Annotated in this window: 428 protein-coding genes, 14 tRNA genes, 4 rRNA genes, 14 pseudogenes, 2 riboswitches and 1 other annotated feature (2 of these 463 cut by a window edge); of the genes and pseudogenes, 309 read left to right on the plus strand and 151 right to left on the minus strand. The window is 44.2% G+C overall.

Going from position 1 to position 461,373, the window contains the following annotated elements:
- From NYE53_RS01000 to rrf, 3 genes are all read left to right on the plus strand, one after another.
- Window positions 1-100, plus strand: a 16S ribosomal RNA gene (locus NYE53_RS01000); it begins 1,450 nt to the left of the window's first position.
- A 170-nt stretch (window positions 101-270) separates the two neighbouring features.
- Window positions 271-3,198: ribosomal RNA gene (locus NYE53_RS01005) — 23S ribosomal RNA — on the plus strand.
- A gap of 55 nt (window positions 3,199-3,253) precedes the next feature.
- Window positions 3,254-3,369, plus strand: a 5S ribosomal RNA gene (gene rrf / locus NYE53_RS01010).
- The 16S, 23S and 5S rRNA genes sit together here, the layout of an rRNA operon.
- Window positions 3,370-3,519: 150 nt before the next feature.
- On the opposite strand, the gene NYE53_RS01015 is transcribed toward rrf, so the two are convergent.
- Complete coding sequence (locus NYE53_RS01015) at window positions 3,520-3,687, minus strand: hypothetical protein (protein WP_339246748.1); 168 nt, start codon at window positions 3,685-3,687, stop codon at window positions 3,520-3,522.
- A gap of 450 nt (window positions 3,688-4,137) precedes the next feature.
- Here NYE53_RS01015 and NYE53_RS01020 point away from each other — a divergent pair, with 450 nt between their 5' ends.
- The gene (locus NYE53_RS01020) at window positions 4,138-5,574 is read left to right on the plus strand and encodes a SulP family inorganic anion transporter (protein ID WP_080528835.1); all 1,437 of its coding nucleotides are present in this window, start codon (window positions 4,138-4,140) and stop codon (window positions 5,572-5,574) included.
- Window positions 5,575-5,719: 145 nt separating this feature from the next.
- Window positions 5,720-6,640 (plus strand): bile acid:sodium symporter family protein, encoded by a 921-nt coding sequence (locus tag NYE53_RS01025; RefSeq protein ID WP_251187370.1) that lies wholly within the window; start codon window positions 5,720-5,722, stop codon window positions 6,638-6,640.
- Between the two features lie 9 nt (window positions 6,641-6,649).
- Here the strand turns inward: NYE53_RS01025 and NYE53_RS01030 are convergent, their stop codons facing one another.
- The 13 genes from NYE53_RS01030 to NYE53_RS01090 form a co-directional block, all read right to left on the minus strand.
- Window positions 6,650-7,402 (minus strand): alpha/beta hydrolase, encoded by a 753-nt coding sequence (locus NYE53_RS01030; RefSeq protein WP_251187357.1) that lies wholly within the window; start codon window positions 7,400-7,402, stop codon window positions 6,650-6,652.
- Window positions 7,399-8,409 carry an iron ABC transporter permease FeuC gene (feuC, locus tag NYE53_RS01035; protein ID WP_003234980.1) on the minus strand — a complete coding sequence of 337 codons (1,011 nt, stop codon included), beginning with the start codon at window positions 8,407-8,409 and terminating at the stop codon, window positions 7,399-7,401. Before feuC ends, NYE53_RS01030 begins: the two co-directional genes overlap by 4 nt.
- Window positions 8,402-9,406, minus strand: coding sequence for an iron ABC transporter permease (locus NYE53_RS01040; RefSeq protein WP_327829099.1), 1,005 nt, complete (start codon window positions 9,404-9,406; stop codon window positions 8,402-8,404). The genes feuC and NYE53_RS01040 overlap by 8 nt, the downstream gene beginning before the upstream one ends.
- Window positions 9,407-9,424: 18 nt before the next feature.
- A complete protein-coding gene (gene feuA / locus NYE53_RS01045; protein WP_327829098.1) occupies window positions 9,425-10,378 on the minus strand; it encodes an iron ABC transporter substrate-binding protein FeuA in 954 nt (317 codons plus the stop codon).
- 90 nt (window positions 10,379-10,468) lie between these two features.
- Window positions 10,469-12,058 (minus strand): bacillibactin transport transcriptional regulator Btr, encoded by a 1,590-nt coding sequence (btr, locus tag NYE53_RS01050; RefSeq protein WP_339246754.1) that lies wholly within the window; start codon window positions 12,056-12,058, stop codon window positions 10,469-10,471.
- Window positions 12,059-12,248: 190 nt separating this feature from the next.
- Window positions 12,249-13,493 (minus strand): exo-beta-N-acetylmuramidase NamZ domain-containing protein, encoded by a 1,245-nt coding sequence (locus tag NYE53_RS01055; protein WP_339246756.1) that lies wholly within the window; start codon window positions 13,491-13,493, stop codon window positions 12,249-12,251.
- Between the two features lie 13 nt (window positions 13,494-13,506).
- Complete coding sequence (gene nagZ, locus NYE53_RS01060; protein ID WP_339246760.1) at window positions 13,507-15,435, minus strand: beta-N-acetylhexosaminidase; 1,929 nt, start codon at window positions 15,433-15,435, stop codon at window positions 13,507-13,509.
- A 27-nt stretch (window positions 15,436-15,462) separates the two neighbouring features.
- Window positions 15,463-16,788 carry an N-acetylmuramoyl-L-alanine amidase gene (gene amiE, locus NYE53_RS01065; protein ID WP_339246761.1) on the minus strand — a complete coding sequence of 442 codons (1,326 nt, stop codon included), beginning with the start codon at window positions 16,786-16,788 and terminating at the stop codon, window positions 15,463-15,465.
- 56 nt (window positions 16,789-16,844) lie between these two features.
- Window positions 16,845-18,212, minus strand: coding sequence for a PTS transporter subunit EIIC (locus NYE53_RS01070; RefSeq protein ID WP_339246764.1), 1,368 nt, complete (start codon window positions 18,210-18,212; stop codon window positions 16,845-16,847).
- 25 nt (window positions 18,213-18,237) lie between these two features.
- On the minus strand, window positions 18,238-19,089 hold the full coding sequence (locus NYE53_RS01075; RefSeq protein ID WP_251187350.1) for a MurR/RpiR family transcriptional regulator: 852 nt from the start codon (window positions 19,087-19,089) through the stop codon (window positions 18,238-18,240).
- A gap of 16 nt (window positions 19,090-19,105) precedes the next feature.
- The gene (gene murQ / locus NYE53_RS01080) at window positions 19,106-20,020 is read right to left on the minus strand and encodes an N-acetylmuramic acid 6-phosphate etherase (protein WP_327829093.1); all 915 of its coding nucleotides are present in this window, start codon (window positions 20,018-20,020) and stop codon (window positions 19,106-19,108) included.
- 109 nt (window positions 20,021-20,129) lie between these two features.
- Window positions 20,130-20,612 carry a GNAT family protein gene (locus NYE53_RS01085; RefSeq protein ID WP_014475628.1) on the minus strand — a complete coding sequence of 161 codons (483 nt, stop codon included), beginning with the start codon at window positions 20,610-20,612 and terminating at the stop codon, window positions 20,130-20,132.
- Between the two features lie 12 nt (window positions 20,613-20,624).
- Window positions 20,625-21,080 (minus strand): DUF523 domain-containing protein, encoded by a 456-nt coding sequence (locus NYE53_RS01090; protein WP_327829092.1) that lies wholly within the window; start codon window positions 21,078-21,080, stop codon window positions 20,625-20,627.
- A 179-nt stretch (window positions 21,081-21,259) separates the two neighbouring features.
- Here NYE53_RS01090 and NYE53_RS01095 point away from each other — a divergent pair.
- From NYE53_RS01095 to NYE53_RS01245, 31 genes and pseudogenes are all read left to right on the plus strand, one after another.
- A tRNA-Glu gene (locus NYE53_RS01095) sits at window positions 21,260-21,334 on the plus strand.
- A 3-nt stretch (window positions 21,335-21,337) separates the two neighbouring features.
- Window positions 21,338-21,413: transfer RNA gene (locus NYE53_RS01100), tRNA-Val, on the plus strand.
- 4 nt (window positions 21,414-21,417) lie between these two features.
- Window positions 21,418-21,490 (plus strand) — tRNA-Thr (locus tag NYE53_RS01105).
- A gap of 22 nt (window positions 21,491-21,512) precedes the next feature.
- A tRNA-Tyr gene (locus NYE53_RS01110) sits at window positions 21,513-21,597 on the plus strand.
- Window positions 21,598-21,601: 4 nt separating this feature from the next.
- Window positions 21,602-21,673: transfer RNA gene (locus NYE53_RS01115), tRNA-Gln, on the plus strand.
- 230 nt (window positions 21,674-21,903) lie between these two features.
- Window positions 21,904-22,467, plus strand: coding sequence for an RNA polymerase sigma factor SigW (gene sigW / locus NYE53_RS01120; protein ID WP_014478649.1), 564 nt, complete (start codon window positions 21,904-21,906; stop codon window positions 22,465-22,467).
- A 13-nt stretch (window positions 22,468-22,480) separates the two neighbouring features.
- Window positions 22,481-23,107 (plus strand): anti-sigma-W factor RsiW, encoded by a 627-nt coding sequence (gene rsiW, locus NYE53_RS01125; RefSeq protein WP_015252964.1) that lies wholly within the window; start codon window positions 22,481-22,483, stop codon window positions 23,105-23,107.
- Between the two features lie 160 nt (window positions 23,108-23,267).
- On the plus strand, window positions 23,268-24,089 hold the full coding sequence (cdaA, locus tag NYE53_RS01130) for a diadenylate cyclase CdaA (protein WP_003223651.1): 822 nt from the start codon (window positions 23,268-23,270) through the stop codon (window positions 24,087-24,089).
- Window positions 24,082-25,536 (plus strand): CdaA regulatory protein CdaR, encoded by a 1,455-nt coding sequence (gene cdaR, locus NYE53_RS01135; protein ID WP_327829091.1) that lies wholly within the window; start codon window positions 24,082-24,084, stop codon window positions 25,534-25,536. Before cdaA ends, cdaR begins: the two co-directional genes overlap by 8 nt.
- Before the next feature lie 18 nt (window positions 25,537-25,554).
- Entirely contained in the window at window positions 25,555-26,901 is a 1,347-nt protein-coding gene (gene glmM, locus NYE53_RS01140) for a phosphoglucosamine mutase (protein ID WP_014478651.1), read from the plus strand.
- A 433-nt stretch (window positions 26,902-27,334) separates the two neighbouring features.
- Window positions 27,335-29,137 (plus strand): glutamine--fructose-6-phosphate transaminase (isomerizing), encoded by a 1,803-nt coding sequence (glmS, locus tag NYE53_RS01145; protein ID WP_339246767.1) that lies wholly within the window; start codon window positions 27,335-27,337, stop codon window positions 29,135-29,137.
- A 289-nt stretch (window positions 29,138-29,426) separates the two neighbouring features.
- Window positions 29,427-30,050, plus strand: coding sequence for an undecaprenyl-diphosphatase (locus NYE53_RS01150; protein ID WP_339248468.1), 624 nt, complete (start codon window positions 29,427-29,429; stop codon window positions 30,048-30,050).
- A gap of 1,071 nt (window positions 30,051-31,121) precedes the next feature.
- Window positions 31,122-32,639 carry an NADH dehydrogenase subunit 5 gene (locus tag NYE53_RS01155; RefSeq protein ID WP_339246768.1) on the plus strand — a complete coding sequence of 506 codons (1,518 nt, stop codon included), beginning with the start codon at window positions 31,122-31,124 and terminating at the stop codon, window positions 32,637-32,639.
- A gap of 14 nt (window positions 32,640-32,653) precedes the next feature.
- On the plus strand, window positions 32,654-35,269 hold the full coding sequence (locus NYE53_RS01160) for a YbcC family protein (protein WP_339246771.1): 2,616 nt from the start codon (window positions 32,654-32,656) through the stop codon (window positions 35,267-35,269).
- 76 nt (window positions 35,270-35,345) lie between these two features.
- On the plus strand, window positions 35,346-35,873 hold the full coding sequence (locus NYE53_RS01165) for a carbonic anhydrase (protein ID WP_339246773.1): 528 nt from the start codon (window positions 35,346-35,348) through the stop codon (window positions 35,871-35,873).
- A gap of 62 nt (window positions 35,874-35,935) precedes the next feature.
- Window positions 35,936-36,226 carry a DUF6407 family protein gene (locus tag NYE53_RS01170; RefSeq protein WP_014475635.1) on the plus strand — a complete coding sequence of 97 codons (291 nt, stop codon included), beginning with the start codon at window positions 35,936-35,938 and terminating at the stop codon, window positions 36,224-36,226.
- Between the two features lie 57 nt (window positions 36,227-36,283).
- Entirely contained in the window at window positions 36,284-36,658 is a 375-nt protein-coding gene (locus NYE53_RS01175) for a DUF2294 domain-containing protein (protein ID WP_339246776.1), read from the plus strand.
- A gap of 482 nt (window positions 36,659-37,140) precedes the next feature.
- Window positions 37,141-37,443: a metalloregulator ArsR/SmtB family transcription factor gene (locus NYE53_RS01180; RefSeq protein ID WP_003234907.1), complete on the plus strand. Its 303-nt coding sequence runs from the start codon at window positions 37,141-37,143 to the stop codon at window positions 37,441-37,443.
- Window positions 37,444-37,569: 126 nt separating this feature from the next.
- Window positions 37,570-38,742: an MFS transporter gene (locus NYE53_RS01185; protein ID WP_339246778.1), complete on the plus strand. Its 1,173-nt coding sequence runs from the start codon at window positions 37,570-37,572 to the stop codon at window positions 38,740-38,742.
- 101 nt (window positions 38,743-38,843) lie between these two features.
- Window positions 38,844-39,108 (plus strand): annotated as a pseudogene (locus tag NYE53_RS01190) (glutamine--fructose-6-phosphate aminotransferase); the annotation flags it as partial.
- A gap of 542 nt (window positions 39,109-39,650) precedes the next feature.
- Window positions 39,651-39,818: a sporulation killing factor gene (skfA, locus tag NYE53_RS01195; RefSeq protein WP_009966416.1), complete on the plus strand. Its 168-nt coding sequence runs from the start codon at window positions 39,651-39,653 to the stop codon at window positions 39,816-39,818.
- 66 nt (window positions 39,819-39,884) lie between these two features.
- Entirely contained in the window at window positions 39,885-41,117 is a 1,233-nt protein-coding gene (gene skfB, locus NYE53_RS01200; RefSeq protein ID WP_003234902.1) for a sporulation killing factor system radical SAM maturase, read from the plus strand.
- Window positions 41,114-42,604, plus strand: coding sequence for a sporulation killing factor biosynthesis protein SkfC (gene skfC / locus NYE53_RS01205; protein WP_123374014.1), 1,491 nt, complete (start codon window positions 41,114-41,116; stop codon window positions 42,602-42,604). Before skfB ends, skfC begins: the two co-directional genes overlap by 4 nt.
- 18 nt (window positions 42,605-42,622) lie before the next feature.
- On the plus strand, window positions 42,623-43,345 hold the full coding sequence (gene skfE / locus NYE53_RS01210) for a sporulation killing factor ABC transporter ATP-binding protein SkfE (RefSeq protein WP_123374013.1): 723 nt from the start codon (window positions 42,623-42,625) through the stop codon (window positions 43,343-43,345).
- Window positions 43,338-44,753, plus strand: coding sequence for a sporulation killing factor system integral membrane protein (skfF, locus tag NYE53_RS01215; RefSeq protein WP_339246782.1), 1,416 nt, complete (start codon window positions 43,338-43,340; stop codon window positions 44,751-44,753). Before skfE ends, skfF begins: the two co-directional genes overlap by 8 nt.
- A gap of 46 nt (window positions 44,754-44,799) precedes the next feature.
- Complete coding sequence (skfG, locus tag NYE53_RS01220; protein WP_339246785.1) at window positions 44,800-45,315, plus strand: sporulation killing factor biosynthesis/export protein SkfG; 516 nt, start codon at window positions 44,800-44,802, stop codon at window positions 45,313-45,315.
- Window positions 45,316-45,319: 4 nt separating this feature from the next.
- Window positions 45,320-45,745, plus strand: coding sequence for a sporulation killing factor biosynthesis/export protein SkfH (gene skfH, locus NYE53_RS01225; RefSeq protein ID WP_339246788.1), 426 nt, complete (start codon window positions 45,320-45,322; stop codon window positions 45,743-45,745).
- A 248-nt stretch (window positions 45,746-45,993) separates the two neighbouring features.
- A complete protein-coding gene (locus NYE53_RS01230; RefSeq protein WP_339246791.1) occupies window positions 45,994-46,971 on the plus strand; it encodes an alpha/beta hydrolase in 978 nt (325 codons plus the stop codon).
- A 1-nt stretch (window position 46,972) separates the two neighbouring features.
- Window positions 46,973-47,644: a two-component system response regulator YbdJ gene (gene ybdJ / locus NYE53_RS01235; RefSeq protein WP_015382624.1), complete on the plus strand. Its 672-nt coding sequence runs from the start codon at window positions 46,973-46,975 to the stop codon at window positions 47,642-47,644.
- Window positions 47,641-48,627 carry a two-component system sensor histidine kinase YbdK gene (ybdK, locus tag NYE53_RS01240; protein ID WP_339246793.1) on the plus strand — a complete coding sequence of 329 codons (987 nt, stop codon included), beginning with the start codon at window positions 47,641-47,643 and terminating at the stop codon, window positions 48,625-48,627. The genes ybdJ and ybdK overlap by 4 nt, the downstream gene beginning before the upstream one ends.
- A 58-nt stretch (window positions 48,628-48,685) precedes the next feature.
- Window positions 48,686-48,949: a hypothetical protein gene (locus NYE53_RS01245; RefSeq protein ID WP_339246795.1), complete on the plus strand. Its 264-nt coding sequence runs from the start codon at window positions 48,686-48,688 to the stop codon at window positions 48,947-48,949.
- Here NYE53_RS01245 and NYE53_RS01250 read toward each other — a convergent pair.
- Window positions 48,934-49,704, minus strand: a complete 771-nt coding sequence (locus NYE53_RS01250; protein ID WP_077671182.1) for a protein kinase — start codon at window positions 49,702-49,704, stop codon at window positions 48,934-48,936. The two genes, NYE53_RS01245 and NYE53_RS01250, sit on opposite strands and share 16 nt — an antisense overlap.
- 85 nt (window positions 49,705-49,789) lie before the next feature.
- Window positions 49,790-50,647 (minus strand): hypothetical protein, encoded by an 858-nt coding sequence (locus NYE53_RS01255; RefSeq protein ID WP_123374006.1) that lies wholly within the window; start codon window positions 50,645-50,647, stop codon window positions 49,790-49,792.
- Window positions 50,648-50,778: 131 nt separating this feature from the next.
- On the opposite strand from NYE53_RS01255, the gene NYE53_RS01260 reads away from it, so the two are divergent.
- From NYE53_RS01260 to NYE53_RS01275, 4 genes are all read left to right on the plus strand, one after another.
- Window positions 50,779-51,963, plus strand: a complete 1,185-nt coding sequence (locus NYE53_RS01260; RefSeq protein ID WP_336154881.1) for a DUF4885 domain-containing protein — start codon at window positions 50,779-50,781, stop codon at window positions 51,961-51,963.
- Window positions 51,964-52,280: 317 nt separating this feature from the next.
- A complete protein-coding gene (locus NYE53_RS01265; RefSeq protein ID WP_029726943.1) occupies window positions 52,281-53,669 on the plus strand; it encodes an amino acid permease in 1,389 nt (462 codons plus the stop codon).
- 111 nt (window positions 53,670-53,780) lie between these two features.
- The gene (gene csgA, locus NYE53_RS01270; protein WP_336154884.1) at window positions 53,781-54,029 is read left to right on the plus strand and encodes a sigma-G-dependent sporulation-specific acid-soluble spore protein CsgA; all 249 of its coding nucleotides are present in this window, start codon (window positions 53,781-53,783) and stop codon (window positions 54,027-54,029) included.
- 16 nt (window positions 54,030-54,045) lie between these two features.
- The gene (locus tag NYE53_RS01275; RefSeq protein ID WP_003234886.1) at window positions 54,046-54,237 is read left to right on the plus strand and encodes a DUF5370 family protein; all 192 of its coding nucleotides are present in this window, start codon (window positions 54,046-54,048) and stop codon (window positions 54,235-54,237) included.
- 26 nt (window positions 54,238-54,263) lie between these two features.
- Here NYE53_RS01275 and blaOXA read toward each other — a convergent pair whose 3' ends face one another.
- Window positions 54,264-55,067, minus strand: a complete 804-nt coding sequence (blaOXA, locus tag NYE53_RS01280) for a class D beta-lactamase (RefSeq protein WP_256683172.1) — start codon at window positions 55,065-55,067, stop codon at window positions 54,264-54,266.
- A 172-nt stretch (window positions 55,068-55,239) separates the two neighbouring features.
- Between blaOXA and cypC the strand changes: the two genes are divergently transcribed.
- Window positions 55,240-56,493: a fatty-acid peroxygenase gene (gene cypC, locus NYE53_RS01285; RefSeq protein ID WP_339246799.1), complete on the plus strand. Its 1,254-nt coding sequence runs from the start codon at window positions 55,240-55,242 to the stop codon at window positions 56,491-56,493.
- Window positions 56,494-56,533: 40 nt separating this feature from the next.
- Here the strand turns inward: cypC and NYE53_RS01290 are convergent, their stop codons facing one another.
- On the minus strand, window positions 56,534-56,794 hold the full coding sequence (locus tag NYE53_RS01290; RefSeq protein ID WP_003234883.1) for a hypothetical protein: 261 nt from the start codon (window positions 56,792-56,794) through the stop codon (window positions 56,534-56,536).
- A 268-nt stretch (window positions 56,795-57,062) separates the two neighbouring features.
- On the opposite strand from NYE53_RS01290, the gene NYE53_RS01295 reads away from it, so the two are divergent.
- A complete protein-coding gene (locus NYE53_RS01295) occupies window positions 57,063-58,682 on the plus strand; it encodes an APC family permease (protein ID WP_003246447.1) in 1,620 nt (539 codons plus the stop codon).
- Between the two features lie 45 nt (window positions 58,683-58,727).
- Here NYE53_RS01295 and NYE53_RS01300 read toward each other — a convergent pair whose 3' ends face one another.
- A complete protein-coding gene (locus NYE53_RS01300) occupies window positions 58,728-59,609 on the minus strand; it encodes a glycerophosphodiester phosphodiesterase (RefSeq protein WP_339246801.1) in 882 nt (293 codons plus the stop codon).
- Between the two features lie 98 nt (window positions 59,610-59,707).
- Window positions 59,708-61,042 carry a glycerol-3-phosphate transporter gene (gene glpT, locus NYE53_RS01305; RefSeq protein WP_003246460.1) on the minus strand — a complete coding sequence of 445 codons (1,335 nt, stop codon included), beginning with the start codon at window positions 61,040-61,042 and terminating at the stop codon, window positions 59,708-59,710.
- Between the two features lie 296 nt (window positions 61,043-61,338).
- Between glpT and NYE53_RS01310 the strand changes: the two genes are divergently transcribed.
- The 3 genes from NYE53_RS01310 to NYE53_RS01320 all read left to right on the plus strand — a co-directional run bounded on the left by NYE53_RS01310 (window position 61,339) and on the right by NYE53_RS01320 (window position 63,843).
- The gene (locus NYE53_RS01310; RefSeq protein WP_123374001.1) at window positions 61,339-61,587 is read left to right on the plus strand and encodes a YbeF family protein; all 249 of its coding nucleotides are present in this window, start codon (window positions 61,339-61,341) and stop codon (window positions 61,585-61,587) included.
- A gap of 91 nt (window positions 61,588-61,678) precedes the next feature.
- Window positions 61,679-62,596, plus strand: coding sequence for a helix-turn-helix domain-containing GNAT family N-acetyltransferase (locus NYE53_RS01315; protein ID WP_339246804.1), 918 nt, complete (start codon window positions 61,679-61,681; stop codon window positions 62,594-62,596).
- Window positions 62,593-63,843 carry an MFS transporter gene (locus NYE53_RS01320; protein WP_339248470.1) on the plus strand — a complete coding sequence of 417 codons (1,251 nt, stop codon included), beginning with the start codon at window positions 62,593-62,595 and terminating at the stop codon, window positions 63,841-63,843. Before NYE53_RS01315 ends, NYE53_RS01320 begins: the two co-directional genes overlap by 4 nt.
- Window positions 63,844-63,876: 33 nt before the next feature.
- On the opposite strand, the gene NYE53_RS01325 is transcribed toward NYE53_RS01320, so the two are convergent.
- The 3 genes from NYE53_RS01325 to NYE53_RS01335 form a co-directional block, all read right to left on the minus strand.
- Window positions 63,877-64,305 (minus strand): hypothetical protein, encoded by a 429-nt coding sequence (locus tag NYE53_RS01325; protein WP_339246807.1) that lies wholly within the window; start codon window positions 64,303-64,305, stop codon window positions 63,877-63,879.
- A 324-nt stretch (window positions 64,306-64,629) separates the two neighbouring features.
- Complete coding sequence (locus NYE53_RS01330; RefSeq protein WP_047182008.1) at window positions 64,630-65,550, minus strand: DMT family transporter; 921 nt, start codon at window positions 65,548-65,550, stop codon at window positions 64,630-64,632.
- The gene (locus NYE53_RS01335; RefSeq protein ID WP_339246810.1) at window positions 65,547-66,374 is read right to left on the minus strand and encodes an AraC family transcriptional regulator; all 828 of its coding nucleotides are present in this window, start codon (window positions 66,372-66,374) and stop codon (window positions 65,547-65,549) included. Before NYE53_RS01335 ends, NYE53_RS01330 begins: the two co-directional genes overlap by 4 nt.
- 215 nt (window positions 66,375-66,589) lie before the next feature.
- Here NYE53_RS01335 and purT point away from each other — a divergent pair, with 215 nt between their 5' ends.
- The 11 genes from purT to NYE53_RS01390 all read left to right on the plus strand — a co-directional run bounded on the left by purT (window position 66,590) and on the right by NYE53_RS01390 (window position 76,199).
- Complete coding sequence (gene purT, locus NYE53_RS01340; protein WP_284690819.1) at window positions 66,590-67,759, plus strand: phosphoribosylglycinamide formyltransferase 2; 1,170 nt, start codon at window positions 66,590-66,592, stop codon at window positions 67,757-67,759.
- A 143-nt stretch (window positions 67,760-67,902) separates the two neighbouring features.
- On the plus strand, window positions 67,903-68,844 hold the full coding sequence (mpr, locus tag NYE53_RS01345; RefSeq protein ID WP_015252930.1) for an extracellular metalloprotease Mpr: 942 nt from the start codon (window positions 67,903-67,905) through the stop codon (window positions 68,842-68,844).
- Entirely contained in the window at window positions 68,807-69,205 is a 399-nt protein-coding gene (locus tag NYE53_RS01350; protein WP_133953762.1) for a YbfJ family protein, read from the plus strand. Before mpr ends, NYE53_RS01350 begins: the two co-directional genes overlap by 38 nt.
- A gap of 170 nt (window positions 69,206-69,375) precedes the next feature.
- Window positions 69,376-70,260 carry an enantioselective carboxylesterase CesB gene (gene cesB / locus NYE53_RS01355; RefSeq protein WP_339246815.1) on the plus strand — a complete coding sequence of 295 codons (885 nt, stop codon included), beginning with the start codon at window positions 69,376-69,378 and terminating at the stop codon, window positions 70,258-70,260.
- A gap of 200 nt (window positions 70,261-70,460) precedes the next feature.
- Window positions 70,461-70,994, plus strand: a complete 534-nt coding sequence (gene pssA, locus NYE53_RS01360; RefSeq protein ID WP_009966430.1) for a CDP-diacylglycerol--serine O-phosphatidyltransferase — start codon at window positions 70,461-70,463, stop codon at window positions 70,992-70,994.
- Window positions 70,985-71,473, plus strand: coding sequence for a DedA family protein (locus NYE53_RS01365; RefSeq protein ID WP_003234861.1), 489 nt, complete (start codon window positions 70,985-70,987; stop codon window positions 71,471-71,473). The genes pssA and NYE53_RS01365 overlap by 10 nt, the downstream gene beginning before the upstream one ends.
- Entirely contained in the window at window positions 71,466-72,257 is a 792-nt protein-coding gene (locus NYE53_RS01370) for a phosphatidylserine decarboxylase (RefSeq protein WP_003234858.1), read from the plus strand. The genes NYE53_RS01365 and NYE53_RS01370 overlap by 8 nt, the downstream gene beginning before the upstream one ends.
- A 54-nt stretch (window positions 72,258-72,311) precedes the next feature.
- The gene (locus NYE53_RS01375) at window positions 72,312-72,590 is read left to right on the plus strand and encodes a hypothetical protein (protein WP_339246818.1); all 279 of its coding nucleotides are present in this window, start codon (window positions 72,312-72,314) and stop codon (window positions 72,588-72,590) included.
- Between the two features lie 104 nt (window positions 72,591-72,694).
- Window positions 72,695-74,035: an erythromycin esterase family protein gene (locus tag NYE53_RS01380; protein WP_339246821.1), complete on the plus strand. Its 1,341-nt coding sequence runs from the start codon at window positions 72,695-72,697 to the stop codon at window positions 74,033-74,035.
- Between the two features lie 107 nt (window positions 74,036-74,142).
- On the plus strand, window positions 74,143-75,063 hold the full coding sequence (locus NYE53_RS01385) for an AraC family transcriptional regulator (protein WP_339246823.1): 921 nt from the start codon (window positions 74,143-74,145) through the stop codon (window positions 75,061-75,063).
- Between the two features lie 167 nt (window positions 75,064-75,230).
- The gene (locus NYE53_RS01390) at window positions 75,231-76,199 is read left to right on the plus strand and encodes a rhodanese-related sulfurtransferase (protein ID WP_003246287.1); all 969 of its coding nucleotides are present in this window, start codon (window positions 75,231-75,233) and stop codon (window positions 76,197-76,199) included.
- A gap of 35 nt (window positions 76,200-76,234) precedes the next feature.
- Here NYE53_RS01390 and gltP read toward each other — a convergent pair whose 3' ends face one another.
- The 3 genes from gltP to nagB form a co-directional block, all read right to left on the minus strand.
- The gene (gene gltP / locus NYE53_RS01395; protein WP_014478694.1) at window positions 76,235-77,479 is read right to left on the minus strand and encodes a glutamate-aspartate/proton symporter GltP; all 1,245 of its coding nucleotides are present in this window, start codon (window positions 77,477-77,479) and stop codon (window positions 76,235-76,237) included.
- Between the two features lie 144 nt (window positions 77,480-77,623).
- The gene (gene ptsG / locus NYE53_RS01400) at window positions 77,624-79,519 is read right to left on the minus strand and encodes a glucose-specific PTS transporter subunit IIBC (RefSeq protein ID WP_339246826.1); all 1,896 of its coding nucleotides are present in this window, start codon (window positions 79,517-79,519) and stop codon (window positions 77,624-77,626) included.
- 20 nt (window positions 79,520-79,539) lie between these two features.
- A complete protein-coding gene (nagB, locus tag NYE53_RS01405) occupies window positions 79,540-80,289 on the minus strand; it encodes a glucosamine-6-phosphate deaminase (RefSeq protein WP_251233390.1) in 750 nt (249 codons plus the stop codon).
- A gap of 220 nt (window positions 80,290-80,509) precedes the next feature.
- On the opposite strand from nagB, the gene gamR reads away from it, so the two are divergent.
- The 3 genes from gamR (at window position 80,510) to NYE53_RS01420 (ending at window position 82,806) form a co-directional block, all read left to right on the plus strand.
- Window positions 80,510-81,217 carry a transcriptional regulator GamR gene (gamR, locus tag NYE53_RS01410; RefSeq protein WP_003234841.1) on the plus strand — a complete coding sequence of 236 codons (708 nt, stop codon included), beginning with the start codon at window positions 80,510-80,512 and terminating at the stop codon, window positions 81,215-81,217.
- Between the two features lie 33 nt (window positions 81,218-81,250).
- Window positions 81,251-81,526: a DUF1648 domain-containing protein gene (locus NYE53_RS01415; protein WP_032724827.1), complete on the plus strand. Its 276-nt coding sequence runs from the start codon at window positions 81,251-81,253 to the stop codon at window positions 81,524-81,526.
- 209 nt (window positions 81,527-81,735) lie between these two features.
- Entirely contained in the window at window positions 81,736-82,806 is a 1,071-nt protein-coding gene (locus NYE53_RS01420) for a branched-chain amino acid aminotransferase (RefSeq protein ID WP_339246829.1), read from the plus strand.
- Between the two features lie 36 nt (window positions 82,807-82,842).
- Here the strand turns inward: NYE53_RS01420 and mmuP are convergent, their stop codons facing one another.
- From mmuP to NYE53_RS01440, 4 genes are all read right to left on the minus strand, one after another.
- Window positions 82,843-84,255, minus strand: coding sequence for an S-methylmethionine permease (gene mmuP / locus NYE53_RS01425; protein ID WP_339246833.1), 1,413 nt, complete (start codon window positions 84,253-84,255; stop codon window positions 82,843-82,845).
- A 119-nt stretch (window positions 84,256-84,374) separates the two neighbouring features.
- Window positions 84,375-85,322 carry a homocysteine S-methyltransferase gene (gene mmuM, locus NYE53_RS01430; protein WP_339246836.1) on the minus strand — a complete coding sequence of 316 codons (948 nt, stop codon included), beginning with the start codon at window positions 85,320-85,322 and terminating at the stop codon, window positions 84,375-84,377.
- Window positions 85,323-85,450: 128 nt separating this feature from the next.
- Window positions 85,451-86,887, minus strand: coding sequence for an alanine/glycine:cation symporter family protein (locus NYE53_RS01435; protein WP_021481887.1), 1,437 nt, complete (start codon window positions 86,885-86,887; stop codon window positions 85,451-85,453).
- A 22-nt stretch (window positions 86,888-86,909) separates the two neighbouring features.
- On the minus strand, window positions 86,910-87,893 hold the full coding sequence (locus NYE53_RS01440; RefSeq protein WP_014475676.1) for a glutaminase: 984 nt from the start codon (window positions 87,891-87,893) through the stop codon (window positions 86,910-86,912).
- 301 nt (window positions 87,894-88,194) lie between these two features.
- Here NYE53_RS01440 and glnK point away from each other — a divergent pair, with 301 nt between their 5' ends.
- From glnK to NYE53_RS01515, 15 genes are all read left to right on the plus strand, one after another.
- Window positions 88,195-89,427 carry a two-component system sensor histidine kinase GlnK gene (gene glnK, locus NYE53_RS01445; RefSeq protein WP_072692859.1) on the plus strand — a complete coding sequence of 411 codons (1,233 nt, stop codon included), beginning with the start codon at window positions 88,195-88,197 and terminating at the stop codon, window positions 89,425-89,427.
- A gap of 10 nt (window positions 89,428-89,437) precedes the next feature.
- Window positions 89,438-90,382, plus strand: a complete 945-nt coding sequence (glnL, locus tag NYE53_RS01450) for a glutamine utilization two-component system response regulator GlnL (protein ID WP_041850656.1) — start codon at window positions 89,438-89,440, stop codon at window positions 90,380-90,382.
- 227 nt (window positions 90,383-90,609) lie between these two features.
- The gene (gene kdgD, locus NYE53_RS01455; RefSeq protein WP_014475678.1) at window positions 90,610-91,536 is read left to right on the plus strand and encodes a 5-dehydro-4-deoxyglucarate dehydratase; all 927 of its coding nucleotides are present in this window, start codon (window positions 90,610-90,612) and stop codon (window positions 91,534-91,536) included.
- A 29-nt stretch (window positions 91,537-91,565) separates the two neighbouring features.
- Entirely contained in the window at window positions 91,566-93,032 is a 1,467-nt protein-coding gene (gene gucD, locus NYE53_RS01460; RefSeq protein ID WP_339246839.1) for an alpha-ketoglutaric semialdehyde dehydrogenase GucD, read from the plus strand.
- Window positions 93,033-93,116: 84 nt separating this feature from the next.
- Window positions 93,117-94,484 (plus strand): glucarate transporter GudP, encoded by a 1,368-nt coding sequence (gene gudP / locus NYE53_RS01465; RefSeq protein WP_014475680.1) that lies wholly within the window; start codon window positions 93,117-93,119, stop codon window positions 94,482-94,484.
- A 36-nt stretch (window positions 94,485-94,520) separates the two neighbouring features.
- A complete protein-coding gene (gene gudD / locus NYE53_RS01470) occupies window positions 94,521-95,888 on the plus strand; it encodes a glucarate dehydratase (RefSeq protein WP_339246842.1) in 1,368 nt (455 codons plus the stop codon).
- A gap of 69 nt (window positions 95,889-95,957) precedes the next feature.
- Window positions 95,958-96,659, plus strand: coding sequence for a FadR/GntR family transcriptional regulator (locus NYE53_RS01475; protein WP_014475682.1), 702 nt, complete (start codon window positions 95,958-95,960; stop codon window positions 96,657-96,659).
- Between the two features lie 91 nt (window positions 96,660-96,750).
- Window positions 96,751-98,283 carry a galactarate dehydratase gene (gene garD / locus NYE53_RS01480; protein ID WP_339246844.1) on the plus strand — a complete coding sequence of 511 codons (1,533 nt, stop codon included), beginning with the start codon at window positions 96,751-96,753 and terminating at the stop codon, window positions 98,281-98,283.
- Window positions 98,284-98,560: 277 nt separating this feature from the next.
- Complete coding sequence (mphK, locus tag NYE53_RS01485) at window positions 98,561-99,481, plus strand: macrolide 2'-phosphotransferase MphK (protein WP_339246846.1); 921 nt, start codon at window positions 98,561-98,563, stop codon at window positions 99,479-99,481.
- A gap of 56 nt (window positions 99,482-99,537) precedes the next feature.
- Window positions 99,538-99,785, plus strand: a binding site (T-box leader).
- A 96-nt stretch (window positions 99,786-99,881) separates the two neighbouring features.
- Window positions 99,882-100,043, plus strand: a complete 162-nt coding sequence (rtpA, locus tag NYE53_RS01490) for an anti-TRAP regulator (protein WP_003234807.1) — start codon at window positions 99,882-99,884, stop codon at window positions 100,041-100,043.
- A 20-nt stretch (window positions 100,044-100,063) separates the two neighbouring features.
- Window positions 100,064-101,002: a DMT family transporter gene (locus tag NYE53_RS01495; protein ID WP_339246849.1), complete on the plus strand. Its 939-nt coding sequence runs from the start codon at window positions 100,064-100,066 to the stop codon at window positions 101,000-101,002.
- 96 nt (window positions 101,003-101,098) lie between these two features.
- Window positions 101,099-101,779: a two-component system response regulator YcbL gene (ycbL, locus tag NYE53_RS01500; protein ID WP_339248472.1), complete on the plus strand. Its 681-nt coding sequence runs from the start codon at window positions 101,099-101,101 to the stop codon at window positions 101,777-101,779.
- 1 nt (window position 101,780) lies between these two features.
- Window positions 101,781-102,716, plus strand: a complete 936-nt coding sequence (gene ycbM, locus NYE53_RS01505) for a two-component system sensor histidine kinase YcbM (RefSeq protein WP_339246852.1) — start codon at window positions 101,781-101,783, stop codon at window positions 102,714-102,716.
- A 91-nt stretch (window positions 102,717-102,807) separates the two neighbouring features.
- Window positions 102,808-103,731, plus strand: a complete 924-nt coding sequence (locus tag NYE53_RS01510) for an ABC transporter ATP-binding protein (RefSeq protein WP_339246854.1) — start codon at window positions 102,808-102,810, stop codon at window positions 103,729-103,731.
- Between the two features lie 18 nt (window positions 103,732-103,749).
- Window positions 103,750-104,436 (plus strand): ABC transporter permease, encoded by a 687-nt coding sequence (locus tag NYE53_RS01515; protein WP_080121049.1) that lies wholly within the window; start codon window positions 103,750-103,752, stop codon window positions 104,434-104,436.
- Here the strand turns inward: NYE53_RS01515 and NYE53_RS01520 are convergent.
- Together NYE53_RS01520 and NYE53_RS01525 are read right to left on the minus strand one after the other, a co-directional pair.
- A pseudogene (locus NYE53_RS01520) lies at window positions 104,397-104,532 on the minus strand (hypothetical protein). The gene NYE53_RS01515 and the pseudogene NYE53_RS01520 overlap by 40 nt on opposite strands.
- On the minus strand, window positions 104,492-104,878 hold the full coding sequence (locus NYE53_RS01525) for a YndM family protein (protein ID WP_003246313.1): 387 nt from the start codon (window positions 104,876-104,878) through the stop codon (window positions 104,492-104,494). The pseudogene NYE53_RS01520 and the gene NYE53_RS01525 overlap by 41 nt, the downstream one beginning before the upstream one ends.
- A 313-nt stretch (window positions 104,879-105,191) precedes the next feature.
- Between NYE53_RS01525 and cwlJ the strand changes: the two genes are divergently transcribed.
- The 6 genes from cwlJ (at window position 105,192) to tatC (ending at window position 109,497) form a co-directional block, all read left to right on the plus strand.
- Window positions 105,192-105,620, plus strand: a complete 429-nt coding sequence (gene cwlJ / locus NYE53_RS01530; RefSeq protein ID WP_015715185.1) for a cell wall hydrolase CwlJ — start codon at window positions 105,192-105,194, stop codon at window positions 105,618-105,620.
- Between the two features lie 105 nt (window positions 105,621-105,725).
- Window positions 105,726-106,457, plus strand: a complete 732-nt coding sequence (locus tag NYE53_RS01535; RefSeq protein WP_339246856.1) for a VWA domain-containing protein — start codon at window positions 105,726-105,728, stop codon at window positions 106,455-106,457.
- 79 nt (window positions 106,458-106,536) lie between these two features.
- On the plus strand, window positions 106,537-106,713 hold the full coding sequence (locus NYE53_RS01540) for a hypothetical protein (RefSeq protein ID WP_282373940.1): 177 nt from the start codon (window positions 106,537-106,539) through the stop codon (window positions 106,711-106,713).
- 18 nt (window positions 106,714-106,731) lie between these two features.
- Window positions 106,732-108,483, plus strand: coding sequence for an alkaline phosphatase PhoD (gene phoD / locus NYE53_RS01545; protein WP_339246859.1), 1,752 nt, complete (start codon window positions 106,732-106,734; stop codon window positions 108,481-108,483).
- Window positions 108,484-108,495: 12 nt separating this feature from the next.
- Complete coding sequence (gene tatAD, locus NYE53_RS01550; RefSeq protein ID WP_003223835.1) at window positions 108,496-108,708, plus strand: sec-independent protein translocase protein TatAD; 213 nt, start codon at window positions 108,496-108,498, stop codon at window positions 108,706-108,708.
- 60 nt (window positions 108,709-108,768) lie between these two features.
- The gene (gene tatC / locus NYE53_RS01555) at window positions 108,769-109,497 is read left to right on the plus strand and encodes a twin-arginine translocase subunit TatC (protein ID WP_339246863.1); all 729 of its coding nucleotides are present in this window, start codon (window positions 108,769-108,771) and stop codon (window positions 109,495-109,497) included.
- On the opposite strand, the gene pcp is transcribed toward tatC, so the two are convergent.
- Complete coding sequence (gene pcp / locus NYE53_RS01560) at window positions 109,494-110,141, minus strand: pyroglutamyl-peptidase I (RefSeq protein ID WP_339246866.1); 648 nt, start codon at window positions 110,139-110,141, stop codon at window positions 109,494-109,496. The two genes, tatC and pcp, sit on opposite strands and share 4 nt — an antisense overlap.
- 78 nt (window positions 110,142-110,219) lie before the next feature.
- On the opposite strand from pcp, the gene NYE53_RS01565 reads away from it, so the two are divergent.
- Entirely contained in the window at window positions 110,220-111,332 is a 1,113-nt protein-coding gene (locus NYE53_RS01565; protein ID WP_339246868.1) for an aminotransferase class V-fold PLP-dependent enzyme, read from the plus strand.
- A gap of 43 nt (window positions 111,333-111,375) precedes the next feature.
- Here the strand turns inward: NYE53_RS01565 and lmr(B) are convergent, their stop codons facing one another.
- Together lmr(B) and lmrA are read right to left on the minus strand one after the other, a co-directional pair.
- On the minus strand, window positions 111,376-112,815 hold the full coding sequence (lmr(B), locus tag NYE53_RS01570) for a lincomycin efflux MFS transporter Lmr(B) (RefSeq protein ID WP_032728901.1): 1,440 nt from the start codon (window positions 112,813-112,815) through the stop codon (window positions 111,376-111,378).
- A gap of 38 nt (window positions 112,816-112,853) precedes the next feature.
- On the minus strand, window positions 112,854-113,420 hold the full coding sequence (lmrA, locus tag NYE53_RS01575; RefSeq protein ID WP_122894980.1) for a transcriptional regulator LmrA: 567 nt from the start codon (window positions 113,418-113,420) through the stop codon (window positions 112,854-112,856).
- 217 nt (window positions 113,421-113,637) lie between these two features.
- On the opposite strand from lmrA, the gene ansZ reads away from it, so the two are divergent.
- Both ansZ and lipA read left to right on the plus strand, forming a co-directional pair.
- A complete protein-coding gene (gene ansZ / locus NYE53_RS01580; protein ID WP_339246871.1) occupies window positions 113,638-114,765 on the plus strand; it encodes an asparaginase AnsZ in 1,128 nt (375 codons plus the stop codon).
- Between the two features lie 162 nt (window positions 114,766-114,927).
- Window positions 114,928-115,566 carry a lipase LipA gene (gene lipA / locus NYE53_RS01585; protein WP_015715191.1) on the plus strand — a complete coding sequence of 213 codons (639 nt, stop codon included), beginning with the start codon at window positions 114,928-114,930 and terminating at the stop codon, window positions 115,564-115,566.
- 37 nt (window positions 115,567-115,603) lie between these two features.
- Here the strand turns inward: lipA and NYE53_RS01590 are convergent, their stop codons facing one another.
- A complete protein-coding gene (locus NYE53_RS01590) occupies window positions 115,604-115,987 on the minus strand; it encodes an RDD family protein (RefSeq protein ID WP_339246874.1) in 384 nt (127 codons plus the stop codon).
- Window positions 115,988-116,221: 234 nt separating this feature from the next.
- Here NYE53_RS01590 and NYE53_RS01595 point away from each other — a divergent pair, with 234 nt between their 5' ends.
- Window positions 116,222-117,298: an SEC-C metal-binding domain-containing protein gene (locus NYE53_RS01595; protein ID WP_339246877.1), complete on the plus strand. Its 1,077-nt coding sequence runs from the start codon at window positions 116,222-116,224 to the stop codon at window positions 117,296-117,298.
- 39 nt (window positions 117,299-117,337) lie between these two features.
- On the opposite strand, the gene natK is transcribed toward NYE53_RS01595, so the two are convergent.
- Window positions 117,338-118,294 carry a two-component system sensor histidine kinase NatK gene (gene natK / locus NYE53_RS01600; protein WP_339246880.1) on the minus strand — a complete coding sequence of 319 codons (957 nt, stop codon included), beginning with the start codon at window positions 118,292-118,294 and terminating at the stop codon, window positions 117,338-117,340.
- A 12-nt stretch (window positions 118,295-118,306) separates the two neighbouring features.
- Window positions 118,307-119,008: a two-component system response regulator NatR gene (gene natR, locus NYE53_RS01605; protein ID WP_003234759.1), complete on the minus strand. Its 702-nt coding sequence runs from the start codon at window positions 119,006-119,008 to the stop codon at window positions 118,307-118,309.
- A gap of 143 nt (window positions 119,009-119,151) precedes the next feature.
- Between natR and natA the strand changes: the two genes are divergently transcribed.
- The 3 genes from natA (at window position 119,152) to NYE53_RS01620 (ending at window position 122,121) form a co-directional block, all read left to right on the plus strand.
- Complete coding sequence (natA, locus tag NYE53_RS01610) at window positions 119,152-119,892, plus strand: sodium ABC transporter ATP-binding protein NatA (RefSeq protein ID WP_015252894.1); 741 nt, start codon at window positions 119,152-119,154, stop codon at window positions 119,890-119,892.
- Complete coding sequence (gene natB, locus NYE53_RS01615) at window positions 119,893-121,053, plus strand: sodium ABC transporter permease NatB (protein WP_021481867.1); 1,161 nt, start codon at window positions 119,893-119,895, stop codon at window positions 121,051-121,053.
- A gap of 135 nt (window positions 121,054-121,188) precedes the next feature.
- The gene (locus NYE53_RS01620; protein ID WP_003234752.1) at window positions 121,189-122,121 is read left to right on the plus strand and encodes an aldo/keto reductase; all 933 of its coding nucleotides are present in this window, start codon (window positions 121,189-121,191) and stop codon (window positions 122,119-122,121) included.
- Window positions 122,122-122,159: 38 nt separating this feature from the next.
- On the opposite strand, the gene NYE53_RS01625 is transcribed toward NYE53_RS01620, so the two are convergent.
- On the minus strand, window positions 122,160-123,224 hold the full coding sequence (locus tag NYE53_RS01625; RefSeq protein WP_003234750.1) for a DUF4352 domain-containing protein: 1,065 nt from the start codon (window positions 123,222-123,224) through the stop codon (window positions 122,160-122,162).
- Window positions 123,225-123,377: a hypothetical protein gene (locus tag NYE53_RS01630; protein ID WP_021481864.1), complete on the minus strand. Its 153-nt coding sequence runs from the start codon at window positions 123,375-123,377 to the stop codon at window positions 123,225-123,227.
- Between the two features lie 173 nt (window positions 123,378-123,550).
- On the opposite strand from NYE53_RS01630, the gene NYE53_RS01635 reads away from it, so the two are divergent.
- Together NYE53_RS01635 and NYE53_RS01640 are read left to right on the plus strand one after the other, a co-directional pair.
- Window positions 123,551-124,972: a YcdB/YcdC domain-containing protein gene (locus NYE53_RS01635; protein ID WP_339246884.1), complete on the plus strand. Its 1,422-nt coding sequence runs from the start codon at window positions 123,551-123,553 to the stop codon at window positions 124,970-124,972.
- A gap of 186 nt (window positions 124,973-125,158) precedes the next feature.
- Complete coding sequence (locus NYE53_RS01640; RefSeq protein ID WP_339246886.1) at window positions 125,159-126,520, plus strand: YcdB/YcdC domain-containing protein; 1,362 nt, start codon at window positions 125,159-125,161, stop codon at window positions 126,518-126,520.
- Between the two features lie 7 nt (window positions 126,521-126,527).
- Here NYE53_RS01640 and cwlK read toward each other — a convergent pair whose 3' ends face one another.
- Window positions 126,528-127,031, minus strand: coding sequence for a peptidoglycan L-alanyl-D-glutamate endopeptidase CwlK (gene cwlK / locus NYE53_RS01645; RefSeq protein ID WP_339246890.1), 504 nt, complete (start codon window positions 127,029-127,031; stop codon window positions 126,528-126,530).
- Between the two features lie 122 nt (window positions 127,032-127,153).
- On the opposite strand from cwlK, the gene rapJ reads away from it, so the two are divergent.
- The 6 genes from rapJ (at window position 127,154) to znuB (ending at window position 133,553) form a co-directional block, all read left to right on the plus strand.
- On the plus strand, window positions 127,154-128,275 hold the full coding sequence (gene rapJ, locus NYE53_RS01650) for a response regulator aspartate phosphatase RapJ (RefSeq protein ID WP_015715201.1): 1,122 nt from the start codon (window positions 127,154-127,156) through the stop codon (window positions 128,273-128,275).
- Between the two features lie 106 nt (window positions 128,276-128,381).
- Window positions 128,382-129,158, plus strand: a complete 777-nt coding sequence (locus tag NYE53_RS01655; RefSeq protein WP_339246894.1) for an SDR family oxidoreductase — start codon at window positions 128,382-128,384, stop codon at window positions 129,156-129,158.
- Between the two features lie 24 nt (window positions 129,159-129,182).
- Complete coding sequence (locus NYE53_RS01660; protein WP_339246895.1) at window positions 129,183-130,868, plus strand: alpha-glucosidase; 1,686 nt, start codon at window positions 129,183-129,185, stop codon at window positions 130,866-130,868.
- 175 nt (window positions 130,869-131,043) lie between these two features.
- A complete protein-coding gene (locus NYE53_RS01665; protein ID WP_134991943.1) occupies window positions 131,044-132,003 on the plus strand; it encodes a metal ABC transporter substrate-binding protein in 960 nt (319 codons plus the stop codon).
- Between the two features lie 54 nt (window positions 132,004-132,057).
- A complete protein-coding gene (gene znuC, locus NYE53_RS01670; protein WP_014475714.1) occupies window positions 132,058-132,753 on the plus strand; it encodes a zinc ABC transporter ATP-binding protein ZnuC in 696 nt (231 codons plus the stop codon).
- A complete protein-coding gene (gene znuB / locus NYE53_RS01675) occupies window positions 132,711-133,553 on the plus strand; it encodes a zinc ABC transporter permease ZnuB (protein WP_003246340.1) in 843 nt (280 codons plus the stop codon). The genes znuC and znuB overlap by 43 nt, the downstream gene beginning before the upstream one ends.
- A 37-nt stretch (window positions 133,554-133,590) precedes the next feature.
- Here znuB and NYE53_RS01680 read toward each other — a convergent pair whose 3' ends face one another.
- Window positions 133,591-134,586, minus strand: coding sequence for an LLM class flavin-dependent oxidoreductase (locus NYE53_RS01680; protein ID WP_339246897.1), 996 nt, complete (start codon window positions 134,584-134,586; stop codon window positions 133,591-133,593).
- A 283-nt stretch (window positions 134,587-134,869) separates the two neighbouring features.
- On the opposite strand from NYE53_RS01680, the gene NYE53_RS01685 reads away from it, so the two are divergent.
- The 7 genes from NYE53_RS01685 (at window position 134,870) to niaP (ending at window position 141,638) form a co-directional block, all read left to right on the plus strand.
- On the plus strand, window positions 134,870-135,469 hold the full coding sequence (locus NYE53_RS01685; RefSeq protein WP_003246350.1) for a TerD family protein: 600 nt from the start codon (window positions 134,870-134,872) through the stop codon (window positions 135,467-135,469).
- A 21-nt stretch (window positions 135,470-135,490) separates the two neighbouring features.
- The gene (locus NYE53_RS01690) at window positions 135,491-136,072 is read left to right on the plus strand and encodes a TerD family protein (protein ID WP_003234723.1); all 582 of its coding nucleotides are present in this window, start codon (window positions 135,491-135,493) and stop codon (window positions 136,070-136,072) included.
- Between the two features lie 34 nt (window positions 136,073-136,106).
- Window positions 136,107-136,685 (plus strand): TerD family protein, encoded by a 579-nt coding sequence (locus tag NYE53_RS01695; RefSeq protein ID WP_003241242.1) that lies wholly within the window; start codon window positions 136,107-136,109, stop codon window positions 136,683-136,685.
- Between the two features lie 51 nt (window positions 136,686-136,736).
- A complete protein-coding gene (locus NYE53_RS01700) occupies window positions 136,737-137,510 on the plus strand; it encodes a TerC family protein (protein WP_003234719.1) in 774 nt (257 codons plus the stop codon).
- Between the two features lie 83 nt (window positions 137,511-137,593).
- Window positions 137,594-139,207 (plus strand): YceG family protein, encoded by a 1,614-nt coding sequence (locus NYE53_RS01705; RefSeq protein WP_339246900.1) that lies wholly within the window; start codon window positions 137,594-137,596, stop codon window positions 139,205-139,207.
- A gap of 15 nt (window positions 139,208-139,222) precedes the next feature.
- Window positions 139,223-140,314, plus strand: coding sequence for a toxic anion resistance protein (locus NYE53_RS01710; protein WP_339246902.1), 1,092 nt, complete (start codon window positions 139,223-139,225; stop codon window positions 140,312-140,314).
- Between the two features lie 121 nt (window positions 140,315-140,435).
- Entirely contained in the window at window positions 140,436-141,638 is a 1,203-nt protein-coding gene (niaP, locus tag NYE53_RS01715; RefSeq protein ID WP_339246904.1) for a niacin permease NiaP, read from the plus strand.
- A gap of 285 nt (window positions 141,639-141,923) precedes the next feature.
- On the opposite strand, the gene NYE53_RS01720 is transcribed toward niaP, so the two are convergent.
- Both NYE53_RS01720 and NYE53_RS01725 read right to left on the minus strand, forming a co-directional pair.
- Window positions 141,924-143,096 (minus strand): MFS transporter, encoded by a 1,173-nt coding sequence (locus NYE53_RS01720; protein WP_339246906.1) that lies wholly within the window; start codon window positions 143,094-143,096, stop codon window positions 141,924-141,926.
- A gap of 68 nt (window positions 143,097-143,164) precedes the next feature.
- The gene (locus NYE53_RS01725) at window positions 143,165-143,467 is read right to left on the minus strand and encodes a metalloregulator ArsR/SmtB family transcription factor (RefSeq protein WP_076458377.1); all 303 of its coding nucleotides are present in this window, start codon (window positions 143,465-143,467) and stop codon (window positions 143,165-143,167) included.
- 289 nt (window positions 143,468-143,756) lie between these two features.
- Between NYE53_RS01725 and opuAA the strand changes: the two genes are divergently transcribed.
- The 3 genes from opuAA to opuAC are packed head-to-tail and all read left to right on the plus strand — an operon-like array spanning window position 143,757 to window position 146,744.
- Window positions 143,757-145,013, plus strand: a complete 1,257-nt coding sequence (gene opuAA / locus NYE53_RS01730; protein WP_003246301.1) for a glycine/proline betaine ABC transporter ATP-binding protein OpuAA — start codon at window positions 143,757-143,759, stop codon at window positions 145,011-145,013.
- 1 nt (window position 145,014) lies between these two features.
- Window positions 145,015-145,863, plus strand: coding sequence for a glycine/proline betaine ABC transporter permease subunit OpuAB (gene opuAB / locus NYE53_RS01735; RefSeq protein ID WP_003234703.1), 849 nt, complete (start codon window positions 145,015-145,017; stop codon window positions 145,861-145,863).
- On the plus strand, window positions 145,863-146,744 hold the full coding sequence (opuAC, locus tag NYE53_RS01740) for a glycine/proline betaine ABC transporter substrate-binding protein OpuAC (protein WP_003246462.1): 882 nt from the start codon (window positions 145,863-145,865) through the stop codon (window positions 146,742-146,744). Before opuAB ends, opuAC begins: the two co-directional genes overlap by 1 nt.
- Before the next feature lie 37 nt (window positions 146,745-146,781).
- Here the strand turns inward: opuAC and NYE53_RS01745 are convergent, their stop codons facing one another.
- Window positions 146,782-147,933: a M20 peptidase aminoacylase family protein gene (locus NYE53_RS01745; protein ID WP_336154963.1), complete on the minus strand. Its 1,152-nt coding sequence runs from the start codon at window positions 147,931-147,933 to the stop codon at window positions 146,782-146,784.
- 149 nt (window positions 147,934-148,082) lie between these two features.
- On the opposite strand from NYE53_RS01745, the gene NYE53_RS01750 reads away from it, so the two are divergent.
- The 5 genes and pseudogenes from NYE53_RS01750 to NYE53_RS01770 all read left to right on the plus strand — a co-directional run bounded on the left by NYE53_RS01750 (window position 148,083) and on the right by NYE53_RS01770 (window position 155,171).
- Window positions 148,083-149,516, plus strand: a complete 1,434-nt coding sequence (locus NYE53_RS01750; protein WP_339246910.1) for a YfcC family protein — start codon at window positions 148,083-148,085, stop codon at window positions 149,514-149,516.
- A 115-nt stretch (window positions 149,517-149,631) separates the two neighbouring features.
- Window positions 149,632-150,244 (plus strand): annotated as a pseudogene (locus tag NYE53_RS01755) (DUF6773 family protein).
- Between the two features lie 148 nt (window positions 150,245-150,392).
- Window positions 150,393-152,372, plus strand: coding sequence for an alpha-amylase (gene amyE, locus NYE53_RS01760; protein WP_339246913.1), 1,980 nt, complete (start codon window positions 150,393-150,395; stop codon window positions 152,370-152,372).
- A 176-nt stretch (window positions 152,373-152,548) separates the two neighbouring features.
- On the plus strand, window positions 152,549-153,514 hold the full coding sequence (locus tag NYE53_RS01765; protein WP_047182046.1) for an L-lactate dehydrogenase: 966 nt from the start codon (window positions 152,549-152,551) through the stop codon (window positions 153,512-153,514).
- 31 nt (window positions 153,515-153,545) lie between these two features.
- On the plus strand, window positions 153,546-155,171 hold the full coding sequence (locus tag NYE53_RS01770; RefSeq protein ID WP_339246916.1) for an L-lactate permease: 1,626 nt from the start codon (window positions 153,546-153,548) through the stop codon (window positions 155,169-155,171).
- Between the two features lie 44 nt (window positions 155,172-155,215).
- Here the strand turns inward: NYE53_RS01770 and bmr3 are convergent, their stop codons facing one another.
- Window positions 155,216-156,754, minus strand: a complete 1,539-nt coding sequence (gene bmr3, locus NYE53_RS01775; protein ID WP_063336020.1) for a multidrug efflux MFS transporter Bmr3 — start codon at window positions 156,752-156,754, stop codon at window positions 155,216-155,218.
- Window positions 156,755-156,866: 112 nt separating this feature from the next.
- On the opposite strand from bmr3, the gene NYE53_RS01780 reads away from it, so the two are divergent.
- The 3 genes from NYE53_RS01780 to NYE53_RS01790 all read left to right on the plus strand — a co-directional run bounded on the left by NYE53_RS01780 (window position 156,867) and on the right by NYE53_RS01790 (window position 158,865).
- Window positions 156,867-157,331 (plus strand): MarR family transcriptional regulator, encoded by a 465-nt coding sequence (locus NYE53_RS01780; protein WP_014475735.1) that lies wholly within the window; start codon window positions 156,867-156,869, stop codon window positions 157,329-157,331.
- A gap of 73 nt (window positions 157,332-157,404) precedes the next feature.
- Window positions 157,405-158,034, plus strand: coding sequence for a LysE family translocator (locus NYE53_RS01785; protein WP_003246469.1), 630 nt, complete (start codon window positions 157,405-157,407; stop codon window positions 158,032-158,034).
- Window positions 158,035-158,103: 69 nt separating this feature from the next.
- Window positions 158,104-158,865, plus strand: a complete 762-nt coding sequence (locus NYE53_RS01790; protein WP_015382704.1) for a YqcI/YcgG family protein — start codon at window positions 158,104-158,106, stop codon at window positions 158,863-158,865.
- A 1-nt stretch (window position 158,866) separates the two neighbouring features.
- Here the strand turns inward: NYE53_RS01790 and NYE53_RS01795 are convergent, their stop codons facing one another.
- Complete coding sequence (locus tag NYE53_RS01795) at window positions 158,867-160,207, minus strand: amino acid permease (RefSeq protein ID WP_339246921.1); 1,341 nt, start codon at window positions 160,205-160,207, stop codon at window positions 158,867-158,869.
- Between the two features lie 129 nt (window positions 160,208-160,336).
- On the opposite strand from NYE53_RS01795, the gene NYE53_RS01800 reads away from it, so the two are divergent.
- Window positions 160,337-160,933 (plus strand): DUF1989 domain-containing protein, encoded by a 597-nt coding sequence (locus NYE53_RS01800; protein ID WP_003246345.1) that lies wholly within the window; start codon window positions 160,337-160,339, stop codon window positions 160,931-160,933.
- A 129-nt stretch (window positions 160,934-161,062) separates the two neighbouring features.
- Window positions 161,063-161,881 (plus strand): ammonia-dependent NAD(+) synthetase, encoded by an 819-nt coding sequence (nadE, locus tag NYE53_RS01805; RefSeq protein ID WP_003246440.1) that lies wholly within the window; start codon window positions 161,063-161,065, stop codon window positions 161,879-161,881.
- Window positions 161,882-161,930: 49 nt separating this feature from the next.
- Here nadE and tmrB read toward each other — a convergent pair whose 3' ends face one another.
- A complete protein-coding gene (gene tmrB / locus NYE53_RS01810) occupies window positions 161,931-162,524 on the minus strand; it encodes a tunicamycin resistance ATP-binding TmrB (RefSeq protein WP_339248474.1) in 594 nt (197 codons plus the stop codon).
- A gap of 277 nt (window positions 162,525-162,801) precedes the next feature.
- On the opposite strand from tmrB, the gene NYE53_RS01815 reads away from it, so the two are divergent.
- Complete coding sequence (locus tag NYE53_RS01815) at window positions 162,802-163,362, plus strand: shikimate kinase (protein ID WP_003246473.1); 561 nt, start codon at window positions 162,802-162,804, stop codon at window positions 163,360-163,362.
- A 27-nt stretch (window positions 163,363-163,389) separates the two neighbouring features.
- Here NYE53_RS01815 and NYE53_RS01820 read toward each other — a convergent pair whose 3' ends face one another.
- Window positions 163,390-164,151 (minus strand): class I SAM-dependent methyltransferase, encoded by a 762-nt coding sequence (locus NYE53_RS01820; RefSeq protein ID WP_339246924.1) that lies wholly within the window; start codon window positions 164,149-164,151, stop codon window positions 163,390-163,392.
- A gap of 116 nt (window positions 164,152-164,267) precedes the next feature.
- On the opposite strand from NYE53_RS01820, the gene NYE53_RS01825 reads away from it, so the two are divergent.
- From NYE53_RS01825 to putR, 7 genes are all read left to right on the plus strand, one after another.
- Window positions 164,268-165,242 carry a LysR family transcriptional regulator gene (locus NYE53_RS01825; protein ID WP_339246926.1) on the plus strand — a complete coding sequence of 325 codons (975 nt, stop codon included), beginning with the start codon at window positions 164,268-164,270 and terminating at the stop codon, window positions 165,240-165,242.
- A 71-nt stretch (window positions 165,243-165,313) separates the two neighbouring features.
- Window positions 165,314-166,270: a cephalosporin C deacetylase gene (gene cah / locus NYE53_RS01830; RefSeq protein ID WP_015382711.1), complete on the plus strand. Its 957-nt coding sequence runs from the start codon at window positions 165,314-165,316 to the stop codon at window positions 166,268-166,270.
- Window positions 166,271-166,353: 83 nt separating this feature from the next.
- The gene (locus NYE53_RS01835) at window positions 166,354-167,136 is read left to right on the plus strand and encodes a nucleotidyltransferase domain-containing protein (protein WP_339246929.1); all 783 of its coding nucleotides are present in this window, start codon (window positions 166,354-166,356) and stop codon (window positions 167,134-167,136) included.
- 188 nt (window positions 167,137-167,324) lie between these two features.
- The gene (gene putB / locus NYE53_RS01840) at window positions 167,325-168,236 is read left to right on the plus strand and encodes a proline dehydrogenase PutB (RefSeq protein ID WP_339248476.1); all 912 of its coding nucleotides are present in this window, start codon (window positions 167,325-167,327) and stop codon (window positions 168,234-168,236) included.
- 16 nt (window positions 168,237-168,252) lie between these two features.
- Window positions 168,253-169,800 (plus strand): L-glutamate gamma-semialdehyde dehydrogenase, encoded by a 1,548-nt coding sequence (gene pruA / locus NYE53_RS01845; protein WP_003234655.1) that lies wholly within the window; start codon window positions 168,253-168,255, stop codon window positions 169,798-169,800.
- 123 nt (window positions 169,801-169,923) lie between these two features.
- The gene (gene putP, locus NYE53_RS01850; RefSeq protein ID WP_252383848.1) at window positions 169,924-171,345 is read left to right on the plus strand and encodes a sodium/proline symporter PutP; all 1,422 of its coding nucleotides are present in this window, start codon (window positions 169,924-169,926) and stop codon (window positions 171,343-171,345) included.
- Window positions 171,346-171,497: 152 nt separating this feature from the next.
- The gene (gene putR / locus NYE53_RS01855; RefSeq protein WP_003234651.1) at window positions 171,498-172,733 is read left to right on the plus strand and encodes a proline utilization transcriptional regulator PutR; all 1,236 of its coding nucleotides are present in this window, start codon (window positions 171,498-171,500) and stop codon (window positions 172,731-172,733) included.
- 36 nt (window positions 172,734-172,769) lie between these two features.
- On the opposite strand, the gene NYE53_RS01860 is transcribed toward putR, so the two are convergent.
- The 3 genes from NYE53_RS01860 to NYE53_RS01870 form a co-directional block, all read right to left on the minus strand.
- Window positions 172,770-173,627 carry a TIGR03943 family protein gene (locus NYE53_RS01860; RefSeq protein WP_339246933.1) on the minus strand — a complete coding sequence of 286 codons (858 nt, stop codon included), beginning with the start codon at window positions 173,625-173,627 and terminating at the stop codon, window positions 172,770-172,772.
- 4 nt (window positions 173,628-173,631) lie between these two features.
- Window positions 173,632-174,516, minus strand: coding sequence for a permease (locus NYE53_RS01865; RefSeq protein WP_339246936.1), 885 nt, complete (start codon window positions 174,514-174,516; stop codon window positions 173,632-173,634).
- A 99-nt stretch (window positions 174,517-174,615) separates the two neighbouring features.
- Window positions 174,616-175,470, minus strand: coding sequence for an alpha/beta hydrolase (locus NYE53_RS01870; protein ID WP_339246938.1), 855 nt, complete (start codon window positions 175,468-175,470; stop codon window positions 174,616-174,618).
- A gap of 160 nt (window positions 175,471-175,630) precedes the next feature.
- Here NYE53_RS01870 and ffoR point away from each other — a divergent pair, with 160 nt between their 5' ends.
- Window positions 175,631-176,641 carry a ferredoxin--NADP(+) reductase gene (ffoR, locus tag NYE53_RS01875; RefSeq protein WP_339246941.1) on the plus strand — a complete coding sequence of 337 codons (1,011 nt, stop codon included), beginning with the start codon at window positions 175,631-175,633 and terminating at the stop codon, window positions 176,639-176,641.
- A gap of 31 nt (window positions 176,642-176,672) precedes the next feature.
- On the opposite strand, the gene cobA is transcribed toward ffoR, so the two are convergent.
- The 5 genes from cobA to nasB all read right to left on the minus strand — a co-directional run bounded on the left by cobA (window position 176,673) and on the right by nasB (window position 185,529).
- The gene (gene cobA, locus NYE53_RS01880) at window positions 176,673-178,124 is read right to left on the minus strand and encodes a uroporphyrinogen-III C-methyltransferase (protein WP_339246944.1); all 1,452 of its coding nucleotides are present in this window, start codon (window positions 178,122-178,124) and stop codon (window positions 176,673-176,675) included.
- Between the two features lie 60 nt (window positions 178,125-178,184).
- A complete protein-coding gene (gene nirD / locus NYE53_RS01885) occupies window positions 178,185-178,505 on the minus strand; it encodes a nitrite reductase small subunit NirD (RefSeq protein WP_003246252.1) in 321 nt (106 codons plus the stop codon).
- A gap of 31 nt (window positions 178,506-178,536) precedes the next feature.
- Window positions 178,537-180,954 carry an NADPH-nitrite reductase gene (gene nasD / locus NYE53_RS01890; RefSeq protein ID WP_339246947.1) on the minus strand — a complete coding sequence of 806 codons (2,418 nt, stop codon included), beginning with the start codon at window positions 180,952-180,954 and terminating at the stop codon, window positions 178,537-178,539.
- 120 nt (window positions 180,955-181,074) lie between these two features.
- Window positions 181,075-183,207, minus strand: a complete 2,133-nt coding sequence (nasC, locus tag NYE53_RS01895) for an assimilatory nitrate reductase catalytic subunit (RefSeq protein ID WP_339246949.1) — start codon at window positions 183,205-183,207, stop codon at window positions 181,075-181,077.
- A gap of 6 nt (window positions 183,208-183,213) precedes the next feature.
- A complete protein-coding gene (gene nasB / locus NYE53_RS01900; protein WP_339246952.1) occupies window positions 183,214-185,529 on the minus strand; it encodes an assimilatory nitrate reductase electron transfer subunit NasB in 2,316 nt (771 codons plus the stop codon).
- A gap of 179 nt (window positions 185,530-185,708) precedes the next feature.
- Between nasB and NYE53_RS01905 the strand changes: the two genes are divergently transcribed.
- The 5 genes from NYE53_RS01905 (at window position 185,709) to zinU (ending at window position 190,164) form a co-directional block, all read left to right on the plus strand.
- On the plus strand, window positions 185,709-186,914 hold the full coding sequence (locus NYE53_RS01905) for a nitrate/nitrite transporter (RefSeq protein ID WP_327829681.1): 1,206 nt from the start codon (window positions 185,709-185,711) through the stop codon (window positions 186,912-186,914).
- Between the two features lie 116 nt (window positions 186,915-187,030).
- On the plus strand, window positions 187,031-187,945 hold the full coding sequence (gene folE2, locus NYE53_RS01910; protein ID WP_335388861.1) for a GTP cyclohydrolase FolE2: 915 nt from the start codon (window positions 187,031-187,033) through the stop codon (window positions 187,943-187,945).
- Window positions 187,942-188,526, plus strand: a complete 585-nt coding sequence (locus NYE53_RS01915; RefSeq protein WP_015382728.1) for a L,D-transpeptidase — start codon at window positions 187,942-187,944, stop codon at window positions 188,524-188,526. The genes folE2 and NYE53_RS01915 overlap by 4 nt, the downstream gene beginning before the upstream one ends.
- A 237-nt stretch (window positions 188,527-188,763) precedes the next feature.
- Complete coding sequence (locus tag NYE53_RS01920; RefSeq protein WP_327829679.1) at window positions 188,764-188,943, plus strand: hypothetical protein; 180 nt, start codon at window positions 188,764-188,766, stop codon at window positions 188,941-188,943.
- A 27-nt stretch (window positions 188,944-188,970) separates the two neighbouring features.
- Window positions 188,971-190,164 carry a zinc metallochaperone ZinU gene (gene zinU, locus NYE53_RS01925; protein ID WP_327829678.1) on the plus strand — a complete coding sequence of 398 codons (1,194 nt, stop codon included), beginning with the start codon at window positions 188,971-188,973 and terminating at the stop codon, window positions 190,162-190,164.
- Window positions 190,165-190,212: 48 nt separating this feature from the next.
- On the opposite strand, the gene NYE53_RS01930 is transcribed toward zinU, so the two are convergent.
- Both NYE53_RS01930 and NYE53_RS01935 read right to left on the minus strand, forming a co-directional pair.
- The gene (locus NYE53_RS01930; RefSeq protein ID WP_003234624.1) at window positions 190,213-190,893 is read right to left on the minus strand and encodes an amino acid ABC transporter permease; all 681 of its coding nucleotides are present in this window, start codon (window positions 190,891-190,893) and stop codon (window positions 190,213-190,215) included.
- A 9-nt stretch (window positions 190,894-190,902) separates the two neighbouring features.
- The gene (locus NYE53_RS01935; protein WP_339246957.1) at window positions 190,903-191,766 is read right to left on the minus strand and encodes a transporter substrate-binding domain-containing protein; all 864 of its coding nucleotides are present in this window, start codon (window positions 191,764-191,766) and stop codon (window positions 190,903-190,905) included.
- A 161-nt stretch (window positions 191,767-191,927) separates the two neighbouring features.
- Here NYE53_RS01935 and NYE53_RS01940 point away from each other — a divergent pair.
- From NYE53_RS01940 to bglC, 7 genes and pseudogenes are all read left to right on the plus strand, one after another.
- A pseudogene (locus NYE53_RS01940) lies at window positions 191,928-192,124 on the plus strand (hypothetical protein).
- Between the two features lie 35 nt (window positions 192,125-192,159).
- A pseudogene (locus tag NYE53_RS01945) lies at window positions 192,160-192,481 on the plus strand (RDD family protein); the annotation flags it as partial.
- Between the two features lie 81 nt (window positions 192,482-192,562).
- Entirely contained in the window at window positions 192,563-192,895 is a 333-nt protein-coding gene (locus NYE53_RS01950; protein ID WP_021481829.1) for a YckD family protein, read from the plus strand.
- Between the two features lie 127 nt (window positions 192,896-193,022).
- Window positions 193,023-193,445, plus strand: a complete 423-nt coding sequence (locus tag NYE53_RS01955; protein ID WP_174223465.1) for a MarR family transcriptional regulator — start codon at window positions 193,023-193,025, stop codon at window positions 193,443-193,445.
- On the plus strand, window positions 193,433-193,774 hold the full coding sequence (locus NYE53_RS01960) for a DUF3147 family protein (protein WP_339246961.1): 342 nt from the start codon (window positions 193,433-193,435) through the stop codon (window positions 193,772-193,774). The genes NYE53_RS01955 and NYE53_RS01960 overlap by 13 nt, the downstream gene beginning before the upstream one ends.
- Window positions 193,775-193,792: 18 nt before the next feature.
- A complete protein-coding gene (locus NYE53_RS01965; protein ID WP_336155004.1) occupies window positions 193,793-194,521 on the plus strand; it encodes an AAA family ATPase in 729 nt (242 codons plus the stop codon).
- Window positions 194,522-194,592: 71 nt separating this feature from the next.
- Window positions 194,593-196,026: a 6-phospho-beta-glucosidase gene (gene bglC, locus NYE53_RS01970; protein WP_336155006.1), complete on the plus strand. Its 1,434-nt coding sequence runs from the start codon at window positions 194,593-194,595 to the stop codon at window positions 196,024-196,026.
- 36 nt (window positions 196,027-196,062) lie between these two features.
- Here the strand turns inward: bglC and nin are convergent, their stop codons facing one another.
- From nin to hxlA, 5 genes are all read right to left on the minus strand, one after another.
- Entirely contained in the window at window positions 196,063-196,461 is a 399-nt protein-coding gene (gene nin / locus NYE53_RS01975; protein ID WP_015715226.1) for a DNA-entry nuclease inhibitor, read from the minus strand.
- 26 nt (window positions 196,462-196,487) lie between these two features.
- Entirely contained in the window at window positions 196,488-196,937 is a 450-nt protein-coding gene (gene nucA, locus NYE53_RS01980) for a DNA-entry nuclease (RefSeq protein ID WP_014475770.1), read from the minus strand.
- Between the two features lie 167 nt (window positions 196,938-197,104).
- Window positions 197,105-198,826 (minus strand): methyl-accepting chemotaxis protein TlpC, encoded by a 1,722-nt coding sequence (gene tlpC, locus NYE53_RS01985; protein WP_339246965.1) that lies wholly within the window; start codon window positions 198,824-198,826, stop codon window positions 197,105-197,107.
- A 109-nt stretch (window positions 198,827-198,935) separates the two neighbouring features.
- Window positions 198,936-199,493, minus strand: a complete 558-nt coding sequence (gene hxlB / locus NYE53_RS01990; protein WP_339246967.1) for a 6-phospho-3-hexuloisomerase — start codon at window positions 199,491-199,493, stop codon at window positions 198,936-198,938.
- Between the two features lie 5 nt (window positions 199,494-199,498).
- Entirely contained in the window at window positions 199,499-200,131 is a 633-nt protein-coding gene (hxlA, locus tag NYE53_RS01995; RefSeq protein WP_251187267.1) for a 3-hexulose-6-phosphate synthase, read from the minus strand.
- A 231-nt stretch (window positions 200,132-200,362) separates the two neighbouring features.
- Between hxlA and hxlR the strand changes: the two genes are divergently transcribed.
- The 8 genes and pseudogenes from hxlR (at window position 200,363) to NYE53_RS02035 (ending at window position 228,775) form a co-directional block, all read left to right on the plus strand.
- Window positions 200,363-200,725: a transcriptional activator HxlR gene (gene hxlR / locus NYE53_RS02000; protein WP_003246265.1), complete on the plus strand. Its 363-nt coding sequence runs from the start codon at window positions 200,363-200,365 to the stop codon at window positions 200,723-200,725.
- Window positions 200,726-201,300: 575 nt separating this feature from the next.
- On the plus strand, window positions 201,301-212,064 hold the full coding sequence (gene srfAA / locus NYE53_RS02005) for a surfactin non-ribosomal peptide synthetase SrfAA (RefSeq protein WP_339246970.1): 10,764 nt from the start codon (window positions 201,301-201,303) through the stop codon (window positions 212,062-212,064).
- A gap of 12 nt (window positions 212,065-212,076) precedes the next feature.
- Window positions 212,077-215,169, plus strand: a pseudogene (gene srfAB / locus NYE53_RS02010) (surfactin non-ribosomal peptide synthetase SrfAB); the annotation flags it as partial.
- A 43-nt stretch (window positions 215,170-215,212) separates the two neighbouring features.
- Window positions 215,213-215,353 carry a competence protein ComS gene (comS, locus tag NYE53_RS02015; RefSeq protein ID WP_010886404.1) on the plus strand — a complete coding sequence of 47 codons (141 nt, stop codon included), beginning with the start codon at window positions 215,213-215,215 and terminating at the stop codon, window positions 215,351-215,353.
- Window positions 215,299-222,828, plus strand: a pseudogene (srfAB, locus tag NYE53_RS02020) (surfactin non-ribosomal peptide synthetase SrfAB); the annotation flags it as partial. The gene comS and the pseudogene srfAB (NYE53_RS02020), both read left to right, overlap by 55 nt.
- Window positions 222,829-222,864: 36 nt before the next feature.
- Complete coding sequence (srfAC, locus tag NYE53_RS02025) at window positions 222,865-226,692, plus strand: surfactin non-ribosomal peptide synthetase SrfAC (RefSeq protein ID WP_339246972.1); 3,828 nt, start codon at window positions 222,865-222,867, stop codon at window positions 226,690-226,692.
- Between the two features lie 28 nt (window positions 226,693-226,720).
- On the plus strand, window positions 226,721-227,449 hold the full coding sequence (srfAD, locus tag NYE53_RS02030; RefSeq protein ID WP_327829633.1) for a surfactin biosynthesis thioesterase SrfAD: 729 nt from the start codon (window positions 226,721-226,723) through the stop codon (window positions 227,447-227,449).
- Between the two features lie 99 nt (window positions 227,450-227,548).
- Window positions 227,549-228,775 carry an MFS transporter gene (locus NYE53_RS02035; RefSeq protein WP_336155015.1) on the plus strand — a complete coding sequence of 409 codons (1,227 nt, stop codon included), beginning with the start codon at window positions 227,549-227,551 and terminating at the stop codon, window positions 228,773-228,775.
- 14 nt (window positions 228,776-228,789) lie between these two features.
- On the opposite strand, the gene NYE53_RS02040 is transcribed toward NYE53_RS02035, so the two are convergent.
- Together NYE53_RS02040 and NYE53_RS02045 are read right to left on the minus strand one after the other, a co-directional pair.
- On the minus strand, window positions 228,790-229,347 hold the full coding sequence (locus tag NYE53_RS02040; RefSeq protein WP_133953699.1) for a YcxB family protein: 558 nt from the start codon (window positions 229,345-229,347) through the stop codon (window positions 228,790-228,792).
- A 53-nt stretch (window positions 229,348-229,400) separates the two neighbouring features.
- Complete coding sequence (locus NYE53_RS02045; protein WP_015382749.1) at window positions 229,401-230,339, minus strand: DMT family transporter; 939 nt, start codon at window positions 230,337-230,339, stop codon at window positions 229,401-229,403.
- Window positions 230,340-230,462: 123 nt separating this feature from the next.
- Between NYE53_RS02045 and NYE53_RS02050 the strand changes: the two genes are divergently transcribed.
- Window positions 230,463-231,797, plus strand: a complete 1,335-nt coding sequence (locus NYE53_RS02050) for a PLP-dependent aminotransferase family protein (protein WP_327829636.1) — start codon at window positions 230,463-230,465, stop codon at window positions 231,795-231,797.
- Here the strand turns inward: NYE53_RS02050 and NYE53_RS02055 are convergent.
- The 6 genes from NYE53_RS02055 to bsdA form a co-directional block, all read right to left on the minus strand.
- A complete protein-coding gene (locus NYE53_RS02055) occupies window positions 231,792-232,466 on the minus strand; it encodes a 4'-phosphopantetheinyl transferase (RefSeq protein ID WP_339246978.1) in 675 nt (224 codons plus the stop codon). The genes NYE53_RS02050 and NYE53_RS02055 overlap by 6 nt on opposite strands.
- Window positions 232,467-232,570: 104 nt before the next feature.
- A complete protein-coding gene (locus tag NYE53_RS02060) occupies window positions 232,571-233,218 on the minus strand; it encodes a YitT family protein (protein ID WP_339246981.1) in 648 nt (215 codons plus the stop codon).
- 320 nt (window positions 233,219-233,538) lie between these two features.
- On the minus strand, window positions 233,539-234,282 hold the full coding sequence (gene tcyC / locus NYE53_RS02065) for a cystine ABC transporter ATP-binding protein TcyC (RefSeq protein ID WP_003234543.1): 744 nt from the start codon (window positions 234,280-234,282) through the stop codon (window positions 233,539-233,541).
- Between the two features lie 13 nt (window positions 234,283-234,295).
- Window positions 234,296-235,000 carry a cystine ABC transporter permease TcyB gene (tcyB, locus tag NYE53_RS02070; RefSeq protein ID WP_003234541.1) on the minus strand — a complete coding sequence of 235 codons (705 nt, stop codon included), beginning with the start codon at window positions 234,998-235,000 and terminating at the stop codon, window positions 234,296-234,298.
- Complete coding sequence (tcyA, locus tag NYE53_RS02075) at window positions 234,987-235,793, minus strand: cystine ABC transporter substrate-binding lipoprotein TcyA (RefSeq protein WP_339246983.1); 807 nt, start codon at window positions 235,791-235,793, stop codon at window positions 234,987-234,989. Before tcyA ends, tcyB begins: the two co-directional genes overlap by 14 nt.
- Before the next feature lie 115 nt (window positions 235,794-235,908).
- Window positions 235,909-236,781 carry a transcriptional regulator BsdA gene (gene bsdA / locus NYE53_RS02080; RefSeq protein WP_339246986.1) on the minus strand — a complete coding sequence of 291 codons (873 nt, stop codon included), beginning with the start codon at window positions 236,779-236,781 and terminating at the stop codon, window positions 235,909-235,911.
- A gap of 89 nt (window positions 236,782-236,870) precedes the next feature.
- Here bsdA and NYE53_RS02085 point away from each other — a divergent pair, with 89 nt between their 5' ends.
- The 5 genes from NYE53_RS02085 to NYE53_RS02105 all read left to right on the plus strand — a co-directional run bounded on the left by NYE53_RS02085 (window position 236,871) and on the right by NYE53_RS02105 (window position 240,525).
- Window positions 236,871-237,485 (plus strand): non-oxidative hydroxyarylic acid decarboxylases subunit B, encoded by a 615-nt coding sequence (locus NYE53_RS02085; protein ID WP_014478815.1) that lies wholly within the window; start codon window positions 236,871-236,873, stop codon window positions 237,483-237,485.
- 2 nt (window positions 237,486-237,487) lie between these two features.
- Window positions 237,488-238,909 (plus strand): phenolic acid decarboxylase BsdC, encoded by a 1,422-nt coding sequence (bsdC, locus tag NYE53_RS02090; protein WP_003234529.1) that lies wholly within the window; start codon window positions 237,488-237,490, stop codon window positions 238,907-238,909.
- Between the two features lie 16 nt (window positions 238,910-238,925).
- Window positions 238,926-239,153: a phenolic acid decarboxylase subunit BsdD gene (gene bsdD / locus NYE53_RS02095; protein WP_010886405.1), complete on the plus strand. Its 228-nt coding sequence runs from the start codon at window positions 238,926-238,928 to the stop codon at window positions 239,151-239,153.
- Window positions 239,150-239,614: a pyridoxamine 5'-phosphate oxidase family protein gene (locus tag NYE53_RS02100; protein ID WP_128471712.1), complete on the plus strand. Its 465-nt coding sequence runs from the start codon at window positions 239,150-239,152 to the stop codon at window positions 239,612-239,614. Before bsdD ends, NYE53_RS02100 begins: the two co-directional genes overlap by 4 nt.
- A 65-nt stretch (window positions 239,615-239,679) precedes the next feature.
- Window positions 239,680-240,525 (plus strand): alpha/beta hydrolase, encoded by an 846-nt coding sequence (locus tag NYE53_RS02105; RefSeq protein WP_339246990.1) that lies wholly within the window; start codon window positions 239,680-239,682, stop codon window positions 240,523-240,525.
- 40 nt (window positions 240,526-240,565) lie between these two features.
- Here the strand turns inward: NYE53_RS02105 and NYE53_RS02110 are convergent, their stop codons facing one another.
- Window positions 240,566-242,044: a peptide MFS transporter gene (locus tag NYE53_RS02110; RefSeq protein WP_339246992.1), complete on the minus strand. Its 1,479-nt coding sequence runs from the start codon at window positions 242,042-242,044 to the stop codon at window positions 240,566-240,568.
- 279 nt (window positions 242,045-242,323) lie between these two features.
- Here NYE53_RS02110 and NYE53_RS02115 point away from each other — a divergent pair, with 279 nt between their 5' ends.
- Window positions 242,324-244,078: a right-handed parallel beta-helix repeat-containing protein gene (locus tag NYE53_RS02115; RefSeq protein ID WP_339246995.1), complete on the plus strand. Its 1,755-nt coding sequence runs from the start codon at window positions 242,324-242,326 to the stop codon at window positions 244,076-244,078.
- 14 nt (window positions 244,079-244,092) lie between these two features.
- Here NYE53_RS02115 and NYE53_RS02120 read toward each other — a convergent pair whose 3' ends face one another.
- Window positions 244,093-244,314, minus strand: a complete 222-nt coding sequence (locus tag NYE53_RS02120) for a hypothetical protein (RefSeq protein WP_015252828.1) — start codon at window positions 244,312-244,314, stop codon at window positions 244,093-244,095.
- Between the two features lie 125 nt (window positions 244,315-244,439).
- On the opposite strand from NYE53_RS02120, the gene gerKA reads away from it, so the two are divergent.
- Genes gerKA through gerKB form a run of 3 tightly spaced genes read left to right on the plus strand, consistent with a single transcriptional unit; the run spans window position 244,440 to window position 248,433 of the window.
- Complete coding sequence (gene gerKA / locus NYE53_RS02125; RefSeq protein WP_339246996.1) at window positions 244,440-246,074, plus strand: spore germination protein GerKA; 1,635 nt, start codon at window positions 244,440-244,442, stop codon at window positions 246,072-246,074.
- Window positions 246,064-247,287, plus strand: a complete 1,224-nt coding sequence (gerKC, locus tag NYE53_RS02130) for a spore germination protein GerKC (protein ID WP_339246999.1) — start codon at window positions 246,064-246,066, stop codon at window positions 247,285-247,287. Before gerKA ends, gerKC begins: the two co-directional genes overlap by 11 nt.
- A gap of 24 nt (window positions 247,288-247,311) precedes the next feature.
- Window positions 247,312-248,433: a spore germination protein GerKB gene (gene gerKB / locus NYE53_RS02135; RefSeq protein ID WP_063336055.1), complete on the plus strand. Its 1,122-nt coding sequence runs from the start codon at window positions 247,312-247,314 to the stop codon at window positions 248,431-248,433.
- 104 nt (window positions 248,434-248,537) lie between these two features.
- Here gerKB and NYE53_RS02140 read toward each other — a convergent pair whose 3' ends face one another.
- Together NYE53_RS02140 and NYE53_RS02145 are read right to left on the minus strand one after the other, a co-directional pair.
- Entirely contained in the window at window positions 248,538-249,218 is a 681-nt protein-coding gene (locus NYE53_RS02140) for an ABC transporter ATP-binding protein (RefSeq protein ID WP_339247002.1), read from the minus strand.
- Window positions 249,219-249,233: 15 nt separating this feature from the next.
- The gene (locus NYE53_RS02145; protein ID WP_339247005.1) at window positions 249,234-250,697 is read right to left on the minus strand and encodes an ABC transporter permease; all 1,464 of its coding nucleotides are present in this window, start codon (window positions 250,695-250,697) and stop codon (window positions 249,234-249,236) included.
- Between the two features lie 213 nt (window positions 250,698-250,910).
- Here NYE53_RS02145 and yclJ point away from each other — a divergent pair, with 213 nt between their 5' ends.
- The 4 genes from yclJ (at window position 250,911) to phrC (ending at window position 254,418) form a co-directional block, all read left to right on the plus strand.
- Window positions 250,911-251,594 carry a two-component system response regulator YclJ gene (gene yclJ, locus NYE53_RS02150; RefSeq protein WP_015482792.1) on the plus strand — a complete coding sequence of 228 codons (684 nt, stop codon included), beginning with the start codon at window positions 250,911-250,913 and terminating at the stop codon, window positions 251,592-251,594.
- Complete coding sequence (yclK, locus tag NYE53_RS02155) at window positions 251,581-253,002, plus strand: two-component system sensor histidine kinase YclK (RefSeq protein WP_339247008.1); 1,422 nt, start codon at window positions 251,581-251,583, stop codon at window positions 253,000-253,002. Before yclJ ends, yclK begins: the two co-directional genes overlap by 14 nt.
- A gap of 161 nt (window positions 253,003-253,163) precedes the next feature.
- A complete protein-coding gene (gene rapC / locus NYE53_RS02160; RefSeq protein ID WP_015252823.1) occupies window positions 253,164-254,312 on the plus strand; it encodes a response regulator aspartate phosphatase RapC in 1,149 nt (382 codons plus the stop codon).
- A complete protein-coding gene (gene phrC, locus NYE53_RS02165) occupies window positions 254,296-254,418 on the plus strand; it encodes a phosphatase RapC inhibitor PhrC (protein ID WP_003224994.1) in 123 nt (40 codons plus the stop codon). The genes rapC and phrC overlap by 17 nt, the downstream gene beginning before the upstream one ends.
- A gap of 99 nt (window positions 254,419-254,517) precedes the next feature.
- Here the strand turns inward: phrC and NYE53_RS02170 are convergent, their stop codons facing one another.
- From NYE53_RS02170 to NYE53_RS02180, 3 genes are all read right to left on the minus strand, one after another.
- A complete protein-coding gene (locus tag NYE53_RS02170; protein ID WP_015482794.1) occupies window positions 254,518-254,607 on the minus strand; it encodes a YjcZ family sporulation protein in 90 nt (29 codons plus the stop codon).
- A gap of 80 nt (window positions 254,608-254,687) precedes the next feature.
- Window positions 254,688-254,801, minus strand: a complete 114-nt coding sequence (locus NYE53_RS02175) for a YjcZ family sporulation protein (protein ID WP_003234495.1) — start codon at window positions 254,799-254,801, stop codon at window positions 254,688-254,690.
- A 152-nt stretch (window positions 254,802-254,953) separates the two neighbouring features.
- Window positions 254,954-256,318 (minus strand): aspartate kinase, encoded by a 1,365-nt coding sequence (locus NYE53_RS02180; protein ID WP_339247010.1) that lies wholly within the window; start codon window positions 256,316-256,318, stop codon window positions 254,954-254,956.
- A gap of 384 nt (window positions 256,319-256,702) precedes the next feature.
- On the opposite strand from NYE53_RS02180, the gene yclN reads away from it, so the two are divergent.
- Genes yclN through yclQ form a run of 4 tightly spaced genes read left to right on the plus strand, consistent with a single transcriptional unit; the run spans window position 256,703 to window position 260,320 of the window.
- Window positions 256,703-257,653 (plus strand): petrobactin ABC transporter permease YclN, encoded by a 951-nt coding sequence (gene yclN, locus NYE53_RS02185; RefSeq protein ID WP_088325307.1) that lies wholly within the window; start codon window positions 256,703-256,705, stop codon window positions 257,651-257,653.
- Window positions 257,646-258,593, plus strand: coding sequence for a petrobactin ABC transporter permease YclO (gene yclO / locus NYE53_RS02190; protein WP_014475805.1), 948 nt, complete (start codon window positions 257,646-257,648; stop codon window positions 258,591-258,593). Before yclN ends, yclO begins: the two co-directional genes overlap by 8 nt.
- Window positions 258,587-259,345: a petrobactin ABC transporter ATP-binding protein YclP gene (yclP, locus tag NYE53_RS02195; protein ID WP_014475806.1), complete on the plus strand. Its 759-nt coding sequence runs from the start codon at window positions 258,587-258,589 to the stop codon at window positions 259,343-259,345. Before yclO ends, yclP begins: the two co-directional genes overlap by 7 nt.
- Window positions 259,346-259,366: 21 nt before the next feature.
- Window positions 259,367-260,320: a petrobactin ABC transporter substrate-binding protein YclQ gene (gene yclQ, locus NYE53_RS02200; protein WP_014478834.1), complete on the plus strand. Its 954-nt coding sequence runs from the start codon at window positions 259,367-259,369 to the stop codon at window positions 260,318-260,320.
- 46 nt (window positions 260,321-260,366) lie between these two features.
- Here the strand turns inward: yclQ and NYE53_RS02205 are convergent, their stop codons facing one another.
- From NYE53_RS02205 to NYE53_RS02220, 4 genes are all read right to left on the minus strand, one after another.
- Window positions 260,367-261,785, minus strand: a complete 1,419-nt coding sequence (locus NYE53_RS02205) for an MDR family MFS transporter (RefSeq protein ID WP_014478836.1) — start codon at window positions 261,783-261,785, stop codon at window positions 260,367-260,369.
- Window positions 261,786-261,804: 19 nt separating this feature from the next.
- The gene (locus tag NYE53_RS02210) at window positions 261,805-262,683 is read right to left on the minus strand and encodes a TetR/AcrR family transcriptional regulator (RefSeq protein ID WP_003246592.1); all 879 of its coding nucleotides are present in this window, start codon (window positions 262,681-262,683) and stop codon (window positions 261,805-261,807) included.
- A 163-nt stretch (window positions 262,684-262,846) separates the two neighbouring features.
- Window positions 262,847-263,596 (minus strand): oxygen-insensitive NADPH nitroreductase, encoded by a 750-nt coding sequence (gene nfsA / locus NYE53_RS02215; RefSeq protein ID WP_003234479.1) that lies wholly within the window; start codon window positions 263,594-263,596, stop codon window positions 262,847-262,849.
- A gap of 16 nt (window positions 263,597-263,612) precedes the next feature.
- On the minus strand, window positions 263,613-263,900 hold the full coding sequence (locus NYE53_RS02220; RefSeq protein ID WP_339247013.1) for a putative quinol monooxygenase: 288 nt from the start codon (window positions 263,898-263,900) through the stop codon (window positions 263,613-263,615).
- Between the two features lie 139 nt (window positions 263,901-264,039).
- Here NYE53_RS02220 and NYE53_RS02225 point away from each other — a divergent pair, with 139 nt between their 5' ends.
- On the plus strand, window positions 264,040-264,354 hold the full coding sequence (locus NYE53_RS02225) for a metalloregulator ArsR/SmtB family transcription factor (RefSeq protein ID WP_003234476.1): 315 nt from the start codon (window positions 264,040-264,042) through the stop codon (window positions 264,352-264,354).
- A 1-nt stretch (window position 264,355) separates the two neighbouring features.
- On the opposite strand, the gene gabR is transcribed toward NYE53_RS02225, so the two are convergent.
- Window positions 264,356-265,795 carry a transcriptional regulator GabR gene (gabR, locus tag NYE53_RS02230; protein WP_339247016.1) on the minus strand — a complete coding sequence of 480 codons (1,440 nt, stop codon included), beginning with the start codon at window positions 265,793-265,795 and terminating at the stop codon, window positions 264,356-264,358.
- 106 nt (window positions 265,796-265,901) lie between these two features.
- Between gabR and gabT the strand changes: the two genes are divergently transcribed.
- The 4 genes from gabT (at window position 265,902) to gdh (ending at window position 270,460) form a co-directional block, all read left to right on the plus strand.
- Window positions 265,902-267,212, plus strand: a complete 1,311-nt coding sequence (gene gabT, locus NYE53_RS02235) for a 4-aminobutyrate--2-oxoglutarate transaminase (protein WP_339247019.1) — start codon at window positions 265,902-265,904, stop codon at window positions 267,210-267,212.
- A 68-nt stretch (window positions 267,213-267,280) separates the two neighbouring features.
- On the plus strand, window positions 267,281-268,669 hold the full coding sequence (gabD, locus tag NYE53_RS02240; RefSeq protein ID WP_336155044.1) for a succinate-semialdehyde dehydrogenase: 1,389 nt from the start codon (window positions 267,281-267,283) through the stop codon (window positions 268,667-268,669).
- Between the two features lie 122 nt (window positions 268,670-268,791).
- A complete protein-coding gene (glcU, locus tag NYE53_RS02245) occupies window positions 268,792-269,655 on the plus strand; it encodes a glucose uptake protein GlcU (RefSeq protein ID WP_003234455.1) in 864 nt (287 codons plus the stop codon).
- A gap of 19 nt (window positions 269,656-269,674) precedes the next feature.
- Entirely contained in the window at window positions 269,675-270,460 is a 786-nt protein-coding gene (gene gdh, locus NYE53_RS02250) for a glucose 1-dehydrogenase (RefSeq protein WP_327829653.1), read from the plus strand.
- A gap of 44 nt (window positions 270,461-270,504) precedes the next feature.
- On the opposite strand, the gene NYE53_RS02255 is transcribed toward gdh, so the two are convergent.
- Genes NYE53_RS02255 through ycnK form a run of 3 tightly spaced genes read right to left on the minus strand, consistent with a single transcriptional unit; the run spans window position 270,505 to window position 273,364 of the window.
- Window positions 270,505-271,119 carry a DUF1775 domain-containing protein gene (locus NYE53_RS02255; RefSeq protein WP_339247021.1) on the minus strand — a complete coding sequence of 205 codons (615 nt, stop codon included), beginning with the start codon at window positions 271,117-271,119 and terminating at the stop codon, window positions 270,505-270,507.
- A gap of 12 nt (window positions 271,120-271,131) precedes the next feature.
- Window positions 271,132-272,757, minus strand: coding sequence for a copper transporter YcnJ (ycnJ, locus tag NYE53_RS02260; RefSeq protein WP_339248478.1), 1,626 nt, complete (start codon window positions 272,755-272,757; stop codon window positions 271,132-271,134).
- Between the two features lie 34 nt (window positions 272,758-272,791).
- The gene (ycnK, locus tag NYE53_RS02265) at window positions 272,792-273,364 is read right to left on the minus strand and encodes a copper uptake transcriptional regulator YcnK (protein ID WP_339247024.1); all 573 of its coding nucleotides are present in this window, start codon (window positions 273,362-273,364) and stop codon (window positions 272,792-272,794) included.
- Between the two features lie 164 nt (window positions 273,365-273,528).
- On the opposite strand from ycnK, the gene NYE53_RS02270 reads away from it, so the two are divergent.
- The 6 genes from NYE53_RS02270 to lepB all read left to right on the plus strand — a co-directional run bounded on the left by NYE53_RS02270 (window position 273,529) and on the right by lepB (window position 278,922).
- Entirely contained in the window at window positions 273,529-273,882 is a 354-nt protein-coding gene (locus tag NYE53_RS02270; protein ID WP_015382782.1) for a hypothetical protein, read from the plus strand.
- A 172-nt stretch (window positions 273,883-274,054) separates the two neighbouring features.
- Entirely contained in the window at window positions 274,055-275,491 is a 1,437-nt protein-coding gene (locus tag NYE53_RS02275) for a PTS mannitol transporter subunit IICB (RefSeq protein ID WP_010886406.1), read from the plus strand.
- 24 nt (window positions 275,492-275,515) lie between these two features.
- On the plus strand, window positions 275,516-275,947 hold the full coding sequence (locus tag NYE53_RS02280) for a PTS sugar transporter subunit IIA (protein WP_327829655.1): 432 nt from the start codon (window positions 275,516-275,518) through the stop codon (window positions 275,945-275,947).
- A 1-nt stretch (window position 275,948) separates the two neighbouring features.
- Window positions 275,949-277,070, plus strand: a complete 1,122-nt coding sequence (locus NYE53_RS02285; protein WP_038829066.1) for a mannitol-1-phosphate 5-dehydrogenase — start codon at window positions 275,949-275,951, stop codon at window positions 277,068-277,070.
- Between the two features lie 90 nt (window positions 277,071-277,160).
- Entirely contained in the window at window positions 277,161-278,225 is a 1,065-nt protein-coding gene (locus NYE53_RS02290) for a tartrate dehydrogenase (RefSeq protein WP_003234436.1), read from the plus strand.
- Window positions 278,226-278,358: 133 nt separating this feature from the next.
- Entirely contained in the window at window positions 278,359-278,922 is a 564-nt protein-coding gene (lepB, locus tag NYE53_RS02295; RefSeq protein WP_339247027.1) for a signal peptidase I, read from the plus strand.
- Window positions 278,923-278,990: 68 nt separating this feature from the next.
- Here the strand turns inward: lepB and NYE53_RS02300 are convergent, their stop codons facing one another.
- The gene (locus NYE53_RS02300) at window positions 278,991-279,599 is read right to left on the minus strand and encodes a dienelactone hydrolase family protein (RefSeq protein ID WP_339247029.1); all 609 of its coding nucleotides are present in this window, start codon (window positions 279,597-279,599) and stop codon (window positions 278,991-278,993) included.
- 85 nt (window positions 279,600-279,684) lie between these two features.
- Here NYE53_RS02300 and NYE53_RS02305 point away from each other — a divergent pair, with 85 nt between their 5' ends.
- Window positions 279,685-280,077, plus strand: a complete 393-nt coding sequence (locus NYE53_RS02305) for a 3-hydroxyacyl-ACP dehydratase FabZ family protein (protein WP_339247032.1) — start codon at window positions 279,685-279,687, stop codon at window positions 280,075-280,077.
- 32 nt (window positions 280,078-280,109) lie between these two features.
- Here NYE53_RS02305 and NYE53_RS02310 read toward each other — a convergent pair whose 3' ends face one another.
- Window positions 280,110-280,274 carry a hypothetical protein gene (locus tag NYE53_RS02310; protein ID WP_003234425.1) on the minus strand — a complete coding sequence of 55 codons (165 nt, stop codon included), beginning with the start codon at window positions 280,272-280,274 and terminating at the stop codon, window positions 280,110-280,112.
- A 132-nt stretch (window positions 280,275-280,406) separates the two neighbouring features.
- On the opposite strand from NYE53_RS02310, the gene NYE53_RS02315 reads away from it, so the two are divergent.
- The 9 genes from NYE53_RS02315 to NYE53_RS02355 all read left to right on the plus strand — a co-directional run bounded on the left by NYE53_RS02315 (window position 280,407) and on the right by NYE53_RS02355 (window position 287,829).
- Window positions 280,407-281,156 (plus strand): phosphoglycolate phosphatase, encoded by a 750-nt coding sequence (locus NYE53_RS02315; protein ID WP_003234424.1) that lies wholly within the window; start codon window positions 280,407-280,409, stop codon window positions 281,154-281,156.
- A gap of 205 nt (window positions 281,157-281,361) precedes the next feature.
- The gene (pxpA, locus tag NYE53_RS02320; RefSeq protein ID WP_339247035.1) at window positions 281,362-282,135 is read left to right on the plus strand and encodes a 5-oxoprolinase subunit PpxA; all 774 of its coding nucleotides are present in this window, start codon (window positions 281,362-281,364) and stop codon (window positions 282,133-282,135) included.
- 14 nt (window positions 282,136-282,149) lie between these two features.
- Window positions 282,150-283,364 carry an NRAMP family divalent metal transporter gene (locus NYE53_RS02325; RefSeq protein WP_251187237.1) on the plus strand — a complete coding sequence of 405 codons (1,215 nt, stop codon included), beginning with the start codon at window positions 282,150-282,152 and terminating at the stop codon, window positions 283,362-283,364.
- Between the two features lie 23 nt (window positions 283,365-283,387).
- Window positions 283,388-284,161: a putative hydro-lyase gene (locus NYE53_RS02330; protein ID WP_010886407.1), complete on the plus strand. Its 774-nt coding sequence runs from the start codon at window positions 283,388-283,390 to the stop codon at window positions 284,159-284,161.
- 44 nt (window positions 284,162-284,205) lie between these two features.
- On the plus strand, window positions 284,206-284,928 hold the full coding sequence (gene pxpB, locus NYE53_RS02335; protein ID WP_339247038.1) for a 5-oxoprolinase subunit B: 723 nt from the start codon (window positions 284,206-284,208) through the stop codon (window positions 284,926-284,928).
- A 2-nt stretch (window positions 284,929-284,930) separates the two neighbouring features.
- Window positions 284,931-285,938, plus strand: coding sequence for a 5-oxoprolinase subunit PxpC (gene pxpC, locus NYE53_RS02340; RefSeq protein WP_339248480.1), 1,008 nt, complete (start codon window positions 284,931-284,933; stop codon window positions 285,936-285,938).
- Window positions 285,939-285,953: 15 nt separating this feature from the next.
- On the plus strand, window positions 285,954-286,706 hold the full coding sequence (locus tag NYE53_RS02345) for an IclR family transcriptional regulator (RefSeq protein ID WP_014478857.1): 753 nt from the start codon (window positions 285,954-285,956) through the stop codon (window positions 286,704-286,706).
- A gap of 63 nt (window positions 286,707-286,769) precedes the next feature.
- Window positions 286,770-287,411 (plus strand): spore germination lipase LipC, encoded by a 642-nt coding sequence (gene lipC, locus NYE53_RS02350; RefSeq protein ID WP_339247041.1) that lies wholly within the window; start codon window positions 286,770-286,772, stop codon window positions 287,409-287,411.
- A 172-nt stretch (window positions 287,412-287,583) separates the two neighbouring features.
- On the plus strand, window positions 287,584-287,829 hold the full coding sequence (locus NYE53_RS02355; RefSeq protein WP_003240256.1) for a YczI family protein: 246 nt from the start codon (window positions 287,584-287,586) through the stop codon (window positions 287,827-287,829).
- Window positions 287,830-287,834: 5 nt separating this feature from the next.
- On the opposite strand, the gene NYE53_RS02360 is transcribed toward NYE53_RS02355, so the two are convergent.
- Window positions 287,835-288,122 carry an antibiotic biosynthesis monooxygenase gene (locus NYE53_RS02360; RefSeq protein WP_014478859.1) on the minus strand — a complete coding sequence of 96 codons (288 nt, stop codon included), beginning with the start codon at window positions 288,120-288,122 and terminating at the stop codon, window positions 287,835-287,837.
- Between the two features lie 150 nt (window positions 288,123-288,272).
- Here NYE53_RS02360 and pbpC point away from each other — a divergent pair, with 150 nt between their 5' ends.
- From pbpC to NYE53_RS02385, 5 genes are all read left to right on the plus strand, one after another.
- The gene (pbpC, locus tag NYE53_RS02365; protein ID WP_339247044.1) at window positions 288,273-290,279 is read left to right on the plus strand and encodes a penicillin-binding protein 3; all 2,007 of its coding nucleotides are present in this window, start codon (window positions 288,273-288,275) and stop codon (window positions 290,277-290,279) included.
- Between the two features lie 100 nt (window positions 290,280-290,379).
- Window positions 290,380-291,282 (plus strand): aldo/keto reductase family oxidoreductase, encoded by a 903-nt coding sequence (locus tag NYE53_RS02370; protein ID WP_339247046.1) that lies wholly within the window; start codon window positions 290,380-290,382, stop codon window positions 291,280-291,282.
- Between the two features lie 127 nt (window positions 291,283-291,409).
- On the plus strand, window positions 291,410-292,762 hold the full coding sequence (locus NYE53_RS02375; RefSeq protein WP_024713943.1) for an IS1182 family transposase: 1,353 nt from the start codon (window positions 291,410-291,412) through the stop codon (window positions 292,760-292,762).
- A 288-nt stretch (window positions 292,763-293,050) separates the two neighbouring features.
- Window positions 293,051-295,135, plus strand: coding sequence for a mannitol operon transcriptional activator MtlR (mtlR, locus tag NYE53_RS02380; protein ID WP_339247048.1), 2,085 nt, complete (start codon window positions 293,051-293,053; stop codon window positions 295,133-295,135).
- A 211-nt stretch (window positions 295,136-295,346) separates the two neighbouring features.
- The gene (locus NYE53_RS02385) at window positions 295,347-296,858 is read left to right on the plus strand and encodes a class I adenylate-forming enzyme family protein (protein WP_128473604.1); all 1,512 of its coding nucleotides are present in this window, start codon (window positions 295,347-295,349) and stop codon (window positions 296,856-296,858) included.
- A gap of 19 nt (window positions 296,859-296,877) precedes the next feature.
- Here NYE53_RS02385 and NYE53_RS02390 read toward each other — a convergent pair whose 3' ends face one another.
- Window positions 296,878-297,474 carry a class I SAM-dependent methyltransferase gene (locus NYE53_RS02390; RefSeq protein WP_336155069.1) on the minus strand — a complete coding sequence of 199 codons (597 nt, stop codon included), beginning with the start codon at window positions 297,472-297,474 and terminating at the stop codon, window positions 296,878-296,880.
- Between the two features lie 155 nt (window positions 297,475-297,629).
- On the opposite strand from NYE53_RS02390, the gene NYE53_RS02395 reads away from it, so the two are divergent.
- The 5 genes from NYE53_RS02395 (at window position 297,630) to amj (ending at window position 301,463) form a co-directional block, all read left to right on the plus strand.
- Window positions 297,630-298,490, plus strand: coding sequence for an SDR family oxidoreductase (locus NYE53_RS02395; protein ID WP_336155070.1), 861 nt, complete (start codon window positions 297,630-297,632; stop codon window positions 298,488-298,490).
- Between the two features lie 15 nt (window positions 298,491-298,505).
- Window positions 298,506-299,009, plus strand: a complete 504-nt coding sequence (gene lyxE, locus NYE53_RS02400; RefSeq protein WP_339247051.1) for a D-lyxose ketol-isomerase — start codon at window positions 298,506-298,508, stop codon at window positions 299,007-299,009.
- An 88-nt stretch (window positions 299,010-299,097) separates the two neighbouring features.
- A complete protein-coding gene (locus NYE53_RS02405; RefSeq protein WP_133953667.1) occupies window positions 299,098-299,694 on the plus strand; it encodes a GNAT family protein in 597 nt (198 codons plus the stop codon).
- A gap of 31 nt (window positions 299,695-299,725) precedes the next feature.
- Entirely contained in the window at window positions 299,726-300,148 is a 423-nt protein-coding gene (locus NYE53_RS02410) for a pyridoxamine 5'-phosphate oxidase family protein (RefSeq protein WP_003234396.1), read from the plus strand.
- Window positions 300,149-300,653: 505 nt separating this feature from the next.
- Window positions 300,654-301,463, plus strand: coding sequence for a lipid II flippase Amj (amj, locus tag NYE53_RS02415; protein WP_123372821.1), 810 nt, complete (start codon window positions 300,654-300,656; stop codon window positions 301,461-301,463).
- 44 nt (window positions 301,464-301,507) lie between these two features.
- Here amj and NYE53_RS02420 read toward each other — a convergent pair whose 3' ends face one another.
- Window positions 301,508-301,798: a DUF3817 domain-containing protein gene (locus NYE53_RS02420; RefSeq protein ID WP_014475846.1), complete on the minus strand. Its 291-nt coding sequence runs from the start codon at window positions 301,796-301,798 to the stop codon at window positions 301,508-301,510.
- Window positions 301,799-301,982: 184 nt separating this feature from the next.
- Here NYE53_RS02420 and lrpC point away from each other — a divergent pair, with 184 nt between their 5' ends.
- The 10 genes from lrpC (at window position 301,983) to NYE53_RS02470 (ending at window position 316,474) form a co-directional block, all read left to right on the plus strand.
- The gene (gene lrpC, locus NYE53_RS02425; RefSeq protein ID WP_003246585.1) at window positions 301,983-302,417 is read left to right on the plus strand and encodes a transcriptional regulator LrpC; all 435 of its coding nucleotides are present in this window, start codon (window positions 301,983-301,985) and stop codon (window positions 302,415-302,417) included.
- 64 nt (window positions 302,418-302,481) lie between these two features.
- The gene (locus tag NYE53_RS02430) at window positions 302,482-304,665 is read left to right on the plus strand and encodes a DNA topoisomerase III (protein WP_339247055.1); all 2,184 of its coding nucleotides are present in this window, start codon (window positions 302,482-302,484) and stop codon (window positions 304,663-304,665) included.
- A gap of 202 nt (window positions 304,666-304,867) precedes the next feature.
- Window positions 304,868-305,956 (plus strand): lipoprotein YdaJ, encoded by a 1,089-nt coding sequence (locus tag NYE53_RS02435; protein WP_339247056.1) that lies wholly within the window; start codon window positions 304,868-304,870, stop codon window positions 305,954-305,956.
- Window positions 305,937-306,788, plus strand: coding sequence for a cyclic-di-GMP receptor EpsK (gene epsK, locus NYE53_RS02440; protein ID WP_133953664.1), 852 nt, complete (start codon window positions 305,937-305,939; stop codon window positions 306,786-306,788). Before NYE53_RS02435 ends, epsK begins: the two co-directional genes overlap by 20 nt.
- Window positions 306,789-306,798: 10 nt before the next feature.
- A complete protein-coding gene (locus NYE53_RS02445; protein ID WP_339248483.1) occupies window positions 306,799-308,508 on the plus strand; it encodes a DUF2334 domain-containing protein in 1,710 nt (569 codons plus the stop codon).
- A complete protein-coding gene (locus NYE53_RS02450; protein ID WP_003246697.1) occupies window positions 308,501-309,763 on the plus strand; it encodes a glycosyltransferase family 2 protein in 1,263 nt (420 codons plus the stop codon). Before NYE53_RS02445 ends, NYE53_RS02450 begins: the two co-directional genes overlap by 8 nt.
- Window positions 309,764-309,768: 5 nt before the next feature.
- Window positions 309,769-311,880, plus strand: a complete 2,112-nt coding sequence (locus NYE53_RS02455) for a cellulose biosynthesis cyclic di-GMP-binding regulatory protein BcsB (RefSeq protein ID WP_339247058.1) — start codon at window positions 309,769-309,771, stop codon at window positions 311,878-311,880.
- Between the two features lie 135 nt (window positions 311,881-312,015).
- Window positions 312,016-312,159, plus strand: a riboswitch (cyclic di-AMP (ydaO/yuaA leader).
- A 192-nt stretch (window positions 312,160-312,351) separates the two neighbouring features.
- Entirely contained in the window at window positions 312,352-314,175 is a 1,824-nt protein-coding gene (gene kimA, locus NYE53_RS02460) for a potassium transporter KimA (protein WP_021481720.1), read from the plus strand.
- 58 nt (window positions 314,176-314,233) lie between these two features.
- Window positions 314,234-314,683, plus strand: a complete 450-nt coding sequence (mutT, locus tag NYE53_RS02465) for an 8-oxo-dGTP diphosphatase MutT (protein WP_029726552.1) — start codon at window positions 314,234-314,236, stop codon at window positions 314,681-314,683.
- Between the two features lie 66 nt (window positions 314,684-314,749).
- Window positions 314,750-316,474 carry a pyruvate oxidase gene (locus tag NYE53_RS02470; protein WP_339247059.1) on the plus strand — a complete coding sequence of 575 codons (1,725 nt, stop codon included), beginning with the start codon at window positions 314,750-314,752 and terminating at the stop codon, window positions 316,472-316,474.
- Between the two features lie 56 nt (window positions 316,475-316,530).
- Here NYE53_RS02470 and NYE53_RS02475 read toward each other — a convergent pair whose 3' ends face one another.
- The 5 genes from NYE53_RS02475 to NYE53_RS02495 all read right to left on the minus strand — a co-directional run bounded on the left by NYE53_RS02475 (window position 316,531) and on the right by NYE53_RS02495 (window position 319,361).
- Entirely contained in the window at window positions 316,531-316,668 is a 138-nt protein-coding gene (locus NYE53_RS02475; RefSeq protein WP_050496044.1) for a hypothetical protein, read from the minus strand.
- 28 nt (window positions 316,669-316,696) lie between these two features.
- Window positions 316,697-316,963, minus strand: coding sequence for a hypothetical protein (locus NYE53_RS02480; protein ID WP_009966591.1), 267 nt, complete (start codon window positions 316,961-316,963; stop codon window positions 316,697-316,699).
- Window positions 316,964-317,066: 103 nt separating this feature from the next.
- On the minus strand, window positions 317,067-318,344 hold the full coding sequence (locus NYE53_RS02485) for an Nramp family divalent metal transporter (protein ID WP_046340208.1): 1,278 nt from the start codon (window positions 318,342-318,344) through the stop codon (window positions 317,067-317,069).
- 229 nt (window positions 318,345-318,573) lie between these two features.
- The gene (locus NYE53_RS02490) at window positions 318,574-318,831 is read right to left on the minus strand and encodes a GlsB/YeaQ/YmgE family stress response membrane protein (RefSeq protein ID WP_003246519.1); all 258 of its coding nucleotides are present in this window, start codon (window positions 318,829-318,831) and stop codon (window positions 318,574-318,576) included.
- A gap of 77 nt (window positions 318,832-318,908) precedes the next feature.
- Window positions 318,909-319,361 (minus strand): DUF2188 domain-containing protein, encoded by a 453-nt coding sequence (locus NYE53_RS02495; protein ID WP_339247063.1) that lies wholly within the window; start codon window positions 319,359-319,361, stop codon window positions 318,909-318,911.
- A gap of 117 nt (window positions 319,362-319,478) precedes the next feature.
- On the opposite strand from NYE53_RS02495, the gene NYE53_RS02500 reads away from it, so the two are divergent.
- The 4 genes from NYE53_RS02500 to NYE53_RS02515 all read left to right on the plus strand — a co-directional run bounded on the left by NYE53_RS02500 (window position 319,479) and on the right by NYE53_RS02515 (window position 321,623).
- Window positions 319,479-320,297: an EcsC family protein gene (locus NYE53_RS02500; RefSeq protein ID WP_339247065.1), complete on the plus strand. Its 819-nt coding sequence runs from the start codon at window positions 319,479-319,481 to the stop codon at window positions 320,295-320,297.
- A 128-nt stretch (window positions 320,298-320,425) separates the two neighbouring features.
- Window positions 320,426-320,797, plus strand: coding sequence for a glucose starvation-inducible protein GsiB (gsiB, locus tag NYE53_RS02505; protein ID WP_003234357.1), 372 nt, complete (start codon window positions 320,426-320,428; stop codon window positions 320,795-320,797).
- Window positions 320,798-320,928: 131 nt separating this feature from the next.
- Window positions 320,929-321,261: a cupin domain-containing protein gene (locus NYE53_RS02510; RefSeq protein ID WP_339247067.1), complete on the plus strand. Its 333-nt coding sequence runs from the start codon at window positions 320,929-320,931 to the stop codon at window positions 321,259-321,261.
- Between the two features lie 2 nt (window positions 321,262-321,263).
- Window positions 321,264-321,623, plus strand: coding sequence for a YdbC family protein (locus NYE53_RS02515; protein ID WP_339247070.1), 360 nt, complete (start codon window positions 321,264-321,266; stop codon window positions 321,621-321,623).
- Window positions 321,624-321,659: 36 nt separating this feature from the next.
- On the opposite strand, the gene NYE53_RS02520 is transcribed toward NYE53_RS02515, so the two are convergent.
- Together NYE53_RS02520 and dctB are read right to left on the minus strand one after the other, a co-directional pair.
- Entirely contained in the window at window positions 321,660-322,481 is an 822-nt protein-coding gene (locus tag NYE53_RS02520; protein ID WP_015382816.1) for a manganese catalase family protein, read from the minus strand.
- An 84-nt stretch (window positions 322,482-322,565) separates the two neighbouring features.
- Window positions 322,566-323,618 carry a C4-dicarboxylate TRAP transporter substrate-binding protein DctB gene (dctB, locus tag NYE53_RS02525; protein WP_339247074.1) on the minus strand — a complete coding sequence of 351 codons (1,053 nt, stop codon included), beginning with the start codon at window positions 323,616-323,618 and terminating at the stop codon, window positions 322,566-322,568.
- Window positions 323,619-323,687: 69 nt separating this feature from the next.
- On the opposite strand from dctB, the gene dctS reads away from it, so the two are divergent.
- The 8 genes from dctS to NYE53_RS02565 all read left to right on the plus strand — a co-directional run bounded on the left by dctS (window position 323,688) and on the right by NYE53_RS02565 (window position 332,220).
- Window positions 323,688-325,295 (plus strand): two-component system sensor histidine kinase DctS, encoded by a 1,608-nt coding sequence (dctS, locus tag NYE53_RS02530; RefSeq protein ID WP_033883548.1) that lies wholly within the window; start codon window positions 323,688-323,690, stop codon window positions 325,293-325,295.
- Window positions 325,285-325,965, plus strand: coding sequence for a two-component system response regulator DctR (gene dctR, locus NYE53_RS02535; protein ID WP_003234347.1), 681 nt, complete (start codon window positions 325,285-325,287; stop codon window positions 325,963-325,965). The genes dctS and dctR overlap by 11 nt, the downstream gene beginning before the upstream one ends.
- A gap of 120 nt (window positions 325,966-326,085) precedes the next feature.
- Window positions 326,086-327,351: a C4-dicarboxylate transporter DctP gene (dctP, locus tag NYE53_RS02540; RefSeq protein WP_014475862.1), complete on the plus strand. Its 1,266-nt coding sequence runs from the start codon at window positions 326,086-326,088 to the stop codon at window positions 327,349-327,351.
- Window positions 327,352-327,499: 148 nt separating this feature from the next.
- The gene (locus tag NYE53_RS02545; protein ID WP_015252777.1) at window positions 327,500-328,552 is read left to right on the plus strand and encodes an AI-2E family transporter; all 1,053 of its coding nucleotides are present in this window, start codon (window positions 327,500-327,502) and stop codon (window positions 328,550-328,552) included.
- Between the two features lie 276 nt (window positions 328,553-328,828).
- A complete protein-coding gene (locus NYE53_RS02550) occupies window positions 328,829-329,755 on the plus strand; it encodes an ABC transporter ATP-binding protein (RefSeq protein WP_100506710.1) in 927 nt (308 codons plus the stop codon).
- Window positions 329,748-330,515, plus strand: coding sequence for an ABC transporter permease (locus NYE53_RS02555; RefSeq protein WP_015715273.1), 768 nt, complete (start codon window positions 329,748-329,750; stop codon window positions 330,513-330,515). Before NYE53_RS02550 ends, NYE53_RS02555 begins: the two co-directional genes overlap by 8 nt.
- A gap of 94 nt (window positions 330,516-330,609) precedes the next feature.
- Entirely contained in the window at window positions 330,610-330,945 is a 336-nt protein-coding gene (locus tag NYE53_RS02560; protein WP_003225151.1) for a hypothetical protein, read from the plus strand.
- Window positions 330,946-331,074: 129 nt separating this feature from the next.
- Window positions 331,075-332,220 carry an acyl-CoA dehydrogenase family protein gene (locus tag NYE53_RS02565; RefSeq protein WP_339247079.1) on the plus strand — a complete coding sequence of 382 codons (1,146 nt, stop codon included), beginning with the start codon at window positions 331,075-331,077 and terminating at the stop codon, window positions 332,218-332,220.
- 24 nt (window positions 332,221-332,244) lie between these two features.
- Here the strand turns inward: NYE53_RS02565 and fbpB are convergent, their stop codons facing one another.
- Entirely contained in the window at window positions 332,245-332,424 is a 180-nt protein-coding gene (gene fbpB / locus NYE53_RS02570) for a Fur-regulated basic protein FbpB (protein ID WP_072592579.1), read from the minus strand.
- Window positions 332,378-332,542 (minus strand): Fur-regulated basic protein FbpA, encoded by a 165-nt coding sequence (locus tag NYE53_RS02575; RefSeq protein ID WP_014478893.1) that lies wholly within the window; start codon window positions 332,540-332,542, stop codon window positions 332,378-332,380. The genes fbpB and NYE53_RS02575 overlap by 47 nt, the downstream gene beginning before the upstream one ends.
- A 246-nt stretch (window positions 332,543-332,788) precedes the next feature.
- Between NYE53_RS02575 and NYE53_RS02580 the strand changes: the two genes are divergently transcribed.
- Window positions 332,789-333,661, plus strand: coding sequence for a cation diffusion facilitator family transporter (locus tag NYE53_RS02580; RefSeq protein ID WP_339247081.1), 873 nt, complete (start codon window positions 332,789-332,791; stop codon window positions 333,659-333,661).
- A gap of 14 nt (window positions 333,662-333,675) precedes the next feature.
- Here the strand turns inward: NYE53_RS02580 and NYE53_RS02585 are convergent, their stop codons facing one another.
- A complete protein-coding gene (locus NYE53_RS02585; protein WP_339247084.1) occupies window positions 333,676-333,996 on the minus strand; it encodes a thioredoxin family protein in 321 nt (106 codons plus the stop codon).
- 153 nt (window positions 333,997-334,149) lie between these two features.
- Here NYE53_RS02585 and NYE53_RS02590 point away from each other — a divergent pair, with 153 nt between their 5' ends.
- The 5 genes from NYE53_RS02590 to NYE53_RS02610 all read left to right on the plus strand — a co-directional run bounded on the left by NYE53_RS02590 (window position 334,150) and on the right by NYE53_RS02610 (window position 340,686).
- A complete protein-coding gene (locus NYE53_RS02590; protein ID WP_042977094.1) occupies window positions 334,150-335,235 on the plus strand; it encodes a D-alanine--D-alanine ligase in 1,086 nt (361 codons plus the stop codon).
- Window positions 335,236-335,306: 71 nt separating this feature from the next.
- Window positions 335,307-336,680, plus strand: a complete 1,374-nt coding sequence (murF, locus tag NYE53_RS02595; RefSeq protein WP_339247088.1) for a UDP-N-acetylmuramoyl-tripeptide--D-alanyl-D-alanine ligase — start codon at window positions 335,307-335,309, stop codon at window positions 336,678-336,680.
- 399 nt (window positions 336,681-337,079) lie between these two features.
- Window positions 337,080-338,564, plus strand: coding sequence for an ATP-dependent RNA helicase CshA (gene cshA / locus NYE53_RS02600; RefSeq protein ID WP_003246685.1), 1,485 nt, complete (start codon window positions 337,080-337,082; stop codon window positions 338,562-338,564).
- A 171-nt stretch (window positions 338,565-338,735) separates the two neighbouring features.
- A complete protein-coding gene (locus NYE53_RS02605) occupies window positions 338,736-339,215 on the plus strand; it encodes a PH domain-containing protein (RefSeq protein WP_251187211.1) in 480 nt (159 codons plus the stop codon).
- The gene (locus NYE53_RS02610; RefSeq protein ID WP_339247091.1) at window positions 339,205-340,686 is read left to right on the plus strand and encodes a PH domain-containing protein; all 1,482 of its coding nucleotides are present in this window, start codon (window positions 339,205-339,207) and stop codon (window positions 340,684-340,686) included. The genes NYE53_RS02605 and NYE53_RS02610 overlap by 11 nt, the downstream gene beginning before the upstream one ends.
- On the opposite strand, the gene NYE53_RS02615 is transcribed toward NYE53_RS02610, so the two are convergent.
- Window positions 340,683-341,282 carry a rhomboid family intramembrane serine protease gene (locus NYE53_RS02615; RefSeq protein WP_339247093.1) on the minus strand — a complete coding sequence of 200 codons (600 nt, stop codon included), beginning with the start codon at window positions 341,280-341,282 and terminating at the stop codon, window positions 340,683-340,685. The two genes, NYE53_RS02610 and NYE53_RS02615, sit on opposite strands and share 4 nt — an antisense overlap.
- A gap of 94 nt (window positions 341,283-341,376) precedes the next feature.
- Between NYE53_RS02615 and acpS the strand changes: the two genes are divergently transcribed.
- From acpS to NYE53_RS02685, 14 genes are all read left to right on the plus strand, one after another.
- Window positions 341,377-341,742, plus strand: coding sequence for a holo-ACP synthase (gene acpS, locus NYE53_RS02620; protein ID WP_015252768.1), 366 nt, complete (start codon window positions 341,377-341,379; stop codon window positions 341,740-341,742).
- A 165-nt stretch (window positions 341,743-341,907) separates the two neighbouring features.
- A complete protein-coding gene (locus NYE53_RS02625) occupies window positions 341,908-342,924 on the plus strand; it encodes an outer membrane lipoprotein carrier protein LolA (RefSeq protein WP_080030712.1) in 1,017 nt (338 codons plus the stop codon).
- A gap of 114 nt (window positions 342,925-343,038) precedes the next feature.
- Window positions 343,039-344,208 carry an alanine racemase gene (gene alr, locus NYE53_RS02630; protein WP_339247096.1) on the plus strand — a complete coding sequence of 390 codons (1,170 nt, stop codon included), beginning with the start codon at window positions 343,039-343,041 and terminating at the stop codon, window positions 344,206-344,208.
- A 115-nt stretch (window positions 344,209-344,323) separates the two neighbouring features.
- Window positions 344,324-344,605 (plus strand): type II toxin-antitoxin system antitoxin EndoAI, encoded by a 282-nt coding sequence (gene endB, locus NYE53_RS02635; RefSeq protein WP_003225183.1) that lies wholly within the window; start codon window positions 344,324-344,326, stop codon window positions 344,603-344,605.
- Between the two features lie 4 nt (window positions 344,606-344,609).
- Window positions 344,610-344,960: a type II toxin-antitoxin system endoribonuclease NdoA gene (ndoA, locus tag NYE53_RS02640; RefSeq protein WP_003156187.1), complete on the plus strand. Its 351-nt coding sequence runs from the start codon at window positions 344,610-344,612 to the stop codon at window positions 344,958-344,960.
- Window positions 344,961-345,075: 115 nt separating this feature from the next.
- The gene (gene rsbRA / locus NYE53_RS02645) at window positions 345,076-345,900 is read left to right on the plus strand and encodes an RsbT co-antagonist protein RsbRA (protein WP_327828084.1); all 825 of its coding nucleotides are present in this window, start codon (window positions 345,076-345,078) and stop codon (window positions 345,898-345,900) included.
- Window positions 345,901-345,904: 4 nt separating this feature from the next.
- Entirely contained in the window at window positions 345,905-346,270 is a 366-nt protein-coding gene (rsbS, locus tag NYE53_RS02650) for an RsbT antagonist protein RsbS (protein ID WP_003225190.1), read from the plus strand.
- A gap of 3 nt (window positions 346,271-346,273) precedes the next feature.
- The gene (gene rsbT / locus NYE53_RS02655; protein WP_003246640.1) at window positions 346,274-346,675 is read left to right on the plus strand and encodes a serine/threonine-protein kinase RsbT; all 402 of its coding nucleotides are present in this window, start codon (window positions 346,274-346,276) and stop codon (window positions 346,673-346,675) included.
- A gap of 11 nt (window positions 346,676-346,686) precedes the next feature.
- Window positions 346,687-347,694 carry a phosphoserine phosphatase RsbU gene (gene rsbU / locus NYE53_RS02660; RefSeq protein ID WP_251187208.1) on the plus strand — a complete coding sequence of 336 codons (1,008 nt, stop codon included), beginning with the start codon at window positions 346,687-346,689 and terminating at the stop codon, window positions 347,692-347,694.
- Window positions 347,695-347,755: 61 nt separating this feature from the next.
- Window positions 347,756-348,085, plus strand: a complete 330-nt coding sequence (gene rsbV / locus NYE53_RS02665) for an anti-sigma factor antagonist RsbV (RefSeq protein WP_014662855.1) — start codon at window positions 347,756-347,758, stop codon at window positions 348,083-348,085.
- Entirely contained in the window at window positions 348,082-348,564 is a 483-nt protein-coding gene (gene rsbW / locus NYE53_RS02670; RefSeq protein WP_014662856.1) for an anti-sigma B factor RsbW, read from the plus strand. Before rsbV ends, rsbW begins: the two co-directional genes overlap by 4 nt.
- Window positions 348,530-349,318 (plus strand): RNA polymerase sigma factor SigB, encoded by a 789-nt coding sequence (sigB, locus tag NYE53_RS02675; protein WP_251187207.1) that lies wholly within the window; start codon window positions 348,530-348,532, stop codon window positions 349,316-349,318. The genes rsbW and sigB overlap by 35 nt, the downstream gene beginning before the upstream one ends.
- Window positions 349,318-349,917: a phosphoserine phosphatase RsbX gene (gene rsbX, locus NYE53_RS02680; RefSeq protein ID WP_339247099.1), complete on the plus strand. Its 600-nt coding sequence runs from the start codon at window positions 349,318-349,320 to the stop codon at window positions 349,915-349,917. The genes sigB and rsbX overlap by 1 nt, the downstream gene beginning before the upstream one ends.
- Window positions 349,918-350,023: 106 nt before the next feature.
- Complete coding sequence (locus tag NYE53_RS02685) at window positions 350,024-352,183, plus strand: Tex family protein (protein ID WP_339247102.1); 2,160 nt, start codon at window positions 350,024-350,026, stop codon at window positions 352,181-352,183.
- 9 nt (window positions 352,184-352,192) lie between these two features.
- Here NYE53_RS02685 and cmpA read toward each other — a convergent pair whose 3' ends face one another.
- Entirely contained in the window at window positions 352,193-352,306 is a 114-nt protein-coding gene (gene cmpA, locus NYE53_RS02690) for a cortex morphogenetic protein CmpA (RefSeq protein WP_003225207.1), read from the minus strand.
- 103 nt (window positions 352,307-352,409) lie between these two features.
- Between cmpA and NYE53_RS02695 the strand changes: the two genes are divergently transcribed.
- The 8 genes from NYE53_RS02695 to NYE53_RS02730 all read left to right on the plus strand — a co-directional run bounded on the left by NYE53_RS02695 (window position 352,410) and on the right by NYE53_RS02730 (window position 353,701).
- Complete coding sequence (locus NYE53_RS02695; protein ID WP_339247105.1) at window positions 352,410-352,862, plus strand: SprT family protein; 453 nt, start codon at window positions 352,410-352,412, stop codon at window positions 352,860-352,862.
- Between the two features lie 122 nt (window positions 352,863-352,984).
- Window positions 352,985-353,059: transfer RNA gene (locus tag NYE53_RS02700), tRNA-Asn, on the plus strand.
- Window positions 353,060-353,063: 4 nt separating this feature from the next.
- Window positions 353,064-353,154: transfer RNA gene (locus NYE53_RS02705), tRNA-Ser, on the plus strand.
- 29 nt (window positions 353,155-353,183) lie between these two features.
- Window positions 353,184-353,255 (plus strand) — tRNA-Glu (locus NYE53_RS02710).
- A gap of 11 nt (window positions 353,256-353,266) precedes the next feature.
- Window positions 353,267-353,341 (plus strand) — tRNA-Gln (locus NYE53_RS02715).
- A gap of 26 nt (window positions 353,342-353,367) precedes the next feature.
- Window positions 353,368-353,443 (plus strand) — tRNA-Lys (locus NYE53_RS02720).
- Window positions 353,444-353,454: 11 nt separating this feature from the next.
- Window positions 353,455-353,536: transfer RNA gene (locus NYE53_RS02725), tRNA-Leu, on the plus strand.
- A gap of 81 nt (window positions 353,537-353,617) precedes the next feature.
- A tRNA-Leu gene (locus NYE53_RS02730) sits at window positions 353,618-353,701 on the plus strand.
- Window positions 353,702-353,763: 62 nt separating this feature from the next.
- Here the strand turns inward: NYE53_RS02730 and NYE53_RS02735 are convergent.
- Window positions 353,764-353,901 (minus strand): annotated as a pseudogene (locus tag NYE53_RS02735) (hypothetical protein); the annotation flags it as partial.
- Between the two features lie 55 nt (window positions 353,902-353,956).
- Here NYE53_RS02735 and nicK point away from each other — a divergent pair.
- Window positions 353,957-355,015: pseudogene (gene nicK / locus NYE53_RS02740) on the plus strand (DNA relaxase NicK).
- A 260-nt stretch (window positions 355,016-355,275) separates the two neighbouring features.
- On the opposite strand, the gene NYE53_RS02745 reads toward nicK, so the two are convergent.
- Window positions 355,276-355,578 (minus strand): hypothetical protein, encoded by a 303-nt coding sequence (locus NYE53_RS02745; protein WP_041904602.1) that lies wholly within the window; start codon window positions 355,576-355,578, stop codon window positions 355,276-355,278.
- A gap of 134 nt (window positions 355,579-355,712) precedes the next feature.
- Here NYE53_RS02745 and NYE53_RS02750 point away from each other — a divergent pair, with 134 nt between their 5' ends.
- The gene (locus tag NYE53_RS02750; protein ID WP_336155115.1) at window positions 355,713-355,988 is read left to right on the plus strand and encodes a hypothetical protein; all 276 of its coding nucleotides are present in this window, start codon (window positions 355,713-355,715) and stop codon (window positions 355,986-355,988) included.
- A 13-nt stretch (window positions 355,989-356,001) separates the two neighbouring features.
- On the plus strand, window positions 356,002-356,268 hold the full coding sequence (locus NYE53_RS02755) for a hypothetical protein (RefSeq protein ID WP_327828075.1): 267 nt from the start codon (window positions 356,002-356,004) through the stop codon (window positions 356,266-356,268).
- Between the two features lie 313 nt (window positions 356,269-356,581).
- Here NYE53_RS02755 and NYE53_RS02760 read toward each other — a convergent pair whose 3' ends face one another.
- Window positions 356,582-357,592 carry a ketoacyl-ACP synthase III gene (locus NYE53_RS02760; protein WP_335388965.1) on the minus strand — a complete coding sequence of 337 codons (1,011 nt, stop codon included), beginning with the start codon at window positions 357,590-357,592 and terminating at the stop codon, window positions 356,582-356,584.
- Between the two features lie 779 nt (window positions 357,593-358,371).
- On the opposite strand from NYE53_RS02760, the gene NYE53_RS02765 reads away from it, so the two are divergent.
- Together NYE53_RS02765 and NYE53_RS02770 are read left to right on the plus strand one after the other, a co-directional pair.
- A complete protein-coding gene (locus tag NYE53_RS02765) occupies window positions 358,372-363,054 on the plus strand; it encodes an isopeptide-forming domain-containing fimbrial protein (RefSeq protein WP_339247110.1) in 4,683 nt (1,560 codons plus the stop codon).
- A gap of 6 nt (window positions 363,055-363,060) precedes the next feature.
- On the plus strand, window positions 363,061-363,633 hold the full coding sequence (locus NYE53_RS02770; protein WP_327828069.1) for a class D sortase: 573 nt from the start codon (window positions 363,061-363,063) through the stop codon (window positions 363,631-363,633).
- Window positions 363,634-364,135: 502 nt separating this feature from the next.
- On the opposite strand, the gene NYE53_RS02775 is transcribed toward NYE53_RS02770, so the two are convergent.
- From NYE53_RS02775 to NYE53_RS02785, 3 genes are all read right to left on the minus strand, one after another.
- Window positions 364,136-364,699 (minus strand): GNAT family protein, encoded by a 564-nt coding sequence (locus NYE53_RS02775; RefSeq protein WP_339247113.1) that lies wholly within the window; start codon window positions 364,697-364,699, stop codon window positions 364,136-364,138.
- Window positions 364,700-364,897: 198 nt separating this feature from the next.
- Window positions 364,898-365,416 (minus strand): hypothetical protein, encoded by a 519-nt coding sequence (locus tag NYE53_RS02780; RefSeq protein ID WP_326229864.1) that lies wholly within the window; start codon window positions 365,414-365,416, stop codon window positions 364,898-364,900.
- Window positions 365,417-365,426: 10 nt separating this feature from the next.
- Complete coding sequence (locus NYE53_RS02785; RefSeq protein ID WP_339247118.1) at window positions 365,427-367,148, minus strand: T7SS effector LXG polymorphic toxin; 1,722 nt, start codon at window positions 367,146-367,148, stop codon at window positions 365,427-365,429.
- 163 nt (window positions 367,149-367,311) lie between these two features.
- On the opposite strand from NYE53_RS02785, the gene NYE53_RS02790 reads away from it, so the two are divergent.
- The gene (locus tag NYE53_RS02790; protein ID WP_339247121.1) at window positions 367,312-367,785 is read left to right on the plus strand and encodes a hypothetical protein; all 474 of its coding nucleotides are present in this window, start codon (window positions 367,312-367,314) and stop codon (window positions 367,783-367,785) included.
- Between the two features lie 411 nt (window positions 367,786-368,196).
- On the opposite strand, the gene NYE53_RS02795 is transcribed toward NYE53_RS02790, so the two are convergent.
- On the minus strand, window positions 368,197-368,376 hold the full coding sequence (locus NYE53_RS02795; protein WP_339247124.1) for a hypothetical protein: 180 nt from the start codon (window positions 368,374-368,376) through the stop codon (window positions 368,197-368,199).
- 206 nt (window positions 368,377-368,582) lie between these two features.
- Between NYE53_RS02795 and NYE53_RS02800 the strand changes: the two genes are divergently transcribed.
- From NYE53_RS02800 to NYE53_RS02825, 6 genes and pseudogenes are all read left to right on the plus strand, one after another.
- Complete coding sequence (locus tag NYE53_RS02800) at window positions 368,583-368,816, plus strand: helix-turn-helix transcriptional regulator (protein ID WP_003240464.1); 234 nt, start codon at window positions 368,583-368,585, stop codon at window positions 368,814-368,816.
- Entirely contained in the window at window positions 368,813-369,166 is a 354-nt protein-coding gene (locus tag NYE53_RS02805; RefSeq protein WP_049140443.1) for a hypothetical protein, read from the plus strand. Before NYE53_RS02800 ends, NYE53_RS02805 begins: the two co-directional genes overlap by 4 nt.
- Window positions 369,167-370,074: 908 nt before the next feature.
- Complete coding sequence (locus tag NYE53_RS02810) at window positions 370,075-370,251, plus strand: hypothetical protein (RefSeq protein WP_009966645.1); 177 nt, start codon at window positions 370,075-370,077, stop codon at window positions 370,249-370,251.
- Window positions 370,252-370,275: 24 nt separating this feature from the next.
- Entirely contained in the window at window positions 370,276-370,962 is a 687-nt protein-coding gene (locus NYE53_RS02815; RefSeq protein WP_339247126.1) for a hypothetical protein, read from the plus strand.
- A gap of 413 nt (window positions 370,963-371,375) precedes the next feature.
- Entirely contained in the window at window positions 371,376-371,561 is a 186-nt protein-coding gene (locus NYE53_RS02820) for a hypothetical protein (RefSeq protein WP_339247129.1), read from the plus strand.
- Window positions 371,562-371,908: 347 nt separating this feature from the next.
- Window positions 371,909-372,528 (plus strand): annotated as a pseudogene (locus NYE53_RS02825) (type 1 glutamine amidotransferase family protein).
- 512 nt (window positions 372,529-373,040) lie between these two features.
- Here NYE53_RS02825 and NYE53_RS02830 read toward each other — a convergent pair.
- The gene (locus NYE53_RS02830; RefSeq protein ID WP_251187199.1) at window positions 373,041-374,069 is read right to left on the minus strand and encodes a fatty acid desaturase; all 1,029 of its coding nucleotides are present in this window, start codon (window positions 374,067-374,069) and stop codon (window positions 373,041-373,043) included.
- Window positions 374,070-374,591: 522 nt separating this feature from the next.
- On the opposite strand from NYE53_RS02830, the gene cspC reads away from it, so the two are divergent.
- Window positions 374,592-374,792 carry a cold shock protein CspC gene (cspC, locus tag NYE53_RS02835; RefSeq protein WP_013351108.1) on the plus strand — a complete coding sequence of 67 codons (201 nt, stop codon included), beginning with the start codon at window positions 374,592-374,594 and terminating at the stop codon, window positions 374,790-374,792.
- Window positions 374,793-375,483: 691 nt separating this feature from the next.
- Here cspC and NYE53_RS02840 read toward each other — a convergent pair.
- Window positions 375,484-375,945 (minus strand): CarD family transcriptional regulator, encoded by a 462-nt coding sequence (locus NYE53_RS02840; protein WP_029317377.1) that lies wholly within the window; start codon window positions 375,943-375,945, stop codon window positions 375,484-375,486.
- Between the two features lie 448 nt (window positions 375,946-376,393).
- On the opposite strand from NYE53_RS02840, the gene NYE53_RS02845 reads away from it, so the two are divergent.
- Window positions 376,394-377,086: a FadR/GntR family transcriptional regulator gene (locus NYE53_RS02845; protein ID WP_339247134.1), complete on the plus strand. Its 693-nt coding sequence runs from the start codon at window positions 376,394-376,396 to the stop codon at window positions 377,084-377,086.
- Window positions 377,083-378,285, plus strand: coding sequence for an MFS transporter (locus NYE53_RS02850; protein WP_339247136.1), 1,203 nt, complete (start codon window positions 377,083-377,085; stop codon window positions 378,283-378,285). The genes NYE53_RS02845 and NYE53_RS02850 overlap by 4 nt, the downstream gene beginning before the upstream one ends.
- 405 nt (window positions 378,286-378,690) lie before the next feature.
- Here the strand turns inward: NYE53_RS02850 and NYE53_RS02855 are convergent, their stop codons facing one another.
- Window positions 378,691-379,572: a helix-turn-helix domain-containing protein gene (locus NYE53_RS02855; RefSeq protein WP_336155125.1), complete on the minus strand. Its 882-nt coding sequence runs from the start codon at window positions 379,570-379,572 to the stop codon at window positions 378,691-378,693.
- 112 nt (window positions 379,573-379,684) lie between these two features.
- Here NYE53_RS02855 and NYE53_RS02860 point away from each other — a divergent pair, with 112 nt between their 5' ends.
- Complete coding sequence (locus tag NYE53_RS02860) at window positions 379,685-380,644, plus strand: DMT family transporter (protein ID WP_015252746.1); 960 nt, start codon at window positions 379,685-379,687, stop codon at window positions 380,642-380,644.
- 122 nt (window positions 380,645-380,766) lie between these two features.
- On the opposite strand, the pseudogene NYE53_RS02865 reads toward NYE53_RS02860, so the two are convergent.
- Window positions 380,767-381,645: pseudogene (locus NYE53_RS02865) on the minus strand (AraC family transcriptional regulator).
- 226 nt (window positions 381,646-381,871) lie between these two features.
- Between NYE53_RS02865 and NYE53_RS02870 the strand changes: the two are divergent.
- The 4 genes from NYE53_RS02870 to NYE53_RS02885 all read left to right on the plus strand — a co-directional run bounded on the left by NYE53_RS02870 (window position 381,872) and on the right by NYE53_RS02885 (window position 386,098).
- Window positions 381,872-383,260, plus strand: coding sequence for a PLP-dependent aminotransferase family protein (locus NYE53_RS02870; protein WP_336155128.1), 1,389 nt, complete (start codon window positions 381,872-381,874; stop codon window positions 383,258-383,260).
- A gap of 109 nt (window positions 383,261-383,369) precedes the next feature.
- Window positions 383,370-384,668, plus strand: a complete 1,299-nt coding sequence (locus NYE53_RS02875) for an MFS transporter (protein WP_339248485.1) — start codon at window positions 383,370-383,372, stop codon at window positions 384,666-384,668.
- 223 nt (window positions 384,669-384,891) lie between these two features.
- On the plus strand, window positions 384,892-385,266 hold the full coding sequence (locus tag NYE53_RS02880) for a hypothetical protein (RefSeq protein ID WP_339247140.1): 375 nt from the start codon (window positions 384,892-384,894) through the stop codon (window positions 385,264-385,266).
- A 238-nt stretch (window positions 385,267-385,504) separates the two neighbouring features.
- Window positions 385,505-386,098 (plus strand): YdeI family protein, encoded by a 594-nt coding sequence (locus NYE53_RS02885; protein WP_339247143.1) that lies wholly within the window; start codon window positions 385,505-385,507, stop codon window positions 386,096-386,098.
- Between the two features lie 350 nt (window positions 386,099-386,448).
- On the opposite strand, the gene NYE53_RS02890 is transcribed toward NYE53_RS02885, so the two are convergent.
- A complete protein-coding gene (locus NYE53_RS02890; protein WP_339247146.1) occupies window positions 386,449-387,108 on the minus strand; it encodes a hypothetical protein in 660 nt (219 codons plus the stop codon).
- A 224-nt stretch (window positions 387,109-387,332) separates the two neighbouring features.
- On the opposite strand from NYE53_RS02890, the gene NYE53_RS02895 reads away from it, so the two are divergent.
- Together NYE53_RS02895 and NYE53_RS02900 are read left to right on the plus strand one after the other, a co-directional pair.
- Window positions 387,333-387,938: an rRNA adenine N-6-methyltransferase family protein gene (locus NYE53_RS02895; RefSeq protein WP_339247147.1), complete on the plus strand. Its 606-nt coding sequence runs from the start codon at window positions 387,333-387,335 to the stop codon at window positions 387,936-387,938.
- Window positions 387,913-388,376: pseudogene (locus tag NYE53_RS02900) on the plus strand (response regulator transcription factor); the annotation flags it as partial. The gene NYE53_RS02895 and the pseudogene NYE53_RS02900, both read left to right, overlap by 26 nt.
- Window positions 388,377-388,710: 334 nt before the next feature.
- On the opposite strand, the gene NYE53_RS02905 reads toward NYE53_RS02900, so the two are convergent.
- Window positions 388,711-389,601, minus strand: a complete 891-nt coding sequence (locus tag NYE53_RS02905; RefSeq protein ID WP_339247149.1) for a LysR family transcriptional regulator — start codon at window positions 389,599-389,601, stop codon at window positions 388,711-388,713.
- Between the two features lie 168 nt (window positions 389,602-389,769).
- On the opposite strand from NYE53_RS02905, the gene fumC reads away from it, so the two are divergent.
- Complete coding sequence (gene fumC, locus NYE53_RS02910) at window positions 389,770-391,158, plus strand: class II fumarate hydratase (RefSeq protein WP_339247150.1); 1,389 nt, start codon at window positions 389,770-389,772, stop codon at window positions 391,156-391,158.
- A gap of 574 nt (window positions 391,159-391,732) precedes the next feature.
- Here the strand turns inward: fumC and NYE53_RS02915 are convergent.
- A complete protein-coding gene (locus tag NYE53_RS02915; protein ID WP_339247153.1) occupies window positions 391,733-392,494 on the minus strand; it encodes an MBL fold metallo-hydrolase in 762 nt (253 codons plus the stop codon).
- A gap of 239 nt (window positions 392,495-392,733) precedes the next feature.
- Here NYE53_RS02915 and NYE53_RS02920 point away from each other — a divergent pair, with 239 nt between their 5' ends.
- The gene (locus NYE53_RS02920; protein WP_133953623.1) at window positions 392,734-393,144 is read left to right on the plus strand and encodes an Lrp/AsnC family transcriptional regulator; all 411 of its coding nucleotides are present in this window, start codon (window positions 392,734-392,736) and stop codon (window positions 393,142-393,144) included.
- Window positions 393,145-393,268: 124 nt separating this feature from the next.
- Here NYE53_RS02920 and NYE53_RS02925 read toward each other — a convergent pair whose 3' ends face one another.
- Window positions 393,269-394,132 carry a DMT family transporter gene (locus tag NYE53_RS02925; protein ID WP_021481672.1) on the minus strand — a complete coding sequence of 288 codons (864 nt, stop codon included), beginning with the start codon at window positions 394,130-394,132 and terminating at the stop codon, window positions 393,269-393,271.
- 154 nt (window positions 394,133-394,286) lie between these two features.
- Here NYE53_RS02925 and NYE53_RS02930 point away from each other — a divergent pair, with 154 nt between their 5' ends.
- The gene (locus NYE53_RS02930) at window positions 394,287-395,678 is read left to right on the plus strand and encodes a PLP-dependent aminotransferase family protein (RefSeq protein ID WP_339247155.1); all 1,392 of its coding nucleotides are present in this window, start codon (window positions 394,287-394,289) and stop codon (window positions 395,676-395,678) included.
- Between the two features lie 195 nt (window positions 395,679-395,873).
- Complete coding sequence (locus NYE53_RS02935) at window positions 395,874-396,299, plus strand: MaoC family dehydratase (RefSeq protein ID WP_339247157.1); 426 nt, start codon at window positions 395,874-395,876, stop codon at window positions 396,297-396,299.
- A 52-nt stretch (window positions 396,300-396,351) separates the two neighbouring features.
- Here the strand turns inward: NYE53_RS02935 and NYE53_RS02940 are convergent, their stop codons facing one another.
- Together NYE53_RS02940 and NYE53_RS02945 are read right to left on the minus strand one after the other, a co-directional pair.
- On the minus strand, window positions 396,352-396,924 hold the full coding sequence (locus tag NYE53_RS02940; protein WP_339247158.1) for an alpha/beta hydrolase: 573 nt from the start codon (window positions 396,922-396,924) through the stop codon (window positions 396,352-396,354).
- An 82-nt stretch (window positions 396,925-397,006) separates the two neighbouring features.
- Entirely contained in the window at window positions 397,007-397,336 is a 330-nt protein-coding gene (locus NYE53_RS02945; RefSeq protein WP_339247161.1) for a winged helix-turn-helix transcriptional regulator, read from the minus strand.
- Between the two features lie 254 nt (window positions 397,337-397,590).
- On the opposite strand from NYE53_RS02945, the gene NYE53_RS02950 reads away from it, so the two are divergent.
- Complete coding sequence (locus NYE53_RS02950; RefSeq protein ID WP_021481667.1) at window positions 397,591-398,463, plus strand: YitT family protein; 873 nt, start codon at window positions 397,591-397,593, stop codon at window positions 398,461-398,463.
- Window positions 398,464-398,634: 171 nt separating this feature from the next.
- On the opposite strand, the gene NYE53_RS02955 is transcribed toward NYE53_RS02950, so the two are convergent.
- A complete protein-coding gene (locus NYE53_RS02955; protein WP_339247162.1) occupies window positions 398,635-399,822 on the minus strand; it encodes an MFS transporter in 1,188 nt (395 codons plus the stop codon).
- A 206-nt stretch (window positions 399,823-400,028) separates the two neighbouring features.
- On the opposite strand from NYE53_RS02955, the gene NYE53_RS02960 reads away from it, so the two are divergent.
- From NYE53_RS02960 to NYE53_RS02980, 5 genes and pseudogenes are all read left to right on the plus strand, one after another.
- Window positions 400,029-400,625: a TetR/AcrR family transcriptional regulator gene (locus NYE53_RS02960; RefSeq protein ID WP_015715300.1), complete on the plus strand. Its 597-nt coding sequence runs from the start codon at window positions 400,029-400,031 to the stop codon at window positions 400,623-400,625.
- A 761-nt stretch (window positions 400,626-401,386) separates the two neighbouring features.
- Entirely contained in the window at window positions 401,387-401,722 is a 336-nt protein-coding gene (gene aseR, locus NYE53_RS02965) for a metal-responsive transcriptional regulator AseR (protein WP_015482851.1), read from the plus strand.
- Window positions 401,723-401,734: 12 nt separating this feature from the next.
- On the plus strand, window positions 401,735-403,042 hold the full coding sequence (locus NYE53_RS02970; RefSeq protein WP_339247165.1) for an arsenic transporter: 1,308 nt from the start codon (window positions 401,735-401,737) through the stop codon (window positions 403,040-403,042).
- A 58-nt stretch (window positions 403,043-403,100) separates the two neighbouring features.
- A pseudogene (locus NYE53_RS02975) lies at window positions 403,101-403,347 on the plus strand (hypothetical protein).
- A gap of 188 nt (window positions 403,348-403,535) precedes the next feature.
- Window positions 403,536-404,327, plus strand: a complete 792-nt coding sequence (locus tag NYE53_RS02980) for a GNAT family N-acetyltransferase (RefSeq protein WP_339247167.1) — start codon at window positions 403,536-403,538, stop codon at window positions 404,325-404,327.
- Between the two features lie 50 nt (window positions 404,328-404,377).
- On the opposite strand, the gene NYE53_RS02985 is transcribed toward NYE53_RS02980, so the two are convergent.
- The gene (locus NYE53_RS02985) at window positions 404,378-405,298 is read right to left on the minus strand and encodes an EamA family transporter (protein WP_339247170.1); all 921 of its coding nucleotides are present in this window, start codon (window positions 405,296-405,298) and stop codon (window positions 404,378-404,380) included.
- A 132-nt stretch (window positions 405,299-405,430) separates the two neighbouring features.
- Here NYE53_RS02985 and NYE53_RS02990 point away from each other — a divergent pair, with 132 nt between their 5' ends.
- A complete protein-coding gene (locus NYE53_RS02990; RefSeq protein WP_339247173.1) occupies window positions 405,431-406,879 on the plus strand; it encodes a PLP-dependent aminotransferase family protein in 1,449 nt (482 codons plus the stop codon).
- Window positions 406,880-406,996: 117 nt separating this feature from the next.
- Here the strand turns inward: NYE53_RS02990 and NYE53_RS02995 are convergent, their stop codons facing one another.
- On the minus strand, window positions 406,997-407,620 hold the full coding sequence (locus tag NYE53_RS02995) for a flavin reductase family protein (RefSeq protein WP_339247175.1): 624 nt from the start codon (window positions 407,618-407,620) through the stop codon (window positions 406,997-406,999).
- Window positions 407,621-407,709: 89 nt separating this feature from the next.
- On the opposite strand from NYE53_RS02995, the gene NYE53_RS03000 reads away from it, so the two are divergent.
- Entirely contained in the window at window positions 407,710-408,390 is a 681-nt protein-coding gene (locus NYE53_RS03000; protein ID WP_339247177.1) for a winged helix-turn-helix domain-containing protein, read from the plus strand.
- 67 nt (window positions 408,391-408,457) lie between these two features.
- Here the strand turns inward: NYE53_RS03000 and NYE53_RS03005 are convergent, their stop codons facing one another.
- The 3 genes from NYE53_RS03005 to NYE53_RS03015 form a co-directional block, all read right to left on the minus strand.
- Window positions 408,458-408,901, minus strand: coding sequence for a carboxymuconolactone decarboxylase family protein (locus tag NYE53_RS03005; RefSeq protein WP_339247179.1), 444 nt, complete (start codon window positions 408,899-408,901; stop codon window positions 408,458-408,460).
- 85 nt (window positions 408,902-408,986) lie between these two features.
- Window positions 408,987-409,166 carry a hypothetical protein gene (locus NYE53_RS03010; RefSeq protein WP_339247181.1) on the minus strand — a complete coding sequence of 60 codons (180 nt, stop codon included), beginning with the start codon at window positions 409,164-409,166 and terminating at the stop codon, window positions 408,987-408,989.
- Window positions 409,163-409,312, minus strand: coding sequence for a hypothetical protein (locus tag NYE53_RS03015; protein ID WP_015382874.1), 150 nt, complete (start codon window positions 409,310-409,312; stop codon window positions 409,163-409,165). The genes NYE53_RS03010 and NYE53_RS03015 overlap by 4 nt, the downstream gene beginning before the upstream one ends.
- Window positions 409,313-409,554: 242 nt before the next feature.
- On the opposite strand from NYE53_RS03015, the gene NYE53_RS03020 reads away from it, so the two are divergent.
- The 3 genes from NYE53_RS03020 to NYE53_RS03030 all read left to right on the plus strand — a co-directional run bounded on the left by NYE53_RS03020 (window position 409,555) and on the right by NYE53_RS03030 (window position 413,699).
- Complete coding sequence (locus NYE53_RS03020; RefSeq protein ID WP_251187181.1) at window positions 409,555-410,778, plus strand: sensor histidine kinase; 1,224 nt, start codon at window positions 409,555-409,557, stop codon at window positions 410,776-410,778.
- The gene (ydfI, locus tag NYE53_RS03025; protein WP_003244318.1) at window positions 410,771-411,412 is read left to right on the plus strand and encodes a two-component system response regulator YdfI; all 642 of its coding nucleotides are present in this window, start codon (window positions 410,771-410,773) and stop codon (window positions 411,410-411,412) included. The genes NYE53_RS03020 and ydfI overlap by 8 nt, the downstream gene beginning before the upstream one ends.
- Window positions 411,413-411,524: 112 nt before the next feature.
- Complete coding sequence (locus NYE53_RS03030) at window positions 411,525-413,699, plus strand: MMPL family transporter (protein ID WP_339247186.1); 2,175 nt, start codon at window positions 411,525-411,527, stop codon at window positions 413,697-413,699.
- A 412-nt stretch (window positions 413,700-414,111) separates the two neighbouring features.
- Here NYE53_RS03030 and NYE53_RS03035 read toward each other — a convergent pair whose 3' ends face one another.
- The 4 genes from NYE53_RS03035 to mneP form a co-directional block, all read right to left on the minus strand.
- Window positions 414,112-415,014 carry a carboxylesterase gene (locus NYE53_RS03035; protein WP_339247189.1) on the minus strand — a complete coding sequence of 301 codons (903 nt, stop codon included), beginning with the start codon at window positions 415,012-415,014 and terminating at the stop codon, window positions 414,112-414,114.
- Between the two features lie 202 nt (window positions 415,015-415,216).
- The gene (locus tag NYE53_RS03040; protein ID WP_015252719.1) at window positions 415,217-415,906 is read right to left on the minus strand and encodes a DUF554 domain-containing protein; all 690 of its coding nucleotides are present in this window, start codon (window positions 415,904-415,906) and stop codon (window positions 415,217-415,219) included.
- 89 nt (window positions 415,907-415,995) lie between these two features.
- Window positions 415,996-416,808, minus strand: a complete 813-nt coding sequence (locus tag NYE53_RS03045) for a MerR family transcriptional regulator (protein ID WP_339247191.1) — start codon at window positions 416,806-416,808, stop codon at window positions 415,996-415,998.
- A 111-nt stretch (window positions 416,809-416,919) separates the two neighbouring features.
- On the minus strand, window positions 416,920-417,813 hold the full coding sequence (mneP, locus tag NYE53_RS03050) for a manganese transporter MneP (protein ID WP_029317351.1): 894 nt from the start codon (window positions 417,811-417,813) through the stop codon (window positions 416,920-416,922).
- Window positions 417,814-418,288: 475 nt separating this feature from the next.
- Here mneP and NYE53_RS03055 point away from each other — a divergent pair, with 475 nt between their 5' ends.
- From NYE53_RS03055 to NYE53_RS03070, 4 genes are all read left to right on the plus strand, one after another.
- On the plus strand, window positions 418,289-418,909 hold the full coding sequence (locus tag NYE53_RS03055) for a nitroreductase family protein (RefSeq protein WP_268749573.1): 621 nt from the start codon (window positions 418,289-418,291) through the stop codon (window positions 418,907-418,909).
- A gap of 15 nt (window positions 418,910-418,924) precedes the next feature.
- Window positions 418,925-419,863 carry a ring-cleaving dioxygenase gene (locus NYE53_RS03060; RefSeq protein WP_014478981.1) on the plus strand — a complete coding sequence of 313 codons (939 nt, stop codon included), beginning with the start codon at window positions 418,925-418,927 and terminating at the stop codon, window positions 419,861-419,863.
- Window positions 419,864-419,961: 98 nt separating this feature from the next.
- Entirely contained in the window at window positions 419,962-420,351 is a 390-nt protein-coding gene (locus NYE53_RS03065) for a DoxX family protein (RefSeq protein WP_251187173.1), read from the plus strand.
- 185 nt (window positions 420,352-420,536) lie between these two features.
- Window positions 420,537-420,875, plus strand: coding sequence for a thioredoxin family protein (locus tag NYE53_RS03070; protein ID WP_070548620.1), 339 nt, complete (start codon window positions 420,537-420,539; stop codon window positions 420,873-420,875).
- A gap of 129 nt (window positions 420,876-421,004) precedes the next feature.
- On the opposite strand, the gene NYE53_RS03075 is transcribed toward NYE53_RS03070, so the two are convergent.
- From NYE53_RS03075 to NYE53_RS03095, 5 genes are all read right to left on the minus strand, one after another.
- The gene (locus tag NYE53_RS03075) at window positions 421,005-422,357 is read right to left on the minus strand and encodes an IS1182 family transposase (protein WP_327830730.1); all 1,353 of its coding nucleotides are present in this window, start codon (window positions 422,355-422,357) and stop codon (window positions 421,005-421,007) included.
- Between the two features lie 123 nt (window positions 422,358-422,480).
- Entirely contained in the window at window positions 422,481-422,717 is a 237-nt protein-coding gene (locus tag NYE53_RS03080; RefSeq protein WP_003244342.1) for a spore germination protein, read from the minus strand.
- 218 nt (window positions 422,718-422,935) lie between these two features.
- Window positions 422,936-423,229, minus strand: coding sequence for a hypothetical protein (locus tag NYE53_RS03085; RefSeq protein ID WP_041517676.1), 294 nt, complete (start codon window positions 423,227-423,229; stop codon window positions 422,936-422,938).
- 32 nt (window positions 423,230-423,261) lie between these two features.
- On the minus strand, window positions 423,262-423,492 hold the full coding sequence (locus NYE53_RS03090) for a spore germination protein (protein ID WP_038827548.1): 231 nt from the start codon (window positions 423,490-423,492) through the stop codon (window positions 423,262-423,264).
- A 123-nt stretch (window positions 423,493-423,615) separates the two neighbouring features.
- Window positions 423,616-424,200, minus strand: a complete 585-nt coding sequence (locus tag NYE53_RS03095; RefSeq protein ID WP_339247197.1) for a DUF421 domain-containing protein — start codon at window positions 424,198-424,200, stop codon at window positions 423,616-423,618.
- Window positions 424,201-424,406: 206 nt separating this feature from the next.
- On the opposite strand from NYE53_RS03095, the gene NYE53_RS03100 reads away from it, so the two are divergent.
- Entirely contained in the window at window positions 424,407-425,114 is a 708-nt protein-coding gene (locus tag NYE53_RS03100) for a DUF421 domain-containing protein (RefSeq protein ID WP_014478990.1), read from the plus strand.
- A gap of 12 nt (window positions 425,115-425,126) precedes the next feature.
- Here the strand turns inward: NYE53_RS03100 and cotP are convergent, their stop codons facing one another.
- From cotP to NYE53_RS03115, 3 genes are read right to left on the minus strand one after another with little or no spacing between them, the layout of a single operon-like run.
- Window positions 425,127-425,558, minus strand: a complete 432-nt coding sequence (gene cotP / locus NYE53_RS03105; RefSeq protein WP_339247201.1) for a spore coat protein CotP — start codon at window positions 425,556-425,558, stop codon at window positions 425,127-425,129.
- 12 nt (window positions 425,559-425,570) lie between these two features.
- Window positions 425,571-425,813, minus strand: coding sequence for a spore germination protein (locus NYE53_RS03110; protein WP_003234151.1), 243 nt, complete (start codon window positions 425,811-425,813; stop codon window positions 425,571-425,573).
- A gap of 13 nt (window positions 425,814-425,826) precedes the next feature.
- Window positions 425,827-426,099 (minus strand): spore germination protein, encoded by a 273-nt coding sequence (locus tag NYE53_RS03115; RefSeq protein WP_003243854.1) that lies wholly within the window; start codon window positions 426,097-426,099, stop codon window positions 425,827-425,829.
- Between the two features lie 356 nt (window positions 426,100-426,455).
- Here NYE53_RS03115 and NYE53_RS03120 point away from each other — a divergent pair, with 356 nt between their 5' ends.
- From NYE53_RS03120 to NYE53_RS03130, 3 genes are all read left to right on the plus strand, one after another.
- Window positions 426,456-427,055: a TetR/AcrR family transcriptional regulator gene (locus NYE53_RS03120; RefSeq protein ID WP_095252681.1), complete on the plus strand. Its 600-nt coding sequence runs from the start codon at window positions 426,456-426,458 to the stop codon at window positions 427,053-427,055.
- Window positions 427,052-427,396 (plus strand): DoxX family protein, encoded by a 345-nt coding sequence (locus NYE53_RS03125; protein WP_014475960.1) that lies wholly within the window; start codon window positions 427,052-427,054, stop codon window positions 427,394-427,396. The genes NYE53_RS03120 and NYE53_RS03125 overlap by 4 nt, the downstream gene beginning before the upstream one ends.
- Window positions 427,397-427,558: 162 nt before the next feature.
- Window positions 427,559-428,032 (plus strand): GNAT family N-acetyltransferase, encoded by a 474-nt coding sequence (locus tag NYE53_RS03130; RefSeq protein ID WP_339247203.1) that lies wholly within the window; start codon window positions 427,559-427,561, stop codon window positions 428,030-428,032.
- Between the two features lie 161 nt (window positions 428,033-428,193).
- Here the strand turns inward: NYE53_RS03130 and vmlR are convergent, their stop codons facing one another.
- The 3 genes from vmlR to dinB all read right to left on the minus strand — a co-directional run bounded on the left by vmlR (window position 428,194) and on the right by dinB (window position 432,226).
- Complete coding sequence (gene vmlR / locus NYE53_RS03135; protein WP_339247205.1) at window positions 428,194-429,837, minus strand: ABC-F type ribosomal protection protein VmlR; 1,644 nt, start codon at window positions 429,835-429,837, stop codon at window positions 428,194-428,196.
- A gap of 322 nt (window positions 429,838-430,159) precedes the next feature.
- The gene (locus tag NYE53_RS03140; RefSeq protein ID WP_014475969.1) at window positions 430,160-431,536 is read right to left on the minus strand and encodes an amino acid permease; all 1,377 of its coding nucleotides are present in this window, start codon (window positions 431,534-431,536) and stop codon (window positions 430,160-430,162) included.
- A gap of 171 nt (window positions 431,537-431,707) precedes the next feature.
- On the minus strand, window positions 431,708-432,226 hold the full coding sequence (gene dinB, locus NYE53_RS03145; protein WP_339247207.1) for a damage-inducible protein DinB: 519 nt from the start codon (window positions 432,224-432,226) through the stop codon (window positions 431,708-431,710).
- 167 nt (window positions 432,227-432,393) lie between these two features.
- On the opposite strand from dinB, the gene NYE53_RS03150 reads away from it, so the two are divergent.
- Window positions 432,394-432,852: a MarR family transcriptional regulator gene (locus tag NYE53_RS03150; protein ID WP_003242874.1), complete on the plus strand. Its 459-nt coding sequence runs from the start codon at window positions 432,394-432,396 to the stop codon at window positions 432,850-432,852.
- Window positions 432,849-435,509 carry an MMPL family transporter gene (locus NYE53_RS03155; RefSeq protein ID WP_339247209.1) on the plus strand — a complete coding sequence of 887 codons (2,661 nt, stop codon included), beginning with the start codon at window positions 432,849-432,851 and terminating at the stop codon, window positions 435,507-435,509. Before NYE53_RS03150 ends, NYE53_RS03155 begins: the two co-directional genes overlap by 4 nt.
- Before the next feature lie 147 nt (window positions 435,510-435,656).
- On the opposite strand, the gene NYE53_RS03160 is transcribed toward NYE53_RS03155, so the two are convergent.
- Window positions 435,657-436,286 (minus strand): nitroreductase family protein, encoded by a 630-nt coding sequence (locus NYE53_RS03160; protein WP_014112842.1) that lies wholly within the window; start codon window positions 436,284-436,286, stop codon window positions 435,657-435,659.
- A 15-nt stretch (window positions 436,287-436,301) separates the two neighbouring features.
- Window positions 436,302-436,796 carry a MarR family transcriptional regulator gene (locus NYE53_RS03165; protein ID WP_015252703.1) on the minus strand — a complete coding sequence of 165 codons (495 nt, stop codon included), beginning with the start codon at window positions 436,794-436,796 and terminating at the stop codon, window positions 436,302-436,304.
- A gap of 208 nt (window positions 436,797-437,004) precedes the next feature.
- On the opposite strand from NYE53_RS03165, the gene NYE53_RS03170 reads away from it, so the two are divergent.
- Window positions 437,005-438,213, plus strand: a complete 1,209-nt coding sequence (locus NYE53_RS03170; protein WP_123374418.1) for a Bcr/CflA family efflux MFS transporter — start codon at window positions 437,005-437,007, stop codon at window positions 438,211-438,213.
- Between the two features lie 35 nt (window positions 438,214-438,248).
- Here NYE53_RS03170 and NYE53_RS03175 read toward each other — a convergent pair whose 3' ends face one another.
- Entirely contained in the window at window positions 438,249-438,986 is a 738-nt protein-coding gene (locus tag NYE53_RS03175; protein WP_015252701.1) for a sulfite exporter TauE/SafE family protein, read from the minus strand.
- A gap of 247 nt (window positions 438,987-439,233) precedes the next feature.
- On the opposite strand from NYE53_RS03175, the gene NYE53_RS03180 reads away from it, so the two are divergent.
- From NYE53_RS03180 to NYE53_RS03195, 4 genes are all read left to right on the plus strand, one after another.
- Window positions 439,234-439,908 (plus strand): GntR family transcriptional regulator, encoded by a 675-nt coding sequence (locus tag NYE53_RS03180; protein WP_003234129.1) that lies wholly within the window; start codon window positions 439,234-439,236, stop codon window positions 439,906-439,908.
- 126 nt (window positions 439,909-440,034) lie between these two features.
- On the plus strand, window positions 440,035-441,297 hold the full coding sequence (locus NYE53_RS03185; RefSeq protein ID WP_339247211.1) for a glycoside hydrolase family 18 protein: 1,263 nt from the start codon (window positions 440,035-440,037) through the stop codon (window positions 441,295-441,297).
- Between the two features lie 160 nt (window positions 441,298-441,457).
- Window positions 441,458-442,642, plus strand: a complete 1,185-nt coding sequence (locus NYE53_RS03190; RefSeq protein ID WP_123374420.1) for a glycosyltransferase — start codon at window positions 441,458-441,460, stop codon at window positions 442,640-442,642.
- Between the two features lie 380 nt (window positions 442,643-443,022).
- Window positions 443,023-444,423: a collagen-like protein gene (locus tag NYE53_RS03195; RefSeq protein ID WP_339247213.1), complete on the plus strand. Its 1,401-nt coding sequence runs from the start codon at window positions 443,023-443,025 to the stop codon at window positions 444,421-444,423.
- Between the two features lie 580 nt (window positions 444,424-445,003).
- On the opposite strand, the gene NYE53_RS03200 is transcribed toward NYE53_RS03195, so the two are convergent.
- Both NYE53_RS03200 and phoB read right to left on the minus strand, forming a co-directional pair.
- Window positions 445,004-445,711, minus strand: coding sequence for a DUF4352 domain-containing protein (locus NYE53_RS03200; protein ID WP_339247216.1), 708 nt, complete (start codon window positions 445,709-445,711; stop codon window positions 445,004-445,006).
- Between the two features lie 65 nt (window positions 445,712-445,776).
- The gene (phoB, locus tag NYE53_RS03205) at window positions 445,777-447,165 is read right to left on the minus strand and encodes an alkaline phosphatase PhoB (protein ID WP_339247219.1); all 1,389 of its coding nucleotides are present in this window, start codon (window positions 447,163-447,165) and stop codon (window positions 445,777-445,779) included.
- Window positions 447,166-447,496: 331 nt separating this feature from the next.
- Here phoB and fra point away from each other — a divergent pair, with 331 nt between their 5' ends.
- The gene (fra, locus tag NYE53_RS03210; protein ID WP_021481630.1) at window positions 447,497-447,868 is read left to right on the plus strand and encodes an iron chaperone frataxin; all 372 of its coding nucleotides are present in this window, start codon (window positions 447,497-447,499) and stop codon (window positions 447,866-447,868) included.
- Between the two features lie 75 nt (window positions 447,869-447,943).
- Here the strand turns inward: fra and NYE53_RS03215 are convergent, their stop codons facing one another.
- Window positions 447,944-448,441 (minus strand): YdhH/YoaO family protein, encoded by a 498-nt coding sequence (locus NYE53_RS03215; RefSeq protein WP_021481629.1) that lies wholly within the window; start codon window positions 448,439-448,441, stop codon window positions 447,944-447,946.
- A gap of 18 nt (window positions 448,442-448,459) precedes the next feature.
- Window positions 448,460-448,942: a GNAT family N-acetyltransferase gene (locus NYE53_RS03220; protein WP_080481243.1), complete on the minus strand. Its 483-nt coding sequence runs from the start codon at window positions 448,940-448,942 to the stop codon at window positions 448,460-448,462.
- Window positions 448,943-449,024: 82 nt separating this feature from the next.
- On the opposite strand from NYE53_RS03220, the gene NYE53_RS03225 reads away from it, so the two are divergent.
- Both NYE53_RS03225 and NYE53_RS03230 read left to right on the plus strand, forming a co-directional pair.
- Window positions 449,025-450,002 (plus strand): HD domain-containing protein, encoded by a 978-nt coding sequence (locus NYE53_RS03225; RefSeq protein WP_339247223.1) that lies wholly within the window; start codon window positions 449,025-449,027, stop codon window positions 450,000-450,002.
- 142 nt (window positions 450,003-450,144) lie between these two features.
- Entirely contained in the window at window positions 450,145-450,762 is a 618-nt protein-coding gene (locus NYE53_RS03230) for a YdhK family protein (RefSeq protein WP_339247225.1), read from the plus strand.
- A gap of 15 nt (window positions 450,763-450,777) precedes the next feature.
- Here NYE53_RS03230 and pbuE read toward each other — a convergent pair whose 3' ends face one another.
- On the minus strand, window positions 450,778-451,944 hold the full coding sequence (gene pbuE, locus NYE53_RS03235) for a purine transporter PbuE (protein ID WP_072175214.1): 1,167 nt from the start codon (window positions 451,942-451,944) through the stop codon (window positions 450,778-450,780).
- A 55-nt stretch (window positions 451,945-451,999) separates the two neighbouring features.
- A riboswitch (purine riboswitch) is annotated at window positions 452,000-452,099 on the minus strand.
- A gap of 176 nt (window positions 452,100-452,275) precedes the next feature.
- Between pbuE and NYE53_RS03240 the strand changes: the two genes are divergently transcribed.
- From NYE53_RS03240 to gmuG, 8 genes and pseudogenes are all read left to right on the plus strand, one after another.
- On the plus strand, window positions 452,276-452,587 hold the full coding sequence (locus tag NYE53_RS03240; RefSeq protein WP_339247229.1) for a PTS sugar transporter subunit IIB: 312 nt from the start codon (window positions 452,276-452,278) through the stop codon (window positions 452,585-452,587).
- The gene (locus NYE53_RS03245; protein ID WP_339247231.1) at window positions 452,587-452,919 is read left to right on the plus strand and encodes a PTS lactose/cellobiose transporter subunit IIA; all 333 of its coding nucleotides are present in this window, start codon (window positions 452,587-452,589) and stop codon (window positions 452,917-452,919) included. The genes NYE53_RS03240 and NYE53_RS03245 overlap by 1 nt, the downstream gene beginning before the upstream one ends.
- A gap of 18 nt (window positions 452,920-452,937) precedes the next feature.
- Window positions 452,938-454,266, plus strand: coding sequence for a PTS cellobiose transporter subunit IIC (gene celB / locus NYE53_RS03250; protein ID WP_339247234.1), 1,329 nt, complete (start codon window positions 452,938-452,940; stop codon window positions 454,264-454,266).
- A 17-nt stretch (window positions 454,267-454,283) separates the two neighbouring features.
- Window positions 454,284-455,681: a 6-phospho-beta-glucosidase GmuD gene (gmuD, locus tag NYE53_RS03255; protein WP_339247236.1), complete on the plus strand. Its 1,398-nt coding sequence runs from the start codon at window positions 454,284-454,286 to the stop codon at window positions 455,679-455,681.
- A gap of 148 nt (window positions 455,682-455,829) precedes the next feature.
- Window positions 455,830-456,543 carry a transcriptional regulator GmuR gene (gene gmuR / locus NYE53_RS03260; protein ID WP_015715336.1) on the plus strand — a complete coding sequence of 238 codons (714 nt, stop codon included), beginning with the start codon at window positions 455,830-455,832 and terminating at the stop codon, window positions 456,541-456,543.
- A gap of 28 nt (window positions 456,544-456,571) precedes the next feature.
- On the plus strand, window positions 456,572-457,471 hold the full coding sequence (gene gmuE / locus NYE53_RS03265; protein WP_064672007.1) for a fructokinase GmuE: 900 nt from the start codon (window positions 456,572-456,574) through the stop codon (window positions 457,469-457,471).
- Window positions 457,468-458,415, plus strand: coding sequence for a mannose-6-phosphate isomerase, class I (gene manA / locus NYE53_RS03270; RefSeq protein WP_327827975.1), 948 nt, complete (start codon window positions 457,468-457,470; stop codon window positions 458,413-458,415). Before gmuE ends, manA begins: the two co-directional genes overlap by 4 nt.
- Window positions 458,416-458,433: 18 nt before the next feature.
- Window positions 458,434-459,511 (plus strand): annotated as a pseudogene (gene gmuG, locus NYE53_RS03275) (mannan endo-1,4-beta-mannosidase).
- 58 nt (window positions 459,512-459,569) lie between these two features.
- Here the strand turns inward: gmuG and NYE53_RS03280 are convergent.
- The gene (locus NYE53_RS03280) at window positions 459,570-460,424 is read right to left on the minus strand and encodes a manganese catalase family protein (protein WP_042976998.1); all 855 of its coding nucleotides are present in this window, start codon (window positions 460,422-460,424) and stop codon (window positions 459,570-459,572) included.
- Between the two features lie 335 nt (window positions 460,425-460,759).
- On the opposite strand from NYE53_RS03280, the gene NYE53_RS03285 reads away from it, so the two are divergent.
- The 3 genes from NYE53_RS03285 to NYE53_RS03295 all read left to right on the plus strand — a co-directional run.
- Window positions 460,760-460,836, plus strand: a tRNA-Arg gene (locus tag NYE53_RS03285).
- Window positions 460,837-460,849: 13 nt separating this feature from the next.
- Window positions 460,850-460,923, plus strand: a tRNA-Gly gene (locus NYE53_RS03290).
- Window positions 460,924-461,084: 161 nt separating this feature from the next.
- Window positions 461,085-461,373 (plus strand): 16S ribosomal RNA (locus tag NYE53_RS03295); it runs 1,261 nt beyond the window's last position.

Here is a 461,373-nt window from a genome sequence, read left to right on the forward strand (position 1 = left end):
GTAACCTTTTAGGAGCCAGCCGCCGAAGGTGGGACAGATGATTGGGGTGAAGTCGTAACAAGGTAGCCGTATCGGAAGGTGCGGCTGGATCACCTCCTTTCTAAGGATATTATACGGAATATAAGACCTTGGGTCTTATAAACAGAACGTTCCCTGTCTTGTTTAGTTTTGAAGGATCATTCCTTCGAAACGTGTTCTTTGAAAACTAGATAACAGTAGACATCACATTCAATTAGTAACACAAGATATCACATAGTGATTCTTTTTAACGGTTAAGTTAGAAAGGGCGCACGGTGGATGCCTTGGCACTAGGAGCCGATGAAGGACGGGACGAACACCGATATGCTTCGGGGAGCTGTAAGCAAGCTTTGATCCGGAGATTTCCGAATGGGGAAACCCACCACTCGTAATGGAGTGGTATCCATATCTGAATTCATAGGATATGAGAAGGCAGACCCGGGGAACTGAAACATCTAAGTACCCGGAGGAAGAGAAAGCAAATGCGATTCCCTGAGTAGCGGCGAGCGAAACGGGATCAGCCCAAACCAAGAGGCTTGCCTCTTGGGGTTGTAGGACACTCTGTACGGAGTTACAAAGGAACGAGGTAGATGAAGAGGTCTGGAAAGGCCCGCCATAGGAGGTAACAGCCCTGTAGTCAAAACTTCGTTCTCTCCTGAGTGGATCCTGAGTACGGCGGAACACGTGAAATTCCGTCGGAATCCGGGAGGACCATCTCCCAAGGCTAAATACTCCCTAGTGACCGATAGTGAACCAGTACCGTGAGGGAAAGGTGAAAAGCACCCCGGAAGGGGAGTGAAAGAGATCCTGAAACCGTGTGCCTACAAGTAGTCAGAGCCCGTTAACGGGTGATGGCGTGCCTTTTGTAGAATGAACCGGCGAGTTACGATCCCGTGCAAGGTTAAGCAGAAGATGCGGAGCCGCAGCGAAAGCGAGTCTGAATAGGGCGCATGAGTACGTGGTCGTAGACCCGAAACCAGGTGATCTACCCATGTCCAGGGTGAAGTTCAGGTAACACTGAATGGAGGCCCGAACCCACGCACGTTGAAAAGTGCGGGGATGAGGTGTGGGTAGGGGTGAAATGCCAATCGAACCTGGAGATAGCTGGTTCTCTCCGAAATAGCTTTAGGGCTAGCCTCAAGGTAAGAGTCTTGGAGGTAGAGCACTGATTGGACTAGGGGCCCCTACCGGGTTACCGAATTCAGTCAAACTCCGAATGCCAATGACTTATCCTTGGGAGTCAGACTGCGAGTGATAAGATCCGTAGTCGAAAGGGAAACAGCCCAGACCGCCAGCTAAGGTCCCAAAGTATACGTTAAGTGGAAAAGGATGTGGAGTTGCTTAGACAACCAGGATGTTGGCTTAGAAGCAGCCACCATTTAAAGAGTGCGTAATAGCTCACTGGTCGAGTGACTCTGCGCCGAAAATGTACCGGGGCTAAACGTATCACCGAAGCTGCGGACTGTTCTTCGAACAGTGGTAGGAGAGCGTTCTAAGGGCTGTGAAGCCAGACCGGAAGGACTGGTGGAGCGCTTAGAAGTGAGAATGCCGGTATGAGTAGCGAAAGAGGGGTGAGAATCCCCTCCACCGAATGCCTAAGGTTTCCTGAGGAAGGCTCGTCCGCTCAGGGTTAGTCGGGACCTAAGCCGAGGCCGAAAGGCGTAGGCGATGGACAACAGGTTGATATTCCTGTACCACCTCCTCACCATTTGAGCAATGGGGGGACGCAGGAGGATAGGGTAAGCGCGGTATTGGATATCCGCGTCCAAGCAGTTAGGCTGGGAAATAGGCAAATCCGTTTCTCATAAGGCTGAGCTGTGATGGCGAGCGAAATATAGTAGCGAAGTTCCTGATTCCACACTGCCAAGAAAAGCCTCTAGCGAGGTGAGAGGTGCCCGTACCGCAAACCGACACAGGTAGGCGAGGAGAGAATCCTAAGGTGATCGAGAGAACTCTCGTTAAGGAACTCGGCAAAATGACCCCGTAACTTCGGGAGAAGGGGTGCTCTGTTAGGGTGCAAGCCCGAGAGAGCCGCAGTGAATAGGCCCAGGCGACTGTTTAGCAAAAACACAGGTCTCTGCGAAGCCGTAAGGCGAAGTATAGGGGCTGACGCCTGCCCGGTGCTGGAAGGTTAAGAGGAGCGCTTAGCGTAAGCGAAGGTGCGAATTGAAGCCCCAGTAAACGGCGGCCGTAACTATAACGGTCCTAAGGTAGCGAAATTCCTTGTCGGGTAAGTTCCGACCCGCACGAAAGGCGCAACGATCTGGGCACTGTCTCAACGAGAGACTCGGTGAAATTATAGTACCTGTGAAGATGCAGGTTACCCGCGACAGGACGGAAAGACCCCGTGGAGCTTTACTGCAGCCTGATATTGAATGTTGGTACAGCTTGTACAGGATAGGTAGGAGCCTTGGAAACCGGAGCGCCAGCTTCGGTGGAGGCATCGGTGGGATACTACCCTGGCTGTATTGACCTTCTAACCCGCCGCCCTTATCGGGCGGGGAGACAGTGTCAGGTGGGCAGTTTGACTGGGGCGGTCGCCTCCTAAAAGGTAACGGAGGCGCCCAAAGGTTCCCTCAGAATGGTTGGAAATCATTCGCAGAGTGTAAAGGCACAAGGGAGCTTGACTGCGAGACCTACAAGTCGAGCAGGGACGAAAGTCGGGCTTAGTGATCCGGTGGTTCCGCATGGAAGGGCCATCGCTCAACGGATAAAAGCTACCCCGGGGATAACAGGCTTATCTCCCCCAAGAGTCCACATCGACGGGGAGGTTTGGCACCTCGATGTCGGCTCATCGCATCCTGGGGCTGTAGTCGGTCCCAAGGGTTGGGCTGTTCGCCCATTAAAGCGGTACGCGAGCTGGGTTCAGAACGTCGTGAGACAGTTCGGTCCCTATCCGTCGCGGGCGCAGGAAATTTGAGAGGAGCTGTCCTTAGTACGAGAGGACCGGGATGGACGCACCGCTGGTGTACCAGTTGTTCTGCCAAGGGCATCGCTGGGTAGCTATGTGCGGACGGGATAAGTGCTGAAAGCATCTAAGCATGAAGCCCCCCTCAAGATGAGATTTCCCATTCCGCAAGGAAGTAAGATCCCTGAAAGATGATCAGGTTGATAGGTCTGAGGTGGAAGTGTGGCGACACATGGAGCTGACAGATACTAATCGATCGAGGACTTAACCATATTTTTGAATGATGTCACACCTGTTATCTAGTTTTGAGAGAACACTCTCAATTTGTTTGGTGGCGATAGCGAAGAGGTCACACCCGTTCCCATACCGAACACGGAAGTTAAGCTCTTCAGCGCCGATGGTAGTCGGGGGTTTCCCCCTGTGAGAGTAGGACGCCGCCAAGCAAGCTTAAACTCAGCTCATTGAGCTGGGTTTTTTATTTTATATCTGTGCAGATTTGCTTTCATCAGTATCCATTTTATCAAGCTTCTGCTTTTTAAGTTTTCTAATACTTTTGAATCCCAATACAATCACCAGCATGATCAACATGAGAGTCATAAATAATCAAAATGCAGGTTGTACGGGAGACTCATCCAGACTCCATCCGACTGCAATTGGCAGGATAGAGCCGCCAATCCATTGGCAGCGAGCAGCATGCCTGTCATATGTTCTGTTTTTCCATGATAAAATTGATTGGTGACATTTAAGATAATGGTGAACATGCCGGCTATAAATAAGTCCTAAGAAAAAATAAAGAATAATCCCTGCAAAAGCTATTTTATTGATTGCCAAACAGAGTTAAATGAGGCCCGCTCATATTTATCAGCCTGAGATAATGATGATAGGTTATTTTTTCGGAAACCGGCTCGGGTTGCCAAATGGGAGAAAAGATATTACTGTCATTAAAACGATTCTTGGTTTCATCCGGATATGATAAAATGTCTCAGACTATATTTGAGCCATTTTTTTCTTCAGCATTCATCTTGCGTAATTGATAAAAATTTATTATGATACTCTTTGTATGACAACTCCTTGCCTCAATACAATATACTCAACGTTTCCCCGTTTTCTCCGGTCGTTTTTCTTTTCATTTTCTCCCGTAAAATAAAAAAAGCTTCCAATACAATAGATATGGTGCGGATTTATTTTTTACTAAAAAGGAGTCGTTATATTTGAATAATAGTTTTACATTAAAACAGCAATGGTTCGGGAATATCCGAAAAGACATTCTTGCTGGCATTTTAGTTGCGTTAGCGTTAATACCTGAAGCGATTGGCTTTTCTATTATAGCCGGTGTGGATCCAATGGTCGGTCTTTATGCGTCATTTTGTATAGCCATTATTATTTCTATTTTTGGCGGCAGACCTGGCATGATTTCAGCTGCGACAGGCTCAATGGCAGTCGTTATGGTGTCGCTGGTTGCTGATCATGGGCTTCAGTATTTATTTGCGGCTACGATTTTAACAGGCATTATTCAGGTGATTTTAGGTATCAGTAAAATTGCAAGATTAATGAAATTCATCCCGCGTTCTGTGATGATCGGTTTTGTGAATGCGCTGGCGATTCTTATCTTCTCTGCGCAGCTTCCCCAGTTTGAAGGTGCTTCTTGGAGCATGTATGCGATGCTTGCCGGGTCGTTGGTTATTATTTATGTGCTGCCAAGGTTTACGACTGCTGTTCCGTCTCCGCTTGTGGCGATTATTGTGATGACAATTATTGCGGTCACTTTCCATGTGGATGTGCGGACAGTTGGTGATATGGGCAATATTTCTAGTTCATTGCCTCATTTCTTAATCCCTGATGTTCCGTTTACCTTTGAAACACTGCAAATTATTTTTCCTTATTCAATTGCTTTAGCGTTTGTCGGGTTGCTTGAATCTTTGCTGACAGCACAGATTATTGATGAAATGACGGATACGGACAGTGATAAAAATAAAGAGAGCCGCGGACAGGGAATTGCGAATATCGTGACTGGATTCTTTGGCGGAATGGCAGGCTGCGCTATGATCGGACAATCTGTCATTAATACAAAAGCGGGTGGTCGCGGACGTTTGTCAGCATTTGTTGCCGGTGCTTTTCTGATGTTTTTAATTGCGGTGTTAAGTCATGTCGTGGTGAAAATCCCAATGGCGGCGTTAGTGGCTGTAATGGTTATGGTGTCTGTCGGCACATTTGATTGGTCTTCCTTAAAAGGTCTCAAAAAAGCGCCGCTCACGGACTCGATTGTCATGGTTGTGACTGTGGTTACGGTTGTTGTGACGGATGACTTATCTAAGGGTGTATTTGTCGGCGTTCTTTTAAGTGCCGTGTTCTTTGTGGCAAAAATCTCGAAGCTGAAAATCGTTTCTCATGCAGAGGATCAAAAGCTTAGAACGTATCAAGTGAAGGGGCAAATCTTTTTTGCGTCAGTGACGGATCTTGCAAATGCGTTTATTTATCAAGAGGATATTGAGCGGGTCGTGATTGACTTAACTGAAGCTCACGTATGGGACGATTCTGGAGCGGCCGCACTTGATAAGATTGTTGCGAAGTTTAAGGAACAAGGTATTGAAGCTGAGTTAAAAGGTTTGAATAAAGCGAGTAAATCTCTAATGAAACAGATGGCATAACATAGAGAAGTCCAGATGAATGAGATCTGGGCTTTTTTATATAACATACACTTAAGCAGCATTGATATAATAGAGAGAAGAGAAATTTTAAATAGGGGACTTGCATATGATGCTTCAGAAGCTGAACCGTGTATTGGGGAGAGTGATGCCGCTGTTGACGCCGACTAGTGTGGTGCTGGGCGTGCTGCTGTCTCAGTTTTTAAATGGGTATGAATGGGCTGTGCCTTGGATCTTTGCTTTTATTACGTTTGCAGGCAGTTTAAGCGCGAACTTTCAATCTTTGAGACATGCATTGTCTCACCCTCTCCCTATGATTCTTGCACTATTCGTTCTTCATATTTTCATGCCGCTTTTTGCTTGGGGCAGCGGCCATCTTATATTTAAAGGTGATCCTTTGACGATTACCGGTTTAACATTGGCTGTTGTGATTCCTACGGGGATTACAAGCTTGATTTGGGCAGCGATGTACAAAGGGAATGTCGGTTTGACACTTTCGATTATTTTAATTGATACTGTGCTGTCACCGCTAATCGTACCGCTGAGTCTTTCATTGCTGGCCGGCGCTCAGGTTCATATGGATGTGTGGGGAATGATGAAAGGTCTGATTGTAATGGTCGTGATTCCTTCTTTTCTGGGCATGCTGTTTAATCAGATGTCATCTCCAGATAGAACTGCGTCTTTGAGCAGTGCGCTGTCGCCTTTTTCAAAGCTTTGCTTGATGGCAGTGATTGCGATCAACAGTTCAGCGATTGCTCCTTATTTCAAATCCATTGATTTGAGATTTGCAGGAATAGCTGTAACGGTATTCTTTATCGCGTTAACAGGCTATGCCGCTGCTTGGCTGATCGGAAAAATGATGAAAAGGCGGCAAGAGGAAATAGTCTCTCTTATATTTACGGGAGGCATGAGGAATATTAGTGCCGGCGCAGTTCTTGCCGTTACGTTCTTCCCGTCTCAGGTTGCCGTTCCTGTTGTGATCGGCATGCTGTTTCAGCAGATATTGGCTGCTTTGTTTGGCTATATGCTGAATCGTTTTGAATTAAAACCAATGTTGCAGAAAGCATAAAAAAACCGCTCATAGGGTTGAGCGGTTTTTTCCGTATAGCCATTCGAGCGCGTTGATGAACTGTTTGCAGAAATACTTGCGGTGGTGCACCGCTCCTTTTTCAATTGAAAGACACAACTGGTCTTCAGTGAAGCCTTTTTCTTTTAGACTTTGATGAACTTGCTTTGTTTTTTTCAGCATATTTCGCTGAATGGATTGTTTTTCACGGCCTTCTTCACTCCCGACAGACATGAAAACACGTACAGTGCCTGGCTTTAAAGAAGATATATGAATGGTTTCCGCTGCGTTCTCGTACCAGTATGAACCTGATATAGAGCCTATTTTCCCGAACATTGACGGATATTTTAATAAGGCGAACATTGAGATGAGGCCGCCTAATGAGGCACCGATCATTCCTCTTGACTGCGGTTCCCTGGTGACGTTCCAGTTTTCTTCGATTAGCGGAATGAACTGGTTCGTTATATCAGACAGATAGTGATATCCCATTCCGCCGAAGTCCGTGAACCGATCACTGAGTGATGCAGCCGGCCAAGGTGTGTATTCATTTAGCCGGTTTTCGGGTTCGATACCGATCAGCACGAGTTCAGGGAGCCTTTGCTGTTGAAACATGCTTTCTAAAAATTCAATTTCGTCGTGAAACAAAGAACTGCCATCTTGCACATAAACAGCAGGAAATCCCCCGCTGTCTGTGCTGTAGGAAGGAGGGAGGTACAGCGTGAACCTCCTGTTGCCGGCTTTGTGTTCTGAAAGAGATCCTTTCAAGCATTCTCCCCCTTTTTTTGCTTGAAAAGCAGATATAAGAAATAAGGAACTCCGAGGATCGCCAAAATGATGCCTGCGGGCACTTCTGCGGGCTGAAAAAACAGTTTTCCGGCAAAGTCTGCGCTTATCACAAGCAGCATCCCGATTAAACCGCTCAGTGGCAGGATATAGCGATGTTCGACGCCAGCCAGTCTCCGTGAGATATGGGGAGCAATTAAGCCGACAAACGCCATGCTTCCCGCTACGGAGACACAGGCGCTGATGATTGCTACACAGGCTACGAGCAGGATGGTTTTTTCTTTATTTGATGAAATGCCGAGGCTTCTGACTGTGTCTTCATCAAAACGAATGGTGTCGAGCAGGCGGGATTTGCCGATAAGAATCGGTATAAACAGCAGCATCCATGGGAGTACGGCTGTGATATACGTCCAGTTGGCAGACCAGATGCTTCCGTTTTTCCACACCATGGCCATTTGATAGTCTTGCGGGTCCATTTTTAAAGATAAAAACAAAGACAGGGCGCTGAATCCTGAATTGATGGCAATCCCTACCAGAATAATTCTTCCTGAATCTAAATTTCCTCTGTGCCATGCAAATATGTAAATCAGGATCGCCGCGATGAGCCCGCCTATCAATCCAAAGAGCGGCATTCCCATCGCTGCAGCTATGGATGTCACTTCCTTCTGGCCTTGGAATAAGAGCATAAACGCTACAATGCCGGCTCCTGCCCCTGCGTTGATTCCGAGAATTCCAGGATCAGCAAGCCCGTTTCTCGTGATGGCTTGGATAACAGCGCCTGCAATGCCAAGACCGAGTCCAATAATAGCAGCCATGACAACCCGCGGCAGTCTTAAATCGAACAGTAAAATTTCATACTGCGGATTCGGGTCGATTTGAAAAAGAGTGGAGAGCAGCTCAGCAGGACGAACAGAAAATGATCCGCTCGTTAAGCTGAAATAGCTGACAACAAGAATCAAAGCGATGAACAATGCATATTTTTTAGCCATTTTGCTCCCCTCCTTTTCGTTTAATTAAATAAAGGAAGAAAGGTACGCCGATAATGGATGTTACGACCTCAATCGGTGTTTCAAACGGATAGTTGATAAATCTGCTTGCGAGATCACACAGGGTTAAAAAGATTCCGCCCAAAATACAGGAGCACGGAATCAGCCTGCTGTAATCAGAGCCGACGAGAAATCTCGTGATATGCGGAACAACCAACCCGACAAACGCAATTTTTCCGGCCAGCGCTACGGCACTGCCGGTTAAAATGATGACGGAAAGCATCGCCATGATTTTAATGGTTTTTTTCTTTTGCCCCAGGCTTTTAGAAATGTCGTCCCCTAATGATACAGCGGTTACCTTTTTGCTGAGAGAAATGGCCATTATGATGCCAATCAGGAAAAACGGAGCGGCAAGCTTCAGGAAATCCGGACTCATTTGATGAAGTCTGGCACTGTACCAGAAACTGAGATCCTGAGAAATTTGAAAATAAATCGACATGGCCGCTGATAAGCTGCTGAGCAGCATGCTTGTGACTGTGCCGATGATGGCGAGCTGCACGGGGGTAAATCCGTTTGGCATCACGGCGGCAAGGCCGAATACTAACACCGCTCCTAACGCTGAGCCGATAAAAGAGTATATCATCATTTCAATCGAAGATGATTGCGGGAGCAGAACCATGCAAAGCGTAATGATAAACGCTGAACCATCTGAAACACCCATAATGGATGGCGAAGCTAAATAATTGCGCGTAATGCCCTGCATAAGCGCTCCAGAAACAGCAAGGGCTGCCCCTATGAGCAGAGCGCCGGCAGCCCTTGGAATCCGGGAGTGCCATATAATTTGATGGTCTGTGTTTCCCGGATCGAAATGAATAAGAGATGTAAAAACAATATCTGTGCTAAGATGCTTTGCCCCATAAAGGATTGAAAGCAAAAGCGACAGCGTTATAGCAAATGGAGAAGTAATCAATATGATACGTGTCCACTGTTTTGAATACATACAAAAACCTACTCTGAATTAGTTTTGTGTCAATTTTTCAGCAGCCGCTTTCAGGAAACGGACTTTACTCCAAGCTGTGCCGCCTTGTGCGAGAGGGTCCACTGAGTTGACATACACATGGTCGTCTTTGACTGCTTTAAGGCTTTTCCAGATTGGATTTTTCTCTAAATCTTTTAAGGCATCAGGTTTGTCTGCATTTTCATCATCAGAAAATTGGACGAAAATATGGTCCGGGTTCATTTCACTTAATTTTTCTAATGAAATCAGCTCTTGCGCTTTTGCAGCTTTTACTTCGTTCGGCGCCTTAAGGCCTAAATCACCGTATAGTGTGGAGTTGAAATACACTTGTTCAGGGTAAATGTAAATGTTGCCTTGTCTGATTCTGATGACAAGCGCTTTTGAATCTTTCGCTTTATCGTTGATTTTTGTTTTTGTTTCTTTTAGATCCTGTTCATAGTCAGCAATAATTTTCTTTGCTTTTTTCTCTTTTCCAGTCAGCTGGGCAAGCAGCATCATGTTTTCCTTCCAGTTTGAAGAGATATGAGAAACTGGGATCGTCGTGCCTGCTGTGCTGATTTTTTGAAGCGTTTTTTCCGGAAACTTTGTTGAAGCAAGGATAACATCTGGCTTCATTTCAAGAATCTTTTCAATATTTGGCTCCATTTTTTCTCCGGTTGGTTTGGCTTTATCAGTGATGTCTTTGAACATATCAGGGAATTTGCCGGAGAATGAAATTGCGCCTTGCGGATGAACGTCAAGCAATTTCGCGTCTTCCATTGATTCAACGCTTCCCGTAATGGCGATTTTGTCTGTCGGTACAGTTACTTCATATGTTTTATCAAGGTATTCAATTTTCTTCTTCTCAGATGCTGTGCCGCTTGCCTTGCTGGCAGTTGATTCATTTTTGCTGCCGCAAGCTGCCGCCGTCAGCGCGAGAAGCAAGATTAATAAGGTAAGAGATATCTTTTTCATCTATAGAGCCTCCTGTTCAATTGATAACTATTATCAATTGGAATTATAGAGAATGAACAGATATAACACCATGGACAAATTCCTGATTTATCATGGACAATCTCCGGATAGTAAAGAAACAGTTTGCTGAACGATGCGTTCGTGCCCGCAAGCTGAGTATTCATTCCACGGGTCAAGGGATAGAAGATAAACACGGTTATTCCGTACCGCGCTTAGGTTTTGCCATGCTTCTGTCTGCTGTAATTGCTGGTAGTAAGCTATGGTCTCCGGCTCTTTAAAAAGAAAAAGCATCATACTGTCAGCTTGGTAATTTGCGATATTTTCTAACGAAATCGCTTGTTCTGAAGGTGTGTCAGCCGTTGTTGCCGAGCTGAATCCTAAATCCCCAAAGAAAACTTCGCGGACACTTCGGTTATGAGCCAGATAGAAGTTTTGCTTATGCAGCCTCAAAAAGAGAAAACGCAACCCTTGGACGTGCTGAAGTGTTTTTTTGGCGGCTGTTGTCTGCTGGTCATAATCCGCTAGCCACTTTTCTGCTTCGGACTCCTCCTTTAAAAATGAGGCAGTTTGGAGAAAGTGGGTTCTCCAGCTTTCTCCTGAAGGAAGGTACATGACTTCTGCGATGCGATTCAGGCGATCTTGTTCTTCTGGGGAAATAGAATCCATGCTGACAATCACATCTGGTTCTGCCTGTGATAACGTGTACAGGTTTTCTTCCCACTTTTCATTAAACCGGTATGCACTGAGCTGGACGGGTATATCTGTCGAATAATGCTGATAGTAGTAAGACGTCCATTTCGGATGCAGAGCGGCCGCAAAAGGTATGTGGTGAAGAGGGATGAGATGGCCCATTGTGCCCCTTCCGTATGCGGCGATTTTCTTTCGGCGTTTTTTCATATAGCTTGTAGGTGAACAGCCTGTATATTTTTTAAAGATTCTGCTGAAATAAAATTCATCTTGATAACCGGTTTGGTGTGCGATTTCTTTCAATTTGCAGTTTGATTTTGCCATGAGCCGTTTTGCCTTTGTGATTCGTGTTTTCGTAATAAATTCTGTTACGCTCTGTCCTGTCCATTTTTTAAAACTTTCACTGTAGTGTTTGGCACTGATTCCTGCCATTTGCGACAGCTGGGCAAGCGTGATTTTTGTATCGGCATGGGTTTCGATATAGTGTTTTGTTTTTTCGATTGCTGAATGTGTATTCGTTTGATCAGATAAACTGGCAGTAAAAAGGTCATAAATCAGGCTTTGTACTTCAATCACACATTTTAGCTGAGAAAGCTGAGACGATTCATTCCATAGTGCGGCAAGCTCTTGAAGCCGGACTGCAAGATTCTCGATATGTGAAACATTCATAAGCTTCAGGTTAGCTAATTCCGATTCTGTGCACGGTGTGAAAATATCTTGTCCGGATTCCTTGATATAGCTTTGAAGCCTGATCAGACAGGCATCTATATGTCCATCGGCTGCTGGCGTAAAGCCAAAGGTATCGTTAGGCGGACAAACATAAAGTGTCTTTTTTTGCAGAGGATTGGTGTTTGTTCCGATCGAAATATAGCCGTTTCCTTTTAAATGAAAAATCAGCACGAATGAATCGGCTAATTGCTGTTCTGAGAAGAGATCACTTGTCTTTTTTAGATATTCAATTTGTATCGGTTGATAAATCACTGCATTTTGCACGAGTAGACCACCTTTTCAGAAGCTTTCAATTGATAATCATTTTCAATAAAAATTGTACCAAATAAATGAAAGTTTTCCTATATAAAGCGGGTGGGTTTTTAGCATGAAAAAAACCCTTACTTATGTGTAAAAGTAAGGGTCTTTCGTTCGGTAAGAGTATGTTACACGTGTAACATACGATGCTTACGTTCTAATAAATGAGATATTTTTTTCTTGTTTTGCTGAATTGTTGGAGTGTTTTTTCATAGCTGTTTATGATGTTCTCAATCGAAGTTCCATTTTCAATTTTTGTCCTGATCCAGCCGTTGCCTGCCAGTTTATCGAATGAACCTGTTGACAGGAACTCAAAATCCTCAGGATAGAGATCGTGTATGGTTTTAATGACTGAAAGACCCGTTTTAACGGCTTCAAACTTATCTCTGTCTGTCACATAGAGCTGCACACCGTGGCAAAGCGTTCCTTGATGTTTAGAAAACGTCGGTGTGAAGGATGCTGCCCTAAATGTTACGCCCGGCAAATGGAGGCTGTTTAATGTTTCTTCAAGTTCTGTGCTTTTGATAAAGGGAGCTCCGATCAATTCGAATGGCTTTGTTGTCCCTCGCCCTTCGGATATATTTGTTCCTTCAATCAGCCCGGTTGCAGGATAAACAAATGTGCTTTCCACCGTCGGCATGTTAGGCGAAGGGAGGACGAAAGGCAATCGGGTATCGTCAAAATCCATTTTTCGTTTCCAGTGTTTCATTTTTACCACTGTAAGATCGGCATCAATATCAAATTCTTTGTTGAACAGTAAAGCCAATTCGCCTATCGTCATCCCATGCTTCAATGGAATGGGATACAATCCGACAAATGAGGCGTATTCAGGTTCTAAGATTGGCCCTTCAATATGATTCCCGCCTTGAGGATTCGGACGGTCCAGCACCATAAATGGAATGCCGTTTTCTTTAGCGGCTTCCATTGCGTATGCCATTGTATAAATGTACGTGTAGAAACGGGTCCCGACATCCTGAATGTCAAACATTAGAATATCGACATTTTTTAGCATTTCTGGAGTCGGTTTTTTCGTTTTTCCGTAGAGGCTGTATACGGGAACCCCGGTTTTTTCGTCAATGTAAGAGCCTACTTCGTCTCCAGCCTGGGCGTCACCGCGGACGCCGTGTTCAGGGCCGAATAAAGCTGTCAGTTTGATATCCGGGTTCTCGTAAAGAATATCGACACTGCTTTTCAGAGATGCGTTTACTCCGGTTGGATTGGTGATCAGTCCGATGCGTTTTCCCTTGAGCTGTTTTTTATAGTCTGGCAAGAGCGTGTCTATACCAGTCTGGACTTTAGGTTTTTTAGCTGTTTGATTCTTGTCATCGGGTGAAGCAGAGGCAGCGGTTATCGTTCCGAACATCATGAGCCCTGTCAGAAAAGCGAATATTGTTTTTCTCATGTGTCCCTCCTTATTAAAGCGGTTTTCCCGTTTTGATATTTAATCCGTAGCCATATGGGTAAAGGGTGTTCCCTGGTTTCGTGACTGACGGAATGTCAACTGGAAGTGTGCCTTTAGGTTTTGCCTGACCGAATATCGCCATCACTCCGGCCGGAATATTAGGTTGAAGATAACGGCCATTTGCGTATCCTTTAAAGCCATAGACTGCAATCAGTGCCTTTGCTTCTTCGAAATTGGCTGCATCATAGGGGTTGCGCAGGCTCATTAAGACAAATGGTTTGTTGTGCTGCAGTGCGGCTTTCATGACAGCTCTCGGAAACACGGTGGCCCATTTGCTCGAATCTGATATTGTGTCGTCGATGACACCGTCGTTGACGACAGGGTCATTTTTGACGACATAGGAGCCGGTTATGATATAATCAGCCTTTTTTACTTGTTTTGCATGCTCGGCCTTAAATACTTGGTTGGCAAAATTCATTTTGTCGACAGACACGGGTTTGATTTTCTTTCGCTTGATGAGATCGTGAATGGTTTGTTCGATTGAAGCAGTTTGTTCTTCGTAAGGTGCCACAATTAAGATGTGGCTGCCTTTTTTAGGCTTGAACGGCAAAGTGTGCTGTTCATTTTTTAATACAGTTACTGCTTTTTCAGCTATTTTTTTCTCTGCTTTCAGGTGCTGCTTGCTTCCTACGATTTTTTGGGCTTTGGCTATTTTTTCTTTTGTACTGTCGTCGTTTCGTGCTGGATACATACCGCGTTTTATTTTTAGGGAAATGATTCTTTCAACTGATTTGTTGATTTGTTGTTCAGGAATATCCCCGTTTTTTATGGCCTCTTTTAAAGCTTGAATGACACGTGCGAATTTCTGTTCTTCTTTCATTGAAGTGACTGAGACTGGCATTAATGCAATATCGACACCAGCTTTTACGGCCATGACCACAGCCTCTTCCTGTCCGAAATGATCTGCGATTGCCTTCATATTGAGTGCATCGGTAACGATCACACCATTAAAGCCCATTTCCTGACGAAGAAGACCTGTCATCACTTTTTTTGAAAGTGTAGCTGGAACCAGAATGTCCGATCCATCGAGTTTGCTTTTGTATGTGGTGTCGTCGAAGGCAGGGAATTGAACATGGGCTGTCATCACCATATCAGCACCAGCATCAATTGCTTTTTGGAAAGGATAAAGCTCGACCTCACGAAGCCGTTCTTGGCCATGGGAAACGAGCGGCAGTCCATAATGGCTGTCAACGTCCGTGTCTCCATGTCCCGGGAAATGTTTGAGGGCAGACGCGATATCCTGCCGCTGCAACCCTTTCATCGTGTATAGACCGAGTCGTGATGTCAGTTCTCGATTGGAGCTGAATGACCGTACGCCGATTACAGGATTATCAGGATTATTGTTAATGTCCACGACAGGGCTGAAATCTGTATTGATGCCTAAGGCAGAGAGCTCTTTCCCGATGATGCTGCCGGTCTGATACGCATTGATTCTGCTTCTGGCTGCGCCCAGTGCCATATTCCCTGGGAAATTAGTGCCCTCCCCTAACCTCGTTACAATGCCACCTTCCTGATCAATACTCAGCATGAGCGGGATTTTTGGACTTGCCTTTTGGTAATCGTCTGTCAGTTGGACAGTTTGCTTTGTTGTTTTTACATTTTCTGCAAAAAGGATGATGCCTCCGAATTGATATTTCTTGACGAGGCTGGCGACTTCATCATTCATTTCTGTAAGGGCTTGCAGAGAGGACTCGCCTTCCTTTTGCCAATTTCTAAAATCAGGCATCAGCATCTGGCCGAGTTTTTCATCTAACGACATACGATTGACAATCTGATTGGCATCAATTGAACGTTTGGATGCAGAGGCTTCTGTTTGTCTGGCCCCGAAAAAGCATGAAAGAAAGAGAACGGCTGAAAGGATAAGCGGAAAGACAGGTCTCATAGAAACTTCCTCCTATCGTCTAATCATTCACTCCATCGCTTCATAAATCGTGGTTATGACACTTCCATAACTGCCTGTTGCAAATTGATCACCCTCAAAGACGTTTGGATTTTCTTCCGGATCAATAACTGGTGTATGCTTTTTATTTGTTAACAATGCGATGCCTAAATTGTATGCTGGATCAATAATTGTAACTGTCCCCGTCCAGCCGGTATGCCCGTAAGCATTTTCGCTGGCATAAGGGCCAAACATCCATTCCATGCTTTTACTTCCGTTCCGCCTCCAGCCAAGAGCGAATGTCGGATCTGTTGCTGAAGGTGCTGTAAACAGGTCGGCTGTTTTCTGATCAAATAAAGAAATGTTTCGGTATGAACCTTTGTTTAACATAACTTGCAGCAGTATGGCCATATCATCTGCATTTGAGAACAATCCGGCATGCCCAGACACGCCATCCATTGAGTAAAACGCTTTTTCGTCATGCACCTCTCCTTGCAGCGTGTTTGTGCGGATGTTAGGGAATTGAATAACGCCGTCACGTGTATTGCCCATGCGTTCAGTAGCTGCGAACTGTTTCGGTTTAAAGCCCTTTTGCAGCGGATTGTATAAGGTATGCTTCAGCCTGAGCGGTTTGTAGAGCTCTTGCTCCGTGTAGACATCAAGCGGTTTACCGGTGAGTTTTTCGACAATACATCCGAGTAGCATATATCCAATGTCACTGTATACGTGCTTTGTCCCAGTTTGATAATCGAGCGGAATTTTCGTCAAATATTCAATCGTTTTGTCCCGTTCCTGGGAATAGTACTTGCCGGCTTTTTCAGGCGTGTAAAAGTAAAAGCTTGATGGGAGCCCTGATTGGTGCTGGAGGACATCGATGACACGTATCTTGTTTTTTCCTTTTATGAGGTCAACCGGCTGATCCTTGAAACCCGGCAAATATGCAGAAACTTTTTCATAGACGTCAAGTTTTCCTTGGCTGACTAAGCGCTGCAATGCAAAATTTGTTGCGTACATTTTTGTATTTGAGGCTAAGTCAAACATCGTGCGGGTTTTCATTTTGGCCGGACGGCGCAGCAGTTCTGCTCCTTCGTACTTTTTACTGTAGCCGTATGCTGCTTTTTTTATGATGCGTCCATCCTTCACCACCACAAGAACGGCGCCTGGAAATCCTGCTGCAATATCCCGTTCTATCATCTGATCTACCTTCCTTAGCTTCTTCGTCGAGAATTGTGCAGTTTCTGCATTTATGGTTTTCGGCTCAACCAAGTTGTCTGCTGTTTGTGCGAAGGTTTCATTTGGCGCAAATATCGATAGGGTTAAAATGGCACTGAATATGAACAGTGTCTTTGTTTTCACAGGCTAGCCCCTTTCTGTGCTTCTATCCCGTTTACTATCCCTAATACAGAAACAATTTAATCGAACTGAGAAGCCATTTCATCTTTATATCCGAATGCATAGGTTAATAAAAAGCCGGCCGCGTAGGAAATAAAGAGCCCAATGATATACAAAATGATTTGCGAAGGCAGGACTAGAAAGGAAAGCGGCAGTCCGGAGACACCAATCGCAATGGTGGCTACTTGAAAATAAGCTTGAAAGGCGCCGCCGATTCCAGCTCCTAAACATGCTGTTAAAAACGGACGGCCAAGCGGCAGCGTGACTCCGAAAATAAGCGGTTCACCAATGCCGAGCAGTCCCGATGGAAGCCCGCCGGCGATTGCTTTCCTCAGTGTTGTTTTTTTCGTCTTCACGAAAACGGCAAAGGCCGCGCCTACCTGTCCTGCACCTCCCATAGCCAAAATAGGGAGCAGAGGATCATTGCCAATTGAATTGATCAGTTCCATGTGCACAGGCGTCAAGCCTTGATGCAGTCCGGTTACGACGAGAGGAAGGAAGGTTGCGCCCAGAATAAAGCCCGCAGCGATGCCGCCGATGTCCAGGATGGACAGTAGGCCGGATGTAATGGCATCAGAAATGAATCCGCCTAAAGGCATAAATACGACATACGTTACGATTCCGGTGATTAACAGTGAAACGGTGGGTGTGACAATGATATCGAGTGATTGAGGAATAAAACGGCGAATAAATTGTTCGGTGTAAGCAATGAATATGGCTGCGAAAAGGACGCCGATCAGACCTCCCCTGCCCGGGAGAAGCTCTTCTCCAAATAAACTGATTTTTGCGATCTCCGGATTGATAATCAAGATCCCGGCCAAAGCCCCAAGTGCGGGTGTCCCGCCAAATTCTTTCGAAGCGTTAATACCGACGAGAATGCCGAGATAAGTGAACAGCCCTGATCCGATGACTGTCAGGATAACCGCAATTTGTGAGTCTGCAGAGAGCCAGCCTGCTTGAATAATTGCTTTGGTAATCCCAGTAATTAAACCGGAAGCGACTAGAGCGGGAATAAGAGGGATAAAAATGCTGGCAATTTTACGTAAGAAAAGTTTAAAAGGAGTGGCGTTTTTTCGATTGATATCGGCTTTCTTTTTGGCGGCTGCTTCTTTGACATCGGCACCTTCTTCTGCTGACACGAGCTTTGAGAAAGCAGCTGTAACATGATTGACGACTCCTGTGCCGAGGATAATTTGTAACGTTTCAGCTTCAACGACCCCCAATACGCCGTCAAGCTTTCTTAAACCCTGAGCATCTGCTTTGCTTTCATCGTAAGGCGTAATGCGCAGGCGTGTCATGCAATGCGTATATGAAGAAATATTGGATTTTCCTCCGCATAGCTCAAGGATTTTCTGTGCGAGATGATGGTAGTTATTTTCTTTGCTCATTAAAACCCCTCCCCTTCAAGATGCCTTATTTTTTTCTCATAGATTGGATGGCTGCTCTCGTTTTATCGATATAACCGATTGTCGTTTCATACTGCTCAGCCGCCATGCCTAAAAACAAAACATCAATTATAAAAAGCTGGGCGAGGCGGGAGGAAGTGGCCGCACTTCGAATCAAGGCTTCATTGGAATGGGCTGTATACAATGGGACATCAGCCAGTGCGGAGACAGATGTCTGACTGAATTGTGTGAGGCTGATCGTTGTGATGCCTTTTTCCTTGGCCATGGCGAACAGTTCAATGATTTCCTGTGTCTCTCCTGAAAACGAAATGGCGAATACGATGTCGTCTTTATCTGCATTTGCGATTAAAGATGCCACAAGATGAGTGTCTGTAAACGCGGTTGCTTGTTTATGAATGCGAAGCCACTTTTGCTGGGCGTCCTTGGCGACAATGCCGGAAGCCCCGAGGCCGATAAAATGCACGGTATGAGCTTTGAGAAGCAGAGAAACCGCTCGTTCAAGCTCTTTGTAGTCCATCAGGTCTGAAGTATCCTGAATGGCTTGAATGGCATTGCCGGCCGTTTTTTCGGAAATGGAGGGCAGCGGCTCGTGGGGAACAATATCCCGGTAGCCCTGAAAAGTAGGCTTTGCCAGATCGCCCGCTACTCTCATTTTTAAATCTTGAAATCCTTTTAAACCGAGTGATTTGCAGAGCCTGATGACGGCAGCGTCACTTGAATTGGCTAAGGCGCTGATTTCGTTGACCGTGCTTTCGATTGCTTTGTGGGGATGGGCTAGGATATAATCTGCAAGTTTGCGCTCGGATGGAGGGAGCTTATGCTTCATTGATTGGATGATCGCTAAACCGCCTGTGGCCATTCTAGTTCTCTCCTTATCATGGATGGTAATGTTCGATTGCTTTGTCAATGAAACCGTTTGCTTCATCGAGTAATGTCTTTGCTTGTTTCTGATCTGTGCTTGTTTTGAGCATGACGATTGCTGTTTTGACGTGATGATCGGCTTGTTCCAGAGTGTATCTTGCTGTGTCGTATGAAGCGTTTGTAAGGCTTTGGATGATGCTGATGGCGCGTTCTTTTAGTTTTTTGTTGCTGACGTTGACGTCTACCATCAAGTTTTCGTAAACCTTGCCGATTTTGACCATTACAGCGGTAGATATCATGTTTAGAATCATTTTATGAGCGGTTGCGGCTTTCATACGTGTTGATCCTGTAATGGCCTCAGGTCCGACGACAACCTCAATGCTGTGATCCGCATCCTTGCTGATGACGGAATTTTCATTGCAAGTAAGGGCGATGGTGTGTGCTCCGACTTTGCGGGCGTATCTTAGGGCGCCTGCGGCGTACGGTGTGCGGCCGCTTGCTGCGATGGCAATGACGGTGTCATTTGAAGTGAGCTGTATGTTTCTTAAATCTTCAGCTCCTGCTTCTTCACTGTCTTCAATGCCCTCTGCTGCCTGTAAAAAGGCTTTGGGGCCTCCAGCCATGATTCCGATGACTTGTTCAGGGCTTACGCTGTAGGTGGGAGGACATTCAACAGCATCCATGACGCCGAGTCTGCCGCTTGTGCCGGCGCCTGTATATATGAGCCGGCCTCCATTTTGAAACGATTCATATGCGCAGTCTACAGCTGTTTTGATGTCGGGGAGAACCTCCTGAACGGCTGCAGCGATTTTCATATCTTCGTTGTTGATCATTTTGAGGATGCCGAGAGTGTTTGCTTTGTGGATTTCAACTGTTTGGCTATTGCGTGATTCCGTTGTAAGACGGTGAAGGTTTAATGATTCTGACATGAGGATGCCCCCTGTTTTAAAATGATATATCTCAATATTCAGTATATTCATTTCTGTTATGATATTTCAACTATGATTTTAAATTTTTGAAATTTTATTTCACTCAAGACTATAAGAAATGATGAAGGATCAACTGTTCTCCAAGCGGGCCGATTCTTCGCCGTCCTTTATCAAGGAACCCGCTTTTCATATAAAGGTGTTTTGCGCGTATGTTCAGATGATTGACGGCCAAGATGATTTCGTCGCACCATGGAAAATATCCGCTCACAAAAGCGGGAAGCAAAAGCATGGCTTTTTTCGCATAGCCTTTTCCGTGATGCACAGCGTTTAAAGACAGGGAGCTGAGCAGTAAAGCAAATGGATTGTTAGAATAAGAAGCAAGCGTTTCTTTTGATGCATGTAAAATGAAAAAACCGACTGGAAGGTCGTCTTTTAAGATGACAACCGGGTATCGGTCCTGTATGCCCAGAGCCTGAGACAGCACCTCTTTCGGGAGGGAGGTAAAGCGTTTGTCATCGTTGGTGAGCGTGAATGATTGAAGCTCGGGCAAGTGTTCAGGCTTATAGAAGGATAAAGAAATGTCTTGAGTCATGTGGTGGCCTCCTTACAATATGTCGTCAAGCTCGTTTTCCGAAATGACGCGGTAGCCCGCTTGTTTTAACAGTTCGGCGGTTACTCCGCTGCCGGTGATTTTTTTGCCAGAGAATGTGCCGTTATAGATAAAACCGCTTCCGCAAGATGGACTGTTTTCTTTTAATATGACGGCAGAAGCGTTGATTTCTTTTGCGTAAGCCAATGTTTTCGCGGCGCCTTCCATATATAGTTCTGTGACGTCTTCTCCTGAAGCTGTCACGATTTTCGCTGTTCCATTGAGGACATCCTCGCCGGTGCCTCCTATAATTTCTGCGGGTTCGCGTGGGGTAGAGAAGCCGCCGAGAAGTTCAGGGCAAGCCATGACTGCTTTCTTTTCATCGACGAGTTTTCTGATTTTCTCCGACGCTGCGTGAGAGCCGTTATATCTGCATTCAATGCCTCCAAGGCAAGAACTGACTAGAATCATATTAGGTTCTCCTCTCTTGCTTTGCTTGTCTCTATCATAAAATAAATGGCTTTAGTTGGGAGGCTTTTTCAGTTAAAAAAGGAGTTAAAAAGTTTGAAAATAAAAAATTTAATTTTTCTCTTTACAAACAGGGGGTGACCTGTATATAATAACTTTTGTCAGCTCGACGAGAACACAACGGCCCGTTGGTCAAGCGGTTAAGACACCGCCCTTTCACGGCGGTAACACGGGTTCGAATCCCGTACGGGTCACCATTTGGAGGATTAGCTCAGCTGGGAGAGCATCTGCCTTACAAGCAGAGGGTCGGCGGTTCGAGCCCGTCATCCTCCACCATCTTGCCGGTGTAGCTCAATTGGTAGAGCAACTGACTTGTAATCAGTAGGTTGGGGGTTCAAGTCCTCTTGCCGGCACTGTTTTTTCAAAATTTTATGTGGAGGGGTAGCGAAGTGGCTAAACGCGGCGGACTGTAAATCCGCTCCCTCAGGGTTCGGCAGTTCGAATCTGCCCCCCTCCACCATTATTGGGCTATAGCCAAGCGGTAAGGCAACGGACTTTGACTCCGTCATGCGTTGGTTCGAATCCAGCTAGCCCAGTCACAGACACCTTTGATCAAAAGGTGTCTTTTTTCTTTTCGGAAAAATCATTCCAACTTCTAACTGTTCAGTCTGTATAATAATTTTAAAAATATGTTAAGGTAGTTTATTCACGAATTACCATCTACACCCTGCCAAAAATTTGATAAACTAATTTTATAAAAAAATTGAAACCTTTTGAAACGAAGCTCGTATACATACAGACCGGTGAAGGCAGAGGTTAGATAAATATGGAAATGATGATTAAAAAAAGAATTAAACAAGTCAAAAAAGGCGACCAGAATGCATTTGCGGACATCGTAGATATTTACAAAGATAAAATTTATCAGCTTTGCTACCGTATGCTTGGCAATGTGCATGAGGCGGAGGATATTGCACAGGAAGCTTTCATCAGAGCGTACGTTAATATCGACAGTTTTGATATTAACCGGAAATTTTCAACTTGGCTTTATCGAATCGCGACCAATTTGACCATTGACCGCATTCGCAAAAAGAAGCCGGATTATTACCTCGATGCAGAAGTGGCTGGTACGGAAGGCTTGACCATGTATTCTCAAATCGCCGCAGATGGTGTTTTGCCTGAAGATGCAGTTGTGTCGCTGGAACTCTCAAACACGATACAGCAGAAAATTTTAAAGCTTCCTGACAAATACAGAACAGTCATCGTATTAAAGTATATTGACGAACTCTCATTAATTGAAATCGGGGAGATTCTAAACATTCCTGTGGGGACTGTGAAAACCCGGATTCACAGAGGCAGAGAGGCTCTTAGAAAACAATTAAGGGATCTTTAAGTGGGGTGATGAAATGAGCTGTCCTGAACAAATTGTGCAGCTTATGCATATGCATCTTGATGGAGATATCCTTCCAAAAGATGAACACGTATTAAATGAACATCTGGAGACATGCGAGAAATGCAGAAAGCATTTTTACGAGATGGAGAAATCCATAGCGCTCGTACGGAGCACATCGCATGTCGAAGCCCCCGCGGATTTTACCGCTAATGTCATGGCAAAATTGCCTAAGGAGAAGAAAAGAGCTTCTGTAAAAAGATGGTTCAGAACCCATCCCGTTATCGCAGCTGCTGCGGTATTCATCATTTTGATGGGCGGAGGTTTTTTTAACAGCTGGCATAATGACCACAATTTCAGCGTGTCCAAGCAGCCGAATCTTGTGGTTCATAACCATACTGTGACCGTGCCAGAAGGTGAGACGGTCAAAGGTGATGTCACTGTTAAAAACGGCAAGCTGATTATTAAAGGCAAAATAGACGGGGATGTAACCGTCGTAAACGGCGAAAAGTATATGGCCTCTGCTGGACAAGTCACCGGTCAGATTGAAGAAATCAATCAATTATTCGACTGGACATGGTACAAGATGAAGTCTGCGGGGAAAAGTGTACTCGATGCATTCAGTCCGAACGGAGAAGAGTAAAGCGCGTTAGCCGCTTTGCTCTTTTTTTGCAGGCTGAGAGGGCTGGCACATTTCACTTGCTAAATCGAAATGTGGTATAATGGGCTCGCTATGTAAAGTACATATGCGTAACACGTAAAACACAAAATACGAAATGACTGAAATCTTGGAGGACGAGGAAATGGCTTTTGAGGATATCCCTTTTTTGCAGTACCTCGGCAATGCCGTTGATATTCTCCTTGTTTGGTATGTGATATATAAATTGATTATGGTGATACGCGGCACGAAAGCGGTTCAGCTGTTAAAAGGAATTGTAGTCATCGTGCTTGTTCGTATGGCCAGCCAATATTTGGGCCTCAGCACACTTCAATGGCTGATGGACCAAGCGATAACATGGGGATTTTTAGCAATTATTATTATTTTTCAGCCTGAGCTGAGAAGAGCGCTTGAACAGCTAGGCCGCGGCCGCTTTTTTTCGAGGAGCGGCACGCCTGTTGAAGAAGCGCAGCAGAAAACGATTGAGGCCATTACAAAAGCGATCAATTATATGGCGAAACGCCGTATAGGCGCCCTGCTGACCATTGAGCGGGATACTGGAATGGGGGATTATATTGAGACCGGCATACCACTGAATGCCAAAGTCAGCTCTGAGCTGCTGATCAATATTTTTATCCCAAACACCCCGCTTCATGACGGTGCGGTGATTATGAAAAATAATGAAATTGCCGCGGCCGCCTGTTATCTGCCGCTTTCTGAGAGCCCGTTTATTTCAAAAGAACTGGGCACGCGGCACAGAGCAGCTGTCGGTATCAGTGAAGTAACAGACAGTTTGACGATTATTGTGTCTGAAGAGACCGGCGGCGTCAGTGTGGCAAAGAACGGCGACCTTCACAGAGAGCTTACAGAAGAAGCGCTGAAAGAAATGCTTGAAGCCGAGTTTAAGAAAAACACCAGAGACACTTCTTCTAACCGCTGGTATTGGAGGGGCAAGAAAAATGGATAAATTCTTAAACAACCGCTGGGCTGTGAAAATCATTGCTCTGCTTTTCGCGCTCTTGCTTTATGTGGCGGTTAACAGCAACCAAGCACCGACTCCGAAAAAACCGGGTGAATCTTTCTTTCCGACATCAACAACTGATGAAGCAACTCTGACTGATATTCCGGTTAAAGCGTATTATGATGATGAAAATTACGTCGTGACGGGTGTTCCGCAAACGGTTAATGTCACGATAAAAGGCTCGACAAGCGCCGTGAAAAAGGCTCGGCAGACCAAAAACTTTGAAATATATGCTGATATGGAACATTTGAAAACCGGCACACATAAGGTTGAGCTTAAGGCCAAAAACGTGTCGGATGGGCTGACAATCTCAATTAATCCGTCTGTTACGACAGTGACCATTCAGGAACGGACGACCAAAAGTTTTCCCGTAGAAGTGGAGTACTACAACAAAAGCAAGATGAAAAAAGGCTATTCTCCGGAGCAGCCGATTGTCAGTCCGAAAAATGTGCAGATTACCGGATCGAAAAATGTGATCGATAATATTTCTCTTGTAAAAGCTTCAGTGAATTTGGAAAACGCAGATGAAACGATTGAAAAGGAAGCGAAAGTGACTGTCTATGATAAAGACGGAAACGCGCTTCCTGTCGACGTGGAGCCCTCGGTCATCAAGATTACCGTTCCGGTGACAAGCCCGAGTAAAAAAGTGCCCTTTAAAATTGAACGGACAGGAAGCCTTCCTGACGGTGTCAGCATAGCGAATATTGAATCCAGCCCCAGTGAGGTAACGGTTTACGGCTCACAGGATGTGTTGGATTCTCTTGAATTTATTGACGGCGTCAGCTTAGATTTAAGTAAAATTAACAAGGATTCCGATATCGAGGCAGATATTCCGCTTCCTGACGGTGTCAAAAAAATCTCACCGTCAAAGGTGACTTTGCATATAGAAGTCGATAGTGAAGCGGATCAGAAGTTCGAGAATGTCCCTATCAAGACTGTAGGGCTGAGCAGCTCACAAAACATTGAATTTCTTGATCCTGAATCACAAGCGATAGATGTAACGGCTAAAGGCTCTCCCACGAATATAAAAAAACTGAAAAAATCAGATATTGAATTGTATGTGAATGTTTCAGATTTAGAGGACGGGGAGCATAGCGTGAAGCTTGAAGTGAACGGGCCACAGAATGTAACTTGGTCCTTGGGGCGGAAAAACGCCAAAATCAAGCTGACGTCTAAGAAAAGCAATACATCAACGAATGATAACAGCAGCAATACATCTGGGACCCAGGATGACACAGATAAACAAACAAATGATCAAAAGAACAATCAGCAAGAAGATACAAAGAACACTGATAAAAACAAAAACGATCAAAACCAAGACGAAAATAAAGATCAAAACCAAGATCAGGATGAGGATGAATCCACTGCGAATTCACAATCCTCATCGGAATAAAAAAGGAGCGATTATAAAATGGGCAAGTATTTTGGAACAGACGGTGTAAGAGGTGTCGCCAATAGTGAGCTTACACCTGAGCTGGCCTTTAAAGTCGGACGTTTCGGCGGTTATGTGCTGACAAAAGACAAACAACGTCCAAAAGTGCTGATAGGCCGCGATACACGCATCTCCGGCCATATGCTGGAGGGAGCCCTTGTCGCCGGACTTTTATCCATTGGCGCAGAAGTCATGCGCCTGGGTGTCATTTCTACACCAGGTGTATCTTATTTGACAAAAGCGATGGATGCAGAGGCGGGCGTCATGATTTCCGCTTCTCATAACCCAGTGCAGGATAACGGCATCAAATTCTTCGGGGGAGATGGATTTAAGCTTTCTGATGAACAGGAGGCTGAAATTGAGCGCCTGATGGACGAACCTGAGGATAAGCTGCCAAGACCTGTCGGAGCAGACCTTGGACTTGTAAACGATTATTTTGAAGGCGGACAAAAATATCTGCAATTCTTAAAACAGACAGCTGATGAAGATTTCACAGGCATTCATGTGGCATTGGACTGTGCCCATGGCGCAACGTCATCCTTGGCTACACACCTGTTTGCTGATTTAGATGCAGATGTTTCTACAATGGGGACTTCCCCGAACGGATTAAACATTAATGACGGCGTCGGTTCGACTCATCCCGAAGCGCTCAGCGCGTTTGTCAAAGAGAAAAACGCGGATCTCGGTCTTGCGTTCGACGGTGACGGCGACCGCCTGATTGCTGTAGATGAAAAAGGAAATATTGTAGACGGCGACCAAATCATGTACATATGCTCAAAACACCTGAAATCAGAGGGCCGTTTAAAGGATGATACTTTGGTTTCAACCGTGATGAGCAACCTCGGCTTCTATAAGGCGCTCGAAAAAGAAGGCATCAAAAGCGTGCAGACAGCTGTCGGCGACCGCTACGTAGTAGAAGCAATGAAAAAAGACGGCTACAACGTCGGCGGAGAGCAGTCAGGACATCTTATTTTCCTTGATTACAACACGACAGGGGACGGATTATTGTCTGCTATTATGCTGATGAACACTTTGAAAGCAACAGGCAAGCCGCTGTCAGAGCTTGCAGCTGAAATGCAGAAGTTCCCGCAGCTGTTAGTCAATGTGAGAGTGACTGATAAATATAAAGTTGAAGAAAATGAAAAAGTAAAAGCAGTTATTTCTGAAGTTGAAAAAGAAATGAACGGCGACGGCCGGATTTTGGTGCGCCCTTCTGGAACTGAACCGCTCGTCCGTGTCATGGCTGAAGCGAAGACGAAAGAGCTGTGCGATGAGTATGTCAATCGCATTGTTGAAGTCGTCCGGTCAGAAATGGGATTAGAGTAACGAAGTCTATTATCAGAGAGTGAACAAGACAAGCGAGGTTTACATAAGATAATTGTGAGACATACGGCAAAGTTGTTTAAAAAACAATTGACCGTTTATGCCACATGTTGTAAAATCAAGCTTGTCTTGTTCTTATTTTCTCAATAGGAAAAGAAGACGGAATTATTGCTTTACCTATAATTATAGCGCCCGAACTAAGCGCCCGGAAAAAGGCTTAGTTGACGAGGATGGAGGTTATCGAATTTTCGGCGGATGCCTCCCGGCTGAGTATGCAGATCACAGCCGTAAGGATTTCTTCAAACCAAGGGGGTGACTCCTTGAACAAAGAGAAATCACATGATCTTCCAAAAAACATGTAGGAGGGGACGATTGAAAGTCCCCTTGAAATTTGACTTTCTTCGTCTCCTTTTACAATCTTAGGAGGAAGAAAAATATGTGTGGAATCGTAGGTTATATCGGTCAGCTTGATGCGAAGGAAATTTTATTAAAAGGGTTAGAAAAGCTTGAGTATCGCGGTTATGACTCTGCTGGTATTGCTGTTGCCAACGAACAGGGAATCCATGTGTTCAAAGAAAAAGGACGCATTGCAGATCTTCGTGAAGTTGTGGATGCCAATGTAGAAGCGAAAGCCGGAATTGGGCATACTCGCTGGGCTACACACGGCGAACCAAGCTATCTGAACGCTCACCCGCATCAAAGCGCACTGGGCCGCTTTACACTTGTTCACAACGGCGTGATCGAGAACTATGTTCAGCTGAAGCAAGAGTATTTGCAAGATGTAGAGCTCAAAAGTGACACCGATACAGAAATAGTCGTTCAAGTAATCGAGCAATTCGTCAATGGAGGACTTGAGACAGAAGAAGCGTTCCGCAAAACACTTACACTGTTAAAAGGCTCTTATGCAATTGCTTTATTCGATAACGACAACAGAGAAACGATTTTTGTAGCGAAAAACAAAAGCCCTCTATTAGTAGGTCTTGGAGATACATTCAACGTCGTAGCATCTGATGCAATGGCGATGCTTCAAGTAACCAACGAATATGTTGAGCTGATGGATAAAGAAATGGTTATTGTCACTGATGATCAAGTCGTCATCAAAAACCTTGATGGTGACGTGATTACACGTGCGTCTTATATTGCTGAGCTTGATGCCAGTGATATCGAAAAAGGCACGTACCCTCACTACATGTTGAAAGAAACGGATGAGCAGCCTGTTGTCATGCGCAAAATCATCCAAACGTATCAAGATGAAAACGGCAAGCTGTCTGTGCCTGGCGATATCGCTGCCGCTGTAGCGGAAGCGGACCGCATCTATATCATTGGCTGCGGAACAAGCTACCATGCAGGACTTGTCGGTAAACAATATATTGAAATGTGGGCAAACGTGCCGGTTGAAGTGCATGTAGCGAGTGAATTCTCCTACAACATGCCGCTTCTGTCTAAGAAACCGCTCTTCATTTTCCTTTCTCAAAGCGGAGAAACAGCAGACAGCCGCGCGGTTCTCGTTCAAGTCAAAGCGCTCGGACACAAAGCCCTGACAATCACAAACGTACCTGGATCAACGCTTTCTCGTGAAGCTGACTATACATTGCTGCTTCATGCAGGTCCTGAGATCGCTGTTGCGTCAACGAAAGCATACACTGCACAAATCGCAGTTCTTGCGGTTCTTGCTTCTGTGGCTGCTGACAAAAACGGCATCGATATCGGATTTGACCTCGTCAAAGAACTCGGTATTGCTGCAAACGCAATGGAAGCTCTATGCGACCAGAAAGACGAAATGGAAATGATCGCTCGTGAATACCTGACTGTATCCAGAAATGCTTTCTTCATCGGACGCGGCCTTGACTACTTCGTATGTGTCGAAGGCGCACTGAAGCTGAAAGAGATTTCTTACATCCAGGCAGAAGGTTTTGCCGGCGGTGAGCTAAAGCACGGAACGATTGCCTTGATCGAACAAGGAACACCAGTATTCGCACTGGCAACTCAAGAGCACGTAAACCTAAGCATCCGCGGAAACGTCAAAGAAGTTGCTGCTCGCGGAGCAAACACATGCATCATCTCACTGAAAGGCCTAGACGATGCGGATGACAGATTCGTACTGCCGGAAGTAAACCCAGCGCTTGCTCCGTTGGTATCTGTTGTTCCATTGCAGCTGATCGCTTACTATGCTGCACTGCATCGCGGCTGTGATGTTGATAAACCGCGTAACCTTGCGAAAAGTGTTACTGTGGAGTAAAAATGTTAACCCCTTTGGTTATTTTTGCGGCTTTAAAATAAAGTTACGACGTTTATAAAAATGTTGTTTTTCCCCTTAGATAATTTATGTCTAAGGGTATTTTTCTATTTTAACTAAAGAGGCAGGTAACTAAAAATTATAAGGGGATTCCAATTGATTTTTGGTCCCCTTTTTACATAAATGATGTGACACCAATCTTACAAAAATGTAACTTTAATCTCAAATAATGTAATTTGGTTCGATGGCAGGTCATCTAATTTTCTTTTATTATGTTCTAAAAAGAGATTGGATGGTGTTGGGTTTGGATATTTCAGAAGTTAATATATCACTGTTTAGACTAGTTAATGACTTAGGAAAAGAACATCCCTTTTTGAATCCTGTATTTAGTTTTATTGCTGAATATATGGTTTTTTTACTTGCACTAAGTATTCTTTTCATTTGGTTTACAAGAGATACGGATAATAGAATTATGATTCTTTGTGCATCTATCGCTTTCATTTGTGCCTTTACGATAGGGAAGGTTTCAGGGATATTTCACTCGAATTATCAACCTTTTGTTGAATTGGGAGAGGTTAATAAACTGATACATAAAGAAAAAGACAATTCTTTTCCAAGTGACCATACAATTTTATTCTTCTCATATTGTATTTCATTCTGGCTCTTTAAGAGAGGCTGGTCAATTTTATGGGTATTGTTAGCTGTTCTTGTGGGAGTCTCCCGTATATGGGTTGGGGTTCATTATCCTTTTGATGTTTTAGCAGGAGTATTAATAAGCCTAGCAGTTTCAACTTTTATATATTTAACATTCCCTAAACTAAATATTACTCAAACTGCCATGAAAATTTATGAAAAATGTGAAAACATACTTCTTTATCGCTTCAAAAGAAAGGAAAACAAGTCAAAAAACCTTTAGATTTATTCAACAATCGGGTGCTAATGTTCAAAAAATCGTAACCTAAAATGATAAACTCTTTTATAAAGATTCCATCTGTATTCAAAGCTGTAGAATCCATTTTGATCTATCTTTTTTTCTATGGATTCTTCAAATTTGCCGTAAACTGAAGGTTCATGTGTTATTTTTGATCAACCTTTATTTTAAAGCTACAGTTTTAGCCAAAGGGGTTTTTTGTTTTAAAGATGGCTATGTTTAATTTTACTGATATTTAGGATTGCCATAAGAATATGAAAATATTATAGAAGGTATTTTTAAGGAAAGTGATATCTACGGAGAAATTGGGGAATTCTAGCTATAACACTATCCACACAGCTAGTTCAATTTCTTGGTCGTTAAGGCTGTTGAAAATAAAGTAGGAACCAGTATTTATTTATAGTTCCTAATTGAACCCAGTTATTTACTAATCAAGAAAATAGAAAAATGATTATAAAATTCTTCTTGTATTTCTACAAAAAATTAAAGTGATAGATATCATAAGCCTTGGATAAAGATTCAGGATGTATATTTAAAGGGAAAGAAGGATTTGATACTTCATTCTCTGTATTCCAACATCTTGACAATGTTTAAAATTTAGCATATCTTATATTTATCTTAATAATCGCGACCAGATGTTTATTTTCGTTTGTTACATTATTAGGTCTTTAGCATTCTTTCAACTAATCTTGACAGGATGAAAAAGTATCCTAATTTAAGCGAAAGAGAAGCATAAGTCGATTTATTTATAATCAAGCACTATATTAAAGTGTAGCGGTGATTTCATTCCTTTAGAATGAACTTAAAATATTGTATAAAGTAAAATGATAAATAATAAGGCAGCACTTCAAAAAACTTCGCAGGAAGTTAGTTGAAGTGAAGCCGACAATTTTCAGGATTCAATGATCTAACATAATCATTGAAATTTTGAAGTTGTCGGCTTTTTTGTTGGAAAAAAATAGAGATAAATAAAAATTGAAATAAATAATAAACAAATATGATCTGATTGAAAGGTCTTTTGACCAATAATGAGTTTTAAAAAAGGGAGAATTTAGAATGTTAGTTTCGCTGAGTTTGTCATCATTATTAACATTATTTTTTATTATGCTTATGGCTTCTGGGATTAGTGGACTATTGTTTTTACATCCGCGTGTACCCTTGAGTTTTGTTCGCATTCATATTGGGATCTTGGCTTTACCACTTTTGGTTTCCTTACTGATTCTTGCCAATAGTGGTGTGAGTGGAAATGTTGGCCCTTGGCACTTAGATTCCTTAGCTTGTTTAATGACTTTCTTTGTTCTTGCAATTGGATTCATCATTCAGCGTTTTTCTGTACGTTACTTAATGGGGGATCGATCTTATCGAAAATATTTTACGCTTTTTACTTTCACAACAGGAGCTGCTTCAATGACATGGTTAAGTGGTGATCTCCGCTTGATGGTTCTATTTTGGGGAGCGACTCTTGTTGGATTAACCTTACTTATTAGGTTAAACAGTGCTTGGCAAGTGGCTAGTGAAGCAGCCAAAATTTCTGGCCGGTTATTTTTGTTAAGTTGGTTTTCTTTGTTTTTTGCGATGATGTGGCTTTTTCATGCCACAGGTCAATGGCAGCTATCATTGGTTGTAACAAATGAAAGTTTAGCTGGGCTGGGAGAATGGGAGAGAACAGGGATTCAGCTATTGATTGTACTAGCGGTGATCATTCCTGCAGGTCAATGGCCATTCCAAAGATGGTTGGTTGAGTCTATTGTTGCTCCAACCCCTGTTTCTGCAATTATGCATGCAGGTTTAGTAAATGCAGGAGGAATAATACTAACTCGATTTTCACCTCTATTTCATGGTGGTATCGCTTCGATTATTTTACTTCTGCTTGCTGGCCTTTCTGTATTGATTGGAACTGGAATTAGTTTAGTCCAGGTTGATTATAAACGCCAGTTAGTAGGCTCCACGATTGGACAAATGGGGTTTATGCTCATTCAGTGTGCATTAGGCGCCTATATAGCAGCCATTATTCATCTTATTTTACATGGTTTATTCAAAGCTACGTTGTTTCTACAAGCTGGTTCAGCAGTAGGGCGTCATGAAGTGTCGGTTCGTGTTAAGGAGAGATCATCCTATTTATGGCTCGTGGCTGGTCGTGCGTTAGCCTTAGTGATAGGTGTTGCTTTTTGGCTCACTGCTCCTGGAGACGGGTATCAATTCATTAGTGCGCTGATCTTAGGGTGGTCATTGTCCGTTTCTTGGACTCAGCTTGTCGCTTTTGGAGAGGGCCGAATTGGCCGAATTGTCGGCTTAACTGTTTTAGGAGGAGCAGCCCTCGTATATTTTATCATTCATAACCTTTTCTATAAGTGGCTGCATACAACCATTTTTCAAAGTGTTCAACCTCCAATGTCAGCTGTCATGATTGTCGTATGTCTCTTATTATTTGGCAGTGCTTTAGGTACATGGGTTGCTCGTTATCGTTCTTCCTTTTTTTTCGCGGTGCTCTATCTTTGGTTAGTTCGATTAGGTGAAGCAAAACCAAAGTCAGTAGAGAGTCACCCAGACTACCTTAAACAATATATTTCATAAGGAGCTAATCTGAGATGGGCATTACATCCGTATTAACGAAAGATAATGTAAAAAAGATAGATACAGATATTGATGTTCAAGAAAGGGATCTTAACGTTTTCATTACATCTGCCAGCCGAGTGATTGCGCCACTTTGGCCTATTTCTACATTTGCTGCACGTAATCCGTGGATGGGACTTGAAAACCAACCTTTTGATCAGGTTGCAAGTTGGTTGAAAAACACTCGCGATGTTGATATATACCCTAGTGCGTCTATGATCCGTTCAGCAAAGAATAAAGGTGAGATTGATGAAGATTTTGTGGAAATGGGGCTGCAGCGTTGGCTTGATTCACATTCTTATCACATCCCACGGGACGTGGCAGAGCGATTTTGTCATGCTGCATTAAAGTTAGATCCCCTGCCTTCCGACCTTTTATCATCACACGAGCTGGAGAAATTAGTAGGTGAATGTAGTGGATTGGATCATATCGAGAATGTGTTTATGCAACCACTAAGTTCGTATATAGAGAATCAAGATGGTGAAAGGCTAGTCAATATACTAGATCATCATGTCATTAAGTGGAGTAAATTATATCTTGATGACTCTCAAGCAGGCTGGACAATGCCTAATCGTGAGGAAGGTTTCTATCGTGCTTGGCAGCATCTTATTCAATATGATCCAGCACTTAGCAAAAAGCAGCGAGAAAGGGTAAAGGGTTGGCCGAAAGAGGCACATTTGGCTTTACAGAAAGCTTTATTCGCACTAGAAATCCCAGAGTCAGAAATCCAGACTTATCTTGAAGGTCATTTACTTTCATTACCTGGATGGGCAGGGATGATGCTTTGGCGCTCCCAACAATCGAGCCACGAACATGCACTCCTAACAGAATATTTAGCGGTTCGAATATCCATGGAGTTGGCTCTTATAAAGCCATATTTACCTTTGACTAATGAACGATCTAAGAAAACAATTTCAATTGCTCCCCTTATAGCAGCTTGGATTCATTGGGGTGGGCTTACATTAGAAGAATGGTCACAGATGACGGCCATTGAACAAAACGAATATTTATCATTTGCCTACAGCTTTGATGAGAAACTTCGCAAGAAACTTTGGTTAGAAGCTTGGGAACAAACGTACACTGATCGATTAAGCCAGAAGATCATCTCGAAACAACGTGAAACCGGCCGTAAAAAATCTGCATTAGCTCAATTAGCATTCTGCATCGATGTACGATCAGAACCTTTTCGTCGTCAACTAGAAAAAGAAGGCCCGTTTGAAACGATTGGTATTGCTGGTTTCTTCGGGGTGCCGATTGCAACTTGTGAACTTGGCAGTAAACACAGTCATGCTTCCTTGCCGATCATACAAAAACCGCAAAATAAAATAAAAGAGTTTGCAGATGAGGATGTATTCAAAAAATACAATCAACGGAAGCAAGCAATTCATTCTTTAAGCCATACCTTTAAAACGATGAAGCAGAATGCGCTCTCGAGCTTACTACTGCCTGAGCTAAGCGGACCTTGGCTTACTCTGCAAATGGCAGCCCGTAGCTTTATGCCAAGAAAGGCGGGTCATTTCATTCGTAATCTGCGTGAGGCTTGGTTACGCAAACCTGATACAAAACTCTCGCTTCATCATGATGCTACAGAGGCAGAAATACCTGTGGGTTTTACTGATGAAGAAAAAGTGAACTATGCTCGCCAAGCATTAAAAATGATGGGGTTAACAGAGAACATCGCACCATTGGTCGTGATTTGCGGGCATGGCAGTCAAAGTACTAATAATCCTTATTCTGCAGCCCTTGATTGTGGTGCCTGCGGTGGAGCGGCCGGTGGATTCAATGCAAGAGTTTTAGCTGCTTTATGTAATCTATCAGAGGTACGAGAAGCTCTTTTAGCTGAAGGAATTAAAATTCCTGAGGATACGGTTTTTGCGGCAGCTGAACATAATACAACAGTAGATGAATTACATTGGCTTTATGTACCAGAGCTTTCCGAAGCTGCACAAGAAGCATTTGAACAAATTGAAGCCGTTATGCCGAAAGTGAGACATCATGTAAACGCAGAACGTCTAGCCCAATTACCGAATTTCCAATCGAAGCTAAAAAATCCGAAGGCTGAGGCAAACCGATTTGCGGAAGATTGGAGTGAGATACGTCCGGAATGGGGACTGGCTCGTAATGCCGCCTTTATTATCGGTAAACGTGAACTAACTCAGGATTGTGATTTGGAAGGCAGAGCCTTTCTCCATAATTATGATTGGAAGCAGGATGAAAGCGGTGAACTCCTAGCAAATATTATTGCAGGACCTGGAACTGTAGCCCAATGGATTAATTTACAATATTACGCATCAACGGTAGCACCTCATTATTATGGCAGCGGAAATAAAGCAACTCAAACCGTTACTGCAGGTCTCGGCGTTATGCAGGGGAATGCAAGCGACTTGTTAGCCGGACTGCCTTGGCAATCGGTCATGGAATCAGATCACGAGGCCTATCATTCTCCTCTTCGTTTATTGATACTCATCCAAGCACCTAGAGAATATGTAGAACGGTTATTAAATCATGACTCAGCATTTCTGCAAAAAGTTCAAAATGGATGGGTCCGACTGGCTAATATTGATCCAGAAGGATGTTGGGAAAGCTGGTAATGATGAATCTAAGCATTTATCAAATGGATTTGTTATTCAAAATAAAAATAATAAACATAAGGAAGAGGTGTGCTGTATGAATGTAAACCAAAATAAAAAAGTATTATTTTTGACGGATATTGAAAACGGTTTGGAGCCTATTTTACAAGAAGCGACTAACACTTCTGCAGAGAATATGTTGACTATACAAAGCTATGGTGCCAGTATTTCACATCCTTATGGAGAAATCATGAGGTCTATTATTTTTGCGATTTACCAGGAAGATGTTGAGGAGATTTTTGTAGTAGGAACAAAAGATAAGAAGACTTCCGCAGGTAATGGACTAACTCAACTTGAAACAATGAAAGATAAAATACAAACATTGGATTATCTCTTTCAAAATTGCAAGCCTGAATTTTTTGGTGGTACGGTCGATGAATGGCTAAATGAAAATAGCAGTGACACCATTGAAAAAAGTGTTGATATGATTCGACATCATCCCCTAGTGCCGTCATATGTTAAAGTTAGAGGTTTATTCGTTCATCATAAGGATGGAGAACCCTCAATTGTGGAGGATCCAGCTATTAAAACAGGTCAAGCCTTACCTGATCATTGCTTGTCATGATGAAATGCAGGTTCAACTTCTAACGCACCCATATATGGAGAAAGCAGTTCTAAGGAGATTGTATGAGCGCTAATTTAACTGATTTTGTCACGAAAACAATAGAGGAAATGAACTCGTTTGATCGTGAAAATATGGAATGTATGAAAAAACTAATTAGAAAAGCAATTGATTTTTATCATCTAAAATCTTATGAAGAAGTTGAGGAAACCCATTCAGGAAACGTTCGATTTTTGCATGTCCACTCTATGATGGAAGAAAATATGTTATCCAAAATGATAGTGGTCACAAGAAACGGTAAAACTGATTTGGATATTGAAGGTGTATATGAAGGATATGTTGTAAGAGAATATTAATGAGACGAAATCACAAATAGAATATGCCAATTTTTTTGCTCAGGAGATGTATTAGATATGAAAAAGTCGAAGGGTTCTATTGAATCAGAGATCAGTAAGTCCATTACTCAATGGGAGAAGGATTATCTTGGGCGGGGGTCTGTATCTGTTAAGACTGATATATTGCGGGACATGATCATCGTCAATTTAAAAGGGATTTTAACACCAGCCGAATATGTAGTTTGTGGATCAAAAGAGGGAATGTTATCTATCAAACAAACTCGTTCGGAGTTAGTCGAATCAGGTATAGAAGGCCTTAAGGATATTATCTTAAAAATAACCGGAGAAAAAGTGAAAAGTTTTCATACTGATTTAAGCTCCCGGACAGGTGAACGAGTGATGGTGTTTAAATTATATAATGATCTAGAGAAAAATTTGGAAAAGCTCTTATAATCTAAAGAAAATAAATGTTTTGACGGTATGGAATTTGTTGTGAATTGAACATAATGAACTGCCGATTCTTTTGTTTTACAATTATGGCATCATTGATAACTTTTATTCATATCCTAAGCGGACATAAAGAGATGTCAATTCATAGTACACTGTCTTGTTATTCCTGTCGAAAGATCTAACATCCGCTGTTGTTATGTGCGGATGTTTTTTTACATCTATTTTAAATACATAAATTTGATGCTGGTGATTAGTCACTTGAACAATATTTGAAAACATCCTTGTCACCTGCCGGGTTCCCCCAAGTGTTTAGTGACATGATTATGAGACCAATTTCGTAAAGCTTGATGATAAATTTAAGCGGTGAACAAAATTGATATGCTGTCTTCAGTTTCATTTCACGGAATTAGTCAGAGATAAACCTTCAATTAAATATATCCAAAAAACGGATTGACATATCGGAATATAACGATATAATAATCGATATGGAACCAATTGAAGTATTCAAAGCCTTATCAAATGAATCAAGGCTGCAAATTTTACAATGGCTGAAGGAGCCCGATCGTCATTTTGCACCCCATGAAGGGATTGATATGAACACAATCGGGGTATGTGTCAGTCAAATAACAGACAAATTGAAAATGACGCAATCGACAGCTTCTCAATATCTTACCATCCTTTTAAGAGCCGGCTTGATTAAGGCGGAGCGTATTGGAAAGTACACATATTACAAAAGAGATGAAGAAGCCATTGGGAAACTTGCTGACTTTCTTAAAACAGAGATATAAAAATAAACATCAAAAGATGTTTATTTTTACACCATACATATCGACATATTACGATGTGTTTATTTTTTATAATAACATATCGATAATTCGTGATATGTTTATTAATGATTAAGGAGTGAATGTTTTATGTCTAACACTTGGAAAATTTATATTTTAGCCATTGTCAGCTTTTTAGTTGGAACCTCAGAGTACATCATTTCCGGAATTTTGGATCAAATTGCTCATACTCTCGGGATCACTTTAGCTGCCGCGGGCCAGCTTATTACCATTTTCTCACTTGTATATGCTCTTTCTACACCCATACTTATGGCGTTGACAGCAAGTATGGATAGACGCAAATTGATGATGTATGCCCTAGGTTTGTTTGTGTTCGGTAATGTCCTGGCTTTTGTATTGCCTGGTTATGGATGGTTTATTGCAGCGCGGATCATTATGGCGATGGGAGCAGGTGTGGTTGTTGTCACCGCATTAACGATTGCGGCTAAGATTGCATCGGAAGGGAAGCAGGGCAGTGCCATCGCTACGGTCGTGATGGGATTTACCGCTTCTTTAATCATAGGTGTTCCGCTTGGAAGAATGATAGCAGTAGCATTAGGCTGGAAGTCTGTATTTGGTGCCATTGCTTTGTTGGGATTGATCGCGATGGTCGTTATTTTCTTTACTCTTCCGCATACTGAAGGGGATAAGCCTGTGCCTTTACTTCAACAGCTTGCTCTTTTTAAAAAACGGAAAGTGGCTATGGGATTATCAATCACTTTCTTTTGGCTCGGGGGATATTCTGTTGCTTACACTTATTTATCGCCGTATCTCTTGAACATCTCAGGTATAAACGGCAAGCTGCTTAGCGGTGTTTTGCTTATATTTGGAATTGCCAGTTTGGTTGGATCGAAGTTTGGGGGATATAGCACCGACAAATGGGGAGTGTCCTTTACACTTGTTGGCGGGATGACATTGCATATCGTCACACTGATTCTGCTGTCACTTGTTACTCATTCCTATATCGGCGTGTTGGTGATTCTCATATTATGGTCGTTTGCCGCATGGTCCACCGGTCCGACACAGCAATTTCACCTGGCTACAATAGAACCGGAAATGTCAGGTGTTTTACTTAGCATGAATCAGTCAATGATGCAATTCGCCATGGCGGTCGGCGCAGGAATAGGAGGGGTTTTTGTGGAAAACGTATCATTGGCCTCGATTACCTGGGTTGGTGCGTTAGGGGTTATGATTGCCATTATTGCATCATTGAGGATTTTTCATTCACAACCGAAACAGACGTTAAAAGATATCAATCAATAATTTCGAAAGATCTAACATCCGCTCGTTATATAAGCGGGTGTTTTTTTATAAGCGTTCAAAGTCAGTCCATGCATGAGCCTTCCAAGGGCCGACATCGTTCTGTATGTGTCGAAGGCGCACTGAAGCTGAAAGAGATTTCTTAAGGCTTTGCCGCGGCGATCTGAAGTACGGTACGATTGCCTTGATCGAACACTGGAAACACAAGAGAACGTAAACCTGAACATCCGCGTAAACGTCAAGGAAGTTGCCACTTAGGGAGTAAACACTTGCATCATCTCGCTGAAAGGCCTAGACAATGCGGATGACATATTTGTATTGCCGGAAGTAAACACAGCGCTTGCTCTGTTTCCCGTTGTCGATTGCAGCTGATTGCTTACTAATGCTGCCCTGCATCTCGGTTGTGATGTAACCTTGTGAAGATTGTTACTGTGGAGTAAGATGTTTAACCCCTTTGGATATTTTAGCCGAAGGGGTTTTTAGTATAGATATTTGATTTAAATTACTGGAGACTTCATTCATTTAACCAAAGTCATTGCTTTCTTAATCACTAAAGTTTATTTGAAAATAATCTCTTGATTTAATTTCCTTGAAGAGATTGTTTGTCAATCTATTAGGCATCAGAATTTTTATAACAGAATGGATCGTCTTTTTGACGTTTTGTTTATAGAACAAGAAAATATTCAAAACATAAGTGGAAAATTAGGGGTGAGCTCCTATTATTCTCGAGAGGATAGCTTGTCAGCTTTTCTATTTTCAAAGGGTTAAAATATTCTATTTATACTAATTAATGTATTTTTTAGGATAATATACAAAATCCCCCTTACTTCGACAATTGCAATCTGGTATTATCGTATCGCATGGGAGCTATGTCAATAGACTCTATGCAAAAATTGAGAGGAGGTTTTCTTATGAAAAGAAACCAAAAAGAATGGGAATCTGTGAGTAAAAAAGGACTTATGAAGCCGGGAGGTACTTCGATTGTGAAAGCTGCTGGCTGTATGGGCTGTTGGGCCTCGAAGAGTATTGCTATGACACGTGTTTGTGCACTTCCGCATCCTGCTATGAGAGCTATTTAACATTTGAGAATAGGGAGTTGAGCGTATTTGCTTATACTCCTTATTTTCTCTTAAGGGGGATTTTATATGTCATATGATCGTGTTAAAGATTTTGATTTGCCAGAGTTAGCGGTTCATTTACAGCCTCATGGTGCTGTAATGATTGATAGAAAAAGTATGTTTTATTTCAGACTCAGTGGACGTGGAGCACAGTTGGCGTTTCTGTTATCAAAAAACAAAAACCTTCATAAAACGGCACGTATTTGGGAGATTATGAAAAAAGAAGAGATGAGTGCTGACCAATTAAAAGAAGAGCTTAGTGCCCATCCATTTACGGAGGCTTGGACGGAAGGGCTGTTAGATCAGCCTTTACACGTTTCGGGTTCGCTAGATTCATATTTACCTATTAGTTGTACCTTGCAGTTGACAAATGCTTGTAATTTAAGCTGTTCGTTTTGCTATGCCAGCTCAGGTAAACCATATCCTGAGGAATTATCTAGTGAACAATGGATATTGGTTATGCAAAAGCTAGCAGCCCATGGAGTTGCTGATATTACGCTGACCGGGGGTGAAGCAAAGCTGATCAAAGGGTTTAAAGAATTAGTCGTTGTTGCAAGTTCGTTGTTTACCAATGTGAATGTATTTAGTAATGGATTGAACTGGCGAGATGAAGAAGTTGAATTACTTAGTCACTTAGGCAATGTTTCTGTACAGATTAGTATTGATGGTATGGATAATACACATGACCAATTAAGAGGCAGAAAAGGCGGCTTTAAAGAAAGTATGAATACCATTAAAAAATTATCAGAAGCAAACATTCCAGTGATTGTCGCTATGACCATTAATGAGTCCAATGCTGATGAAGTATCAGATGTGGTGGAGCAATGTGCCAATGCGGGTGCTTTTATCTTTCGTGCAGGAAAAACGTTATCTGTTGGACGTGCGACAGAAGGCTTTAAGGCTTTGGATATTGATTTTGAAGAAATGGTTCAAATACAGCTTAGGGAAGCACGTCATAAATGGGGAGATCGCCTGAACATAATTGATTGGGAGCACGAAGAGAGTTCGTTCACAACAGATTTTTGTACACCAGGATATCTTGCTTGGTATATAAGAGCAGATGGATACGTAACTCCTTGCCAATTAGAAGATTTGCCGCTAGGGCATATTTTAGAAGATAGCATGGCTGACATTGGTTCACCTGCTCGTTTGCTTCAGTTAAAATGTGAAGCTAAAAATTGCAAATGTATAGGGAAAATTGAGCTATCTGAACCGGACTTGCCTTTTCAAAAAGAAGTCAAGGCAGGGATTCAGGAATGAATAGTCTATCATTGGTGTTCTGGAGTATTTTAGCAGTTGTTGGATTACTGTTATTTATTAAATTCAAACCCCCAACAATTGCTTCACTACTCTTAAGCAAAGATGAGGCAAAAGAAATAAGCATTCAATTTATAAAAGAGTTTGTTGGGATAGATGTAGAGAACTGGGATTTTTATTCGGTATATTGGTATGACCACGATACAGTAAATAAACTTCATCATTTAGGCATACTTAAGAAAAATAGAAAGGTTTTATATGATGTTGGGTTGGTCGAATCATGGAGAGTCCGTTTCGTTCACAAGAATCAATCATTTGTAGTTGGTGTCAATGCCAATCGAGAAATCACTTTTTTTTATGCGGACGTTCCGAAAAAGTCCCTTTCGGGGAAGTTCGAACAAGTTTCTCCAGAGACACTCAAGCAGAGGTTAATGGCTTCACCTGATGGACTTTGGTCTAGAGCAAATATGACTGGTACTGGTAAAAAAGAGGAGGATTTTCGCGAGGTCAGTACTTATTGGTACATAGCGGAAGCGGGAGATATTCGGCTCAAGGTGACTGTTGAATTACAGGGCGGCCGAATTTCTTATATTGGTACTGAGCAAGAAATACTAACAGATCAAATGAGTAAAGTCATTCGAGATGAACAAGTGGAATCGACATTCGGAGTATCTGGTATGCTGGGTTCAGCTTTAGCGATGATCCTTGCGATTCTCATCCTTGTATTTATGGATGTGCAAACAAGCATAATCTTCAGTCTTGTTCTGGGTTTGTTGATTATAATATGCCAGTCATTGACGCTGAAAGAAGATATTCAATTAACAATTGTAAATGCTTATGATGCAAGAATGAGTGTCAAAACTGTCAGTTTATTAGGTATTTTGTCTACACTTCTTACAGGATTATTAACAGGATTTGTAGTATTTATATGTTCATTGGCAGGAAATGCGCTTTCTGGTGATTTTGGATGGAAAACGTTTGAACAACCAATAGTTCAGATTTTCTATGGAATAGGAGCAGGGCTCATTAGTTTAGGAGTGACTTCTCTGCTGTTTAACTTATTGGAGAAAAAGCAATATTTACGAATTTCACCTGAGCTTTCTAACCGAACTGTCTTTCTATCAGGTTTTACCTTTAGGCAAGGATTGAATATGAGCATACAAAGTTCAATTGGAGAAGAGGTCATCTATCGGCTATTAATGATTCCAGTCATTTGGTGGATGAGTGGAAATATCCTCATCTCCATTATTGTATCTTCCTTTTTATGGGCGGTGATGCACCAAGTAACTGGATATGACCCAAGGTGGATACGTTGGCTGCATCTATTTATATTCGGTTGCTTTCTGGGAGTTCTCTTCATCAAATTTGGTTTTATTTGTGTATTAGTAGCTCATTTCATTCATAATTTAGTACTCGTCTGTATGCCGCTGTGGCAGTTCAAGCTTCAGAAACATATGCATCATGATCAGCCAAAGCATACTTCACTCTAATGATTAGGAGAAGATTTGATGCAATTGATGCAAGTGCAAAATTTAAGCAAATACTATCGAAATGGTGATGGGGTAGAACATTTGTCTTTCTCAATTCAACGAGGAGAAATCGTGGCGCTATTGGGGCCAAATGGAGCTGGGAAAACAACGACAATTCGGTGTTTGACAGGTCTCTATAAGCCGGATAAAGGAGATATCCTCATTGAGGGTTCTCCTCCAGGACATATAAATGTTCAAAAAAAAGTCGCGCTTATTCCTGATCAGCCATATCTGTATCCCGCTTTAACCGCTGCTGAACATATTCAGTTTAGGGCAAGAGGATATCATCCAGGTAAAAAAGATGTAAAAGAAAGGGTTTATCATGCATTGAAGGAAGTGCACTTGGAGGAGAAAGCAAACCAATTGTGTGGTCAGCTGTCAAGAGGCCAAAAGCAGCGGGTTGTCCTGGCGGGGGCGATTGTTCAAGACGCTTTGCTGTATATATTAGACGAACCGACTGTGGGCCTTGATATCCCATCAAAACAGTGGCTCTCTAACTGGTTAAAAACTAAAACCGATCAGGGGTGTTCAGCATTTGTATCAACTCATAGTCTAGAGTTTGTTTTAGAGACAGCAGACAGGGTGATATTAATTAGAGACGGCAAACTCATGCAGGATTTGTATGTTCCTGAATTCGAAGAAGAACAAGCGGAATGGAGAAAAGAAGTGATTCGTCTTCTGGGGGAATGGTCAGATGAATAATATCATTTCTTTTTTATGGCTTCAGTCAAAAAGGCGTTTTGTCAGTCAAGGTCAGGAAAAAAAAATGCCTTTTTTGATCATGCTCCTTTTTGTTGGGGCCATCGGATTTCAAGTAAGTTTTGTTTCTAGATCTACGACATGGGATATGAGTATTGCTGGTTGGGTACTTACAGGTGTTTTTATCCTTTATACGGCATTTGGACTTTTTTCAAATCGATTACCAAGTCAAATGGCAGATATTATATGGCTTTATGGCACTGCCACATCTTTTTCAAAAGTTGTGTATAGTGTTTTATTTTTCAGCGTCACTTGGAAGGTGTTGCTTTGGATCATCTCAGCCATATTCGGTGATGTATTAATTGTGCTTCTGTCTAGTGATCATATCAATTTATTAGGCCGATCCATAATTTTTGTAGGGCTCTTTTTTATCGCTGAAGTGTGGTTGATGTCGGTCTCTTGTGCCAGAACAGTGAAGAAAATGAAAAGGGTATACGTTTTAGTCTTTCTTCTAATGTTAGGCATTTACTCCATATGTCTTTATCGCTTCTTCTTTCTCCAACATTCATCTGGGATATGGGAGAGCATTGCCCGTTTTATTAGTGGCGTTGGATTAGTGTTTGATACATTGTCACCGTTGTATGTGGTTGTATTTATTGGGATTATCGCAGTCTCTTTTATGACAATTGCTTTTACGAGCCGTCAGGTAGAAATGAAGGAATCGTTGGTGAAAGAAGCTGAATTCTGGGAGGAATTTCAAGAACGTCAATTTGGTTCAGGTCAAATTATACAGAAACCAAAAACGACTTGGTGGGGCTTGCAAGGTTTAAATGGCATTTGGTCTTTTCTGTGGTTGGAACTGTTGCTTTTTAAAAAATATTTATTTTTTCATAGCATTCATACGGTCATGCTCAGTGGCGTCTTTTATTTCGTCATTTTCATGTATCCAGAATGGTTTTATCTTCTTTTCTTTCTTATCGTCTCGGCAGTCATGTTAAGTTCCTATTATTCAGGAATTGTCAGACATTCTCAATCAGGCACCCTTCATTTATTCCCCGGTGCCCTTTGGAAAAAAATCATTATTCTAGAGCTGACGAATACAGTCTGGTTGTATATTCTTTACTGTGTCTCTATTACTTTTATGGCAGTTGGGAATTTAGTTTATTGGTATATATATGGCTTAGGGATATATATATGGTTCATGACAATAAGGCTTTTTGCTTTTACCCATACAAACCGAAACGATATTAAGCTTTCATTGCCTCAATACTATAAGTCATTTTTTATGGCATTAGGCCTGAGCGGCATTTGTTTGTATGTCATTCATTTATTGACTGCTGACTGGTATACATTAGTGGTGGTTGTCTGTATAGGGAGCCTAAGTTGGTGCCTGTTTTATCGTTTCAGATAGTGGTTATATAGAGTTATTGTTTTAAAACGAGGAGAGGGGCTCTTTTATGAATTCAAATGGTGATAAATTGTCGTTATCTGTTCAGAATTTAGCGAACACAAATGAGATCACAATTGTTCAAGCGATAGGTGAGCTAAAGAAATCGGGAAAAGATGCAATACCAGTTTTGGTTGAGGCCTTAAAAGAGGAAGGCTCTTTGTGTAATATTGCTGCAGCTGTTTTAGGTGAGTTTGGAGAAGACGCGAGTGAAGCAGCGGAGGAGCTATCATGTTTATTAAAAAGTCATGCCGAAGATACAAGAATGGCAGCGGCGATTTCACTAATGAGAATCGGGAAGCCCAGTCTGCCCTTTGTCATCAAAATCGCTCAAGAAAGTGAAGGGCAATCGTGCTTTTGGGCATCCTGGTGTATTGCATGGATTGATCCGTCTTGCATTGAACCTAAGATGTATAAATGTCTAAAATACGAGCAAGAACATCCTTCAGGAATAGTTGCTCCGTTTGCGGCTGAAGAGGCATTAGGAAAGCTGATTGCTTTTCAGCTGAAAGATAAGGAGGACTGAAAGGATGAAAGATGAACAAATGTTGACTGAATGGCCAAGTCATTTACCATGGTTGAATCAATCACATAATGATTTTACATTTCCAAGTGACACATATCTTCTTCTTTATTTTTGGTCAATGAGCTGTCCACACTGTCACCAATTAACAGACAAAGTCCTTCAAGATATAAAGGATATGAATGTGAAAGTAATCGGAGTACATGTCCCTTATATAGAAGAAGAGAAATCTATGGAGGTTGTCTTGACGTATGCTCTTGATAGGGGACTAGCTATTCCGATTGTATTAGACCAAAACTATGAAATCGTCACAACTTGTCACGTACAAGGCATCCCCAGCTTTTGTCTATTAAGTCAATACGGTCAGATCATTACTAAAACGATGGGAGATGTTGGTTGGGATAAGATGTTAAAAAAAATTGCAGGCTTGTGAAATTTTCCGTCTTGTATGTGCGACAAACGGATGAATATTATGATGAAACGGTCCTTCCTATAAGCAGGAAGGTTTTTTAATGAAATATTTTTTTATTAGTAGGTAAATTCATCAAATGTTCTGCTATGCTCCAAATGTACACCTTTCCGTAAGGGCAAAGTCAAATGTGAAAATAAAACTGTGCCAAAGTTAATCAGAAATTTATTTTCATATTGTATCCTTTCAGTATCAAGTGAAAGGAGCATCATATGAAAACATTATGGAAAGTCCTAAAAATTGTTTTTGTCAGCTTGGCTGCTTTGGTTTTGCTTGTATCCGTCTCGGTATTTATTTATCACCATTTCCAGCTAAATAAGGAGGCGGCACTGCTGAAAGGTAAAGGCACAGTAGTCGATGTTGACGGTAAAAAGATGAATGTGTATCAAGAGGGAAGCGGGAAGGATACGTTTGTGTTTATGTCCGGTTCGGGGATTGCTGCGCCTGCTTATGAAATGAAGGGGCTGTACAGCAAGTTTTCAAAAGAAAATAAGATTGCTGTTGTAGATCGGGCAGGTTATGGATACAGTGAAGTGTCTCACGATGACAGAGATATTGATACGGTATTGGAACAGACGAGGAAAGCGCTTATGAAAAGCGGAAATAAGCCTCCTTATATTTTAATGCCTCATTCGATATCCGGGATTGAAGCGATGTATTGGGCACAGAAATATCCTAAGGAAATCAAGGCCATTATTGCGATGGATATTGGATTGCCCCAGCAGTACATCACGTATAAATTGAGCGGAGTTGACAGATTGAAAGTGAGAGGGTTCCACCTGTTAACCTCGATTGGTTTTCATCGGTTTATGCCTTCCGCTGTATATAATCCTGAGGTGATTCGGCAGTCGTTTTTAACTGATGAAGAAAAAGAAATCTATAAAGCCATTAACTTTAAGCAATTTTTTAATGCAGATATGGAGCATGAGCTTTTACAGTCTTACCAAAACGGCAGCAAATCTGTGAATCTGCCGGCACCAAAGGAGACTCCCGTCTTGATTTTAGATGCGGTCTCTGACCAAAATAGACATTCAAAGTATGCTATACAAAACCGAAAAGACTATGAAGCGTTTGCGGCTCAATTCAATACTGCCGATATAAAGGAACTGAGGGGAACACACAGTATTTATTTATATCAGCCTGATCAAATATATAAACTTTCCATGGAGTTTATGAGAAAGGTTCGCTAGGATGAAGGGTTATCATATTTTAATCGTTGAAGACGATGTGATGATTGGTGATTTGCTGCAAAAGATTTTGCAGCGTGAGGGATATCGTGTGATATGGAAAACAGATGGAGCGGATGTGCTTTCGGTGATTCAGAAGGTGGATTTGGTCATTATGGATGTGATGCTGCCGGGTGAAGACGGGTATCAAATGTCTGCAAAAATCAAAGAGCTGGGGCTGGGCATTCCGGTTATTTTTCTTTCGGCCCGTAATGATATGGACAGCAAGCTTCAAGGTTTGCAGATCGGCGAGGATTATATGGTAAAGCCCTTTGATCCGAGAGAGCTGCTATTAAGAATGCGGAATATGCTTGAGCATCATTATGGCACCTTTACGCAAATCAAACATTTGTATATTGATGCGGTAACGAAAAAAGTGTTCAATGAAAGCCTGCATGATGAGGTATTGTTTACTGCGATTGAGCGGAAAATTTTCTTTTATTTATATGAAAATAGAGACAGTATCCTGACAAAGGAACATTTCTTTGAATATCTATGGCAGCTCGAAGATAGAAACCCGAATATTGTCAATGTGCATATTAAAAAAATCAGAGCTAAAATCAATGATCAAGCGGGTGAGATGATTGAAAATATATATGGAGAAGGGTATCGGCTGAATACCGTTGTGAAGAAATGAAGCTCAAGACAAAATATCAGTTGTTATTGTTTACGGCCGTCATTAGTGTTCCGATGCTATTGCTGGCGGTCAGTGTTTTGATGTCGGTGATTTATGACAGCATGTTTAAACCGATGAATCATGGTATGCCCTTTCACAGGTCGTTTGCGTACCCGGCAATGATCGTTGTATTTTTGATATCACTCTTATTGTTAGCTTTTTTATTTTCAAAGTCGATTCATTCTCTTTTGCATAAAATCAATCTATTAAATCAAACCATTCGGCATTTGGCGAGTGATCAAAGGGTGCCCGATAAAATTGAAGTGAAGCGTGCTGATGAAATCGGGGAACTGATCAAGTCGGTCAATTTGTTAATTGAACGGACGACATATCGTGAACTGGAGCTGAGACAGCAGGAGGAAATCAAAAAGGAGCTTTTGCAAAAACTGCGGCATGACATTAATACACCTTTAACGGCTCTCAGGCTGCAGTTATTTTATTTGGAAGACCAATGTCATGGTCAGGCTGTATTCGAATCATTGTATCAGCAAATCGAATATATCTCGGAATTAACCAATGAATTCAATCTATATTCCGCTGAGACGCTGGAAAGCTCTTATATTGTAAATGAAGAAGTGCGTCTAAACGAGCTATTAGAAACAGCGGTGAAAAAGTGGGATTATTTATACAGTATGAGTGGGATTGAGCTGCACTATAAGCCGGCAGATCAAGATGTGATATGGATGAGCAACGCGTTATGGATGCAAAGGCTGTTTGATAATATTTTTCAAAATACGTTAAAGCATTCAAAAGCTGAAAAGATGGAAGTCACGATTGAACATGGCAATGTTTTTATTCGTGATAACGGTATTGGATTTGATCGGAATGAGAGCAGTGAGGGACTTGGGTTAAATATTATTGAGGATACATGCAGGCTGCTTGCGATTACTTATGAGCTGCATACAAATGATAACGGAACGGGGTTCTTGTTTTCAAAAGAGTGACCCTGCTGATGTTTTTCTTTCTCCTATAAAATTTATATAATAGGGAGAAAGAAATGGGGTGAACATCATATGTTTAAAAAAATCATCAAAACGATTAAGTACCTCTCAAGCAGTTCTAGTGACCGATATCGCAGACATCGGCATTACAGCAGCAGCCGGCGCAGACATTATCGCAGCTACAGCAGCAGCTCAGGCAAAAGAAGACACTACGACCGTTATGGCGGCAGTCATCGTTATAAACGCCGGAGCTACAGCAGCAGTTAATCCAAAAAAAGTTCTTGTTCCGCTTTTGGGACAAGGGTTTTTTTATGTGACCGATTGAATGGCCCGGTTTAGATCCTCGCGAATGGAAGCGGTGTGCTGATACTCTTCCTCAATGCCCAATAATCTTTTCAGCAGCAAGGTTACTTCCTTTGTCAGTGTTAATTCCTCCAGCCAAGTGCCGTTTTTCTTCTTTTTTCCTTTATATTGAGAGTACAGCAGGAATAATAGCGTTTCTCCGAGATCGAAGAAGTCATCCTGTTTTCGTACCTTTATTTCCTCCATTTCTTCAAGAGTCAATTGTTTGGCAAGGCCGAAATCGATGAGGCAGAGCCTGCCGTCATTGATGATGATATTAGGCGTTCTGATGTCGCTGTGGAAGATAAGGCGATCATGCAGGTATTCTATAATCTCAAGCAGCTGCGAAATCAGTTGTAACGCCATAAGCTCTGTGAACGGCTGTTTTCGAAAAAATAATAATTCTTCTATATTCTCTCCCTCAATGAACTGCATGACATAATAAGCCTGTCCGTCTATGATGAACTCATCTATGAAGCCCGGAATTTGCGGGTGGTGAATGCTTTTGAGCAGTTTTATTTCCTGTTGGAATCGGACTTTCTCTTTTTCCTTTTTGGCTTTTGTCGGCCGAAGCTGTTTTAAGACATAAGGTGTTTGAGTTAGGATATCGGTGCACAAATAAACCAAACCGTAGCCTCCCATACCGAGGCACTCTTCGATTTTGTATTGATGATTTAAGATAACGCCGTTCTTTAGAGGGCGGTCAAAAAGCAGTTTTTTTAGAAGTTTTAATGCCATGTCTGCACTTCCCTTGGTTGTACTGACTATAGTTTACCTTCTAGACGGAGAATAAAAAAGAGCCGGATAACCGGCTCGGTATAAGTTAAAACTGCTTTGTTACGTCGTATTCATAATCTATTTTTGCTTTAACATTGCTCATCGTCGATCTGGCTGTCGCTAATGTATTATATTTAAAACTCCATACCTTTGCCACACTGAGTTGATCTGACAAAGAGATATCATAAGACCCTGAAGTCGAGCTGTTTACAAGAGCACGGCGCCATTCGTTGTTTTCGCTCGTCATGATCAGGTGGCGTGTATTTCCCTGGCTTGGTGTTTGAGTGGCGGTTGTTTGAACTCTGGTTACAATGGCATCACGCGGTATCCCGGATTGGTTTGTTAAATCAACCTTGATCACGCTGGAATCAGAACCTGAGGGGCTAAGGCTTGTATTTCCTTTATTTTCAGCAACGCCGCTGAATTGGAATGTTCCGCTGCCTGATTTGATTCGGTCTTCAATTGAAAGTGTAAAATACATGTTTCCGGTATAGGTGCCTCGTGACACTTTCACATAAAAGGTATCTGTCGTGTTTTGGGCGTCTGCATTTGCATAAATAAAAGAAGAAAACGTATTAGGGTTAATGACTTCTGTCCCTTGAGAAACAGGTATTCTATTCTTATCATAAATTTCAATTTTCATCCCTGTATACGCGCTCTGGTATGTACTCCTCACGTATACTTTTTCTCCCTTATTAGCCGTAAAAGTGAAATAGGCTTCATCTTGACCAGCTTCCAGTATTGTTGTATCGATATTTTTATATTTCCAATAACCGATCGGCATTGCGGTATCAAATGAATTGTTTCCTGTGATAGCAGTGACTCCGACAGCTGATGCCGAATACGTAAAGGTGAATAAGACAGACAGCATAACAGCGAATGGAATAAGCCATTTTTTCACCATGTAAACAACCTCCTTTTATTTCCATCATACATAATAACGATTTAGGTGTAAATAAATGTTTTTTGAGGTTAATATATACATTATCTTTGCCGATAAAAAAGAATAAGAGAGAATACTCGGGAGGGAATTTAATGCGTCTGAATCGGCAATTTATCCGCACTCAGCTGATGGCACAGAACATATTGAGCAAGAATGCGCCTGCCAAACGGGAGAATGCGACTGAAAATCCAGCGGCAGTTCTGGAAAAGGCATACAGCAGGCTTAAGACACAATCTTCAACTAGGGGAATCAATCAGTTCAATTATTCTAAAACCAGCGTGTCGGGAAACAGCGGGACGTTCAGCAAAGTGTATCAATCAGCGAATGATCGAACAGTGACAGACACAGGGGAAGAAACAGTGATTCAATCCCAAAACCCCTATGAATCTGAGAGTGATATCAGAATCAAAATACTAGATGAAAAATACAGCAGGATGAATGCGATTAATAAAACAAAGTCTGATCCATTAGGCTATATTAAGGATAAGTACCAAAATTCAAAGTCTCCTTATTTCAGAAGTGATCTGTCAGCTGCAGAAAGACAGGCCGCTTACGATAATGAAACAGAATGGTTATTCAAAGGGAAGGCGCAAAACTATAACCTTCAGGATGCTGCGTTTCGGAATGTCACATTTCATGGGGAAGTGGAAGCTGAGAATGAAAAGGTGTATCAGCGGGGACAGGTTAACCAGCAGCTGCAAGTGCTGTTGAATCGAAACCATATTCATATTCCAGAGGGGACAGAGCTGACGTTTACAATCACACCGATTGACTATCAGGTGCGGGTAAGCGGGACAGACGATCAGGATCTGATCAAGCAAATTGAGCAAGTGCTGCAATCTGGAGACAACAGCAAAGAACTATTTTTGCACATCATGAAAAGCCAAAGCAGTGATTCAGCACAATTTTCCGAAGAGGCCTATCAAAAGTATCAGGCTGCTCGTGAGATGTATGAAGTTACAGGCTACCATTTGAAGGATTTAGAAGTGATTGATGGGCGGTACGTCACGCCTGAGGGACGTGACTTAATGGATGTATATAAGGAAGAGCTTGAAAAAGATCCAGTGCAGAAACAAACGGCTTCTTATGCTATATCTTACTATCGTTCAGAGCTCAGTAAAATCGCGGAAGCCGGGTATAATGCCATTCCGGATTTCATCCTATCAATTGATTACAGCAATGGATCTCTGAGAGATGTGGGACAAAGCAAGAGCTATGGGACCGGAGATACCGGGTGGCTTGAAGCATTAAAGCGTCAAACGGGTGTGAATTATTAGGTAAGCTGTTCATGTAGAACAGCTTATTTTTTATGAGAATCTAAGGGAGGTATTAATTTCAATATTCAAACAATTTTATTATTTTTATATAAAAGATTTTAAAAGAAGTGAACGATTCAAAACTCTGAACAAAGGTGTTTACCTGAAAAAAACAATTGTATTTTCCAGAGAAATTTATTATGATGAAATAAGTAATTTAGGAGATTATATAACAATTTTAAGTTTGAATTTTCTGATTGTTATCACTGATTCATGTGAAGGCAAGCAGGTCTGCTGTTTTCTCATTTATGAGTATTTTGTTAGGAGGAGGAAGAGGAGTGGCAAATAAAGAATTAAAGAGGGGCCTGGGCGCGCGCCATATTCAGATGATCGCCTTGGGCGGTACAATCGGTGTTGGCTTGTTTATGGGTTCTGCCAGCACGATTTCATGGACTGGCCCATCTGTCCTTCTGGCTTATGCAATATGCGGAATTTTTATCTTTTTTATTATGCGTGCGATGGGTGAAATGCTGTATGTCGAGCCGAGCACAGGCTCTTTTGCGACGTTCGGCCATCAATATATTCATCCGATGGCAGGTTATATAACAGCATGGAGCAACTGGTTCCAGTGGATTATCGTCGGCATGTCAGAAATTATCGCTGTCGGTTCTTATATGAAGTATTGGTTCCCGGATTTGCCTGCTTGGATACCTGGTATCGTGGCAATGGTGATTCTTGGTGCGGCGAATTTAATTTCTGTTAAGTCGTTTGGGGAATTTGAGTTTTGGTTTGCGATGATTAAAATCGTGACGATTATCTTGATGATTATTGCGGGAATCGGAATTATTTTCTTCGGTTTTGGCAACGGCGGAGATGCGATCGGTTTGTCGAACCTGTGGTCTCACGGGGGCTTCTTTGCAGGAGGTTTCTCAGGTTTCTTCTTTGCACTGTCTCTTGTCATTGCAGCCTATCAAGGAGTTGAGCTGATCGGGATTACAGCGGGTGAAGCGAAGGACCCGCAAAACACGCTAAGAAATGCGATTCAAAGTATTATCTGGCGTATTTTGATTTTCTACATTGGTGCTATTTTTGTGATCGTGACGGTGTATCCTTGGGATGAGCTCAACTCACTCGGAAGTCCGTTTGTGTCTACGTTCTCGAAAATTGGAATTACGGCAGCGGCCGGCATTATTAACTTTGTCGTGATTACTGCTGCAATGTCCGGCTGTAACAGCGGTATTTTCAGCGCGGGCCGCATGCTGTATACACTGGGTGTCAATGGACAAGCACCGAAATTCTTTAAGAAGATTTCACGCAATGGTGTGCCGCTGTATGGCACAATTGCGGTGCTGATCGGTTTGGCTGTCGGCGTTGTACTGAACTATATCGCGCCGCCGAAGATCTTTGTCTATGTATACAGCGCAAGCGTGCTCCCAGGGATGATTCCTTGGTTTATCATTTTGATCAGCCATATCGGATTCAGAAAAGTGAAGGGTGCTGCATTAGATAAACATCCATTCAAAATGCCGTTTGCTCCTTTTACAAACTATTTGACGATTGCTTTCTTGCTGATGGTTCTGGTTGGCATGTGGTTTAACGATGATACTCGTATCTCCCTGATTGTAGGCGTGATTTTCTTAGCGCTTGTGGTCATTAGTTATTATGTGTTTGGGATTGGCAAACGCACGCAGGCCAATTTGACAAAAAGCGAACAAGCAGCTGAATAACGATAAAAAAGAGACATTCACGGATGTCTCTTTTTTTATTTTTCGCGTATGGATTTTCCCTATTTTAGCAAGCTATAGGGTAAAGATAGCAGAAGGAAAGGTGTTCATGAAATGGATGTTACACTCGGTTATTTGCGCGAATCACTTTCGAATCATCTAGAAAATGAAGTCTGCCAGCGTATTTGCAAGAAGATGCTGGTGAAGCATTATGCAAATGAAGAGGAATTTGTAAAAGACTTAGATGGTAATGAAATGTCTTTTTTGAACCATGTATTAGAAAAAGAAATTAAGTATGCCCAGAATGAACAGGATCAAAAACGGGCCAAGGAATTAAACGAGGTGTATGAATTACTGCTTTGAGAAAGGCGGGTAAGAAATGGGAGCAATTGAACGAAGCGGATATACATTTCAGCCGGAGTTTAGCGTTGTCCGTCAAAACGGAGCCATCCATGTGTACCATCAAGGAGAGTTTGTGGAAGAAATCGAATTTGAATTTAACGGGGAATATCCCGATCATGATTTGATTGAAGAGCTTGTGAATCATTACTGTTTTGAGCATGAGATTTAGAGCCCTGCCGTGCAGGGCTCTTTTATTTAGGATGTGATCAGGCCATACTTTTTCAGGATATCCACGGTGATGTTTTTGGCTTTTGTGCCGGAATCATCGACATTGGTGACAAAGACATAAGAGCCATGCTCTGTTTTGATGAATCCGACAAACCATCCTAATCCCATATCAGTCAGGCGGGTTCCGGTTTTCCCGTAGAGCGTGTAATGATCGCCTTCCTCTTGAATCATCATGCGCTTGACGGTTTTCATTACCGGCTTGTCAAATGGAAGCTCCTCTTTAGCCAGTTTCTCCAAAAAAGTTTCTTGTTCCAGCGGAGATATTGTAAGCGAGCTTTGCAGCCAAAACTGGTCGATTCCCCCGCTGATATCCTCGTTGCCGTAAGATAGTGTATGAAGCCATGATTTCATCCTTTCCTCGCCGATATCTCTCGCTAATTCCTGATAATACCAGATTGCGGATTCGCGCATGGCCGAGCCAAGCGTATGGTCGCGGTTCCATGATTCGAATTCACGCTTGACCCCGTCCCATCGTTTAACATCGTATTCATCTCTTACAGCTTTGACCTGCAAACCGATTAAAGCGTTCACGACTTTAAAGGTGGATTGCGGAGTTTGTCTTTGATTTGCCCGTTTTCTGTTATAGACAAATGTCTGATCCTTTTGTAAATCGTGAAGAATGAAGGTTCCATCCGTATCCTTGAATTCATCATCGACATTCATTCTGCTGACATTCAAGTGTTTTTCATGAGCAGATGACGCTGCGTGGACGGAGAAGCCGCCGATCCCTGCAATACTCAGCACAAGCACAACATATATCCATTTTTTCATTTTGTTCACCCCTTCGTTTTGATTAACTACCTTTTCTCTCTTTCGTTTGTTCTTCCTTTAAAAAATAATCAAAAAGCGCTTAAATTTGGATTTGCAAACAAATACTGTTACTGGGTTTATAGTCGGAAGATAACGTGAAAATAGAGGGTAAAAAGGAAGGCAGGGTAAGCGGATGAATGAGCAGATTCCACATGACAAAAGTCTCGATAACAGTCTGACACTGCTGAAGGAAGGGTATTTATTTATTAAAAACAGAACAGAGCGCTACAATTCAGATCTGTTTCAGGCCCGTTTGTTGGGAAAAAACTTTATTTGCATGACTGGCGCTGAGGCGGCGAAGGTGTTTTATGATACGGATCGATTCCAGCGGCGGAACGCTTTGCCTAAGCGGGTGCAGAAATCGCTGTTTGGTGTTAATGCGATTCAGGGAATGGATGGCAGCGCGCATATCCATCGGAAGATGCTTTTTCTGTCATTGATGACACCGCCGCATCAAAAACGTTTGGCTGAGTTGATGACAGAGGAGTGGAAAGCAGCAGTCACAAGATGGGAGAAGGCAGATGAGGTTGTGTTATTTGAAGAAGCAAAAGAAATCCTGTGCCGGGTAGCGTGCTATTGGGCAGGTGTTCCGTTGAAGGAAACGGAAGTCAAAGAGAGAGCGGATGACTTCATTGACATGGTCGACGCGTTCGGTGCTGTGGGACCGCGGCATTGGAAGGGAAGAAGAGCAAGGCCGCGTGCGGAAGAGTGGATTGAAGTCATGATTGAAGATGCTCGTGCCGGCTTGCTGAAAACGACTCCCGGAACAGCGCTGCATGAAATGGCTTTTCACACACAAGAAGATGGAAGCCAGCTGGATTCCCGCATGGCAGCCATTGAGCTGATTAATGTACTCCGGCCTATTGTCGCCATTTCTTACTTTCTTGTGTTTTCAGCTTTGGCGCTTCATGAGCATCCGAAGTACAAGGAATGGCTGCGGTCTGGAAACAGCCGGGAAAGAGAAATGTTTGTGCAGGAGGTCCGCAGATATTATCCGTTCGGCCCGTTTTTAGGGGCGCTTGTCAAAAAAGATTTTGTATGGAATAATTGTGAGTTTAAGAAGGGCACATCGGTGCTGCTTGATGTATATGGAACGAACCACGACCCTCGTCTATGGGATCATCCCGATGAATTCCGGCCGGAACGATTTGCGGAGCGGGAAGAAAATCCGTTTGATATGATTCCTCAAGGCGGGGGACACGCCGAAAAAGGCCACCGCTGTCCAGGGGAAGGCATTACAATTGAAGTCATGAAAGCGAGCCTGGATTTCCTCGTCCATCAGATTGAATACGATGTTCCGGAACAATCACTGCATTACAGTCTCGCCAGAATGCCGTCATTGCCTGAAAGCGGCTTCGTAATGAGCGGAATCAGACGAAAAAGTTAAATTAAAAAGCTCTCTTCCTTTATCGAAGAGAGCTTTTTGATTACTTCTTTTTTTCATCGTAGTATTGGACGGGATACATGGAGCCTTCTGATACCATTTTGTTATCCTCGATATCTTGCGGGTCCGGGTGGCCGGCTTTATCAACTGGGAACGTTTCCATATCGGGCTGTTTTGTTATTTTCATCTTCATGCTGTGAATGAATTCTCTTGCCTTTTGGCGATTTGACGGGTCTTTTAATAGATAAGAAGTGATGCCGACAGTTGAAACAGCGAGACCTGAAAGTAACAGCTTTTGTTTCATGGTGATACTCCTTTCTATTTTAAGAATAGTGTTTCCTGTATCATTCCCGTTTTGGAAATTGCTAAACCTATTGTGTTTTTATCATTGGGATTAACAGTAAATTCCATTTAAGAAGAAACTAGTGACTTCATTCCTGCATTGGAAGGTAATATACATTGACTTATTATAGATTTCAGTCAAAATTCGATAAATATTGACAAAGTAAAGTAATCAGAATAATAATATAATTAGCAAGAGAATGTCATCATACATGAAAGGTGTTTACGATATGAATCAATTACATCGAAGAATGGGAACGTTTTCCCTCATGATGGTCGGGCTCGGGTCGATGATCGGTTCAGGCTGGCTGTTCGGGGCTTGGCGTGCGGCTCAAATAGCAGGACCAGCTGCTATTATTTCATGGGTTATTGGAATGGTCGTCATTTTATTTATTGCTCTTTCTTATAGTGAACTAGGTTCTATGTTCCCTGAAGCGGGGGGAATGGTAAAATATACGCAATATTCACACGGTTCGTTTATCGGTTTTATTGCGGGCTGGGCCAACTGGATTGCGATTGTGTCCGTCATTCCGGTTGAAGCGGTGGCCTCCGTTCAATATATGAGTTCTTGGCCTTGGGAATGGGCGAAATGGACAAGCGGTTTGGTGAAGAATGGAACGCTGACTGGGGAAGGACTAGCATTTGCCTCTGTATTGCTTCTCATTTATTTTCTGCTGAACTATTGGACAGTCAATCTATTTTCGAAAGCGAATTCATTAATTACGATTTTTAAAATTATTATTCCGGGTCTTACGATTGGAGCTTTGCTGTTTGTCGGATTCCACGGAGAAAACTTTACTGGCGGTCAAAGCATTGCGCCGAATGGCTGGGCAAGTGTGCTGACGGCGGTTGCCACTTCAGGTATCGTTTTTGCGTTTAATGGTTTCCAAAGCCCGATTAATATGGCGGGTGAAGCAAAAAATCCGGGGAAATCAATCCCGATTGCGGTTGTTGGCTCTCTTTTCGTTGCGACAGTGATTTATGTCCTGCTGCAGATCGCCTTCATTGGAGCTGTGAATCCTTCTGATATTGCTCACGGCTGGAGCCATCTGAATTTTAATTCTCCTTTTGCTGATCTGGCGATTGCGCTGAATATTAACTGGCTAGTTATTGTGTTATATGCGGATGCATTTGTATCACCGTCTGGAACGGGGATTACGTATACGGCGACAACGTCCCGAATGATTTACGGAATGGAAAAAAACAAATACATGCCGAGTATATTCGGGAAGCTTCATCCGATTTACGGCGTTCCGCGACAAGCAATGTTCTTTAACTTGATTGTGTCGTTCATCTTTTTGTTCCTGTTCAGAGGGTGGGGCGTATTAGCGGAAATTATTTCCGTTGCTACGTTAATTTCTTATATCACCGGCCCGATCACAGTCATGACATTGAGACGGACGGGGAAAGACCTGTACAGGCCTCTTCGTTTAAAAGGCTTAAACGTGATTGCGCCGCTTGGATTTATCTTTGCGTCACTGGTGCTGTATTGGGCGCGCTGGCCGTTAACAGGACAGGTTCTGTTTATTATCCTGATCGGTCTTCCGATTTATTTCTATTATCAGGCGAAGGCGAAATGGAAAGGGTTTGGCCGGAACTTTAAAGCCGGCGTCTGGATGGTGTTTTATCTGCTGGCCATGATGGTCATTTCTTATTTGGGCAGTGATAAATTCGGCGGCCTGAATGTCATTCATTATGGCTGGGATATGGTTCTGATTGCGATGGTATCACTTGTATTCTATGTGTGGGCGCTGAAGAGCGGCTACCAGACAGAATACTTAAAGGATGCGAAAGAGATAAATTCTCAGCTGCTTAATGGACAGTCAGAAGCTGCTGCCGGAAAAGAATAAAATATGAAGAAAACCTTGCGATAGTTGTCGCAAGGTTTTTTGCTTTTAATAACCCTTCTTTACTTTGTGGAAAAGATCAGGATAGTTGGTGAACACTCCTGTTACGCCCCAATCAAGCAGGCGATGCATATCAGCTTCATTATTGACTGTATAAGGGTGAAGCAGGAGGCCGTGGCTGCGTACCATACGGACGTTTTCTCGATTTAAAGCTTTATAATCCGGGCCCGCACCGACAGCGTATGTTTTGATTTCTTCCAGGGCAGCATCTGTCATTGACGCCATTTGTTTGGCTTCCAACAATTGAACGGTCGGCAGGTTTGGCTGTAATTGATGGACTTTTACCAGACTTTCTTTGCTGAACGATTGAATGATCACCTGGCCTGGCTTAGAATGCTTCCCCAGTAATTTATGTTTCTGCAAAGAAGCGATCAGTTTTTCTTCCATACCTGGGTAGGTGTCAGGCGATTTTGTTTCAATGTAGTAGTTCGCGTGCTTTCCGAAACGGTCTAATACTTCTTCTAATGTAGGAACTTTAAGGCCGACGTACTGCGGCTTTGCTTTTTCCGGATAGGCTTCATTAAACCAAGAACCGGCATCAAGCTTCTTAATGTCTGCGAGCGTATGGTCTTTCACCCAGCCCGTTCCGTTTGTGGTACGGTCCAGTTTTTCGTCATGCATGACAATCAATTTCCCGTCTTTTGTCATTTGCAGATCCAATTCAATATAATCTGCTTTCATTTTCTGAGCGGTTTCGTAAGACAGAATCGTGTGCTCAGGCACATATCCAGAAGCCCCTCTGTGCGCGACGGTCAGGATACGGTCAGGTGACAGCAGGTTTCCTTTTGACGCTGCCGACACTGGCGTTGTCATAAATGCGAGTAAGCCCAGCGACAGAACAACTAAGGCTAGTATTCTATTTTTTTTCATGATTTCTCCTCCTTGTTAATAAAGACTACCTGTCTTTCATATTAAAAAACGGATGTAAACGGCGTGTTGGAAAACGATTAATCTTTTATGTGTCTTTCTTAAACATGCTCTGCCCGTTTTCCTGTATTCCACGTCAAAGCCAAGAAGACGATGGCAAGAATGCAGGAAGAGATCAGCATGATAAAGCCGCCGTTCCAGTTAAAGCGGTCAACGACAAAGCCCATAATGGCGTTTGCGAAAGCGGATCCGCCGATGTATCCGAAAAATCCGGTTAAACCGGCTGCAGTTCCGGCTGCTTTTTTCGGTGCTAGATCGATCGCTTGCAGGCCGATCAGCATAACAGGTCCGTAGATTAAGAAGCCAATGCTGATCAGGGCGATATTGTCTACGAGCGGATTGCCGGCCGGATTCAGCCAGTACACCAATACGGCAATGAAAACACCCGCCATAAACAAAACGCCTGCCGGTGCCCGGCGGCTTTTGAAGAATCGGTCACTGATCCAGCCGCACAAGATTGTCCCCGGTATGCCTGCGTATTCGTAAAGAAAATACGACCAGCGTGAGTCTTCAGGAGAAAAGCCTTTGGCTTCTGTTAAGTAAGTAGGCGCCCAGTCAACCACGCCGTATCGCACGAAATAAACAAATACATTGGCAAAAGCGATGTACCAAAGAAATTTGTTGTTCAGCACATATTGAAAAAGAATTTCTTTTGTTGTTAATTCTTTTTCCTGATTTTTAAAAGCGTGTTTTGGATAGTCATTCCGATACTCTTCAATTGGCGGGAGTCCGCAGGATTGAGGCGTATCACGAACCAATAAAACAATTAAAAATGAAATGATAATGGCGATGATGGCAGGGAAGAAAAACACGCTTTTCCAAGTGACGAACATCGCGATCCCAAGAGTGACAAGCGGAGCAAGAATACCGCCGCCTATGTTATGGGCGACATTCCAGATCGACATTTTTGTGCCGCGTTCACTTATGGAGAACCAATGGGCCATCGTCCTGCCGCATGGCGGCCAGCCCATTCCTTGAAACCATCCGTTGATAAACATAAAAATAAACATGATGGTGACGCTCGAAGTCACCCAAGGCATTGAAACGAATAGAATATTAACGATTGCTGATAAAAATAGGCCTGTCGCCAGAAAATATCTCGGATTACAGCGGTCAGACACCATTCCCATGATGAATTTGCTGAAGCCGTACGCAATGGACACAGCGGCCAGCACCAAACCCAGTTCGGTTTTCGAAAATCCCTGTTCCTGCAGATAAGGAATGGCAAAGGCAAAGTTTTTCCGCAGCAGGTAGTAGCCTGCGTAGCCAATGAAAATACCAATGAATACTTGCAGTCTGAGCCGTTTGTATGCCGCATCCATCTTTGAATCATCCAGTCTCTCAATATGAGGAGCCGGTTTAAATATATTAAGCATTAACAATTATCCCCCTTTGCTGTTTGTGCTGGATGTGTGGCGTGCCTCCTTTCCCGAAAAACAAAAAGAGCCAGAAAACACCCCTTGTCAAAAGGGGTTGGATTCCTGGCTCTCCTCATCTCCATCCAAGCTATTAACTTATCATGATAGCGCTTTCTTAAATTATCATAGTCCGGAGCGAATGTAAACGGGTAATTTTTAAATTGAGCCTTAGGGAAGTAAATATTATCCTTTTACTAAATGCAGTTATGTTTTTTTACTAGTAACATAAAAATCTGGAGGGAGGCTGTTTAAAGGTGGATGAATTAGATATCGCATTCTTTATTTTACCGTTAGGAATTATGCTGCTATCGATTGTCGGGACCTGTATTTGTAAAAACCCGTATCTGATGCCAATGCTTAGTTTGGTGATTTCTCTTGTGCTCACCTTTACCATTTTTAATGAATCATTTTTGGGATGGGCTGTTGTCTATAGCTTGGTTTCTCTGGCTTTATCCTATATCACATTGATTGTGGTAAGGAAAAGGAAGGAACCAGGAAATTAAAAAGACCTCACTTTCTAACATATCGTTGACTAAAGCAACTATATGTGATTATAATTGGCTTAGTCAACAATATTAGAAAGTGGGGATTGATTTGAAAACAAGAGAATCATCTGTCGGGTTAAAATTCAGAAAGTTCAATCGATTTTACACAAACGTCCTTGGTTTCCTTAATGAGCACATTTACGACAGCCCGTTTTCCTTAACAGAAACACGGATTTTATTTGAGATTTATAATACGCCTAATTGTACGGCAAAAGCTCTTCAGGATAAGCTGGGGCTTGACCGGGGATATGTCAGCAGGATTGTGAAGCAGTTTGAAAAAGAAGATTTGATTTATAAACAGAGGAGCAAAGATGACGCTCGCCACCATTATATTTTTGTCACAGAAACAGGAAAAACGATTTATAAAAAGCTGGAGGAGAAAGCCAATGAACAAGTGGAACTGATGCTGAAGGAAATCAACCAAAAGGAGCAGCAGAAGCTTGCCGAGGCGATGGCAGAGATTGAAGCGATCCTTTCACAGTCGCTTTCTGCCAGAACGTCAGAGATATCGATTAGAGATTATTTTCTTTCGGAGGATCTTCAACTCCTTATTGAGAAACAAAGACAATTTTACACGGAGGCTCACGGTTGGGATGACACGTTTTTAGCTTATCTTCAGGAGACATTTGACGCTGACATCGAAAAAATATGGGTTGCGGAAAGCGGCGGGAAATTTGCCGGCTCTGTCGGGTTGGTCAAGCATGATGAAAAGACAGTCCAGCTCAGATGGTTTCTGGTTGATGCGGATTTTCGGGGCAGGGGGCTCGGCACGCAATTGCTGGAGCATCTGGTTGCATACTGCCAAGACATGAAGTTTGACCGCATTTTCCTTTGGACGGTGAGCACCATGGCTGAGGCTCGTCCGCTCTATGAAAAATTTGGATTCAGGATAAGTGAAGTAAAACAAGAAGCGCCATTATGGGGACAGCAGCTGACAGAAGAACGGTGGGATTTGGAGCTGTCATGAAAAGACTGCATTATGCGTGGATCATCGTCTCCGTCACCTTTTTGATCTTATTGGCGGTTCAGGGGGTGCGGCTGTCGTTTGGTGCGTTTGTGGAGCCGTGGGAACGGCAATTTTCAATGGATAGAAGCACCATCTCGCTGATTTCGACGATGAGTTTTATTGTTTATGGCATATCACAGCCTGTGATCGGTCGGCTTGTGGACAAATGGGGTGCCCGGGCTGTTTTGGCATGGAGTGCGTTACTGACAGGAGTCAGCATTTTCTTAACATACCTAGTGACTTCGCCTTGGCAGCTGTTTCTGCTTTATGGGCTGGGTGTCTCGCTTGGAGTGGGCGGAGCATCGAATGTGGCGGCAAGTGTATTGGTCGTCAATTGGTTCAGCAAAAAGCGGGGACTAGCCTTTGGGATCATGGAAGCAGGCTTTGGCGCGGGGCAAATGCTTCTCGTTCCCGGCTCACTCATGTTGATCCATTGGTTTAGCTGGAAGCTGACGGTTGTGGTGTTGGGAATGCTGTTAATCTTGATTGTCTTTCCGGCTGCCCTGCTGATGCTGCGGAACAATCCTTCAGAAAAGAATACAGAGCCGATAGGCGGACTGGCTGCATCAGAAAAAGAAACAGCACCCAAAACAACAGCTCTTTCAGTGGCCGGGATGTTTCGTATGAGGCAATTCTGGTTCTTGATTTTTCCGTTTTTGATCTGTGGTTTTACGACCGTGGGGCTGATGGATACCCATTTGATTCCGTTTTCTCATGATCATGGCTTTTCAACGACAGTCACGAGTGCTGCTGTCAGTCTTCTGGCAGGCTTTAATATTGCTGGCATCTTGCTGTCCGGAATTGTAGCGGACCGGTGGAGCAGCCGGAAAATCCTGTGCTTTTTATATGCGGTGCGGGCGCTGTCGATCGTGATTCTTATTTACAGCCACGAGCCCTACTTGCTTTTAGCCTTTGCGATTCTGTTTGGATTAGTGGACTTTGCAACGGTAGCACCGACTCAAATGCTCGCCACCCAGTACTTTCAAAACTACTCGATTGGCCTCATGATTGGCTGGCTGTCACTCGCCCATCAGATCGGATCGGCACTAGGTGCGTATGTGCCCGGCGTCATCTATACGGTAACGGGTGAGTATACACTGGCTTTTTATTTGTCGATTGGAATGCTCGTGCTTGCGAGCGTAATGAATGTGATGCTGAGGGAGCCAGCTGCGGTTACGCGTGACAGTGCGGCTGTGGTAGAGAAGTGATGAGAGCAGAGGATAAGCATCTCTGATTTGGGATTATTCAGAGATGCTTTTTTTGTATTTTTGTTCTAATACGAAGTCGATCATACCGACTATGCGGGCGTTTTCGGATTTTTGTTTGAAGCGTTCAGAAATTTGAACTTTTCTTGAAAATGGGGAAACACCAAATACCCATATTAGGCCAATTAACACAAAAAACATTTGTACACCCATTTCTATTAAATCACTATAATGAGAACTGAAAAAATAAATATATAACGTTATTAATGTTACTGTAAATACGATTTTGACAGTGTGTTTGAATGTGAGCTGTGGTTCAATTAAACACACTTTCATTTGGTTGAGTGTGAAAGAGTCTTGTTTCATTAGGTACAAAAGTAAATCATTATCGTTTTGACTGATAGGGTACAAGTCAGTTTCTATTTTTTTTGTGATCTCCTGATATTTATGTATATTACTTTTCATATAGAATCCTCCCATAAGAATAACTCCATGAGTCCTCTAAAAGGACCCATGGAGATCAAGACTATTAATAATGTACGGTAGAGTACTGCAACTGCTCCTGCTTCAGGGCCTTTTTTAAATGTAATCGAAGTTTTAAGTCCAGAAGTAGCGTTGTTATATATTGTAACGTCAAAAAGGTACAAATAAAGTATTCAATGTTTGAGTTATTGAATTACATAAAGTTCAGTCGGTAAGCAAAGACTGTTAGATAGATTTTGATAAACTCGATTTGGAACACAGTGAGCGCCGTTTGTGTCTGCCCATACACCCCGTGTATAGATGCCGTTAAGCATCCATTTTACATCCATTCTCCATCAGCTTCGCTTTCGGTTTCATCTCCGAGATGTAGAGGCCTAAAAGCGTAAGGGCGCCTCCTAGAAGAGCGATCCATGTCATGTTTTCATGCAGGATCAGGACGGAAGCAGCGATTGTGATAACCGGGACCATGTATATATACGCACTGGATTTGACGGCTCCGAGCACACCAACTGAATAATTCCAAGTGGCGAAGCACAGGGCAGAAGCGCCAATCCCTAAGAAAAGCATGTTGAGTATATTTGAAGCAGATGAAAATCGGCTTAGGTCAAAATGGAAGTCGAACAAAAATAAAGCGGGAACCATAAATAATAGGCCATACAAAAATACTCTCTGTGTCAGCTCGATAATGTGGTGTTCGTAAGCGCTTAATTTTTTCATGAATATCGAGTAGCCGCCAAACACGAGAGCAGCCCCAGCTGCCATGATGTCTCCGAGTGGATTTAGACGCAGTACGATATTGCCGTTGAACGTAATCAATAAAAGCCCGATCAGTGCCGAGCCAAATCCAATGAAAAAAGTCAGCCGCAGTTTTTCGCCTTCAAGCAGAAAATGGGCCAGCACCGCAGTGATCATCGGAATAATGGACACGATCATGCCGACATTGGATGCGTATGTATAGGTGAGAGCTATATTTTCTAATAGAAAGTATAAGGTTACGCCAAATAAACCAGCCCCGGCAAACAACAGCTCCTGCCGCCAATTTCTGAACGGAATCATGTTGGGACGGACGAGGATAAGAGCGATAAAGCCCATCAAAAACCGATAAAATAATATTTCCATTGGAGAGAAGTCAGCCAGCAGAACTTTTGTCGAAATAAAGGTCGTCCCCCAAATCAGAATGGTCACAATGGCTGCGATATGCCCCGAAGTTTCTCTTTGTATGTTCATCTGTGAAGCTCCTTTTCAAAAATCTTCATGTATTGCTTCGGCGTCAGCCCCACCTGCCGTTTAAAAAACTTCGTCATATGGCTCTGATCGCTGAATCCTGTCTGAAATGCCGCATCAATCGGCCTTACCCCTTGTTCAAGAAGTTTTTTGGCTTGATTAATCCGGATTGTTTCCATGTAGCTATTAGGGGTAATGCCTTTTTGTTTTGTAAATGAACGCAATAAATGATACTTGCTCCAGCCTGTTAATTCACTCAAATCATTGAGTGTGACATTTTCGGCATAATGCTCTTCTAAAAATTCACAAACCATTTTGACTTCGTCTGATGGTTCTGGAACGCTGCTAAGGAACGTGACATCTGAATAATGGCGGATCAGCTCCTCTAATAGATGAAGAAACAGCTCCTCCTTACGCAAAGCTTGTTTTTCCTCGGATATTAAAATATGCAATTCCTGCAGGCTGGCTGTCAGCTCATGGCGGAATAACACATGCTGGGAGAAATAAGGGAGATGCCCGGCGCCAGTAATCTCTTTCACCGCCTTCTCCATGATATCCGGCATGACATTGATACACCGATAATCAAGCGTCCGGCCGTCAATCTGTTTACAGCTATGCGTGTCACGGGGGTTAAAGAGGAGAAGATCACCTGGATTGATGATATATTCTTGATCCTGACAGGCCAGATACCGTTGCCCTTTTTCAATAAATCCAATCACATAATAATCGTGAAAGTGGTTCGGGAACTTTTGCATAATTCCCTTGAAGCGGTAGGCTTCTATATGAAGGTGTGGGTCAAGCTGCAGTGTGCGGGTTTCGTTTTGCATGGGATGCCTCCTGTCGGTGTGGTGGTCTTGGATTAAGTGTAGCATGATTTAGGGGGATTTCTTGTATGATGTTGCTGTTTAGGAATAGAGAAAGCAGACCGTTATTGGTCTGCTTTCGTTTAAGAATTTAAAAGATTTCATTCCTCAATAATAATTATCCCTTTTTTAATAAAAATTTATTTTTCAAATATTTCAGTTATAATGGTTTGGAACAGATAGGAGGGGCAAAGATGTATCAATCAAAGAAGGTTTTATTGTTAGGTTCAGGTGAGTTAGGTAAAGAGGTAGTGATTGAAGCCCAGCGTCTTGGGGTACAGACGGTGGCAGTTGACAGTTACGAGCATGCTCCGGCGATGCAGGTCGCGCATAACAGTTATGTTGTTGATATGCTGGACCCAGAGCAGATCAGAACCATTATTGAGAAAGAAAAGCCGGATTTGATTGTGCCTGAGGTGGAGGCGATCGCGACGGATGAATTGCTGAAGCTTGAAGAGGAAGGATTTCACGTCATCCCGAATGCCCGTGCGGCCAAGCTGACGATGGATCGGGAAGGCATCAGACGGCTTGCGGCGGAAACGCTTGGACTTGCGACGGCTGGCTATGAATTTGCGAATACATATGATGAATTTATACAAGCGGCAGCACAGATCGGTTTTCCTTGTGTCGTTAAACCATTGATGAGTTCTTCTGGAAAAGGCCAAAGTATCTGCCGCTCTGAAGCGGATTTAGAGAGCTGCTGGGAGACGGCGATGGAAGGCGGACGGGTGAAAAACGGCCGCGTGATCGTTGAGGAGTTTATCCCATTCGAATCAGAAATCACACTCTTAACCGTCCGTGCGGTTAACGGTACGGCATTTTGCGAGCCAATCGGTCATGTGCAAAAGGACGGGGATTATATCGAATCATGGCAGCCGCATGATATGACAGAGCAGCAAATAGAAGAAGCGAAGCATATTGCAAAAACGATCACGGATGAGCTTGGCGGATACGGTCTGTTTGGTGTTGAGCTGTTCCTTGCGAAAGATAGGGTATATTTCAGTGAGGTATCTCCTCGTCCGCATGATACGGGTCTTGTCACGCTGGTGACGCAAAATTTGTCAGAATTTGCGCTGCATGTCCGGGCGATTCTCGGCTTTCCGATTACAGAAATCACACAGCTTTCTCCTGGCGCCAGCAGGCCCCTCAAAGCGCCGGAAGAATTAGCGGATTACACTGTTGAAGGATTGGAAAACGCACTGGCAGTCCCAAAGACTCAAGTGCGCGTCTTTGGAAAGCCGATAACGAAAGCCGGACGTCGTATGGCAGTTGCGCTTTCTGCTGCTGATACAGTTGAAACGGCAAGAGAGAATGCTAAGAAAGCGTTGGACCAGCTAACGATAAAATAGAGTTTGAGCAGGCCTTGTCATGGTACAAGGCCTGTTTTTTTCTTCCTCCATAAAAGTTTTATCATAAGAATCAGAAACCTGATTATAATGTAAAAGTCTTCCATCGATACGGGTGGTTGACACTAAAGGAGGGAGATGACAAAATGAAATTAGTTCCAAGATTCAGAAAACAATGGTTCGCTTACTTAACGGTTTTGTGTTTGGCTTTGGCAGCAGCGGTTTCTTTTGGCGTACCGGCAAAAGCGGCAGAGAACCCGCAAACTTCTGTATCGAATACCGGTAAAGAAGCTGATGCTACGAAAAACCAAACGTCAAAAGCAGAACAGGTTTCCGCCCCTTATGAGGGAACCGGAAAAACAAGTAAATCGTTATACGGCGGCCAAACGGAACTGGAGAAAAATATTCAAACCTTACAGCCTTCGAGCATTATCGGAACTGATGAACGCACCAGAATCTCCAGCACGACATCTTTTCCATATAGAGCAACCGTTCAATTGTCAATCAAGTATCCCAACACTTCAAGCACTTATGGATGTACCGGATTTTTAGTCAATCCAAATACAGTCGTCACGGCTGGACATTGTGTGTACAGCCAGGATCATGGATGGGCTTCGACGATAACCGCCGCGCCGGGCCGCAATGGTTCGTCATATCCGTACGGTACTTATTCAGGCACGATGTTTTACTCCGTCAAAGGATGGACGGAAAGCAAAGACACCAATTATGATTACGGAGCTATTAAATTAAACGGTTCTCCTGGAAACACGGTTGGCTGGTACGGCTACCGGACTACAAACAGCAGCAGTCCCGTGGGCCTTTCCTCGTCAGTGACAGGATTCCCGTGTGACAAAACCTTTGGCACGATGTGGTCTGATACAAAGCCGATTCGCTCCGCTGAAACGTATAAGCTGACCTATACAACCGATACGTACGGCTGCCAAAGCGGCTCGCCTGTTTATCGAAACTACAGTGATACAGGGCAGACAGCTATTGCCATTCACACGAACGGAGGATCGTCATATAACTTGGGAACAAGGGTGACGAACGATGTATTCAACAATATTCAATATTGGGCAAATCAATAAATACAGCAAACTAGCCATATTCATGTCTATTTTGTTTTTATGCGGGTGCAGTTCGCAGACGCATTCTTCTCAAAAAGAAACGACTATTCCTGTCACTCTTCATGTGGAGGATGCTAAGGGGTTGCCGGTCGAAGGGGTTCAAGTGACGATTGTCAAAGCGCCCTCTTCAGATGAGGAGCCGAGTACAGAGATTGGCGAGATACTCGGTAAAACAGACAAAAACGGAGATATCAAATGGGATACCGGCAGAAAAGGCGATTACTCAGTCGCGTTGACGAAGGGTGAAACATCAGTAACCCATCACATCTCGTTAACAGAGGATAAAAACGATCATGCCATTCCATTAGTCTTCAAAGAATAGCAGTTTCCTTGATTTTAAGGGAACTGCCTTTTTTATTTATTGCAGGAAACCAAACTATATACTGGAAATTTATTATGTGAGATAATAAGAAATAGGTATTTTTTCTTACGAGACAAAAGGGGCGTTATCCTTTATTTTATATTAATCATACCCGGAGGAAAAAGAAGAAGATGATACAAGATTCAATGCAGTTTGCCGCGGTTGAAAGTGGTCTGCGCTTTTACCAGGCATATGATCAAAGCCTTTCTTTGTGGCCGATTGAGTCGGAAGCATTCTATGTTTCTACTCGTTTTGGAAAAACACATATCATTGCAAGTGGGCCAAAGGACGCACCTTCGCTCATTTTGCTTCACGGAGGCCTTTTCAGCTCTGCGATGTGGTATCCGAATATCGCAGCGTGGAGCAGTCAATTTCGTACATATGCGGTCGATATAATAGGAGACAAAAATAAAAGTATACCATCAGCAGCCATGGAAACGAGAGCTGATTTTGCAGAATGGATGAAAGATGTCTTTGATTCTCTTGGACTTGAGACGGCACACCTGGCCGGCCTTTCGCTTGGCGGGTCCCATATCGTGAATTTCTTACTCCGCGCGCCTGAAAGAGTAGAGCGAGCGGTTGTTATGAGTCCCGCTGAAGCGTTTATTTCATTTCATCCGGATGTCTATAAATACGCTGCAGAGCTTACAGGGGCAAGAGGAGCTGAATCATATATCAAGTGGATCACAGATAACAGATATGATCTGCATCCTTTACTGCAAAGACAAATTGTGGCGGGCGTGGAATGGCAGGATGAGCAAAGGAGCCTGAAGCCGACAGAAAACGGCTTTCCGTACGTGTTCACAGACCAGGAATTGAAATCAATACAAGTCCCGGTACTTCTGATGTTCGGTGAGCACGAGGTCATGTACCATCAGCAAATGGCCTTTGAGCGGGCATCGGTATTGGTGCCGGGAATTCAGGCTGAAATCGTAAAGAACGCCGGACATCTGTTATCTCTGGAGCAGCCAGAGTACGTCAATCAACGCGTCTTGTCCTTTTTATGCGGGGGATAAAATAGTAAGGAACATGAAAAGATTGGCATTCATTTTTCAAAAGGTAACAAATGTTGTATAATAATAGAATTTGAATGCTGCTTTTTTTGGGAGCATTCTATGTTATCATGCTTATTGGAGAAAAATTTTTCCTGTAACGCTATTCGATCACTATCGTCAAATAATATAGATGGTTTTACAATTGGAGGTTTGGTTACACTGTGAATTACATCCCCTGTATGATTACGATAGGAAACTTCATTTGCGGATTGCTGGCGATTCATTCCTTGCTATATCACAACATTCATTCAGCAGTGCTTTTTATTTTTACAGGCATGTTCCTTGATTTCTTTGACGGGATGGCTGCTCGTAAGCTGAATGCCGTTTCTGATATGGGGAGAGAACTGGATTCGTTTGCCGATCTGGTTACGTTTGGGGTGGCTCCTTCTATGCTTGCTTACAGTGTCGCGTTGTATACCCTGCCATTTATCGGGATCTTATGCGCATTGACGTACAGCATTTGCGGAATGCTTCGCCTCTCTAAATTTAACATTGAACAAAGCAAGCTCCCGACATTTATCGGTATGCCGATTCCGTTTGCGGGCATGTGTCTCGTTATTCTAAGCTTCACCTATAACCCGATCCTTCTGGCAATCGGCACTTGCGGACTTTCATATTTGATGGTGAGTAAAATAAAATTCCCTCATTTTAAAAAACATGCGGCAGAAAATCTGGAGTCCGGGAGATGGAATTAGTTCAGCAGCTCATAGCGGATTACGGTTATCTCGCTATTTTTTTGATGCTGGTATTAGGGATTGTAGGATTGCCGATTCCAGATGAAGTGATGATGACCGTTGTTGGCTATTTCACGCATACCGATGTATTGAATTATGAGCTTTCGATATTGATCAGTTTTGTCGGGGCTTTGTTAGGTATGCTGATCAGCTACATGATTGGCAGAAAAGCCGGACGCCCGTTTATCGACAAGTACGGCAAGTGGGTCGGCTTAAAAGAAAAAAGAATGATGAAAGTGGAGAAGTGGATGAAGAAATACGGTCCATATTCTCTTATTTTAGGTTATTTTATTCCCGGCGTCAGACATGTGACGTGCTACTTTTCGGGGATCGGCAAAATGGATCTGAAAACGTATGTTGCGTTTGCGGCAATCGGCGCTTTTTTATGGTGCTTTGTTTTTATTACAATCGGAAGGGTTATAGGGATTATTCATGTTTAATACGGCTGTAAAGATTCTGTATCGATCATTGATAGAGCTGACGAATCATCGTCTGTCATCCTATCTGATTAAAGGATTTTGCGAGTCAAAAATCAGCAAACCGGTCATTCCGCTTTTCTCAAAACATTTTCGGCTGAATTGGGATGATGTGGACGGTACGGCTGCTGATTACGGATCGCTGTCCGAATTGTTCATTCGACAAATAAATCTGGAGCGGCGCCCTGTATCAAAAGAGGCGCATGCGGTGGTCAGCCCTGTTGACGGTGTGGTTCAGACGGTAGGAATCATCAACCCGAATCAAACCTTTACGGTGAAGGGGAAAGATTACTCATTCGCTGAGCTGACCGGCTGTAAAAGCGCAGACCATCAATACAATGGCGGTTACTTCGTCGTGCTGTATCTAAGCCCGAGGCATTATCACCGTTTCCATTCTCCGATCAGCTGCAGGTATCAAAAGCTGGCCGAGCTCGGAAATCGCTCATACCCGGTAAATCAATTAGGCTTAAAATACGGGAAGGATGTGCTGTCGAAAAATTACCGGTTTGTGTACGAGCTGAATAGCGGCAGCCGAAATGTCCTGATGATTCCTGTCGGCGCGATGAATATTAATTCTATCGTGCAGACGAGCACCCGTGCTGAATTGGAGATCGGCGAAGAGCTGGGATACTTTTCATTCGGGTCAACCGTCATTTTGATTTTTGAAAAAGACGCGTTCCAGCCGTCCGCCCATTTAGCAGAAGGCCAAGAAGTCCAAGTCGGAGAACTGATAGGTTACGAAGAGTAAAAAGAGGAGCTTGCATAAACGCAGCGCCTCTTTTTTTGAAGAAAGGTGAGATTCATGGAGAAACAAATCATCAGCTGGATTACAGATTATCAGAACAACGGAGATGAAGCCATCCTTCGGCAAGTGCGAGAAGTGTGCTGGCCGATCGTTGAAGCGGTTTTGCATGAGAAGGCAATAGATGATGAACAAGCGAACAATTTACGCGACAAAGGAATCGAGCGGTTTCCATTCATCATCAGCAAATACCAAGCGGATGTGCAGCTTCCGGTTGAGACATTTTTACGAAATACGTATCGGTTTTACTTTCATCAGGTGATGAGAGAATCCAGCTAAAGCTTCTTTCAACAGAGAAGCTTTTTTTGTTGGCAGTAAAAGGAAACTTTTTCTATATCTATCTCGTAATGACTAGAGAACCTAGCAGAAAAGGAGAGATAGAATTGAAACGAATGATAGTGAGAATGACCCTGCCGCTGCTGATCGTTTGTCTGGCGTTTTCTTCTTTTTCAGCCTCTGCCCGTGCTGCTTCTGAAGAAAAATACTGGGATTCATGGATTAAACGACATGCACAGCCACTGGATACTTCCGATGCTTCAAACAAAGACCTTCGCTTTCTGAAGAAGGTGCTGAAAGGGAAACGAATCGTTCAGTTAGGAGAAACGACACATGGCGCTGGCGAAATGAATGCCACAAAGGTCAGAATGATCAAATACCTCCACGAAGAGCTGGGATACGATGTATTGGCATTTGAGTCTGGCTTTCCTGATACAAATGCATCTTACCTTAATATGGACCAATTAACCCCTAAAAGCACGATGAAAAACTCCATTTACGCTGTATGGCACACAGAAGATGTCGTTGAATTGTTTGATTACATGAAAGAGCAAAAAGAGAAAGGCGATCCGCTGATCCTTACCGGTTTTGATATTCAAAGCATGAAGAATTCATTCAAGGATGCTGCGACTCAATGGGTAAAAGCGGTGGACCCTGAGAAAGCAGAGTTGCTCTCCCAATCAGAAAATAATTTTTCAACATTAGTGACAGACAGCAATACGTTTGATGAATTTTCGCAAAAGAAGGAAAAGCTTGTGAAAAACTATCAGAAGCTGATCAAGTTCGCTGAAACACATGCTTCAGAGCTAAAAGAAAACCTTCCAAAAGAGCCGAAAGCTTATGAGATGTTTATGCGGTCTCTTCAGCTAAGAATTGACGTAATGGAAACGTATATGCTGGAAGAAATGAAAGAAAAACTAGAGGAGTATCCGGAGAATATTGAGGATTTTTCATTCTTTATGAGAGACCGCATGATGGCTGAACAATTTCAGTGGGTAGCTGACACCCTTTATCCGAAAAAGAAAATCATTGTCTGGGGCCACAATTACCATCTACGCAAACAGAATACGAAGATGATAAAGGACTGGGTACAGCTAAACGGCCCTAACATGGGTGATTATTTGCCGGAGCGGCTGAAAAAACAAACATATACGATTGGCATTTATGCTTACTCAGGTGCAAGTCTGGATAGTTCTGATAATAAGACGGTTATGCCGGTTACAAGCCCGCCGCCGTCTGGAAGTCTTGAAGCTTTGCTGAAAGCTGCGGATCATCCAGTTGTTTTTGTTGATTTTCTCCATACAAAAAACAAGAAAGGCACTTCGTGGATGTATACCCCGCGGACTGCGCTCTATTGGGGGTACATGGAAGAGCAGATGATCCTTAAGGAACAATATGACGGTGTCATTTGGCTGGAGCATATCACGCCGTCAGTCATTATCAAGTGAGCGATGTCCCCTGTGGTAAACAGGGGATTTTTACATATCGCAAAAATAATCAAAACATATAATCCGTGATCCATTATTCTAAAACAGAAAGGAGATTGGAGCGTGCAATGTATTATGAAAAAGCTGTCCAGAAAACAATCAATTGGATTGAATCACATTTACATGAGCAAATATCAAACGAGGATATTGTTAACGTTTCAAGCTTTTCAAAATTCCATTTTCATCGGATTTTTCAAAAAGAAGTCGGCATGTCGGTTGCTTCTTATATTCGGTTAAGACGTCTTGCGAATGCGGCGGCAGCTTTGCTTTATACAGATCATCGTATTATCGATATTGCTTTGTATTATCAGTTTGAATCTCAAGAAGCATTTACGAGGACGTTCAAAAAGATGTATCACATGCCGCCAGGAGCATACCGAACATTTATGAAACGCTTTACTTCAAAAAAGGAGGAATCTTACATGGAGAAAAAAATGAAAGGCTGGGTATTGAGCGGGAGCCATCCGTTCCAATTTGAAATGGGGATTGACCGGGAAAATGTACATCAGGGAAAAGCTTCAGGGTATTTAAAGTCAACGATGGTGCAGGATATCGGTGAATTTGCGACGATGATGCAGCAATTCAAAGCAGATCGCTATCTAGGAAAAAGGCTTCGTCTATCAAGTTTTATCAAAACAAAGGGGGTGCAGCATTTTGCCTCACTTTGGATGCGGGTTGACAGTGCTGCTGATGATGTTCTCCAATTTGATAATATGAGCAACAGACCTATTACCGGAACAACCAATTGGAATCATTATGCTATCGTTTTAGATGTCCCAGAAAATAGCGCTGTGATATCTTTTGGCGTTCAATTATCTGGGCCGGGTCAGGTGTGGATGGATCATGTTGTTTTTGAAGAGGTAGATGAGAGCGTTCCTTCAACAAACCTTGAAATGCCGGGAGAACTTTTAGATGAACCGGTAAATTTATCTTTTGAAGAGGAACTACAAAAAATAGTTTTCAGACAACTACTTTTATTAGTAAGTTAATGGAAAATACTATTTGTTATTAATAAACCCTTGTGCCGCTTAGGTTTGTAAGAGCTTGGATATTTTTATCAGTCTGGGCGGATCTGTTCATCTTTGCGGCATTTTCCTGTATGATATAGTAAGAGTGTGCATAGCAACTAACTATAATTGAACAGGGTGTTTAAAACATGGAAAAACAATACAGAGTATTACTTTACTATAAATATGTTCCGATTGAAGATCCAGAGGCGTTTAGAGAGCAGCATCTGGCTTTTTGTAAGGAGCTTGGTTTGTTAGGCCGTATCCTTGTTTCTTCTGAAGGAATTAACGGTACGGTATCAGGTACGGTTGAACAGACTGAAAAATATATGGAAACAATGAAAGCTGATCCTCGTTTTGCGGACATGGTATTTAAAATTGATGAAGCAGAAGGCCATGCCTTCAAAAAAATCTTCGTCCGCCATAAAAAAGAGCTTGTAACGCTTCGTCTTGAAGATGATGTCGATCCGAACGAAACAACAGGTCAGCATTTGAAGCCTGCAGAATTTTATGAGAAGATGCAGGATCCAAACACAATTGTCATCGACGCGCGTAACGATTACGAGTATGACCTTGGCCATTTCAGAGGTGCGGTCCGTCCTGACATCGAAGCCTTCCGTGAATTACCTGAATGGATCGAAGAACACAAAGATATGCTTGAAGGCAAAAAGATTTTAACGTACTGTACAGGCGGCGTGCGCTGTGAAAAGTTTTCAGGATGGCTGGTGAAGCAAGGCTTTGAAGATGTAGCACAGCTTGACGGCGGAATCGTGACATACGGAAAAGATCCTGAAGTGCAAGGCAAGCTTTGGGACGGCCAGTGCTACGTATTTGATGAAAGAATCAGCGTGCCTGTCAACCGTGTCGAGCATGTGATTGTCGGCAAGGACTACTTTACAGGAGAACCGTGTGAGCGTTATGTGAACTGCGCAAATCCATCTTGCAATAAAAAAATGATATGCACACCGGAAAATGAGTATAAATATATGCGCAGCTGCAGCCACGAATGCCGCACGAACCCAAGAAACCTGTATGTGAAAGAGCATAATATGACAGAAGAAGAAGTAAACGCAAGACTGGCAGCGATTGAAACAGAAGATCACGCTGCTGCTGAATAATAAAAAGAACACCTCGGATTGAGGTGTTCTTTTTTCTATATGCTTTCGGTTTGGCTGTTTGCGGAAACCCATTCTTTTTGGCGGAAGGCCTTTTCCCATTTTGATACCACGATACAGGCGATCGCATGTCCCGGTACGTTCACGCCTGTTCTCGCCATGTCCATGACGCGGTCAACACCCGCGATAATGGCAACGCCTTCAGCCGGCAGTCCTACAGCATTGGCAGTCGCCAGAAGAACTACAAGCGATCCTGAGGGTACAGCTGCAATGCCTTTACTGGTCATCACAAGCACAAGCATCATGAGCAGCTGCTGGGACAATGTCATGTCTACTTGAAAGGCCTGTGCGAGAAAGATACAAGAAACCGATAAATATAAGCTGGAGCCGTCACAGTTCAATGACAAGCCGGAGGGAACGACAAATGATACCACTCGTTTGGGACAGCCGTATTTCTCCATTCTATCCATCAGCTGAGGGAGAATGGTTTCAGTGCTTGTGGTGGAAAATGCAATTAAAAACAGATCCCATATCATTTTCAATACTTCGAAATACTTAATCTGAAAGATGAGACCGACAAGCGGAAAGAGGACAAAGAGGATCAGGAACAGGCCAAGGAATACGGTGCCAACCAGCTTAAACATAGGGAGGAGGAGTTCAATGCCATATTGGCCTACAGAAGCAGCCATCAGGGCTAACACGCCGATAGGAGCAGTGACCATGACGATTTGTGTGAGCTTGAACATAATCTGAGCTGTAGATTCAAAGAACTTCATCACTGGTTCAGAAGCTTTGCCGATACCAGCCGCGGCGACACCAAATAAAATGGCGAAGAAAATAACAGCAAGCAAATCATTTCTGGCCATGACATCAATAATGTTTGTAGGGATAATATCCAGGACCATTTGCTTGAAATCAACAACTTTGTCTGTGTAGCCGGAAAGTTCATGAATATCTTTTTTTGCCAAATGGGAGAGGTCAAGCCCGACACCTGGTTTTAAGACATTCGCTAATAAAAGTCCAAGCCCTAATACCAACGTTGTAATCACTTCGAACCAAATGATCGTCTTGATGCCGAGACTGCCCATTTTTTTCATGCTTCCGCTTCCTGCGGCTCCAATGACAATGGTAGAAAACACAATCGGCACAACAATCATTTTAATCAGGCGGATAAATCCATCTCCGACAGGTCTCAGTGCCATCCCGAAATCAGGAAAAAAGTGGCCGATCACCGCGCCGACAGCCAAAGCGATTAAAATTTGAAACGCGATTAATTTTTTCAAATGAATCCCCCTTTAGAATGATAGAATGTAGGCATATTCATATCATTCGTGATTCAAATGCAAACACCTTTTTTCAAGTTATTTTATTTTGATAGCGCTTTCATTATGTTGGCGAAAAAGTCCCCCGCAGCAGGGGGGACTTTTTTACTTCATTTGAATGTGCTTTAGATCTTCTTCAGAGGTATTTGTGAAAATAACCGGTGTTATGGCTGAAGCGGCATGCTGCTTGATGTAATTGAGATCAAAGGTGAGAAGCAGTTCGCCTTGTTTGACGGCTTGTCCGCTTGTGACATGTGCTTTAAAGCCTTCCCCATTCAGTTTGACGGTATCGATGCCGACATGAATCAGGATTTCAGTGCCGCCGGCGCTCATAAAACCGATGGCGTGTTTTGTCGGAAAAATCGAGACGATCTCGCCGTCCGCAGGTGCAACAACTTTTCCTTCTGATGGAATAATCGCAAATCCCTCGCCCATCATTTTTTCTGAAAAGACTTGATCAGGCACATCCCCTAAAGAGACTGTTTCTCCTTTAATCGGATAAATAAAGGTCTCACCGGAATCGGGCTTCAGCGGTTTGTCAGTTACCGTGTCCAGCGCGGCGGCGGTGGAAGGGACGCCACCGGCCATGATTGTTTTGATGTCGTCTTTTAAGGCATCGGACTTGGTTCCGAATATTGCCTGGAAGTTGTTGTTGACCTCCAGCACACCTACTGCACCAAGCCGTTTTAATTCATCCTTGCTGACTTGGCTTGGCTGATGAACGGTCACACGAAGCCTTGTGATACATGCATCCAGGTTAGCGATATTTTGCTGTCCGCCCAAGGCCTGCAGCACGTGAAATGCAAGCTGGTCTTTTGCAACTGGAGCTTTCTCCTCATTCTGACCGTCTTCATCTGTCTCACGGCCGGGTGTTTTCAAATTCCATTTCAGAATCGCAAATCGGAACAAATAATAATAAATGAAAGCAAACACGATCCCGACAGGAATGACAACCCAGCCGTTTGTAGACAGTCCGTAGTTCAAGACGTAGTCAATTCCCCCGCCTGAGAACGTATAGCCGTGGCGGACATGGAATAAATCACAAACGACAAAGATGACGCCGGCAAGAATAGAATTAATCAAATAGAGCACGGGCGCAACGAACAAGAAAGAAAACTCAACCGGCTCTGTAATTCCGGTCAGCATAGATGTGAGCGCCGCAGAAATCATCACGCCGGAGATCATTTTTTTCTTTTCCGGACGCGCGGTATGGATAATGGCAAGAGCAACTGCCGGCAGACAGAAAATCATGTAAGGGAAATCCCCCATCATAAAGCGCCCGGCTGTCGGGTCTCCCGCGAAAAACCTTGTCAGGTCGCCGGTTACGGTGTTGCCTGTTGATGGGTCTGTGTATTCTCCCATCATAAAATAGAAAGGTGTATAAAAAATATGATGCAGGCCAAAAGGAATCAGCAAACGATAGATCGTTGCATAAAAGAACAGTCCGACTGTTGAATCGGCAATTAAACTGCTGGCTGCGTTAATTCCATTTTGGATCAGCGGCCAAACGAATGAGAAAATGACACCGATCACCAATGAACTGACGGAAGTAATAATCGGGACAAAGCGTTTTCCAGAGAAAAATCCAAGGACCGGATGCAGCTCGATTGATGAAAATCGCTTATATAAATAGGCGGCGAGAAGCCCGATGATGATTCCTCCGAAAACCCCCATATCAATCAGGTGCTCGGCTCCTTCATACGGAGGCTGAAGGCCGAGTAATTTTCCCATATTGTCGAGGGTGACGGTTAAAATTAAGTATCCGATGACAGCGGCAAGTCCGGCTACACCTTCTCCGCCGGCTAATCCGATCGCGACCCCCACGGCGAAAATCAGCGGGAGATTATCGAATACAACGCCGCCCGCGTCCTTTATAATAGGGATGTTCAGTAAATCCTTGTCTCCGAAACGGAGCAAAAGACCTGCTGCCGGCAGGACGGCAACCGGAGTCATCAACGCGCGGCCAAGCTGCTGCAGAATTTGAAATGCCTTTTTAAACATGACAGTCTCCTTTTATTGTTTTATGAGCATGGTGCACTCTTTAATTTTTGAGCTGCTTTATAATCGGCGATAACGGTTACATGATTGTGTTTTTGAAGAATGGAGGCTGGTACTTCTGTCGTGACAGGACCTTCAGCCATCTTTTGAATAGCGTCTGCTTTTTCCTCGCCGCTTGCTAAAAGCACAATATGTTTGCTGAATTCCATGATGGTTTTAATGCCCATTGAAATCGCGAGTCTCGGCACCAGCACCGGATCACCGCCGAAGAATCTGGCATTTGCCTGTATCGTGCTTTCCGAGAGCTTCACAACACGTGTCCGGTCCTCAAAATCAGATCCCGGTTCATTGAAACCGATATGGCCATTGGCGCCGATGCCGAGAATTTGGACATCAATGCCTCCCGCTTGGCGGATGAGATCCTCGTATACTTTGCATTCCGCCTCAAGCTGCGGGTTGTCTCCTTGCGGGATATGAATATGATCAGGCTGCATATTGATATGCTGAAATAGATGCTCATGCATAAAGTGGTTATAACTTTGCGGATGAGATGGAGAGAGACCAGCGTATTCATCCAAATTAAATGTAGTAACCTTTGAAAAATCAATTTTGCCTGCCTGATAGTCTGAAATCAACTGCTTATACAAGCCGACCGGTGTGCTTCCTGTTGCCAGACCGAGAACGGCATCTTTCTTAGCTTGTATTTGTTCTTTAATAATGGCAGCGCTTAACTTACAGAGTTCTTCGTAGTGCTCGGCGATCAGAATCTTCATGTGACACCCCCTCAAAGAGATAGACAAGCACCATATTTGTTATGACCAATTTATGAGACTTGTCATTACGAATTTAGCACCGCCCTTATCAAACTGTCAATATTAATTTCTGAAAATTTGTTATAAAAGAAGGATACAAATCTTTCATATTGGGATGGCAAATGGTATTATGATCTCAATGAAAAAGAACGGATTGCATACACAGAATGGGGAGAATGAAATGACAGCTTTATATTCTGTTATCAAGTTTAAAATCATTGAGTTAATTAAATCGGGCAAATATCAGGCGAATGATCAGCTGCCGACAGAGAGTGAGTTTTGCGAACAATATGATGTCAGCAGAACAACTGTGAGACTGGCTCTGCAGCAGCTGGAGCTTGAGGGATATATTAAAAGAATTCAAGGAAAAGGGACATTTGTATCGGCGGCAAAAATACAAACGCCGATTCCGCATAAGATTACGAGCTTTGCAGAACAAATGAGAGGCCTTCGTTCTGAATCAAAAGTGCTTGAGCTTGTGGTGATTCCTGCCGATCACTCCATTGCCGAGCTTTTGAAAATGAAAGAGAATGAACCTGTCAACAAGCTTGTCAGAGTCAGATACGCCGAGGGGGAACCTTTGCAGTATCATACCTCATATATTCCCTGGAAGGCGGCACCGGGGCTGGCGCAGGAGGAATGCACCGGCTCGCTGTTTGAATTGTTAAGGACAAAATACAATATTGAAATCAGCAGGGGCACGGAATCGATCGAACCGATTTTAACGGATGAAACGATCAGCGGCCACTTATTAACCAATGTCGGAGCGCCTGCGTTTTTATCAGAATCCCTTACCTATGATAAAAATGAAGAAGTGGTGGAATATGCGCAAATTATTACCCGGGGAGACCGAACGAAATTCACCGTAGAACAGTCATATCATTCATAAAGCAATGTGTTTTAAGAAGGGAATGGTGGTTCTATGTTTTTATTTACGAATGGAAAAGTGCTGTGGGGAGCAGTGATTGCTGCATTCATCTTTTCAATTGTATTTTACCCTTTTCTGCCGACGCAGATGCCGATTCATTATGATGTTGCGAACAGTCCGGATCTGACGGTTAACAAGCTGGCGGGGACTGTGATGCTGCCTGTTTTGATGGTGGTGTTTGCATGGGCGCGGAAGATCAATTGGCAATTTGTATTCGCAGTGTATATTTTGCTGATTTGCCACATTGTCGTCCTTTGTTTAGCGGTCTAAATCAAACAGCCAGAATAAAACTGGCTGTTTTTCTTTAATTTCAGCTTCATCTGACAATGAATGTGGTGTATAATAGCTGATGATCCTAAAGAATATTCTGAAATTTATAGGTGTGAAGCGGCGTATCATGAAAGGAAGGGCTGTATGTTTTTTGCAGCCTTAAAAAGACTGAATATTTAAACAATTATATGAAAGGTGTGCTGATCAGATTGAATAAGCTTATCGAACGAGAAAAAACTGTATATTATAAGGAAAAGCCCGACCCGTCTTCCTTGGGGTTTGGACAATATTTTACAGATTATATGTTTGTGATGGACTACGAAGAGGGAATTGGATGGCATCATCCAAGAATTGCACCGTACGCACCGCTTACGCTCGATCCGTCTTCATCTGTTTTTCATTACGGCCAGGCTGTTTTTGAAGGATTAAAAGCATACAGAACAGAGGATGGCAGGGTGCTCCTGTTCCGTCCGGATCAAAATATCAAACGGCTGAACAGATCGTGTGAGCGCATGAGCATGCCCCCTTTAGACGAAGAGCTGGTGCTTGAGGCATTGACACAATTAGTTGAGCTGGAGAAAGATTGGGTTCCAAAGAAAAAAGGAACGTCACTGTATATTCGTCCTTTTGTCATTGCCACAGAACCGAGTCTCGGTGTGAAGGCATCCAGGAGCTATACATTTATGATCGTGCTTTCGCCTGTCGGCTCCTATTATGGCGACGATCAGCTGAAGCCGGTTAGAATCTATGTCGAAGATGAGTATGTGCGGGCGGTCAACGGCGGAGTCGGATTTGCAAAAACGGCTGGGAACTATGCCGCCAGTCTTCAGGCACAGCGGAAAGCGAATGAGCTGGGCTATGACCAGGTGCTGTGGCTGGACGCCATTGAAAAGAAATATGTGGAAGAAGTAGGGAGCATGAACATCTTTTTCGTCATAAACGGGGAAACTGTCACACCTGCTTTAAGCGGAAGCATTTTAAGCGGGGTGACACGTGCGTCTGCTATTGAACTGATTCGAAGCTGGGGCATTCCGGTTCGTGAAGAGAGAATATCGATTGATGAGGTGTATGCGGCCTCTGCACGCGGAGAATTGACAGAGGTCTTCGGCACAGGCACGGCAGCCGTCGTTACGCCTGTCGGTGAACTCAACATTCATGGAAAAACGGTGATTGTAGGCGACGGGCAAATCGGGGAGCTATCAAAAAAGCTGTATGAAACGATAACAGATATTCAGCTTGGAAAGGTGAAAGGCCCGTTTAACTGGACAGTGGAAGTGTGAAAATCGAAAAAGAACCTGCCCGAAGGCAGGTTCTTTTTATTTTGAATGAGTCATATCAGCATTCGGCTGGCTTTTGCGGTTCTTTACATAATACATTGCATAGCAAATGGCCATAAACGGAACACCGCAATAGAGTGCGATTCTTTGATTCGGATCAAAGGCAATGCCAACAACGGAAGCCAGGCATAACAGGAACGCGGCAATCGGCACGAACGGATACAAAGGGGTTCTGTATTTCAAATCAGTAACCTTGTTTCCCGCTTCGATATAACGTTTTCTGAACATGAATTGAGAAGCAGCGATACCCATCCACACGACAACTACAGCAAAACCGGAAATCGACACGAGCACAACGTATACAGTGTCTGGCGCAAATACGCTGGACAGCAACGACAGAATGCCGCCGATCATGCTGAACACCAGCGCGTTAAACGGGGTTCCTTTTGATGTCAGCTTTGCAAATGTCGGATGAAGCGTTTTTTCTTTTGATAAAGACCACAGCATCCGGGAAGAAGCGTAGAGTCCGGAATTAGCCGCTGACAGGATCGCTGTCAGGATAACAAAGTTCATGATATCGGCTGCGTATGGTACACCGACTCTGTCAAAGACAGCGACAAACGGGCTTTTGATGACACCTGCATCTTGAATCGGAATCAGCCCTGACAGCACAAAAATTGTTCCGACAAAGAAGAGTGAGAGACGCCAGACCGTTGTTTTAATCGCTTTTGGTATTGTCTTGTCAGGATCAACGCTTTCACCGGCTGCGATTCCGATCAGTTCCGTTCCCGAAAAGGCAAAATTGACGGACAGCATCGTCATCAAAATCGGGACAAATCCATTTGGAAAAAGCCCGCCTTCCGCCATGAAGTTGGACAGCATCGGAGCGGCTTCTCCGCCTTTGATCGGAATGATGCCAAACATGGCAGAGCCGCCTAAAAGAATAAATAATACAATGGCTAATACTTTGATGCTGGAAAACCAAAATTCTGATTCAGCGAAAAACTTAACCGAAAATGCGTTAAGCAAGAAAATGAACAGCGCAAAGACGGCACTCCACATCCAAACCGATGTATGAGGGAACCAGCGCTGCATTAACAGGCCGGCTGCTGTGAATTCTGATCCCAATGCCACGGTCCATGTCAGCCAGTACAGCCAAGCGACCGTAAATCCGGTGCCCGGCCCTATGTATCTGGCTGCATAGGTGTGAAAGGCGCCGGTCACAGGCATGGCGACTGACAGCTCACCGAGGCATAGCATGACCAGATAGACGATGCCGGCCCCGACTAAGTAGGCGAGTATCGTTCCGGCCGGGCCTGCTTGCTGAATGGTATAACCTGAGCTTAAAAACAGCCCGGTTCCGATGACACCTCCCAAGGAAAGCATAAAGAGGTGCCGGCTTTTCATACTTCTCTGAAAGGTTGTCTCATTCTTGTTGTGGGCAGAGTTCATCTTTTTCCAACTTTCTATCAGCGATTTATTTCCTCCTAATAAAAAATCTCATGTCAGAAAGTGACACGAGACGCCGACGAACCGGCTTTAAGTTAGAATATACAAACTATTCCGATAAGTCAAGTTGTTTTTAAAGAGCGGGCCCAAGCCGCAATTTCTTGAATATCTTCGGGTTTTGTCCGGCAGCAGCCGCCAATCAGCCTCGCCCCTTTTTCATGCCAGGTGCGGGCGCTCGTCCCGTAAGATTCTGCGCATGCTGCGCCGTTCCACGTTTTTGTTTCCGGATCATATTGCTCACCTGAATTCGGGTAGACAATGATCGGTTTTGACGTGTTCTTTTTTAACTCCTCTATCAAGGAAGGGATATGCTGAATCGGCGTACAGTTGATGCCGAGCGCTGCAATTTGGCGGTGTCCATCAAGCCACGATGCGCAGTCAGCTGCAGGTGTTCCGTCACTGATATGCAGGCCGTCTTTAGCACTGAAGCTGATCCATGCATACGTTTCAGGAAATTCCTTCAACAGCCGAACAATCGCTTTGGCTTCAGTCAGACACGGAATCGTTTCGCATGCCAAAACATCAACTCCGGCTTCAATCAGCGCCTTCATCCGGGGACGATGAAATTCAATCAGTTCATCTTCTGATATTGCGTAGTTGCCGCGATACTCAGACCCGTCTGCAAGATAAGCGCCATAAGGGCCTACAGAAGCCGCAATGATCGGTTTTGGCCGATTCAAACGGTTCTCTTCAAGCGACCAAAATTCATCACGTGCTTCAGCTGCGATGCTGACGGACAACTCGATGAGCCGGCGTGCTTCCGCTTCGCTCAGCCCGCGTGCGGCAAAGCCTTCAAATGTAGACTGATAGCTGGCAGTGATTGCACAATCGGCGCCTGCCGCGAAATAATCAGTATGTACTTGTTTAATCAGATTTGGCTCTTCCATCAGGATTTTTGCCGACCACAGACTGTCATTCAAATTACAGCCCTTGCGTTCAAGCTCGGTCGCCATGGCGCCGTCTAGCACAATAAGCGGGTATGTATCTAGTATGTGTTGGATAGGATTCATAGAATGTACCGATGCCTTCTTTCAGATTTTTTTGAAAAATATATGAAAATCGTAATGGAGGCTTACGTGTTTGTCAATAAACGCAAAAAGAGAAAGGTGTTCAGCCCATATGTCTGAACACCCTTTTCTTATGATATTTGTTTGTTGTGCGTGTCAGTCTTTGTGTCTGAAACTGGCCAGCACTCAATGCCATTATGGTTTTTGAGCACATCTTTATAAAAGACCGGATCCTTGCCTGCTTTTTTCTGGCGTGTATAGTCTTTCAGCGCTGTAAAAACGACCTTTGATAGTAAGAAAATCGCGATTAAATTCACGACGACCATCAAACCCATGAACAAATCAGCAAGATCCCAGACGAGCTGGACTTTGGCAACACAGCCAAACACGATCATTGCCAGCACGCCGATACGGTAGACAAAAATCAGTTTTTTGCTTTTGTTCAAAAAGCCGATATTGGTTTCGCCATAATAATAGTTTCCAATTAGAGCACAGAATCCGAATAACAAAATCAGAATGGCGAGAAAGCCTGATGCCCATGATCCGACATGGGAGCTGAGGGAGGCTTGTGTCAAGGCGATTCCGCTCAGACCCGGAGTATGATAGGCATCCGAAAACAGGATGATAAAGGCGGTGCTTGTACAAATGACCAGTGTATCTGTCAGTACACCAAAAGCTTGGATCAGCCCCTGTTTGACGGGATGGCTTGTTGTGGCGGTGGCAGCGGCATTCGGTGCGCTTCCCATTCCCGCTTCGTTTGAAAAGATTCCCCGTCTGACGCCTTGCATGAGTGCCGCGCCCAAAGCCCCGCCGGCGGCCTGGTCAAAACCAAACGCATTTTTCACGATTAGCGCAAGCACACCTGGCAGCTGCGTAATGTTGGAGAAAATGACGAAAAACGCAACTCCGATATACAGGACAGCCAATACGACGACAATGGATTCAGCCAGCTTTGCAATGCGCTTGACTCCGCCAAAAATAATCGTGCCGAATACAGCAATTAAAATGAGTCCCAATGTCAGGCGGTTTGTGCCAAACGCGTTTTCAAAGGCAAGGCTGACTGTATTGGATTGAACCGAGTTGAAGACGATACCGAACGATAAGGTGATTAACACAGCGAACAGCGCGCCCATCCACCTTTTGTTCAGCCCTTTTTCCATGTAATACGCAGGCCCGCCGCGGAAGCCGTTTACATCTTTTACTTTATAAATCTGAGCCAGTGTGCTTTCCACAAAGCTGGATGCTGATCCAATAATGGCGATAATCCACATCCAGAAGATTGCACCGGGCCCGCCGAGTGCAATGGCGATAGCAATGCCCGTAATATTTCCCGTTCCGACACGGGCTGCCATGCTGATGCAAAAGGCTTGAAACGGAGAAATGCTGTTTTTCGACCGGGAAGCAGCACCTTCTCTTAATACCCTGACCATTTCTTTCAGCATGCGAACCTGTAAAAACTTAAGCCTGAACGTAAAATAGATTCCCAGAGAAAGGAGCAAAACAATTAATAGCTTTGACCACAAAAGATCATTTGCAATACCGACGATATGTTCCAGGATTTGCTGCATACAATCACCTCTTTTTTCATGTTTAAAAAATGCTGAGCTCCCACTCCTGCGCCATATGCTTCAGCAGCATACCGCCAGTGAGGCTGTTGCCGTATTCATCAATGGCAGGCCCGTAAATGCCGATGCCGCATCCGGATTGAAAAGGCTGTTCTCTTCTGGCGCTTGGAGGCACCAGCGCCATGATGCCGCCGGAGACGCCGCTTTTGGCCGGCACGCCGACAAACGCCGCATATTTGCCTGAAGCGTTGTACATGCCGCACGTCAGCATTAATGCCTTGGCCAATTTTGCCACATCTTTTGGAATCACCTGCTCGCGTCGAATCGGATGATACCCGTCATGAGCAAGGATCAGGCCGATCAACGCAATGTCTTCTGTGGTGCTCTCCATAGCGCATTGCTTCAAGTACACCTCAAGTGTTTCTTCTACTTCAGCTTCTAAAAAGTTTGTTTCTTTTAAATAGTAGGCCAGCGCTCTGTTGCGGTGGGCGGTTTCCCATTCAGAACGGAATACTTCCTCATGAATTCTCGGCCGTTTTCCTATCAAAGTTTCCATCACCGAGTAAAGAAACTCGAGCTTTTCGTATGCCGATTCTCCGGGAAGGATTGAAGCGATGGTGAGGGCACCCGCGTTGATCATGGGATTGAACGGCTTTCCCGGCTTGTTGATTTCGAGCCGAATAATTGAATTAAAGGCGTCACCTGTCGGCTCGACATCTACGCGGTCCAGCACATAGGGAATGCCGCGGCTCATGCAGGCGGCAATAAAGCTAATCACTTTTGAAATGCTTTGCAGGGTAAAAGAGACGTTCCAGTCGCCGGCGTGTATCATCGTTCCATCAGGCTCCAATACACAGATGCCGAGCTGTGAATCATTGACTTTTCCTAAAGCGGGGATATAGTTTGCGCTTTGTCCATTGGCGGCAAAAGGGCGATAGTATTCAACCCAATCATGAAGCTGTAACGCCGGGTTTATGTCTTTCTGGTGCTCTTTTATCAATTCTTTCATCGAATTCCTCCTCACTGATTTTTTTCTTAAAGGACTGAGGTGTATCAAAACGAAGGCTAATGGGGCGTTAAACGCTTTCATAATAGCGGAAGGTATAATTACTGTATAATGGAGACTACGGAATCATACAAAATACGACAAAAACATTTTGAAAATAAGCAGTAAGATTTATAAAAACCTCATGTTCTGGGTCAAAAGCAATTTGCAGGTTTTCTCCCGATTCCCCAAAATTAAAAGCGAGGATGTGATCAACATAAAACTGGAACGGTTTATTGAAAAAGACGGATATATATTGGCCCTCATGCTGATTACGGTGCCGCTGGCCGGTGAACTGAAATTTTATCCCCTCAATGAAGAATTCCGGGTCAGCTTTGGGGCACCGGTTTTTTTCTTCTTTTTATCATTGTTGCGGCATGTGCCCGCTGTGCTGCCGGGTTTTCTGACTGGAGCGGCTGTTTTCATCTTTCGCGTCTTTCTGGAATTATGGGGCGGAGGACACAATGGACTGACTCCGATTCTGTATGATCAAGCGTCTGGCTTTTTCTTTTATATGACTTACGCCTGTCTGTTTTCCATATTAAAGGCCAATCGTTTCCGTGAACGGCCAATTATGCTCGGTTTCATTGGGTTTATGATTGAAGTTGTGTCAGATTGTGTCGAGCTGGCTGTGCAATTTCTCATTTTTCATACGGTTGTCACGCCTGAGAAAATCACTGACATTGCGGTGATTGCGATTTCCCACACATTTATTGTGATGAGCTTTTATAGTGTGCTGAAGCTGTATGAAACACAATCGAGAGAAAAACAGACAAGGCAGCAGCACGAGCACATGCTGATGATCGTTTCCAATTTATATGAAGAAACGGTGCACCTAAAAAAGACATTGAAAACGACAGAGAAAGTGACAAACGATTCGTATCAGCTCTATCGGGAAATGAAGGGCAAGGATGTTCAGCTGAGCGGCAGGATCCTGAGACTGGCCGGAGAGATTCATGAAGTGAAAAAGGACAACCAGCGGATATTCGCAGGGCTTTCAAAACTGATTTCGAATGAGAGTTTGAGAGATTATATGAGGGCTTCTGATTTGCTGCAGCTCGTGATTCGAATGAATGAAAAGTACGCTGAAGCACTAGGGAAGCAGATTGATTTTTACTGCTCGATCGAGGGAGAGCATGACGAATATCACGTATTTATCGTGCTTTCGATCATTAATAATCTAACAGCAAATGCGGTAGAGGCTATGGATGAAGAGGGAATGGTCAGCCTGAGGCTCCGTAAGCCAAATGAGAGTATGGTAGAATTCCAGGTGGAAGACAATGGCCCAGGGATTTCCGAGAAAATCGGAGACATTGTGTTTGACCCGGGCTTTACTTCAAAATATGACGAATTTGGCACGCCTTCTACAGGTATCGGACTTTCCTACGTAAAGGAAATCGTGACAGAGCTAGAAGGGGATATCACGTTTGATAATCAGCAGCGGGGAGTGGTGTTTGCCATCAGGCTGCCTGTCCGGCATTTGATTCAGAAAGGGTGAACCGAAAGCTATGCGTTTTTTTATTGCAGATGATGACCGTGCGGTGCGGTCAATTTTAAGGCAGATCATTGAGGACGAAGATCTCGGGGAAGCTGCTGGTGAAGCAGACGACGGAAGCCAAGTGGAAGGGCATATGCTGCAATTTAAGCAGATTGATATTTTATTAATCGATCTGTTAATGCCCGGACGAGACGGCATTGAGACGATTCGTCAGATCCAGAATACGTACTCCGGCAAAATCGTAATGATCTCTCAAGTGGAGGCGAAGGAAATGGTCGGGGAAGCGTACTCGCTCGGCATCGAATATTTTATCCATAAGCCGATTAACCGCATTGAAATTGTTACGGTTCTCCAAAAGGTGAAGGAGCGGATCGAGCTTGAACACTCGATTGGAGCCATTCAGCATTCTCTAAGCCGGCTTGTCAATCGGACTGAACGGAAAGCGCGTCCCCAGCAGAAGAGTGACAGCGGTTTAAAAGAGGCAGGAACATTCCTGTTGTCCGAGCTGGGTATGATGGGAGAAGGCGGCGCACATGATCTCATGGCGGTCCTGCAGTATTTAGCAGAACACGAGCAATCCGAGCCGCACGAAAAACAAAGCCCTTCGCTAAAACAAATATTCACCCAAGTAGCGGTACGGAAGCTGGGGACAGGGGCCTCACAGACGGATGTCAATCGCGAAATGAAAGCCTCGGAGCAGCGTATCCGCAGAGCGATTATTCATTCGCTGCACCATTTTGCTTCATTGGGCACAACTGATTTTTCGAATCCAAAATTTGAAACCTATGCATCGAAATTCTTTGATTTTCCGGTTGTCAGCCAGAAAATGAAAGAACTCCAATCCAAGGATGCAAAACCCCTTGCACCTGCTAGAATAAATATGAAAAAATTCATCCACGTGTTTTTTTTGGAAGCAAAGCTTTTGCATGAGACGATGAAACAAAGAAGGATATAAACCAAACAGCCGGCTGACCAGGCTGTTTTTTTGCTGCGCAGAATCCCGGCCGGACAGTGATTTACCGCTTTTTTATAAAATATCAGAAAATAAAGATATTGACTTATTGTTTATTTGTCTTACAATTAAACAAAAGGATATATGGGGAAGGAGCGGATGTGAAAGAAAAATTAATAAAAGCGCTTACAGATAGAGGCTGTATACACAAATAACAGGAGGTTATGTTGATGAGCCGTATCAGAAAAGCACCCGCTGGAATTTTAGGTTTTCCGGTTGCTCCTTTTAACACACAAGGAAAACTGGAGGAAGAAGCTCTTTTTCAAAACATTGAGTTTTTGCTGAATGAGGGCTTGGAAGCGATATTTATTGCTTGCGGGTCTGGTGAATTCCAATCTCTCAGCCAGAAGGAATATGAGCAAATGGTGGAAGTCGCAGTCTCGGCAGCCGGAGGAAAGGTGCCGGTCTACACGGGGGTGGGCGGCAACCTTAGCACAGCGCTTGAATGGGCGCAGCTGTCGGAGAAAAAAGGCGCCGACGGCTACTTGATTCTGCCTCCGTATTTGGTGCATGGCGAACAGGAGGGGCTGTACCAGTATGCGAAAACGATTATTGAAAGCACTGACTTGAACGCGATTCTTTATCAGCGCGATAACGCAGTTCTCTCTGTTGAACAGATCAAACGTCTGACCGAATGTGAACAGCTTGTCGGTGTCAAAGACGGGGTAGGAAATATGGATTTGAATATCAACCTCGTCTATACGATCGGCGACCGCTTGGGATGGCTCAACGGAATGCCGATGGCTGAAGTGACGATGCCGGCATATCTGCCGATCGGGTTCCACTCTTACTCTTCAGCGATTTCAAATTATATCCCACATATTTCGCGAATGTTCTATGATGCATTGAAAAACGGAAATGACGAGCTGGTGAAGGAACTCTATCGGCATGTGATTCTGCCGATCAACGACATTCGCAAACAACGAAAAGGCTACGCCGTATCCTTGATTAAAGCCGGTATGGAAATCATGGGTTTGAATGTAAGGAATACAGCCAGACCGCCTGTCGGCCCGGTTGAAAAAGATCATTATCAGCAATTGGAAGCAATTTTGAAGCAGGCGGCTGACCGTTTTCCGAAAAAAGCCGCGACGGTTTGACCAGAAAAAACACGAAAGGGGCAATGGGCATGTCTGTGATCACGGAACAAAACACGTACCTCAACTTTATTAACGGAGAGTGGGTTAAGTCTCAATCAGGCGATATGGTCAAGGTCGAAAACCCTGCCGATGTGAATGATATTGTCGGATATGTACAGAATTCAACGGCTGAAGATGTGGAACGTGCCGTCACCGCCGCCAATGAAGCCAAAACGGCTTGGAGAAAGCTGACGGGTGCCGAGCGCGGCCAATACTTATACAAAACAGCGGATATCATGGAGCAGCGCTTGGAGGAAATCGCCGCCTGTGCAACGCGTGAAATGGGTAAAACATTGCCGGAAGCGAAGGGAGAAACAGCCCGGGGGATTGCCATTCTGCGCTATTACGCTGGAGAGGGCATGCGAAAAACGGGTGACGTCATTCCGTCTACTGACAAAGACGCGCTCATGTTTACCACCCGTGTTCCGCTCGGTGTGGTCGGCGTGATTTCTCCGTGGAACTTCCCAGTGGCGATTCCGATTTGGAAAATGGCGCCGGCATTGGTATACGGCAATACCGTTGTCATCAAACCGGCGACAGAAACAGCTGTGACATGCGCGAAGATCATTGCCTGCTTTGAGGAAGCGGGGCTCCCGGCAGGAGTCATCAATTTGGTGACAGGCCCGGGTTCTGTTGTCGGGCAGGGGCTTGCTGAGCATGACGGTGTAAACGCTGTTACGTTTACCGGTTCGAATCAAGTCGGAAAAATCATCGGGCAAGCCGCTTTAGCGAGGGGAGCCAAGTACCAGCTTGAGATGGGCGGCAAAAACCCTGTTATCGTAGCTGATGACGCTGACCTTGAAGCTGCGGCAGAAGCAGTCATAACAGGGGCCTTCCGTTCAACCGGCCAGAAATGCACCGCGACAAGCCGTGTCATCGTACAAAGCGGAATTTATGAGCGCTTTAAAGAAAAACTGCTCCAGCGCACAAAAGATATTACAATCGGAGACAGCTTAAAAGAGGATGTCTGGATGGGACCGATAGCCAGCAAGAATCAGCTTGATAACTGCCTGTCATACATTGAGAAAGGCAAACAGGAGGGCGCTTCCCTTTTAATAGGAGGAGAAAAACTGGAGAACGGAAAGTATCAAAACGGCTATTATGTTCAGCCTGCCATCTTTGACAATGTGACATCTGAGATGACAATTGCCCAGGAGGAAATTTTCGGTCCGGTGATCGCCTTGATCAAGGTGGACTCGATGGAGGAGGCGCTGAACATCGCCAATGATGTGAAGTTCGGTTTAAGTGCATCCATCTTCACGGAAAACATCGGTCGAATGCTTTCTTTCATTGATGAAATCGATGCCGGACTGGTTCGGATCAATGCAGAAAGCGCAGGTGTTGAGCTGCAGGCGCCTTTTGGCGGCATGAAGCAGTCGAGCTCCCACTCCCGAGAACAGGGTGAGGCAGCGAAGGACTTTTTCACAGCGATCAAAACCGTTTTTGTGAAGCCGTAATGGTGCTGGAAAGAGGCGTGCGTCTCTTTCCCGGCTTTATCACAGCCAGCATATGATTCTCTACTTTGAAAAGGAGAAGATACTATGAAAAAAGACTTTGCGAATGTTACACCGGCGGGCAAAAAAACGTCCGTGCGCTGGTTCATCGTGTTTATGCTGTTTCTTGTGACCTCTATTAACTACGCGGATCGAGCGACGCTTTCCATCACCGGAGATTCCGTCCAGCACGATTTGGGATTGGACTCGGTCGCCATGGGATATGTCTTTTCTGCCTTTGGCTGGGCCTATGTCATCGGACAGCTTCCGGGCGGCTGGCTGCTGGACCGTTTTGGTTCAAAGACTATCATTGCGTTAAGCATCTTTTTCTGGTCGTTTTTTACGCTGCTGCAAGGGGCGATTGGCTTTTTCTCCGCCGGCACAGCGATTATCCTGCTGTTTGCACTGCGTTTTCTGGTTGGTTTATCAGAAGCGCCTTCATTTCCCGGAAACGGCAGAGTTGTTGCCTCATGGTTTCCAAGCTCCGAGCGCGGGACAGCTTCAGCCTTTTTTAATTCAGCACAATACTTCGCAATCGTCATTTTTTCTCCTTTAATGGGCTGGCTTACCCACTCTTTCGGCTGGCATTCCGTTTTCGTTGTCATGGGTATTGCAGGCATTCTTCTGGCTGTCATCTGGCTAAAAACGGTGTATGAACCGAAAAAACATCCGAAGGTTAATGAAGCTGAACTTGCGTACATCGAACAGGGCGGCGGGCTGATTTCCATGGATGACAGTAAAAGCAAACAAGAAACAGAATCGAAATGGCCGTATATCAAACAGCTGTTAACGAACCGCATGCTGATTGGCGTGTACATCGCGCAATACTGTATTACGACTCTCACCTATTTCTTTCTCACATGGTTTCCGGTATATTTGGTTCAGGCCCGCGGCATGTCTATTCTTGAAGCTGGGTTTGTCGCTTCCCTGCCGGCGCTGTGCGGATTTGCCGGCGGCGTCCTTGGGGGCATTGTTTCAGACATCTTACTAAAAAAAGGCCGTTCACTGACCTTTGCAAGAAAAGTGCCAATCATTGCCGGCATGCTGCTGTCTTGCAGTATGATTGTCTGCAACTATACAGATTCAGCGTGGCTTGTCGTTGTTATTATGTCGCTCGCGTTTTTCGGAAAAGGCTTCGGCGCATTGGGTTGGGCTGTCGTGTCGGACACGTCTCCGAAAGAATGTGCAGGATTAAGCGGCGGTTTGTTCAACACTTTCGGCAATATTGCCTCGATTACAACACCGATTATTATCGGATACATTGTTAATGCCACTGGATCTTTTAATGGCGCGCTTGTGTTTGTCGGCGCTAACGCGATTGCGGCGATCCTAAGCTATTTGCTGCTGGTCGGGCCGATCAAACGGGTCGTGTTAAAGAAACAAGAACAAGACCCCGATCAATCGTTGCCTGTCTAATACTTATGAAAGCGCTTTATAAAGGGAGGAAAATGCATGAGTTCACCGATACAAGAGCAGGTTCAAAAAGAGAAAAGATCGAATATTCCCTCAATTTATGAAATGAAGGTGATTCCTGTTGCGGGACACGACAGCATGCTGCTGAATCTAAGCGGAGCACACAGCCCGTTTTTTACCAGGAATATCGTAATCTTAACGGACAGCAGCGGAAATCAGGGAGTCGGCGAGGTGCCTGGCGGAGAGCATATTCGCCGCACACTGGAGCTGGCAGAGCCGCTTGTTGTCGGAAAATCTATCGGTGCGTACCAGGCGATATTGCAAACGGTCAGAAAGCAGTTTGGCGACCAGGACAGGGGAGGGCGAGGAAACCAGACGTTTGATTTGCGCACCACTGTGCACGCCGTCACCGCACTGGAAGCGGCTTTGTTAGATTTGCTTGGAAAGTTTCTTCAGGAACCGGTCGCAGCTTTGCTGGGCGAAGGGAAGCAGCGTGATGAAGTAAAAATGCTCGGTTACCTCTTTTACATCGGCGACCGAAAGCGGACGACCTTGCCGTATCAAAGCGATGAGCAGTCAGATTGTGCGTGGTTCCGTCTGCGCCATGAGGAAGCGCTGACGCCGGAGGCCATTGTGCGTCTTGCCGAATCCGCACAGGAGCGCTATGGCTTTCAGGATTTCAAGTTGAAAGGCGGGGTGCTGCGGGGAGAAGAGGAAATCGAAGCTGTTACCGCATTATCGAAACGTTTTCCAGAGGCAAGGATCACTCTTGATCCGAACGGGGCATGGTCATTAGAGGAAGCTATTGCATTATGCAAAGGAAAGCAAGATGTGCTCGCGTATGCGGAAGATCCGTGCGGGGATGAGAATGGCTACTCCGCTCGTGAAGTAATGGCTGAATTCCGCCGCGCGACAGGGCTTCCGACTGCGACAAATATGATTGCGACTGACTGGCGGGAAATGGGTCACGCGATTCAGCTCCATGCGGTCGATATACCGCTGGCTGATCCGCATTTTTGGACGATGCAAGGGTCGGTGCGGGTTGCGCAAATGTGCCATGATTGGGGTTTGACATGGGGCTCGCACTCCAACAACCACTTTGATATTTCCCTTGCGATGTTTACCCATGTGGCAGCAGCGGCTCCGGGGCGGATCACGGCGATTGATACCCATTGGATCTGGCAGGACGGGCAGCAATTAACGAAACAGCCTTTTGAGATTTCTTCTGGCTGTGTCAAGGTGCCGGATAAGCCTGGACTAGGCGTCGATATTGATATGGAACAAGTGGAAAAAGCGCATAAGATCTACCGGAAAATGAATTTAGGCGCACGGAATGACGCGATCCCAATGCAGTTCCTGATCCGCAACTGGGAATTTGACCGGAAGCGCCCGTGTCTTGTGCGATAAGTTTGTTTGTAAATATTGTCATATCCGCTATTTTGTCTTACAATTGAACAACTGAAGGGAGAGTTGTTCGTGTACGAAGGTTTAGAGGATTTGAAAGTCGATACAGTCAATCGGAAAACATTAGCCAAGCAGGTCATCGAACGGATTGTCTATTTATTATCGAGCGGACAGTTGAGGGCCGGAGACAAATTGCCGACAGAAATGGAACTGATGGACATTTTGCATGTCAGCAGGCCGGTGCTTCGGGAGGCACTCAGTTCACTTGAAACGCTGGGCGTCATTACGAGAAAAACACGAGGGGGCACATATTTCAACGATAAAATCGGCATGCAGCCGTTTTCCGTCATGCTTGCCTTGGCCACTGATAATCTTCCGGCTATCATTGAAGCACGGATGGCGCTAGAACTCGGACTCGTGACAATTGCCGCGGAAAAAATCAATGAGGAAGAGCTTCAGCGTTTGCAGAAGACGATCGACGATATTGCCAACAGCACTGACAATCTTTATGGTGAAGCGGATAAAGAGTTCCATCGAATTATTGCGTTAAGCGCCAATAACCCCGTCGTTGAAGGGATGATTCAGTCCCTGCTGATCACCCATGCGAAAATTGACAGCCAAATTCCGTACAGGGAGAGAGATGTAACGGTCGAATATCACAAAAAAATCTACGACGCCCTTGCTAAAAGAGATCCGTACAAAGCGCATTACCACATGTATGAGCATCTGAAATTTGTCCGTGACAAAATTCTAAAAGGAATGGATGAAAAATAATGGTGAACAACCGCAGTTGAAACGTAAGAGCTGCGGTTTTTTTAAAACCAATTTAGAAAACGCTTACTAAGATATGAGGAGTGATTTTCATATGGCGATGAACCTCAGGAAGAACCAAGCGCCCCTTTACATCAAAGTGCATGAAATAGATAACACCGCGATTATTGTAAATGATGGAGGACTGCCAAAGGGCACTGTTTTCTCATGCGGGCTCGTACTTGAAGAGGATGTTCCTCAAGGCCATAAGGTGGCCCTCACCGATCTCAATCAAGGGGACGAGATCGTGCGTTACGGAGAGGTGATCGGATTTGCTGATGAGACGATCAAACGCGGGAGCTGGATACGGGAAGCCCTCGTGAGGATGCCCGCTCCTCCGGCGTTAGACGATCTTCCTCTCGCAAACAGGGTGCCGCAGCCGCGACCCCCTCTTGAAGGCTACACGTTTGAAGGATACCGAAATGCGGATGGCAGTGCGGGGACAAAAAATATCCTCGGCATCACGACAAGTGTTCAATGTGTTGTTGGCGTTTTGGATTATGCAGTCAAACGAATAAAAGAAGAGCTGCTGCCGAAATACCCAAATGTCGATGACGTTGTGCCGCTGCATCATCAATACGGATGCGGCGTGGCGATCAATGCGCCCGAGGCTGTTATTCCGATCCGCACGATTCAAAATCTCGCGAAGCATCCGAACTTCGGCGGAGAAGTAATGGTAATCGGATTGGGATGTGAAAAGCTCCTCCCGGAAAGAATTGCCTCCGAAAATGATGATGACATTCTATCGCTCCAGGATCACCGGGGTTTTGCGGCGATGATCCAATCCATTTTGGAAATGGCGGAGGAACGGTTAATCAGGCTGAACAGCAGAACCCGGGTGTCATGCCCTGTTTCGGATCTGGTTATCGGCCTGCAATGCGGCGGCAGTGATGCGTTTTCCGGCGTGACGGCGAACCCTGCCGTGGGGTATGCGGCTGATTTATTGGTTCGCGCAGGTGCAACGGTTTTGTTTTCTGAAGTGACAGAGGTGCGGGATGCCATTCATTTGTTAACGCCGCGGGCTGTCAGTGAAGAGGTCGGACAATCGCTGATCGAAGAGATGAAGTGGTATGACAGCTATCTCCGGCGGGGAGACGCAGACCGAAGCGCAAACCCGTCACCAGGCAATAAAAAAGGCGGATTATCCAATGTGGTGGAAAAAGCGTTAGGCTCGGTAGCGAAATCAGGCACAAGCCCCATCTCCGGCGTGCTTGGCCCTGGTGAAAGAGCGGAGCAAAAAGGCCTGCTGTTCGCGGCGACACCGGCAAGCGATTTTGTGTGCGGCACCCTGCAGCTGGCTGCGGGTATGAATCTGCAGGTGTTTACGACAGGAAGGGGAACACCATACGGCCTTGCTGCTGCACCGGTGCTGAAAGTATCGACACGGCATTCCTTATCTGAGCATTGGGCGGATTTAATCGATATCAATGCCGGCCGAATCGCGACAGGAGAAGCCAGTATCGAAGACGTAGGCTGGGAAATCTTCAGGACGATTTTGGATGTGGCAAGCGGCCGCAAACAAACGTGGGCGGACCGTTGGGGCCTTCATAATGATTTGTGCTTGTTTAATCCTGCTCCAGTGACTTGATTTATTGTTCTAGTAGATTGAAATTGGAATATGATGTAAAATGATAATCAACAAACAAAGAACGGAGGGGTTCCAGCATGGCATTCATGAGATTCCGAGTGACACGAATTCAATAGTGAACAACTCTCGCCTGAATGCGAGAGAATCGGGATGAATCCGCCTATGTATGAGCCCTTACATGATTATCAAAAAAGAGGGTGGCGTGCCTGCCCTTTTTTGTGCCTTCAAGCATCCCTTCTCTCTACTGCAGGCCGGAGCATGAGAAAGGGGAAATGGGATGACAAACCTTAACGAAAAACAGCTTATCACTGAGATTGTCGGGCTTGCACGCAGCCAAGGTTTGACGGTTCATTCTGAGAACGCGCAATTGAATGAAACCGGAATGGACTTTCAAGTTGTATTTGCCAAGGACGACACAGGTATGCCATGGGTGCTGCGAAAACCGCGGCGAAGTGATGTTGTGGAAAGAGCATCTGCAGAAGGCAGAACGCTTGCCTTTCTCCGCGCGAATCTGACTGCTGATGTGCCGGATTGGAGAATTCACACGCCGGAATTGATCGCTTACCCCATGTTAAAAGGAACGCCGGCGGCCGGGATTGATTTGGAACAAAAGCAATATGTTTGGAATATGAATCATCAGCCGCCGTCAGACGACTTTGTCCGCACACTTGCCGACATACTGGCTGAATTACATGGCACGGATCAAATATCTGCTGGGCAATCCGGAATAGAAGTGATAAGTCCAGAAGATTTCAGGCAAATGACAGCAGACTCTATGGTTGATGTGAAGAATAAGCTTGGCGTATCTACGACGCTTTGGGAAAGATGGCAAAAGTGGATAGATGATGATGCATACTGGCCGGGTTTCTCTTCTTTGATACACGGCGATCTCCACCCGCCGCATATCCTTATCGATCAAAATGGACGTGTCACAGGAATTCTGGATTGGACAGAAGCGAAGGTTGCTGACCCAGCTAAGGATTTTGTTCTTTATCAAACCATTTTCGGAGAAAAAGAAACTGCCCGTTTGCTTGAATACTATGATCAAGCAGGCGGCCGGAAATGGGCAAAAATGCAGGAACACATCTCAGAGATGCAAGCGGCATACCCGTTGGAAATAGCTAAATTCGCTCTGCAAACACAGCAGGAGGAGCACGTCAATATGGCGCTAGAAGCACTCGGTGTAACATCGGATTAAGAATTGACTTCGTTTCATGAACCGAGTATTATAAACTCTACAAATAATAGAACGGATCAACAATCGTGAGGAAGAGCAAGTACGTGTCAGAATGGAGGTTCAGAGAGTCGGTGGCAGGTGTGAACCGATCCTCCCCTGATGCCGAATGGGCTTCTGAATTGCTTTGCTGAACGGATAGTAGGCGATGCCGGGTTTCTCTCCCCGTTACCAAGAGAGGAGTATCGAAACATAGGTTTTCTGTACTTAGAGTGAATGGCTGTATAGCTGTTAATAAAGGTGGTACCGCGAGACCCTCGTCCTTTGCATAGGACGGGGGTTTTTGTGTTTCTTAAAGGAGGTGACGGCCAATGGACGATGGCTGGTGGTGGCATAGCAGATGAGTTAGAAAGGAGGATATCAAATGGTCATTGCAACTGATGATCTTGAGGTCGCATGTCCTAAATGTGAAAGAGCGGGAGAAATCGAAGGAACACCTTGCCCGGCCTGCAGCGGAAAAGGTGTTATTCTGACTGCTCAAGGATATACGCTTCTGGATTTTATCCAAAAGCATTTGAATAAGTAAAGGAGAAAAGCTGAGCTGAGATGAGAGCAGAAGAGCAGAGTAAGATTCGTGAGGCCGCAGCAGGTACGATTTTTTTGCTGATCGGAACAGTTTGTTTTGCGTCTAAATCGATTTGGATAAAATGGGCATACCAAATGGGTGCTGAGCCAGATGCCGTGCTGCTATACAGGCAGCTGCTGGCTGTTCCGCTGTTTTGGCTGATTTTTTTAATATACCGACCTCCAATGCCAGACGGTAAGAAAAAAGGAGACCTATGGAAGGCTTGTGGCGCGGGAGTGTTTTGTTTTTTTCTGTCTCCCTTGCTTGATTTTATCGGGCTGAACCATGTATCCGCAATGGTTGAACGTATATTGCTGATGAGCTATCCGTTGTTTGTGTTTGGATTCACCGCGTGTCGTGACCGGAAAATGTCCTCAATTCAGGACCTTTTCGCAGTTCTGGCGGTCATGTTTGGGCTTTTCTTGGCGCTGGGCGGCTGGAATGCTGAGCTTTTCCAGGCGAATATGATTGGAGCTGTATTCATTTTGTTATCTTCGGCGGTCTATGCTGGTTATCTTGTCCTTTCCGGGCATCTCGTCCATCAAATCGGGGGGATCCGTCTCAATGCATACGGGATGACAGCTGCTGGAGCTGCCATGATGCTTTACACAGGGATAAAATCGGCGGCTGGCATGAATACGCCAATGGCAGCATATCCGCTTTCTATGTATGGTTTGTTCGCGGTAATTGCAGTCGTAACCACTGTGATTCCATTTGTGCTAATGCTTGAGGGCATAAAACGAATCGGGGCACAGCGAGCCGCCGCCATTTCAATGGCAGGGCCTATCCTGACGATTTTCTATGGAGCTTTATTTCTCGGTGAACGGCTCGGGCTTATTCAAGTCATTGGATGCGCTGCCGTATTCTTTGTCATTACGGGCATAGAATACAGGAAGCTGAAAACAGGAAAAAAAGAATAATTTTTATAAAACACACACGTTTTTCAATTACAATAAGTGTAATTACGTGTGTGTTTTTTGATTTTGTAAAGGTTAGGTGAGAAGATGCAGCGCATATTGCTTGTAGAAGACGACCACTCAATCAGTGAAATGGTGGATCATTATTTAACAAAAGAAGGCTTTGGAATTGTGCATGCTTTCGACGGAGAAGAGGGCATCCGGCTGTTTCAGCAGGGTTCATACGATTTGGTCCTCCTTGATATCATGCTCCCGAAGCTGAACGGCATAGATTTTCTGAAAATCATCCGGGAAAAAAGCAATATACCGGTCTTAATGATTTCGGCAAAAGACGGAGATGTGGACAAGGCATTGGGACTGGGCTTTGGGGCGGATGATTATATCGCCAAACCGTTTTCGATGATTGAGTTGACAGCCAGAGTAAAAGCCGCGATACGGCGGGCGACGCAATATTCGGCAGAGGAGCCGGCTGTGAATAAGGTGATCCGGATTCACCAGCTTGCGATAGACGTAGACAATGTTTCCGTTTTGAAAAACGGACAACCGCTCCAGCTGACGTCAACAGAATGGCAGCTGCTGTGCTTATTTGCATCAAATCCTAAAAAAGTGTTTACGAAAGAACAAATCTACCGTTCCGTCTGGAATGAAGAGTACTTTGATGATCAGAACATCATTAACGTACATATGCGGCGGCTCAGAGAAAAGATTGAGGATGACCCCTCCTCCCCTCAATATATTAAAACGCTATGGGGCATCGGTTATAAATTAGGAGAGTTTTAGAATGACAGTGCTATGGGTGGCCGCTGTCATCGCTCTGGCGTGTCTGAATGTGGTTCAATTCATAATGAAAAAGAAGCGGGACGGGAATCTGGCTTACACGGCTGACCAGCTTAGCTACATGCTCAGCCGGGATTCGGCAGGACAAATTTTGCTTCCTACAGACGATCATGCGCTCAAAGACTTGCTTGTTAACATCAATCTTATCGTTGAGAATCGTCAGCAGATCAGCGCTCAATTTGCCAAAACAGAGCAATCCATGAAGCGGATGCTGACCAATATGTCGCACGACCTGAAAACGCCGTTAACGGTCATTCTCGGTTATGTCGAAGCCATTCAAAGTGACCCGAAAATGCCGGACGAAGAGCGGGAAAGATTGCTGGAGAAGCTCCGCCAGAAAACGAATGAACTCATTCAGATGATCAACTCCTTTTTTGATTTAGCGAAATTAGAATCTGAAGATAAAGAGATCCCGATCACCAAAGTACATATGAACGACATATGCAAACGAAATATCCTGCACTATTATGACGCTGTTCAGTCAAAAGGCTTTCAAGCAGCCATCGATATCCCGGATACGCCGGTGTATGCGCAGGCGAATGAAGAGGCTTTGGACAGAATTCTGCAAAACCTATTGTCCAATGCGATTCAATATGGCGCGGCCGGCAAGTTAATCGGGCTGACGCTGTCTTATGATGAGAGGAACATCGCCATCACCGTATGGGATCGCGGAAAAGGGATTAGTGAAACTGATCAGCAGCGCGTGTTTGAGAGGCTGTACACACTGGAAGAATCCAGAAATAAAGCATTTCAAGGAAGCGGACTGGGTTTAACCATCACAAAACGGCTTACAGAAAAAATGGGAGGCACCATATCCGTCCAAAGCAAGCCGTACGAACGGACTGCATTAACGATCACATTGAAACGCATGACATATTAATCGTAAGAATTTCTTAAGGTTTGAGAAATAAAAATGACAGGGCTCGCCGCTACAATAGAAAACAGGAAAAGAGAGGGAAGGAGAAACAAAGTTGACTTATATCGTACAAACAAACGGGCTGACCAAAACGTATCAGGGCATAGAGGTCGTATCCAATGTCAGCATGCATATTAAAAAAGGTGAAATCTACGGCTTTCTCGGCCCGAACGGCGCGGGGAAAACAACCATTATGAAAATGCTGACGAGCCTTGTCAAACCGACAAGCGGTGAAATCATCATCCTTGGGAACAAGTTCACCCACACGTCATATGAGGTGCTGGGGAACATCGGCAGCATGATTGAATATCCGATTTTTTATGAAAACCTGACAGCTGAAGAAAATTTAGATCTGCATTGTGAATATATGGGATACCACAATAAAAAAGCCATACAAGAAGTGCTGGATATGGTGAATTTAAAACAAATCGACAAAAAACCCGTCAAAACCTTTTCCCTCGGAATGAAGCAGCGCCTTGGAATTGCGCGTGCCATCCTTACAAAGCCGGATCTGCTTATTCTGGATGAGCCGGTGAATGGGCTTGACCCTCTCGGCATTAAAAAAATCAGGCAATTGTTTCAAGTGCTGAGCAAAGAGTACGGGATGACACTGCTGATCTCAAGCCACCTGCTGGGTGAAATCGAACAAATCGCGGACACAATCGGCGTCATTCGGGACGGCAGGCTGCTTGAAGAGGTATCAATGGAGGATGTCAGGGGCCAGAACACTGAATACATCGAGCTTGTTACATCGAATCAGACAAGGGCCTGCTTTGTGCTGGAGAAAGAGCTGCAATTAACCAACTTTAAAATATTAAATGAGAAAACGATTCGAATTTACGAGGCTGAAGCCTCTCAGGCTGCTATATCCAAAGCGCTGATTTTAAATGATGTAGACATTGAATCATTGAACAGAAAGTATACGTCGCTGGAGGATTATTTTATCAAATTGATCAACGGCAACAGCATCAGTGCGTAAAGGAGGAGAGACACGTTGATGAATTTGATCAGAATCGAATTAAGAAAAATGAAAATGGGCTGGTATATCAGAGGTGCCCTTATTGCCAACGTGATCATTATGGGTTTTATGTGGCTGATCAGTTATTCCGAAAAAGCCGATGGCGGGGTTTCGTTCCAAAGTACGGATGAAGCATTCCTCATCATCGGCACTTTCGTCAGAGCGGTATTTATCGTATTTGGCGCTGTGCTGATCGTAAAATTGGTGATTTCGGAATATAAAAACAAAACCATTCTCGTGATGTTCACGTACCCGATCAGCCGTAAAAAGCTGCTCACCGCTAAGCTCATGATCGCGGGCGGACTGACGTTTATCACGATTTTACTTTCAAATATACTCATAGCCGCCGGTTTCTTTTGGCTGAACTCGATCTACCATTTCATACCGGGAGAGCTCACTTCCGAGATCATTTCTCAACAGGCGGTCAAAATGGCGGTTTTCGCTTTTGGCGCCGCTGGAACCAGTTTAGTTCCCATCTTTTTTGGGATGCGTAGACACTCGGTTCCGGCGACCATCATTTCATCTGTAGTAATTGTGATGCTCATCAGCTCAACAAGTCCGGGCTTCTCGATTTCATCTGTTGTGTATATCCCGTTATCGTTAGCGGCATTCGGATTGTTCTTTTCCTACATGGCGATCAGGAATGCGGACAAGCAGGATGCGTAAACAAAGGCGCCCAATATGGTATAAAAGGCCGATGCTGTCAGCACCGGCCTTTCCATTATGAGTCTGTTCTTGTTTCAAGATAATGCTTCTTGCCAATCTCTTTGCTCATCATATAGAAATGGAAGCAATATTCACCGATTGCCATGACAATCGCGCCGAATAAAGCCGCCAATGCAACTTCACCGCCAGTCATCCCCATAGAAAGCGGCATGCCCATCAGCCAGATCACGAGAAAGGCCAAACCAAAATCAGCCAAAGTTGCAATCATATTATTCCATTTCGGCAATACATAAAGATCGCCCAGCAAATAAGAAATAACCCCTAACACAATCGTCATTAGCAGCGTATCACCAAACGTGAACCCAAAGCCCAGACCAAGCACCAGATACAACACAATAATCGTCATAATACCTTTAATAGCGAGCGCTTTCACATGTGTCATTACAATTCCTCCTTTTGTCATTTGATTTGTTATGTATAATTCCTCAAATGTAAAAAGTTAAACCTTATTTCTTTTCGGAGGCGGGTGTAAATCTGCTGGGGAGGGGTCAATGATGTGAATCCAGGAATTGAGTCTGCGGCGCTTCGACAGCGGAAATGTGAAGCTTGTACTGCACCGGACGCTGCTTTGATGCCCAACAGCCCATTATGTTTGCTGTTTTTAGATGAATAAATTTAAAAACTTCTCCTGTCCCTCCGTCATCACTTCTGAAGTAATGAAATATGATGAAAAGAGATCAAGGGGAGGTGACGTGATGGCGGTCGTGAGAGCAACGAGTGCGGATGTCGATTTGATGGCAAGGCTGCTCAGAGCGGAAGCGGAAGGTGAAGGCAAGCAGGGGATGCTGCTTGTCGGCAACGTTGGAATTAATCGGCTGCGGGCGAATTGCTCAGATTTTAAAGGCCTCCGTACCATCAGGCAGATGATTTATCAGCCACACGCGTTTGAGGCTGTGACTCATGGATATTTTTATCAAAGAGCGCGGGATAGCGAGCGTGCCCTTGCACGCCGGTCGATTAATGGTGAAAGGCGCTGGCCTGCAAAATTTAGTTTATGGTATTTCAGGCCGGAGGGGGACTGTCCAGCCCAGTGGTATAACCAGCCGTTTGTGGCCAGATTTAAGTCACACTGCTTTTATCAGCCGACGGCGGAGACGTGTGAAAATGTATATAACACATTTTAGAGACAGGACACCGTTCAAGTTGAACGGTGTTTTTCTTTGAAAAGATGCAATGGAAAATATTTCTGTGAGATAATCGAAGAAAAAAGAGCTGACGGAGATGACAGAATGGCAACAATTGACCTGCAAAAGAAAAGTGTAAAGATCGTACTGGAGAAAAAGCAGTTAACGAAGGTGACGGCTCGTGTTGGACTGGTTCTTGATATGACGGGATCGATGAGACCGCTCTACAAAAACGGGACGGTTCAAAATGTGGTGGAGCGGATTTTGGCAGTGGCTGATCAGTTTGATGATAACGGTTTGCTGGATGTATGGGTGTATGATAATGAATTTTCCCGATTAAAGCCAGTTTCAGAAAAGGATTTTTCGGGCTATGTCGATCGTGAAATTTTAAATAATGACCGCTTGCATAAATTCGGCAGAAATGATGAGCCGCCAGTCATGAAGGACGTGCTGCGCAAATATGTTGCGGAGGAACCGAGCTCGTATCCTGCTTTCATTGTTTTTATCAATGACGGGGGCTGTAAAAAGTCAATCAAACCGATAATTGAAGCTTCTTCTGATAAACCGGTGTTCTGGCAGTTTGTCGGCATCGGAAACGGAAATTTTGATTTTCTCAATAAACTGGATACGTTAGAAGGGCGTGTCATTGATAACACGAACTTCCTGCATATCGAAGAGATTGACCGCATTTCTGATGATGAGCTTTATGATGCTCTGCTTGCTGAATTTCCATTTTGGCTGAAAGAAGCGAAGGAAAAAGGGATTGTAAGAGAACAAGAGCCTCCTGCTGAAAAGCCGAAAAAGAAGGGCTTTTTCAGCAGATTGTTTTCGAAATAACTGATAAGGCACTGAGTCATTCTGCGAAATGGCTCGGTGTTTTTGTTTTTTTAAGATCATGTGAAGAAAAATAGGCCGAATGGGCGGCTTGCAAACGACAGGATATGCAGAAAACGCGTCATTCAGCCAGCTTTCGGCATGTTTCAGCGGCAGGCTTGTGAGGGAAGACCTGTTTTTGATGTTCAGCGCTTACAATCGGTTCACACTTCTTCACAGTCGTTTAACAATGATTTCCTATAATGAAGACGATCAATGAGGAGAGAGGGGATCTTGAATGGCATACGACAGTCGTTTTGATGAATGGGTACAGAAACTGAAAGAGGAAAGCTTTCAAAACAATACGTTTGACCGCCGCAAATTTATTCAAGGAGCGGGGAAGATTGCAGGACTTTCTCTTGGATTAACGATTGCCCAGTCGGTTGGGGCTTTTGAAGTAAATGCTGCGCCTAAATTCTCAAGCTATCCATTTACATTAGGGGTAGCGTCAGGTGATCCGCTTTCTGACAGTGTCGTGCTCTGGACGCGCCTGGCACCAGATCCGCTGAACGGCGGAGGAATGCCGAAGCAAGCCGTGCCTGTCAAATGGGAGGTCGCAAAGGATGAGCATTTCCGCAAAATCGTAAGAAAAGGCACTGAAATGGCTAAACCGAGTCTTGCCCATTCTATTCATGTGGAAGCAGACGGGCTTGAGCCGAACAAAGTGTACTATTACCGTTTCAAAACCGGACATGAACTAAGCCCTGTCGGAAAAACAAAAACACTGCCTGCCCCTGGCGCCAATGTGCCGCAAATGACCTTTGCATTTGCTTCCTGCCAGCAATATGAGCACGGATATTATACGGCCTACAAGCATATGGCAAAGGAAAAGCTTGATCTTGTCTTCCATCTCGGTGATTACATATATGAATACGGCCCAAATGAATATGTATCAAAAACAGGCAATGTCCGCACGCACAACAGCGCGGAAATTATTACGCTGCAAGACTATCGGAACCGTCACGCTCAATACCGTTCTGACGCCAATCTTAAAGCTGCACATGCGGCATTCCCTTGGGTTGTAACTTGGGATGACCATGAAGTTGAAAACAACTATGCCAATAAAATACCTGAAAAAGGACAGTCGGTTGAAGCATTCGTGCTCCGCCGCGCGGCAGCATACCAGGCATACTATGAACATATGCCGCTCCGCATTTCCTCTTTGCCGAATGGCCCAGATATGCAGCTGTACCGGCACTTTACGTACGGAAACCTGGCGTCCTTCAATGTGCTTGATACCCGCCAGTACAGGGACGACCAAGCCAATAACGATGGCAATAAGCCGCCTTCTGATGAATCGCGCAATCCGAATCGGACCCTGCTTGGAAAAGAACAGGAGCAGTGGCTCTTCAACAATTTGAGCAGCTCGACTGCCCACTGGAATGTGCTGGCACAGCAGATTTTCTTTGCCAAGTGGAATTTCGGGACAAGCGCAAGTCCGATCTACAGCATGGATTCGTGGGACGGCTACCCGGCTCAGCGCGAACGGGTTATCAATTTCATTAAAAGCAAAAATCTGAATAATGTTGTCGTACTGACAGGTGATGTACACGCAAGCTGGGCATCGAATTTGCATGTCGATTTCGAGAAGACAAGTTCAAAAATATTCGGAGCCGAATTTGTTGGAACCTCGATCACTTCCGGAGGGAACGGAGCGGATAAGCGGGCGGATACGGACCAAATTTTAAAAGAAAATCCGCACATCAAGTTCTTTAACGACTATCGCGGATATGTCCGCTGTACAGTGACGCCTCACCAGTGGAAAGCCGATTATCGGGTGATGCCGTTTGTGACCGAGCCGGGCGCAGCCATTTCCACGCGGGCTTCATTCGTTTACCAGAAAGACCAAACTGGGTTGAGAAAGGTATCATCCACAACAATCCAAGGCGGGGTGAAGCAATCCGATGAGGTCGAAGAGGATCGTTTCTTTGCGCACAACAAAGCCCACGAAAAACAAATGATTAAGAAGCGGGCAAAAATCACGAATTAAGGAGTGGAAATTATGTTTTCAAACATTGGAATACCGGGCTTGATTTTGATCTTCGTCATCGCCCTCATTATTTTTGGCCCTTCCAAGCTGCCGGAAATCGGGCGTGCCGCCGGACGGACACTGCTGGAATTTAAAAGCGCCACAAAATCACTTGTGTCTGGTGATGAAAAAGAAGAGAAATCAGCTGAGCTGACAGCGGTAAAGCAGGACAAAAACGCGGGCTGAATGCTGATGAGGCAGACACCGGGTCTGCCTCTTTTTTTATGAAAGGGAGGGCTTTTTTGAATGGATAAAAAAGAAACCCATCTGATCGGGCATTTAGAAGAGCTTCGCCGCCGGATTATCGTCACCCTGGCGGCATTTTTTCTATTTCTCATCACGGCTTTTTTGTTCGTACAGGACATTTATGACTGGCTGATCAGGGATTTGGATGGAAAGCTGGCTGTGCTTGGGCCGAGTGAAATCCTCTGGGTGTATATGATGCTTTCCGGCATTTGTGCCATTGCGGCTTCTATCCCTGTTGCCGCTTACCAACTGTGGCGTTTCGTTGCACCGGCGCTGACGAAAACGGAGCGCAAGGTGACGCTCATGTACATACCAGGTTTATTTGCGTTGTTTTTGGCGGGCATCTCCTTCGGATACTTTGTCTTGTTTCCGATCGTGCTCAGCTTTTTGACTCATTTATCCTCCGGCCACTTTGAAACGATGTTTACGGCTGACCGCTACTTTAGGTTTATGGTGAATTTGAGCCTGCCGTTCGGCTTCTTGTTTGAGATGCCCTTGGTGGTGATGTTTTTAACAAGGCTAGGCATCTTAAATCCTTACAGATTGGCCAAAGCGAGAAAGCTGTCCTATTTTCTGCTGATTGTCGTGTCCATATTGATTACACCGCCTGATCTTATTTCTGATTTTCTCGTGATAATCCCGCTTCTTGTCCTGTTTGAAGTGAGTGTCACCCTATCGGCGTTTGTCTATAAAAAGAGGCTGAGGGAAGAAACAGCGGCGGCCGCTTAGTGCAGCGTACCGTCCGGTGACTTCACATCCTCATCATATTGTGCGGCCGTAACAGCGGCGATTCTCAATGCCCGGACAATCATGTCCAGGCTGAGGCTCGGCGCTGTTTTGTCGATTGTTTGCTCCGGAATGTAAGGAATATGAATAAAACCGCCGCGAATGTGCGGGGATGTCCGGCTAATGTGATCCATTAACCCGTAGAACAAATAGTTGCATACAAAGGTCCCCGCTGTGTAGGAAACCGCAGCTGGAATGCCGTGTTCCTTCATCTTAGCAGTCATTCGTTTTACGGGAAGCCCTGTCCAGTAAGCGGCGGGCCCATCTGGAGAAATCTCTTCATCAATCGGCTGATGTCCTTCGTTATCGGGGATTCGCGCATCTGCAAGGTTGATCGCCACTCGTTCCGGTGTAATCTGCATCCGTCCTCCTGCTTGGCCGACACAAATTACGATATCCGGCTGATGTTTTTGAATGGCTTGGCGCAGAGTCCCCAGAGCGGATCTAAAGACAGTAGGAATTTGTTCCGCTGTAATAATGGCTTCTTCTGTCTCGAAGCCATTAAGCCGTTTCGCCGCTTCCCATGATGGATTGACGGTTTCTTTGTCAAAAGGGTCAAAGCCAGTGATCAGCACTTTTTTTCTCATTCTCCCATCTCCTTTTTCTTTTATTCTATTGTTTATTTATGGGTTTTTCATCAAAATAATGTAAAGGAGTGAATCATAATGGAGCATTTGCCGCATCAGTATCGTCATTTATTCCCAACCTTGCAGACGCATACGATGCTTGCCAGCTGTTCTCAGAGCGCATTGGCAGAGCCAGTATCAAGGGCGATCCAGGATTATCATGATAGCCTGCTGTATATGGGGACGAACTGGAAAGAAGCGATCGAAAAAACAGAGTTTGCGAGAAACGAGTTTGCAAAGCTGATCGGGGCTGAACCGGATGAAGTGGCGATTGTGCCGTCAGTTTCTGATGCGCTGGTTTCTGTAGCATCGTCCTTAACTGCATTTGGAAAGAAGCACGTTGTATATACAGATATGGATTTTCCGGCGGTGCCTCATGTTTGGCAGGCACACTCCGATTATACCGTATCCGTCATTCCATCAATAGACGGCGTGCTGCCGCTTGAACAGTATGAAACGCATATTTCGGATGAAACAGTACTGACGTGTGTTCCTCACGTTCATTATCGTGACGGCTATGTTCAGGATATAAAAGCGATTGCCGAGATTTCTCAGAGAAAGGGCTCTTTATTGTTTGTAGATGCTTATCAATCAGCCGGGCATATTCCCATTGATGTGAAGGAATGGGGCGTAGATATGCTGGCAGCAGGCACCCGGAAGTATTTGCTCGGCATACCGGGTGTGGCGTTTCTTTATGTGAGAAAGGAGCTGGCTGACGCACTGAAGCCGAAAGCATCAGCTTGGTTCGGCAGAGAGAACGGATTTGATGGGGTTTATGCAAAAGACGCGCGCCGTTTTCAAACGGGCACCCCAGCTTTTATCAGCGTATACGCAGCTGCAGCGGCTTTATCGCTGCTGAATCATATTGGGGTTTCTCATATCAGGGATCATGTGAAAACGATCTGTGCCGATGCAGTTCAATATGCCGCTGAAAAAGGCCTGCAGCTGGCGGCGGCACAAGGTGGGGGTCAGCCGGGCATGGTTGCGATCCGGGATGAGCGGGCATCGGAAACGGCGGCGTTGCTGAAGAAGAAAAAAGTGATTTGCGCACCGCGGGAAAATGTTATCCGTCTCGCTCCCCATTTTTATAATACGAAGGAGGAAATGCGGCACGCGATTGATGAAATCGTGGCGAAAATGATCTACAAGTAAACATAAAAAAAGCCCCTGAACACTAGGTCAGAGGCTTTTTATATTAATGATCTACCTTCACGCGCTTCATAAAGAAAGCGCCAATTAAACCGATAATGGCAACAATCATTGCAAACACAAATGCGTGCTGTACACCCGCTGTCAAAGCTTGCGGGATGACTGCCGGATCGGCAGGGTTTTTAACTGTACTCATATAATCATGCTGGCCTGCAGCCATAATGCTGACCGCAACCGCTGTTCCGATAGCGCCGGCCATTTGCTGCAGCGTGTTCATAATGGCGGTGCCGTCTGGATAAAATTCACGCGGCAGTTGGTTTAAACCGTTTGTCTGTGCAGGCATCATGATCATAGAAATCCCGATCATCAAGCAGGTGTGCAGGATGATAATCAGCACAGCTGTTGAAGTGGTCGTTACATTTGAGAAGAACCATAGTACAACTGTGACAATCACAAATCCCGGAATGACAAGCCATTTCGGCCCGTATTTATCGAACAAGCGGCCTGTGACAGGGGACATAAATCCATTTAAAATACCGCCCGGCAAGAGAACAAGACCAGATGCAAATGCCGTCAGGACTAAGCCGCCTTGCAGGTACATCGGCAAAAGCAGCATAGATGACAGAATGACCATCATACAAATGAACACCATGATCACACCCAAAATAAACATCGGGTATTTGAACGCACGGAGGTTCATCATCGGCTGCTTCATTGTCAGCTGGCGGATTGAAAATAGGATAAGGCCGACAACGCCGACAATCAGCGACACGATAACAGTCGGGCTGGACCATCCCCCAGAGCCTTCACCCGCGTTGCTGAATCCGAACACAATGCCGCCGAAGCCAATCGTCGACAGGATGATAGACAATACATCGATTTTCGGCTTTGTCGTTTCAGATACATTCTGCATATATGCGATACCGAAAACAAGCGCCAGCACAAGGAATGGAAGAGAGATCCAGAAAATCCAGTGCCAGTTGAGATGCTCCAGAACCAATCCTGAGAAAGTTGGGCCGATGGCGGGCGCGAACATAATGACAAGACCGATCGTTCCCATTGCGGCGCCCCGTTTATGAGGCGGGAAAATCACCAAGATTGTGTTAAACATTAGGGGCAGTAAAAGACCGGTTCCAAGTGCCTGAACGATCCTTGCCGCCAATAAAAACGGGAAGCTTGGCGCGAGTGCCGCGATCAAAGTTCCTATAATTGAAAAGATTAGTGACACGGTAAAAAGCTGTCTTGTTGTGAACCACTGCAACAGCAGTCCTGAAACAGGAACAAGGATACCGAGTACAAGCAGGTAGCCCGTCGTTAACCATTGGACGGTTGCCGCTGTAATGTTCAATTCCTTCATAAGGTCGGTTAACGCAATATTCAGCGCTGTTTCACTGAACATGCCGATAAAACCGGCCAACAGCAAGGAAATCATAATCGGCATCACTTTGTATTGCTGAGATGCTTTAGCTGTTGTTTCCAAAATCATTTCCCCTCTCTATCAACTGCATGTAGTATGTCGTTTTTTTATCTCTTCAGCAGGTCAGGAATGCAGCTGGAGATATGAAGGAGCGGCGTACTGTTTTTTGCCGTCAAAGATAAAAGGATGCCGCCTTCAATCATCGCATTAACCACAGTGCTGGCTTCTTTTGCATGCCTCTCGCTGCAGCCAGTCTGCCGCAGTTTTTCCTCATACACAGAGGCCCATTCTTTGTAGGCTTCATGACAGGCTTCGCGCAACGGTTCGCTTTTCAATGACGTCTCAGCCGCTAGCAAGCCCACAGGCAAGCCTTCAATGTCTTCCGTACATGAAAACTGGCAGGAGAGCTCCTTCAAAAAGGCTTGAATGCCTTCCGCTGGATCGGTGCAGGCTTCCATGCAGTCCGCGATTTTCTGACGGATATACTCCTTCATCTCATTCACGGCTTCGATCGCAAGCTGTTCTTTACCCCCGGGAAAGTGGTAGTAAAGAGAGCCTTTAGGCGCACCGCTTTCCTTTATAATCTGGTTCAGCCCCGTGCCGTAATACCCTTGCAGCTGAAAAAGCCGGGTAGCTGCCGAAAGGATTTTCTCACGGGAATCTCCATAACTCATAACATTCCCACCTTACTGAATTGCAATCAAAAATATAGTGACTGGTCTATTATCTTGATTCAATCATCAATTGTCAAGAAAAATTCATTGTATGAAAAGACAAAAAAAGAAGGATATTACAAGTGAAAAAGGCTGAGAGAAAAGCTGACGCATATTTTGACTGAATATACAAAATATTGAATGATTAACTATCATAAGAATGTAAGGAGAGAAATAGATGAAAAAACAACGAATGCTTGTACTTTTTACCGCACTATTGTTTGTTTTTACCGGATGTTCACATTCTCCTGAAACAAAAGAATCCCCGAAAGAAAAAACGCAGACACAAAAAGTCTCTTCGGCTTCTGCCTCTGAAAAAAAGGATCTGCCGAATATTAGAATTTTAGCGACAGGAGGCACGATAGCTGGTGCCGATCAATCGAAAACCTCAACAACTGAATATAAAGCAGGTGTTGTCGGCATTGAATCACTGATCGAGGCAGTTCCAGAAATGAAGGACATTGCAAACGTCAGCGGCGAGCAGATTGTTAACGTCGGCAGCACAAATATTGATAATAAAATATTGCTGAAGCTGGCGAAACGCATCAACCACTTGCTCGCTTCAGATGATGTAGACGGAATCGTCGTGACTCATGGAACAGATACATTGGAGGAAACCGCTTATTTTTTGAATCTTACCGTGAAAAGTGATAAACCGGTTGTTATTGTCGGTTCGATGAGACCTTCCACAGCCATCAGCGCTGATGGGCCTTCTAACCTGTACAATGCAGTGAAAGTGGCAGGTGCCCCTGAGGCAAAAGGGAAAGGGACGCTTGTTGTTCTTAACGACCGAATTGCCTCAGCCCGATATGTCACCAAAACAAACACAACCACAACAGATACATTTAAATCAGAAGAAATGGGCTTCGTCGGAACAATTGCAGATGATATCTATTTTAATAATGAGATTACCCGTAAGCATACGAAGGACACGGATTTCTCGGTTTCTAATCTTGATGAGCTGCCGCAGGTTGACATTATCTATGGATACCAAAATGACGGAAGCTACCTGTTTGACGCTGCAGTAAAAGCCGGAGCAAAGGGGATTGTATTTGCCGGTTCTGGGAACGGGTCTTTATCTGATGCAGCCGAAAAAGGAGCGGACAGCGCAGTCAAAAAAGGCGTCACAGTGGTGCGCTCTACCCGCACGGGAAATGGTGTCGTGACGCAAAACAAAGACTATGAGGAAAAGGACCTGCTGGCATCGAACTCTTTAAACCCCCAAAAAGCACGGATGTTGCTGATGCTTGCGCTTACCAAAACAAATGATCCTCAAAAAATCCAAGCTTATTTCAATGAGTATTGAAGAAAAGAAGGCGAATAAGCCTTCTTTTTTTTAGTTTTTTAGGACCAATAATGACCTCTGAATCTTAAAATTTCTTTAAAAATAAGCCAAAATTACCCTTTACTTAATTAATTTGGTAACGTAATATAATTGGAGAATTTGTTACAAAAAAAGGAGGATATTATGAAATTTGTAAAAAGAAGGATCATTGCACTTGTAACAATTTTGATGCTGTCTGTTACATCGCTGTTTGCGTTGCAGCCGTCAGCAAAAGCCGCTGAACACAATCCAGTGGTTATGGTTCACGGTATTGGAGGGGCATCATTCAATTTTGCGGGAATTAAGAGCTATCTCGTATCTCAGGGCTGGTCGCGGGACAAGCTGTATGCAGTTGATTTTTGGGACAAGACAGGCACAAATTATAACAATGGCCCGGTATTATCACGATTTGTGCAAAAGGTTTTAGATGAAACGGGTGCGAAAAAAGTGGATATTGTCGCTCACAGCATGGGGGGCGCGAACACACTTTACTACATAAAAAATCTGGACGGCGGAAATAAAGTTGAAAACGTCGTGACGCTTGGCGGCGCCAACCGTTTGACGACAGGCAAGGCGCTTCCGGGAACAGATCCAAATCAAAAGATTTTATACACATCCATTTACAGCAGTGCCGATATGATTGTCATGAATTATTTATCAAGATTAGACGGTGCTAGAAACGTTCAAATCCATGGCGTTGGACACATCGGCCTTCTGTACAGCAGCCAAGTCAACAGCCTGATTAAAGAAGGGCTGAACGGCGGGGGCCAGAATACAAACTAATGAGATCAATAACCTTGAAGAGTCCTATTCTTCAAGGTTATTCTGCTTTCAGCACAATGGTTTTCGCCGCCATATCATGAACGGTTTGTTTTTTCTTCGTAAATGCGGCAGTCAAATAGATCAGGCGGGAGAATACATGCACCCACGCTATGATGTAACGGACAATCGCCTGTAGGAAAGAAATTTTCTCGTGTGTTTCGTCTCTTACGATTTGCAGTCCGATGATTTTTTTGCCCAGTGTGCCCTTCCAATTTGTCAGCGGCATCAGCAAAGGATACACAAGCAACATGAGTATGGCGACAATAATGACGCCTGCGGAGCCGTCGCCAAACGTAAATCCGGCTGCCAAAATCACTGCTGCGGCAATGATTACATCAAGTAAAAGAGCGCAGGCGCGCAGCATGAAACCAGCTAGTTCCAATAGAAACACTCCTTAAAATGTTAAATAAACACCTAATGATTGTAAAAAAGAAGGGCCTAAAGTGGGAATAGGTGATAAGCCTTAAATCACAAAAGTTGGTGAAAATGTCATAGGTAAATTGGCATAATCAGCCAGCTTATCACATTACCAAATTCTTTTTTAGCCCGAAACCAAGCCCTCAGAAGTTATTTTTGTTAAAATAGAAAAGTTACAACAGAATTCGGAGGGTTTATTGTGGGAAAAGTGAAACGAAATGCCCCTTGCCCATGCGGCAGCGGCAAGAAATATAAAAAATGCTGCGGAAGTAAAGTTGTCGACTTCCCGGCGGAACTAGCGGCAAAAGAAGCTAAACAAATTCAGGAAGACTTAGTGGAGTATGCCTTCACAGTACATAGAGAAAGCATTTCAGGCTTTATCAACCAGCATGATTTTCTTTCTGCTATGGACAGACAGACGAAAGACATCAGCGTATTTAACTTGGGTATCTGGGGAATCTTCTTCCATCCGCTTGCTGGTGAGAAGACAATCTTCGAAGAGTACCTTCAGAAAAAAGGCGATTCGATCACTCGTCCGAAAACGCGTGAGATCGTAGAATCATGGCAGAGCATGACGCCTGCTTTATTGCTGCTGAAGGACCTGAAGGAAGGCATCATTCACTTTGAAGATGTCATTACGGCAAAACAATTCGAAGTGGAAATGGACGCCAGCAATCAAGACCTTCCTCCAGTGGGAAGCCTGATTCTTGGATACCCAATCCACGAAGCGGAAAAAGCAGAATTCTTCATGCAGTTCACGATCTTCCCGGTGAAGAGAACAGAAGCGCTGATCAGCAAGGTGAAGAAATATGCGGATGCCGCTGTGAAGGAAGGCAAAACGCCGGAGGACTTCATGAAGCAGGAATTCAACAACGTTCTGTTCGCGTTGTTAGCTGAGAAAGATGAAGAGCCACAAGCAGAGAAAGCGGAAGTAAGCACTGTTGAGTGGGCAAACGACTTGGAGAAAGAAACCGCTGCGGCTATTGAAGAAGGCATGAGCGGGGAAGAGTATCCGACTGAATTGATCCCAGCTGTTATTGACATCTGGAAAACATTCTGCGAGAAAAAATCACCTGTCATCAGAAAGCCCGAAGCTTTTGCGGCGGCAGTTGAATATTATGTAAACGCGATTTCTCTTAACGGCGCGTCCGTTTCTCAAGCTAAACTGGCGAAAAAATACTGCGTCAGCGCATCAACCATTTCCAGCCGTTACAAAGAAATTGAAAGCACGCTGCAAGATGAAGCAGATCGTTTTGCACAAGCGTTATCCTCATAATGAAAAAAACCTTGAAAAGCCAGGCTTTTCAAGGTTTTTTTATTTCTGAAACGGAATTTTGATTTCTAACCGGAAGACGGGGTGGCGGTAGGTAAAATCCAGCCTGCCAAAAGCGCTCTTCACCAGTTTTTGAATGATATATGTGCCCATGCCTTCATGAGCGCCGTTTTTCGTTGAGCGGCCAAACGATTGATAAATTGTATCGAGCACTTTTGGGGCCATCCCGGGAGTGCTGTTTTCACAAGTCAGTACATAAAGTCCGCTGCGCAGTGAAGTCTCCAGTTTAATCTCTGCTTTTTCTCGGGTCTCCGCCGCGCTGTCGAGCGCGTTTTCTAATATGTTGCCGATTAAGCTGACCTGATCAGCAGGCGAAAACGGAAGGGAAGAAAGCGGTGTATGCATATGAAGCGAAACACTCACATTCGAGGCGCGGGCTTTTTCTAAAAAATCATAAAGCACTCCTGCAACGTACGCGTTCTCTCCTTTCAAAAAACGGTCATATTGACTGTATTGATCCGCCCAGTTTTGAATATATGCTTGTGTATCTGCCTTGTGCTGAGCTGATTTGATTGCAGTGATATGTTTCATTGTGTCATGATTCCGGCTTCTCACATCAATCAGCATTTGATTGGCGTGCTGTTCAGCCTGAGTCAGCTTATCAATTTGATCAGAAAGCCTTGCCTGCAAAGCAGACTGTCCGATACGGAGCCCTTCACACCCTGCAAATATCGCGATTACACATAATGCCGGCATGATGGTTGTGCCGATCAGCACCACTCCCGCCGACATCACTTGAATCACGGCAATCCATGCACAAAGCCCTGAGGAACAGTGTTTCCACACCCGCTTCGTTTTCCAAATGTACAATCCTGCAGCAGCTGCGCCTAAAACAGCGGTGAGCCAAGAGACGGCTGCGCTGTGTGAAAGAGCAGCAGCTCCCTGATAACATATGAAACTAAATAAAATCAGATAAAGACATTGAAAAAGGGTAATCACGTACTAAACTCCTCAAAAATAGTAGTTTTGAAAATAATCAAGCTGCTGCTTGGTGATCATCGCTTTTTTAGACGTTCCCTCAAAAGAAACTGTGAATGAATGCTTGGTATAAGCAGAAAAATGCTTTATGTAATGAATGTTGATAATAAAGGAACGATGCGAACGAAGAAAATCTTTTTCGGGCAGGTCGCCTTTAATATCATTTAATGTTTGATACGTTTGCACCTCTTCGGCGGTTGTCACAATCGTCGTCGAACGTCCCGTCCGTTCTGCGAAAATAATATCCTTCTTTTGCAGGACGTGCATTTCAGACTTTTGCTTTATCAATATACGCCCATTCAAACTCGTTTCCGTTTTCTTTTTCAAGTACCGGTCGAAGGAAGCGGCCAGACGGTCGGCATAGTACGGCTTCATAATATAATCATGGACGTTCAGGTCAAAGGCGTGAACCGCATAACCGCCGTGACCGGTAACAAAAATCACATCCACATCAAGTGAATGGGATTTGATCAAATCAGCAAGCTCGTAGCCAGACATATGGGGCATCTCGATATCGGCAAGCAGCAGATCAATGTCTCCGTTCTTTACCCGCCTGTAGGCTTCCTTCGCTGAATCGGTGGAAAAGACAATTTCGACGTCCTGCATTCTGGACACGATCGCTTCCAGCTTCTCTAAATCTACTCGATAATCATCTACAAGTCCGACTTTTACCATTATCATTCCCCTAGTTACATAGAATCATCTTTATTCTATCCCATTTCGCGACATAAAAAGAACTCTTCGCGACAACTTTATCCAACTAATCCAGCTTTTCGTATATAGTCATTACTAGAAATAAAGATAAGGGAGATTGTGACATGATTACACTGACCGATTGCAGCCGCAGGTTTCAGGATAAGAAAAAAGTAGTCAAAGCGGTGCGAGATGTAAGCTTAACAATTGAAAAAGGAGAAGTCGTCGGCATTCTCGGAGAAAACGGTGCCGGCAAAACAACGATGCTGAGAATGATTGCTTCCTTGCTTGAACCATCACAGGGTGTAATCACAGTAGACGGCTTTGACACGGTCAAGCAGCCGGCTGAAGTCAAAAAAAGAATCGGTGTCTTATTCGGAGGAGAAACCGGGCTTTACGACAGGATGACCGCTAAAGAAAATCTCCAATACTTCGGCAGGCTGTATGGGCTGAACCGCCACGAGATCAAAGCAAGAATAGAAGATTTATCGAAAAGGTTCGGCATGCGCGATTATATGAACCGGAGAGTGGGCGGGTTTTCGAAAGGCATGAGGCAGAAAGTCGCCATTGCCAGAGCGCTGATTCACGATCCGGACATCATTTTATTTGATGAGCCGACAACTGGGCTTGATATTACGTCAAGCAACATCTTCCGCGAATTTATACAGCAGCTGAAAAGAGAACAAAAAACGATTCTTTTCTCCAGCCACATTATGGAGGAAGTGCAGGCGCTCTGTGACAGTGTCATCATGATTCACAGCGGAGAGGTGATTTACCGAGGGGCGCTTGAATCACTATACGAGAGCGAGCGCAGTGAGGATTTGAATTACATCTTTATGTCTAAGCTTGTCAGGGGGATTTCTTAAATGCTGAGCCATATTTATAAAAAAGAAATGATCGACGCTTTGCGCGACAGAAAAACGATTTTACTCACAATCTTAGTGCCGATGATTATGATGCTTGGACTTGTCTTCTTTTATGAAAGCATGCTGTCCGACAAAGGGGAGCAGTACACGCTGGCTGTCGGCCATTCGCTTCCGCCCGCACTGGAAAGCAAGCTTAATGAGATTGACGAAATCAGCGTAAAAACATTTGCAAAGCCTGAAGAGGCAGTTGATGAAGGAAAAGCAGATGCCTATCTGAACGTCCCGAAAGAGTTCGACTCATATGTCAACAGCATGACACCTTTTAAGGTTGATGTTTACGGCAATTCAATCGATCAAGGGTCGTCAAATGCCATGCAGCTTGTGCAGTCTGCCTTAGATCAGTACAAAAATGAAATTGTGCAGCAACGTTTAACAAATAAGCATATTGATCAATCGGTGATCCAGCCGTTTACGATTCAGCAAAAGGAAGCGGATGAGGAGAAAGGGACTTCCGCTATTATGCTTTCCGCCATTCTGCCCATGCTGATTCTGACTTCCATTGTTTCCGGCGCAATGCCGATCGCTCTTGATATCATGGCCGGTGAAAAGGACCGGAAGTCAATCGAGGCGCTGCTATTAACGCCAGTCAGCAGAAACAAAGTGCTGGTCGGCAAGTGGCTTGCGGTTTCCACTTTTGCCGTGGCTTCAGGTGTATTGGCTTTGGTGTTTTTGATTTTGTCCACCGTGTTATTTACCGAAAATTTAAAAACGGCCTTCCAGCTGGGAGATCATATGTGGAGTGTAATCGGCGCTTCAGCCTTAATCATTGTGCTCTCTGCATTGCTGATCTCTGCGATGGAGCTTTTCATCAGCATCATGTCCAGCTCGGTAAAAGAAGCGCAAAGCTATATGTCTCTCGTCGTCTTTCTGCCTGTGTTCCCGATGTTTTTCATCTTCAGCAAGGCACCGAACCAATTTGACTTATCATACTTTCTCATCCCGTTTCTGAACCTGCATGCGTTATTTAAACAGCTTTTATTCGGGATGGTTGACCCGGCTGCCATTTTGTCTACGTCAGGAACCATCGCCGTGCTCATCGCCATCTTCTTTTTACTAGCCAGAGCCTGCTTCCTGAAAGACAAATGGGTTCTTCCAAAATAAACTTGCGAAAGGAGAAATACACTTTCTCCTTTTTGTATATCCTGAAAAAAGAAGGAAAATAGAAAAAGGATATCTAATACAAAAAGTGACCCTGCACTATTTTTCATCAAAATTGGTTTCAAAGGAGAAGGAACAATGGATCAAACACGTACACTCGGCAAAACGAAGCTGAAGGTGAAGCGGATCGGATTCGGCGCGAATGCGGTCGGCGGGCATAATCTATTTCCAAATCTAAATGATGAAACAGGGAAGGATTTAGTGCGCACGGCATTGGATGGCGGCGTCAATTTTATCGATACCGCCTTTATATATGGATTGGGGCGATCTGAAGAATTAATCGGCGAAGTCGTACAGGAACGCGGCGTGCGGAATGAGCTCATCATCGCCACCAAAGGAGCTCATAAAGAAGTGAACGGCAGCATTGAATTAGACAATAGCCGGGAGTTTCTTCGCAGCGAGGTGGAGAAGAGCCTGAAGCGGCTGAAAACAGATTACATTGATTTGTATTATGTTCACTTTCCGGATGGAAAAACACCTCTCGCTGAAGTGGCTGGCACTTTGAAAGAGCTGAAGGATGAGGGGAAAATCAAAGCAATCGGCGCTTCGAACCTCGATTATCAGCAATTGCAGGATTTTAATGCTGATGGCTATTTGGAGGTCTTCCAGGCCGAATATTCTCTCATACAGCGTGATGCCGAGAAAGAGCTTCTTCCATACTGTGAAAAACAAGGCATCTCCTTTATTCCTTACTTTCCGCTTGCGTCCGGACTGCTGACAGGAAAATTCACGCGAGACACCGTCTTTGATGATTTCAGAAAGGATAAACCTCAATTTCAGGGTGAAACGTTTATTCACAATCTCAAAAAAGTAGATAAGCTGAAAGCAGTAGCGGAGGAAAAACAAGCGGATACGGCACATGTCGCCTTGGCGTGGCTGTTAACGAGACCGGCGATTGATGCCATTATTCCAGGAGCTAAACGACCTGAGCAATTACAGGATAACCTGAAAACCTTGAACATTGAACTGACCGAAGATGAAGTGAATTTCATCAGCGACATTTTCAAATAAAAAGGAAATAGCCGTCATGGCTATTTCCTTTTGGTGTTTTATTCTTTGATGAATGCTTCGACTAATTCTGCTGCTCTGTAATCATCCATATCAAGCTGCCATTGGTCGATGTCATTTTTCTTCATTTTCACTTCAACTGTTTTTTCAGATGAAGCAGGTCCAAGCTTTTTGAATTCCTCAGGATAGACTTGAAGCGCGTATTTCACTGCCTCTTCATAGCTGGCACTAGAGTTTTTACTGTAGTAGTCTTTCACTTTGTCTTCGATACGGTCTGAAAGAGAAGATGCATCTACAGGTTTAACTGTGGCTTCAACAATTGCTTCGTCTTTAGAGATTGAAGTCGTTTTTGCCTGAATGGAAGAGTTTTTGCTTAATCCCTCTTTAATGCCGTTCACGATATTATCAAGCGCTTTGCTGTCCGCATATGTGCTGGAAAGGCCGGAAGCTGAGAGATAACCGTCTTTGGCTGATTCATTGAAATCATTTACAATTTCATTTTTGTTAGCGCCGGTGATTTTTTCGAAATCGGCGTTATCTTTGCCGAAAAGAAGGACATCAACATAAGCTGATAACGCTTTTGCAGAATCTTGGAGCTTATCTGCCGTCGCCAGGATTTTTTTGTCTTTTCCGTCAATTTTAAAAGTAACTGATTTTGGCTTTTTATCACCGTAAGATTCCGGCGTATAGTTAAGCTCGTATTGCTTGCCTTTATCTACAACGAAGAAAAGATTTCCTTCAACGGATTTGTCAGCGTTAATCGTGCTGCCTTGAAGCTTTTCGCTATAGTCTTCAGGGTCTGTGTCAGACATTTTGGTATCACCTTGATACAATGTGAAATCCATACTGTCTACATTCAGCGGGTCTTTTCCTGTGTTTTTCACCGCGACATTGACTTTTAACACAAGCTGGTCATCTGAAGTGGACTTATCATATTTAGACGGAAGCGTATAAGAGACATCCTTGATTTTGACTTGAGCTATATCTGAGCTTTTTTCTGTTTCTGATTCTTTCTTCTCCGCGCTTGTTTTGCTGCCGGAACAAGCAGCTGTAAACATCATCAGCAGAAGAATTAGGAAAACAGCGTACGTTTTTTTCTGAAACATTCATTTTTCCTCCTCAAATGGTTTAGGAAAGGGAGTCTTTTGTCTTTGAGAAATGGATCTTTTTGAATGGATTAGCATCATATAACCAAAAAAATCAGTTCTTTTCTCACGGTTTTCACCGGATTTTCTGGAAACTCCGCCCTCCTTTGTCATGAATGGACCTATAAAAAGTTACAACGGAATTAATTTTAAGATTATTAGCTTTTATATTGAATAGGTTCATCATCCTATTTTTGGTGAAAAATGTTCTGGTAAAACTGGTAAACTCAGAAAACTGTGTATTTTAGACTATTACTTTTTGATTAGTTGAAGGGAACTTAAGAAGGATGAAAGGGGCTGCCTTTGTGAAGAAAGAGGGACTGAAACAAAAAGCACTGGAAATCGGCCGGGTGCCGACACACTTAAAACTGGAAATTGAAGATTATGGCGGTGATGACAAAAGAGCCTATTTTTGTTGGACAGATCCTCAGGATGAGAATATAGGCATTATCGTGGAGCTTGGACCGGACGGGGAGCTGGAATCCCTTTCCCGTGATATTGAGCCTGAAAGCGGAGAAAGGCTGTCTGAGGAGAAACTAGAGGATATCATACGCCAATTTGTCGAGACTCATCATCCGGGGGCACTCTCTGCCTTTATTCGTGAAGAAAATGACCGTGCATACGGCGATAAAGTGAGATTTTCATATGTTCAAATGGAGGCTGGGCTTCCTCTCCCCATGAGCGGATTTATGGCTGATGTTTCCTTATCAGGTGAGATCGTCTACTTCCGCTATTACGGCGAAGCGGGCAGCATCATCAAGCCAAAGCGGGTTGCGGATGTTGAAGAGGCACTTGCCTTTATCAAGAAGGACGTGGAGTTCGACCTTTTGTTTGAGGTTCTCCATCGTTCTGTTTACAAAAACGGAGATGATCAGCCGCATTTGGTGTATGAGCCTGAATGTAGGGCGATTACCGTACCTGCGGATTTGGTTCAAGAAGAACAAGGAGGAGTTGATGATGACGATGATTACAGGGAGCCGGAGAGCTTTCCTCTCCCTTTATTCGAGGGCATCCGCGAAAAGGCCGATCCTGACAGCATGATTGGTATTGAAAAAGGATTTGTCAAAGAGCGGGAAGCGGATTTGGGAGATGGGAGACTCGGAATCGTTTGGCGGAATCCGGATGACCCTGTGTATCAGCCGGCGGATAAAAGCATGGACAGCTGGTTTAAGGGACGGACTCATCAAGTGCTGAAAACCATCTATAACAAAGAAACCGGAAAACTCGAAGGCGTCATGTCATTTATGGAGAAAGAAGGGCCGTTGACAGTAACTGAGGCAGAGTGCGAAAAAATCGCGGTTCGCTTTCTGTTTGCTTTATTTCCGAATGCCGATCAATATTTTAGGATCAGATACGACGAAAAAGATGAAGAAGAAAACGCAGTCGCTGTTTTTACATTTGAAGCGCATTGTCACGGAGTTCCGATCCGATTTGGGCAGATCAGAATTTGTGTCAGCCGCCAGACAGGGTATATCACCGTTTATATGGGACCAGATATTGACCCAAATGAGCTGGCAACCATTGATCCTGTGCCGGCCATTTCAGTTGAACAAGCCAAGTCTATCTTTTGGCAGCATTTTAAAGTTGAGCTGGGCTGGGAAAGAGAATATCACGATAATGAAGAACACAGCTACCGGCTCGTCTATAGGCCGGTGTATCCGCATTTTATCGATGCACATACAGGAGAGCCTGTCTTCAGCTCATGGTAAAATAGCCAAAAGTCACGCAATTGCCTCGGATATAGAAGAGAGTATGTGATGAAAGTAACAGAAAGAATCTCGAAAAACAATGACAATAATAGAAAAGGACCTTTCTTCACTTTAAATGAAGAAAGGTCTTTTTATATAATAAACAGGATTCTCTTTGTCGTAGACTCTTTGAAAGGGATGACTTCATTGGTTAATAAACAGCTGAAAAAGAAGGCGCAGGAGATCGGAAATGTACCGACGCATTATGAGCTTGAGATAGAAGATTACGACCAAAAGCAAAAGAAAAACGGGCAGGCATATTTTATCTGGAAGGACCCTAAAGATCCGGAAAAGCACATTACAGTTGAACTTAGAAATGACGGCGCTTTGCTCACCTTTTCAACAACTGTCCGCTCCGAGACAGACAAACAACTTCCAGATGCCGAGCTGAAGCTGACGGCTCTTCAGTTTGCCGCTGCCAATCATCCCGGCACATTTATGAATTTTCATTTTCAAGGCAAGGAAGAACGGGGGCAGCACATCCGGTTTGTCTATACCAAAATAGAGCTGGGGCTTCCGATTCCCAATTCAGGTTTTTTAATTGATATGACACGAAGCGGTCAGATTGTCCACTTTCTATATTACGGGGAAGGGCATAAAGCCGAAATTCCGACAGAATTTGTAGCAAAAGAGAAGGTTGTTTCCCATTACTTAAACACAATGTCTTTTGAGCTGATGTACGATGTCATTGATGGCGAACAGGAACCAAGGCTCGTATATGAACCGATTCTTCCGGGATACAGCTATCCCGCAGATGTAGACGAAATTGTGCCCGACCAGCATATCGCAGATGAAAGAATAGAAAACACGGCGCCACTGCCGCCGCTTCAGAACAAGGAAGAACTTGATATATTTTCCTTGCTGGGTTTTACCTCTGATATGCAGAAAGTCAGTGAAAGAGACTTTGGAGAACAAATTGGAAGCACGTGGCGCAGGGGCGCTGCGCCGGAGCGTAAGGATTTAAGCATAGGAAGCTATTTTGAAACGAGAAATAAAAACACAATCAAAATGAAGACGGATAAAAGAACCGGAAAATTAAAAGCAGCGCTTTCTTTTATGGACTGGCGGAACAACCGCCAATGCTCCACGGAAGAATGCCAAGAGATAGCGCTTCAATTTTTGTATGCCCTCTATCCGAGAGCGGCTGAGTTTTTCAGGGTGAATCCCGTCCGAATTGATGAAAGAGGGAGAGTCCGCAACCATTTTTCTGTCTGGTATAAAGGAGTGCCGCTGCGGTTCGGCGCTGCCCGCATCATTGTCAATCCGGAAACTGGGTTGATTGACGCTTTTATGGCGCCTGATATTGAACCTGAACAATTGGAAGCGATAAATCACAGGCCGGATGTTTCCGCTGAAGAAGCGAGAGAAGCGTTTTTAGCCGCTTTTGATGTGAAGCTGGAGTGGCAGCCTGACTTTACTGCAGGCAGTGACCAGCACTGCAAACTTGTCTATAAGCCGGTTTACCCTTCCTATATTGATGCGCACATAAGGAAAAAGAAAAGGCTGTGAGGGGTGTCTAGTTAGGAATCATCTCCAAGTGGGGGTAGTCCTTGAATCGTTTCCAATCCCCGCCCCATTCAAAACCGAGTGTCTTAGCGATCTCGACAACCTCCAGCCAATCTGATTTTTCGTTTTGATTGCCGTCATATTCCATATCCCATATGATGCTTCCATCCTTTTTTTGAAGGGCGAAATCAATCGCTAAACCATAGTTATGATACGATTCCCCTCCTCTTGCATAGGTGACAATATTCCCTTTTTTTGTACGTCCCTGTTTATATAATTCATCTTGTTCCTTAAAGGACCTGAATCCTTCAGTAATGACGACGGTAATGCCTTTATTCGCTGCAGCGGCTTTGAGTGCATCGGCATTCTGCTTCACAATCGGATGAAGATCCGAGGGGACAGGCATGTTCTGCAGGGCGTTTTGAGAATGCCATTCATGCCGAATATAACTAAAACAAAGATCTAGAAGAAATAGAATACATAAGATAACAAATGTTTTTGCGGGTAACTTCATATCGGTCTCACTTTCTCAAGATGTGCTGAATGTTAACGCTTTTAAGTGATTGACTCTCTCTAAAAGCGAACAGCTATGATAAAATATAACATAAATAGTAGCAGGAGGAAGGAGGCAGACCGATGAGAGCAAAGATTCCATCAGAAGAAGTAGCAGTAAAGCTGAATGAATGGTACAAGCTCATTCGCGCATTTGAAGCAGATCAAGCAGAAGCGTTAAAGCAGGAGATTGAATACGATTTAGAAGATATGGAAGAGAACCAGGACTTGCTTTTATATTTTTCTTTGATGGAATTCCGGCATCGAATCATGCTTGATAAGCTGATGCCGGTGAAAGACAGCGACACCAAGCCTCCGTTCTCTGATATGCTGAACGAAATTGAAAGCAATCAGCAAAAACTCACGGGCTTACTGGAATACTACTTTTATTATTTCAGAGGAATGTACGAATTCAAGCAGAAAAATTTCATATTAGCGATCGACCATTATAAACATGCCGAGGAAAAGCTCGAGTATGTCGAGGATGAGATCGAAAAAGCTGAGTTTCTTTTTAAAGTCGCAGAAGTGTATTATCACATCAAACAAACGTATTTTTCCATGAATTATGCGAGCCAGGCGCTTGATATCTATACGAAATATGAACTGTACGGTCGCCGCCGGGTTCAGTGTGAATTTATCATCGCCGGAAATTTGACCGATGTGTATCATCATGAAAAAGCACTGACCCACTTGTGCAGCGCTTTAGATCATGCCAGGCAGCTTGAAGAAGCGTACATGATCGCCGCTGCCTATTATAATGTCGGACACTGTAAGTACAGTCTGGGTGATTACAAAGAAGCGGAGGGCTATTTCAAAACAGCCGCCGCCATTTTTGAGGAGCACAACTTTCAGCAAGCTGTTCAAGCTGTATTTTCACTGACCCATATCTACTGTAAAGAGGGAAAATACGACAAGGCAGTAGAGGCGTATGACCGCGGGATAAAAAGCGCGGCTGAATGGGAAGATGACATGTACTTGACGAAATTCCGCCTCATTCATGAGCTGTATCTTGGAAGCGGCGACCTGAACGTGCTTACAGAATGCTTTGACCTGCTGGAATCCAGGCAGCTTCTTGCCGACGCCGAAGATCTGCTGCATGATACAGCGGAACGTTTCAATCAGCTGGAACATTACGAGTCCGCTGCTTTCTTTTACCGCAGGCTGATGAATATTAAAAAGAAGCTTGCCGAGCAGCGTTTTCAATAGGAAATGGCAGAGAACTACAGGTTCTCTGCTTTTTTTGTGCTGTTTTCAACTCGGAAAAACAGGGTATTTTCCACTGCATAGTGAGAAACAGAGGAGGATATCAAGTATGTACAAAGATTTAACCGGAAAAACAGCGATTGTGACAGGGTCTTCAAAAGGAATCGGGAAAGCCATTGCGGAACGGTTCGGACAGGAGAAAATGAATGTTGTTGTAAACTACCACAGCGACCCGTCTGGAGCTGATGAAACTCTGGAAATCATTAAGCAGAACGGAGGGAAAGCCGTCGCAGTTGAGGCGGACGTGTCAAAAGAAGAGGGGATTCAGGCGCTCTTGGACACAGCTTTAGAGCATTTCGGCACGCTCGATGTGATGGTAAACAACTCCGGTTTTAACGGCGTTGAGGCGATGCCGCATGAGATGAGTCTTGAAGATTGGCAGAGAGTGATTGATGTCAATGTTAACGGAACCTTTCTGGGAGCGAAAGCAGCACTTAACCACATGATGAAAAACAATATCAAGGGCAATGTGCTGAATATCTCAAGTGTTCACCAGCAGATTCCGCGCCCTGTAAACGTTCAGTATTCCACATCCAAAGGCGGCATCAAGATGATGACGGAAACGCTGGCGCTCAATTATGCGGATAAGGGAATCCGCGTCAATGCGATAGCGCCCGGCACCATTGCCACAGAATCAAATGTTGATACGAAAAAGGAAGAGAGCAGGCAAAAACAATTGAAAAAAATCCCGATGAAAGCCTTCGGAAAGCCTGAAGAAGTGGCGGCAGCAGCAGCTTGGCTCGTATCTGAGGAAGCAAGCTATGTGACCGGCACAACACTTTTCGTCGACGGCGGAATGACACTTTATCCGTCTCAGCTTGAATAGAAGACAAAACAGGGGGATTGCGGGATGAAAACGGACTGGTGGAAGGATGCAGTGGTGTACCAAATTTACCCGAGAAGCTTTCAGGACAGCAATGGAGACGGAATTGGGGACTTGCGGGGGATTATTTCCCGTCTTGACTACATAAAGGAACTTGGGGCAGATGTGATTTGGATTTGCCCGATCTATCCTTCTCCGAATGTTGATTACGGCTATGATGTGACAAACCATAAGGCGATTATGGATTCTTACGGAACAATGGACGATTTTCACGAGCTGCTGGACCAGGTGCATCAGCGGGGATTAAAGCTGGTGATGGACTTTGTGTTAAATCACACCTCGGTCGAGCATCCGTGGTTTAAAAAAGCGGGGCTGGACAAAAACAGCAAATACCGCAGCTATTATTATTGGCGTCCCGGCACAAAGAACGGCCCGCCGACAGACTGGCTCTCAGACTATGGCTGCCCGGTCTGGCAATACGAGGAGCACACCGGAGAATACTATCTCCATATGAATGCCGTCAAACAAGCTGATTTAAACTGGGAAAATCCCGAAGTTCGCCAGGCGGTGTATGACATGATGAAATTTTGGCTCGATAAAGGGGTCGACGGTTTGCGAATTGATCAGCTCCATCTCATTTCTAAGAAAGAATATCTTCCTTCGTATGAGGACTATATCAATCAGCAGGCAGAGCCGAAGCCCTTTCAGCCAAATGGCGAACGAATCCATGACTATTTAAAAGAAATGACAGATGAAGTGTTTTCTCAATATGATGTCATGTCTGTCGGAGAGGTCGGCAGTGTCACACCGGAAGAAGGCTTGAAATATACGGGAACAGATAAGCATGAGCTGAATATGATTTTTCACTTTCAGCATATGGAGCTTGATCAGCAGCCCGGAAAAGAACATTGGGATTTGAAGCCCCTTGAGCTTTCTGATTTAAAATCGGTTTTGACAAAATGGCAAAAGAAGCTTGAGCATCAAGGCTGGAATACATTGTTTTGGTGCAACCACGACCAGCCCCGGATTGTGTCCAGATTCGGAGACGATGGGGAATACCGTAAAACATCAGCGAAAATGCTGGCAGCCGTACTTTATTTTATGAAGGGCACGCCGTATATTTATCAGGGAGAAGAAATCGGGATGACAAACGCGCCGTTCACCCAGATTGAAGACTACAAAGATATCCAAACGATCAATATGTATCATAAACGGGTGTTTGAAAAAGGCTATGATCCAAATGATGTGATGAGATCGATCTTAGCCAAAAGCCGGGATCACGCCCGGACCCCGATGCAGTGGAACAGAGGCAAAAATGCCGGATTTACTGACGGCACGCCTTGGCTGAAGGTCAACCCGAATTTCACCGCAATCAATGTGGAGGAAGCGCAGGGAGATCCTGATTCGGTCTTAATCTATTACAAAAAGCTGATCAGCCTGAGAAAGCAGTATGCTGACCTCATGAAAGGAAGCTTTGATCTTTTGCTTCCGGACGATCCGCAGTTGTTTGTATACATGAGAGAAAACAGTAAACAGCAGCTTTTGTCGGTCAATAATTTTTCAAAAGAGCAGGCTGTTTTTCAGTGGCCTAAGAACTGCGGCAAAGCTCAGGCCTCTCTGCTTCTCAGCAATTATAACAACGATGATCTTGCTGACGAAATGGTGTTCCGGCCTTATGAGAGCAGGGTCTATCTTCTCGACAAAACAAACTAGCCCGGCATTCTTAGCCGGGTTTTTTTAGTACATATATTCGCTTTGCAGGCGGGAAGAATAAATGAAAATGAAATTTATTCTTGCAAAACGTAATGACTTCGGTTTATTATGATATAGGATTACAAAATCGTTATCATTTTGATTTAAAGTTACTGAAAAAGAGGGGATATACGATATGTTTAAAAAATGGAGCGGTTTGTTTGTGATTGCAGCGTGCTTTTTATTAGTTGCAGCATGCGGCAACTCATCAACAAAAGGGTCGGCGGATTCAAAGGATGATAAACTGCACGTTGTCACAACGTTCTACCCGATGTATGAATTCACAAAACAAATTGTAAAAGACAAAGGCGATGTGGATCTGTTAATCCCATCTTCCGTTGAACCGCATGATTGGGAACCGACGCCGAAAGACATTGCCAACATTCAGGATGCTGATTTGTTTGTTTATAATAGTGAATACATGGAGACATGGGTTCCGTCAGCTGAAAAAAGCATGGGCCAAGGCCATGCCGTTTTCGTTAATGCAAGCAAAGGCATTGATTTAATGGAAGGCTCTGAAGAAGAACACGAAGAGCATGATCATGGGGAGCATGAGCACAGTCATGCAATGGACCCTCACGTATGGCTTAGCCCTGTTCTGGCACAGAAGGAAGTTAAAAATATTACTGCGCAAATCGTGAAGCAGGACCCGGATAACAAAGAATACTATGAGAAAAATAGTAAAGAATATATTGCAAAACTGCAGGATCTTGATAAACTATATCGTACAACCGCAAAAAAAGCGGAGAAAAAAGAATTTATCACGCAGCATACAGCTTTTGGCTATCTGGCAAAAGAATACGGCTTGAAGCAGGTTCCTATTGCAGGGCTTTCACCTGACCAAGAACCGAGCGCAGCCAGCTTGGCAAAGCTGAAAACATATGCCAAAGAACATAATGTAAAAGTTATTTACTTTGAAGAAATTGCATCCTCAAAGGTCGCAGATACGCTCGCCAATGAAATCGGCGCGAAGACAGAAGTGCTGAATACACTGGAAGGCTTGAGCAAAGAAGAACAGGATAAAGGTTTAGGGTATATCGACATTATGAAACAAAACCTCGATGCCCTGAAAGATTCACTATTGGTTAAATCATAAGATAGTGTGCGCCGGAGGGTGCACACTATTTCTTTGTGAGAAAGGAAGATTAACATGAATCTCGTCTCATTGAAAGATATCGTTTTCGGCTATTCCCATACGCCTGTTTTAGATAAAGTATCACTTGATATTGAAAGCGGTGAGTTCGTCGGCATCACTGGGCCAAACGGCGCCTCTAAATCGACGCTCATAAAGGTAATGCTCGGCATGCTGAAACCGTGGGAAGGCACAGTGACGATCAGTAAAAGGAATACAGAAGGGAAACGCCTGACCATAGGGTACGTCCCGCAGCAAATTTCTTCATTTAATGCCGGCTTTCCGAGCACGGTGCTGGAGCTTGTTCAATCAGGCCGCTATACAAAAGGGAAATGGTTTAAACGTTTAAATGAAGAAGATCATCTTGAAGTAGAAAAAGCACTGAAAATGGTGGAAATGTGGGAGCTCCGTCACCGTAAAATCGGTGATTTATCAGGCGGACAGAAACAGAAAATCTGTATCGCCAGAATGCTCGCCAGCAACCCGGATCTGCTGATGCTGGACGAACCGACGACAGCTGTTGATTACGACAGCAGAAAAGGATTTTACGAATTTATGCATCACCTCGTGAAAAATCACAATCGCACAGTTGTGATGGTTACTCACGAACAAAACGAAGTACAGCAATTTTTAGATAAAGTGATTCGATTAGAGAGAGGAGAAAAAGGCGGATGGAAATGTTTGACTTGGAATTCATGCGACGAGCTTTTCTAGCAGGCGGCATGATCGCCGTCATGGCTCCGATACTAGGAGTGTATCTCGTTCTCAGAAGACAGGCCTTAATGGCTGACACACTTTCACATATCTCATTGTCAGGTGTTGCCATCGGCTTTTTTCTCAGCACCAATATAACCGCAGCAAGCATAGTCGTCGTGACCATCGGCGCGATCGGAATTGAATACATGCGGCGGGCGTATCGGACTTATTCAGAAGTGTCCATTGCGATCTTAATGGCAGCTGGTTTGTCCTTCGCGATGTTTTTAATCAGCCTTTCCAAAGGCACAGCCAATATGAGCATCGATCAATACCTATTTGGATCGCTTGTGACAGTAAACCAGCAGCAGGTCTATATTATCAGTATTATCACACTGCTGATCCTGCTTTATTTTATCGTACTGAGAAGGCCGCTCTACCTGCTGACGTTTGATGAAGCAACAGCCAAAACATCGGGAATCAATACAAACGTTCTCTCGTTGTCATTCAGTATTGTCACAGGCCTTGCGATTTCAGTCATTATTCCGATCATCGGGGTCCTTCTTGTATCGGCCCTGCTCGTATTGCCAGCAGCATTCGCCATCAGAATTGCAAAAGGCTTTAACATGGTTTTCATTACAGCCATACTCATTTCATTATTCAGCGTATTTACGGGACTGACATCATCCTATCAGCTCGGGACGCCGCCAGGTCCGTCTATTACCCTGCTATTGATCGTTTTGCTATTAATCGGATTTGCAGTTCAGGGAGTTTGGACGTTTATCAAAAAAGAAGCTCAGCGCAAAAAAAGAAGCCGATAACATGAAAAGCAGTTCTCCCTAGGGAAAACTGCTTTTTTTATAGAAACAATCCGGCAAGGCGCTCATAAGATTCTTTTTTCGCCTCAAAATCAAACACATTGCACAGAATCATGATTTCATTTGTTTCATAGCGGCCTGTGAGGTCTAACAGCTGTTGTTTGACAGTGCTTGGAGAACCGATCACCATCCGCTTTCTGTTTTCTTCTATGAGTTTTTTATCGGACGCTGTGTAGAGATGGGCTTTCGCTTCCTCGATGCTTGGCACGCGGCTGTCCAAGCCTTTTCCGATGCGAAGAAGCCACAAATCCTGGCTTAATGCGAGTTCTTCTGCCTCTTCATCTGTTTTTGCGCAAATGACAAAAATCGTAAACAGTGCGGATGGATTCGAAAAATGGGCTGAGGGCCGAAAGCTTTCCCGGTAGATGCGGAATGCATTTTCTCCTCGCTCGGGATTAATGAAATGCCCAAATACATATCCAATCCCCTGGTGCGCCGCGCGTCTTGCGCTGTTTTCACCAAGACCGAGCACCCATAGCTCGGGTGCCGTACCAATAAGGGGCGCCGCTTTGATTCCGGCATACGGATGGTCGGGAGGAAGGGAATCTGTTAGAAAATAAGAGACATCCTGCAGCTGTCTGTTAAATTCGGTTAAGCTTTTTTTCACCCCGTCCGTTAATGCAAGCCTGGTTTTTGTCGTGCCGCCGGGGGAACGGCCGACGCCGAGGTCAATCCGGTTTGGATACAGGGCCTCAAGCTGGCGAAAGGTTTCAGCCACTTTAAATGGGCTGTATTGGGGCAGAAGCACGCCGCCTGATCCGACACGAATGGTGTTTGTCTGTGCTGCGATGCGGGCGATCATGATTTCAGGCGCTGTGCTTGCCAGTCCTTTCGTGCTGTGATGCTCGGCAAACCAATAACGCTTATAGCCCCACTCTTCGCTTAATTGGGCAAGCTCAACCGAATGCTGAAGAGTTGTCACAGGGCTTTCTCCTTTAGAAACAGGTGCCTGATCAAGTATGCTTAAATGAATCAAAAGGCCGCTTCCTTTCTGTCTGTTTTTAGATGGTGACACCAGAATAGGCAAAATGACTTGCCCGCGTCAAATGGTTTGTTTAAGAAGCGCACTTTATAGCATTTGCAAATCATATATCAAATATGGAAGTTTTTTTTCGAGGTTTTTCGTCAATTATTCTTAACTTTTACGAAACTTTGATATAATAACAAACGTATATATTAGTAATTTACGGCTTATTTTCCTTGTGAGCGTAAAAATAAATGTGACTATCTTCACATTTCGATGAGTAGGAGTGAATCGTGTGGCAATTTCTTTAGAAAAAGGTCAACGAATTGATTTAACAAAAGGAAAAGCCGGTCTGTCAAAATTGATGGTCGGTCTCGGCTGGGACCCAGTGTCCTCAGGCGGAGGATTCTTCAGCAAACTGCTTGGCGGAGGCGGTCCGAATATCGACTGTGACGCTTCAGTGCTGATGCTGGAAAACGGAAAATTCACCGATAAGAAAAACCTGATTTATTTCGGCAACCTGAAAAGCCGCTGCGGCGGTGTACAGCATACAGGCGACAACCTGACGGGTGACGGTGCAGGCGATGACGAGCAAATTATGATAGATTTAGATAAAGTGCCTGGAAACATCGATAAGCTTGTATTTGTAGTGAACATTTACGATTGTGTCAGAAGAAAACAAGATTTCGGCATGATTCAAAATGCGTTTATCCGCGTAGTTGATCAATCTAATCACGAGGAAATGCTCAAGTACAATTTGAGAGACAATTACGCCGGCAGAACAAGCCTGATTACAGCAGAAATCTACCGCAGCGGCAGTGAGTGGAAGTTTGCAGCGGTTGGTGAAGGCACGAACGATACGAGATTAGAAGATATTATCAGCCGATACGTATAAAAGAAAAGGAGTGGATGAAACATGACAATTTCATTGGCAAAAGGACAAAAAGTAGATTTAACAAAAACAAATCCGGGTCTTTCAAAGGTTGTTGTCGGTTTAGGCTGGGATACGAACAAGTATGACGGCGGACACGACTTTGATCTTGACTCAAGTGTGTTTCTGTTAGACGCCGCAGGCAAATGCGCGTCACCAAACGACTTTATTTTCTACAACCAGCTTGAAGGCGGCAACGGTTCAGTCGTTCATTCAGGCGACAACCTGACTGGTGCTGGTGAAGGCGACGATGAGAATGTAAAAGTAAATCTCAGCGCTGTACCGGCAAACATTGATAAAATCTCATTTGTTATTACCATTCACGATGCAGAAGCGCGCAGCCAAAACTTTGGACAAGTATCAAACGCGTTTGTCCGCATCGTAAATGAAGAAACAAATGAAGAGCTCATCCGTTACGATCTTGCAGAAGATTTCTCTATTGAAACGGCAATCATTGCAGGGGAGCTTTACAGACATAACGGCGAGTGGAAATTCTCCGCAATCGGCTCAGGCTACCAAGGCGGCCTTGCCCGCATTGCAACAGACTACGGTTTGCAAGTCGGTTAAGACAAATACGAAGAGCAGAAAGGAGAGAGGCAGTATGGCCATTCAATTATCAAAAGGACAGCGCATTGATTTAACGAAAACAAATCCGGGACTGACAAAAGCGGTGATCGGCTTAGGCTGGGATACAAACAAGTACTCCGGCGGACACGATTTTGACCTGGATGCTTCGGCCTTTTTAGTTGATGCGCATGATAACTGCGTAAATGATCTCGATTTCGTCTTCTATAATAACCTTGAACATCCGAGCGGCGGTGTCATCCATACGGGTGACAACCGCACGGGTGAGGGCGACGGAGATGATGAGCAGATTATCGTTGATTTCTCAAAAATCCCTGCTCACATTGAGAAAATCGGCATCACAGTGACCATTCACGACGCTGAAGCACGCAGCCAAAACTTTGGACAAGTTTCCAATGCATTTGTCCGCGTTGTGGATGAAGAAACGCAGAATGAGCTTCTTCGCTTCGATTTGGGAGAAGACTTCTCCATTGAAACAGCTGTTGTCGTTTGTGAGCTTTACAGACACGGCGGCGAGTGGAAATTCAATGCGATCGGCAGCGGATTTTCCGGCGGGCTGGCTGCATTGTGCCGGAATTACGGTTTGCAAGTGTAAGCGAGTGACAAATAGAGAAGTCACCGTTTCAAATTAATAGGAGGAAAAAACTTGGACTTTTTACATCATATTTTGTCTACGTATGCTTCATTTTTCGATTGGAAAATGTGGGGGGAAGTTCTGACTGATCCTGTTTCCTGGGGTTTGATCGGTTCCCTTGTTGTTCTGGAAGGCCTTTTATCGGCCGATAACGCGCTAGTTCTTGCGGTCATGGTTAAACACCTGCCGGAAAAACAGCGGAAAAAAGCGTTAACGTATGGTTTATTTGGAGCTTATATTTTCAGGTTTATTTTCATCGGGCTCGGTATGCTTCTCATTAAATTCTGGTGGATCAAGGTGCTTGGCGCGCTTTACCTGGCTTGGCTCGTCATTAAGCACTTCTGGATTGGCGAAAAAGAAGAGGAAGCGGACGGCATCAAGAAAAACTCTTGGATGGTCCGTACGTTCGGGATCTTCTGGGCGACTGTCATTTCAGTAGAATTAATGGATCTTGCCTTCTCTGTGGACAGCATCCTGGCCGCGTTTGCAGTATCTGAAAAAGTATGGGTGCTTCTGATCGGCGGTATGCTTGGTATTTTAATGATGCGTACAGTGGCAAAAGTGTTCCTTGTGCTGATTGATAAAATTCCTGAGCTGGAAAACACAGCATTCGTCTTAATCGGCATTATCGCGCTGAAAATGGCGGGGAGTGCTTTCCATTACGAAATGCCGCACTCTGTATTCTTCATTATCATTATCGCTGCATTTGCGGTAACATTGATCATTCACTACATCAATAAACAAAAGCAGGTGCGCGAACAAACAGCCGCTTCAAAAGAAGAATAAAACAAAACAAGGAGGGAGGTTCAATGTCCTTCCTTTTTTGTTACCGAAATATCGTTCAATGACAAACCGGAAAGGAGGATATGATGAGACAAGAAGAACTAACCATTCATAAAGCACTTCCGGCTGATGGGGATTGGAAAAGCCTGCTGTTTCAGCCATTGCCGGAGCGGGATCACTATGAAACTGCACAAGGCCTTTCTTTTTCTCGTCTTGCCGGACAGATATTGGGCACGCCTATTGATGAGACGGACTACTATAATGAGCTGTATGAGCTGTCTGTAAACGACCGCATAACGATTTTGAGTGAAACGCTCGATAAAACAATCGAACCGGAAACATTTCAAAAGCTTCAGCATATTCATTCCATCAATCAGAAAGAAAAAGGGCTGTCAGTCAGCCGCTTTGTTGCCTTTCTGGACGGGGAAAAGCTGATTGCGAAGCACTCAAATCCCCTGATGCACCGCCATTTTAGAAAAGCGCTGATGACGCTTTTACATACCTTTGCGGACAGTCATGAAAAGGGGCTGAATCATCCTGATTTTCGCAGAGTGCTGCTTGATGTCTCGAAGTTTTCCTTAAACCATCTGAACCCTTGGCTGGAAAAAACCGATATAGAGCGGGAGATGCCGAAGGTTGTTTGGTATGGAGATGCGACGAAAAGCCAGCTCTATTTCTTATATTATCTGATGCTGGTCGGCTGTGATGTACTGCTGTTCCATCCGGCGGGAACGGATCAGCTGGCGCTTGTCGACCCGAAGCAGGAGCTCAGTTTTACGGAAAAGCTCCCGGATGTTTCGGAGCTTCAGCCGTTTCCGAAAGAAAAACCAGACCGGAAATCAACAGTGGCTTACCGCTCAACAAAGGAAATTGAACATGTGCTGAATCACGAGGAATCCATGCTGTATAAGCCGTGGCAGTTCAGAGATCACACACCGGTGTCCGTTACGCTGAAAACGACCTATGATGAATTGTTTTTAATCACGAAAGAACGCGCCTTTATTCGGCCGAATTTCAAAGCTGATAAACATTCCATTGAGATTCCGAATGTATTCGCCAAAATTATGGGCGTGTCGAAAGACAATAAGGAATATTGGAACAGGCTTCATACTCTAGCGGATTATCAGGAAACAGAAATGGTCAGAAGCTTTCCATTTACAGAAGAAATAAAGTCGAACTATCAATTTCACTACAGCCACGCACTTGATCAAGAAGGGAACATTGATCCGGACAAGCTGATGGCAAGCAATGTGTGGCAGTACAAACAGCTGCCGGCAGGCGTTCAGACTGCCATTGCCAAAACGATTTCGAGAATGTGCAGGCACCCGCGGCTTAAAGCTTTGCATCAGGAACAAGTCAAGGATGTTCAAATCTATTTGTTTAAACAAACAACAAACCTGCCTGCTAATCTGCTGAAATTGATTCAAATGTTCGACTATGCGCAAACCGTTCCGAAACTCGTTTTATATCATACGGAAATGAGCGGCGGACTCACGCGTTCGGATGCTGCCGCCCTGCTGTTCCTGAATGAAATCGGAATCGATATCATCATTTATAATCCGCCAGGACACCAGGATATTGAGCAGTTTATTGAAGAGGATCAGTATGATATCCACTGGCTGGATGACATGGTGTTTCAGCAGGACTACAAAGAGCCTTCGCTTGTGAAAAGGCTCTTCAGAACCATTACCCAAAAATAAGGAGAGAAGAAAAGCATGACAACAGAAAATCAAAATCCGCTTGTTCTCGATAAAAATGAAGAGATTTCCCAGCAAAAAGCTGACGATATCCGTCTTCAGCTCCGTCAGGAACCAGAAGTGAAGCGGCTTGCTCAACAAATTGACGTCAAAAACCAAATGGAGCTGCTTGAATACGGCAAGGAGCCGGCCGTTGAAATATCCAAGTTCTCTGACCGCATCTTAGGGATGATGAAAACAACAAGCGTGACAGACTCCGGCACAATGCTGACTCAGCTTGGGAAAATCATGGACCGCTTCGACAAAAATGATTTTGATGAGCCAAAGGGATTAATGGCGAAAATTTTCAAACGCGGCGGCAGCATGATTGAAAAAATCTTTAAAAAGTATCAGACACTTGGCGGAGAGATTGAAAAAATCCACGTTGAGATTTCAAAATACAAAGATGAGATGACGAAGACGAACTACACGCTCGATGAAATGTATGAAAACAATATCAAATACTATATGGAGCTTGAAAAATACGTCGTTGCCGGGCAGATGAAACTGGAAAAGATGCAGTCGATACTTCCTTCATATGAGGAAAAAGCGGCAAGCGGGAACCAGCTGGCGCAAATGCAGCTCGATACGTTGCGCAACGGCATTCAGGCGCTTGAGGAACGGGTGTATGATCTGGATATGGCACGGATGGTGGCGCTTCAAACTGCACCTCAAATCCGTCTTCTGCAGCGAGGAAATGCAAAGCTGATCGGGAAAATCAACTCCGCGTTTATCATTACCATTCCGATTTTCAAAAACGGCATTATTCAGGCTGTTACGGTAAAGCGGCAAAAGCTTGTGGCTGATTCCATGAGCGAGCTTGACCGCCGGACAAACGAGATGCTGAAACGAAATGCTGAAAACATCTCGAGCCAAAGTGTTGAAATTGCCAGAATGGCCGGCAGACCGAGCATAGATATTGAAACGATTGAATCGTCTTGGAACACGATTGTCAGCGGCATGCAGGAAACAAAACAAATCGAGGAAGAAAACAAACGCCTCCGCGAAGACGGCGCGAGACGAATTGCACAGCTTCAGGATAATATTAAAAAAGCAGCATTGCAGCAATAAGAAAAACCCCGCTTGTGGAACATAAGCGGGGTTTTTCAATTACATCATTTAGTTAATGACAATGTGTAAAGACAGGTGTAAACTTAAACGGTAATCATTTTGCATATCAGAGGTGTTGGCAATGGGAAAACAACAGCCTATATCCCAGCGTAAACTGCTGGGCGTCGCCGGTTTGGGGTGGCTGTTTGATGCAATGGATGTCGGAATATTATCGTTTATTATCGCCGCGCTCCATGTAGAGTGGAATCTGTCGCCCGAAGAAATGAAATGGATCGGAAGCGTCAATTCCATCGGCATGGCTGCGGGTGCGTTTTTGTTTGGTTTGCTTGCTGATCGAATCGGCCGCAAAAAAGTGTTCATCATCACCCTTTTATGCTTTTCCATCGGAAGCGGCATTTCCGCTTTTGTGACGAGCTTATCGGCATTTCTAATCCTTCGTTTCGTGATTGGTATGGGACTTGGCGGCGAGCTTCCAGTCGCTTCAACACTCGTTTCGGAAGCGGTTGTGCCTGAAAAGCGGGGCAGAGTGATTGTGCTTTTGGAAAGCTTTTGGGCCGTGGGCTGGCTCGCAGCGGCCTTGATTTCTTACTTTGTGATACCAAGCTTCGGCTGGCAGGCTGCCCTTCTGTTAACTGCGCTGACTGCTTTTTATGCACTGTACCTGCGGACGAGTCTGGCTGATTCGCCGAAATATGAATCGCTTTCTGCCAAAAAGAGGTCGGTGTGGGAGAATGTAAAAAGCGTCTGGGCAAGACAGTATATACGGCCGACGGTGATGCTGTCGATCGTTTGGTTCTGTGTGGTGTTTTCTTATTACGGCATGTTCCTATGGCTCCCGAGTGTCATGCTGCTGAAAGGCTTCAGCATGATTCAAAGCTTTGAATATGTCCTGCTGATGACGCTTGCTCAGCTACCGGGCTATTTCTCTGCCGCATGGCTGATTGAAAAAGCGGGCCGGAAGTGGATACTTGTCATTTACTTGATTGGCACAGCAGGAAGCGCCTATTTCTTCGGAACAGCGGATTCCTTAAGTCTTCTGCTTACGGCTGGAATGCTGTTATCGTTTTTCAATCTCGGTGCGTGGGGCGTGCTGTATGCTTATACCCCGGAGCAATACCCGACTGCGATTCGAGCAACAGGTTCAGGAACGACAGCAGCGTTTGGAAGAATCGGCGGCATCTTCGGGCCTTTGCTCGTCGGAACGCTGGCAGCCCGTCATATTTCGTTTTCGGTCATCTTTTCAATCTTTTGCATTGCAATCTTACTCGCGGTTGCTTGTATTTTGATTATGGGAAAAGAAACGAAACAAACTGAGCTAGAATAGGAAAAGCACCTCTTAAAAGAGGTGCTTTCAGCGTGTCGACAAACCCTCGCATTCGTTGTCAGTACTGCGCTTCGGTGCTCAATGCGAAGTGGATCAACGGCTAAATTCTCAGGCGTCCTGCCTAAACGCCGTCGTCATCACATCCTGTGAATGTCCGCTCCTATGCTCGTCCTTCCTAGACTTCAAGGGTTTTCAATCACGCTGAAAAGATGACAAAATCCTAAAATGAAAACCATTTTAGGATTTTGTCAACAATCTGAGGCACCTCTTGAATGAGGTGCTTTTTTACATTTGAGCCCGGGCTGCGGATTGGCGTTTCCCGGTTTTACTGATTGCCTGGTAGAGCGTCATAGAAAGTATGAACAGAATGGCAGTAAATCCTGTGACAGCTCCGAAATGCTGTGTGCTTTGATATAAAAAACCTGCAATACTTGTACCGACAGTGGTTCCGGCATACATAGCGGCATTGGAAAGGGAAGCGATGGTTCCTCGCGCATTTGGTGCAATGGATTGAAAGACACCCATCATTAACGGAAAGATGATGCCAGCTGTAAAGAACGTGAGAAAAAAGCCGGCTTCTACTAAAAACAAGTTTGGAAAGAAAGGAAGAGCGAAATAGAGAGCGCCCATTAGCAGCATCCCGCTGATCAGTGTTTTAAACATGCCCAGCTTTTCTGAAACCCGGCTGCCGATAAGGCTCCCGAGCATATTTCCCAGTCCGAGTACAAGCATAGCTGCGCCAATTTGTGACACGGTTAAATGATAATCCGCGGAAAGCCAAGCACCCAGAAAGCTGAACGAAGCGAAGTTTCCGGTTTGAAACAGAAAATAGGCAAGCAGAATGACCGATGTTTTCGGCAATGAAAAAAGCTCCCGATAGGGGTTGACAATTGATGGTCGCGCCAATGGTTCAGAAGGCCGGATATCAGGCATGACCGCCGCCAGGATCAATAGTAGAATAAGCGAGCACGCTGACAAAACGAAAAATGGCGTATGCCATGTAAAGGAAGCGAGAAACCCTCCAATAGGAAGTCCGAGCATTTGTGAAGCGGCCAAACCTGCTGTCGCAATCCCCATGCCTTTTATGATCTGAGAAGGGTGGACAATGACTGGGATGGACGCCCAAATTTGAGGCGTCACAAACGCAGCGCTAACGCCTGCGGCAAAACGGAACAGGCACATGGCGGCAAAAGAGGGAGCGATGCCGCATAAAAACGTGGATACGATAAAGCCTGCAAGTCCCCACAGCATGACTGTTTTCCTGTTCAGCCGGTCTGAGATTGGGCCTGCAATGAAAGCGAAGAGCGCATAACCGAGTGCATAAGCACTGACCATCCAGCCTGACAAATCAGTAGAGACATGAAACTGATTCTGTAAAAGGGGGAGAAGCGGCGAAAGCAAAAAGGTATCCGTGCCAATGACAAACATGACACTGAAGAAAAGCCAAATGCGATTCAAATTTTATCACTCCTATTGTTTTATAACTTTAAAACTATGAAACAGATATGTATAGAGAAAACCCTTTGTTAGAGGGTTTCCAAAAAGCCAGGCAGGTATGTGTGAAAGGTGTCTTCACGCAGACTGACGTATTTTGTCCGCGAATCTTTCCGGGTTGCCGTCAATCCCGCTTCACGCAGCGTTTTAAAATGATAAGATGCCGTGGTTTTGACAATATTGCACTTTTCACCTACTTCACCGCAGCTGAGTTCTTTTCCGCTGACATAAAGCGTACGAATAATGGCAAGCCTTGATTCATCAGACAGTGCTTTAAAAATTTGTGCTCTGATTTGATCATCTGATTGTTTCATAGTCATGAAACTATAATACATAATTGATGTTGAAAAAGCAACTTATTTTTCCAGTAAAGGAGAGGGAAGTCATAAGAGGAAGAAGGAATTCAATTCCAATAAAAGCGTTTTCAACTAAAGATAGGCGAAAAATCACCCGTAAAATACAATCATATAGGAGGATTACAGAGCATTTAGAAGCATAAATAAGATCATGTGGTCACATGGATGTTTATAAAGAAATGGTACAGAATAAAAGAGAATATGCTGTTTGTGTGGGAAGTTACATAAATGTTACGGTAATAAAGATTGCTTAATATGGAGGGAAAATATGAGTGTAGATGAGAAACCAATTAAGATAAAAGTCGAGAAAGTCTCTAAGATTTTTGGGAAACAAACAAAGAAGGCAGTTCAAATGCTTGCCAACGGAAAGACAAAAAAAGAGATCCTGAAAGCAACCGGATCAACCGTTGGGGTTAATCAGGCAGATTTTGAAGTATATGATGGTGAGATATTTGTCATCATGGGTCTATCAGGGAGCGGTAAATCAACTTTAGTACGGATGTTAAACCGGCTTATTGAACCGACTGCCGGAAATATTTACATTGATGGTGACATGATAACAAATATGTCAAAAGACCAGCTCCGGGAAGTCCGCCGGAAAAAAATCAGCATGGTCTTCCAAAAGTTCGCTCTGTTTCCGCACAGAACGATACTTGAAAACACAGAATACGGACTGGAGCTTCAAGGTGTAGACAAACAAGAGCGGCAGCAAAAAGCGCTTGAGTCTCTTAAGCTCGTTGGACTGGAAGGATTTGAACACCAATATCCCGACCAGCTTTCCGGCGGGATGCAGCAGCGTGTCGGCCTTGCCCGCGCGTTGACGAATGACCCGGACATCCTTCTGATGGACGAAGCGTTCAGTGCGCTCGATCCACTGATTCGTAAAGATATGCAGGATGAGCTTCTTGATCTTCACGATAATGTCGGAAAAACAATTATCTTTATTACGCATGACTTGGACGAAGCGTTGCGGATCGGCGACAGAATTGTCCTAATGAAGGACGGCAACATCGTTCAAATCGGCACGCCTGAAGAAATCCTGATGAATCCATCTAACGAATATGTTGAGAAATTCGTCGAAGATGTTGATTTGTCTAAAGTCCTCACAGCAGGCCACATTATGAAACGCGCTGAAACAGTGCGGATTGATAAAGGGCCTCGCGTAGCATTGACACTGATGAAAAACCTTGGAATTTCTTCAATTTATGCAGTGGATAAACAAAAGAAATTATTAGGTGTTATCTATGCGTCTGATGCGAAAAAAGCGGCTGAGTCTGATTTGTCACTTCAAGACATCTTGAATACAGAATTTACGACTGTACCAGAGAATACGTATCTGACTGAGATTTTTGACGTTGTGTCCGATGCGAATATTCCAATTGCGGTTGTGGATGAGAAGCAAAGAATGAAAGGAATTGTCGTAAGAGGCGCGCTGATTGGCGCACTTGCCGGCAATAACGAGTATATCAATGCTGAAGGCACTAACGAACAAACACAAGATCCTTCTGCACAGGAGGTGAAATAAGATGGATAGACTGCCTAGAATACCTTTAGCAGATATTATTGACCGTTTTGTTGACTGGATTACGATGACGTTTGGCGGATTCTTCGACGGAATCGCTAACGGATTGGCCGCTTTTGTAAATGGAATTGTCACTGGTCTTGGATTTATTCCATCTATTTTGTTAACGATTATTTTCGCCGCACTTGCGTGGTGGATCAGTACAAGGGGAATTGCGTTATTTACGTTGATTGGATTCCTCCTAATCGATTATTTAGGATATTGGGACCCAATGCTGCAAACATTGGCGCTTGTTTTGACATCTGTGATTATTTCGATTGTGGTCGGGGTTCCGATCGGAATTTGGGCGTCTCAGAAAGAAACGGTTCGCCGTATTGTAACGCCAATTCTTGATTTAATGCAGACAATGCCTGCTTTCGTATATCTATTGCCGGCGATTTTCTTCTTTAACATCGGTGTTGTGCCGGGTGTTGTTGCATCTGTTATCTTCGCGATGCCGCCGACAATCCGCATGACTGTTCTCGGTATTAAACAAGTGCCGGCGGATTTGATTGAAGCGACTGAGGCATTCGGTTCTACAACAGCTCAGCGTTTGTTTAAAGTTCAGCTTCCGCTTGCGACAAAAACGATTTTGGCCGGAATTAACCAGAGCATCATGCTTGCGTTATCAATGGTTGTTATCGCCGCAATGGTCGGTGCACCGGGACTTGGTTCTGAAGTATACAGTGCCGTTACACAGCTGAAAACCGGGGTCGGAGTAGAGGCCGGTATCGCCATCGTTATCGTTGCCATTACGCTGGACCGTATTACTCAAAATATTAAAGTGAAGAAGAAAAGCAGGGGGAATGCCTGATGCTTAAAAAAATCATCGGCATCGGCGTTTCCGCCATGCTGGCGCTCTCACTTGCGGCTTGCGGTTCAGAAAACGATGAAAATGCATCCGCAGCAGAACAGGTGAATAAGACCATCATCGGGATTGACCCCGGTTCAGGGATTATGTCCCTGACTGACAAAGCGATGAAGGATTATGACCTGAATGACTGGACATTGATTTCAGCGTCAAGTGCTGCGATGACCGCTACGCTTAAAAAGTCATACGACCGTAAGAAACCGATTATCATTACAGGATGGACACCGCACTGGATGTTCTCCAGATATAAGCTGAAATATCTCGATGATCCGAAACAATCTTATGGCAGCGCAGAGGAAATCCATACGATCACACGCAAAGGCTTCAGCAAAGAACAGCCGAATGCCGCAAAGCTTCTGAGCCAGTTTAAATGGACGCAAGACGAAATGGGCGAAATCATGATCAAGGTGGAAGAAGGCGAGAAACCTGCCAAAGTTGCTGCCGAGTACGTCAATAAACACAAGGATCAGATTGCCGAATGGACAAAAGGCGTTCAAAAGGTAAAGGGAGACAAAATCAACCTTGCCTATGTGGCGTGGGACAGTGAGATTGCAAGTACAAACGTCATAGGCAAAGTCTTAGAAGACTTGGGCTATGAGGTAACACTTACTCAGGTAGAGGCTGGGCCGATGTGGACTGCAATTGCGACGGGAAGTGCGGATGCATCACTTTCCGCATGGCTGCCGAATACCCATAAAGCATACGCCGCTAAATATAAAGGCAAATATGATGATATTGGCACCAGTATGACTGGTGTGAAGATGGGGCTTGTTGTTCCTCAATATATGAAAAATGTCAACTCAATTGAAGATTTGAAGAAGTAATCTAAAAAGCAGCCTGTGACAGGCTGCTTTTTTTGCGTTATTTTACGTAAGCGGCAGCGGGTGAATCAGCCTTTTGAAAAGTTTTTAATACGGCATTCGCTAAAATGTGAATGCCGTTGAACATCGCATTTCTGTCAAAGGTCATGTGCGGATGATGGAGCCCCGGCTGGAGCCCGCAGCCTAGTCCGAGCATCGTTGTTTTCAGATTCGGCACCTTCACGGCGTAAAAATGGAAATCCTCTCCGCCGGTGGTGACAAGCGGATCATCAAGCCGCTCAGCCCCGATGATATCCGTAATGGCTTCTGCCATGATCGCTTCAGCTTCTTTGTTTTGTGTTGCCGCAGGAAGGCTGTGTTCTTTTTGCAGCTCGATTTTTGCGCCGAATGCAGCGGCGGCCGCTTCACAGGCTCTTTCTGTTTCGGCGATTAACACCTCCATGGCTTCATTGGTCTGTGCGCGCAAATCAAGGCTGAACGATGCTTTTCCTGGAATGATGTTAGAGCTTTCACCGCCGGCTTGAAGTTTTGTCATTTTGACGGTATGCGGGATTTGCGGGTCAATATGAATGAGTCCGAGCTTATGTACAAGAAATGCCGCAATTTCAATGCTGTTTTTCCCGAGGTGCGGACGGGCGCCATGAGCCTCTTCCCCGATGATCGTTCCCTCAATGTGCTGGCTTGATCCGTGCAGAATAGACGGAGCGCAGCGGCCGTTCTGTGTTTCCTGGATCGGACGGACGTGAACGCCATACAAATAGTCGATATCATCAAGCACGCCTTCTTCTATCATTTTCAAGGCGCCGCCGCCTTTTTCTTCTGCCGGCTGAAAGATAAAACGGATTGTGCCCTTCGGAAGCTCAGGTTGTTTTTTGAGCAGCATTAACGTGCCCAATGCCATTGTCATATGTGAATCGTGTCCGCAGGAATGGTTGGCGCGAAATGTGCCGTTAACCTCCTGCCACAGCGCGTCAATATCAGCGCGTACCGCTACAACAGGTGAGCCTGAGCCGATTTCACCGACAACCCCGGTGCAGTCTGAAAACGTGCGCGTCCGGCACCCTAAATCCTCAAGCTTTTGTTTCAAAAATGAAGTTGTCTCATATTCCTTCCAGCTGACTTCAGGGTTCGCGTGCAGATGCTCGAAGATGTCCATAATGGTTTGTTTCATGTCTTCTGAAAGCTTTTGCATGGTAAGAAATACCTCCTTCTATCAGAATGAATTTTTACCTTCTTTACTTTATTTATATTGAAACAGGAAGATAGGCTGTATATAATATAGCACATATTGCTACTTTTCAGAATAATTAATATTTTCAAACAGAGGGGATGGATCGAAATATGACTATGCCAGCAGCCGAAACACAGCCTAAGAAAAAACGTACGACATTTAAAATGCCTGACGCCTATGTCCTCTTATTTATGATTGCTTTCATTTGCGCAATCGCTTCATATATTGTGCCGGCAGGTGAATTTGACCGCGTGACAAAGGGGGATGTCACGACCGCTGTTCCAGGAAGCTATCATTCAATTGAACAGTCTCCGGTCAGCTTGATCAGCTTTTTTACTTCTCTACAGGATGGAATGGTTGGATCAGCACCCATCATCTTTCTGATTTTATTCACAGGCGGCACCATTGCTATTCTAGAAAAAACGGGTGCCATCAATGGCCTGATTTACAATGTCATCAGCAAATTCCGCACAAAGCAATTATTATTTATTTGTATTGTCGGCGCATTGTTCTCCATTCTCGGAACAACCGGGATTGTCGTGAATTCAGTTATCGGTTTTATCCCCATCGGCCTCATTGTGGCACGATCTTTAAAATGGGACGCAGTCGCGGGAGCCGCTGTTATTTACATCGGCTGCTACGCTGGATTTAACTCCACCATATTATCACCGTCACCGCTCGGTTTATCACAATCAATCGCGGAGCTCCCTCTTTTTTCTGGAATCGGCCTGCGAGTTGTGATATACATATGCTTTTTGCTGTCTTCTATTATTTATATCTATTTGTATACGAGAAAATTAAAAAAATCAAAAGATGCCAGTGTGTTAGGAACAGATTGGTTCCCTGCGGCAGGAATGGGCGAAGCCGGTAAAGAAGAAGATCAGTCAGTGCCGTTTACCGTTCGCCATAAGCTGATATTGGCTGTGGCGGGACTCTCACTTGTCGGATTTTTATACGGCGCTTTGAAGCTTGGCTGGTCAGATTCCCAAATGGCTGCGACATTTATTTTTATTTCTGTCCTTGCCGGTTTAATAGGCGGACTTGCGGCGAACGATATTGCCAAAACCTTCATTACGGGCTGCCAAAGTCTTGTATACGGGGCGCTGATTGTCGGGATGGCACGAAGCATTTCCGTTATCCTTGAAAATGGAAAGCTTCTCGATACTGTCGTCAATGCTTTGGCTTCACTTTTGGACGGATTCAGCCCGATTGCCGGGGCAATCGGCATGTATATCGCCAGTGCGCTGCTTCATTTTCTCATCTCTTCAGGGTCTGGCGAAGCCGTTGTATTTATTCCAATCCTGGCGCCGCTCGCTGATTTGATGGGAATCACGAGACAGGTTGCGGTGGAGGCAGTTATGCTTGGAGAAGGGGTCGTCAACTGTGTGAACCCGACATCCGGCGTTCTCATGGCGGTGCTTGCTGCCAGCGGTATTCCGTATGTCAAGTGGCTGCGGTTTATGGTGCCGCTTGCTCTGATTTGGTTCTTGATCGGGCTTGTCTTTATCGTGATCGGCGTCATGATCAATTGGGGGCCGTTTTAACGATTGCTGCCCGCCGGCTTGTACGGCGGGCTTTTGAGTTATTCATTGCAGAAGCGCAGGCTGTTATTGTAACATGTAAGCCATAAGCCATTCGTAAAAGTGCGGGAGGAAGGTCATGAATAATCTGCGTAATAGACTTTCAGGCGTGAATGGGAAAAATAAGAGAGTAAAAGAAAAAGAACAAAAAATCTGGTCGGAGATTGGGATGATAGCGGGAGCATTTGCGCTGCTTGATGTGATCATCCGCGGCATTATGTTTGAATTTCCGTTTAAAGAATGGGCTGCAAGCCTTGTGTTTTTGTTCATCATTATCTTATATTACTGCATCAGGGCTGCGGCATCTGGAATGCTCATGCCGAGAATAGACACCAAAGAAGAACTGCAAAAACGGGTGAAGCAGCAGCGAATAGAATCAATTGCGGTTGCCTTTGCGGTAGTGGTGCTTACGATGTACGACAGGGGGATTCCCCATACATTCTTCGCTTGGCTGAAAATGATTCTTCTTTTTATCGTCTGCGGCGGCGTTCTGTTTCTGCTTCGGTATGTGATTGTGAAGCTGGCTTACAGAAGAGCAGTAAAAGAAGAAATAAAAAAGAAATAAAAAAGAAATCATCTTGAAAAATAGATGGTTTCTTTTTTTGTTTGGAAAGCGAGGGAAGCGTTCACAGTTTCGGGCATCTTTTTTTATAGGAACATTGATTTGTATTCACTCTGCCAAGTTGTTTTGATAGAGTGATTGTGATAATTTAAAATGTAAGCGTTAACAAAATTCTCCAGTCTTCACATCAGTTTGAAAGGAGGAAGCGGAAGAATGAAGTAAGAGGGATTTTTGACTCCGAAGTAAGTCTTCAAAAAATCAAATAAGGAGTGTCAAGAATGTTTGCAAAACGATTCAAAACCTCTTTACTGCCGTTATTCGCTGGATTTTTATTGCTGTTTCATTTGGTTCTGGCAGGACCAACGGCTGCGAATGCTGAAACGGCTAACAAATCAAATGAGCTTACAGCACCGTCGATCAAAAGCGGAACCATTCTTCATGCTTGGAATTGGTCGTTCAATACGTTAAAACACAATATGAAGGATATTCATGATGCAGGATATACAGCGATTCAGACGTCTCCGATTAACCAAGTCAAGGAAGGGAACCAAGGAAATAAAAGCATGTCGAACTGGTACTGGCTCTATCAGCCGACATCGTACCAAATTGGCAACCGTTACTTAGGTACTGAACAAGAATTTAAAGAAATGTGTGCAGCCGCTGAAGAATATGGCATAAAGGTTATTGTTGACGCGGTCATCAATCATACCACCAGTGACTATGCCGCGATTTCCAATGAGATTAAGAGTATTCCAAACTGGACACATGGAAACACACAAATTAAAAACTGGTCGGATCGATGGGATGTCACGCAGAATGCATTGCTCGGGCTGTATGACTGGAATACACAAAATACACAAGTACAGTCCTATCTGAAACGGTTCTTAGAAAGAGCATTGAATGACGGGGCAGACGGTTTTCGATTTGATGCCGCCAAACATATAGAGCTTCCCGATGATGGCAGTTACGGCAGTCAATTTTGGCCGAATATCACAAATACATCTGCAGAGTTCCAATACGGAGAAATCCTGCAGGATAGTGCTTCAAGAGATGCTTCATATGCGAATTATATGAATGTGACAGCGTCTAACTATGGGCATTCCATAAGGTCCGCTTTAAAGAATCGTAATCTGGGCGTATCGAATATCTCCCACTATGCATCAGATGTGTCTGCGGACAAGCTAGTGACATGGGTAGAATCGCATGATACGTATGCCAATGATGATGAAGAGTCGACATGGATGAGCGATGATGATATCCGTTTAGGCTGGGCGGTGATAGCTTCTCGTTCAGGCAGTACGCCTCTTTTCTTTTCCAGACCTGAGGGAGGCGGAAATGGTGTGAGATTCCCGGGGAAAAGCCAAATAGGCGATCGCGGGAGTGCTTTATTTGAAGATCAGGCTATCACTGCGGTCAATAGATTTCACAATGTGATGGCTGGACAGCCTGAGGAACTCTCGAACCCAAATGGAAACAACCAGATATTTATGAATCAGCGCGGCTCACATGGCGTTGTGCTGGCAAATGCAGGTTCATCCTCTGTTTCTATCAATACGCCAACAAAATTGCCTGATGGCAGGTATGATAATAAAGCTGGGGCAGGTTCATTTCAAGTAAAGGACGGTAAACTGACAGGCACGATCAATGCTAGGTCTGTGGCTGTGCTTTATCCTGATGATATTGCAAAAGCGCCTCATGTTTTCCTTGAGAATTACAAAACAGGTGTAACACATTCTTTCAATGATCAACTGACGATTACACTGCGTGCAGATGCGAATACAACAAAAGCCGTTTATCAAATCAATAATGGACCAGAGACGGCGTTTAAGGATGGAGATCAATTCACAATCGGAAAAGGAGATCCATTTGGCAAAACATACACCATCATGTTAAAAGGAACGAACAGTGATGGTGTAACGAGGACCGAGGAATACAGTTTTGTTAAAAGAGATCCAGCTTCGGCCAAAACCATCGGCTATCAAAATCCGAATCATTGGAGCCAGGTAAATGCTTATATCTATAAACATGATGGGGGCCGGGCAATTGAATTGACCGGATCTTGGCCTGGAAAACCAATGACTAAAAATGCAGATGGAATTTACACGCTGACGCTGCCTGCGGGCACGGATACAACCAACGCCAAAGTGATTTTTAATAATGGCAGCGCCCAAGTGCCCGGCCAGAATCAGCCTGGCTTTGATTACGTGCAAAATGGCTTATATAATGACTCGGGCTTAAGCGGTTCTCTTCCTCATTGAGGGCAATGCTAGACGGGACTTACCGAAAGAAACCATCAATGATGGTTTCTTTTTTGTTCATAAATCAGACAAAACTTTTCTCTTGCAAAAGTTTGTGAAGTATTGCACAATATAAATGTGAAATACTTCACAACCAAAAAGACATCAAAGAGAAACATACCCTGGAAGGATGATTAATGATGAACAAACATGTAAATAAAGTAGCTTTAATCGGAGCGGGTTTTGTTGGAAGCAGTTATGCATTTGCGTTAATTAACCAAGGGATCACAGATGAGCTTGTGGTCATTGATGTAAATAAAGAAAAAGCAATGGGCGATGTGATGGATTTAAACCACGGAAAGGCGTTTGCGCCACAACCGGTCAAAACATCTTACGGAACATATGAAGACTGTAAGGATGCGGATATTGTCTGCATTTGCGCCGGAGCAAACCAAAAACCTGGTGAGACACGGCTTGAATTAGTAGAAAAGAACTTGAAGATTTTCAAAGGCATCGTCAGTGAAGTCATGGCGAGCGGATTTGACGGCATTTTCTTAATCGCGACAAATCCGGTTGATATCCTGACTTACGCAACATGGAAATTCAGCGGCCTGCCAAAAGAGCGGGTGATCGGAAGCGGCACAACACTAGATTCTGCGAGATTCCGTTTCATGCTGAGCGAATACTTTGGCGCAGCGCCTCAAAACGTGCACGCGCATATTATCGGAGAGCACGGCGACACAGAGCTTCCTGTTTGGAGCCGCGCGAATGTCGGCGGTGTGCCGGTCAGTGAACTCGTTGAGAAAAACGATGCGTACAAACAAGAGGAGCTGGACCAAATTGTAGATGATGTGAAAAACGCAGCTTACCATATCATTGAGAAAAAAGGAGCGACTTATTATGGGGTTGCGATGAGTCTTGCTCGCATTACAAAAGCCATTCTTCATAATGAAAACAGCATATTAACTGTCAGCACATATTTGGACGGGCAATACGGTGCAGATGACGTGTACATCGGTGTGCCGGCTGTCGTGAACCGCGGAGGGATCGCAGGTATCACTGAGCTGAACTTAAATGAGAAAGAAAAAGAACAGTTCCTTCACAGCGCCGGCGTCCTTAAAAACATTTTAAAACCTCATTTTGCAGAACAAAAAGTCAACTAACCGCAACTTTAGAGTAAAGGGCTGATTGTCAATGTGGGAGCAGTTGTATGATCCGTTTGGAAACGAGTATGTGAGCGCACTTGTGGCGCTCACTCCGATTCTCTTTTTTCTTTTGGCTTTAACTGTTTTGAAAATGAAAGGCATTCTTGCGGCATTTCTTACCCTAGCCGTCAGTTTCTTCGTCTCCGTTTTGGCATTTCATATGCCGGTTGAAAAAGCGATTTCTTCTGTTTTGTTAGGAATCGGGAGCGGGCTGTGGCCCATTGGCTACATCGTCCTAATGGCGGTGTGGCTGTATAAAATCGCAGTGAAAACCGGGAAATTTACCATTATTCGGTCCAGTATTGCCGGCATTTCGCCTGACCAACGATTACAGCTATTATTAATTGGTTTTTGTTTTAACGCGTTTTTGGAAGGCGCGGCCGGTTTTGGTGTTCCGATTGCGATTAGTGCGGCGCTGCTCGTCGAACTTGGTTTTAAACCGTTAAAAGCGGCGGCGCTCTGCTTGATTGCAAACGCCGCCTCCGGAGCCTTTGGGGCGATTGGGATTCCTGTCATCACAGGGGCGCAGATTGGTGATGTGTCTGCTCTTGAGCTGTCTCGGACATTAATGTGGACACTGCCGATGATCTCATTTTTAATACCATTCCTGCTTGTATTCTTATTAGACCGAATGAAAGGAATCAAACAGACATGGCCCGCTCTTCTGGTTGTGAGCGGTGGGTATACAGCGGTTCAGACACTGACAATGGCGGTGCTCGGGCCGGAATTAGCAAACATTTTGGCGGCCTTATTCAGCATGGGCGGGCTTGCCCTCTTCCTCCGCAAATGGCAGCCGAAAGAGATTTACCGCGAGGAAGGGGCCGGCGATGCTGGTGAGAAAAAGGCATACCGTGCCACTGACATTGCGAAAGCGTGGTCTCCTTTCTACATTTTAACTGCGGCGATCACCATCTGGAGCCTTCCTGCCTTCAAAGCGCTTTTCCAAGAAGGCGGGCTGTTATATCAATCAACGCTCCTGTTCAAAATGCCTTTTCTGCATCAGCAAATTATGAAAATGCCGCCGATCGCGCCATCTGCCATGCCGTTAGATGCAGTCTTTAAAGTTGATCTGCTGTCAGCGACTGGTACAGCGATTTTAGCGGCGGTCATCGTGACAGGGCTGTTCAGCAAAAAGTTCTCCTCCCGGGATGCCTTTGCTTCCCTGAAGGAGACAGGAAAAGAGCTGTGGGTGCCGATTATGACGATCTGCTTCGTGATGGGGTTTGCCAATCTGGCCAACTTCGCAGGGCTCAGCTCTTCAATTGGGTTAGCATTGGCGAAAACAGGAGACCTGTTCCCGTTTGTCAGTCCTGTTCTTGGCTGGATTGGCGTGTTCATCACCGGTTCTGTTGTCAGCAATAATGCTTTGTTCGGCCATTTGCAGGTTGTCACCGGAGCGCAGATCGGTGCGGGTTCAGACTTGCTGTTAGCCGCAAATACGGCGGGCGGTGTCATGGCGAAACTTGTTTCTCCTCAATCTATCGCCATCGCTGCCGCAGCGGTAGGCCAAACAGGCAAGGAATCTAAACTGTTTAAAAGGACAGTGGCGTACAGCCTGATTCTGTTATTGATCATTTGTATATGGACGTTTATTCTTGCAAGATTTGGAGTGTAATAGAAAAAAGCAGTACATGCTCAGCATGTACTGCTTTTTTTATGTTAATTTGCTTTCTTTGTCATTTCGGCTGTTGTTTTCACTCTGGCTTTTCCCATAAACAAAATGGTAACCGCCGCGAGGACAATTGGAATCAAAGCGAGCAAAAAGACATACGTAATACTTGATGACATCGCGTCAATAATGCGATTCAGGATCGCATCAGGAATCTGGGAACGTGTTCCCGCTTGGAATATCTCTTGCGGGTCGCCAATATTTTGCGCAGCACCTGATCCCGCTGAGCCTTTCATGCCGCTGAAGGAGTCGGTCAGCTTGTTCGTGAATACGTTTGTTTGCACCGTTCCGAAAATGGTGACGCCTAAGGTCATGCCAAATGATCGCAAAAATGAATTTGTAGAGTTTGCTGTTCCCCGAAAGCGAGGTTCAAGATCATTCATCGATGCCGCCGGCAGCAGGGAGAAGTTAAAGCCTACACCAAAGCCTGAAATCATCATAAAGACTGTCAGCCATACCCGTGCTGTGTCAGGTGTCATATTGGAAAGAAGCAGCATGCCGATAAAGAAAGCTATAACAGATATCAGCATCAAATTGCGGAAGCTTGCCTTCGTTTGGAAGATCCCGCCGATCATGCTTCCGATGACTGATCCAATCATCATCGGCGTCAGAATGAAGCCCGCGCTTGTCGCCGAGCTGCCATAGACCGCCTGAACGAAAATCGGAATAAATACCGCTAAAATAATAAATGTTCCGCCATACAGAAAAGCGAGAATCTGCGCTGTGGCAAACAAGCGGTTCTTAAACATCCAGAAAGAAATAATCGGCTCCTCCGCTTTCCTCTCTACAATAAAAAAGGCAATGAAGAAAACGGCGAATACAATAAACAGCCCAATGATCTGAATGGAATTCCAATCGTATGTTTTGCCGCCAAGCTCAAGGGCGAACATCAGGCATACAATGGATACGACTAAGGTAATCGCGCCGCCCCAGTCTATTTTCTGCTTTCTGTGCTCCAGAGATTCTTTGTAGTAGCGAATAATGAAAAACAATGACAATGCGCCGATCGGCACATTGATGTAAAACACCCAGTGCCAGCTGATCGAATCTGTAATAATCGCGCCTAAGAGCGGACCAAGAACACTGGATAATCCAAATACAGCACCGAACATGCCGGACATTTTTCCGCGTTTTTCCGGCGGAAACAAATCAAAGATAATGGTAAAGGCAATCGGCAGGAGCGCGCCGCCCCCGATCCCTTGAATAGCCCGGAAGATGATCAGCTGATTCATCGTCTGGGCAATCCCGCATAAAGCCGAACCGATTAAGAAAAAAATAAGTCCAAACAGGAAAAAACGTTTTCGGCCGTACATATCGGAAAGCTTGCCGTAAATCGGCATGCCAGCCATAACCGCCACCATATAGGATGCCGTCACCCAGGCAAATTTATCGAAGCTTCCAAGATCGGCTACGATATTGCCCATCGCGGTGGCAACAATCGTATTGTCCATTGCAGACATCAAGATGCCCAGCAGGAGACCGAGGACCACAAATTTGGTGGAAGCCTGTTTTGCTGTTGTTGTGTCCATTTGTTCTACCTCCTCTTACTTTTCTATGTAAGTTCTGATATCATGATAATAGTTTGATCGTTGAATATCTCGATTATCAAGATAAACTCGATTTTATAGGGAGGACTGTCAGTTGTCAACAAGAAATTCCAGAAGTGAGTTGGAAAAGACTGCTGTTCAGCTTTTTCGAAAACTGGGCACAAGAACGGTTCTGTTTCATCAGGCAGCCGCTCAAGCTCTCGGTCTGTTTCCCACCGATTTGAAATCAGCTGACATCTTAAATGAAGCAGGTCCGATGACGGCCGGAGAACTGGGGAAAAAAACCGGCCTCAGCACGGGGTCAGTCACGGCACTGGTTGACCGGCTGGAAAAAGCGGGGTATGTGGCTCGTGAAAAGGACCCGAACGATCGCAGGAGAGTCGTAATCGTCCCTTTGACTGCTTCGAAAAAACATATAAAGGATTTGTTCCGTCCTTTGTCTGAGTCGACGATGGAGTTGTGCCGCGAATATACGGAAGAGGAGCTGGAACTCATTTTTAGTTTTGTAGGCAAAGCCGCCGATATTATGGAGGAAGAGCTTGAACGTCTGAAACAGTAAGTGAATTTGTGCATAGCTTGGCCCGTTCCCGAATAAATTGTACAAGTTACATAAGAGAAGGGAGTACGGGCCGGTGAACATTTTTTTGAGCTATATTGTGCTGGGACTGTCCTTGTCTGCGCCTGTGGGGCCAGTGAATGCGGCGCAAATAGACAAAGGAATTAAAAACGGTTTTTGGCATGCATGGATTTTCGGTTTAGGCGCCATGACAGCGGATGGGCTGTACATGCTTTTTATCTATTTCGGGCTGTCGCAGTTCTTGACCGCTCCATTTGTGAAAACGTTTTTGTGGCTGTTCGGCTTTTTTGTCCTGACCTATACCGGAATTGAAACGCTGAAAAACGTCAGAGAACCGATGGATGTGCGAAGCTCGCGAGGGAAACCGTCATACAGAAAAACATTCGCATCGGGTTTTCTCATTTCATTGTCAAACCCATTGAGCATCCTTTTTTGGCTTGGAATTTACGGAAGCATTCTTGCGAAAACAGCAGAGGCCTACAATATGAATCAGCTTCTAATCTATAGCTCCGGCATCATGATCGGCATTTTAATCTGGGATTTCTGCATGGCTATCACAGCCAGTACGTTCAGAAACCTGCTTCATGAAAAGCTATTGAGAGGATTGACCGGAATCGCCGGTGTATCCCTCCTTGTGTTTGGCTTTTACTTTGGTTATCAGGGCATCAAACAGTTATTGGGCTGATTCATGAAGGACAGTCACCTTCCGCTTCCAGTTTTAATATAGTATCCAGATGATACTGGAGGTGGATCAATGGTGAATGGGATTTACACCAAAAGTTTTCTGGAACGTAGTCAAGATGAGCTCCCGGAATGGCAAAGAATCGCTTTTGAGCTGCTGGCAGAAACGCTGGGGGACGAAGCGGATATGTTTCCGTGCATTCCCGGACGCCAGGCGTTTCTGACTGATCAGCTTCGGATTGCTTTTGCAGGAGATCCGCGGGAAAACCGTACAGCGGAGGACCTGGCTCCGTTGCTTGCGGAGTACGGCAAGATATCGCGGGACACGGGAAAATACGCATCCTTCGTTGTGTTGTTTGATACGCCGGAAGATTTGGCTGAGCACTATTCGATTGAAGCGTATGAAGAGCTGTTTTGGCGCTTTTTAAATAGACTGAGTCATCAAGACGAAAAAGAATGGCCGGAAGACATTCCGGCCGATCCCGAGCATTATAAATGGGAGTTTTGTTTTGACGGCGAGCCGTACTTTCTTCTCTGCGCTACACCGGCGCACGAGGCGAGAAAAAGCCGAAGCTTTCCTTTTTTTATGATCACGTTTCAGCCAAGGTGGGTGTTTGAGGACCTAAATGGATCAACTGCATTTGGCCGTAACATGAGCAGGCTGATCCGATCTCGTTTAGAGGCCTATGATCAGGCTCCAATTCACCCGCAATTAGGCTGGTACGGAGGAAAGGATAATCGTGAATGGAAGCAGTATTTCCTCCGTGATGACGAAAAACAGGTATCGAAGTGCCCGTTTTCTTATTTAAAGAATATGTTCAACAAAATGAAATAAATCACGAGCTGGCAGGGCGATCTTTATGACCCTGCTTTTTTTGATAGATCAAGGTAACGATGGCGATGATCACGAGAAAACCTATGCTGACGAAAAAACCGGGCCGGCTTGATTTTTCAAACAATGTACCGGACACAGCCGCAGCAATCAGAACCATCGCTAAATAAATTTGCGTTTTTCTCATGCCCTCGGGATCAGTCAGCTTTTTGCTGGAGAACAGGATAAACAGCCAAGTGTATAAAAGCATAAGCCCCGCAGCTGTTGTCATATGCTCATAAATGTTTTTAGGCAGCACTAACGACAGAATAATGGAGAGAACAAGCCCCGCAAACGTCAGCCCCAGTGCCGGCCAGCATATTTTTTTGCCTTCCTTTAGAGTAAAGCATTTCGGCGCGTCGCCGTCATCAGCCATCGTACAAAGCAATGTCGTAACCGCAAAAAGCGAAGCGACAAGGGTCGAGAACCCGGCGATGATGAAAATCCCGTTAAATATATCAAGGATGACCTCAAGGTGATATCCTTTTAACGACGTAATGAATGGACTGTCCTGTTCAGTAAACGCGTGTAACGGAACCAAAAGCAGAGCAAGCCCGATTGAAATGATATAAATAATCGCCAGCGTCGCCAGCATCAGTTTCCCTGATTTAGACGCTTCCTCAGGTTTTTTTAAGTGAACCGCCATCAGCCCCATAACCTCAATTCCGCCAAAAGCGTAAAACGCGTAGATTAAACCTGTCCACAGCCCCATGGCGCCGTATGGGAAAAACTCACTCGTCTTATTTGGAACATGTATACCATGATTTCCGCCTGACAGGATACCGCATAAAGCTAGGATGGCAATGACAATAAACATAAAAATAGCGGCTGTTTTAATCACTGCCAGCACGTTTTCTGTTTTTTCAAAGACAGACAGGCCGGTGAAAATAATAAGAAGCCCGAGGACCGCGTAGATTGAGGCAAACACCCATAGCGGCACTTGAGGAAACCAATGCTTCGTAAACAGCGAAATGGCTGTCAGCTGGCTGCCGGTAATCAGCATTTCTGACGACCAGTACACCCAGCCGTTGCTGAAGCCTGCCCATTTGCCGAATGCTTTTCGCGCATACGCACAAAACGAGCCCTTTTCCGGCTGCTTCGCCGACAGCTTGGCGAGCTGTTCAAAGACAAAATACGTACCGATCCCTGCGATCAGAAATGAAAGGAGAACGGAGAAACCACTTTTTACAATTGCGATGCTGGAACCGAGAAAAAAACCTGTTCCGATCGTGCAGCCGACTCCGATCAGTGACAGCTGCCACCAAGCCAGATTCCCTTTTGGCTGGTCTTTTTTTGTTTGGCTCATTATTTATTCAACCCCTTTTATCTAAGGTTAGATTGCGACCCGCCCGAAGCTTATATACATCGGATTTTTGCCTCTTTTTACATGGAGATGGAGGCGGACGCTCATACTAATGAAAAAAGGAGCAAACCAATGACACAGCAATATATTGTGGAGCCGAAAAAAGGGCTTGGGCTGAAGCTGAAAAAGGGGCAGATTTTAAAGGTGGTTGATGTAGAAGGGCAGCAGGTGGCTGATTTTGTCGCATACCATGCCAAGGATTTTTATGAACACCTTGATCAGGGAGCGACGATAGACGCCAATCACTCCATTCATGTGAAGGTCAACGACCATCTCTACTCCAACCTGTATAAGCCGATGTTAACCCTGATTGAAGATACGGTCGGTAAGCATGATCTGCTGCTGCCCGCCTGCCGTCCTGATATGAACAGGCTCTTATATGGGAAGCAAAAGGATGAGTTTCAGGATACGTGCTATGACAATATGAACCGTGCGCTTGAGCAGTTTGGCGTACCGAAGCCTCACATGCATTACCCATTTGCGATTTTTATGAATACTGTCCTTGATGAGAAAGGGAATCTGTCTGTGGAAACGCCGCTTTCGAATGCCGGAGATTATGTAAGGCTCAGGGCGGAGATGGATTTAATTGTCGCGTTTTCTTCCTGCCCGATTGAAAAAGGGAAATGCAATGGCGACAGTGTGACATCCATACGGGTTGAAGTCAGCTGATCTCTCTTGTTCACTGTGAATGAAGACCTGTGCTATATTTAATAGGGATACATAACAGTCATGATTCATTTTCATTGATTTGGGGAAATGATCAGTAACAAGGGAAAATGTACAGGAGGAATGATTGGGATGAGCATGCAGGAAAAGATTATGCGTGAGTTACATGTGAAGCCCTCAATTGATCCAAAGCAAGAAATTGAGGACCGAGTCAATTTTTTAAAACAATATGTAAAGAAAACCGGTGCTAAAGGCTTTGTATTGGGAATCAGCGGAGGCCAGGATTCAACACTTGCGGGAAGACTCGCTCAGCTTGCGGTGGAGAGCATTCGCGAGGAGGGCGGAGACGCTCAATTTATCGCGGTCCGTCTTCCGCATGGCACACAGCAGGATGAAGACGATGCCCAGCTTGCTTTAAAGTTTATTAAGCCGGATAAATCATGGAAGTTTGATATTAAGTCGACAGTCAGCGCTTTTTCTGATCAGTATCAGCAGGAAACAGGCGATCAGCTGACTGACTTTAATAAAGGAAACGTAAAAGCAAGAACAAGAATGATCGCGCAATACGCGATCGGCGGCCAGGAAGGCCTTCTTGTGTTAGGAACAGACCATGCTGCTGAAGCAGTGACTGGTTTCTTTACGAAGTACGGTGACGGCGGAGCAGACCTCCTGCCGCTGACAGGCTTGACGAAGCGCCAGGGAAGAACCCTGCTGAAAGAGCTGGGTGCACCGGAACGCTTATACTTAAAAGAGCCGACTGCCGATCTGCTCGACGAAAAACCGCAACAGTCGGATGAAACAGAGCTTGGCATTTCCTACGACGAGATTGACGATTATCTCGAAGGAAAAGAAGTATCAGCGAAAGTATCAGAAGCGCTGGAAAAACGCTACAGCATGACTGAACATAAACGCCAGGTTCCGGCGTCTATGTTTGATGACTGGTGGAAATAAGTTGAAGAAAGCCCGCTCTCGGAGCGGGCTTTTGTCGTGTACAGGAGCTTTATTTGATGCGGATATGATTCAGCTTTACCATTAATCTGTCGGTGAACCTTCGGAGGCTGCCTCTCGTATCAGGATCTAATGGGAGTTCGGCTCTCGCGGCAATGTACTCTGCCACATCCTGAATCGACAGGTTGTCTGTTTGAATGTGGTCCTCAAAAATGGGTGATGATAAACCTTTTACGCAGCGGTCAATTTGTTTGGCGGCCCATGAGTTTTTTCCTTCTGCTCTGGTGCGCAGCCTTTTTAATAAGGTTTCCTTTGAAGCCATTAGTGTAAAGTGGTGAACGATCCTGCCTTCATGTCTGAGCCTGCCGATGATCTCATTGAAGTATTCAGGATGTACAATCGTCATAGGCACAATAATGATGCCGCGGTATGTATCTGTCAGAGAAGCTAGCAAACTGTAATTGAACGCCCGCCATAAAGGATAGCTTTGAAAATCCTCCTTTGCGATCTCCTGCGGCACCATGGAGCGCAGCGCAAAACCCATTTTCTCGGGATCATACACGTAAGATGGGTTCAGCCTTCTGTGCAGTTCGAAGGCTGTTTGTGTTTTTCCGGAACCGAATGCCCCGTTTATCCAAATGATCATCGCCATTTCTCCCTTCCTATTCATCATACAGAAAAAGACCCTTCCATCGAAGAGTCAGCTGGAAAAACAATAAAGGCGGAAGGTTTTAATGCTTTTTTGCGTCGAAGTATTAAAATACCTGCAGAAATGTTGTACAATGAATGTCATTCAGGCAAAAATGGCTAAACAACAAAGCGCACTATAAGCTTGACCGGTAAAGCCGGTATCTATATAAATATTCGCTAAATAAGCATATAATGAAGATAAAATTTCATTCCTTAGGAGGATTTCGCCGAAGATGAACGCTAAACGAGCCATCCCAGTAAGAGAAAGAAATATCGTCCTGATCGGATTCATGGGTGTAGGAAAAACAACAATCGGCCAATTGGTCGCTAAAAAATTATATAGAGATTTTATTGATATTGACCAACAGATCGAAAAGGATTTCAATATGTCAATTCCTGAGATATTTGAGAAAAAGGGAGAAGACTTTTTCCGGAAAACGGAGAAGGAATATATTTTAGACATCTGCCATCATAAACGATTCAAAATCGTATCTCTGGGCGGGGGATCTTTTAAACAAGAAGAAATCAGAAATTGCTGTCTGGAAAACTGTCTCGTGCTTCATCTGGACCTGTCATGGGAGAACTGGAAGCAGCGCGCGGATTTATTGATCGAAAGCCGCCCTGTACTGCATAACCGTTCAATGGATGAAATGGAACAGCTGTTTAACGAAAGAAAAGTCATTTATGACAAGCACAATTCAAAAGTGGCAACAGACAACCTTTCCCCGGAAGAGGTTGCCGATTACATTGTTGAGACATTAAAAATTGGCTGGGATCTTTATCAGCCGATGTAAAAAGCCGTGCGCAGCGCACGGCTTTTTTTATCGTTTTATCCCTTGTATCAAAATCGCTTTTAAACAAAAAGAGTGAGGCTCTCCGTTTCGGTTTAATGTAATACAGAACGTGTCGCGTGCTTCGTCTGATGCGTGATTCAAGTGGGCAATGATTTGTTTTTCCCGGTCAGCGGGGGTTCCGCCTCGTTTGATCCAGTTATCGTATTGAATCGGCAAATTCCACTTTTGAATGTCTTGATAGGCCAGTTGATTGGCGCTGAACATCGACTGCCATTCTGATAATGAGCTTTCTCGAACATGGGAAGGGTCTCGAAGCTGGTTCAAATGATTGACAAACTCATCAAGAATGGGATCTTCAGGCGCGTAATGATCAACTAAGAGAAAACGTCCGTCCTGTTTCAGTACGCGTGCAACCTCTCTGACTGCTTTGCGGACATCAGAAAAATGGTGGGCTGCGTATCGGCAGGTGATGATGTCAAATGAATCGTCGGGGAAGGGGAGTGACTCTGCCGTTCCTTGCTGAAAGCGTACGTTTTCAGCTCCTTTTTCTTGCGCGAAGGAGGACGCAACCTCTACCATCTCTTTCGTCGCATCAACACCGATGCACTCCTGTACATAAGGAGAAAATGCCAGGGCCGTATGGCCGGCGCCCGCTCCTATATCCAGCACCCGATGCTCTGCCCGGCATTCCGCTGTTTTGATCATCAACCCCAAATCTTCCCCCTCGGCAAATACCTTTTCATCCCGATACATCTCGGCGTTTTTAGAAAACGGTGTTTCATTTGTCATTTGAACCAGCTCCTTCTTTTGTAAATGATGATATGGATTATGTTAGCAATTTTTGTTATGATTCGTCCAAGATATAAAAATGATGAAAACGATAGGTTCAACCTATGGGGGCTGAAATGGATATTAAAGTGATGGAATATGCAGCGGAAATTGCCCGGCGCCAAAGCTTTACAAAGGCGGCGGAACATCTTCATATCGCACAGCCGTCTCTCAGCCAGCAAATCAAAAAGCTTGAGGCTGAGCTGGGGCTTACCCTTTTTCACAGATCCCATGGCTCTGTTACACTGACACCCCACGGCAGGCGTTTCATTGAAAAAGCCGAGAACATCATTCGTTCCAGAGATGATTTGCTTCGGGAAATGCAGGAGCGATCACAGGGAATCGGTCATAAATTATCCATCGGGATTCCTGCTGTAACAGGGAGATATCTCTTTCCTCCGCTGCTGAAGCAGTTTTTGGCGCGCTATCCTCATGTGGAGGTTCAGCTTGTTGAAAAAGATCCGGTTTCATTAGAGGAGATGACGGCAAAGGGAGAAGTTGACCTTTCTGTTTTATCCTTGCCGATCGAGGATGAACGGCTCTCCATTATACCCTTGCTCACGGAACCGATTGTTCTCGCGGTGCCGAAGGAAAAACAAAGGTGGATGCCGCCGGAAATGGTCGCGCTGATTGAGAAAGCGCTGGAAGAAGATGAGGGCCGCCAGCCGTATGTGCCGCTTGACATGGTAAGGAACGTGCCCTTTATTCTGTTAAAAGAAGGCTTCGGCTTTCGCAGGACAGTTCTCGATCTCTGTGCGGAAAGCGGCTTTAAGCCGAATGCTGCCTTTAAGACGAGCCATATTGAAACCGCCCAATCTCTTGTGGCTAACGGATTAGGTGTGACAATGGCACCGAATATGGTCAGAAGGGATAAAGATCCGGGTGTGATCTATTTATCGATTCAATCCGCGCCATCACGAACCCTCGTCTTCGTCTTTTTAAAGAACCGTTATGTCAGTCTGACCGCCCAGGCCTTTATGGAACTAAGCCGGGAAAGTCTTAAACAAACGTTTGATGAAGGCTGTCTGGGAAACAAAGATGAAAATATTTAGAAAACAAAGCCGAAACGTGGTAGTATTGGAATACAAACTAAATCTTATAAAACAAAGGGGAATAATCGGAAATGCAACTATTCGATCTGCCGCTCGACCAATTGCAAACATATAAGCCTGAAAAAACAGCACCGAAAGATTTTTCTGAGTTTTGGAAATTGTCTTTGGAGGAACTTGCAAAAGTCCAAGCAGAACCTGATTTACAGCCGGTTGACTATCCTGCTGACGGAGTAAAAGTGTACCGTCTCACATATAAAAGCTTCGAAAACGCCCGCATTACCGGATGGTACGCGGTGCCTGACAAGGAAGGCCCGCATCCGGCGATCGTGAAATATCATGGCTACAATGCAAGCTATGATGGTGAGATTCATGAAATGGTAAACTGGGCACTCCATGGCTACGCCGCATTCGGCATGCTTGTCCGCGGCCAGCAGAGCAGCGAGGATACGAGTATTTCACCGCACGGTCACGCTTTGGGCTGGATGACGAAAGGAATTCTTGATAAAGATACATACTATTACCGCGGTGTTTATTTGGACGCCGTCCGCGCGCTTGAGGTTATCAGCAGCTTCGACGAGGTTGACGAAACAAGGATCGGTGTGACAGGAGGAAGCCAAGGCGGAGGTTTAACCATTGCCGCAGCAGCGCTGTCAGACATTCCAAAAGCCGCGGTTGCCGATTATCCTTATTTAAGCAACTTCGAACGGGCCATTGATGTGGCGCTTGAACAGCCGTACCTTGAAATCAATTCCTTCTTCAGAAGAAATGGCAGCCCGGAAACAGAAGTGCAGGCGATGAAGACACTTTCATATTTCGATATTATGAATCTCGCTGACCGAGTGAAGGTGCCTGTCCTGATGTCAATCGGCCTGATTGACAAGGTCACGCCGCCGTCCACCGTGTTTGCCGCCTACAATCATTTGGAAACAGAGAAAGAGCTGAAGGTGTACCGCTACTTCGGACATGAGTATATCCCTGCTTTTCAAACGGAAAAACTTGCTTTCTTTAAGCAGCATCTTAAAGGCTGATAAATGTGAAAAGCCGCCGCATATCATCAGGCGGTTTTTTTCTGCAAACTGCCGGAATGAGAACAGACTGGAGACGAATAGATATGAAACAAAGAATCATTGATGAATTAAAACGGATCGAGCAGTCATACGGAGTCAAAATCGTGTATGCCGTCGAGTCAGGAAGCCGCGCATGGGGATTTCCCTCGCAGGATAGTGATTACGACGTCCGCTTTATTTATGTGCCGAAAAAGGAGTGGTACTTTTCAATTGAGCAGGAGCGTGATGTGATTGAGGTACCGATTCACGATTTACTGGATATCAGCGGCTGGGAGCTGAGAAAGACGCTGCGCCTCTTCAAAAAATCAAACCCGCCGCTCCTCGAATGGCTGTCCTCAGACATTGTGTATTACGAAGCATTTACGACCGCAGAGCAGTTAAGAAAGTTGCGCACGGAGGCATTTAAGCCTGAAGCAAGCGTATATCACTATATCAATATGGCGAGAAGGAACGTCAAGGATTATCTACAAGGACAAGAGGTCAAAATTAAAAAGTACTTCTACGTTCTTCGGCCTATTTTGGCTTGCCAATGGATTGAAAAGCACGGAACCATTCCGCCAATGGACTTTACTGTTTTGATGAATGAACTTGTTGCTGAACCCGAGCTGAAGGCTGAAATGGAAACCTTGCTTGAACGGAAAAGAAGAGGAGAAGAGCTTGACCTCGAAGCAAGAATCGATGTGATTCACCAATTCATTGAAACGGAAATCGAAAGAATCATGGAAGCGGCAAAAGAACTGAAGGCAGAGAAAAAAGATATGACACCTGAATTGAACCGTTTGCTTTTGAATACGGTTGAAGAAGTGTGGAAGGATGGAGGAAGCTGATGTTTTTTGTCGCTTCCTTTTCCCCTTTATTCGACAGAATCCCCCCGACTTTCTAACTATCTGATTGTGGCAAAACCACAAAAATAATCAGAATCTTTGTATTTTGAGAATATTGTGAACGTCGGTTTTGTCCATTTACAATAAACTCATACAAATACTTCTTAGATTGCGGGGTGTTGAGGTTGGAAGTGATCACAAGAGATTTTTTCTTATTTTTATCCAAAAGCGGCTTTCTCAATAAAATGGCGAAGAACTGGGGAAGCAGAGTGGCAGCGGGTAAAATTATCGGCGGGAATGACTTTAACAGTTCAATCCCGACCATTCGACAGCTTAACAGCCAAGGTTTGTCAGTTACTGTCGATCATTTAGGCGAGTTTGTGAACAGTCCCGAGGTCGCACGGGAGCGTACGGAAGAGTGCATTCAAACCATTGCGACCATTGCGGATCAAGAGCTGAACTCACACGTTTCTTTAAAAATGACGTCTTTAGGTTTGGATATAGATATGGATTTGGTGTATGAAAATATGACAAAAATCCTTCAGACGGCCGAGAAACATAAAATCATGGTCACCATTGACATGGAGGACGAAGTCAGATGCCAGAAAACGCTTGATATTTTCAAAGATTTCAGAAAGAAATACGAGCATGTGAGCACAGTGCTGCAAGCCTATCTGTACCGGACGGAAAAAGACATTGACGATTTGGATTCTTTAAACCCGTTCCTTCGCCTTGTAAAAGGAGCTTATAAAGAATCAGAAAAAGTAGCTTTCCCGGAGAAAAGCGATGTCGATGAAAATTACAAAAAAATCATCCGAAAGCAGCTCTTAAACGGTCACTATACAGCGATTGCCACACATGACGACAAAATGATCGACTTTACAAAGCAGCTTGCCAAGGAACATGGCATTGCCAATGACAAGTTTGAATTTCAGATGCTGTACGGCATGCGGTCGCAAACCCAGCTCAGCCTCGTAAAAGAAGGTTATAACATGAGAGTCTACCTGCCATACGGCGAGGATTGGTACGGCTACTTTATGAGACGCCTTGCAGAACGTCCGTCAAACATTGCATTTGCTTTCAAAGGAATGACAAAGAAGTAAAAAAGGAGAGATTATCATGACAACACCTTACAAACACGAGCCATTCACAAATTTCCAAGATCAAAACAACGTGGAAGCGTTTAAAAAAGCGCTTGCGACAGTAAGCGAATATTTAGGAAAAGACTATCCGCTTGTCATTAACGGCGAGAGAGTGGAAACGGAAGCGAAAATCGTTTCAATCAACCCGGCTGATAAAGAAGAAGTCGTCGGCCGAGTGTCAAAAGCTTCTCAAGAGCACGCTGAGCAAGCGATTCAAGCGGCTGCAAAAGCATTTGAAGAGTGGAGATACACGTCTCCTGAAGAGAGAGCGGCTGTCCTGTTCCGCGCTGCTGCCAAAGTCCGCAGAAGAAAACATGAATTCTCAGCTTTGCTTGTGAAAGAAGCAGGAAAGCCTTGGAACGAGGCGGATGCCGATACGGCTGAAGCGATTGACTTCATGGAGTATTATGCACGCCAAATGATCGAATTGGCAAAAGGCAAACCGGTCAACAGCCGTGAAGGCGAGAAAAACCAATATGTATACACGCCGACTGGAGTGACAGTCGTTATCCCGCCTTGGAACTTCTTGTTTGCGATCATGGCAGGCACAACAGTGGCGCCGATCGTTACTGGAAACACAGTGGTTCTGAAACCTGCGAGTGCTACACCTGTTATTGCAGCAAAATTTGTTGAGGTGCTTGAAGAGTCCGGATTGCCAAAAGGCGTAGTCAACTTTGTTCCGGGAAGCGGAGCGGAAGTAGGCGACTATCTTGTTGACCATCCGAAAACAAGCCTTATCACATTTACGGGATCAAGAGAAGTTGGTACGAGAATTTTCGAACGCGCGGCGAAGGTTCAGCCAGGCCAGCAGCACTTAAAGCGTGTCATCGCTGAAATGGGCGGTAAAGATACGGTTGTTGTCGATGAGGATGCGGACATTGAATTAGCGGCTCAATCGATCTTTACTTCAGCATTTGGCTTTGCGGGACAAAAATGCTCTGCAGGTTCACGTGCAGTTGTTCATGAAAAAGTGTATGATCAAGTATTAGAGCGTGTCATTGAAATTACGGAATCAAAAGTAACAGCTAAACCTGACAGTGCAGATGTTTATATGGGACCTGTCATTGACCAAGGTTCTTATGATAAAATTATGAGCTATATTGAGATCGGAAAACAGGAAGGGCGTTTAGTAAGCGGCGGTACTGGTGATGATTCTAAAGGATACTTCATCAAACCGACGATCTTCGCTGACCTTGATCCGAAAGCAAGACTCATGCAGGAAGAAATTTTCGGACCTGTCGTTGCATTTTGTAAAGTGTCAGACTTTGATGAAGCTTTAGAAGTGGCAAACAATACTGAATATGGTTTGACAGGCGCGGTTATCACAAACAACCGCAAGCACATCGAGCGTGCGAAACAGGAATTCCATGTCGGAAACCTATACTTCAACCGCAACTGTACAGGTGCCATCGTCGGCTACCATCCGTTTGGCGGCTTCAAAATGTCGGGAACGGATTCAAAAGCAGGCGGGCCGGATTACTTGGCTCTGCATATGCAAGCAAAAACAATCAGTGAAATGTTCTAAGCGGGACTAAATGGGCATCCTCCCTGCGGGGGTGTCCATTTCATCCATATACTATAAAAAAGAGGAGGAAGTGCCATAGAAAACACACAGCTGATTATTTCGATTTGTATTTATATGGCGGGAATGCTGCTAATCGGCTACTTTGCTTACAAGCGTACGTCGAATCTGACGGATTACATGCTGGGAGGACGCTCTTTGGGTCCGGCAGTAACTGCTCTCAGTGCCGGCGCTGCCGATATGAGCGGCTGGCTGCTAATGGGGCTTCCGGGCGCCATGTTTTCTACTGGTCTGAGCGGAGTTTGGATTGTGTTCGGACTTTGCCTTGGAGCGTGGGCGAACTGGCTTTACGTTGCACCGCGGCTGAGAACCTATACTGAAAAAGCGGGGAATTCGATTACAATTCCCGGATTCCTGGAAAATCGCTTTGGAGATCAAACAAAGCTTCTCAGACTGTTTTCAGGAATTGTCATTTTAGTCTTTTTCACGTTTTATGTATCGTCCGGAATGGTATCCGGCGGCGTCTTATTCAACAGCATCTTGGGGATGGATTACCACACAGGCTTGTGGATTGTAACGGGTGTTGTTGTGGCATATACCCTGTTTGGCGGCTTTTTGGCAGTCAGCTGGACAGATTTTGTTCAGGGGATCATTATGTTTGCCGCACTCATTCTTGTGCCGATCGTTACGTTTTTCCACACGGGAGGAGCAGGTGATACAGTTGCTGAAATCCGCTCTGTAGATCCTGATATGTTTAATATTTTCAAAGGAACGAGCGTCCTTGGCATTATTTCTTTGTTTGCCTGGGGGCTGGGATACTTTGGCCAGCCGCATATTATTGTGCGTTTTATGGCGATCACGTCTGTCAAAGAGATCAAAAGAGCGCGCAGAATCGGGATGGGCTGGATGATTTTGTCTGCAGTAGGCGCAGTGCTGACCGGTTTGGGCGGAATCGCTTATTACCATCAGCGCGGCATGACACTGAAGGACCCAGAGACGATTTTTATTCAATTAGGGAATATCTTGTTCCATCCGATTATCACGGGTTTTCTGATTTCAGCGATTTTGGCCGCGATTATGAGTACAATTTCTTCCCAGCTGCTTGTGACATCAAGCTCTCTGGTAGAAGATTTGTATAAGTCGATGTTCAGACGCTCAGCTTCAGATAAAGAACTGGTGTTTTTAGGCCGACTGGCTGTTCTGGCTGTTTCAATTGTCGCGTTGGTTTTGGCTTGGGAGAAAAATAACACCATCCTTGGATTGGTCAGCTACGCATGGGCGGGCTTCGGTGCATCATTCGGGCCGGTTGTACTGCTCAGTCTGTTTTGGAAACGAATGACCAAATGGGGGGCACTCGCCGGCATGATTGTGGGAGCAGCGACTGTAATCATTTGGGCGAATGCCGGTCTTTCGGACTTTCTGTATGAAATGATACCTGGTTTTGCTGCGAGTCTATTATCTGTCTTTTTTGTCAGCGTATTGACGCAGGCTCCGTCACAAGCTGTCACAGACCAGTTCAACGACTACCAAGATACAATGTCACAATAAAGATCGAAAGGAGGAGGAAGGGGCTGTCCCTTTTTCCTCTTTTCTCCTTTTAAGCGGCCATTTTTTTCTTTTGGAAACAAACGTATTTTTTTCTATACAAAAAGACCCCGTATGGATATGATTAAAGTAAAAAAAGTATAGGAGAAAAAGGTATGGAAGAGCTTTTAGAGAGAGTTTTTTCATTTTCAGATGTTGATAAGCTGATTGATTTTATTAGCTATGAACTGCAAAAGCCAGTGATACTGGAAAGCGCGGATTTCTTTTTGTTAGCCTATAATTCTTACTATATTAACCATTTTGATTCTGCCAACCAGCAGACTATTTTTTCGAAAAAGTGTCCGGTCCAGATTTTTGAGAGGTTTCTGAAGGACGGAATTATTGAAAAACTGAAAACAGAGCCTGAGCCTTTTCGCGTCAATAAAATTGAAAGCATTGGGTTAAACCAGAGGGTGGTCGTGAGTGCAAAGCACAAAGGGGAAGTCATGGGCTACATCTGGATTCAGGAGCTGGACCAAAATCTGACGGATGAAGAGCTCGACTTTTTGTACGAGACCTCCTTCCATGTCGGGAAAATCATTTATAAAACGAATAAATTGAAACAGGAAAAGGAAGAAAAAGCAGAGGATCTCATCAAACGGGCGATCTATCAGCAATTTACCTCTGAGAAGGAACTCAGACGGGAAGCTGAAAGGATCAACACCGTGCTGCCTTCCATGTTTTCAGTTGTGATCCTGCACGCCGCAAATGGGGATGGGGAAGCGGTAGAGGATTTAAAGGAAAATATCAGGTCGTACCTGAATTTACGGGATAAGGTCAGTCATGTCTTAACGATCGAATCAAATATTGTCATCGTCGTAGCGAGTTTTTCCCAAAAAAGCTCCGTCTCCTCAGCAGCTTCTGAGTTTATTAACAAGCTGTTAACACATTTTCACTTTCAGAAAATACCTACCCCTATTTATATCGGTATCGGAAACGAATATAATCACCTATTAAAACTTGGCAAGAGCTACACAGAAGCACTTGAAGTCATCAAAGCCGCAGAAATCACCGGCAATCAGGAAAACATTCCATATGAATATGCCAAACTCGGCATTTACCGCTATTTAGAAAGCATCGAACAGAAAAATGAATTTTTAGAATACGAGAATAAAGATTTAGCTTTATTAAAAGCGAAAGACGAAGAAAGCAGCACTGAGCTGCTCAAAACCTTGGAAATCTATCTCCTCAACAACTGCAAAACAAAACCAGCGGCAGAACAGCTCTTTATTCACCAAAATACATTGAATTACCGCATCAAACAGATTACTGAGATGACGTCGATCGATTTAAGCGATTTCAGAACGCGGTGCCAGCTCTATCTCGATTTGATGCTGATGAAAAAGAAATAAAAAAGAAACCAGTACTTGTACTGGTTTCGTCTTCACTTAAAATCCTCTGTAAACATACGGATCATCAGGTTTTTTAATGGTATTCCAGTCAGTTACTTTGACGACAGGGAGAGTTGACTTGAATGGCTGGTAATATTCTGAGGCCAGAGTGCCCTTAATGTGAATCCATTCATCATCCTTAATGTCCATGTCCTTCGGAAATTCCACAAGCATCCCGTACACGCCGGAATCAGCAATACAGTGAATGATGCCAAACCTTAATACGAACAACTGATTTTTGTTAATTACGTTTCCTTTGTAAGCAAATCCATGGAATTCTATCGTCCGTCCGAGAAATTCACCCGGATAGTTATAGATGGTTTCCATTCCTTTTAGGAAATCGTCATCGGTCAGAGAAATCTCTTTTTTGCTGGAATACTTATTAAACAGCTGTTTCATTTGTTTGTCATAGCTGTCTTGCGCGTAATAAAGGCTGGCATCAGGCCGCAAATACTGTGTTTGGGAGTAGTGATCTCCGCTCTCCATCGCCTTAAACGAGAACCCTTTTGTTTTGACTATGGATGAGTCAAGCGTTGCAATTGGGAAGAAGATGCCTGACACCAAAGGAAAAAGAAAAACAACATAAATCAAATAACGCTGATAAAATGGCTTGTTTTGTTCATGGTCATGCTCGTGATCATGGCCGCACCCGCAATCATGGTCATGGTGATGTCCGCTTTTTTCAGGCGACTTGATAAATAGATATGCTTGGACGGCGGTCAGAATGGCCAGCAGGAAGATCGCAATAAAGGAAAGATAGGCATATTTCATATTGATATATTTTGTTAGATTTCCTGAGGCATGCAGATGATAAAAGAAAAACGTAAATCCCATCAGCACCAATAGACGAAACACCCAATCACCCCTTTACCATTAGTGATCCCGCTAAAACAATCACGACAATATATGTAATCAGCAGGAAAACAAATCGTTTTTTGAAGGCCGCAAGCATCATCAATAGATTCTTAATATCCACCATTGCGCCAAAGACGAGAAAGGCGATTAACGATCCTAATGAAAATGTGCTGCTGAAGGAAGACGCGATGAACGCATCAACTTCTGAACAAAGCGACAGGACAAACGCCAGACCCATCATCACGAGGGAAGAGGATACATCATTCTGCCCGATCGCAAGCAGAGTGGATGTTTTGACATACGTCTGCATAGCGGCTGCGATAAAGGCGCCGATGATTAAATATTTCCCCACGGAGAAAAATTCATCAATGGCATGCCGCAAGGTCCCGCCCAGTTTTTGGAGCAAGGTGCCGTGATGATGATGGTGGTGCCCGGGTTCATCAGGCTTTAAAAGCTGGTTATCCTTAAATTGATAGGATAAAATGACCCCGATGATCAGCGAAACGGCGAGAGCCAGTCCGCCTCTGTAAAAGACAACGCTCCATCTATTCCCGAACGCAATATAAGTAGAAAATAAAACGATAGGATTAATGATAGGCGCGGTCAGCATGAAAGCAACGCCCGCATGCAGAGGAACTCCCTTTAACAGAAGCCGCCTCGTAATCGGGATGATGCCGCATTCACAGGCGGGAAACAAAACGCCGGCCAGCGCACCGAATAAAACGGCGAGAAAACGGTTTTTCGGCATGATTCTTGCAATCATTTCTTCAGTAACAAACATTTGAATGATTCCGGAAAGTATGACGCCAATCAGAATAAACGGAATGGCTTCTATTAAAATGCTGATAAAAATAGAATTCAGCTGAAGAAAAGATGATTGTGCTGTCACAATAAAACCTCCGCTCATGTTAAGCTGCCTTTCTTATGATACCAGAAAAAAAGGCACTGCTTGTTTGACGGAGGAAGGGAAAGGATCGTTTCACTTTGGTTAGGATTCCAAAAAACCGAGTAGGATACTGTCTGTTTCTGCAGCTTCTTTTCCGAGCCAAATCAGGTGTCCCCATGAGTGAAGCAAACAGAGAACAGCGCCACGAATGTGCTCTTTTGCATGATGTGCATGTGACAAGTCAACCAATCCATCATAAACACTTTGCATAATCAGCACGGGACATATGATGGCTTGCAGGTCTTTTAAAGAGACAGCGGCGGTTTGTGACAAGTCAATCAGAAATCCTTCACCCGAGCGCTGCCGGCTGTTCATTTTCCGAAATGCTTCTATGTCTTTTTCATTCATCAAGGACTTGATTCGCTGAAACGGAAGCGTGCTGAATTGGGGGCTCATAGATCGAAACATCAGACGCGGGAAAGCGTTATTCAAAGAAGAAATCAGCTTCCATATCCACTTTTCCACCGGCGGGCGGAAGAGAATTCTCCCCAATTTATATTCAGTGTCTTTTGGGGTGAGCCACTCTTTGGTGACCGCGGATTGCAGGGTCAATGTATTTACTCTTTCCGGATAATGTGAGGCAAAGCATATGCCGCTCGGCCCTCCTGCTGAGATGGCGATCACATGGACACTGTCGATTTGTAAATGATCTAATAATTTCACATAGAAACGGCAGGCGTTGGCAAGACTTTTTCCAATTTCTTTTGACGTTCGTCCATAGCCGGGCCTTGAAGGCGTAATGATGGAATACCCTTGCTCAATCAACGCTGTGTATCCGAATTCCTCGTAACAATTTGAATGCCCGCCATGCATGACAAGGATGGGGGCACCCTTTCCAGCCACTGAATATTCTAGTGTATGTCCTTCGAAGGTGATCGTTTCGACTCGTCTTTTCATCTGTTACTCCCATTTGTTTTTTGCCTATTATAGGGTTTTCAACAATTGATCACAAGGTGAAGAAATGAATAAACACAGGCTCGTGAAATATGATATACTTTGTATTGATATTAATTCTCAATTAAAGCTTTGATATAGATGTGAACGGGAGGCAGGACGGATGGCTGAGAATCAAGAGGTATATGACATTACGATTATAGGCGGGGGGCCGATTGGGCTGTTTACTGCTTTTTACTGCGGGATGCGGGAGCTGAAAACAAAGGTAATCGAATTTTTGCCGAAGCTCGGAGGGAAGGTGTCTTTATTCTTTCCTGAGAAAATCATTCGCGATATCGGCGGCATACCGGGGATTGCGGGAAAGCGGCTGATCGAGCAGCTGAAGGAGCAGGCGGCAACGTTTGATCCTGATATCGTATTGAATCAGCGTGTGACCGGGTTTGAACGCCTAGATGACGGCACCATTGTTCTGACGGGTTCTGAAGGGGAAAAGCACTATACAAGAACTGTGATTTTGGCTTGCGGCATGGGTACACTTGAGGTCAATGAGTTTGACAGCGAGGATGCGGCCCGATATGCGGGCAAAAATCTTCATTATGGAGTGGAGAAGCTCGATGCGTTTAAAGATAAGCGCGTGGTGATATCAGGCGGCGGAGATACTGCGGTCGATTGGGCTAATGAGCTTGAACCGATTGCGGCGTCTGTGACTGTCGTTCATCGGCGTGAGGAATTCGGCGGAATGGAAAGCAGCGTGACGAAAATGAAGCAATCATCGGTGCGGGTGCTTACTCCTTATCGGCTGGAGCAGTTGAACGGAGATGAAGAGGGCATCAAAAGCGTGACCGTTTGTCATACTGAGTCTAGCCAGAGGGAAGACATAGAAATTGATGAGCTGATCATTAATCATGGCTTCAAAATTGATCTAGGACCGATGATGGAGTGGGGGCTGGAGATTGAAGAAGGCAGGGTGAAAGCTGACAGACATATGCGAACGAATCTTCCGGGCGTGTTTGTGGCGGGCGACGCGGCTTTTTATGAAAGCAAGCTGAGATTAATTGCCGGCGGCTTTACGGAAGGCCCGACAGCAGTCAACAGCGCTAAGGCTTATTTGGATCCTAAGGCTGAGAATATGGCGATGTATTCCACCCATCATAAAAAATTGGTACATAAATAAAACAGCCCTTGGGGGAAAGGGCTGTTTGCCATCAGCTGTGAAGGAGTTTTTTTTCCGCTTGTTGATTTTGGATGAAAGCAAATAATTCATCCTGTTCTTGGATGGCTGTGAATCCATAAGCCCCGGCAGCTGAGTCATCGCCTATACAGACGATAGGAGGCCGGCTTGCTGACGGTTCCGGCAAAATGCCAATTTGTTCGCCACCATTGATCAATTGCTGCACGGACAGCTTGTTCGGGCAAATGACCATGTGCAGCGGGGATTCACTGATGGTACGCTGAATCATGTGGGTGAACCGGTCATCTATGACGTTTTCATGAGTGATATAAAACGAACAGGATTCATGCTTTTGCATGTTTTCCACTGCATGGCGGCTCCCGACAACAAGACGTTTTTCTGAATCAGGCTGAATGGCGTTAACAAGAATTCCCCGTTTTTCAAGCTCCGTCTTTGCTTGTTCAGATGCTGCACTCAGTTTGGCTGTCAGCTGGCGGATGTCGATTTTCTGAGAAGCCAGTGCTCTGAAAAATTCACAAACCGCCCGGCGCGATGTGAAAAAAACGTCTTCAAAGGTGCCAATCTTTCGAAGAATGTCTTCATTGACAGGCATGTTTTCGGTCCGCCATTTCGGCCACTCGATGACATCGGCGCCGGAATCGCGCAGCTTGTCTGCAAGCGGGTCTTCATCTTCGCCATGAGTCACAACCATCAAATGCCGTCCGATAAGCGGTTTGCTTTCAAACCAGCTGTGTGTTTGAAAGTTGACGATGTCTCCGATGACGATAATCGCGGGGTTTGTAATCTGGTGTTCCTGCACTTTTTGCTGGATGTTCTCAAGTGTTCCTTTCACACTCCGCTGGCGGCCCCACGTTCCCCATTGGATGACAATGACAGGGACAGAAGGCGATTTCCCGTATGAAATAAGCTGCTGGCAAATATAAGACAAGTTCTTGACACCCATGTAAAAAACAAGGGTTTGAACGCTTCGGGCAAGCCCTTCCCAGTCAAGGTTCGGCATGCCTTTTAATGATTTATCATGCGCTGTAATCATGGCAAAAGACGATGCAAAATCCCGATGCGTGACGGGGATGCCCGCATATAGCGGCGCTGCAATTCCAGAGGTGATTCCCGGCACCATTTCATAGCGAATGCCGTGCTCATGAAGAGCATCTGCTTCCTCGCCGACTCTGCCGAATACGCTCGGATCTCCGCCCTTCAAGCGAACGACGGTTAACCCATTTAATGCTTTTTCAACCAGCAGGGCGTTAATTTCTTTTTGTTTCATAAAATGGCGGTCTGGCAGTTTTCCGCAATAAATAAACTGACAATCCGGTGATGCAAATTCGAGCAGCTTCGGGTTGGCGAGCCGGTCATATAAAATCACATCTGCTTCCTCGAGCGCCTGTTTTCCTTTGATGGTGAGCAGGCCTGGGTCGCCGGGTCCGGCTCCCACGAAATATACGATTCCGTTCTTCATGATCATGTCATCCTTCCGTCACTGTAAAAAATGAAGGACCACTAGAAAAGTGATCCGGTCTTTTGATCAATATACGAGATAAACATGTTCTCCTTCGATCAGCGTTTCATATGTTTTGACGCATCCGTGGTCAGGTTCTTGGACGATTCCGTCTTCTAAGGAAATTTTCCAGTCGTGCATCGGGCAGAAAACATATTGACCGCTGACGATGCCTTCTGCCAGGACGCCGCCTTTATGCGGACAGCGGTTTTCGATGGCGCGGATGCTTCCGTCTGAAAGCTTGAAAACCGCGAGCTCCTTATCTTCAATATACACTGTTTTGCCTAATTGTTCAGGCAATTCTTCAATTTTTCCGATACATACTTTTGTTACGTCTTTGTTTACCATGCCCATTCCTCCTCAATGATTGTTTTTGTCATTATGATGTGGTCACGACATTTTCAAATAATTCTTTCGAGGTTTGTTTATCCTCTAAAAAGTCTTTCCACGGATCCTTGTGAACAGAGAGTGTTTCATTCATTCGGTCGTTCAGCTCCTGCCGCTTTTCCGGATCGTTTAACACGGATTGGACATGGGGTAAACCGACGCGCTCAAGCCATGCGGACGTACGCTCCAGATAGTTTGCGGTTTCCCTGTAATATTGCAGGTAAGCGCCTGCGTATTCTAAGACTTCTTCATTTGTTTTCACCTTCATCAGCAAATCGCCGGCACGCAAGTGGGTTCCGCCGTTTCCGCCGACATAAAGCTCCCAGCCTCCGTCGATGCCGACAACGCCAAGGTCCTTAATGCCGGATTCAGCACAGTTTCGCGGGCATGCAGACACGGCCATTTTGACTTTGTGCGGCGTGTTCAGCCCTTCGAATTTTTTCTCAAGCGCAATGCCCAGTGCCATGGAGTCTTGTGTGCCGAAGCGGCAGAATTGCTCGCCTACACAAGTTTTCACTGTGCGGAGTGTTTTTCCGTACGCGTAGCCCGACGGCATATCAAGATCTTCCCATACCTTCGGAAGGTCTTCTTTTTTCACGCCGATAAGATCAATTCGCTGGCCGCCTGTCATTTTCACGAGCGGGATCTCATATTTGTCAACGACATCGGCGATCTTGCGCAAATCTGTGGAGTTGGTCACGCCGCCGTACATCCGAGGAACGACTGAGTATGTTCCGTCTTTTTGAATATTGGCGTGCATTCGTTCATTAACAAAGCGGGATGTCCGGTCATCCTCGTATTTGGTTGGATTGATCATGCCTAAGTAGTAGTTCAGAGCGGGCCGGCATTTGGAACAGCCTTCTGGCGTTTTCCAGCCGAGCACATTCATGACTTCTCTTGTATGTGACAGCCCTTTGGCTTTGATTTCTTCTACGACTTCATCTCTCGACAATGTGGTGCAGCTGCAAATGGCTTCTTTTTGCGCTGACGCATCAAAGTCTGATCCGAGCGTATGCTGGAGGATTTCTTCTACGAGTGGCTTACAGCCTCCGCATGAGCGGGATGCACCAGTGCATGCTTTGATCTCATCCGTTGACGAGCAGCCCTTTTCCTGTATGGCTTGAATAATGTCGCCTTTTGACACGCCGTTGCAGCCGCAGATGATTTCATCGTCGCTCATCGCTGCGGTAATGCTTGTGCCTGCTTGTTGGTCGAGAGGCTGTAAGATTGATATTTTTGAGGTTTCAGAGATATCGGCTTCTTTTTGAATCATAGAAAACAGGCGGTTGCCTTCGCTGCTGTCGCCGAATAAAACAGCACCGACTATTTGATTGCCTCTCAGGACGATTTTTTTATAGATGCCGTCCTGCTCATCGAAGACTTTAATCGCTTTTTTCTCTTCTGATTCGTTAAAGTCACCGGCAGAGAAAACCTCGACGCCTGATACCTTTAACTGTGTGGAGAGAACGGAGCCCTCATACGGTTTTGTTTCGATGCCGCAAATATGCTTCGCTAGCACTTTTGCCTGTTCATAGAGCGGTGCCACAAGCCCGTAGGCGATTCCTCGGTGCTCGGCACATTCGCCGACCGCGTAAATGTGCGGGATTTCAGTCTGCATATAGTCGTTGACAATGATTCCGCGGTTGACCGGAATGCCGCTTACTATGCCAAGCTGCGTATTCGGGCGGATGCCGACAGCCATGACGACTAAATCGGCTTCAATGCTTGTGCCATCTTTGAAACGAAGGCCTTCGACACGGTCATCACCGACAATTTCTTCTGTTTGCTTTTCAAGTAAAAAGGTCATACCTTGTTTTTCTAACTCGTTTTGCAGCAGGCGTCCTGCCGTTGCATCAAGCTGGCGCTCCATCAGGAATGGGGCAAGGTGGATGACGGACACATCCATGCCAAGATTCAGCAGTCCGCGAGCTGCTTCCAAACCAAGAAGTCCTCCGCCGATGACGGCAGCTTTTTTATATTGTTTTGACGCGGCGAGCATTGTGTCTGTATCTTTTATGTCACGGAAAGCTGTGACGCCTTTTTTGTCTGCGCCCGGAATCGGAAGGATAAAAGGGACCGAGCCTGTCGCCAGGATCAATTCATCGTAAGGCTGGATTCTGTCTGCATCTGTGATGACTGTTTTGTTTTCCGTGTCCACTTTGATGACTGTTTCATTTGTATACAATTGAATGTTGTTTTCTTCGTACCAGTCCCAATCGTTTAACGTAATATCTTTAATATCTGTATCGCCTTGAAGCACTTTTGACAAAAGGATTCGGTTGTAATTGGGATGCGGTTCGGCACCAAAAATTGTGATCTGAAACTCGTCTTTAGCAACACTCAGTATCTCTTCAATGGCCCTTACCCCGGCCATTCCATTACCAACAAGAACTAGCTGTTTTTTTCCCATCAGATGATCCGCTCCTTATCAATGTTTTTTCCAGCGTAGCACAGCAAAAAGGAATATTTAAGATACATGTTATAAAATGTAACAAAATATACGAAAAGTTCTAAAAATTTTATGAAAAATTTAAATGGGTCTGATTCGGACGGCACATACCTTAAAACCGGGCATTTTACAGGCTGGATCTAAGGCTTCCCCGATTAAATCATTCACATTTTGAGCGTCTGCCCAATGGATGGGAACAAAAACGGTATCTTTTCTGATTTGTTCTGATAGTTTGCTGCGGACGGTGATGCTTCCCCGCGGCGATTCTATTTTTACCAGTACACGGTCCTCGATATTGTAGGTCGCTGCTGTTTGCGGATGGATTTCCATAAACGATTCAAAATGTCTCGCGGCAAGGGCGGCGCTTTTTCTTGTTTGGACGCCTGTTAAGTAGTGAGACATGACTCTGCCTGTCGTTAAATAAAGCGGATAATCGGCTGTCGGCTTCTCTTTTGGAACAGGTGGTTCGTTTGGAATCACACTTAATGCCGCTTTTTGATCCGGATGAGCAAATGATTCTGTAAACAAGCGCCCAATTCCGGGATGATCAGATTCCGGACACGGCCAATGAATGCCGCCTTCACGTCTGAGCCTGCCGTATGAGATGCCTGAATAATCGGCAATCCCGCCTCGGCTCGCTTCTCTCAATTCATTAAAAATATCCTCCGCTGACGTATAAGAAAAGTAGCGCCCCTTGCCGAGAGCGGATGCGAGATCACAAATGATCTGCCAATCATGCTTGGCTTCGCCGGGGCATGGCCGGCTTGCCTCTCTTAATGTCACGCGTCCTTCTACATTTGTCATGGTGCCTTCATCTTCTAAGTAAGAGGAGGCAGGTAAAATCACATTTGCGTATTTCGCAGTCTCAGAAATAAACAAATCGATTGCAACAAAGAATGTCAGTTTCCTTAAAGCCTTTTTCACGAGATTCGCATTTGGACTGGAGACAGCAGGATTGGAGCACATGAGGAACAATCCTTTGATGTCGCCGTCATTGATTTTTTCCATCATTTCATAGGCTGAGACACCTTTTCGCGGCAGATCATCCTGATGGATTCCCCACACTTTCGCAACATGTGCCCGGTGTTGTTCGTTTTCAATAGATCGATAGCCCGGAAGCTGATCGGCTTTTTGGCCATGCTCTCTTGCACCTTGCCCGTTGCCTTGTCCGGTGATCGCCCCGTAACCTGAGTAAGGTGTGCCGATTTTTCCTGTGATCAGCACCATGTTTAAGAAGCCTTTCACAGCCGCTGTTCCATCGGTTTGCTGTTCAATCCCGCGGGCTGTAAACAGCATGCCGGACGTTTCCTTGGCAAACTTTACAGCAGCTTTTCTTATATCCGCCAGCGGGACACTCGTCTGTTCGGCGATGTCATTCAGGTCCAACGAGTCAGTATGCTGCTTCAGCTCTTCGAATCCATTTGTTCGTGATTGAATGAAATCCTCGTTTATAAGCTGTTCGTCAATGATGATTTTGACGAGACCGTTGGCAAGGGCGGCGTCTGTGCCGGGTTTGATTTTCAGATGAAGATCGGCGATTTTTGTTGTTGCTGTTTCACGCGGATCAATGGCAATGATGTAAGCTCCGTTTTCTTTCGCTTTTTCAAAATATGGCATAATCGTAGGCTGGCACTCCGCGATATTGGTGCCGGCCAAAATGATCACACGGGTGTGAGGAATGTCTGATAAGGGATTCGTTAAGCCTCTGTCCGCGCCGAATGTTTGGTTGGCTGCGGTTGCTGCGGCGGACATACAAAGCCTTCCGTTGTAGTCGATGTATTTAGTCTGTAAGCCCACCCGTGCGAATTTCCCTAACAAATACGCCTCTTCATTTGTAATCGAGGCGCTTCCGTATACCGCCATGGCGTCATGGCCGTGTTCTGCCTGGATCATCGTCACTTGGTCTTTCATGTAATTCAATGCTTCTTCCCAGGAAACAGGGATAAACTCGCCGTTTTTCTTCAGCAGAGGGCGGGTGATGCGAGAGGAGTTCAAGGCATGCTGGTGAGCATTCATGCCCTTCATGCATAGCCGGCCCTGTGTTGTAGGATTATCAATCCCGATCGCAGTGTACTTTTTGCGCGTGACGATGGTTTGTTCCACGAGCTGCATTTTGCACTGCATGCTGCAAAACGGGCATTGAGTGTCATATGTTTTTTCTGATTGGACGTCTTGCTGTTTATCACGGAAATATCTAAGCAGTCGTTCAGTCAAAATGCCTCATCCTTTCTTATATGCACCCGTCTCTACAGTCGGGTTTTGAATCAGTGACAGATCTGTTTGGAGGCTTTCCAGCAGCTGTGCCCTTAGGTCTTCTTCGAATAGCACTTCTCTGGTATGAACGATCCCGAGACGTTCTATCCACTGATGAACAGCTTCTAAGTAATGAGCCGTTTCCCGATAATACTGGATCAGTCCTTTGATCATGTCGGCAGTGCTGTCTTCGTTCTCAGTCACGCAAAACAGAGCTCCTGAACGGGCATGAGTTCCCCGGACGGCGCCGATGTGAATGTCCCAGCCAGCTTGTGTCCGAATTGCGCCGACATCTTGCAGGGCGGCATCGGTGCAGTCTGTTTCACATGATAAGCTGATAGAAATGGGAGCGGGTAAGGAAAGCGTCTCAAGTTGTCTTTCGATTTGGGCTGCCAGCTGCTGAATCGATCGATTTTGCCCGCATGTACATGCTTTGATGCTTTGCAGCGTGTGTCGGTGTTCATTGGTGTAAACGGGCATTTTCAGGTCTTTTTTTATGTTCGGGAGATCCGCAGGCTTGATCCCGGAAAGCTTCAGCCTTTGGCCGTGAGTGATGGATACGTCGGGAATGCTGTATGCCTCAATGATGTTGGCGATGGTTCTTAGCTGCTCCGCGTTTGTCCGCCCGCCGTACATTTGCGGAATCAGGATGCATGTCTCTTCAGTGGCTGGCTCAGGCTGGACAAACCCAGGGTACAGCATTTCCAGATAGTATTGAATCGCAGGAACACAAGTACTGCATCCTTTTTTTGTTTTCCAGTCAAGCTGGTTCATCACTTCTGCCGGATTAGTGAATGGCCTGCGCTGAAGCTCAGCGATGATGTCGTCTTCTGTAAAATCAGTACAGCTGCAAAACGAAGGTGTGCCGGCGGGCTTCGTATATTCGCTGTTGGTCATGTACCTCAAAAGGTCTTCAACGAGCGGTTTGCATCCTCCGCAGGACCCAGTGGCTTTGGTGCAGTGCTTGACTTCCTCAACAGTTGTTAAGCTTTTCGTGTTCACCGCGTCTTCAATCGCGCCTTTCGTTACTGTGTTGCATTGGCAAATCGTTTCACTGGAAGGCATGGATTCAAATAAAGTGCCGCTTGTCTCCGGTTCGATGATCTGCTTTTTGACAATGGAGATGTCTCGTTGTTTAAGCAGGCTGTCGAGAAGCCGCTGCTTGTCACGGGTGTCTCCGAATAAAATAACGCCGGCCAGTTTGTCATCTACAAAAAGCGCTTTTTTATAAACTCCTGCTTGTTCGTCGTAGATTTTGATGCTCGTCGTGCGTTCATCCTCTTGGATCTTTCCTGCTGACCACACATCGATTCCAGCTATTTTTAACGCCGCAGATGGTGCTGAGCCTTGATATTCCTCACATGGAACGCCGCAAATATGACTGGCGAGAGCTTTTCCCTGCTCATAAAGCGGAGCCACCAATCCGTACACCGTTCCGTTATGCTCAGCGCATTCACCAACGGCGTAGATATTCGGTTCGCTTGTCTGCATGAAGTCATTCACGATGATCCCGCGGTTCACTTTGATTCCAGCGGATACAGCTAATTCAATATTCGGTCTGACGCCGGCCGCCATCACAATCAAGTCTGCTTTTAATGAAGAGCCATCTTTAAAATGGATTCGGTCTGCCTTGGTGGCGCCGGAAATGGAGACGGTGTCTTTCTCCAAAAGAAAGGTTAGGCCTTTTTGTTCCAGCTCTGTTTGCAGCAGCCGCGCCGCTGTTTGATCGAGCTGTTTTTGCATAATGCCGGCGGAGTGGTGAATGACGCTGACATCCATACCGAGATGCTGTAAACCGACTGCAGCTTCCAGTCCTAATAAGCCGGCTCCGATTACCGCAGCCTTTTGAAAGTGCTGGGCCATGTTCATCAGCGCTTGGCAGTCTTCTATTGTCCGAAATCCATAGACACCTTTTTTGTCTGCCCCGGGGATAGGGAGAATATGAGGGGAGGAGCCTGTTGCCACTATTAATTTGTCATACGACAGAGTGCGTTTCCGATCTGTGATGACCTGCTGCTGATCTGTATCAATCTGAATAACCGTTTCGCCTGTGTAAAGCGTGATCCCGTGCTTGTCGTACCAATCCTTGCTGTTCAGTGTAATATCATCGAGTGACGCTTCACCCTGCAATACAGAGGATAAGAGAATGCGATTGTAATTGGGATGCGGCTCGCTTCCGAAAATGACAATCTCAAACATGTGGCGATTCAGCTTTAATACTTCTTCAATACAGCGGATTCCGGCCATGCCGTTTCCCGCTAACACCAATCGTTGTTTCTTCATGTATCAGACCTCCTTTGGCGAAGCTCGTAAGTTTTCTCCTATTAAAAATTATGTCACAATGCACTGTTAACGCATTAAACGTGTCACAAAAACTTACACATGTCTTTTCCAGAAAATAATGGTCCTATATCCTTGATTCAGAAAATGTAAAATAATGAGGGTCTAGAAAGGGGAATCTTATGAAGCTGTCGGAACTGAAAACTAGCGGTCATCCACTCACGTTGCTCTGTTCCTTTTTATACTTTGATGTCAGTTTTATGATATGGGTTATGCTTGGGGCGCTGGGTGTTTATATTTCTCAGGATTTTGGCCTGTCTCCTTTTGAGAAAGGGCTTGTCGTAGCTGTGCCGATTTTATCTGGATCAGTGTTTCGTATCATTCTTGGTATTTTAACGGACAGAATCGGACCGAAAAAAACGGCAGTGATCGGGATGCTGGTGACGATGATTCCGCTGCTTTGGGGGACATTCGGCGGCCGTTCCCTGACTGAGCTGTATGCCATCGGGATTCTGCTTGGCGTGGCGGGGGCAAGCTTTGCTGTAGCGCTGCCTATGGCCAGCCGCTGGTATCCGCCTCATTTGCAGGGACTTGCGATGGGGATTGCCGGAGCGGGGAACAGCGGCACGTTGTTTGCAACCCTGTTTGGCCCTCGTCTGGCAGAGCAGTTCGGCTGGCACATTGTCATGGGAATTGCGCTAATTCCATTATTGATCGTCTTTATTCTTTTTGTATCCATGGCAAAGGATTCTCCTGCACAGCCGGCTCCGCAGCCACTCAAAAGCTATCTGCATGTGTTCGGGCAAAAGGAAACATGGTTTTTCTGCCTGCTGTACAGCGTCACATTTGGCGGATTTGTCGGGCTCTCAAGCTTTTTATCTATTTTCTTTGTTGATCAATACCAGCTGTCAAAAATTCACGCGGGCGACTTCGTTACATTATGTGTGGCGGCGGGGAGCTTTTTCCGGCCTGTCGGGGGCTTGATTTCGGATCGTGTCGGCGGCACGAAAGTTCTTTCTGTACTGTTTGTCATCGTGGCACTGTGTATGGCCGGAGTCAGCAGCCTGCCATCTCTCTCAACGGTTATTGTTCTATTGTTTGTCGGAATGATGGGGCTCGGAATGGGTAACGGTGCAGTATTCCAGCTCGTGCCGCAGCGTTTTCGCAAAGAAATTGGCATGGTGACGGGAATCGTCGGTGCGGCCGGAGGAATCGGAGGATTTTTCCTGCCGAACATCTTAGGATCTCTCAAACAGATGACAGGCACATATGCTATCGGTTTTATCACGTTTTCCTGTATCGCGCTGCTGGCGTTTGCACTTGTGCTTGCCGCAGGCTATTACTGGCGGAAAAGCTGGAGCGCGGAAAGCAGCCCGGCGGATGTTTAGGGTTTTGACGGACACGCGTTTGTGCGTGTCTTTTTTATTTTCTCTTGATTTTCAACAGTGAACCGATCAAAATAAATAGTAATTATTACGATTTGTTAGCGAGAGGAGTTTTCTGAATGAATCAACATACGCTGCTCCCGAAAAAAACGGAGCGTCTTCAATACTTTGGATCGGTCAGTCCGATCAAAGGCGAGAAACCAGTGGAAAAAGAGAAAATGAAGGACCTGCAAAATATCAGGAAGGATTATTTTTTTGACATTCAGCATGTAGGTGTCGCTAATGTGTCCCATCCAGTCACAATCACTTCTGCCATGATGCCTGCCGAGCAAACAACTGCTGCGAATTTTACAATGACTTGTAATTTACCGAGAAATCAGAAGGGGATTAACATGAGCCGGTTAACAGAGCTGCTGCAAGTCTATCATCAAAACGGCTGGATTCTCTCATTTTCCTCTCTTCAGCAATTTACGAAAGAGCTTGCAGAAAACATGGACACATCATCTGCCTCAGTTGAAGTGAGGTTTCCGTGGTTTTTCGAACGGAAAAGTCCGAAGCTTGAGAAAGCGGGTTTGATGCATGCTGATATATTCATGTCTGTCACCTATCGCAAAGATCAGCCGTTTAAACAGCGTGCCGGCATCTCAGCAAAAGTAACGACTCTGTGCCCTTGCTCCAAGGAAATCAGCGAATATAGTGCCCATAATCAGAGGGGAACGGTCAGCATTTGGGCGGATATTCACCCGGCCGCATCGCTGCCAAGTGATGTTAAAGCTGATTTGCTTCACGCCGCAGAATCAAATGCCTCTGCGAGACTGCATCCGGTATTGAAGCGCCCTGATGAAAAAGCGGTGACAGAAACGGCCTATGAGAATCCGAGGTTTGTTGAGGATCTCGCTCGGCTGATTGCTGCAGATTTGTTTGAGCTTGAATGGGTGTCTGCCTTTGAGATTGAATGCCGCAATGAAGAATCGATCCATCTCCACGATGCCTATGCGAAGCTGTGTTTTTCGAAGGAAGTGGATAAAATATGAAACTCTCATTATTCATTATTGCAGTTCTTATGCCAGCCTGCCTGCTGTCAGCCTGCTCCGATCATGCAGAAGAACACGCAAGTATCAATACAAAGAAAACGGTCGAAAACATAACGGACGTTCGAAAAACAGCAAAAACAAGCATTGATTGGACAAAGCCTTCGGGTGGAGAATACCCGGATATTAAACAGAAGCATGTCTGGATTGATGTGAATGTGAAGGAGCAGAAGGCTTACATCAAGGAAGGAAGCAACACCATCTATACAATGATGATCTCTTCTGGTCTTGATCAAACAAAAGATGATGCTACGCCAAAGGGCACCTTTTATGTAGAGCCTGAACGGGGAGAATGGTTTTTCTCCGAAGGATACCAGGAAGGCGCAGAATACTGGGTATCATGGAAAAATCACGGTGAATTTTTATTTCATAGTGTGCCAATGACTAAGGATCAAAAAGTCATCAAAACGGAAGCAGAAAAACTAGGAACGAAAGCATCTCACGGATGTATCAGGCTGACCATTCCAGATGCGAAATGGGTATATGAAAATATCCCTGAACATACAAAAGTGGTGATCAGCTGAATTGAAAACCGTTGACAAAAAGGAAAAAAGACCATACAATTTAAATCGTAACAATTACGTTTTGTTGTAAATGCTTATCATTAGCTGTGCATCTGTGAAAAGCGGAAAGGCTAAGGATCTTGCTGTCATTGATCCCCATGAAGCGTCTCTTGAAAACTGGAAACGAAACCCAATCTACTTTTGATGAGATATTTGCGCTTTCCATCGGTTCAGCAACGCAAGTGGAGCAATTGCTTTATGCAAGCTGCGGTTTTCCGAATGTCGGCAAGGGGCAGGGATTTGCGATGGGGAAAAGGATTAAACGCGGTTGGAGCCTTTACGGATTTAGAAATCGGGCAGCAACGAGAATGTTTTCGGAGCGCGAAAAGCTGCTCTACACCATTGTACATATGGCGAAGTATACAATTTAAATCGTAATCATTCTATTTTAATGGAGGCATTATTATGAAAAAAATTCCGGTTACCGTACTGAGCGGTTATCTCGGTGCGGGAAAAACAACATTGCTGAACAGCATTCTGCAAAATCGGGAAGGCTTGAAAATAGCAGTTATCGTAAACGATATGAGCGAGGTGAACATTGACGCGGGTTTGGTTAAGCAGGAAGGGGGCCTTTCCAGAACAGATGAAAAGCTTGTGGAAATGTCAAACGGCTGCATTTGCTGCACGCTTCGCGAAGACTTATTAATTGAAGTTGAGAAGCTGGCAAAAGACGGACGGTTTGATTATATCGTCATCGAATCGACAGGAATCAGCGAACCAATCCCGGTGGCCCAGACTTTCTCTTATATCGATGAAGAGATGGGAATCGATCTTACAAAATTCTGTCAGCTGGATACGATGGTGACAGTGGTTGATGCCAACCGTTTTTGGCATGATTATCAGTCAGGCGAAAGCCTTCTGGACCGCAAAGAAGCATTGGGGGAAGAGGATGAAAGAGAAATCGCCGACCTCTTGATCGATCAAATTGAGTTTTGCGATGTACTGATCTTAAATAAATGTGATTTGGTCAGCGAGCAAGAGCTCGAACAGCTTGAAAACGTTCTTCGTAAACTGCAGCCAAGAGCCAGGTTCATTCGTTCCGTCAAAGGAAATGTAAAACCGCAGGAGATTTTGCATACAGGGTTATTTAACTTCGAGGAAGCGAGCGGATCGGCCGGCTGGATTCAAGAGCTGACGGCAGGCCATGCGGAACACACCCCGGAAACAGAAGAATACGGTATCTCTTCATTTGTATATAAGAGACGTTTGCCGTTTCATTCTACACGATTTTACCGTTGGCTGGATCAAATGCCAAAGAACGTGGTACGTGCCAAAGGAATCGTCTGGTGCGCATCTCATAACAACCTTGCTTTGCTGGTGTCGCAAGCAGGTCCGTCGGTTACGATTGAGCCTGTATCTTATTGGGTGGCGGCGCTGCCGAAGCTTGAGCAGGAGCAAGTCAAGCAGCAGGAGCCGGAAATCCTGGAGGAGTGGGACCCGGAGTTCGGCGACCGCCTAACACAGCTAGTTTTTATCGGAACTGACCTGGATGAAGAAACGATTACGAAAGAGCTTGATCAATGCCTGCTGACTGAATATGAATTTGATTCCGACTGGTCGCTGTTTGAGGACCCGTTTAAATGGAAGCTGAATCAATAGAAAAAAAGCCGTCCCCTGGGGAGCGGCTTTTTTTAATGAAACGTTTGTTTAAACATAATGAGCGTATTTTTTCTCAAGGATATTCTGAAAGACCGCGGCAATGGAGCAGATGGCCCAATAAATGAGAGCGGTCAGAATATACATGGTCATATAATCAAACTCTCTGCCCCCGATGATTTTCGCATGCTGGAGCAATTCCGGCACTGTAATCATCGCAGCGAGAGATGATGCCTTGATTAAGTCGAGCAATACATTGGCAAGCGGAGGCAGCGCAATACGTATCGATTGCGGCAAAATGATGCCCCTCATCGTCTGCCAATAGGAAAGACCCAGCGAGGATGCGGCTTCCCACTGTCCTTTTTCGACGGATGAAATGGCTGACCGGTTAATTTCCGCAATGTAGGCGGCGCTGTTTAGGCTAAACCCGATTAAAGCAGCCGTGACAGCGGAAAATTCAATGCCGATATAAGGAAACCCGAAATAAAGGATAAACAAAATCACCAAAATCGGAACGCCCCGCATAAATGAGATATAGAGCTTCGCTGGCCATCTTAACAAAGCAAGTTTAGACATTCTGGCGAGTGATATGAACAGGCCGATCACAGTTCCCGCAAACATGCTTACAAAAGAGATGAGCAGTGTATACCCAATGCCTTTTATGACATAAGGGAACGATTCAATAGCCAGCTTCGTGTTGAAAATATATTCCCATTGAATGCTATTGATCATGGCGTCCGATTACAAATCAACGTCCTGAACGTCGGCATCAATTTTTTTTGATACATCTGCTTTATTGAAGAATTGTTTCGATAGTTTAGTCAAAGAGCCATCCTTGCTCATCTCTTTCAATGCTTCGTTCATCTTTTTCTGAAGTGCCGCACTGCTTTTTTTCATGACAAGGGCCTGTTTGTTCGGCATGTACTTGATGTCAGGATGAATTGTAATGTTGAGATTCGGGAATGCCGCGAGCGCAAGTGTCTGCAGGTAATAGTCGTTTAAAATGACGTCAGTGCGTCCGTTGGCAACATCTTTTAAATATTGCTCATTCGTCGCATTATCATAAATCACTTCTTTGGCGCCGTATTTTCTCGCGACCTCCATGTAGACGGTTGTAGCCGCGCCAGCCGCTTTCTTCCCTTTTAAATCCTTAAGCGTTTTAATCCCGGATAAATCGTCTTTACGGACGATTGCCGTGCCGTATGAATATTTATATGGAGTAGAAAATGCGAACTTCTTCTCGCGGTCCTTCGTCACATCGATGTCATTTGCGGCTGCGTCAACCTGTCCGCTGTTCACCGCTGTCAGCATCCCGTCAATGCCCATCTCCTTGAACTCAACCTTCAGCCCTAAGCGTTTTGCCGCTTCACGAACAACTTCAACCTCGTAGCCCGTCAGCTTATCAGAGCCAGAGTCAGTATCGTGATAAGAAGTGGGATAGAGCGTACCTGATGTAGCGACTACGATTTTCCCTTTGTCCTTGATTTGCTCCCAGCCTGTATCCTTGGAATCGGCTTCATTTTTGCCGGAACAGGCTGCCAATATAAGAAAGAAAGCCATTGTGAAACTGAATATAACGGCTTTGGAATGCATGAATGATTTCACCTATAGTTCCCCCAATCTGTTAATCAACTAAAAAGATAGCATTGAACATAAGGGGTTGCAATATGTTGATCGCGTTTTCAAAAAGTTCGAATTGTGTATACAAAAAGCATAGGTGGGTGTTTAAAAGCGTCTATGAAGGGAAGAGGTGATGAAAAAAGGGGTTGTCCAAGGATGAATGCCAGACGTACCAAGGAAACGCATGTGAAAGTGAAGGATGCAGCAGACTCGTCACTCATCTATGCCAATACCGGAAGAAATGGTCAAGAAGCATGAAACCGATCTTCAGGATAAATTAAGTCTTGCTGATGCCCCTAAGGCATATGATATATTCGATGAGAAAGAAAATGGAAACATTTAAACCATAATGGGGAGTTAAATGAATATTTACAAACCAGCCTGATTGTACTGCTGTACTCTATTTATGCTGCCGGTGTTTTGGCGCGGCTACCTTATCGGAAAAAGAATCTGCGGAATCAGAATCGTAAAAAAAGACGGATCACAAGTCAGCCTGTTAACAATGTTTTTACGGGTTATTGTAGCCGGCCTGTTTTACGGTATAACCTTCGGACTCGGCTTGATCGCCAGCCTGATTCTGATTGCCGTACGAGAAGACAAACGGACCCTGCATGATTTAATCGCGGGAACGTATGTCACTTATGCGACACCAGGTGAAGAAGAACTTAATGCTGACGAAGAGATTAGAAAGAGCGAATAATGGTTCGCTCTTTTTATTTTTATGCATAAAAAATACAAGGCAGCAAAACATATGAAAAATAGGATTGGAGGAATAAACTGGATGAAACGAATAACCATCAACATCATCACAATGTTCATTGCAGCGGCTGTCATTTCTCTGACCGGTACAGCTGAGGCCGCTGAAAAACAGCAGCAGCCTCCCGCAAATGTTACACTGACAGATCAGCAAAAGAAAGAGATTGAACAACTGGAAGCAGAGATTCTTAAAAAGCGCAAAGACGTGATCTCAAAGTATGTACAATATGGTGTCCTGCCTAAAGAAAGAGGAGAACACATCAAAAATCACTTGGACAAACACTTTGAAATGATGAAACAAAACGGCTTTGTTCCAAAGCACCATCCTCATCCGCATAAATTTGAAAAAAGACATTAAAATGGTAAGCATCCAATGGGAATTGGGTGCTTTTTTATTGTTAAAAGTTACTGAATGAATTTTCCGAAAAAATATATCGCTTTTGTTGATTATATCTTACAATAAGATATAAATGGGGTGTATAATGATGGAAATGAATTTAATCTCTAAACTTAATCAGCAGTGGACAGATATTTATTATTTATTACATTATCAACATAAAGATAATATTTCTCACCAGGCAATACGGATTATGCAGCATATTGAAAAGCAAGGTGAGGCGACAATAGGAGCTTTGGCTGAATACTTGTCTGTCTCTCACAATACAGCGTCAGAGCATACTAAACGTTTGATTCAAAAGGGATTTATAGCTAAACGGCGAAGTCAACAGGATGAACGAAAAGTTTTAGTTTTCTTAACACAAGAAGGAAGATCTGTTCTTGAACAGCATACACAGCTAGATAAAGAGAAATTAAAAGAAATAATTGAACGAATGAGCACATCAGAAAAGGAATTACTTGAACAGGCATTTGAACTTTTAAGTAGGGAAGCTAAACAATGGCAGTTTTAAGTAAAGTAATCATCTCTGCGTTGATTATTGGTTTTGTTACTGAAATATCAAAAAGACATCCGACCTATGGCGGCATCATTGCCGCTTTGCCCTTGGTCAGTTTATTAAGCCTTTTTTGGATGCAAATACAAGGTGAAAAAACAGCTCAATTAAGTCAATTTGCGTCTGGTGTGCTTACAGGAATCCCAGCTACAGTTTGTTTACTAGCTATTTTGGCTTTTTTGCTGAAAATTCATATGCCGTTTTGGTTTGCATTATGTGTTGGAATACTAGGATGGGCTATGTTTTTATGGATGCAGAAGATCTTTCTCAATATATTATTTAACTGAGTATAGAAAGGAGATGCTATGTTTTTAAAAAAGGTTACTCTTCTTCGAGATAAGATTTTGGACTTTGACAGATTTCCTTTTACTATCCCTGCTATAAGTCAATTAAATGACATCTTATTTACTAGCCAAGTGACTTTTTTTGTGGGGGAAAATGGATCTGGAAAATCTACTTTGCTTGAAGCGATAGCAGATAAGTGTGAATTCAATACAGCGGGCGGAAGCCGAAATAATGTCTATGAATTACGGGAGTCAGATTCCCATTTAGGAGATTACATACGTTTATCTTGGCTTCCAAAGGTAACAAATGGCTTCTTCTTAAGGGCTGAATCGTTTTATCATCTTTCTCTTCATCTGGATGAGATGGAACTAGATGCTCCTCAGCCATACCGTTCCTATGGAGGGAGGCCGCTACACAATCAATCACATGGAGAGTCCTTTATGTCTCTATTCCGTCATCGTTTTAAAGAGAAAGCGATTTACCTTTTAGATGAGCCAGAAGCAGCACTTTCTCCAGCTAGACAATTAGCTTTTTTGAGAGTTATACATGATTTGGTGAAGGGCGGAAATGTACAGATGATCATTGCGACTCACTCCCCAATCCTACTGGGCTATCCCAATGCTAATATTTTAAGCTTTGATGGTGGAAGAATACATCATATTGAATATGAGAATACAGAGCATGTTCAATTAACTCGATATTTTCTTGGACATAGAGAAAAAATATTAGCTGAGCTGTTCCGCGACTAACATCGAGTTGATATGAAACGCGTTTCATAGCCTATGATAGGTTTATCAATAATTCAGGAGTGATAAACACTATGATCCACCAGCATCCAGAATCTTTTCCGAAACATTTTTTGTGGGGCTCTGCTTCTGCAGCGTACCAGATTGAAGGCGCTTGGAATGAAGATGGCAAGGGCCCCTCTGTTTGGGATGTGTTTACGAAAATACCGGGCAAAACGTTTAAAGGAACCAATGGCGACATTGCGGTTGACCATTATCACCGATTTAAAGAAGATGTCGCTCTGATGGCTGAGATGGGGTTAAAAGCATATCGATTTTCCGTCAACTGGCCACGGGTTTTTCCAAAAGGAAAAGGAGAGATCAATGAAGCAGGTCTAGCGTTTTACGATAGTCTGATTGATGAATTGCTTTCTCATCACATCGAGCCGGTTCTGACTTTATATCACTGGGATTTGCCTCAAGCGCTTATGGACGAATACGGCGGGTTTGAATCCAGAAACATCATAGAGGATTTTAATCACTACTGTATTACTCTTTATAAACGTTTTGGAGACAGGGTGAAATATTGGGTTACGTTAAACGAACAGAACTACAATTTTAATCACGGATTTATTACAGCCATGCATCCGCCTGGAGTGAAAGACAGAAAACGATTTTACGAAGCAAACCATATTGCGTTTCTGGCTAATGCAAAAGCCATCGAATCATTTAGAGAATATGTACCTGAAGGCAAAATAGGTCCTAGCTTTGCTTATTCTCCGGCTTACCCTTTATCAAGCCATCCAGAGGATATACTGGCATTTGAAAACGCCGAAGAATTTATGAACAATTGGTGGCTTGACATGTATTGCTGGGGAACCTACCCGCAAATTCCATTCCGCTACTTGGAAAAACAGGGATGGGCGCCGACAATTGAAGCAGGAGATATGGACCTGCTCGCCAAAGGGAAGCCTGATTTTGTAGGTGTCAATTATTATCAGACGATCACCTATGAACGAAATCCGCTTGATGGTGTGTCTGAAGGGAAAATGAATACGACAGGCCAAAAGGGAACTAATCAGGAGACGGGGATACCCGGAGTGTTCAAAACGAAAAAAAATCCGCATCTGACAACGAGCAACTGGGATTGGACAATTGACCCAATTGGGCTGCGTATCGGTCTTCGCCGAATTACAAGCCGCTATCAGCTTCCAGTGTTTATAACAGAGAACGGTTTGGGTGAATTTGATAAAGTTGAGGACGGCACTGTACAGGATGATTATCGAATTGATTATTTACGTTCGCATCTTGAGCAATGCAGACAAGCCATCAGTGACGGTGTCGATTTAATCGGCTATTGCAGCTGGTCGTTTACTGATCTGTTAAGCTGGCTGAACGGCTACCAAAAAAGATACGGATTTGTATATGTCAATCGTGATGAAGAAAGCACATCCGATTTAAAACGCTTGAAGAAAAAAAGCTTTTATTGGTATCAAGATGTCATCAAGACGAACGGAGAAAGTTTATAAAGAGTCCCTGAGAGTTATTCTCTCAGGGGTTTTTCATTACACAGAAACAGCATCAATAATATAAGTGTCGGCGTGCAAATCTGACATTTCAGCCGGCACAGTCCAGCATGTCAATTGATAGTCTCCTTTAGGCAGATCAAAGGACAGTCTTTTAGACATGATGCTTTCAATATGAATTCCGTTTTCTGTGACATGAAAAGGAACAGTCACTTTTTTTTCGTAGGAGCTTACTGTTTCTGAACTGTTCAGGCGCAAAAGAATAAAGGCCTTTGTATTTCGCTGTGCCTCAAAGGAAATGGCTCCGTCTGCCGCAGCATATCCTTTTTCAATCGCTTCGTCAGTCCAATCCATTACAGGAGGTGTAGAATCCTTTTGAAATACAGTAAATTGATGATATGAAATCGAAAGTTCTTGCGGCTTCCATGATTTGATCAATGTGCTGTTCCTCCTCTATGTACTGTTTACTGAATTGTGAATAAAACCTTTGTGCCGTCTGGGTAATCGGTAAGCTGATGCCCGACCCAAGAGCCTGCTCCGCGGTTGTCAGCGGGAGAAATGTATTCTACAGAAGCTCCCTCACCGCCTTCTTTGCACATGGCCATTGGCCATTCATCTCTGTCATACCCCTTTTTGGAAGGTACGTCCTTTAATGATTGCTCACGGCGTTCCTCAGCTCCGTCTCTGTCAATAGTGCACACCTCTGAGTGTCCCTCATTTATCGCATCCTTAATATGCTTGGCAGTTTCGGGATACCGGTCAGATGGGAAGGCGATTGTTTCATCATATTCTTTCGTTTGAGACGTTTTTTGATCAGCTGAGAAAAAGTCTCCTTTTATCAGGCCGACAGCTGCAGCTGCTATGATGACGATGACGAGAAGTATTGTTTTTATGATGTCCGTCGTGATGTTCACCTCCCGCTTTTAAAACTGACACAAGAGTAATCCAGAAAGCATTTGGTGTAAAGGTTTAAATTTTATGTTTTACGCTCAGTTTATTGCAGAAATCGTAATTTTAGCAGATCGAAATATTTGTTTTCAGCAAAATACGATTGCCAATTTACAATAATGATAGTAAGTCATCAGCCGTTTTCGGCTTGATTAATCATTTTAAATTGGCTTATGATACCGGTAAGCTCCTCAGCTAATTGAGACAGCGTTTCAGAAGCTGCGGTAATCTCCTCCATTGCAGCAAATTGCTCCTCTGTTAATGCAGCCGCTTGCCGGGTATTTTTAGTAGATTCTTTAATGTCGGCCGTATTGGCTGCAAAGGAATCATTTATTTGATGTGCACTGGCTGAAATGTTTGTTACAGATGCTGATAAATCACTAATCTCGGCACTGATTTCACCAGTTGCAGCTGCAATTTCCTTAAATGCATCTCTGGTGCGCTGGATCATGGTGACTCCTTCTGCAGCTTCTGTTTTCACATGCTCAACAGATCTTGCAGACCGGTTCATATCCTTTTGTATTTCTATGATCAGTTTTGAAATCTGTCCCGCAGACTGTTGAGACTCTTCTGCTAATTTCCGTACTTCATCAGCAACAACAGCAAAGCCTTTTCCTTGTTCACCGGCTCTGGCAGCTTCAATTGCTGCATTCAGCGCAAGCAGGTTTGTCTGATCGGCAATTTGGGTGATGACCGATAAAATTTGCTCAATTTGTTTAGAGCGTCCGTCTAACTGGTGTATGATTTCTCCGCTTTTCTGAATTGACTGGTGAATCGCATCCATTTGCGCCTGTACATTTGCAATTTCCTTTTGCCCAATGTCTGCTTTTGATTGCGCGAGCTGCCCTTTGTCAGCGATAGCGGCAGTATTTGCAGAAATATCCCGGATGTCTGCTGAAGCTTGTTTTAATGAGCTTTCACTGTTTTCAATTCGGGTGATCTGATCTTGGGCTCCATTTGCAATCTGCTGTACAGCTTCTGTGATTTTTTCTGAAGCTTGATTTGTTTCCTCTGCTCCGGCTGAGAGCTGCTGAGAGGCTGACGCAAGCTGAAGGGCTGATTGTTGTACGGTTTGTATGGTATCGTTCAGCTTCATTCTCATCTTATTATAATAGACGCTTAGTTCTGAAAGCTCGTCACCGGTTTTGTCTGACGCCTCTATTGTCATATCTCCGTTTCCGGCACTTTCAAAGGCGCTTTTTAAAGCGTTCAGCCGCTTGTTGATTTTTCTGGTGAAAACCAAGACAAGGATGACTGATACTATAATGACGATAACAAGAACGATAGCGAATTGAGTGAAAAGTGATTGTGTAAGTGATGCTAAAATACTTTGATTAGCTCCGGTATACAGCATGCCGATGATGTTCCCATTTTGATCTTTTAACGGCATGTATGCAGTCTGATAAGAAGAACCTGCTACATCTGCTTGTCCGTAAAAACGCTTTCCTTTCTTTAAAACAGCGGCAATAACTTCAGAAGAAGCCTGGGTGCCGACAGCTCTTTCGCCATTCTTCATGACATTGGTTGCAACACGAGTATCGCCTTGGAAAATGGTAATGGTATCACCTGTTTTTTCACCAAGCAGATCAACAATATCTTCATTTCCATTGATTTGTGTTTGCCCTTTATAGAGCTTATTGTTTTTCACCTGCCAGTCGCCTGACATGACATCATCAATATAAGTGCTGCTTAAAGCGAGATCACCTTTCGCTTTTTCAGTTGCCATTTGTTTCATGCTTTCAGTAATTTCTTTAAGCATCACAGTGCCAACTGATGCCGAAAACAAAAGAATCACCACGAAAACGAGGCAAAGAATTTTAGTTCCTAGCTTCATCTTAAGTCGTTTTATCAACATAATTCCTCCTTTTGCGATTTGTAGGTCATATTACTTATCGGATTTTTGGGTTTAAAGTTTTATTTTTAAAAAATAAAACCGGCCTGATCTTCAGGCCGGTTGTGTGATGCTATTCAAGGTTTGCGTGGTGAGTGAACATAGTTTCAGAATCGAGTCCTTTTTTCTCCATGAGTTTTAAAATCACTGCATCATAGAAGAGCAGCAAAGTTTGTTCAAATAATGATCCCATTGGCTGAATGGTTTTATAGCTTCCGTTAGACTGGTCTTTAGGAGAACCAGGCATTCTGATGATGAGGTCCGCTTGTTTTCCGATGCTTGATTCCGGATTGATGGTTAAAGCGGCAACAATTCCGTGTAAGCTTTTTGCTTTTGCTGCAGTATGAATCAAGCTCTTTGTCTCGCCTGATCCTGAGCCGATAATAACTAGATCTCCTTCGGCGAGCGGCGGAGTGAGAATCTCACCTACTATATGGGCGTTGAAGCCCATGTGCATCAGTCTCATCGCGAAGGATTTTGCCATCAGGCCAGACCGACCCGCACCCGCGGTGAAAATTTGGCGGGACGAAAGAATGTGATCGGCAAGCTGGTCAGCCTCTTCATTAGAAATATAAGCTGCTGAACGTTGTAACTCATTGAGAATTTCCGCTACGTATTCAGTCGTTTTCATCGGAGTTATCCTTGGACAATCAGCTGCTTCATTTTTGAAGCTGTTTCCGCCTTATCAGCTGCGCTTGTAATTCCGCCCCCGACAATGACAAGGTCAGGGTTTTGCTTGATCACTTCTGGCAGTGTATCAAGTTTGATGCCGCCCGCGATTGCGGTTTTTGCGTTTTTTACGGTATTTTTGATTGTCGTTAATTCTTCGAAAGAGTTTTTGCCCTCTGCTTGAAGATCATAGCCAGTGTGGACGCAGATGTAGTCAACACCGATTGCGTCAATTTCTTTCGCACGGGATTCGATATCTTTCACGTTAATCATGTCCACTAAGATTTTCTTCTTTTGTTTTTTGGCTTCTTCTACTGCGCCTTTAATCGTTGCATCGTCTGTAGCCCCTAAAACGGTGATGATGTCAGCTCCTGCTTCCGACGCTTTCATAATTTCGTAGCCTCCGGCATCCATGATTTTCAGGTCTGCAAGAACCTTCAATTGAGGAAATGCTTCTTTTATTTCTTTAACGGCTCTTAGGCCTTCATTGATGACGACCGGTGTTCCGATTTCAACTACGTCGATGTATTGTTCTACCTCTTTGACGAGCTCAATGGCTTCTGGGATGTTGACGAGGTCTAATGCAAGCTGTAATTCCATTGTTGATCCACTCCCTTTTTCGAATTATTGTTCATTCTATAGGTTCCTTCTTTTGTTGAGAAGTAGGCACTTTAAAGTCAACAAGTTACTTGGAGGATACTGTGAGGAGAGACAATCAGATTTCTTTCGCTTGATTTTATGAGTGAGTATAATGAAAAAAGAGTCTGCAAAAAAGTAAGTAAGTGATGATACGTATCTAACATACAAAAAGGTTACTAAGGGGGGATTCTATTGAGCCGGATGGACGACAAAAGGTTTAATTGTGAGAAGGAATTAACGCTTGCAGTGATTGGCGGTAAATGGAAAATGCTCATTTTGTGGCATTTAGGAAAAGAAGGCACAAAACGGTTCAATGAATTAAAAACATTGATTCCTGATATTACGCAGAAGATCCTCGTGAATCAGCTGAGAGAGCTTGAGCAGGATATGATTGTTCACAGGGAAGTGTATCCGGTCGTCCCGCCGAAGGTTGAATATTCTCTGACCCCGCACGGAGAAAGCCTCATGCCTATTCTTGAAGCCATGTATGAGTGGGGGAAAGGCTATATGGAATTGATTGATATCGACAAAAATGTCATGAAAGAATCGCTGTAAGACGCTCTTCGCAAGGGTGTCTTTTTTTTGCCTTTTTTTCGGTTTTTGCGCGGTACACATAGTCATGTAAAGATTGTAAATTGCATTCAGCATTAAAAAAAGATTGCACGCAGCAGTTTGGTTTAAAAATTTTTATTTTTCTGTAAATAATGTTTAGTGGAAATGATTGCGGCATCCCGCAAAAATATCCCTGTAAATAAACTGGAATCTTTCGGTATCCCGCATGAAACTTTTCACCCATTTTTCGGTGATAAAAACATTTTTTTCATTTAAAGTGAACGGTAGTAAGATAAAAAATATTGAAAACAATGAATAAATAGCCAAAATTGTTTCCTATTAGGATGGGGGATGTTGCGGTCTTTATCCGCTTATGTTAAACGCCGCAATGCTGACTGACGGCTGCCCGTTTTAATAGCGGCAATCTGTTTTTTTGTTTGGAAGCACTGCTTTTTAAGTGTAGTACTTTGGGCTATTTCGGTTGTTAGTTCATAAGAATTAAAAGCTGATATGGATAAGAAAGAGAAAATGCGTTGCACATGTTCACTGCTTATAAAGATTAGGGGAGGTATGACAATATGGAAATAACTTTTTACCCTTTAACAGATGCACAAAAACGAATTTGGTACACAGAAAAATTTTATCCTCACACGAGCATTTCAAATCTTGCGGGGATTGGTAAGCTGGTTTCAGCTGATGCGATTGATTATGTGCTTGTTGAGCAGGCGATTCAAGAGTTTATTCGCAGAAATGACGCCATGCGCCTTCGGCTGCGGCTCGATGAAAACGGAGAGCCTGTTCAATATATTAGCGAGTATCGGCCTGTTGATATAAAACATACTGACACTACTGGAGATCCGAATGCGATAGAGTCTATTTCACAATGGAGCCGGGAGGAAACGAAAAAACCCTTGCCGCTGTACGATTGTGATTTGTTCCGTTTTTCCTTGTTCACCATAAAGGAAAATGAAGTGTGGTTTTACGCAAATGTTCATCACGTGATTTCTGATGGCATCTCCATGAATATTCTCGGGAATGCGATCATGCACATTTATTTAGAATTAGCCAGCGGCTCAGAGACAGAAGAAGGAATTTCGCATTCATTTATCGATCATGTTTTATCTGAACAGGACTATGCTCAATCGAAGCGATTTGAAAAGGACAAGGCGTTTTGGAACAAGCAATTTGAATCGGTGCCTGAACTTGTTTCCTTGAAACGGAATGCTTCCGCAGGAGGAAGTTTAGATGCTGAGAGGTTCTCTAAAGATGTGCCTGAAGCGCTTCATCAGCAGATTCTATCGTTTTGTGAGGCGAATAAAGTCAGTGTTCTTTCGGTATTTCAATCGCTGCTCGCCGCCTATTTGTACAGGGTCAGCGGCCAGAATGATGTTGTGACGGGAACCTTTATGGGCAACCGGACAAATGCGAAAGAGAAGCAGATGCTTGGCATGTTTGTTTCTACGGTTCCACTTCGGACAAACATTGACGGCGGGCAGGCGTTTTCAGAATTTGTCAAAGACCGGATGAAGGATCTCATGAAGACACTCCGCCACCAAAAGTACCCGTATAATCTCCTGATCAACGATTTGCGTGAAACAAAGAGCTCTCTGACCAAGCTGTTTACTGTTTCTCTTGAATATCAGGTGATGCAGTGGCAAAAAGAAGAGGACCTTGCCTTTTTGACTGAGCCGATTTTCAGCGGCAGCGGATTAAATGATGTCTCGATCCATGTGAAGGATCGATGGGATACTGGGAAACTCACCATCGATTTTGATTACCGCACTGATTTATTTTCACGTGAAGAAATCAACATGATTTGTGAGCGCATGATTACGATGCTGGAGAACGCGTTAACGCATCCAGAACATACCATTGATGAATTAACGATGATTTCTGATGCGGAGAAAGAGAAGCTGCTTGCGAGGGCCGGCGGTAAATCTGTGAGCTACCGTAAGGACATGACGATCCCGGAACTGTTCCAAGAAAAGGCTGAGCAGCTTTCAGATCATCCAGCGGTTGTATTTGAAGGTCGTACATTGTCCTATCGAACGTTACATGAACAATCCGCACGCATCGCCAATGTGCTGAAACAGAAAGGGGTTGGCCCGGACAGTCCTGTCGCGGTTTTGATTGAACGTTCTGAACGGATGATTACAGCTATCATGGGGATTTTAAAAGCCGGCGGAGCCTATGTGCCGATTGATCCGGGTTTTCCTGCTGAGCGCATTCAATATATTTTGGAGGACTGCGGGGCGGACTTCATCCTGACTGAATCGAAGGTTGCGGCGCCTGAAGCCGATGCTGAGCTGATTGACTTAGATCAGGCGATTGAGGAAGGTGCAGAAGAAAGCCTGAATGCAGATGTGAACGCTCGGAACCTTGCCTACATTATTTACACATCGGGAACAACCGGACGCCCGAAAGGCGTTATGATCGAGCATCGCCAGGTTCATCATTTGGTTGAATCTCTGCAGCAGACGATTTATCAAAGCGGCAGCCAAACCTTGCGGATGGCATTGCTTGCGCCGTTCCACTTTGATGCGTCAGTGAAGCAGATCTTCGCGTCGCTTCTTTTGGGCCAAACCCTTTATATCGTACCGAAGAAAACAGTGACGAACGGGGCCGCCCTTGCTTCATATTATCGGAGAAACAGCATTGAGGCGACGGATGGAACACCGGCTCATTTGCAAATGCTGGTAGCAGCGGGCGATTTTGAAGGCCTAAAACTGAAACACATGCTGATCGGAGGAGAAGGCCTGTCATCTGTTGTTGCGGACAAGCTGCTGAAGCTGTTTAAAGAAGCCGGCACAGCGCCGCGTTTGACCAATGTGTACGGGCCGACTGAAACGTGCGTTGACGCGTCTGTTCATCCGGTTATCCCTGAGAGTGCAGTTCAATCAGCGTATGTGCCGATCGGGAAAGCACTGGGGAACAATCGCTTATATATTTTGGATCAAAAAGGCCAGCTGCAGCCTGAAGGCGTGGCGGGCGAGCTTTATATCGCGGGAGACGGTGTGGGCCGAGGCTATTTGCATTTGCCTGAATTAACGGAAGAGAAGTTTTTACAAGATCCATTCGTGCCGGGCGATCGCATGTACCGGACCGGGGATGTGGTGCGCTGGCTTCCAGATGGAACAATCGAATATTTAGGCAGAGAGGATGACCAGGTCAAAGTCCGCGGATACCGGATTGAGCTTGGGGAAATTGAAGCCGTGATTCAGCAGGCGCCAGACGTTGCAAAAGCCGTTGTTTTGGCACGCCCTGACGAACAGGGAAATCTTGAGGTTTGCGCATATGTTGTGCAGAAGCCTGGAAGCGAATTTGCGCCAGCCGGCTTGAGGGAGCATTCGGCCAGACAGCTTCCTGACTATATGGTGCCGGCTTACTTTACAGAAGTGACAGAAATTCCGCTTACGCCAAGCGGCAAAGTCGACCGCCGCAAGCTGTTTGCACTTGAGGTGAAGGCTGTCAGCGGCACAGCCTATACAGCGCCGCGAAATGAGACTGAAAAAGCAATCGCAGCCATTTGGCAGGACGTACTGAACGTTGAGAAGGCGGGGATCTTTGACAATTTCTTTGAAACTGGCGGGCATTCATTGAAAGCCATGACTCTTTTAACAAAGATTCATAAGGAAACAGGCGTCGAGATTCCGCTTCAATATTTGTTTGAGCATCCGACGATTGCGGCTCTTGCAGAGGAGGCTGATCACAGAGAAAGCCGGGCATTTTCGGTGATTGAACCTGCTGAAAAACAGGAACATTATCCGCTTTCTCTGGCACAGCAGCGAACATATATCGTCAGCCAGTTCGAGGATGCGGGAGTCGGATACAACATGCCGGCAGCAGCAATTCTGGAAGGGCCTTTAGATATTCAAAAGCTGGAGCGCGCATTTCGGGGGTTAATCCGACGCCACGAGTCATTGAGAACATCATTTGTTCTTGAAAACAGCACGCCGAGACAGAACATTCACGATAGCGTTGATTTCAACATCGAAATGATTGAAAGAGGCGGCCGCTCAGATGAGGCAATTATGGCTTCATTCGTTCGGACATTTGATTTGGCGAAAGCTCCGCTGTTCAGAATCGGTTTGCTGGGGCTTGAAGAGAACCGTCATATGCTGCTGTTTGATATGCACCATTTGATTTCTGACGGTGTATCCATTGGCATTATGCTGGAGGAGTTAGCACGCATTTATAAAGGCGAACAGCTTCCTGAACTTCGTCTCCAGTATAAGGACTACGCTGTATGGCAAAGCAGACAGGCTGCTGAAGGGTACAAGAAGGATCAGGCTTATTGGAAGGAAGTCTTTGCAGGCGAGATCCCGGTGCTTCAGCTTCTGTCCGATTACCCAAGACCGCCTGTTCAAAGCTTTGAAGGGGATCGGGTGTCAATCAAGCTGGATGCGGGGGTAAAGGATCGCCTCAATTGTTTGGCTGAACAAAACGGCGCCACTTTGTATATGGTAATGCTTTCCGCTTACTATACGCTTTTGTCAAAGTATACGGGGCAGGATGACATCATTGTCGGGACACCGTCAGCGGGCAGAAATCACTCCGATACAGAGGGCATTATCGGGATGTTCGTCAATACGCTTGCGATTCGCAGTGAGGTGAAGCAGGATGAGACGTTTACCCAATTGATCTCGCGTGTGCGCAAACGGGTGCTGGATGCCTTTTCTCATCAGGACTATCCGTTTGAGTGGCTTGTTGAAGATTTGAACATCCCGCGTGATGTTAGCAGGCATCCGCTGTTTGACACGATGTTCAGCCTTCAAAACGCGACAGAGGGCATCCCGGCTGTCGGCGATCTGTCCTTGTCTGTTCATGAGACCAATTTCAAGATTGCCAAATTTGATTTGACGGTGCAGGCGAGAGAAACCGATGAAGGCATTGAGCTTGATTTGGATTACAGCACGAAGCTGTTTAAACAAAGCACGGCAAACAGGCTGCTTACGCATTTTGCGCGTTTGCTTGAAGATGCTGCGGCTGATCCGGAGAAGCCGATTTCCGAGTATAAGCTTCTTTCTGAAGAGGAGGCTGCTTCGCAAATTCAGCAGTTTAACCCGGGCAGAACACCTTATCCGAAAGACAAAACAATTGTTCAGCTGTTTGAGGAGCAAGCGGCGAATACGCCAGACCACACTGCGCTTCAATATGAAGGCGAATCACTCACTTATCGTGAACTGAATGAACGGGCCAATCGTTTAGCCCGCGGCATTCTTTCTCTTGGAGCTGGCGAAGGCAGAACTGCGGCTGTCTTATGCGAGCGGTCAATGGATATGATTGTGTCGATTTTGGCAGTATTAAAATCAGGTTCGGCTTATGTTCCGGTCGATCCGGAACATCCGATTCAGCGGATGCAGCATTTCTTCCGTGACAGCGGGGCAAAGGTGCTTCTCACTCAGAGGAAATTAAAGGCTTTGGCGGAAGAAGCGGAATTTAAGGGCGTTATCGTGCTAGCCGATGAGGAAGAAAGCTATCATGCCGATGCGCGAAATCTCGCACTGCCTCTTGATTCTGCGGCAATGGCAAACCTGACGTATACTTCTGGAACGACTGGAACACCTAAGGGGAATATCGTGACACATGCCAATATTCTCCGCACAGTGAAGGAAACGAATTATCTCAGCATTACAGAACAGGATACGATTCTCGGTCTTTCCAATTACGTGTTTGACGCGTTTATGTTCGATATGTTCGGCTCTTTGTTAAACGGAGCCAAGCTGGTGCTGATACCGAAGGAAACCGTTTTGGACATGGCTCGCCTGTCCCGCATCATTGAACGGGAGAACATCAGCATTCTCATGATTACAACCGCTTTGTTCCACTTGCTAGTGGACTTGAATCCGGCGTGCTTGTCAACGCTTCGCAAGATTATGTTTGGCGGGGAACGGGCTTCGGTTGAGCATGTCAGAAAAGCTTTGCAAACGGTTGGAAAGGGCAAGCTCCTTCACATGTATGGGCCGTCTGAAAGCACGGTTTTCGCGACGTATCATCCTGTTGATGAATTGGAGGAGCACACGCTGTCTGTTCCGATTGGAAAACCGGTCAGCAATACGGAAGTATACATTCTTGACCGTACGGGACACGTGCAGCCTGCCGGGATTGCCGGAGAGCTTTGCGTCAGCGGCGAAGGGCTCGTGAAAGGCTATTACAACCGTCCAGAACTGACTGAGGAGAAATTTGTTCCCCATCCGTTTACATCCGGCGAACGCATGTATAAAACGGGAGACCTTGCGAGATGGCTGCCGAATGGCGACATCGAATTTATCGGGCGAATCGACCATCAGGTGAAGATTCGCGGACAGCGCATCGAGCTTGGAGAAATCGAACATCAGCTGCAAACCCATGATCGTGTTCAGGAAAGTGTTGTGCTTGCCGTTGATCAAGGAGCGGGAGATAAACTGTTGTGTGCTTACTATGTCGGAGAAGGAGACATCTCATCACAAGAGATGAGAGAGCATGCCGCGAAGGACTTGCCGGCATATATGGTTCCTGCGGTGTTTATCCAAATGGACGAGCTGCCGCTGACAGGGAACGGAAAAATTGACCGGAGAGCGCTGCCGCTTCCTGATGCCAACGTTTCAAGAGGTGTTTCATATGTTGCGCCACGCAATGAAACGGAACAAAAAGTCGCAGACATTTGGGCACAGGTACTTCAGGCAGAACAAGTCGGCGCTTATGACCACTTCTTTGACATTGGCGGACATTCATTAGCAGGCATGAAGATGCTTGCCTTGGTTCATCAGGAATTGGGCGTTGAGCTGTCTCTCAAGGATCTCTTCCAGTCACCGACGGTTGAGGGCTTGGCACAGGTGATTGCCTCTGCTGAAAAAGGGACAGCCGCAAGTATCAGCCCGGCAGAGAAACAAGATACGTATCCTGTTTCTTCACCGCAAAAACGGATGTACGTGCTTCAGCAGCTTGAGGATGCGCAAACGAGCTATAACATGCCGGCGGTTCTGCGCCTGACAGGTGAGCTTGATGTTGAAAGGCTTAACAGCGTCATGCAGCAGTTAATGCAGCGTCATGAAGCCTTGAGAACCACGTTTGAAATAAAAGATGGAGAAACGGTGCAGCGGATCTGGGAAGAGGCTGAGTGCGAGATAGCCTATTTCGAAGCCCCGGAAGAAGAGACAGAGCGGATCGTTTCTGAGTTTATTAAGCCTTTCAAAATCGACCAACTTCCACTGTTCAGAATAGGGCTGATCAAGCATTCAGACACTGAGCATGTGCTGCTGTTCGATATGCATCACATTATTTCTGACGGTGCGTCTGTCGGTGTGCTGATTGATGAGCTTTCAAAGCTGTATGACGGAGAAACCCTTGAGCCGCTCCGTATTCAATATAAGGATTATGCCGTGTGGCAGCAGCAGTTCATTCAGTCTGAGCTTTACAAGAAGCAAGAAGAGCATTGGCTGAAGGAGCTGGACGGAGAGCTGCCGGTGCTGACGCTTCCGACTGATTACAGTCGGCCTGCCGTTCAAACATTTGAGGGAGACCGCATTGCATTTTCATTAGAAGCAGGCAAAGCTGATGCTCTGCGCAGGCTTGCAAAAGAAACGGATTCCACGCTTTACATGGTGCTTCTGGCTTCATACAGTGCATTTTTATCAAAACTTAGCGGGCAAGACGATATCATCGTCGGTTCACCTGTGGCCGGACGATCTCAAGCGGACGTCAGCCGCGTCATCGGAATGTTCGTCAATACATTGGCGCTTCGCACGTATCCGAAGGGTGAAAAGACCTTCGCTGACTATCTTAACGAAGTGAAAGAAACGGCACTCAGCGCTTTTGATGCGCAGGATTACCCGCTTGAGGATTTGATCGGAAATGTTCAAGTTCAGCGTGACACAAGCAGAAACCCGTTATTCGATGCAGTTTTTTCAATGCAAAATGCGAATATAAAGGATTTAACAATGAAAGGGATTCAGCTTGAGCCGCATCCGTTTGAACGGAAAACAGCCAAGTTTGACCTCACGCTGACGGCTGACGAAACCGACGGAGGGCTTACATTCGTACTCGAATACAATACAGCTCTGTTTAAGCAGGAAACGATTGAACGATGGAAGCAATATTTGATGGAGCTTTTAGATGCAGTTACTGGGAACCTGAACCAGCCGCTTTCCAGCCTGTCACTGGTCACCGAGACAGAAAAGCAAGCGCTTCTTGAGGCATGGAAGGGCAAAGCGCTGCCTGTGCCGACAGACAAAACAGTTCATCAGCTATTCGAAGAGACTGTCCAGCGCCACAAAGACCGCCCGGCTGTCACATACAACGGCCAATCTTGGCCGTACGGCGAGCTGAATGCGAAGGCGAATCGTCTCGCGCGGATTCTGATGGACTGCGGCATCAGCCCGGATGACCGCGTCGGCATTCTCACGAAGCCGTCGCTTGAAATGTCCGCCGCGGTGCTCGGCGTCTTGAAAGCTGGAGCAGCGTTTGTGCCGATTGATCCTGACTACCCGGATCAGCGGATTGAATATATTTTACAGGACAGCGGCGCGAAGCTTCTCTTGAAGCAAGAGGGGATTTCAGTGCCGGACAGCTTTACGGGAGATGTCATTCTTCTCGACGGAAGCCGCACGATTCTAAGCCTGCCGCTTGATGAAAACGACGAGGAAAATCCAGAGACCGCTGTAACCGCTGAGAACTTGGCGTACATGATTTACACGTCTGGAACGACCGGACAGCCGAAGGGTGTCATGGTCGAGCACCATGCGCTTGTGAACCTGTGCTTCTGGCACCACGACGCGTTCAGCATGACAGCGGAGGACCGCAGTGCGAAGTACGCGGGCTTCGGGTTCGACGCTTCCATTTGGGAGATGTTCCCGACCTGGACGATCGGCGCCGAGCTTCACGTCATTGATGAAGCGATCCGCCTCGATATCGTCCGCCTGAACGATTATTTTGAAACGAACGGCGTAACGATCACGTTCCTGCCGACACAGCTTGCGGAACAGTTCATGGAGCTTGAGAACACATCACTTCGCGTCCTCTTGACCGGAGGAGACAAGCTGAAGCGCGCAGTGAAAAAGCCGTACACACTCGTCAACAACTACGGGCCGACAGAAAATACGGTCGTTGCCACAAGCGCAGAAATCCATCCGGAGGAAGGCTCGCTTTCCATCGGACGGGCCATTGCCAATACGAGAGTATACATTCTCGGCGAGGGCAATCAGGTGCAGCCGGAAGGCGTAGCCGGAGAGCTTTGCGTGGCGGGGCGCGGACTGGCACGAGGCTATCTGAATCGAGAAGACGAAACCGCGAAGCGGTTTGTCGCTGATCCGTTTGTGCCGGGTGAGCGCATGTACCGCACCGGCGATTTGGTGAAATGGACGGGCGGCGGCATCGAATACATCGGCCGGATCGACCAGCAGGTCAAGGTCCGCGGCTACCGGATCGAGCTCTCAGAAATTGAAGTCCAGCTCGCCCAGCTTTCTGAGGTGCAGGATGCGGCGGTGACAGCTGTCAAAGATAAAGGTGGCAACACAGCGATCGCGGCGTATGTCACCCCGGAATCAGCTGACATAGAAGCACTGAAATCAGCACTGAAGGAAACCCTGCCGGATTACATGATCCCGGCGTTCTGGGTGACGCTGGACGAGCTTCCGGTTACGGCAAACGGCAAAGTGGACCGCAAAGCCTTGCCTGAGCCGGACATCGAAGCGGGAAGCGGAGAATACAAAGCGCCGACGACCGACATGGAAGAGCTGCTTGCCGGCATCTGGCAGGACGTGCTTGGAATGTCTGAAGTCGGTGTCACCGACAATTTCTTCTCGCTTGGCGGAGATTCCATCAAAGGAATTCAAATGGCGAGCCGCTTGAACCAGCACGGCTGGAAGCTGGAGATGAAAGATCTCTTCCAGCATCCGACGATCGAGGCGCTTACCCAATATGTAGAGCGTGCCGAAGGCAAACAGGCAGACCAAGGCCCGGTGGAGGGCGAAGTCATCCTGACGCCGATCCAGCGCTGGTTTTTTGAAAAGAACTTCACGAACAAGCACCACTGGAACCAATCGGTGATGCTTCACGCCAAGAAGGGCTTTGATCCTGAACGGGTGGAGAAAACATTGCAGGAGCTGATCGAGCATCATGACGCGCTCCGTATGGTCTACCGTGAGGGACAGGAAGACGTCATTCAATACAACAGAGGTCTTGAAGCTGCTTCAGCTCAATTGGAGGTCATCCAGATTGAGGGCCAAGCTGCAGATTACGAAGACCGTATAGAGAGAGAAGCGGAGCGTTTGCAAAGCAGCATCGACTTGCAGGAAGGCGGCTTGTTAAAAGCAGGCTTGTTCCAAGCGGAAGACGGAGACCACTTGCTTCTTGCCATTCACCACTTAGTGGTTGACGGCGTGTCGTGGCGGATTTTACTGGAGGATTTCGCCGCAGTATATACACAGCTTGAGCAAGGCAATGAACCGGTTCTCCCGCAGAAAACACATTCATTTGCAGAGTATGCAGAGAGATTGCAAGACTTCGCGAACTCCAAAGCCTTTTTGAAAGAAAAAGAGTATTGGAGACAGCTTGAAGAACAAGCTGTCGCGGCAAAGCTTCCGAAAGACCGCGAATCTGGTGATCAGCGAATGAAACATACAAAGACAATTGAATTCTCGCTGACTGCTGAAGAGACAGAACAGCTCACCACAAAGGTGCATGAGGCATATCACACAGAAATGAATGATATTTTGCTGACGGCATTCGGATTGGCAATGAAGGAGTGGACGGGTCAGGATCGAGTAAATGTTCATTTAGAGGGGCACGGACGTGAAGAAATCATAGAAGACCTGACCATTTCCCGCACAGTCGGCTGGTTTACAAGTATGTACCCAATGGTGCTCGATATGAAGCATGCGGATGATCTGGGCTACCAGCTGAAGCAAATGAAAGAAGATATCAGACATGTGCCGAATAAGGGAGTCGGATACGGCATTCTGCGCTATCTGACGGCACCGGAACATAAAGAAGATGTGGCGTTCTCGATTCAGCCGGATGTCAGCTTCAACTATTTAGGTCAGTTTGACGAAATGTCGGATGCAGGTTTGTTTACGAGATCAGAGCTGCCATCAGGACAGTCATTAAGCCCTGAAACAGAAAAACCGAATGCGCTGGATGTTGTCGGATATATCGAAAACGGAAAACTGACGATGTCACTGGCCTATCATTCTCTTGAATTTCATGAAAAAACAGTACAAACATTCAGTGACAGCTTTAAAGCGCATCTTCTCAGAATCATTGAACATTGCCTATCTCAAGACGGTACGGAACTGACCCCGAGTGATCTTGGTGACGACGATTTGACGCTGGATGAGCTGGATAAATTAATGGAAATTTTCTAATAGAGGTGGCATATGAGCAAAAAATCGATTCAAAAGGTGTACGCACTGACACCAATGCAGGAGGGAATGCTGTATCATGCGATGCTTGATCCGCATTCTTCCTCGTACTTCACACAATTAGAGCTTGGGATTCACGGCGCTTTTGATCTTGAAATCTTTGAGAAAAGCGTCAATGAACTGATTCGGTCATACGATATTCTCCGTACGGTATTTGTGCATCAGCAGCTGCAAAAACCGCGTCAGGTCGTGTTAGCGGAACGCAAAACAAAGGTGCATTATGAGGATATCAGTCATGCAGACGAGAACCGCCAGAAGGAGCACATTGAGCGTTACAAACAAGACGTTCAGCGCCAAGGCTTTAACCTGGCAAAAGACATATTGTTCAAGGTAGCGGTTTTCCGCCTTGATGCAGATCAGCTGTATCTTGTCTGGAGCAATCATCATATTATGATGGACGGCTGGAGCATGGGCGTCCTCATGAAAAGCCTGTTCCAAAACTATGAAGCGCTCAGAGCAGGAAGGACACCTGCAAACGGTCAGGGCAAGCCTTACTCTGACTACATTAAATGGCTTGGAAAACAGGACAATGAAGAAGCGGAGAGCTACTGGAGCGAGCGCTTGGCGGGTTTTGAACAGCCCAGCGTGCTCCCGGGCCGCCTGCCTGTAAAAAAAGACGAATACGTCAATAAAGAATATTCCTTTACATGGGACGAAACACTGGTTGCCCGCATTCAGAAAACCGCAAACCTTCATCAAGTGACAGGGCCTAACCTATTTCAGGCCGTTTGGGGCATTGTTCTCAGCAAATACAACTTTACGAAGGACGTTGTCTTCGGCACGGTTGTATCGGGACGGCCGTCTGAAATCAACGGGATTGAAACGATGGCGGGGCTGTTTATCAACACCATTCCAGTGCGGGTAAAAGTAGATCAAGATGCTGCTTTCGCTGATATTTTCTCAGCTGTTCAGCAGCATGCAGTAGAGGCGGAGCGTTACGATTACGTGCCGCTCTATGAGATTCAAAAACGCTCAGCCCTTGATGGCAATCTCTTGAACCATCTTGTCGCGTTTGAAAATTATCCGCTTGATCAAGAGCTTGAAAACGGCAGCATGGAAGACCGCCTCGGGTTTTCGATTAAGGTAGAAAGCGCATTTGAACAAACGAGCTTCGATTTCAACCTGATTGTGTATCCAGGCAAAACGTGGACCGTCAAAATTAAATATAACGGAGCCGCCTTTGATTCCGCTTTTATCGAACGGACAGCGGAGCACCTTACCCGCATGATGGAAGCAGCTGTCGATCAGCCGGCCGCTTTTGTGCGTGAGTACGGGCTTGTGGGAGACGAAGAGCAGCGTCAAATTGTCGAGGTGTTTAACAGCACGAAAGCCGAACTCCCTGAAGGAATGGCTATTCATCAGGTGTTTGAAGAGCAAGCAAAACGGACGCCGGCGAGCACTGCCGTCGTATATGAAGGAACCGAGCTGACGTACCGCGAGCTGAATGCAGCGGCTAACCGTCTGGCGAGAAAGCTTGTCGAACAAGGGCTTCAAAAAGGGGAAACAGCAGCGATTATGAACGATCGCTCAGTAGAAACCGTTGTCGGCATCCTGGCTGTGTTAAAAGCAGGCGCCGCATATGTGCCGCTTGATCCAGCGCTTCCTGGGGATCGTCTTCGTTTCATGGCAGAGGACAGCTCCGTTCGAATGGTTTTGACCGGAAATTCTTATACAGGGCAGGCACATCAGCTGCAGGTGCCGGTTCTTACACTGGACATAGGCTTTGAAGAGAGCGAAGCGGCTGACAATCTCAACCTGCCATCCGCCCCGTCTGATTTGGCGTACATCATGTACACATCCGGTTCAACGGGCAAACCGAAAGGCGTCATGATCGAACATAAAAGCATTCTGCGCCTCGTCAAAAATGCCGGGTACGTTCCTGTTACTGAAGAGGACCGCATGGCGCAAACGGGAGCTGTCAGCTTTGATGCCGGAACGTTTGAGGTATTCGGCGCACTGCTGAATGGCGCAGCGCTTTATCCGGTCAAAAAAGAGACGCTGCTTGATGCGAAACAATTTGCTGCATTTCTGCGTGAGCAAAGAATCTCGACGATGTGGCTGACATCACCTTTATTCAACCAGCTTGCTGCAAAGGATGCGGGTATGTTCGGCACACTGCGCCATTTAATCATCGGCGGAGATGCCCTTGTCCCGCATATTGTCAGCAAAGTAAAACAGGCATCGCCGTCGCTTTCATTGTGGAACGGATACGGCCCGACAGAAAACACGACGTTTTCAACCAGTTTTCTGATCGACCGCGAGTATGGCGGCTCTATCCCAATCGGGAAGCCGATCGGTAATTCCACTGCCTACATCCTGGATGAGCAGCAATGCCTGCAGCCAATCGGCGCGCCTGGTGAGCTTTGCGTAGGCGGAATCGGTGTAGCGCGTGGGTATGTCAATCTCCCTGAGCTGACAGAGAAGCAATTTCTCGAAGATCCGTTCAGACCGGGTGAGAGAATTTATCGCACTGGTGACTTGGCAAGATGGCTGCCGGACGGCAATATCGAATTTTTAGGAAGAATCGACAATCAAGTGAAGGTGCGCGGCTTCCGAATTGAGCTTGGCGAAATTGAAACAAAACTGAACATGGCTGAGCATGTGACAGAGGCTGCGGTGATCATCCGCAAGAACAAAGCGGATGAAAATGAAATTTGCGCGTACTTTACGGCGGACCGTGAAGTGGCTGTGAGCGAGCTGAGAAAAACACTGTCTCAGTCTTTGCCTGACTATATGGTCCCTGCCCACCTGATTCAAATGGACAGTCTGCCGCTCACGCCAAACGGGAAAATCAACAAAAAAGAACTGCCTGCACCGCAATCAGAAGCCGTGCAGCCAGAATACGCAGCACCAGAAACAGAGAGTGAAAAGAAATTAGCGGAGATCTGGGAAGGAATACTCGGCGTCAGAGCAGGCGTTACCGATAACTTCTTTATGATCGGCGGTCATTCTTTGAAAGCGATGATGATGACGGCGAAAATTCAAGAGCATTTTCATAAGGAAGTTCCGATAAAAGTGCTTTTTGAAAAGCCGACTATTCAAGAACTGGCACTGTATTTGGAAGAGAACGAAAGCAAGGAGGAGCAGACGTTTGAACCGATCAGGCAAGCACCTTATCAGCAGCATTATCCTGTATCCCCGGCCCAGCGGAGAATGTATATCCTCAATCAGCTTGGACAAGCAAACACAAGCTACAACGTCCCCGCTGTACTTCTGCTGGAGGGAGAAGTAGATAAAGACCGGCTTGAAAACGCGATTCAGCAATTAATCAACCGGCACGAAATCCTCCGTACATCGTTTGACATGATCGACGGAGAGGTTGTGCAAACCGTTCATAAAAACATATCGTTCCAGCTGGAGGCTGCCAAGGGACGGGAAGAAGACGCGGAAGAGATCATCAAAGCATTCGTTCAGCCGTTTGAATTAAACCGCGCGCCGCTCGTCCGTTCGAAGCTTGTCCAGCTGGAAGAAAAACGCCACCTGTTGCTCATTGATATGCATCATATTATTACTGACGGCAGTTCAACAGGCATTCTAATCGGTGATCTTGCCAAAATATATCAAGGCGCAGATCTGGAGCTGCCACAAATTCACTATAAAGATTACGCAGTTTGGCACAAAGAACACGCTGATTATCAAAAAGATGAGGAATACTGGCTCGATGTCTTTAAAGGCGAACTGCCAATACTGGATCTTCCCGCGGATTTCGAGCGGCCTGCTGAACGGAGCTTTGCGGGAGAGCGCGTGATGTTTGGGCTTGATAAGCAAATCACGGCGCAAATCAAATCACTCATGGCAGAAACAGATACGACAATGTACATGTTTTTGCTGGCGGCGTTCAATGTACTCCTTTCCAAGTACGCGTCACAGGATGATATCATTGTCGGCTCGCCGACAGCTGGCAGAACACATCCTGATCTGCAAGGTGTGCCGGGTATGTTTGTCAACACGGTGGCACTCAGAACGGCACCAGCGGGAGATAAAACCTTCGCGCAATTCCTTGAAGAGGTCAAAACAGCCAGCCTTCAAGCATTCGAGCACCAGAGCTATCCGCTTGAGGAGCTGATTGAAAAGCTTCCGCTTACAAGGGATACAAGCAGAAGTCCGCTGTTTAGCGTGATGTTCAACATGCAGAATATGGAGATTCCTTCATTAAGATTAGGAGATTTGAAGATTTCCTCGTATTCCATGCTTCATCATGTTGCGAAATTTGATCTTTCCTTGGAGGCGGTCGAGCGTGAAGAGGATATCGGCCTAAGCTTTGACTATGCGACTGCCTTGTTTAAGGACGAGACGATCCGCCGCTGGAGCCGCCACTTTGTCAATATCATCAAAGCGGCCGCGGCTAATCCGAACGTTCGGCTGTCTGATGTAGATCTGCTTTCATCTGCAGAAACGGCTGCTTTGCTAGAAGAAAGACATATGACTCAAATTACCGAGGCAACCTTTGCAGCTCTATTTGAAAAACAGGCCCAGCAAACACCTGACCATCCTGCGGTGAAGGCTGGCGGAAATCTGCTGACCTATCGCGAGCTTGATGAACAGGCGAACCAGCTAGCGCATCATCTACGTGCCCAAGGGGCAGGAAATGAAGATATTGTCGCGATTGTTATGGACCGGTCAGCTGAAGTCATGGTATCGATTCTCGGTGTCATGAAGGCGGGGGCAGCTTTCCTTCCGATTGATCCTGATACACCTGAAGAACGAATCCGTTATTCATTAGAGGACAGCGGAGCAAAATTTGCGGTCGTGAATGAAAGAAACATGACGGCTATTGGGCAATATGAAGGGACAATCGTCAGCCTTGATGACGGTAAATGGAGAAATGAAAGCAAGGAGCGCCCATCATCCATTTCCGGGTCTCGCAATCTTGCATACGTCATTTATACGTCCGGTACGACCGGAAAGCCAAAGGGCGTGCAGATTGAGCATCGCAATCTGACAAACTATGTCTCTTGGTTTAGTGAAGAGGCGAGCCTGACGGAAAATGATAAGACTGTATTGCTTTCATCTTACGCATTTGACCTTGGCTATACGAGCATGTTCCCTGTACTTCTGGGCGGGGGCGAGCTCCATATCGTCCAGAAGGAAACCTATACGGCGCCGGATGAAATAGCGCACTATATCAAGGAGCATGGGATCACATATATCAAGCTGACACCGTCTCTGTTCCATACAATAGTGAACACCGCCAGTTTTGCAAAAGATGCGAACTTTGAATCCTTGCGCTTGATCGTCTTGGGAGGAGAAAAAATCATCCCGACTGATGTTCTCGCCTTCCGTAAGATGTATGGACATACCGAATTTATCAATCACTACGGCCCGACAGAAGCAACGATCGGCGCCATCGCCGGGCGGGTTGACCTGTCTGAGCCGGATGCATTTGCGAAACGCCCGACAATCGGACGGCCGATTGCGAATGCCGGCACGCTTGTCTTAAATGAAGCATTGAAGCTTGTGCCGCCGGGAGCGAGCGGACAGCTCTATATCACGGGACAGGGGCTTGCGAGAGGGTATCTCAACAGGCCTCAGCTGACAGCCGAGAGATTTGTAGAGAATCCATATTCGCCGGGAAGCCTCATGTACAAAACCGGAGATGTCGTACGGAGACTTTCTGACGGTACGCTTGCATTTATCGGCCGGGCTGATGATCAGGTGAAAATCCGCGGCTACCGCATTGAGCCGAAAGAAATTGAAACGGTCATGCTCAGCCTCAGCGGAATTCAAGAAGCGGTTGTACTAGCGGTTTCCGAGGGCGGTCTTCAAGAGCTTTGCGCGTATTATACGTCGGAACAAGCTATTGAAAAAGCAGAACTCCGGAAGCAGCTTTCCCTAACACTGCCGTCTCATATGATTCCTGCTTTCTTTGTGCAGGTTGACGCGATTCCGCTGACGGCAAACGGAAAAACCGACAGAAACGCTTTGCCGAAGCCGAACGCGGCACAATCCGGAGGAAAGGCCTTGGCTGCACCGGAGACAGCGCTTGAAGAAAGCTTATGCCGCATTTGGCAGAAAACGCTTGGCATAGAAGCTATCGGCATTGACGACAATTTTTTCGATTTAGGCGGCCATTCATTAAAAGGGATGATGCTGATTGCCAACATTCAGGCGGAATTGGAGAAAAGCGTACCGCTTAAAGCACTGTTCGAGCAGCCGACTGTTCGCCAGCTGGCGGCTTATATGGAGGCGTCTGCCGTTTCAGGCGGCCATCAAGTCCTCAAACCGGCTGACAAGCAGGCTATGTATCCATTGTCATCCGCACAGAAACGGATGTACGTGCTCAATCAGCTTGACCGCCAGACGATAAGCTACAACATGCCATCTGTTCTTCTAATGGAAGGAGAGCTTGATATTTCGCGCCTGCGCGACTCACTCAATCAGCTTGTGAACCGTCACGAATCATTGCGGACGTCATTTATGGAAGCTAATGGTGAGCCTGTTCAGCGCATCATTGAGAAGGCGGAGGTTGATCTTCATGTGTTTGAAGCCAAAGAAGACGAAGCGGACCAAAAGATTAAGGAATTTATCCGGCCATTCGACTTAAACGACGCACCGCTCATTCGCGCAGCTTTGCTTCGAATAGAAGCGAAAAAACATTTGCTGCTTTTAGATATGCATCATATCATCGCAGACGGCGTCTCAAGAGGCATTTTTGTAAAAGAATTGGCGCTGCTTTACAAAGGAGAGCAGCTTCCGCAGCCGGCGCTTCATTATAAAGATTTCGCCGTTTGGCAAAATGAAGCTGAGCAAAAAGAACGGATGAAGGAGCATGAGGCGTACTGGATGTCAGTTCTTTCAGGCGAGCTGCCAGAGCTTGATCTCCCGCTCGATTACGCCCGTCCGCCTGTGCAAAGCTTTAAAGGAGATACGATCCGTTTCCGTACGGGAAGTGAGACGGCAAAGGCGGTAGAAAAACTGCTTGCGGAAACCGGAACGACCTTGCACATGGTGCTCCATGCTGTTTTCCACGTCTTTTTAAGCAAAATTTCCGGACAGCGGGATATCGTCATCGGCTCCGTTACTGCCGGCCGGACGAATGCTGATGTTCAGGACATGCCCGGAATGTTCGTCAATACACTTGCCCTGAGAATGGAAGTGAAAGAACAGCAAACATTTGCGGAGCTTTTGGAGCAAGCAAAGCAGACGAACCTGTCAGCGCTTGAGCATCAGGAGTATCCGTTTGAAGATCTGGTTAATCAGCTTGATCTCCCTCGGGATATGAGCCGAAACCCATTGTTTAATGTGATGGTGACGACAGAAAACCCTGATAAAGAACAGCTTACATTGCAAAATCTGAGCATTTCACCTTGTGAGGCTCATCAGGGAACTTCTAAGTTTGATCTGACACTGGGCGGATTTACTGATGAAAATGGCATTGGCTTGCAGCTCGAATATGCGACAGATCTGTTCGCAAAAGAAACAGCTGAAAAATGGAGCGAATACGTTCTGCGGCTACTAAAGGCTGTTGCGGATAACCCGAACCAGCCGCTTTCCAGCCTGTCACTGGTCACCGAGACAGAAAAACAAGCACTTCTTGAGGCATGGAAGGGCAAAGCGCTGCCTGTGCCGACAGACAAAACGGTTCATCAGCTATTCGAAGAAACGGCTCAGCGCCACAAAGACCGTCCGGCTGTCACATACAACGGCCGGTCTTGGAAGTACGGCGAGCTGAATGCGAAGGCAAACCGTCTTGCGCGGATTCTGATCGACTGTGGCATCAGCCCGGATGAGCGCGTCGGCGTCCTTACGAAGCCGTCGCTTGAAATGTCCGCCGCTGTGCTCGGCGTCTTAAAGGCGGGAGCGGCATTTGTGCCGATTGATCCTGACTACCCGGATCAGCGGATTGAGTATATTTTACAGGACAGCGGCGCGAAGCTTCTCTTGAAGCAAGAGGGGATTTCAGTGCCGGACAGCTTTACGGGAGATGTCATTCTTCTCGACGGAAGCCGCACGATTCTAAGCCTGCCGCTTGATGAAAACGACGAGGGAAATCCAGAAACCGCTGTAACCGCGGAGAACTTGGCGTACATGATTTACACGTCTGGAACGACCGGACAGCCGAAGGGTGTCATGGTCGAGCACCATGCGCTTGTGAACCTGTGCTTCTGGCACCACGACGCGTTCAGCATGACAGCGGAGGACCGCAGTGCGAAGTACGCGGGCTTTGGATTTGACGCTTCCATTTGGGAGATGTTCCCGACCTGGACGATCGGTGCTGAGCTTCACGTCATTGATGAAGCGATCCGCCTCGATATCGTCCGCCTGAACGATTATTTTGAAACGAACGGCATAACGATCACGTTCCTGCCGACACAGCTTGCGGAACAGTTCATGGAGCTTGAGAACACATCACTTCGCGTCCTCTTGACCGGAGGAGACAAGCTGAAGCGCGCAGTGAAAAAGCCGTACACACTCGTCAACAACTACGGGCCGACAGAAAATACGGTCGTTGCCACAAGCGCAGAAATCCATCCGGAGGAAGGCTCGCTTTCCATCGGACGGGCCATTGCCAATACGAGAGTATACATTCTCGGCGAGGGCAATCAGGTGCAGCCGGAAGGCGTAGCCGGAGAGCTTTGCGTGGCGGGGCGCGGACTGGCACGCGGCTATCTGAATCGAGAAGACGAAACCGCGAAGCGGTTTGTCGCTGATCCGTTTGTGCCGGGTGAGCGCATGTACCGCACCGGCGATTTGGTGAAGTGGACGGGCGGCGGCATCGAATACATCGGCCGGATCGACCAGCAGGTCAAGGTCCGCGGCTACCGGATCGAGCTCTCAGAAATTGAAGTCCAGCTCGCCCAGCTTTCTGAGGTGCAGGATGCGGCGGTAACAGCTGTCAAAGATAAAGGCGGCAATACAGCGATCGCGGCGTATGTCACCCCGGAAACAGCTGATATAGAAGCGCTGAAATCAGCACTGAAGGAAACCCTGCCGGATTACATGATCCCGGCGTTCTGGGTGACGCTGAACGAGCTTCCGGTTACGGCAAACGGCAAAGTGGACCGCAAAGCCTTGCCTGAGCCGGACATCGAAGCGGGAAGCGGAGAATACAAAGCGCCGACGACCGACATGGAAGAGCTGCTTGCCGGCATCTGGCAGGACGTGCTTGGAATGTCTGAAGTCGGTGTCACCGACAATTTCTTCTCGCTTGGCGGAGATTCCATCAAAGGAATTCAAATGGCGAGCCGCTTGAACCAGCACGGCTGGAAGCTGGAAATGAAAGATCTCTTCCAGCATCCGACGATCGAGGAGCTTACCCAATATGTAGAGCGTGCCGAAGGCAAACAGGCAGACCAAGGCCCGGTGGAGGGCGAAGTCATCCTGACGCCGATCCAGCGCTGGTTCTTTGAAAAGAACTTCACGAACAAGCACCACTGGAACCAATCGGTGATGCTTCACGCCGCGAAGGGCTTTGATCCTGAACGGGTGGAGAAAACATTGCAGGCGCTGATCGAGCATCATGACGCGCTCCGTATGGTTTACCGTGAAGAGAACGGAGAGATCCTGCAAGCATATAAACCAATCAGCGAAAGCAAAGTCAGCTTTGAAATCGTGGACCTGTACGGCTCCGATGAAGAGATGCTGAGAAGCCAGATTAAGATTCTCGCGAACAAGCTGCAAGGCAGTCTCGATCTGCAAAACGGGCCGCTTCTAAAGGCGGAGCAATATCGCACAGAAGCTGGAGATCACCTGCTCATTGCTGTACACCATCTCGTGGTCGACGGTGTGTCATGGCGGATTTTGCTTGAAGATTTTGCCTCAGGCTACATGCAGGCTGAGAAAGAAGAGAGCCTTGTCTTCCCGCAAAAAACAAACTCCTTCAAGGACTGGGCGGAAGAACTGGCGGCATTCAGCCAATCAGCGCATCTTTTACAGCAGGCTGAATACTGGTCGCAAATTGCCGCTGAACAGGTTTCTCCTTTACCGAAGGATTGTAAAACAGAGCAGCGGATCGTCAAGGATACATCATCCGTCCTATGTGAATTAACGGAAGAAGACACGAAGCATCTTTTAACAGATGTTCATCAGCCATATGGAACTGAAATCAACGATATTCTTCTCAGCGCGCTCGGTTTGACAATGAAAGAATGGACAAAGGGTGCCAAAATCGGCATTAATCTTGAGGGACACGGCCGGGAGGACATTATCCCGAATGTGAATATCTCCAGAACGGTCGGCTGGTTTACGGCACAATACCCTGTTGTGCTCGACATGTCTGAAGCAGATGCCTCAGCTGTGATCAAAACAGTCAAAGAAAACCTGCGCCGCATTCCGGACAAAGGTGTTGGCTACGGCATTCTTCGTTATTTCACAGAAACAGCGAAAACAAAGGGCTTCACACCGGAGATCAGCTTCAACTATTTGGGCCAATTCGACAGTGAAGTCAAAACCGATTTCTTTGAACCGTCCGCTTTCGATATGGGGCGCCAAGTAAGCGGAGAATCAGAGGCGCTGTACGCTTTAAGCTTCAGCGGCATGATCAGAAACGGCCGGTTTGTGCTTTCCTGCTCCTACAATGAAAAGGAGTTTGAAAGAGCCACGATTGAAGAGCGAATGGAACGGTTTAAAGAAAACCTCCTGATGTTAATCCGCCATTGCACGGAAAAAGAAGACAAGGAATTCACACCAAGCGACTTTAGCGCCGAAGACCTTGAAATGGACGAGATGGGAGATATCTTTGACATGCTTGAGGAGAATCTAAAATAAAACGCAAGGGAATTACAGAAGGCGGGAGCGAAACATATGAGTCAATTTAGCAAGGATCAGGTTCAAGATATGTATTACCTATCGCCGATGCAGGAAGGGATGCTTTTTCATGCCATCCTGAATCCCGGCCAAAGCTTTTACCTTGAACAAATCACGATGAAAGTAAAAGGCAGCTTGAATATCAAATGTCTTGAAGAAAGCATGAATGTGATCATGGACCGGTACGATGTATTTCGTACCGTGTTCATTCACGAAAAAGTAAAAAGACCTGTCCAAGTCGTATTGAAAAAACGGCAGTTCCATATAGAAGAAATCGATCTGACACACTTAACGGGCAGCGAGCAAACAGCCAAAATCAATGAGTACAAAGAACAGGATAAGATCAGGGGTTTTGATTTGACGCGGGATATTCCGATGCGGGCAGCCATTTTCAAGAAAGCTGAAGAAAGCTTTGAATGGGTGTGGAGCTACCACCACATTATTTTGGACGGATGGTGCTTCGGCATCGTCGTACAGGATCTATTTAAGGTATACAATGCTCTGCGCGAACAAAAGCCGTACAGCCTGCCCCCCGTCAAACCGTATAAAGACTACATCAAGTGGCTTGAAAAGCAGGATAAACAAGCATCACTGCGTTACTGGCGCGAGTATTTAGAGGACTTTGAAGGACAAACGACGTTTGCGGAGCAAAGAAAGAAACAAAAGGACGGCTATGAGCCGAAAGAGCTGCTCTTTTCACTGCCGGAGGCGGAAACAAAGGCCTTTACCGAGCTTGCAAAATCGCAGCATACCACTTTAAGTACGGCGCTGCAGGCAGTCTGGAGCGTATTGATCAGCCGCTATCAGCAGTCTGGCGATTTGGCCTTCGGTACAGTTGTTTCAGGGCGTCCCGCGGAAATCAAAGGCGTTGAACATATGGTCGGGCTGTTTATCAACGTTGTCCCGAGACGTGTGAAGCTGTCTGAGGGTATCACATTTAACGGCTTGCTCAAGCAGCTGCAGGAGCAATCGCTGCAGTCTGAGCCGCATCAATATGTGCCGCTTTATGACATCCAAAGCCAGGCCGATCAGCCGAAACTGATTGACCACATCATTGTTTTTGAGAACTATCCGCTTCAGGATGCGAAAAATGAAGAAAGCAGTGAAAACGGCTTTGATATGGTGGATGTTCATGTTTTTGAGAAGTCGAATTATGATCTCAACCTGATGGCTTCCCCGGGAGATGAGATGCTGATTAAGCTTGCTTATAACGAGAATGTGTTTGATGAGGCGTTTATCTTGCGCTTGAAATCTCAGCTTCTCACAGCAATTCAGCAGCTCATCCAGAATCCGGATCAGCCTGTCAGCACGATCAACCTCGTTGACGACAGGGAGAGAGAATTTTTGCTAACCGGCTTAAATCCGCCGGCTCAAGCTCATGAAACAAAGCCTCTGACGGATTGGTTCAAGGAAGCAGTGAACGTCAATCCGGATGCGCCGGCGCTTACGTATTCCGGCCAGACCCTGTCTTATCGCGAATTAGAAGAGGAAACGAACCGCCTTGCACGCCGGCTGCAAAAACACGGTGCGGGCAAAGGCTCTGTTGTAGCGCTGTACACGAAGCGCTCACTTGAACTGGTGATCGGCATTCTCGGTGTATTAAAGGCGGGAGCAGCCTATCTGCCGGTTGATCCGAAGCTGCCAGAGGACCGAATCTCGTATATGCTGGCTGACAGTGCGGCAGCCTGTCTTCTGACGCATCAGGAGATGAAAGAACAAGCGGCTGAGCTGCCGTATACAGGCACAACGCTCTTCATTGATGATCAAACACGGTTTGAAGAACAGGCAAGCGATCCTGCAACCGCGATTGATCCTAATGATCCGGCATATATCATGTACACGTCTGGCACAACCGGAAAGCCAAAGGGCAATATCACCACTCATGCCAATATTCAAGGATTGGTCAAGCATGTAGACTACATGGCATTCTCTGAGAAAGATACATTCTTATCTGTTTCCAATTACGCCTTTGACGCATTTACCTTTGATTTCTACGCTTCAATATTGAATGCGGCACGGCTCATTATCGCAGATGAACATACGCTGCTTGATACAGAACGGCTCACAGATCTGATCCTGCAAGAGAATGTCAATGTCATGTTTGCGACAACCGCACTATTTAATCTTCTCACAGATGCGGGAGAGGATTGGATGAAGGGGCTTCGCTGTATATTATTCGGAGGAGAGCGCGCGTCAGTGCCTCATGTTAGAAAAGCGCTGCGGATCATGGGGCCGGGCAAGCTGATTAACTGCTACGGGCCGACTGAGGGAACAGTGTTTGCGACTGCTCACGTCGTGCATGATCTGCCGGATTCCATCTCCTCATTGCCGATTGGAAAGCCGATCAGCAATGCCAGTGTTTATATTCTGAACGAGCAAAGCCAGCTCCAGCCATTCGGGGCGATCGGTGAACTGTGCATCAGCGGAATGGGCGTGTCAAAAGGATATGTAAATCGTGCTGACCTCACGAAGGAAAAGTTTATCAAGAACCCGTTCAAGCCGGGAGAAACGCTTTACCGCACAGGGGATTTAGCGCGCTGGCTGCCGGATGGAACGATTGAATACGCCGGCCGTATTGACGACCAGGTCAAAATACGCGGACACCGGATTGAGCTTGAAGAAATCGAAAAGCAGCTGCAGGAATACCCAGGTGTGAAAGATGCGGTCGTTGTGGCGGACCGCCATGAGTCTGGCGATGCATCAATCAATGCCTACCTTGTGAACCGGACGCAGCTTTCAGCTGAAGACGTGAAGGCGCACCTGAAAAAACAGCTTCCTGCTTACATGGTGCCGCAAACCTTTACCTTCTTGGATGAGCTTCCTTTAACGACGAACGGGAAAGTCAATAAACGGCTGCTCCCAAAACCTGATCAGGATCAGCTGGCGGAAGAATGGATTGGACCGCGGAACGAGATGGAAGAAACAATCGCACAAATATGGTCTGAGGTTCTCGGCAGAAAGCAAATTGGCATTCATGACGATTTCTTTGCGCTCGGAGGGCATTCCTTGAAGGCCATGACCGCCGCGTCCCGCATCAAGAAAGAGCTCGGGATTGATCTTCCAGTAAAGCTTTTGTTTGAAGCGCCGACGATCGCCGGCATTTCAGCGTATTTGAAAAACGGGGGCTCTGATGGCTTGCAGGATGTAACGATAATGAATCAGGATCAGGAGCAGATCATTTTCGCATTCCCGCCGGTCTTGGGCTATGGCCTTATGTACCAAAATCTGTCCAGCCGCTTGCCGTCATACAAGCTGTACGCCTTTGATTTTATTGAGGAGGAAGACCGGCTTGACCGCTATGCGGATTTGATCCAGAAGCTGCAGCCGGAAGGGCCTTTAACATTGTTTGGATATTCAGCGGGATGCAGCCTGGCGTTTGAAGCTGCCAAAAAGCTTGAGGAACAAGGCCGTATTGTTCAGCGGATCATCATGGTGGATTCCTATAAAAAACAAGGTGTCAGTGATCTGGACGGACGCACGGTTGAAAGTGATGTCGAAGCGTTGATGAATGTCAATCGGGACAATGAAGCGCTCAACAGCGAAGCCGTCAAACATGGCCTCAAGCAAAAAACACATGCCTTTTACTCATACTACGTCAACCTGATCAGCACAGGCCAGGTGAAAGCAGATATTGATCTGTTGACTTCCGGCGCTGATTTTGACATGCCGGAATGGCTTGCATCATGGGAAGAAGCTACAACAGGTGCTTACCGTATGAAAAGAGGCTTCGGAACACACGCAGAAATGCTGCAGGGCGAAACGCTAGATAGGAATGCGGGGATTTTGCTCGAATTTCTTAATACACAAACCGTAACGGTTTCATAAATGAAGTGATGAAAGGAGGAGACAGCCAATGAGCCAACTCTTCAAATCATTTGATGCGTCGGAAAAAACGCAGCTCATCTGTTTTCCGTTTGCCGGCGGCTACTCAGCGTCGTTTCGCCCTCTCCATGCTTTTTTGCAGGGAGAGTGCGAGATGCTCGCTGCCGAGCCGCCGGGACACGGCACGAATCAAACGTCAGCCATTGAGGATCTCGAAGAGCTGACGGATTTGTACAAGCAAGAACTGAACCTTCGCCCTGATCGGCCGTTTGTGCTGTTCGGACACAGTATGGGCGGAATGATCACCTTCAGGCTGGCGCAAAAGCTTGAGCGTGAAGGCGTCTTTCCGCAGGCGGTTATCATTTCTGCAATCCAGCCGCCTCATACTCAGCGGAAGAAAGTGTCCCACCTGCCTGATGATCAGTTTCTCGATCATATTATCCAATTAGGCGGAATGCCCGCAGAGCTTGTTGAAAATAAGGAGGTCATGTCCTTTTTCCTGCCTTCTTTCCGATCAGATTACCGGGCTCTTGAACAATTTGAGCTTCACGATCTGACTCCGATCCAGTCGCCTGTTCATGTCTTTAACGGGCTTGATGATAAAAAATGCATACGAGATGCGGAGGGCTGGAAGAAGTGGGCAAAAGACATCACATTCCATCAATTTGACGGCGGGCACATGTTCCTGCTGTCACAAACGGAAGAAGTCGCAGAACGGATTTTTGCGATCTTGAATCAGCATCCGATCATTCAACCATGATCAAAAGCGGACAGCTTCGGCTGTTCCGCTTTTTTGTGTTGAATGCCAATTTTTGCATGGTATAATAGTCGAAATACTCAAATAAAGGCAGGTCGAAACATGCGCACGTCTCCCAGGATGAAATGGTTTGTATTGCTGTTTACGTTTGTTTTCGCCATCGGAATGAACTCATTCAGAAATTCCTTTCAATTTTTTATGCTGCCAATGGCGGATGCCTTCCATGCCGACAGGTCGCTGATCTCGGTTTCTGTCAGCATTTTTATGATCACAACCGGCATCGTCCAGTTTTTTGTCGGTTTTTTCATCGACCGTTTCAGTGTCAGAAAAATTATGGCGCTTGGAGCTGTCTGCATCAGCGCAAGCTTTTTGGTGCTTCCTTATTCACCGAATGTTCATGTGTTTTCCGCCATTTACGGTGTGCTTGGCGGAATCGGCTATTCCTGCGCGGTCGGCGTGACGACCCAGTATTTCATCAGCCGTTGGTTTGACACACACAAAGGTCTGGCGCTTGCTATTTTGACCAATGCCAACTCTGCGGGCCTGCTGCTTCTCTCGCCCATTTGGGCTGCGGCTCCGTATCATGCCGGCTGGCAGAGCACCTATACGATTTTGGGAATCGTCATGGCGGCTGTTCTGCTGCCGCTCCTCGTCTTTGGGATGAAGCACCCGCCACATGCGCAAGCGGAGTCTGTGAAAAAATCTTATGATTGGCGGGGATTTTGGAACGTAATGAAGCAATCCCGCCTCATTCATATCCTGTACTTCGGCGTGTTTACTTGCGGATTTACGATGGGAATTATTGATGCTCACCTCGTCCCGATACTGAAGGATGCGCATGTCTCTCATGTCAACGGAATGATGGCCGCGTTCGGAGCATTTATCATCATTGGTGGATTATTGGCGGGCTGGCTGTCCGATCTCCTCGGCAGCAGAAGCGTCATGCTATCCATCTTATTTTTCATTCGGCTGCTCAGCCTCATTTGCCTGCTCATTCCCATTCTCGGAATTCATCACAGCGAACTTTGGTATTTTGGCTTTATCCTGTTATTTGGACTCAGTTACACAGGCGTGATCCCGCTGACCGCGGCATCTATTTCTGAAAGCTATCATTCAGGATTGATCGGCTCGCTGTTAGGCATCAATTTCTTTATCCATCAGGTTGCCGGAGCTCTCAGCGTGTATGCGGGCGGTTTGTTTTTTGACATGACTCATGGTTATTTGCTGATTGTCGCTGTGTGCATCGTGTTTGTGGGTTTATCGGCTGTAATAGAGCTGGTGCCGTTTTTAGATAAACAAAAGGCAAAAGAAACCCACCAATCAATATAAAAGGATCAGCACTGTCAATGCTGATCCTTTTTAAATTTGAGTTTTTTTGTTTCGGTATTTTTAAGGATAATCTCCTTGAATCTGTTCATCTCCACTTCGGAATGAAAAAAATGTTTTGGTATTGCAATATATTGGCTGCTTGATGTATTGACCCTGAAGATATTTTTATATTCGAAAACAGCTGTGATTTCATCCCAATTGAAAATGAGGTCATATTTTTTAGAACATATACGAATTCCTTCTTGGTTCAGAGTATATGTTCTTTTAGATTTCATCCGTTCGTTCTTCTTGTATGCTCTTGAAAACTTCACATATAGAAGAAGGAGGAGCAGCAGTGTAAACAGAACGGACATCACGATAATCAACATACTGTTCATAAACAAGTTAAGCGCGTCACTGCCATAAACGATACGGGGCCATCCGTTAATGAAGTTAACTGCAGCAAATATGGCGCAAAACAACAGAAAGTAAAAACATGATAATTTTGCGAGTTGATAAAAAAAGATTTCTCTTACATCCTTAAAAGCGATTTCTCCTGGAAGATTGATACTTTCACTAGCATATTGAATCATACGGTAAACCTACACCTCTAACCATGTTTTTCCTTTCAGTCTAGCATAATTTCTCATTTTTTTGCAGGCATACCAGGGCGCTTTGTTTTTTTCTCCAGATTGATATTGCTCCCCACCACGCCAATCATAATACAAACAGCCCCGGCAAGATGATACCAGGCCAGGCTTTCGTTGAGAATCACAACTCCTGCAATCATCGTCACAATGGTAGATACATGATTAAAAGCGCTCATTTTAAACGCCTCAATTCGCGACAGCGTATAGTTAGACAGAAATGAAGTGACAAGTGAAGACAGCACGCCCAAATACACAATGGCGAGAACGAAGCCGGGCTCCCGGAACGGCAGAAAATAAGTGCCGACTGTTCCCGCCGCTCCGTGACGCACAAGGGCGATGGCGTTGAAGACGACAAAGCCGATGGCCGACATGATGTAGGTGAGCTCGGTCAGCTTGAACCGCTGCGTCATTTTTCTGGCAGCAGTATTGTACATCGCTGAAGACAAAGCGGACAATAGGATCAGCAAAGACCCTTTTAAGCTGGCTGATTCCACGTCAACGCCTTTCATCACAAAAATAAACATGACGCCGGCAACGGATAAAACCGTGAATCCCTTTTGCGTCCACGTTGGGCGTTCCTTTAAAACATAAGCGGCAAAGACCATCGTGAAAATCGGAATGGCTGCCTGAATAATTCCCGCTTCAGAGGAGGACGAGTACACAAGGCCGAATGCCTGAAAGCTGAAAAATAACGCGGGATACAGCAGGGCGAGCGGCAAAATGGCAATGACGTCCTTTACGCGGATTGATAGCTTTACCCAGCCGAATAAGATCGGTATAGTGGCCGCAGCAAACGCAATGGTGAACCGATGCGCCAAAATATCAAACGGCTCTGCTGTTTGCAGTGCGATTTTTACGAATAGAAAGGATAAACCGATAATGAACGAATATAAAATAGCCGCCATATAAGCGGGGGCTTGCTGATGTTTAACCATAATGGGAAGTGCTCCTTTACCTGAATTGCAGCGCCGGTCGCTCCCTTTATTGTATGGCCGCGGTCAGAACGGTACAATGAGAAAAACAATGAACTGTACCGGTACAAAACAGGGGGAGAAGGCATGGAGAAATATATGAGTCTAGTAACGAGGATAGAGGAGATGATGCAAAGCACCGCCTATCAAGAAGGAGACAGGATTCCATCTATCCGTCAGCTGTCCGCCCGCTACCAAGTCAGCAAAAGCACAGTGATCCGCGCGTTGCAGGAGCTGGAAAAGCGCCACCTTATCTATTCTGTTCCGAAAAGCGGCTATTATATTGTGAAAAAGACGGGAAAAGCCAAAAGCGGGCAGCAGGGTCCCATCGACTTTGCCACATCTGCGCCGGACCCAGATGTGTTTCCGTATCTTGATTTTCAGCACTGTATCAACAAAGCGATTGATACATACAAGAACGATTTGTTTATTTATGGGACGCCAAAGGGTCTTCCATCACTCATCCGTGTACTCCGAAAGCTCTTGGCCACTCAACAGGTATTTGCGGATGAACGGCATATTTTCATTACATCAGGTGTCCAGCAGGCGTTATCCTTGCTTTGTGCCATGCCGTTCCCAAATGGGAAAGAGAAGATCGCCATTGAACAGCCGGGCTACCATTTGATGGTCGAACAGCTTGAGACGCTCGGGATTCCCGCCATCGGGGTGAAACGAATGGAAGAAGGGCTTGATATAGCCGAGGTTGAGCGGTTATTTCAAACAGAATCGATTAAATTTTTTTATACGATGCCGCGCTTCCATAACCCGCTTGGCTGCTCATTGTCAGAGCGTGATAAACAGGAGCTTGTGAGACTGGCAGAAGCGTATGATGTCTATCTCGTTGAGGATGATTACCTCGGTGATCTGGAGGAAAATAAAAAGGCAGATCCGCTGTACGCATATGATCTGTCCTCACATGTCATCTATTTGAAAAGCTTCTCGAAAATGATGTTCCCCGGCCTTCGCGTGGGGGCGGCTGTTTTACCCGAAGCGCTGACTGACACGTTCTATGCGTACAAAAAGCTGAACGACATCGACTGTTCAATGATTTCTCAAGCGGCATTGGAGATTTACCTGAAAAGCGGTATGTACGGCAGGCATAAGGAGAAAATCAGAGATTCTTATAAAGAGCGGTCACTGAGGCTACATCAAGCCATTCGAACTCACAGGCAGCTGGGAAGCGGACGCTTTACGTTCTCCAGCGGGCAGGCACCCTGTATGCACACCCATCTGGTGCTTCCTCAGGATCTGCCCGCCTCAAGAGTGATTCATAGACTGAAAAAACAAGGGGTTCTCCTTGAGGCGATAGACCGTCATTATTTATCAGATTATCCGAAAGAAAATCTATTAAAAATCAATATTTCCAATGTGAAAACGGAAGATATTGAGCGCGGTGTCAAGCTGTTGATGAGTCATTTATAAAAGCTCTTCGTACGAGACCATTGTGATATCCTCGGGGAAATCAGGGTGTGCGGCGCATACAGCCATTTTGTAGCCGGGATCGACCTCATACGTTTTGATATAGCATGGGGAATGGCTGTCCGGAAGCTCAATGGATACTTGTCCGTCCTGATGCAGGCACACTGAAAAGGAATCAAGCGGAAACGATAAACCTTTGCCTTCCTGTTTGATAAAGCTTTCTTTCATTGACCATAGATGATAAAAATAGTCTGTCTGCTCGTCCTTGTCTTTTGCTAAAAGGTCGCTGTACTCTGTTTTTGAAAAGAAGCGCTTGGCGATCTCAAGGCTGATCGGTTTCGTTTTTTCGATATCTATGCCGATCGGCTGTGAATCAAACGCACCAATGACCCAGCGGCCGGAGTGAGAAATGTTGAAATGAGCGTCGGGAAGATCAGGGATGCACGGCTTCCCGTATTCCTGCGTGCTAAAGCGGATATCGGATTTGTCCAACTGATACTGCCTGCTTATGACTGAGCGAACGAGCACATCTCCCAGCAGGGTGCGGTGAGCATCTTCTTTATGATAAAATCTCCGGCATTTCTCCCGTTTTTCAGGTGATATGAAAGACATGAACCGTTCATTTTCTTCCTGTGAAAGCGGGCGGTCCATATAAATTCCGTAAATCTTCATTCTAGATCCTCCGTCTGCAAAAGATTGTCAAAACCATCCTATCATACTTCCACAAGACTCATATAGAGGAGAAAATAAAAAAACAAAGCCAAGGCGGCTTTGTTTTAGTGTACAGGCGGAGATGCTTTCACAGCGGCTGTCCGCCTTGCCACAGCATAATTCAGCAACTGGATTGACTGGGGCAATGAAAAGCGCAAAATAAGTCCTGTGAGGATGGCGGTCAAAATGGTGCCAAAACCGATCGGCCCGCCCATGCCCCATGCCGCAAACAAAATGGTTATTTCCATGCCGTTCCGCACCCATTGCACATTCCATCCGGTTTTTTCTGTAATCAGCATCATCAGTGAATCACGCGGCCCCGCGCCAAGGCCTGCTGATACATAAACACCGACGCCGTAACCGATCAGCACTACGCCGAGAGAGAAGACGATGATCGAGCCTGTGTAGGTCGAGGGGGCAGGCAGAATGAAATTGAAAAAATCTATAAATACACCGATGAGCACCATATTCAGGAGGGCCCCAATTTTCGGCCAAGCTCTCGTAAACAATGACGTCAATCCGACGATGAGCGCTCCAATAATGATGGACCACTGGCCGACGGTAAGCCCGAAGTGCTGAAACAGGCTGTAATGAAATGCATCCCACGGACTAATGCCGAGTGCTTTTCCTTCTATCGTCAGGGATACACCAAAAGCCAAAATGATCAAACCGGCAAAATAAAATGTCCAGCGCAGAACAAGTTCTTGCTTCACGTGAGGTCCCTTCTTTCGTAAAAATCAGTCGATTGTCATTGTAGCACATCTGACAGAAGGGCGGAATAGGCGAAAGGGGCTCAACAAAAAAACAGGGCCGCCGCGGGCGCCCTGTTCCAGCGTGTTGGAAATCCCTTGCATTCGTTGTCAGGCCTGCGCTTCTGTGCTCACGAATTTCACATTCGCTGTGCTCCAATGCTCGCCCTTCCTAGACTTCAAAGGTTTTCAATCACGCTGAAAATGACAAAATCCTAAAACGAAAATCGTTTTAGGATTTTGTCAACAATCTGTAACAGGGCGCAGGCGCCCTGTTTTTCTTATTACAGCGGGTTCAAAATCCGGTTCAAGAACCGCTGTGTCCGTTCTTCTTTTGGTGCGGAGAAAATTTGCTCCGGCGGTCCTTGCTCCACGATAACGCCGCCGTCGATGAAGATGACTTCATCCGCAACTTCCTGCGCGAACTTGATTTCGTGGGTCACGACGACCATGGTCCAGCCTTCATTGGCCAAGTCCTTGATAACCTTCAGCACCTCTCCGACAAGCTCGGGATCAAGCGCTGAGGTCGGTTCGTCAAACAGCATGAGCTCAGGCTGAATCGCCAGTGCGCGGGCGATGCCGACGCGCTGCTGCTGGCCGCCGGAAAGCTGGAACGGATATAAATCCATTTTGTCCTTCAATCCGACTTTATCAAGAAGCTGAATCGCTTCTTTTCTGACTTCCTCTTTGTTCCGTTTTTGCACCTGAATAGGGCCCTCCATCACGTTTTCGAGGGCTGTGCGGTGCGGGAACAGGTGATACGCCTGAAACACCATTCCGGATTTTCGGCGAAGCTTTAGGATATCCGCCTGTTTCACCTTTTTAGAGAAATCGATGGAGAAATCATCAAATGCAAGCTCTCCGCGATTCGGGATCTCCAGAGCGTTCAGGCAGCGGAGCAGCGTCGTTTTCCCTGAACCTGAAGGCCCAAGTATGGCGATGACTTTTCCTTTTTCAATCTTCATATCTATCTTTTTTAAAATTTCATTTTCACCGAATGATTTGTTTAATCCTTTAACGGTAAGCATACTCGGAACCTCCTTATTTGGCCACGTAGCGGTCAAGACGCCGTTCGATGACATGCTGGACGAGTGAGAGCAGGAAGCAGATAATCCAATAAATAAAGGCTGCTTCAATATAGATCACTAAAATTTGATCAAGATTCCGCGCGCCGATTTCCTGGGCTTTTCTGAACAGCTCAGCGACCAGAATTTGAGAGGCGAGGGATGTATCTTTAATCAGGCTGATAAAGGTATTGGATAATGGCGGGATCGACACACGAAACGCCTGCGGCAAAATGACGCGGAACAGCGTTTTTTGATGTGTCATGCCAATTGTGTAGCCGGCTTCCCATTGCCCTTTCGGCACGGATAAAATAGATGCCCGAATGATTTCAGATGCATAGGCGCCGACGTTTAATGAAAAGGCGATAACTGCGCTTGGAAATGGATCTAATGTGACGTTAAAGGCCGGGAACAGATAGAAAATGATGAACAATTGAACGAGAAGAGGAGTGCCGCGTATTGCGGATACGTATACGCTGAACACCCATCTCAAAGGTCTCACTTTCGACATTCTGGCAAGCGCCGTAATCAGCGCCAGGATCATTCCGAATATAAAGGAAAGAATCGTAAGGGGAATCGTATAGTAGATTCCCCCTGAAAGTATCGGCCAGAATGACTGCTGCACCAGATCCCACGGGATCGCCGTGCCAAGCGTCAATGCCGGCAGATTATTTAGAAACATCTTCGCCGAACCATTTTTTAGAGATTTTAGAAAGAGTCCCGTCCTCTTTCATTTCTTTTAATGCTTTGTTGACTTGATCAACAACCTCGCCGCTTCCTTTACGGAACGTGAAATAGGTTGACTGCGGATCGCCTGTTTCAAACGCGATTTTCACGTTTTTATTGCCAGATGTTTTTAAGTAGTTCAATACGGCAAGCTTATCGTTGTATGTCATATCGACACGGCCTTGCTGGATCATTTGAAGGGCCTGCGCCATGCCTTCAACGCCTTCTACTTTAGCGCCGGCATTTGTAGCTAATTTGTTGTAGTTGCTTGTCAGTGATTGAGCTGACGTTTTTCCTTTTACATCTGCTTCAGACTTAATATCGTTGTTGTCTGTTTTCGTCACGACAACGGCTCTTGATGTTGTGTATTTATCTGAGAAATCATACTTGTTTTCACGGTCTGTTTTTCCGACTTGGTTGGCAATGACGTCAAACCGTTTGGAATTCAGGCCGGCAAACATGCTGTCCCATTGTGTTTCTTTAAAATCGGCTTTAAGCCCGAGGCGTTTTGCGACTTCTGTGATAACTTCGACATCATAGCCAGTCAGTTTATCAGTGTCTTTGTCGTGGTAAGTGAACGGCTCATATGTTCCTTCCGTTCCGACTGTGAGCACACCTTTTTTCTTAATTGAAGCCCAAAGATCGCCATCTTTGGCATTATCTTTTGACTGATTGTCATTTCCTGCTCCGCAAGCTGCAAGAGCTGCAATACTTACGACCATGAATAAAGCCAATAATGCTTTTTTCATCTTATTCCCCACTTTTCTGGTTGATTTTATTGAAATAAAAAAATAGCTTACAAATCTAAAGGATAACTTTTTTTTAGTATGAGTCAAGTAATTGGTTTTCATAAGGCAAAATCTTTTAAAATAAATCCAAAAATTGCTGTGCCGGTTTAGGCAAATAACTGTCCGTTCTCCACATGACAGCCGGTGTCATAATGAAGGGATTATTTTCGATATGGACGGTGTGAACGTGATTTCTCATATGAACGGGAATCATTGTGACAGGCAAAATAGACGCGCCGAATCCGGATGACACGAGGCTGAGCAAAGTTGCAGAGTCGTGGCATTCACAAACAATGCGCGGCTCCAGGTTCAAACGATGAAATTCATTCATGACCTGATTATAGACGCCTTTTCCGTTGACAGGCCTCAGCAGGATCAGCGGAAATGAAGGAATGTCCTCCATCTTAATGGTGTCTCCGCACGGATATCCGGCTTCATCTGAAAGCACGAGCACACATGGAATGTCATCAAGCTGTTTGAATTGTACTGTGTCATTTTTGATCAGTGTTGTCGTGACCGCCGCATCGATTTGCCGGCTTTCCAGCAGTTCCAACAGTGTCGCGGGTTCATTTTCCCAAATATTAAAGGTGAGATGGGGGTATCTCTCTTTGATCTGTGTTACTTTTTCAAGCATCAGAGCCGCGCAATAAATCGTTGATCCCACGGCAAGTGTGCCGGCTACTTCCTCCTTCAGCTCCTGTACCTCAATGACTGCATCTTCAAACCTATGCAGAATCTCTTTTGCTCTTTTTAGAAAAACAGCTCCTTCATATGTAAGAGTCATTTGTTTTTTCTTGTTCCGGTCAAACAGGACAACACCAAGTTCGTCCTCCAGCTGTTTGAGCTGCCTGCTTAAAGGCGGCTGCGCCATGTGAAGCTTTTTGGCTGCGGACGTGATTTTCTGTTCTTGGGCAATGGTAATGAAGTATCGAAGCTGGCGAATATCCAAAAGAAAGCGCCTCCTTATCATACCTTTTAGGTATTAAATATAGATTTAATAGATATTTTTCATATGGATATATCAGGAGTATGATTGAAATGAAAGCAGAATTCAAGCGTAAAGGAGGGGGCAAAGTGAAACTCGTTGTCGGAATGACAGGGGCAACAGGGGCCATTTTCGGGGTCAGGCTGCTGCAGTGGCTGAAGGCCGCCGGAGTGGAAACCCATCTCGTTGTGTCTCCTTGGGCAAACGTCACGATCAAACATGAAACAGGCTATACCTTACAAGAAGTAGAACAACTGGCCACATACACTTACTCACATAAGGATCAGGCGGCAGCCATTTCAAGCGGGTCGTTTGATACCGATGGAATGATTGTTGCGCCGTGCAGCATGAAATCTCTCGCAAGCATTCGCACCGGAATGGCGGATAATCTGCTGACACGTGCGGCGGATGTCATGCTCAAGGAGAGAAAAAAACTCGTCCTCTTAACGAGAGAGACGCCTTTGAACCAAATACATCTCGAAAATATGCTAGCGCTTACGAAAATGGGCACCATCATTCTTCCTCCGATGCCGGCATTTTATAATCAGCCGAGCAGCTTAGAGGAAATGGTTGACCATATTGTATTCAGAACGTTGGACCAATTCGGCATTCGGCTTCCTGAAGCGAAGCGCTGGAATGGGATTGAAAAACAAAAAGGAGGAGCTTGATCATGGCTTATCAAGATTTCAGAGAATTTCTCGCTGCCCTTGAAAAAGAAGGACAGCTGCTTACAGTGAATGAAGAGGTAAAGCCGGAACCGGATTTAGGGGCCGCCGCACGGGCAGCCAGCAATCTTGGCGATAAAAGCCCCGCGCTCTTATTTAACAACATTTACGGCTATCATAACGCGCGAATTGCGATGAATGTCATCGGCTCTTGGCCAAACCATGCAATGATGCTGGGCATGCCGAAAGACACACCGGTAAAAGAACAGTTTTTTGAATTCGCAAAGCGTTATGACCAATTTCCGATGCCGGTCAAACGTGAGGAAACAGCGCCATTTCATGAAAATGAAATCACAGAAGATATCAATTTGTTCGATATACTGCCTCTTTTCAGAATAAACCAAGGAGACGGAGGCTACTATCTAGACAAAGCGTGTGTTATTTCTCGTGATCTAGAGGACCCTGACAACTTCGGCAAACAAAATGTCGGCATTTACAGAATGCAGGTCAAAGGAAAAGACCGCCTTGGCATTCAGCCTGTCCCGCAGCACGATATTGCAATCCATCTGCGCCAAGCTGAAGAACGCGGCATCAATCTTCCAGTCACTATTGCGCTCGGCTGTGAGCCGGTCATTACAACGGCGGCATCGACTCCGCTTCTCTATGATCAATCAGAATACGAAATGGCAGGTGCGATTCAAGGCGAACCATATCGCATCGTCAAATCAAAGCTGTCTGATCTTGATGTTCCTTGGGGCGCTGAAGTGGTGCTTGAAGGTGAGATCATTGCTGGAGAGCGCGAATATGAAGGGCCGTTCGGTGAATTCACAGGCCATTATTCCGGCGGACGCAGCATGCCGATTATCAAAATTAAACGCGTCTATCACAGAAACAATCCGATCTTTGAACATTTATACTTAGGCATGCCTTGGACAGAATGCGATTACATGATCGGCATTAACACATGCGTGCCGCTTTATCAGCAGTTAAAAGAAGCGTACCCGAACGAAATTGTGGCAGTGAACGCCATGTACACACACGGTTTAATCGCGATTGTTTCCACAAAAACCCGCTATGGCGGATTTGCGAAAGCGGTCGGCATGCGCGCACTCACAACGCCGCATGGACTTGGCTATTGCAAAATGGTCATTGTCGTTGATGAGGATGTCGATCCATTCAACCTTCCGCAGGTCATGTGGGCGCTTTCGACCAAAATGCATCCGAAACACGATGCGGTCATCATTCCGGACTTATCTGTCCTGCCGCTTGATCCGGGATCCAATCCATCAGGAATCACTCACAAAATGATTCTCGACGCCACTACACCGGTTGCGCCGGAAACAAGAGGCCATTATTCACAGCCGCTTGATTCTCCGCTAACAACGAAAGAATGGGAACAAAAACTAATGGACTTAATGAATAAATAAGGAAAGGATGTTCGAAATGCATACATGTCCTCGATGCGACTCAAAAAAGGGAGAAGTCATGAGCAAATCGCCTGTAGAAGGCGCATGGGAAGTTTATCAGTGCCAAACATGCTTTTTTACATGGAGATCCTGTGAACCGGAAAGCATTACGAATCCCGAAAAATACAATCCAGCGTTTAAAATTGACCCAAAGGAAACAGAAACAGCAATTGAAGTTCCGGCGGTGCCGGAACGAAAGGCTTGATCCGCGTGAACTGTATGTCAGACCGTCTCTTTGAGCTGCTTGACGGGAGCTGCCTGAATGAGAAGCAGCATGAGGCCTTCGTTCTGCAAACAGTATCAGAGGATGGCTGGCCGCATGCCGCTATGATCAGTGCAGGTGAAATCATCGCACTGAGCCGAACTGATATCCGAATCGCTCTGTGGAAAAACACAATGACTTCGGCCAACATCCTTCGTACAGGAAAAGCACAGTTCACGGCATGGTGGAAGGGAGCGGCCTATTATGTAAAGCTTGAATGCGCGCCTTTACCGCCTTTGAAAGATGCCGAATACGAAAGAGACCGTTTTTCCTGCCGCATCGTTTCAGTGAAGGAGGACGTTGCGAAATACGCTGATTTGACTTCAGGTGTCCGTATACAGCTTCACAGCGCTGAAGAGGTGCTGGGCAGATGGGAAAAGACCCTGGAAGATTTAAAGCGGTAATATCGATAGCCTGACGCCATGCGTCAGGCTTTTTTTATATAATGAAAACAAAGGGGGCGTGAGAAATGGAACGTGTGGGGATCTGTCACTCGGACGGCTTTGATTTAGCTTATCGAATTGAGGGCGAGGGCGCACCCATCCTTGTGATCGGGAGTGCGGTTTACTACCCGCGCCTTTTTTCCTCAGATATCAAACAGAAATATCAATGGGTCTTTATCGACCATAGGGGATTTGCTAAGCCTAAGCGGGAGCTTCGTGCGGAGGATTCGAGGCTTGATGCCGTCTTGGCTGATATCGAAAGGATGAGAACATTTCTTCAGCTTAAGGATGTTACTATCCTGGGACATTCCGGGCACGCTTTTATGGCTTTAGAGTATGCCAGGACATATCCCAAACAAGTTCGGAAGGTGGCGCTCTTCAATACTGCGCCTGATAACAGTGAAGAAAGACAGCGAAAAAGTGAATCATTTTTCATGGGAACAGCCAGTCTTGAGAGAAAGAAGCGCTTTGAAAAAGACATCGCGAATTTGCCACAGGACATCGAAAAAGATCCTGAAAGGCGCTTTGTGCACATGTGTATTCGCGCTGAAGCAAAAAGCTTTTATCAAGAGCGGCCGCATGCAGCTGCCTTATGGGACGGTGTATTCACGAATATGCCGATCATTGATGAATTATGGGGCAATACATTTGCCCGGATTGATCTTATTCAGCGGTTAGCTGATGTTCGTATGCCGGTGTATATCGGATTAGGGAGATATGATTATTTGGTTGCGCCCGTTGCGCTATGGGATGCAGTTGACGGTTTATATCCCCATGTGGATAAGGTTATTTTTGAAAGGAGCGGCCATCAGCCGATGCTGGAAGAACCGGAAGCCTTTGATCAAAGCTTCAGCAAATGGCTGGATCAATAAAAAAACAGCCCGCAGATCAAAATCCGCGGGCTGTTTCTGATTATAAGACCCCTTTCATCGCGCGTTTGATCATCGGCGAGAGCAGCAGGAGAATGCCGCCAAGAACGATAGAAATCAAACCGATGGTGCCGAAGTACATTGTTTCAGGAATTTTATCAAACAATCCGGCTACTTGGGCATTGATCGCTTGGGCTGCTGCGTTCGTCAGAAACCACATACTCATTGTCTGTGCAGAGAAGGCAGCTGGTGCCAGTTTCGTTGTCACGGATAAACCGACTGGAGACAGGCACAGCTCTCCAAGCACGACAAGCAGGAAGCTGAGAACGAGCCAAAGCGGGCTTACGAGTGCTTCTTTTCCTTGCATAGCAGGGAATACCATAATGATAAATGACAATCCGGCCAAAATAATTCCGATTGAGAATTTAACTGGTGTAGATGGCTGGCGTTTGCCAAGCTTCATCCAGAGCCATGCGAATATTGGCGCAAAAATGACAACAAATAATGGATTTAATGATTGGAACCAAGATGACTGAAGTTCGAATCCGCCCAATGAAAGTCTTATGCGTTCATCAGCGTATACCGCAAGAATGGTCGCTCCCTGTTCCTGAATGGCCCAGAACATGACTGCACCGATAAACAAAGGAATGTATGCGGCAAGACGAGATTTTTCTGTTTTGTCCGCTTTTTTGCTTGTAAACATGATGATGAAATAAATAACAGGAATCAAAATACCGAGAATACTTACAAGGTCGATGAAACGATTGATCGTCAGCACGCCTGTTTGTACAGAGATCATCACTGCGATCGCCACGATGATAACACCGATTCCGGTGCCAATCGCAGATTTTTTAGACAGCGGATTCGGCACATTGGAACCTGCAAGCCCGAGGTTTTTCTTTCTTGTCAAAGCAAATACGATGAGTCCGAGAAGCATTCCGACCGCGGCAGTTCCGAAGCCGAGATGATAGTTGTACTTCTGTCCGAGTGTTCCGACAATTAACGGCGCAAGTAAACCACCGAGGTTAATCCCCATGTAGAAAATACTGAAACCTGAGTCGCGGCGCGGGTCTTCTTTCGTGTAAAGATCCCCAACCACGCTTGAAACGTTTGGTTTTAATAAGCCTGTTCCGACAATGATAAGCACCATGCTGATATAGAATGCGATCGCGCTGCCCGGATAGGCGAGTGCAATGTGTCCGAACATAATGAATATGCCGCCGTAAAACACGGTGTTTGCGGTACCGAATACCCGGTCAGCGAGCCATCCGCCAATAATAGTGGACATGTATACGAGTGATCCGTAAATCGACATAATGGCAACCGCAGTGCCCTTGTCAAAGCCGAGCCCTCCGTTTACCGTCTCTGTATACAAATAGTAAAGTAAGATTGCTCTCATTCCATAGTAAGAGAAACGCTCCCAAAATTCGGTGAAAAATAGTGTAAATAGTCCTCGCGGGTGACCAAAGAACCCTTTTTGCGGGACGCTTTTAATGATACTTTCGTTATCAATCGAAGCCATGTCAGCCAAACCCTTTCTAAAAAAAGTGTATTATAAAAATCATATTCTTATATAATACTTGTGTCAATATAATTTATACTCATTTCAAATAGTTCCATAATGGAAAAATTATAAATACCTAAAAATAGTGATTTTCTCCTAATTTTTATACTCTTTATCGTGAGATTTTCTTACACAGCTATTCCTTTATATTTTTTTAATAAAATTTTAGAGAAATGTACAAGCAGATCGGGCCTTTGTGAGTAACATGATAGTAATCATAGAGAAGGAGGCTCGCAATTGGCTGAATTCATATTAAATGCAGCGGATTTCGGTGTTCCTGGAGATGGTAAAACGGATTCGACAGAACGGATTAATCAGTGCCTCAGTACAGCTGTTTCGAAAGGCTATCATACTGTCTGGTTTCCAAAGGGAACATATTTAATAGACGCAACGCTTGGCGGAGATCTTAATCAGAGGTTTCGTAACGCGGGGATCATTGTTCCCGGCAACCTTGAGATTATGATGGACCCCGAATGTATCATGAAAGTGATACCGAATAGTTCGTGGGGTTATTCCGCATTTTATGTAGGCAAGCAAGAGAATATAACCATTTCCGGGGGACAAATTATCGGCGAACGGGATGAGCATACGTATGCCTCGGCAGGGATAAGGTCAACCCATGAATGGGGCTTTGGCATATGTATTGAAGGATGCTCGAATGTTGTCATTGATGATGTGAAAATATCCGATTTTACCGGCGATGGGATCATAGTCAGCCCAAGGGGATTAAAGACCAATCAAGATTATCGAACGTCAGAGCAAATTATCATCCGCCGCTGTGAGGTTCGGCGGTCGAGGAGAAATAACATTTCCATTACCGGATGTGACATGGTCACGGTGGAGGAATGCTTGATTGAAGATGCCGGAACGGGGAATGGAACAGCGCCGAAATTCGGAATTGACATTGAAGGATATGGCGAAGGTGATGTTGATTATGAGGAACCGATTAATGTATCAATTCGCAATAACCACTTTGTTGGAAACGTTTCAAGTTCTGTGACCAATTTTAACGGGTATGGCATTTTAATAGAAGGAAATCACTCAGACAATACAATCAGCTACGGATATGGGACGCAAACAGTGATCAAGGGAAATATACTGAGGCGCCCTGAAGACGCGGCGGCTGCGCCAAGAGTCGGGATAACCGGACTCGGTGTATCACAAGGAAAAGAGACCAGTGATGCAGTGATCGCTGGCAACCTCATTACCGGATTTTCAACTGGAATTGATGTCAGGGGAAAGAGCGTTCTTGTGACGAACAACAAAATCAGCAACTTTGAAAACACAGGGATATTGGTTTATCAGTCCTCTGACGTAAAGGTAGACGGAAACCAAATTCAAAACGGACTGTCTGAAACAAGGCGCAGCGTCGGTCTTCGTGCAGTGCTTTCAGATGACACCGCTTTTCTGAATAACTGTCTCATTCAAGTCGTTGACGGTGTGAGCGTTTCGGGCGGAAACATGATCATTAAAGATAATCTCCTGAGAAAATTCAGCCGAGGCATTTGGATTGCTCAAGGGAACGCGGTGATTGAAGGGAATACACTGAATCCTGGCGCGTTTGAAGCAGTGCCGGAATCATATTCTGTTTCCGTTACAAACAATGCCGGCGCTATCATCAAAAACAATACATTTAAAGAGTTTAAAAATTACCCCATTTACTGCTCCACAAGTGCAAAAACCTCAATTATCGGCAACCACTTAGAGAGATCTCCGCTTTTGGTCACCATCTATATCAGCGCCGGTGTGCATGAGATTTTTGATAATACCATTTCAGTCAACAGAACAGCCGGGAATCCGATTGTGATTTATCTCAATGGCTCTGCAGGCTCTATCATCTCAGGAAACACCATCAATAACCTCTCCGCGGGCACTGCGACAGCTATTCAAACAAACACGTCAACCAATTCCAAAATCATCGGCAACCGCATTTTTAAAGGGACCATCAACAAACACAGCAGTGATGCAATAGACGGCAATATTATCGTCTGAAAAAAGCGCCCCCTCTAGGGGTTCTTTTTTTTCGATTTATAGATCACGTACATTTCTCTCACAAGTACTAACACAAAAAATAAAATCACGACCCATTCCGCAAATGTTGTCATCTTAAAGCTGGACATATTGTTATAAACGGCTTTTGTTAAACTGAACCCTTGAAGCATGTCCATCAATACAGAAATAGCTAATAAACAAATTAATATAACTCCTGTCACGCCCAATATCTTCATGCTTCATCATCCTCCGCTTTTAGTGTCTATCGTTGGCGGAGAAGTTATACCGCATCTAACCCTAATGCATAATCTCAATTTTAAAAGGAAGAATATGAGAAAACGACAAGGAAAGGTATTTGTGTATGCCTTTATTTTCTAAGCGAAAGAACAATACAAGTTCGAAAGACAAGCGCAATACAGAAGAAAGGAATCAGGAACAGCAGCAAGAAAAAGAAAGGCCGGTTCTCATTTCTCCAAGTTTGGCAAAGAATATAGCGGAAACGAAAAAGGAAGTCGGAAGCAGCTCTGACGTCATCATTCGCGAGATTAAAATCGGGGAGCAGGATCATGTCCACCTAGCTGTTATCTATATTGCTGGGCTGGTCGATAATAACACGATCCATGAGTCGTTAATTGACCCATTGGTACAGGATGAGTCTATCCAGAATACTCATGTGATCCAGCAAATTCTTGAAAAAACGCTCCCGCTGGGCGGGGTGAAAGCGGAAAAGAGCTGGGACAAGCTTTTTTCCGAGTTAATGCTCGGCAATGCGCTCATTTTTGCTGATGGCTATGATGAAGCTTTGATTTGCAGCACTCAAGGGGGAGAGCAGCGCTCCATCCAAGAGCCTAGCACCCAGGTGTCATTCCGCGGCCCGCGCCAAGGGTTTACAGAGTCTCTGCAAACCAATATTTCCATGATCCGGCGATACATTAAAAATCCGAATTTATGGGTTGAAAAAATGAAAAAAGGTTCTGTCACGAATACGGATATCGCTCTCATGTACATTCAAGGAATATGTGATGAAAAGGTGCTGAAGGAAGTGAAGCAGCGCCTGGAAAAAATAGATATTGACAGTATTTTGGAATCTGGATATATTGAGCAGCTGATTGAAGATGAAACCTTTACGACATTTCCGACCATGTATCATACAGAACGCCCTGATGTTGTAGCGGGTAATCTGTTAGAAGGAAGATTCGCGATTATTGTGGACGGAACACCGTTTGTGCTTATTGCCCCGGCCTTATTTGTCCAGTTTTTTCAGTCTGTTGAGGATTATTATTCGCGTTTTGACATTGCGACAAGCATAAGAATTCTTCGTGTTTTAGTCTTTTTCATTTCGCTTGTGGCTCCGGCTGTATACGTGGCAGCTACGACGTTTCATCAAGAAATGATACCGACTCAGCTGTTAGTGGTCATTGCGGCCCAGCGGGAAATTGTCCCGTTTCCGGCTGTTGTGGAGGCGCTGACGATGGAGGTTGCTTTTGAGATTCTGAGGGAAGCGGGAGTCAGGCTGCCCCGGGTTGTCGGCTCGGCAGTGTCAATCGTAGGCGCGCTCGTAATCGGCCAGGCTGCCGTACAGGCTGGTATCGTCTCTCCGGCAATGGTGATTATCGTGGCACTCACCGCGATTGCGAGCTTCGCAACACCGGCGTTTGCAATGGCGATTTCAGCCCGGCTTATTCGGTTTATTTTTATTATTGCCTCAGCTGTTATGGGTTTTTACGGGCTGATTTTAGGGATCATTATGATGTTTGTCCACTTATGCAGTCTTCGTTCATTCGGCGTTCCATATATGTCGCCGCTTGCACCCTTTTCTTCACAAGGTGTAAAGGACGCGCTTTTCCGGATTCCGTGGTGGGCTGATGAAAAAAGGCCGGAATCGATCAGTAAGGAAGATAAGGTGCGGCAGGGGAAGGATCAACGCCCAGAGCCGGCCGCTTCACGAGGAATGGTGAACAAAGACTTGGAAGAAGGGGATCAGAATGGTACGTAAATGTCTATTAGCCGTTCTTATGCTTTTGAGCGTCATTGTGCTGCCCGGCTGCTGGGATAAGCGTGAACTGACAGATCTTGCGATTATCTCGGCGATTGGCATCGATCGGACAAACGAAGGCAACTACGTGCTGCATCTTCAAATTATCAATCCCGGAAATGTCGCCGGCGGGCTTCAGGGAGGCGGTGCTGGGGACAGGCCGCCTGTATCTGTCTATTCAATTGAAGGCGACAATTTGACGGAAGCACTCAGAAAAGCCTCCATGAAGGTATCGCGGCGGCTTTATTTTGCCCATACCAACCTGGTCGTAATCAGCGAAAAGCTGGCGAAAGAGGAAGGGCTGGATTTTGTATTAGACAATCTTGACCGGGACACGGAATTCAGGACAACGGCGACCTTCGTCGTTGCCCATAAAACAAAAGCAGAAAATATCGTGAAAATCCTGACGCCTATTGATAAAATTCCGTCAAACAAAGTCAATAAAACCCTCGATTTCACGGAAGCGCAATACGGTCGGGTGGTCAAAACCAATATTCAGGACGTTTTGAAAACACTTGCCAGCGACACAAGGGCACCGATTATTCCGGGTTATTTGATGATTGGCGATGATAAAAAAGGAGTCAGCATGGAAAACACGCAGGCAACTGACCCGAAAGCCATTCTTCAGGCAGACGGCTTGGCGGTTTTTGATAAGGCTGGGTATTTAAAGTATTGGATTGAAGATGATGAAAGCGTGGGGGCAGTCTGGCTTATGAATAAGGTCCAGCATACGTTTATTAATGCTGATTGGGGCAAGAAGAAAGATGCGGTCAGCTTGCAGGTAACCCATCAAGATACAAAGCTGGTACCTGATATGCGGAACGGACGTCCGCACATCCATGTGAAAGTGACGGTTGAAGGAATTATAGATGCTGTCAAATACCCTTTCCAATTGTCTAATCCGAAGGTGCTGGCCGCTATTGAAAAAGCGCTCAACAAAGAGCTTGAAAAGGAAATCAGCCATACTGTGAAAAAAATCAAGAAGAATAAGATAGATTTTGTCGGTTTTGGTGACACGATATATAGAAAGTATCCGGAGCAGTGGGAGAAAATGAAGGACACATGGGACAAAGAATATTTGCCCGAACTGCCCATCGATGTGAAGGCCGAGACGTATATCAGAAGGACGGGATTGCGGAACAATCCGATCAAACACCAGTTTAAAGATGATTAGGTCTGAAGAAAGGGGAAGTGACAGATGGAAAAAGCCAGAATAAGCATAAGGCAGCTGTTTGTCATGATTATCATTTTTGAGCTGGGCAGCTCCTTATTGATTACACCCGGATCAATGGCGGGCAGGGATGCTTGGATCGCAGTTCTGTTGGGGTGTGCGGCCGGTTTGTTTCTTTTCTATTTGTATCAAGGCATTTATCAATGTTACCCCAATTCTTCTCCGAAAGAATATATGGATGATATGCTGGGAACCAAGCTGAGCTGGCTGTTTTCATTTCTCTATATCTTGTACTTTGCCTATATTGCCGCAAGGGTCCTGCGTGACTTTGGAGAAATGCTGCTGACATTTGCTTATCATGATACACCTATCATTATTGTAAATGGTTTGTTAGTGGTAGTTAGCATATACGCCGTAAGAAAAGGAATCGAAGTGCTCGCCCGCGCGGCTGAGCTGCTTTTCGGAGCCATGTATTTACTGGGCGCAATCGGCCTCTTGCTGATTGTTGTCTCAGGTTCTATAGACCCGCATAACTTAAAACCGGTTTTGGCAGACGGCATTTCTCCTGTCCTTTACTCTGTTTTCACTCAGACCATGTACGTTCCGTTTGGCGAAGTCGTTTTATTTGTGATGATTTTCCCTAACCTGAATGACAGAAAAGATGTGAAAAAAGTGGGGATGATCGCCATGGCTATTAGCGGATTGGTTGTGGCGCTCACCGTGGCGATTAATATCAGCGTGCTTGATGTTGATCTTACACTCAGATCCCAGTTCCCGCTTTTAAGTACGATTCAGACAATCAAGGTCGAAGAATTTTTAGACCGGCTCGATGTCTTTTTTATGCTGGCGCTGATCATCGGCGGCTTCTTTAAGGTTAGCCTCTACTTATATGCCACTGTGGTTGGGACATCTACGCTCTTTAAGGAAAAGAACCCCTCTCAATTGGCTTATCCGATGGGATTGGGCATCTTAATCCTTTCTATAACGATCGCGACTAACTTTTCAGAGCACTTGAACGAAGGCTTGAAAGTGGTGCCGCTGTATATTCATTTGCCTTTTCAATTATTGTTTCCGCTCTTTCTGTTTATTGTGGCTGTTTGGAAAAAGAAACGAAGAGAGAAGTCAAAAGGGACAGGAGCAAAAAAATGATAAAAAGAGCGGGGGGATGCAGCCGCCGCTCTTTTTATGTTCACTTCTATATAAAAGGGGGATATAGGGTGCGCCCCTGTCTGCACTGGCAGAGGCGCGTTTTGTTATACGACTGCGATGTTTTCCTTCACAGTAAAGCTTCCTCTTGAAAGTCTGATATTGATGTCTGACACTTTTGCAATTTGTTCATCGTGCGTCACCATGATGACACATTTATTTTCCTTGTGCGCCAGATCTTGAAAGAGCCGTACGATCTCTTTTGATGTGTCCTCATCAAGGTTTCCGGTCGGTTCATCGGCTACGATAAGATCCGTGTCACAGCAGAAAGCCCTTGTAATTGATACCCGCTGCTGCTGTCCGCCGCTCAGTGTGAGCACTTTTTGCCGGGCTTGTTTTTCGTTGATGCCAACCTTCTGCAGCATGTCAAGCGCATATGATTCTTTGTTTTTTTCTTTAGAACCTGTGATTTCCATAGCGGTTGTGACGTTCTGCAAAGCCGTCATATACGGGAGCAGGTTGTACGCCTGAAAGACGATTGATACATATTGATTTCTGAAATTGGTTAAGCCGATTTTAGAAACCGCTTTTCCGCCGTAAAGGATGTTTCCTTCTTTTGGTGCGTCAAGTCCGCCTGCCAGAGACAGGAAAGTGGTTTTCCCCGTCCCTGATGTTCCGACGATTGTGTAGAATTTTCCTTTTTGAAAGCTGATGTTAATATCCTGAAACAATGGCTGGCCTTTGTCTTTATACCAGTAGCCGACTTGTTGAAATTGTAATAAGCTCATAGGTTCCGCCTCTTTCTATTCCTGTTTTGTCAATATCGTTTTCGGATGAAGCCGCAGTACTGAAATTGACGGCAGCAATGTTGCAATGATTGCGATTAGGATGCCGATCCCGCCCAGAATAAGCATGTCGTTCATAGAAACCGCGACGTTCAGTGAATCGATAACGTCTACGTTTGATGAACTGTGGCTGAACATTTTGCCGCCCATGCCACCGCTGCCGGGCATTTGTCCGCTTACTGTTTGCGTTGAATCGGTTGATGAACTGATTTGCTGGGATAAAAGCTGATTTCCAAGCTGATTCGCGACGAGATTTCCCGTCACAGATGCAAGGCCGATAGCGATAACGGCCACAATCAGAATCTCAGTCAAGAACTGTCCAATCAATTTCCATCGTTTTTCACCGATGGCCATTAACACGCCCATTTCGTATTTGCGCTCCCTGATTGACATCATGACAATCAGGCCAAGAATGACGGCGCCTGCCACTGATACAAGATACACCACGTTTTTAGAGAAAGAAGCCACATTTTCAATCGGTCCGACCATTTGCTGGTAAAGCTGATCGTTTGTATTCAGTGTGTACGTATCAAAGTCAATTGATGTTTTCTTCGCTGCTTTTACGAAAGCATCCATATTTTTCGCGTCGTCCATATAGTAAACAGCTGAGTCAATCGTATTTTTATAGTCGTCGCCTTTCAGTGCCGCTGTTGCTGTGTAAGGCGTATAAAGCTTGTTATAAGGATTTAAGAAAGAGAAATTTTGGGCTTGGCCATCTCCTGAAGATGTTGTTTTATAAATACCGACGATCTTCAGCTTTACTGTTGTATCCTCATCCGTTGCTGATTCAATTGTGATCGAATCGCCAACGCTTAAATCATTTTCTTCCGCTAATGTTTCGTTGATCACTGTTACTTTTTTGCCGACATCTGATTTTGTAATCGCGCGTCCGTCTGTGATTTTTGAATCCCCGTCAGAGAAATCATCAACTAATGCTGTGCTGATGACACCTTCAATAGAAAGATCGGCTTGAACCATTTGCGGTCCGCCTTGTCCGCCACCTTGGCTGTTTTTAGCGTTTGAGCTTGAACTGCTTGAGCTGGAATCACTTGAACTAGAGCTTGAGCTTTCAATCGCATCAAAGTTTCCCGCGTTGGCTGAAGCTGATGTGGTGTAATTGTAGCTCTTCACATGATCAAGCGCTGCAAGCTTATTCGCATCAGACACTTTGATCGGTGTAGATTCGAAGCTGCGTTTTTCACCGCTGTCCTGCTGTTTTTCCATTTGCTTTTGGCGGTCAACCTGAAGTGTCACGCTTCCGCCGAGTTCCTGTCTGGCCAGTTCGCTTGACTTTTGTGCTGCCGACTGGATGGTGAGGCCTGATAGAACAAAGACACATATGACTGTAAACACAAATAATTGCAATAACGTTTTTCCCTTTTTAGCCTTCATATTCCAAAAGGCCCGTTTGATAAAGTTCATTTATGTTCCTCCGTATAGGTTTTTTTTATGGATGAGACCGCCTGTGGGGCGCGCCCCCTTGCTGATAAATTAATAGTAGTCCAAAGGTATGAAAAAAATATGAACAATCTATTTCTAGTTGATGAAATAAAAACTAACAATTGTGAAACGCAAAACCTTCTGTTTAAAATGGTGCTATTATATAAAAAAGCATCAAAACAACCGGAGGATATAATGAAAATATTAATGATAGAAGATAATGTTAGTGTATGTACGATGACGGAGATGTTCTTTTTTAAAGAAGGTTTTGAAGCGGAATTCGTTCATGACGGGTTAGAAGGGTACCAGCGTTTTACGGAAGAAAATTGGGATCTGATCATTTTGGATATCATGCTTCCATCTATGGACGGCGTGACCATCTGCAGAAAAATAAGAGAGACAAGCACGGTGCCGATTATCATGCTGACTGCCAAAGACACTGAATCAGATCAGGTCATCGGCTTTGAGATGGGGGCGGACGATTATGTCACAAAGCCGTTCAGCCCGCTGACATTGGTTGCCCGCATCAAAGCCGTCATCAGAAGATACAAGGCGACAGGCAAAGCGGTTATTGATGAAGATATGATCGAATCAGAATGCTTTACCATTAATAAGAAGACGAGAGAAGTATTATTAAATGGAGAGCCTGTAGAAAATCTCACGCCGAAGGAATTCGATCTGCTTTATTACCTTGTCCAAAATCCGCGGCAGGTGTTCTCCAGAGAACAGCTGCTTGAGCAGGTATGGGGCTATCAATTTTATGGAGATGAGCGAACGGTTGACGTTCATATCAAACGGCTGCGGAAAAAGCTTGCCAGCGAGGACAAGCCTTTCCTGTATACTGTGTGGGGAGTAGGGTATAAATTTGATGAAGATTAAATATTTATATCAGCTGCTGCTAAGCCATATCAGCATTTTGATTTTAGCGTTTGTCATTATCATTTCTCTGTTTTCCCACTTTGTGAAGGAATTTGCCTATCAGAACAAAGTAGAGGAATTGACGTCATATGCGGTGCAGATTGCAAATGAATTCCAAGCCGGCCAGGTGGACATGCGCAGGCTTTATCCTTATCAGGACATGTTAAGCACAAGAAAGACGCAATTTATCATCTTTAATGAAGAGCAGCAGCCTTATTTTCTTCCTGAAGGCTTTCATCACCCACCAAGGGAACAGCTGAAGAAATCAGAATGGAATAAGCTAAAAAAAGGGCAGACTGTCATGATCAGGGCAGATGGCCGTTTTGATGATGAAGTGTCACTTGTGGCGCAGCCTATATTTGTTCAGAACGAATTTAAAGGCGCCGTTCTGCTGATTTCTCCGATCAGCGGTGTTGAACAGATGGTCAATCAGGTCAACCTCTATATGTTTTACGCTGTGATCAGCACGCTTGTGATTACGATTCTCGTGAGTTGGCTTCTGTCCAAATTCCATGTCAAGCGGATTCAAAAGCTGAGAGAAGCGACAGATAAAGTGGCTTCCGGCGATTATGACATCCATTTGGAAAACAGCTACGGGGACGAAATCGGCGTACTGGCGTCTGACTTTAATATCATGGCGAAAAAACTAAAGCAGTCAAGGGATGAAATCGAGCGCCTTGAGAAGCGGAGAAGGCAGTTTATCGCTGACGTGTCACATGAATTAAAAACACCGCTGACGACGATCAACGGTTTGGTTGAAGGGTTGAACAGCCATACGATTCCTGAGGATAAAAAGGATAAATGCTTCTCGCTGATCAGTGAGGAAACGAAGCGCATGCTGCGGCTCGTAAAAGAAAATCTGGATTATGAAAAAATCAGATCCCAGCAAATTACCTTGAACAAGCTAGACGTTCCTCTGATCGAGGTGTTTGAAATCGTGAAAGAGCACTTGCAGCAGCAGGCGGAAGAAAAACAAAACAAGCTGATGATCCAAGTAGAGGATCACGTCATCGTACATGCCGATTATGACCGGTTCATTCAAATTCTCGTCAACATTACGAAAAACAGCATCCAATTTACGCAAAACGGTGACATTTGGCTGCGCGGAATGGAAGGTTATAAAGAGACGATTATTGAAATTGAAGACACGGGAATCGGGATTTCAAAAGAGGATATTGAGCATATTTGGGAGCGATTCTATAAAGCAGATATTTCAAGAACGAACACGGCATACGGTGAATACGGGCTCGGTCTCTCGATCGTCAAGCAGCTCATTGAAATGCACCAGGGCACAGTAGAAATCAAGAGTGAAGAAGGGAAAGGCACAAAGTTCATCATCCGCCTTCCTTTAACGGCAAAACAGCATTAGCATACAGGGCGGCGCATCATCTGATGCAGCCGCCTTTTTGCACACCGCTTCGGTTTATTGCGTGCTCCCGAAAACAAAGATTGCGTGTTTTTCGGGTTGGGACGGTCTATAAACATGATAAAATATGACATAAACAGTTTTTGATGGGAGAGGGTGAAGGAATGAAGAGCGGGGTAATTCCTTCTTCAGCGGTCGGTCAAAAAATTAACGAGTGGTACAGATATATCCGGACATTCAGCGTGCCGGATGCCGAAGTGTTAAAAGCTGAAATCCAGCAGGAACTGAAACACATGCAGCATGATTCCAACTTGCTGCTTTATTATTCACTAATGGAATTCCGGCACCAGCTTATGCTGGATTATCTTGAGCCGTTAGAGAAATTAAATATCGAAGACCAGCCAAGCCTGTCTGAATTATCAAGAAACATTGACAGCAACCAGGCAGATCTCAAAGGGCTGCTCGACTATTACGTGAATTTTTTCCGCGGGATGTATGAGTTTGATAAGCGAGAATTTATTTCTGCCATTACATACTATAAACAGGCGGAGAAAAAGCTCTCCTTTGTCGCAGACCATATTGAACGGGCTGAATTCTATTTTAAAATCGCGGAAGCTTATTATTATATGAAGCAAACGTATTTTTCATTGATTAATATAAAAAACGCTTATGAAATTTACGTGGAGCAGGAAACCTATAATGTGAGAATCATTCAGTGCCATTTCGTGTTCGGGGTTAACCTGATGGATGAAAGAAATTTCGAACAAGCCGCACGCCATTTCAAATTGGCGCTCAACATGGCCCAAGCAGAACAAAAAGCCCAGCTGGTTGGAAGAGCATACTACAATCTCGGGTTATGCTATTACAATCAAGACCTTCTAGACCCTGCCATTGATTACTTTGAAAAAGCGGTCTCCACATTTGAAAGCAGCAGGATCGTCAATTCTCTCCCGCAAGCCTATTTTTTAATCACCCTGATTTATTATAAACGGGGAAAACATGATAAAGCTTCGGAATATCACAAGCGGGGCTATGAATATGCTAAAGAAACAGACGATGCAGACTATGCCGTAAAATTCGAGTTTTTGCAATCCCTATATCAGGATCAGCCCAATGAAGAAGGAATCGAACGATGTTTCCAGTACTTAAAAAATAAAAATATGTACGCTGATATAGAGGATTTAGCCCTAGAAGTAGCAAAATATTACTATGAACAGAAATGGTTTAAACTGTCTGCTTCCTACTTTCTACAAGTTGAAGAGGCAAGAAAACAAATACAAAGGAGTGAAGGTTTGTATGAAATTGAAATCTAAGTTGTTTGTTATTTGTTTGGCCGCAGCCGCGATTTTTACAGCGGCTGGCGTTTCTGCTAATGCGGAAGCACTCGACTTTCATGTGACAGAAAGAGGAATGACGTAAGAACAAGCCCCTTCTCATTAGCGAGAAGGGGTTTTTCTTTTCAAAAAAACACCGCAAGACATAGTCTTGCGGTGCCGCCTTCATGGAGATTACGTTTATTTAGTAGCCTCCTACAAATGCAGTTCCCACAATGATCAAGAGGATAAATAACACAACAATCAAAGCGAAAGAAGTTCCGTAACCTGACATTTTGTGCACCCCCTTCGAGATTGCTTCAGCATATACTGCAAAACTGTGGCGGACAGGGTCCCGCAGAGACGGTCAGCAGCTTAGAAGCCGCCAACAAACGCAGTCCCTACGATAATTAAAAGAATAAACAATACAACGATTAAAGCGAAAGAACTGATGCCGCCGTAACCGCCGCCGTTAGAGTATCCTGACATAAGGTTTCACCTCCCTATGAAGGATACTATAAGATATGCTGAACCGATCCATTTGGCAGGGATAATAGTGGACAAGAGAAAAAATGAACAATTCGGCTATATGAGGGTGATATAAAAAATAGCGGGCGCTGCCGCCCGCTATTTATGTACGATTAAGAGATCAGCACGCCCGCGAAAAATTCCTGGTATAATGCTTGAACGGCTTTTCTTTCTTCGGCTTCTTTTACGCCAAACATCATGCTCACTTCAGAAGATCCCTGATTGATCATTTCGATATTCACCTGTGCCTCTGATAATGCTTTGGCGGCTCTTGCCGTTGTACCGACATTGTGGCGCATCGCTTCCCCTACAACCATAATCAGGGCGAGATGATGCTCGACGATGACTTCATCGGCATGCAAATCCTCTTCGATCCGTTTGATGACGCTGCGTTCAGTGGCGGCATCCATTTGCCCCTGCCGTAAAATGATTGTCATGTCATCGATTCCCGATGGAACATGCTCATACGTCAAACCATGCTCCTCCAGGATGTGAAGGGCTCTGCGGCCAAAACCGATTTCTCTGTTCATGAGATACTTGCTGATATAAATGCTGCAAAAACCAGTGTCGCTGGCAATGCCGACGACAGGCCCGTTTGTGTTATCCCGCTTGCTGACGACGCGGGTGCCTTCGGATGAGGGGTTGTTCGTATTTTTGATCTGAACAGGAATCCCCGCTCTGAATGCCGGAATGAGCGCTTCATCATGAAACACTGAAAAACCCGCGTAGGACAGCTCCCGCATCTCTCTGTATGTCAGCTCGCTGATTTCCTTTGGATTCTGAACGAAGGACGGATTGACAGAATACACAGCGTCTACGTCTGTAAAGTTTTCGTACAAATCGGCTTGAAGTCCGTTGGCAAGAATCGAACCGGTAATATCAGAACCGCTCCGTGAGAATGTGATCACATCGCCATCCTTGCTGAATCCGAAAAAACCGGGAAAAATGATGAGTCCGTCACGTTCCCGAAGACGATAGAGGTTTTGATAGGATTCAGGAAGAACTTGCGCGTTGCCGGGTTCATTTGTCACAAAGAGGCCGGCATCCTTCGGGTTTACATATTCCGCTTTGACGCCTTTATAACGGAAGTAAGCGGCGATCAGCTTGGCATTGTTATCCTCTCCGCTGGCCTTGACTGCGTCAAGGTATTGCTCGGGATTGCTTTTATCTCCTTCTAAAAGCGTAAACAGATCATCTCTGATTTTTTCGATAATGCTTTGCCCCAGCTGAAGCTCATTGGCGATGAGAGCGTACCGTTCCACAACAGCTTCCGCCAGTTCAGGTGCGCTGCCTGTTGCCAAATATTGTTCTGCACATGCGATTAAGAGATCAGTCACTTTCGTATCCTCGGCATAGCGTTTTCCCGGAGCTGAAACGACTACAGCTTTCCGTGCCGGATCTGAGGTAACGATGTGAAACACCTTGTCAAGCTGAGCGCCTGAAGCAAGTGAGCTGCCTCCGAATTTAACGACCTTCATGTTTACATCTCCTAATGTTTAAAATTTTCACACAAATTTAGTATTTATTATCTCTCTTTCAGTACTGTAAATCAAGGGGGAATTTCTTTCTGGGGAGAACATTTGTATTTTTCACGAGGAATAATGTCAGGTTTGCTGACCGTATACCTGCGTTATAAAGATAAATATGGTAAATAGCCTAACGTTTTGGGATGGAAAATGGTTAGAATGATTAGTAAAATGGATAAATGACTAGGTTAATATTTTTAAAGAATATTGACTAACCCTAGAAAAATGGTAACATGTAAATGATAATGATAATCAATTACTATATGGCCATATTGTTTTGAGTCCTTGCGGAGTAGGAGATACGTTCTTTTTGCTGTAAGGATGTAAGGAGGCAGCATGAAGCTACGTTACTTATTTATTCTACTTATCATATTAGCAGTCACATCTGTATTTATCGGTGTAGAAGATCTGTCGCCGCTTGATCTCTTCGATTTAAGCAAACAAGAGGCGTCAACGCTGTTTGCAAGCCGTTTGCCGCGATTGATCAGCATTATCATCGCGGGATTAAGCATGAGCATCTGCGGTTTGATTATGCAGCAGATCAGCAGAAATAAATTCGTGTCACCGACGACGGCGGGCACGATGGATTGGGCGAGGCTCGGCATTTTAATTTCCTTGCTGCTGTTTACATCCGCCAGTCCTTTAATCAAAATGCTGGTCGCGTTTGTCTTTGCCCTAGCAGGAAATTTTCTGTTTATGAAAATCCTTGAAAGAATCAAGTTTAACGACACCATCTTTATTCCGCTTGTCGGTCTAATGCTCGGGAATATCGTCAGTTCAATCGCGACATTTATCGCATATAAATATGACTTGATCCAGAATGTGTCATCATGGCTGCAGGGAGACTTCTCTTTAGTCGTGAAAGGAAGATACGAGCTTCTTTATCTGAGTATTCCGCTCGTGATCATTGCCTATGTGTATGCGGATAAATTCACATTGGCCGGTATGGGTGAAAGCTTTTCTGTCAACCTCGGCCTGAAGTACAAACGGGTTGTGAACATCGGGCTCATTATCGTGTCCCTGATCACGTCCCTTGTTATTTTGACTGTCGGTATGCTGCCGTTTCTCGGTTTAATCATCCCGAATATTGTATCGATTTACAGAGGAGACAATCTGAAGAGCAGCCTGCCGCATACTGCGCTGTTGGGAGCGGTGTTTGTGCTGTTTTGCGATATACTGGGCAGAATCATTATCTTCCCTTATGAAATCTCGATTGGCCTGATGGTCGGAATCATCGGCAGCGGCATTTTCCTGTTTATGCTGTTAAGGAGAAAAGCCTATGCGTAACCAGATGAAAATAGCTTTGCTCGTTGTTTTAGCCATTGTATGTATTGGCTTGTTTTTGTTTTATGACTTAGGCAATTGGGATTACACCCTGCCGAGACGAATCAAAAAAGTCGCTGCCATTGTGCTGACGGGGGGAGCGATTGCGTTTTCAACCATGATCTTTCAAACGATTACGAACAACCGCATCCTGACGCCGAGCATTTTGGGCCTTGATTCTCTCTACATGCTGATTCAGACTGGCATTATCTTTTTGTTCGGTTCTGCGAATATGGTCATCATGAATAAAAATATCAACTTTATCATCTCTGTTCTGCTGATGATACTATTTTCTCTTGTTTTGTATCAGATCATGTTCAAGGGTGAGGGGAGAAATATCTTTTTCCTTCTGCTTATCGGAATCGTGTTTGGCACGCTGTTCAGCAGCCTGTCTTCCTTTATGCAGATGCTGATTGATCCGAACGAGTTCCAAGTTGTGCAGGACAAGATGTTTGCCAGCTTTAACAATATCAATACGGATTTGTTATGGCTCGCGTTCATCATCTTCCTGCTGACAGGCGTTTATGTCTGGCGTTTTACAAAATTTTTCGATGTGCTGTCGCTCGGACGCGAGCACGCCGTGAATTTGGGCATTGACTACGACAAAGTGGTGAAGCAGATGCTGATCGTGGTTGCGATTTTGGTTTCTGTTTCAACAGCGCTAGTCGGGCCGATTATGTTTTTAGGCCTTCTGGTTGTCAACCTGGCGAGAGAATTCCTGAAAACATATAAGCATTCATACTTAATCGCAGGCTCCGTTTTCATCAGCATCATTGCGCTGGTCGGAGGGCAGTTTGTGGTTGAGAAAGTGTTTACCTTCTCAACGACGCTGAGCGTCATTATTAATTTTGCCGGCGGGATTTATTTTATCTACTTGCTGTTAAAGGAGAATAAATCATGGTAGAGGTCAGAAATGTAAGCAAACAATATGGCGGGAAAGTTGTTCTTGAAGAGACGTCAGTCACGATTCAAAAGGGCAAAATCACCTCGTTTATCGGTCCTAACGGCGCCGGCAAAAGTACGCTGCTGTCTATCATGAGCCGCCTGATCAAAAAGGATTCCGGCGAGATTTACATAGACGGACAAGAGATTGGAGCATGTGACAGCAAAGAGCTTGCCAAGAAAATGAGCATTTTGAAGCAGGCGAACCAAATCAATATCAGGCTCACGATCAAAGACCTCGTTAGTTTTGGCAGGTTTCCGTACTCACAGGGCCGGCTGACAGAGGAAGACTGGGTTCATATCAACCAGGCGCTCAGCTATATGAAGCTGGAAGACATTCAAGACAAATACTTGGATCAGCTGAGCGGCGGACAGTGCCAAAGGGCATTTATCGCCATGGTCATTGCCCAGGACACAGATTATATTTTTCTGGATGAGCCGCTGAACAATCTGGATATGAAACACTCAGTTGAAATTATGAAACTGTTGAAACGGCTGGTAGAGGAGCTTGGAAAAACGATCGTGATCGTTATTCACGATATCAATTTTGCTTCAGTCTATTCTGACCATATCGTCGCTTTGAAAAACGGCCGAATCGTAAAAGAAGGACCACCTGAAGAAATGATAGAAACATCAGTGCTTGAGGAAATCTACGATATGACCATCCCGATTCAGACGATTGATAATCAAAGAATAGGTGTCTATTTTTCTTAATATATAGAAGAGGTGAAGAGCATGAAAAAGTTCGCATTACTATTCATCGCTTTGGTGACAGCAGTTGTGATTTCTGCATGCGGAAACCAAAGCACAAGCAGCAAAGGTTCTGATTCTAAGGAAGAACAAATCACGGTGAAACACCAGCTGGACAAAAACGGAACAAAAGTACCGAAGAGCCCTAAAAAAGTTGTCGTATTTGACTTTGGAAGCTTAGATACACTAGATAAACTTGGTCTTGATGATAAAGTAGCGGGACTGCCGAAACAAGCCCTTCCTAAATATCTGTCCAAATTCAAGGATGACAAATATGCTGACGTCGGAAGCTTAAAAGAGCCAGACTTCGAGAAAGTGGCAGATTTAGACCCTGACTTGATCATTATCTCAGGAAGACAATCTGAGTCTTACAAAGAATTCTCTGAAATTGCGCCGACAATTTACCTTGGCGTAGACACAGCGAAGTATATGGAATCATTTAAGTCTGACGCAGAAACAATCGGTAAGATCTTCGATAAAGAAGATGAAGTGAAGGATGAACTCGCAAAAATCGATCATTCAATCGCAGATGTAAAGAAAACGGCTGAAAAGCTTAACAAAAACGGTCTCGTCATCATGGCGAACGACGGGAAGATCAGCGCATTCGGTCCTAAATCAAGATACGGCCTGATCCATGACGTGTTCGGCGTGACACCGGCTGATAAAAACATCAAAGCGTCTACTCACGGACAAAGCGTTTCTTACGAGTACATTTCAAAAACAAACCCGGATTACCTGTTTGTCATTGACCGCGGTACAGCGATCGGTGAAACATCATCTACTAAACAAGTCGTTGAAAATGATTATGTGAAAAATGTAAACGCAGTGAAAAATGATCATGTCGTCTACCTTGATTCTGCTACTTGGTACTTATCAGGAGGCGGTCTTGAGTCTATGGCACAAATGATCAAAGAAGTGAAAGACGGTTTAGAAAAGTAAAACCAAAAAGAGCCTCCGCTGAGTAGCGGGGCTCTTTTTTTGTTAATCAGCGTGCCGGCTGCTGTTCGGCAGGGCGCTGAGGTTTCTTTAATGTGAATGAGAGAAGGAAGCCGACAAGTGCAATGACGGCAGCCACAATAAAAGCGGCATTCATGCCGTGCAGGGCGGCGTGCTTTACATTTGTCGTGCCTGCATGTGCCGCCTGGTTGCTCATCACGGAAACCAATAGTGCGGTTCCGATCGAGCCGCCGACTTGGCGAATCGTGTTGTTCATCGCAGTTCCGTGCGGAATCAAGTGGCGCGGCAGCGCGTTGATTCCTGCTGTTGTCACCGGCATCATGATCATGGCGGTGCCTAAGAGACGAACGGTGTATAAAACGACAATCCAAGCGAGTGACGTATGGTCAGTCAGCTGCATAAACGGCAGAGATGTCAGGAAGATGATGCAGAAACCGGCAATCGCCAGCCCTCTTCCGCCGACACGGTCAAAAATTCTGCCGATAATCGGCGACATAAAGCCCATCACAACGGCTCCCGGAAGGAGCATAAGCCCTGTATCAAAAGCTGTGACGTCTCTGACATTTTGTGTATAAAGCGGCAGGATGGTTTCCGTACCGATCAATAATGCAAAGACGAGGGTTCCCAGCAGTGTTGTTAAGCTGAAAACGCCAAACGTGAAGACGCGGAATTCCAGCATCGGTTTTTCAAGCTTCATTTGTCTTGTGATAAACAAGAGCAGCGCGATGACACCCACCAGCAGTGAAATCAAGACGGTTGAACTGGACCAGCCGTAAGAGCCGACGCTTGAGAAGCCGTACAGAAGGCCGCCGAACCCAAATGTTGAAAGGATGACTGATAAAATATCAATCTGTGTTTTTCTTAAAGTCGTCACGTTTTTCATCAGGATGCTGGCAAGAATCAAATCAATCACAGCAAACGGAAGAATAATATAAAACAATGATCTCCAAGAGAAAGCTTCGACAGCCCATCCGGAAAGAGTCGGTCCGATCGCAGGCGCGAATGAGATGACCAATCCGACCATACCCATAGCCTGGCCGCGCTTTTCAATCGGAAAGATTGTCAGGAATACAGTCTGCATGAGCGGCATCATAATGCCGGCTCCAGCCGCTTGAATGATACGCGCTGTCAGCAGAACCGGGAAGTTCGGCGCGAACGCTCCGACGACTGTTCCGGCAGTGAAAATGCTCATTGCTGTGATGAGCAGCGCCCGGCTTGTGAATTTCTCAATTAAAAACGCGGTAATCGGAATTAAAATCCCGTTGGTTAACATAAATGATGTGGTCAGCCATTGTGCTTGGTTGGCATCGACATTGAAATCCCTCATGATATGGGGAAGTGCGGTAATCAACAATGTCTGGTTCAAAATCGCCACAAACGCTCCGGCTAACAAAATGCCGACAATGACAGAACGGTTAAAAGGTTTTTGTTCAATACTTGTGTTCAATACATATCCCTTCTTTTCTCTAAGTAATTAACAGTGTTTTTAACATGGAAACGGGCTGTGTTAAAACACCGGTTTGTTCCAGATAGCCAATCAGTGATTTGAGTAAAAAAGCGCGGGGTTCTTCCTTCTTCGCTTCTTCCTCCAGCATAGCGGCTGCGGATGTCAGTTCATCTACGTCATAGTCCGCGGCGGACAGGGAAGAGATGCCTTTATGTAATTCCTTCAGGCTTTCCGATAATAGGACTGATTTATCCTTTGGCTTGTAGGAGGATGCTGAATGAATATAAAGCTCGATGGCTTCGGGCGGAAGAAGAGACTGGCGGGTTTCCCTGTTTTTGATAATCTGATTGAGGGTGCTGATGATAAACTCTGCGATCGGGTCAAGCTCAAGCGGTTTTTCCTCGATTTTGATCAGCATTAAAAACTCACGCATCATGCCGTGAAGAATGATAACCAAATCCCACACAAACGGGAGAATGGTTTCTCCATACGCCTGGATCAGCGAATCGCGGTGCCAGCAGATAATCGTCGATCTGGTCTGATGGATATGCTGTTTGACCCGGTCATTGTGCAGCTTGGGGTTTCCGTAGGTCAGCATGTTGAAAAACTGCTGATTCCGCCTGAAGCCCTCCAGTTCCATTTTGACCTTTTGCGTCAAACGCTCCTCCGGTGTAAGTGCGGTATTTTCCTGAAGTCTTGAGGCCGCGGCCACCATTTGCTTCTGGTTAAATGACAGCAGCTCCAAAAGCAGATCTTCTTTAGATTGAAACAGCTTATATATCGAAGCTTTTGACATCTTACATTCTTCTGCGATCGCCTGCATGGAAACCGACGTAAAATCCTTTTCCGAAAAAAGCTTTCGCGCGGCTAACAAGATATCTGTTTTTTTATCAAGCATCTCATGGCTTCCTTCTTTCTTGAACATTAGAAAACCCATTGGTTCACAGAAAACCAATGAGTAACTATGAAAAAATTTTACCAAATAAACAAAATAGAAGTCAATGGATTTTAACCGGGTAAATGAAAGGCCTGCCGGAAAATCCGACAGGCCGAATAAGAGCTTATTTTTCAACTTTAAATCCTTGTTTTTCAAGCATTTCACGGATGTGCGGATAGTACAGGCGCTCATAGTAGGAAGCGATGCTCTGTGACCAGTTTCTTGTTTCTTTTCCGTTTGTCCGTTTATTCATGTATTCAGACATCTGTTCGTCGTATGCCTGAATGTGAGACGTCAGCTCATCCTGATTCAAATAAGTTTCCTGATGATTGACAGCTTCCTGCGGCAAGCGCGGTTTTTTCGCTGAACGGTCGGCGGGATGCCCAATGACAAGGCCGGATAAAGGGAACACGTATTTTGGAAGCTCAAGCAGTTCGATCAGCTCTTGAGGGTTTCCGCGAACCGCACCGATCGGAACTGTGCCAAGTCCGAGTGACTCAGCCGCTGCTGTTGCTGTGCCGAGGGCAATACCAGCGTCTACTGCGCCGACAAGAACAGATTCCAATCCATTTGTGATTTCCATTTTGAAATCATGCAGATCTTCAAGCGCGATTTTGGCCCGGTTGAAATCTGCGCAGAACAGCAGGAAAACAGGAGCTTGATCGATCCATGGCTGGCCGCCTGCCAGCTCGGAGATTTTCTTTTTGCGCTCTTTATCCTGGACTGTGATCACAGTCACTTGCTGTCCGTTGATAGAAGAAGGGGCTGATTGCACCGCTTCAATGATTTGGTCCAATTGCTCCTGAGCTACAGGCTCATCTGTGTAGCTGCGAATCGAGCGGTGGTCTGTTAAAGATTTAATCACTTCATTCATATGGGACACCCTTCCTTTACTCGCTAAGCTCTGTGCGGACAACATCAAGAGGAGCGCTCAGCAGTTCTTTTCCTTTTGCGACAAACCCTTGGAAATGTGCAGTTTCGTTATGGAATTTCATTGCCGCTTCATCTTTCCATTTTTCAAGCATGACAAATGTATTTTCTTCGCCTACTTTTTCAAATAGGTCGTATTGCGCGTTGCCTTCCTCAGCTCTTGAATGCTGAACAAGTGATTGAGCCTCGCTCAAAAATTCCTCGCGTTTTTCTGGTTTTACTTTCATGTAAGCTTGTAATACGATCATTTAAATCTCCTCCGTTGTTATGCGAATTTATTGTTCGAATTTCATCGAACTAAATGTAACATGTATTCTAAATGAGGTAAAGGAAAAACCCTTATATAGTAAAATTGTCATTCTAATTGTTGTGTGATACATTTGTGTCATGAACATTCCAAACCATCCAGAAACAGAAACATTGCAGCTGACAAAGGTTCTTCATGCACTTAGTGATCCGCTTCGTTTAGAGCTCGTCAAGCAATTAGCTGAAGCAAAAGAAAAAACGTGCAGCACCTGTGCAGATGTGCAGGTTGCCAAATCGACTTTGTCGCATCATTTTAAAGTTTTGAGAGAATCAGGCATCGCTCAAGTTCGGATTGAAGGAAAGCGCCGGTATTATTCGCTTCGCGCTGAAGACCTTGAAAAGGCATTTCCGGGCCTGCTTGAAGCCGTGCTGAATGTAGACCAGGACCGCTGGTGAATCAATCCCCTGTAACGGGGATTTTTTTATGTCCGTAAACCGCTTTGAAAAGCCGCTGCACACCCTCCTGAATATCTTCTTCCTTCAGCCGTGCAAAACCAATAATGAGAGCAGGCCTGCCCGTTTGCCGCTTGTTTTCCTTCAAGTTAAATCGGCTCATTCCGAATATTTCAAGCTGCAGCCCGGCAGCATGTGACAGGATGTCTTGTTCGGTGCGCCTGGTATCAAATTCGGTAACAAAATGCAGCCCCGCATTTGCTCCTTTTACGGTAACCTCTCCGCTGAACTCTGCTTCTAAAGCGGTGATCAGGCGTTCTCTCTTTTCTTTATAATGCTGCTTCATTTTTTTTATATGCTTCTGATATTCACCAGACTCGATAAATTCCTGCAGGGTGAGCTGTGTAAGTGATGAGCAAGTCTGCAGATCATAGCCCCGCTGTTTGTATGTCCTCAACAGTTCAGGCGGCAATACCATATAGCTGATCCGCAAACCGGGGAGAAGGGACTTTGAAAAGGTTCCCATATAGATGACATTTTGAAAACGGTCGAGGCTTTGCAGCGCCGGAATACTGTCTACATCATATGTGAATTCACTATCATAATCGTCCTCAATGATATATCGGCGCGGCTCCTCGGCTGCCCAGTTCAGCAGCTGAATTCTTCTGGATACAGGCATAATCGTTCCGGACGGAAACTGATGCGACGGGGTGGTCACCAGCACATCTGGCTGCTGTCTGGTGATTTCAGCAATCGACATGCCCTTTTCATCCAGCATGATCGTCTTGACTTGTTTTCCGGCATTCTTCAAAAGCTGATACATGCGCCTGTAGCCAGGCTCCTCCATCGCATACACGGCTTCCTTGGGTAAAAGCTCAGTCAACAGCTGCATGAGCACCTGTGTGCCTGCCCCTATGATCATTTGTTCTGGCCTGCATTTTACACCCCTCGTCAGGGAAATGAGCCTGGTAATGGCCGCTCTCACTTCATATATCCCTTGCGGATGTGACATATCGCCGAGCGTGCGGTATGAACGGGAGGCCGCTTTTTGCTCGCAGCGGAACCAGCTTTTGATCGGAAAATGGTCTGTATCGGAACTCATGTGTGAAAACGATATCCAATCGCTCTGGTCGATGTGAAACTCTTTTAGATCATCCGGCAGTGCAAATGGAGGGTGCTCCTCGGCGGAAAACATGTCTAGTTCCTCCACGAAGAAACCCTTTCGTTCAATGGCGTACAAATACCCTTCAGCCAGCAGCTGCTGATAGGCTGAATTCACTGAATTTACGCTGACCTTGAGATTTTCAGCCAGCTCCCGCTTGGAGGGAACCTTCGAGTGCGGCAGCAGATTGCGGCTGAGGATTTCTTTTTTCAGCTTTTGATAAATTTGCTGATAGATATAATCAGCTTGCTCTGAACGATCGAGTGTAATTGTGATATCCATTTTGTAGTTTCTCCTTCTGATACCATCAAAAAGTTATAATTGGTACTTTTCATCATACCAAAGAGAAGTCAGAATGATAAGAAAATACCGACAGGGGGATATTCACATGAGTCGAACAACAGCAAGCATCACAACTGCACAATGGCAGCAAAAACGGGATCAATTTGTGTCAAAAGGTGTGAGCAACGGCAACCGCAGTCTCGCGGTCAAAGGAGAAGGGGCCGAGCTGTACGATCTGGATGGCCGGAGATTTATTGATTTTGCAGGCGCCATCGGCACGTTAAATGTCGGACACTCGCATCCGAAGGTGGTTGAGGCTGTGAAGCGGCAGGCGGAGGAGCTGATTCATCCTGGTTTTAATGTCATGATGTACCCGACTTATATCGAATTAGCCGAAAAACTGTGTGGCATCGCGCCGGGCAGCCATGAGAAAAAAGCGATTTTTCTTAACTCAGGGGCGGAAGCAGTTGAAAACGCTGTGAAAATCGCCAGAAAGTATACAAAGCGTCAAGGCGTTGTCTCATTTACGCGCGGGTTTCATGGACGCACGAATATGACGATGAGCATGACAAGCAAGGTAAAACCTTATAAATTCGGTTTCGGGCCTTTTGCGCCAGAGGTTTATCAAGCGCCGTTCCCTTATTATTATCAGAAGCCGGCCGGCATGAGTGATGAAAGCTATGACGATATGGTCATTCAAGCATTCAATGATTTCTTTATCGCTTCAGTGGCGCCTGAAACGGTGGCGTGTGTCGTGATGGAGCCAGTGCAGGGAGAAGGCGGGTTTATTATTCCTTCGAAACGGTTCGTACAGCACGTCGCTTCATTCTGCAAAGAACACGGCATTGTTTTTGTTGCTGATGAAATCCAAACCGGCTTTGCCAGAACTGGCACTTATTTCGCAATTGAGCACTTTGATGTAGTGCCCGATCTGATCACGGTTTCTAAATCGCTTGCGGCAGGCCTGCCATTAAGCGGTGTGATTGGGCGTGCGGAAATGCTTGATGTTGCAGCGCCAGGGGAGCTGGGCGGCACGTATGCCGGCAGCCCGCTCGGCTGCGCGGCGGCTTTGGCAGTCTTGGATATTATCGAAGAAGAAGGACTGAATGAGCGATCTGAAGAAATTGGTAAAATCATTGAAGACAAGGCGTATGAGTGGAAACAAGAATTCCCGTTCATCGGTGACATCCGCAGACTCGGGGCGATGGCCGCAATCGAAATCGTAAAGGATCCTGACACGCGTGAGCCTGATAAGGCAAAAGCAGCAGCGATCGCGGCCTATGCGAATCAAAACGGATTACTTTTGCTGACAGCGGGAATTAACGGTAATATCATCCGCTTTTTGACACCGCTCGTCATCTCAGACAGCCTATTAAATGAAGGGCTCAGCATCTTGGAGGCGGGCCTGCGAGCTTAATCATTGGAAAGAAAACGGCTGGGTCTGCTATCATTTTAAGTAATCATGAAAAGAAAGGAATGTTCAATATGCCAGATCAATTAACGGTCTACAACCCGGCTACGGGCGAGGAGATCAAAACGATTCCTCAGCAATCAGCCACAGAGGTAGAAGAAGCCATTGAACGTTCACATCAAGCGTTTAAAACGTGGTCTAAAACATCAGCGAACGAAAGAGCGTCTCTTTTGAAAAAATGGTATGAGCTGATTGTTGAACATAAAGAAGAGCTTGCAGATTTAATTACAAAGGAAAACGGAAAACCATACCAGGAAGCAGTCGGCGAAGTGCTTTACGGTGCAGGCTATATTGAATGGTTTGCAGAGGAAGCGAAGCGTGTGTACGGAAGAACGGTCCCGGCACCGACAACGGGTAAACGAATTGTTGTCACACGCCAGCCGGTCGGCCCCGTTGCTGCTATCACGCCCTGGAATTTCCCGAATGCGATGATTACACGCAAAGCGGCGCCTGCTCTTGCCGCTGGCTGTACATTTATCATCAAGCCGGCGCCGGACACACCGCTGTCTGCTTATGAACTAGCGCGCCTCGCATATGAAGCGGGCATTCCGAAGGATGTTCTTCAGGTTGTAATCGGCGATGGAGAAGAAATCGGAAATGTGTTCACAAGCAGTCCGAAAATCCGCAAAATCACGTTCACAGGCTCAACACCTGTAGGGAAAATCCTTATGAAAAACAGCGCGGACACCGTGAAGCACGTCTCAATGGAACTCGGCGGACACGCCCCGCTGATCGTAGATGAAGATGCGGACATTGACCTTGCTGTTGAACAGGCGATGGCGTCCAAATACCGAAACGCCGGCCAAACCTGCGTATGTGCCAACCGCCTGATCGTTCATGAATCCATTAAAGATGAATTTGCTGCGAAACTGAGCGAGCAAGTGTCTAAGCTGAAAGTCGGAAATGGACTTGAGGAAGGCGTCAATGTCGGCCCGATTATCAACAAACGAGGCTTCGAAAAAATCGTCAGCCAAATTGATGATGCGGTTGAAAAAGGCGCGAAGGTTATTGCTGGGGGCACATATGACCGAAACGATGACAAAGGGTGCTACTTTGTGAATCCGACAGTGCTCACCAATGTCGATACGTCCATGAACATCATGCATGAGGAAACATTCGGCCCGGTCGCACCGATCGTCACGTTTTCTGATATTGATGAAGCGATTCAGCTTGCCAACGATACACCGTTTGGCTTGGCTGCTTACTTCTTCACAGAAAACTACCGCCGCGGCATCTATATTTCCGAGAATCTAGAGTATGGCATTATCGGCTGGAATGACGGCGGACCGTCAGCGGTTCAAGCGCCATTCGGCGGGATGAAAGAAAGCGGCATTGGCCGTGAAGGCGGTTCGGAAGGCATCGAGCCGTACCTTGAAACAAAATATTTGTCCATCGGTTTATAAAAGAATGCACGCTCTTGAGAGCTGCCGGATTTTCCGGCAGCTCTTTTTGTGTTCCGGCGAATAATCACAACAATTCCAGCCAAAATAACAGCAAATACATTTTGAAAGAAGGTTCCCCAACAATGGATTTATTATTGGCTCTTCTCCCGGCTTTGTTTTGGGGGAGCATTGTTCTCTTCAATGTGAAATTAGGCGGCGGGCCGTACAGCCAGACACTGGGAACGACGATCGGGGCACTCATTGTTTCTATCGTTATTTACTTTTTTGTTCAGCCTGTTCTGTCACTTCGCATTTTTATTGTTGGAATCGTATCCGGCTTATTTTGGTCACTTGGACAGGCCAACCAGCTGAAAAGCATTCAATTGATGGGCGTGTCGAAAACAATGCCGATTTCCACAGGAATGCAACTCGTTTCCACCTCGCTGTTCGGTGTGATCGTGTTCCGCGAATGGTCAACACCGATTGCGATTACGCTTGGCGTTCTCGCTTTGATCTTTATCATTGTGGGAATCATTCTCACGTCCTTGGAAGATAAGAATGATAAAAAAGAGGGCGAGCCAAGCAATTTGAAAAAGGGCATTTTGATTCTCCTTGTTTCGACTCTTGGTTATTTGGTTTATGTAGTCGTGGCTAGATTATTCAATGTGTCCGGCTGGTCCGCGCTGCTGCCACAGGCAATTGGCATGGTGGTCGGGGGGTTAGTTTTAACCTATAGGCACAAACCCTTTAACAAGTATGCGATCAGAAATATTCTCCCAGGCTTAATCTGGGCAGGCGGAAATATGTTTTTGTTTATTTCTCAGCCGCGAGTCGGCGTTGCAACGAGCTTTTCCCTTTCACAAATGGGAATTGTCATTTCTACGCTCGGCGGTATTTTCATCCTGCGTGAAAAGAAAACGAAACGCCAGCTTATAGCAATTGCGATCGGGATTATCCTGATTATTGCCGCCGCTGTATTCTTAGGAATCGCCAAAACAAATTCATAACAAATGGAGGAGGATGTATATGTATCCGGATTTAAAAGGAAAAGTCGTCGCTATTACAGGAGCTGCTTCAGGGCTCGGAAAGGCAATGGCCATTCGCTTCGGCAAGGAGCAGGCAAAAGTGGTTATCAACTATTATAGTGATAAACAAGATCCGAACGAGGTAAAAGAAGAGGTCATCAAGGCGGGCGGTGAAGCTGTTGTCGTCCAAGGAGATGTCACGAAAGAGGAAGATGTAAAAAATATCGTGCAAACGGCAATTAAAGAGTTCGGCACACTCGATATTATGATTAATAATGCCGGCCTTGAAAATCCTGTGCCATCTCACGAAATGCCGCTTAAGGATTGGGATAAAGTCATCGGCACGAACTTAACAGGTGCCTTTTTAGGAAGCCGTGAAGCGATTAAATATTTCGTAGAAAACGATATCAAGGGAAATGTCATCAACATGTCCAGCGTGCATGAAAGGATTCCGTGGCCGTTATTTGTCCACTATGCAGCTAGTAAAGGCGGAATTAAGCTGATGTCTGAAACGTTGGCTTTGGAATACGCGCCGAAGGGCATTCGCGTCAACAATATCGGGCCAGGTGCGATCAACACGCCAATCAATGCTGAAAAATTCGCTGACCCTAAACAGAAAGCAGATGTAGAAAGCATGATTCCGATGGGCTATATCGGCGAACCGGAGGAAATCGCAGCAGTAGCGGTGTGGCTTGCTTCGAAGGAATCCAGCTACGTCACAGGCATTACGCTGTTTGCGGACGGCGGAATGACGAAATATCCTTCCTTCCAGGCAGGCCGCGGTTAAACATAAAAAGCGACCCAGACATGACATCTGGATCGCTTTTTTTATTAGGCGCGTTTTTTCTTAACAAGCGCTGCTACAGATAAAATAATGGCAGCCGCAGACAGCACAATCGCTGTAATGTCTAGAGCTGAAGAACCTGAGTTTTCGGAATCGTCTTCTGTTTTCGTGGCACCGTGCTCATCTGTCACTTGTTTTGCAGACGTGATGTTTGTAATGGAATGAGGTGTATCGGCATCCTCGTCACCTGTCCACTCAACAATGCTGCCGTCTTTGTAATATTGGTATGCGTCCCAAGCAGCTTTCTCCGCTTTGTCAGGGTTTTTGGCAACAAAGGTAAACTGCTGGAACTGTCCTTCCTGAATGCCTCCGTCAGTCGCCTCCCATGTCACGGACACTGATTTGTCATCATGTTTTTGAGTGGAAACCTTCCAGCCCGGAATTGGCTCATATTGCTGGAATTCAACATCCTTCGGCATTTTGAGGACAACCTTCGTTGTCGGCAGATTTTTCTCAGAAGGAACCTTCATCGTATACGTTTCCCAAGAGCCTGCAGCAGACTCAGCCGGTTTTACAGAAACATGCGCGCTGGCAGGGGCCGTAAAGAATAAGAGGGAGCCGACAATAGCCGGACATAGTGTCAATGCGATTTTTTTCAACAACGTAAACACTCCTTAATTGGTCTTTGTAAACATGATATTGATTTCGTTAAAGTCGCCGGTCAGGCCGTGGACTTTGATCTTCCAGTTTCCTTTTTCATTAATCGACAGGTTTTGATCCTGGAAGACGCCTTTTGTTTTTTCTTTTAATGTAAAGGTGCTTTTGTTTTCGCTGCCTGACAGGCCTGTTTTATAAACGGTTAACGTGATTTGCTGGATGTTTTTCACGGGAGCTCCGTTATGGTCGGTGACACGCAGCTCAAAAACATTTTTTCCGGGCTGGTTTGGGCTGATGCTGAGAGAAACGCTTTGTCCGTTCTCAATCGCTTTGGTTTGGTAGAACGGTTCCGGCGCTGGCTCAGGCGGGCTTGGCAGGCTTGTAAACACGGCAGCTGTGATCAATACAGCGATGCCGATTGCCCACTCCGCTTTCAACGTTCGGCTGATTCCTGTGCGGCGCTGCTTTCTGGTAAGCAGAAAATGAATCGCACCTAAGACCAGCATGAAAACAAACAGCCCGCTTTTCACTAAAAGAGCTTGGCCGTACGCTGTATGGAACAGAGAATCCATTGAACGAATGATGAAAAATCCATTGAGCAAGCCTGAAAACAAAATGACGCCGACTGCAGTGAGCGCCCATGGAGAGAACCGTCTGACCGTCTCCCACGCGAGCGTTTTGTCAGGCTGCCTCCATTCTTTTGAGAGCAGCAAAACGAGTGCCGCTATTCCGCCGACCCAGATGGAAGCGGAAGTTAAATGAAGGAAATCCATCAAAATGCCGACCGTTTTTTCTTCAACGACAGCAGCATGCCCGGTAAACGCCTTGGCAAGCAGGAGACCGAAAAAGAAAATGAGCGGCGCTGTCCAATAGCCAAAGGATGAAAAGCGGTTTTTCCGTATCGCAGGGATGACAGACAGTGCGAGCAGCACGAACAGCGCGGCCTGTATGATCCAAATGGAGCCGCCTGCTGTCTCAAACAGTGTTTCTCTGATGTAGCCCGGCTGGAATGCGCTGCCCCAGCCGCCGCCTGCGTTCGCTTTTGTCTGAATCGGGAGCTGAAGCAAAAGCGCCAGCCCCAGTGCTGCGATCGAGCCGGTCAGGATACGTCTCGTCCGTTTGACGAGCTGTTCTGATTTCCCTTTATACCAGAAAAGATGGAAGAAAACTGTTCCGATAAACAGAGATAGGGCTGTATACAGAATCGCGCGATCTGCTGCTGTTCCCGGATTCAGCGCTGAGTCGGCTGCTTTTTGGCTGCTGAATCCGCCATCCGCTTTCCCGATGCTGAACGGAATGACGCCGGAAACAGGATGCCCGTCCGCGGATACGGCATTCCATTCCGCTCTGTACACATCATGAGGCAGATTCTTTTTCAGCTTCACTGTCATGATGTGCTGATTATCTTTTTTGATTTCAGTCTTGTCCGTATCCACACGGTCGCCGTTTGAATTATAGACTTTAATGTAATGAAACCCTTCTTCAACCGGTTCATTAAATTCGATTTCCACCTGTGCAGGGGCGCTTTTTAATTCGCTGTTTTCCCCAGGTGTAGATTTGACAATATAGGCGTGAGCAAAGCTTGTTTTCGGCAGGAAAACAAGAAATAGCAGAAGGATGATCCACCATCTGTTTCGCTTCATCACTCAGACACCACCTTCCGCTGTATGTGTTGTGTTATTTCTTGGTGCAGGTGCAGCGTTTCTTTCTGTCTTGAAGCATGTCTTCCAGCGCTTGGTCGAAAGTGCGGACGGCTCCGCCGAATCCTTTTTGAAATCGTTCGGCATGATCGAGTGTTGCAAACGGAATGGCCTGCGGCTGGCAGCAGTGCAGGTTTAATTCAGCATTTACGACGAAATAAGCCGAACCGGCACTGACGGTTGTCTGTAACAGAAAATCTCTGCAAATCAAGTGTGAAACCTCTTCCGTTTTATCCGCGTAACGCAAAAATGCGCAATGTGCGCAGCATAGCTGTTCAATGTCTTGGTTTACCGTAATCAGCTGAACCGAATGAGCTTGATTGACGGGCTTCAAGCAATAGCTGCACATATGATCCGTTTGAGGTGTTCGGGCGGGGAGCGTGATGCCGCCGGCGGTTTTTATGACTTGATTTGACTGAACCAGCTGATTGACATCTCTGTATACCGTCATTTCCGAAACGCCAAACCTTGTGCTGATGTCAGAAATTCTGAGCGCGCCTTCTTCTTTCAGCCACTTCAGTATGTGTTGCTGTCTATTAATCGGAAGCATTCATACACCCTCTTCATTAAGATCTATTTAAGCGTAGAGGATTTTAGAGACAGAGACAAGTAAGCTGATGATAAAAAATGTGAAAATGTGTTGAACAGCAACAAAACGAAACAGAAGGGACTCTGGTATAATAGACATATGGAATAGAAAGTGAGGAATACCCTATGAAAGAAACACCATGCCCGAACTGCGGCAAACCTTTGACAGGCGACATGGTCAGATCATCAAATGTGCCTTGTCAATTTCGCTGCGGACACTGCCGGGAACGGCTTTATGAATATAAAATATCAGCTCCGATTATGCTGGTATCATTAGCGGCCATTGTGCTGCTCATTTATCTTTTGCTGCTCCTCCGCAATGCGGCAGGTTCAATGCTGCCGGCTGTACAGCACGTGCCAATGGCTGTTTTTGCGCTTGTGTGCGCCTATCCCGTTTTTATTGTGAGTGAGCGAATGATCGCAAAGTACGTGATTCAAAACGGCAACATTATTTATAGAGGAAAAAGAAAAGGCTCCTGAAACCAGGAGCCTTTTTATTTTTAAAAAATTGTCACAGTCATGTGCCAAAGTCCTCTTTACTTTCAATTGTATAGGGACTGTAAGCGTTTTAACATAGAGTCAAAGGGAAGCATCATTCTCTGAACATATTTTTGTATCTTACAGCGACAAACAAAACAGGGAGGGTTTATATATGCAGCAGCAAGAACAGCAGCAAGGCGGCATGAAAGTGAAAGTGCAGCGCTTTGGGAGTTATTTGAGCGGAATGATCATGCCGAATATCGGCGCGTTTATCGCGTGGGGTATCATTACCGCGCTGTTTATTCCGGCAGGATGGTTTCCGAATGAACAGCTGAACACGCTGGTCAGCCCGATGATTACGTATTTATTGCCGCTTTTGATAGCGTATACAGGCGGAAAAATGATCTACGACCACCGCGGCGGAGTTGTCGGAGCGACAGCGGCAATTGGGGTGATTGTCGGATCGGATATTCCAATGTTTTTAGGCGCAATGATTATGGGTCCGCTTGGCGGATACCTCATTAAACAGACTGATAAATTATTCAAGGATAAAGTCAAGCAAGGCTTTGAAATGCTGATCAACAACTTTACGGCAGGGATTGTCGGCGCGGCTTTAACGATTCTCGCGTTTTACGCCATCGGCCCGGTTGTCTTGACGCTAAATAAATTGCTGGCGGCTGGTGTGGAAGTCATTGTACACGCGAATTTACTGCCGGTAGCCAGTGTTTTTGTAGAACCGGCGAAAGTGTTGTTCCTTAACAACGCCATAAACCATGGAATCTTAAGCCCGATCGGAATCGAGCAAGCATCTCAAACAGGAAAATCAATTCTGTTTTTAGTAGAAGCAAACCCTGGACCGGGGCTCGGCATTTTGCTGGCGTACATGTTCTTTGGCAAAGGATCTTCAAAATCAACGGCTCCCGGTGCGGCGATCATCCATTTCTTCGGCGGGATTCACGAGATTTACTTCCCGTACATTCTGATGAAACCGGCCCTGATTCTCGCAGCCATTGCCGGCGGAGCAAGCGGACTCTTAACGTTTACGATCTTTAATGCCGGACTTGTCGCGGCAGCGTCACCGGGAAGCATTATCGCATTGATGGCAATGACGCCAAGAGGAGGCTATTTCGGCGTATTGGCGGGTGTATTGGTCGCTGCAGCTGTATCGTTCATCGTTTCAGCAGTGATCCTGAAATCCTCAAAAGCTAGTGAAGAAGACCTGGCTGCCGCAACAGAAAAAATGCAGTCCATGAAGGGGAAGAAAAGCCAAGCAGCAGCTGCTTTAGAGGCGGAACAAGCCAAAGCAGAAGAAGCGTCTGAGCTGTCTCCTGAAAGCGTGAACAAAATTATCTTTGCGTGTGATGCGGGAATGGGATCAAGTGCCATGGGGGCATCCATCTTAAGAAACAAAGTGAAAAAAGCGGAGCTTGACATCAGTGTGACCAACACGGCCATTAACAATCTGCCAAGCGATGCGGATATTGTCATCACCCACAAAGATTTAACAGACCGCGCGAAAGCAAAGCTGCCGAACGCGACGCACATATCAGTGGATAACTTCTTAAACAGCCCGAAATACGATGAGCTGATTGAAAAGCTGAAAAAGTAATCTTATAGAAAGAGAGTGATACTCATGCAAGTACTCGCAAAGAAAAATATTAAACTCAATCAAACGGTATCATCAAAAGAAGAGGCCATCAAATTGGCAGGCCAGACGCTGATTGACAACGGCTACGTGACAGAGGATTACATTAGCAAAATGTTTGAACGTGAAGAAACGTCTTCTACGTTTATGGGGAATTTCATTGCCATTCCACACGGCACAGAAGAAGCGAAAAGCGAGGTGCTCCACTCTGGAATTTCAATCATACAAATTCCAGAGGGCGTTGAGTACGGAGAAGGCAACACGGCAAAAGTGGTATTCGGCATTGCGGGTAAAAATAATGAGCATTTAGACATTTTGTCTAATATCGCCATTATCTGTTCAGAAGAAGAAAACATTGAACGCCTGATCTCCGCTAAAAGCGAAGAAGATTTGATCGCCATTTTCAACGAGGTGAACTGACATGATCGCCTTACATTTCGGTGCGGGAAATATCGGGAGAGGGTTTATCGGCGCGCTGCTTCATCACTCCGGCTATGATGTGGTGTTTGCGGATGTAAACGACACGATGGTCAGCCTCCTCAACGAAAAAAAAGAATACACAGTCGAACTGGCAGAAGAGGGACGTTCATCAGAGGTCATTGGCCCGGTCAGTGCGATTAACAGCGGCAGTCAGCCCGAAGAGCTGTACCGGCTGATGAATGAGGCGGCGCTTATCACAACAGCTGTCGGCCCGAATGTGCTGAAGCTGATTGCTCCGTCTATCGCAGAAGGTTTAAGACGGAGAAACACTGCAAACACACTGAATATCATTGCCTGCGAAAATATGATTGGCGGCAGCAGCTTCTTAAAGAAAGAGATATACAGCCATTTAACGGAAGCAGAGCAGAAATCCGTCAGTGAAACGGTAGGTTTTCCGAATTCTGCCGTTGACCGGATCGTCCCGATTCAGCATCATGAAGACCCGCTGAAAGTATCGGTTGAACCATTTTTTGAATGGGTCATTGATGAATCAGGCTTTAAAGGGAAAACACCAGTCATAAACGGCGCACTGTTTGTTGATGATTTAACGCCGTACATCGAACGGAAGCTGTTTACGGTCAATACCGGACACGCGGTGACAGCGTATGTCGGCTATCAGCGCGGACTCAAGACGGTCAAAGAAGCAATTGATCATCCGGAAATCCGCCGTGTCGTTCATTCGGCGCTGCTTGAAACTGGTGACTATCTCGTCAAATCGTATGGCTTTAAGCAAACTGAACACGAACAATATATCAAAAAAATCATCGGTCGCTTTGAAAATCCTTTCATTTCGGACGATGTGACCCGCGTAGCGAGGTCACCTCTCAGAAAACTGGGAGAAAATGATAGGCTTGTAGGCCCGGCAAAGAAAATAAAAGAACCGAATGCACTGGCGGAAGGAATTGCCGCAGCACTGCGCTTCGATTTCACCGGTGACCCTGAAGCGGTTGAACTGCAAGCGCTGATCGAAGAAAAAGGATACAGCGGCGTACTTCAAGAGGTGTGCGGCATTCAGTCCCATGAACCGTTGCACGCCATCATTTTAAAGAAACTTAATCAATAACCGATCACCCGTGACACAATGTCACGGGCTTTTTTTACTATCTCGCAATCTAGTATAATAGAAAGCGCTTACGAAAACAGGGGAAGGAGAATGACAATGAAACAATTCGAGATTGCGGCAATACCGGGAGACGGTGTAGGAAAAGAGGTTGTAGCGGCTGCTGAGAAAGTGCTTCATACAGCGGCTGAGGTACACGGAGGTTTGTCATTCTCATTCACGGCTTTTCCATGGAGCTGTGATTATTACTTGGAGCACGGCAAAATGATGCCCGAAGATGGAATACATACGCTTACTCAATTTGAAGCGGTTTTTTTGGGAGCCGTCGGAAATCCGAAGCTGGTTCCCGATCATATATCGTTATGGGGACTGCTGCTGAAAATCCGGAGGGAGCTTGAGCTTTCCATTAATATGAGACCCGCCAAACAAATGGCAGGCATTACGTCGCCGCTTCTGCATCCAAATGATTTTGACTTCGTGGTGATTCGCGAGAACAGTGAAGGTGAATACAGTGAAGTCGGCGGGCGCATTCACAGAGGCGATGATGAAATCGCCATCCAGAATGCCGTGTTTACGAGAAAAGCGACAGAACGTGTCATGCGCTTTGCCTTCGAATTGGCGAAAAAACGGCGCAGCCATGTGACAAGCGCCACAAAGTCTAACGGCATTTATCACGCGATGCCGTTTTGGGATGAAGTCTTTCAGCAGACAGCCGCTGATTATAGCGGAATCGAAACATCATCTCAGCATATTGATGCGCTGGCCGCTTTTTTTGTGACGCGTCCGGAAACGTTTGATGTCATTGTGGCGAGCAACTTGTTCGGTGATATTTTAACCGACATCAGCTCAAGCCTGATGGGAAGCATCGGCATTGCGCCTTCTGCGAACATCAATCCATCCGGCAAATATCCGTCCATGTTTGAACCGGTTCACGGCTCAGCTCCTGACATTGCCGGACAGGGCCTTGCCAATCCGATTGGCCAGATTTGGACAGCGAAGCTGATGCTCGACCACTTCGGAGAGGAAGAGCTGGGGGCGAAAATTCTGGATGTAATGGAGCAAGTGACTGCCGACGGCATCAAAACACGCGACATTGGGGGACAAAGCACAACGGCTGAGGTCACTGATGAAATCTGTTCACGCTTAAGAAAGCTCTGATGAATCAGGCCGGGGCAGCCATCTGCCCCGGCCTGTCCATTTCCTTACGAAAATTTCCACGAAAGTCTAACCAAGCAGTTCCAAATGCTGTATAATAATTTGGGATTCTTAGGAAAGCATCGGGTGAAGGAAGTTGAATGCAAAAACAATCACGTTAAAGAAAAAAAGAAAAATCAAAACGATCGTTGTACTCAGTATCATTATGATCGCAGCTCTCATTTTTACGATCAGATTGGTGTTTTACAAGCCTTTTCTTATTGAAGGATCATCAATGGCCCCAACGCTTAAAGACTCAGAAAGAATTCTGGTTGATAAAGCAGTCAAATGGACTGGCGGGTTTCACAGAGGCGACATCATAGTCATTCATGACAAAAAGAGCGGCCGCTCATTTGTCAAACGTTTAATAGGTTTGCCTGGTGACAGCATTAAAATGAAAAATGATCAGCTATACATAAATGATAAAAAGGTGGAAGAACCGTACTTAAAGGAACAACAACAAGAGGTCAAAGAGTCGGGTGTAACCTTAACGAGTGACTTCGAAGTTGAGGTTCATACCGGTAAATATTTTGTAATGGGAGATAACCGTCTCAATTCACTGGATAGCAGAAACGGAATGGGCATGCCTTCTGAAGACGATATCATCGGTACTGAATCTCTCGTCTTTTATCCATTCGGTGAGATGAGACAGGCAAAATAAAGCTCAGTGCAACAAAGAACATGGGACGTACGGAACCAAAAAACGCGATAATAAAGTACTGTAAGCGATTAAAAAATTTCTGATGAAACAGGGCGGAGCCGTTTTTCCGCCCTGTTTTTTATGATAGAAAGCGTTTGGAAGAAAAGGGCCCTGTTGAAATAAACAGAATCAGGATTGGCGAAGCTGTGAAGCGCATCGAATTGATAAATCTCAAGATGGGTATGCTGTTTTTCCCGCAGTTTTTTGATAAGAAGCGCTACGTCAAACGACGGCTCATAATTAGGGAAAAACAATAGGACCGGGCAGGCTGGCACGTGATGAAGAGAGTCGCGTATCCGGGAACCGTAATAACAAACCGATCCGCTCACCTCAGGCATACTGCTGCATTTCCATGCGATAGTAGCCCCCACGCTGAATCCAATCACAAAGATGTGCCGTCCGGCGTTTTGCCTGATCACATTCTGGATGATGGTTTCTCCCTTTTTCAGCCGTTCGTGTTTTGTAAATTGTTCGTATGCCGTTTTTTCTTCTTGCAGTGTGTAGACTTCATCCTCGCCGAGCAGGTTGGGCGTCAACACATCATATCCAGCCATTTTGATCAGCCGGCCCATCTTTTTCATATGGCTGTTTACACCGTATATTTCGTGTACGAGAATGACAAGCGGTTTTGGGGACATAACGGCCTCCTTTTTTGTTTTTTCCATTATATCCTATCGTTTCACTTTAGGCTGAGATATAATGGTCAAAAAAAGGAGATATAAAATGAACTCATTATCTTTGCCTCACCGCTATCCATTTTTGTTTATTGATGGCGTGACGGATAGCGAGCCCGGCAAACACGCGGCAGCTTATAAGCTGATTAGTGAGAACGACTGGTTTATCACTGATACGCAAACAGAAATGCCATTTTCGCTTGTGATTGAAGCGCTTGCGCAAACCGCGGCTTTTGCAGGAATTACAGATGAGAACAGCTTGGGATTATTGTCTTCGGTGAAGAAAGCGGAAAAGCTGGGAGAAGCTGTGCCCGGTGACCGGCTTGATCTTACGTTTGAAGTCACGCGCAATCGGCGCGGGTTTGTGTTCGGACATGCCAAGGCATCAGTTGGAGAGCAGCCTGTTGCTGAAGCTGAAATCGGCATCTATATTGAAAAATGAAAAAAACCCTTCACAACATTTTGTGAGGGGTTCTATTTTGTGTCGTAATCCCGTTCGCTTTGAGAGTTATCTCTTTGCTGGCGTTTGTGTTTTTCATCATTCATATTTTCCTTCAGCTCTTCATTAGGAATCGGATCGGTTAAGTCGTTGTGCTCGGGGTTTTCATTTGGTTTGTTTTGCTGTTTTTTTTCTGTCATGTTTGATCACCTCACCGTTTGTTTTCCTCTTATCCATTCTCCTCAAACATAGGAAATCGCTTTTTTGTCCCGCTGGGTATAATGTATTAGAATAGAGAGAAGCACAACAAAAAGATAAAGAGAGGTACATATATGTCTGTTCAAAGAGAAGATGTAGATATCAAGCTGATCGCAATTGATATGGATGGTACACTGCTGAACGACGAGCAGCTGATCTCGGATGAAAACCGCAAAGCCATTCGTGAAGCGGAGGATAAAGGTGTGTATGTGGTGATCAGCACGGGCCGGACGCTGATGACGTGCAGGGAGCTGGCGGAATCGCTAAAGCTGTCATCCTTTCTAATCACGGCAAACGGCAGTGAAATTTGGGATTCGAATTTTAATTTGGTGGAACGGAAGCTGCTTCATACGGACCATATTCAAATGATGTGGGATTTGCGGAATAAGCACAACACTAATTTCTGGGCTTCTACGGTGAATAAAGTATGGAGAGGCGAGTTTCCGGAAAACATTACGGATCATGAATGGCTCAAATTCGGCTTTGACATCGAGGATGACGATATCCGAAACGAAGTGCTTGAGGAGCTGAGAAAAAACAAAGAGCTCGAAATCACAAATTCAAGTCCGACAAACATTGAAGTCAACGCGCTTGGCATCAACAAAGCTGCAGCCCTTGCCAAGGTTACGGAAAAACTCGGCTTTACAATGGAGAATGTGATGGCGATGGGCGACAGCCTTAATGACATTGCGATGATCAAAGAAGCGGGTCTTGGCGTCGCAATGGGCAATGCGCAAGACATCGTAAAAGAAACGGCTGATTATATCACGGATACAAATATTGAGGATGGTGTCGCTAAAGCGATTCGCCATTGGGTACTATAAAAAAAGAGAGTCCTAAGATGGACTCTCTTTTTTAGTTTGGCAGGTTTTATTCTGGGACCATGGTAGGTTTTCTGACAAAAGTATTTCACAAACTGATATGATTCACTTATAATGAAATAAAGTTCAAAAATTCGGAATAGTCGTTCCGAATTTCGGGACAATAAATGACATAAAGCATATCGTTTGCTTTGGCAGGAGGGATTCTGTGTTTCAGATTGATTTAAACTGTGATTTAGGAGAAAGCTTCGGAGCCTACAAGATAGGCCTTGACCAAGATATTTTAGAGTATGTGACATCAGCGAATATCGCATGCGGATTTCATGCAGGAGATCCTAGTGTTATGCGAAAAACCGTCGCGCTTGCAGCAGAAAGAGGCGTGAAAATGGGTGCGCATCCGGGCTTGCCGGATTTACTCGGTTTTGGGCGCCGCAATATGGCGATTTCTCCTGAGGAAGCGTATGATCTTGTCGTTTATCAAATTGGCGCGCTCTCTGGCTTTCTAAAAGCAGAGGGACTTCACATGCAGCACGTCAAGCCGCATGGCGCTTTATACAATATGGCGGCAGTCGATCAAAAACTGTCGGATGCTATCGCGAAAGCTGTCTATAAGATTGATCCAGGCCTGATTCTTTGCGGTCTTGCTGAGAGTGAGCTTGTAAAAGCGGGAGAACGGATCGGACTTCAGACCGCAAATGAAGTGTTCGCCGACAGAACATACCAATCGGACGGCACGCTGACACCGCGCTCCCAGCCGGACGCACTCATTGAAAGTGATGATGCCGCCGTCACCCAGGTCATCAAAATGGTGAAAGAAGGGGCGGTCAAATCTCAGCAAGGACATGATGTGTCATTAAAAGCAGATACAGTCTGCATTCATGGAGATGGAGCCCATGCGCTGACATTTGCGCAAAAAATCAGAAAACAGCTCAAAGCGGCTGAAATTGAAGTGACGGCTATTTCAGAACAGAGGTCAACATAAAGGAGGAACAATAGATGGAGCAGCAGAAAAAGACAGCAGGAAAAAAAGCGGGCAGCTGGTCATTGCTGATGGGCGCCGCCTTTTTAATGGCGACATCAGCAATCGGACCGGGTTTCCTCACCCAAACCGCAACATTCACAAACACACTCGCAGCAAGCTTCGGTTTTGTCATCTTAATCTCTATTATTTTAGATATTTTCGCCCAAACCAATGTGTGGCGCATCATCGCAGTTTCTGGAAAACGAGGTCAGGAAATTGCGAATATGGTGCTTCCCGGATTGGGGTATTTCATCGCCATTCTCGTCGTGCTTGGCGGACTAGCTTTTAATATTGGGAATATCGGAGGGGCCGGGCTGGGGCTTCAGGTGCTGTTCGGCATTACACCTGAAACAGGCGCCTTAATCAGTGCCGTTATCGCCATTTTGATTTTTGTCATCAAGGAAGCAGGAAAAGCGATGGACCGTTTTACGCAAATCGCGGGATTCGTGATGATTATTTTAACGGTCTACGTTGCGGCGACGACAGCTCCTCCGGTCGGACAGGCAGTCGCAAATACATTCGTCCCGGAACACATCAGCATATTTGCCATTGTTACCCTAGTGGGCGGAACCGTCGGCGGTTATATCACATTTGCCGGGGGACACCGTTTGCTTGATGCCGGAATTAAAGGGAAGGAATCCATTCCGCAGGTGACAAAAAGCTCGGTTGTCGGCATTTTAATTACATCTGTCATGCGTATCGCTCTTTTTCTTGCGGTTCTAGGCGTTGTATCGAAAGGCCTGCACATCGATGAAAGCAACCCGGCGGCTTCTGTCTTCAAGCTGGCTGCTGGAAATGTCGGTTATAAAATTTTCGGATTGATCATGTGGTCTGCGGCGATTACGTCTGTTATTGGAGCAGCCTATACATCTGTTTCATTTTTCAAGACCTTTTCTCCAAAAATTGAAAAGAATTCACGCAGTATTATTATCGGATTTATTGTGGTTTCTACGTTAGCTTTTGTCACAATCGGCCAGCCTGCGAAGATCCTCGTCCTTGTCGGTTCACTGAACGGCTTAATTCTGCCGATTGCGCTCGGAACGCTGCTTGTTGCCGCCTACAAGAAAAACATTGTCGGTGATTATAAGCATCCGCTTTGGCTGACAAGCACAGGCGCGCTTGTAGTGATTGTAATGGCAGTTATGGGAATCTACACGTTATGTACACAACTTCCTCAATTGTGGAGCTGATATAAGTGGAGCAATTAAACAAAATGGCGCCGAAGGATGTACGCGCCCTGATACGAGAGGGGAAAATAAACGGGCCGACCGCAGGCATGTCCGGCGGCTACGCCCAAGCGAATCTTGTGGTTTTGAAAAAGGACCTTGCGTTTGATTTTCTGCTGTTTTGCCAGCGAAATCAAAAGCCCTGCCCCGTGCTGGATGTGACTGAAGCAGGTTCGCCTGTGCCGTCTCTGGCTGCGCCTGATGCTGATATCAGAACGGACTTTCCGAAATACCGTATTTACAGGCACGGTATCTTAACGGAAGAAGTATCTGATATTACGCCATACTGGGAGGACGATTTTGTCGGCTTTCTGATCGGATGCAGTTTCTCCTTTGAACAGGCACTGATCAATAATGGGATAGCTGTCCGGCATATTGATGAGGGGACAAACGTCTCGATGTATAAAACGAATATCGATTGTGTTCCGGCGGGGGCGTTTCACGGACAGATGGTTGTCAGCATGAGGCCGGTTCCTGAACGGCTGGCTGTACGTGCCGCACAAGTGACCTCGCGTTTTCCGGCTGTGCACGGAGGGCCGATCCATATTGGCAATCCGGGAGCAATCGGGATTCGCGATCTCGGGAAACCGGATTTCGGAGATGCCGTTTCCATTCGTGACGGCGAGGTTCCTGTTTTTTGGGCATGCGGGGTGACCCCGCAAGCCGTGGCTATGAATGTAAAGCCTGAAATGGTCATCACACATGCGCCGGGGCATATGCTCATCACAGATATTCGAGACGAGTCGCTTGCGGTGCTGTAGCCTCTCGTCATCCTGTTGAACGAGAAATAAAAGAGGTGAGAAAGATGACTGTACGATATCAAATCGAACAGCTCGGTGATTCTGCAATGATGATCCGATTCGGAGAAGAAATCAATGAACAGGTCAACGGCATTGTCCATGCCGCGGCCGCTTATATAGAAGAACAGTCATTTCCGGGATTCATTGAATGTATCCCGGCTTTTACAAGTCTAACCGTATTTTATGATATGTATGAAGTGTACAAGCATTTGCCTCAAGGCATAAGCTCACCTTTTGAGAGTGTCAAGCGCGATGTCGAAGAGCGGCTGGTAGAAATAGCCGAAGACTATGAGGTCAACCGCCGTATTGTAGAAATTCCCGTCTGCTATGGCGGTGAATTCGGTCCGGATTTAGAAGAGGTGGCGAAAATCAATCAGCTGTCACCGGAGGAAGTAATCGACATTCATACAAACGGTGAATATGTGGTGTATATGCTTGGCTTCGCGCCCGGTTTTCCTTTTCTAGGCGGGATGTCAAAACGCATTGCAGCTCCGAGAAAATCATCGCCAAGACCGTCGATTCCCGCAGGTTCGGTCGGTATTGCGGGATTGCAGACAGGCGTTTATCCGATTTCAACGCCGGGCGGCTGGCAGCTGATCGGCAAAACGCCGCTGGCTCTTTTCCGGCCGCAGGAAAACCCGCCGACATTGCTGCGGGCGGGAGATATTGTGAAATTCGTTCGCATCTCAGAAAAAGACTATCACGCCTATAAGGAGGAGTCCAATTGAGCATGAAAGTATTAAAGCCCGGACTGCTCACAACGGTTCAGGATATAGGCAGAACGGGTTACCAAAAATACGGCGTTCTGGCCAGCGGCGCTATGGACACGGTTTCACTGCGCATTGCCAATTTGTTGATAGGAAACGGCGAAAATGAAGCAGGTCTCGAAATAACGATGATGGGGCCCGGTCCGTCGTTTCATTTTTCAAAACAGACACTGATTGCTGTGACAGGGGCGGACTTCACGCTGCGTATTAATGACGAGGAAGCGCCTTTATGGAAGCCTGTGCTCATCAAGGAAAACAGCACGGTCAGCTTTGGCCCCTGCAAACTCGGCAGCCGTGCTTATTTGGCGGCAGCCGGCGGCATCGAGGTGCCTGCCGTCATGGAAAGTAAAAGCACATACGTCAGAGGAAGCATCGGCGGACTTCATGGCAGAGCGCTTCAAAAAGAAGATGAACTGAACATTGGAGAGATGTCAGCTCTTTCGCAAACCATCCTTTCCCGCTTAAGTTCGCAGCTTGGAAAACAGGGATTTGCAGCACCGAAGTGGTCAGTCAGCCGCGGCAGATTTCTGCCATTGAAGAAGAATCCCATCATTCGGGTGCTGGAAGGAAAGCAATTTGCCTTTTTCACAGAAGAATCAAAAACGCGTTTTTATGAAGAAGCATTTCGTGTCACACCGCAGTCCGACCGTATGGGCTACAGGCTCAAAGGAGAACCGCTCGAACTGAAGGCCCCGCTTGAGATGGTGTCGGAAGCGGTTTCATTCGGAACAGTTCAGGTGCCGCCTGACGGCAACCCGATTATCCTGCTTGCAGACCGGCAGACGACTGGCGGCTATCCGAGGATCGCGCACATCATATCCGCTGATCTTCCGATTGTTTCCCAAATCATGCCGGGCGAGCACGTTCAGTTTGAGCCTGTGTCCCTTCAGGAGGCAGAAGCGCTTGCGGTAGAACGGGAACAGCATATAAAAGAACTGAAAACGAGAATGAAGATGGAATGGCTGACATAGCAAAGGGGATGAATGATGCAGAATAAAAATAAAACCGTAGTCAAATCTATGGCGCTGCTTAATTTGTTTTTGCATAAACCAAGCCTAACCTTAAGTGAACTGGTGTCGCTGACGGGAATGCCTAAGACCTCTGTTCACCGGATGGTCAGCTCCTTGGAGGAAATGGGGTTCCTCAGCCGGGATGCATCCGGCGCTTATTCGCTGGGATTGGTGTTTTTGGAATTCGGACAGCTTGTCGCTGACAGGCTGGATATCAGAAAAATAGCGAAACCGGTAATGGAAGAGCTGTGCCGGGAAGTGGATGAGGCCGTGCAGTTGATCATGAGGGACGGCAATGAAGCGATATACGTTGAGAAAATAGAAGGGACACAGACTGTGCGGCTGTATACGGCGATCGGCAGGCGTTCCCCCCTATACGCGGGAGCGTGCGCCAGAAGCATTCTGTCCTTTCTTCCCCGTGAAGAAATCGAAGCATACATCAAACAAACCGAGCTCATTTCGATTGGCTCCGGAACGATTACCGATCCCGAGAAACTGCTTCAGGAGATTGATGCCTCTGTGCAAAATGGCTATACTGTCAGCTATTCAGAGCTCGAAAACTATACGGCGGCGATCGGCGCCCCGATCTTTAACCATAAGCGCCAGGTGGCAGCCGGCATTAGCATTGCAGGCTTTGAAGCGAGATTTACAGAAGACAGGCTGCCCTATTTAACAGAAAAGGTGAAGGACGCCGCTTTACAGATTTCAAGAAAAATAGGATATACATAAGTAGCCAATCTTTTCTCTGCTGCGTACATTAACGTATCGACGTTCAAGAGTGGAGGAAAGAACATGGTGCTTCGATATACAGCTCTGGGCGATTCCTTGACGACAGGGAGAGGCTCCGGGCTGTTTTCACCCGGCTTCGTCCAGCGTTTTGGGGACTTGATGGAAGCTGACTTGAAAACAAGAACGGCAATAAACATATTTGCCAGATCAGGCCTGAATACAGAAGAGATTTTGGGACTCCTGTCATATCCCTATGTGCAAAAATGCATTCGAGATGCTGATATGATAACGATCACAGGGTGCGGAAACGATCTTATCGATTCGGTCTTAGCCTACCAAACCTCTAAGGATGAAACGATTTTCAGCTGTGTATCCGCCCATTGCCATGAGAATTTTGAAAAGATGATTGCCAAAATCGCCGAGATTAAAGGAGAAAATCCTTCCCCGTACGCCATCCGAGTGTTCAACTTATACAATCCGTTTCCCGGCATTGAAATCGCCGGCAAATGGATCACATCCTTTAATTCACATTTAGAAACACTTGCATCAGCACCCCATGTCAAAATCGCGGATGCCTATAGCATCTTCAAAGGCAAGGAGCGGGAATATCTGTCCTTTGACGGTGTCCATCCGAACTGCAAAGGCTATCAAGCGATGGCTGAAGCCGTTCACAAGTTAGGCTATAAAGAACTATCAGTTTCATAAAAAACGCGCCTCATGACAGGCGCGTTTTTTATGTGTGATCGAAATATTAAAAGAAACTTAAAATTCTCTGTCTTCTGTTCTACAGACAAACAAAGTGCGCTAGAATAATGGAGGACGTAGGCAAATATAGCCATAACGTTCAATATTTCGTATATAAGGAAGGATGGTCCTTTTGTTTCGGATTTTTAAAATGTCTTTTGCGGTTATCATTATTATACTGGCGCTTATTGCTTTTAACTATACGGAACACACCTCTGTTATCCAATCGGTCATGCTCGTCTTTCTTGGCGCGGTCATGTTTATGCAGGGGCTTGAAGAACGCAAAAAAGAAAATGACGGCTCAGGCGCTTTTAATATTTATACCGCCGTTTTTGTATGGTCTGTCTCCCTTATCGGTTTTACACTTCATATTATATAAATCTATTACACATCCTGAAAATGCTCGACCGTCGGGAACGGGGTATAGAATCGATGAAGCAAGGCTTTCCACTCTTGATACTCTGAAGAACCGCGAAAGCCTTCCGTATGGTTCTCAAGTGTTTCCCACTCCACAAGAAGCAGATATTTATGCGTTTCCTCCATGCATTTTGATAACGAGTGAGTGATATAGCCCTTCATGCCGGAAATAATCGGCGCCGCTTGCCGGAATGCATCCTCAAACTCTTGTTCAAGGCCTTCTTTAATGTGAAGCATTGCTGCCTCTCTGACCATGCTATCCCTTCTTTCTGTCTTTTCAAATAGTCTACAGCAAAAGATAGGAGATTTCTGCAAAATCGGTGAACTTTTCCTTCATTTTCAAAAAAATCTTGCACGCACCAATTCAATTAAGAGAAAATAACAAGTGGAAGGCAGGGGAAAGTCATGTTAAAAAAGTGTATTCTACTAGTATTTCTATGCGTCGGATTGATTGGGTTAATCGGATGCTCCAAAACAGATTCACCAGAGGATCGCATGGAAGCATTCGTGAAACAGTGGAACGATCAGCAATTCGATGACATGTATCAAAGCCTGACTAAAGATGTCAAAAAAGAAATCTCCAAAAAAGATTTCGTCAACAGGTATAAAGCCATCTATGAGCAGGCCGGCGTAAAAAATTTGAAAGTCACTGCGGGAGAAGTAGATAAGGACGATCAAGACAACAAGACGATGAAACATATCCCGTATAAAGTCAGCATGAACACAAATGCCGGCAAAGTCAGCTTCAAGAATACTGCTGTGCTGAAATTAGAAAAAACAGATGACGAGGAGTCGTGGAATATAGATTGGGACCCATCGTTTATTTTCAAGCAGCTGGCTGACGACAAAACCGTGCAAATTATGAGCATTGAACCGAAACGAGGCCAAATGTACGATAAAAATGGAAAAGGTTTAGCTGTCAATACAGATGTTCCGGAAATTGGAATTGTTCCCGAAGAGCTTGGCGATAAAAAAGAGAAAGTTATAAAAGAACTCGCCAAAAAACTTGATTTGACTGAAGACGACATCAAGAAAAAGCTGGATCAAGGCTGGGTAAAAGACGATTCGTTTGTGCCGCTCAAAAAGGTCAAGCCTGACCAGGAGAAATTAGTTTCTGAAGCGACGTCATTACAAGGCGTAACAAGAACGAATGTCAGCTCCCGCTACTATCCGTATGGCGAAAAGACAGCCCATTTGACAGGCTATGTCCGCGCCATTACAGCGGAAGAACTGAAGAAAAAGAAAGAAGGAACGTACAGCGATACGTCTAACATCGGTATCGCCGGACTTGAAAATGTGTATGAAGACAAGCTAAGAGGCACAACTGGCTGGAAAATCTACGTGCCGCAAACCGGGGAAGTCATCGCTGAAAAGAAAGCAAAGGACGGCGAGGATCTTCACCTCACAATTGATATCAAAACGCAAACGAAGCTGTATGATGAACTGAAGGATGACAGCGGGGCGGCAGTCGCGCTGCAGCCGAAGACAGGCGAAACACTCGCCCTTGTCAGTGCGCCTTCCTACGATCCAAACGGATTTATTTTCGGCTGGAGCGATAAGGAATGGAAAAAGCTAAACAAAGATAAAAACAATCCGTTTTCAGCGAAATTCAATAAGACATACGCGCCAGGTTCTACCATTAAACCGATTGCGGCTGCTATTGGAATCAAAAACGGCACCCTTAAAGCCGATGAGAAGAAAACAATCAAAGGCAAGGAGTGGCAAAAAGATTCGAGCTGGGGCGGCTATTCAGTGACACGTGTGTCTGAGAGACTTCAACAAGTCGATTTGGAAAACGCCCTTATTACGTCAGACAATATTTATTTTGCCCAAAATGCGCTTGATATGGGAGCGGACACCTTCACAAAAGGCTTAAAAACATTCGGTTTTTCAGAGGACGTTCCGTATGAATTCCCGATCCAGAAATCGTCTATTGCAAATGACAAGCTTGATTCAGACATTTTGCTTGCGGATACAGGCTACGGACAAGGGCAAATGCAAATGTCTCCGCTTCACTTGGCAACTGCTTACACGCCATTTGTTGACAACGGAGACCTTGTCAAACCGACGCTGATCAAAAAAGATTCACAAACAGCTGATGTTTGGCACAAGCAAGTGGTCACCAAGGAAGGAGCGGCAGACATTACAAAAGGTCTGAAAGGCGTTGTGGAAGATGAGCGCGGATCAGCGTATCAGCCTGTCGTGAAAGGAATCACAGTGGCCGGGAAAACAGGAACAGCCGAGCTGAAAACATCAAAAGATGATAAAGACGGCACGGAAAATGGCTGGTTTGTCGGCTACGATTACAAAAACAAAGACCTGCTTGTCGCCATGATGATCCAAAATGTGCAGGACCGCGGCGGCAGCCACTATGTCGTTGAGAAAGCGAAAAAGCAATTTCAATCGAATTAAAATGTCTTTTTAAAAGGAGCGAAAGGAAAAAGGGGATCTGAGGCCGAATGAACTAGTAAGGGGCAAAACCCGGTCTATACAAAGAAAAGAGGGATTTTGCATGCAGCGTATTCAATTGGCGGAGGATCTTCAATTTTCAAGAGTCATACACGGGCTTTGGCGGCTGAATGAATGGAACTATTCCGATGCTGAACTCCTGAGCCTCATTGAATGGTGTATCGATCACGGCATCACGACCTTTGATCATGCGGATATTTATGGAGGCTATACGTGCGAAAAGCTGTTTGGAAACGCCCTTGCCCTTTCGCCTGGATTAAGAGAAAACATAGAGCTGGTCACAAAATGCGGTATCGTTCTTGAATCGCCTGAACGGCCCGCTCACAGATCGCATCATTATAACACAAGCAAATCGCATATTTTGGCATCCGTTGAGCAATCGCTTATGAACTTAAGGACGGATTATATTGATGTGCTGTTGATTCACAGACCGGACCCGCTCATGGATCCGGAGGGGGTAGCAGAGGCGTTTCAGGCCTTGAAATGCTCTGGCAAGGTCAGGTACTTTGGCGTTTCAAATTTTAAAGATCACCAGTATCGGATGCTGGAATCGTATTTGCCTGAGAAGCTCGTAACCAACCAGATTGAGCTTTCCGCATACGAATTAGAAAATATGCTCGACGGCACTTTGAACCTGTGCCAGGAAAAACGGATTCCGCCGATGGCTTGGTCGCCTCTGGCAGGCGGCAAAGTATTCACTGGAAACACGGAAAAAGACCGGCGTGTCCGCACGGCGCTTGAATCCGTTCAAGCAGAGATTGGCGCCGCTTCATTGGACGAGGTGATGTACGCATGGCTGTATACGCATCCGGCCGACATCATGCCGATTGTCGGAAGCGGAAAGCGCGAGCGAATTTCCGCCGCGATAAATGCGTTGTCATACAAGCTTGACCAGGATCAATGGTTCCGCATTTTTACAGCCGTACAGGGTTACGATATTCCATAAAAAGCATCAGCTTACCAGCTGATGCTCAGGCTGTCGAGAAAATCTCGACAGCCTTTATTTTTCCCTTAAAATATCAATTCCCCTGTAATAAAATAAAAGAAAGACTGAAAAGGACGGTGTCTTTCTCATGTTCCACACAAGAAACTCTTCTCAAAACACAGCCGAATTTGTTCTGCTTGACCAACTCGTCGAAGAGGATCACCTGCTTCGAAAAATTGATCAATACATAGACTTCTCTTTCATCATTGAAAAGGTTAAACCTTACTACAGTGAAAACAAAGGCCGCCCCTCACTTGATCCGCTGATTTTATTCAAAATGATGTTTATCGGATACCTCTATGGTATCCGTTCAGAAAGACAGCTCGAAAAAGAAATTTACTACAATATGGCGTACAGATGGTTTCTTGGATTGAACATAAATGATCCAGTTCCGCACCACTCCACCATCAGCTGGAACAGACGCACACGCTTTAAAGATACAACCATCTTCCAAGACATCTTTGATGAGATCGTTCTTCAGGCCATCAACCACGACATGGTGGGCGGACGAGTCCTATTCACTGACTCCACACACCTTAAAGCCAATGCCAACAGGCATAAATACACAAGAAAAACAATTGCGCAGGATACCCAAAACTATATCAAGGATTTAAATGAAGCCATTCAAGAGGATCGGGAGGAACACGGAAAAAAGCCATTAACAGCCAAAGAGGAGGTGAAAGCTGAAAAAGAGATCCGCCACAGTACAACCGATCCGGAAAGTGGCTATCTGTATCGTGAAAACAAACCAGAAGGTTTTTTCTATTTAGATCACCGTACAACAGATATGAAATTCAACATTATCACCGATGCCTATGTCACACCCGGAAATGTCCATGATTCTGTGCCCTATCTTGACCGATTGGATCACCAAATCGCACGATTTGGTTTTCAAGTAGAAGCCGTCGCCCTTGATTCCGGATATTTAACGACTCCGATCTGTAAAGGATTATCTGACCGACAAATCTTTGGTGTCATCGCACATAGACGTTATCACCCTACCCGAGGGTTGTTTCCAAAATGGAAATTTCATTATGACAGTGAACAAGACAGATACATTTGTCCAAATCACCAAACACTTACATACTCAACAACTGACCGAAAAGGCTACCGGTCATACAAATCAAATCCTGAAATATGTTCCTCATGCCCGCTGCTTAAAAACTGTACAAAATCAAAGAATCAGCAGAAAGTGATTACTCGGCATGTATGGGAAGATCATAAAGAAAAGGTCAGACAAAATCGCTTGTCTGTTTCAGGAAAAAACCTCTACAAAAAAAGAAAAGAAAAAATAGAGCGAAGCTTTGCAGATTCAAAACAACTGCACGGGCTTCGCTATTGCAGGTTGAGGGGAAAACGGAATGTGAGCGAACAAGTTCTCCTCACAGCCGCATGCCAAAACATGAAGAAGATTGCCACATACCTAGCCAAGCAAGGCTAGGCATGTGGGAGTGCTTTTTCTGCACCTGAAATCAGATGAATATGTAAAGAAACAGCACAAAACAAAAAAGCTTGTAGAAAAAAACACCGTTTTCTCTACAAGCTGAGCATCAGCTTACCAGCTGATGCTTTTTCAATATTGTCACACCGCTTAGTGCCAAATTACCATTTATAAGTGATTGATTCTTTCTTGAAAGCGTTTTATATTAAAAGGAAACCTCTCTATATCCTCTACTGCATCTCCTTGCGACTTCATCCGCACATCAAGATTGTCTAGGAGGTCTTTTTTATGTATATGACTGCCAGAGAACAAAAGCTGTTAAAGCACTTGTTATTACAAAACAGATATATAACCGTAACTGAGCTTGCTGAGCTGATGGAGGTCAGCACGAGAACCATTCACAGGGAGCTCAAATCAATTAAGCCGCTGATGGAAACCGTCGGGCTTACGCTTGATAAACAGCCCGGCAAAGGGTTGAAAGCAGTTGGAAGTCCCGAAGATAAACAAAAGCTGCTCACCGATTTATCATATGAACACCATGAATACAGCGCGGACGAACGGAAACTGCTCATTCTCTGTTCGCTATTAGAGTCTCAGGAGCCCGTCAAGCTGTACACGCTTGCTCATGATCTTCAGGTGACGAATGCAACGGTCAGCTATGACTTAGATGAGCTCGAGAAGTGGATTTCTCCCTTCGGACTGACACTGATCCGCAAAAGAGGTTTTGGCATCCAGCTCATAGGGCCGGAGAATGCGAAACGGAAAATTGTCGGCAACTTGATTGTGAACCGTCTCGACATCCAAATGTTTTTGGAAGCGGTTGAATTAAACATCAAAGGAAAAACCGATTCTTCAGAGAAAATGTTCGGTGTTGTCAGCAAAGGTGAGCTGCTAAAAATGGAGCGCATCTTATTTCAGCTCAAAGAAAAAATCGCTTTTTCATTGTCCGACAGCTCCTATATAGCGCTCGTCGTCCATCTGACGTATGCGATCGAACGAATTAAGCTTGGGGAAACCATCACCATGGAGCAAAATGAGCTTGAGGAACTGAAGAATGCGAAGGAATACAGCTCTGCTCTTGAAATCGCGGGCGAGCTTGAACGTGCCTTCGGCGTGACGATTCCAGAGGCGGAGGTCGGCTATATTACAATCCACCTTCGAAGCGCCAATCGAAAATACAAAACAGAATACAAAGCGCAGGAAATTGAGCTGGAAACAGCCCTGCAAACAAAGCGGCTCATTGCTTTTATTTCAGACAAAATCAGAATGGATCTGACGAAAAACTACTCTTTATATGAAGGCTTGATTGCCCATTTGGAGCCGGCCGTCAGCCGCATAAAAGAAAATATTGAGATATACAATCCGATGAAGGAACAGATCAAGCGCGATTATTTTTTGCTTTATATGGCGATCGAAGAAGGCGTCGAAAAGTATTTTCCGGGCATGTCCTTTTCTGATGATGAAATCGCTTTTATCGTTCTTCACTTTGGCTCGGCTCTTGAAATCAAAAAAGAAGAAGCAAAAGTGAAAGCGCTTGTCGTCTGCTCAAGCGGGATTGGCTCTTCGAAAATGCTTGCCTCCAGACTGAAAAAAGAGCTGCCGGAAATTGAATCGTTTGATATGTCATCCCTGATCGAGCTAAAGGGGAAGGATGTTCAAGCCTATGATATGATTGTGTCCACTGTACCGATTCCTTATGAAAACATTGATTACATCATGGTCAGCCCGCTGTTAAATGAGGAAGACGCAAACCAGGTCAAGCAGTATATCAAGCGGAAGATTCCCCTTATTCTTAACAAAAAAAGAAGCCCGAAGGAAGAGGCGCAGCAAGCTGATGTACCTGATATGCTGGAAGCGGCGGAAAGCATAGGGCGGTATATGGAAGTTATCCAAGATGTTCTGCGCCATTTTACGCTAGCTCAACTCAAAACAAACCCGGACCATAGCATGCTTCTGCTAGAGCTTTTTCAACAGCTGAAGAAGGATGGCCTGATCTGTAATCCGGAAAAAGCCGCGGTTTGCCTGGCAGAGCGGGAGAAACAAGGGGGATTGGGAATCCCCGGAACAAACATGGCGCTCTATCATCTCAAAAATGATGAAATCGTCCTGCCTTTTTTCAAAATGTTTGATCTCAGCACCTCCTATGAAGTGGATGGCATGGACGGAAATACCCTCAGGATGACACGCATCCTCGTCATGATGGCGCCTAGCTCATTATCTGCTGAAGGCTCGGAGATTTTAAGCGCGATCAGCTCGGCAATTATCGAGAGCGGAGAAAGCATGGCGGGGTTTCAAGAAGAAGGAGAACAAGAATTGTATAAGCGGTTAAACCGCATATTTTTCACATGGATGAAAGAAAAAAACATACTGTAAACCTGCATGGCACACGTCAAAAATTTGGCGTGTGTTTTTCTTTGGACGGGGAACAAAATAAGAAAATGTGGGACTATTTTATCATTCAGTATTGGAATAATTCCAAAATGAAATAGTTTTACAAGTTATCTTTTTTGGGTTAAAATGGGTGAGGTAAGGAAGAAAATCTAACAAATTATTGAAGATTCAAGAGAATATAGGAGATGACGATATGGAAACATTACAGCATCTGATTCTGCATGACATGCCGAATAGCGAAGAAATAGAGGCTGTAAAAAGCGGAGACCATACACTGACATATAAAGGTTACCGTAAACGGATTAATCAGCTGGCGAATGCCATGCTTCAAAAAGGAATTCAAAAGGGCGACCGTGTTGCATTGCTTTGCAAAAACGGCCATCCCGCCTCAACTGTTATGTTCGCCGCACTTGAAATAGGTGCTGTTGTCGTACCTGTCAGCTGGCAGCTGAAACCATATGAAATGACAGGCATTTTAAAAGCAAGTGAACCGAAAGCGATGTTTTACGGAGCGGAGTTTAAAGAGATACTGGATGAAGTTCTTCCTGAATTGTCCTCACTGTGTGTAACAATGGAAACAGGAACAGCTTACGAAACATCTGCTGAATTTGAAGCGCTGTTTGCAGGTCCTGATCATTTGCCAGAGACGGAAATGGTTTCCCCTGATGATACAGCACTTCTGATGTTTACATCTGGAACAACGGGAAACCCGAAAAGATGCATGATTACACATGGCGGCATATACAGATACGTTAAAAAATCCAACAGCTCAATAGCACGCATGAAGGGCCTTCGTTTTCTCGCGTGCCATCCGATTTATCATACGAGTGCGCTCATTTGCATCATGCTTGGAACGTTTGCAGAAACAACCTTTGTGTTTACAAAGGATCAAGATCCTGTTCACATGCTGAAGGTCATTGAAGAAGAAAAAATTCAAACTGTGATGGCTCTTCCTGTGTTTTACACGTATTTGCTTGAAGCGTGGGAAACGCATCAAACCGACTTATCTTCGCTTGTGATTTTAATGACAGGCGGAACAAAAGTGCCGAGCAGCCTGATCCGCCGCTATCTTGATATCGGCATTCCGCTCGCGCACGGCTATGGAAGCACTGAGGCTTGGGGAATCAGCACATGGCTGCCTGAGATGGGAATGGATAAAGCGGCATCTGCAGGAAAACCTGTGGCAGGTGTTAAAGTCAAAGTGGAAGATCCTCTGACCGGAGAAGAACTTCCTCAAGGAGAAATCGGCGAAATCGTTGTTCATACTCCATTCTTATTTAAAGGCTATGAAGACAATCCTGAAGCAACAGCTAAAGTGCTGCAAAATGGATGGTTCAGAACCGGAGATTCAGGCTATGTGGATGAAGATGGCTTTATTTTCATCACGGGACGCTACAAGGATGTCATTATTTACGGAGGCGATAACGTCTATCCTGATCAGGTTGAAGAAGTTATCCAGCAGATCCCGGGAATCCTTGAAACGGCTGTGGTCGGTATTCCAGACCCGCTTTACGGTGAAAAACCGAAAGCTTTTATCGTGAAAAATGGCGGCCAGCGCATCACGGAAGAGGATGTCATCGCATTTTGTAAAGAACGCCTGTCCGCTTACAAAATACCTGAAGTTGAATTTGTTAACGAACTGCCGAAAAACAACCTTGGCAAAGTGAAAAAAGACGTCCTGCGCAATCAGGCTGTACATTCATAAAAGAAGAAGCCCGTCCACTTTATGTGGCGGGCTTCTTTGCAGTTGCACAGACGGAAAGCTCAGGCTTAATGTTCTTAAATTGTATATCAATGTCTTCGAAGCCGGCTGCTTTGAAGTCGGCAATCATCTGTTTTCCAAATGATTTGGTTTTCTCAGGGCTGGCATCCGCTTCCCGGGGCTGCATCGTAATGGCTGCTTTGCCGCCGGGCTTTAAGGCACGATAAATCTGTTTCATGCCTTTTGTTTGGTCATTCCAAATGGTGTAGTTGTTAACGGAAATCACTTTATCATAAAACGAGGCGGAAAGAGGAAATGTCTCGACGCTTCCTTGTATCAGGCGTACCTCCTCTGATTTCACTCTGCGGGCGGCCAGCTTCAGCATGGCCTCTGACACATCAATCCCATGAAGATGAACATCCTTTTTGCGTTTCAATATCTGCTGCATGCAGTATCCCGGGCCAAACCCGACTTCTAAAATGCTGTCCCCGCGCGTGATACCCAGCTGATTGATTGTCCACTGATTCAGTGTTTGATTTTCAGCAGCCATGATGTACCCGGCAATCATGCCGATGACGCCCTTTGGCCTGCTGAATCTTCTAGAAAGCATGTTAATCATTCAGCAACCAACCCCCTTTTTGAGTTAATTTCCTCCCAGCGTTCCATGTGAAACATTTTTCTGATAAAGCAATGCGAAGGTGCCAAGCCATGTTTATCCAAAGAGTGTGTGAGGTACACAACAAATAGACATGAAAACAAAGGAGGAGAATCATCATGACAAATTATCCAAAAGAACTGCCGGCACAAACTCAAAGTCGCCAGCCGGGAATTGAAAGCGAAATGAATCCAAGTCCGGTGTATGAGTACGAGGATTATAAAGGAGCAGACAAATTAAAAGGAAAAGTAGCTCTTATTACAGGCGGCGACAGCGGGATCGGACGCGCGGTTTCCGTCGCTTACGCAAAGGAAGGCGCAGACATCGCCATTGTGTATAAGGATGAGCATGAAGACGCTGAGAAGACGAAGAAACGTGTTGAACAAGAAGGCGTAAAATGCCTGCTGATTGCTGGTGACGTAGGTGAAGAGGAATTCTGCAATGAAGCGGTTGAAAAAACGGTCAAGGAACTAGGCGGCCTTGACATCCTTGTCAACAATGCAGGTGAACAGCATCCGAAGGAAAGCATCAAAGATATTACGAGCGAACAGCTTCACCGCACATTCAAAACAAACTTTTATTCTCAATTTTATTTGACTAAAAAAGCAATTGATTACCTGAAACCGGGCAGCGCCATCATCAATACGACATCCATCAACCCGTACGTAGGGAACCCGACACTGATTGATTATACAGCGACAAAAGGGGCGATCAACGCCTTTACAAGAACAATGGCGCAGGCGCTTGTTAAAGATGGCATCCGTGTAAATGCAGTCGCGCCGGGTCCAATCTGGACGCCACTAATCCCAGCTACGTTCCCTGAAGAAACAGTTGCTCAATTTGGGCAAGATACGCCGATGGGCCGCCCTGGACAGCCTGTTGAGCACGTCGGCTGTTATGTGCTCCTGGCATCAGATGAGTCCTCTTACATGACAGGACAGACCCTGCATGTCAACGGCGGAAACTTTGTGACGACATAAGAGGGAGTGAGACATATGGGCATCACGAAAGAAGAAGTGAACAGCTACTATCAAAAAGCAGGGATTGTATTAACGGACGAGGAAGTAGACCAAATCCAGCTGATGGATTACGGCTTAGGAAAAGAAAGAAAAGTCGGGCTCCAGCTCTTCGTCTACGTCAATACAAACCGTTATTGTTCAAAGGAATTGGTGCTGTTTCCGGGACAGACTTGCCCGGAACACCGCCATCCGCCGGTCGACGGCCAGGAAGGCAAGCAGGAGACCTTCCGCTGCCGCTACGGAAAAGTGTATCTTTACGTAGAAGGAGAAAAAACGCCGCTTCCAAAAGTTCTCCCTCCTCAGGAAGACAGAGAACACTATACGGTCTGGCACGAAATTGAGCTAGAACCGGGCGGGCAATACACGATTCCACCAAACACAAAGCATTGGTTCCAGGCCGGGGAAGAAGGTGCCGTCGTGACGGAAATGTCATCGACGAGCACGGATAAACATGATATCTTTACCGATCCAAGAATATAAGGATGGGCTTAAACAGCCCATCCTTTTTTTGTATTGAAAAAAACAGAATCATCGCTATAATGGGTAAAAAAGGAAAGAGGGCGAGGCAATGTTCACTTGCAAGGTAAATGAGCACATCACCATCCGATTATTGGAGCCGAATGATGCGGAGCGGCTGGCCGAACTCATTATCCAAAATCAGCAGAGGCTCAGCCAGTGGCTGTTTTGGGCGGTAGATCCAAGCAGCGCTGACACGTACAGAGAAACCATCATTCCAGAATGGCGGCATCAGTATGCAGACCTGACCGGCATCGAAGCGGGGCTCCTTTATGACGGCAGCCTATGCGGCATGATCAGCCTGCATAACCTTGATCAAGTGAATCGTAAGGCGGAAATCGGATATTGGATTGCCAAAGAATTTGAAGGGAAAGGCATTATTACAGCTGCCTGCCGAAAACTCATTACGTATGCTTTTGAAGAGTTTGAGCTGAATCGTGTGGCGATCTGTGCGGCTGTCGGAAACGAAAAAAGCAGAGCGGTTCCGGAGCGGCTCGGGTTTCTAGAGGAAGGCAGGGCACGGGACGGCTTATACGTAAACGGCATGCATCACGACCTCGTCTACTACAGTCTGTTAAAGCGTGAATGGGAAGCGAAAAATAAAGAGCACACTTTCTTGTTTAAATCTTCCCCGGATGTGGAAAAGTAACAGCGGAGACGTTAAAAAGGAGTGATTCGAGATGAATCAGCAAGACATTAAACAAAAAGTGCTTGATGTTCTAGATCACCATAAAGTAGGTTCGCTCGCAACAGTTCAAAAGGGTAAACCGCATTCCCGCTACATGACTTTTTTCCATGACGGGCTGACGATTTACACACCGACAAGCAAGGAAACTCATAAAGCAGAAGAAATTGAGAACAACCCCAATGTCCACATTTTATTAGGCTATGATTGTGAAGGTTTTGGCGACGCATATGTCGAAGTTGCCGGAAAAGCCAAAATCAACAATTCGGCAGAACTCAAGGACAAAATATGGAGTTCCAAATTAGAGCGCTGGTTTGACGGCAAGGATGATCCGAATCTGGTGATTCTTGAAATTGAACCGGAGGATATCAGATTAATGAATGCCGGGGAGAAAACACCGGTCTCACTCGAACTATAAAAAATTTGTGTTTTCAGGGGCGATATGTTATTATGAATAGCTAGTAAGAAAAATAAGCAAATAAAAAAGAAAGTAAACTTCTTTTTTCTGTTTTGAGAGAGAAGCTTACCGCTTCCCAAGCAGCATAACCAGCTGCCCTTATTCTTTTCCTTCATAACAAATCGCCCCTAACGATGAGATGGAAAAAAGACTTTTTTGTTTTACAATTCACACCGGCGCGGCTTCGGAGCCGCAGTGACGATTGAGAGGTAGGGCTTTCGTTGTCTTGTGTTCAAGAAATTTCCATGGTGTTTACTTTCCAGAATGATTCTTCGGAACAATGCTTTATGAATCTAACCCGCCTGACTTGGCGGATGATATAATCTTTATTTGCGTATAGAAAAGAATAAGACAAACCGCCCGGCGTACGCCGGACGGTTTTTTTATTGCAAAAAACACATCGTACTGAAACCTCCTTGTCTTCTTTCTAGTCTTATCTCTAGGATGAAATTGGAGGAAGAATAACGTGCATGTCATTACAACACAAGTACTTTTTATTTTTTGTTTTTTATTGCTGATTCACTCAATAGAAACCTTAGCCTATGCCACAAGGCTTTCCGGGGCCCGCGTTGGATTTATTGCGTCCGCGCTTTCTCTGTTTAATGTCATGGTCATCGTATCCAGAATGTCGAACATGGTGCAGCAGCCCTTTACCGGGCATTTAATTGATGATGCTGGAAAAAACGCACTGGCGATTGTAGGGGAGCAGTTCCGCTTTTTAATTTTAGGATCGACAGTCGGCACCATTTTGGGCATTATCCTGCTCCCGTCTTTTGTCGCTCTTTTTTCACGGGCGATTATTCACTTGGCGGGCGGCGGCGGCTCCGTTTTTCAAGTGTTCCGAAAGGGATTCTCGAAACAAGGATTCAAAAATGCCCTTTCCTATTTGCGTCTGCCGTCTATTTCATATGTAAAAGGATTTCATATGCGCTTGATTCCGAAGCGTTTGTTTGTCATCAACATGCTGATCACATCGATTTATACGATTGGCGTGCTTTCGGCTTTATACGCAGGCCTTCTGGCGCCGGAGCGCAGTACGACAGCCGTCATGGCTTCGGGTTTGATCAACGGAATTGCGACGATGCTGCTGGCTATTTTTGTTGATCCTAAAGTATCCGTTCTAGCTGATGATGTGGCAAAAGGAAAACGAAGCTATATCTATTTAAAATGGACCTCTGTCACAATGGTCACATCAAGGGTGGCGGGCACACTCCTCGCCCAGCTCATGTTTATTCCGGGGGCCTACTATATTGCGTGGCTGACAAAGTGGTTTTAATAAGAAAGGCTGGATCATAAAAATCCAGCCTTTTTTGCGTTCCCTTATTTATATTTCCTTAATCCGCGGTCGTACAAAAAATTTCCGAATGGGACGAAAGCGGCGATGAAGCCGGCAGCTGACCATTTCAGCGGCCATTTGACAGAGAAGGTTGCATAAGCCAAGACAAGCAAATACAAAATGAACAACCCGCCGTGAACCGAACCGACAATTGTCACCGCAAGCGGAAGGCCTGCCCAATATTTAAGCGGCATAGCGATGAACAGCAGGATTAAGAGTGACATTCCTTCAATAAAACCCATCGTGCGAAGTCTTCCGATCGGCGTGTGCAGCATAAATCGCCCTCCTTGTGGACACGTTTTCATTTTATACTATAAACAATCCGGAGGGGCATATGACAGCTTTCAAAAAATGTTCGGAAAACATTCATTTTTACATGCCTTTTCTAGGGAACTGTACTTGTCATTTACAAAAATACCCGAGATAATGTGTACAAAATCAAAAAAGAAGGATGTTGAAATGAAACTTGACCAGATTGATCTGAATATCATTGAGGAGCTGAAGAAGGACAGCCGTTTGTCGATGAGGGAATTAGGCAGAAAAATTAAACTGTCGCCTCCATCTGTAACAGAACGGGTAAGACAGCTTGAATCGTTTGGCATCATCAAGCAATACACGCTGGAGGTCGACCAGAAAAAACTTGGGCTTCCCGTTTCCTGCATTGTGGAAGCAACCGTTAAAAACGCGGATTATGAGCGGTTCAAAAGCTATATTCAAACATTGCCGAATATTGAATTTTGCTACCGGATTGCGGGTGCAGCCTGCTATATGCTGAAAATCAATGCCGAAAGCCTCGAAGCGGTAGAAGATTTCATTAACAAAACATCGCCCTACGCGCAAACCGTCACTCACGTCATTTTCTCAGAAATTGACACGAAAAACGGGCGCGGTTAGAGAGTGCCGCGTGAAGTCTGTTATAATAACAGGATGAGCGTGAAAGAAAGAGAAGTGATCAAGCATGTCAAAAACAGTTGTATTAGCTGAAAAACCTTCAGTCGGCCGGGATTTAGCCCGGGTGCTGAAGTGCCATAAAAAAGGAAACGGTTATCTCGAAGGCGATCAATATATTGTGACCTGGGCTTTAGGCCATTTGGTGACGCTTGCTGATCCGGAAGGCTACGGAAAAGAATTTCAATCATGGCGCCTAGAGGATCTGCCGATTATCCCAGAACCCTTAAAGCTTGTGGTGATAAAAAAAACCGGAAAGCAGTTCAATGCAGTCAAATCCCAGCTTACCCGTAAAGACGTCAATCAGATTGTCATCGCGACTGACGCAGGCCGGGAAGGTGAGCTTGTTGCGCGCTGGATCATTGAGAAAGCGAATGTCCGAAAACCAATCAAGCGGCTGTGGATTTCATCTGTGACGGATAAAGCGATCAAGGAAGGTTTTCAAAAGCTGCGCAGCGGCAAAGAATATGAAAACCTGTACCATTCTGCCGTCGCCAGAGCGGAAGCGGATTGGATTGTGGGGATCAACGCCACCCGTGCACTTACCACAAAATTCAATGCCCAGCTCTCATGCGGTCGTGTGCAGACTCCGACGCTAGCCATGATTGCAAAGCGTGAGGCAGACATTCAGGCATTTACGCCCGTTCCGTATTACGGCATACGTGCTGCAGTCGACGGCATGACGCTGACGTGGCAGGATAAGAAATCAAAGCAGACGAGAACGTTCAATCAAGATGTAACAAGCCGTTTGCTAAAAAACCTCGAAGGAAAGCAAGCGGTCGTAGCTGAGCTGAAAAAAACAGCGAAAAAAAGCTTTGCGCCTGCGCTTTATGATTTAACGGAGCTGCAGCGTGACGCCCACAAGCGCTTCGGTTTTTCTGCTAAAGAAACGCTTTCTGTACTGCAGAAGCTATATGAGCAGCATAAGCTCGTCACATATCCGCGGACGGACTCTAGATTTTTATCCAGTGACATCGTCCCGACGTTAAAAGACCGTCTGGAAGGCATGGAAGTAAAACCGTATGCCCAATATGTCAGCCAAATTAAAAAACGCGGCATTAAATCTCATAAAGGATATGTCAATGACGCGAAGGTGTCAGACCACCACGCGATTATCCCGACCGAAGAGCCGCTCGTTCTCAGCAGTCTGAGCGATAAAGAACGAAAGCTGCATGACCTGATTGCGAAACGTTTCCTGGCTGTATTAATGCCTGCATTCGAATATGAGGAAACAAAGGTCATCGCAGAAATCGGCGGAGAAACCTTTACGGCGAAAGGCAAAACCGTGCAGTCGCAAGGGTGGAAAGCCGTTTATGATATAGCGGATGAGGATGATGAGCAGGAGGATGACAGAGACCAGACACTTCCTGCGCTTCAAAAAGGCGACACACTTGCCGTCCGCACGTTAACGGAAACAAGCGGCCAAACGAAGCCGCCTGCCCGCTTTAATGAAGGGACCTTGCTGTCAGCGATGGAAAACCCAAGCGCATTTATGCAGGGAGAAGAAAAAGGCCTCGTCAAAACGCTTGGAGAAACAGGCGGCCTCGGCACGGTGGCAACGCGTGCCGACATTATTGAAAAACTGTTCAACAGCTTTTTAATCGAGAAAAAAGGCCAAGATATTTTTATCACATCTAAAGGAAAACAGCTCCTGCAACTTGTTCCGGAGGATCTGAAATCACCGGCCTTAACAGCAGAATGGGAGCAAAAGCTGTCTGCGATCGCGGCCGGCAAATTGAAATCGGCTGTTTTTATTAAAGATATGAAGGCTTACGCTCACCAAACGGTAAAAGAAATCAAAAACAGCAGCCAAACCTTCCGACATGACAATATCACGGGAACGGCATGTCCGGAATGCGGCAAAATGATGCTGAAAGTAAACGGCAAACGCGGGACGATGCTCGTGTGCCAAGATCGTGAATGCGGAAGCAGAAAAACAATTGCCCGAAAAACAAACGCACGCTGCCCGAACTGCCATAAACGGATGGAGCTTCGCGGCCAAGGCGAGGGCCAGACCTTTGCGTGTGTGTGCGGCCACCGTGAGAAGCTCTCCGTATTTGAAAAACGAAAAAACAAAGACAAAGCGCGTGCTACCAAACGGGACGTATCCTCTTATATGAAAAAACAAAATAAAGATGAGCCGATTAACAACGCGTTGGCAGAACAGCTGAAAAAACTCGGTTTGGATAAATAATAGAAAAACCTGTGCTTATCGCACAGGTTTTTCTATTGGACTTAGGTCCTATTTTCTTAATGTTCAAAAAGGGAAAAAAAAGCTAGCAATCTGCATTTTTTTCTTTTATAGTAAATGTACTTTGTAACATGGCAGTCATATTTTCGTCTATAACTATTTGTGAGCGTCTGATTTGCTTCAGGCGACAAAGGGGGATTTGCCTGTGAGGCATGTACTAATTGCTGTCATCTTATTCTTCTTATCTATCGGACTTTCCGCAGGGTGTGCTGAAGCTGGAAACAAGACCCAAAATCAGTCGGCGACAGAAGTGAATGCCAACCCGCTCCAGCCGGCGGAATATTTCATCTATCACAATTTAATGAATGACAAAGGGCTGATTAAAACCGATTTTTCAGACCAGCCTTCTTACTTGTCGGAATCTCTCGGACTGTGGATGGAGTTTCTGCTCAGCAAAAATGACGCACCGCATTTCCAGGATCAATATCAGCATCTGACTGATTCATTTCTGATGAGCAATCACTTGGTGACGTGGAAGATTCAAAATGGCCAAGCGAGCGGGACAAATGCGCTGATAGATGATATGAGAATTATGCTGTCTCTTGACCAAGCCGCCGCAAAATGGGGCCGCAGCGACTACGCGCAAACGGCTAGGGATATCGGCACGTCTTTGAAGACATACAATATGAACAATGGGTTATTTACAGACTATTACGACTCACAGGCCGCTTCAAAGGATGTGACGCTTTCATACGTCATGCCTGACGCCTTAGCTGTCTTAAAGAAGAATGGAATCATAGACGAAGACACAGAACAGCGGAATGCCAATGTTCTCTATTCAGCTCCTTTAAAAAATGGCTTTCTGCCGAAAACATACAGCTCGGAGACGAAGGAATACACATACGACAGTGAAATCAACCTGATTGATCAGCTTTACGCTGCTTGGCATTTGCCGGAAGGGGATGAAAAAGCATCTGTTTTAGCGGACTGGATCAAGCAGGAATTTCAGAAAAACGGAAAGCTGTACGGGCGGTATTCGGCAGATACCAAGGAGCCTGCCGTCCAATATGAGTCTCCATCCGTATATGCATTAGCCGCATTGTTTTTGACAAAACAGCATGAAAACAGTTCTGTCATCAAAGCCATATATGACAGAATGAATGACTTTGAAATTCATGATCCGGTGAAATCATATTATGGAGGCTATATGAGCGGCACTCAGACGCATTCATTTGACAATCTGCTGCCGCTGTTAGCCGAAAGGAAGCTTTTTAATGAAAATATCATTCAGTGAATCACAAAAATTATTTGCTTATTTTTCAGGGCTCATAGCGGCCCTGTCTTTGTTTATTTATTATGTGTCAGCCCAGCAATCAGAAGGTGCTCTGATCCTTTGCATCACATTTGTCGTCATCGCCGCAGGCATCTGGTTCGGCCCGATTTACGCGCTGGCAGTGACCTTAATCGTACTCTTTGTTCTCGGCACCTTAATGATGTTTTTCCAGACTGGACAGACATCGCTCTTTCCGGCTGAGGAAGGGCTGCGAATGCTTGTCGTGTGGGGAATCGCGCTTTTGCTGTTTTCTTTTATTTCTGGAAGAATCCACGATATTACAGCAGAGCTTCGGCGCTCGATTACACGGCTTCAATCCGAAATTAAAAGCTATGTTGCTGTTGACAGAGTGACCGGTTTTGATAACAAGCAAAGGATGAAGCTGGAGCTTTCAGAAGAAATCAAGCGGGCGGAGCGCTATGGCAATTCTTTTGTGTTTTTGCTGCTCCATATGCATTATTTCAAAGAGTTTAAGTCTTTGTACGGTGAAAAAGAAACCGACCGCCTCTTCCAATATGTCAGTCAGCAAATCAGGACAAGCGTTCGGGAAACGGATAAGAAATTCCGTCCCTCTGACGAGCGTATCGGGATCGTGCTGACGCACACGCCTGCTGAACATATGCCGGCCGTTCTGACCAAGCTGAAGAAACAATTGGATACATATCAGCTGGAGAATGGAAAGTATGTGTCGCTTACGTTCCACGTTTGCTATTTGCCCTACCACAACGATATCAAAACAGCTGATCAATTTTTAGAAGAACTGGAAAACGAGATGATGATGAATGAACTATAAAGGAATCACATTGCTATGCGTCATGATGTTTCTAGTTTCAGCTATTGCGTCTTTTCCCGTTTCTGCGCAAGCGAAAGATCAGGATGCCGGCATTCTCATCATCTACTCAACCTTGGACGGCAAAAAGTCGTCACAAGTCAAAATGCTCGATTTGCTTGCGGGCCACTTTACATCCCGTGTGACAGTCAAAAAAGATTCAGACGTTGAAGCGTCGGATTTCAAAGGGAAAGACCATGTGATTTATTACGGCCAAACGAAAAGAAAGCTCAGCAAAAAACTGCTGTCTCTTATCAGCGGCGTAAAAAAACCGGTTGTCGCCATTGGCTATAACGCAGGCCAAATCAGCCAATTTTCTGGGCTTTCATTAGCCCGCAAAGAAAATGTGTTTCAGGTTCACAGCAGGTCAGAAAAGGCCGATGTGTCTCTGGAAAGCGGGCTTAACGTGCTGAGTGTATCAGGCCTGAAAGGAACGGCGCTTTACACCTTCAAAGCCGATGAAGGCACCACGCATTCTTTTATATGGAAAACAAAAAAAGGGAATGTGTACATTGGATTAACAAATTTGTTAAATGACAATTTGATCGTGGCGAAACAGCTCAGAGAAGCTTTCGGAGAGAAGGCGGGGACGACGTTATTGTATTTGCGTCTCGAGGATATCAGCCCGATGTCTGATGAAAAACTGCTGCTTCAAGCCGGTACATACCTGCATAAGCGGCATATTCCTTTTATCCTGGCGGTCATTCCGGTTTACTTGAACCCGGAAACAGGCGACAAAGTGTATTTGTCTGATCAACCGAAGATGGTCAAGGTGCTGAAAAAGCTGCAAAGCATGGGCGGCAGTATCATTGTTCACGGCTATACTCACGCTTATCGCTACAGTGAAACAGGAGAGGGCTTTGAATTTTGGGATGCAAAGGCGGATCAGCCGATTACATCCGGAAATGCCGAAGACCCCCCGTCCATTTTGGAGAAGGCACAGGACTTCCCGAACGAACAAGCCTATCACAGCTATCTTGAACCATTTCGGGAAAAGGAAGAAACGTATACAAAACAAAAACTGACGCGTGCCATTGAGGATTTGACATCGTCGGGCCTTTACCCGCTGGCGTTTGAAGCGCCGCATTACACGATGTCCGATTATGGCTATCAAATCGCCTCGCGGTATTTTACAAGCATTTTCGGCCAGGTCCAGCTCAGCAGCACAACATGGAAAACATCCGGTGCACCTCCGTTTGTGACTGCTCCTTCGATGTTGCACGGAATGACGCTTTATCCGGAAACGATCGGTTTTGTCGACACATCAAAGCAAAACCCGCTCGGTGAGATGGAGGAGCACATCTCCCAGATGATTGATTTTGAAGGCGGAGTAGCCGGAGGATTTTATCACCCGTACCTCGGGATGAAATATCTGCCTGAGCTGGTTGATCAGATGGAACGCATTCCAGACAGTGAATGGCTCGATTTAAAGAAAACGAAACAAACCGTCAAAACAGACAAAGTGGAAATTCATACAAGCGGTGACGGAACGATTCAGGTGAAAAACGGTGTAAGCGCCATTGACGAGTTTTTCGATCATCACCGACAAACCCCTCTTGAAAAGGCGTTATGGATTCTCTCTGCTGTTGTGCTCTTATTTGTCATCATGTTTGTCAGTTATACGTTTTACTTGAGAGCCACATTGAAAAAACGAATTTTTAAGGAGAGAAGAAGCCTTGGGTAATACGCTGTTCTTTATCTCGCTAAGTTTAATATGGGTGATGCTTCTCTACCACATGTTCCTCATGCAGGGCGGGTTTCGCCACTATATGACCTTCGAACGGAATATTCCAAAGTGGAGAGAAAACATGAAGGAACTGCCGAAGGTCAGCGTCCTCATCCCGGCGCATAACGAAGAGGTTGTGATTCGGCAGACGCTGAAGGCGATGGTCAACCTTTATTATCCGAAGGACCGGCTGGAGATTATCGTCGTTAATGATAATTCATCAGACCGGACGGGTGATATCGTCAATGAATTTTCCGAGAAATACGATTTCATCAAAATGGTGATTACGAAGCCGCCAAATGCAGGAAAAGGAAAATCCTCTGCACTTAACTCGGGTTTTGCCGAATCAAACGGCGATGTGATCTGTGTGTATGACGCCGACAACACGCCTGAGAAAATGGCCGTGTATTATCTCGTGCTCGGCCTGATGAATGACGAAAAGGCAGGCGCCGTGGTAGGGAAATTCCGCGTTATTAATGCAGCGAAGACGCTGCTGACGAGGTTTATTAATATCGAAACGATCTGTTTTCAGTGGATGGCCCAGGGAGGCAGATGGAAGTGGTTCAAAATCGCCACGATCCCAGGCACCAACTTCGCGATCCGCAGAAGCATTATCGAAAAGCTCGGAGGCTGGGATGACAAAGCGCTCGCTGAGGATACTGAGCTGACCATCCGGGTGTATAATCTCGGCTACCACATCCGCTTTTTCCCTGCCGCCATCACGTGGGAGCAGGAACCGGAAACATGGAAGGTATGGTGGCGCCAGCGCACCCGATGGGCGCGCGGCAATCAATATGTCGTGCTCAAATTTTTGGCGCAGTTTTTTAAGCTGAAACGAAAACGGATTATCTTTGATTTGTTTTATTTTTTCTTTACGTACTTCCTGTTTTTCTTTGGCGTGATCATGTCAAATGCGATTTTTGTAGTGAATTTGTTTTATGATTTGCATTTATCGGTTGGATTTTTGGCAATGATTCTCTGGATTTTGGCATTTTTCTTATTTATGACAGAGGTCATGATTACGTTGAGCATTGAAAAAACAGAAATGAACAAGCAAAACTTTTTTATCGTATTTCTCATGTACTTCACATACTCGCAGGCATGGATTGTGCTTGTTATCTACTCTTTATTCGTAGAAATCAAGCACCGTTTATTCAAGCAAGAGGTCAAATGGTACAAGACAGAACGATACAATCAACATAAAAGCGGGTGACCTTTTTGAAACAAATAATGATTTTTCTCACAAGCTTCATGCTGCTGGCGATGACTGGACAAACAGCTCTTGCCAAAGACGTACAGGTCAGCGGTTCGCTCCTCGGGAAAAGCAGCCAAGAACAAGCCAAACAGCAGGTGCTGACAAGCGAGCTGATTACACTGTATGGATCAAAAGACAGCGCAGAGCTGACGTATCAGATCCCGGCAGGCGCTTCTTCAGGCAATCAGCAATTGGTAATCGAATACGAGGCATCAAATCTTTTAATTTCTCCATCATCGTTAACGGCTGTCATTGATGATGAACCGGTCAAGACGTTAAAGCTTGATGGTGATTCCAAACGGAAAACAGTGAAGCTGAATCTGAATAAAAGCCAGTCTGCGCAAGGCTATCACAACGTATCGTTGAAATTCTACGGCGTAATGAAAGAGGGCGTGTGCGTCAGACAGGATACATCAGGCAACTGGATCAAAATTTATCCGGACAGCCGGCTGACACTTGCTGACAGCAGTGAAGCGAAGGGAACGTCGCTGGACCATTATCCGTATCCTTTCGCCCAATCTGGAAATACAGCGGAAGAAACAGCTATCGTCATTCCGGATAACCCAAGTTCAGCAGAAATAGAAGCTGCTGTTAAAACAGAAGGCTATTTGAAAACGGTGGACAGCAGTGTCAGTATTGCGTATGTCACGGAATCTGAACTGAAAAAAATCGATAAGCCGACGATTGTTATCGGCGTGGACAAGCATTGGAACGGCAAAGTGAAAAAACTGTTGAAACAAGCCGGGCTACAGGCAAAAGGAGAAAACCTTCTGCTTGCGGAGCGGGTGCTGAAAGCAGAGGGCAAACAGCAGCCGGTTCTGTTTGCGCAAGCGGCGTCCGAGGACGCGCTCACTAAAAAAATCAGCGTGATGACAGATCAGACATATACAGGCCAGCTCAGCGGCGATACACTTTCAATCAGCAAGCTTCAGCAGACTGAAAAAAAAGAAAGCGATAAGCTGACCCTTGAGAATTTTGGAGCGGGTGATATCACAATTGGAGCTGACAAAACATCTTCAGCACATTATTTTTATCCGGCTTCGGCTGTTTTAGATGAAAACCAATCGGCGAAGCTGTCGCTTAAACTAAAAAAGTCCGAAACGATTCAAGCCTCAACGGCTGAAAACGAGTCAGCCTCTCAGGCTGCAGAACTGAAAGTGATGATCAACGGCCAGCCGCACTCGGTCCGGCTTGATGAATTAGGAAAAGAAGATAAAAACGGATTCTATCATGTCACAGTGAAAGTGGACCCTAAGCTGCTGCAAAAAAACCGCTACATTGATATTCAGTTTGTCACGACCGGTTTAAAGGAAAACAACCCTTGTAATACGACTGATGAAGAAAAGTGGGTTTTTATCGATAAAAACAGTACATTATCATACGCCATCAAAGGCATGTCTCCGTCAGCGGATTTTCAAGAGTGGCCGCTGCCTTACGCCGGAAACCAGGATCAAACAACGTTAATCGTGCTTCCTGACACCGTAAGCCAATCGAAGCTAGAGGAGCTTTCTCTCGTAACGGAATCCTTTGGCAGCGAAGCACAGCATTCATATACGGTAAAGAAATCATCTGACGTTACAGCAAAGGATGCGAAAGGACGAAACCTCATTTTCATAGGGGGGATCAATCAATTTTCTCTTCTGAAGGAGAAATCATCAGATCTGCTTGTGCCGCAGGAAAAGAACGGCTCGTTTGATGTATCTGGTTTCGAGATGCTGAATGAGACAACAAAACAAGTGGTATTTACCCAAGCATCGATTTGGGATTCACGCTATACAATGGCAGTCTTTGCACCGTCAAAAGGAGATGGCACGGCTGTCACAAAAGAGATCATCAGTTATCTGAACAGCAACGATGAGTCGGCAACCGTCCTTAATGAAACAAACAGCCAGCAGGTGTTTACAAACCACCAGCAGCTCAAATCGGAAACAAACAGTTCCGATGCAGAACAACCAACACAGGATCATAGCCAGAAATGGATGTATATTGGTGTGCTGGCACTCATTATGGTGATTGCGGCAGTATTCATTTGGATTGCCGTAAGACGCAGAAAAAGAAAGGCAGATACAGAATAAAACAGAGGCGATTTTAGCCTCTGTTTTTTTATTTTTGGTAAGTAAATTCCATTTGTGGAACCTGTCATTTTATTTTTTTCTCTCAGCCAATAAGCCTCTTTACAACGTGCGGGAACGGGAGTATGATCTCTTTTAGAAAACAAATCGCTTAATCTGAAATCAGAGCGGGGGACCCAATAGAACGGCTTTTTGCCGTTGGGGTGAATCCTTTTTAGGTAGGGCTAACTCTCATATGCCCGAATCCGTCAGCTAACCTCGTAAGCGTTCGTGAGAGGAGATGAATGAAACCTGTGTTCGATGTTATGGCACAGGGGCATCCGTTTGCCTCTGTGTTTTTTGTTGTTCATTTTTGAATGCAAATCGCATACAGAGACATCATAGCAGAAAGGACTATCATCAACATGTGAGAGCAAGACACTGATGTTTTATTGTTTTAATTGAAAAATGAGAAATTAAAAGGGGAAGACATCGATGTATCATTCAATCAAACGTTTTTTGATTGGGAAACCACTAAAATCCCAAGCAGCTGGAGAGCAAAAACTGACGAAATTAAAAGCCTTGGCTATGCTTTCCTCAGATGCGCTGTCATCTGTCGCATATGGGACAGAACAAATTCTAATCATTTTGGCAACAATCAGTGCTGCCGCATTTTGGTACTCCATTCCGATTGCGGTTGGCGTTCTCATCTTGCTGCTCGCACTGATTCTTTCATACAGGCAAATTATTTACGCTTATCCGCAGGGCGGCGGGGCGTATATCGTTTCTAAAGAAAATCTCGGTGAAAAACCGGGATTGATTGCGGGCGGTTCATTGCTTGTTGATTATATTTTAACAGTAGCGGTAAGTATTTCCGCAGGCACGGACGCCATCACGTCAGCCTTTCCTGCATTGCATGATTATCATGTGCCGATCGCTATTTTTCTCGTGTTAGTGATTATGATTTTGAACCTGCGCGGTCTTTCGGAATCGGCATCCATTCTTGCCTACCCGGTTTATCTGTTTGTGGTGGCGCTTTTGGTTCTCATTGCGGTCGGGTTGTTTAAACTCATGACAGGACAAATAGACCAGCCAGCCCATCATACACCGCTCGGCACACCTGTAGCGGGCATTACGCTGTTTTTGCTGCTTAAGGCTTTTTCCTCCGGCTGCTCAGCGTTGACCGGGGTTGAGGCCATTTCTAACGCGATTCCTGCATTCAAAAACCCGCCTGCGCGAAACGCGGCAAGAACGCTTGCGATGATGGGGATTTTGCTGGCGATTCTGTTTTCCGGCATCACGGTGCTTGCGTACGGGTATGGTACGGCGCCTAAGCCTGATGAAACGGTGGTTTCACAAATTGCGTCCGAAACCTTCGGGCGGAATGTGTTCTACTATGTCATCCAAGGTGTCACATCGCTTATTTTGGTTCTTGCGGCAAATACGGGATTTTCAGCCTTCCCGCAACTTGCCTTCAACCTGGCGAGAGACCAGTATATGCCGCGAATGTTTACAGTCAGGGGCGACCGCTTAGGCTTCTCAAATGGGATTATCTTTTTAGGCTTTGCCTCCATTGTTCTCATTATCTTATTCGGAGGACAGACGGAGCACTTAATCCCGTTATATGCTGTGGGCGTATTTATTCCATTTACGCTTTCACAAACCGGCATGTGCATGAAATGGATCAAGCAAAAACCAAAAGGCTGGATCGGAAAAATGCTGATCAACTCCTGTGGCGCTCTGATATCATTTATGGTTCTATCCATTCTGTTTGTGACGAAGTTTAATGTCGTATGGCCTGTGTTAATCTTTATGCCTATCGTCGTTTTGCTGTTTTTTGCGATTAAAAATCACTATACAGCGGTTGGTGAACAGCTTCGCATCGTAGACAAAGAGCCGGAAGAAATCAAAGGCACCGTTGTGATTGTGCCTGTGGCCGGTGTCACCACCGTCGTGCAAAAATCGATTCACTATGCGAAATCACTGTCCGATCAAGTGATCGCCGTTCACGTGTCATTTGACAGAGAACAGGAAAAGAAATTCGAAAAACGCTGGGAAGAGCTTAATAACGGCGTGCGTCTCGTTACGCTTCACTCCTCGTACAGAAGCCTTGTCCATCCGTTTGATAAGTTTTTGGAAACAGTTGAGGCAAAAGCGAAGAAGGAGCAGTTTTCCGTTATGGTGCTGTTTCCGCAATTTATAACGAAAAAACGCTGGCACACCATCCTTCACAACCAATCGGCCTTCCTCCTCAGAGTCCGGCTGTTCTGGAAAAAGGACATAATGGTTGCCACACTGCCGTATCATTTTAAAAAGTAAAGCTCTAGGACCAAGGGAATCACCTTGGTCCTTTTTTGCGAGAAAAGGAGGTATGGCGGTGTATACACAAGGTGCTTTTGTGATCGTATTGAACGAAAGTCAGCAAATTCTGCTGGTGAAACGAAAAGATGTCCCTCTATGGGATTTGCCGGGCGGCAGGGTTGATCCCGGGGAATCGGCTGAGGAAGCGGCAGTGCGGGAGGTATTGGAAGAAACGGGATACAATGCAGCGCTTTCTGCGAAAATAGGTGTTTACCAAAGGCCAAAGTTTCAAGATGAACAGCATCTGTTTTTCGGAAGCATTACAGGCGGACAAGCAATGGCTGACGGCACAGAGACAGCGGGATTAAAGTGGGTTTCCCCGGGGCGTTTGCCGCTTTTTATGGTGCCGAACCGAAAAAGGCAGATCAATGATTTCAAGAACGGCGCTCAAGATGTAAATGTCACCGTCAAGGATAGAGGGTTGCTCGCGGCGATCGACCTGTTGAAAAGAAGACTGGGCAAGTGATTCAGGTCTCCGGGTTTTAAAGCCTTTCTCCTGTGGTATTGAAAAAAGGAAAAAGGAGGATACGTTATGGCACACAAAACTGCAGGACAAGTAATGACAGAGCTGCTTGAGCAATGGGGAGTTGATCATGTATACGGCATCCCCGGAGACAGTATAAATGAGTTTATTGAAGAATTAAGACACGAAAGAAATCAACTGAAGTTCATTCAAACCCGCCACGAAGAGGTAGCGGCACTGGCAGCCGCAGCTGAAGCAAAACTCACCGACAAGATCGGAGTCTGTCTGTCAATCGCAGGGCCGGGAGCGGTGCACTTATTAAATGGTTTATATGATGCAAAAGCGGACGGCGCCCCTGTGCTGGCGATTGCAGGACAGGTTTCTTCTGGCGAAGTCGGACGGGACTATTTCCAGGAAATTAAGCTGGAGCAAATGTTTGAGGACGTGGCTGTGTTCAACAGAGAGGTACATAGCGCAGAATCACTTCCGGATCTCTTAAATCAGGCGATCAGGACCGCCTACAGCAAAAAAGGCGTTGCGGTATTGAGCGTGTCAGATGATTTGTTTGCGGAGAAAATCAAACGGGAGCCCGTGTATACTTCACCAGTGTATATTGAAGGGAACCTTGAACCGAAAAAAGAACAGCTCGTCACCTGCGCCCAATATATTAATAACGCTAAGAAGCCGATTATCCTGGCAGGACAGGGAATGAAAAAGGCGAAACGGGAGCTCTTAGAATTTGCGGACAAAGCCGCCGCTCCGATCGTTGTTACACTCCCGGCAAAGGGGGTTGTTCCTGATAAGCACCCGTATTTTCTCGGCAACCTCGGGCAGATCGGAACAAAGCCGGCTTACGAGGCAATGGAGGAATGTGATTTATTAATCATGCTCGGAACGTCATTCCCGTACCGTGATTATTTGCCAGATGACACGCCGGCGATACAGCTCGATTCAGACCCGGCAAAAATCGGAAAACGGTATCCGGTGACAGCGGGCCTTGTCTGCGATTCGGCTCTCGGTCTGCGCGAATTGACAGAGTATATTGAACGCAAGGAAGACAGAAGATTCCTGAATGCCTGCACAGAACATATGCAGCATTGGTGGAACGAAATTGAAAAAGATGAGACAGAGGCAACAACACCGCTTAAACCTCAGCAGGTCGTGGCCCGTCTTCAGGAAGCGGCAGCCAATGATGCGGTGCTCTCTGTCGATGTCGGCACTGTGACAGTCTGGATGGCGCGTCATTTCAAAATGAACGCGAACCAGGATTTCATCGTCTCCAGCTGGCTTGCGACAATGGGCTGCGGCCTGCCGGGAGCGATTGCAGCAAGCTTGTCCGAACCGGAACGTCAGGCGATCGCCGTCTGCGGTGACGGGGGATTTTCTATGGTCATGCAGGACCTTCCGACCGCCGTCAAATATAAGCTCCCGATCACAGTCGTCATTTTAAACAACGAAAATCTCGGCATGATTGAATACGAGCAGCAGGTCAAAGGCAATATCGACTATGTCACAAAACTTCAAAATGTCGACTATGCCGCATTTGCAGAAAGCTGCGGAGCAAAGGGCATCAAAGTGACTAAAGCGGAAGAGCTTGCGCCGGCATTCCATGAGGCGCTGCACTCTGACCAACCTGTCGTAGTGGATGTCATGATTGGAAACGAACCGCCGCTGCCTGGCAAAATCACCTACGGGCAGGCGAAAGGCTTTAGCAAGTACATGCTGAAAAACTTCTTCGAAAACCAAAAATTTGAAATGCCGTCACTGAAGAAAAGTTTGAAACGGTTATTCTAAAAAAACAGAGGCCCCAAAAGGCCTCTGTTTTTTGTTGGAAACAAACGTATTTTCAGCTATAACATGTTTGAATTCATAAAATGATCGGTGTATGTATTAGGAACTGATTTCGCCATACTCGAAACAGACAAAAGGACAAATGCATCTTGTTTCAAAGGAAGATGCATTTGTCCTTGCATGCTTATTCTTATCAAATCTTACAGAACTCTTCTCATTATAAGCTTATTTCTCTTTTTTCTTCAGCCCGAAGAAGAAAGGAAAAGCAGAACCGACCAAGAAGGTGCCGAATAAAAACATGCCGCCGATAAACACGTGGAAATTTGTGTGTCCGGCCGTAAACGCCGTGATTAAGGAAATGATACTGAGCACGATCATGGCAATGCCGGGCGCGACTCTCATTTTTCCCTTGGATTTATGGGCAGCAACAGAACATAAAATGCCGATAACAATAGGAACAATCCACAAATAAAACAGAATAAATACTGACATCATCAAAACTCCGATTTTTCTTCTATCATAACAAATTTCTGTCAAAAAGGGTATCAATGAGCTTTTGCGAAAAAATAAAAACCGGCTTTAGAAGCCGGTTTTTTTATCGAAACGTATCTACAATTAAAAACACATTCAAAGCAACGATCAATACAGCAATCAGCCAAGACACCACTGTGACCCATTTGGCGTTGATCAGAGAACCCATGATCCGTTTATTGCTTGTAAACATAATAAGCGGAATGAGGGCAAAGGCGATCCCGAAGGACAGCACGACTTGGCTCAGTACGAGAGCGGTCGTCGGATTAACACCTGACGCGATGATCAAGATCGGCGGAATGATCGTGATAAAACGCCGTACATACAGCGGAATGCGGTAGTTGATAAATCCTTGCATAATCACGTCCCCTGAAAGTGTGCCGACAGACGAACTGGATAGACCGGCAACGAGCAGCCCGATCCCGAATAAAGCCGCAGACATAGGGCTGACTAGATGTCCGAATTGCTGAAATGCGACGTCGAGATCCTCAACAAACAGGCCGTTTTTGAAGAATAATGCGGCAGCCACAATCAGCATACTTGCATTAATAGCCCCTGCAATCAGCATCGCTATTAAAATATCAATAAATTCAAACCTAAAGATTTTTTTCCGTTCTGCATCAGTTTTGCCAATCACCCGCCGTTGTGTAAGGGCAGAGTGTAAATAAATGGCGTGCGGCATAACAGTTGCGCCAAGAATACCCGCTGCAAGAAGCACACTGTCAGTGCCATGAAACGCTGGGACAAAAAGGCCCTTCATCACTGACACGGCATCAGGCTTTGCGAAAAAGGTCTGCAGCGCAAAGGCGATCACGACCACAAACAGCATACCGGCAATACCGGCTTCAAGTGAGCGATAACCGCGGCGCTGAAGCTCCAATATCGCGAAAGAACCGATCGCAGCTATAATAGACGCTTCAAGCATCGGAATGCCGAACAGCAAATACAGTCCCAGAGCCGCTCCGATAAATTCCGCCAGATCAGTTGCGATAATAACCAGCTCGCCCTGAATCCATAATCCGATCGAGACAGGCTTCGGGAATTCTTCACGGGCAACCTCAGGCAGATTTTTGCCTGTCGCAATACCGAGTTTGGCGGATAGGGATTGAATTAAAAGGGCCATGATATTAGAAAATAAGATCACCCATAAGAGCATATATCCGTATTTAGAACCCGCCGAAATATTCGTTGCGAAGTTGCCGGGATCAATATAGGCAATGGCTGCTATAAATGCAGGGCCGAGAAAAGGGAGCAGCCCTCTGAATCCTCTGATTTTCCCGTCAAGCGCATCTTGGACGGCTTTGGAACGGGGAGATTGTGCTGTGATGTCCTTGTTCATCATGTCTCACCTGAATTCTGTTTGTTTTTGCCGTACAACAAAGAGTTTCCTTAAGGCAAATTATTTTATCTACATCATATGACCATCCCGGTTTCTTGTCAACCGAAAATGTTCAAAATACACTCCTGAATTTTTCCCTGTTATGTAACATGATATGTAGGGATTCGGGATAAGGTCCCATATAAAAAGACATCGTTTCAGTTCGAAACGATGCCTTCTGTATCTAATGAGTCTAGGCTTCCTTCCGCAGCCCGCGGAATATAAGGCCCAGCAAGAACACGAAGATGGCTGCCCCGATGATGGCTGGGAAAATAGCAAAGCCGGCGAGGCTCGGCCCCCATGTGCCAAGAAGTCCGTGCCCGATCCAAGCGCCGATCAGCCCGGCAATCATAGAGCCGAAAATTCCTCCCGGCAGCCGGTTTCCTACAATGGCGCTCCCAATTAATCCGATAACAATAGCAACAACTAATGAAACCAAAAAGCTAAGCATCATGATCACCTCTCATAAATGATTTACCAATCAATAACCGCTCCTGATCATTTCGAAACACTTAAAAGCATATTCCTTTATGATCCTGTTTTAATCTTTCTCTGCACACTGCCGTCAGCTAAATGAACAATGACCTCAGTGCCTTTATGCGCCGCGATTTCCTTTGCCCGTTCAATCGCTTCTTTCTTTGTATCCTTGATGTCAGACACACGTTTGGCGCCCTCAGCTTTGACTGCCCAGCCTTTTTTATGCTTAATAACATGTTCTGCTTTGTTCATGAGCTCGGGGCCGCTGCCGCTGCTTGGATCAGCATCGCGTTCTGTCTCATCATCATGCGTCAGGAAATCATCAATTTCATCTGTAGAGGCGTTTTCCGCCCATTCCTTCGCTTTGCTTGTCGCAATTGGAATCGCGCGCCCTTCCTCATAGCCTTCATCAATCATCGCATTCGCAATGTCTATCGCCTTTTTTCTCACCGGCTTCTCAAGATTTTTTAATGAAGCAGGATAATCCTTCATCGACCAAGGCATGTCTATCACTCCTTTTCCTTTTATAAAAATGGTACCCGCAGGTGAAAAATAAAAACGCATCCGAAAAAATGAAGGTATACTATATAGTAGAAAAAACGGAAGGGAAGTGCGGGTTGGGTGCCAACAGAACGAAAAGAAGACTTACACCAGCAATTAAAAGAGATAGAAAAATGGGAAAAAGATCAGCAAAAAGTCTGGTTTTGGGAAAAGCTCAGCCGTCTCCCGTTTCAACTCCTGGACAAGCTGACACCGGAATTCATTCAGAAAAAGATCGGCAAGCTCTTGGATGAGATCGGCAGCTTTGTTCAAACAGGCGGACAGTACCTGACATCTGAAAAACAGATTATCAGGATGTTTCAAAAGAAACTGCCGGAGGAGATCTTTGAATCGCTGGAGGACATCCGGAAAGCGCCTCTTCCTGTCATGGATGAAATTGTGGAAGGAATGGGCAAAAACAGAACCAACGCAGCAACCGTTCAAGGCGCGACAACCGGTGTGGGCGGCGTGTTTACGCTGGCGGCAGACATTCCGGCAGTGCTTGGCTTATCACTAAAAACATTACAGGATATCGCAGTCGCATACGGCTATGACCCAAAGGAGAAAAAAGAACGCGTCTTCATTGTGAAATGTCTGCAGCTGACGTCGGCTGATGTTGTCGGCAAAAGATCGATTTTGCAGGAGCTAAAACACTACGATCAAGACCGTACATATAAGAATGTCGCTTCTCAAATCCAAGGCTGGCGAGAAGTCGTTTTGGGCTATCGAGACACGTTTGGCTGGAAAAAACTTTTCCAGATGGTGCCGGTCGCCGGAATGGTCTTTGGCGCGGCTGCCAATCGCTCAACATTAAACGACATTACCGAGACAGGCATGATGCTGTACAAAAAGAGGCGCATTCTTGAACGACTGAAAGAAACAGAACGAGAGATGGAATAGCAGAAAGCAGACGGACACCGCGATCCGCCTGCTTTTTTTAGTGGAAACACACCCAATGTGTTTTGTTTGTTTAAAAGAATTGATAGCGGGAATACAACAACCAACACCAATTAAAGGAGGAATTCAAAATGGCAGACGATAACAAAATGAGCAGAGAAGAAGCAGGTAGAAAAGGCGGAGAAACAACAAGCAAGAACCATGACAAAGAATTCTATCAAGAGATTGGGAAAAAAGGCGGAGAAGCCACTAGCAAAAACCATGACAAAGAATTCTATCAAGAAATCGGTGAAAAAGGCGGAGAAGCCACTAGCGAAAATCATGACAAAGAGTTCTATCAAGAAATCGGTGAAAAAGGCGGAGAAGCCACTAGTGAAAACCATGACAAAGAATTCTATCAAGAAATCGGCCGAAAAGGCGGAGAGGCAACAAGCAAAAATCATGATAAAGAATTCTACCAAGAAATTGGCTCAAAAGGTGGAAACGCCCGCAACAATGACTAATCAAAAGCATAAAGGCAGACAACCTGTAAATAAAAAAGCGATCCGGCACATCAGCTGGATCGCTTTTTTTTGGAATCTTCTCAATTTATGCCGCTATTGAGATACAATAAGTGAAAAAGGGGTTTTCGCTAATGTCCAAGATGCAAAACTTGCTCGCCATCGCAAACGAAGTCAAAGAAAAACACGCCAATTTTTCAATCTCAGAGGTCAACGACCACTGCGTGCGCCTTGCGGTGTTTACGGGAGAATATGACTGGCACCATCACCCTGACTCAGACGAATTGTTTATTGTTCTTGAAGGTGAGCTGCTGATCGATTTTAAAGACAAAGAAACCGCGGTGCTCAAAGCAAATGACAGCCTGCTGATCCCGAAAGGCACGATTCACCGCACACGCTCTTACGTCAGGACGGTAAATCTCTGTGTGGAGCATAAACAAGCCGAAACCGTCATCATAGAGGAGTAGCCATGCTGATCAAAAGGATTGTATGTGAAGTAGACGCTCCAAACGCTGAAGCATTTGCAAAAGCGCAGTCACAGTGGGGAGCATTATCGCATATAAGCGGCTTTATCAAACAGGCCGGCGGCTGGCGAAAAACGATAGACGAGCCGCTCACCGCAGAAATCATCAGTGTATGGGAAAACAGAGCAGCCTACGATCATTTTATGGAGAACGAACATGACAGCATATACGAGGAAAACGATCAGAAGGCTGTAATTCTTTCGATAGAGGTGACGGTGTACGAAGAGGATAAACCGTTCGTTCACGATCTGTTACATAACCCTGATATCCGGTACGAACCAGACTGGACGGTTCTTAAGGCATAATCAAAGCCCAAAACATCATGTTTTGGGCTTGTCTCTTTACTCGCGTCCCGGAAGTGTATTATGAACAAAAGGCGGTGCTGGTTTTAACTCCGGTTTTTCTCCAAACGTTTTTGCTTCTTTCACATATTCAAAGGCTTCTCCGTCCGGCGCTTTTTCATTCAGCCAGTTTTGCTTGGCGCTTTCTTCGCCTTCAGAGAAATTGATAAGCTGATGTGAGAACTCTTGTTTTTCGAGCGCTTTCGGGAAGGTACCCGGCACAACCGGGCCTTCCTGTGCTTCTAATTCTTTAATGGCGGCAAGCCATTGGTTCTGGTGCATTGTGTCACGCGCCAGCAGGAAGCTGAGCATATCTTTGACGCCTTTGTCATCCGTCATTTCAAACAGGCGTGCGACCTGCAGACGGCCCTGTGATTCTGCATTCAGGTTGGCGCGGAAGTCTGCCAGCAGGTTTCCGCTTGCTACGATATAACCGCCGCTCCAAGGTACGCCTGTACTGCTTTCCGGCATGGCGCCAAGTCCTGATACAATCGCATGGTGAGGGTTCATGCCGCCTAGGATGGAGCCGATGACCGGATCTTCAGCAGCTTTTTCCTGCTGATCAAGAGGGGCATCCTCAAGAAGTCTGGCAATCATCGTTGCGATCATTTCAACATGCCCGAGCTCCTCAGTTGCCGTATCCATCAGCAAGTCCTTGTATTTTTCATTTCCTCTTGTGTTCCAGCCTTGAAATAAGTACTGCATGGCAACTGAAATTTCTCCGAATTGCCCGCCTAAAATTTCTTGCATTTTTTTAGCGAATAATGGATCTGGACGATCTGGTTTAGCAGGATGCTGCAGCATTTTTGTGTGCTTAAACATGTACCCATCTCCTTTTTCGATTATCTTTTTTTATATTTCCGATCGATAGAAAGATAAACGAAAAACAGCGTATCGAGATGGGAACTATGAATCTTTTCGCAGCTCCAACAGTTCCCGGATCAGCTCCCGGCCAAAGATGGGCTCATACTGCCGGTAAACAGGGTCAAGACGCTTCATCCATTCTTGTTTCTCTTTATCTGACAGCTCATAAATATGTATAGCAGAGTTCTTTTTGATTTCTTCCAGCTGCTCCTTGTTCATTTGTTCGGCATACGTTTCATTCCACTCCGTCGTCTCCTTCATCGCTTCAGTCAAAATGCGCCTTGTTTCTGGTGTTTGCGCCTTCCAGAAGTGTTCATCGGTCATGACAGCGTAGCCGAGGTAACCGTGGCTGCTTATTGTCAAATAGTCCTGAACATTATAAAATTTTTTAGAATAGATGTTTGAAATTGTATTTTCTTCGCCATCGACTACATTGTTTTCTAACAGCTGAAAGGTAGAATTGAAGGATTCCTGATGAGGTGTTGCGCCAAGCAGCTTGAACTGATCCTCAATCACATCGCTTTGCATAATGCGCAGATCCTGCCCTTTTAAATCATCCGGTGTTTTGACCGGCCCTTGATTTGTTGTGATTTGCTTAAAGCCGTTCGTCCAATAGGCCAGTCCTTTTAATTGGTTTTTCTTTAGAGAATCAAACAGCTGTGTGCCGATGCTTCCGTTCAGCCCTTTTTTGACGGCGTTGTAATCTGTAAAAGCATACGGCAGATCCAGCACTCCCCATTCAGGCGAGAGCATGCCGAGCTTCGATGTGGAGGGGGCGATAAATTGAACATCGCCTTTTTGCAATGCTTCAATTTCTTCAATGTCCGAGTACAGGCTTCCATTCGGAAATACTTCTATTTTTATTTTCCCGCCTGATTTTTCGTTCACCAGATCAGCGAATTTATTGGCGGCCAGCCCTTTTGGCGTATTTTCAGCAACCACGTGGCTGAATTTAAACACGATTTGATCCTGCAGGCCTTCCTGGTCGTCATCATAAACAATCTTTTTATTGCCTGTATGATCATGGAATCCGATAAATAAAGCGGTTGCAATTCCAGCGATCATCAGTGCGAGACATGCAAGCAAACTCTTCATGAAAAGCCCTCCCCTATGTCAAGGATAATGGGGGCAATGACATTCGTAAAGACCTGAAAGGAGAAGCTGATGAACAAAAAGAAGCTCTCAATCCGTTGGAAAATCACGATCTTATCCTATATACTCGTCATTTTCTCCTTTTTGATCGGCGGCATTGTGCTCATCGGCAACATTCAGCATACAGAGGAGCGGGAGCTGAAAAAGCGGCTGATGAATACGGCCCGGACGGTGTCAGAGATGACAGAAGTGAAAGAAGCCTTGGCGCGAAAAAAACAAACAGAAGCTGTTCGCCATGCGGTTGAAGAAATCAGGATGATTAATGAAGCAGACTATATTGTCGTCATGGATATGAATCACATCCGATATACGCATCCTGTCAGCACAAGCATCGGCAAGAAATCAGAAGGTGCAGACGAGGAGGCAGCGTTTGCGGAGCACATTTATTTCTCTGAAGCAAAGGGCGAGCTCGGCACGGCGGTTCGCGCTTTTTATCCGGTTAAGGATCAAGACCTGAACCAAATAGGTGTGGTGCTTGTCGGAAAAACGCTGCCGGGGATCGCTGACATCCTGCTTCATTTAAAGCGTGATATCGCCTTCATCGTTGTGCTGACACTCGGCTTTGGCCTTGCTGGTTCCTTTTTGCTGGCCCGCCATATCAAAAAACAAATGTTTCAGCTTGAACCCCATGAGATTGTCCGAATGTATGAAGAACGGACAGCGACGTTTCACTCGATGAATGAAGGGGTGATCGCCATTGACAATCGTCTCATCATTACGATCTTCAATGAAAAAGCGAAACAGATCTTTGAAGTGCAGGGGGATCTGATCGGCAAGGTGATTTGGGAGGTTCTTAAGGATTCGCGCCTGCCCGAAATCGTGGAGCGGAACAAAGCGGTTTATAATGAAGAAATTCGTGTCAGCGGAAAAGTCATCATGAGCAGCAGAATTCCGATCGTCATGAAGAAAAAAGTGATCGGCGCCGTTGCGATTTTTCAGGACAGAACGGAAGCGGCCAAGATGGCAGAGGAATTGACTGGTGTCAGAAACTTTGTGGAGGCGCTCCGTGTCCAAAACCATGAGCATATGAATAAGCTGCACACGATCGCCGGTCTCATCCAGCTGGGGAAATCTGAAAAAGCCTTGCAGCTTGCATTCCAGGCGTCAACTGAGCAGGAAAATGTGACTGAATTTCTGCACCGCTCGATTCAAAATGACGCTGCGGCAGGCCTTCTTTTAAGTAAAATCAGAAGGGGGAGAGAGCTCGGCATTGCTGTTCATATAGATGAAAACAGCAGTCTTCAGCAATTTCCCGAGCATGTTGATCAGCATGATATTGTGGTGCTTTTGGGGAATCTGATTGAAAATGCCTTCGGCTCATTTGAAACCGTTCAATCTGAAGACAAACGAATTGACATTAGTATCGAACAAACAGATGATATCCTCGCTATTTTAATAGAAGATAACGGCTGCGGAATTGATCCGGCACATATGCCTCGCCTTTACGACAAAGGTTTTACGGTCAATAAAACTGGCGGCACAGGCTATGGCCTGTATCTAGTGAAACAAATCATAGACAAAGGATCGGGCACGATAGAAGTTGATTCACATGCGGGGCAGGGGACATCTTTTTCTATCGTTTTTCCAATGAAGGGGGAGGAAGCACAGCATGGCTCGTAAAGAATGGAAGGTTCTGCTCATTGAAGACGATCCGATGGTTCAAGAGGTCAATAAGGATTTCATTACAACTGTTAAAGGCGTTACTGTCTGTGCAACGGCAGGAAACGGAGAGGAAGGCATGAAGCTGATTAAAGAAGAACAGCCGGATCTCGTCATTCTCGATGTGTACATGCCGAAAAAAGACGGCATCAAGACCTTGCAGGAGATCAGAAAGCAAAAGCTTGAAGTGGATGTCATTGTCGTCTCCGCTGCAAAAGACAAGGAAACGATCTCACTCATGCTGCAAAACGGGGCGGTTGACTATATCTTAAAGCCGTTTAAGCTTGAGCGAATGAGACAGGCGCTCGAAAAGTACAAGCAATATAAGCAAAAAATCGAAGCGAATGATACGCTGTCCCAGGAACAGCTTGATGCGATCCTGAATATTCCGCAGCAGGCCGTACAGGATCTGCCGAAAGGGTTGAATCACTTCACGATGAATGAAGTCACTGCTTTTTTGAAACAGCAAACCGCATCCCTTTCTGCTGAAGAGGTCGCCAAGGCGCTCGGCATCGCCAGAGTGACAGCCAGACGATATCTTGATTACTTAGAAAAAACCGGGATCATCAAATTGGACGTTCAATATGGCGGAGTCGGCCGGCCGGTCAACCGCTACGTGTTAAAAGGATAAACCTGAGACCAAAAAGACCAAAATGTCCGTTATGATCATAAACTTCCCCAGACTGTATGAAAACGCTATCATTCTAGTAAGAAAGACACAAAAGGCGAATAGGACAGGGGGATGAAGGATATGAAACTGTTTAAAAATTTAACAGTTCAGGTCATAACCGCGGTCATCATCGGGGTCATTGTCGGGCTGGTCTGGCCGGATGTCGGCAAAGAAATGAAACCGCTTGGCGATACATTTATCAACGCTGTTAAAATGGTGATCGCACCAATTATTTTCTTCACAATCGTTCTCGGGATTGCAAAAATGGGCGATATGAAGAAGGTTGGAAAAGTAGGGGGAAAAGCGTTTATCTATTTCGAGGTTGTCACCACCCTCGCACTCATTATCGGTTTATTTGTTGTCAATATTATGAAGCCGGGCGCGGGTCTTGATTACAGCAAGCTTGAAAAGGGAGATGTATCACAATACACGCAAAATGGCGGTCAGGGGATCGACTGGATTGAATTTGTTACACACATTGTTCCATCCAACATGGTTGATGCCTTCGCAAAAGGGGACATTTTGCAGGTCTTATTCTTTTCTATTCTTTTCGGAGTGGGTCTTGCGGCATTAGGTGAAAAAGGGAAAAGCGTCATTGATTTCTTCGACAAGGTTTCTCACGTTTTTTTCAAAATTATCGGCTACATTATGCGTGCCGCGCCAATCGGAGCATTCGGGGCGATGGCGTATACAATCGGACACTTCGGGCTCGATTCCATCAAACCGCTGGCAAGCTTAATGATGTCTGTTTATATTACGATGTTCCTGTTCGTATTTGTTGCTTTAAATATCATCTGCAAGCTTTACGGATTCAGCCTGTGGAATTACCTTCGCTTCATTAAGGATGAGCTTTTGATCGTGCTTGGCACAAGCTCTTCCGAATCGGTGCTTCCGCGTATGATGGATAAAATGGAGCGCTACGGCTGTTCCAAATCAGTTGTCGGGCTTGTTATTCCGACGGGCTATTCGTTTAACCTCGACGGCACATCCATTTATTTATCAATGGCGACTGTCTTTTTGGCACAGGTGTTTGGAGTAGACCTCAGCATCGGCCAGCAAATTACGATTATCCTCGTTCTGATGCTGACATCGAAGGGAGCGGCAGGTGTGACGGGAAGCGGATTTATCGTCCTTGCCTCAACGCTGTCAGCGCTGCAGGTCATTCCGCTGGAGGGTCTTGCACTCCTGCTAGGGGTTGACCGTTTCATGAGTGAAGGAAGAGCCATTGTGAACCTGATCGGAAACGGAATCGCCACGATCATTGTTGCCAAAAGCGAAAATGAATTTGATGAAGCAAAAAGCGTAGAGGCTGTGGAAGGCATGAAAAAAATGAAAACAGCAGTCTGAAAAAAGAACGGCCCATCCATGGGGCCGTTTTTTTAATTGTTTAAGAATTATTAAGGTAAGGACAGAGACCTCAGCATTTTTTTGTTATATAATTTACAAATGGATACTATATTGAATGAAGGACGTTTGTCCTAACAGGAGTGTATAAATGGCCGCTTTAGTTAAATTTTTTCAGCACCCGGGAGTAAGGCGTTTCTCCATCTTTGTCGTGTTAACTGGTGTGTTATATCTATTTAAGAGCATGATCAACTTAATATTGCTTACCTTCATTTTCACATTTCTAATGGATCGTTTGGAGCTTGTCGTGCGGCAGTTTGTAAGCCAGTTCTTCCGCGTGAGCCAGCGGGTTGTCATTACGTTTCTTTACATGTTGCTGGCTGTGCTGCTTACAGTCGGGGGCTTTGTGTTTTATCCGGTCGTCGCGGCGCAGATCCAGCAGCTGGTAAAGCAGATTAAACATATTGCGTATCATCCTGACAGCATCCCTTTCTTTGATGAGATCACCAGTGTCTTCGGTGATATTAACATCAGTTCATATGTCAAAGAGGGCTTCAATGTAGTGTATACGTATCTGGCCGATATCAGCACATTCGGCTTGCAGGTCGTGATGGCGCTCATTCTCAGCATGTTTTTCTTATTTGAGAAAAAACGGCTTTCTGAATTCATGGCGAAATTTAAAACGAGCAAACTGAGGGTCTTTTATGAGGAAATTGCTTTTTTCGGAAGCAAATTTGCAAGAACGTTCGGCAAGGTGCTCGAGGCTCAATTTATCATTGCGCTCGTCAACTGTATTCTGACGTTTATCGCGCTTTGGATTATGCATTTTCCGCAGCTGTTTGGGCTGTCGATTATGGTGTTCTTCCTTGGATTGATCCCTGTAGCAGGCGTCGTCATTTCCCTGATTCCGCTCAGCATTATCGCCTACAGCACTGGCGGTGGAATGTATGTGCTCTACATTGTTCTTGTCATATTTGCCATTCATGCGATCGAAACATATTTCTTAAATCCGAAGCTGATGTCGGCGAAAACAGAGTTGCCAATCTTTTTCACCTTCACAGTACTTATTTTCTCTGAACACTTCTTCGGCATTTGGGGTTTAATTATCGGGATTCCGATCTTTGTGTTTCTCCTTGATATTCTGGATGTCACCAACAAGGAAGATAGGTCTAAAGGACCCCGAGAGAATAGCGATAAAATGTAGTTTAAAATCGAATAATGAGTGTGCCTCGATCTGCCGGCTTGCCTGTTCAAGGCATGGAATTAAGACTCGGAATCGGAGCTTGGCATTGCTTCGCACAGTGGTGAACACAACAGGTGACAATGCCTGTCATCAGTACAGAAACTGAAAAGAACAAACAGTCGGAGCAAACGCTCATCATCGGTTTAACCAAACATTTGGAAGCAACAAATGCTATAATACAAACAGTGCCTAATGTTGGGCACTGTTTATTTTTTGTCGAAAAAGGAGGAAGGCTTTATGGCTGAGCCGATTTTACATATTGAAGGCCTCGATAAAAAGATTGGGTCTAAACAGATTTTAAAACAGATCAACATGGACGTCATGGAGGGTGAAATCATCGGCCTGCTCGGTCCGAATGGTTCCGGAAAAACAACACTCATCCGTATCATCGTCGGGCTGCTGAAACAAAATAGCGGAAGCGTGACAATCAGCGGATTCCAGCATGATACAGAGTTTGAAAAAGCGATGGAAGCGGTTGGAGCGATTGTTGAGAACCCTGAGTTCTATCCGTACCTGACAGGCTGGGAAAACCTCAAGCACTTTGCGAATATGCACAAAAAAATAGCGGATGAACGGCTTGATGAAGTGGTGGAACGTGTCGGGCTGACGTCAGCGATTCATGATAAGGTGAAAACCTATTCCCTTGGGATGCGCCAGCGTCTGGGAATCGCCCAGGCAATTCTTCACCGGCCGAAGCTTCTCATTCTAGATGAACCGACAAACGGCCTCGATCCTGCGGGGATGAAGGATTTTCGCGATCATATTAAGGAACTCGCAGAAATGGAAGGAACAGCTGTCCTGTTCGCCACTCATTTATTGCGCGAGGTTGAAGACTTGTGCGACCGTGTCATCATCATTCAAAAAGGTGAGATCAAAGCGGAAGTCAGCTTACAAGGAACTGATCAAACCACAGAAAAAGCGATTATAGAAGTGCAGCCGCAAGAAAAAGCACTCAATTGGCTTACAGGCAATCAATATCAAGCTGAGAGCCAAGACGGGACGATTGTAGTTGAGGTGGCAAAAGAAAACATACCGGAGCTGAACCGATCACTTGTCGGACAAGATCTGAATGTATTTTCCATTACGCCTTACACGCAGTCACTGGAAGACGAATTTATAAAAGCGACAACAGCTCATCAAGAGGAGGGAGAAGAGCTTGTCTAAATTAATTTGGAATGAACATATGAAACTTTTTAATCGGAAGGTCACTTTGGTTTCCCTTATCCTGATGGCTGTTTTTCAATTCTTCATGGCATTGATCATTAAACGGATTGTCATCAGTGCCGGGACAGATGAAAACTTCATCGGCTATTTATCGTATACACCGAGCCTGAACATTTTGCTGCAGGCTTTAACGATCGTAATTGCAGCAACAATTGTTTCGATGGAATTTGATAAAAAGACGATCAAATTTTTGCTCATTCGTCCGGTTAAACGCCAAAAGGTCTTTTGGTCAAAATTAATCACAGTCGTGATGGTCAGCTTCTATTTGTATCTGGCATACTACATTCTGGCATTATTATTCGGTCTCGTGTTTTTTGGAACATCGGTGACTGCGGAATCAAAGACATTGCTGGTCAACACTTTGGCGCTGATCGGGTCAAACTGGCTTGAAGCTGTAATGATGGGATTATTCGGGCTGCTTTGTTCTTCGCTGTTCCGCAACAGCGCGGTAGCAGTTGTTGTTTCTTTTGTCGTTTTATACGGAGCGAGTACACTTGTTCAGCTCATGAAGTTGTTTGAAAACAAGTGGGGCAGCTTTTTGCTTTTTGCGAACACTGACTTTACGCAATACAGAAGCGGAGAGACAGCGTTGTTTTCAGGCATGACGCCATTGTTTTCAATTGGCATTCTCATCATACATGCCATATTCTTCATCGTTGTTGGCTGGTGGTGCTTCTGTAAACGGGATGTTCGGGTCTAAAGGCAAGGAATGACATTTTTGTGAAAAAGCTCACGTAAATCAATATCAAGTGATATTTTGGTTTATACTAAAGGTACTGACGGAGGTGTCTCGATTGAGGAACTTTATTACCGCTTTACCGATTGTATTGCTGCTTGGATTCTCATTTGTGTCATTCATGTTTCAGTTTGAACATCTTGTTTATTTCAGGCTCGCGCTTGGGTTGTTTTCTCTCGTGGGACTGTACATGATATATAAAATGAAGACGGGCATCCGCTATTTTATCATCTATCTGTATGCCAGCTGGATTGTGTTGGCCGCAGTGACCGCTTTTGAAGAGCCGATTTTCTCAAGCTTTTTCTTTGGCGGCCTGGTGATGACGATGGGTTACCTGACATATATGTTGATTTATCTCGGCATGAAACAAGACCGGGATGCAAATCCTGTGTAATCGCGCTGTTCCCTTGGGGAACGGCGTGTTTTTCTATACTGGACAAAAAGATTAACAGTTGCGGAAAAATGGCAGGAAATCTATAATACATATTAAATTTATCGGAATTAAAACTTGGGGGGCTGCCGGATGTCATTATTTATACAAAACGATCAACAGCGGCAATGGATGGAGAAAATCGGACGGATTGCGGATGAATTTCAGCAAACAGCTGCTGAAGATGACGAACAGGGACGTTTTCCTGCAGAGAAAATACAAAAACTGCGTGATGCTGGGTATACAGCATTAACGTTGCCGGCATCTCATGGCGGAGGGGGCATTTCTGTTTACGATATGCTCCTGTTTCAAGAACGGCTTGCACGGGGAGATGCTCCGACGGCTCTTAGCATCGGCTGGCATTTGAGCGTGATCGGGGAGCTTGGAGAAGGCAACAGCTGGGATGAAGACGTATTTGCATTTGTTGCCAAGGAAGTCCAAAACGGAGCCGTCATTAACAGGGCGGCGACTGAAGCGAAAACCGGAAGCCCGACAAGAGGAGGGCGTCCGGGTACACACGCCGTCAAAAAGGATGGCAAATGGGCAGTGAACGGGAGAAAAACCTTTACGACGATGTCACAAGCTCTGGATTATTTTTTAGTAACCGCATGGATTGAAGACAAACAAACAACAGGCGTGTTTCTCATTCATAAAGATGATCCCGGCTTGTCGATTGAAGAAACGTGGGATATGATGGCGATGCGGGCGACAGGGAGCCATGATCTTGTACTGAACGAAGTCATGCTTGAAGAGAATAAGCTGGTCGAATTGCTTCAAGGGCCTCGTGGAGCTAAGCCGAATGGCTGGCTGCTTCATATTCCGGCGATTTATCTTGGTGTGGCTCAAGCTGCGCGTGACTATGCAGTTCAATTCGCATCTGAGTATTCTCCAAACAGTTTGAATGGACCGATCAAGAATGTCCCGGCCGTACAGCAAAGAACAGGCGAGATGGAGCTTGAACTGCTCAATGCCAGACACTTTCTTTTCCATATCGCTCAATTGTATGACGATCCGGAGCGCCGGCCACACTTGACAAGCGAGCTCGGTGCGGCGAAACATATCGTCACAAACGCTGCGCTGTCTGTTGTTGATAAAGCGATGAGAATTGTCGGGGCCAAAAGCCTGGAACGAACCAACCCGCTTCAGCGCTATTACCGTGATGTGCGCGCTGGTCTTCACAACCCGCCGATGGATGACGCCGTGATACACAAGCTGGCGGCTGAAGCGTTTGAGTCATAAAAAAAAGAGCCTAGCCGGCTCTTTTTATGTATTGTTTTGCTCCTGCAGATTTTTTTGATGCTTGCGGTCAATTCTGTCATAAATAACGTTCATCAGCTTTGGATTGCCCATAATCGCCTCTTTGTTTTCCTGGATCAGCTGTTGGTAAGTTTTCACTTTACGCTTCGGCATGCTCCGGCGCCCTCCTGACATGGTTGTATTCACTTTCTAACTCCGTCAGCGACAATTCATACAGATGACGCTTTGACTTTTTGTATATACCATTCTGTATTAACAGATGAATGAGCTGTTTTTTTCTGATTTCTGCAGACTGAGGTGTCATTGTGTCACCAACCTCCAATCAAGCGATATTGATAATCATTATCAATTAACTTCAGTATACAATGTCCGCAATCGCCTGTAAAGATGAAAACAGTCCTATTCTTGGCCAATTTACAAACATTCAACAAATCGACAAAAAGTTTCCCGGGCAATAATTTGCTGTCGAAATGTCCCGCTTCATTGAACGCGTCCTGCTATTTTTCATGTTTTGAACCATACTATGTAATAGAATGGAGGCTGGTATTCAATGGAGTGGACAGAAAATCTGAAAAAGGGAGAAAAAGGGGCGCTCCTCAATATTTTTGCATATGTCATTCTTTCTGTTGTAAAGCTAGTCATTGGGATTCTATATCATTCTGAAGCACTGAGAGCAGACGGGTTAAATAATGGAACAGATATTGTTGCGTCAGTAGCAGTGCTCATAGGATTGCGGATTTCTCAAAGACCGGCTGACAGCGATCATCCATACGGCCATTATCGGGCTGAAACAATTTCGTCTCTTGTTGCGTCTTTTATTATGATGGCAGTCGGCATTGAAGTGTTAATCGACGGAGGAAAAGCGATTGCGGGCGGCACAACGGAAACGCCAAATCTTATCGCGGCATGGACGGCGTTAGGCAGTGCTGTGTTTATGTATGGCATCTATTTATATAACAAAAGGCTGGCAGCGGCCATTAAAAGCTCTGCCCTGATGGCAGCGGCAAAGGACAGCAGGTCAGACGCTTTTGTAAGTGCCGGCGCGTTTATCGGTGTTTTTTCGTCCCAGCTGAAGCTGCCGTGGATTGATCCGGTAACGGCTTTTATCATCGGCATCATCATTTGCAAAACTGCGTGGGATATCTTTAAAGACGCTTCACATTCCTTAACAGACGGCTTCCATTTAAAAGATCTTGAGCCTTACAAACAGACCGTCGGCAGGATCGAAAATGTGCATCGCCTAAAGGATGTGAAAGCGAGGTATTTAGGCAGTACAGTTCATATCGAGATGGTGATTACGGTTGATCCGAAGCTTACAGTAGAAGAAGGCCATGGAGTGGCGGATGAAGTAGAAGACAAAATAAAACATGAACACGATGTCACTCATGTTCATGTTCATGTAGAGCCTGACGACATAAAATAAGGCTGTTTAACGAATTAGCTTATATGTTCAGATAAAAATTCAGTCACTTCTTCAGGCGTTTTGGCATTGGCGCTGTGAAGGTGAGCTGTTTTTTCACCATTTTTGAAAATAAGCAGGCTGGGAATGCCCATTACTTGGTATTTTTCAGCCAGGTCAGGAAGCTCGTCCTTATTCAGCTCATACCAATCGTTTTGATTGTATTCTTCCAAAATATCGCCGATGAACATATTCATGCGTGTGCAGTCTGGGCACCAATCAGCATAAAACTTTACAATGATTTCTTTAGCGGATTGAATCAGTTCATTAAATTGTTCGTTTGTTGTGATTTTTTTCATATGTCACATCTCCTTTTCAATGCCATTTTAATATAAAATAAAAAGGAATTACATACAAATGCATTCAACATCAGCATGCCCAAAAATAATTAGATCATTTTCCGGTGAAAATGATAAGATAGTAAAGATGAATTGTAGTGGGGGGAGTATCCATTGAAAACAAGTCTAGGATTAGTGTACGGAGGAAAGTCGGCAGAACATAATGTTTCCCTGCAGACAGCTCTGGCTGTAATCAAAGCGCTAAATACTGAGAAGTTTGATATACATCCGATTTATATAACAGAAAAAGGCGAATGGGTTAGAGGCGCCCGTTTAACTGAGCCTGTTTCAAACGTGAAAATGCTTCAATTTGAGCAAGGAGGCAGTGCTTTTTCTCCAGCTGCCCTGAACCAGGAGATGTTTCCGCAGGAAGCGTCACAGCAAAATGAAGCCATCGACGTCGTATTCCCGCTCCTCCACGGACCGAACGGAGAAGACGGTACGATCCAGGGAATGCTCGAGCTGTTGAACATTCCTTATGTCGGCAACGGAGTGCTTGCTTCCTCAGCTGGCATGGATAAAGTTGTCATGAAACATTTATTTGCTCAGGCCGGCCTTGCTCAGGCTAAATACGCAGCTTTCCTTAAGAAAGACTGGACTCGTTCTCCGAAAGAAAGCTGTGAGCAGGTTGAACAGGAATTAGGCTACCCTTGCTTCGTAAAACCGGCGAACCTCGGCTCAAGTGTCGGAATCAGCAAATGCCGAAACCGTGAAGAACTGCAAAAAGCGTTTGAGCTTGCTTTCCAATATGATCGCAAAGTCGTCGTTGAAGAAGGAATTAACGGCCGCGAGATTGAGATCGGCGTTCTTGGAAATGATGATCCTAAATGCTCTGTTGTGGGAGAAATCGCACCGAAGACAGATTTCTACGATTACAAAGCGAAATATGAGGATGGAGATACTGATCTGATGATTCCGGCGATTGTGTCTGATGAGGAATACGCAACAATCAGTGATATGGCGATCAAAGCGTTTAAAGCGATCGACGGTTCAGGACTCGTCAGAGCGGACTTTTTCCTGACAGCTGACGGCGAAGTTCTGATCAATGAAGTCAACACAATGCCTGGCTTTACACCTTTCAGCATGTTCCCGCTGCTCTGGAAAGAAGCCGGAGTGGAATATGCTGACCTGATTGAACAGCTTGTGGAGCTTGCAAAAGAACGCCACGCTGAAAAACAATTGATTAAGCATACATTCTAATGAAGAAGGACACTGCCGGTAAAAGGGCAGTGTTTTTTCCCGTATATACAAAAGAAAGAGAGGGACCTTACTTGATTAAGCGAACAGTAAAAAACATTGCCGAAATGGTTAATGGCACACTAACAAATCCGCAATATGAACAAACAGTCATTCATGGAGTGGCGACCGATACAAGAAAACTGGAACAACATCAGCTCTTCATTCCGCTGAAAGGGGAACGTTTTGACGGCCACACTTTTGTGGAGCAGGCTTTTGAAGCTGGTGTAGCGGCTGTTCTTTGGGATCGGTCAGAACCAAATCCGCCCGAGAATCACGCCGTCATTTTAGTGGACGATACCCTTACTGCACTTCAGCAGCTTGCAAAAGCCTATTTGCAGGAGCTTGGCACGCGTGTCATCGGAGTAACCGGAAGCAATGGCAAAACGACAACAAAAGATATGATTCACGCCGTATTGGGGACCCAGTACCGTGTCCACAAAACTGGAGGAAACTTCAATAATCATATCGGTTTGCCTCTGACAGTTTTAGCGATGCCTGAAAATACGGAGATCGCCGTATTGGAGATGGGAATGAGCGCCAAAGGAGAAATTGACCTCTTGAGCCGACTGGCAAACCCGGATGCGGCAGTGATTACGAATATCGGCGAATCGCATATGCAAGACCTTGGCTCTAGAGAGGGTATCGCGGAGGCGAAGCTTGAAATCATTAACGGGCTTAAAGAAGACGGAGTGCTGATTTATATCGGGGACGAACCGCTCCTTCAAAATGCATACAGCTGCCAGACGAAAACGTACGGTACGGGAGCGCATAATGATTATCAGCTTCAGGATGTCAGCCAGAGTGAGGAAGGAACCCATTTTACAATCAAAGGGATAGAACAAACGTTTTTTATTCCAATACTCGGCAAGCACAATGTGATGAACGCCATGGCTGCAATTGCTGCAGGGGCTTATTTTGGCATCACGCCTGAGGATGCGGCAAAAGGACTGAGCGGCCTAAAGGTAACCGGGATGAGACTTGAACTCATCAAAACAGACAGCGGCCTTTCGATAATCAATGACGCTTATAATGCGAGCCCGACTTCCATGAAAGCTGCAATTCAATTGACAGAAAGCCTCGAAGGCTACGGCAAAAAAATGCTCGTGCTCGGTGATATGCTTGAACTCGGCGATCTTGAAGAAACGTTCCATAAAGAGTGCGGCGCTGTGATCAGCCCTGAGAAGATCGACCGCGTCTTTACGTACGGAAAACTGGGAGCTTTTATCGCGGAAGGCGCCCTGAAACACTTTGAGAAAGACCGCGTCAGCCATTACACTGAGAAAAAAGATCTCCTCCAAGCTGTGAAGGAAAACGCATCAAAAGGCGATTTGATTTTATTCAAAGCGTCCAGAGGTATGAAGCTTGAAGAAATCGTTAAAGATTTAATAGAGAGCCCGCTTTCATAAGAAAATATTTTGCGAAAAAACGCATATTGCATCATAAAATAACATGATATGCAAACACTAATGTATGCCGGCCGAAAATTATGTATATCTGGCCGGCTGCGGCTATGATACAATATATATAGGTTATTTCGCGATACGAACATATTCGTCCGGACTTTTCATCGTGACCCGAAGTTCTCCGCTGGATTCTTGGGAGCGGATGGAGCAGCAGCCGGCATATTCGAGATGCCGATCTGCTGCTCATCTTATTGAAAAACAAATAGTGTAATGGTAAGATAAAACTTAAAGTAATTCGGGCTTTGTATACGGATGGATCCTGTCCTTCTTGTCTAAAGGGCAGTTTTATAAGTGGTAAATCACGACATTACTGAAACAGCAATTAGAAGGAGTTTGAATAATTTGACTATAACGTTTCAAGATTTTAATTTAAGTTCTGATCTCATGAAAGCAATTAATCGTATGGGATTTGAAGAAGCAACACCGATTCAGGCACAAACAATACCGCTCGGACTTTCAAATAAAGACGTCATTGGACAAGCGCAAACAGGTACAGGTAAAACAGCTGCGTTTGGTATACCCCTTGTTGAAAAAATTAACCCCGAGTCTCCTAATATTCAAGCAATCGTAATCGCGCCAACCCGTGAATTAGCCATTCAAGTATCTGAAGAATTGTATAAAATCGGACAAGATAAACGTGCGAAGGTTCTTCCTATTTACGGCGGACAGGATATTGGACGGCAAATCCGGGCGTTAAAGAAGAATCCGAATATCATTGTCGGAACACCTGGACGTCTTCTTGACCACATCAACCGCCGCACAATTCGTTTAAACAATGTAAATACCGTTGTAATGGATGAAGCGGATGAAATGCTGAACATGGGATTCATTGACGATATTGAATCTATCCTTTCAAACGTGCCAAGCGAGCATCAGACACTTCTGTTCTCTGCCACAATGCCTGCGCCGATCAAACGCATTGCAGAGCGCTTTATGACTGAGCCGGAACACGTAAAAGTAAAAGCGAAAGAAATGACGGTTTCTAACATTCAGCAGTTCTATTTGGAAGTGCAAGAACGCAAAAAATTCGATACACTGACTCGCCTTCTTGATATTCAGTCTCCTGAGCTTGCGATCGTATTCGGACGTACAAAACGCCGTGTCGATGAGCTGGCTGAAGCCCTGAACCTTCGCGGATATGCAGCTGAAGGTATTCACGGTGACTTAACGCAGGCGAAACGTATGGTTGCGCTTCGTAAATTTAAAGAAGGCGCAATCGAAGTTCTAGTCGCAACTGATGTTGCCGCTCGCGGACTTGATATCTCAGGTGTCACACACGTATACAACTTCGACGTGCCTCAAGATCCTGAAAGCTACGTTCACCGTATCGGAAGAACGGGCCGTGCAGGAAAAACAGGTATGGCGATGACGTTCATTACACCGCGTGAGAAAAGCATGCTTCGCGCAATTGAACAAACAACAAAACGCAAAATGGACCGCATGAAGGAGCCTACACTTGATGAAGCGTTAGAAGGCCAGCAACAGGTTACTGTTGAACGTCTTCGCACAACAATCAGTGAAAACAACCTGAACTTCTACATGACAGCGGCAGCTGAGCTGCTTGAAGATCATGATGCAGTAACAGTGGTTGCGGCGGCTATCAAAATGGCTACAAAAGAGCCAGACGACACACCGGTTCGCTTAACAGACGAAGCGCCGATGGTCAGCAAACGCTACAAGAACCAGCGCTCTTCTAAACGCAGAGACGGTCAAGGCGGCGGCTACCGCGGCGGAAAAGGGAAAAGCAACAACCGTTCTTCCTATGACAAAAAGCGTTCAAACGATCGCCGTTCTTCAGGTGACAGACGCCAGAAAAAATCTTACTAATTGATCGATTCAGAGCCCAAAACATGATGTTTTGGGCTTTTTTATGTTCGCGATTTGTTATTCAGCAAACTTTCAGCTGACGGAAGCCATTTTTCTCTGTATGCTTAAGAATGAAACCTTTCTGTAAAAGAGACGTATAAATAACGACGAAAAAAAGGGAGGTAGGTATTTTTGAGAGAGCAGCCAAAAAACCAAATCAGTCCAGACGGATTAAAGGTTTGGCGACTTCAAGAGATCATCATATCCGCTGTTTGCTTGCTTATTGTCATTGCAGTTGCAATGTTAAGCTATTATTTTCATTGGCCGTACTGGATCAGCGGCGTGCTCGGCGCGGTTTGGCTGCTGGGATCGATTGTGACGATCTTTATCATTCCGAAGGTCCGTCATAAGGTGTGGCGATATGAAGTCCATGAACATGAAATAGATATTCAGTCAGGTATTTTTGTGGTGACACGTGTGATTGTTCCGATGGTCAGAGTTCAGCACGTCGATACGTCACAAGGGCCATTATTAAAAAGATACAACCTGGCAACGGTGAAAATTTCCACGGCCGCGACCGTTCATTCGATCCCCGCTTTAGAGATGGAGGAAGCGGATCGGCTGAGAGACTCCATTTCCCGTCTGGCGAGGGTGACTGACGATGATGTCTGAACCGAAACGCCTGCACCCGGCGGCAGTCATTTTGAATTTATGCCATACCATTATTCAAACGATAAAAAATATCATTCTGCCATTCTTTTTTGTGTATATTGTCAATTCAAACCATACTGTCCGTTTTTACGGAGCCATTGCGCTCGGTGTGCTGTTCATCTGGCTTGTAGCGGCAAGCATTATCAAATGGAGAAGGTTTACCTATCGAATTGAAAATGATGAATTTAGAATTGAAGAAGGCTTATTTGTTACGAAAAAGCGATACATATCGATTGATCGGATTCAAACAATGAATACGAGCGCGGGCCTTGTCCAGCAAATCTTTAAGCTTGTGAAGCTGCAAATTGAAACAGCAGGCGGAGGCAAGGAGGCAGAAGCCGTTCTTTCTGCTATTTCTGTTGAAGAAGCCGAACGCATCAAAGAAGCTGTCTTTAAGAAAAAAGCGCAAAGACGAGAAAATGAACTTGATGAAGAACGGCTTGAAGCTGAAGAGGAGTTGGTTCCGGCCGTTGAGGTGCAAGAGCACTATCGCATGAACGCGAAAGAATTGCTCATGGCCGCTTCTACCTCCGGCGGAATCGGAGTCATTATCTCCGCTGTATTTGCACTTATTTCCCAGCTTGATGAAGTGCTGCCAATGGATTGGTTATTCGATAAATTTTCCTTCCTTCAGCACGCCAGTATTGGTATTTACGCGGTACTCATTTTTATCGGTTTATTTATCGCCTGGATTTTCAGTATCGCGGGCATGATGTTTAGATACGCAAACTTTCAAATCATAAAAAAAGAACAGGAACTGGTGATTTCAAGGGGAATTATTGAAAAACATCAAGTCACGATTCCGCTGCGAAAAATACAAGCCATTAAAATCAAAGAAAATATCATTCGCCAGCTTTTCGGCTTTGTAACGGTGTCCATCGTCAGCGCAGGAGGCGGCGACCGGGAAAAAGAAGAAGGCGCTTTGACCATTCTCTTTCCAATGATTCATAAAAAAAAGCTTCCGCACATGCTCCGAACATTTACACCGGAATATACGCTGGAAGAAAACTGCCGCCGCCTGCCGCGGCGCGCGTTGAAACGCTATTTGTTCCGTTCTGTCATTTTTTCACTCTTTTTGATCATCCCGTTATGTATCTTCTTTCAGCCATGGGGCTATCTGTCAGTGATCCTGCTGCCGATAGAATTGTTCTTCGGCTATCTCGCGTATAAAGAGGCTGCATGGACGATCAACGGGGACCGTCTTCAGCTGACGTCTAGATTTATAGGCAGAACAACCGCCATTGTACTGAAAAAACGAATGCAGGTCTGCAAGTTCAGCCAATCCTATTTCCAAAAGAAAGGCCGCTTGTATACCATTTCTACTTCGGTGAAATCATCGAGCCATATGGAAGAATTAACGGTGAGGGATGTAGGTGAAGAGGATGCAGCCTTCATTTTAAACTGGTACTCATATGAAAAAGCGGACGGTTAATACCGCCGCTCTTTTTTTTGCACGCATAAAAACGAAAGAAGAAACCCTCCGCATAGTCCAAACAGATGGGCCATCATGTTAATATTGGAGTTGATAAACGACATGAGAACGGCAAATGCGAGCAGTGTGATGATCATTTTGGAATGCTCCTGCCCTATTAGCTCATTGCGAAAAAGAACCATAAACAGGTACACGCCGAATAGCCCGAAAATGGCGCCTGAAGCACCGACATGCACGTAATCAAGCGGCTCTGTAACATAAGTGCCAATATTGCCGATGATGCCGGAGCCGGCGTATACAAGAAGGAAACGCGCTTTTCCCAGCATGCGTTCCAAAGCCGGGGCAAATAAAAAGATGGACATGGAATTAAACAGCAGATGTGTGAAACCGGCGTGCAGCAAAATCGGTGTGACCAGCCGCCACCATTCACCGTTTGCGACACCTAGATTATAGCCTGTGACGGTATCCCTCCATAACACGACTGAATGGGCAGGAAGTGAAAAAAACAGCCAGAGAACAGCTTGCAAAGCCAATATAAAGGTGACAACGGGGTAAAGCCTGATAAATGTTTGAAAATTTTCAGTCCGTATAAACATTCCGAGCCCCTTTTCTTCATTTTGGTATATCTATAGTAACACGTTTATGAGACAAACCATTTAAATAGTACGTACGCAAAGGAGGTTATCATACATGATTTACGGCATTGGGCTGGACATTACCGAGCTTAAACGGATCGCCTCTATGGCTGGGCGCCAGAAAAGATTTGCCGAGCGGATTTTGACGCGAAGCGAGCTTGACCAATACTATGAGCTTTCAGAGAAAAGAAAAATTGAATTTCTCGCGGGCAGATTCGCGGCAAAAGAAGCTTTCTCGAAAGCATTTGGCACCGGCATTGGGAGGCAGCTCAGCTTTCAGGACATTGAAATTAGGAAAGACCAAAATGGCAAGCCCTATATCATTTGCACGAAACTGAGCCAGGCTGCCGTTCACGTATCGATCACTCATACAAAAGAATACGCTGCCGCGCAGGTTGTGATTGAAAGGTTGTCAAGCTAGTCTGCATATTAGGGAAACCCCACTCATATATTTGATAGTGCATTAAGGGAGACAAGTTGTTTGAGGCTTTTATGGTACGCATCTGTTCTGCCTAAACGTGTACCGAGCGTACCGTTAAAGTCAAACAAGCGATTTCTTCCTTTTACATCAATTGAGAAAAAGGGGTTGAAAAAGGTGAGAAAAAGCTTTGTTTTGCTTTTAACGGGACTGCTTGCTGTTCTTATTCTTTCTGCCTGCGGGCAAAAAACACAGCAAGATATTGTGGCCGGGTTAGATGAAAAGGCGAAAGAATACACCTCGTACAAAGCAAAAGCGAAAATGACCATCGAGACAGGGAGTGAGCCTCAAGTATACAATGTGGAAATCTGGCACAAAAAGCCGTCTCTGTACAGGGTTTATTTAGAAAATCCGAAAAAGGACCAAAACCAAGTCATTTTACGAAATGAAAACGGAGTATTCGTTCTCACGCCGTCTTTAAATAAGAGCTTCAGATTTCAAAGCGATTGGCCGAACAACAGCAGCCAGGTTTATCTGTTTGAATCGCTCGTAAAGGATGTTCAAAACGATTCGGATGCAGTTTTCACAGCGAAAGAAAAGAAATACGTATTCGAAACAAAAACAAACTATCAGCATAACAAAATGCTGCCGACGCAAGAAATCACATTTAACAAAAAAGATATGAGCCCGTCATCTGTCAAAGTGATGGATACTGACCGGAAAGTGATGGTCAAAGTAGAATTCAGCAGCTTTGAATTTAATAAACAATTTGATAAAGAATCATTTGACGAAAAGAAAAATATGACTCTTTCTCAAATGGATGTTGCCACAAGCGCAAAGCCTTCCGATACATTCGCGGTCAAAACGCCGCTGGAACTGCCGCTTGGCGTCAAGCTGCTTGAAGAAAAAGATCTATCTACTGAAGACGGGAAGCGCATCATCATGACGTACGGAGGAGAAAAATCATTTACGTTAATTCAGGAAAAAGCCCAGATTGCCAAGGCTTCCTCCTCCGTTACGCTGAACGGCGAACCGGTAAATCTCGGCTACACCATCGGCGCCCTGTCGGATGCATCATTGTCATGGACATATGACGGCGTAGATTACCTTCTCTCTTCTAAAGATCTTTCTAAAGAGGAAATGGTGACAGTAGCGAAAAGCATGCAGGGACAATCATCGAAATAACCGCCAAAGGCCAAACATGATTTGGCCTTTTTTTCGTTAGACATCGTTTCCCTTTAGCCTTTAATTTTAGTATGATATGTAAATGATATTGAATAAAAGCTAGGAAGTGTCGTAATGAGCACAAAACCTTTTTACAGAGATACGTGGGCGGAAATTGACTTGTCCGCGATAAAGGAAAATGTCAGCAATATGAAAAAACATATCGGTGAACATGTCCACTTGATGGCAGTTGTGAAAGCAAACGCCTACGGGCATGGTGATGCAGAAACAGCAAAGGCTGCTCTTGACGCAGGTGCTTCATGCTTGGCTGTGGCTATTTTGGATGAAGCGATTTCACTGCGCAAAAAGGGCTTGAAGGCGCCTATATTGGTGCTTGGCGCGGTTCCCCCGGAGTATGTGGCAATCGCTGCTGAGTATGACGTGACCTTAACAGGTTATTCTGTTGAATGGCTTCAGGAGGCAGCCCGCCACACGAAAAAAGGTTCTCTTCATTTTCATCTGAAGGTCGATACGGGGATGAACAGGCTTGGTGTAAAAACAGAGGAAGAAGTTCAGAACGTGATGGCCATTCTTGACCGCAACCCTCGTTTAAAGTGCAAAGGGGTATTTACCCATTTTGCGACAGCGGATGAAAAAGAAAGAGGCTATTTCTTAATGCAGTTTGAGCGCTTTAAAGAGCTGATTGCTCCGCTGCCGTTAAGGAATCTGATGGTCCACTGCGCGAACAGCGCCGCCGGACTCCGGCTGAAAAAAGGCTTTTTTAATGCAGTCAGATTCGGCATCGGCATGTATGGCCTTCGTCCGTCTGCTGACATTTCGGACGAGATACCGTTTCAGCTGCGTCCGGCATTTACCCTGCATTCGACGCTGTCGCATGTCAAACTGATCAGAAAAGGCGAGAGCGTCAGCTACGGAGCCGAGTACACAGCGGAAAAAGACACATGGATCGGGACGGTGCCTGTAGGCTATGCGGACGGCTGGCTCCGAAAATTGAAAGGGACTGACATCCTTGTGAAGGGAAAACGCTTGAAAATTGCCGGCCGAATTTGCATGGACCAATTTATGGTGGAGCTGGATCAGGAATATCCGCCGGGCACAAAAGTCACATTAATAGGCCGGCAGGGGGATGAATATATTTCCATGGATGAGATTGCAGGAAGGCTCGAAACCATTAACTATGAGGTGGCCTGTACAATAAGTTCCCGTGTTCCCCGTATGTTTTTGGAAAATGGGAGTATAATGGAAGTAAGAAATCCTTTATTGCAGGTAAATACAAGCAATTAACTTACCTAAATGGAGAATTCATAAAACAGCTTTGCTTGAAGAGTGAATAATGGTATCATTATCACTGGATGGATAAAAGAGTCGTATCCGTAAGTTTGGTGGAGGTGTATGTTTTTTGTCTGAATCCAGCGCAAGAACCGAAATGAAAATCAGCTTGCCCGAAAACCTAGTAGCTGAATTGGATGGTGTAGCGATGCGGGAGAAACGAAGCAGAAACGAACTGATATCACAAGCAGTGAGAGCGTATGTCAGCGAACGAACAACTCGTCACAACCGTGATTTGATGAGACGCGGCTATATGGAAATGGCGAAAATCAACCTGAATATTTCTTCTGAGGCTCACTTTGCGGAGTGCGAGGCTGAAACGACAGTTGAGCGCTTAGTCAGCGGAGGATAATCATTTGATTGTGAAACGCGGCGATGTTTATTTTGCTGATTTATCTCCTGTTGTTGGCTCAGAGCAAGGCGGGGTGCGCCCGGTTTTAGTGATCCAAAATGACATCGGAAATCGCTTCAGCCCAACTGCTATTGTTGCAGCCATAACAGCACAAATACAGAAAGCGAAATTACCAACCCACGTCGAAATCGATGCAAAACGCTACGGTTTTGAAAGAGATTCCGTTATTTTGCTGGAGCAAATTCGGACGATTGACAAGCAAAGGTTAACGGATAAGATTACTCATCTGGATGATGAAATGATGGATAAGGTTGATGAAGCCTTACAAATCAGTTTGGCACTCATTGATTTTTAGACATATTTGCAGGTTGCTCAAATAGAGCAACTTTTTTTGTTTTCAAAAAACATAAACGATATAATAGTGAAATAACGAAAAAAATATGTTGTTTTTTATTGGGAGGTAAGCGAATTTGATGTCGAATCAGACTGTATACCAGTTCATTGCCGAAAATCAAAATGAACTGCTCCAACTGTGGACTGACACACTAAAAGAATTAAGCGAGCAAGAATCCTATCAGCTGACTGACCAAGTGTATGAAAATATATCTAAAGAATATATCGACATTCTTCTTTTATCTGTTAAGGATGACACCGCTGCAGAGGAACAAATTAGCGAACTGGCGCTGAGAGCCGTCCAAATCGGAATTTCTTTGAAGTTTTTGGCTACTGCGCTTGCTGAATTCTGGAAACGTCTCTACACGAAAATGAATGATAGGAGATTGCCAGATCAAGAGAGTACAGAACTAATCTGGCAGATTGATCGTTTTTTCAGCCCGATTAACACAGAAATCTTTAATCAATACTCAATCTCATGGGAAAAAACAGTATCCCTGCAAAAAATCGCGCTGCAAGAGCTGTCTGCGCCGCTTATCCCGGTGTTTGAAAATATTACTGTGATGCCTCTTGTCGGAACAATTGATACCGAACGCGCGAAACGAATTATGGAAAATCTTCTTAATGGCGTCGTCAAACACCGTTCTCAAGTCGTTTTAATTGATATTACGGGCGTGCCGGTTGTAGATACGATGGTTGCTCATCATATTATTCAAGCATCTGAAGCGGTAAGGCTTGTCGGAGCAAAATGCCTGCTGGCTGGAATCCGTCCGGAAATTGCTCAAACAATCGTCAACCTGGGGATTGATTTATCCCAAGTTATAACTAAGAATACCCTGCAAAAAGGAATTCAAACCGCTTTGGAAATGACGGATCGAAAAATCGTTTCATTGGGGGAATAACATTTTGAGACATCCGAAAATCCCGATCTTGAAACTGTATAATTGCTTATTAGTATCCATTCAATGGGAACTTGATGACCAGACAGCATTAACCTTTCAAGAAGACTTATTAAATAAAATATACGAGACAGGTGCTAACGGAGTCGTCATTGACCTGACATCTGTGGATATGATTGATTCATTTATCGCAAAAGTGCTGGGCGACGTCATTACAATGTCTAAGTTAATGGGGGCAAAAGTCGTCTTGACCGGCATTCAGCCCGCTGTGGCAGTGACGCTGATTGAACTTGGAATCGCGCTTGAGGAAATCGAAACTGCGCTCGACTTAGAGCAGGGGCTTGAGACATTGAAGCGGGAATTGGGGGAATAGCGAATGAACGACCAATCCTGTGTAAGAATCATGACAGAATGGGATATTGTGGCCGCCAGACAGCTGGGACGAAACGTTGCGAAAGAACTGGGTTTCGGCACGGTAGACCAGGCCAGAATTACAACGGCTATTTCAGAATTAGCCAGGAATATTTATTTATATGCCGGCAAAGGGCAGATTGGAATTGAACAGGTCGCAGACAGAGGAAAAAAAGGCCTGAAAATCATAGCGGAAGACCAAGGGCCGGGAATTCCTGATATCCGAAAAGTCATGGAAGACGGGTTTTCAACGTCTGGAGGACTTGGTGCGGGACTTCCCGGTGTCAAAAGGCTGATGGATGAATTCAGCTTAAATTCCGTAGCGGGGGAAGGAACAGAGATACAAGCCATCAAATGGCTTCGGTAGGAGGTAAGAACGTGGATTTTAGGGAGGTTATTGAGCAGCGGTATCATCAGCTGCTTAGCCGATATATAGCCGAATTAACAGAAACATCTTTATATCAAGCCCAAAAATTCAGCCGAAAAACAATCGAGCACCAAATTCCTCCGGAAGAAATCATCAGCATTCACCGAAAAGTGCTGAAGGAGCTGTATCCAAGTCTCCCGGAAGATGTGTTTCATTCGCTGGATTTTTTAATAGAAGTCATGATTGGTTATGGAATGGCTTATCAGGAGCATCAAACCCTTAGAGGGATACAGCAGGAAATCAAATCAGAAATTGAAATCGCAGCTAATGTCCAGCAGACGCTGCTCGGAACAAAAATTCCGCAGGAGGACGCGCTGGATATCGGCGCCATCAGTGTGCCTGCCAAACAGATGAGCGGTGACTACTACCACTTCGTCAAAGACAAGGAATCCATTAATATTGCAATCGCGGACGTGATCGGAAAAGGCATTCCAGCGGCTCTTTGTATGTCCATGATTAAATACGCAATGGACTCTTTGCCGGAAACGGGCATACACCCTTCTCAGGTGCTGAAAAATTTAAATCGTGTTGTTGAACAAAACGTTGACGCCAGTATGTTTATTACGATGTTTTATGCCAATTACAATATGGACAAGCATCAATTTACATATGCTTCGGCTGGACATGAACCGGGATTCTATTATTCTCAAAAGGACAACACGTTTTATGATTTAGAGGCCAAAGGACTCGTTCTCGGCATCTCGCAGGACTATGACTACAAACAATTCGATCAGCATCTGGAAAAGGGCGATATGATTGTTTTATTTTCTGACGGCGTCACAGAATGTAGAACAGAAAACGGTTTCTTGGAGCGTCCTGATCTGCAGAAGCTCATTGAGGAACATATGTGTTCCTCCGCGCAGGAAATGGTCAAAAACATTTATGACAGCCTCCTCAAATTACAGGACTTTCAGCTTCATGATGATTTTACGTTAATTGTTTTGCGGAGAAAGGTTTAGCGTCTGCCAGCCGAGGGTATAAAGAAACTAGTGATTTGAAGGAAAATTTGAGGTGATACGAATGAATATAAATGTTGATGTGAAGCAAAACGAGAATGATATACAAGTAAACATTGCAGGAGAAATTGATGTATACTCAGCGCCGGTGCTCAGAGAGAAGCTTGTGCCCCTGGCAGAACAAGGCGCGGACTTAAGAATTTGCCTGAAAGATGTCAGCTACATGGACAGCACCGGATTGGGCGTTTTTGTAGGGATCTTTAAAACAGTGAAAAAACAAGGCGGTTCGCTGAAACTTGAAAATCTTTCTGACCGGCTGATTCGACTGTTTGACATTACAGGCCTGAAGGACATCATTGATATTTCTGCAAAGTCAGAAGGTGGAGTGCAATGAAGAATAAAGCTGATTACATCGAAATGAAAGTGCCGGCCCAGCCTGAATACGTGGGAATTATCAGACTGACGCTGTCAGGCGTCGCAAGCAGAATGGGCTATACGTATGATGAAATTGAAGATTTGAAAATCGCAGTCAGTGAAGCGTGCACAAATGCGGTTCAGCATGCTTACAAAGAAGATAAAAATGGGGAAGTGTCAATTCGATTCGGTGTGTTTGAAGACCGTTTAGAGGTGATTGTGGCGGATGAAGGAGACAGTTTTGACTTTGATCAAAAGCAGCAAGATCTAGGGCCGTACACACCTTCGCACACAGTTGATCAATTATCAGAAGGAGGGCTCGGTCTATATTTAATGGAAACGCTCATGGATGAAGTCAGAGTGCAAAACCACTCCGGCGTCACTGTAGCGATGACAAAGTATTTAAATGGGGAGCGAGTTGATCATGACACAACCATCAAAAACTACGAAACTAACTAAAGATGAAGTCGATCGGCTCATAAACGATTACCAAACAAAGCAAGATGAACAGGCGCAGGAAACGCTTGTGCGGGTGTATACAAATCTGGTTGACATGCTTGCGAAAAAATATTCAAAAGGCAAAAGCTTCCACGAGGATCTCCGCCAGGTCGGCATGATCGGGCTGCTCGGCGCGATTAAGCGTTACGATCCTGTTGTCGGGAAATCGTTTGAAGCTTTTGCAATTCCGACAATCATCGGTGAAATTAAACGTTTCCTCAGAGATAAAACATGGAGCGTTCACGTGCCGAGACGGATTAAAGAACTGGGTCCAAGAATCAAAATGGCGGTTGATCAGCTGACGACTGAAACACAAAGATCGCCGAAAGTCGAAGAGATTGCCGAATTCCTCGATGTTTCTGAAGAAGAGGTTCTTGAGACGATGGAAATGGGCCAAAGCTATCAAGCCTTATCCGTTGACCACAGCATTGAAGCGGATTCGGATGGAAGCACCGTCACGATTCTTGATATCGTCGGATCACAGGAGGACGGATATGAGCGGGTCAACCAGCAATTGATGCTGCAAAGCGTGCTTCATGTCCTTTCGGACCGTGAGAAACAAATCATAGACCTTACGTATATACAAAACAAAAGCCAAAAAGAAACTGGGGACATTCTCGGTATATCTCAAATGCACGTCTCGCGCTTGCAGCGCAAAGCTGTGAAGAAGCTCAGAGAGGCCTTGATTGAAGATCCCTCGATGGAGTTAATGTAATGATCCAGGTTGAAGAAAACGAGCATATTCAAACTCTAGTATATCAACTGAATAAAGAAGGAAAATCGATTTGCGGCGACAGCTTTTTTATGAAAGCTGATGACAAGGAATTAATTTGTGCGGTTGCTGACGGGCTTGGAAGTGGATCACTTGCTAACGAATCCTCTGCAGCCATCAAAGACTTAGTGGAAAACTATGCGAATGAAGACGTAGAAAGCATTATCGAACGCTGTAATCAGGCGATGAAAAACAAAAGAGGCGCTACAGCATCTATCCTGAAAATCAATTTTGAGCAAAGGCAGTTTACGTACTGCTCTGTCGGAAATGTACGGTTTATTCTGCATTCCCCGTCTGGTGAAAGCTTTTATCCTCTGCCGATTTCGGGCTATTTATCAGGCAAGCCGCAAAAATACAAAACGCACACCGCCACCTATGAAAAGGGTTCAAAGTTCATTATACATACAGATGGACTCAACGTACCTGATATCCGCTCCCATTTGAAAAAAGGCCAATCGGTAGAAGAAATATCGAAATCGCTGAAAATGTATACGACATCGAGAAAAGATGACCTGACCTATATTCTCGGACAGCTGTCCTAGAGAATAAGAACAAGAAGAAGCTGGAATACCGGCTTCTTTTTTTATGTGTTTTTTTCGGTTTTTGATACACTAGAGAAAGAACGACAAAATTGGAGGCTTTGGTTACATGGAAACGTCAGCCCTTTTAAATCAGCAAATTGCGAAAGAAATAGGTTTATCACAAAAACACGTTGAAAGTGTCATCCGCTTGCTTGAGGACGGCAATACAGTCCCGTTTATTGCCCGGTATCGAAAAGAGCAGACGGGTTCAATGGATGAGGTTCAGATTCAGACGATTTCTGAACGCTGGCAATACATACAAAACCTGAATCAGCGAAAAGAAGAAGTCATCAGGCTGATTGCAGAGCAGGATAAACTGACAGATGATCTAAAACGTAAAATCGAGCAATCGGTGAAGCTTCAGGAAGTGGAAGACCTTTACCGCCCTTATAAACAAAAACGTAAAACAAAGGCGACAGTCGCCAAAAGCAAAGGCCTTGAGCCGCTTGCCGACTATATCCTGACACTTCCCCAAGATGATCGTCTGGCAGCAACTGCAGACCAATACATCAGCGAAGAAAAAGAAGTGTTCACAAGAGAAGAAGCGATTGAAGGCGCCAAGCACATTATTGCGGAACAAATTTCAGACGAGCCGACCTTCAGAAAGTGGATTCGCCAGGAAACCTTCAAAAGAGGAACCATTAAGTCTGCAGCCGGAAAGTCGGCAGACACCGATGAGAAAAATGTGTATGAAATGTATTACGAGTATGAAGAGCCAATTGCAAAAGTTGTTCCGCATAGGGTGCTGGCAATGAACCGCGGCGAAAAAGAAGACATTTTAAAGGTAGCGATTGAACCGCCTGCGGATCACATTAAGGCGTATTTAGAAAAACAAATCATCAAAAATCGCTCAACATCCGTAAGAGAGATTTTGCAGGAGACAATTGAAGACAGCTATAAAAGGCTGATCCAGCCGGCAATCGAGCGTGAAATCAGGAAAGAGCTCTCAGAAAAAGCTGATGAACAGGCGATCCATATTTTCTCAGAGAACTTGAGAAAGCTTCTTTTGCAGCCGCCGATGAAAGGCAAAACTGTTCTCGGTGTTGACCCAGCCTTTCGAACTGGCTGTAAGCTCGCTGTGTCAGACGATACTGGAAAAGTCTTGAAAATTGATGTGATCTATCCGCATGCGCCAGTCAACAAAACAAAAGAAGCCCATGAAAAAGTGAAAAAGATTCTTGAACAGTATCAAGTCGAGATGGTGGCGATCGGAAACGGCACAGCATCCAGAGAAACAGAACAATTCATCGTCAATGTACTGAAAGACATGCCGCGCAAAATTTATTATGTGATCGTCAATGAAGCGGGTGCAAGCGTCTATTCGGCTTCAGAGCTAGCCCGAGAAGAATTCCCTGACCTTAAGGTTGAAGAGCGCAGTGCCGTGTCTATTGCGCGAAGACTTCAAGACCCGCTCGCGGAGCTCGTTAAAATCGATCCGAAGTCTGTTGGTGTCGGACAGTATCAGCATGACGTCAGCCAAAAACGCTTAAATGAATCTCTGCGGTTTGTCGTCGAAACGGTCGTAAACCAGGTGGGAGTAAACGTCAACACAGCCTCCGCCGCGCTGCTTCAGTATGTAGCGGGATTATCGAAGTCTGTAGCAGGCAACGTTGTCAAAAAACGTGAGGAAATCGGAAAGTTTTCAAATCGAAAAGAACTGAAGGACATCCCAAGGTTAGGTGCGAAAACCTACGAGCAATGTATCGGTTTCTTAAGAGTGCAGGAAGGGACAGAGCCTTTGGATAGAACAGGCATCCACCCGGAAAGCTATAAAGAAACAAAAGCACTTTTGAAAAAACTCGGACTTTCAACAGAACATATCGGCACGGCGGAATTGAAGGACAAAATCAATCAGCTGGCGCTTTCTGAAACGGCAAAAGAGCTGGGAATCGGCGAAATCACTCTGAAAGACATTTGTGAACAGCTGACAAGGCCGGAACGCGATCCACGCGATGAGGTGCCTAAGCCTTTGCTGAAAACAGACGTCCTTCAGCTGGAAGATTTGAAAGAGGGAATGGAACTGCAGGGCACCGTGCGCAATGTAGTGGACTTCGGAGCGTTTGTTGATATCGGAGTCAAACAAGACGGGCTTGTGCATATCTCAAAATTGAGCAATCAATTCGTCAAGCATCCTCTTGATGTCGTATCTGTGGGCGATATCGTGACAGTTTGGGTTGACGGCGTAGATGTACAAAAAGGCAGAGTATCGCTGTCTATGGTAAAATAAAAGCACTGCTTACGAGCAGTGTTTTTTCCTATAGAAATACCAGCATTGATTCAGCAGTTTAATTTGGTAATTATCTTTTTCAAGGAACGCTTTTTGCATCTGCTTTTTAAGCCAATTTGGCATAGGCTCATTCCTCCTCAGCTTTTATCATAAGAGGGACGGTGATTACCATATTGTATGCGTACGGTGAATTGTCCCGTTCAATGTTTTTTAAGTGAGGTGCACTATGGATAACAAAGAGCTTCAAAAGCTGACAGAGGATATTTCTAAAACATATTTTAAAAAGCCGTTCCGCCATCAGGCGCTTTTTAATGACAGGCTTAAAACCACGGGTGGCAGGTACCTGTTAACCTCCCATAACATTGAATTGAACAGAAAATATTTGATTGAACACGGCAGGAAGGAACTGATTGGCATCATCAAGCACGAGCTCTGCCATTATCATCTTCATCTTGAAGGAAAAGGGTACAAGCACAGAGACAGGGATTTTAGAATGCTTTTGCAGCAGGTCAACGCGCCGAGGTTCTGTACACCCCTTAAGAAAAAAGCGGAAAACAAAAAAACTTATATGTATATCTGTACGGCCTGCGGCCAAAAGTATATAAAGAAGCGCGCCATGAACCCTGACAGATACAGATGCGGAAAATGCCGCGGGAAAATAAAAAGAGTTTTTTCGTGAAAAAGGTTGACGAATATGGCAAGCCTATGTTACATTATAAAAGTCGTTACGAGAGATAAATAAAAACATTTACCTCTTGACACTGTAAATCAAGGCTGATATAATAAGTCTTGTCTCATTATTCCACAGTAGCTCAGTGGTAGAGCTATCGGCTGTTAACCGATCGGTCGCAGGTTCGAATCCTGCCTGTGGAGCCATATTGGAGAAGTACTCAAGTGGCTGAAGAGGCGCCCCTGCTAAGGGTGTAGGTCGCGTAAGCGGCGCGAGGGTTCAAATCCCTCCTTCTCCGCCATAAGATTTCGATATAAGTTCTCAACCATCGGCCCGTTGGTCAAGCGGTTAAGACACCGCCCTTTCACGGCGGTAACACGGGTTCGAATCCCGTACGGGTCATTCCATTTCGTTGGGCTATAGCCAAGCGGTAAGGCAACGGACTTTGACTCCGTCATGCGTTGGTTCGAATCCAGCTAGCCCAGCCATTTTTATTTTTGAAATCTAATAGTAAGAGCCATTAGCTCAGTTGGTAGAGCATCTGACTTTTAATCAGAGGGTCGAAGGTTCGAGTCCTTCATGGCTCACCATTTGTCTTTTTGCGGGTGTGGCGGAATTGGCAGACGCGCTAGACTTAGGATCTAGTGTCTTACGACGTGGGGGTTCGAGTCCCTTCACCCGCACTTTATTTACAAAGTGCACGCAAATCGGTTTTACTAGGTTAAGAGCCTACTAAACCAGCACAAACACAATTTAATGATCACGCGGTCGTGGCGGAATGGCAGACGCGCTAGGTTGAGGGCCTAGTGGGTGAATAACCCGTGGAGGTTCAAGTCCTCTCGGCCGCATCAATGATACCAAGGGTTGTAGACCTTTGGTATTTTTTTATGCTCTCTTTTAATTTTAAGGTTTACTCCTTTTTACTCCACTTGTTAGAATAATTCATCCAGCTATCAGCAGTTTCTTTTTGTTTATTAGGAAAGAGATGACCATAAACATCGATTGTTTTGATGGAAGCATGTCCTAGTCGTTCTATTATTGTGATGTAATAGCGGGCAGCGTAAGCGACCAGACGGCCAGCGGCGAAGGAGTGAGCGAAGCGAATGGATGAGCTAAAACAACCCCCCCACGCTAACAGGGGGGTAGTAATCGTAAAAGAAAAAAATGAAACCGTTGAAAGTCCTTTGGTATCAATGGTTGATTATATTCGAGTCTCTTTTAAAACTCATGATGTTGACCGAATTATTGAAGAGGTTCTTCACCTTAGCAAAGACTTTATGACTGAAAAGCAATCTGGTTTCTATGGCTACGTTGGCACGTACGAACTGGACTATATCAAAGTCTTTTATTCGGCGCCAGATGATAACAGAGGTGTTTTGATAGAAATGTCCGGTCAAGGTTGCCGTCAATTTGAATCCTTCTTGGAATGCCGGAAGAAAACATGGTACGACTTCTTTCAAGATTGCATGGCTCAAGGTGGTTCATTTACTCGCTTTGATTTGGCGATTGATGATAAAAAGACGTACTTTTCCATACCGGAATTGTTAAAGAAAGCCCAAAAGGGCGAATGTATTTCACGCTTTAGAAAATCCGATTTTAATGGCTCATTTGATCTATCTGATGGAATTACAGGTGGAACGACAATATATTTCGGTTCTAAAAAGTCAGAAGCGTACCTTTGCTTTTACGAGAAAAACTATGAACAAGCAGAAAAGTATAACATTCCGTTAGAAGAACTAGGCGATTGGAATCGTTATGAACTGCGGCTCAAAAATGAACGTGCACAAGTTGCGATAGATGCTTTATTGAAAACAAAGGATTTAACCTTAATCGCTATGCAAATCATTAATAATTATGTAAGGTTCGTTGATGCTGATGAAAACATCACTAGAGAGCATTGGAAAACGAGCCTTTTTTGGTCTGAATTTATAGGGGATATTGGGAGACTTCATTTGTACGTCAAACCACAAAAAGATTTCTATCAAAAATAAAGAAACTGGCTTCGTAACTCTTGCGCTCCTACTATGAAAATGGTGCTTGAAGCTGATAAGCACCTAGGGAAAACTGATCTGTCAGACATGATTGTAGAAGCTGAACTGGCAGACAAACATGAAAAAATGTTGAATGTGTTTATAGCTGATGTTGCTGATATGGTCGTTTAAAAACAAGCTGCTAAATCTTTATAAACACAGGTGATGCGATTAAACGTATGTGTCAACGGTACCGGAACGAAGTGAGGATAAGGAGTTGACATATTCAGCGCTACCCAAACCCTCTTGGCATTGAACAAACAACCGTTTGTTCCTGCCTACCGGCGAGGGAGTCCCCCGATGATTCGGGGGAATAGGGGGCTAGATTAACAGCAATCCAACCAAACGCGCCAGTTTGAGGAATAGTACCTTATAATAAAAACTGCTGAGTGCTACCTAGACTGAATACTCCACCCATGTGTTTTAAGCTTTTTTATATAATCTTCAACACTAATTTTTTCAACTTCAATTGCTAACGGCGTCAGTGAAACAAGGCACTCATTTGAAGCATAATTTATTGTAACTTTTACCACCTCGTATCCATTATGGAAGCCTGAATCAAATCCAGGATCGTCAATTATATCTCCTACTTGAGGGCGAAAGTCAGATTCAAATGTTTTCACTAATGTTTGAGTATTTTCCTCTGTAGGTTCTTGATTAATTGATGAGACAAATAATATTAAATTTATATTCAAAACATTTACCCCTTTTCTATGCTGTTTAAATAATCTTTAGTTTAATTCTATTGTAATTGATGATTGAGTGCAAAGCTTCCGTTGGTGGGTTTGGGTGAAACCCAAGAACTTAATTCAATATAAGGATGGTGAATATGTTACTTGCGATATTTTTTGTAATCGTGAGTTTACTTGGCGGCGGTCTCTTATTCCTTTTGATATATTCTAAGCTTCAAAGTTTGGCTGGCCGTTATAGTTGGACAGAAAATACGATTTTTATTATGGCTGTATCTGTGACAGTGGTAGCTTCAATGTTCGGTCTAATTTCTGAGAGTGTTAATTCAGATGTCATTGCAAAGGTATTGTATTATACCTTTGTTTTTTTATGGGGTTTTTCAATCTGCATAGGCGTTTATCTAAGAGAACGTTAAGGGAGGAAATCAGATGTTTAACATTAATCTGTTGAATCAGGTCCAACTAGAGAGTGATTTGGAGTCTCTAGGTTGTTTAGAAATTGCTGAGGAACTCATTGAAAAAATGATGGAAGATGTCTTTTACAGTGATGTTGTTCAAAGAGTCATAGTCCAAACTCTTGCGGTTATAGATAACGTGAATGCCAAACTTCAAGCCACATTCAACATACTGGAGGATGAAGACATCGAGACAGATGAAAGAATTGTAGAGTTTGAAGGAATTAGCTACTATCAATAAGGGGTGAAAATGTGCGGTGTCTGCTGTAGACAAACGATTCAAAAGCTTGGGTTTTAATGTGGGGACGATTCATTACCGGCTGCGGATAGAGTGGGGGCATAGACAAATCAAGAAGCTTAATCTTTTTTTGGATTAAGCCTTTTGATAAAAAACGATACGATAAGAAGGAAAGCGAGATACTCACTATTAGAGAATGGCATAGATTCATGAAAAAATTTAAACTAACATAGAAGAACTCGAAAAGTATCATAAAGAAACAAGTCATCACTTTTTAAAGATGCAATTATATTTCTTAATCAATGTACGCGTTGAATTAATATTTCATCAATATAGCACAAGCGGTATATCCAGCACCAATCGACCAAAATATAATATAATCTCCTCGCTGAACTTTTCCGGTTTCTACTGCTTTTTGTAAAGCAATAAAAGGACTGCTGGTCCCAGTGTATCCGTATTCATCACCAATCACAAACAACTTATCAGGATCTTCTTCTATTGGCTGCAACATATTATTGACAGCATCAAAAGAAACTTGAGTGCAGAAATATTGTTTTATATCTTTAGTAGTTAAACCATGTTTGTCCAGCAAACTTGTAATTTGAGTCGTTCCGTAATCAAATACTCTTCCACAGCTTAAATTGCTTGCCCATACAAACAGCTTTTCCTCTTTAGGGATATCTTCGTTTAAAATGTTTGACATACCACATGCAGGGAAGACCAATTCTTTATAGTAATGCGAATCTGTATTATAAGAGGAGTCCAAAACGCCCAGCCCTTCTGCATTTACTTTTTCAAGAATGATCGCACAAGAAGCATCTCCAAAATTGCCATAAGAAAATGGGTCGTGTTTTTCAGCATAGTGGAACATTCTCTCTGACCCAACAATTAAGGCATATTTTGAATTTGGATTGCCAAGCAAGGCTTTAGATACTTGATCTAATGATACAACCATCCCTACACAAGCTGAGTTTGCATCATAAACCACTGCTTCTCGTTTACCATGGATCTCATTATGAACAATGAGTGAATTAGGTGGAAATAAATATTCAGGAGTTCCGGAGGAAAATACAAGAAGATCAATATCTTCCCCAGATAAGTTTGCCTTTGCCAAAGCTGCTTTTGAGGCTTCTATGGCCATAGATAATGTAGTCTCTCCATCCTCAGTGATATATCGATCTTTTTTGCCTATTTTTTTTAAGAAGTTTTCTACTTCTTGTTCATCTTGCCCAATAGATGTAAAATGCTTTAGCGTTTCTTTATTGGTTACTTTTCTTTTGGGATGGTACATTGCTAATTCTTTGATGACTACACTTTGAACGGTCATTTAGAATAATCTCCTTAATTGTGTGATTTGTCTAACTATTTAAAGTATTATAATGTATGCTTCTCGAGAAAGTAAATAAACTTTGTGAAAATTTTGACTAAATACTTGTATTTTAGAGATGAATCTCCAACTTTTGAAAATCCTAATTGTTTGTTAAACATCTCATAATACAAAGCCATAACTTGAACGCTTGCTCAGGCAATAAGGCTTATTGTTTGAAGGATTTACTTCAAAATAATTGATCCAAATCAGTGTAAATAAAATAAACAGATGCTTTAAATAAACGCTTTTGTAAATGGTGATATGTTTTTACTAGATTGAGGGGCTCGAACTAACAAAGAAGATACCAAACTATATTGGTATCTTCTTTTGTTTTTGCATCAGAGTCAAATTCTATATTGATGATGCTGATCAATGGTTTGTTCTTCTCACTCCCTATTTTTTACAATCGTGATTTGAACAAAACACTTATAACTAGGAATTCAAGAAAATTCAAACAAAAAAGTACTAAATGCCCTTTACAAATTACGACAAATACTTGCTGTTTTTTGCAATCTAACCTTATTTTATGACAAATATATGAATATTTTGTCACATTGTAAAAGATTTATTTGTTATATATATTTAAGTCGAGAGGAGGTCATATAAAGAACGAATATTCCGATTCGTTTGAATTTATCGGGAGGTAGGTTCATAAAACAATTAAATAATGGGAGTGGGAGTCTATGAGAAAGGGCTTTGTGCCTAAAGCTTACATACTGAATCTTAGGAAAACCCTAATGATTTTTGCAACCTTGTTATTGGTTGCTGGCAATGTGTTGACTGTTTTGCCCAATCATATTCATGCTGCAGATAATATAGACGTAACTCAAACTGCTGATAATACATGCCCGGCTCCGGTCGCGCTGATTAACGGAAGCTTTGAACAAGGTGCTGCGAGAGGATCTGCAATCAATGGTTCGGGTATCTATTTTTACGAATCCGAGGTTCCTGGCTGGAAGACGACTGATGATGCAGCTGGCTATAAAGTAATTGAAATATGGAACCATGCTCAGAATTTACCTTCTGGTGCAAAGTATTATCCTGCACCTCCAGATGGAAAGCGGTGGGCGGAATTAAACGCCGTGGAAAACGGGATGTTGTATCAAGATGTGAAAACAACGCCAGGACAAACCATTTATTGGCGCCTATCCCATATGGGTCGGGCAGGGGTTGACACTATGCAGGTACGCATCGGGGCAGCGACTAAGAGCCCGTACGATACCGTCGTCCAAAAACAAATGTCTGATGGGAGAACAGCTTGGGGAACTCATACAGGTTCTTATACTGTACCGGCAGGACAGACTACAACCCGGTTCGGTTTTGAAGCGGTGAGTTCAGCCAGTGGAAGCATAGGAAACGGAAACTTTTTAGATGATATTTTCCTGGGTACAGAACCATGTGTCACAGCGCATAAAACGGTTTCACCACAGGGAGAAGTACAAGCCGGGGATGAACTTACATACGCGGTTCAAATCAAAAATGAAGGCGGAGACGTTGCTTCTGCTGCAAACTTTTCCGATGCAATTCCAGAGGGAACTGAATATGTTCCGGGATCATTAAAATTAATTAACGGTTCGACAACAAAGAATTTAACTGATGCATCCGATGGTGATGAAGGCAATTTCGATGGCAATAAAGTAAATATTACATTAGGAAATTTGCCTAACACCAAAAACTTGCCTAATGGGATGACTGTACAGTTTAAAGTGAAAGCCAAAACAGGTTATGCAGGTAAAGAAATTTCTAATAAAGCGCAAATAAACTATAACAGTTTACTAACGAATACAAGTAAAAAAACCGAATCAAACGAAGTAACGACTCCGGTTGTTTTTAAAGATCCTGTACTGGAATCAAAGAAAACGTCTGCTATTAAGGCAAAAGCGGATGGAAACCAAGATGCGGATCACCCAGAAGTGGGAGATACACTTCTTTACACGATACAAACGCGGAATACCGTTGAAGACAGCCAGGTGAAAAACCTAATCATTTCAGATGCGGTGCCAGAAGGCTTGGAATTTGTTCCGGGCACTTTGAAAGTGGACGGCGCATCAGTCAGTGATGCTCAAGATGATGATAAGGGACAATATACGGATGGCAAAGTGTCGGGACAGATTGGTAATGTATCCGATACTGAATGGCATAATGTGACCTTTGAAGTGAAAGTGAAGCCTGGTCAAGCAGGAAAGAATATTATCAATACGGCAAACATTTCAGGAGATAATATCCAAACACCGGATAAGCCAAATAATGAAGTGAAAGTGTATCCTAGGAACCCTGCTTTAGAATCAAAGAAAACAGCAGCAATTAAGGAAAAAGTGGAAGGAAACAAATATCCGGATCACCCAGAAGTCGGAGACACGCTTCTTTACACAATCCAAACACGAAATACTGAAGAAGACAGTGAGGTAAAAGCCCTTACAATTTCAGATGCCATACCAGATGGACTGGAGTATGTTCCAGGCACTCTGAAAGTAGACGGTACAGCAGTCAGCGATGCTAAAGACGATGACAAAGGTGATGTGACAGCTGGCAAAGTGTCAGGCCAAATTGGTGATGTAACTGACATGGAGTGGCATAATGTGACCTTTGAAGCGAAAGTAAAGCCCGGCCAAGCTGGTGAAACGATTAAGAACACGGCTACCGTTTCTGGCAGCAACATCGAGACACCAGATAAGCCGAACAATGATACCGAGATTTATCCAAGAAAACCGGATGTAGAATCGAAGAAAACCGCAAGCCTTCAGGAAAAAGCAGAGGGCAATAAAGATGATAAACATCCAGAAGCAGGAGATACCCTTCTTTATACAATCGAAACGAGAAATAAGATTGAGGACAGTCTTCTGAAAGATCTCGTTATCTCAGATGAACTTCCGGATGGATTAGAATACGTTTCAGGTTCTTTAAAAGTAGACGGCACAGCAGTCAGCGACGCCCAAGATGATGATAAAGGCGATATGACAGACGGCAAAGTGTCAGGTCAAATTGGTGATGTGACTGATACAGAATGGCATACAGTTACATTTGAAGCGAAAGTGAAAGCTGGCCAGGCTGGCGAAACAATTCAAAATACGGCTAATGTTACCGGCAGTAATCTCGAGACTCCGGATAAGCCGAATCATGAAGTCGCAATTTACCCTAGGAACCCTGTCTTAGAGTCAAAGAAAACAGCAAATATTCAAGCAAAAGCAGAGGGCAATAAAGAAGAGAATCAGACACAAGTGGGAGATACCCTTCTTTATACGATCCAGACAAGAAACACGGTTGAGGACAGCTTGGTGAAAAATCTTGTCATCTCAGATGAACTTCCAGAAGGACTTGAATACGTTTCAGGGACACTAAAAGTAGACAATAAAGCAGTTAGTGATGACCAAGATGATGATAAAGGCGATATGACAGACGGCAAAGTGTCGGGTCAAATTGGTGATGTGACTGATACAGAATGGCATACTGTTACCTTTGAAGTGAAAGTGAAAGCTGGGCAAAATGATCAGAAAATTGTGAATACTGCCAGCGTCACAGGTGACAATATTGATAAACCAGACAAACCAAGCCATGAAGTTAAAGTTTATCCAAGAAATCCAGTGTTAGAGTCAGAAAAGACAGCAAAGAATCTGGATTCCGATAAAGAGAAGTATGAAGTAGGAGATACGGTTGTTTACACGATCAAAACAAGAAATACAGTTAAGGACAGTAAAGTAACTGATCTTGTCATCGCAGATAAACTGCCGGCAGGCTTAGAATATGTTCCTGGCACACTAAAAGTAGATAATAAAGAAGTCAGTGATGCCCGTGATGATGATAAAGGTGACGTGACAGACGACAAAGTATCAGGCCAGTTTGGCGATGTGACTGATACGGAATGGCATACTGTTACATTTGAAGCAAAAGTAAAAGCTGGACAAGCCGGTAAAAATATTGTCAATACGGCTAGCATTAGCGGTGACAATACTGATAAACCTGATACACCAAGCCAAGAGGTCAAAGTTTCTCCGAAAGATCCTGTATTAAAGTCAGAAAAGTCAGTGAAAAACCTCGATTCAGATAAAGAGAAATATGAAGCGGGAGATACGGTTGTTTACACGATCAAAACAAGAAATACAGTAGCGGACAGTAAAGTAACTGATCTCGTTATTTCAGATGAACTTCCAGACGGTCTGAAGTACATTGAAGGCAGTTTGAAAGTAAGCCATGAGGGCAAAGGAAGTTTTGAAAACGGTAAGGTATCTGCTGATTTTGGGGACGTCACAGACACGGAATGGCATACTGTGACATTCCAAGCGAAAATTGAGTCCGGATATGCGGAAAAAACGATTAAAAACGTGGCAACCGTTGATGGCGGCAACATTGATGATCCTGATAAACCGGGAACAGATATCAAAGTTGACCCGAAAGATCCTAAGCTGGAATCAAAGAAAACAGCCTCCATTAAGGAAAAAGCTGATGGAAATAAAGATGAGGACCATCCGGAATCTGGCGACACGCTTCTTTACACAATTCAAACCCGGAACACGGTTGATGACAGCCTTGTCAAAAATCTTGTTATCTCGGATTCTCTTCCAGAAGGATTAGAATATGTTTCGGGAACATTGAAAGTAGATGGCACAGCGGTAAGTGATGATCAAGACGATGATCATGGATATTATGCCGACGGTAAGACGTCAGGTGAGTTTGGCAATGTGACCGATACGAAGTGGCACTCTGTGACATTCGAAGCAAAAGTGAAGTCTGGTCAAGCAGGAAAAGATATCGTCAACACTGCAAGTGTCAGCAGCGATAATATCAAGACTCCTGACAAACCGAGCCATGAAGTGAAGGTATATCCGCGAAATCCTGTTTTAGAATCTGAAAAAACAGCGAAGAATCTCGACACAGACAAAAAGAAATACGAAGCAGGCGACACTGTTGTTTACACGATTAAGACACGGAACACAGTATCCGACGGTAAAGTAGAAAATCTGGTTATTTCAGATGAACTTCCGGCAGGATTGAAATATGTCGAAGGCAGCTTGAAAGCGAGTAACGGAGGAAAAGCAACAATCAAGGATGGTAAAGTCACTGCCAACTTTGGTGACGTCACTGACACTGAGTGGCGGACTGTGACATTCCAGACGAAAATTGAGTCCGAATATTCAGGTAAAACAATTACAAACGTTGCAACTGTAGAAGGCAGCGGTATCGATAAGCCAGATAATCCTAAAGTAGATATTACTGTCGAACAGAAGGATCCTCCTGTGTCTGATAAATCAGAGGAACCTGTAAAACCTAGCAAGCCTAATAATCCAAACAAAGATCAGGGAACAGAATCAGGAAATGAGCTTCCAAATACAGCAACAAATACGTATAATCTGATCCTTGTTGGTTTGGTATTGTTAGTAGCAGGAACTGCATTTTGGTACTTTAGAAGAAAAAGAAATGCCTGATGTTGCATGAAGAAATATCTTCCTATATTCATCATTATTGCCGGACTCGTTTTTATAGGTTACGGGATCTGGGAAGTGGTGGACATCAGTCATAAGACAAAACAAACTTTAGATGAGGCTAAACTTGCACTAAAGAGCCCTTCTGGAAAAAATGAAGGCTCAGATAAAGAAGAATTTAAGCCTAAGTTTGGAGAGGCAGTTGGCATTTTGGAGATTCCAAAGATCAACGCAGAGCTTCCGATTGTAGAGGGAACCGATGCGGATGACCTGGAAAAAGGAGTCGGCCACTACAAAGGCAGTTATTATCCAGATGAAAACGGACAAATTGTTCTATCAGGGCATCGGGATACCGTCTTCCGCCGAACGGGAGAACTGAAAAAAGGTGATCAATTAAAGGTGAAGCTGCCATATGGAAGTTTTCAGTATAAGATTGAGAACATGAAAATTGTCGATAAAAATGATACTTCCATTATTACGCTGCAGCATAGTGAAGAGGAGCTCATTCTAACTACGTGTTATCCATTTTCATACATTGGAAATGCTCCAAAGCGATATATCATTTATGGAAAACGTATATGAGAAAATCTAGAAGATCAAGATTAGGCTGACGAATTTTCGTCAGCCTTTTTATAATAAGGAAGAGATTAAAATTCTTAATCGATATAAATGAAAAAGCAAGGACATTCATTGTTTTGGCTCCCCATTTTTTAACCATAATTCATATAAACGTATAGAAATGATGTCAAATCAATATAAGGAGTGTAATGAATACAAGCTCTCATAACCAATGATATGCTTTTACTATATTGAGGGCCTAGTGGGTGAATAACCCGTGGAGGTTCAAGTCCTCTCGGCCGCATCCCAATAATACCAAGGGTTTAGAGTACCTTGGTATTTTTTGTGTCTTTTGAACAGAACGTATTTTATGACTAAAACTGACCACCTACTTAAAGTAAGTGGTCTGATTTGTCCGCAAAAGTATATAGTTAAATAAGATAAAAAGGGCATAGTATATTAGCATACAAAATATGTTATGTCCTTTTTGTTTTAATAACGCATCCGTTATTTTAAGCGTACGATTTTACTTTATTATGGAATAAAAACAAGTGTCGGTCAGCTTGCTTCCATCTGCGGATAAATCATCATTTCTTAAAGTGCCTTCGAATACAAACCCAAGTTTTTCTGGAATAGCACGACTTTTGAGGTTTGTTGATTCACATCTTATTTCAATTCTTCTAAATTTAATATTATGTAACCCAAAGGTAGCTAATTTTTTTACTGCTTCTGTCATATATCCATTCCCGCCAAATTTAGTATTTACCCAGTACCCAATTTCACATTTAGGAATGGTCCAGTCAATCCTCTGAAGGCTAGTTATTCCAATAAAGTTATTGCTATCTTTATCAAAAATAAGAAAACGAAAACTTTCCCTCTTTAAAAAAATTATATGAGCATTTCTTAAATTTATCTCTGTTTCTTCAACAGTAGGAAGTTCTTGAGCAAATGGCAACCAGGCTTTTAATTCATTAAAGGAACCCCTAATTGCTTGGTTTACAATTTTCCCGTCTCCTGTTTGGTGTGGTGCTCGAAGGATTAGTCTTTCTGTTTCCAATTGTAAAGGCACATCTAACAATAAAGGATTCATTTGATAACTCCTCTCGGAAGTTCAATGTTAAAAATTGAAAATAAGTAATGAAAACACTTATCTCTAAGAAATAATTCTTGAGGGCGAGTTACAACTTCTTGGTATCTATTTGTTTATCTATGACGCCTCCAGTAAGAATTGAATGTTTTTTATTCTCATCAAAGAATTTTTTCACTCTAGAGTAATTCACATTTAGCCTCACATACATTTAATTTTGGTTTGCAATTCATCGATCTTATTAAGTTCGTACTCATAATCACAGTTTTCTTCTAAAACAAAATTCATAGTTTCAAAGAAACTTTTCGCATTCTTTAAGAGTGATTCAAAAAAATCAAGTTTCGGTAGTAATACTTTTTGTTTTTGGTCAATTTCAAATAACAACATATCATTCGATATTGATTTCATTTTCAATAAAAGGGGTTGATCTGGAAAATAAGTTTCGCTCTCTCCTGTTTCAATAACTTCTTCAATTAGATTTAAAAAATAAGCCCACAATTGGTCAACCAAGTCCCACATAGTGACATCAAGCAAATCTTGTTCACCATATTTTAAAATAATCGCTCCAGATAAATAGTAAGAGTCTAGCTGTGATTTTATGTTCTTTAGTCCCTCTATATCGCTAAGTGGAACAAAGTAATCGTCAATATTATTTTTTAAGATTGAAAGATCGTTTATCTTCTTATTTGGCCTAAGAATTAATGATTGAATATAAAACATTTTACCTCTCCTATTTTTCCGGATAGAATTGTCCTACTCTTCCTTTTTGAAAGCCTACAACATATTGTTGACCTTCATATGATCCTCTGATTTGATAACTAAATTTGGTTCCTTTTTTCATTAACTCTTCACGGTTTTGTTTCATAATTGATTCTATCGCATCTGCAACATCGTTAACAGTCATCTCTTTATTGAGAAAAGATTGTTGAGACTTAATTGAACCATCCCATAAATTAGGATGATGGCGCTCTAAAATATGCTTCATTCCTCGCTTATCAATGAGGAATGATTGTCCTCCAAAAGTGTATTTTCTGCTTTGGAAAGTTTTTAATTCGTTTACAACTTCATGCGGCTTAGCTTTCTTTAATCCTTGTACAGTAGACGAGGCCTCTAATATTTCAAGTGCAGAGTTTTTATAATTCTCTCCATCAATCACGTTAAAAGGAAAAGTCCCTGAACCACCAGCCATTGCATACTGTTGTTCAAAAACATTTGGTATTTTAACGTATTCAATACCTTTTTTTATTCCTGCTTTTGAAGCTTCAAGTGCCTTAATTGCAGCAACTTTTGAACCGGCTTTTGCAACTTTGGATACTTTATCAATACCTTTCGGACCAACTATTGCAAGAACAACAGTACTGCCTACATAGGAAACCCATTTTGCTCTGCTGTAGCTATCTCCATTAATCATATCACGTTGAAATGTGTCTTCTATGTCTTTTGCTATGATCTTATAAGTATCGATTGGATGTAAGGCTGCGTTCACAGTTCCAGAAAGCGTTTCAATCGGGTGTCTTGCAAGTTGATAGAGACCCATCACTGTATCTTTACCTGCTTCATACATTCCCATTGCAATACCTTTTCCAATTTCAGCTTTTTGTTGGAGTTCTTCGAGTTGGCGGAAATAAACTTGCTGGTCAGGTTCCAAATTCTCGTATCCTATTTTCTTCGCAATTATTAAATACTCGTCTGGATCTGTTACCTTTACAAGCTGTTTTTTCAAATCTTTTATTTCGCGTTTTTTAGATTCTTCTTTTTTGATCTTCAAATAAGCTTCAGATTGCTTCTCGATATCGCTTTTTTTCTTATGTATATCGCTCTCACGATATGCCTTGGCATTATAGTGAAGGGGTGTAGCATTCTTGCCCTTACCTGTTGATTCCTGTAACTTTTGAAAGTCTGCTTTAATGAATTGTTCGTTAGGTTCAGTTATTGCATATTCAGTTTTTAAGTTTTCGTCCACATCGCATATTTTATCAACAGTCTTTTTCCGTTTGTTTTCGGCAGAAGAGAGCTCATCCTTAAAAGTCTCTGTTGAAAATAAATCAAGTGGAAGAATGTCATCGATATCATTCAGAATATCTTTCATTGCTTTCTTCTGCTCAGACATAATTGATTTTGATTTTTTATATGCGTTTGTTAGTTCATGTTCTAAGAAGGATTCCTCGATATATGCGTCAGATAAGCTGGCATCTTCTAAAACACCGGAGATACTAGTAAGGAAAGCGATCTTCATTTCAATTAAATCAATCCATTGATCAGTGACACCCACATGATCGTGATAAAAAGCTTTAATATTGTTTGCTCCCTTGCCAGAGAACTCACTGTCATCAAGATCGGCAACAGCCTTAAATGCTTTTCTTAGCTTAATCATTTGATTTTTCAATTCTTTATAATCTTTTGCTCGGTTTTCAGCTTCAGATAACAAAGACTTAGCTTCAAATACCTTCATTGTCCAATCCTTTCAGTGATTTTATATCTAAATATTACCATGGATAAGTTATGAAGTTCGGAAAAATTATTTAAGGATAGGTAATGAATTGAACGAAATGAGAATTCATTGGTGTAAAATAAGAGCTTACATCCCATTTATTACACATAGATTGGAGTTAACAATGAAAAAAAGTAACTTTATTTTAGCGAGTATTGTTTCTGTTGGGCTGCTAGTTTTTTTAGCATGGTTTATTTATGCTGGCACCCACCAACCTCCTATTTTGAAGGGTAATTCAAAAGATGGAAAATGGAGTGTTATCTATTCTCCTGAAAAAGACATAGATCTGGCAAAACAAGACTTATGGGCGGTTCATATTACATGGAAAAGGGATTCTGAGTTTTCAGTAAAAGAGGTTGTGTTTAAAGAAAATGGTGTTGTTGAGGCATCAGGTGACGCAACAGATGAACCTAAGAATGCAAAAGAAATAGCAGTAGCGATAATGGCAGATCCACCAAAAACGACCAATGATTATCAGGTAGAAGTCACTTGGGAAGAGAATGGGAAAACACAAAAAGACATTATTCAAGTAAATAAAGAGATCAAACGGTCATTTGTTATTCCTAATGTAATAAAAAGAATTTTAAGTTTAGGATAAAGCTATAATACTCTCATGGCATAAAAGCAGGTAAAAAGCGCCTGCTTTTTTCATGTTTAATCTTAATTTTTCACCTTAATGATTACTTCGAGCAGGGTTGTTACTAAGTAAACATCAATAATAAGGTAACTTTTTTTAAAAAAAGAACGCTACTCCATTTTTACTCCTCAATATGAATAAATCATTATAAAACCTTATAATCAAAATAAATAAACACTGAAATATAAAGGTTTTGTAACAGAAAACACAGATTCACTTTATTGAGGGCCTAGTGGGTGAATAACCCGTAGAGGTTCAAGTCCTCTCGGCCGCATCAATGATACCAAGGGTTGTAGACCTTTGGTATTTTTTGTGCTTATTTTTAAAATTGTCTACTGCCCTCAAGCTGCCTACTTACCTTCAGTAAGCCAACTAATTTAAATTACTAGTGATTTTCTGTTTGTTTGGATTTAGCTGCTCGTAAACATCAATTGTGTCCACAACTTCTGCCCCTTCAGAGTGGTAACCAAGAATTGTTGTTCGGTTTGCACCATCAGAACCGTTTACTGTTGTTTTTGGGAATTGATCACCTGTTGCATCACTGAATATCATAAAATGTACCGCCAAGAACCACAAATTACACCAGATCGATAAGTGAACCTGACGGAATCATGAATTTCGTCAGGTTCTTTCTGCATTCTGGTTCATGATTAAATCAAAGTAATCTTAGTTAACATAAAAGTATTTTATATTTTTGTATAAGTTTACTTTACTTTTTTGTAAGGTGAGTTTATAATTTGGTTCAAGAGGTGATGGTCATGAAGAAAGATTTTGGTGATTCGATCTCAAATAAGGTTTATGAATATCGTGTACTTGCCAGATTGTCTCAGCAAGAATTAGCTAAGAAAGTCGGGGTTTCCAAACAAACCATCTTTGTAATGGAGAAAGGAAATTATGTTCCGACTCTGCTGTTAGCTTTTCGAATTGCCGAATTTTTTAATGTGGATGTAAACGAGATTTTTACTTATGAGAAAGGAAATGATCAAAAATGAAAATGAATTCGATCACAGATACGATCACTAACGCTATTTTTTCTCCTTTAAAGTCCTGGGCTGAACATTCTCCGGGAAATTGGAGTATTCTCATTGGCAGCGGATTTGTATTGCTTGTAGTTGGATTGATTCTAACAATCGTATTTACTAAAAAAATGGGTAAGAATGACGAAAGAACAAACCAAATCGCTTTAAAAGGTTGCCTCTGTATGTTATATGCACTAATTTTGTGCGACTTGGTTTTCCCAAAAGAATATATGTGGCAAGTTTTCTTCTTATTTAAGTATTCTATTGCATTCTTCGCTTCAGCAATCTATCTAGCCGTTCGATATAAAAAAGATTTTTTGTGAATTCAATTACCGAGAAAGATAGTGTCTCTGTCGTTGTAATTGTTTTAGGAGAGGGAACGAATACGAAATATAATGAGATTTGGAGAAGTGAGGAAGTGGGTTTTTGCTCACCAATTATTAACCATAATTCATACAAACTTATCGAGATGATGTAAGTGGAGTTAGAAAGTGCAATGAAAACAAGCGTTCATAACTAATGATATGGATTTACTATGTTTAGGGCCCAGTGGGGTGAATAACCCGTAAAGTTCAAGTTCGTCGGCAGCACCCCAATAATACCAAGGGTTTTACAATCTTTGGTGTTATTTTTTTATGCAGAAAAACGGCTATGGAAGATCGTATGCTAACCAATACTCACCAGTTATTTAAAACCACTTATTATATTTAATATTCCCCTGTATCCCCAAACCAATAATTCAAAAAACGGTATCCTACATAGAACAGGATTCAGAGAGCATGTAATGAACGGAAGAGATAATTATTTATCACTTTTATTATTGTACGGTGTTCCTTTGGCATTAAGTTCAGTCAATTTTGGTCTAACTGTTTTCTTTTTTGAACATTTTCATCACCTCTCCATATTATCAACAAACACGAAAAGGATTTTAATGAAAATAAAATGATTAGCGTATGTATCTCTAATTCTCAAAATGAATGAATAGTCCTTTTTAAGATTTACACACAGTTATTCTCCAAGGAAAAATGACTCAATTTTTCGATTTTTTATGTAAATCAAAAAAGAATCATGTTAGAGTAGGTGTGCTGAAAATAATTCAAAAAATTATTTTGAGATATGATTAAAGTAATATTGCCAGAGAGTTTCAATTGGACAAAATTGTAAGTGTTTAATACACTGGGGCTGCAATCAAATATGCACCTGGAATCAATTGCTATACGGGGGAGTTTATATGAACAACAAGAAAAATATCTTTGATATTGTAATGTACATTATTTTCGGTGTGTTAAGTCTTTTTCTAGTTGCAAAAACTGATTATGGCACTGGAGTTTTAGTGTTTGTTGCAATTTTATACCTCGCTGTTATTGCTTATAAAATTAAGCAAGTATTTAGTAATTCAGATTCTTAAGGTGTAACACAAGGAGGATTTCAATTGAGAAAGAAAAGAGTTATTACTTGTGTTATGGCTGCATCATTGACTTTAGGCTCACTTTTACCTGCAGGTTACGCTTCTGCAAAGGAGGGCTCTAAGCCAACCCCTTCTTACGATGAACTAGCTCTACATTACAAAATGAAAAGTGAAAAAATTTCATCGAACGGGAAATTAGTTGAAATTGAGTATGTGAGTGGAAATGAAACTCACAAAGTTCAGATGAACGGAAATGATCATACTGTAAAAGTCGATGGCATAGAACAAAAAGGCTTAAACTTTGAGTATGATGAAAATGTTGCTAACAGAACAAATTATGAAAACAATAATTTGAAATCAAATGAATTCACAACACAGGCTGCAAAACCTAAAAAGGGATACCATTATGTGGGGACTTTATCTGGACATACAAAAGCAGCTAAAAATGCGTTATCAGTTACAATGTCATTAGTCGGTATTGTCCCTGGCTTGGGATGGGGGAGTAAGGCTGCCACTATTTTATTTTCTTATTGGGCAAAAGAACAAATCCCTGATGCGTATTATAAATATGATTTATACGAAAAAGGAGCAATGACTGATAGTTGGTATCAGTATGCTACAGTTCAATTTTTTGAAGATAAAGCTCATAAAAAGAAAATGGGCAAACCTTGGACAAGTACTCCTGCAAAAGTAGATTTACCTAATAGCTAATTTTAAAATCACTTTGTCTTTATAAAGGACAAAGTGATTTTTTGTTATACAGAAGTAAAATCCCTCGTCTGAGGAATCTTGGAAAAAACTTGGTTCAATTTTGATATAACATGTTTTTTTCTTGCTAATTTAGTTTATCTACCACATTCTAAAAAATTAGATATTAGCCGGACGGTTGAATGCCAAACTCAAAAGTTATATGGAAGTCAAAGCATTAAAAGGGTGTTACAATGTGTAGTCTTCTTTTTATTTTGCCAACGAAACAAGTGTGAAAGTAATGATTTGTAGAATAGTTAAGAAAGATTTAAGGTTGAATATTGAAAAAATTTATATATTTTCAGTAAAATACTGGTACTATTATAAACGTATATAGATTGTCTGGAAATGTAATTAATTTAAAAGGAGTTTTCTAATTGCGTTGGAGTAAATGGTTCAATATTTTTTGCATAGTTGCATTGGGATCAGTATATGGTTATAAATTATTTACTAACCAAGAAGTCGGTACTACTCGTTTAATAATAGCTTCTGTAATTGTGTTGTGGAATATTGTTGGACTTTTTAGCAAAGAACCAGTAAAACAGACACAGCAAGCAAATTAAAAGTCATAACTGGGAAAGAAGGATGTTACTTATGTAGTATCCTTCTTTATTATTCCTTGAAAAATGAAACAAATTGGAGATTACAGCTTATATAATCAATTGAAGTCGTTGATTATTTTCATGAACAGGAGATTAATGCTTTCTGATGAATATTATCGTATGAATGTTGAAGCAAGAGGAAACGTTACGCAAAGATTACAGGAATGTGATGAACACTCCTCTTTATCGCACTCACCTGCCCCAAATTGTTGGGGAGGGGCAGGTACGGAAGATAGAGTATTTTTTCTTCATAACAAATCGAAAAGGTTGGATAATAAAAAACTTATAATCTAAGGCGGTATATAGTTGTGAAAAAGGCGTTATTTCTTATATTAGACAGTATGCAGATTGGGAAGGTGTTTACTTAGCATCTGCATTAAATCAAAGAGAAGATTGGTCGGTTCATACTGTTTCTTTAGACCCTATTGTCAGTTCTATAGGTGGTTTTAAAACATCTGTCGATTACATAATTGGGTTAGAACCTGCGAATTTTCATTTACTAGTTATGATTGGCGGAGATTCTTGGAGTAATGATAATAAAAAACTTTTACATTTCGTAAAAACTGCATTTCAAAAAGACATTCCAATAGCAGCGATATGCGGTGCAGTGGATTTTTTGGCGAAGAATGGTTTGCTGAATAATCATAGCCATACAGGTAATTTTGTTTACTTATGGAAAGATTACGAACAATATAAACCGATTAGCAGTTTTGTAGAGAAACAAGCAGTAAGAGATAAAAATTTGGTTACCGCAAATGGAACCGCCCCTATTGAATTTACTAATTTGATTTTAGAGATGATTGATTTTGATACTCCTGAGAACATAGAGAAATTGATGTATATGAATCGTTATGGTTTTTATAAATTTTGTGATAAATATGGAAATCCCTTTGTTGATTCATCTGCGGGAAATGGTTTTCCTGAATAGGGGCTTTAATATAATAAGGGAGCTCCAAAACAATAGGGGTTTCTATTTTATATTTATAAATGATTATTAAAAGGACGGCATGTGTTGTCGGAAATCATGTTAATTGGTCTTACACCGGTGTCTTTTGTAGTTTTTGAATGGGATCGTCTTAGCTTATGAAAGAAAATAACATACGAAGAAGCCAAATAGAGGAGTAAACCATTGGTTTGCTCCTCTATTTTTCTGTCTATAAAGTGATGTCCTGTGAATTTAATGGGCTTTTTAACGATTTAGTCAGTTTAACTTTTTCTATTATAAATGATAGGCCATACCTATCATTTCTATATAACTAATTGAATTGTAATATAAGCTAGGCTGACCTATACTTTTATTGAAAATTGACTTTGTGAGAAACCATCAAGGTATAAGACAATTGTTAAAGTGCCGACCTCTGCACAAAACCTTTGCGCGAGTCTGCACTTTTATTCTGCGAGATACACTGTCCCTTATCTTCGATTATGGAAGAGTTTATTTTAATCCGTTGTTAGCCGCGCCGATACTTGGCTTTTAGAGGCTTTTTTTAAGTGGCTAAAACCGACAAATTTTTTTCCTTCTTCATCCCATAGGCGGAACTTTAACGACTTAAGACTTGTTGCCAATGTAATGGTCGGGACGTTTTGCAATGGTTCAGTGTTGTTATGCACTTTTTCAAGCTTATAGTTTGGGACTCTTGGGCTTAAGTGATGAACATGATGAAAACCGATATTGCCTGTTAGCCACTGCATGACTTTTGGAAGCTTATAGAAAGAGCTTCCTTCAACTGCTGCTTTTACATATTCCCAATGCTTATCTTCTTCAAAATAAGAATCCTCAAACGTATGCTGAATATAAAACATCCAAATTCCGAGAGAGCCCGATATCATAAAAATCGGCACCTGAACCAGCAGGAAGTTCTGCCAGCCAATAGCCCAACTTAAAAGTGCTGCCAAAGCGACAATCCCCAAGTTCGTTACATACGTATTCATCCGTTCTTTGCGTTTTGCCCCTTTTCGATTAAAACGATTGGTAATCCCGAAGACGTAAATCGGCCCAATAATAAACATAACAAACGGGTTTCTGTACAAACGGTACATTATTTTTGTCTTCGTTGAGGCTTCCTTATATTCCTCAACGGTCAGTACCCAAATATCGCCTGTACCGCGTTTGTCCAGGTTGCTGCTTGTCGCATGATGGACAGAATGGTCGTGTGCCCAATGATCAAAAGGATGCAGAGTCAGAATTCCTGTTAATGTTCCAAGGATTCGATTCGCCTTTCTGCTCTTAAAAAAGGAATAGTGGCAGCAATCATGAAAGATGATGAAGGTTCTCACTAAAAAACCCGCCGCAACGACAGAAATCGTTAATGTAAGGAAATAAGAAATCGACAAGCTTTTATATGCCAAATACCATAACAGGAAAAACGGTACCAATGTGTTAATGATTTGACAAATACTTTTTCGTAAATCGGACTTTTCATAAGGTGTAACCAGTTTTCTCAAAGTCCTTAGGTTTTGTTCTTTCATTTTTAAAAGTTTCTCCTTCCCTGGTGATCTTCTAAGTGTAGAAAACGTTTTATAGCCTTTGAAGGCCCAACGTCATACACCACTTATATGATAAGTATTCTTCCCATCCATCTGTGAAATTATTGGAAATGATAAACTGATTTCTAGTTCAATTCCATCTTTATTAGCGAATCAGCCGGAATACAAAAAGCGTATGAAGATTATACCCGGCTCTATATCGGGTCAAACTCTCTCACTGCTCCCCTATGAGAATCGATTTATTTAGACCGTGAACATTGATTGTTTGAGGAAAGAGGTTTTGGACAATGATAATGAAGCAATGAGGGTATCCACATGTTTAACAAATAATGCTATGAGGAAAACGGAAATATTAATTTGCAGTTATTTCCGATTCCTGATATAATAAAGAAGAATTATTTTTGTTCGGTGTAAAGGATAGTATGAATATTGACTTTTCGTCTTGATGATACTTTGGGCAAGGATAGTATATATTGTGTGTTCACACACTAGGAGGCAACAAAAATGGAACAAGGTACAGTTAAATGGTTTAATGCAGAAAAAGGTTTTGGTTTTATCGAACGCGAAAATGGAGACGATGTATTCGTACACTTTTCTGCAATCCAAAGTGACGGATTCAAATCTTTAGACGAAGGTCAAAAAGTAACGTTTGACGTTGAGCAAGGTGCTCGTGGAGCTCAAGCTGCTAACGTTCAAAAAGCTTAATCTTCAATCGTTTATACAAACAGGCTCTTTATATAGGGCCTGTTTTTTTATGTCTATATCATACTCAATAAAAAACCCTACTCAACGTTCGAGTAGGGAGATGCTACAAGGTAATAGAAAAAGATTTAAAACTTCAAAGGTTTGTTTACAGTATAACATACTGGATTGACAATATGCGGAATGTATATAAATTATTTAATTTTTTGTTCAAATATAGATAACTGACTCTTTTTTCACTAACCTGTTCGTTCATTTAAGTAAGATTAGATGAATTATAAAAATGGTTTCATCTAGATGTTATCAACTCGCATATCTCTTTTATGAGAAGAAGATAAACAATTATTATTCAATGTGGCAGTGGATATAAGAAATTCAAAAATAATGAGGAGATCGATTGTTTTTTTCTCCTGGAAATAATCACTTAGAGATACCTAAAACAATGAAAGCCCTACCTCTCTTCCATCCTTACGGCTCCTTGTCCGTGCCAGTGTGAATCAGGATACTAAAAAAAGTGACTATTTTATTGAGTTTTTTGGTAAAACTTCAATCTTCGCAGAAGAAATGTAAATAATAAAAATGGATTAGAATGTAGGAATAACAAAAGAGGTCGTTAATGTTCTAAACATAAGTTGGAGAAGATTTGCTTTTCATCATAATATTCCGAAATATTTTTTGGGATGCAATACACTATCTAACCAAAACTTTTTATTTGATTTTCAGTGATTCCTTTAATTACTTCCAGTTCACTAATCAAAAATTCATATGCATTATCCAGCATTTTTTTTTCGCTTGCATTAAGTGCTTTTTCTTTCTTCATACGCATTAAATCACGTACAACTTCAGCGCCTTCTTGTATTTCACCCGTTTTTATTTTGTCCGTGTTTATTTTATACCTTTGCTTCCATGGCAGTAACCTATCTGATTCTCCATGCTGAAAAATGTGCATAATGTGTTTTAATGCAAGTATATCGGTAACTGGTCGTATATTCGAACTCAATATTTTACGCGTTGGAATCATAACGGTCATATTACTGATTGACATTCTTATGACATAATACTGTTGTTTTTCCTCTAAGAATTCTTTTTCTTCTATGGCTTCAATTATACCTGCTCCGTGCATTGGATAAACAATGTTATCGCCAATTTGAAACATATCATCCACCTCCATATATGGTAACCTTCTTAAGATTATCATATATGGAGGTGGAATATCAAAATTTTAATAATAACATGTTCGAATTTTTGATGTCAATAACTTTTTTGGAAAAACAGATCAAGCAAAAACAACATCAAACAATAGGGAACGTGGCGGATTTCCAATCAAGGAAAAGGTCAATTGATCCGTGTATATCCTGAAACCTCGACTAATTAGCATAGATCAGTTTTTCATTGTAAATGAGATATTAAATCTCCTTTTTAGGTATCTTTTTTGTAAGGGGAATTCTGTATTGCTGTTAAATTTAATATCTTCACATGATCCGCATGATTCCCTGCCCCTTTCATTGGCTTATTATTTTGTTGTCTTAATTTCAGAGGAGTGATAAAATACCAATTAACCAAACATCCTATGTTTGATAAATGCTTTACAGGAGGATAAACAAATGCTTCAGAAAACAAACCGGCAGACGCTGGTTGAGCAAGTCGCTCTACAAATGGAAAGTCTGATCGAATCAGGTAAGTGGGGTGTCGGGATGCGCATTCCTGCCGAACCTGAGTTGATGACCGAGCTGAATGTTAGCCGCAATACATTAAGGGAAGCAATTCGGGCATTGATACATGCAGGACTTTTGAAGACGAAACAAGGTGACGGAACATATGTCTGCTCTTCAAGTGCTTTGGGGGTCGTATTGAAAAAACGCATTTCGCGCACCGATACGTTGCAAACATTAGAAGTTCGGTATGCTCTTGAACGTGAGGGAGCCCATCTTGCTGCACAACGCAGAACCGATGACGAGGCCCGCGAACTTCTTCTCCAACTGGAACGCTGCGAGGGAGCGGCAGAAATCGGTAACATTGATGACTTTGTAACAGCGGATATCTGTCTACATCAAAGCATTGTAAAGGCGTCGCATAATGAAATATTGATCGAAATATACAGCCATATCGCTGAAGCATTACAAGATTCGATTACAAGGCTGACTAGTTTTGAAGTCGATACGGATTTTTTGGAAATGCACCGACAACTAGTCGAAGCAATTGTCGGTCAGGATGCGGATCGTGCCGTGGAGGCAGTTCATCGTTATATCCAGGAATCGAAGGATGTTATCGCCGCTGAAGAGGGGGAACGGCCATGAGCGTACAAAGTGGTACCAAACCAACTGAGACAAAGCGTTCGCTCTCATTGAGTTGGCCGATCATCATAGGCATCGTCCTTATATCACTGACGATGCGGTCACCGTTAACGTCGGTAGGCCCACTGGTAGGATCGATTCGCGAATCTCTTGGATTATCGCATACCGCGGCAGGCTTGCTTACAACATTGCCGCTGCTTGCTTTCTCGCTTCTTTCCCCCTTCGCGCCAATCTTGGCACGCCGCTTCGGGATGGAACGGATTATACTTTATGCATTGGTTCTGCTTATGCTAGGTATCACTGTCCGCTCGCTGACTGCAACAGTTCCTTTGTTTGCAGGCACCGTTTTGCTTGGGCTCGCAATTGCGGTATGCAACGTGCTAATTCCAAGTATTGTTAAACGAGATTTTTCTCGCAATGTCGGTCTTATGACAGGGCTGTATTCATTGTCGATGAATTTATGCGGTGCGATAGCTTCCGGTGTAAGTGTCCCAATCGCCCGCAGTTTTGGCTGGAATGGCGCACTTGCAGTCTGGGGCCTGCTCGCTCTGATAGCTGCACTATTCTGGTTTCCTAAAGCGCGGACGAGTCAAGCGTCAGCCATGGTAGCAACTAGCGGTGCGTCGACGCGGCGAAGTCTGTGGCGTTCACCGCTGGCATGGATGGTTACACTTTTTATGGGATTGCAGTCTCTGCTTTTCTATGTATTGATCGCTTGGTTACCTGAAATCATGACAAGCCGTGGCTTGAATGAAGACAGCGCTGGCTGGATGCTATCGCTATTTCAATTCGCCTCGCTTCCCGTATCATTCATCGTACCGATTGTTGCCGGACGCATGAAGAACCAGCGTTTACTGGTTGTCATGATGACTATCCTGTTTTTTGTTTCATTGGGTGGCCTTTATTTCGGCGATAATGCACTTATTTTCTTATGGACAATTTTACTCGGAATTTCTGGGGGATGTGCGTTCAGCTTGGCTATGATCTTTTTAAGCTTGCGGACGAAGGATGCCTCCGGTGCGGCTTCTTTGTCGGGGATGTCGCAATCTGTTGGATATTTGCTGGCTGCAACAGGACCGACCTTGTTTGGTTTGCTCCATGACGTCACGGCAAGCTGGAACTTCCCAATATTACTTTTGCTTATGGTCAGCATTCTGCTGTTCATATTCGGCATGGGTGCGTCAAAAAATCACATGGTATAAGAGGTTTGTTTCAGTAAAGCTTTTGCTAGAGAGCCCATGGAACTGCCTAAGCCAACCGAATCATTGAGCATTGTATTATACAGATGTCCCAAAATTTATGACGTGCTATTAGAAAGAGAGCATAGATACTCAAATATTGAAGTTTCCAGCTGAAACAGTGTAGGCCCAACATGAATATAAAATAAGGGTAATAAATGACTTCAAATGCTAAAATGACGTGCTTTTGTAGCTGAAAATAGAAGACTTCCACTTTATTGAGATCATTTTTGAAACACACCAAAATTCAGGTGTGTTTTTATTTTGCTTCCTTTTTAAACTCATGACGTTCCACTAATTGCTAGATGAACAGCCGATTCATACATGAGAAGAGGCACCATTAACAGGGAATTGAATAAACCTTATGAATTAATGTCTCATATGAATTTTTTTGTATGATAATGGCGTCATATTCATCGTTTGTTGAAATTTACTTATGAAATAACTGGTACTGTTAAATCCAACTTGATAAGACACTTCTGTCACATTAGATTCAGGGTGTTGCAGTAATAATAAGCTTTTTTGAATTCTATAATCCATTACATAACGTAATGGCGTCTTATTCAGCATTCGTTTAAAATAACGGCAGCACTCAGAACGGCTCAGTTGGCCAGCTTTTGCAATGTCCTCTAATGTGATTTTTTCAGCATAATGGAGATGGATCCAGTTTAACATTTGTTTCATTCGATGACTTTTTATCATTTCAGATTGATCGTACTCTAATTGAAAACCATTAACGACCAGGTTTTTCCACATTAACGTTAATTGCATCGTAATGTCAATCTCATAGAGCGATGTCTTTTGTTGAATCAATTGATTTATTTTTTTAACAGCATCTAGAATATTTTTTGCCCACTGTTGATTTCCATCCAAAAATAAATAGGGCAAATTGGTTGAAAACATATAGGGCTGAACATAGCTTGAATACAGTTCCTGAGATAAAACGAAATAGGGTGACACATTCAAGCAAATATACGTACAATCCGAGCCTTCCTTTTCTTCGGCCATGTGCAGGCAGCCACTATTGATAAATAATCCATCCCCTTCGTGAACCTCTATTTTTTCTTCATTTATTTGAAAAAGAGCTATCCCTTTTAGTATCAAAACAAATTGGATTTCATCATGCCAATGAAGCGGAATATAGCCATTTATATTTTGATTGATCCTTGTCTCGTAACAGGCAACTGGTAATTCTACCGTTCGATGCTCTGTTAATTCTTTTAAATTTTGATCGATCACAAAATTCTTCATTCTGACTTCTCACCTCAATATATTTATATTTTTTCATTCAATTTGAGTATTTTTTATCATGTTTTGCATTTATTATAACACTATTATTATATTTATTAGTGAGGAGTCATGTATGAATACTTCCAATAGAAGAATGGGATTGTTCTATGTTATAACAGGGGCGACATGTTGGGGGATTGGAGGCACAGTAGCCAAAAAACTTTTTCAAGAATATCAAATTGATGTCAATTGGCTTGTAACGACACGCTTGCTTACGGCTGGAATGTTACTTTTAATGCTGCAACTGTTCAGAAAGGATCGGTCTCAGGTTATTGAGGTTTGGAGAAACAAAGCGTCGGCTGGCCAGCTTCTTATTTTTGGCCTATTGGGAATGCTAGCTGTGCAGTACACATATATGGCATCCATTCAACATGGGAATGCTGCCGTTGCTACATTATTGCAATATTTATCCCCAGTAATCGTCATTATCTACACGCTTTTGCGAAAACAAACGGTTCTTACCAAACAAGATATCATTACTGTTGTACTTGCTTTAGTGGGTTGCTTTTTTTTGTTAACAAATGGTTCAATGTCTCAACTTTCAGTGCCGGCAGCTGCAGTAGTATGGGGAGTTTTATCAGGATTCGCGGCAGCTTTTTATACTTTGTATGCCGTTGGTTTATTAAATAAATTTGATTCTCTTGTCGTTGTAGGTTGGGCTATGATTATTGGCGGTTTTGCATTGGGTTTTATCCATCCGCCATGGCAACTGGATTTTCAACGATTAACTGCTGAGGCGTATGCATATATTTTATTTGTGATATTATTTGGAACAATGATTGCGTTCTGGTTCTTCATAAAAAGCTTGGAAAGCCTCTCTCCAAAAGAAACAAGCCTACTAGGCAGTCTAGAGCCTCTATCAGCTGTTGTAACAACTGTCGTTTGGTTAAAAGCGCCATTTGGTTCTTTTCAATGGATTGGTGCTATTTGTATTATAGGGATAACTTTAATATTGGCTTTACATAAAGAGCCTTCTATGGAGAGTGAAAAATCGATATTAAAGATTAGGAATCATGCAAATCGGGATATATAGGGGCTTTTTTTGCTTACATGACCGGTCCGACAATGAAAAACACTGGTGGAGTTTGAGCCCTCTCGGCAATATCAAAAATACCAAGGGTTTTGACGCCCTTGGTATTTTTTCTTCAAGAACCTTCAATTTTTCTTTTTTGTAATTGGTATCCAAATTTCACTTTTAAAAGATGGTGATGTTACATCCTTATGCTCGTTCCACAAAATTTCTGGACCTTCTATTTGTTCGTAATTTGACGATGGAAACCATTCGGAATAAATGCGTCCCCATACTTCTTGCAGTGTATCCGGAAATGGCCCGATTGATTCGAATACAGCCCATGTTGAGGCAGGAACTTCAAGCCGTGAGAAATTATCTGGACACTGTTTCGTTGTGGGTGCGCCAATATAGTGATCGAGCTCTCCGTTTTCCTCTGTCCGACCTTCAGAAAAATTGGTGGATGCACTAATGAGGCCTGATGGTGCTACATTAGAAAGCTCTTATAGTTTATTTATTGCTTTTTCATCTAAACTTTCCCACATAGATGCAATCTCCGGATTAATCCCTTTAAAAATAATAGGAACTCTTTTTTTAATGCCAACGATGCGAAATGCCTCTTTTTCTTCAATACGGTAGTTCATTTCATTTCCTCCTTTAATTGTTAGCTGGAAGGTCATTCGTGGATAAGCTTTAAGGGAATGGCCATTAAGTCTGGCTTTTGATGGGTTTATGCCATGTAAATTTTGGAATGCCCGTGCAAAAGAATCAGGTGAGTTATAACCGTACTTTATTGCAATATCAATCACTTTTACATTGCTGTCTTTCAGTTCAAAAGCTGCAAGAGTAAGACGTCTGCGACGAATATATTCCGATAATGAAATACCTGCAAGGAAGGAAAACATCCTTTTAAAATGATATTCAGAGCAGAAAGCAAGCTTTGCTGCCTCTTGAAAATCAATATCATTAGTGAGGTTTTCTTCAATATACTTTAACGCCCTATTCATACTTTTAAGCAAATCCATTTATTTGGCCTCCTTTAACCAAAGAATAACAGGAGTGAAATGTATTTATCCGACATTCTGTGCACAGTTTTGCAGGATGACTTATATGAAATAAAGTAAGTGATTCACTTGTATTTGTACAGGTTTTATTGAAGCATGCTGTTCATAAAAAGGCATCAATAAAAGAAAGTTATAATTGTCTTATAAACGGCACATTCATATAATTGAGTGAAAAAGGATGCGTATCATGCCTATCAATTCTTTTGAAAATTATCCGATGAGCTGGAAGCCATCGATTGATAAAGCTGAAAAGCCTATTTATAAAGCACTTGCAGGGCAATTGGAACAGGATATTTTAAACGGAGTTTTATTACCTGGAACAAAACTTCCTCCACAGCGAGAATTGGCCGATTATTTAGATTTAAATGTGAGTACGATTTCAAAAGCATTTAAAGTGTGTGAGTTAAAGGGGTTGTTAAGTGCGACTGTAGGGAGCGGCACATTTGTATCGTATGATGCGTTGTCGAATGCGTATTTACTTGAGGATACAAAGCCGACACATTTAATTGAAATGGGAGCAATACTTCCAGATCACGCTTCATATGAGCCCTTGTTACACCAACTGAAAAACATGATTCAGGAGGAGGATTATGAAAAATGGTTTAGCTACGGCCGGGCAGGCGAAAGCCTTTGGCAAAAAGATGCAGCTGTAAAGCTCATCCAAAGAGGCGGATTTGAAACATCCGTTGATCACATTTTATTTGCAAATGGAGGCCAAAATGCGATTGCAGCGACATTGGCGAGTCTTTGTAAGCCTGGAGACCGCATCGGAGTTGACCATCATACGTACCCTGGTTTAAAAACTGTTGCATCATTGCTTAGTGTGCAAATCGTACCGATAAAATCAGAGAACGATGAAATGAGTCCGGAGTCACTTGAATATGCGTGTAAAAATGAAAATATTAAAGGTTTGTATTTAATCCCGGATTACCATAATCCGACGACTTCCTTTATGTCTGTTGAGAATCGAAGAATGGTTGCAGACATTGCAAAGAAATATAATCTATTTGTTATTGAAGATGCATCGTACCATCTTCTCAACAAAAATCCGCTTCCGGCGCTCGCCTCATTCGCACCGCAACAGGTTATCCATATTGCAAGTTTATCAAAATCGTTAGCGCCAGGCCTGCGTTTGGCTTATGTAGCAGTGCCGAGACAATATAAGGAGCCAATATCAAAGGCGCTTTATAATTTAAATATAACCGTTTCCCCGCTATTAGCTGAACTTACTGCTCGCACGATTGTATCAAATCAATTTGAAGTCTTAATTGAGAGTCATCGTGAACAAACCATTCGCAGAAATCAACTCGTAAACCGATATGTTGCGGGATATGCATGTTTAGGTGTTGAAACAGGCATTTTTCGTTGGTTGTTGTTACCGGGTAAAATGTCTGGTGCCGAATTTGAAGAGTTGGCTGCTCGACATGGCGTGCAAGTGTATGCGGCTGAACGCTTTGTAGTGGGAAATAGTTGTCCTGAAAGGGCTGTAAGGGTTTCTGTCTGTGCACCAAAAACACTTGAAGAGCTTGAACAAGGATTAATGATCCTGAGACGTTTGCTAGACGATCTTACCTAATATTGTTTGCCATACAATTATGACATTGTATGGCTTTTTTGTGCGTGTTATGATGATCCACATCTAGAGGGAGGTTTATACAAAATTGGCTTTTAGAAAGGAAGGTCAGATGATGTTAGACAAGGACAGCGTAAAAGCAATAGATGTTCAAACTGCTTCATTACAAAGCTACATCAGTTCACCAGAAAAACAAAAATCGTTATACAAGCGTACATTGTTCGTTGTGAGTATCTCACAAATTTTTGGCGGTGCGGGGCTGGCGGCAGGAGTGACTGTCGGTGCGCTTATTGCACAGCAAATGCTTGGCACTGATGCGTTTGCTGGTCTGCCTTCTGCTTTATTTACTTTAGGGTCAGCAGGATCTGCATTAATTGTTGGAAGACTTTCTCAACGTTATGGCCGTCGAACAGGTCTTTCAGCTGGCTTTATGATTGGCGGACTTGGAGCAATAGGCGTTATTATGGCAGCAATCATAAATAGTATTTTCTTGTTATTTATTTCATTGCTTATTTACGGTGCAGGAACAGCCACAAATTTACAAGCCCGTTATGCTGGTACAGACTTAGCAAATCGTAAGCAGCGAGCGACTGCTGTTAGTATTACGATGGTTTTTACTACATTTGGCGCAGTGGCAGGTCCAAGCTTAGTGAATGTGATGGGGGATTTCGCTCTTTCTATTGGTGTTCCATCACTTGCTGGCCCTTTCATTTTAGCCGCAGCAGCATATATTTTAGCAGGTGTGGTCCTTTTCATTATGCTTCGTCCAGATCCATTAGTTATAGCAAGAACAATAGAAGCGGCAAATGAAGAGCCGGGTGATACAGGACATTTGGCGGCAGCTGAGCATTCAGAAAACAAAAAAGGCATAATCGTTGGGGCAACGGTTATGGTTCTTACTCAAATTGTAATGGTAGCTATTATGACAATGACACCGGTCCATATGAGACATCATGGGCATGACTTGGGTGCAGTCGGTCTTGTTATTGGTTTTCATATAGGTGCTATGTATCTCCCTTCACTCGTTACAGGTGTTCTTGTAGATAGGTTGGGACGTACCGCAATGGCCATTTCCTCTGGAACAACGTTGCTTTTGGCAGGTGTAATAGCAGCGTTTGCTCCGGGAGATTCTATGGTTCTTCTCGTCATTGCTCTTTCTTTACTGGGATTAGGGTGGAATTTTGGTTTGATAAGCGGGACTGCCCTTATTGTAGATTCAACTGATTCTGCCACACGAGCTAAAACGCAGGGGACAGTGGATGTTCTGATTGCGTTGTCAGGAGCTGCTGGCGGGGCATTATCTGGAATGATTGTGGCAGGTTCAAGTTACCTAGCATTATCACTTACTGGAGGGGTTTTGTCCTTATTACTCATTCCAGTGGTGGTATGGTCTAGGGCCGCTAAAGGGTAGGATTGTTTAGTTTACATTAATTTGTTATATTGTTAGATAAAGTCTATTGCATCGTCTAATATTCTAACGAACTATAGTTGCTCCATTAAATCTATTATAAAGATTTGACCAGGATTCCTTATAGCTGTGTCACTCACTGCATATTCTTTAATTGAATCACATAAAATGGTTATCGGATTTGAAAAAGGCAGGATTACTCGCTTTAGGTAAAGGAGTCATAACGTTGTTAAAAAGGTTTTCTCTTGTTTTTGTTACACTAATGATGTCTATCGTTGTTGTTTTAGCGGCCGCTAAAGAGTCGCCTGGAGATCATGTCATCTCATTTGATGAACCTCTTATCTTGATGATCTCAATTGGGATCGTTGTATTTTTATTTATCCCTCCATTAGTCATGTCCTTTTTTGGCAATTTGGTTGTAAGAATAATATCTGGTGTATACCAATGTTTTATCGTTTTCACTTTTCTGGGGCTCATTCCAATTGGTTTTCTTATTCCCAATGGCTTTTTGACAATTCTAGTTTCTACTGCAGGAACTTTAGTCAGTATAGCTAGTGTTGCCGTAACCTTATGCATTGGCAAGAATAAAAAAGATATATAATAATCGAATTGTTATTTTTTCAGATTGTCAGTGAAATAATTATACAAAAAGAGAAGGCTTGTGGGCCTTCTTTTTTTTTGTTGTTGCATCATCCCTACTTTAAGCTTAATCTATTGAATAATAAGAGAAGGAACCTATAGAAGAATAAAATAAATACCGAGATGTCAAAAATAAAACTGGACTTCATTATTGTCAATTCACGTAAATGTAAAAAGCTTGGAAAGAGAGGAATTCCTTCATGACAAATAGCAGAACGAATCCGAAGGTTGATGAATTTTTAAGTAAAACCAAAAAGTGGAAGGAAGAATTTGAGAAGTTGAGAACCATCATTCTTGACTGTGAGCTGACTGAAGATTTTAAGTGGATGCATCCTTGTTACACATACAATAATAAAAATGTCGTTTTAATACATGGGTTTAAAGAATATTGTGCGCTTCTGTTTCACAAAGGTGCCCTATTACAGGATGCCCATGGAATTCTCATTCAACAAACGGAGAATGTACAGGCGGCGCGCCAGATTCGGTTTACAAATGTTCAGGAAATAAATGAGCTAGAAAACATTTTGAAAGCCTATATTCACGAAGCCATTGAAGTTGAAAAAGCCGGTTTGAAAGTGGATGTTAACAAAAATATTGAATTGAACATTCCTGAAGAACTTCAAAATAAATTCGATGAAATCCCTGCCTTGAAAACTGCTTTTGAAGCATTGACCCCGGGACGGCAAAGAGCGTACACTCTTTATTTTTCTCAAGCCAAACAATCCAAAACCCGAGAATCGAGAGTCGAAAAATATGTGCAAAAAATTCTCGATGGAAAGGGATTAAAGGATTAGGCGCCAAGGTTCAGGCTAAAGGAATAGCATCATAGCGTAATAAGATCCTTTCTATAGAAGAAAAACAAGCATAGTAAGATGCTTGTTTTTTCTTAGGACAACATTCACTTACTGCTGAAATGCTTCTTTTGATTAACATTGTATGCCACTAGCAGCGCTATAAAATATTAATGCAACACCTAGAAATAGCTCATCGGTACGGCTCATCACATTTAGAATGCCTCCAACTGATAGGAGAACTAATAGAACCGGAAGATTTTTAGCAAGTTACTACACTCCAAACTTTGTTTTTGTATTAATATACCTTATTAACCATTGTATTTAGTCAGGTACAGACAAACGAATACTGATTAATGAATCATCATGATATCAATGAGCCGCTTGATTTTTTCATTGTTACCTGTATCAACATACACTGTTTTTCTGTTTTTTATGATATTCTCAGTCACTTCCCTCATGACGCCTTTTTCTACATCATCAGCAGAATCCCATCGTAAAGGCACATTATATACATGAATCGTGCCATCCCCATTGCCATGATAAGTGACTGATCCATCCACTAAACGAGAGCCAGCTAACTGGGTTACATCTTCTGGATAGCTGGCACTTGTATCATCATTAGGATTAATTGGCTCGCCAGCCGAAATATGTCGAACATTTAATTCATCTATCTCTTGATTAGGTCCGAGTTGAAGCCAAACTCTGGCATATTCGATTTTTTCCGAAGAGTATGCTGCCAATACATTGTCTTCTTTGCTTTTCTCTTCTGCTGAAGAGGTATCATTTGCAGCTTTTGTTGCGGATTCTTCTGATTCTGTTATTGGCTCCGCTTCATCCTTGCGTATTTTGGTGCTCTCTTCAGGCTCAGTGTGTTTTTCGTCAGATTGTACAGCAGAAGCTTGATTTGAAGGTTGTTGTGCTTCTCCATTCTTACTGTCCGTACATCCAGCAAGCAAAATCATAAGCAGCAGGGCAGTATTGCAATAACATATCTTTCTGCGTTTCTTCATTTTTTCATTCCTCTCTATTAATTCAGGTCAGCTTCATATATAAGTTTATGTATCTAAATATTACCATGGAATAGATAGGATGATATTGAAAACCGTTTAAGAAGAGGAAACGATCTTGAATAGCATCGCGAAAACTTAAGAATTCTTAAGAAGTTTTGCCCCTTTTTCTTCAGGTTTTGAATGTAAAGTGGGATATAAAAGCAAAACAAATGGAGAGATTAGATATGAAACGTCTGTTATTCTTATTTCAGTATATAGTGAATCCGAGAACTGTTGGTGCGATCCTTCCTAGTTCAAGGTATCTTGGAGATAAAATGGTGAAAGGAATTGATTTCAAGAAGGCTGCATACATTGTCGAATACGGGCCGGGTACGGGTGCATTCACAAAAAAACTGCTTGAAAAACGAAGACCTGAGACGACTATTTTATTAGTGGAGCAAAATGAAGAATTTTATTTCCTATTGAAAGAGACATTTAAAGACGAAAAGAATGTATTTATTGTAAATGGATCTGCAGAAAATAGCAGCCAGTATGCAGAGGATTATGGTATGCCTTATATAGACTATGTGATATCCGGCCTTCCCTTTGCAAGCTTGCCAAAAACGGTTTCAGCCAACATTTTATTAGATACCGCAAAAATTTTAAAAAGAGATGGTGAATTCATTACTTTTCAATACACTACGTTGAAAAAACCGTTTTTTGAACAGTTTTTTACCAAAATAGATGTAAAAAGAGAGCTTAGAAATGTACCGCCGGCTTATGTCTTTAGCTGCTCAATGCCGCAAAATGATTTGGAGGAATTATATGGAGTCGAACGTTCTTATTGTTGATGATGACAAAGACATTAGAAATCTCATCTCTGTTTATTTAGAAAATGAAGGCCTGCACACTCAAAAGGCTAAAGACGCAATCGAAGCTTTAAGCATGCTGGAACAAAAAGAATTTGACCTCATGATTTTGGATATTATGATGCCCAACATGGATGGAATTGAAGCATGTATGAAGATTAGGCAAGAACGAAATCTGCCTATTATCATGCTTTCTGCAAAATCGGAGGATATGGATAAAATTCAGGGACTTGCCGCGATTATTTATCAAAACCGTTTAACCCATTAGAATTAATCGCCAGGGTCAAATCTCAGTTAAGAAGATATAAAAAATACAATACTGATACAAGCAGCACGAAGAACATCATTGAAATTGGTGACTTGACCGTAAATACAGATACACGGCAAGTATGGGTGCGGGGCCGGGAAGTGAGGCTAACCCAGCTGCCGTAGGGTTAAAATACCGTGTTTACATTTTAACTGTCGTTATTACGAATATTCCCCTATTGATTTTTTCTAGCTTTATTGTCATTAACTTTAGCGAGTCGTTAGCGGGTACTGTTTTGGTTATCGTATCATTTGTTTTGATTTCAGTCGTATCTATTAAAATGTGGAACAGCCTTAAACAGAAGCAAAACACATAGGGGGATAAACTTTAAGTTGTAGATGATGTGATGTTCTGGATATGAAAGGAGATACCATGCAAAACTGGTATCTTTTTTATGTGAGTTTTCCGTAATAACCTTTATATTTCATATATGACAGTTAGTTGATACTATATCGAATCAATTTGAGGAAACTGATTGATGATATATTGCTTGAAGTTTTCGGTGACAGGTGGTAGATATTTCCCTTCAATCCAAGAGATACCGACTGTACGCTCAAACCTTGGCCAACTAATCCGAACCTTTGCGATATTTGTTTGGTCTAACCCTTTAAAATCAGGAAGAATTGAAACACCAAGACCCGCTGCCACAAAACCTGCGATTGTAGCAGCTTCCTCACCTTCAAATACAATGTTTGGGTTAATATTAACCTGTTCAAATATATGATCTATTGTTACTCGAAGAGCGAAACCTTCCTTCATTAGCACAAAAGGCTCATTAGCTATTTCGTTTAACGTAATATCCTCACGAGTAGCTAACACTTGATTTTTGGGCAAAAATAAAAAGAGCTCCTCCTTCCATAAGGGTTTCCACATTATATTTGATTCGACTGGAAAAGAAGCAAGCAGGCAAAGATCTAGTTCACCTGATTTTAGTTTATCTAAAAGCTGATTAGAGTGAGACTGGTTTAGTTGGAAATGAACATTTGGGTATTGATTCTTAAATGCTCCAATTAAATTTGGAACGATAGTCGTACCCAGAGTATGTAAAAAGCCTAAAGACACTTCACCTTGATCTGGTTTTAAAAGGGATTGAATTTCTTCCTTTCCTTCAGTAAATTCTTTAATTATGGAATCGACCCTCTTTAGGAATCTTTCCCCATATTTATTTAATTTTATGGACCGGCCTTGTCTATCAAAAAGCGGAACACCTAATTGATTTTCTAACCTAACAATAGATCGAGAAAGTGCTGGCTGTGTAATTGATAACGTTTCAGCAGCTTTCGTTACATGCTGTATACGAGCAAGAGTTTGGAAGTACTCTAATTGTTCCCATTCCATTAAAAAAATCCTCCTTTTTTATAATTCATTACATGAAGGAATTAAAATCATATTTATTATGCATTATACATCATAATTTATGAGTGTTATGATAAATTCATCAACAAAATATATAAACTCTTATATAAATTTTAAACTAATTATGTGTTCAGAAGGAGGACTATTTTAATGAACTATCGAATTGAAAAAGATACTTTTGGAGAAATAAAGGTGCCTGCTGATAAGTTTTGGGGAGCGCAAACACAACGTAGTAAAGAGAACTTCAAGATAGGTTCTGAAAAAATGCCAAAACGTATTGTTAAAGCTTTTGCTATATTGAAGCGCAGTACAGCGATTGCTAATAATCGTTTAGGGAATTTGGATAGTAAAAAAACAGAGGTTATTACCGCAGTTTGTGATGAAATTCTTGAAGGTAAATATGATGACAATTTTCCACTCGTTGTTTGGCAGACGGGAAGCGGTACACAAAGCAATATGAATGTTAACGAAGTTATAGCAAACCTTGCAACACTTTTATTAAAAGAGAAAGGCTCTACACAAACTATACACCCAAATGATGATGTCAATCGCAGTCAAAGCTCGAATGACACTTTCCCAACAGCGATGCATGTTGCAGGTGTATTAGCTATCTATGAACAATTAGTTCCTGCACTTGATCAACTTCGGAACACATTAGATGAAAAAGCAAAAAAATTCAATGACATTGTAAAAATAGGTCGTACACATCTTCAAGATGCTACCCCTCTTACCCTTGGACAAGAAATTATCGGTTGGGTATATATGATTGATCGTTCGAAAGAAATGATATTGGAAGCAACTGAAAAAATGCGTGAACTTGCTATCGGGGGTACGGCAGTAGGGACAGGTATTAATGCACATCCACAGTTTGGAGAAGTTGTCTCAGAGGAAATCTCGAAGTTTACAGGCCAACAGTTTAAAAGTTCACCTAATAAGTTCCATGCCTTAACTAGTCATGATGAAATAACGTATGTACATGGTGCTATGAAGGCATTAGCTGCTGACTTAATGAAAATTGCGAACGATGTTAGATGGCTTGCAAGCGGTCCTCGCTGTGGGATCGGGGAAATTTCAATCCCGGAAAATGAGCCTGGCAGCTCCATTATGCCAGGTAAAGTTAACCCTACTCAATGTGAAGCCCTTACCATGATTGCGGCTCAAATTATGGGGAATGATGCAACTATTGGTTTTGCTTCAAGTCAGGGCAACTTTGAACTAAATGTATTTAAACCAGTTATTATCTATAACTTCCTTCAATCCGTGCAGCTACTGAGTGATGGAATAAAATCTTTCCATGATCATTGTGCGGTTGGTATTGAACCTAATGATAAAACCATTAAAGAAAATCTTTCTGGGTCTTTAATGCTTGTTACAGCATTGAATCCTTATATAGGATATGAAAATGCTGCGAAAATTGCTAAGTTTGCTCATAAAGAAGGCTTAACGTTAAAAGAGGCTGCTGTCCAACTCGAACTATTAACGGAAGAACAATTTGATGAGATGGTTAAACCAGAAAATATGGTGAAACCAAACATGTAAATCTTTTGAAATAAAAAACTAGTTACTAATCAGTAACTAGTTTTTTATAATTGTGATGAAACCATGAAGGTGTTCTTACTTCTATATAAGATTTTAATCGATGAAAGAAGCTTGTATGTTACTATGATTGGGTAGTTACATAAACGTGACACCAATAACCAATCGGATAATGCTTTAGACCAAGCCATTGCTTGATCACGAAGTAGGGATAGACGCCAAACTGACGAAAGAATGTCATAGATAGCAACATGAGATCTCTATTCAATCATTTTACCGTCTTCAATACGCAAAAGACACCGGCAACTGGAGTTCTGTATGCTTCCAAAACAATCGGCTGCAATGTCATCTTCAGCTCTATCGCTTTAATTGGCATTTAAAATCCGGGAAAAGCATCAAAGTTTTTCTTTTCAGATTCTATTAAACCATCTACACTCGGAAACGGTGTATCTAATTGCGGGGTAGAATACAAAGTCTTTTTAAGGCACTATACTTCAATCGTTTCAAAAAAAGCGACGCACTCATTCTGTATTGTTCTCACCGGATATTATAACCCTACCCGTCATTAAATAAGCATTTAAAATGAGTATGATTCGCCATCATCAGGCACTAACACATGAGAGGAGATTCCTTTTTCATGAATAAAGGATTTTAATTCTTCTCTTGATAAACCCCAATGGTTGACAGCTTCCATGTGGCTCACGATGATTTTTGCTTTTGCTGCAGCCTTATACGTTTCATAGATATCTTCTTTACCCATGACGAGAGAACCGCCTTCATAGAATTGATTATCTCCGCCGTTCACTACAACGATTTCCGGCTGGTGTGTATCAATCTCTTCTTGAATCGCATCATACCAGACTGTATCTCCAGCTACATATAACGTTTTCTCACTTTTGTGTTTGAACACAACGCCGCATACAAGGCCTGCGAGTTTTAAAATGTCTCCTCTTCCGTGTTCGCCTTTTGTTTTAATAAGCTGAATCCCTTCAAAGACCGTATCTTTTGTTAAAACTTCGACATTTTTGAATCCGGCATTTCGTATTTCTGTTGCGTCTTCTTCATTTTGGGAGAACAGCTTGATATCTTTTGGCAATACCTCTTTAGCTGCCTCATCCCAATGGTCGAGGTGTAGATGGGTAACAATAACAGCATCGATATCGTTAATAATATGGTCAACAGAGGCTGGCAATTCAACCAAAGGATTGTTTTGATCCTGTCTTGGGGCATTTGGGAATGGGGGATAAGCACCCTTCTCAGCTAACATTGGGTCTATTAAAAACGTTTTGCCCGCATATTCGACAACAAGTGTGGCATTACGAATTTGCTGAATGTTCATGTGTAAAACTCCTTTTCTTTAATATCTGTATAGTGTACAGACAGCACCTGAATAAATACATGGAAAAAATCAAGTCTTTCTGTCGATTGACTTGATTTTTGAAAGTATGTAATTTATTTTGTATAAATTGTCATTAAGGCAGAATCAGATTAATTAAATGAAACAAATGTTAAAGCAATGTGCAGGACTGCACCTTTTTAGAGAGATGATGAACAGAAAGATTTTAGAAGGGATTTGATTTGTTGGATTACACAGACATGCAAATATTAGAGGAGTTATCTCAAAATAGCCGTATTACGATGAAAGAATTAGGTGATAAAGTTCATTTAACAGGGCAAGCAGCAGCCTCAAGGGTTGCCAAATTAGAAGACAACGGCGTTATAGAGGGATATACAATTAAAGTGAACCAAGTGAAATTAGGGTATTATATACATGCTTTGCTTAATATCTATACAAAAAGCACCCATCATCAGCCATACCTGTCATTTATCAAAACACAAAAGAAATATGTCATGAATAATTATAAAATCAGCGGGGATGGCTGTTATCTTTTAGAATGCAGATTTCCGTCTAATGAAGCATTAGATCAATTTTTAGTGGAATTAAATAAGCATGTCAATTATAAATTATCGATTGTGATTAACAAGTAGGAAAAACCTTTTCACTTCTTTATGTGAGGTTCAAGTCCTCTCGGTAGCATGAAAAATACCAAGAGCCGCAGACTCTTGGTATTTTTCATGCTTTCATTTATTTTACTCATCCGGCCGATCTGCCTTACTTTGCAAATCTCCGAGCTGCTGCAACGCACATGATAACGGCGATATTCACTGCTACGAGTGCCCAGCCCACTTTCTCGTGCAGAATCACTGAGGCAAGCAGCAGCCCAAAAAAAGGCTGGAGAAGCTGGAGCTGCCCAACCGCCGCAATTCCGCCTTGGGCAAGACCGCGATACCAGAACACAAAGCCGATCAGCATGCTGAATAAGGATACATATGCAAGACTGAGCAGTGCGGGAACGCCGATCGCCGACCATGAGTCCGGCGTAAAAAAGAACGACAATGGCAGCATAAGAGGAAGCGACAGAACGAGTGCCCATGAGATTACCTGCCAATTCCCCAGACGCCGTGAAAGCCTTGCCCCTTCTGCATAACCGAGACCGCATACGACAATAGAAGCCAGCATGTACGCGTCGCCAAGCGGGGATGAACCTCCCCCCTGAATGAGGGCGAAACCTGCTACTAACAAGCTGCCAACGGTTGAGAAAATCCAGAAGACGGGCCGAGGGCGTTCACCCCCGCGCAGTACGCCGAAGACCGCCGTTGCGAGTGGAAGAAGTCCAATGAAGACAATGGCGTGTGCGGAAGTGACATGCTGAAGCGCTAAAGCTGTCAGCAACGGGAAACCAATCACTACGCCAAACGCTACCACTAATAATGAAATGAGGTCTCTTTTGGAAGGATGCTGCTGCCGGAAGATGAGAAGGAGACCTCCCGCCAGTACACCAGCTATCGCAGCGCGGCATACGGTGAGGAACAGCGGATCGAAGTCCGACACAGCCAAACGGGTCGCAGGCAGCGAGCCGCTGAAAATGAGTACGCCTATAAAACCATTTATCCAGCCATTTGTTCGTTTGTTCATTACAATCACTCCACATATCTTTCTTGTTCATTGTCTGTATTTTCTTAACAAAACCAGTAGCTAAGGATTACAATGACTATAAACTGGAATTGGCCTTTTATAAACAGCCAGTTTTCATAAAAAAATGCATACCAGTTAGGAGAACAACGCGCAAATGGATATCACGCCTTTTTTGGATAGAAATCTGGATATTCCGCTTTATCAGCAGCTTTATCGATATTTTAAAGAAAATATGCATCGGGGCCGTATTCAAAAAGGAATGAAGCTTCCTTCAAAAAGACTCCTGGCGAATCAGCTTTCCATCAGCCAAACGACTGTAGAGCGTGCCTATGAACAGCTCGCTGCTGAGGGCTATATTGTGAGCAAGCCAAGAAGCGGGTGGTTTGCTGATTATTATGATTCAGATTTTGCTTATGATAGAATGCCAAGCACAACACCCATTCAACAAGAAGCAGAAGAAAATAAACAATCGATTGATTTTCATTATGGGAATGTAGATTCTTCTTACTTCCCTTTTTCCGCATGGCGAAAAAGCATGGTCAATAGCTTAGACCAATATGGACACGAGCTTTATCGGCCGGGACATGTTTTAGGAGAGTTTGAGCTGAGAACACTTATTGCAGAGTACCTGTATCAATCTCGGGGTGTTCATTGCGGCCCTGAACAAGTGATTATAGGTGCCGGGAACCCTATTCTGCTGCAAATCTTGTGCCAAGTTTTTGAGCCGAATATTTCTATAGGGTATGAGGATCCTGGTTATCCGAGAGCACGCAAGATTTTTGAAGCCAATCGCATGAAGATTGTTCCAATACCAGTTGATGATGAAGGGATCTCTATACAGAAGATCAAAGAACAGCAGCCAAATCTTGTATATGTCACACCTTCCCATCAATTTACGCTGGGAACAATCATGACGATCAATAGAAGAATTCAGCTCCTCAAATGGGCGGCTGAAAATCAATCCTTTATCATAGAGGATGACTATGACGGGGAATTTAGGTACACAGGACAGCCGGTTCCTTCTCTGCAGGGGCTTGATCAGCATAACCGCGTCATTTATATGGGCACTTTTTCTAAGTCTCTTTTGCCCTCGCTGCGTATCAGTTATATGATTCTTCCTTTGCCTCTTTTAAAAAAAGGCCATGAAATCACGTCCTTATATAAGCAGACAGTGTCCTGCCACAGTCAGCTAACGCTAGCTGAATTTATAAAAAATGGAGAGTGGCAAAAACACATCAACAGAATGAGAAAACTTTACCGCAAAAAAAGAGCCATTGTATTAGAGGCAGTGCAAAGGGAATTAGGAGAGCATGTCAGAATTCGTGGAGAAAACTCTGGGCTTCGTATCTTACTAGACGTTTATTTGCCATTTGGTGAAAAAGAGTTAATTGAGAAGGCGAAAAAACATGGAGTAAAAATTTATCCTGTTTCTCTTTCTTATCAACATCATCCTCCTGCAAAAACGGTCTCGCTCGGGTTTGCAGGGGTTTCTGAATCCGACATAAGAGAAGGCATAAAAAAACTGAAGGCTGCCTGGAAGATATGAGGGAGCTTTCAGTTTAGCAAAATGGCCAAGTGACGGAACTAAGTGTTGAGAGCTGTTCAATATTTTTTAAGTATATGATGAGTGCCAGCAGTCCAGCCCACGATATGTCTGTTTAGCGAAAAACAGAATTTTTTATTTGCTCCTCACAGTGCTAAAATAAACAAAATAGACAATTGAAAAAATAGAGGTGTAAGAATGAAGTTAGATGAGTTTACAATTGGACAGGTATTCAAAACGAAATCATTAAAAATAACAAAAGATGATATTATGCGGTTTGCGGGTGAATTTGACCCTCAGTATATGCATGTAGATGAAGAAAAAGCGAGTAAAGGCAGATTTAATGGAATTATCGCTTCCGGCATACAAACACTGGCCATATCTTTTAAACTTTGGATTGAAGAAGGTTTCTATGGAGACGATATTATAGCCGGAACAGAGATGAATCATATGACATTCATAAAACCCGTATATCCGGATGATGAATTGTTTACAATTGTTGAGGTTCTTGATAAGCAGCCGAAGAGAAATGAATTGGGAATACTCACAGTATTGCTATCTACTTATAATCAAAAAGAAGTAAAAGTGTTTGAAGGTGAGTTATCTGTATTGATCAAACGATAACTCAGAAAGCCCGCTTTTCGCGGGCTCGATTGAAGCAGATGGGTGAAAGATGTTAGCGAGTTTCCTTTGAAAAATAAGAGGTTAAAACATCATAAACAATAGGCAAAGAAGTAAATCCCTCATCTTCTAGAAAATGACCTCCGTGCTGAACTTCATATAACGCAGCATCAATTTGTTGTGCCAGATCCTTGCTGAATGAAAATGGAACAATTTGGTCGTTCTTAGAAGCAATGACAGCACGGTGCTTCGCGGACTCGATGATTTTTTGATGATCAAACGATCCCTGTGTAAATTCATCTAACATTTTTAAAGTGGGCAATGATTTGGCAAAGCCGGAAACAAGTATGATTCCGCCAAGCTGTTTTCGTAATTGAATATGTTCCAAAAATCTCAAAATGGCTGGGCACCCTAGGCTGTGTGCAACCAAATACGTATTTTCATGTAAAGTGTGCTGATAAAAAGAGAGTGTATCCAGCCAATCCTCAAGTCTTGGCTGGAGCGGATTAGGCATGTTTAAAATGTCTGCTTGGACCCCATCTGCGAGCAGACGTTTTTTCAGCCAAGGGAACCAATGATTTGTTGAGGAGGCTCTGTAGCCATGAATGATATAGACTTGTTTTGTCATTTTTTCCTCCACAAGAAGCATTTTCATTCAGTATAAAATTCCTCTCATTGGGAAACAAGTACGCACTTTTTTGTAAGTAGTTTTACATATGAGGCATTCCTTGTGCCATTCCCCACTTACACATTTCATCTATGAGGGGATACAAAGATCGCCCTCTGTCAGATAACGAATACTCTACTTTCAGTGGGGTTTGAGAAACCTCAGACCGATGAATAAGGCCGTCAGTTTGCAATTCCTTAAGCTGTGCGCTTAACATTTTATGGGTGATGAAGGGCATAGCCCTTTTCAGCTCGCCGTATCTCATCGTTTTTTCACACCCTAGCTCATAGAGAATTCTCATTTTCCATTTGCCCCCTATAAGAGATAAGGTGTATTCAAATGGGGCTTGTTTACTGCGGCACAGGTTATTCATTGTAATCAAACCTCCTTTTTTAAGTATCATATCAGAATAAATTAGGATTTTCGGTGTTGAAGTTTGAGGGCGATTCACGATCTGAAGTGAAAGGGGCCGCTTGCTCAACAGGCGGCACGGTACATGAATGTTCTAAGTCAAAGAGGGTTACCTTACTGTTAATTACTTTATTTAAAAAAACGGATGTTTTTAGCTGGAAATATCTATTATGGTATATTTAAATATAACGAAATATTTGAGAAATGAGGAATGGTATGAATACAACCAAAAAACATAAGAAATTTAAAGCGAAAATGATTTTCCAAATCATCATGGTTATCATTGGAGGAATCATAGCGGCGTATGGACTAGAAACAGTGCTCATTCCAAACAGTGTATCTGATGGAGGGGTGACGGGTCTTAGCATCGTTGGTTCACAGCTATTCAACTTGCCGCTGGGGATTTTGATTGCTGTGATCAACATTCCATTTGTCTGGTTAGGATATAAGCAAATTGGGAAAAGCTTTGCATTATTATCAATTATCGGAATCGTATCGCTTGCCGCGGGGACAAGCTTTTTCCACCACACACCCGCTATCATAGAAGGAGATACCCTGTTAATTACCGTTGTCGGCGGGATTATCCTTGGATTCGGAATGGGGCTGGCGCTGCGTAATGGCGGCGCATTAGATGGAATTGACATGCTTGCTGTGCTGCTATCCCGAAAACTGCCATTCGGAACGAGCGATCTCATTCTATTCTTAAACCTATTTGTGTTTATTTTTGTTTCCACAGTATTTGGCTTACAAGGGGCATTGCTTTCAGTCATTGCTTACTACATTGCATCCAAAGTGATTCATGTTGTGGAGGAAGGCTTAAGCGGTTCTAAAACCTTTCAAATTATTACAACCCAACCTGAATTAATGGTAGAGACAATACGTGATCAATTAGGCCGAAGCGCTACATATAAAGAAGCTTACGGTGGTTTTTCCCACGAGAAATTTAAAGAAATCACATGTGTCATCAACCGTTTAGAAGAAACCAAACTAAAGGAAATTATTAATGATATTGATAAATCCGCCTTTGTCACTGTATATGACGTAGCTGAAGTGAAGGGCAGCAATTTTAGAAATCTTAATCATCATTAAAAAATAGAATGACCTTTTTAACGGTAACTGACATGCCGCCGGTAAATGTAATCAAAAACACTTTTTGAGGGCTTGTGGGTGTCAGCGGTGAAGGTCTGAATCACAGAAATACCAAGGGCGTCAAAACCCTTGGTATTTTTTCTGCCAAAAATAAGCCATTTTGGTGAAAGATTATTTCTCTGTGATGAAATAAAGCAAAGCGATGACCGGAAAAGCGATTCCAATCCATAGTGCTGTACCCCATCCGCCTGAGGCATATGCCCATCCTCCAATTGATGACCCTATCGCACCGCCTAGAAAGAAGATCGCCATGAATAATCCGTTTAATCGACTGCGAATTTCAGGCGCCAACGAAAAAATGGCACGTTGACTGAGCACAAGGTTTGCAGATACACCCATATCTAACAGAATAGCTGCTGCCACTAGAACTGTTATACCGACGGGGGAGCTGCTCTGAATCATGAGCGGCAGTAATAAAGAGACAACGACAACACCGAGAGCTATTCCAGTGGCAAGCCTGGTTAAGCCTCGATCAGCCAGCCGGCCGCCTATTGGTGCAGCGACTGCACCCGCAATGCCAACCAATGCGTAGAGTGCTATTGCCTTCTGAGAAAAATGAAAACCAGGACCGGACAATAATAAAGGAACGGTAGTCCAGAACAAGCTGAAAGCTCCAAATACAAACGCATGATAGATGGCACGGCGGCGTAAGACTGGAGTCGTGCGCAGCAGCTTCCACATTGAACCGAGTAAGGCAGTATAGTTTGTATTTGCTGTTGGTTTTCTGGCAGGAAGCACTTTTGATAATACGATGGCCAGGATAACACTTACCACGGCGGACAAAGCGAATATTGCATTCCACCCCCAGATATCAGCGACTAGACTAGATATCGGACGGGAAAGCATAATACCGAGTAATAAGCCGCTCATGACATTGCCGACAACCCGGCCGCGTGCAGCGTCTGATGCAAGGTATGATGCAAATGGAACAAGCACTTGGGCTGCGATTGATCCCAATCCGACGAAAAACGCAGCTGCTAAAAACAGTATTCCATGCTTCACAAATGCTGTTAGTGTCAAAGCCGCTGCGCTTAGAAGGAGCGATACAACAATAAGTTTTTTGTTTTCGATGATATCTCCTAAAGGGACAAGAAATAGTAAGCCGGCAACGTATCCGATTTGGGTGAGTGTAACAATCAATCCAGCACTGCTTGGAGAAAGTCCAATTGCATTACTAATTAATCCGACCAAGGGTTGTGCATAGTAAAGATTAGCAACAATGATACCGCATGCAGTTGCGAGAAGAAGGGTTAAACTGGGTGAAATCCTCTGACCTGCTTGTTTGTTACTATTAGCCATAAGAATGAACTCCTTTTTAAGTGTTTTTTTGAGTGTAATGATGACTTCTCAACACAAGCAATTTTATAAACTGAACGTTCAGTTTTGTTGATTAATGAAAATAATAAACTAAACGTTCAGTTTTGTAAATGGATTTCTGTTTTCTTTTTTATTCAGGTTAAGTATACTGAACGTATAGTTTTGTATTTCGGGAAGGAATGATTCATGTGCAGAGTAAACGAGGGCGGCCGCGTGATGAAGGAACGCATAAGGCGATTCTCTCTGCAGCCTATGACCTATTGCTGGAAAAAGGCTTTGATGCGGTGACAGTCGATAAAATTGCAGAGCGTGCGAAAGTGAGTAAAGCAACGATTTATAAATGGTGGTCTAACAAAGCTGCCGTTATCATGGACAGCTTTCTTTCGACCGCGACGGACAGGCTGCCTGTGCCTGATACAGGGTCGTCAGTACAAGATATAGTAACCCACGCCACGAATTTAGCTAGGTTTTTGACAAGCAGGGAAGGAACCGTTATTAAGGAATTAATAGGTGCAGGGCAGTTGGATGAAAAATTGGCAGAAGAATATCGCACACGATTTTTCCAGCCTCGCCGCCTCCAAGCGAAAGGCCTTCTAGAAAAGGGAATTCAGAAAGGTGAATTAAGAGAGAATCTTGATATTGAAGTAAGCATAGATCTCATTTACGGACCAATTTTCTATCGTCTGCTTATAACAGGGGATGAGGTGAATGATTCCTATGTGCATGATTTGGTGATGAATGCGTTTAAGGGAGTTCAAGCTACCTCTGCTACAGAGAGTATGTAACTGATAAGAACTGCAAAAGCTACGGATTATATGACAAATTGGTTCCATCGTACAGTGAAATATAAGATTTTTGTTGCTGAGCGGAATCATCGAGGGAACTCTTATCGGATGTCGAAAAAGAAGTCATTCAATCGTGAATACATAACATCATATTATTACATTCCTTTTCATCGATTGGAACAAGGGTTCTATACTTCAATGGAATATCGCAAAGTTGGAGTATTTAAAGAACAGGAGAAAATCGATGGCCATTATGTAGGTGTCATGGCAATGGAAAAAATACTTGCAATGTAAACAGGCCTCTAAAGAGACCTGTTTTTTAATATCCAAAAGATTGTCTATTTTCATCTTGGGCTCTATGACCACTTCCATAACTGAAATAGTCTAATATTTATACCAGACTGGATTATGATTGAAAACACCCGGAATCCCATAATAAACTTGATTAAAATAGAAACGCATTCTTTAAAAATGGAGCAGCTTCGACAATGGATAAAGGTAAATAAGGCAGAGTTCTCATAAAGAGATTGATATTCATTGAATCAAAAATATTTGATGATCCAAATATCAGGGATTGTTTATATAAATAAAAGTTTATATAATGACGGGGGCGCTAAGGAAACGCGGGGAGCGACTCAGGTTTTCGTTTCGAAGTTTTGATTCTTAAGAGCGCTACATATGGAAACGTAAAGGGGAATGTATAATCATTTGGCGTGTATATAACGATTTGCTTATATATTGATTTGGGAAGGAGGAGCCATATGACGATTGATGTTGCGGCGATGACTCGCTGTTTAAAAACACTTAGTGATCAAACTAGGCTTATAATGATGAGATTATTTCTTGAAAAAGAATATTGTGTCTGTCAATTGGTTGATATGTTCGAAATGAGCCAGCCCGCCATAAGCCAGCATTTGCGTAAATTAAAAAACGCAGGGTTTGTGAATGAGGACAGAAGAGGCCAATGGCGTTATTATTCAATAAATGGTTCCTGTCCTGAGTTTGATACATTGCAATTGATCTTACATCAAATCGATCAGGAGGATGAATTGTTAAACCATATCAAACAAAAGAAAACTCAAGCGTGTTGCCAGTAAGGAGGCATTAGATTGACATCAATGATTTTGGCAGTATTCATCTTTTTATTAACTCTAGTATTGGTCATATGGCAGCCGAAAAATTTATCTATAGGGTGGTCAGCCTGTGGAGGCGCAGTGTTAGCGCTGATTGCAGGCGTTGTCAATTTTCATGATGTGTTAACTGTGACAGGGATTGTTTGGAATGCGACCTTAGCTTTTGTGGCCATCATACTGATATCGTTAATTCTTGATAATATCGGTTTCTTTGAATGGGCAGCGCTTCATATGGCTAAGGCTGCAAAAGGAAACGGTGTGCGGATGTTCGTTTATGTATCTCTATTAGGAGCTATTGTCGCCGCGTTATTTGCAAATGACGGTGCAGCTCTTATATTGACACCAATCGTATTAGCGATGGTCAGAGCTTTAAACTTCAATGAAAAATTAGTTTTTCCTTTTATCATTGCCAGCGGATTTATTGCGGATACCACTTCGCTTCCTTTAGTAGTGAGCAATTTGGTCAACATTGTTTCAGCGGACTATTTTCATATTACGTTTATTGATTATGCATCCAGAATGATTGTCCCGAACTTGTTCTCGTTACTGGCGAGTATCATTGTACTGTACCTTTTCTTCAGAAAAAGCATACCAAAACGCTATGATCTGACTGAGGTGAAAAAACCTGTTGAAGCAATTAAAGATCAAAACATGTTCAGACTGTCATGGTATATCTTAGGGCTGCTGTTAATTGGATATTTTGCAAGTGAATTTTTTTCTATCCCTGTATCAGTGGTAGCGGGCAGCATTGCGATCATTTTCTTAATCGCTGCGCAAAAGAGTCCGGCCGTCCATACAAAGAAAGTGGTGAAAGAGGCGCCATGGGCTATCGTATTCTTTTCAATTGGCATGTACGTTGTTGTGTATGGTGTCCGAAATGCCGGATTAACGAATGTCCTTTCAGATGTGATTCAAGCCGCAGCTGATCAAGGATTGTTTGCTGGGACAATTGGAATGGGCTTTATTGCGGCAATTCTTTCTTCCATTATGAATAACTTGCCGACTGTTATGATTGACGCATTGGCTATTGCCAGTACAGATACACATGGGATGATGAGAGAAGCGCTTATTTATGCAAATGTGATCGGTTCAGATTTAGGACCTAAAATAACACCGATTGGTTCCTTGGCGACATTATTATGGCTTCATGTTCTGTCGCAAAAAGGTTTGAAGATTTCCTGGGGCACGTATTTTAAAACAGGAATCATTCTCACAATACCCACTTTATTGATCACACTTGTCGGCCTGTATATTTGGCTGCTGGTGATCCATTCATGTTTCTAAAAGGACAAGGTCACTATATCAAGGAAAACAATGCACAGGTAACTCTTGCCGCAGTCAAATGGCTGAAGGGTGGGGGAGAAAATACCTTGGGGACAAGTGGAATGTGTACAGCGCAGGAATCGAATGTCATGGATGACATCTGAAAGCTGTCAAAGCTATGAAAGAAGCAGGGATTGATATTTCAAATCAAACATCGGATAAATTTGATGATCCGGCAAAAGCACACGGAACAGAAGAAGTGTTTCCAAAGGGTCCGTGATGAAATTGGTGACCGTTTAAAACAGTTTGCTGTAACTGGGGAATAAAGAATCGATATACTCAGCGTTTCCTTGGGTTTATATAATGCAATGTGTTGTTCAACAGGTGTCTGTGAGCTGAGTGCAGACATCTGTTTTTATTTGTCTGAGATCCGTAACAGGGAAGTTATTTAGCTGTTACAGAGGAAAATTGATTTTGTGAACAGAATCATGAAGGAGACGGGGTTTTAAAGGAGTTGTCTGTTTTGCAGGAATTAACAAAAGAAAAATACAGTAGCTTAAAAACAATGTTTGATGACAAATATTGTCCCACATTTGTCTATTCAATATTAGACCAAACCATTCCGGGAGCTGTTTATGCAGATGATCAAACCTTTCCTAAATCGTTTTTTATAGGAACTGAATCAGGCATTTATTTTATTGCGGGAGACCAAGGGAATCGGGATTTTCATGATTTCATTGCAGGATATTATGAAGAACAAGTGAAATCATCAAAACGATTTACCTTGTTTTCTTCCAGTGATACATGGGATAGCGTACTTAAACCCATACTGAAAGATGACTTGAACCAAATGAGAAGAGCTGCATTTTCTTATCAACCAAAATCTTTCAAAAAGACTTTGCAACTGCCAAAGGGTCTTGTATTGAGAAGAATAGACGAAGACATCATTTCACACAGCACAGCGTTTAACAGCGCGTATTATGAGGAGTATTGGGATTCTGTCTCACAGTTTGCTTCAAAAGGTTTTGGATTTGCCGTATTACATGGCAATCACGTAGTAAGTGAGTGTACCTCTATATTTTTAGGGCATAATCGAGCGGAAATGGATATCTATACACTTGAAGAATATAGAGGACTGGGGTTAGCTTATTGCGTAGCAAATAGGTTTATAGCGTTTTGTGTGGAAAATGGGATTGTTCCTAGCTGGGATTGTGATATCTGCAACAATTCGTCCATTGCATTAGCAGCTAAACTAGGGTTTAAGCCAGTAACTGAATACTCCATTTACTTTTCTGGAGAATCTTAATGAAGGAACCTTTAAAGGAGATACCAAACGATGTTGGTATCTTTTTTGTTTTAGAGTTTTTTAACCCTTTTAGCAGAAAAATGGGTGTTGAAAATCTTATTCATTTTATTTACTTTTAGGTAGGTAAAACATACTCCGCTGACTGTAACCACTCCGCCCAGCAGAGAAAGAAATGCAGGTATTTCGCCTATCCATACCCATGAAATGACCAAGGCTAAAGCCGGTGTTACATAAAGAGAAAGAGTTGCTTCTGAAGCGCCGACGAGTGCAGTGACATATGCTAGTGCGAAGTAAGGAATAACCGTCGGCAATAATCCTAAGTAAACGATAGACAAAGTTGCGCTTATTGAAGCGTTTATCATCTCTTCGCCTAAGCCTGGCAGAAACACAAGCATGGGTATTGTTCCGCCCCAAATGGTGAATGTAACGAATGGAATAAAACCATATTTTTTTATATAGCGGGCTTGAAAAACGAAATAAATACTCTCCGAAAATGCTGCCAGCAGGATGACCAAGATACCGCTCATTGAATATGTAAAGTCTCCCGCCCCAAATGCAATCAATAATACACCCAATAAACTGATCATAGAGCCAAGCCATTTCGTAAATCCAAAATGCTCTTTATAAAACAGGCGGGATAGCATGGCTGAGAAGATCGGTGCCGTAGTAACGAGTAAGCTTGCAACTCCGGCACTAACTGTTTTTTCACCGATGTTCAGCAAAATGTGATAGAGTGCAAATCCTAAAAACCCTAAAAGAAAAATGGCAGGAATGTCTTTCAAGTCGGGTAGGCGCATCTGAGTCAAAACAGCAAAAAGCAATAATGCCATAGAGCCGATTAACAAACGAAATAAAGCAAGGTGTTCTGGTGTGTACCCTTCTAGTCCTGCGCGAATTCCCGGAAAAGCAGATGCCCATAAACAGATCATCAGACTGTTTGAGGTTATCAATTGAACTGTTTTCTTTTGCATATTTCCCACTCCTCTTTACAAAAACCAACCAGTTATTTAATGTGTTTTTATATTAATAAAGATTTGGTGATATGGCTTCAACCAGTTAAACGGATTTTGACCCAACCAATTTATTTTAAGGAGACCGATTCTATGAGCTTTCCAGAAGAAAAAAAGATGAAAAAGCTCCCTAAGTACAGACAAATCGTTCATTTTATTAAAGAGAAAATAGGAAATGGAGAGTGGCCGATTGGAAGCAAGATTCCAAGCCAGCGCACGCTTGCAAAAGATTTTCAGGTAAATCGGAGCACAGTGATTACAGCGTTAGAGGAATTGATGGCCGATGGGCTAATAGAAGGCACAATGGGGAAAGGCACAGTTGTTATCAACAACACATGGACACTGATGGCTAAGAATTCTGCTCCCGATTGGGATCAATATGTCACTTCTGGCATTCAGATGCCAAGCCGAAAAATCGTTCAAGAGATAAATCAATCAGAATCAAATACAGACCTTATACAGCTCAGTAAAGGTGAACTTTCAGCTGAGATTTTTCCTTTGGCTGTTATGAAAGAAATGATGGGGAAGGTATCTCAACACATGGAGGCATTCGGATATGAAGAACCAAAAGGTTACTTACCTTTGAGGGAGGCATTAAGCAACTATTTAAAAACCATTGGAATCAACGTCTCATCTTCTTCCATTCTGATTGTCTCAGGAGCGTTGCAAGCCTTGCAGCTGATATCAATGGGGCTGTTACAAAGAGGATCAACCATTTATCTTGATCAGCCCTCTTACCTTTATTCATTACACGTATTTCAATCAGCTGGTATGAAGCTGACTGGACTTCCTATTGATAATGAAGGACTTTTGCCTGAAAATGTTCATTTAACAAGAGGAGAGCGTGGAAGGGCTATCTTATATACAAATCCATGTTTTCATAATCCGACTGGTATTCTCATGTCTAAAAAGCGGCGTGAAGAAATCCTAGCAGTAAGTGAGAATACACAGCTTCCTATTATTGAAGATGACATTTATCGTGAGTTATGGATCGATGAACTTCCGCCATATCCTATTAAAACAATTGATAAAAATGGACACGTACTGTATATAGGAAGTTTATCGAAAACATTAAGCCCAGGCTTGAGGATTGGATGGATCGTCGGACCGGAACCGGTGATTGAACGTTTATCTGACATTAAAATGCAAACAGATTACGGATCCAGTTCGCTATCCCAGAGAGTAGCGGCAGAGTGGTTTACTTCCGGCCACTACCAGCAGCATGTAGAAAAGGTTAGGCAGCAATTAAAGGTGAGAAGAGAATTGGCCTTGAGTGCTATAGAAACTCATTTGAAAGATGTGGCGACATGGAATATCCCAAAAGGAGGGTTTTTTGTCTGGATAAAAATATTGCCTTCCATATCAATGAAATTACTTTATACTAAAGCCTTATCAAAAGGGATTCTGCTCAATCTCGGCAGTATCTATGCTCAGGAAAAAGGGAATTATATTCGCTTATCATATGCTTATGCATCTCTTGAAGACCTTCAAAAGGGGATTTATGAGTTGGGTTTAATGATAAAAGAATTGGCAAGCAGGTAACTTTTATATCCTTAAATGGATGTTTCACTAAAAAAGAGATCAAGCCTAATGATCGCTTGATCTGATAATAACAAGGGTTACTAGAATAGACCAAATCATGGTTCGGTCTTAAAATGATCATGTCTCTGAACGAAAAGTCTTTCCGACTTCTCTTCCTAAACCAAAGTAATGTCTGAAATTATAGATAAGCGGGCTCCATTTGGAAGGGTTGATATGGTTTTCGTCCAGTATAATACTTTCCTCGGCATGAAAATGTAGTGCCTGCGTCTCTACAATTGCGAATGACGATTCATATTCTGGAATCCGAATATGTTTCACTTCGGCTTCGATTTGGATAGGGCATTCTTTAATTCGTGTTGGTGATACTGTTTTTGATTGTAAAGGCGTTAACCCTGCTGCCTCGTATTTTTCTTTTTTATATGAAAATCCGAGCTGTTTCTTCAAAGGCGGTATACTCTTTTTTCCGCTATAAGATGAAATTCTTTCAATGTTTTCCCATAATTCCGGGCCAGGCAAGTTTATGACACATTCTTTGTGTCTTTCCAAATTGTCGATGGCTTTTCCTCCCAGTCCTACTCCAAGGATTATATAATGTCCAAGAGCCCAAGAAGAAGACATAGGACTAATATTAGTGGTTCCATCCTCATTCAATGTGGTTAGAAGAAATGTCGAGGTACCATAATACATGATCTTGGGTTTGATTTCCTTAAATCGATGAGTGTCTTGTTTTTTGATCTCCAACGTTTTTTCCTCCTTGTCACGCTTACATTTATATTGTAAAGGATTAACATTTCAACTATCATCGAAATATGAATGTAAGGAGGAAAATCATGCATCCTAATATTGCAAAAATCTCTTCGTTGCTATCAGATCCCTCGCGTTCTTCCATTCTTCTCAGTCTGATGGATGGAAGGATACACCCTGCGGGAGAGCTTGCATATCTCGCTAACATTAAACCTCAAACTGCAAGTTTTCACCTGAATAAATTGCTTGAAGCAAAGCTGATTAGCGTAGAGAAGCATGGGAGACATCGGTATTACAGATTGGCTGACTCAGATGCTGCAAATGTGATCGAACAATTGCTTCATATTGCGCCTGAAGCAAAAGTCAAATCTTTAAAAGAGTCAAAGGAGAAAAAGGACTTGCATTTCGCCCGTACCTGTTATGATCATTTGGCAGGTTATGTGGGCGTGCAAATAGCACATTCACTAGTTGAGCAGGGGATGTTAAAAAAAGTTGATTTAAATTTTGAGGTGACCTCAGAGGGGACTTTATTCTTTTCGAAGTTAGGCATCAATGAAGAGCAACAACGGAATAAGAGGAGAGCTTTTGCCCGCTGCTGTTTGGATTGGAGTGAACGGCAGCATCATATTGCAGGGGCATTAGGAAACGCCCTATTGGTGCGCATGTTAGAAGAAGAGTGGATCGTTCGTATGCCTAAAACGAGAGCGATTAGGATTACACAAAGCGGGAAAATCGCGTTTGAAAAGCACCTAAACGTGAAGATTTAGGATGTTGAAGCGAAGGCACGATATCCAGGAGGAGGAGTAAGATTTGTTCTAATCTTACTCCTTCTTCTTATTTTGAAGCAGCTCGATTCCCCATTGCAATAGAGATGCGGTTCCAACTGTTTATTTGATTAATGATCAGAACAAGGTCAACATATTGTTTCTCATCATAATGTTCCCGCACCCGATGGTATATCTCATCAGGAACCCTTTTAGATGGGATGAGCGTGATGTGTTCAGATAGTTCGAGAGCCGCTTTCTCTTCAGGTGAGTAAAAATCACATTCATTCCAAGCATGTAAACAGTAAATTCGCTGTTCAGTTTCGCCCATTTTGCGGGCATCAGAAGTATGCATATCTAAGCAGAAGGCACAGCCGTTCATTTGAGAGACTCTGATTTTAATTAGCTCTCTCGTAGTTCGGTTAATTGAGGATTGTTTCGTGTATTTCTCCATATCCATCATGATTTTCATACCTTCAGGTGCAATCTCATAGTAGGACACTCTTTGACTCATAAGGCAAGACTCCTTTCCATAGAATACCTAGATTGTATCCCGGTATTGATCATTTTACCAATGTGCGGTTTGAATGACTGCTGTTTCACCGTCTTTTGGAAAGAAGTTTCTTTGAATAAAAATAAGGGTAGCCAGCAATGATGAGTGGAGCTGATAATGCAAGCAGTCTCCATGAGCCTGATTGGCTGTCTTTAGTGACTCCAATGAATATATAAGTACCGATCAGAAAATATAATAAAGCGCCTAAAAACCAATACATGTTCATTCCTCTTTTTCCTTGCATGTGATTTTTGATTGAGTATGTTTGTCTTTCTCATTGCTTAATCGATCAAGGCACTGATTTTTTAACACTTTTTCGGTCCGGATTCCTTTTCTCTTTAATGATAAAATTGTGAGATCAATCGATTTCAATGATGATCATTCCTTTTAAATAGTGACTTCTCCATTATTGTAAATGGAAATTCGGAAAGATAAAACGTACATAAAGGCAGAACGCTTATGTACGTTTGGGCAATGATTCATGTTGGAAACGCTTATGCTTCACCGCATCTTTGTATTGTTGAGTACCTTCTCTTCCTATAAAATGATGGGATACATGTATATGTGGCTGGAGTGTATATCGCTTCTGCCAATGGAAAGGAAGTGAATGAGGTTTGCGTATCAGGAATCCTTTCAAAGAAAAATACTACTCGCATGATAGACGGGCATTAAACATGCTTGCACTCAGAGTGCCGGGCCTGGCTTTTATTCTCATGATCTATGTAGCCTCTGTCGTGCTGCAATTTATTACTGCGAGCTGGTCCATTTTATTGCTTAATGTCTTCACGATATTGATGGCTGTTTTTTCTTTTCTGCATTGGCATTCATATCGCTGGGTGAAGAAAAGGGTCATTCTATACTTTGTACTGCAAGGTTTGATCACTTTTACACTTGCTAATCTCATGACGGGCTTCTTAGTGCTGGTCCTCATTGGCCTTTATGCATTTTTGATTGGACAGATTATAGGAATGGCAGACAGAAGAAAAACTTTCCTCATTCTATTTTTATTGCTTCTTCTGTTAATAAATGTAGCTAATCAGATTCACAAAGGTGAATATTTGCATTTTATTGTGATTGCTGCACCTATCATGATCGTGATTATTACTTATGCCGCTACATTATTTGCCCAAGTCGATGAAAGGATAAAAGCGCAGCTGACTCTCGAAAGGCTGGAGCTGGCTCATCAGCAGGTAGAACAGCTGACGCTGCAGAACGAAAGACAGCGGATGGCCCGAGACTTGCACGATACGCTTGCTCAAGGTCTTGTCAGTTTAAATATGCAGCTGGATGCGATTCATGTTCATCTCGCCAAAGGCAACACAGAGAGAGCAAAAGAAATCGTTCAACAATCGATGAATAGAGTGAAAAGCACATTAGCTGATGCACGTTCAGCTATTGACGATCTCCGCAGCAAATCAGAAGAAATCGGTGTTTTAAAAGAAAGAATTACCTCGCTAATGGATCATTTTATAGAGTCGACAGGCATGGCTTGTTTATTAGATTACAGATTGCATCAGGTGCTGGATGTGCGTACAGCTGAAAACTGTTATTACATCATTGGAGAATGCATGACGAATGCGGCAAAGCATGCTGAGGCGAAAACAATCTGGATATCCATTTGGGATGATGAAAAGGGAAGGCTCCATTTAACAGTTAAGGATAACGGCAAGGGATTTGATGTTGAAAAAGGAAAGAAAAAGAGAGGACATTATGGGCTTCTTGGCATACAAGAACGCGTCAGGGCAATAAATGGCCAATTCAATATCAAGAGTACAAAATTGAAAGGAACACAAATTGAGATCACTGTACCAATTCAGGGAGAGATGCAAGATGAATAAGGTTTTAATCGTTGATGACCATCTTGTCGTGAGGGAAGGTCTGAAGCTTTTAATTGAAACGAATGATCAATACACCATTATAGGAGAGGCGGAAAATGGAAAAGTCGCAGTCCGTCTTGCAGATGAATTAGAACCGGATATCATTCTGATGGATTTGTATATGCCGGAGATGAGCGGGTTAGAGGCCATTAAACAAATAAAAGAAAAACACGATACCCCCATCATTATTTTGACTACATATAATGAAGATCACTTAATGATTGAAGGGATTGAATTAGGGGCGAAAGGATATCTGTTAAAGGATACGAGTTCAGAAACCCTTTTTCACACAATGGATGCAGCGATCAGAGGGAATGTGCTGTTGCAGCCTGATATCCTCAAACGTCTGCAAGAAATCCAATTTGAGCGGATGAAAAAGCAGCGCAATGAGACGCAGCTGACAGAAAAGGAAGTCATTGTTCTAAAAGCAATTGCTAAAGGTCTTAAAAGCAAAGCGATTGCCTTTGATTTGGGCGTCTCTGAGCGAACAGTAAAGTCCAGATTAACGTCCATTTACAATAAATTAGGCGCGAATTCAAGAACTGAGGCGGTAACGATTGCCATGCAAAAAGGTATTCTGACAATAGACAACTAAACTGCATATTTGAAAATTGCCCAAACGTACATGCCCGAATGTACGTTTTTTTCATTTCATTGTCAACTACAATGATAAATGTGATCAAGCAATGTGTTGAAAGGAGATTATCATGTCAAAAATGTTATATACATTAGGAGGATGGGTTGCTCGGCATCGCATAAAAGTAATATGTGCATGGGTCGTTGTGTTAGTTGCTTCGATTGGCCTTGCAATCACCTTAAAGCCAAGTTTTTCTGAGGATATGTCCATACCTGACACACCTTCGGAAAAAGCGATGGATGTGATTGAAAAAGAATTTCCTCACGGTCCTGATAAAGGGAGCATACGGGTGATTTTCGGTGCTGATGATGGGGAGAAACTGACTTCAAAGCCAGCGAAAAAAGCTATAGAAAAAACGTTCAAGGAAATCAGTAAAGATGATTCTGTTGACTCGATTGCAAGTCCTTTTGTGACAGGAACAATCGCGAAAGATGGCACAGTTGCCTATGCTGATATTAAGTATAAATCATCAGCAGATGATATAAAGGATTACTCTATCAAACACTTAAAAGACAGTTTGAAAATGGCTGACGATGAGGGGTTGCAAACTGAGCTAAACGGAGATGTACCGGGAGCCGAGATGGAGATAGGCGGTGTCTCTGAAATTGTCGGCATTATCTTGGCCTTTGTCGTTTTAGCCATTACATTCGGTTCTTTATTAATAGCAGGTTTGCCGATTTTAACTGCGCTGCTTGGTTTAGGGGTAAGCATTGGACTGGTTTTGGTTGGGACACAAGTATTCGATATTGCTTCCGTCAGTCTTTCATTAGCCGGAATGATTGGCCTTGCTGTTGGTATTGATTATGCTTTATTTATTTTTACGAAACACCGCCAGTTTTTAGGCGAAGGCATACAAAAGAATGAATCAATTGCGAGAGCCGTGGGAACAGCGGGAAGCGCAGTCGTTTTTGCCGGACTTACTGTTATCGTTGCACTTTGCGGATTAACTGTCGTTAACATTCCTTTTATGTCTGCGATGGGGCTGACAGCAGGGCTTAGTGTACTGATGGCTGTTTTGGCTTCCATCACACTTGTGCCTGCGGTCTTATCGATTGCAGGGAAGCGGATGATTCCGAAATCAAACAAGAAAATAGAAAAACAAAGCACTGAAACAAATGTTTGGGGACGCTTTGTCACCAAAAATCCTATCATGCTAAGTGTATGCAGCATTCTGATTTTGCTCGTCATTAGTATCCCGTCTATGCATTTGGAACTGGGCTTGCCTGATGCTGGGATGAAAGCTAAGGATAATCCGGATCGCCGGGCATATGACTTGCTTGCCGAAGGCTTTGGAGAAGGATTTAATGGCCAATTAACAATCGTAGCGGATGCCGCAAATGCTGCAGAAAATAAGGCGGAGGCTTTCGCAGATGCAGTGAAAGAAATAAAGGGATTAGACCATGTAGCAAGTGTCACCCCTGCAATGCCTAATAAAGAAGGGAACTTTGCCATCATTACGGTCGTTCCGGAATCAGGTCCAAATGATGTCGCAACAAAAGATTTGGTACACGATGTACGCAGTTTGTCAGATAAAAACGGAGTAGATTTGCTTGTTACTGGATCGACTGCAGTGAATATTGACATTTCAGATCGCCTGAATGATGCGATACCGGTGTTTGCTGTACTTATTGTTGGCTTTGCGTTTGTATTGCTGACCATCGTTTTCCGTTCGCTGCTTGTGCCGCTTGTTGCTGTTGCAGGTTTCATTTTAACGATGACAGCCACTCTTGGAATCTGTGTATTTGTCTTGCAAGACGGCAATCTCATCGATTTTTTCAAAATACCTGAAAAAGGGCCGATACTCGCCTTCCTGCCGATTTTATCGATTGGGATTCTGTTCGGGTTAGCCATGGATTATCAAGTATTTCTTGTCAGCAGAATGCGTGAAGAATATGTAAAAACAAAGAATCCAGTACAAGCCATTCAGGCTGGATTAAAACACAGTGGTCCTGTTGTTACAGCAGCCGGCTTGATCATGATCTTCGTTTTTGCAGGATTTATCTTTGCAGGTGAAGCTTCTATTAAAGCCAATGGGCTGGCTCTTTCCTTTGGTGTGCTCTTTGATGCCTTTATTGTAAGAATGACACTGATTCCAAGTGTCATGAAGCTGATGGGGAATGCAGCCTGGTATTTGCCGAAATGGCTGGACAAGATTATTCCGAATGTGGATATAGAAGGGCATCAACTGACAAAGGAAATACAGCCAGAAATAGATCATGAACAAAAGAAACAAATCAGTGTGTAATAGAAAAAGCAGATCTTTAATGATCTGCTTTTTTAATTATGGTATTATTTGGAGGATGAAGTCAGCAGTTAAAAGGAGACGCTTATGGCGCAATCACTCATTTTCGATATGGATGGAACTTTGTTTCATATTGGCAGAAGCTGCGTCATGCTAGCAGGCATCCCAGGAGAAGTGATAAAGCACATCAAATGATTTTTTTGACGCTGCCTTCTCTCCATAATGCCTAGGTTCTTGATAATTCTAAGAATAAACCAACTGATCATATAAGAAACCTAAAGAAACAAGCACACAAAACCAGCTGCGGGTTGTGTCCAAGAAAAATAGAGTCCATAAGAGAGACTCTATTTTTTGAAATGCCCGGCTAGAAGCATATTCAGGACTTTAGAAATGCAAATCACTATCTTATAAGCCCTTACCGTGAAATGCCTGTTTCTGCACTGAAAAAACGAATTACACGTTCATTTACGTAAGCGGGTTGTTCCATCGATAAAACATGTCCGGCATTTTTAATGACTTCCGCCTCAATATCAGGAACGAATGAAGAGGCTCGGTGCAGGGCTGAGTGGGGATCATAGATGACTTCATGTTCACCAAGTAATAATAGGATAGGAACTCTTGCTGAACGTAATTCCTCATCGGTAAAAACATACGGAAATCCGTCGGCTTTAGGATTTGGATTTCTTGATCCATCCTGCCACATTACCCCTGACTGAAACTGCTTCACAAAAATCGGGTGCAGCACATTGTGATCACTCATCATCCAATTTAAGAATGTTTCAACTCCATTTGACGCTGTAAGGCCAAGAGCGTATTTGTAGAAATCGTGATGAAATGGCAAAAACGTTTCTGCCGGACTCAGTAAAGCTGCGCTTTTTACTCTCTCAGGCATACGTAAAAGGAAATTCATCGTATGGAGACCGCCAAGCGAAAGTCCGATCATGTGGGACTTTTCGATCCCCAGATTGTCAAACACATCAAGAAGCCAATTGGCATAATCCGTTCTTGTACCGCTTAAATTCTCAGGAATACTCTTGTTTTTATCACCTATGATATCAACTGCATAAGTTCTGTAGTTGCTGCTCCAATCGGCGATGTTGGGATACCACATCGTCGAGCTGAATAATGCTCCGTGGAGTAATACAAGCGGCGGGGCATCCTCTGGGCCGCTCGCAATCACATGTGTTTGACCAAAACGAGTAGATATATAGAATGATTTGCAACGGACCGGCCAAAGACTAAGGCTTTCATTATAAGTTTGATAATAGCGGATACCGTTGTCACTTAATTCGGGAATACTAGATGAATGGTTTGACATACAAATGCCCCTCCCAATTTTGTTTAAATGAATGTGCCGTTTCGTGATGGGGAATCTGATTTTGATATAACAGACTTAATTTACAATATAATACAGTTTTTATTCGACGTCAAATCCAAGATGAAAAGGAAATAAAACGATTGAAACAGATTATTGAAAATCAATATAACAGAATATTAACCTTCTTTGTGGAGCCGCTTCATTAAAACCGCAATCCAAATGCATGAATCACAAAAATCACAACAGGAGGGATCAAGAGGGAAGGCAGCAAATTCAATGTTTTGAACTTCTTGATTCCAAGAATGCTTAGACCTGAACTGAGGATGAGTATGCCTCCCACAATTGTGATTTCATTAATAAGGTCTGTATTGATTGCGCTCTCCATTACTTTAGCAAATAAATAGATGGAGCCTTGCCAGGCAAATAATACAATGGCGGCAGCCGCTATTCCAAAACCAAAAGTTGAAGCGAGCACAATGGAGGTGATCCCATCTAACATCCCGTTTGTCAGGAGGTATGTATAATCTCCATGCAAAGCGGCTTCAACAGGGCCCAATATTGACAGCGAACCTATACAAAATAATAAGACCGCAGTTGATAAGCCCTCTGCTAAATTGCTTTTAGAAAATTTGTTCACCAGCTTGTTGAATCGTAATTCTAAATTGATGATCTGGCCTAGCAAACCTCCAATGGCTAAACTCACGATGAATAGAATGGGGTATTTACTATCAGGCAAATGCTGTGTAATGGCGTTGATCCCCAGTGCGACCGCAGCGAATCCCATTGCCTGCATCAAAATATCCTGGTATTCATCTTTAATGCCTTTTTTGAATATCCCCCCGATTATGCTTCCTGCAATGATCATCACTGTGTTAAAAATCGTTCCAAACATAAGCTTTCTCCTCCAAAAATCATTCCTGCATAAAAAATAAACCCTCTAGTTAGTAGAGAGTCAAGGGAGATCAAAACATATTCATGAGATTATTTGATGGGCAGCAGGATTTCAGTCACATAATTATCTAGGTTATTCGTAATGCCATAATCAATGAGTGTGATTTCGATTGAGTCCCCTGCTACCTCATAATGATGTTTTTTCATATATGCCAGTAATTTTTTGTAGTATGGTTCGGCTTCTGGATGTGACCCTTTAAACCTAATTTGCAGATATTCTCTTGAAGGAAAGATGATTTCTGAAGAAGTTTTTTCATTTTCATCTTCAAGAATCATAAATATACTGGAATATTTGTCAAACTGTTTTGCTTTCACATTTGCTGCAGAAATGGATAAACCAATCTTGCCTATGAATATATCTTCGTTTACATTCAGGTGGGTTCTCAATTCAGCTAACGAATGTTCGATATCATGGCCGAGAACATATTCATGCTGCAAGTAAGCCACACGCATTGCGGGAAGTTTGATTTTTGAAATTTGATGTAACGGCATGTTAACGGCATCTTCTATATGTGCGATGCGTCGGGAGATCTTTCGTTCGATGCATTCCAATTCTTTCTTCTTGCGATCAATTTCAGCCTGCTGGCTTTTTAGTAAATGAAGAAGAGTGTTTGTATTTTGAGAGTTATAAAAATCAAGAAGCTTATTGATTGGCAGGCCTAGAGCCCTCAAATACTTGATGGTATCAAGCCGCTCAAACTGTTGGGTAGAATAATATCTATAGTTCGTTTGCTCATCTTTATATTCCGGTTTCAAAAGGCCGATTTCATCATAATACCGAAGAGCAGAGATTTTCACATTGAATAACTTTGACACTTCTCCAATCGAAAAAAATTCCTTCATTCTAACAACCTTTCTGTCCCTATGATTGATATACACACATTATATAGTACGGCGAGTTCTAAAGGTAAAGTTTGCAGCATAAAGAAAAAACTCCTTCTAAAAAGGAGCTTTTCATTCTTCGAAATAAGGATTCACATGGATGAGCACTTCTTCAACATCTGAAAACTGTCTTTTGATTTCATTTCGAATTTCGCGGGCAATGTCGTGTCCCTGCTTAATTGTCAAATCATGATCCAAAGACAAACGGACATCAAGCAATTTATAGTGGCCGTGTTCTCGCGCGCGGATTCTATCAATTCGTTTTACTTGATCACATTGAAAAATAACAGCTTTATATTCCTCTATCAGCTCGGGATCAACACTCTTTTCCATGAGCACATCAACAGACGGCCTGATTAATTCCATTGAAATCTTAAAAATGAGGTAAGCAACGATTGCACTGGCAATGGCATCGGCGTACAACAGATAGGACCATCCGCGGGTGTTTCCGATGATAGCCAACAGGACGCCGATAAAAGCGGCAAGAGAGGCAACGATATCGCCTTTGTGATCGTACGCAATCGCTATAATCGCTTTGCTGTTCCATTTTTCCCCTTGCTTTATAGAATAACGATATAAGATTTCCTTAGCCACGTACGAAATCAGAGCCGCAAACAATGCGCTGTATTGGGGAACGCTTGGCCCTTTAACAAAGGACAGAATCGCTTCTATGAGGATATAAACGGATACGATCACTAAGATAATTCCTACAATCGCCTCACTAATGACTTCAGCTTTTCCGTGACCAAAAGGATGGTCTTGATCGGGCGGTTTATTGGAAATGCCGATCACTGCCAAGACTGCAATCGAAGCAACGACATCTGCCGCGGAATGTATTCCGTCTGCAAACACGGCTTCACTATCGCCTGCCAGCCCAAAAAAGACCTTTCCTGCCATTAAGATCAGATTGGCGATCAATGCAATCAAAGCAACTTTTCTGCTTATTTGTTCTCTTTCACTTGCCATTTTTTCCTCCTATAAAACTGCACAAAAAAATAGGAGTGCTCTATATACGCTCTCCGTATCCTTTCTTGTGTAATCACTTTGCTTATCATACCAATTCAATTTCGAGTGGGTCTATAGCAACGTTGTTTCCTGTTTACTAATAAATAAGGTGACAGAAAAAAAGTTGGAGCTGTGCTAAAAGGTCATAAAGCAAACAAATGAGTTCTTATGTAACAACAGTGATGATTCGCTATTAAAATGCTGCCGTCAGTGAAAAATTTCCACCTAATTTTCAAAAACCTATTGACATGAGAAGATCTGTATTTTATTATTATCTCATATTCAAGATATTTAAATTCGAGATATTTGATTGAAAAGATCAGCGATCAAGCGCAATTCTAAGTGTTCAATCGTTGTCAGTTCTTTTACACAATATTCAATATAGATTTTTTATAATATAATATCTCGAATTCGAGATAAAAGGGAGTGTAGCGTAATGGCTGAATTTACACAGTTAGTCAATGAAAGACGATCTGCAAGCAATTTTCTTTCAGGTCATCCAATCACAAAAGAAGACCTCAATGAAATGTTTGAATTGGTTGCATTGGCGCCATCGGCTTTTAATTTGCAGCATACAAAATATGTGACGGTTCTTGACCCGGACGTAAAAGAAAAGCTGAAGCAGGCCGCAAATGGACAATATAAAGTGGTTAGCTCATCTGCGGTTCTCTTGGTATTAGGGGATAAGCAGGCATATCAACAAGCGGCCGATATCTATGAAGGTTTAAAGGTATTAGGGATATTAAATAAGCAAGAGTATGACCACATGGTGCAAGACACCGTTTCGTTTTATGAAAACAGAGGAGAACAATTTAAGAGAGATGAGGCGATAAGGAATGCTTCACTTTCTGCGATGATGTTTATGCTGAGTGCTAAGGAAAAAGGCTGGGATACCTGCCCGATGATCGGCTTTGATGCGGAAGCCGTAAAACGGATTTTGAACATAGACGACCAATTTGAGGTTGTCATGATGATTACGATTGGAAAAGAAAAAACAGAGAGCAGAAGACCGCGCGGCTACCGGAAGCCTGTGAATGAGTTTGTTGAGTATATGTAAAAGGAGCGGATAAAAATGGCTAAAAAAACGATGGGAATTCATCATATTACAGCGATTGTCGGTCATCCTCAAGAGAACACAGATTTCTACGCAGGAGTGCTTGGGCTTCGTTTGGTCAAGCAAACTGTCAATTTTGATGACCCAGGTACGTATCATCTTTATTTTGGGAATGAAGGCGGGAAGCCGGGAACAATCATTACCTTCTTTCCGTGGGCCGGAGCCCGCCAAGGCGTCATTGGTGACGGTCAAGTTGGCGTGACATCGTATGTCGTGCCGAAGGGGGCTATGGCATTTTGGGAAAAGAGACTAGAAAAGTTCAACGTTCCATACACCAAAATCGAGCGCTTTGGAGAACAATATGTAGAATTTGATGATCCTCATGGCTTGCACTTAGAAATCGTGGAAAGAGAAGAAGGAGAGGCTAACACGTGGACTTTCGGAGATGTAACGCCCGATGTTGCCATTAAAGGTTTTGGGGGGGCAACCCTATTATCAGCGCAGCCTGACAAAACCGCTGAGCTTTTAGAAAACATCATGGGGCTGGAACGAGTCGGCAAAGAAGGAGACTTCGTTCGTTATCGTTCTGCCGGTGATATCGGAAATGTGATTGACCTTAAGTTAACGCCTATTGGCCGCGGGCAAATGGGGGCCGGAACGGTGCATCACATCGCTTGGCGGGCTAACGATGATGAAGATCAGTTAGATTGGCAAAGATATATTGCTTCCCATGGATATGGTGTAACTCCTGTTCGGGATAGAAACTATTTTAATGCCATTTACTTCAGGGAACACGGGGAAATCCTGTTTGAAATCGCAACTGATCCCCCTGGCTTTGCACATGATGAAACACAGGATACAATGGGCGAAAAACTGATGCTGCCTGTGCAATATGAACCGCATCGCACACAAATTGAACAAGGGCTGCTGCCGTTTGAAGTAAGAGAGTTAGATTGATTTGACACATAAAAAATAAAGAAACATATATTCAATTGATGATTGCTGGATACCGTCAGCAAAGAATTAGATAAAATCAAAGATGAGGAGAGATACAAATGGAAGATGCAGGACTGTTGCTTATTCGTATAATGATTGGTGTGGTGTTTTTGTTTTATGGCACACAAAAATTATTCGGCTGGTTTGGCGGATACGGGATTAAAGGAACCGGACAATGGTTCGAGTCAATTGGGGTGAAACCAGGAAACGTTGCGGCCGCTCTATCAGGTCTTGGGGAGTTAGTAAGCGGAATTCTATTTATTTTAGGCGTATTCCTCCCGCTTGGAGCTGCTATCATAACGATCATTATGTTAGGTGCCATCGTAAAAGTCCATGGAGCGAAAGGTTTTGCGAATGGCGCGGGAGGTTTTGAATATAACCTGGTGCTCATTGCAGTTTCCATAGGGGCTGCACTCATCGGTTCAGGAGCTTACGCTTTGCATTTTTAATAAGAAAGTATGTAAGAACAGTTGCTGCTTGTCAGTAACTGTTCTTTTATTTTGACATTTTCGGCAAGCTTGCAGGTACTCTGCAAAGCAAAAAAGCGGATATCATAAATAAAAATCTGTATATTGAATGATACGTATTGATGAGCTTGGTCATGAAAAACAGACCTATTTGAAGGAGTAAATGGATGAAAGAGATGACAGAATTACATTCATTAGTTTCTATAGAAAACTTTATCAAACAGCACAAATTCAGTTTTATTTATATATCGAGGCCTGGCTGTACAGTATGTCACGCAGTTCTGCCCCAGCTCAGAATAGTATTGGATCAGTTTCCAAACATCAAATTGGGGCATATCAATGCTGACGATGTAGCAGAGGTCGCCGGCAGATTTTCAGTTTTCACCGTTCCTGTGCTTCTTTTGTTCATTGATGGGACTGAGTTTCTAAGAGAAGCCCGTTTTGTTCATTTTGAACAGCTTGAACAAAAGCTGAAAAGGGTTTATCGATTATATGAAGGCGAATAAAGAAATAAGAACTCAAATGAGTTCTCAGCTTGTAGAGAAAACGATGTTTTTTCTACAAGCTTTTTTGTTTTGTAATGTTTCTTTAGATTTTCAGCTGATTTCAAAAACAGAAAAAGAGCTCCCACATACCTAGCTCTGCTTGGCTAGGTATGTGGCAATCTTCTTCATGTTCTGGCATGCGGCTGTGAGGAGAACTTGTTCGCTCACATTCCGTTTTCCCCTCAACCTGCAATAGCGAAGCCCGTGCAGTTGTTTTGAATCTGCAAAGCTTCGCTCTATTTTTTCTTTTCTTTTTTTGTAGAGGTTTTTTCCTGAAACAGACAAGCGATTTTGCCTGATCTTTTCTTTGTGGTCTTCCCATACATGCCGGGTGATGACTTTCTGATGTTTTTTTGATTTTGTGCAGTTTTCAAGAAAAGGGCATGAGGAACATGTTTCAGGATTTGATTTATATGACCTGTATCCTTTTCGGTCAGTTGTTGAGTATGTGAGTGTTTGCTGGTTCGGGCAAATGTACCTGTCTTTTTCAATGTCGTAATGAAATTTCCATTTTGGAAACAAGCCTCTAGTAGGGTGATATCGTCTGTGGGCAATGACGCCAAAAATATGACGGTCAGATAATCCTTTACAGATAGGAGCTGTTAAATATCCGGAATCAAGGGCGACAGCTTCTACTTGAAAACCAAATCGTGCGATTTGGTGATCTAATCGGTCAAGATAAGGCACGGAATCATGGACATTTCCCGGTGTGACATGGGCATCGGTGATAATGTTGTATTTCATATCCGTTGTGCGGTGATCTAAATAGAAAAAACCTTCTGGTTTGTTTTCGCGATACAGATATCCACTTTCGGGATCAGTTGTACTGTGGCGGATCTCTTTTTCAGCTTTCACCTCCTCTTTGACTATTAGTGGCTTTTTTCCGTGTTCCTCTCGATCTTCTTGGATGGCGTCATTTAAATCTTTGATATAGTTTTGTGTATCCTGTTCAATCGTTTTTCTTGTGTATTTATGCTTGTTGGCATTGGCTTTAAGGTGAGTGGAATCGGTGAATAGGACACGTCCGCCCACCATGTCATGATTGATGGCCTGAAGAACGATCTCATCAAAAATATCTTGGAAGATGGTTGTATCTTTAAAACGTGTGCGTCTGTTCCAGCTGATGGTGGAGTGGTGTGGAACTGGATCGTTTATGTTCAATCCGAGAAACCATCTGTACGCCATATTGTAGTAAATTTCTTTTTCGAGCTGTCTTTCTGAACGGATACCATAGAGGTATCCGATAAACATCATTTTGAATAAAATCAGCGGATCAAGTGAGGGGCGGCCTTTGTTTTCACTGTAGTAAGGCTTAACCTTTTCAATGATAAAAGAGAAGTCTATGTATTTATCGATTTTTCGAAGCAGATGATCCTCTTCGACAAGTTGGTCGAGAAGAACAAATTCAGCTGCGTTTTGAGAAGAATTTCTTGTGTGGAACATGGGAAAGACACCGTCCTTTTGAAGTCTCTCTTTTATTTTATTACAGAAGAATGGATATTTTAAGAAAAAATAAAGGCTGTCGAGATTTTCTCGACAGCCTGAGAACTCAAATGAGTTCTTTTTTTATTCTTCACTAGGCGAAGAAGGGTTATCAACCTGCCCTTGATCACTTGTATCATTATCACAACTTGCTGAAATAATAATTGAATGAGATGGAGAGTAATCTCCTAATGTGAAATTGACTCCGTAATTTTTGCTGTTCGCAGTATGGCTGTTTTGCAAGTTTTGTCCGATATCTGTATTGGCGTTTTGTGTCATTCCATTTATCGTGAGATTTGAGATGTTGATTTGAGATCGCATGCTTCAAAAACTCCTTTCACTCAGAAGTAGCCGTCATAGAGGACGCTGGCAGTCTGTTTACTTCTATGATATTGCGTTTTTATATCATTGCATCAACATAATGGTAAAAATAATAGCGCCTCTTTAAGCGAGTGAATGAGCACCTTTTTTGAAGATGGTCAAACTATCAGCAGAAATAAAGCCGCCTGATAAAGAGGCGGCAGATCGTTATATGTCATCTATGAATTTGATGTATCGTTTTTCGTTTGCCTAAAGGATAAGATGGTCGTTTTTAATGATGAGTAGGAGCCTATAGCAGCGTAGCCATAAAACCAGCCCATAAATACGCCAGAAAAGAGGCTGTGTCGATGGCTTATGAAAACAGAAATGACAAGGCCTGTTATTAAGGCAACTGACGGTACAAAAGTTTTGGGGATTTTCAATAATATTTTGAGGATTTGGGTTATCAATATGATGATTGGAACAGCTATCACAGCATCCCAAAAGTTTGTGTGAATAATTGGAAAATCCATACGGCACCTCATGAAGTGTTCATTTCTTATTTTTACGCTAAAAGCTTGGAAAGCAGTTCTTGGACCGCATTTGTAACATGTAGGGCTTGATTGGCCGAGCTTGTTTGGCTTAAAGCATTTGATTCAAAAACCAAACCTGTATTATTCCCTCCGGAACCATCTGTCTCTTTAGAAACAGAGAAAGGGCTGATGGAGAATGCAAAACCATTATTAAAAACGCTGTTTCCGGATATCGAATGAATATAAACTGGGAATTTCATCATTCATCTCTCCTCTCCGTTATGACTGTTTATACAATATGGTGTGTGAGCAGCAATTGCTTAAACAAAACGGCAAAAACATTCAGTGAGAGACAAAAACCTGCAAAATTCTCCAAGTGCCTTTTGTTAATGCAGTTTTTTAGGGATGTTTTTTTTATTCTTTTTACCAATTTCATCAAAAATATTCTGATTGCTAGACAAATGGGCTTGTCCGTCCTTATTAATGAAATTCGGGTGAATGAGTTTTTTTAGATCCCTGACAGTTAAAGGTTTGGCGTCATCAGTTAATTCTATTCCTAATTGCCCGTTTGCCTCTAATGTCGCAATTTTGACATCTTGTATAGCCGTAACGCCGTGAAGCCGTAGCTGCATTTCAAGCTGATCAACTGTAAGTCTCATCTTCTTTAAGTTTTCGATATGAAGCTGTCCGTTTTCAATAACAACTTTTGCTTTTCCGGTCAACATCTTTTCAATAAAGTTCGATCTCATTTGGATCCATTCTATAACGATGAGTGTTATTGTGAAAATTGCCGCCGCAATTAATGTTTTGAAAAGGCTGTACTCGATGATTGGCTGAACGATAATAGTTCCGATTGAAATCATGACAACCGTTTGAGTTGAAGTCATTTGTGCGATTGATTTCATTCCTGAAATTCTCAGCAAAATGACTCCGGCTACAATGAGAACTAGAGATTCCCAAGTGAAATTCATGCTACCACCTGACCAATGATGAATTAGATTTGTCATGGGATTGGCTTTCCTTCAGGCCAATCGCAATTTAATATATCCGAAAGGCAGTCGGTTCATTCTGTCCTGAACCGAACAATATTTTTGGTATAGATGGATATAGTAAGCCAAACAATGATAGCAGCAGGAGTTTTGGCCAAAACAATCTGGGAAGCGGGGAGCGCCATAAGATGATTGAACTTGAAGTTGTCATTAGAACGGTTGCCAGCTTTGGCTTGCTGTTAATCGCAGAACGAATTTTAGGCAAACAGACAATCTCTCAAATGACGATTTTTGATTTTATTGCGGCGATCACACTAGGGGCGATTGCTGCCGGATTAGCTTACAATACTTCAATAAAACCGCACAATATGGCCATTTCGTTTAGTATTTTTGTGTTAACCATTTTTCTAATTTCGTTTCTGTCGATAAAGAACAGGAAGCTGAGGAAATTTTTTGCCGGAGATCCAACAGTGCTGATTCAAAACGGGAAGATACTTGAATCAAATATGAGGAAAATGCGTTACACACTTGATTATTTAAATCAGCAATTACGGGAAAAAGAAATATTTAATATCGAAGAAGTTCTTTTTGCCATTCTTGAAACGAATGGTCAGCTGACTGTGTTAAGAAAACCGCAATTCCGACATGTGACCAAACAGGATTTAATGATTGCGGTAAACCAAGAACACAGGCTTCCGATAGAGCTTATTATGGACGGAGAAATCATTGAGAATAATTTAAAGCAGAATCGTTTGACGGAATCCTGGCTTTTGGAGGAATTGCGAAAAAGAGACATAAAGGTGAAAGAGACCGTGTACGCAGTGCTGCTGGGTAATGGAGATATTTATGTGGATCAATATAAAGACCATATATCAGTCCCTATGGATAAGGAATGAAGGAAATCAATCTTAAAGCCCCTTATTGAACGCAATGGTTTCAACTTGTCTTGGGTACGAAATGTGCAGAAGCCCGTTTAACAGCTGAATCTGTAATAAATGAAATTCAGTAGCTTCAGGAAGCTGAATCGTCCGCTCAATTTCGCCGTAATACCGTTCACGCTGCACCTCCATTTCGGCAGGAAAAAGAGGGGTGACGGTTCCTTTGATCAGCAGCTGGGTTTCAGATAGTAAGCGTATCGTTAATTCCTCCTCATACACACCGGGCATTTCCACTATAATAAAATTATATTCTTCATCTTGATAAAAATCATAAACGAGCGTATAAGCATCGGAATCAAAAAATTGTTCAGGAGCTTTATACTTGAGCACATTTGTCCAAAAGTCACTTTGCTTATATTCATTCGTAATCTCAAGCCATTTTCGAATTTTTTCGAAATCCATATGAGATTCTCCTTAAATTTGATTTGAAATCGGTGCAGAAGGGTTTCCGATTTGGTCTTGGTCACTAACGTCTGAATCAATATTTCCAGTGTTTAAAAGTGAAGACGTAGGCGAAAGATCTCCTAAGGAAAAGTTTGCACCAAAGTATTTGCTGTTTGCTGTATGGCTGTTGTGCACGGTTGGGCCGACATCTATATTTCCGTTTTGCGTGACGCCGTTGATCTTAATATTTGCGATATTAATTTGATATGGCATAGACGAAACCCCTTTAATCTAAAATTGGCGGTGGTGCAATCGGAGGAGCATTAACATTGGATGTATCAGAGTTGCCGATAGATGTCTGGTCATTTACATCAGGATCGTTTAAGAAGTTTTCCATTACGGATTCTGTAGGTGATGTATCACCGAAAGAAGAATTGGTTCCTTGAGATTTTTGATTGTTGGTAGGGCTGTTATAAGCAGCTTCGCCTATTGTAATTGAACCATTGCCCGAAATACTGTTGATCTTCAAATAATATAGGTTGATTACTGTAGACGGCATCCTATCACACCCTTCCATCATTCTGTACAGTACAGTATGCGCCGCTGCACCCAATTGTTCCTTGCATTTACGGGCAAAACTCTATCTGGCCCCGGAGTGATGCTCGTTAGAAAAAAGAATAAAGTTTGTCACAGCCTGAATGTCAATCTATTTGGCAAATACTTATCAGTTGAATGAAAAGCCATTGAATATAGTAATCAATGAATTGATTCAGTTATTCGAAATACATGAGACCCTTTAATAAAGGAAGCTGGCAAACAGGATCAGTTTGAAATCATTGACAATGAAGCTAATGCCATGAAATAATACTCGTGAGTAACATTACTTTCGAGTATTATTTTTGGGGGTGGTCCTCGTTGAAAAGCAAAAAAGGACGTAAAGGAGAAGAAAGCCGGAAACGGTTACTCAAAGCTGCCGCTAATGAATTTTCGATTCGGGGATTCCATGACGCGAAGGTAAGTGAAATTGTGAAAAAAGCTGGGTTCACGCAGCCTTCATTTTACCTGTACTTTCAAAGCAAAGAAGCCATCTTTGCCGAGTTAATAACCGATTTTCACTCTCGAGTCAGAAAGCTGACAGAGTCACTTCTTCTGGAAAACGGATTAAACACGGAGGATGTATCAAAACGGGTACTGCTAGCTGTAGAGACTGTTTTTCAATTTTTGGCTGAGGACAAGGATTTAACCAAGATCGGCTTTTTTCTCAACCCGGAAGCACAACAAATGAAAAAAGACTTGGCGATGGTTTTGAAAGAGAACTTAGAAGCAGAACAGCGGCTTGGCTATTTTCACTCTGAACTGGATATGGAAACTGTCGCTGAGTGTTTGGTCGGCATGATTGAACATTTAACCGATTCATTTTTGTTAACCGGAATCAAAGATCCGGCAAGCCTCGCAGCAGAGGTTGTGAATCTTTTAATATACGGGATGCTTCCGAAAGGGAATGATGTAAGATGATATCTATTATTATGAAAGTCAGTTTGGCAGTTTTTATGCTTGCGGGAGGCATCATAAAGGTAAGCCGCGTTCCCTTTCAAGTTGAGCATTGGCGGCATTATCAATATCCATTATGGTTTCTGACTGTTACCGGCATTCTCGAAATAGCCGGGGCACTTGCTATGACAGCGGGAATTTGGAATCGGTATGCAGCGATTGGAGCAGGTGTTCTGTTTGTCGTTCTCATGGCGGGAGCCATTCATGCGCATATGTTTCGAGCAAGACAATCGGTCATCATGGCGATACCAGCGATGATTTGTTTGATTGTTTCTATCATGATCATCATGGGGAGTTACACGTAAGCTTTTCACTAATGTTTAAGAACAAGCCTATTTGCAGGAAATCTCCTTTTCTTATCGAATAATAGAAAGTCCAGGAATTAACTGAATCAGTAAAATAGAGCTCCATTTCTGCGTTATTCGTCCGGCATCAGCTGGGCTTTTTTTATAAAGGAGGAATACAGGATGACATTAACTTTGGAAGACATGACTGAGGAAGAGTTCGAAGCCTTTCGCGGGATGTCCGTGCATAATTATGCGAAACAAAACATAACGTCAGGAACTTGGACGGAAAAAGAGGCATTTGAGAAATCGGAGCAGGCATATGAGAACATGATTCCGAATGGGCGAGACAGCAGTAATCATTATTTTTGGAACATCACAAATGACCAAGAGGAAAGAATGGGCTGGCTCTGGCTGTATGCTGATCCGTTTCATCCGCAAAAGGAAGCGTTTATCTATTCCTTTGGATTGTATGAAGCCTTTCGCGGAAAAGGACTTGCTCAATTGGCGCTTCAAACGCTTGATGAAAGAGCAAGAGAGCTTGGTGCGGAAAGACTGGCCCTCCATGTGTTTGCGCACAACGAGACAGCCGTCTATCTTTATCAGAAGATGGGCTATGCCATGACCAATATTCGTATGCGAAAACAGCTATGCTGAAAAGTCGCTTACGTTACCCAAACACAACATGCCTATCTGGAGGCAGTGGCAGGGTACTATAAGTCATCATTAGAAACATTAAGGTCATGGGAAGGCTTGAACATATAAAGAAAAAAGGACAACAGCTGTTGTCCTTTTCAATGCCGCTTGAACTTTCTCCCTCAGTCTTTTTTGTCTTGATGATCCAGCTCTTTTATTCGTTTCGTAAGCTCATTGAAAGCCTGATCAAGCTCCTTATACCCTTTATCATTTGGCGTCATAAAACTGAGCTTTCCCAGCACTTCTTGTCTTTCTGTCTCAAGCTTTAACCGAAGCTCCTCCCGCTCATTTCTTTCTATAGGAGCGTCGTTTAACTGCTTTTCGATGCCTTTGTTTGAGATGACGAGTTTACTGTTTGTTGTTTTTTCGAGAAAGTATCGGTCATGTGAAACCGCCAGCAATGTGCCGCTGTATTGTGACAGTGTTTCTTCCAGCTGTTCGCGTGACGGCAGGTCGAGATGGTTTGTCGGCTCATCTAAAATCAGCACGTCTTTTTCCTCCAGAATATAGGCCATCAGTTTGATCTTTACACGCTCACCCATACTCATATGCTTGATCGGTTCAGTCCATTGGGCAGCTGTAAAACCTAAGTGCCTCATCAGATTTTGAACGTGCCCTCTTGCTTTAAATGTTTCATTCTCAAATAACTCTTCCGGTGTTTGTTCTAATGGCAAGTCAAACACCTCCTGCGTTAAATAGCCGATGTTTGCAGACGGTGATACCCATACGCTTCCTTCTGCTGTTTCCTGTCCAAGAATGATGTTCAGCAATGTCGTTTTTCCGCTGCCATTGGGGCCTATGATGGCAACCTTTTCGCCATGCTGAATTGTAAAGTTTGCGTTTTTAAAGAGGGTCCTTTCTCCAAACGCTTTTGTTACATTTTGAACTTCTAAAAAACGTTTTCCTGTTTTGTGGGTTGTATCGATTGAAAAGCGGACTGTATATTCTGGGGTAACGGGTTCCGCCTTTGCTTTTTCCAGCTCTTTTTCAAGCCGCTTCTGCTTGGATTTTATCTGGGCATCCGTACGCTTCGCTTTAACCCTGTGATATTCTTTAAACCCTTCCTTTTTCGTTGATTGGGCGTGGGCTTTTTCCGACCAAGAAGCGAGCTCATTCATTTGTGCTTCAATCCGTTCAACCATTTTTTGCTGCTTTTCATATTCACGCTGCTGGGTGAGTCTTTTCTTCTCCCGGAACTTCATATACCCGGAGTAATTCCCTTTGAATTCAATCAGCGTCTGATCCTCAAGCGACCATATTTTTGTTGTTGCTTCGTCTAAAAAATATCGATCGTGAGAAACGAGAATCACAGTGCCGCTATAATGTTTCAGCTGTTGGATGAGAAATTGCAAGCTTTTTTCATCAAGGTGGTTTGTCGGTTCATCTAACAGCAGCAGATCTGCATCCTCTGAGAGTCCTTTCGCCAGCCGCGCTTTCAGTTTTTCACCGCCGCTTAACTGATGAAATTCACGAAGGGGCACATGCCATTTCTCCAGTAACTTCTTTTCGGCAGGTGTCTGATTGGCAAAGGAATACGCCGCGGTTTCCTGTTCGACCAAAGCCATTTTTATATCCGCACGAAGGATTTGTCCTTGTGCAGGGGCCAAGTCGTTGTGAATAAGGTGCAGCAGCGTAGATTTCCCAGCGCCGTTTTTGCCGATAATCCCAATGATATCTCCTTGCTGAACACGGGCATTTACGTTTTTAAAAACAGATAGATCCTTCACTTCGTAGCTCACGTTTGTTAATGTTATCATCTCTTTCATCCATATCCCTCGCTTTAAAGGGAGAATAAAAAAATCCTCCCAAATGTGTTGGAAGGATTAGCCGTGCCTGTGCATGATCAAATAAGCTATTCTTTATAAATAGCGGTGTCGTTTATATAGAAAATGGGCAGACTAATCCTATTTTTTCTGATTTGAAATATTGATTTCAAACGGTAAAAATAAGATTAGTTAATCATTGTCCACCCATCATCCCTTCTTGTTTTGATTACAAACACTATAGCATACCTTCAAATTCAAAAGCAAAGGTCATTTTCATCAAAAAAAACTCCTGCTCTCATTTTTGAGGCAGGAGTTTCGAGTCTTATTGATGCTTCGCTTTTCTCACTTTATAAATCACAATCAGCAAAATAAACCAAACCGGTGTGACAAATAAGGAAACACGAGTATCCTGTGCCAGTGCCAGCACAACCAGGACAAACGCCAGGAACGCAAGAATCAGGTAATTTGTAAACGGATAAAGCGGAAGCTTAAACTTGTTTGTTTTCGCTAATTCAGGTCTTGTTTTGCGGTATTTCATATGGCAGATGACCGTAATCCCCCAAATGTAGATAAAGCATACGGTTGAAATGCTTGTGATCAGGGTGAATACGCCTTCTGGCATGATGTAGTTTAACGTAACACCGATTAAAATCACGATAGCCGAAAAGAATAAAGCATTTCTAGGCACTTTACGCTGAGTCAGTTTCGCCATTGACTCAGGCGCATTGTGATCTTTCGCCAGGGAATAGACCATACGGCTTGTACTGAATACAGCGCTGTTGCATGCTGAAGCAGCGGATGTCAACACAACAAAGTTGATAATACTTGCAGCCCCGACGATGCCAACAGCGACAAATACTTGTACGAATGGGCTTTCGCTGGGATTGATGACATCCCAAGGATAGATGCTCATAATCACGAGAAGAGCCCCGATATAAAAAAGCAGCACACGGACAGGGATATTGTTGATCGCCTTAGGGATTACTTTTTCAGGGTTTTCTGTTTCACCGGCTGTAAGCCCGACAAGCTCAATGCCGACAAAAGCAAACACAACCATCTGGAACGAGAGGATAAACCCATGCATGCCATTCGGGAACAGGCCTCCGTGGCTCCAGAGATTTGTGAAGCTGGACACTCCTGAGCTTGTGGAAAAGCCTTTGAAAATCATCACAAGGCCAATGACGATTAACGCCAAAATGGCAATGACTTTAATCAAAGCAAACCAAAATTCTAATTCTCCAAACAGCTTGACTGTCGCCAGGTTCATAATCAGTAAAATAATTAGAGCGATTAAGCCAGGCACCCATTGCGGCACACCCGGGAGCCAATATTGAGTGTAGAGCCCGACTGCTGTCAGATCAGCCATCGCAATGGAAATCCAGCAGAACCAATATGTCCAGCCGGTGATAAATGCTGCCATATCGCCTAGGTAGTCTTGTACAAAATCCACAAAAGAGTGATAGTTCAAGTTTGATAACAGCAGTTCACCCAGCGATCTCATAATTAAAAAGCAAATGATCCCTGTGATCATATAAGCAAATAAAATCGAAGGTCCGGCAAAATGAATCGATTTGCCCGAGCCGAGAAATAAGCCTGTCCCAATGGCTCCGCCGATGGCGATGAGCTGGATATGCCTGTTTTTCAAGCCTCTCTGCAACGTTTGCTGATTTATATTGTCTTTCGTCATGTCGTCTGTCACTTTATGTGTTCCTCCATTGAAAATTGTTTATTGAGTCAGCAATCTATTTTTAATGATTATTATAACACTAAAATTTCTATCTTTTTTACTAAAAAAGGATTGATGAAAAGAATTTTAATGTGATTTGGACTATTTCCCGAAAAAAGCGGCTCCATTTAGGGAGCCGCTTTTTTATGCTTTTTCAGTTTTTTTCATAAACAGGTAGAGCCCGTAATCTGTCGGTGCGGATGCGTAGCCTGCCTGCCGCAGCATTGCTGTGATATTGCCGCGGTGGTATGTCCCGTGGTTGACAACGTGGGGAAGCAGTTCGGAAACAGTTGTTTTCATGATTCCGCTTGAGGGATTTTGAATCTGGAGTGGCTTATTGAGCTGTTCTTTTTGCTGTAAAAATAGTATATAGCGCTCGGATAACCTCAGAAAAAGGTCTTCCATTTCCTCTATTTCTTTTGCCTCTGTCTGTTCTTTAAGCTGTTCAGCTAAAGCCAACGCATCGCTCAAGGTTTTGCCGGAAAACACTTCAATCCAGCCGAGATCAGAAAGATAAACATGAGACAATACATGGGATATTGATGGAAACACGCTTTGAATTTCTTGATGGTATACCTCTTTTGGAAGCTCTTTTAATCGGTTGAATATTTGCTGATTGGCCCAGACGTTATATTCATACAATTCGAATGCAAAATCTGACATGTTAAAATTCCCCCTTCGTGTGTATAGCTTCTATTATACACGAACGTGCGTTCTTATGGAGAGTGCTCGAAAATAAAATTTGTTGACATATATAGTTTAGAGGAATAAACTAATTGACATTGAACATAAAGTTTAGCGGGGTAAACTATAATGAGGAGGGGAAGATATTGAATGAACAAAAGCTATGTCAGGCGATAAACCTGTTTGTGGAAGTCCTGCTTGAAGGGACAGAATTTGTGCATCGTGAAATCAATCAGGATGTCTTCAAGCATATCTCAAGGGAACAGGCAGACCTGTTGAAAATTTTAAAAGTCAAGGGCCCAACCTCTCCCGGCAGCCTGGCCATGTACCAAAATGTACATAAGAGCGCGATCTCTAACAGACTGAAAAAGCTGCTCGAAAAGGGATTGGTTCAATGGGACGACTGTCCGGAAAAAAGTGATAGGCGCTCTAAGCTTATTAACATTACACCTAGTGGTGAACACATACTAGAAGAATTAGATTCTGCCATCTTTAACGCGCTCAAACCGCTGATTGATGATATAGATGAGGAACACTTACATTCCATCATCGAGATATTCACCATTTTAAAAAGCAAATTTAAAGGAGGAGATTCTGCCGAATGAGAGCAATCATCAAATTCAAGTGGGCAATTGCAGCCATAGTATTAGCACTTACCGTCGTTTTGAGTTTGTTTTCTCCGAACTTAACGGAGCTGGCCAATCAAAAGGGGCAGGCCCAGCTTCCCGCTGATGCTGTTTCAGAAAGGGCAAACGCCATTTTAAAACAAGCGGGAGAAGACAATAATTCGATCAGTGTCGTCTTTACATTAGACAACGCTTTAAAGAAAGAAACAGAGAATCAGCTTCGGATAATGATCGATAAAATTAAAAAGATCGACGGTGTAGAAGAGGTAACATCTCCTCTGTCAGCGGAAAAAGAAGTCAAATACCAGTTGATGTCGAAAGACAAGAAAACCGTTCTCATGCCTGTCACGATTACAGGTTCTGATAAAAAGGCGGAAAAAATTGCGGACGAGATTTATCAAATCGTTCCTGATGATTTGACGGCATATATTACGGGAGCTTCCCTTATCAACCAGGATTTCGCTCACAGCTCAGAGGAAGGGCTTAAGAAAACGGAAGTGATCACAGTCTGCCTGATCATCGGTTTACTGCTGATCGTGTTCCGATCTGTTGTGACGCCTTTTATCCCGATTGTGGTTGTCGGTTTTTCTTATCTGATCAGTCAATCCATACTGGGCATCCTTGTATACAATGTTGATTTTCCTATCTCGACGTTTACGCAAACCTTCTTAGTTGCGATCCTGTTCGGCATTGGAACAGATTACTGCATACTGCTTCTTACACGGTTCCGTGAAGAATTGGCAAACGGGCATGATAAAAAAGAAGCGGCGCTTATCGCTTACCGCACAGGGGGAAAAACCTTATTTATCAGCGGATTCGCGGTATTAATCGGATTTTCCGCCTTAGGATTTGCGAAGTTTGCGATTTTCCAATCCGCAGTAGGGGTAGCAGTCGGTGTGGGAATTTTAATGATCATCCTCTACACACTGCTGCCATTATTTATGGTGACGCTGGGTGAAAAATTATTCTGGCCTTCTAAGAAAGTGCTGTCGCACAGTGATAACAAATTATGGGCGTTTCTCGGCAGGCATTCCGTCGCTCGTCCGTTTCTGTTTATAGTCATCACGGTCATTATCACGCTTCCGTTCATCTTGACCTATGATGACCAGATTTCATTCGACTCAACTGCGGAAATCAGCAGCGATTATAAATCTATAAAAGCCCTCGAGGCCATTAAGGATGGATTCGGGGAAGGAAAAGCGTTCCCGATCAATGTTGTCGTAAAAGGAGACAAAGATCTTACAACAGCTGATACAATCCCTTATCTAGGAAATATCAGCAAAGCGATCGAGAAAGTCGATCATGTTGACTCTGTCATGACCATCACGCAGCCGACTGGTGAAAAAATCAAAGATTTATATATTGATAACCAGCTAGGATCGGTTTCAGACGGGCTGGATAAGACGGTAAAAGGGATTGCTGATGTCCAAAGCGGATTAACGGATATAGAAAACGGACTGAATCAAATGGCAGGGCAAACTGGCTCGGCCTCAAATAGCAGCAGCTCTGGCGGTTCACTGGAGAATGCGGCAGATGGCTTGGGCAAAATCAATCAGCAGCTGCAGCTCGTGAGCAAACAGATTTCTCAAACCGGCAACACCGCACAGACCGTGCAGCAGCTTACGGCAATCAGCGGACAGCTTGGCCAGATTCAAACCGGCCTTGAACAAGCGAACCAACAGCTCTCAGGCCAGCAGGCACAAGCCGGAACGCTGACAGAAAGCCTGAAGAAGCTGTCCGAAGGCGTGAAAAGCGCAAATGATGGCCTGACGAAAGTCTCTGACGGTATTACAGCTTCCAGTGATATGTTAGAGGACATGAGCAAAAGTCCAACTGTAAGAGATACAGGCATATTCATTCCTGATCAAGTAATGAAGGACAAAGACTTTAAGAAGTCAATTGACCAGTATTCCTTTGCAGACGGCAAAGGTGTTCAATTAAGTGTCGTTCTGGATTCAAATCCGTACTCAGAACAAGCTATTACGACAATAAACCAAATCAAAAAAGCTGTCTCAAACGAAGTTGACGGCACTCCTTTGGAGGATGCTCAGATCGTGTACGGCGGGGTCACGAGTATGAATGCGGACTTAAAAGAGCTGTCCACAACGGACTTCTCCAGAACAATGGTGATCATGATTATAGGCCTGTTTATCGTGTTAACCATTTTGTTCCGCTCCATGATCGTGCCGATTTATATGCTCGCGTCACTGCTGCTGACGTACTATACGTCGATATCCATAACAGAATTAATTTTTGTAAACGGCTTAGGAAACGCGGGTGTCAGCTGGGCAGTACCATTCTTCAGCTTTGTCATCTTGATCGCGTTAGGGGTAGATTATTCAATCTTCTTGCTGGATCGATTTAAGGAAGAGGTGCACCTTGGCATTGAGCAAGGTGTTGTCAGGTCAATGAGCAAAATGGGATCTGTCATTATTACAGCTGCCATTATATTGGCCGGTACGTTCGCGGCGATGATGCCTTCAGGCGTCAATACACTGATGCAGGTGGCAAGTGTTATTATCATCGGGCTCTTGCTTTACGGCCTTGTCATACTTCCGCTTTTCATCCCGGCAATCATTGCGACCTTTGGAGAAGGAAACTGGTGGCCGTTCGGCAGGAAGAAAGGAAAAGAGTAATCGAGAGAAGAGTGATGAATGGTCATCACTCTTTTTTCATGATCTAAACGACGAACTTCAGACGTGTTACCCAAAAAAGGTCAGACGATCAAACGGCGGCTGTACTTAAAAACAAAGAGCCCGGAAAACATTCCCGGGCTCTTTGTTTTATTTCCATTCTGCAATTGTATCAATCGGCAGACGGTAGGAAGCATAGCCTTCGTCTGCTGCTTTTCCGATAGAAAGTAGCATAACCGGTACATAACGTTCTTTATCTAATCCGAAGGTTTCCGCGATGTTTTCTTTATCGTATCCGCCGATCGGGTTTGTATCGTAGCCATGCGCGCGTGCAGTCAGCATCAGCTGCATGGAAACGAGACCTCCGTCAATCAGGATCGTTTCACGGTTGACCTGTGCCGGAAGCTTTTCAAAATGTGCGGTCAGCGCGGCGATTTGTCTGTCTTTAACCTCCTGCGGCATGTAACCAAGTTCCACGGCTTTTGAATAGATTTCTTCTAAGTAGTCTGCATTGTTCATGTCTGCAAATACAGCGATGACAGCAGATGATGTTGTGACTTGTGTTTGGTTAAAGCTTGCAAGCGGTGCGAGCTTTTCTTTTCCTTCCGGGCTGTCAATGACAAGAAAACGCCATGGCTGCGCGTTAACAGAAGATGGCGCAGTTGTTGCTTCCTCTAAGATCTCTGTCATTTCTTCTTTGCTGATTTTTACTGTCGGATCATAGTTGCGAATAGAACGGCGGCCTTTCATAATTTCCATAAAATCGTTTGTTTTGATCATGTTGATACACTCCTCTTAAGCTTCGATATTATTTATATTGTTTCGCATGCGCGCCAGCACATCAATGAGCAGGCGGCGTTCTTCTGCGCTTACATTTGCGAGCATTTCCTTCATGAAACGCTCCTTTTCCTTCTTAGAAGACTCGATTCGCTCTCTTCCTTGGTCTGTTAACCGAACAAGGGTGATGCGGTTGTCCTCGGGCTTGCGCCGCCTTGATACCATGCCTTTGGCTTCCAGCTGTTTCAGGTGTCTGGTAACGGCTGCGCTATCGATATTTACTTTCTTTTGAAGGTCGCTTTGACTGATCTCATCTGCATGATAAAGCAATGTCAGCAATTCCAAACGAGATTGGCTGATGCCCGTGCATGCCTCGAACTTCACGCCAATCACCTTGTTCACGCCTTGCAGCTGATATAAAATCTCGGCTTCCTCTGAACAAAATGACGCCAAAACCCATCCCTTCTTTCCTGTCAAAACTATTAATTGATATATCAATGATTGACACGTCAATTAATATACAACGATTGATTTCATCTTGCAAGCCATTTGCATCTTCGAAAAACCTCCCAGCGGAATATCACTTTGCCGAGCCCGTGCTCAAGCGGCTTTCACAGGCTGAAAGTTATGATACAATATACAAATGTTTCACAGCTTCAATCCATTGTTGGAGCTGACATCCATTATATAAGGGACTAGGTTGAAGGGAAGGTTTGATAACATGCTGCACAATCCAACTGGAAAAGAACGCTTGGCACTAGCGTTTCTGCTCGGCATGCTTGCTATATTGGGCCCGCTTAATATAGATATGTATTTGCCAAGTTTTCCTGAAATCGCGGAAGATTTATCAGCAAGTGCTTCACTTGTTCAGTTAAGTTTAACAGCCTGTCTGGTCGGGCTTACGATCGGCCAGCTGATTGTCGGGCCGGTCAGCGATGCGCAGGGAAGACGAAAACCGCTATTAATCTGTATCTTTTTATTTGCGTTATCTTCTCTGTTTTGTGCACTGTCGCCCAATATAACAACTTTAGTGGCTGCGCGTTTTTTACAGGGCTTCACTGCTTCTGCAGGGCTTGTGCTGTCTCGCGCAATCGTCCGCGATGTGTTTACCGGAAGAGAGCTTTCTAAATTTTTCTCGCTGTTAATGGTCATTACCGCGGTGGCGCCAATGGTTGCGCCTATGACAGGCGGTGCCATTTTGCTTTTGCCGTTCGCAACGTGGCATACAATTTTTCACGTCCTCATGATCATCGGATTTTTACTTGTTCTTCTGATTGCATTGAGATTAAAAGAAACGCTTCCGCCGGAAAAACGGATTCCAAGCTCAATCGGAACATCCGTCAAAACGATGGGCAGCCTGCTGAAGGATCGATCCTTTATGGGGTACGCGTTAACTGTCGGATTTATTCACGGGGGAAGCTTTGCATATGTGTCTGGTACGCCTTTTGTATACCAGGATATCTACGGGGTGTCTCCGCAGGTATTTAGTATTCTTTTTGGCATTAACGGGCTGGCGATTATATCGGGCAGCTTTATCATCGGACGCTTTGGCGGAATCATTCATGAAAAAAGCCTGCTTCGTATAGCGGTCATTACGGCTATAATTGCGACGGCTGTGCTATTAACCATGACCATGATTCACGGTCCTCTTGCTACATTAGTCATATCCATTTTCATTTACATGATTACGATCGGCATGGTTCTGACCAGCACGTTTACCCTGGCCATGGAAAAGCAGGGGCACCGCGCCGGAAGTGCAAGTGCGCTGCTTGGAATGCTTCCGCTGCTCCTCGGTTCAATCGTGTCACCGCTTGTAGGCATTAATGAGACAACAGCCGTTCCGATGGGAGCCATCATGTTTGTGACAGCTGTCATCGGCTCATTAGCTTTTTTTGGATTAACGAAAGAACGAGTAGGGCAGAATTCATAAAAAAACCTGACATGACGTCAGGTTTTTTGTTTTATTTAGAATAACAACAGCAGGCCTGCAATCGCCGGAGTCAAAAAGATGGCTGATTTCAAAACCACCTTTGGCATGAGGTTGGTGAATTTCGCGCCTACATAGGCACCGCACATTGTCCCGACCAGAACTTTGACAAGCAATACATAATCAACAAAACCTTCTGTGATATATCCGATGCCTCCACCTACAGCCAGAGGGATGATCACAAGCATCGTCGTTCCGACAGAATGGCGAATAGACAGATTCAGCATAATCATTAAACCGATTTGAATAAAAGGTGCCGACCCGATGCCGAATGTGCCGGAAAGCACGCCGGCTACAATTCCTAAGATGACCGCTCTCGTATACGTTGAAAGAGTGCTTTGATTCACTTGAGCCTTCTCTTTTAAAATAAATAATCTGATTAAAATGAGAATTGCTGATAAAAATAACATTCCAGCCGTCAAATAATGAAGCAAATCAGCCGGAATAAAAGATGTCAGCTTGGCGCCGAAAAATGAGCCAACCGCAGCAAAGCCTCCGACTATTAAGCCGATTTTCATTTGAATGTTGCCCTCGCGATAGTGGCTGTATGCCCCTGATAAGCTTGTAAAAGCCATGCCGGCAAGCGAAGTGCCTAAAGCCGTATGAATCGGGATATGGAAAAGAAGCGTTAAAAGGGCAATGACAAAGCCGGCTCCACCGGCGCCAATAAAGCCTAAAATAATTCCTAGAAGAAACATAACAAGAATAATGAGCATATTTTTTCCTCCATTGAAAAGATGTAAAAATGTAATCGTGCGCTATTCTGGCGGAGGTATGGTGTCCTATTGACGAAGAAAAACACGCCGTTTTTCAGTTGCCAGTAGTCCGTCGACCGTCGTTCAGCAAACATATCGTACCTCAAATTTTGAGATCTGACAAGGCAGTTTGTTGCTTCCCATTACCATCTGTTATATGATTTTGATGAAGAAAAGCCCTTGAATATATTCAAAAGAGGTATTATATATGGACGATTTTAAATTAGATAAGCCGACCCCCTACTACCTGCAATTTTATAACCAGCTAAAAAAAATGATCTTCAACGGGACTTTTAAGCCTGGGGAACGGATAAACGAAACACAGCTGGCGAAAAGCTTTGGTGTCAGCCGCTCTCCGATAAGGGAAGCCATGCGATTGCTTGAGAAAGATGGTTTGTTAAAAGCGGATGACCGAAATGGATTTTCGATCACGTCATTAACGGCAAAAGATGTAGATGAGATTTATAAAATCAGAATTCCGCTGGAGCAGCTGGCAGTCGAATTAGTCATAGACGAAGCGGACGAAGAAGAGCTGACCATACTCGAAAAACAGCTTGAAGAAACAGAGAAAGCCATTCACAACGGCACGGAAGATACGGAAATCATTCGTTTAAACCAAAAATTTCATGAGCTGCTGGTTGATTTCAGCCATAACAGACATTTGAAAAATTTGCTTGAGCATGTAAATGATCTGATTCATTTTTGCAGAATCCTTAATTATACCGGCGACCACCGTGCAGAAACGATACTGCGTGAGCACCGCAGGATATTTGAAGAAGTGAAAAAGAAAAACAAAGAAGCAGCCAAACAACATGTACTGGCTCATTTCAATCATGACTGTGAGCATTTGAAGCATGTGCTTGAAGAAGGCAAAGAGAATTGATTTTTATGATCCGGTACCAAGGGGGAGCAGAACCCTTGGTATTTTTTTATGTATTCACCACATATCTAAGAGGCCCCGTTAATAAGATTTTATGATGGTTTGACTAACGAATAATGGGGGTTAAACATGTTTATCCATATCGTCGGGCCTGGTGATTCTTTGTTTTCAATAGGCAGAAGATACGGTGCTTCTGTTGATCAAATACGGGGTGTGAATGGTTTAGATGAAACGAATATCGTGCCGGGGCAGGCTCTGCTTATCCCTCTTTATGTATATACAGTCCAGCCGGGAGATACGCTTACCGCCATTGCAGCTAAAGCGTTTGTGCCATTAGAGCGACTGCGAGCCGCCAATCCGGGCATCAGCCCAAATGCTTTACAAGCAGGAGCAAAAATAACGATTCCTTCGATCTCAAATTACATTGCGGGAACATTAAGTTTTTATGTGCTCCGAAACCCAGACCTCGATCGGGAATTAATCAATGATTATGCGCCATACTCGTCTTCGATTTCGATTTTCGAATACCATATTGCACCGAACGGGGACATTGCAAACCAATTGAATGATGCGGCTGCTATCGAGACAACTTGGCAAAGACGAGTCACGCCGCTGGCGACTATAACAAACCTTACATCAACAGGATTCAGTACAGAACTCGTTCACCAAGTCCTGAACAACCCGACAGCGAGAACCAATCTGGTCAACAATATTTATGACTTAGTTTCCACAAGGGGATATGGCGGTGTGACAATCGATTTTGAACAGGTGAGCGCCGAGGATCGTGACCTTTTCACTGGTTTTTTGCGTCAGCTGAGAGATCGCCTTCAGGCGGGAGGATATGTGCTGACGATAGCTGTTCCGGCAAAAACAAGCGATAATATCCCCTGGCTGAGAGGCTATGATTACGGAGGAATAGGAGCGGTTGTTAATTATATGTTTATCATGGCTTATGATTGGCATCATGCCGGAAGTGAGCCGGGTCCTGTAGCGCCGATTACTGAAATAAGGAGAACCATTGAGTTTACGATTGCGCAGGTGCCGAGCAGAAAAATCATTATCGGAGTCCCGCTCTACGGGTACGACTGGATCATCCCGTATCAGCCGGGCACAGTTGCTTCAGCGATTTCAAATCAAAACGCAATCGAAAGAGCGATGAGGTACCAAGCCCCGATACAATATTCAGCCGAATATCAATCACCGTTTTTCCGGTACAGTGATCAGCAGGGGCGGACGCATGAGGTATGGTTTGAGGATGTCAGGAGCATGAGCCGGAAGATGCAGATCGTCCGCGAATACAGATTGCAGGCTATTGGCGCTTGGCAGTTAACGCTGGGCTTTACACCGGGCCCATGGCTTCTGCGGAAATTTTTTACGATCAGAAAAGTATAAAAAAAGACACCAGAGTTTGGGTGTCTTTTTTTTGATTAAGTCCAGAGCAGCAGAATAGTTCATTCATTTGTACCTTGCATGGGTTGTGTTCCCATTTTACGATTAGTAGTAGTCTGATCAAACAAAGAGTCAGAATACGATTTGAGAGGGAGTTGTCTACATGAAGACAGTATTGATTTTGAATTTTCCTGCGGAAGGCCATGTGAATCCTACCTTAGGCATTACAAAAGCGTTTTCCGATAAGGGATATGATGTCCATTATATATCCACTGAAAAATATAAAAAACGATTAGAAGCAGCGGGAGCAACGGTCCATCTTCACCGGGATCTGCTGCGAACGACACCTATTCATGTCGGTTCGCCCAATGGCATTCTTGATTTCTTGAAAATCCATATCAAAACGTCATTGGACATTTTACAGATTGTCAAAGACTTATCTAAGAGCATTCAATTTGATTTTGTTTATTATGATAAATTCGGCGCGGGGGAATTGGTGAGGGATTACTTAGATATTCCAGGGGTCTCTTCATCGGCGTCTTTCTTGTTTGGCGAGGAGCACCTGAAAATCCTGCCGCTGCATCCGGAGTCTGGAGCGCCGCTTGAATTGGATCAAGAGTGCGAAGATCTTTTGGCAAAAATGAAAGAAACGTACGGTGTCGCTCCGAAAAACCTGGTTCAATTCATGAACAATCAAGGGGAATTGAATGTGGTGTATACGAGCCGTTATTTTCAGCCTGAAAGCGATCGTTTCGGGGATGAATATCTGTTTATCGGTCCCAGCTTTCCAAAAAGAGCGGAAAAAACAGATTTCCCGATAGAACAGCTAAAAGGTGAAAAGGTCATTTATATTTCAATGGGGACTGTACTAGACGAAACAGAAGAGTTTTTCAACTTATGTATAGATGCATTTTCTGATGTCAAGGGCAAGGTCGTGATAGCTGCGGGAGAAAAAGCTGATCTGACAAAATTAAAGCAAGCGCCTGAGAACTTTATCATTGCTTCGTATGTGCCTCAATTGGAAGTGCTGGAACAATCAGATGTTTTCATCACTCACGGGGGAATGAACAGTGTAAATGAAGGCATTCATTTTAACGTTCCGTTAGTTGTAATGCCGCACGATAAGGACCAACCAATGGTGGCCCAGCGGCTGACTGAATTACAAGCCGGTTATACAGTATCTAAAGACCATGTAACCGCACAGTCATTAAAACATGCAGTGGAAGAAGTGTTGAATAACGATCGATATATAGAAGGGATTCAAAAAATCAATCAAAGCTTTCAGGATTGCATGAATATGGAAGAGGCAATGGAGCGGATCGATCAATTTATAGAGCAGAGAAAATAAACAGCAAAAATACCTTCGCATGAAATAAGAAAAAAGAGTGAGATGAAAACGGTCTCACTCTTTTTACTGATAGAGTCTTATTGGCATTGTGGAGATAACCGGAGCCATTTTGCGGATCATCGGTTTTGGCAAAAGGATGATATATGTAAGGGCTCATTTTCAGAGGGAGACGGCAGCAGAAGGAATACTTTCGATTAATTCACACTCAAAATCATTTTTCATATTATGAATAAGCGTATGGAAAGTGCAGTTATAAAAGGATGTGAATAGAAACTATGTCTTGGAAATCGTCACATAGGTGCCCTTACTGTGGATCTAACTCTTCAAGCCCCAGTTGTAGAGTGGGCCCCAAAAAAAATCATGAGCCTAAACATTCATGTATGTGCTGCTGTTGCGTAAGGGTAGCAAGAGGGCCGCAGGGACCACGCGGATTACGCGGTATTCCAGGCAGTATTGGAGCCACAGGACCACAAGGACCACAAGGACCACCGGGGCTGCCAGGGCTGCCCGGAGCAACAGGGGCCACAGGACCACCAGGACTGGCCGGAGCCACGGGAGCCACGGGAGCGACAGGAGCTACGGGGGCCACGGGGGCCACAGGAGCTACAGGGGATGCCGGACCAGCCGGAGCGACAGGAGCCACAGGGGACGCCGGACCAGCCGGAGCCACGGGAGCCACGGGAGCGACAGGAGCTACGGGGGCCACGGGGGCCACGGGGGCCACAGGGGATGCCGGACCAGCCGGAGCGACAGGAGCCACAGGGGACGCCGGACCAGCCGGAGCCACGGGAGCGACGGGAGCCACAGGAGACGCCGGACCAGCCGGAGCCACCGGAGCGACGGGAGCCACAGGGGACGCCGGAGCCACGGGAGCCACCGGAGCGACGGGAGCCACAGGACCACTAGGGGCGACCGGAGCAACAGGAGTCACGGGAGCCACAGGAGACGCCGGACCAGCCGGAGCCACGGGAGCGACGGGAGCCACGGGAGCTACAGGGGACGTCGGACCAGCCGGAGCCACGGGAGCGACGGGAGCCACGGGAGCTACAGGGGACGTCGGACCAGCCGGAGCCACCGGAGCGACGGGAGCCACAGGAGCAACCGGGAACGCCGGACCAGCCGGAGGCACAGGGGCCACAGGAGCTACAGGGGACGCCGGACCAGCCGGAGCCACCGGAGCGACGGGAGCCACGGGAGCTACAGGGGACGTCGGACCAGCCGGAGCCACCGGAGCGACGGGAGCCACAGGAGCAACCGGGAACGCCGGACCAGCCGGAGGCACAGGGGCCACAGGAGCTACAGGGGACGCCGGACCAGCCGGAGCCACTGGAGCGACAGGGGCCACAGGAGCAACCGGCACAGGAGCAGCTGGGTTATCCGAATACGGGTATATATATAACTTAAGCGCTCAAACGGTAGCTATAGAGGCTGATGTCATTTTTGATTCAACAGGGATAACCACCCCAGGAATTACACATGCTCCCGGAACTTCTCAAATTGCAATTACCACTCCGGGAGACTATGAGGTCACTTTTTCTGTTTCGGGAGTAGAACCTAACCAATTCACACTATTTTTAAATGGTGCGCCGATTACGAATACAGTCTACGGTTCGGGTGCAGGTACTCAGCAAAACAATGGTCAGGCTATAATAGCCATAGCAGCTGGCGATGTTCTAACTCTTCGAAATCATACGTCCGCTGCCGCAGTGACTCTGCAGACTTTGGCAGGAGGGACACAAACTAACGTAAACGCTTCAATTGTAATTAAAAAATTAGACTAACAATTAGCACTGTGTCATGAACAAACAAAAAGTACTCTATTGATTTTACTAGTACTTAATACTTCAACAGTGCTTTTTTTTGATCTTGTTTATGTTAATCATACAAACGATCCAAGTCCTTTTTATCTCAGGTATTTATTTTGTATGGGGAGAAGAAAAAAATACTGAATTTCATAACTCACTGATAGACTTTTATCACTATAGCAAAGAAAAAGAAGTTCGATTTACTTTATTTCCTTCAAGTGATAACTGGGATAGGGTGCGTAAAACACTAAAAATCGGTATTGTAGAAATGAGAAGATATACCTTTTCTTTTAATCGCTTAAACAGGGTTTACAGCATCTAAAGATTGCACTATAAAAAGAATTGACGAAGAAATGACTACAAACAGCTCAACTAAACGTTTTGGATATGCCATCACCAAGATAGGATAGTGAAGTTAACAATTTAGCATCGATAAGAACAGCTCCAAAGTTAGGGCTTGATGAACAGATGAATTATTCTATTTTCGCCCAAAAAAATAAGATCGTATCTGTTTAACTTCACCGATAAAAAAACCTTCCATGTTGGAAGGCAATCGTTAAAATTCAATTTTGATCTTTTTAGAATTACTGATCTTCTTATGGTTTTGGTCAAAAACGTCACTTGTTGTAATTTCAATCCACTTGATCTCTTTTTTCTTCTTATCAGCTGATTGTTCATCATGAGCATGGCCGCTTGATGCGTTTACAATAAAACCGAGATTTCCGGACTTTTCGGCTCCGCCTTCCAATTCGCCATTTAACTCTTCAAGATAAATATCTTTGTTCCAATCAAAAGTTTCCCCTGTATTTGTTTTCATCAAGGCAATCGGCGCAACATTTACTTTCTTTGAAGATGTGTTCTTGATGTCAACAAAGACCTTAACAAAATCAAACTCTTCATCGTGTGTTAACACATGAAAGTAATCAATCATGCTGTAGTCTGGGCGCAAGTGGATCAGCTTCATTTCTTTTACTGTTAACTCCACGTCGCTAATCTTATATGTTTGATTCACTTGCTTGATATCCTTTAAAGCAGCTTTTCCCTTGTCATCAGAAAACGTTTGGCCCACCTTCAGCAATGACCGGTCATCGGTTACTTGGGAATTAGGCTGGTAGTCATCTATGCTGTCTTTTTGAGATGATGTGCTTTGCGGTGTAGCTTTTACCGCTTGCTCTCCGCCAGTACTTTGTTTTTCTGTATTGGTGTTCGATGAGCAGCCCGCGAGCACGACGATAAAAACGAAGATCGAAAGAATTCCTCTCATGATGATTCCCCCATTAATAAGAGAGCCCGTTACTTCATACAAGCAACGGGACACCTTGTATTCTTTTACTTATCTTTAATCTTAATGTTGTATTGTAAAGCGTTGAAGACATTTTTGGCAATTTCAGTATTATCAATTTGGCCTGCAAATTCCTCGCTAGACGGTCCGTACGCATAGACCGGAACATCTTCACCAGTATGTCCGCCTGTCGTCCAGCCGGTGTGGGAGCGTTTATTGAATATTTCCTCGATCGCATTATCGATTTCAAGCACTTCTTTCGTTTTTGCGGCTTTTTCAACAGATTGAATTTCTGATTCAGTTAAAGCTAATTTCTTTTGATCAATATACGTTTTTAATATTTTTTCAACATCCGCGCCGTCAGCGATCTTTTCTGCCATAAAGTCAGGTGTGCGTTTTGCGGCTTTAATGGGTTCACTGAACCAATTGTAGATGCCGTCCGCACCGATGGAATATCCGCCGGTTGAGTGGTCAGCCGTTGCGACAACCAATGTGTGCTTGTCTTTTTTAGCGAAATCAATAGCCGCCTTATAAGCTTGTTCGAAGTCTTCCATCTCGCTCATGGCGCCGACGATATCATTGTCATGGCCCGCCCAGTCAATTTGGCTGCCTTCTACCATGAGGAAGAATCCGTCTTTATCCTTGTTTAATTTTTTAATGGCTGTGTTTGTCATATCTTTAAGTGATGGAACATCCTTCGTCCGGTCAATCTTTTTAGGCAGGGCGCCGTCAGCGAATAGGCCGAGAACTTGGCTGTCTTTGTTTTTCAGCATGTCCTTGCGGTTATCCACATAGCTGTACCCCGCTTTTTTGAATTCCTTGATCAAATTACGGTCCTTACGGTCAAAATTGCTCTTTCCTCCGCCTAGAAGGACATCAATTTTGTGCTTGCCGTTGACCATTTCATCAAAATAATCATCAGCAATCGAGTTCATATTTTTTCGGCTGTGGTCATGTGAACCGAAAGAGGCCGGAGTGGCGTGTGTAATTTCTGAAGTGGCCACAAGTCCTGTTGCTTTTCCTTTTTCTTTCGCAGCTTCAAGCACCGTTTTGGCTTCTGATCCGTCGTTATCAACGGCTATGGCATTATTGTATGTTTTAATTCCCGCAGACATAGCCGTTGCCGCCGCTGCAGAATCCGTTATATTTTGTTCAGGATCATCGGGGTAAGTTGTTTGCTGGCCGACAAGATACTGATCAAAAGCCGTAGGCTCCACAACTTTTGTCTTTTTATTATCCTTTAAGTATCGATAAGCAGACGTATAAGACACACCCATACCATCACCAATCAGAACAATAACATTCTTAATTTCGTCGTGGTTCCCCTTTTTCTTTTCCTGGGCGCTGGCTTCAGGCACACTGCCGCTGGCTAAGCTGCTGAACGCAATTGATGATAAAACCGCGATAGGCAGTAATTTCTTCGGGAATTTTTTCAACTGGATAACCTCCTAAATATAGATGAATCTCAATGACAACCCAATTATATTTTTAAACTGTTAAGCTAGTATTAATCGATTTTAAAGATTGGATTTACAAGAATAATGAACTGCTATCAAGAGAAAGGAAAGAGTGATAGTACTATAGAAATAAATTGGAGGAATAGATACTGGCCGTGGATAGGCGGACTGAAATCTGCTATAGTCGCATACAAGCAACCCGCTTACATCTTGAACAATTTTAAGTATTATGTTGGAAAGAGGTATTGTGTAAGCACATGTCTGAGCAATTCATATGGAGTGGCATCATTTTATTTTAGGAGGGAACAACATGGACGTTTTTTCTGAGTATTTAGCCGGGATTGATGACCCGTTCCACCGAGAAAGAACGGAAGAGGTGTTAACTTGGATAAAAAATAAATATCCAAATTTACATACAGAAATAAAATGGAACCAACCGATGTTTACGGATCACGGTACATTTATTATTGGCTTTAGTGTTTCTAAAAAGCATTTAGCTGTCGCTCCTGAAAAAGTAACGATAGCGCACGTAGAGGATGATATTGTGAAGGCAGGATATGACTACACCGAGCAGCTGATACGTATCCTTTGGAATGATCCAGTTGATTACACGCTACTTGAGAAAATGATTGAGTTTAATATTCGGGATAAGGCAGACTGCTCCACTTTTTGGCGAAAATGAAGGAAAAAGGCATAACATATGAGCTGTATAAAATATGTTACACCTTTTCATTTGTCTATTTTTCGTTTTGATCATCTATTGCTGCTTTTCTTCAAACAAGGTCTTTTCATTGAGCGTAAGCTGGCTCGCAGAATAATGATTACCTTGTTTCCATTTCACTTCAATCGTAATATCATGGCCTTCAAGCTCATGTTCATCTAACCGCTCTAAAAAAGAAACGGACTTTTCTTTTGCGCTTCCATCAGAAAAAGTGCCTCCAGCATAATCATGCATCGGGATTTCCGTGTCAGAACTCAGCAGAATTTCATCATCCTTTTTTACAATCAGGGATTCCAAATAAGTGTTGTCTATTTCAATTGTATCACCGATCCAATAAAGTTTGCCGCTGTATTCATTCGGTGCATCTTCATTTTTTTTGAAAACAGCTTCCCAATTCTGGTCTTTGCTTTCTCCCTGCCAATTCGGATACTCCAAACGAACATGATGAATCAGGTGATAGGAAAAAAAGATCAAGCAGAAAGCGATTAATAGGAATGCCGTGAAAATGAGAGGGTATTTATAATGACTGGACATAAAAAGACTCCTATTCGTTTAATCAATTACCTTCGAAAATAGAATTTCATCCCGAATCAAAATGCCGTTTTCAGCCACCTCGGGAATCTCCGGCTTGAGTCGGCGCGCTTTTTCAACTGCGTTCGGAAACACTGCAGCGAATTGATAGCCTCTCTTTTGATAAAACGCCATCGCATGTACATTATCATTCGTTGTGATAAGCTTTATTCGTTGACAATGTGCATATTTAGCCGTCTCTTCAACCTGCTGAAGTAAAGCTGTGCCGATTCCTTTATTTTCAATCATACTATCTAATGAAATAATTTCAAAATCTTTCCCATCTATCAAGTATGTAATACAGCCAATGATTTCGCCGCTTTCATTTACTGCGGCAAATCCATCTAATTCATCACACCGAAAAATGCCGCTGGAAATCGCCATCTCGGGTGTACCCCATTGCTTGGCAAAAAAATCGGTCAACATATGTTTCGCTATCTCATTGTTTGGGATGATGATCATCATAACACTCCTCTATTGAAAGATTGCATATGTACTATCAATATAAACAATATATAACAAAAAAAATAGATATTGAGGTGACGGCATGGAAATCAGCGATGTTATTTACGGGCACCACCATATAGATGGAGTACTGGAAGAGCTTATCAAAAGCGCTCCTGTGCAAAGATTAAAAGGGATCTATCAAGGCGGAGCAAGCTTTTTAGTCAATCGAAGGTGGAATGTGACCAGGTATGAGCACTCCATCGGCGTAATGCTCCTCATCAAAAAGCTCGGAGGAACGATAGAAGAACAGATTGCGGGTCTGCTCCACGACGTATCACACACAGCTTTTTCTCATGTGGTCGACGTTGTCTTTGAAAATCAAGCAGAAGACTATCATGAAAACATCTTTCAACAAGTCATTGTTCACTCTGAAATCCCGGACATTTTACAAAAACACGGCTATCATACTGAAGAACTTTTATCTGACGATTCAAGGTGGACATTGCTCGAACAGCCCGCACCGGAGCTGTGTGCTGATCGGACAGACTATACGCTGCGTGATATGTACCGATATGGACACATTAGCCTGCACGAAGCGCAAACCTTTTTGGATCATCTTATTGTGAGAAACGGAAGGATGTTTCCTGATAGTATTGAAGCTGCCGAATGGTTTGTCAGTGTGTACTACAAGGAAGTGATTGATTTCTTTTTGAATCCCGTGAATGTATATGGATATGAATATTTAGCGCGAGCATTGAAGGCAGCGCTGCGGCATGATGTCATATCCGCAGAGGATCTGCTGAAAACGGACCAAGAGGTACTGAACATCCTGCGTGCATCAAAAAATGAAGAAGTCCTGAGCTTGCTTACATCCATTCATCCCGGCATACAAGTAATAGAGGATGACATCCAGTACGATTTCCATCAAAAGAAGAAAATGCGCCTAATCGATCCATCCATTTTTTTTGATGGCGAATGGATCAAATCCTCAGATGCTTCTGAAAAGGTGAGGAAAATGGGTGAGGCCGCTTATCAAAAAGCAAAAAAAGGTGTGTATATAAAAATCTTAAATCAGTAAATGCCGCCTCACAGCGGCCTTTTTTCATGTTTGGCTTTGCAAACAAAGGGGAATAGGACAAACTGCGGGAACGCTTTATGAGAATATCAGCGTATTTACATACCATTCGGGGGTATAGTATTATCGAGAGGGCGTGTTTTCATTGTCTGCGGGCAAAAGTTACAGGAAAAAAATGAAGCAAAGGAGAATGAACATGAAAATCTCTAAAAATGCACTGGGAATTCTGATGTTATCTCTTGTTTTAGTTTTATCAGCATGCGGCAATAACAACAGTACGAAACAAAGCACACATGACAATCATCCAGACTCCTCAACACATGAAGAGATGGACCATTCCGGATCAGCTGACGTTCCAGAGGGATTACAGGAATCTAAAAATCCGAAATACAAAATAGGAAGCCAGGTAATCATCAATACTTCCCATATGAAAGGCATGAAAGGTGCCGAAGCTACGGTAACAGGCGCCTATGATACAACGGCGTATGTTGTTTCTTATACTCCGACTAATGGGGGACAGCGTGTGGATCATCACAAATGGGTGATCCAAGAAGAAATCAAAGATGCTGGAGATAAAACGTTACAACCCGGAGATCAGGTGATTTTAGAGGCTTCTCATATGAAAGGCATGAAAGGAGCAACAGCCGAGATCGACTCGGCAGAAAAAACAACTGTATACATGGTTGACTATACATCGACAACGAGCGGCGAAAAAGTGAAAAACCACAAATGGGTCACAGAAGATGAGCTTTCAGCTAAATAATAAAAAATCCTCCTTTTACAAGGAGGATTTTTTTGCTGTTTGAACAGGTCTTGTTAAAGAAATGAAAGCAAACAGGACAGCGATGATCACAATCGATCCGCCGCACCATGCAGTTGACACCACAGTACCCGTCTGATCCAAAACAACACCGCCAATGGCTGAGCCAAGGGCAATTCCGACTTGGAGGGCCGATGTGTTAAAGCTTTGCTGAATGTCAGACGAATCAGGTGCAATTTCAATTAAATAGCTTTGCTGAGCCGGGGCGAGGCTCCAGCTCAGAAGACCCCAAATCACCATGACAGGCAAAAAGAAAATCATAGACGATGTAGACAGCGGCAGTAAGAACATAATGATGGCAAAGGAACCGGTCACCAGCAAAATGCTCTTAAAGGAACCAAGCCGGTCAGATAGCGCTCCTCCGAAAGGGCCTCCGCATACAGCAGATATCCCGAAAAGGAAATAACAAATGCTGACCCAGAAAGAGCTCAGGTGAAGAGTCTCTTCTAAAAACGGTGCAAAGTAAGCGTAAAGCGTGTAGTGGCCAGCTAATGTAAACATCGTGACGAGGTGTGAACTCGCGATTTTCAGATTACCGATCGTCTTGAGTTGTTCCCGGAAAGGAATCATTTTTTCCGCCGGTATTCTTTCAAAGAAGATTGAAATAATCAGCATGGAGATCAGCGCCAACAGGCCGATGCCAAGGAACAAAATCCGCCACCCGAAGGAATCGCTGATTAAGATTCCGACCGGCACGCCTAATGCGATAGCAGAGCTGAATCCCATAAAAATAATTCCGATTGCGCGGGCTCTGTATTCAGGCGCTACAATTTTCGGGGCAATTGTTAAAGAAAGCACAACAATCAGCCCTGTACTCATTGCTGCCAATACCCTAGATACCATCAGTGTTGCGAAATTAGGGCTGAAATAGGCGACAAGATTGCTAAGGAAGAAAACAAATAAAGCAATTAGATATAAGCGCTTCCGCTCAATCTTCGCAGTCAATGCCAAAAGCAGCGGCCCAGATACTGCATATCCCAGCGCAAACACACTGATCAGCTGTCCGGCTGAAACAATGGAAATGTCTAAATCATTTGCGATCTGAGGAAGAATTCCCCCCACAATTAACTCAACCAATCCGACTGCAATCGTAGAAGCTGCAAGCAGGAAAACTTTGAAATTCATAACAAACTCCTTTACTTAAATGTTTTGATAAATAAAAAAAATCCTGATTACAAAAAATGTCATAAACAAATTTTGTAATCAGGATTTTACGGTTCCTGGTAGACACCCTCAAACCATATTATTGAGGTTATACAAGTGATAATAGCTATTTAATTGATTCGTTTCCGTTGATGAGTGTACCACATTATGAATGAATCTTCCATAGAAAAATTTACAAAGTAATGAACCGGACAAGTGTATGATTATATTTATTTTATAAAAGTATAGACATTTAAAAATAAATGACTATAATAATCCGTGTAAGCGTTTTAATCACAAGGGGGGATAGCAGTTGAAAAAAATATTACTCGCGTGCAGTTCAGGAATGTCTACCAGTTTATTGGTGACAAAAATGAAGGAATACGCACAGTCTATCGGTGAGGAAGTAGAGATTTGGGCTGTTGGCCAAGATAAGGCAAAAGAAGACATGAGAAAAGCGGATGCCGTTTTGATCGGTCCGCAAATGAGCTTTCTGAAAAGCGAACTCCAAAAAGAAGCGGATCAATACAACATTCGGGTTGAAGTCATTGACATGATGGCCTACGGAATGGCAGATGGGAAAAAAGCGTATGAGCAGGCATTGTCCTTAATGGTGAATCAATAATGGAACAGGTGAAAATCACGAATTTAACAGACGAGCAAATCAGTTTTCAGCTAATCCTGCACAGCGGAAATGCCCGCAGCTGCATCCTACAATCACTGCGCGCCTATAAAGAAGGAAACAAGGACGAGGCTGATGCCCTCATTGCCAAGGCGGAGCAGGATTTATCCGCGGCCCATGACATTCACTTTCAAATGATACAGAAGGAATCCGGCGGAGAAGCAGCAGTTTTCTCATTGCTGCTTATGCATGCAGAGGATCATCTGATGTCAACATTATCCATGAAAGAATTAGTGAAAGAGATGCTTGATCTCTTTAAAACCAAGAATCTATAAATAATCGGGGTGGATAGGGTGTTCGAGAAAATCAGCCAATTCCTTGTTCCAATTGCAGGGAGGTTAAACAATAACCGCTATTTGCAAGTGCTGCGTGATGCATTTATGCTGGCTTTCCCGCTGACGATATTCGGGTCCATTTTTGTCGTGTTAACGAATTTGCCGTTTCTAAACAAAATCATGAACGCCTCAATGCTTACATCGTTTCAGTCTCATTTCGGCATTGCCTCCACGACGACAATGGGCATTATGTCTGTCTTTGTTGTGTTCGGGATAGGCTATTACCTGTCAAAAAGCTATCAGGTCGAAGCTGTATTTGGCGGAGCGATCGCTTTGGTTTCCTTTTTGCTCTTAACGCCATTTATCGTTCAGCCGGAAACAGGAGATGCCGTTACAGGGGTTATCCCGGTCGACCGTCTCGGTGCAAAAGGGATGTTTCTTGGGATGATTACGGCATTTCTTTCTGGCGAAATCTACAGAAGAATCGTTCAAAAAAACCTGACAATCAAAATGCCAGCCGGCGTTCCGCCTGCTGTAGCAAAATCATTCGCCGCACTTATTCCGGCTTTTATCACATTGACCGTATTTTTGCTGATTAACGTAATGGTAACTCTGTTTTTAAAAACAAATATGCACGACGTCATTTATCACGCAATTCAGGCTCCGCTTGTCGGACTTGGAAGCGGTATCATTCCAACGCTGATTGCCGTGTTTTTCATTCAAATTCTTTGGTTTTTCGGACTGCATGGACAGATCATTATCAACTCCGTGATGGACCCGATTTGGAATACACTGCAGGTAGAAAACCTTTCTGCTTACACGGCGGGAAAAGAAATCCCTCATATTATTTCAAAACCGTTTATGGAGATTTATACAGTAGGGATGGGCGGAACCGGGATGACGCTTGCGATTGTGTTTACCATTCTCATATTCATGAAAAGCAGGCAGATGAAGCAAGTATCAAAACTTGGCCTTGCTCCCGGTATTTTTAACGTCAACGAACCGATTATCTTCGGGCTTCCGATTGTCATGAATCCGATCATTATTGTGCCTTGGGTGCTGGCGCCGATGGTTGTTACGCTCGTCACCTATTTGGCCATGTCGGCGGGGCTCGTTCCGCCTCCGACTGGTGTGACGGTGCCGTGGACGGTTCCATTATTCATTAATGGCATCATGGCGACGAACTCGATCATGGGGGGCGTGATGCAGCTTATCAATCTGCTGATTGTCTTCGTGATTTGGTTTCCGTTTCTAAAAGCAATGGATAAATTAAATCTGGCAAAAGAAAAAGAACAGGCTGTACAGGAAACAGCTGCTCAGCAAAATGATAACAGCATAAAAATGTGACATAAGGGGAGAGAGACTTGGCACAAACAGAACAATATCGTTTTCCAAAGGATTTTTGGTGGGGATCATCCGCTTCAGCAACACAAACGGAGGGTGCCGCCGATAGAGACGGAAAAGGCCAGAATATATGGGATTATTGGTTTGAAAAAGAACCGCATCGTTTTTTTGATCATATCGGACCCGCAGAAACATCCCAATTTTACGACAACTATAAAGAAGATATCAGGCTGATGAAGGAGCTTGGCCACAACTCGTTCCGGATGTCGATTTCCTGGTCACGTTTAATACCAAACGGAACGGGCGAGATCAACGATACAGCCGCAGATTTCTATAACAATGTCATTGATGAGTTGATCGCTAACGGAATTGAACCTTTTGTCAATTTGTTTCATTTCGATATGCCGATGGTGCTTCAAAAAATCGGCGGCTGGGTCAATAGAGAGACGGTTGACGCGTATGAAAACTATGCAAGAACTTGCTTCCGTTTGTTTGGCGGCAGAGTGAAAAAATGGTTCACGCATAATGAACCAATCGTTCCCGTAGAAGGCGGCTACTTATATGATTTTCATTATCCAAATAAGGTCGACTTTAAAGAGGCCGTCCAAGTTGGATTTCATACGATGTTATCAAGTGCCCGCGCCATTCAGGCTTACAGGGAGATGAAGCAGGACGGAAAAATCGGTATCATCTTAAATTTGACCCCTTCATACCCGAGAAGCAGCCATCCGGCGGATGTGAAAGCCGGGGAAATCGCAGACGCGTTTTTTAACAGATCCTTTTTAGACCCATCTGTCAAAGGTGAATTTCCAAAAGAGCTGGTTGACATTTTGAAGCATGAAGGCTTTATGCCAGATTACAACGCTGAAGATCTTGACATCATCAAAAAGAACACGGTTGACCTGTTGGGAGTGAATTATTACCAGCCGAGACGTGTGAAAGCGAAAGAACATCTTCCGAATCCCGACGCTCCTTTTTTGCCTGACAGGTATTTTGATCCCTACGTCATGCCGGGCCGCAAAATGAATCCGCATCGTGGCTGGGAGATCTATGAAAAAGGCGTTTATGATATTTTGATTAATTTAAAAGAAAACTACGGCAACATCGAGTGTTTTATCTCTGAAAACGGTATGGGGGTTGAAGGTGAAGAGCGATTCAGGGATGAACAAGGCATCATTCAAGATGATTACCGGATTGAATTTATAAAAGAGCACCTCAAATGGATTCACCGCGCCATACAGGAAGGCTCGAACGTAAAAGGCTATCACTTATGGACGTTCATGGACAACTGGTCTTGGACAAATGCCTATAAAAACCGATACGGATTTGTATCAGTCAATCTTGAGAAAGACGGAGAAAGAACCGTCAAAAAGAGCGGAAAATGGTTCAAAAAGGTTGCTGAGCAAAGCGGTTTCTAGATTTTCCTAAAGGTCAAGATCTTCCGGCAATCATCATAACGAATAGAGATGACGAAAATCCGCAACATTGATGAAATAGGGAAAAGAACTTATGATATCCGTAAAAGCTTATGTGATATCAAACTCTAACAGCTGCCGGAGGATACCAATGAATAAATACGAAATCATTGCAAATGAAATGAGAAATAGAATTAAAAATAACGTATATCCGATCGATCAGCCCATTCCTGATGAAGTATCTCTTGCAAAAGAATTTAACTCAAGCCGCATGACGATGAAGAGAGCCTTGGATAATTTAGTTGCCGAGGGTCTGCTGTTCAGAAAACGAGGCCATGGCACGTTTATTATTCAATCTGCAATACAGGATGACCATGTCCATGTAGTCAGCAATGAGATTCTCGGATTGACCAACTTGCTGAAAGATAAAAAAATCCAAAGCAAGGTCATTCAGTTTGAAGTGCAATTTCCCACTGAGGAAGTGGCCGCCCATTTGTCTATTGATCAGAAAACACCGGTTTATTATGTCGTTCGGCTGCGAATTGTAGAAGGTGAACCCTATGTATTAGAAAAAACATATATGCCGACTCATTTAATACCGGGCATTAATGACGATGTCCTTCATGATTCGATCTACAATCATATTACAAATGTGCTGCAGCTCAAAATCGCCGGAACGCATCGGAAAATCAGAGCCTGCAAATCTGATCATATTGACCAGCAGCATCTGGGCTGTAAACAGGATGATCCAATTCTTGAAGTGGAACATGTGGGCTTCTTAGATACCGGGATTCCATTTGAATATTCCTTTTCACGTCATCGGCATGACAAGTTTGTTGTGACTTCTGTAAACATACGGCGCTGATTGCGGAGACAACAAGGAGGCCATCTGCATGCTTGGCGGTATTGAAGCAGGCGGCACAAAGATTGTTTGTGCTGTCGGTAAGGAAGATGGAACAATCATTGACCGAATAGAATTCCCCACAAAGATGCCGGATGAAACGATAGAGAAAGTAATTCAATATTTTCGCCAATTTTCATTACAGGCAATCGGCATCGGTTCCTTTGGTCCCGTAGATAACGATAAAACCAGTCAAACATACGGTACCATTATGGCCACGCCGAAAGCGGGCTGGAGACACTACCCCTTTTTGCAAACCGTTAAGAACGAAATGAAAATCCCAGTCGGATTTAGTACAGATGTCAACGCTGCGGCGCTGGGTGAATTCCTTTTCGGTGAAGCGAAGGGTCTCGACAGCTGCCTGTATATAACGATTGGTACTGGCATCGGTGCGGGCGCAATTGTAGGGGGCAGGCTCCTTCAGGGGCTGTCGCACCCAGAGATGGGCCATATTTATATCCGGAGGCACCCGGATGACGCATACCAAGGGAAGTGTCCTTATCATGGAGATTGCTTTGAAGGCTTGGCTTCCGGTCCCGCCATTGAAGCGCGCTGGGGAAAAAAAGCCGCGGATTTATCAGATATAGCACAAGTCTGGGAACTGGAAGGGTACTATATTGCCCAAGCACTGGCTCAGTATATTTTGATCCTTGCACCTAAAAAAATCATTCTTGGCGGCGGCGTCATGCAACAGAAACAAGTGTTTTCTTATATCTATCAATATGTACCAAAAATCATGAACAGCTACTTAGATTTTTCTGAATTATCAGATGATATAAGTGATTATATTGTACCTCCACGTTTAGGCAGTAACGCAGGAATCATCGGCACGCTGGTTTTAGCGCATCAGGCCTTACAAGCAGAGGCAGCATCCGGGGAGGTACGATCATGAAGCATCCTTTATTTTTGGAGCCTGTCTTTAAAGAAAGACTATGGGGAGGGACGAGGCTTCGTGACGCTTTTGGCTACGCAATACCCTCACAAAAAACAGGTGAGTGTTGGGCCGTTTCTGCACATGCCCATGGTCCGTCGGCTGTAAAAAATGGCCCGCTGGCAGGAAAGACACTAGATCAAGTATGGCAAGATCATCCAGAGATATTCGGGTTTCCGGATGGTAAGGTGTTTCCGCTGCTGGTAAAGCTGCTGGACGCCAATATGGATCTCTCCGTGCAAGTCCATCCTGATGATGATTATGCAAAACTGCATGAAAATGGTGACCTTGGTAAAACGGAGTGCTGGTATATCATTGATTGCAAAGATGACGCCGAACTGATTTTGGGACATCACGCAAGCACAAAGGAGGAATTCAAACAACGAATAGAAAGCGGTGATTGGAACGGGCTGCTGAGGCGAATCAAAATCAAGCCCGGAGATTTCTTTTATGTGCCAAGCGGTACACTCCATGCTTTATGTGAGGGAACCCTTGTCCTTGAAATCCAGCAAAACTCTGATACAACGTATCGCGTATACGATTATGACCGCTGTAATGACCAGGGCCAAAAAAGAACTCTTCATATAGAAAAAGCCATGGAAGTCATAACGATACCGCATATCGATAAAGTGCATACACCGGAAGTAAAAGAAGTTGGTAACGCTGAGATCATTGTTTATGTGCAATCAGATTATTTCTCAGTGTACAAATGGAAGATTAGCGGCCGAGCTGCTTTTCCTTCACATCAAACCTATTTGCTGGGGAGTGTTCTGAGCGGATCAGGACGAATCATAAATAATGGTATTCAGTATGAATGCAATGCAGGCTCACACTTTGTCTTGCCTGCGCATTTTGGCGCGTTTTCAATAGAAGGAACATGTGAATTCATGATATCTCATCCTTAATGAATGGGGGAGTTGCATTTGTTTAAGAAACATACGATCTCTTTGCTCATTATATTTTTACTTGCGTCTGCTGTTTTAGCAAAACCAATTGAAGCGCATACTGTGTCGCCTGTGAATCCTAATGCCCAGCAGACAACAAAAGCAGTGATGAACTGGCTTGCGCACCTGCCGAACCGAACGGAAAACAGAGTCCTTTCCGGAGCGTTCGGAGGTTACAGTCATGACACATTTTCTATGGCTGAGGCTGATAGAATCCGAAGCGCCACCGGGCAATCGCCTGCTATTTACGGCTGCGATTATGCCAGAGGATGGCTTGAAATAGCAAATATTGAAGATTCAATAGATGTAAGCTGCAACAGCGATTTAATATCGTATTGGAAAAATGGTGGAATCCCGCAAATCAGCATGCACCTGGCGAATCCTGCTTTTCAGTCAGGGCATTTTAAAACACCGATTACAAACGATCAGTATAAAAAAATACTAGATTCTTCAACAGCAGAAGGGAAGCGGCTGAATGCCATGCTCAGCAAAATTGCTGAAGGACTTCAAGAGCTGGAGAACCAAGGTGTGTCTGTTTTGTTCAGGCCGCTGCATGAAATGAACGGTGAATGGTTTTGGTGGGGACTTACATCATATAACCAAAAGGATAATGAAAGAATCTCTCTATATAAACAGCTCTACAAGAAAATCTATCATTATATGACCGACACAAGAGGACTTGATCATTTGATTTGGGTTTACTCACCCGACGCCAACCGAGATTTTAAAACTGATTTTTACCCGGGAGCGTCTTACGTGGATATTGTCGGATTAGATGCGTATTTTCAAGATGCCTACTCGATCAATGGATATGATCAGCTAACAGCGCTTAATAAACCATTTGCTTTTACAGAAGTCGGCCCGCAAACAGCAAACGGCAGCTTTGATTACAGCCTATTTATCAATGCAATAAAAGAAAAATATCCTAAAACTGGCATGGAATGATGAATGGAGCCCAGCAGTAAACAAGGGTGCTTCAGCTTTATATCATGACAGCTGGACACTCAATAAGGGAGAAATATGGATTGGCGATTCTTTAACGCCAATCGTTGAATGAATCAGTAATGTACAATAAGAAGGTGCTCAAGAAGTTTCTTGAGCACCTTCCCACTGGATTAAGCATTCATATCGCCTAACCCAGGACTGTGTTCATTCGGTATTTCAGGAAGCACTGGTACGGGAAACCCTGCCGGAGGATCTATTACTTGTAACTCTCCGCCATTTCGGCTTGGAGATTTCCCTTGATAGATTTCACCGATTCTCGTTTCATCCAACCTAAAGTTAAACTGTGCATTATGGTAGCCTAATTCGACATACTTTCTGCACTCAGGATATTTATTAATGTCATAATTCGGTACAGGGAGGAGCTTCGCCCACTCAACGCCCAATGTCTCGAGCGCTTTCGCGAATGCATTCTGGTGAGCATTGTCGCGTACAATCAGAAAAGCAAGTGTTTCCCGGAACGTCTGATTAGAGCTCATTTCATAAATTCTTGTTTTTTGCAGCACACCTGTCGACTCAAGAAGCAGGTTATCCAGCAGGTCAGTAATTAAGTTTCCGTGGTTATACACCCACGACCCGTTCCACGGATTGCCCCCTGCATCAACAGGAAGGGAACTTTGCGCTCCAATAATATAATGATGAGGATTAGCATGTTTAACCGCTTCATCAAGTGGCGCTTGATCTGTACCTTGACTGCCGACACCTTCACCGCCTGATTCATCTAATAAAGCATTGATTGTGTTTTGAACCAGTTCAACGTGGGCAATCTCCTCTAAAAAAATGCCGCGAAGCAGATCGCGGTACTGTTTCTGCTTTCCTCTGAAATTAGAGCTTTGAAAAAAAAACTGCATCATTGTACGCATTTCTCCGTAATGACCGCCTAATATCTCCTGCAGGACCTTAGCAGCTGCCGGGTCTGGCTTGTCCGGTTTAATGATATTAATCAGTTCCTCTTTGTAGTAATACATAACACGCCTCATTTCTTCTTAAGAGATTTTCTTATATTATTTGTAAGATGAGATAAAATATATACATGATAAGCATGGGAAGGCGTGATAGAAGAAAATAAAAAAATACAGGAAAAGTGTTGACCAAATAAAACAGGCATGGTATATTATTAAACGTCGCTGATGAACAGCGTGAAACAAAACAGAAAAACAAAAAAGTTTTTCTAAGGTGTTTACAAGATTTTAAAAATGTGTATAATAAGAAAAGTCGAATTGAAAATCATTCGAAAAACATTTTTAAAAAACTTCTTGACTTCAACATCAAATGATAGTATGATAGTTAAGTCGCTTAATAAGCGCCCGTAGCTCAATTGGATAGAGCGTTTGACTACGGATCAAAAGGTTAGGGGTTCGACTCCTCTCGGGCGCGCCATATAAGATACCACGCGGGTGTAGTTTAGTGGTAAAACCTCAGCCTTCCAAGCTGATGTCGTGAGTTCGATTCTCATCACCCGCTCCATTATTGAATGATCTTTGAAAACTAAACAAGACAAAACGTACCTGTTAATTCATTTTTTATAAATCGCACAGCGATGTGCGTAGTCAGTCAAACTAGAGCCTGCACGACGCAGGTCACACAGGTGTCGCCGCAGGAAGCGGTGAACTTAACCTGTGATCCATTTATCGGAGAGTTTGATCCTGGCTCAGGACGAACGCTGGCGGCGTGCCTAATACATGCAAGTCGAGCGGACAGATGGGGGCTTGCTCCCTGATGTTAGCGGCGGACGGGTGAGTAACACGTGGGTAACCTGCCTGTAAGACTGGGATAACTCCGGGAAACCGGGGCTAATACCGGATGGTTGTTTGAACCGCATGGTTCAAACATAAAAGGTGGCTTCGGCTACCACTTACAGATGGACCCGCGGCGCATTAGCTAGTTGGTGAGGTAATGGCTCACCAAGGCAACGAT

Source organism: Bacillus sp. FSL R5-0523, from assembly GCF_037975295.1.
GTDB lineage: Bacteria > Bacillota > Bacilli > Bacillales > Bacillaceae > Bacillus > Bacillus subtilis.

Excerpts from the sequence above, each read along its gene's own strand:
- glmS (WP_339246767.1), top strand. The coding sequence starts at position 27,335 with ATGTGTGGAATCGTAGGTTATATCGGTCAGCTTGATGCGAAGGAAATT.
- NYE53_RS01660 (WP_339246895.1), top strand. The coding sequence starts at position 129,183 with ATGAAAACGGACTGGTGGAAGGATGCAGTGGTGTACCAAATTTACCCG.
- nagB (WP_251233390.1), bottom strand. The coding sequence starts at position 80,289 with ATGAAGATTCTGATCGCCGAGCACTACGAAGAACTCTGTAAGTTAAGC.
- lrpC (WP_003246585.1), top strand. The coding sequence starts at position 301,983 with ATGAAACTTGACCAGATTGATCTGAATATCATTGAGGAGCTGAAGAAG.
- NYE53_RS01960 (WP_339246961.1), top strand. The coding sequence starts at position 193,433 with ATGGCAGTTTTAAGTAAAGTAATCATCTCTGCGTTGATTATTGGTTTT.
- NYE53_RS02370 (WP_339247046.1), top strand. The coding sequence starts at position 290,380 with ATGCAGCGTATTCAATTGGCGGAGGATCTTCAATTTTCAAGAGTCATA.
- NYE53_RS02790 (WP_339247121.1), top strand. The coding sequence starts at position 367,312 with ATGAAAAAAAGTAACTTTATTTTAGCGAGTATTGTTTCTGTTGGGCTG.
- natB (WP_021481867.1), top strand. The coding sequence starts at position 119,893 with ATGCTGAGCCATATTTATAAAAAAGAAATGATCGACGCTTTGCGCGAC.
- ybdJ (WP_015382624.1), top strand. The coding sequence starts at position 46,973 with ATGAAGGGTTATCATATTTTAATCGTTGAAGACGATGTGATGATTGGT.
- opuAC (WP_003246462.1), top strand. The coding sequence starts at position 145,863 with ATGCTTAAAAAAATCATCGGCATCGGCGTTTCCGCCATGCTGGCGCTC.
- NYE53_RS02855 (WP_336155125.1), bottom strand. The coding sequence starts at position 379,572 with ATGAAGAATTTTGTGATCGATCAAAATTTAAAAGAATTAACAGAGCAT.
- NYE53_RS02550 (WP_100506710.1), top strand. The coding sequence starts at position 328,829 with ATGGCTGAGCCGATTTTACATATTGAAGGCCTCGATAAAAAGATTGGG.
- srfAD (WP_327829633.1), top strand. The coding sequence starts at position 226,721 with ATGAGCCAACTCTTCAAATCATTTGATGCGTCGGAAAAAACGCAGCTC.
- gamR (WP_003234841.1), top strand. The coding sequence starts at position 80,510 with ATGACAGCTTTATATTCTGTTATCAAGTTTAAAATCATTGAGTTAATT.
- NYE53_RS02210 (WP_003246592.1), bottom strand. The coding sequence starts at position 262,683 with ATGCTTGATAAAAAAACAGATATCTTGTTAGCCGCGCGAAAGCTTTTT.
- NYE53_RS01085 (WP_014475628.1), bottom strand. The coding sequence starts at position 20,612 with ATGACTCAAGACATTTCTTTATCCTTCTATAAGCCTGAACACTTGCCC.
- NYE53_RS02840 (WP_029317377.1), bottom strand. The coding sequence starts at position 375,945 with ATGTTTCAAATTGGCGATAACATTGTTTATCCAATGCACGGAGCAGGT.
- NYE53_RS02805 (WP_049140443.1), top strand. The coding sequence starts at position 368,813 with ATGAAAATGAATTCGATCACAGATACGATCACTAACGCTATTTTTTCT.
- NYE53_RS02885 (WP_339247143.1), top strand. The coding sequence starts at position 385,505 with ATGACAAATAGCAGAACGAATCCGAAGGTTGATGAATTTTTAAGTAAA.
- NYE53_RS01930 (WP_003234624.1), bottom strand. The coding sequence starts at position 190,893 with ATGATCAATAGCATTCAATGGGAATATATTTTCAACACGAAGCTGGCT.
- NYE53_RS03095 (WP_339247197.1), bottom strand. The coding sequence starts at position 424,200 with ATGAATTTCACTTGGGAATCTCTAGTTCTCATTGTAGCCGGAGTCATT.
- NYE53_RS01185 (WP_339246778.1), top strand. The coding sequence starts at position 37,570 with ATGTCTAACACTTGGAAAATTTATATTTTAGCCATTGTCAGCTTTTTA.
- NYE53_RS02275 (WP_010886406.1), top strand. The coding sequence starts at position 274,055 with ATGCAGCAGCAAGAACAGCAGCAAGGCGGCATGAAAGTGAAAGTGCAG.
- folE2 (WP_335388861.1), top strand. The coding sequence starts at position 187,031 with ATGAATCAACATACGCTGCTCCCGAAAAAAACGGAGCGTCTTCAATAC.
- NYE53_RS03110 (WP_003234151.1), bottom strand. The coding sequence starts at position 425,813 with ATGCCATATCAAATTAATATCGCAAATATTAAGATCAACGGCGTCACG.
- mtlR (WP_339247048.1), top strand. The coding sequence starts at position 293,051 with ATGTATATGACTGCCAGAGAACAAAAGCTGTTAAAGCACTTGTTATTA.
- gucD (WP_339246839.1), top strand. The coding sequence starts at position 91,566 with ATGTCTGTGATCACGGAACAAAACACGTACCTCAACTTTATTAACGGA.
- bsdD (WP_010886405.1), top strand. The coding sequence starts at position 238,926 with ATGCATACATGTCCTCGATGCGACTCAAAAAAGGGAGAAGTCATGAGC.
- tatC (WP_339246863.1), top strand. The coding sequence starts at position 108,769 with ATGGATAAAAAAGAAACCCATCTGATCGGGCATTTAGAAGAGCTTCGC.
- NYE53_RS03085 (WP_041517676.1), bottom strand. The coding sequence starts at position 423,229 with ATGGATTTTCCAATTATTCACACAAACTTTTGGGATGCTGTGATAGCT.
- NYE53_RS02800 (WP_003240464.1), top strand. The coding sequence starts at position 368,583 with ATGAAGAAAGATTTTGGTGATTCGATCTCAAATAAGGTTTATGAATAT.
- NYE53_RS01255 (WP_123374006.1), bottom strand. The coding sequence starts at position 50,647 with ATGGTGAAAAAATGGCTTATTCCATTCGCTGTTATGCTGTCTGTCTTA.
- gmuE (WP_064672007.1), top strand. The coding sequence starts at position 456,572 with ATGCTTGGCGGTATTGAAGCAGGCGGCACAAAGATTGTTTGTGCTGTC.
- nirD (WP_003246252.1), bottom strand. The coding sequence starts at position 178,505 with ATGGTAAACAAAGACGTAACAAAAGTATGTATCGGAAAAATTGAAGAA.
- gsiB (WP_003234357.1), top strand. The coding sequence starts at position 320,426 with ATGGCAGACGATAACAAAATGAGCAGAGAAGAAGCAGGTAGAAAAGGC.
- skfB (WP_003234902.1), top strand. The coding sequence starts at position 39,885 with ATGTCATATGATCGTGTTAAAGATTTTGATTTGCCAGAGTTAGCGGTT.
- aseR (WP_015482851.1), top strand. The coding sequence starts at position 401,387 with ATGACGATTGATGTTGCGGCGATGACTCGCTGTTTAAAAACACTTAGT.
- NYE53_RS02170 (WP_015482794.1), bottom strand. The coding sequence starts at position 254,607 with ATGTCAGGTTACGGAACTTCTTTCGCTTTGATTGTTGTGTTATTTATC.
- nasB (WP_339246952.1), bottom strand. The coding sequence starts at position 185,529 with ATGAAGAAACAACGATTGGTGTTAGCGGGAAACGGCATGGCCGGAATC.
- NYE53_RS01695 (WP_003241242.1), top strand. The coding sequence starts at position 136,107 with ATGGCCATTCAATTATCAAAAGGACAGCGCATTGATTTAACGAAAACA.
- NYE53_RS01815 (WP_003246473.1), top strand. The coding sequence starts at position 162,802 with ATGAACGCTAAACGAGCCATCCCAGTAAGAGAAAGAAATATCGTCCTG.
- NYE53_RS02490 (WP_003246519.1), bottom strand. The coding sequence starts at position 318,831 with ATGCTTAGCTTTTTGGTTTCATTAGTTGTTGCTATTGTTATCGGATTA.
- NYE53_RS01385 (WP_339246823.1), top strand. The coding sequence starts at position 74,143 with ATGTATTATGAAAAAGCTGTCCAGAAAACAATCAATTGGATTGAATCA.
- NYE53_RS02775 (WP_339247113.1), bottom strand. The coding sequence starts at position 364,699 with ATGAATCCTTTATTGTTAGATGTGCCTTTACAATTGGAAACAGAAAGA.
- gdh (WP_327829653.1), top strand. The coding sequence starts at position 269,675 with ATGTATCCGGATTTAAAAGGAAAAGTCGTCGCTATTACAGGAGCTGCT.
- NYE53_RS02870 (WP_336155128.1), top strand. The coding sequence starts at position 381,872 with ATGCCTATCAATTCTTTTGAAAATTATCCGATGAGCTGGAAGCCATCG.
- NYE53_RS02480 (WP_009966591.1), bottom strand. The coding sequence starts at position 316,963 with ATGTCAGTATTTATTCTGTTTTATTTGTGGATTGTTCCTATTGTTATC.
- NYE53_RS03030 (WP_339247186.1), top strand. The coding sequence starts at position 411,525 with ATGTCAAAAATGTTATATACATTAGGAGGATGGGTTGCTCGGCATCGC.
- acpS (WP_015252768.1), top strand. The coding sequence starts at position 341,377 with ATGATTTACGGCATTGGGCTGGACATTACCGAGCTTAAACGGATCGCC.
- lyxE (WP_339247051.1), top strand. The coding sequence starts at position 298,506 with ATGGGCATCACGAAAGAAGAAGTGAACAGCTACTATCAAAAAGCAGGG.
- NYE53_RS02760 (WP_335388965.1), bottom strand. The coding sequence starts at position 357,592 with ATGACCGTTCAAAGTGTAGTCATCAAAGAATTAGCAATGTACCATCCC.
- kimA (WP_021481720.1), top strand. The coding sequence starts at position 312,352 with ATGTATCATTCAATCAAACGTTTTTTGATTGGGAAACCACTAAAATCC.
- NYE53_RS01665 (WP_134991943.1), top strand. The coding sequence starts at position 131,044 with ATGTTTAAAAAATGGAGCGGTTTGTTTGTGATTGCAGCGTGCTTTTTA.
- znuC (WP_014475714.1), top strand. The coding sequence starts at position 132,058 with ATGAATCTCGTCTCATTGAAAGATATCGTTTTCGGCTATTCCCATACG.
- NYE53_RS01175 (WP_339246776.1), top strand. The coding sequence starts at position 36,284 with ATGAAAAAGTCGAAGGGTTCTATTGAATCAGAGATCAGTAAGTCCATT.
- glcU (WP_003234455.1), top strand. The coding sequence starts at position 268,792 with ATGGATTTATTATTGGCTCTTCTCCCGGCTTTGTTTTGGGGGAGCATT.
- skfH (WP_339246788.1), top strand. The coding sequence starts at position 45,320 with ATGAAAGATGAACAAATGTTGACTGAATGGCCAAGTCATTTACCATGG.
- NYE53_RS03160 (WP_014112842.1), bottom strand. The coding sequence starts at position 436,286 with ATGATCAAAACAAACGATTTTATGGAAATTATGAAAGGCCGCCGTTCT.
- tatAD (WP_003223835.1), top strand. The coding sequence starts at position 108,496 with ATGTTTTCAAACATTGGAATACCGGGCTTGATTTTGATCTTCGTCATC.
- yclJ (WP_015482792.1), top strand. The coding sequence starts at position 250,911 with ATGAAAATATTAATGATAGAAGATAATGTTAGTGTATGTACGATGACG.
- NYE53_RS02850 (WP_339247136.1), top strand. The coding sequence starts at position 377,083 with ATGAGCGTACAAAGTGGTACCAAACCAACTGAGACAAAGCGTTCGCTC.
- glmM (WP_014478651.1), top strand. The coding sequence starts at position 25,555 with ATGGGCAAGTATTTTGGAACAGACGGTGTAAGAGGTGTCGCCAATAGT.
- NYE53_RS01965 (WP_336155004.1), top strand. The coding sequence starts at position 193,793 with ATGTTTTTAAAAAAGGTTACTCTTCTTCGAGATAAGATTTTGGACTTT.
- pruA (WP_003234655.1), top strand. The coding sequence starts at position 168,253 with ATGACAACACCTTACAAACACGAGCCATTCACAAATTTCCAAGATCAA.
- phrC (WP_003224994.1), top strand. The coding sequence starts at position 254,296 with ATGAAATTGAAATCTAAGTTGTTTGTTATTTGTTTGGCCGCAGCCGCG.
- NYE53_RS01710 (WP_339246902.1), top strand. The coding sequence starts at position 139,223 with ATGACAACAGAAAATCAAAATCCGCTTGTTCTCGATAAAAATGAAGAG.
- NYE53_RS02105 (WP_339246990.1), top strand. The coding sequence starts at position 239,680 with ATGGAACGTGTGGGGATCTGTCACTCGGACGGCTTTGATTTAGCTTAT.
- NYE53_RS01770 (WP_339246916.1), top strand. The coding sequence starts at position 153,546 with ATGTGGGAGCAGTTGTATGATCCGTTTGGAAACGAGTATGTGAGCGCA.
- ybdK (WP_339246793.1), top strand. The coding sequence starts at position 47,641 with ATGAAGCTCAAGACAAAATATCAGTTGTTATTGTTTACGGCCGTCATT.
- NYE53_RS02750 (WP_336155115.1), top strand. The coding sequence starts at position 355,713 with ATGTTACTTGCGATATTTTTTGTAATCGTGAGTTTACTTGGCGGCGGT.
- csgA (WP_336154884.1), top strand. The coding sequence starts at position 53,781 with ATGGATGTTACACTCGGTTATTTGCGCGAATCACTTTCGAATCATCTA.
- NYE53_RS03000 (WP_339247177.1), top strand. The coding sequence starts at position 407,710 with ATGCATCCTAATATTGCAAAAATCTCTTCGTTGCTATCAGATCCCTCG.
- tcyC (WP_003234543.1), bottom strand. The coding sequence starts at position 234,282 with ATGCTTACCGTTAAAGGATTAAACAAATCATTCGGTGAAAATGAAATT.
- alr (WP_339247096.1), top strand. The coding sequence starts at position 343,039 with ATGAGCACAAAACCTTTTTACAGAGATACGTGGGCGGAAATTGACTTG.
- fra (WP_021481630.1), top strand. The coding sequence starts at position 447,497 with ATGGACGTTTTTTCTGAGTATTTAGCCGGGATTGATGACCCGTTCCAC.
- pbuE (WP_072175214.1), bottom strand. The coding sequence starts at position 451,944 with ATGAATTTCAAAGTTTTCCTGCTTGCAGCTTCTACGATTGCAGTCGGA.
- NYE53_RS02395 (WP_336155070.1), top strand. The coding sequence starts at position 297,630 with ATGACAAATTATCCAAAAGAACTGCCGGCACAAACTCAAAGTCGCCAG.
- cypC (WP_339246799.1), top strand. The coding sequence starts at position 55,240 with ATGAATGAGCAGATTCCACATGACAAAAGTCTCGATAACAGTCTGACA.
- NYE53_RS03040 (WP_015252719.1), bottom strand. The coding sequence starts at position 415,906 with ATGTTTGGAACGATTTTTAACACAGTGATGATCATTGCAGGAAGCATA.
- ycnK (WP_339247024.1), bottom strand. The coding sequence starts at position 273,364 with ATGCTTCCGATTAATAGACAGCAACACATACTGAAGTGGCTGAAAGAA.
- yclO (WP_014475805.1), top strand. The coding sequence starts at position 257,646 with ATGCGTAACCAGATGAAAATAGCTTTGCTCGTTGTTTTAGCCATTGTA.
- NYE53_RS02575 (WP_014478893.1), bottom strand. The coding sequence starts at position 332,542 with ATGACACCTCAGTCTGCAGAAATCAGAAAAAAACAGCTCATTCATCTG.
- pcp (WP_339246866.1), bottom strand. The coding sequence starts at position 110,141 with ATGAGAAAAAAAGTGCTGATCACTGGCTTTGACCCTTTTGACAAAGAA.
- NYE53_RS01390 (WP_003246287.1), top strand. The coding sequence starts at position 75,231 with ATGGAAAAACAATACAGAGTATTACTTTACTATAAATATGTTCCGATT.
- gudP (WP_014475680.1), top strand. The coding sequence starts at position 93,117 with ATGAAAAAAGACTTTGCGAATGTTACACCGGCGGGCAAAAAAACGTCC.
- natA (WP_015252894.1), top strand. The coding sequence starts at position 119,152 with ATGATTACACTGACCGATTGCAGCCGCAGGTTTCAGGATAAGAAAAAA.
- NYE53_RS02945 (WP_339247161.1), bottom strand. The coding sequence starts at position 397,336 with ATGAATAACCTGTGCCGCAGTAAACAAGCCCCATTTGAATACACCTTA.
- NYE53_RS03005 (WP_339247179.1), bottom strand. The coding sequence starts at position 408,901 with ATGAGTCAAAGAGTGTCCTACTATGAGATTGCACCTGAAGGTATGAAA.
- zinU (WP_327829678.1), top strand. The coding sequence starts at position 188,971 with ATGAAAAAAATTCCGGTTACCGTACTGAGCGGTTATCTCGGTGCGGGA.
- NYE53_RS02545 (WP_015252777.1), top strand. The coding sequence starts at position 327,500 with ATGGCCGCTTTAGTTAAATTTTTTCAGCACCCGGGAGTAAGGCGTTTC.
- NYE53_RS02940 (WP_339247158.1), bottom strand. The coding sequence starts at position 396,924 with ATGACAAAACAAGTCTATATCATTCATGGCTACAGAGCCTCCTCAACA.
- gabR (WP_339247016.1), bottom strand. The coding sequence starts at position 265,795 with ATGGATATCACAATTACACTCGATCGTTCAGAGCAAGCTGATTATATC.
- feuC (WP_003234980.1), bottom strand. The coding sequence starts at position 8,409 with ATGGCTAAAAAATATGCATTGTTCATCGCTTTGATTCTTGTTGTCAGC.
- NYE53_RS03200 (WP_339247216.1), bottom strand. The coding sequence starts at position 445,711 with ATGAGAGGAATTCTTTCGATCTTCGTTTTTATCGTCGTGCTCGCGGGC.
- kdgD (WP_014475678.1), top strand. The coding sequence starts at position 90,610 with ATGAGCCGTATCAGAAAAGCACCCGCTGGAATTTTAGGTTTTCCGGTT.
- NYE53_RS02905 (WP_339247149.1), bottom strand. The coding sequence starts at position 389,601 with ATGGAATGGGAACAATTAGAGTACTTCCAAACTCTTGCTCGTATACAG.
- NYE53_RS03010 (WP_339247181.1), bottom strand. The coding sequence starts at position 409,166 with ATGAACATGTATTGGTTTTTAGGCGCTTTATTATATTTTCTGATCGGT.
- NYE53_RS01690 (WP_003234723.1), top strand. The coding sequence starts at position 135,491 with ATGACAATTTCATTGGCAAAAGGACAAAAAGTAGATTTAACAAAAACA.
- pbpC (WP_339247044.1), top strand. The coding sequence starts at position 288,273 with ATGTTAAAAAAGTGTATTCTACTAGTATTTCTATGCGTCGGATTGATT.
- NYE53_RS02085 (WP_014478815.1), top strand. The coding sequence starts at position 236,871 with ATGAAAGCAGAATTCAAGCGTAAAGGAGGGGGCAAAGTGAAACTCGTT.
- NYE53_RS03175 (WP_015252701.1), bottom strand. The coding sequence starts at position 438,986 with ATGCTCATTATTCTTGTTATGTTTCTTCTAGGAATTATTTTAGGCTTT.
- cotP (WP_339247201.1), bottom strand. The coding sequence starts at position 425,558 with ATGGATTTCGAAAAAATTCGAAAATGGCTTGAGATTACGAATGAATAT.
- NYE53_RS02420 (WP_014475846.1), bottom strand. The coding sequence starts at position 301,798 with ATGCTGCACACGCCGATCGGAAGACTTCGCACGATGGGTTTTATTGAA.
- bglC (WP_336155006.1), top strand. The coding sequence starts at position 194,593 with ATGATCCACCAGCATCCAGAATCTTTTCCGAAACATTTTTTGTGGGGC.
- ffoR (WP_339246941.1), top strand. The coding sequence starts at position 175,631 with ATGGCTGAGAATCAAGAGGTATATGACATTACGATTATAGGCGGGGGG.
- NYE53_RS03055 (WP_268749573.1), top strand. The coding sequence starts at position 418,289 with ATGGCTGAATTTACACAGTTAGTCAATGAAAGACGATCTGCAAGCAAT.
- dctB (WP_339247074.1), bottom strand. The coding sequence starts at position 323,618 with ATGAAGAGTTTGCTTGCATGTCTCGCACTGATGATCGCTGGAATTGCA.
- NYE53_RS02315 (WP_003234424.1), top strand. The coding sequence starts at position 280,407 with ATGTCTGTTCAAAGAGAAGATGTAGATATCAAGCTGATCGCAATTGAT.
- garD (WP_339246844.1), top strand. The coding sequence starts at position 96,751 with ATGGCGATGAACCTCAGGAAGAACCAAGCGCCCCTTTACATCAAAGTG.
- NYE53_RS03225 (WP_339247223.1), top strand. The coding sequence starts at position 449,025 with ATGGAAATCAGCGATGTTATTTACGGGCACCACCATATAGATGGAGTA.
- NYE53_RS02565 (WP_339247079.1), top strand. The coding sequence starts at position 331,075 with ATGTCATTATTTATACAAAACGATCAACAGCGGCAATGGATGGAGAAA.
- NYE53_RS03170 (WP_123374418.1), top strand. The coding sequence starts at position 437,005 with ATGCTGCACAATCCAACTGGAAAAGAACGCTTGGCACTAGCGTTTCTG.
- mmuM (WP_339246836.1), bottom strand. The coding sequence starts at position 85,322 with ATGAATCCTATCCAACACATACTAGATACATACCCGCTTATTGTGCTA.
- NYE53_RS02915 (WP_339247153.1), bottom strand. The coding sequence starts at position 392,494 with ATGAACATTCAGCAAATTCGTAATGCCACACTTGTTGTCGAATATGCG.
- NYE53_RS01750 (WP_339246910.1), top strand. The coding sequence starts at position 148,083 with ATGACTATGCCAGCAGCCGAAACACAGCCTAAGAAAAAACGTACGACA.
- NYE53_RS01160 (WP_339246771.1), top strand. The coding sequence starts at position 32,654 with ATGGGCATTACATCCGTATTAACGAAAGATAATGTAAAAAAGATAGAT.
- NYE53_RS02810 (WP_009966645.1), top strand. The coding sequence starts at position 370,075 with ATGAACAACAAGAAAAATATCTTTGATATTGTAATGTACATTATTTTC.
- manA (WP_327827975.1), top strand. The coding sequence starts at position 457,468 with ATGAAGCATCCTTTATTTTTGGAGCCTGTCTTTAAAGAAAGACTATGG.
- NYE53_RS02375 (WP_024713943.1), top strand. The coding sequence starts at position 291,410 with ATGTTCCACACAAGAAACTCTTCTCAAAACACAGCCGAATTTGTTCTG.
- tcyB (WP_003234541.1), bottom strand. The coding sequence starts at position 235,000 with ATGTTTCTAAATAATCTGCCGGCATTGACGCTTGGCACGGCGATCCCG.
- NYE53_RS02930 (WP_339247155.1), top strand. The coding sequence starts at position 394,287 with ATGGATATCACGCCTTTTTTGGATAGAAATCTGGATATTCCGCTTTAT.
- NYE53_RS02290 (WP_003234436.1), top strand. The coding sequence starts at position 277,161 with ATGACAATGAAACAATTCGAGATTGCGGCAATACCGGGAGACGGTGTA.
- hxlB (WP_339246967.1), bottom strand. The coding sequence starts at position 199,493 with ATGAAAACGACTGAATACGTAGCGGAAATTCTCAATGAGTTACAACGT.
- NYE53_RS01905 (WP_327829681.1), top strand. The coding sequence starts at position 185,709 with ATGAAGCTGTCGGAACTGAAAACTAGCGGTCATCCACTCACGTTGCTC.
- gabD (WP_336155044.1), top strand. The coding sequence starts at position 267,281 with ATGCCAGATCAATTAACGGTCTACAACCCGGCTACGGGCGAGGAGATC.
- NYE53_RS03215 (WP_021481629.1), bottom strand. The coding sequence starts at position 448,441 with ATGTCCAGTCATTATAAATACCCTCTCATTTTCACGGCATTCCTATTA.
- NYE53_RS01180 (WP_003234907.1), top strand. The coding sequence starts at position 37,141 with ATGGAACCAATTGAAGTATTCAAAGCCTTATCAAATGAATCAAGGCTG.
- ydfI (WP_003244318.1), top strand. The coding sequence starts at position 410,771 with ATGAATAAGGTTTTAATCGTTGATGACCATCTTGTCGTGAGGGAAGGT.
- NYE53_RS03035 (WP_339247189.1), bottom strand. The coding sequence starts at position 415,014 with ATGTCAAACCATTCATCTAGTATTCCCGAATTAAGTGACAACGGTATC.
- NYE53_RS01320 (WP_339248470.1), top strand. The coding sequence starts at position 62,593 with ATGAAAAGACTGCATTATGCGTGGATCATCGTCTCCGTCACCTTTTTG.
- NYE53_RS02110 (WP_339246992.1), bottom strand. The coding sequence starts at position 242,044 with ATGGCTTCGATTGATAACGAAAGTATCATTAAAAGCGTCCCGCAAAAA.
- NYE53_RS02685 (WP_339247102.1), top strand. The coding sequence starts at position 350,024 with ATGGAAACGTCAGCCCTTTTAAATCAGCAAATTGCGAAAGAAATAGGT.
- NYE53_RS03060 (WP_014478981.1), top strand. The coding sequence starts at position 418,925 with ATGGCTAAAAAAACGATGGGAATTCATCATATTACAGCGATTGTCGGT.
- nagZ (WP_339246760.1), bottom strand. The coding sequence starts at position 15,435 with ATGAGACCTGTCTTTCCGCTTATCCTTTCAGCCGTTCTCTTTCTTTCA.
- opuAB (WP_003234703.1), top strand. The coding sequence starts at position 145,015 with ATGGATAGACTGCCTAGAATACCTTTAGCAGATATTATTGACCGTTTT.
- NYE53_RS01625 (WP_003234750.1), bottom strand. The coding sequence starts at position 123,224 with ATGTTTCAGAAAAAAACGTACGCTGTTTTCCTAATTCTTCTGCTGATG.
- NYE53_RS02615 (WP_339247093.1), bottom strand. The coding sequence starts at position 341,282 with ATGTTTATACGGACTGAAAATTTTCAAACATTTATCAGGCTTTACCCC.
- dinB (WP_339247207.1), bottom strand. The coding sequence starts at position 432,226 with ATGTCAGATTTTGCATTCGAATTGTATGAATATAACGTCTGGGCCAAT.
- NYE53_RS02035 (WP_336155015.1), top strand. The coding sequence starts at position 227,549 with ATGCGCACGTCTCCCAGGATGAAATGGTTTGTATTGCTGTTTACGTTT.
- NYE53_RS01745 (WP_336154963.1), bottom strand. The coding sequence starts at position 147,933 with ATGCAAAAGCTTTCAGAAGACATGAAACAAACCATTATGGACATCTTC.
- lipC (WP_339247041.1), top strand. The coding sequence starts at position 286,770 with ATGGTGCTTCGATATACAGCTCTGGGCGATTCCTTGACGACAGGGAGA.
- NYE53_RS03080 (WP_003244342.1), bottom strand. The coding sequence starts at position 422,717 with ATGCGATCTCAAATCAACATCTCAAATCTCACGATAAATGGAATGACA.
- NYE53_RS03195 (WP_339247213.1), top strand. The coding sequence starts at position 443,023 with ATGTGCTGCTGTTGCGTAAGGGTAGCAAGAGGGCCGCAGGGACCACGC.
- NYE53_RS03070 (WP_070548620.1), top strand. The coding sequence starts at position 420,537 with ATGAAAGAGATGACAGAATTACATTCATTAGTTTCTATAGAAAACTTT.
- cah (WP_015382711.1), top strand. The coding sequence starts at position 165,314 with ATGCAACTATTCGATCTGCCGCTCGACCAATTGCAAACATATAAGCCT.
- pxpC (WP_339248480.1), top strand. The coding sequence starts at position 284,931 with ATGAAAGTATTAAAGCCCGGACTGCTCACAACGGTTCAGGATATAGGC.
- NYE53_RS01525 (WP_003246313.1), bottom strand. The coding sequence starts at position 104,878 with ATGACACATGTGAAAGCGCTCGCTATTAAAGGTATTATGACGATTATT.
- rsbW (WP_014662856.1), top strand. The coding sequence starts at position 348,082 with ATGAAGAATAAAGCTGATTACATCGAAATGAAAGTGCCGGCCCAGCCT.
- NYE53_RS01025 (WP_251187370.1), top strand. The coding sequence starts at position 5,720 with ATGCCGCTGTTGACGCCGACTAGTGTGGTGCTGGGCGTGCTGCTGTCT.
- NYE53_RS01040 (WP_327829099.1), bottom strand. The coding sequence starts at position 9,406 with ATGTATTCAAAACAGTGGACACGTATCATATTGATTACTTCTCCATTT.
- cwlJ (WP_015715185.1), top strand. The coding sequence starts at position 105,192 with ATGGCGGTCGTGAGAGCAACGAGTGCGGATGTCGATTTGATGGCAAGG.
- NYE53_RS01275 (WP_003234886.1), top strand. The coding sequence starts at position 54,046 with ATGGGAGCAATTGAACGAAGCGGATATACATTTCAGCCGGAGTTTAGC.
- NYE53_RS02055 (WP_339246978.1), bottom strand. The coding sequence starts at position 232,466 with ATGAAGATTTACGGAATTTATATGGACCGCCCGCTTTCACAGGAAGAA.
- NYE53_RS02225 (WP_003234476.1), top strand. The coding sequence starts at position 264,040 with ATGAACATTCCAAACCATCCAGAAACAGAAACATTGCAGCTGACAAAG.
- feuA (WP_327829098.1), bottom strand. The coding sequence starts at position 10,378 with ATGAAAAAGATATCTCTTACCTTATTAATCTTGCTTCTCGCGCTGACG.
- pxpB (WP_339247038.1), top strand. The coding sequence starts at position 284,206 with ATGACTGTACGATATCAAATCGAACAGCTCGGTGATTCTGCAATGATG.
- dctR (WP_003234347.1), top strand. The coding sequence starts at position 325,285 with ATGGCTCGTAAAGAATGGAAGGTTCTGCTCATTGAAGACGATCCGATG.
- NYE53_RS01375 (WP_339246818.1), top strand. The coding sequence starts at position 72,312 with ATGGAGAAACAAATCATCAGCTGGATTACAGATTATCAGAACAACGGA.
- NYE53_RS02285 (WP_038829066.1), top strand. The coding sequence starts at position 275,949 with ATGATCGCCTTACATTTCGGTGCGGGAAATATCGGGAGAGGGTTTATC.
- NYE53_RS02610 (WP_339247091.1), top strand. The coding sequence starts at position 339,205 with ATGATGTCTGAACCGAAACGCCTGCACCCGGCGGCAGTCATTTTGAAT.
- NYE53_RS02770 (WP_327828069.1), top strand. The coding sequence starts at position 363,061 with ATGAAGAAATATCTTCCTATATTCATCATTATTGCCGGACTCGTTTTT.
- yclN (WP_088325307.1), top strand. The coding sequence starts at position 256,703 with ATGAAGCTACGTTACTTATTTATTCTACTTATCATATTAGCAGTCACA.
- NYE53_RS02385 (WP_128473604.1), top strand. The coding sequence starts at position 295,347 with ATGGAAACATTACAGCATCTGATTCTGCATGACATGCCGAATAGCGAA.
- NYE53_RS01170 (WP_014475635.1), top strand. The coding sequence starts at position 35,936 with ATGAGCGCTAATTTAACTGATTTTGTCACGAAAACAATAGAGGAAATG.
- NYE53_RS02280 (WP_327829655.1), top strand. The coding sequence starts at position 275,516 with ATGCAAGTACTCGCAAAGAAAAATATTAAACTCAATCAAACGGTATCA.
- NYE53_RS01070 (WP_339246764.1), bottom strand. The coding sequence starts at position 18,212 with ATGAGCAAAGAAAATAACTACCATCATCTCGCACAGAAAATCCTTGAG.
- lipA (WP_015715191.1), top strand. The coding sequence starts at position 114,928 with ATGAAATTTGTAAAAAGAAGGATCATTGCACTTGTAACAATTTTGATG.
- yclP (WP_014475806.1), top strand. The coding sequence starts at position 258,587 with ATGGTAGAGGTCAGAAATGTAAGCAAACAATATGGCGGGAAAGTTGTT.
- NYE53_RS01950 (WP_021481829.1), top strand. The coding sequence starts at position 192,563 with ATGAAACGAATAACCATCAACATCATCACAATGTTCATTGCAGCGGCT.
- dctP (WP_014475862.1), top strand. The coding sequence starts at position 326,086 with ATGAAACTGTTTAAAAATTTAACAGTTCAGGTCATAACCGCGGTCATC.
- NYE53_RS02845 (WP_339247134.1), top strand. The coding sequence starts at position 376,394 with ATGCTTCAGAAAACAAACCGGCAGACGCTGGTTGAGCAAGTCGCTCTA.
- NYE53_RS01015 (WP_339246748.1), bottom strand. The coding sequence starts at position 3,687 with ATGTTCACCATTATCTTAAATGTCACCAATCAATTTTATCATGGAAAA.
- NYE53_RS02515 (WP_339247070.1), top strand. The coding sequence starts at position 321,264 with ATGCTGATCAAAAGGATTGTATGTGAAGTAGACGCTCCAAACGCTGAA.
- hxlA (WP_251187267.1), bottom strand. The coding sequence starts at position 200,131 with ATGGAATTACAGCTTGCATTAGACCTCGTCAACATCCCAGAAGCCATT.
- NYE53_RS02120 (WP_015252828.1), bottom strand. The coding sequence starts at position 244,314 with ATGAAGATATTGGGCGTGACAGGAGTTATATTAATTTGTTTATTAGCT.
- NYE53_RS01330 (WP_047182008.1), bottom strand. The coding sequence starts at position 65,550 with ATGAACATACAAAGAGAAACTTCGGGGCATATCGCAGCCATTGTGACC.
- NYE53_RS02050 (WP_327829636.1), top strand. The coding sequence starts at position 230,463 with ATGGAGAAATATATGAGTCTAGTAACGAGGATAGAGGAGATGATGCAA.
- NYE53_RS01725 (WP_076458377.1), bottom strand. The coding sequence starts at position 143,467 with ATGTATTATAGTTTCATGACTATGAAACAATCAGATGATCAAATCAGA.
- NYE53_RS01955 (WP_174223465.1), top strand. The coding sequence starts at position 193,023 with ATGGAAATGAATTTAATCTCTAAACTTAATCAGCAGTGGACAGATATT.
- NYE53_RS03245 (WP_339247231.1), top strand. The coding sequence starts at position 452,587 with ATGGAACAGGTGAAAATCACGAATTTAACAGACGAGCAAATCAGTTTT.
- NYE53_RS02580 (WP_339247081.1), top strand. The coding sequence starts at position 332,789 with ATGGAGTGGACAGAAAATCTGAAAAAGGGAGAAAAAGGGGCGCTCCTC.
- NYE53_RS02780 (WP_326229864.1), bottom strand. The coding sequence starts at position 365,416 with ATGTTTTATATTCAATCATTAATTCTTAGGCCAAATAAGAAGATAAAC.
- rtpA (WP_003234807.1), top strand. The coding sequence starts at position 99,882 with ATGGTCATTGCAACTGATGATCTTGAGGTCGCATGTCCTAAATGTGAA.
- NYE53_RS01915 (WP_015382728.1), top strand. The coding sequence starts at position 187,942 with ATGAAACTCTCATTATTCATTATTGCAGTTCTTATGCCAGCCTGCCTG.
- amyE (WP_339246913.1), top strand. The coding sequence starts at position 150,393 with ATGTTTGCAAAACGATTCAAAACCTCTTTACTGCCGTTATTCGCTGGA.
- NYE53_RS01800 (WP_003246345.1), top strand. The coding sequence starts at position 160,337 with ATGACACAGCAATATATTGTGGAGCCGAAAAAAGGGCTTGGGCTGAAG.
- rsbV (WP_014662855.1), top strand. The coding sequence starts at position 347,756 with ATGAATATAAATGTTGATGTGAAGCAAAACGAGAATGATATACAAGTA.
- skfA (WP_009966416.1), top strand. The coding sequence starts at position 39,651 with ATGAAAAGAAACCAAAAAGAATGGGAATCTGTGAGTAAAAAAGGACTT.
- NYE53_RS02895 (WP_339247147.1), top strand. The coding sequence starts at position 387,333 with ATGAAACGTCTGTTATTCTTATTTCAGTATATAGTGAATCCGAGAACT.
- NYE53_RS01295 (WP_003246447.1), top strand. The coding sequence starts at position 57,063 with ATGAATCAATTACATCGAAGAATGGGAACGTTTTCCCTCATGATGGTC.
- NYE53_RS03130 (WP_339247203.1), top strand. The coding sequence starts at position 427,559 with ATGACATTAACTTTGGAAGACATGACTGAGGAAGAGTTCGAAGCCTTT.
- NYE53_RS01055 (WP_339246756.1), bottom strand. The coding sequence starts at position 13,493 with ATGAGAAAAACAATATTCGCTTTTCTGACAGGGCTCATGATGTTCGGA.
- rapC (WP_015252823.1), top strand. The coding sequence starts at position 253,164 with ATGAAGAGCGGGGTAATTCCTTCTTCAGCGGTCGGTCAAAAAATTAAC.
- NYE53_RS03045 (WP_339247191.1), bottom strand. The coding sequence starts at position 416,808 with ATGAAGGAATTTTTTTCGATTGGAGAAGTGTCAAAGTTATTCAATGTG.
- ptsG (WP_339246826.1), bottom strand. The coding sequence starts at position 79,519 with ATGTTTAAAAAGGCATTTCAAATTCTGCAGCAGCTTGGCCGCGCGTTG.
- gudD (WP_339246842.1), top strand. The coding sequence starts at position 94,521 with ATGAGTTCACCGATACAAGAGCAGGTTCAAAAAGAGAAAAGATCGAAT.
- gerKC (WP_339246999.1), top strand. The coding sequence starts at position 246,064 with ATGGTACGTAAATGTCTATTAGCCGTTCTTATGCTTTTGAGCGTCATT.
- NYE53_RS01630 (WP_021481864.1), bottom strand. The coding sequence starts at position 123,377 with ATGACAAAGGAGGGCGGAGTTTCCAGAAAATCCGGTGAAAACCGTGAG.
- NYE53_RS03185 (WP_339247211.1), top strand. The coding sequence starts at position 440,035 with ATGTTTATCCATATCGTCGGGCCTGGTGATTCTTTGTTTTCAATAGGC.
- NYE53_RS02430 (WP_339247055.1), top strand. The coding sequence starts at position 302,482 with ATGTCAAAAACAGTTGTATTAGCTGAAAAACCTTCAGTCGGCCGGGAT.
- skfE (WP_123374013.1), top strand. The coding sequence starts at position 42,623 with ATGCAATTGATGCAAGTGCAAAATTTAAGCAAATACTATCGAAATGGT.
- NYE53_RS01540 (WP_282373940.1), top strand. The coding sequence starts at position 106,537 with ATGGGCGGCTTGCAAACGACAGGATATGCAGAAAACGCGTCATTCAGC.
- NYE53_RS01415 (WP_032724827.1), top strand. The coding sequence starts at position 81,251 with ATGTTTTTATTTACGAATGGAAAAGTGCTGTGGGGAGCAGTGATTGCT.
- rsbT (WP_003246640.1), top strand. The coding sequence starts at position 346,274 with ATGAACGACCAATCCTGTGTAAGAATCATGACAGAATGGGATATTGTG.
- bmr3 (WP_063336020.1), bottom strand. The coding sequence starts at position 156,754 with ATGGACACAACAACAGCAAAACAGGCTTCCACCAAATTTGTGGTCCTC.
- cspC (WP_013351108.1), top strand. The coding sequence starts at position 374,592 with ATGGAACAAGGTACAGTTAAATGGTTTAATGCAGAAAAAGGTTTTGGT.
- rsbX (WP_339247099.1), top strand. The coding sequence starts at position 349,318 with ATGATCCAGGTTGAAGAAAACGAGCATATTCAAACTCTAGTATATCAA.
- cesB (WP_339246815.1), top strand. The coding sequence starts at position 69,376 with ATGATACAAGATTCAATGCAGTTTGCCGCGGTTGAAAGTGGTCTGCGC.
- NYE53_RS01795 (WP_339246921.1), bottom strand. The coding sequence starts at position 160,207 with ATGAGCCAAACAAAAAAAGACCAGCCAAAAGGGAATCTGGCTTGGTGG.
- NYE53_RS02765 (WP_339247110.1), top strand. The coding sequence starts at position 358,372 with ATGATTTTTGCAACCTTGTTATTGGTTGCTGGCAATGTGTTGACTGTT.
- NYE53_RS02145 (WP_339247005.1), bottom strand. The coding sequence starts at position 250,697 with ATGAACTTTATCAAACGGGCCTTTTGGAATATGAAGGCTAAAAAGGGA.
- skfC (WP_123374014.1), top strand. The coding sequence starts at position 41,114 with ATGAATAGTCTATCATTGGTGTTCTGGAGTATTTTAGCAGTTGTTGGA.
- NYE53_RS02585 (WP_339247084.1), bottom strand. The coding sequence starts at position 333,996 with ATGAAAAAAATCACAACAAACGAACAATTTAATGAACTGATTCAATCC.
- NYE53_RS01565 (WP_339246868.1), top strand. The coding sequence starts at position 110,220 with ATGGAGCATTTGCCGCATCAGTATCGTCATTTATTCCCAACCTTGCAG.
- NYE53_RS01635 (WP_339246884.1), top strand. The coding sequence starts at position 123,551 with ATGAAAGGGGCTGCCTTTGTGAAGAAAGAGGGACTGAAACAAAAAGCA.
- NYE53_RS01075 (WP_251187350.1), bottom strand. The coding sequence starts at position 19,089 with ATGGCCACAGGCGGTTTAGCGATCATCCAATCAATGAAGCATAAGCTC.
- NYE53_RS02495 (WP_339247063.1), bottom strand. The coding sequence starts at position 319,361 with ATGCCTTGGTCGATGAAGGATTATCCTGCTTCATTAAAAAATCTTGAG.
- NYE53_RS03190 (WP_123374420.1), top strand. The coding sequence starts at position 441,458 with ATGAAGACAGTATTGATTTTGAATTTTCCTGCGGAAGGCCATGTGAAT.
- NYE53_RS02695 (WP_339247105.1), top strand. The coding sequence starts at position 352,410 with ATGGATAACAAAGAGCTTCAAAAGCTGACAGAGGATATTTCTAAAACA.
- epsK (WP_133953664.1), top strand. The coding sequence starts at position 305,937 with ATGAAAATATCATTCAGTGAATCACAAAAATTATTTGCTTATTTTTCA.
- NYE53_RS02935 (WP_339247157.1), top strand. The coding sequence starts at position 395,874 with ATGAAGTTAGATGAGTTTACAATTGGACAGGTATTCAAAACGAAATCA.
- NYE53_RS01370 (WP_003234858.1), top strand. The coding sequence starts at position 71,466 with ATGTTTAATACGGCTGTAAAGATTCTGTATCGATCATTGATAGAGCTG.
- NYE53_RS02890 (WP_339247146.1), bottom strand. The coding sequence starts at position 387,108 with ATGAAGAAACGCAGAAAGATATGTTATTGCAATACTGCCCTGCTGCTT.
- NYE53_RS01515 (WP_080121049.1), top strand. The coding sequence starts at position 103,750 with ATGAATTTGATCAGAATCGAATTAAGAAAAATGAAAATGGGCTGGTAT.
- NYE53_RS02310 (WP_003234425.1), bottom strand. The coding sequence starts at position 280,274 with ATGACAGAAAAAAAACAGCAAAACAAACCAAATGAAAACCCCGAGCAC.
- NYE53_RS01440 (WP_014475676.1), bottom strand. The coding sequence starts at position 87,893 with ATGAAAGAATTGATAAAAGAGCACCAGAAAGACATAAACCCGGCGTTA.
- NYE53_RS01165 (WP_339246773.1), top strand. The coding sequence starts at position 35,346 with ATGAATGTAAACCAAAATAAAAAAGTATTATTTTTGACGGATATTGAA.
- gerKA (WP_339246996.1), top strand. The coding sequence starts at position 244,440 with ATGCCTTTATTTTCTAAGCGAAAGAACAATACAAGTTCGAAAGACAAG.
- NYE53_RS01535 (WP_339246856.1), top strand. The coding sequence starts at position 105,726 with ATGGCAACAATTGACCTGCAAAAGAAAAGTGTAAAGATCGTACTGGAG.
- NYE53_RS02950 (WP_021481667.1), top strand. The coding sequence starts at position 397,591 with ATGAATACAACCAAAAAACATAAGAAATTTAAAGCGAAAATGATTTTC.
- NYE53_RS02755 (WP_327828075.1), top strand. The coding sequence starts at position 356,002 with ATGTTTAACATTAATCTGTTGAATCAGGTCCAACTAGAGAGTGATTTG.
- blaOXA (WP_256683172.1), bottom strand. The coding sequence starts at position 55,067 with ATGAAAAAATGGATATATGTTGTGCTTGTGCTGAGTATTGCAGGGATC.
- cdaR (WP_327829091.1), top strand. The coding sequence starts at position 24,082 with ATGGATAAATTCTTAAACAACCGCTGGGCTGTGAAAATCATTGCTCTG.
- NYE53_RS02520 (WP_015382816.1), bottom strand. The coding sequence starts at position 322,481 with ATGTTTAAGCACACAAAAATGCTGCAGCATCCTGCTAAACCAGATCGT.
- NYE53_RS03125 (WP_014475960.1), top strand. The coding sequence starts at position 427,052 with ATGATATCTATTATTATGAAAGTCAGTTTGGCAGTTTTTATGCTTGCG.
- NYE53_RS03280 (WP_042976998.1), bottom strand. The coding sequence starts at position 460,424 with ATGTATTACTACAAAGAGGAACTGATTAATATCATTAAACCGGACAAG.
- rsiW (WP_015252964.1), top strand. The coding sequence starts at position 22,481 with ATGAGCTGTCCTGAACAAATTGTGCAGCTTATGCATATGCATCTTGAT.
- NYE53_RS02405 (WP_133953667.1), top strand. The coding sequence starts at position 299,098 with ATGTTCACTTGCAAGGTAAATGAGCACATCACCATCCGATTATTGGAG.
- sigB (WP_251187207.1), top strand. The coding sequence starts at position 348,530 with ATGACACAACCATCAAAAACTACGAAACTAACTAAAGATGAAGTCGAT.
- NYE53_RS03155 (WP_339247209.1), top strand. The coding sequence starts at position 432,849 with ATGAGAGCAATCATCAAATTCAAGTGGGCAATTGCAGCCATAGTATTA.
- nasD (WP_339246947.1), bottom strand. The coding sequence starts at position 180,954 with ATGGGAAAAAAACAGCTAGTTCTTGTTGGTAATGGAATGGCCGGGGTA.
- tcyA (WP_339246983.1), bottom strand. The coding sequence starts at position 235,793 with ATGAAAAAAGCATTATTGGCTTTATTCATGGTCGTAAGTATTGCAGCT.
- NYE53_RS02325 (WP_251187237.1), top strand. The coding sequence starts at position 282,150 with ATGGAGCAGCAGAAAAAGACAGCAGGAAAAAAAGCGGGCAGCTGGTCA.
- opuAA (WP_003246301.1), top strand. The coding sequence starts at position 143,757 with ATGAGTGTAGATGAGAAACCAATTAAGATAAAAGTCGAGAAAGTCTCT.
- skfF (WP_339246782.1), top strand. The coding sequence starts at position 43,338 with ATGAATAATATCATTTCTTTTTTATGGCTTCAGTCAAAAAGGCGTTTT.
- NYE53_RS01435 (WP_021481887.1), bottom strand. The coding sequence starts at position 86,887 with ATGCAGCAAATCCTGGAACATATCGTCGGTATTGCAAATGATCTTTTG.
- srfAC (WP_339246972.1), top strand. The coding sequence starts at position 222,865 with ATGAGTCAATTTAGCAAGGATCAGGTTCAAGATATGTATTACCTATCG.
- NYE53_RS01260 (WP_336154881.1), top strand. The coding sequence starts at position 50,779 with ATGCGTCTGAATCGGCAATTTATCCGCACTCAGCTGATGGCACAGAAC.
- NYE53_RS02860 (WP_015252746.1), top strand. The coding sequence starts at position 379,685 with ATGAATACTTCCAATAGAAGAATGGGATTGTTCTATGTTATAACAGGG.
- NYE53_RS02925 (WP_021481672.1), bottom strand. The coding sequence starts at position 394,132 with ATGAACAAACGAACAAATGGCTGGATAAATGGTTTTATAGGCGTACTC.
- dctS (WP_033883548.1), top strand. The coding sequence starts at position 323,688 with ATGAACAAAAAGAAGCTCTCAATCCGTTGGAAAATCACGATCTTATCC.
- natR (WP_003234759.1), bottom strand. The coding sequence starts at position 119,008 with ATGGTAAAAGTCGGACTTGTAGATGATTATCGAGTAGATTTAGAGAAG.
- NYE53_RS02045 (WP_015382749.1), bottom strand. The coding sequence starts at position 230,339 with ATGGTTAAACATCAGCAAGCCCCCGCTTATATGGCGGCTATTTTATAT.
- NYE53_RS03115 (WP_003243854.1), bottom strand. The coding sequence starts at position 426,099 with ATGCCGTCTACAGTAATCAACCTATATTATTTGAAGATCAACAGTATT.
- yclQ (WP_014478834.1), top strand. The coding sequence starts at position 259,367 with ATGAAAAAGTTCGCATTACTATTCATCGCTTTGGTGACAGCAGTTGTG.
- NYE53_RS03220 (WP_080481243.1), bottom strand. The coding sequence starts at position 448,942 with ATGATGATCATCATCCCAAACAATGAGATAGCGAAACATATGTTGACC.
- ansZ (WP_339246871.1), top strand. The coding sequence starts at position 113,638 with ATGAAAAAACAACGAATGCTTGTACTTTTTACCGCACTATTGTTTGTT.
- cwlK (WP_339246890.1), bottom strand. The coding sequence starts at position 127,031 with ATGAAGTTACCCGCAAAAACATTTGTTATCTTATGTATTCTATTTCTT.
- mphK (WP_339246846.1), top strand. The coding sequence starts at position 98,561 with ATGACAAACCTTAACGAAAAACAGCTTATCACTGAGATTGTCGGGCTT.
- srfAA (WP_339246970.1), top strand. The coding sequence starts at position 201,301 with ATGGAAATAACTTTTTACCCTTTAACAGATGCACAAAAACGAATTTGG.
- znuB (WP_003246340.1), top strand. The coding sequence starts at position 132,711 with ATGGAAATGTTTGACTTGGAATTCATGCGACGAGCTTTTCTAGCAGGC.
- NYE53_RS02470 (WP_339247059.1), top strand. The coding sequence starts at position 314,750 with ATGGCACACAAAACTGCAGGACAAGTAATGACAGAGCTGCTTGAGCAA.
- NYE53_RS01835 (WP_339246929.1), top strand. The coding sequence starts at position 166,354 with ATGAAACAAAGAATCATTGATGAATTAAAACGGATCGAGCAGTCATAC.
- NYE53_RS01790 (WP_015382704.1), top strand. The coding sequence starts at position 158,104 with ATGGTGAATGGGATTTACACCAAAAGTTTTCTGGAACGTAGTCAAGAT.
- NYE53_RS01325 (WP_339246807.1), bottom strand. The coding sequence starts at position 64,305 with ATGAAAAGTAATATACATAAATATCAGGAGATCACAAAAAAAATAGAA.
- NYE53_RS02140 (WP_339247002.1), bottom strand. The coding sequence starts at position 249,218 with ATGAGCTTATTACAATTTCAACAAGTCGGCTACTGGTATAAAGACAAA.
- NYE53_RS01335 (WP_339246810.1), bottom strand. The coding sequence starts at position 66,374 with ATGCAAAACGAAACCCGCACACTGCAGCTTGACCCACACCTTCATATA.
- NYE53_RS03090 (WP_038827548.1), bottom strand. The coding sequence starts at position 423,492 with ATGATGAAATTCCCAGTTTATATTCATTCGATATCCGGAAACAGCGTT.
- gabT (WP_339247019.1), top strand. The coding sequence starts at position 265,902 with ATGAGTCGAACAACAGCAAGCATCACAACTGCACAATGGCAGCAAAAA.
- NYE53_RS01300 (WP_339246801.1), bottom strand. The coding sequence starts at position 59,609 with ATGAAAAAAAATAGAATACTAGCCTTAGTTGTTCTGTCGCTGGGCTTA.
- NYE53_RS01090 (WP_327829092.1), bottom strand. The coding sequence starts at position 21,080 with ATGATTCTAGTCAGTTCTTGCCTTGGAGGCATTGAATGCAGATATAAC.
- NYE53_RS02175 (WP_003234495.1), bottom strand. The coding sequence starts at position 254,801 with ATGTCAGGATACTCTAACGGCGGCGGTTACGGCGGCATCAGTTCTTTC.
- NYE53_RS01705 (WP_339246900.1), top strand. The coding sequence starts at position 137,594 with ATGAGACAAGAAGAACTAACCATTCATAAAGCACTTCCGGCTGATGGG.
- NYE53_RS03100 (WP_014478990.1), top strand. The coding sequence starts at position 424,407 with ATGATTGAACTTGAAGTTGTCATTAGAACGGTTGCCAGCTTTGGCTTG.
- tmrB (WP_339248474.1), bottom strand. The coding sequence starts at position 162,524 with ATGATCATTTGGATAAACGGGGCATTCGGTTCCGGAAAAACACAAACA.
- lmrA (WP_122894980.1), bottom strand. The coding sequence starts at position 113,420 with ATGAGTTATGGAGATTCCCGTGAGAAAATCCTTTCGGCAGCTACCCGG.
- NYE53_RS02785 (WP_339247118.1), bottom strand. The coding sequence starts at position 367,148 with ATGAAGGTATTTGAAGCTAAGTCTTTGTTATCTGAAGCTGAAAACCGA.
- glnK (WP_072692859.1), top strand. The coding sequence starts at position 88,195 with ATGCTGATTACGGTGCCGCTGGCCGGTGAACTGAAATTTTATCCCCTC.
- glnL (WP_041850656.1), top strand. The coding sequence starts at position 89,438 with ATGCGTTTTTTTATTGCAGATGATGACCGTGCGGTGCGGTCAATTTTA.
- NYE53_RS02990 (WP_339247173.1), top strand. The coding sequence starts at position 405,431 with ATGAGCTTTCCAGAAGAAAAAAAGATGAAAAAGCTCCCTAAGTACAGA.
- NYE53_RS02985 (WP_339247170.1), bottom strand. The coding sequence starts at position 405,298 with ATGCAAAAGAAAACAGTTCAATTGATAACCTCAAACAGTCTGATGATC.
- NYE53_RS02830 (WP_251187199.1), bottom strand. The coding sequence starts at position 374,069 with ATGAAAGAACAAAACCTAAGGACTTTGAGAAAACTGGTTACACCTTAT.
- NYE53_RS02410 (WP_003234396.1), top strand. The coding sequence starts at position 299,726 with ATGAATCAGCAAGACATTAAACAAAAAGTGCTTGATGTTCTAGATCAC.
- NYE53_RS02345 (WP_014478857.1), top strand. The coding sequence starts at position 285,954 with ATGCAGAATAAAAATAAAACCGTAGTCAAATCTATGGCGCTGCTTAAT.
- NYE53_RS02040 (WP_133953699.1), bottom strand. The coding sequence starts at position 229,347 with ATGATTCAATATGCTAGTGAAAGTATCAATCTTCCAGGAGAAATCGCT.
- NYE53_RS02510 (WP_339247067.1), top strand. The coding sequence starts at position 320,929 with ATGTCCAAGATGCAAAACTTGCTCGCCATCGCAAACGAAGTCAAAGAA.
- NYE53_RS02795 (WP_339247124.1), bottom strand. The coding sequence starts at position 368,376 with ATGATATTCAGTGATGCAACAGGTGATCAATTCCCAAAAACAACAGTA.
- NYE53_RS01230 (WP_339246791.1), top strand. The coding sequence starts at position 45,994 with ATGAAAACATTATGGAAAGTCCTAAAAATTGTTTTTGTCAGCTTGGCT.
- NYE53_RS01250 (WP_077671182.1), bottom strand. The coding sequence starts at position 49,704 with ATGGCATTAAAACTTCTAAAAAAACTGCTTTTTGACCGCCCTCTAAAG.
- NYE53_RS02485 (WP_046340208.1), bottom strand. The coding sequence starts at position 318,344 with ATGATGAACAAGGACATCACAGCACAATCTCCCCGTTCCAAAGCCGTC.
- cmpA (WP_003225207.1), bottom strand. The coding sequence starts at position 352,306 with ATGCCAAATTGGCTTAAAAAGCAGATGCAAAAAGCGTTCCTTGAAAAA.
- NYE53_RS02360 (WP_014478859.1), bottom strand. The coding sequence starts at position 288,122 with ATGGTCAGAGAGGCAGCAATGCTTCACATTAAAGAAGGCCTTGAACAA.
- NYE53_RS02300 (WP_339247029.1), bottom strand. The coding sequence starts at position 279,599 with ATGTCCCCAAAACCGCTTGTCATTCTCGTACACGAAATATACGGTGTA.
- nadE (WP_003246440.1), top strand. The coding sequence starts at position 161,063 with ATGAGCATGCAGGAAAAGATTATGCGTGAGTTACATGTGAAGCCCTCA.
- rapJ (WP_015715201.1), top strand. The coding sequence starts at position 127,154 with ATGAGAGCAAAGATTCCATCAGAAGAAGTAGCAGTAAAGCTGAATGAA.
- NYE53_RS03075 (WP_327830730.1), bottom strand. The coding sequence starts at position 422,357 with ATGTTCCACACAAGAAATTCTTCTCAAAACGCAGCTGAATTTGTTCTT.
- cobA (WP_339246944.1), bottom strand. The coding sequence starts at position 178,124 with ATGATCATGAAGAACGGAATCGTATATTTCGTGGGAGCCGGACCCGGC.
- murQ (WP_327829093.1), bottom strand. The coding sequence starts at position 20,020 with ATGTCAGAATCATTAAACCTTCACCGTCTTACAACGGAATCACGCAAT.
- nfsA (WP_003234479.1), bottom strand. The coding sequence starts at position 263,596 with ATGAATGAAGTGATTAAATCTTTAACAGACCACCGCTCGATTCGCAGC.
- NYE53_RS01820 (WP_339246924.1), bottom strand. The coding sequence starts at position 164,151 with ATGACAAATGAAACACCGTTTTCTAAAAACGCCGAGATGTATCGGGAT.
- phoD (WP_339246859.1), top strand. The coding sequence starts at position 106,732 with ATGGCATACGACAGTCGTTTTGATGAATGGGTACAGAAACTGAAAGAG.
- tlpC (WP_339246965.1), bottom strand. The coding sequence starts at position 198,826 with ATGTTGATAAAACGACTTAAGATGAAGCTAGGAACTAAAATTCTTTGC.
- NYE53_RS02875 (WP_339248485.1), top strand. The coding sequence starts at position 383,370 with ATGATGTTAGACAAGGACAGCGTAAAAGCAATAGATGTTCAAACTGCT.
- NYE53_RS01765 (WP_047182046.1), top strand. The coding sequence starts at position 152,549 with ATGATGAACAAACATGTAAATAAAGTAGCTTTAATCGGAGCGGGTTTT.
- sigW (WP_014478649.1), top strand. The coding sequence starts at position 21,904 with ATGGAAATGATGATTAAAAAAAGAATTAAACAAGTCAAAAAAGGCGAC.
- mpr (WP_015252930.1), top strand. The coding sequence starts at position 67,903 with ATGAAATTAGTTCCAAGATTCAGAAAACAATGGTTCGCTTACTTAACG.
- cdaA (WP_003223651.1), top strand. The coding sequence starts at position 23,268 with ATGGCTTTTGAGGATATCCCTTTTTTGCAGTACCTCGGCAATGCCGTT.
- gerKB (WP_063336055.1), top strand. The coding sequence starts at position 247,312 with ATGGAAAAAGCCAGAATAAGCATAAGGCAGCTGTTTGTCATGATTATC.
- NYE53_RS01365 (WP_003234861.1), top strand. The coding sequence starts at position 70,985 with ATGGAATTAGTTCAGCAGCTCATAGCGGATTACGGTTATCTCGCTATT.
- NYE53_RS01620 (WP_003234752.1), top strand. The coding sequence starts at position 121,189 with ATGGATCAAACACGTACACTCGGCAAAACGAAGCTGAAGGTGAAGCGG.
- fumC (WP_339247150.1), top strand. The coding sequence starts at position 389,770 with ATGAACTATCGAATTGAAAAAGATACTTTTGGAGAAATAAAGGTGCCT.
- niaP (WP_339246904.1), top strand. The coding sequence starts at position 140,436 with ATGGGAAAACAACAGCCTATATCCCAGCGTAAACTGCTGGGCGTCGCC.
- NYE53_RS03180 (WP_003234129.1), top strand. The coding sequence starts at position 439,234 with ATGGACGATTTTAAATTAGATAAGCCGACCCCCTACTACCTGCAATTT.
- NYE53_RS02180 (WP_339247010.1), bottom strand. The coding sequence starts at position 256,318 with ATGAAGGTCGTTAAATTCGGAGGCAGCTCACTTGCTTCAGGCGCTCAG.
- NYE53_RS01920 (WP_327829679.1), top strand. The coding sequence starts at position 188,764 with ATGCAAGCTGCGGTTTTCCGAATGTCGGCAAGGGGCAGGGATTTGCGA.
- NYE53_RS01655 (WP_339246894.1), top strand. The coding sequence starts at position 128,382 with ATGTACAAAGATTTAACCGGAAAAACAGCGATTGTGACAGGGTCTTCA.
- ycnJ (WP_339248478.1), bottom strand. The coding sequence starts at position 272,757 with ATGAAGCGAAACAGATGGTGGATCATCCTTCTGCTATTTCTTGTTTTC.
- bsdC (WP_003234529.1), top strand. The coding sequence starts at position 237,488 with ATGGCTTATCAAGATTTCAGAGAATTTCTCGCTGCCCTTGAAAAAGAA.
- NYE53_RS02390 (WP_336155069.1), bottom strand. The coding sequence starts at position 297,474 with ATGATTAACATGCTTTCTAGAAGATTCAGCAGGCCAAAGGGCGTCATC.
- skfG (WP_339246785.1), top strand. The coding sequence starts at position 44,800 with ATGAATTCAAATGGTGATAAATTGTCGTTATCTGTTCAGAATTTAGCG.
- NYE53_RS01495 (WP_339246849.1), top strand. The coding sequence starts at position 100,064 with ATGAGAGCAGAAGAGCAGAGTAAGATTCGTGAGGCCGCAGCAGGTACG.
- mneP (WP_029317351.1), bottom strand. The coding sequence starts at position 417,813 with ATGGCAAGTGAAAGAGAACAAATAAGCAGAAAAGTTGCTTTGATTGCA.
- NYE53_RS01150 (WP_339248468.1), top strand. The coding sequence starts at position 29,427 with ATGGTGTTGGGTTTGGATATTTCAGAAGTTAATATATCACTGTTTAGA.
- NYE53_RS01825 (WP_339246926.1), top strand. The coding sequence starts at position 164,268 with ATGGATATTAAAGTGATGGAATATGCAGCGGAAATTGCCCGGCGCCAA.
- NYE53_RS01350 (WP_133953762.1), top strand. The coding sequence starts at position 68,807 with ATGTATTCAACAATATTCAATATTGGGCAAATCAATAAATACAGCAAA.
- putP (WP_252383848.1), top strand. The coding sequence starts at position 169,924 with ATGCTGCTAATCGGCTACTTTGCTTACAAGCGTACGTCGAATCTGACG.
- NYE53_RS02270 (WP_015382782.1), top strand. The coding sequence starts at position 273,529 with ATGAAAGAAACACCATGCCCGAACTGCGGCAAACCTTTGACAGGCGAC.
- putR (WP_003234651.1), top strand. The coding sequence starts at position 171,498 with ATGGAAGAGCTTTTAGAGAGAGTTTTTTCATTTTCAGATGTTGATAAG.
- ycbM (WP_339246852.1), top strand. The coding sequence starts at position 101,781 with ATGACAGTGCTATGGGTGGCCGCTGTCATCGCTCTGGCGTGTCTGAAT.
- NYE53_RS01870 (WP_339246938.1), bottom strand. The coding sequence starts at position 175,470 with ATGAAAAGACGAGTCGAAACGATCACCTTCGAAGGACATACACTAGAA.
- NYE53_RS01155 (WP_339246768.1), top strand. The coding sequence starts at position 31,122 with ATGTTAGTTTCGCTGAGTTTGTCATCATTATTAACATTATTTTTTATT.
- NYE53_RS03065 (WP_251187173.1), top strand. The coding sequence starts at position 419,962 with ATGGAAGATGCAGGACTGTTGCTTATTCGTATAATGATTGGTGTGGTG.
- NYE53_RS02955 (WP_339247162.1), bottom strand. The coding sequence starts at position 399,822 with ATGGCTAATAGTAACAAACAAGCAGGTCAGAGGATTTCACCCAGTTTA.
- vmlR (WP_339247205.1), bottom strand. The coding sequence starts at position 429,837 with ATGAAAGAGATGATAACATTAACAAACGTGAGCTACGAAGTGAAGGAT.
- NYE53_RS02330 (WP_010886407.1), top strand. The coding sequence starts at position 283,388 with ATGGCGCCGAAGGATGTACGCGCCCTGATACGAGAGGGGAAAATAAAC.
- NYE53_RS02305 (WP_339247032.1), top strand. The coding sequence starts at position 279,685 with ATGAACTCATTATCTTTGCCTCACCGCTATCCATTTTTGTTTATTGAT.
- gmuR (WP_015715336.1), top strand. The coding sequence starts at position 455,830 with ATGAATAAATACGAAATCATTGCAAATGAAATGAGAAATAGAATTAAA.
- glpT (WP_003246460.1), bottom strand. The coding sequence starts at position 61,042 with ATGCTTAATATATTTAAACCGGCTCCTCATATTGAGAGACTGGATGAT.
- NYE53_RS02220 (WP_339247013.1), bottom strand. The coding sequence starts at position 263,900 with ATGATCGTATTACAAGCTTACATGAAAGTAAAACCAGAAAAACGCGAG.
- NYE53_RS01290 (WP_003234883.1), bottom strand. The coding sequence starts at position 56,794 with ATGAAACAAAAGCTGTTACTTTCAGGTCTCGCTGTTTCAACTGTCGGC.
- mmuP (WP_339246833.1), bottom strand. The coding sequence starts at position 84,255 with ATGAACTCTGCCCACAACAAGAATGAGACAACCTTTCAGAGAAGTATG.